This is a genomic window from Exiguobacterium antarcticum DSM 14480 (assembly GCF_000685865.1).
GTDB classification, from domain to species: domain Bacteria; phylum Bacillota; class Bacilli; order Exiguobacteriales; family Exiguobacteriaceae; genus Exiguobacterium_A; species Exiguobacterium_A antarcticum.
This window is the reverse complement of sequence record NZ_JMKS01000003.1, coordinates 346028-807400: the sequence shown is the minus strand read 5'-3', so window position 1 is coordinate 807400 and position 461373 is coordinate 346028. Positions and strand designations below refer to the sequence as shown.

439 protein-coding genes, 2 tRNA genes, 2 other RNA genes, 2 pseudogenes, 3 riboswitches and 7 other annotated features (2 of these 455 only partly in view) are annotated in these 461373 nt (G+C 46.4%); of the genes and pseudogenes, 352 read left to right on the top strand and 93 right to left on the bottom strand.

What is annotated here, in order from left to right:
- Nucleotides 1–554 carry the 5' portion of an N-acetylmuramoyl-L-alanine amidase gene (locus P404_RS0105100; protein ID WP_026830150.1) on the bottom strand. Its footprint begins 931 nt before the window's first position, so the window shows 554 of its 1485 coding nt (coding positions 1–554); its start codon is at nt 552–554; the stop codon falls past the left edge of the window.
- A gap of 291 nt (nt 555–845) precedes the next feature.
- Here P404_RS0105100 and P404_RS0105095 point away from each other — a divergent pair, with 291 nt between their 5' ends.
- Genes P404_RS0105095 through chrA form a run of 4 tightly spaced genes read left to right on the top strand, consistent with a single transcriptional unit; the run spans nt 846 to nt 4736 of the window.
- Nucleotides 846–1247: a Rok-like winged helix domain-containing protein gene (locus tag P404_RS0105095; RefSeq protein WP_014971241.1), complete on the top strand. Its 402-nt coding sequence runs from the start codon at nt 846–848 to the stop codon at nt 1245–1247.
- Nucleotides 1248–1304: 57 nt separating this feature from the next.
- On the top strand, nt 1305–2348 hold the full coding sequence (locus tag P404_RS0105090) for a glycosyltransferase family 4 protein (protein ID WP_014971240.1): 1044 nt from the start codon (nt 1305–1307) through the stop codon (nt 2346–2348).
- Nucleotides 2349–2402: 54 nt separating this feature from the next.
- Nucleotides 2403–3524 carry a DUF418 domain-containing protein gene (locus P404_RS0105085; RefSeq protein WP_026830149.1) on the top strand — a complete coding sequence of 374 codons (1122 nt, stop codon included), beginning with the start codon at nt 2403–2405 and terminating at the stop codon, nt 3522–3524.
- A gap of 54 nt (nt 3525–3578) precedes the next feature.
- Nucleotides 3579–4736, top strand: a complete 1158-nt coding sequence (chrA, locus tag P404_RS0105080) for a chromate efflux transporter (RefSeq protein ID WP_026830148.1) — start codon at nt 3579–3581, stop codon at nt 4734–4736.
- 104 nt (nt 4737–4840) lie between these two features.
- On the opposite strand, the gene P404_RS0105075 is transcribed toward chrA, so the two are convergent.
- The 3 genes from P404_RS0105075 to P404_RS0105065 all read right to left on the bottom strand — a co-directional run bounded on the left by P404_RS0105075 (nt 4841) and on the right by P404_RS0105065 (nt 6973).
- Nucleotides 4841–5257 (bottom strand): GNAT family N-acetyltransferase, encoded by a 417-nt coding sequence (locus P404_RS0105075; RefSeq protein ID WP_014971237.1) that lies wholly within the window; start codon nt 5255–5257, stop codon nt 4841–4843.
- Nucleotides 5232–6263 carry an LCP family protein gene (locus P404_RS0105070; protein WP_014971236.1) on the bottom strand — a complete coding sequence of 344 codons (1032 nt, stop codon included), beginning with the start codon at nt 6261–6263 and terminating at the stop codon, nt 5232–5234. Before P404_RS0105070 ends, P404_RS0105075 begins: the two co-directional genes overlap by 26 nt.
- Before the next feature lie 68 nt (nt 6264–6331).
- Nucleotides 6332–6973, bottom strand: a complete 642-nt coding sequence (locus P404_RS0105065; RefSeq protein ID WP_014971235.1) for a YigZ family protein — start codon at nt 6971–6973, stop codon at nt 6332–6334.
- Nucleotides 6974–7071: 98 nt separating this feature from the next.
- On the opposite strand from P404_RS0105065, the gene P404_RS0105060 reads away from it, so the two are divergent.
- From P404_RS0105060 to P404_RS0104995, 14 genes are all read left to right on the top strand, one after another.
- Nucleotides 7072–8244, top strand: a complete 1173-nt coding sequence (locus P404_RS0105060) for a sensor histidine kinase (RefSeq protein WP_014971234.1) — start codon at nt 7072–7074, stop codon at nt 8242–8244.
- Complete coding sequence (locus P404_RS0105055; protein ID WP_026830147.1) at nt 8241–8936, top strand: response regulator; 696 nt, start codon at nt 8241–8243, stop codon at nt 8934–8936. Before P404_RS0105060 ends, P404_RS0105055 begins: the two co-directional genes overlap by 4 nt.
- Nucleotides 8937–9070: 134 nt before the next feature.
- The gene (locus tag P404_RS0105050) at nt 9071–9916 is read left to right on the top strand and encodes a DegV family protein (RefSeq protein ID WP_014971232.1); all 846 of its coding nucleotides are present in this window, start codon (nt 9071–9073) and stop codon (nt 9914–9916) included.
- Nucleotides 9917–10103: 187 nt separating this feature from the next.
- Nucleotides 10104–11318 (top strand): helicase-related protein, encoded by a 1215-nt coding sequence (locus P404_RS17350; RefSeq protein ID WP_051590460.1) that lies wholly within the window; start codon nt 10104–10106, stop codon nt 11316–11318.
- A gap of 230 nt (nt 11319–11548) precedes the next feature.
- Nucleotides 11549–11953, top strand: a complete 405-nt coding sequence (locus P404_RS18750) for a ComF family protein (RefSeq protein WP_236624325.1) — start codon at nt 11549–11551, stop codon at nt 11951–11953.
- A 42-nt stretch (nt 11954–11995) separates the two neighbouring features.
- Nucleotides 11996–12376: a hypothetical protein gene (locus P404_RS0105035; RefSeq protein ID WP_026830146.1), complete on the top strand. Its 381-nt coding sequence runs from the start codon at nt 11996–11998 to the stop codon at nt 12374–12376.
- 36 nt (nt 12377–12412) lie between these two features.
- Nucleotides 12413–12661 carry a flagellar biosynthesis anti-sigma factor FlgM gene (gene flgM / locus P404_RS0105030; RefSeq protein ID WP_014971230.1) on the top strand — a complete coding sequence of 83 codons (249 nt, stop codon included), beginning with the start codon at nt 12413–12415 and terminating at the stop codon, nt 12659–12661.
- Between the two features lie 98 nt (nt 12662–12759).
- The gene (locus tag P404_RS0105025; RefSeq protein ID WP_014971229.1) at nt 12760–13167 is read left to right on the top strand and encodes a flagellar protein FlgN; all 408 of its coding nucleotides are present in this window, start codon (nt 12760–12762) and stop codon (nt 13165–13167) included.
- 12 nt (nt 13168–13179) lie between these two features.
- Nucleotides 13180–14709, top strand: a complete 1530-nt coding sequence (gene flgK, locus P404_RS0105020) for a flagellar hook-associated protein FlgK (RefSeq protein WP_026830145.1) — start codon at nt 13180–13182, stop codon at nt 14707–14709.
- A 7-nt stretch (nt 14710–14716) separates the two neighbouring features.
- Complete coding sequence (gene flgL, locus P404_RS0105015; RefSeq protein WP_014971227.1) at nt 14717–15676, top strand: flagellar hook-associated protein FlgL; 960 nt, start codon at nt 14717–14719, stop codon at nt 15674–15676.
- A 17-nt stretch (nt 15677–15693) separates the two neighbouring features.
- A complete protein-coding gene (locus tag P404_RS0105010) occupies nt 15694–16272 on the top strand; it encodes a DUF6470 family protein (RefSeq protein WP_026830144.1) in 579 nt (192 codons plus the stop codon).
- A 4-nt stretch (nt 16273–16276) separates the two neighbouring features.
- On the top strand, nt 16277–16717 hold the full coding sequence (fliW, locus tag P404_RS0105005; protein ID WP_026830143.1) for a flagellar assembly protein FliW: 441 nt from the start codon (nt 16277–16279) through the stop codon (nt 16715–16717).
- Entirely contained in the window at nt 16717–16944 is a 228-nt protein-coding gene (gene csrA / locus P404_RS0105000; RefSeq protein WP_014971224.1) for a carbon storage regulator CsrA, read from the top strand. Before fliW ends, csrA begins: the two co-directional genes overlap by 1 nt.
- A 132-nt stretch (nt 16945–17076) precedes the next feature.
- Nucleotides 17077–17901 carry a squalene/phytoene synthase family protein gene (locus tag P404_RS0104995; RefSeq protein WP_014971223.1) on the top strand — a complete coding sequence of 275 codons (825 nt, stop codon included), beginning with the start codon at nt 17077–17079 and terminating at the stop codon, nt 17899–17901.
- Between the two features lie 54 nt (nt 17902–17955).
- Here P404_RS0104995 and P404_RS0104990 read toward each other — a convergent pair whose 3' ends face one another.
- The 4 genes from P404_RS0104990 to P404_RS0104975 form a co-directional block, all read right to left on the bottom strand.
- The gene (locus P404_RS0104990; protein WP_026830142.1) at nt 17956–18858 is read right to left on the bottom strand and encodes an alpha/beta hydrolase; all 903 of its coding nucleotides are present in this window, start codon (nt 18856–18858) and stop codon (nt 17956–17958) included.
- 38 nt (nt 18859–18896) lie between these two features.
- A complete protein-coding gene (locus P404_RS0104985) occupies nt 18897–19778 on the bottom strand; it encodes a YitT family protein (RefSeq protein WP_014971221.1) in 882 nt (293 codons plus the stop codon).
- A gap of 80 nt (nt 19779–19858) precedes the next feature.
- A complete protein-coding gene (locus P404_RS0104980; RefSeq protein ID WP_026830141.1) occupies nt 19859–22684 on the bottom strand; it encodes a sensor domain-containing protein in 2826 nt (941 codons plus the stop codon).
- A gap of 477 nt (nt 22685–23161) precedes the next feature.
- Entirely contained in the window at nt 23162–24292 is a 1131-nt protein-coding gene (locus P404_RS0104975) for a hypothetical protein (RefSeq protein ID WP_026830140.1), read from the bottom strand.
- A gap of 129 nt (nt 24293–24421) precedes the next feature.
- Here P404_RS0104975 and P404_RS0104970 point away from each other — a divergent pair, with 129 nt between their 5' ends.
- Nucleotides 24422–25081 carry a response regulator transcription factor gene (locus tag P404_RS0104970; RefSeq protein WP_026830139.1) on the top strand — a complete coding sequence of 220 codons (660 nt, stop codon included), beginning with the start codon at nt 24422–24424 and terminating at the stop codon, nt 25079–25081.
- A complete protein-coding gene (locus P404_RS0104965; protein WP_026830138.1) occupies nt 25078–26358 on the top strand; it encodes a HAMP domain-containing sensor histidine kinase in 1281 nt (426 codons plus the stop codon). Before P404_RS0104970 ends, P404_RS0104965 begins: the two co-directional genes overlap by 4 nt.
- Before the next feature lie 47 nt (nt 26359–26405).
- Here the strand turns inward: P404_RS0104965 and P404_RS0104960 are convergent, their stop codons facing one another.
- Nucleotides 26406–26909, bottom strand: a complete 504-nt coding sequence (locus P404_RS0104960; protein WP_014971216.1) for a hypothetical protein — start codon at nt 26907–26909, stop codon at nt 26406–26408.
- A gap of 137 nt (nt 26910–27046) precedes the next feature.
- Between P404_RS0104960 and P404_RS0104955 the strand changes: the two genes are divergently transcribed.
- The 11 genes from P404_RS0104955 to P404_RS0104905 all read left to right on the top strand — a co-directional run bounded on the left by P404_RS0104955 (nt 27047) and on the right by P404_RS0104905 (nt 37175).
- Nucleotides 27047–27529, top strand: a complete 483-nt coding sequence (locus P404_RS0104955) for a hypothetical protein (RefSeq protein ID WP_014971215.1) — start codon at nt 27047–27049, stop codon at nt 27527–27529.
- Between the two features lie 77 nt (nt 27530–27606).
- Complete coding sequence (locus P404_RS0104950) at nt 27607–28437, top strand: GNAT family N-acetyltransferase (protein WP_026830137.1); 831 nt, start codon at nt 27607–27609, stop codon at nt 28435–28437.
- Nucleotides 28438–28791: 354 nt separating this feature from the next.
- On the top strand, nt 28792–29184 hold the full coding sequence (locus tag P404_RS0104945) for a hypothetical protein (RefSeq protein WP_026830136.1): 393 nt from the start codon (nt 28792–28794) through the stop codon (nt 29182–29184).
- A gap of 62 nt (nt 29185–29246) precedes the next feature.
- Nucleotides 29247–29482, top strand: a binding site (T-box leader).
- Between the two features lie 95 nt (nt 29483–29577).
- Nucleotides 29578–31092, top strand: a complete 1515-nt coding sequence (locus P404_RS0104940) for a peptide ABC transporter substrate-binding protein (protein ID WP_026830135.1) — start codon at nt 29578–29580, stop codon at nt 31090–31092.
- 347 nt (nt 31093–31439) lie between these two features.
- Nucleotides 31440–32723 carry a methyl-accepting chemotaxis protein gene (locus P404_RS0104935; protein WP_014971210.1) on the top strand — a complete coding sequence of 428 codons (1284 nt, stop codon included), beginning with the start codon at nt 31440–31442 and terminating at the stop codon, nt 32721–32723.
- 223 nt (nt 32724–32946) lie between these two features.
- Nucleotides 32947–33789 (top strand): flagellin N-terminal helical domain-containing protein, encoded by an 843-nt coding sequence (locus tag P404_RS0104930; protein ID WP_026830134.1) that lies wholly within the window; start codon nt 32947–32949, stop codon nt 33787–33789.
- Nucleotides 33790–34297: 508 nt separating this feature from the next.
- Nucleotides 34298–34654, top strand: coding sequence for a flagellar protein FlaG (locus tag P404_RS0104925; protein ID WP_026830133.1), 357 nt, complete (start codon nt 34298–34300; stop codon nt 34652–34654).
- Between the two features lie 17 nt (nt 34655–34671).
- Nucleotides 34672–36234: a flagellar filament capping protein FliD gene (gene fliD / locus P404_RS0104920; protein ID WP_026830132.1), complete on the top strand. Its 1563-nt coding sequence runs from the start codon at nt 34672–34674 to the stop codon at nt 36232–36234.
- Nucleotides 36235–36246: 12 nt separating this feature from the next.
- Nucleotides 36247–36618: a flagellar export chaperone FliS gene (gene fliS, locus P404_RS0104915; RefSeq protein ID WP_026830131.1), complete on the top strand. Its 372-nt coding sequence runs from the start codon at nt 36247–36249 to the stop codon at nt 36616–36618.
- Nucleotides 36615–36968, top strand: coding sequence for a hypothetical protein (locus P404_RS0104910; RefSeq protein ID WP_014971204.1), 354 nt, complete (start codon nt 36615–36617; stop codon nt 36966–36968). The genes fliS and P404_RS0104910 overlap by 4 nt, the downstream gene beginning before the upstream one ends.
- Nucleotides 36969–36995: 27 nt before the next feature.
- Nucleotides 36996–37175, top strand: a complete 180-nt coding sequence (locus P404_RS0104905) for a hypothetical protein (RefSeq protein WP_012371303.1) — start codon at nt 36996–36998, stop codon at nt 37173–37175.
- Between the two features lie 33 nt (nt 37176–37208).
- On the opposite strand, the gene P404_RS0104900 is transcribed toward P404_RS0104905, so the two are convergent.
- From P404_RS0104900 to P404_RS0104865, 8 genes are all read right to left on the bottom strand, one after another.
- Nucleotides 37209–38960, bottom strand: coding sequence for a GGDEF domain-containing protein (locus P404_RS0104900; RefSeq protein WP_026830130.1), 1752 nt, complete (start codon nt 38958–38960; stop codon nt 37209–37211).
- 95 nt (nt 38961–39055) lie between these two features.
- A complete protein-coding gene (locus P404_RS0104895; RefSeq protein WP_026830129.1) occupies nt 39056–39724 on the bottom strand; it encodes a DUF2225 domain-containing protein in 669 nt (222 codons plus the stop codon).
- 23 nt (nt 39725–39747) lie between these two features.
- On the bottom strand, nt 39748–40188 hold the full coding sequence (locus P404_RS0104890) for a YaaR family protein (protein WP_014971201.1): 441 nt from the start codon (nt 40186–40188) through the stop codon (nt 39748–39750).
- 18 nt (nt 40189–40206) lie between these two features.
- On the bottom strand, nt 40207–41100 hold the full coding sequence (locus P404_RS0104885) for a flagellin N-terminal helical domain-containing protein (protein WP_026830128.1): 894 nt from the start codon (nt 41098–41100) through the stop codon (nt 40207–40209).
- Nucleotides 41101–41493: a flagellar protein FliS gene (locus tag P404_RS0104880; protein ID WP_014971199.1), complete on the bottom strand. Its 393-nt coding sequence runs from the start codon at nt 41491–41493 to the stop codon at nt 41101–41103.
- Entirely contained in the window at nt 41490–41780 is a 291-nt protein-coding gene (locus P404_RS0104875; RefSeq protein WP_026830127.1) for an EscU/YscU/HrcU family type III secretion system export apparatus switch protein, read from the bottom strand. Before P404_RS0104875 ends, P404_RS0104880 begins: the two co-directional genes overlap by 4 nt.
- Nucleotides 41781–41789: 9 nt before the next feature.
- A complete protein-coding gene (locus tag P404_RS0104870) occupies nt 41790–43685 on the bottom strand; it encodes a hypothetical protein (RefSeq protein ID WP_026830126.1) in 1896 nt (631 codons plus the stop codon).
- A gap of 94 nt (nt 43686–43779) precedes the next feature.
- Nucleotides 43780–44286, bottom strand: coding sequence for a competence protein ComK (locus tag P404_RS0104865; RefSeq protein ID WP_026830125.1), 507 nt, complete (start codon nt 44284–44286; stop codon nt 43780–43782).
- A gap of 251 nt (nt 44287–44537) precedes the next feature.
- Here P404_RS0104865 and P404_RS0104860 point away from each other — a divergent pair, with 251 nt between their 5' ends.
- From P404_RS0104860 to P404_RS0104790, 15 genes are all read left to right on the top strand, one after another.
- Complete coding sequence (locus tag P404_RS0104860) at nt 44538–44738, top strand: cold-shock protein (protein WP_014971195.1); 201 nt, start codon at nt 44538–44540, stop codon at nt 44736–44738.
- Between the two features lie 283 nt (nt 44739–45021).
- Nucleotides 45022–45585 carry a ribosome hibernation-promoting factor, HPF/YfiA family gene (gene hpf, locus P404_RS0104855; RefSeq protein ID WP_014971194.1) on the top strand — a complete coding sequence of 188 codons (564 nt, stop codon included), beginning with the start codon at nt 45022–45024 and terminating at the stop codon, nt 45583–45585.
- Between the two features lie 217 nt (nt 45586–45802).
- The gene (gene secA, locus P404_RS0104850; RefSeq protein WP_014971192.1) at nt 45803–48322 is read left to right on the top strand and encodes a preprotein translocase subunit SecA; all 2520 of its coding nucleotides are present in this window, start codon (nt 45803–45805) and stop codon (nt 48320–48322) included.
- A 67-nt stretch (nt 48323–48389) separates the two neighbouring features.
- Complete coding sequence (prfB, locus tag P404_RS0104845; RefSeq protein ID WP_014971191.1) at nt 48390–49490, top strand: peptide chain release factor 2; 1101 nt, start codon at nt 48390–48392, stop codon at nt 49488–49490.
- Nucleotides 49491–49556: 66 nt separating this feature from the next.
- Nucleotides 49557–50060, top strand: coding sequence for a GNAT family N-acetyltransferase (locus P404_RS0104840; RefSeq protein ID WP_014971190.1), 504 nt, complete (start codon nt 49557–49559; stop codon nt 50058–50060).
- A 101-nt stretch (nt 50061–50161) separates the two neighbouring features.
- The gene (locus P404_RS0104835; RefSeq protein ID WP_026830124.1) at nt 50162–51031 is read left to right on the top strand and encodes a YitT family protein; all 870 of its coding nucleotides are present in this window, start codon (nt 50162–50164) and stop codon (nt 51029–51031) included.
- Between the two features lie 115 nt (nt 51032–51146).
- Nucleotides 51147–51509, top strand: coding sequence for a cytochrome c551 (cccB, locus tag P404_RS0104830; RefSeq protein WP_014971188.1), 363 nt, complete (start codon nt 51147–51149; stop codon nt 51507–51509).
- A 591-nt stretch (nt 51510–52100) separates the two neighbouring features.
- Nucleotides 52101–52787 (top strand): cell division ATP-binding protein FtsE, encoded by a 687-nt coding sequence (gene ftsE, locus P404_RS0104825; protein WP_026830123.1) that lies wholly within the window; start codon nt 52101–52103, stop codon nt 52785–52787.
- A complete protein-coding gene (gene ftsX, locus P404_RS0104820; RefSeq protein WP_014971186.1) occupies nt 52777–53676 on the top strand; it encodes a permease-like cell division protein FtsX in 900 nt (299 codons plus the stop codon). The genes ftsE and ftsX overlap by 11 nt, the downstream gene beginning before the upstream one ends.
- A 74-nt stretch (nt 53677–53750) precedes the next feature.
- Complete coding sequence (locus P404_RS0104815; protein ID WP_236624323.1) at nt 53751–55109, top strand: M23 family metallopeptidase; 1359 nt, start codon at nt 53751–53753, stop codon at nt 55107–55109.
- 97 nt (nt 55110–55206) lie between these two features.
- On the top strand, nt 55207–56628 hold the full coding sequence (locus P404_RS0104810; protein ID WP_026830121.1) for a S41 family peptidase: 1422 nt from the start codon (nt 55207–55209) through the stop codon (nt 56626–56628).
- A 19-nt stretch (nt 56629–56647) separates the two neighbouring features.
- Nucleotides 56648–57811 carry a PDZ domain-containing protein gene (locus P404_RS0104805; protein WP_026830120.1) on the top strand — a complete coding sequence of 388 codons (1164 nt, stop codon included), beginning with the start codon at nt 56648–56650 and terminating at the stop codon, nt 57809–57811.
- Nucleotides 57812–57976: 165 nt separating this feature from the next.
- A complete protein-coding gene (gene uvrB / locus P404_RS0104800) occupies nt 57977–59944 on the top strand; it encodes an excinuclease ABC subunit UvrB (RefSeq protein ID WP_026830119.1) in 1968 nt (655 codons plus the stop codon).
- Nucleotide 59945: 1 nt separating this feature from the next.
- A complete protein-coding gene (uvrA, locus tag P404_RS0104795; protein WP_014971181.1) occupies nt 59946–62801 on the top strand; it encodes an excinuclease ABC subunit UvrA in 2856 nt (951 codons plus the stop codon).
- Between the two features lie 107 nt (nt 62802–62908).
- Nucleotides 62909–64012, top strand: a complete 1104-nt coding sequence (locus P404_RS0104790; protein WP_026830118.1) for a DUF4097 family beta strand repeat-containing protein — start codon at nt 62909–62911, stop codon at nt 64010–64012.
- Nucleotides 64013–64130: 118 nt separating this feature from the next.
- On the opposite strand, the gene P404_RS0104785 is transcribed toward P404_RS0104790, so the two are convergent.
- Nucleotides 64131–64520 carry a hypothetical protein gene (locus P404_RS0104785; RefSeq protein ID WP_236624321.1) on the bottom strand — a complete coding sequence of 130 codons (390 nt, stop codon included), beginning with the start codon at nt 64518–64520 and terminating at the stop codon, nt 64131–64133.
- Nucleotides 64521–64642: 122 nt separating this feature from the next.
- Between P404_RS0104785 and hprK the strand changes: the two genes are divergently transcribed.
- The 11 genes from hprK (at nt 64643) to P404_RS0104730 (ending at nt 73802) form a co-directional block, all read left to right on the top strand.
- The gene (hprK, locus tag P404_RS0104780; protein WP_014971178.1) at nt 64643–65578 is read left to right on the top strand and encodes an HPr(Ser) kinase/phosphatase; all 936 of its coding nucleotides are present in this window, start codon (nt 64643–64645) and stop codon (nt 65576–65578) included.
- Nucleotides 65578–66411, top strand: a complete 834-nt coding sequence (gene lgt / locus P404_RS0104775; protein WP_026830117.1) for a prolipoprotein diacylglyceryl transferase — start codon at nt 65578–65580, stop codon at nt 66409–66411. The genes hprK and lgt overlap by 1 nt, the downstream gene beginning before the upstream one ends.
- A 4-nt stretch (nt 66412–66415) precedes the next feature.
- Nucleotides 66416–67072: a pyrophosphatase PpaX gene (gene ppaX / locus P404_RS0104770; RefSeq protein WP_014971176.1), complete on the top strand. Its 657-nt coding sequence runs from the start codon at nt 66416–66418 to the stop codon at nt 67070–67072.
- On the top strand, nt 67056–67538 hold the full coding sequence (locus P404_RS0104765) for an acyltransferase (RefSeq protein WP_026830116.1): 483 nt from the start codon (nt 67056–67058) through the stop codon (nt 67536–67538). The genes ppaX and P404_RS0104765 overlap by 17 nt, the downstream gene beginning before the upstream one ends.
- A 28-nt stretch (nt 67539–67566) precedes the next feature.
- Nucleotides 67567–67947 carry a sporulation phosphorelay system protein KapB gene (gene kapB / locus P404_RS0104760; protein WP_014971174.1) on the top strand — a complete coding sequence of 127 codons (381 nt, stop codon included), beginning with the start codon at nt 67567–67569 and terminating at the stop codon, nt 67945–67947.
- 96 nt (nt 67948–68043) lie between these two features.
- Nucleotides 68044–69528 carry a tetratricopeptide repeat protein gene (locus P404_RS0104755; protein ID WP_026830115.1) on the top strand — a complete coding sequence of 495 codons (1485 nt, stop codon included), beginning with the start codon at nt 68044–68046 and terminating at the stop codon, nt 69526–69528.
- A gap of 60 nt (nt 69529–69588) precedes the next feature.
- On the top strand, nt 69589–70551 hold the full coding sequence (trxB, locus tag P404_RS0104750; protein WP_014971173.1) for a thioredoxin-disulfide reductase: 963 nt from the start codon (nt 69589–69591) through the stop codon (nt 70549–70551).
- Between the two features lie 112 nt (nt 70552–70663).
- On the top strand, nt 70664–71533 hold the full coding sequence (gene rapZ, locus P404_RS0104745) for an RNase adapter RapZ (RefSeq protein WP_014971172.1): 870 nt from the start codon (nt 70664–70666) through the stop codon (nt 71531–71533).
- Nucleotides 71533–72531, top strand: a complete 999-nt coding sequence (locus P404_RS0104740; RefSeq protein ID WP_026830114.1) for a gluconeogenesis factor YvcK family protein — start codon at nt 71533–71535, stop codon at nt 72529–72531. The genes rapZ and P404_RS0104740 overlap by 1 nt, the downstream gene beginning before the upstream one ends.
- On the top strand, nt 72528–73484 hold the full coding sequence (whiA, locus tag P404_RS0104735; RefSeq protein ID WP_014971170.1) for a DNA-binding protein WhiA: 957 nt from the start codon (nt 72528–72530) through the stop codon (nt 73482–73484). Before P404_RS0104740 ends, whiA begins: the two co-directional genes overlap by 4 nt.
- 81 nt (nt 73485–73565) lie before the next feature.
- A complete protein-coding gene (locus P404_RS0104730) occupies nt 73566–73802 on the top strand; it encodes a hypothetical protein (RefSeq protein ID WP_014971169.1) in 237 nt (78 codons plus the stop codon).
- Between the two features lie 139 nt (nt 73803–73941).
- On the opposite strand, the pseudogene clpP reads toward P404_RS0104730, so the two are convergent.
- Together clpP and P404_RS0104720 are read right to left on the bottom strand one after the other, a co-directional pair.
- Nucleotides 73942–74523: pseudogene (gene clpP, locus P404_RS0104725) on the bottom strand (ATP-dependent Clp endopeptidase proteolytic subunit ClpP); the annotation flags it as partial.
- 183 nt (nt 74524–74706) lie between these two features.
- Nucleotides 74707–74782, bottom strand: a tRNA-Arg gene (locus P404_RS0104720).
- A gap of 168 nt (nt 74783–74950) precedes the next feature.
- On the opposite strand from P404_RS0104720, the gene P404_RS0104715 reads away from it, so the two are divergent.
- The 10 genes from P404_RS0104715 (at nt 74951) to P404_RS0104670 (ending at nt 85105) form a co-directional block, all read left to right on the top strand.
- Complete coding sequence (locus P404_RS0104715; RefSeq protein WP_026830113.1) at nt 74951–76102, top strand: RNA polymerase factor sigma-54; 1152 nt, start codon at nt 74951–74953, stop codon at nt 76100–76102.
- Nucleotides 76102–76362 (top strand): glutaredoxin family protein, encoded by a 261-nt coding sequence (locus tag P404_RS0104710; RefSeq protein WP_014971166.1) that lies wholly within the window; start codon nt 76102–76104, stop codon nt 76360–76362. Before P404_RS0104715 ends, P404_RS0104710 begins: the two co-directional genes overlap by 1 nt.
- Nucleotides 76363–76477: 115 nt before the next feature.
- On the top strand, nt 76478–77506 hold the full coding sequence (locus P404_RS0104705; protein ID WP_081809570.1) for a sugar-binding transcriptional regulator: 1029 nt from the start codon (nt 76478–76480) through the stop codon (nt 77504–77506).
- A 53-nt stretch (nt 77507–77559) separates the two neighbouring features.
- The gene (gene gap / locus P404_RS0104700; RefSeq protein WP_026830110.1) at nt 77560–78567 is read left to right on the top strand and encodes a type I glyceraldehyde-3-phosphate dehydrogenase; all 1008 of its coding nucleotides are present in this window, start codon (nt 77560–77562) and stop codon (nt 78565–78567) included.
- A gap of 124 nt (nt 78568–78691) precedes the next feature.
- Nucleotides 78692–79876: a phosphoglycerate kinase gene (locus tag P404_RS0104695; protein WP_014971163.1), complete on the top strand. Its 1185-nt coding sequence runs from the start codon at nt 78692–78694 to the stop codon at nt 79874–79876.
- A gap of 27 nt (nt 79877–79903) precedes the next feature.
- Nucleotides 79904–80656 carry a triose-phosphate isomerase gene (gene tpiA / locus P404_RS0104690; protein WP_014971162.1) on the top strand — a complete coding sequence of 251 codons (753 nt, stop codon included), beginning with the start codon at nt 79904–79906 and terminating at the stop codon, nt 80654–80656.
- Nucleotides 80657–82204, top strand: a complete 1548-nt coding sequence (gene gpmI / locus P404_RS0104685) for a 2,3-bisphosphoglycerate-independent phosphoglycerate mutase (RefSeq protein WP_026830109.1) — start codon at nt 80657–80659, stop codon at nt 82202–82204. It begins immediately after the preceding gene.
- Nucleotides 82205–82281: 77 nt separating this feature from the next.
- Nucleotides 82282–83583, top strand: a complete 1302-nt coding sequence (gene eno, locus P404_RS0104680) for a phosphopyruvate hydratase (protein ID WP_014971160.1) — start codon at nt 82282–82284, stop codon at nt 83581–83583.
- Between the two features lie 351 nt (nt 83584–83934).
- Nucleotides 83935–84837 carry an acyl-ACP desaturase gene (locus tag P404_RS0104675; protein WP_026830108.1) on the top strand — a complete coding sequence of 301 codons (903 nt, stop codon included), beginning with the start codon at nt 83935–83937 and terminating at the stop codon, nt 84835–84837.
- Between the two features lie 13 nt (nt 84838–84850).
- The gene (locus P404_RS0104670; RefSeq protein ID WP_014971158.1) at nt 84851–85105 is read left to right on the top strand and encodes a hypothetical protein; all 255 of its coding nucleotides are present in this window, start codon (nt 84851–84853) and stop codon (nt 85103–85105) included.
- Between the two features lie 426 nt (nt 85106–85531).
- Here the strand turns inward: P404_RS0104670 and P404_RS0104665 are convergent, their stop codons facing one another.
- On the bottom strand, nt 85532–85852 hold the full coding sequence (locus P404_RS0104665) for a hypothetical protein (RefSeq protein ID WP_014971157.1): 321 nt from the start codon (nt 85850–85852) through the stop codon (nt 85532–85534).
- A 135-nt stretch (nt 85853–85987) separates the two neighbouring features.
- Between P404_RS0104665 and P404_RS0104660 the strand changes: the two genes are divergently transcribed.
- The 12 genes from P404_RS0104660 (at nt 85988) to ssrA (ending at nt 96632) form a co-directional block, all read left to right on the top strand.
- Nucleotides 85988–86320, top strand: coding sequence for a hypothetical protein (locus P404_RS0104660; protein ID WP_014971156.1), 333 nt, complete (start codon nt 85988–85990; stop codon nt 86318–86320).
- Between the two features lie 155 nt (nt 86321–86475).
- Nucleotides 86476–87456 carry a LacI family DNA-binding transcriptional regulator gene (locus tag P404_RS0104655; protein WP_026830107.1) on the top strand — a complete coding sequence of 327 codons (981 nt, stop codon included), beginning with the start codon at nt 86476–86478 and terminating at the stop codon, nt 87454–87456.
- Nucleotides 87453–88331: a ribokinase gene (rbsK, locus tag P404_RS0104650; RefSeq protein ID WP_026830106.1), complete on the top strand. Its 879-nt coding sequence runs from the start codon at nt 87453–87455 to the stop codon at nt 88329–88331. The genes P404_RS0104655 and rbsK overlap by 4 nt, the downstream gene beginning before the upstream one ends.
- Entirely contained in the window at nt 88328–88717 is a 390-nt protein-coding gene (gene rbsD, locus P404_RS0104645) for a D-ribose pyranase (protein ID WP_014971153.1), read from the top strand. Before rbsK ends, rbsD begins: the two co-directional genes overlap by 4 nt.
- A 12-nt stretch (nt 88718–88729) precedes the next feature.
- Nucleotides 88730–90208 carry a sugar ABC transporter ATP-binding protein gene (locus P404_RS0104640; RefSeq protein WP_026830105.1) on the top strand — a complete coding sequence of 493 codons (1479 nt, stop codon included), beginning with the start codon at nt 88730–88732 and terminating at the stop codon, nt 90206–90208.
- A gap of 1 nt (nt 90209) precedes the next feature.
- Entirely contained in the window at nt 90210–91178 is a 969-nt protein-coding gene (gene rbsC, locus P404_RS0104635) for a ribose ABC transporter permease (protein ID WP_051590459.1), read from the top strand.
- 27 nt (nt 91179–91205) lie between these two features.
- On the top strand, nt 91206–92120 hold the full coding sequence (rbsB, locus tag P404_RS0104630) for a ribose ABC transporter substrate-binding protein RbsB (RefSeq protein ID WP_014971150.1): 915 nt from the start codon (nt 91206–91208) through the stop codon (nt 92118–92120).
- Nucleotides 92121–92261: 141 nt separating this feature from the next.
- Nucleotides 92262–92495, top strand: coding sequence for a preprotein translocase subunit SecG (secG, locus tag P404_RS0104625; protein ID WP_012371248.1), 234 nt, complete (start codon nt 92262–92264; stop codon nt 92493–92495).
- A gap of 101 nt (nt 92496–92596) precedes the next feature.
- The gene (locus tag P404_RS0104620) at nt 92597–93337 is read left to right on the top strand and encodes an alpha/beta hydrolase (protein WP_014971149.1); all 741 of its coding nucleotides are present in this window, start codon (nt 92597–92599) and stop codon (nt 93335–93337) included.
- A 14-nt stretch (nt 93338–93351) separates the two neighbouring features.
- Nucleotides 93352–95712, top strand: coding sequence for a ribonuclease R (gene rnr, locus P404_RS0104615; protein ID WP_026830103.1), 2361 nt, complete (start codon nt 93352–93354; stop codon nt 95710–95712).
- A gap of 32 nt (nt 95713–95744) precedes the next feature.
- Nucleotides 95745–96215, top strand: a complete 471-nt coding sequence (gene smpB, locus P404_RS0104610; protein ID WP_026830102.1) for an SsrA-binding protein SmpB — start codon at nt 95745–95747, stop codon at nt 96213–96215.
- Between the two features lie 58 nt (nt 96216–96273).
- Nucleotides 96274–96632: a transfer-messenger RNA gene (ssrA, locus tag P404_RS18190) on the top strand.
- A gap of 120 nt (nt 96633–96752) precedes the next feature.
- Here the strand turns inward: ssrA and P404_RS0104605 are convergent.
- From P404_RS0104605 to P404_RS0104590, 4 genes are all read right to left on the bottom strand, one after another.
- Nucleotides 96753–97922 carry a site-specific integrase gene (locus P404_RS0104605; protein WP_026830101.1) on the bottom strand — a complete coding sequence of 390 codons (1170 nt, stop codon included), beginning with the start codon at nt 97920–97922 and terminating at the stop codon, nt 96753–96755.
- Nucleotides 97923–98028: 106 nt separating this feature from the next.
- Nucleotides 98029–98292 (bottom strand): MerR family transcriptional regulator, encoded by a 264-nt coding sequence (locus P404_RS18745; RefSeq protein ID WP_034774035.1) that lies wholly within the window; start codon nt 98290–98292, stop codon nt 98029–98031.
- Between the two features lie 10 nt (nt 98293–98302).
- On the bottom strand, nt 98303–99778 hold the full coding sequence (locus P404_RS0104595; protein WP_026830099.1) for a DNA primase family protein: 1476 nt from the start codon (nt 99776–99778) through the stop codon (nt 98303–98305).
- Complete coding sequence (locus P404_RS0104590) at nt 99765–100361, bottom strand: hypothetical protein (RefSeq protein WP_026830098.1); 597 nt, start codon at nt 100359–100361, stop codon at nt 99765–99767. Before P404_RS0104590 ends, P404_RS0104595 begins: the two co-directional genes overlap by 14 nt.
- Nucleotides 100362–100847: 486 nt before the next feature.
- Here P404_RS0104590 and P404_RS0104585 point away from each other — a divergent pair, with 486 nt between their 5' ends.
- Complete coding sequence (locus P404_RS0104585) at nt 100848–102185, top strand: hypothetical protein (protein ID WP_026830097.1); 1338 nt, start codon at nt 100848–100850, stop codon at nt 102183–102185.
- A 96-nt stretch (nt 102186–102281) separates the two neighbouring features.
- Here P404_RS0104585 and radC (P404_RS17345) read toward each other — a convergent pair whose 3' ends face one another.
- The gene (gene radC, locus P404_RS17345; RefSeq protein ID WP_051590458.1) at nt 102282–102737 is read right to left on the bottom strand and encodes a RadC family protein; all 456 of its coding nucleotides are present in this window, start codon (nt 102735–102737) and stop codon (nt 102282–102284) included.
- Nucleotides 102738–102948: 211 nt separating this feature from the next.
- The gene (locus P404_RS0104575) at nt 102949–103746 is read right to left on the bottom strand and encodes a hypothetical protein (RefSeq protein WP_150111970.1); all 798 of its coding nucleotides are present in this window, start codon (nt 103744–103746) and stop codon (nt 102949–102951) included.
- Nucleotides 103747–104011: 265 nt separating this feature from the next.
- On the opposite strand from P404_RS0104575, the gene P404_RS0104570 reads away from it, so the two are divergent.
- The 13 genes from P404_RS0104570 (at nt 104012) to P404_RS0104505 (ending at nt 124870) form a co-directional block, all read left to right on the top strand.
- Nucleotides 104012–104785: an N-6 DNA methylase gene (locus tag P404_RS0104570; protein WP_338083325.1), complete on the top strand. Its 774-nt coding sequence runs from the start codon at nt 104012–104014 to the stop codon at nt 104783–104785.
- Nucleotides 104778–109121 carry an Eco57I restriction-modification methylase domain-containing protein gene (locus tag P404_RS0104565; RefSeq protein WP_026830094.1) on the top strand — a complete coding sequence of 1448 codons (4344 nt, stop codon included), beginning with the start codon at nt 104778–104780 and terminating at the stop codon, nt 109119–109121. The genes P404_RS0104570 and P404_RS0104565 overlap by 8 nt, the downstream gene beginning before the upstream one ends.
- Before the next feature lie 552 nt (nt 109122–109673).
- The gene (locus P404_RS0104555) at nt 109674–111419 is read left to right on the top strand and encodes an ATP-dependent nuclease (protein WP_026830092.1); all 1746 of its coding nucleotides are present in this window, start codon (nt 109674–109676) and stop codon (nt 111417–111419) included.
- On the top strand, nt 111412–112947 hold the full coding sequence (locus P404_RS17340; RefSeq protein ID WP_034774032.1) for a UvrD-helicase domain-containing protein: 1536 nt from the start codon (nt 111412–111414) through the stop codon (nt 112945–112947). Before P404_RS0104555 ends, P404_RS17340 begins: the two co-directional genes overlap by 8 nt.
- Nucleotides 112948–113117: 170 nt before the next feature.
- Nucleotides 113118–115550, top strand: coding sequence for an AAA family ATPase (locus tag P404_RS17335; RefSeq protein ID WP_034774269.1), 2433 nt, complete (start codon nt 113118–113120; stop codon nt 115548–115550).
- The gene (locus P404_RS0104540) at nt 115543–116838 is read left to right on the top strand and encodes a 5-methylcytosine restriction system specificity protein McrC (protein ID WP_026830091.1); all 1296 of its coding nucleotides are present in this window, start codon (nt 115543–115545) and stop codon (nt 116836–116838) included. The genes P404_RS17335 and P404_RS0104540 overlap by 8 nt, the downstream gene beginning before the upstream one ends.
- A gap of 613 nt (nt 116839–117451) precedes the next feature.
- Nucleotides 117452–118888, top strand: coding sequence for an IS21 family transposase (gene istA, locus P404_RS0104535; RefSeq protein ID WP_026829677.1), 1437 nt, complete (start codon nt 117452–117454; stop codon nt 118886–118888).
- A gap of 11 nt (nt 118889–118899) precedes the next feature.
- Complete coding sequence (gene istB, locus P404_RS0104530) at nt 118900–119601, top strand: IS21-like element helper ATPase IstB (protein WP_034773873.1); 702 nt, start codon at nt 118900–118902, stop codon at nt 119599–119601.
- A gap of 258 nt (nt 119602–119859) precedes the next feature.
- The gene (locus P404_RS0104525; protein WP_026830090.1) at nt 119860–120732 is read left to right on the top strand and encodes a hypothetical protein; all 873 of its coding nucleotides are present in this window, start codon (nt 119860–119862) and stop codon (nt 120730–120732) included.
- A 93-nt stretch (nt 120733–120825) separates the two neighbouring features.
- Complete coding sequence (locus P404_RS0104520) at nt 120826–121764, top strand: IS30 family transposase (protein ID WP_026830089.1); 939 nt, start codon at nt 120826–120828, stop codon at nt 121762–121764.
- Nucleotides 121765–121789: 25 nt separating this feature from the next.
- Nucleotides 121790–122749: an AAA family ATPase gene (locus tag P404_RS17330; protein WP_081809568.1), complete on the top strand. Its 960-nt coding sequence runs from the start codon at nt 121790–121792 to the stop codon at nt 122747–122749.
- 2 nt (nt 122750–122751) lie between these two features.
- Nucleotides 122752–124308 (top strand): HNH endonuclease, encoded by a 1557-nt coding sequence (locus P404_RS0104510; protein WP_026830087.1) that lies wholly within the window; start codon nt 122752–122754, stop codon nt 124306–124308.
- 52 nt (nt 124309–124360) lie between these two features.
- Nucleotides 124361–124870 carry a GNAT family N-acetyltransferase gene (locus P404_RS0104505; protein ID WP_026830086.1) on the top strand — a complete coding sequence of 170 codons (510 nt, stop codon included), beginning with the start codon at nt 124361–124363 and terminating at the stop codon, nt 124868–124870.
- 80 nt (nt 124871–124950) lie between these two features.
- Here the strand turns inward: P404_RS0104505 and istB (P404_RS0104500) are convergent, their stop codons facing one another.
- The 3 genes from istB (P404_RS0104500) to P404_RS0104490 form a co-directional block, all read right to left on the bottom strand.
- Nucleotides 124951–125652: an IS21-like element helper ATPase IstB gene (istB, locus tag P404_RS0104500; protein ID WP_034773873.1), complete on the bottom strand. Its 702-nt coding sequence runs from the start codon at nt 125650–125652 to the stop codon at nt 124951–124953.
- A gap of 11 nt (nt 125653–125663) precedes the next feature.
- Complete coding sequence (istA, locus tag P404_RS0104495; protein ID WP_026829677.1) at nt 125664–127100, bottom strand: IS21 family transposase; 1437 nt, start codon at nt 127098–127100, stop codon at nt 125664–125666.
- A 196-nt stretch (nt 127101–127296) separates the two neighbouring features.
- Nucleotides 127297–127662 (bottom strand): winged helix-turn-helix transcriptional regulator, encoded by a 366-nt coding sequence (locus P404_RS0104490; protein WP_012371239.1) that lies wholly within the window; start codon nt 127660–127662, stop codon nt 127297–127299.
- Nucleotides 127663–127866: 204 nt separating this feature from the next.
- Between P404_RS0104490 and hxlA the strand changes: the two genes are divergently transcribed.
- From hxlA to P404_RS0104475, 3 genes are all read left to right on the top strand, one after another.
- On the top strand, nt 127867–128502 hold the full coding sequence (gene hxlA / locus P404_RS0104485) for a 3-hexulose-6-phosphate synthase (protein ID WP_026830085.1): 636 nt from the start codon (nt 127867–127869) through the stop codon (nt 128500–128502).
- Complete coding sequence (hxlB, locus tag P404_RS0104480) at nt 128503–129051, top strand: 6-phospho-3-hexuloisomerase (protein ID WP_026830084.1); 549 nt, start codon at nt 128503–128505, stop codon at nt 129049–129051.
- A gap of 951 nt (nt 129052–130002) precedes the next feature.
- Entirely contained in the window at nt 130003–131418 is a 1416-nt protein-coding gene (locus P404_RS0104475) for a hypothetical protein (protein WP_236624319.1), read from the top strand.
- A 120-nt stretch (nt 131419–131538) separates the two neighbouring features.
- On the opposite strand, the gene hisJ is transcribed toward P404_RS0104475, so the two are convergent.
- Nucleotides 131539–132333, bottom strand: a complete 795-nt coding sequence (gene hisJ, locus P404_RS0104470; protein ID WP_051590456.1) for a histidinol-phosphatase HisJ — start codon at nt 132331–132333, stop codon at nt 131539–131541.
- 131 nt (nt 132334–132464) lie between these two features.
- Between hisJ and P404_RS0104465 the strand changes: the two genes are divergently transcribed.
- The 13 genes and pseudogenes from P404_RS0104465 (at nt 132465) to P404_RS0104400 (ending at nt 142884) form a co-directional block, all read left to right on the top strand.
- A complete protein-coding gene (locus tag P404_RS0104465; RefSeq protein WP_026827608.1) occupies nt 132465–133286 on the top strand; it encodes an ATP phosphoribosyltransferase regulatory subunit in 822 nt (273 codons plus the stop codon).
- Nucleotides 133287–133895: an ATP phosphoribosyltransferase gene (gene hisG / locus P404_RS0104460; RefSeq protein ID WP_012371233.1), complete on the top strand. Its 609-nt coding sequence runs from the start codon at nt 133287–133289 to the stop codon at nt 133893–133895.
- Nucleotides 133895–135112: a histidinol dehydrogenase gene (gene hisD, locus P404_RS0104455; protein ID WP_026830081.1), complete on the top strand. Its 1218-nt coding sequence runs from the start codon at nt 133895–133897 to the stop codon at nt 135110–135112. Before hisG ends, hisD begins: the two co-directional genes overlap by 1 nt.
- The gene (locus tag P404_RS0104450) at nt 135112–136083 is read left to right on the top strand and encodes a pyridoxal phosphate-dependent aminotransferase (RefSeq protein ID WP_026830080.1); all 972 of its coding nucleotides are present in this window, start codon (nt 135112–135114) and stop codon (nt 136081–136083) included. The genes hisD and P404_RS0104450 overlap by 1 nt, the downstream gene beginning before the upstream one ends.
- Nucleotides 136056–136637, top strand: coding sequence for an imidazoleglycerol-phosphate dehydratase HisB (hisB, locus tag P404_RS0104445; RefSeq protein ID WP_012371230.1), 582 nt, complete (start codon nt 136056–136058; stop codon nt 136635–136637). Before P404_RS0104450 ends, hisB begins: the two co-directional genes overlap by 28 nt.
- A complete protein-coding gene (gene hisH / locus P404_RS0104440; RefSeq protein WP_014971136.1) occupies nt 136634–137221 on the top strand; it encodes an imidazole glycerol phosphate synthase subunit HisH in 588 nt (195 codons plus the stop codon). Before hisB ends, hisH begins: the two co-directional genes overlap by 4 nt.
- The gene (gene hisA / locus P404_RS0104435; protein WP_026830079.1) at nt 137194–137898 is read left to right on the top strand and encodes a 1-(5-phosphoribosyl)-5-[(5-phosphoribosylamino)methylideneamino]imidazole-4-carboxamide isomerase; all 705 of its coding nucleotides are present in this window, start codon (nt 137194–137196) and stop codon (nt 137896–137898) included. Before hisH ends, hisA begins: the two co-directional genes overlap by 28 nt.
- Nucleotides 137892–138641 (top strand): imidazole glycerol phosphate synthase subunit HisF, encoded by a 750-nt coding sequence (hisF, locus tag P404_RS0104430; protein ID WP_014971134.1) that lies wholly within the window; start codon nt 137892–137894, stop codon nt 138639–138641. The genes hisA and hisF overlap by 7 nt, the downstream gene beginning before the upstream one ends.
- Nucleotides 138638–139253, top strand: a pseudogene (gene hisIE / locus P404_RS18740) (bifunctional phosphoribosyl-AMP cyclohydrolase/phosphoribosyl-ATP diphosphatase HisIE). The gene hisF and the pseudogene hisIE overlap by 4 nt, the downstream one beginning before the upstream one ends.
- A 223-nt stretch (nt 139254–139476) precedes the next feature.
- A complete protein-coding gene (gene trhA, locus P404_RS0104415; RefSeq protein WP_026830077.1) occupies nt 139477–140142 on the top strand; it encodes a PAQR family membrane homeostasis protein TrhA in 666 nt (221 codons plus the stop codon).
- A complete protein-coding gene (locus P404_RS0104410) occupies nt 140139–140813 on the top strand; it encodes a TVP38/TMEM64 family protein (RefSeq protein ID WP_026830076.1) in 675 nt (224 codons plus the stop codon). The genes trhA and P404_RS0104410 overlap by 4 nt, the downstream gene beginning before the upstream one ends.
- Nucleotides 140814–140897: 84 nt before the next feature.
- A complete protein-coding gene (locus P404_RS0104405) occupies nt 140898–141815 on the top strand; it encodes a proline dehydrogenase family protein (RefSeq protein WP_026830075.1) in 918 nt (305 codons plus the stop codon).
- Between the two features lie 247 nt (nt 141816–142062).
- Nucleotides 142063–142884 (top strand): DUF2785 domain-containing protein, encoded by an 822-nt coding sequence (locus tag P404_RS0104400; protein ID WP_026830074.1) that lies wholly within the window; start codon nt 142063–142065, stop codon nt 142882–142884.
- A 153-nt stretch (nt 142885–143037) separates the two neighbouring features.
- Here P404_RS0104400 and P404_RS0104395 read toward each other — a convergent pair whose 3' ends face one another.
- Nucleotides 143038–143673, bottom strand: a complete 636-nt coding sequence (locus P404_RS0104395) for a class I SAM-dependent methyltransferase (RefSeq protein WP_034774029.1) — start codon at nt 143671–143673, stop codon at nt 143038–143040.
- A 184-nt stretch (nt 143674–143857) separates the two neighbouring features.
- Between P404_RS0104395 and P404_RS0104390 the strand changes: the two genes are divergently transcribed.
- From P404_RS0104390 to P404_RS0104265, 26 genes are all read left to right on the top strand, one after another.
- A complete protein-coding gene (locus P404_RS0104390; RefSeq protein WP_034774027.1) occupies nt 143858–146275 on the top strand; it encodes a 3-hydroxyacyl-CoA dehydrogenase/enoyl-CoA hydratase family protein in 2418 nt (805 codons plus the stop codon).
- Between the two features lie 17 nt (nt 146276–146292).
- Nucleotides 146293–147483 (top strand): acetyl-CoA C-acetyltransferase, encoded by a 1191-nt coding sequence (locus P404_RS0104385; protein ID WP_026830071.1) that lies wholly within the window; start codon nt 146293–146295, stop codon nt 147481–147483.
- The gene (locus P404_RS0104380) at nt 147480–149264 is read left to right on the top strand and encodes an acyl-CoA dehydrogenase family protein (RefSeq protein WP_026830070.1); all 1785 of its coding nucleotides are present in this window, start codon (nt 147480–147482) and stop codon (nt 149262–149264) included. The genes P404_RS0104385 and P404_RS0104380 overlap by 4 nt, the downstream gene beginning before the upstream one ends.
- Nucleotides 149265–149340: 76 nt before the next feature.
- Entirely contained in the window at nt 149341–149796 is a 456-nt protein-coding gene (locus P404_RS0104375) for a DinB family protein (protein ID WP_026830069.1), read from the top strand.
- Nucleotides 149797–149832: 36 nt separating this feature from the next.
- Nucleotides 149833–150186 (top strand): arsenate reductase family protein, encoded by a 354-nt coding sequence (locus P404_RS0104370; RefSeq protein WP_026830068.1) that lies wholly within the window; start codon nt 149833–149835, stop codon nt 150184–150186.
- Nucleotides 150187–150250: 64 nt separating this feature from the next.
- A complete protein-coding gene (gene gcvH, locus P404_RS0104365; RefSeq protein ID WP_012371215.1) occupies nt 150251–150634 on the top strand; it encodes a glycine cleavage system protein GcvH in 384 nt (127 codons plus the stop codon).
- A 100-nt stretch (nt 150635–150734) separates the two neighbouring features.
- Nucleotides 150735–151013 (top strand): thioredoxin family protein, encoded by a 279-nt coding sequence (locus P404_RS0104360; protein WP_026830067.1) that lies wholly within the window; start codon nt 150735–150737, stop codon nt 151011–151013.
- A 549-nt stretch (nt 151014–151562) separates the two neighbouring features.
- A complete protein-coding gene (locus P404_RS0104355) occupies nt 151563–152201 on the top strand; it encodes a class I SAM-dependent methyltransferase (RefSeq protein ID WP_026830066.1) in 639 nt (212 codons plus the stop codon).
- 3 nt (nt 152202–152204) lie between these two features.
- Nucleotides 152205–152669, top strand: coding sequence for an S-ribosylhomocysteine lyase (locus tag P404_RS0104350; RefSeq protein ID WP_026827626.1), 465 nt, complete (start codon nt 152205–152207; stop codon nt 152667–152669).
- On the top strand, nt 152666–153589 hold the full coding sequence (locus tag P404_RS0104345) for a PLP-dependent cysteine synthase family protein (protein WP_026830065.1): 924 nt from the start codon (nt 152666–152668) through the stop codon (nt 153587–153589). The genes P404_RS0104350 and P404_RS0104345 overlap by 4 nt, the downstream gene beginning before the upstream one ends.
- Complete coding sequence (locus tag P404_RS0104340) at nt 153582–154748, top strand: bifunctional cystathionine gamma-lyase/homocysteine desulfhydrase (RefSeq protein WP_026830064.1); 1167 nt, start codon at nt 153582–153584, stop codon at nt 154746–154748. Before P404_RS0104345 ends, P404_RS0104340 begins: the two co-directional genes overlap by 8 nt.
- 59 nt (nt 154749–154807) lie before the next feature.
- A riboswitch (SAM riboswitch) is annotated at nt 154808–154913 on the top strand.
- Between the two features lie 80 nt (nt 154914–154993).
- Nucleotides 154994–156016 carry a methionine ABC transporter ATP-binding protein gene (locus tag P404_RS0104335; protein ID WP_026830063.1) on the top strand — a complete coding sequence of 341 codons (1023 nt, stop codon included), beginning with the start codon at nt 154994–154996 and terminating at the stop codon, nt 156014–156016.
- Nucleotides 156013–156678 (top strand): methionine ABC transporter permease, encoded by a 666-nt coding sequence (locus P404_RS0104330; RefSeq protein WP_026830062.1) that lies wholly within the window; start codon nt 156013–156015, stop codon nt 156676–156678. The genes P404_RS0104335 and P404_RS0104330 overlap by 4 nt, the downstream gene beginning before the upstream one ends.
- A 31-nt stretch (nt 156679–156709) precedes the next feature.
- Entirely contained in the window at nt 156710–157537 is an 828-nt protein-coding gene (locus P404_RS0104325; protein ID WP_026830061.1) for a MetQ/NlpA family ABC transporter substrate-binding protein, read from the top strand.
- A gap of 70 nt (nt 157538–157607) precedes the next feature.
- The gene (locus P404_RS0104320) at nt 157608–158834 is read left to right on the top strand and encodes an MDR family MFS transporter (protein ID WP_026830060.1); all 1227 of its coding nucleotides are present in this window, start codon (nt 157608–157610) and stop codon (nt 158832–158834) included.
- Nucleotides 158835–158990: 156 nt separating this feature from the next.
- Nucleotides 158991–159776: a Fe-S cluster assembly ATPase SufC gene (gene sufC, locus P404_RS0104315; protein WP_026830059.1), complete on the top strand. Its 786-nt coding sequence runs from the start codon at nt 158991–158993 to the stop codon at nt 159774–159776.
- An 18-nt stretch (nt 159777–159794) separates the two neighbouring features.
- Nucleotides 159795–161072 (top strand): Fe-S cluster assembly protein SufD, encoded by a 1278-nt coding sequence (gene sufD / locus P404_RS0104310; protein ID WP_026830058.1) that lies wholly within the window; start codon nt 159795–159797, stop codon nt 161070–161072.
- Between the two features lies 1 nt (nt 161073).
- Nucleotides 161074–162297, top strand: coding sequence for a cysteine desulfurase (locus P404_RS0104305; protein WP_026830057.1), 1224 nt, complete (start codon nt 161074–161076; stop codon nt 162295–162297).
- Nucleotides 162287–162721, top strand: a complete 435-nt coding sequence (gene sufU / locus P404_RS0104300) for a Fe-S cluster assembly sulfur transfer protein SufU (protein WP_014971111.1) — start codon at nt 162287–162289, stop codon at nt 162719–162721. Before P404_RS0104305 ends, sufU begins: the two co-directional genes overlap by 11 nt.
- Nucleotides 162722–162754: 33 nt before the next feature.
- Nucleotides 162755–164152: a Fe-S cluster assembly protein SufB gene (sufB, locus tag P404_RS0104295; protein WP_026830056.1), complete on the top strand. Its 1398-nt coding sequence runs from the start codon at nt 162755–162757 to the stop codon at nt 164150–164152.
- A gap of 89 nt (nt 164153–164241) precedes the next feature.
- The gene (locus P404_RS0104290) at nt 164242–164805 is read left to right on the top strand and encodes a dihydrofolate reductase family protein (RefSeq protein WP_026830055.1); all 564 of its coding nucleotides are present in this window, start codon (nt 164242–164244) and stop codon (nt 164803–164805) included.
- 187 nt (nt 164806–164992) lie between these two features.
- Nucleotides 164993–165838, top strand: a complete 846-nt coding sequence (locus P404_RS0104285; RefSeq protein ID WP_014971108.1) for a DUF72 domain-containing protein — start codon at nt 164993–164995, stop codon at nt 165836–165838.
- Between the two features lie 20 nt (nt 165839–165858).
- Entirely contained in the window at nt 165859–167154 is a 1296-nt protein-coding gene (locus P404_RS0104280) for a bifunctional metallophosphatase/5'-nucleotidase (RefSeq protein ID WP_014971107.1), read from the top strand.
- Between the two features lie 63 nt (nt 167155–167217).
- Entirely contained in the window at nt 167218–168117 is a 900-nt protein-coding gene (lipA, locus tag P404_RS0104275; protein ID WP_014971106.1) for a lipoyl synthase, read from the top strand.
- Between the two features lie 105 nt (nt 168118–168222).
- The gene (locus P404_RS0104270; RefSeq protein WP_014971105.1) at nt 168223–168603 is read left to right on the top strand and encodes a YutD family protein; all 381 of its coding nucleotides are present in this window, start codon (nt 168223–168225) and stop codon (nt 168601–168603) included.
- An 84-nt stretch (nt 168604–168687) separates the two neighbouring features.
- The gene (locus P404_RS0104265) at nt 168688–169140 is read left to right on the top strand and encodes a general stress protein (RefSeq protein WP_014971104.1); all 453 of its coding nucleotides are present in this window, start codon (nt 168688–168690) and stop codon (nt 169138–169140) included.
- A 44-nt stretch (nt 169141–169184) separates the two neighbouring features.
- Here P404_RS0104265 and P404_RS0104260 read toward each other — a convergent pair whose 3' ends face one another.
- Together P404_RS0104260 and glpX are read right to left on the bottom strand one after the other, a co-directional pair.
- Nucleotides 169185–169460, bottom strand: coding sequence for a DUF3055 domain-containing protein (locus tag P404_RS0104260; protein ID WP_014971103.1), 276 nt, complete (start codon nt 169458–169460; stop codon nt 169185–169187).
- Between the two features lie 36 nt (nt 169461–169496).
- Nucleotides 169497–170477, bottom strand: coding sequence for a class II fructose-bisphosphatase (gene glpX / locus P404_RS0104255; RefSeq protein ID WP_026830053.1), 981 nt, complete (start codon nt 170475–170477; stop codon nt 169497–169499).
- A gap of 154 nt (nt 170478–170631) precedes the next feature.
- Here glpX and P404_RS0104250 point away from each other — a divergent pair, with 154 nt between their 5' ends.
- Nucleotides 170632–171075, top strand: a complete 444-nt coding sequence (locus P404_RS0104250) for a DUF86 domain-containing protein (RefSeq protein WP_014971101.1) — start codon at nt 170632–170634, stop codon at nt 171073–171075.
- A 6-nt stretch (nt 171076–171081) separates the two neighbouring features.
- Nucleotides 171082–171846, top strand: a complete 765-nt coding sequence (locus P404_RS0104245; RefSeq protein WP_014971100.1) for a TIGR01457 family HAD-type hydrolase — start codon at nt 171082–171084, stop codon at nt 171844–171846.
- Between the two features lie 44 nt (nt 171847–171890).
- Here the strand turns inward: P404_RS0104245 and P404_RS0104240 are convergent, their stop codons facing one another.
- Nucleotides 171891–172118, bottom strand: coding sequence for a NifU family protein (locus P404_RS0104240; protein WP_012371190.1), 228 nt, complete (start codon nt 172116–172118; stop codon nt 171891–171893).
- A 110-nt stretch (nt 172119–172228) separates the two neighbouring features.
- Here P404_RS0104240 and P404_RS0104235 point away from each other — a divergent pair, with 110 nt between their 5' ends.
- Nucleotides 172229–172534, top strand: a complete 306-nt coding sequence (locus P404_RS0104235) for a DUF1462 family protein (protein ID WP_026830052.1) — start codon at nt 172229–172231, stop codon at nt 172532–172534.
- Between the two features lie 15 nt (nt 172535–172549).
- Here P404_RS0104235 and P404_RS0104230 read toward each other — a convergent pair whose 3' ends face one another.
- A complete protein-coding gene (locus P404_RS0104230; protein ID WP_026830051.1) occupies nt 172550–173602 on the bottom strand; it encodes an NAD(P)/FAD-dependent oxidoreductase in 1053 nt (350 codons plus the stop codon).
- 92 nt (nt 173603–173694) lie between these two features.
- Here P404_RS0104230 and P404_RS0104225 point away from each other — a divergent pair, with 92 nt between their 5' ends.
- Nucleotides 173695–173928, top strand: coding sequence for a YuzB family protein (locus tag P404_RS0104225; RefSeq protein ID WP_012371187.1), 234 nt, complete (start codon nt 173695–173697; stop codon nt 173926–173928).
- 62 nt (nt 173929–173990) lie between these two features.
- Here P404_RS0104225 and P404_RS0104220 read toward each other — a convergent pair whose 3' ends face one another.
- Nucleotides 173991–174557 (bottom strand): ECF transporter S component, encoded by a 567-nt coding sequence (locus P404_RS0104220; protein ID WP_026830050.1) that lies wholly within the window; start codon nt 174555–174557, stop codon nt 173991–173993.
- Nucleotides 174558–174716: 159 nt separating this feature from the next.
- Nucleotides 174717–174857, bottom strand: a riboswitch (FMN riboswitch).
- Nucleotides 174858–174974: 117 nt separating this feature from the next.
- Between P404_RS0104220 and P404_RS0104215 the strand changes: the two genes are divergently transcribed.
- The 3 genes from P404_RS0104215 to P404_RS0104205 all read left to right on the top strand — a co-directional run bounded on the left by P404_RS0104215 (nt 174975) and on the right by P404_RS0104205 (nt 176821).
- Nucleotides 174975–175325: a HesB/IscA family protein gene (locus P404_RS0104215; protein ID WP_014971096.1), complete on the top strand. Its 351-nt coding sequence runs from the start codon at nt 174975–174977 to the stop codon at nt 175323–175325.
- Nucleotides 175326–175448: 123 nt separating this feature from the next.
- Nucleotides 175449–176315, top strand: a complete 867-nt coding sequence (locus P404_RS0104210; RefSeq protein ID WP_026830049.1) for an NAD-dependent epimerase/dehydratase family protein — start codon at nt 175449–175451, stop codon at nt 176313–176315.
- Nucleotides 176312–176821: a GNAT family N-acetyltransferase gene (locus P404_RS0104205; RefSeq protein ID WP_014971094.1), complete on the top strand. Its 510-nt coding sequence runs from the start codon at nt 176312–176314 to the stop codon at nt 176819–176821. Before P404_RS0104210 ends, P404_RS0104205 begins: the two co-directional genes overlap by 4 nt.
- 308 nt (nt 176822–177129) lie before the next feature.
- Here the strand turns inward: P404_RS0104205 and P404_RS0104200 are convergent, their stop codons facing one another.
- Nucleotides 177130–178125: an NAD(P)/FAD-dependent oxidoreductase gene (locus P404_RS0104200; protein ID WP_014971093.1), complete on the bottom strand. Its 996-nt coding sequence runs from the start codon at nt 178123–178125 to the stop codon at nt 177130–177132.
- A 242-nt stretch (nt 178126–178367) separates the two neighbouring features.
- Here P404_RS0104200 and P404_RS0104195 point away from each other — a divergent pair, with 242 nt between their 5' ends.
- The 6 genes from P404_RS0104195 to P404_RS0104170 all read left to right on the top strand — a co-directional run bounded on the left by P404_RS0104195 (nt 178368) and on the right by P404_RS0104170 (nt 186570).
- The gene (locus P404_RS0104195) at nt 178368–179579 is read left to right on the top strand and encodes an NAD(P)/FAD-dependent oxidoreductase (RefSeq protein WP_026830048.1); all 1212 of its coding nucleotides are present in this window, start codon (nt 178368–178370) and stop codon (nt 179577–179579) included.
- An 83-nt stretch (nt 179580–179662) separates the two neighbouring features.
- Complete coding sequence (locus tag P404_RS0104190; RefSeq protein ID WP_014971091.1) at nt 179663–179980, top strand: YuiB family protein; 318 nt, start codon at nt 179663–179665, stop codon at nt 179978–179980.
- A gap of 103 nt (nt 179981–180083) precedes the next feature.
- Nucleotides 180084–180941, top strand: a complete 858-nt coding sequence (glcT, locus tag P404_RS0104185) for a glucose PTS transporter transcription antiterminator GlcT (RefSeq protein ID WP_014971090.1) — start codon at nt 180084–180086, stop codon at nt 180939–180941.
- A 220-nt stretch (nt 180942–181161) separates the two neighbouring features.
- Nucleotides 181162–182685, top strand: a complete 1524-nt coding sequence (gene ptsG / locus P404_RS0104180) for a glucose-specific PTS transporter subunit IIBC (protein ID WP_026830047.1) — start codon at nt 181162–181164, stop codon at nt 182683–182685.
- A 131-nt stretch (nt 182686–182816) separates the two neighbouring features.
- Nucleotides 182817–184910, top strand: coding sequence for a glucose-specific PTS transporter subunit IIBC (ptsG, locus tag P404_RS0104175; RefSeq protein WP_014971088.1), 2094 nt, complete (start codon nt 182817–182819; stop codon nt 184908–184910).
- A 148-nt stretch (nt 184911–185058) separates the two neighbouring features.
- Nucleotides 185059–186570, top strand: coding sequence for an MDR family MFS transporter (locus P404_RS0104170; RefSeq protein ID WP_026830046.1), 1512 nt, complete (start codon nt 185059–185061; stop codon nt 186568–186570).
- Between the two features lie 249 nt (nt 186571–186819).
- Here P404_RS0104170 and ptsP read toward each other — a convergent pair whose 3' ends face one another.
- Nucleotides 186820–188544 (bottom strand): phosphoenolpyruvate--protein phosphotransferase, encoded by a 1725-nt coding sequence (gene ptsP, locus P404_RS0104165; protein ID WP_026830045.1) that lies wholly within the window; start codon nt 188542–188544, stop codon nt 186820–186822.
- 366 nt (nt 188545–188910) lie between these two features.
- Here ptsP and P404_RS0104160 point away from each other — a divergent pair, with 366 nt between their 5' ends.
- From P404_RS0104160 to P404_RS0104150, 3 genes are read left to right on the top strand one after another with little or no spacing between them, the layout of a single operon-like run.
- On the top strand, nt 188911–190344 hold the full coding sequence (locus tag P404_RS0104160) for a leucyl aminopeptidase (RefSeq protein ID WP_014971085.1): 1434 nt from the start codon (nt 188911–188913) through the stop codon (nt 190342–190344).
- 5 nt (nt 190345–190349) lie between these two features.
- Complete coding sequence (locus tag P404_RS18485; protein ID WP_014971084.1) at nt 190350–190511, top strand: hypothetical protein; 162 nt, start codon at nt 190350–190352, stop codon at nt 190509–190511.
- Nucleotides 190492–191160 (top strand): DUF429 domain-containing protein, encoded by a 669-nt coding sequence (locus P404_RS0104150; RefSeq protein WP_014971083.1) that lies wholly within the window; start codon nt 190492–190494, stop codon nt 191158–191160. Before P404_RS18485 ends, P404_RS0104150 begins: the two co-directional genes overlap by 20 nt.
- Here the strand turns inward: P404_RS0104150 and ytvI are convergent.
- Nucleotides 191144–192268 carry a sporulation integral membrane protein YtvI gene (gene ytvI / locus P404_RS0104145; protein WP_026830044.1) on the bottom strand — a complete coding sequence of 375 codons (1125 nt, stop codon included), beginning with the start codon at nt 192266–192268 and terminating at the stop codon, nt 191144–191146. The genes P404_RS0104150 and ytvI overlap by 17 nt on opposite strands.
- Nucleotides 192269–192354: 86 nt before the next feature.
- On the opposite strand from ytvI, the gene P404_RS0104140 reads away from it, so the two are divergent.
- Nucleotides 192355–192540: a hypothetical protein gene (locus P404_RS0104140; protein ID WP_026830043.1), complete on the top strand. Its 186-nt coding sequence runs from the start codon at nt 192355–192357 to the stop codon at nt 192538–192540.
- Entirely contained in the window at nt 192515–193396 is an 882-nt protein-coding gene (locus tag P404_RS0104135; protein ID WP_026830042.1) for a MazG nucleotide pyrophosphohydrolase domain-containing protein, read from the top strand. Before P404_RS0104140 ends, P404_RS0104135 begins: the two co-directional genes overlap by 26 nt.
- A 52-nt stretch (nt 193397–193448) precedes the next feature.
- Here the strand turns inward: P404_RS0104135 and P404_RS0104130 are convergent, their stop codons facing one another.
- The 5 genes from P404_RS0104130 to P404_RS0104110 are packed head-to-tail and all read right to left on the bottom strand — an operon-like array spanning nt 193449 to nt 196478.
- Nucleotides 193449–194639: an aminotransferase gene (locus tag P404_RS0104130; protein WP_014971079.1), complete on the bottom strand. Its 1191-nt coding sequence runs from the start codon at nt 194637–194639 to the stop codon at nt 193449–193451.
- Nucleotides 194636–195133 carry an Lrp/AsnC family transcriptional regulator gene (locus P404_RS0104125; RefSeq protein ID WP_026830041.1) on the bottom strand — a complete coding sequence of 166 codons (498 nt, stop codon included), beginning with the start codon at nt 195131–195133 and terminating at the stop codon, nt 194636–194638. Before P404_RS0104125 ends, P404_RS0104130 begins: the two co-directional genes overlap by 4 nt.
- A 5-nt stretch (nt 195134–195138) precedes the next feature.
- Nucleotides 195139–195933 carry a glycosyltransferase family 2 protein gene (locus P404_RS0104120; RefSeq protein WP_014971077.1) on the bottom strand — a complete coding sequence of 265 codons (795 nt, stop codon included), beginning with the start codon at nt 195931–195933 and terminating at the stop codon, nt 195139–195141.
- A 58-nt stretch (nt 195934–195991) separates the two neighbouring features.
- Nucleotides 195992–196231, bottom strand: coding sequence for a NifU N-terminal domain-containing protein (locus tag P404_RS0104115; RefSeq protein WP_014971076.1), 240 nt, complete (start codon nt 196229–196231; stop codon nt 195992–195994).
- Between the two features lie 13 nt (nt 196232–196244).
- Entirely contained in the window at nt 196245–196478 is a 234-nt protein-coding gene (locus P404_RS0104110; RefSeq protein WP_014971075.1) for a DUF1871 family protein, read from the bottom strand.
- Nucleotides 196479–196754: 276 nt separating this feature from the next.
- Here P404_RS0104110 and P404_RS0104105 point away from each other — a divergent pair, with 276 nt between their 5' ends.
- The 9 genes from P404_RS0104105 to P404_RS0104065 all read left to right on the top strand — a co-directional run bounded on the left by P404_RS0104105 (nt 196755) and on the right by P404_RS0104065 (nt 206849).
- Nucleotides 196755–199022 (top strand): ribonucleoside-diphosphate reductase subunit alpha, encoded by a 2268-nt coding sequence (locus P404_RS0104105; RefSeq protein WP_026830040.1) that lies wholly within the window; start codon nt 196755–196757, stop codon nt 199020–199022.
- An 18-nt stretch (nt 199023–199040) separates the two neighbouring features.
- Nucleotides 199041–199529, top strand: a complete 489-nt coding sequence (locus P404_RS0104100) for a flavodoxin domain-containing protein (RefSeq protein WP_026830039.1) — start codon at nt 199041–199043, stop codon at nt 199527–199529.
- Complete coding sequence (locus P404_RS0104095) at nt 199498–200541, top strand: ribonucleotide-diphosphate reductase subunit beta (RefSeq protein ID WP_026830038.1); 1044 nt, start codon at nt 199498–199500, stop codon at nt 200539–200541. The genes P404_RS0104100 and P404_RS0104095 overlap by 32 nt, the downstream gene beginning before the upstream one ends.
- Before the next feature lie 422 nt (nt 200542–200963).
- Nucleotides 200964–201356 carry a S1 domain-containing post-transcriptional regulator GSP13 gene (gene yugI, locus P404_RS0104090; RefSeq protein WP_014971071.1) on the top strand — a complete coding sequence of 131 codons (393 nt, stop codon included), beginning with the start codon at nt 200964–200966 and terminating at the stop codon, nt 201354–201356.
- A gap of 125 nt (nt 201357–201481) precedes the next feature.
- Nucleotides 201482–202648, top strand: a complete 1167-nt coding sequence (locus tag P404_RS0104085) for an iron-containing alcohol dehydrogenase (RefSeq protein WP_014971070.1) — start codon at nt 201482–201484, stop codon at nt 202646–202648.
- A 112-nt stretch (nt 202649–202760) separates the two neighbouring features.
- Complete coding sequence (locus tag P404_RS0104080) at nt 202761–204110, top strand: glucose-6-phosphate isomerase (protein WP_014971069.1); 1350 nt, start codon at nt 202761–202763, stop codon at nt 204108–204110.
- Between the two features lie 129 nt (nt 204111–204239).
- Entirely contained in the window at nt 204240–204713 is a 474-nt protein-coding gene (gene ytkD, locus P404_RS0104075) for an RNA deprotection pyrophosphohydrolase (RefSeq protein ID WP_026830037.1), read from the top strand.
- Nucleotides 204685–205428 carry an alpha/beta hydrolase family protein gene (locus P404_RS17325; RefSeq protein WP_150111969.1) on the top strand — a complete coding sequence of 248 codons (744 nt, stop codon included), beginning with the start codon at nt 204685–204687 and terminating at the stop codon, nt 205426–205428. Before ytkD ends, P404_RS17325 begins: the two co-directional genes overlap by 29 nt.
- A gap of 167 nt (nt 205429–205595) precedes the next feature.
- Entirely contained in the window at nt 205596–206849 is a 1254-nt protein-coding gene (locus P404_RS0104065) for an EAL and HDOD domain-containing protein (protein WP_026830036.1), read from the top strand.
- Between the two features lie 58 nt (nt 206850–206907).
- On the opposite strand, the gene pckA is transcribed toward P404_RS0104065, so the two are convergent.
- Complete coding sequence (pckA, locus tag P404_RS0104060; RefSeq protein WP_014971066.1) at nt 206908–208476, bottom strand: phosphoenolpyruvate carboxykinase (ATP); 1569 nt, start codon at nt 208474–208476, stop codon at nt 206908–206910.
- Nucleotides 208477–208708: 232 nt separating this feature from the next.
- Nucleotides 208709–208835, top strand: a riboswitch (SAM riboswitch).
- Between the two features lie 127 nt (nt 208836–208962).
- Between pckA and metK the strand changes: the two genes are divergently transcribed.
- The 3 genes from metK to P404_RS0104045 all read left to right on the top strand — a co-directional run bounded on the left by metK (nt 208963) and on the right by P404_RS0104045 (nt 211586).
- Nucleotides 208963–210171 (top strand): methionine adenosyltransferase, encoded by a 1209-nt coding sequence (gene metK, locus P404_RS0104055; protein WP_026830035.1) that lies wholly within the window; start codon nt 208963–208965, stop codon nt 210169–210171.
- A 138-nt stretch (nt 210172–210309) separates the two neighbouring features.
- Nucleotides 210310–210795 carry a GNAT family N-acetyltransferase gene (locus P404_RS0104050; protein ID WP_014971064.1) on the top strand — a complete coding sequence of 162 codons (486 nt, stop codon included), beginning with the start codon at nt 210310–210312 and terminating at the stop codon, nt 210793–210795.
- 86 nt (nt 210796–210881) lie between these two features.
- Nucleotides 210882–211586, top strand: a complete 705-nt coding sequence (locus tag P404_RS0104045) for a serine aminopeptidase domain-containing protein (RefSeq protein WP_014971063.1) — start codon at nt 210882–210884, stop codon at nt 211584–211586.
- Nucleotides 211587–211640: 54 nt separating this feature from the next.
- On the opposite strand, the gene mnmM is transcribed toward P404_RS0104045, so the two are convergent.
- Nucleotides 211641–212231 (bottom strand): tRNA 5-(aminomethyl)-2-thiouridylate-methyltransferase MnmM, encoded by a 591-nt coding sequence (gene mnmM, locus P404_RS0104040; protein ID WP_014971061.1) that lies wholly within the window; start codon nt 212229–212231, stop codon nt 211641–211643.
- Between the two features lie 175 nt (nt 212232–212406).
- Here mnmM and P404_RS0104035 point away from each other — a divergent pair, with 175 nt between their 5' ends.
- Nucleotides 212407–213594, top strand: coding sequence for an MDR family MFS transporter (locus P404_RS0104035; RefSeq protein WP_026830034.1), 1188 nt, complete (start codon nt 212407–212409; stop codon nt 213592–213594).
- Between the two features lie 151 nt (nt 213595–213745).
- Here P404_RS0104035 and P404_RS0104030 read toward each other — a convergent pair whose 3' ends face one another.
- Nucleotides 213746–214900, bottom strand: coding sequence for an ISL3 family transposase (locus P404_RS0104030; RefSeq protein WP_034774026.1), 1155 nt, complete (start codon nt 214898–214900; stop codon nt 213746–213748).
- A gap of 178 nt (nt 214901–215078) precedes the next feature.
- Between P404_RS0104030 and P404_RS0104025 the strand changes: the two genes are divergently transcribed.
- The 4 genes from P404_RS0104025 to P404_RS0104010 all read left to right on the top strand — a co-directional run bounded on the left by P404_RS0104025 (nt 215079) and on the right by P404_RS0104010 (nt 220648).
- Nucleotides 215079–216110, top strand: a complete 1032-nt coding sequence (locus P404_RS0104025; RefSeq protein WP_026830032.1) for a peptidoglycan bridge formation glycyltransferase FemA/FemB family protein — start codon at nt 215079–215081, stop codon at nt 216108–216110.
- Between the two features lie 64 nt (nt 216111–216174).
- Nucleotides 216175–216819 (top strand): HAD family hydrolase, encoded by a 645-nt coding sequence (locus P404_RS0104020; RefSeq protein ID WP_026830031.1) that lies wholly within the window; start codon nt 216175–216177, stop codon nt 216817–216819.
- 39 nt (nt 216820–216858) lie between these two features.
- Nucleotides 216859–217080, top strand: a binding site (T-box leader).
- Between the two features lie 51 nt (nt 217081–217131).
- The gene (leuS, locus tag P404_RS0104015) at nt 217132–219537 is read left to right on the top strand and encodes a leucine--tRNA ligase (protein ID WP_026830030.1); all 2406 of its coding nucleotides are present in this window, start codon (nt 217132–217134) and stop codon (nt 219535–219537) included.
- Between the two features lie 130 nt (nt 219538–219667).
- On the top strand, nt 219668–220648 hold the full coding sequence (locus P404_RS0104010; protein ID WP_014971057.1) for a hypothetical protein: 981 nt from the start codon (nt 219668–219670) through the stop codon (nt 220646–220648).
- Between the two features lie 35 nt (nt 220649–220683).
- On the opposite strand, the gene P404_RS0104005 is transcribed toward P404_RS0104010, so the two are convergent.
- Nucleotides 220684–221943 (bottom strand): BaiN/RdsA family NAD(P)/FAD-dependent oxidoreductase, encoded by a 1260-nt coding sequence (locus tag P404_RS0104005; protein WP_014971056.1) that lies wholly within the window; start codon nt 221941–221943, stop codon nt 220684–220686.
- A gap of 185 nt (nt 221944–222128) precedes the next feature.
- On the opposite strand from P404_RS0104005, the gene P404_RS17320 reads away from it, so the two are divergent.
- Complete coding sequence (locus tag P404_RS17320; RefSeq protein WP_014971055.1) at nt 222129–223793, top strand: putative polysaccharide biosynthesis protein; 1665 nt, start codon at nt 222129–222131, stop codon at nt 223791–223793.
- A complete protein-coding gene (locus P404_RS0103995) occupies nt 223780–224499 on the top strand; it encodes a pseudouridine synthase (protein WP_014971054.1) in 720 nt (239 codons plus the stop codon). The genes P404_RS17320 and P404_RS0103995 overlap by 14 nt, the downstream gene beginning before the upstream one ends.
- Nucleotides 224500–224615: 116 nt before the next feature.
- Here P404_RS0103995 and P404_RS0103990 read toward each other — a convergent pair whose 3' ends face one another.
- Nucleotides 224616–225248: an SDR family oxidoreductase gene (locus tag P404_RS0103990; protein ID WP_014971053.1), complete on the bottom strand. Its 633-nt coding sequence runs from the start codon at nt 225246–225248 to the stop codon at nt 224616–224618.
- 109 nt (nt 225249–225357) lie between these two features.
- Nucleotides 225358–225576: a DeoR family transcriptional regulator gene (locus P404_RS0103985; RefSeq protein WP_012371138.1), complete on the bottom strand. Its 219-nt coding sequence runs from the start codon at nt 225574–225576 to the stop codon at nt 225358–225360.
- Between the two features lie 307 nt (nt 225577–225883).
- Between P404_RS0103985 and pepV the strand changes: the two genes are divergently transcribed.
- The 7 genes from pepV (at nt 225884) to P404_RS0103945 (ending at nt 234289) form a co-directional block, all read left to right on the top strand.
- Complete coding sequence (gene pepV, locus P404_RS0103980) at nt 225884–227281, top strand: dipeptidase PepV (RefSeq protein ID WP_026830029.1); 1398 nt, start codon at nt 225884–225886, stop codon at nt 227279–227281.
- Between the two features lie 107 nt (nt 227282–227388).
- Nucleotides 227389–228534 carry an MFS transporter gene (locus P404_RS0103975; protein ID WP_026830028.1) on the top strand — a complete coding sequence of 382 codons (1146 nt, stop codon included), beginning with the start codon at nt 227389–227391 and terminating at the stop codon, nt 228532–228534.
- A 5-nt stretch (nt 228535–228539) separates the two neighbouring features.
- Nucleotides 228540–229052, top strand: a complete 513-nt coding sequence (thpR, locus tag P404_RS0103970; RefSeq protein ID WP_026830027.1) for an RNA 2',3'-cyclic phosphodiesterase — start codon at nt 228540–228542, stop codon at nt 229050–229052.
- Between the two features lie 12 nt (nt 229053–229064).
- Nucleotides 229065–229931 carry a hypothetical protein gene (locus P404_RS0103965; RefSeq protein WP_014971049.1) on the top strand — a complete coding sequence of 289 codons (867 nt, stop codon included), beginning with the start codon at nt 229065–229067 and terminating at the stop codon, nt 229929–229931.
- 93 nt (nt 229932–230024) lie between these two features.
- Nucleotides 230025–232130, top strand: coding sequence for a type I pullulanase (gene pulA, locus P404_RS0103960; protein ID WP_236624317.1), 2106 nt, complete (start codon nt 230025–230027; stop codon nt 232128–232130).
- A gap of 51 nt (nt 232131–232181) precedes the next feature.
- A complete protein-coding gene (locus P404_RS0103955) occupies nt 232182–232985 on the top strand; it encodes a phosphotransferase family protein (RefSeq protein ID WP_014971047.1) in 804 nt (267 codons plus the stop codon).
- Nucleotides 232986–233126: 141 nt separating this feature from the next.
- A protein-coding gene (locus P404_RS0103945) for an IS3 family transposase (RefSeq protein WP_150111968.1) occupies nt 233127–234289 on the top strand; the annotation gives its coding sequence in 2 pieces (ribosomal slippage) (nt 233127–233403 and nt 233403–234289; 1164 coding nt in all).
- A 55-nt stretch (nt 234290–234344) separates the two neighbouring features.
- Here the strand turns inward: P404_RS0103945 and budA are convergent.
- From budA to cydS, 3 genes are all read right to left on the bottom strand, one after another.
- Nucleotides 234345–235058 carry an acetolactate decarboxylase gene (gene budA / locus P404_RS0103940; RefSeq protein ID WP_014971046.1) on the bottom strand — a complete coding sequence of 238 codons (714 nt, stop codon included), beginning with the start codon at nt 235056–235058 and terminating at the stop codon, nt 234345–234347.
- A gap of 15 nt (nt 235059–235073) precedes the next feature.
- Nucleotides 235074–236768: an acetolactate synthase AlsS gene (gene alsS, locus P404_RS0103935; RefSeq protein WP_026830023.1), complete on the bottom strand. Its 1695-nt coding sequence runs from the start codon at nt 236766–236768 to the stop codon at nt 235074–235076.
- A gap of 161 nt (nt 236769–236929) precedes the next feature.
- Nucleotides 236930–237031, bottom strand: coding sequence for a cytochrome bd oxidase small subunit CydS family protein (gene cydS, locus P404_RS19090; RefSeq protein WP_404274631.1), 102 nt, complete (start codon nt 237029–237031; stop codon nt 236930–236932).
- A 180-nt stretch (nt 237032–237211) separates the two neighbouring features.
- Between cydS and trmB the strand changes: the two genes are divergently transcribed.
- On the top strand, nt 237212–237853 hold the full coding sequence (gene trmB / locus P404_RS0103925; protein WP_026830022.1) for a tRNA (guanosine(46)-N7)-methyltransferase TrmB: 642 nt from the start codon (nt 237212–237214) through the stop codon (nt 237851–237853).
- Nucleotides 237854–237969: 116 nt separating this feature from the next.
- A complete protein-coding gene (locus P404_RS0103920; protein WP_014971043.1) occupies nt 237970–238485 on the top strand; it encodes a hypothetical protein in 516 nt (171 codons plus the stop codon).
- Nucleotides 238486–238567: 82 nt separating this feature from the next.
- Here the strand turns inward: P404_RS0103920 and P404_RS18185 are convergent.
- The 3 genes from P404_RS18185 to P404_RS0103900 all read right to left on the bottom strand — a co-directional run bounded on the left by P404_RS18185 (nt 238568) and on the right by P404_RS0103900 (nt 240937).
- Nucleotides 238568–240123 (bottom strand): IS3 family transposase gene (locus tag P404_RS18185; protein ID WP_236624308.1). Its coding sequence is split into 2 segments (ribosomal slippage): nt 238568–239484 and nt 239484–240123, totalling 1557 coding nucleotides; the frame shifts between segments, so codons are not numbered across the junction.
- 96 nt (nt 240124–240219) lie between these two features.
- Nucleotides 240220–240576 carry a DUF1304 domain-containing protein gene (locus tag P404_RS0103905; RefSeq protein WP_014971042.1) on the bottom strand — a complete coding sequence of 119 codons (357 nt, stop codon included), beginning with the start codon at nt 240574–240576 and terminating at the stop codon, nt 240220–240222.
- 58 nt (nt 240577–240634) lie between these two features.
- Nucleotides 240635–240937 carry a PepSY domain-containing protein gene (locus P404_RS0103900; RefSeq protein WP_012371126.1) on the bottom strand — a complete coding sequence of 101 codons (303 nt, stop codon included), beginning with the start codon at nt 240935–240937 and terminating at the stop codon, nt 240635–240637.
- 120 nt (nt 240938–241057) lie between these two features.
- On the opposite strand from P404_RS0103900, the gene P404_RS0103895 reads away from it, so the two are divergent.
- Together P404_RS0103895 and P404_RS0103890 are read left to right on the top strand one after the other, a co-directional pair.
- On the top strand, nt 241058–242128 hold the full coding sequence (locus tag P404_RS0103895) for a M42 family metallopeptidase (RefSeq protein WP_014971041.1): 1071 nt from the start codon (nt 241058–241060) through the stop codon (nt 242126–242128).
- Nucleotides 242129–242285: 157 nt separating this feature from the next.
- Complete coding sequence (locus P404_RS0103890) at nt 242286–243299, top strand: PTS sugar transporter subunit IIC (RefSeq protein ID WP_026830020.1); 1014 nt, start codon at nt 242286–242288, stop codon at nt 243297–243299.
- Between the two features lie 144 nt (nt 243300–243443).
- Here the strand turns inward: P404_RS0103890 and P404_RS0103885 are convergent, their stop codons facing one another.
- A complete protein-coding gene (locus P404_RS0103885) occupies nt 243444–243734 on the bottom strand; it encodes a hypothetical protein (RefSeq protein WP_014971039.1) in 291 nt (96 codons plus the stop codon).
- A 125-nt stretch (nt 243735–243859) separates the two neighbouring features.
- Between P404_RS0103885 and P404_RS0103880 the strand changes: the two genes are divergently transcribed.
- The 7 genes from P404_RS0103880 to P404_RS0103850 all read left to right on the top strand — a co-directional run bounded on the left by P404_RS0103880 (nt 243860) and on the right by P404_RS0103850 (nt 249179).
- Nucleotides 243860–244168, top strand: a complete 309-nt coding sequence (locus P404_RS0103880) for a thioredoxin family protein (RefSeq protein WP_026830019.1) — start codon at nt 243860–243862, stop codon at nt 244166–244168.
- A 54-nt stretch (nt 244169–244222) separates the two neighbouring features.
- Nucleotides 244223–245020: a DUF1444 domain-containing protein gene (locus tag P404_RS0103875; protein ID WP_026830018.1), complete on the top strand. Its 798-nt coding sequence runs from the start codon at nt 244223–244225 to the stop codon at nt 245018–245020.
- 53 nt (nt 245021–245073) lie between these two features.
- The gene (gene ytpR, locus P404_RS0103870; RefSeq protein WP_014971036.1) at nt 245074–245682 is read left to right on the top strand and encodes a YtpR family tRNA-binding protein; all 609 of its coding nucleotides are present in this window, start codon (nt 245074–245076) and stop codon (nt 245680–245682) included.
- Between the two features lie 37 nt (nt 245683–245719).
- Nucleotides 245720–246544 carry a hypothetical protein gene (locus P404_RS0103865; protein WP_026830017.1) on the top strand — a complete coding sequence of 275 codons (825 nt, stop codon included), beginning with the start codon at nt 245720–245722 and terminating at the stop codon, nt 246542–246544.
- 78 nt (nt 246545–246622) lie between these two features.
- Nucleotides 246623–247918 (top strand): UDP-N-acetylmuramate--L-alanine ligase, encoded by a 1296-nt coding sequence (murC, locus tag P404_RS0103860; RefSeq protein WP_014971034.1) that lies wholly within the window; start codon nt 246623–246625, stop codon nt 247916–247918.
- 174 nt (nt 247919–248092) lie between these two features.
- The gene (locus tag P404_RS0103855; protein ID WP_014971033.1) at nt 248093–248608 is read left to right on the top strand and encodes a DUF2179 domain-containing protein; all 516 of its coding nucleotides are present in this window, start codon (nt 248093–248095) and stop codon (nt 248606–248608) included.
- Nucleotides 248609–248738: 130 nt separating this feature from the next.
- Entirely contained in the window at nt 248739–249179 is a 441-nt protein-coding gene (locus tag P404_RS0103850) for a Dps family protein (RefSeq protein ID WP_014971032.1), read from the top strand.
- Between the two features lie 51 nt (nt 249180–249230).
- On the opposite strand, the gene P404_RS0103845 is transcribed toward P404_RS0103850, so the two are convergent.
- Nucleotides 249231–250343, bottom strand: coding sequence for an aminopeptidase (locus P404_RS0103845; protein ID WP_026830016.1), 1113 nt, complete (start codon nt 250341–250343; stop codon nt 249231–249233).
- 139 nt (nt 250344–250482) lie between these two features.
- Between P404_RS0103845 and P404_RS0103840 the strand changes: the two genes are divergently transcribed.
- The 4 genes from P404_RS0103840 to ccpA all read left to right on the top strand — a co-directional run bounded on the left by P404_RS0103840 (nt 250483) and on the right by ccpA (nt 254000).
- Nucleotides 250483–251052, top strand: a complete 570-nt coding sequence (locus P404_RS0103840) for a DUF948 domain-containing protein (RefSeq protein ID WP_014971030.1) — start codon at nt 250483–250485, stop codon at nt 251050–251052.
- The gene (locus P404_RS0103835) at nt 251052–251618 is read left to right on the top strand and encodes a YtxH domain-containing protein (protein WP_034774254.1); all 567 of its coding nucleotides are present in this window, start codon (nt 251052–251054) and stop codon (nt 251616–251618) included. The genes P404_RS0103840 and P404_RS0103835 overlap by 1 nt, the downstream gene beginning before the upstream one ends.
- 125 nt (nt 251619–251743) lie before the next feature.
- On the top strand, nt 251744–252829 hold the full coding sequence (locus P404_RS0103830) for a bifunctional 3-deoxy-7-phosphoheptulonate synthase/chorismate mutase (protein WP_014971028.1): 1086 nt from the start codon (nt 251744–251746) through the stop codon (nt 252827–252829).
- A 157-nt stretch (nt 252830–252986) separates the two neighbouring features.
- Nucleotides 252987–254000 (top strand): catabolite control protein A, encoded by a 1014-nt coding sequence (gene ccpA, locus P404_RS0103825; RefSeq protein WP_014971027.1) that lies wholly within the window; start codon nt 252987–252989, stop codon nt 253998–254000.
- A 56-nt stretch (nt 254001–254056) separates the two neighbouring features.
- Here the strand turns inward: ccpA and P404_RS0103820 are convergent, their stop codons facing one another.
- The 4 genes from P404_RS0103820 to P404_RS0103805 form a co-directional block, all read right to left on the bottom strand.
- Nucleotides 254057–254815, bottom strand: coding sequence for a FixH family protein (locus P404_RS0103820; protein WP_014971026.1), 759 nt, complete (start codon nt 254813–254815; stop codon nt 254057–254059).
- Between the two features lie 113 nt (nt 254816–254928).
- On the bottom strand, nt 254929–256119 hold the full coding sequence (locus P404_RS0103815; protein ID WP_014971025.1) for an acetoin utilization protein AcuC: 1191 nt from the start codon (nt 256117–256119) through the stop codon (nt 254929–254931).
- Nucleotides 256116–256748, bottom strand: coding sequence for an acetoin utilization AcuB family protein (locus P404_RS0103810; RefSeq protein ID WP_014971024.1), 633 nt, complete (start codon nt 256746–256748; stop codon nt 256116–256118). The genes P404_RS0103815 and P404_RS0103810 overlap by 4 nt, the downstream gene beginning before the upstream one ends.
- A gap of 11 nt (nt 256749–256759) precedes the next feature.
- Nucleotides 256760–257392 (bottom strand): GNAT family N-acetyltransferase, encoded by a 633-nt coding sequence (locus P404_RS0103805; RefSeq protein ID WP_014971023.1) that lies wholly within the window; start codon nt 257390–257392, stop codon nt 256760–256762.
- A 146-nt stretch (nt 257393–257538) separates the two neighbouring features.
- Between P404_RS0103805 and acsA the strand changes: the two genes are divergently transcribed.
- Entirely contained in the window at nt 257539–259242 is a 1704-nt protein-coding gene (acsA, locus tag P404_RS0103800) for an acetate--CoA ligase (RefSeq protein WP_014971022.1), read from the top strand.
- A 143-nt stretch (nt 259243–259385) separates the two neighbouring features.
- On the opposite strand, the gene P404_RS0103795 is transcribed toward acsA, so the two are convergent.
- Nucleotides 259386–262037, bottom strand: a complete 2652-nt coding sequence (locus P404_RS0103795) for a transglycosylase domain-containing protein (protein ID WP_026830015.1) — start codon at nt 262035–262037, stop codon at nt 259386–259388.
- Between the two features lie 150 nt (nt 262038–262187).
- Nucleotides 262188–262391 (top strand) — a binding site (T-box leader).
- Between the two features lie 48 nt (nt 262392–262439).
- On the opposite strand from P404_RS0103795, the gene tyrS reads away from it, so the two are divergent.
- Both tyrS and P404_RS18180 read left to right on the top strand, forming a co-directional pair.
- Nucleotides 262440–263687: a tyrosine--tRNA ligase gene (tyrS, locus tag P404_RS0103790; RefSeq protein ID WP_014971020.1), complete on the top strand. Its 1248-nt coding sequence runs from the start codon at nt 262440–262442 to the stop codon at nt 263685–263687.
- Nucleotides 263688–263916: 229 nt separating this feature from the next.
- Nucleotides 263917–265472 (top strand): IS3 family transposase gene (locus P404_RS18180; RefSeq protein ID WP_236624306.1). Its coding sequence is split into 2 segments (ribosomal slippage): nt 263917–264556 and nt 264556–265472, totalling 1557 coding nucleotides; the frame shifts between segments, so codons are not numbered across the junction.
- Between the two features lie 213 nt (nt 265473–265685).
- On the opposite strand, the gene P404_RS0103775 is transcribed toward P404_RS18180, so the two are convergent.
- The 3 genes from P404_RS0103775 to P404_RS0103765 form a co-directional block, all read right to left on the bottom strand.
- Nucleotides 265686–266213 (bottom strand): biotin transporter BioY, encoded by a 528-nt coding sequence (locus P404_RS0103775; protein WP_026830012.1) that lies wholly within the window; start codon nt 266211–266213, stop codon nt 265686–265688.
- 117 nt (nt 266214–266330) lie between these two features.
- A complete protein-coding gene (rpsD, locus tag P404_RS0103770) occupies nt 266331–266930 on the bottom strand; it encodes a 30S ribosomal protein S4 (RefSeq protein WP_014971018.1) in 600 nt (199 codons plus the stop codon).
- A 225-nt stretch (nt 266931–267155) separates the two neighbouring features.
- Nucleotides 267156–267641, bottom strand: coding sequence for a GAF domain-containing protein (locus tag P404_RS0103765; RefSeq protein WP_026830011.1), 486 nt, complete (start codon nt 267639–267641; stop codon nt 267156–267158).
- 220 nt (nt 267642–267861) lie between these two features.
- Between P404_RS0103765 and ezrA the strand changes: the two genes are divergently transcribed.
- Together ezrA and P404_RS0103755 are read left to right on the top strand one after the other, a co-directional pair.
- Nucleotides 267862–269568 carry a septation ring formation regulator EzrA gene (gene ezrA / locus P404_RS0103760; protein WP_026830010.1) on the top strand — a complete coding sequence of 569 codons (1707 nt, stop codon included), beginning with the start codon at nt 267862–267864 and terminating at the stop codon, nt 269566–269568.
- 66 nt (nt 269569–269634) lie between these two features.
- On the top strand, nt 269635–271194 hold the full coding sequence (locus P404_RS0103755; protein ID WP_014971015.1) for an amidohydrolase: 1560 nt from the start codon (nt 269635–269637) through the stop codon (nt 271192–271194).
- Between the two features lie 37 nt (nt 271195–271231).
- Here P404_RS0103755 and P404_RS0103750 read toward each other — a convergent pair whose 3' ends face one another.
- Complete coding sequence (locus P404_RS0103750) at nt 271232–272047, bottom strand: NAD kinase (RefSeq protein WP_014971014.1); 816 nt, start codon at nt 272045–272047, stop codon at nt 271232–271234.
- Between the two features lie 163 nt (nt 272048–272210).
- Here P404_RS0103750 and tpx point away from each other — a divergent pair, with 163 nt between their 5' ends.
- The 3 genes from tpx to P404_RS0103735 all read left to right on the top strand — a co-directional run bounded on the left by tpx (nt 272211) and on the right by P404_RS0103735 (nt 275062).
- On the top strand, nt 272211–272717 hold the full coding sequence (tpx, locus tag P404_RS0103745; RefSeq protein ID WP_150111979.1) for a thiol peroxidase: 507 nt from the start codon (nt 272211–272213) through the stop codon (nt 272715–272717).
- A gap of 103 nt (nt 272718–272820) precedes the next feature.
- Nucleotides 272821–273729, top strand: a complete 909-nt coding sequence (locus P404_RS0103740; RefSeq protein WP_026830008.1) for a class I SAM-dependent methyltransferase — start codon at nt 272821–272823, stop codon at nt 273727–273729.
- A gap of 121 nt (nt 273730–273850) precedes the next feature.
- Nucleotides 273851–275062, top strand: a complete 1212-nt coding sequence (locus tag P404_RS0103735) for an acetate kinase (protein WP_014971011.1) — start codon at nt 273851–273853, stop codon at nt 275060–275062.
- 71 nt (nt 275063–275133) lie between these two features.
- On the opposite strand, the gene tnpB is transcribed toward P404_RS0103735, so the two are convergent.
- Nucleotides 275134–276306, bottom strand: a complete 1173-nt coding sequence (tnpB, locus tag P404_RS0103730; protein ID WP_026830007.1) for an IS200/IS605 family element RNA-guided endonuclease TnpB — start codon at nt 276304–276306, stop codon at nt 275134–275136.
- 438 nt (nt 276307–276744) lie between these two features.
- Between tnpB and P404_RS0103725 the strand changes: the two genes are divergently transcribed.
- A complete protein-coding gene (locus P404_RS0103725; RefSeq protein ID WP_236624303.1) occupies nt 276745–277350 on the top strand; it encodes a 3D domain-containing protein in 606 nt (201 codons plus the stop codon).
- Nucleotides 277351–277447: 97 nt separating this feature from the next.
- Here P404_RS0103725 and P404_RS0103720 read toward each other — a convergent pair whose 3' ends face one another.
- Nucleotides 277448–277885, bottom strand: a complete 438-nt coding sequence (locus P404_RS0103720; protein WP_014971008.1) for a universal stress protein — start codon at nt 277883–277885, stop codon at nt 277448–277450.
- 154 nt (nt 277886–278039) lie between these two features.
- Between P404_RS0103720 and P404_RS0103715 the strand changes: the two genes are divergently transcribed.
- A complete protein-coding gene (locus P404_RS0103715) occupies nt 278040–278765 on the top strand; it encodes an SDR family oxidoreductase (protein ID WP_026830006.1) in 726 nt (241 codons plus the stop codon).
- 68 nt (nt 278766–278833) lie between these two features.
- Here P404_RS0103715 and P404_RS0103710 read toward each other — a convergent pair whose 3' ends face one another.
- Nucleotides 278834–279946: a M24 family metallopeptidase gene (locus P404_RS0103710; RefSeq protein ID WP_026830005.1), complete on the bottom strand. Its 1113-nt coding sequence runs from the start codon at nt 279944–279946 to the stop codon at nt 278834–278836.
- A 154-nt stretch (nt 279947–280100) separates the two neighbouring features.
- Here P404_RS0103710 and P404_RS0103705 point away from each other — a divergent pair, with 154 nt between their 5' ends.
- The gene (locus P404_RS0103705) at nt 280101–281411 is read left to right on the top strand and encodes a DRTGG domain-containing protein (protein ID WP_014971005.1); all 1311 of its coding nucleotides are present in this window, start codon (nt 280101–280103) and stop codon (nt 281409–281411) included.
- Between the two features lie 48 nt (nt 281412–281459).
- Here P404_RS0103705 and P404_RS0103700 read toward each other — a convergent pair whose 3' ends face one another.
- Entirely contained in the window at nt 281460–281777 is a 318-nt protein-coding gene (locus P404_RS0103700; protein ID WP_014971004.1) for a YtpI family protein, read from the bottom strand.
- A 66-nt stretch (nt 281778–281843) separates the two neighbouring features.
- Here P404_RS0103700 and P404_RS0103695 point away from each other — a divergent pair, with 66 nt between their 5' ends.
- Complete coding sequence (locus P404_RS0103695; RefSeq protein ID WP_014971003.1) at nt 281844–282782, top strand: DHH family phosphoesterase; 939 nt, start codon at nt 281844–281846, stop codon at nt 282780–282782.
- A gap of 71 nt (nt 282783–282853) precedes the next feature.
- Here P404_RS0103695 and P404_RS0103690 read toward each other — a convergent pair whose 3' ends face one another.
- A complete protein-coding gene (locus tag P404_RS0103690) occupies nt 282854–283048 on the bottom strand; it encodes a YtzJ family protein (RefSeq protein WP_014971002.1) in 195 nt (64 codons plus the stop codon).
- Nucleotides 283049–283201: 153 nt separating this feature from the next.
- Here P404_RS0103690 and dnaE point away from each other — a divergent pair, with 153 nt between their 5' ends.
- From dnaE to mdh, 10 genes are all read left to right on the top strand, one after another.
- Nucleotides 283202–286369 carry a DNA polymerase III subunit alpha gene (gene dnaE / locus P404_RS0103685; RefSeq protein ID WP_026830003.1) on the top strand — a complete coding sequence of 1056 codons (3168 nt, stop codon included), beginning with the start codon at nt 283202–283204 and terminating at the stop codon, nt 286367–286369.
- A 73-nt stretch (nt 286370–286442) separates the two neighbouring features.
- On the top strand, nt 286443–286988 hold the full coding sequence (locus P404_RS17315) for a FadR/GntR family transcriptional regulator (RefSeq protein WP_236624293.1): 546 nt from the start codon (nt 286443–286445) through the stop codon (nt 286986–286988).
- Between the two features lie 21 nt (nt 286989–287009).
- A complete protein-coding gene (gene accD / locus P404_RS0103675) occupies nt 287010–287870 on the top strand; it encodes an acetyl-CoA carboxylase, carboxyltransferase subunit beta (RefSeq protein ID WP_026830002.1) in 861 nt (286 codons plus the stop codon).
- Nucleotides 287857–288792 (top strand): acetyl-CoA carboxylase carboxyltransferase subunit alpha, encoded by a 936-nt coding sequence (locus P404_RS0103670; RefSeq protein ID WP_014970998.1) that lies wholly within the window; start codon nt 287857–287859, stop codon nt 288790–288792. The genes accD and P404_RS0103670 overlap by 14 nt, the downstream gene beginning before the upstream one ends.
- A gap of 153 nt (nt 288793–288945) precedes the next feature.
- Nucleotides 288946–289908 carry a 6-phosphofructokinase gene (pfkA, locus tag P404_RS0103665; protein WP_026830001.1) on the top strand — a complete coding sequence of 321 codons (963 nt, stop codon included), beginning with the start codon at nt 288946–288948 and terminating at the stop codon, nt 289906–289908.
- Nucleotides 289909–289994: 86 nt separating this feature from the next.
- The gene (gene pyk, locus P404_RS0103660) at nt 289995–291743 is read left to right on the top strand and encodes a pyruvate kinase (protein WP_026830000.1); all 1749 of its coding nucleotides are present in this window, start codon (nt 289995–289997) and stop codon (nt 291741–291743) included.
- Nucleotides 291744–291798: 55 nt separating this feature from the next.
- Entirely contained in the window at nt 291799–292275 is a 477-nt protein-coding gene (locus P404_RS0103655; RefSeq protein ID WP_193363390.1) for a DUF441 domain-containing protein, read from the top strand.
- Nucleotides 292276–292493: 218 nt separating this feature from the next.
- On the top strand, nt 292494–293606 hold the full coding sequence (gene citZ, locus P404_RS0103650; RefSeq protein ID WP_014970994.1) for a citrate synthase: 1113 nt from the start codon (nt 292494–292496) through the stop codon (nt 293604–293606).
- A gap of 69 nt (nt 293607–293675) precedes the next feature.
- Nucleotides 293676–294950, top strand: a complete 1275-nt coding sequence (gene icd / locus P404_RS0103645) for an NADP-dependent isocitrate dehydrogenase (protein WP_026829999.1) — start codon at nt 293676–293678, stop codon at nt 294948–294950.
- Between the two features lie 27 nt (nt 294951–294977).
- Nucleotides 294978–295910: a malate dehydrogenase gene (mdh, locus tag P404_RS0103640; protein ID WP_026829998.1), complete on the top strand. Its 933-nt coding sequence runs from the start codon at nt 294978–294980 to the stop codon at nt 295908–295910.
- Nucleotides 295911–296001: 91 nt separating this feature from the next.
- Here mdh and P404_RS0103635 read toward each other — a convergent pair whose 3' ends face one another.
- Nucleotides 296002–296433, bottom strand: a complete 432-nt coding sequence (locus P404_RS0103635) for a divergent PAP2 family protein (RefSeq protein WP_371818606.1) — start codon at nt 296431–296433, stop codon at nt 296002–296004.
- A 217-nt stretch (nt 296434–296650) separates the two neighbouring features.
- Between P404_RS0103635 and P404_RS0103630 the strand changes: the two genes are divergently transcribed.
- The 13 genes from P404_RS0103630 to P404_RS0103570 all read left to right on the top strand — a co-directional run bounded on the left by P404_RS0103630 (nt 296651) and on the right by P404_RS0103570 (nt 312083).
- Complete coding sequence (locus P404_RS0103630) at nt 296651–297358, top strand: response regulator transcription factor (RefSeq protein ID WP_014970989.1); 708 nt, start codon at nt 296651–296653, stop codon at nt 297356–297358.
- Nucleotides 297355–299088 carry a two-component system histidine kinase PnpS gene (pnpS, locus tag P404_RS0103625; RefSeq protein WP_014970988.1) on the top strand — a complete coding sequence of 578 codons (1734 nt, stop codon included), beginning with the start codon at nt 297355–297357 and terminating at the stop codon, nt 299086–299088. Before P404_RS0103630 ends, pnpS begins: the two co-directional genes overlap by 4 nt.
- A 201-nt stretch (nt 299089–299289) precedes the next feature.
- A complete protein-coding gene (gene polA, locus P404_RS0103620; RefSeq protein WP_026829996.1) occupies nt 299290–301887 on the top strand; it encodes a DNA polymerase I in 2598 nt (865 codons plus the stop codon).
- Nucleotides 301888–301911: 24 nt separating this feature from the next.
- Nucleotides 301912–302742, top strand: a complete 831-nt coding sequence (gene mutM, locus P404_RS0103615; RefSeq protein ID WP_014970986.1) for a DNA-formamidopyrimidine glycosylase — start codon at nt 301912–301914, stop codon at nt 302740–302742.
- Nucleotides 302739–303329, top strand: coding sequence for a dephospho-CoA kinase (gene coaE / locus P404_RS0103610; RefSeq protein WP_026829995.1), 591 nt, complete (start codon nt 302739–302741; stop codon nt 303327–303329). The genes mutM and coaE overlap by 4 nt, the downstream gene beginning before the upstream one ends.
- A 175-nt stretch (nt 303330–303504) precedes the next feature.
- Nucleotides 303505–304548, top strand: coding sequence for a glyceraldehyde-3-phosphate dehydrogenase (locus P404_RS0103605; protein ID WP_026829994.1), 1044 nt, complete (start codon nt 303505–303507; stop codon nt 304546–304548).
- 260 nt (nt 304549–304808) lie between these two features.
- Nucleotides 304809–305195 (top strand): adenosylmethionine decarboxylase, encoded by a 387-nt coding sequence (speD, locus tag P404_RS0103600; RefSeq protein WP_014970983.1) that lies wholly within the window; start codon nt 304809–304811, stop codon nt 305193–305195.
- Nucleotides 305196–305331: 136 nt separating this feature from the next.
- The gene (locus P404_RS0103595; RefSeq protein WP_236624283.1) at nt 305332–305670 is read left to right on the top strand and encodes a hypothetical protein; all 339 of its coding nucleotides are present in this window, start codon (nt 305332–305334) and stop codon (nt 305668–305670) included.
- A gap of 13 nt (nt 305671–305683) precedes the next feature.
- Nucleotides 305684–306166 carry a transcriptional regulator NrdR gene (gene nrdR / locus P404_RS0103590; protein WP_014970981.1) on the top strand — a complete coding sequence of 161 codons (483 nt, stop codon included), beginning with the start codon at nt 305684–305686 and terminating at the stop codon, nt 306164–306166.
- 67 nt (nt 306167–306233) lie between these two features.
- Nucleotides 306234–307589, top strand: coding sequence for a replication initiation and membrane attachment family protein (locus tag P404_RS0103585; protein ID WP_026829993.1), 1356 nt, complete (start codon nt 306234–306236; stop codon nt 307587–307589).
- 12 nt (nt 307590–307601) lie between these two features.
- Nucleotides 307602–308519 carry a primosomal protein DnaI gene (dnaI, locus tag P404_RS0103580; protein ID WP_026829992.1) on the top strand — a complete coding sequence of 306 codons (918 nt, stop codon included), beginning with the start codon at nt 307602–307604 and terminating at the stop codon, nt 308517–308519.
- A gap of 319 nt (nt 308520–308838) precedes the next feature.
- Nucleotides 308839–310779 carry a threonine--tRNA ligase gene (gene thrS / locus P404_RS0103575; protein ID WP_026829991.1) on the top strand — a complete coding sequence of 647 codons (1941 nt, stop codon included), beginning with the start codon at nt 308839–308841 and terminating at the stop codon, nt 310777–310779.
- A 107-nt stretch (nt 310780–310886) separates the two neighbouring features.
- Entirely contained in the window at nt 310887–312083 is a 1197-nt protein-coding gene (locus tag P404_RS0103570; protein ID WP_014970977.1) for a glycoside hydrolase family protein, read from the top strand.
- 44 nt (nt 312084–312127) lie between these two features.
- On the opposite strand, the gene P404_RS0103565 is transcribed toward P404_RS0103570, so the two are convergent.
- Nucleotides 312128–313597, bottom strand: a complete 1470-nt coding sequence (locus tag P404_RS0103565; protein ID WP_026829990.1) for a catalase — start codon at nt 313595–313597, stop codon at nt 312128–312130.
- Nucleotides 313598–314032: 435 nt separating this feature from the next.
- Here P404_RS0103565 and infC point away from each other — a divergent pair, with 435 nt between their 5' ends.
- The 8 genes from infC (at nt 314033) to pheT (ending at nt 321378) form a co-directional block, all read left to right on the top strand.
- The gene (infC, locus tag P404_RS0103560) at nt 314033–314563 is read left to right on the top strand and encodes a translation initiation factor IF-3 (RefSeq protein ID WP_026829989.1); all 531 of its coding nucleotides are present in this window, start codon (nt 314033–314035) and stop codon (nt 314561–314563) included.
- Nucleotides 314564–314590: 27 nt separating this feature from the next.
- Nucleotides 314591–314785, top strand: a complete 195-nt coding sequence (gene rpmI / locus P404_RS0103555) for a 50S ribosomal protein L35 (RefSeq protein WP_026829988.1) — start codon at nt 314591–314593, stop codon at nt 314783–314785.
- A 37-nt stretch (nt 314786–314822) separates the two neighbouring features.
- Nucleotides 314823–315182: a 50S ribosomal protein L20 gene (gene rplT, locus P404_RS0103550; protein WP_012371057.1), complete on the top strand. Its 360-nt coding sequence runs from the start codon at nt 314823–314825 to the stop codon at nt 315180–315182.
- A 117-nt stretch (nt 315183–315299) separates the two neighbouring features.
- Entirely contained in the window at nt 315300–315782 is a 483-nt protein-coding gene (locus P404_RS0103545; RefSeq protein WP_014970974.1) for a dUTP diphosphatase, read from the top strand.
- Between the two features lie 12 nt (nt 315783–315794).
- Nucleotides 315795–316877: a M42 family metallopeptidase gene (locus tag P404_RS0103540; protein ID WP_014970973.1), complete on the top strand. Its 1083-nt coding sequence runs from the start codon at nt 315795–315797 to the stop codon at nt 316875–316877.
- Nucleotides 316878–316880: 3 nt separating this feature from the next.
- Nucleotides 316881–317636, top strand: a complete 756-nt coding sequence (locus P404_RS0103535; RefSeq protein ID WP_014970972.1) for a TrmH family RNA methyltransferase — start codon at nt 316881–316883, stop codon at nt 317634–317636.
- A gap of 310 nt (nt 317637–317946) precedes the next feature.
- The gene (pheS, locus tag P404_RS0103530; protein WP_014970971.1) at nt 317947–318969 is read left to right on the top strand and encodes a phenylalanine--tRNA ligase subunit alpha; all 1023 of its coding nucleotides are present in this window, start codon (nt 317947–317949) and stop codon (nt 318967–318969) included.
- A 12-nt stretch (nt 318970–318981) separates the two neighbouring features.
- Entirely contained in the window at nt 318982–321378 is a 2397-nt protein-coding gene (gene pheT / locus P404_RS0103525) for a phenylalanine--tRNA ligase subunit beta (protein ID WP_026829987.1), read from the top strand.
- Between the two features lie 130 nt (nt 321379–321508).
- Here pheT and P404_RS0103520 read toward each other — a convergent pair whose 3' ends face one another.
- Nucleotides 321509–322693 (bottom strand): MFS transporter, encoded by a 1185-nt coding sequence (locus P404_RS0103520; protein ID WP_026829986.1) that lies wholly within the window; start codon nt 322691–322693, stop codon nt 321509–321511.
- Nucleotides 322690–323085, bottom strand: coding sequence for a MarR family winged helix-turn-helix transcriptional regulator (locus P404_RS0103515; protein ID WP_236624281.1), 396 nt, complete (start codon nt 323083–323085; stop codon nt 322690–322692). The genes P404_RS0103520 and P404_RS0103515 overlap by 4 nt, the downstream gene beginning before the upstream one ends.
- Nucleotides 323086–323634: 549 nt before the next feature.
- Between P404_RS0103515 and P404_RS0103510 the strand changes: the two genes are divergently transcribed.
- Nucleotides 323635–325104, top strand: a complete 1470-nt coding sequence (locus tag P404_RS0103510) for a UDP-N-acetylmuramoyl-L-alanyl-D-glutamate--2,6-diaminopimelate ligase (RefSeq protein WP_034774009.1) — start codon at nt 323635–323637, stop codon at nt 325102–325104.
- A 21-nt stretch (nt 325105–325125) separates the two neighbouring features.
- On the opposite strand, the gene rnhC is transcribed toward P404_RS0103510, so the two are convergent.
- Entirely contained in the window at nt 325126–326046 is a 921-nt protein-coding gene (gene rnhC / locus P404_RS0103505; protein ID WP_026829983.1) for a ribonuclease HIII, read from the bottom strand.
- A gap of 118 nt (nt 326047–326164) precedes the next feature.
- Here rnhC and zapA point away from each other — a divergent pair, with 118 nt between their 5' ends.
- The 11 genes from zapA (at nt 326165) to trxA (ending at nt 337390) form a co-directional block, all read left to right on the top strand.
- Nucleotides 326165–326401 (top strand): cell division protein ZapA, encoded by a 237-nt coding sequence (gene zapA, locus P404_RS0103500; protein ID WP_026829982.1) that lies wholly within the window; start codon nt 326165–326167, stop codon nt 326399–326401.
- A gap of 2 nt (nt 326402–326403) precedes the next feature.
- Complete coding sequence (locus tag P404_RS0103495; protein ID WP_014970960.1) at nt 326404–326952, top strand: CvpA family protein; 549 nt, start codon at nt 326404–326406, stop codon at nt 326950–326952.
- A gap of 45 nt (nt 326953–326997) precedes the next feature.
- The gene (polX, locus tag P404_RS0103490) at nt 326998–328713 is read left to right on the top strand and encodes a DNA polymerase/3'-5' exonuclease PolX (RefSeq protein ID WP_014970959.1); all 1716 of its coding nucleotides are present in this window, start codon (nt 326998–327000) and stop codon (nt 328711–328713) included.
- 2 nt (nt 328714–328715) lie between these two features.
- A complete protein-coding gene (locus P404_RS0103485; protein ID WP_014970958.1) occupies nt 328716–331082 on the top strand; it encodes an endonuclease MutS2 in 2367 nt (788 codons plus the stop codon).
- 10 nt (nt 331083–331092) lie between these two features.
- Nucleotides 331093–331500, top strand: coding sequence for a DUF350 domain-containing protein (locus P404_RS0103480; protein ID WP_014970957.1), 408 nt, complete (start codon nt 331093–331095; stop codon nt 331498–331500).
- Between the two features lie 185 nt (nt 331501–331685).
- Nucleotides 331686–332579 carry a YitT family protein gene (locus tag P404_RS0103475; protein WP_014970956.1) on the top strand — a complete coding sequence of 298 codons (894 nt, stop codon included), beginning with the start codon at nt 331686–331688 and terminating at the stop codon, nt 332577–332579.
- 175 nt (nt 332580–332754) lie between these two features.
- Nucleotides 332755–334428 (top strand): AMP-binding protein, encoded by a 1674-nt coding sequence (locus tag P404_RS0103470; RefSeq protein ID WP_026829980.1) that lies wholly within the window; start codon nt 332755–332757, stop codon nt 334426–334428.
- A 71-nt stretch (nt 334429–334499) separates the two neighbouring features.
- The gene (locus P404_RS0103465) at nt 334500–335078 is read left to right on the top strand and encodes a TetR/AcrR family transcriptional regulator (protein WP_026829979.1); all 579 of its coding nucleotides are present in this window, start codon (nt 334500–334502) and stop codon (nt 335076–335078) included.
- Nucleotides 335079–335159: 81 nt separating this feature from the next.
- Nucleotides 335160–335933 carry an electron transfer flavoprotein subunit beta/FixA family protein gene (locus P404_RS0103460; protein WP_014970954.1) on the top strand — a complete coding sequence of 258 codons (774 nt, stop codon included), beginning with the start codon at nt 335160–335162 and terminating at the stop codon, nt 335931–335933.
- Nucleotides 335934–335947: 14 nt separating this feature from the next.
- The gene (locus tag P404_RS0103455) at nt 335948–336910 is read left to right on the top strand and encodes an electron transfer flavoprotein subunit alpha/FixB family protein (protein WP_014970953.1); all 963 of its coding nucleotides are present in this window, start codon (nt 335948–335950) and stop codon (nt 336908–336910) included.
- A 3-nt stretch (nt 336911–336913) separates the two neighbouring features.
- Entirely contained in the window at nt 336914–337390 is a 477-nt protein-coding gene (trxA, locus tag P404_RS0103450) for a thioredoxin (RefSeq protein WP_256439754.1), read from the top strand.
- Between the two features lie 69 nt (nt 337391–337459).
- Here the strand turns inward: trxA and P404_RS0103445 are convergent, their stop codons facing one another.
- Entirely contained in the window at nt 337460–337837 is a 378-nt protein-coding gene (locus P404_RS0103445) for a VOC family protein (RefSeq protein ID WP_026829978.1), read from the bottom strand.
- Nucleotides 337838–337857: 20 nt separating this feature from the next.
- A complete protein-coding gene (locus P404_RS0103440) occupies nt 337858–339180 on the bottom strand; it encodes a dihydrolipoyl dehydrogenase family protein (RefSeq protein ID WP_026829977.1) in 1323 nt (440 codons plus the stop codon).
- Between the two features lie 82 nt (nt 339181–339262).
- On the opposite strand from P404_RS0103440, the gene uvrC reads away from it, so the two are divergent.
- The gene (uvrC, locus tag P404_RS0103435; RefSeq protein WP_026829976.1) at nt 339263–341047 is read left to right on the top strand and encodes an excinuclease ABC subunit UvrC; all 1785 of its coding nucleotides are present in this window, start codon (nt 339263–339265) and stop codon (nt 341045–341047) included.
- Nucleotides 341048–341180: 133 nt separating this feature from the next.
- On the opposite strand, the gene P404_RS0103430 is transcribed toward uvrC, so the two are convergent.
- The gene (locus P404_RS0103430) at nt 341181–341795 is read right to left on the bottom strand and encodes a PH domain-containing protein (protein ID WP_014970950.1); all 615 of its coding nucleotides are present in this window, start codon (nt 341793–341795) and stop codon (nt 341181–341183) included.
- Nucleotides 341796–341903: 108 nt separating this feature from the next.
- On the bottom strand, nt 341904–342323 hold the full coding sequence (locus P404_RS0103425) for a YslB family protein (RefSeq protein WP_026829975.1): 420 nt from the start codon (nt 342321–342323) through the stop codon (nt 341904–341906).
- A 224-nt stretch (nt 342324–342547) separates the two neighbouring features.
- Between P404_RS0103425 and P404_RS0103420 the strand changes: the two genes are divergently transcribed.
- The 30 genes from P404_RS0103420 to P404_RS0103275 all read left to right on the top strand — a co-directional run bounded on the left by P404_RS0103420 (nt 342548) and on the right by P404_RS0103275 (nt 378772).
- On the top strand, nt 342548–343165 hold the full coding sequence (locus P404_RS0103420) for a succinate dehydrogenase cytochrome b558 subunit (RefSeq protein ID WP_026829974.1): 618 nt from the start codon (nt 342548–342550) through the stop codon (nt 343163–343165).
- A 19-nt stretch (nt 343166–343184) separates the two neighbouring features.
- Nucleotides 343185–344948 carry a succinate dehydrogenase flavoprotein subunit gene (sdhA, locus tag P404_RS0103415; RefSeq protein ID WP_026829973.1) on the top strand — a complete coding sequence of 588 codons (1764 nt, stop codon included), beginning with the start codon at nt 343185–343187 and terminating at the stop codon, nt 344946–344948.
- Complete coding sequence (gene sdhB, locus P404_RS0103410; RefSeq protein WP_026829972.1) at nt 344948–345754, top strand: succinate dehydrogenase iron-sulfur subunit; 807 nt, start codon at nt 344948–344950, stop codon at nt 345752–345754. The genes sdhA and sdhB overlap by 1 nt, the downstream gene beginning before the upstream one ends.
- 68 nt (nt 345755–345822) lie before the next feature.
- Nucleotides 345823–346278: an acyl-CoA thioesterase gene (locus P404_RS0103405; RefSeq protein WP_026829971.1), complete on the top strand. Its 456-nt coding sequence runs from the start codon at nt 345823–345825 to the stop codon at nt 346276–346278.
- A gap of 65 nt (nt 346279–346343) precedes the next feature.
- Nucleotides 346344–346607, top strand: a complete 264-nt coding sequence (locus P404_RS0103400) for a phosphocarrier protein HPr (protein ID WP_012371023.1) — start codon at nt 346344–346346, stop codon at nt 346605–346607.
- Nucleotides 346608–346691: 84 nt separating this feature from the next.
- Nucleotides 346692–347507 (top strand): glutamate racemase, encoded by an 816-nt coding sequence (gene racE / locus P404_RS0103395; protein WP_026829970.1) that lies wholly within the window; start codon nt 346692–346694, stop codon nt 347505–347507.
- The gene (gene rph, locus P404_RS0103390) at nt 347498–348250 is read left to right on the top strand and encodes a ribonuclease PH (protein ID WP_026829969.1); all 753 of its coding nucleotides are present in this window, start codon (nt 347498–347500) and stop codon (nt 348248–348250) included. The genes racE and rph overlap by 10 nt, the downstream gene beginning before the upstream one ends.
- Complete coding sequence (locus P404_RS0103385) at nt 348247–348843, top strand: XTP/dITP diphosphatase (RefSeq protein ID WP_026829968.1); 597 nt, start codon at nt 348247–348249, stop codon at nt 348841–348843. Before rph ends, P404_RS0103385 begins: the two co-directional genes overlap by 4 nt.
- 6 nt (nt 348844–348849) lie before the next feature.
- Nucleotides 348850–349356 carry a metallophosphoesterase family protein gene (locus P404_RS0103380; protein WP_026829967.1) on the top strand — a complete coding sequence of 169 codons (507 nt, stop codon included), beginning with the start codon at nt 348850–348852 and terminating at the stop codon, nt 349354–349356.
- Between the two features lie 67 nt (nt 349357–349423).
- Nucleotides 349424–349497 (top strand) — tRNA-Arg (locus tag P404_RS0103375).
- Nucleotides 349498–349602: 105 nt separating this feature from the next.
- The gene (locus tag P404_RS0103370; protein WP_236624279.1) at nt 349603–350124 is read left to right on the top strand and encodes a hypothetical protein; all 522 of its coding nucleotides are present in this window, start codon (nt 349603–349605) and stop codon (nt 350122–350124) included.
- A gap of 20 nt (nt 350125–350144) precedes the next feature.
- Nucleotides 350145–351155 carry a hypothetical protein gene (locus tag P404_RS0103365; protein ID WP_236624277.1) on the top strand — a complete coding sequence of 337 codons (1011 nt, stop codon included), beginning with the start codon at nt 350145–350147 and terminating at the stop codon, nt 351153–351155.
- A gap of 109 nt (nt 351156–351264) precedes the next feature.
- The gene (tig, locus tag P404_RS0103360; RefSeq protein WP_014970938.1) at nt 351265–352557 is read left to right on the top strand and encodes a trigger factor; all 1293 of its coding nucleotides are present in this window, start codon (nt 351265–351267) and stop codon (nt 352555–352557) included.
- A 233-nt stretch (nt 352558–352790) separates the two neighbouring features.
- Nucleotides 352791–354056, top strand: a complete 1266-nt coding sequence (gene clpX, locus P404_RS0103355; protein WP_014970937.1) for an ATP-dependent protease ATP-binding subunit ClpX — start codon at nt 352791–352793, stop codon at nt 354054–354056.
- 71 nt (nt 354057–354127) lie between these two features.
- On the top strand, nt 354128–356437 hold the full coding sequence (gene lon / locus P404_RS0103350) for an endopeptidase La (protein ID WP_026829964.1): 2310 nt from the start codon (nt 354128–354130) through the stop codon (nt 356435–356437).
- Nucleotide 356438: 1 nt separating this feature from the next.
- Nucleotides 356439–357020: a ribosome biogenesis GTP-binding protein YihA/YsxC gene (gene yihA, locus P404_RS0103345; protein ID WP_012371013.1), complete on the top strand. Its 582-nt coding sequence runs from the start codon at nt 356439–356441 to the stop codon at nt 357018–357020.
- Between the two features lie 152 nt (nt 357021–357172).
- On the top strand, nt 357173–360220 hold the full coding sequence (locus P404_RS0103340; RefSeq protein WP_236624276.1) for a hypothetical protein: 3048 nt from the start codon (nt 357173–357175) through the stop codon (nt 360218–360220).
- Nucleotides 360221–360973 carry a response regulator gene (locus P404_RS0103335; protein WP_026829962.1) on the top strand — a complete coding sequence of 251 codons (753 nt, stop codon included), beginning with the start codon at nt 360221–360223 and terminating at the stop codon, nt 360971–360973.
- Nucleotides 360970–361992 (top strand): HEAT repeat domain-containing protein, encoded by a 1023-nt coding sequence (locus tag P404_RS0103330; RefSeq protein WP_026829961.1) that lies wholly within the window; start codon nt 360970–360972, stop codon nt 361990–361992. Before P404_RS0103335 ends, P404_RS0103330 begins: the two co-directional genes overlap by 4 nt.
- Nucleotides 361979–363427, top strand: coding sequence for a glycosyltransferase family 2 protein (locus P404_RS0103325; RefSeq protein ID WP_014970933.1), 1449 nt, complete (start codon nt 361979–361981; stop codon nt 363425–363427). Before P404_RS0103330 ends, P404_RS0103325 begins: the two co-directional genes overlap by 14 nt.
- A 13-nt stretch (nt 363428–363440) precedes the next feature.
- Complete coding sequence (locus P404_RS0103320; RefSeq protein ID WP_051004090.1) at nt 363441–364613, top strand: AI-2E family transporter; 1173 nt, start codon at nt 363441–363443, stop codon at nt 364611–364613.
- Nucleotides 364614–364816: 203 nt separating this feature from the next.
- Nucleotides 364817–366157, top strand: coding sequence for a glutamyl-tRNA reductase (gene hemA / locus P404_RS0103315; protein ID WP_014970931.1), 1341 nt, complete (start codon nt 364817–364819; stop codon nt 366155–366157).
- A gap of 82 nt (nt 366158–366239) precedes the next feature.
- On the top strand, nt 366240–367166 hold the full coding sequence (gene hemC / locus P404_RS0103310) for a hydroxymethylbilane synthase (RefSeq protein ID WP_014970930.1): 927 nt from the start codon (nt 366240–366242) through the stop codon (nt 367164–367166).
- Nucleotides 367156–367842, top strand: a complete 687-nt coding sequence (locus P404_RS0103305; RefSeq protein ID WP_026829960.1) for a uroporphyrinogen-III synthase — start codon at nt 367156–367158, stop codon at nt 367840–367842. Before hemC ends, P404_RS0103305 begins: the two co-directional genes overlap by 11 nt.
- The gene (gene hemB / locus P404_RS0103300; RefSeq protein WP_014970928.1) at nt 367839–368828 is read left to right on the top strand and encodes a porphobilinogen synthase; all 990 of its coding nucleotides are present in this window, start codon (nt 367839–367841) and stop codon (nt 368826–368828) included. Before P404_RS0103305 ends, hemB begins: the two co-directional genes overlap by 4 nt.
- Complete coding sequence (gene hemL, locus P404_RS0103295) at nt 368825–370135, top strand: glutamate-1-semialdehyde 2,1-aminomutase (RefSeq protein WP_026829959.1); 1311 nt, start codon at nt 368825–368827, stop codon at nt 370133–370135. Before hemB ends, hemL begins: the two co-directional genes overlap by 4 nt.
- Nucleotides 370136–370469: 334 nt before the next feature.
- Nucleotides 370470–373106: a valine--tRNA ligase gene (locus P404_RS0103290; RefSeq protein ID WP_026829958.1), complete on the top strand. Its 2637-nt coding sequence runs from the start codon at nt 370470–370472 to the stop codon at nt 373104–373106.
- A gap of 56 nt (nt 373107–373162) precedes the next feature.
- Nucleotides 373163–374413 (top strand): bifunctional folylpolyglutamate synthase/dihydrofolate synthase, encoded by a 1251-nt coding sequence (locus P404_RS0103285; protein WP_026829957.1) that lies wholly within the window; start codon nt 373163–373165, stop codon nt 374411–374413.
- Nucleotides 374414–374485: 72 nt separating this feature from the next.
- Nucleotides 374486–378067: a DUF5057 domain-containing protein gene (locus P404_RS0103280; RefSeq protein WP_026829956.1), complete on the top strand. Its 3582-nt coding sequence runs from the start codon at nt 374486–374488 to the stop codon at nt 378065–378067.
- A 15-nt stretch (nt 378068–378082) separates the two neighbouring features.
- Nucleotides 378083–378772 carry an ankyrin repeat domain-containing protein gene (locus P404_RS0103275; protein WP_014970923.1) on the top strand — a complete coding sequence of 230 codons (690 nt, stop codon included), beginning with the start codon at nt 378083–378085 and terminating at the stop codon, nt 378770–378772.
- Between the two features lie 47 nt (nt 378773–378819).
- Here the strand turns inward: P404_RS0103275 and P404_RS0103270 are convergent, their stop codons facing one another.
- From P404_RS0103270 to P404_RS0103260, 3 genes are read right to left on the bottom strand one after another with little or no spacing between them, the layout of a single operon-like run.
- Nucleotides 378820–380388 carry a type II secretion system protein gene (locus tag P404_RS0103270; RefSeq protein ID WP_014970922.1) on the bottom strand — a complete coding sequence of 523 codons (1569 nt, stop codon included), beginning with the start codon at nt 380386–380388 and terminating at the stop codon, nt 378820–378822.
- Between the two features lie 17 nt (nt 380389–380405).
- Nucleotides 380406–381011 (bottom strand): PilW family protein, encoded by a 606-nt coding sequence (locus tag P404_RS0103265; protein ID WP_026829955.1) that lies wholly within the window; start codon nt 381009–381011, stop codon nt 380406–380408.
- Nucleotides 380974–381498, bottom strand: coding sequence for a prepilin-type N-terminal cleavage/methylation domain-containing protein (locus tag P404_RS0103260; protein WP_014970920.1), 525 nt, complete (start codon nt 381496–381498; stop codon nt 380974–380976). Before P404_RS0103260 ends, P404_RS0103265 begins: the two co-directional genes overlap by 38 nt.
- 175 nt (nt 381499–381673) lie before the next feature.
- On the opposite strand from P404_RS0103260, the gene P404_RS0103255 reads away from it, so the two are divergent.
- The 23 genes from P404_RS0103255 (at nt 381674) to P404_RS0103145 (ending at nt 402485) form a co-directional block, all read left to right on the top strand.
- On the top strand, nt 381674–383053 hold the full coding sequence (locus P404_RS0103255; RefSeq protein ID WP_026829954.1) for a VanW family protein: 1380 nt from the start codon (nt 381674–381676) through the stop codon (nt 383051–383053).
- A 24-nt stretch (nt 383054–383077) separates the two neighbouring features.
- Nucleotides 383078–383392: a hypothetical protein gene (locus P404_RS0103250; protein ID WP_014970918.1), complete on the top strand. Its 315-nt coding sequence runs from the start codon at nt 383078–383080 to the stop codon at nt 383390–383392.
- An 8-nt stretch (nt 383393–383400) separates the two neighbouring features.
- On the top strand, nt 383401–385065 hold the full coding sequence (locus P404_RS0103245; protein WP_026829953.1) for a GspE/PulE family protein: 1665 nt from the start codon (nt 383401–383403) through the stop codon (nt 385063–385065).
- Complete coding sequence (locus tag P404_RS0103240; protein ID WP_014970916.1) at nt 385062–386105, top strand: type IV pilus twitching motility protein PilT; 1044 nt, start codon at nt 385062–385064, stop codon at nt 386103–386105. The genes P404_RS0103245 and P404_RS0103240 overlap by 4 nt, the downstream gene beginning before the upstream one ends.
- Nucleotides 386106–386109: 4 nt before the next feature.
- On the top strand, nt 386110–387327 hold the full coding sequence (locus P404_RS0103235; RefSeq protein WP_014970915.1) for a type II secretion system F family protein: 1218 nt from the start codon (nt 386110–386112) through the stop codon (nt 387325–387327).
- 138 nt (nt 387328–387465) lie between these two features.
- The gene (locus tag P404_RS0103230) at nt 387466–387993 is read left to right on the top strand and encodes a type II secretion system protein (protein WP_026829952.1); all 528 of its coding nucleotides are present in this window, start codon (nt 387466–387468) and stop codon (nt 387991–387993) included.
- A gap of 56 nt (nt 387994–388049) precedes the next feature.
- Entirely contained in the window at nt 388050–388805 is a 756-nt protein-coding gene (locus P404_RS0103225) for a prepilin peptidase (RefSeq protein ID WP_026829951.1), read from the top strand.
- 18 nt (nt 388806–388823) lie between these two features.
- A complete protein-coding gene (locus P404_RS0103220; RefSeq protein ID WP_026829950.1) occupies nt 388824–390566 on the top strand; it encodes a fimbrial assembly protein in 1743 nt (580 codons plus the stop codon).
- Entirely contained in the window at nt 390563–391288 is a 726-nt protein-coding gene (locus P404_RS0103215) for a hypothetical protein (protein WP_026829949.1), read from the top strand. Before P404_RS0103220 ends, P404_RS0103215 begins: the two co-directional genes overlap by 4 nt.
- Nucleotides 391289–391395: 107 nt before the next feature.
- On the top strand, nt 391396–391974 hold the full coding sequence (locus P404_RS0103210) for a Maf family protein (RefSeq protein ID WP_014970910.1): 579 nt from the start codon (nt 391396–391398) through the stop codon (nt 391972–391974).
- Between the two features lie 47 nt (nt 391975–392021).
- The gene (gene radC / locus P404_RS0103205; protein ID WP_193363389.1) at nt 392022–392654 is read left to right on the top strand and encodes a RadC family protein; all 633 of its coding nucleotides are present in this window, start codon (nt 392022–392024) and stop codon (nt 392652–392654) included.
- Nucleotides 392655–392815: 161 nt separating this feature from the next.
- Nucleotides 392816–393850 carry a rod shape-determining protein gene (locus P404_RS0103200; protein ID WP_014970908.1) on the top strand — a complete coding sequence of 345 codons (1035 nt, stop codon included), beginning with the start codon at nt 392816–392818 and terminating at the stop codon, nt 393848–393850.
- A 14-nt stretch (nt 393851–393864) separates the two neighbouring features.
- Nucleotides 393865–394749: a rod shape-determining protein MreC gene (mreC, locus tag P404_RS0103195; protein ID WP_014970907.1), complete on the top strand. Its 885-nt coding sequence runs from the start codon at nt 393865–393867 to the stop codon at nt 394747–394749.
- Nucleotides 394742–395245, top strand: coding sequence for a rod shape-determining protein MreD (gene mreD / locus P404_RS0103190; protein ID WP_014970906.1), 504 nt, complete (start codon nt 394742–394744; stop codon nt 395243–395245). Before mreC ends, mreD begins: the two co-directional genes overlap by 8 nt.
- 3 nt (nt 395246–395248) lie before the next feature.
- A complete protein-coding gene (locus P404_RS0103185; protein WP_014970905.1) occupies nt 395249–395923 on the top strand; it encodes a septum site-determining protein MinC in 675 nt (224 codons plus the stop codon).
- Nucleotides 395924–395973: 50 nt separating this feature from the next.
- Nucleotides 395974–396777 carry a septum site-determining protein MinD gene (gene minD / locus P404_RS0103180; RefSeq protein WP_026829947.1) on the top strand — a complete coding sequence of 268 codons (804 nt, stop codon included), beginning with the start codon at nt 395974–395976 and terminating at the stop codon, nt 396775–396777.
- Between the two features lie 63 nt (nt 396778–396840).
- Nucleotides 396841–398181, top strand: coding sequence for a ribonuclease E/G (locus P404_RS0103175; RefSeq protein ID WP_026829946.1), 1341 nt, complete (start codon nt 396841–396843; stop codon nt 398179–398181).
- 75 nt (nt 398182–398256) lie between these two features.
- Nucleotides 398257–398326: a sequence feature (ribosomal protein L21 leader region), on the top strand.
- Between the two features lie 15 nt (nt 398327–398341).
- Nucleotides 398342–398650 (top strand): 50S ribosomal protein L21, encoded by a 309-nt coding sequence (rplU, locus tag P404_RS0103170; RefSeq protein ID WP_012370978.1) that lies wholly within the window; start codon nt 398342–398344, stop codon nt 398648–398650.
- 3 nt (nt 398651–398653) lie between these two features.
- A complete protein-coding gene (locus P404_RS0103165) occupies nt 398654–398992 on the top strand; it encodes a ribosomal-processing cysteine protease Prp (RefSeq protein WP_026829945.1) in 339 nt (112 codons plus the stop codon).
- Between the two features lie 14 nt (nt 398993–399006).
- Entirely contained in the window at nt 399007–399285 is a 279-nt protein-coding gene (gene rpmA, locus P404_RS0103160) for a 50S ribosomal protein L27 (protein ID WP_012370976.1), read from the top strand.
- Nucleotides 399286–399354: 69 nt separating this feature from the next.
- A complete protein-coding gene (locus tag P404_RS0103155; RefSeq protein ID WP_014970901.1) occupies nt 399355–399840 on the top strand; it encodes a Spo0B domain-containing protein in 486 nt (161 codons plus the stop codon).
- A gap of 15 nt (nt 399841–399855) precedes the next feature.
- A complete protein-coding gene (gene obgE / locus P404_RS0103150) occupies nt 399856–401151 on the top strand; it encodes a GTPase ObgE (RefSeq protein WP_014970900.1) in 1296 nt (431 codons plus the stop codon).
- A 50-nt stretch (nt 401152–401201) separates the two neighbouring features.
- Nucleotides 401202–402485: a hemolysin family protein gene (locus tag P404_RS0103145; RefSeq protein ID WP_014970899.1), complete on the top strand. Its 1284-nt coding sequence runs from the start codon at nt 401202–401204 to the stop codon at nt 402483–402485.
- A gap of 87 nt (nt 402486–402572) precedes the next feature.
- Here P404_RS0103145 and P404_RS0103140 read toward each other — a convergent pair whose 3' ends face one another.
- On the bottom strand, nt 402573–403115 hold the full coding sequence (locus P404_RS0103140; RefSeq protein ID WP_026829944.1) for a transcription repressor NadR: 543 nt from the start codon (nt 403113–403115) through the stop codon (nt 402573–402575).
- Between the two features lie 19 nt (nt 403116–403134).
- Complete coding sequence (locus tag P404_RS0103135; RefSeq protein WP_026829943.1) at nt 403135–404226, bottom strand: cysteine desulfurase family protein; 1092 nt, start codon at nt 404224–404226, stop codon at nt 403135–403137.
- A gap of 96 nt (nt 404227–404322) precedes the next feature.
- On the opposite strand from P404_RS0103135, the gene P404_RS0103130 reads away from it, so the two are divergent.
- The 20 genes from P404_RS0103130 (at nt 404323) to P404_RS0103040 (ending at nt 426658) form a co-directional block, all read left to right on the top strand.
- Nucleotides 404323–405750, top strand: a complete 1428-nt coding sequence (locus P404_RS0103130) for an L-aspartate oxidase (protein ID WP_026829942.1) — start codon at nt 404323–404325, stop codon at nt 405748–405750.
- Nucleotides 405719–406561, top strand: coding sequence for a carboxylating nicotinate-nucleotide diphosphorylase (gene nadC, locus P404_RS0103125; protein ID WP_026829941.1), 843 nt, complete (start codon nt 405719–405721; stop codon nt 406559–406561). The genes P404_RS0103130 and nadC overlap by 32 nt, the downstream gene beginning before the upstream one ends.
- Nucleotides 406551–407648, top strand: coding sequence for a quinolinate synthase NadA (gene nadA, locus P404_RS0103120; RefSeq protein WP_026829940.1), 1098 nt, complete (start codon nt 406551–406553; stop codon nt 407646–407648). Before nadC ends, nadA begins: the two co-directional genes overlap by 11 nt.
- 127 nt (nt 407649–407775) lie before the next feature.
- Nucleotides 407776–408369 carry a Holliday junction branch migration protein RuvA gene (gene ruvA / locus P404_RS0103115; protein ID WP_012370967.1) on the top strand — a complete coding sequence of 198 codons (594 nt, stop codon included), beginning with the start codon at nt 407776–407778 and terminating at the stop codon, nt 408367–408369.
- A 4-nt stretch (nt 408370–408373) separates the two neighbouring features.
- Nucleotides 408374–409369 (top strand): Holliday junction branch migration DNA helicase RuvB, encoded by a 996-nt coding sequence (gene ruvB / locus P404_RS0103110; protein ID WP_014970894.1) that lies wholly within the window; start codon nt 408374–408376, stop codon nt 409367–409369.
- A 2-nt stretch (nt 409370–409371) separates the two neighbouring features.
- On the top strand, nt 409372–410415 hold the full coding sequence (gene queA, locus P404_RS0103105; RefSeq protein ID WP_026829939.1) for a tRNA preQ1(34) S-adenosylmethionine ribosyltransferase-isomerase QueA: 1044 nt from the start codon (nt 409372–409374) through the stop codon (nt 410413–410415).
- Nucleotides 410412–411557, top strand: coding sequence for a tRNA guanosine(34) transglycosylase Tgt (gene tgt / locus P404_RS0103100; RefSeq protein WP_014970892.1), 1146 nt, complete (start codon nt 410412–410414; stop codon nt 411555–411557). The genes queA and tgt overlap by 4 nt, the downstream gene beginning before the upstream one ends.
- Nucleotides 411558–411628: 71 nt before the next feature.
- Nucleotides 411629–411919 carry a preprotein translocase subunit YajC gene (yajC, locus tag P404_RS0103095; protein ID WP_014970891.1) on the top strand — a complete coding sequence of 97 codons (291 nt, stop codon included), beginning with the start codon at nt 411629–411631 and terminating at the stop codon, nt 411917–411919.
- A gap of 153 nt (nt 411920–412072) precedes the next feature.
- Nucleotides 412073–413377 (top strand): protein translocase subunit SecD, encoded by a 1305-nt coding sequence (gene secD, locus P404_RS18175; RefSeq protein ID WP_081809563.1) that lies wholly within the window; start codon nt 412073–412075, stop codon nt 413375–413377.
- Complete coding sequence (gene secF, locus P404_RS18170; RefSeq protein WP_014970889.1) at nt 413367–414284, top strand: protein translocase subunit SecF; 918 nt, start codon at nt 413367–413369, stop codon at nt 414282–414284. Before secD ends, secF begins: the two co-directional genes overlap by 11 nt.
- 70 nt (nt 414285–414354) lie before the next feature.
- Nucleotides 414355–416664 (top strand): single-stranded-DNA-specific exonuclease RecJ, encoded by a 2310-nt coding sequence (gene recJ / locus P404_RS0103085; RefSeq protein ID WP_026829938.1) that lies wholly within the window; start codon nt 414355–414357, stop codon nt 416662–416664.
- Nucleotides 416643–417161 carry an adenine phosphoribosyltransferase gene (locus P404_RS0103080; RefSeq protein ID WP_014970887.1) on the top strand — a complete coding sequence of 173 codons (519 nt, stop codon included), beginning with the start codon at nt 416643–416645 and terminating at the stop codon, nt 417159–417161. The genes recJ and P404_RS0103080 overlap by 22 nt, the downstream gene beginning before the upstream one ends.
- A gap of 141 nt (nt 417162–417302) precedes the next feature.
- Nucleotides 417303–419501, top strand: coding sequence for a RelA/SpoT family protein (locus P404_RS0103075; RefSeq protein WP_014970886.1), 2199 nt, complete (start codon nt 417303–417305; stop codon nt 419499–419501).
- A gap of 13 nt (nt 419502–419514) precedes the next feature.
- The gene (gene dtd, locus P404_RS0103070) at nt 419515–419952 is read left to right on the top strand and encodes a D-aminoacyl-tRNA deacylase (RefSeq protein WP_014970885.1); all 438 of its coding nucleotides are present in this window, start codon (nt 419515–419517) and stop codon (nt 419950–419952) included.
- Nucleotides 419953–420008: 56 nt separating this feature from the next.
- Nucleotides 420009–420232: a binding site (T-box leader), on the top strand.
- 40 nt (nt 420233–420272) lie between these two features.
- Nucleotides 420273–421553, top strand: a complete 1281-nt coding sequence (gene hisS, locus P404_RS0103065; RefSeq protein WP_014970884.1) for a histidine--tRNA ligase — start codon at nt 420273–420275, stop codon at nt 421551–421553.
- Nucleotides 421550–423316 (top strand): aspartate--tRNA ligase, encoded by a 1767-nt coding sequence (gene aspS, locus P404_RS0103060; RefSeq protein ID WP_014970883.1) that lies wholly within the window; start codon nt 421550–421552, stop codon nt 423314–423316. Before hisS ends, aspS begins: the two co-directional genes overlap by 4 nt.
- A 57-nt stretch (nt 423317–423373) precedes the next feature.
- Nucleotides 423374–423961 (top strand): DNA-3-methyladenine glycosylase, encoded by a 588-nt coding sequence (locus tag P404_RS0103055; protein ID WP_034773993.1) that lies wholly within the window; start codon nt 423374–423376, stop codon nt 423959–423961.
- Between the two features lie 373 nt (nt 423962–424334).
- Nucleotides 424335–425537, top strand: coding sequence for a DASH family cryptochrome (locus P404_RS0103045; protein ID WP_026829935.1), 1203 nt, complete (start codon nt 424335–424337; stop codon nt 425535–425537).
- 67 nt (nt 425538–425604) lie between these two features.
- Nucleotides 425605–425794, top strand: a non-coding RNA gene (ssrS, locus tag P404_RS18165) — 6S RNA.
- 99 nt (nt 425795–425893) lie between these two features.
- Nucleotides 425894–426658: a tRNA threonylcarbamoyladenosine dehydratase gene (locus P404_RS0103040; RefSeq protein WP_014970879.1), complete on the top strand. Its 765-nt coding sequence runs from the start codon at nt 425894–425896 to the stop codon at nt 426656–426658.
- A 40-nt stretch (nt 426659–426698) separates the two neighbouring features.
- Here P404_RS0103040 and P404_RS0103035 read toward each other — a convergent pair whose 3' ends face one another.
- Entirely contained in the window at nt 426699–428012 is a 1314-nt protein-coding gene (locus P404_RS0103035; RefSeq protein ID WP_014970878.1) for a replication-associated recombination protein A, read from the bottom strand.
- A 63-nt stretch (nt 428013–428075) separates the two neighbouring features.
- On the opposite strand from P404_RS0103035, the gene cymR reads away from it, so the two are divergent.
- From cymR to P404_RS0103015, 4 genes are read left to right on the top strand one after another with little or no spacing between them, the layout of a single operon-like run.
- Nucleotides 428076–428483: a cysteine metabolism transcriptional regulator CymR gene (gene cymR, locus P404_RS0103030; protein WP_026829934.1), complete on the top strand. Its 408-nt coding sequence runs from the start codon at nt 428076–428078 to the stop codon at nt 428481–428483.
- Between the two features lie 12 nt (nt 428484–428495).
- Nucleotides 428496–429626: a cysteine desulfurase family protein gene (locus tag P404_RS0103025; RefSeq protein WP_026829933.1), complete on the top strand. Its 1131-nt coding sequence runs from the start codon at nt 428496–428498 to the stop codon at nt 429624–429626.
- Between the two features lie 12 nt (nt 429627–429638).
- A complete protein-coding gene (gene mnmA / locus P404_RS0103020) occupies nt 429639–430763 on the top strand; it encodes a tRNA 2-thiouridine(34) synthase MnmA (RefSeq protein WP_026829932.1) in 1125 nt (374 codons plus the stop codon).
- 13 nt (nt 430764–430776) lie between these two features.
- Complete coding sequence (locus P404_RS0103015; RefSeq protein ID WP_014970874.1) at nt 430777–431433, top strand: tetratricopeptide repeat protein; 657 nt, start codon at nt 430777–430779, stop codon at nt 431431–431433.
- A gap of 46 nt (nt 431434–431479) precedes the next feature.
- On the opposite strand, the gene P404_RS0103010 is transcribed toward P404_RS0103015, so the two are convergent.
- A complete protein-coding gene (locus tag P404_RS0103010) occupies nt 431480–432028 on the bottom strand; it encodes a VOC family protein (protein WP_026829931.1) in 549 nt (182 codons plus the stop codon).
- Nucleotides 432029–432120: 92 nt separating this feature from the next.
- On the opposite strand from P404_RS0103010, the gene recD2 reads away from it, so the two are divergent.
- The 14 genes from recD2 (at nt 432121) to P404_RS0102940 (ending at nt 446791) form a co-directional block, all read left to right on the top strand.
- On the top strand, nt 432121–434367 hold the full coding sequence (gene recD2, locus P404_RS0103005) for an SF1B family DNA helicase RecD2 (protein ID WP_236624274.1): 2247 nt from the start codon (nt 432121–432123) through the stop codon (nt 434365–434367).
- A gap of 42 nt (nt 434368–434409) precedes the next feature.
- Nucleotides 434410–434628 (top strand) — a binding site (T-box leader).
- Nucleotides 434629–434690: 62 nt separating this feature from the next.
- On the top strand, nt 434691–437333 hold the full coding sequence (gene alaS, locus P404_RS0103000) for an alanine--tRNA ligase (protein ID WP_014970871.1): 2643 nt from the start codon (nt 434691–434693) through the stop codon (nt 437331–437333).
- 34 nt (nt 437334–437367) lie between these two features.
- Nucleotides 437368–437637 carry an IreB family regulatory phosphoprotein gene (locus P404_RS0102995; protein ID WP_026829929.1) on the top strand — a complete coding sequence of 90 codons (270 nt, stop codon included), beginning with the start codon at nt 437368–437370 and terminating at the stop codon, nt 437635–437637.
- Nucleotides 437634–438056 carry a Holliday junction resolvase RuvX gene (ruvX, locus tag P404_RS0102990; RefSeq protein WP_014970869.1) on the top strand — a complete coding sequence of 141 codons (423 nt, stop codon included), beginning with the start codon at nt 437634–437636 and terminating at the stop codon, nt 438054–438056. The genes P404_RS0102995 and ruvX overlap by 4 nt, the downstream gene beginning before the upstream one ends.
- A gap of 12 nt (nt 438057–438068) precedes the next feature.
- On the top strand, nt 438069–438356 hold the full coding sequence (locus P404_RS0102985; protein ID WP_014970868.1) for a DUF1292 domain-containing protein: 288 nt from the start codon (nt 438069–438071) through the stop codon (nt 438354–438356).
- Nucleotides 438343–438636 carry a DUF1292 domain-containing protein gene (locus tag P404_RS0102980; protein ID WP_014970867.1) on the top strand — a complete coding sequence of 98 codons (294 nt, stop codon included), beginning with the start codon at nt 438343–438345 and terminating at the stop codon, nt 438634–438636. Before P404_RS0102985 ends, P404_RS0102980 begins: the two co-directional genes overlap by 14 nt.
- A gap of 80 nt (nt 438637–438716) precedes the next feature.
- A complete protein-coding gene (gene mltG, locus P404_RS0102975) occupies nt 438717–439865 on the top strand; it encodes an endolytic transglycosylase MltG (RefSeq protein WP_014970866.1) in 1149 nt (382 codons plus the stop codon).
- A gap of 72 nt (nt 439866–439937) precedes the next feature.
- The gene (locus P404_RS0102970; protein ID WP_014970865.1) at nt 439938–440579 is read left to right on the top strand and encodes an O-methyltransferase; all 642 of its coding nucleotides are present in this window, start codon (nt 439938–439940) and stop codon (nt 440577–440579) included.
- 20 nt (nt 440580–440599) lie between these two features.
- Nucleotides 440600–441247: a uridine kinase gene (gene udk / locus P404_RS0102965; RefSeq protein WP_014970864.1), complete on the top strand. Its 648-nt coding sequence runs from the start codon at nt 440600–440602 to the stop codon at nt 441245–441247.
- Between the two features lie 56 nt (nt 441248–441303).
- Nucleotides 441304–441777, top strand: coding sequence for a transcription elongation factor GreA (greA, locus tag P404_RS0102960; RefSeq protein ID WP_014970863.1), 474 nt, complete (start codon nt 441304–441306; stop codon nt 441775–441777).
- Nucleotides 441778–441834: 57 nt separating this feature from the next.
- A complete protein-coding gene (gene mtnN, locus P404_RS0102955; protein WP_026829928.1) occupies nt 441835–442542 on the top strand; it encodes a 5'-methylthioadenosine/S-adenosylhomocysteine nucleosidase in 708 nt (235 codons plus the stop codon).
- A gap of 109 nt (nt 442543–442651) precedes the next feature.
- The gene (locus P404_RS0102950) at nt 442652–443596 is read left to right on the top strand and encodes a beta-ketoacyl-ACP synthase III (RefSeq protein ID WP_026829927.1); all 945 of its coding nucleotides are present in this window, start codon (nt 442652–442654) and stop codon (nt 443594–443596) included.
- Nucleotides 443597–443603: 7 nt separating this feature from the next.
- Nucleotides 443604–444842 carry a beta-ketoacyl-ACP synthase II gene (gene fabF / locus P404_RS0102945; protein WP_026829926.1) on the top strand — a complete coding sequence of 413 codons (1239 nt, stop codon included), beginning with the start codon at nt 443604–443606 and terminating at the stop codon, nt 444840–444842.
- Nucleotides 444843–445144: 302 nt separating this feature from the next.
- Nucleotides 445145–446791: a peptide ABC transporter substrate-binding protein gene (locus P404_RS0102940; RefSeq protein ID WP_026829925.1), complete on the top strand. Its 1647-nt coding sequence runs from the start codon at nt 445145–445147 to the stop codon at nt 446789–446791.
- Between the two features lie 111 nt (nt 446792–446902).
- Here the strand turns inward: P404_RS0102940 and trpS are convergent, their stop codons facing one another.
- Nucleotides 446903–447904, bottom strand: a complete 1002-nt coding sequence (trpS, locus tag P404_RS0102930; protein ID WP_026829924.1) for a tryptophan--tRNA ligase — start codon at nt 447902–447904, stop codon at nt 446903–446905.
- Nucleotides 447905–447957: 53 nt separating this feature from the next.
- Nucleotides 447958–448162, bottom strand: a binding site (T-box leader).
- 57 nt (nt 448163–448219) lie between these two features.
- Nucleotides 448220–448600, bottom strand: coding sequence for a DUF3899 domain-containing protein (locus tag P404_RS0102925; RefSeq protein WP_026829923.1), 381 nt, complete (start codon nt 448598–448600; stop codon nt 448220–448222).
- 272 nt (nt 448601–448872) lie between these two features.
- On the opposite strand from P404_RS0102925, the gene P404_RS0102920 reads away from it, so the two are divergent.
- The 5 genes from P404_RS0102920 to P404_RS0102900 all read left to right on the top strand — a co-directional run bounded on the left by P404_RS0102920 (nt 448873) and on the right by P404_RS0102900 (nt 454831).
- Complete coding sequence (locus P404_RS0102920) at nt 448873–450486, top strand: peptide ABC transporter substrate-binding protein (protein ID WP_026829922.1); 1614 nt, start codon at nt 448873–448875, stop codon at nt 450484–450486.
- A gap of 333 nt (nt 450487–450819) precedes the next feature.
- Nucleotides 450820–451746, top strand: a complete 927-nt coding sequence (gene opp3b, locus P404_RS0102915) for an oligopeptide ABC transporter permease (RefSeq protein WP_014970853.1) — start codon at nt 450820–450822, stop codon at nt 451744–451746.
- The gene (gene opp3C, locus P404_RS0102910; RefSeq protein ID WP_014970852.1) at nt 451746–452777 is read left to right on the top strand and encodes an oligopeptide ABC transporter permease; all 1032 of its coding nucleotides are present in this window, start codon (nt 451746–451748) and stop codon (nt 452775–452777) included. The genes opp3b and opp3C overlap by 1 nt, the downstream gene beginning before the upstream one ends.
- Before the next feature lie 27 nt (nt 452778–452804).
- The gene (locus P404_RS0102905; protein WP_014970851.1) at nt 452805–453878 is read left to right on the top strand and encodes an ABC transporter ATP-binding protein; all 1074 of its coding nucleotides are present in this window, start codon (nt 452805–452807) and stop codon (nt 453876–453878) included.
- Nucleotides 453878–454831, top strand: coding sequence for an ABC transporter ATP-binding protein (locus P404_RS0102900; RefSeq protein WP_014970850.1), 954 nt, complete (start codon nt 453878–453880; stop codon nt 454829–454831). The genes P404_RS0102905 and P404_RS0102900 overlap by 1 nt, the downstream gene beginning before the upstream one ends.
- Before the next feature lie 43 nt (nt 454832–454874).
- Here the strand turns inward: P404_RS0102900 and P404_RS0102895 are convergent, their stop codons facing one another.
- Nucleotides 454875–455408, bottom strand: a complete 534-nt coding sequence (locus P404_RS0102895; RefSeq protein WP_014970849.1) for an HD domain-containing protein — start codon at nt 455406–455408, stop codon at nt 454875–454877.
- Between the two features lie 222 nt (nt 455409–455630).
- On the opposite strand from P404_RS0102895, the gene P404_RS18570 reads away from it, so the two are divergent.
- The 3 genes from P404_RS18570 to mecA all read left to right on the top strand — a co-directional run bounded on the left by P404_RS18570 (nt 455631) and on the right by mecA (nt 457129).
- Complete coding sequence (locus tag P404_RS18570; protein WP_012370921.1) at nt 455631–455768, top strand: hypothetical protein; 138 nt, start codon at nt 455631–455633, stop codon at nt 455766–455768.
- A 163-nt stretch (nt 455769–455931) separates the two neighbouring features.
- Nucleotides 455932–456330, top strand: a complete 399-nt coding sequence (gene spxA / locus P404_RS0102885; protein ID WP_012370920.1) for a transcriptional regulator SpxA — start codon at nt 455932–455934, stop codon at nt 456328–456330.
- 172 nt (nt 456331–456502) lie between these two features.
- On the top strand, nt 456503–457129 hold the full coding sequence (gene mecA / locus P404_RS0102880; RefSeq protein ID WP_014970848.1) for an adaptor protein MecA: 627 nt from the start codon (nt 456503–456505) through the stop codon (nt 457127–457129).
- 65 nt (nt 457130–457194) lie between these two features.
- On the opposite strand, the gene P404_RS0102875 is transcribed toward mecA, so the two are convergent.
- On the bottom strand, nt 457195–457917 hold the full coding sequence (locus P404_RS0102875; RefSeq protein WP_014970847.1) for an SDR family NAD(P)-dependent oxidoreductase: 723 nt from the start codon (nt 457915–457917) through the stop codon (nt 457195–457197).
- A gap of 58 nt (nt 457918–457975) precedes the next feature.
- Between P404_RS0102875 and cls the strand changes: the two genes are divergently transcribed.
- The 3 genes in view from cls to pepF are tightly spaced (at most 27 nt apart) and all read left to right on the top strand, a layout consistent with a single transcriptional unit that may run on beyond the window.
- Complete coding sequence (gene cls / locus P404_RS0102870; protein WP_014970846.1) at nt 457976–459487, top strand: cardiolipin synthase; 1512 nt, start codon at nt 457976–457978, stop codon at nt 459485–459487.
- Between the two features lie 27 nt (nt 459488–459514).
- Nucleotides 459515–460582, top strand: coding sequence for a competence protein CoiA family protein (locus P404_RS0102865; RefSeq protein ID WP_026829921.1), 1068 nt, complete (start codon nt 459515–459517; stop codon nt 460580–460582).
- 5 nt (nt 460583–460587) lie between these two features.
- Nucleotides 460588–461373, top strand: the start of a protein-coding gene (gene pepF / locus P404_RS0102860; protein ID WP_014970844.1) for an oligoendopeptidase F. Its footprint extends 1017 nt past the window's final position; 786 of the gene's 1803 nt are visible here — the first part of the coding sequence; it begins with the start codon at nt 460588–460590; its stop codon lies off the right edge, out of view.

The window sequence follows — 461373 nt, the reverse complement described above, 5'->3', positions numbered from 1 at the left end:
GGCGCACTGCGTAAGTTGAGTCGTTCGGTCGTCGTATAAGCAGTGGTAGGAGCAACGGTCACTTTTTTTAAGTAGGAGCCAGAGACGAACCCTGTTTTGTTGTTATAGGTGACGCGATACCAGTTGCCATCGCGGAAACTGGAACTGATCGACGTCTTAACTGGAATCGTCAACAGCCGTGCTGATACCGTAGAGGCAGCTTGACGTAACGATAACGCGTCAGTCGTCTGATATGTCGTTTTCGTAAACGTCGTGCCCGAAACGACTTTAGTTAAGTATTGACCAAGAACATAACCCGTCTTTCCACTGTACGTGACGCGATACCAATCACCAGCACGGTAGTTGGACGTGAGGGCTGTATTTTTCGGAATCGATGCCAATTTTTTTGAAGAAACGGAGTCTGCTGAACGTAGATTTAACAAATCGGTTGTTTTATACGTTGTTTTCGTAAACGTTACTCCAGTTGCAGCCGATACTAATGAGGACGGAAATACGATCGTGATCAGAAGCAAAAGTACTAACGCTGAGGTCAAGATTTTAGTTATTTTGTCCATTAAATTTCCAGTCTCCTTTTAAGTAAGATAAATACGTATAAAAGCTTATATAGTCAATTAAGTGCTTTTGAAATAGTTTAATTTATAATTTATATGTTCCGTTACAGCTCCTTTCTGTTAATATGAAGTGTAGTTAACTGCTACCCAATGAGATAAAAATATTACAGAATAATTAAATATATAATAAAATTATATATTAAAGAGGCAAAATGTAGTGAATTATATTTCAAAAAACATACAATTAAACATAATTGAAATATTTATGTTTAATTTAGGAAAGTAGGTCAATGAATGGGAACGAGTGAACATATCTACCGAGAACTGATGGAAATCGAAGAGGAATATCGTCGTTTGCAACGACGCGCAGAATATTTAATCGCGGAACTGAGCCGTGGAACCGGTGACTCGGCAAAAGAAATCGCTGTGACACAAGAACGTCCATTAAAGCAACGTCGTGTCAATCAACGTTACCCGCTGGAAGTATATGTCCACCAGATCAGTGACTTGATGCGTGAACGTGAGTCGATGTCAGCGCGTGACATTCAGATGGAACTCGAATTACGTTACCGTCATCAGATCAGCAACATCTATCAGTTGATGGCGAAGGTCGAACAAGCGAACCCTGCGATTAAAAAGGTAGGCCGTGGCATCTATACATATGATCCGTCTGCAGAAGTCCCAATCTTCATGTGAGCCGCTCGTCGGCTCTTTTTTTTTATGATATAATTCGCGCAGGAGCGTGATGTTATTATGTTATGGACGGCGTCCATTGTCTGTTTTATCGCGGCCTTACTGATCACACCCGTCGTGAAACGCTTTGCGATTGCAGTCGGTGCCGTTGACAGTCCGGACGCGCGAAAAGTACACGTGCGGATCATGCCGCGTTTAGGCGGACTTGCGATTTATATCGCCTTCATGATCGGCTACTTTATTTTGCAACCTTCAAGTCCGTATGCGACGCATATTTTGGTTGGTGGTTTTGTCGTCATTTTGACAGGAGCACTCGACGACCGTTTTCAATTGAATGCCCGGCTGAAGTTGATGGGGCAGATCGTCGCCGCCGTCGTCGTCTTAAACGGCGGGATTCGGATCGAATTCATCAATCTCCCCTTTGATCAACAACTGTTCCTCGGTTGGTGGAGTGTGCCGTTGACGTTCTTATGGGTCATCGGAATCACGAATGCCGTCAACTTGATTGATGGGTTAGACGGACTCGCAGCGGGTGTCTCGAGCATTGTCCTGTTGACACTGATCAGCTTGGCCGTCATCCAAGGCAACGTCTACGTGACGATCGTCGCGATTCTGTTGCTGATGAGTACGCTTGGTTTTCTGTTCCACAACTTTTATCCGGCCAAAATCTTCATGGGAGATACGGGAGCATTGTTCCTCGGCTACATGCTAGGGGTCTTGTCATTGCTGGGTTTCAAGAATGTCACCTTGTTTTCACTGGCCGTTCCGGTTATTTTGCTTGGAATTCCGATTTCCGATACGTTGTTTGCGATCGTACGTCGGGTCCTGCAAGGGAAACCACCGTTTGCGCCAGACAAAGCCCATCTGCACCACCGATTGCTTGATCTTGGGTTTACGATGCGGCAAGCCGTGCTCGTCATCTATGGACTGTGTGCCGTATTCGGCATGACAGCGATTCTGTTTTCCCAGACGACTTCGCTCGGAGCACTCGTCTCGTTACTCATGTTGTTACTCGTCCTCGATATCTTAGTCGAATCATTGGGCTTACTCGGCGAGCGGTATCGTCCCTTACTCAATCTGTTAGAACGAATCACATCAAAATAACCAATCAGCCGCTCAAAGGATTTGAGCGGCTGATTGACGCTAGGAGTGTCTAAAATGAATCTGATGGAACGTACAGATCGAATTGTCTATCTGGATGTCTTACGGGGATTCGCCTTGTGCGGGATTCTGTTCGTCAACATGCCGAGTTTTCTCGGAGAGCGTTTGACGAGTGAAATGGGACAAGCAGACCGGATGCTTCGATTATTGTTTGACCTCTTGATCCAGACGAAATTCTATACGTTGTTCAGTGTGTTGTTTGGAGCAGGCTTTATTTTGTTTATCGATCGTCTCCGTGTCAAAGGGAAGTCATTATGGGTATTTGTTCGCAGGCTGAGTATTTTATTTGTGTTTGGACTGATCCATCTTTTGTTTTGGAAAGGGGATATCTTACAGACATACGCACTCAGTGGTTTCTTTTTACTCTTGTTCGTCAAGACGCGTCCGACGACGAAATTATTCATCGGGATCACCTTACAACTCTACACGTTTTTCCTGTACGGATCGATTTATATGTACGCCCGGTCAGTGGGTGACCAATCAATCGTCGAGCCGGATGGTACGATTCAGGAACTGGTAGCGTCGCGGCAGTTTATTGACTACATATCCTATCACGCAACGGTTCAGCTGCCGCAGGCGTTAAGTAACACGCTGACGATTTTTCCGGAAATCTTATCATTGTTCTTGATTGGTGCCTATTTGATGGAACGTTTTACGATCCGACCGCCAGCGACACGGACACTTGTGCTGGTATTCGGCATCAGTCTCGTCCTGTCGTTCCCTGCGTTGTATCAAATCATTCGTATTCATCAAGGACCGGTGCCGGACGGACTGGCCAACTACTTTTTTGTCTGGTTATCGGGACGGACGCTTGCTGTGACTTATGCGGCAGGAGTGGCTTTACTCCTTCGATCCGGTCGTTCGCTGTCTGGTTTTCAAGTGCTTGGGCGGATGGCATTGACGAACTATCTGATGCAGACGATGGTCTTTACGGTACTGATTTTCCTGACGGGCATGTACGGAACGATTCCGTTATGGCAAGGGACGTTGTCTGTCATCGTGTTGTTGGCAATACAAGTCGTGTTCTCGAACTGGTACTTAAACCAACACCGTCAAGGTCCGATCGAAGCGGTCTGGCGTGCGGGGACATATGGCTTAAAAAAATCACAGAATGTATGAACGGTCACAGAAAATTTACAAACTTTTCGTATAATCATTGGTGGAGGTGGTTATATGAACAGATGGATCGAAATTTTTATCGTGTCCTTGAAGCTCGGATTAACGTCATTTGGCGGACCCGTCGCCCATTTAGGATACTTTTATGAGGAATATGTCAAACGAAGGAAATGGGTGGATGAGAAGGCTTATGCCGATTTGGTCGCTCTCTGTCAATTCTTGCCCGGCCCGGCTTCAAGTCAGGTCGGAATGGGAATTGGACTTGTCCGGGGGGGCGTCATCGGCGCCATCATCTCATTCATCGGCTTTACGTTACCGTCGAGTATTCTTTTGGTCATCTTTGCGTTGCTTGCGACTGAATTCAATTTGGCGGAAGCCGGATTCATTCATGGGTTGAAGCTCGTCGCCGTCGCAATCGTCGCTGATGCCGTGCTTGGTATGGGAACGAAACTCGCCGTTGGTCCGAAACGGTTGTTCTTGATGTTGCTTGCCCTTGCAGGGGTCTTGCTTCTCGCACACCCGCTCGCGCAAGTAGGCGTCTTGATTCTTGCAGCACTGATCGGTCTGTTTTTGTTCGAGGATGAACCCGCTAGTGGCGGAAAGTTAGATATTCGCGTACCACGTCTTCTCAGCATCGGTGCCTTGGTCTTGTTCATGGTCCTGCTCGTTGCGACACCGATTTTAGCGAATGTCGCGACAGGGAATGTCCAACTCACAAGTATCATGTACAGCGCGGGAGCGCTCGTCTTTGGTGGCGGGCACGTCGTCTTACCGTTTTTACAGCAGTCACTTGTCCCTGACTTTTTAACGGGTGATAGTTTTCTTGCTGGTTACGCGGCAGCTCAGGCCGTACCGGGACCGCTCTTTACATTTGCGACGTACCTTGGGACAGTCGTAAACGGTCTGACGGGCGGGATCCTTGCGACACTCGCTATTTTCTTGCCCGGCTTCTTGCTTGTCATCGGTGTGCTCCCGTTTTGGGACCGCGTCCGTTCGAACAAACAGGTCGGTCGGATGCTGATCGGGGTGAATGCGGCAGTTGTCGGTATTTTACTGGCAGCTTTGTATGACCCGATCTTTACATCAAGCGTCAAGACAGGTGCTGATTTTTTCGTCGCATTTGGTTTGTTCTGTCTGCTTCGGTTCTATAAACAGTCGCCGCTGCGCATCGTGATAATCGGTGCTTTGATTGGTACAATCATGAACTTGATCTGAGTCAAAATCGAGCTCAAGACACAAAAACGAACGATTCCTCTGTTTTGTAACAGGGAATCGTTCGTTTTTCGATGGGAGCAAGCACACCGCAAGCTTATGGATCTTCATGACCGTTCAAGTGTCACAAGGACAATCGCATCACGTGTCTGTTGGTTGGTTTGTCGAAATCCGAATTGCCGATATAAGGCAATCGCCGGATGATTTGCAGCAGCCGTCGAGACGAAACGAACGGTCTGTCGCGTCAAAACATGTTGCACGAGCTGTTTCGCAATCCCCTGACGAAAATGATCTGGGGAGACGATCAGCCGTGTGATCGTTTCCTGTTCAAGGGTCAGCGCCCCGACAAGTGTTCCCTCGCACACACAAACATAACCGCCGGGCTGCTCCTGCACCAGTTGGGCTTCCGTTTGCGTCAGCGGTGGGAAAGGCAGGACACCAATCAAATCCGCCTCGACTTGATAAGCCCGTTGTTGAAGGTGGTAGAGAGCCGGATAATCAGTTGATTCCAGTTGTCGAATCATCCGTGACCTCCGGTGTAAGCGTTGGATCGTCAGCTGTAGTTGGCAGGTTAAGCTGTTCTTTTAAAGCAGCTTTTGCTTCTGTAAGCGACGTTGGATCAAGCTGATAATAGTAGGCACCATTGATTTTCGTGTCGGTTCCTTTCAAATCAATCCGATTAACGGCATTCAGGGACTTCGCGAACGGTTGGAGTTGGAACGCTTCTGTCAGTGACATGTTCGTCGTGAAGTTATCACCCGTCGCATCCATCAATTTATTTAGTTTCGTGATGGATCCAAAAGATGTCGACTGATCGATGATGGCTTGGACGACCTGTTGTTGCCGTTTTGTCCGTCCGATGTCACCTTCCGGATCCTGATAACGCATCCGGGCATAAGCGAGCGCTTCTTCTCCATTTAAGCGTTGAAGACCCGGTTCGAGTTTAACACCATTTTTTTGGTCTGATGAATTCAACGTATCGATCGGTAATTTGACGTCGACGTCGATCCCGCCAACGGCATCGACGATCGCGACGACACCATTGAAGTTGATCGAGCCATAATAATCGATCGGGATGTCAAGCAGCATCTCGACGGTTTCGATCGTCGAATCAATCCCACCAAAGGCGTAGGAATGGTTGATCTTATCTTCGTAACCGACAGACGGAATCATGACGAGGGAGTCACGTGGAATGCTGAGCAGGTTGACTTTTTTATCGGTTTTGTTGAACGTTGCGACAATCATCGTATCGGCTCGTGAAGAGGTGTCTCCGGGCCGTTCGTCCGTTCCGACAAGCAGGACGGAAAAATGGTCTTTCGTCAAATCGACGGCAGCAGCCCGTTTGTCTGATTTATCACCACGCGACAGTTTGACTTCTGACTGCTTGGCAGCCTGGAATGTTTTATTCGCGACATAGGCAAATGCGGCACCTCCTGTGATGAAAACAATCAGGAACACGGTGACGAACACTTTAAACCAAGACCGTTTCGGTTTTTGTTTTGCAGAACGGGATCGTTTTGAGTCATCCACAGTTCATTACTCCTTACTTTACTGAATTATTAGAAAACTTTTAAATTCTTTACAAACAGTATAGCAGGTCAGGGTTGAATGTCACGTTCGATGTAGCGGGAAACGGTTTTCTTGAGAACCGCTTGTCCATTTGTCAGGTTCGTCATCCAGTCGATGAAGGAAGGTACATCTTTCTCTTCCACCCAGACGTCGATCTTGACGTGATCGAGATAATGAATCTGCTCGATGATGTGAGGGGTTGCCCGCAACTCATTCTCGAGCTTTCCTAACCACGTATAGTCGACTGTGACTTCAACGAGATCGTGAGCGACCCGTTCGATGATCCCGACGGCGTTTAAGGCTTCCGAGACACTGGTGCCATAAGCACGGATCAATCCGCCGCCACCGAGTTTAATGCCCCCGAAATAACGGGTGACGACGACGACGGTATTTCGGAGATTCCGTTTTTTTAAGACTTCGAGCATCGGGACGCCGGCTGTCCCACTTGGTTCACCGTCATCATTGGCTTTTTGGATCTCGTTTCGTTCGCCGATGACATAAGCGGAACAATTATGATTCGCGTCGTGATGTTTTTTTTTGAGGTCCGCAATGAAGCCCTGTGCCTCTTTTTCTGAGGTGGCACGCGCCAAATATGTAATAAATCGTGACTTTTGGATAATGATTTCATGGAAACCGTTTTCTTTTACTGTATAATAATTAAATAATGTCATAATCAAAAATGTCCTCCTCGTGAACTAGTTCTTTCTAGCATAACGACGATTAAAGAGAGAGACAACCGTGGGGACTGGCAAGGAACGGAGGGAGTAGCATGACGAATGAGATGGGGGAGCGACTGTCCTTGAATGATATCGTACAGAACATCATTGGTGTCGTAGAAGAAAGTCGGGAAGAAATCGTTCGCATCACAGAAAGTTCACGCGAACAATATGCTGAGATCCAGCAGGAGTTACGGGAACTGAAGACACGTGTTCACGACTATATCAAAGAAGCCGAACGGCTGGAACGACACATTAAGGACTCGAAAGCGCGACTCGTCATCGTGAGCAAGAACTTCGACAACTACTCGGAACAAGATATCCGGTCCGCGTATGAGACAGCAAACGCGCTTCAACTCGAATCATTCATCAATCAACGGGATGAGATGAATTGCCGCAAGCGGCGGGATGAACTCGAACGACGTTTGATTCAACTCGATGAAACGATTGAACGAGCCGACATGTTGATCAGTCGTGTCTCGGTTGTCCTGAACTTTTTGACGGACGATATGCAGGTCATGAATGAAAAGTACGAAAAAGCGATGCAGAAACAAGAAATGGGATTAAAAGTTTTTCAATCGGCTGAGAATGAACGGCGTCGGCTCTCGCGTGATATGCATGATGGTCCGGCACAGACGCTGGCCCATGTCTTGATCCGGGCCGACTTGATTGAAAAAATCCATCAACATAACGGGGCGGAGGCCGCTTTTGAAGAGATTCATCGTCTGCGAACGTTGATTCGTGACGGGTTAGCCGACATCCGGCGCATCATTTATGATTTACGTCCGATGACGCTCGATGATCTCGGATTTGTCCCGACACTCGAACGTTACTTACGACATATGCAGGAAATTTCCAACATTCCGATCCACTTCAACTATCTCGGGGGAGGGGAGCGGATTGAGTCGACGTATGAAGTCGCCGTCTTCCGAATTGTTCAAGAAGCCGTCCAAAATGCAGTTAAGCATTCCAAAGCAGGGGACATTCGTATTATCATAGAACAGTACCAACATTCCGTTCGGATTCACGTCAAAGATAATGGGATCGGATTTGATTTCGATTCGATCGTCGAATCGTGTGATGAATCGTTTGGATTGATCGGGATGCGTGAACGGATTGAATTGATTGATGGTGAGTTTGAGATCGAGACGCAACCAGGAAAAGGGACAGTCATCAAGGTAAGGATTCCAGTTGAGGAATCCGGAGTGAGAGGGGAAACACTGTGAATAACGAGCAAGTAAAAGTAGTCATCATCGATGATCATCAGCTTTTCCGTGAAGGCGTCAAACGAATTCTTGATTTTGAACAAGAGTTCATCGTCGTCGCGGAAGGGGAAAGCGGAGCGGATGTCATTCCGCTTGTCGAAGCCCATCAACCTGATATCGTCTTAATGGATATAAATATGCCGAAAGTCAATGGTGTCGAAGCAACGAAACGTCTGATGGAAGTTCATCCGGAAGTTCGTGTCATCATTCTGTCGATCCATGACGATGAAACTTATGTCATGCATGCGTTAGGGGCAGGGGCAGTAGGATATCTCTTAAAAGAGATGGCGACGGATGAGCTCGTGAATGCGATTCGTTCCGTTTATCGGGAGGGTGGTTATGTCCATCCGAAAGTCACGCCAAACTTACTGCAAGAATACCGTCGTTTGATGAAGATGAAACAGACGATGTCTTCTCAACCCATCGAAAAACGTGTTGCGGAAGCACCGCTCCATGTGCTGACGCGTCGTGAATGCGAAGTCTTGCAGCTACTCGCAGATGGATTCTCCAATCGAGCAATCAGCGACACGTTGTTTATTAGTGAAAAGACTGTCAAAAATCATGTGTCATCGATTTTACGCAAGATGAATGTTCCTGACCGTACTAGTGCCGTTGTCGAAGCCATTCGGCGGGGCTGGGTCGTCGTCGTTTGATTTCAGGACGGAAGCCGATTCGGCTCCGTCTTTCTTTTTTTTACAGACTAAAATATGATATGATGAAAAGCGATTGTGACCTGTCAGAATACCTTATGTCACGACGGAACTCTTAAAAGCGAGGAAATTCACGAATGAGCCAGATTGTGATTTTAACGGATAGTACAGCCTATCTGCCAACTACCTATTGTGAAGAAAACAACGTCCATGTCGCACCGCTCAGTGTCATTTTTGATAGAGAAGCGTACCGGGAAGGCATTGATATTTCCGTACCCGATTTTTATCAACGGATTCAGACAGGAAGTCTCCCAACGACTTCGCAACCGAACATTGGAGATATCGTCGATGCGTTTGACCGTCTTCCACAAGGAACGGATATCATCGGCATCACGTTATCGAGTGGGATTAGTGGCACGTATCAGGCACTACATACGATCAATCTGATGGTCGAACACGTCCAGGTACATCCAATTGATTCCCGGATTTCCTGCATGCCGCAAGCCTTTTTAGTGAAGGAAGCGGTCCGGATGCGTGATGCAGGTGCGACGGCAGCTGAAATCGTCACGCGCCTTGAAGATTTAAAAGGACTGATTCGCGCCTACTTCGTCGTTGATGACTTAGAGCATCTGCAGCGTGGCGGACGCCTCAGCATGACGCAAGCTGTCGTCGGTTCGTTTTTGAAGATCAAACCGGTCCTTCATTTTGTTGAAGGAAAGATCGTGCCGTTCGAAAAAATCCGGACGTTCAAACGGGCAGTCAAACGAATCGAAGAGATGATGGAAGATACGATTCATGGAACCGGAGCCGGTTACGTCATCGGTGTCATTCATGCAGAAGATTCGTCTAAAGCAGAAGCCGAGATTGCGGTCTTGCAGGCACGATTCCCGGAAGCACGGATCGAGATGAGTCTGTTTGGTCCGGTCATCGGAACGCATCTAGGACCGGGAGCGATCGGGATCACGTGGTATCAAGAAGCCTGAATCTAGAACAAACGAAACGCATAGTTGAAACTTTCGGCGTGTCTACTCAAGTAGATGCGTCTTTTTTGTGGAGTTGTTTGCATTTTGTGATAGCGTGACATGATTTGGATGAGCAGGAAATGCGAGGACGTTGACGAAAAACATGTCTACGCTGGCGTGAAGGCCGGTTGTAGAAAGGACGTGACAGATGGATCTAAGAGGACGCGTGATTCCGGCATATCAGCTAGACGAACCAATCGATTATCCAATCAAACGCTTGCCGGCCGTGACATGGCGTTGTCAACGGTGTGGTCAGTTACCGACGCGTGGTCCGTGTACGTGTGGGAAACGTTGTTATTACTGCCGTCATTGCCTGGTTTTTGGCAAGTTGCGGACATGTGACTACCTGGTGACGGACCCACGCCCGTTAGAACCGGTTCAAGCCGACCACCATGCCGAACTGAACTTGACCGTCGATCAACAACGGATCGCGCGCGCAATCGTCAAGACGATTGATCAAAAGAAACGATTGCTCGTCCACGCCGTCTGTGGAGCCGGTAAGACACCGATGCTGTTTCCGGGCATTGAACGGGCGCTTTGTACACAGAAACGTGTCTTGATCACGACACCACGAGCGGATGTCGTGCGGGAGTTGACGGTGCATGTGAAGGGGGCATTCCGGCAGACCACAATCGTCTCATTGTTTGGCGGATCTGCAGATCGCCTCCAGCTTGGCGATATCACGATTAGTACGACCCACCAATTGATTCATTACCGTGCTTGTTTTGACGTCGTCTTCATCGATGAAGTCGATGCCTTCCCCTATCATGCGGACCGGACGTTACACCGCTATGTCCGTCAAGCGATGCGGACAGGGGCCTCACTGATTTTACTGAGTGCGACCCCATCGTTACGCAATAAACTCCTTCCGACCGTCCGGCTGATGCGCCGCTATCACGGATTTCCGTTACCTGTCCCTCGTCTACAGATTCCGTATACCGAGACGGATGTCTTGGACTGGCTCGCCACCCATTCGACGAAGCCCCGACTCGTGTTCGTCCCGAAAGTCGACGACCTGAAGGTATGGCAAGACGTATTCCGTCAACACCAACTGAAAAGCGAAACCGTCCATGCCGCCGATCCGGACCGGATTACGAAGGTCGGACAGTTTCGTCAGACGACCGGGATTTTATTGACGACGACGATTTTAGAACGGGGCGTGACGCTCGTTGATGTTCAAGTCGCCGTGCTGGATGCCGATCAAGCGTTTAGTGTCGCGGCGTTGATTCAAATCAGCGGTCGTGTCGGACGGAGTGCGGATTTTCCGGAAGGCGAGGTTGTATTTTTTGCGAACGACCGCTCCGATGCGATGTATCAGGCGATTCATCAGATCAAACAAGCGAACCGGGAGGGATTTCGATGAAGTGCAGACTTTGCGGACAGGCATTTTTACCAAGTTGGTCGTTGTCGAACGTCTGGACTAGGCAAACCCTGTGTCCAACCTGTAAAATAGAATTTGTAAAAAGAGGGGAATGCGCAGACTGTGGAAAACCGGGACACGCGCTCTGTGCGGACTGTCAGCAGTGGCGAAAGCAGGGACAAACACTGGTCACACATCCCTTGTTTCTCTATCATCCGCAGGCCAAGGCATTTATGAAACAGTATAAGTTTCTCGGAGACACCGCTTTGCTCGAAGTGTTTAAAACAGAGCTGAAGAAGGTAAAAGTCAAACAGGACTGGATCGTTCCGATTCCGTTAAGCCCGGAGCGGTTGGCAGAACGTCGTTTTAATCAAGCCGAATGGATTGCCCGGATGTTGCGGGGACGCGTCCATCTGGCATTGGAGCGAACGGACGGTGTTGCGCTCAGCCACTTATCGAGACGACAACGGTACGAGCGGACGAACCCGTTTCACGTCATTCAACCGGTTGGCGGAAAAAACATTCTGCTTGTGGATGATGTGTACACGACAGGAATCACCTTACGCCAAGCCGCTTCTCGACTGCGTGAAGCCGGAGCGAAAGAAATTTCTGCCGTAACTTTATTTCGAAGTGTTTAAAAAAGTCTCCTTCCTGCCGATATTCAATATGAGGTGAAGGAAATGGATGTATTAAACTGCAAAACTTGTGGGAAGTTATTTGTTCGTCAATCTTCTGATCTCTGTGTGGATTGTATCAGAAAAGATCATACTGATTTTGAGAAGGTGCGTGAGTTCCTGCGAGAACGGCGAAAAGTCCGAACCTCACCTGTCGATATTGAGATGACTATCGGTGTGAAAAAAGAAAACGTATACCGGTACATTAAAGAAGGGCGATTGTTGATTTCTGAGATTTCTCAGATGGAGATCATGTGTGAGAGTTGCGGGAAGCCCTCCCGTGATGGCACGATTTGTGCCGAATGTCGTGATACCTTGCGACGTGACCTCGCCCAAGCGATGCTGGATTCTTCTGCCCCTTCGAAACCGAGAACGTATCGAACTTGAATTAAGAATCTTGTAGTCTAGAAAGCAGGTGTTCACATGCGAATTGATTCTACGAAATGGGTGAATATGCCTAAAGCGTACGAAAAAAATCAAAAAGTAGAAGGAACAGAACCAACACGTACGAATCGGCCGGATGAAGTGACGATCTCAAGCGAAGCGCGGATGCGTTTTAGTGAGACACCTTCTTCCCGGACCGAGAAAATCGAATCCCTTCGTCAAGCCATTCAGGATGGAACCTATAAACCGGATGCGAAAAAAATCGCGGAACGTTTCTTGAACTTGTAAGAAGGTTAACTCAGACAGTAGAGGCGACTCGGGGCACGGATGCGCGGGTCGTTTTTTATATGAACGCATATACATAATAGAAGAGGAGGAATGGACGGATGGAACTCATCGATCAGCTGACAGCAGCACACATTCCGTTATTAAAACTAGCAGAAGAAAAAAAGCAGGTCCTGATTCAAAACGACATGCAACGTCTTTCGCAAATCGTCAAGGAAGAACCGGTTCATCTGAAACGCATCGAACAGTTGGAACAGCAACGGATCGAACAGATGGGGACGATGACGATGACGGAATGGCTACAGGTTCATCCGACAGATGTCGATTCCATGCGTCAGTTACTCCAGGCAATCGGTCAACTGAAGGCACTTAATGAACTGAATGCCGACCTGCTCGAACAATCGCTTCAGTATCTCAACTGGCATCTTGAACTGTTGATACCGGAAGCCGATGATTTTACATACGGTCAATCCGCGCTGGATCGCGCACACTTCAATCGAAATGCCTAAGGGGGAAACAACATGGGATCAACATTCATGGGGCTTGAAACAGGCCGGCGTGCGCTGACGACCAATCAGTGGGCACTTCAGTCAACCGGAAACAATATCGCCAATGCAGGAACCGTCGGATTTTCACGGCAACGTCTTGTCATGGCGACAACAGAACAACTGTCGATGGCCATCGGGACAGGAAAGATGGGACAAATCGGGACCGGTGTGAAAGGTGAACTCCTCGAACGTGTCCGTGATGTCATGCTCGATAAACAATACCGGGACGAGGCGACGAAGACATCTTACTATGGTACAAAAGAGGCCGCATTCGGTCGGATGGAAGACGTCATCAATGAACCATCCGATACCGGCTTGTCCAAAGCCTTTGATGGGTTTTGGGAATCCCTTCAGACCTTATCAACGAATCCCCAAGATTCAGGTGCCCGGAGTGTCGTCCGTCAAAAAGCCGAGACGTTGACACAAACGTTTAATTATATGGCGAAGGCACTCAATCAAGTACAAGGTGACTTGAAAAGTGAGATTGAGGTCTCGACCAAAAAAGTAAATGATCTGTTCAAAAAGATTCATAATATCAATGCGGAAATCCATACGGTCGAACCGCTTGGTGTGTTACCAAATGCACTTTATGATGAACGAGACCGTTATTTCGATGAACTCGCAGAGTACGTCGATTTTGAAAAAGTATCAGTCGACGGTGATGCGATTCAGCAAGGGACACTTGGGAATACGGTTAAAACGGCAGAAGGTCGGATCGATGTTCGAATCAAATTACCGAATGGTGATAAGTTGCTTGCAGTGGATTCGGATCTGCCAAAAGCTGGGACGTTGACCTTTACAACAGATGACAATGGCCTCTATACAGGATTCAAAACGGATTCACAAACGATGTCATTTGACACAGCCGGCGGTTTTTCATCAGGTCGATTAATTGGTCTGATTGAGATGTATGGACACGTGGAGGATGGTCAAGCAACCGGTGAGTACGTCAACATGCAAGGACACCTCGATGAGATGGCGACGACGTTTGCGACTGCATTCAACGAAGCGCATGCGACGAACGTAAAAAAAGATACGACAAATGGCACAAATGAATTTTTTGTTTCTTCCAACGGGGAAGCAATTACGGCGAAGTCGATTACGCTTGGAGCAGACATTAAAAAGAGTCTGGATAACATTGCTACCTCGACGGACGGGAACATCGGTGATAGTGCCGGTGCCTTGAAGCTGGCCAACATGAAGACAACAAGCATTCGTTTTGAACGATCCGATACGACGACGACAGTTGGTTCGTTTTATCAAAATGTCATTGGAGACATGGCAGTCGCAACGGATCAGGTCGCTCGGCTCGGTCAGAGTTCTGCCGTCTTGATGGAAAGTGCGGAACAGCGCCGTATGTCGGTTTCGGCTGTTTCGATTGATGAAGAAATGACGATGATGATTCAGTACCAACATGCATACAACGCGGCAGCGCGTAATATTACTACGGTTGATGAGATGCTTGATAAAATCATCAATGGTATGGGAATCGTAGGACGGTGATGACTAAATGCGCGTAACACAAACGATGCTGACGAAAACAAATATCGGACATCTCTCAGCCAGTTATCAAAAACTGAGTGCGATGCAGGAACAATTGATCAGTGGAAAAAAGATTCAGCGCCCATCTGAAGATCCGGTCGTCGCGATGCAAGGGATACGTTACCGGACAGAAGTGCGTGAAGTCGAACAGTTCAAAAAAAATGTCAATGAAGCGACAGGTTGGATGGACTTGACGGACTCGGCACTGAACGAAGTGACATCCGCCATGAGCCGGGTCCGTGAATTGACGACACAAGCTGCGACGGATACGTATGATGCCACGCAACGAAAAGCAATCCAAAGCGAAGTGGGTCAGTTGATTGAACATATCGGGACACTGGCGAACACGAAATATAATGAAAAAGCCATTTTTAATGGAACAAAGACCGATCAGCCGTTCATTTCGATGGAAGGTCTGAAAGACTATTTAACAACACCAGGTAAGGCGGTTGATACCGTTTTTACGGACGGTGATCCAACTGAAAAAGAAAATGAAGTCATCCGCTATGAAATTTCTTCCGGAATTGAAGTCCAAGTCAACGTTTCACCGACGAATGTCTTTAGTCCGGAGACGTTTACGACGCTCAAAAAATTATACGATGCGCTTGGTGGGGTTTCAGACGCAGGGGCCGTCGATAGTTCAAATAATGGAGCCGAATTATCAGGCATGTTAAAAGATTTGGATAGTATGCTCAATCAGACGGTCGAAACGCGAGCTGATCTCGGGGCGCGGGTCAACCGCCTCGAACTGAATGCGTCGCGTCTGGAGGATCAAGAAATTATCGCAAAATCGGTCATGTCGGATAACGAAGACATCGAAGCCGAAAAAGTCATCATGGAACTGAAGTCGTATGAAACGTTACACCGTGCGGCACTCAGTGCGGGGGCGCGGATCATTCAGCCGACCTTGCTTGATTTCTTACGTTAAGAAGGGAATGACGGACGGTGAATCTGCCACATCTTGAGATGCGTCAAACGTCAGCGAAGATTGGAATCAATGCGACCCGGGCCACGCTTGAGCAACATCAGGCACCGGCGTCGTTATCGATCGAACAACCAAAAGGGAATCTGTCGATCGAGACCGTCGCAGCACGTCTCGAAATCGACTCGACCCAAGCGATGATTGAAACGGGACGACTTCCGGCGTTCGAGTCCGTCCAGCGTTATGCGGAATATGGTCGTCAGATGGGGCAACAGGCAGTTAGTCGGGCAGCAGCGGAAGGCGATCAATTGATGCGAATCGAGCAAGGGGGAAATGCGGTAGCCCGCGTCGCAAAATCGCGGGACACGCCGCCTGCTGAAGTGACGACACTTGGTTTCTCACCACGTAGTCTCGATCGGGTCAAAATCAATTACACGCCGGCAGAAGTACAACTCAACTATACGGCTGAGAAACCGCGGATTGAGGTCCAGGTCAATCGACCGGAGTTGAATGTGACGGAAGGTACGGTCGAAATTTATCTACGGGAACAAAATCAACTGGATATGTGGCCGGTCGGCGGCATGTTCGATGGGGAAGGATAATCATATGCAAATCAATACTGACTTTTTTGGTACGGTTCAAGTAGAAGAAAGTGAAATCATCACCTTTGCTTCGGAAGTACCGGGCTTTCCAGATGCCCGCCGTTTTATCCTGTTACCGTTTGGAGAAGGGATTCCCTTTTGGTCGTTTCAATCGATTGATCAGGAGGAATGTGCGTTCGTCGTGACGAATCCGTTTTGGATTGATCCGGACTATGTGTTTGAATTGCCGGAGTCTGCCAAGGAACAACTTGGTATTCAGGAAACCGCACAAGTCGCTGTCTATACGACCGTGACCTTACGGGAACCCTTCCAAGAATCGACGACAAACTTGCGCGCACCGTTCGTCATGGAGACGAAACGTCGTCAAGCGAAACAAATCATCCTCGACGAAACGTATGCGAACCGACGGATGATTGGCAGTTTGACCGAAGTAGGTGGCCGCTGATGCTCGTTTTAAAACGAAAAGCAGGAGAAGCGATTCAAATCGGTGACGATATCGAGTTGACGATTCTTGCGATTGAAGGCGATCAAGTCAAACTGGGGATCAATGCCCCACGACAAATCGATATTCACCGGAAAGAGATCTATCTGGCGATTCAGGACGAAAATGCGGAAGCGTCGCAAAGTACCGGTTTGATGAGTCAATTGTTGAAACAGCGGACGGATACATAATCGAGGCTTCTTTTGCTAATTCCTAGCAGAAGAAGTTTTTTCATCTCACGAAAAAAATGCTCATTTCTTTTGAATCGTGTATAGTAATGTAGAGAAAAGAAACCTTTTTGACTAAAGAGGGAGTGTAGTGGGATGAATGAGACGAAGCAGCTGAAGAAAGAGGCGAATCGTGTACTAAAAGCGACGAGCCGGACCTTTTATATACCGATCAGCCGTCTATCACAGGAATTACAGGAAGCAGTCGGCGCTGCTTATTTATGTATGCGGGCAATCGACGAGATCGAGGATCACGAAGAGTTGTCGACAGACATCAAAACAACCCTGTTGCGCGAGACGGCCCTACTGATGCGGGGAACCTTTTCGGATGAAACATACCGGACGCTGATTGCCCCGTATGCCAATCAGTTACCGGAAGTGACGCGTCGTCTTCCGGAATGGATTGCGTACTGCCCAGTCGGCATTCGGTCGAAAGTACTGGAATCGACGGCTGAGATGGCAGAAGGGATGGCGGTTTGGGCGGAACGCGACTGGACGGTCAAAACAGCTGCTGACTTGGACGAATATACGTATTACGTGGCGGGACTCGTCGGTGTCATGTTGTCGGATATCTGGTATTGGAAAGCCGGTATCGTGACCGATAAACAGCAGGCGATTGGGTTTGGACGCGGTTTGCAGGCTGTCAACATCCTACGGAATCAACAAGAAGATGCCGAACGCGGAGTCGGTTATTTCCCACCGGGCTGGACGACGGAAACGATGTTTGATTATGCACGCGAGAACTTAGCGGAAGCGGATGCGTATCTGGCATCGATTCCGAAACAGACGACGATTTATGAGTTCTGTAAGATTCCGCTGGCTCTTGCGCACGGGACGCTCGATGCGCTCGCACGCGGAAAAGAAAAACTCAGTCGACCGGAAGTCTTGAAGATTGTCGGAAGTGCGGTTTTAAAACGATAAGTGAATCGACAAACGGAGGCCTCGTTCCTAGGAACAGGGTCTCCGTTTTTGTGGTTAACGAATATCTTCGAGGTATGATAAGACTTTGTCTTCATATGCCGCTCGGTCATGTTTGTAGGACTGGACATGTCCGCCGTTTTCCGTGACGTACAACTCAGACCGGGGTGCTGCTTTTTGGAGGCGCATGCTTTCCGTCACCGGAATCGCATCGTCGTCCTTCCCATGAATCATGAGGATCGGATACTCGATTCGGCGAATCGCCTCAAGCGGTTGGACCCGTTCCGGATTCAGTCCGGTCAATGGTGGTGTCACCTGCAAGATGATTGGTGTGAACGGGAAGTTCGGGAGTCCGCTCCAAACCGGCAGATTCGTCTCGAGATAATTTTTGAGGTCGCTGAACGGACTGTCGGCGATGACCCCTGCAACGTCCGCTTTTGGTGCCGTGACAAGAGAAGTCGCAGCCCCCATGGAGATCCCGTACAGGACAACCGGTTCGGATGCCCGTGATTTCGCATAGTTGACGGCAGTCAACAAATCATCCTGTTCTTTTGCACCGACCGTGACACGTTTTCCTTCGGATTCACCGGATCCCCGGAAATCAAACGTTAGCACATTATAGCCGGCTTCATGAAATTTTTTAAACAGTGGTAAAACCGGTAAATCATTTTGTTCCCGATTTTTCCCGTACCCGTGGGCGAAGACGATCGTCAGCTTGGCGTCCTCGCTTGGAATCCACCAACCGGACAAGCGCGTCCGGTCTTTGACGGACCGAAAGGAAATCTTCTCGTAAGCAAGACCTTCTGCTTTTTTCGGATTGGTCGTCAGTGGTTCCCGAGTCGGCTCCGTCAACGAAGAACCGACGTAAGCGGAAATCCCGACGATCGCAATCAAAATCAGGACGATCAATACGATCAGTCCGGCAATCAGTTTCTTACGGTGTTTTTTCAACAACGACACGGCGATCCTCCCTCTCTATTCTGATTAAATCGATTGTTTTAATGGATGTCTTTTTTCTTGAAGCGTCCACCATGGACATCGTGAATATTCCCGATGGCGATGAAGGCTTCTTCGTCAAAATCACGGACGATTTCTTTTAATTTCGTTTCTTCCAGACGACTGATGACACAAAAGATGATTTTTTTGTCATCACCGGAAAACGCCCCTTCTCCATTTAAGTAGGTCATCGTCCGACCAAGCCGGTCCATGATGGCTAGACCAATCTCTTCGTGGTTTTCAGAAATGATCCAGACACTTTTGGACTGATCCAGTCCATCGATGACGACATCAATCGTCTTAAACGCGATGAAATACGTAATCAGCGAATACATCGCCCGGTCCCAGCCAAAGACGAAACCGGCAGCACCTAAGATGAAGACGTTAAAGAACATGACGATCTCACCAACAGAAAAAGGTGTCGAGCGGCTAAACGAGACGGCTAAAATTTCGGTTCCGTCGAGCGAACCGCTGGCCCGAATGACAATTCCGACCCCAATCCCAAGAATCAATCCACCAAACACAGTAGCGAGTAGATCGACGCGTGTCATCGGTCCGATGTCTTCGAGCAGTTTCGTCGCAATTGCCATGATCGAGATGGCATAGAGTGTCGATAAAGCAAACGTTTTTCCGATTTGTTTGTAGCCAAAGAAGATGAACGGAATATTGAGGAAGAACAACCATAAGGCAAGCGTCGTATCCGTCAGTTTGGAGGCAATGATCGAAATCCCAACGATGCCACCATCGATGATGCTGTTTGGAACAAGGAATCCTTTTAGTCCGATTGCAAAAATCACGGCACCGATCGTCAATAGCAACAGGCGACGCACGAGTTGCCATTTGGTCGAACGGCGGTGTCGTTTGGCCTGTTCAGTCGCGGGCATCGAACTCCTCCTTTTTACACACTTTTCATTACTATAACAAAAAAGCACTAAGGCGCGCGAGGACGACCTTAGTGCTGGCATTATTCGGTATAGCGAAGAGACTGGAAAAAACGTAAGACCGGTTCAGCTTCTTGGACCGTTGCATATTTTCCGACATATTGACCCTGTTCGATGGCGATGATGGACAAGGTACAGGAGACCATCTGAATCCCTTCGACGAGCCGTACTTCAAACGTCGCAGTCTGTAACGGCAGTGGCGTTTTCGTCGTGAAGTAGAGATGACGGGTACTCGTCCGGTGCGCCTGAATGTCTGAAAAACTAAAATCAAAGGCTTGATTTTGATGTTTCAGCATCTTGATTTTCCCGTGGACGGAGAAACGGGGAACGGTATCGGGAGCAAGAGAACAGGCTTCGATCGGATACAACACTTCCCGTAAGAGGAAACTTTCCATGACTTCTGCCGACACCGGTCTACTGAATAGATAACCTTGGATATTCGGACAGTTCAAGGAGCGGAACATCTCGAGTTGTTGCAAGGTTTCGATTCCTTCCGCGATGACGGCTAGATTAAACTCCGTTGCCATGTAGAGAATACTTTTGACGATGGCTTGTGCTTTTCGATCCTCTACGATATGCGTCGCAAATTGCCGATCAATCTTGATGACATTAATCGGATAACGTTGCAAGTAGACCATCGAGGAGTAGCCTTTTCCAAAGTCATCGAGAGCAATCCGAACACCAAGCTGACTTAAGTGTTCGAGGGTCCGACTGATGTTCGGGTCATCCATGATCAAGGCGGCTTCCGTGATTTCAAGTTCAAGCAGATCGGCCGACAGCTTGTACGTGGTCAGAGCTTGTTCGATTTGATGCTCGAACCCGGGAATCAAAAACCGTTTCGGGGAGACATTGACGGAAATCGGAACGAGTTCAGCACCGGCACGGGACCAGTTGATCATCGCCTGACACGCCGTCTCGACGACCCAGTCGCCAATCGCGATATGGAGTGCACTTTCTTCTGCCAGTGGAATGAAATCATTTGGTGGAATCCGTCCCCATTCCGGGTGTTGCCACCGGATCAAGGCTTCGAGACCAATGATTTTGCCAGTCCAGCTATCGACTTTCGGTTGGTACTCGAGAAACAGTTGATCCCGCTCGATCGCGTAATGCAAATCTTGTTCGAGCCGGTAACGGCGGTAGTAATCGATATCGAGATTAGACGCATAGTGGTGAACAGTACTATGATTTTCTCGTCGGGAACGACGCAGTGCTGTATAGGAATGTTTTATCAACTCAACTGAATTGTTACTATCATCCGGAAAACGGCTGATCCCGATCGACACCCGGGCAAATAAAGCATACTGTTCAATTAGAATGGGTTTCGTGGATAACTGTAATAAAGTTTCAGCACATGACGTAATGTCCTTCTTGAAACTAGACGGAATCAACATCGTATATTCATCACCACCCAGGTGACCTAAGAAAACCTCTGCTGTTTTTGATGTCGAGAGTAGTGCGCTCGTTGCCTGAAGCCACTGATCGCCTGAAGCATGACCAAATGCGTTGTTAATATCCGAAATCCGATTGAATGCAATCGATAGGACCGAAAAGGCTGTATTTGCTTGCATCCAATCTTTGATGGTTTCGGTCAACGCAAGTCGGTTTGGTAGACCAGTAACGGAATCATGCATCGCAAGTTGTTGCAAGCGCTCTTCGTATTCTTTTTGTAAGGTGATGTCATGCATGATGCTATTCGTATAGGCAATCGACCCATCCAGTCGGAAGACAGGGATTTGTTGATCCTCAATCCATTTCAGGCGACCATCTGGGAACAACAGGCGATATTGAATCATTCCGGATTTACCAGACATAAGCCGTTTGATGAACCGTTTCATAGCTGAGATATCTCGAGGATCGAGTCGTCCAAACAACCACTCCTCGCTAAGAATCAAATCGTCCGGCAATTCTTCGAAAAGTTGGAAAAATCCTTTCGAGTGAAACAAGATGCGACCAGTCGATAAATCAATTTGTGAGATAGCGGCTTCAAGTGCTTCATAAATTTCCTTTGTTTGTTCCCGCTCCAGTTTCAATTGCTGACGGGCCTCGCTGACTTCTGACAAATCGTATAAAACCATCGAGATTTGATTCTTATCTTCGTTACTACGTGAGGCTTTTAAGCGCAATAGCTGATATTGCTGATTGGCATTCAACAGTGAAATTTCCTGTTCGAACGAATCGACTTCTCCTTCGAGCAGGCGAATCATCTGGAAACGCAGTGGATTCAAGTCGCGCGGATGGATACGTTTGTGTAATTGTTTATTAGAAAGTTGTTTTAACTCAAGTTGTGAAAAACCTAAGTAGTTAATCAAGGACGCAGAAGATTCAATCTTTCGTGTCAGCGCATCATATTGGAAAACGACCAATTCCGGAATCTGTTCCCTCAGCTTGAGTTGCGAACGGATTTGTACGACGTCGTCTTCGAGTTGCTTTTCACGTGTGATGTCTCGTGCAATCCCGTATACACCAACGACCTGACCATCTTGTTCGATTGGCATGTTGGTGATCTTTAACGTCAGTCGATGCTGATCAATATGTAATCCTTGGGCCGTATAATGAACGGTTTCGCCGGCAAGTGCACGTTCAAAAAAGGCGGTCACCGAATCATTTTGTTCCGGTGGGCTAAAGATGGCGAAATGGTTATATAAAGTATCTTCGGAATACCCCAGCATCCGAGGAAGGTTCTCGTTAAAATAGACGATTTCACCAAGATGATTAAAGAAAAAGACGGCATCCGTATTTTGTTGGAAAAAAGGCTCCACACGTTCCGGATGGGACAGTTCGAGCCCGCCGATCAACAGAGGGGATGTAGATGAACGACTCAGCCGTTGCATCGCGTCGAAAAAAGTCATAGACAAATCTCCTCACTAGAAATTTTAATTCTCTTTCTAGTATCGGAGTAAGTGAGCCTCAATTGCAATCAAAGTTCAAAGAATAGACTTTTTTTTCAAAAAAAGCGAATCATTTTTTGGAGAATAGGGAGGGGCGTGAGGAAACAGGGACGAGTACCGGAAAGTAAGAGAGGTGAACCTGCTTTCATGCGCTCGCTTTTCTCGGGCGGAACGTGAGCCGCGGCCGCCTTGACAGTCGACCGGGTCTCACTTGTTCCTGACGGAAGCAAAGCTTCCTTTTCCCGTAGAAGTCGAGCTGCGACAGCAGGCTCGATCGTCTGGTTCGCTTCGTCCAACAGGAAAGGCAATAGAGGAAGACAAAAAGACAAAAAGACAAAAAGACAAAAAGACAAAAAGACAAAAAGACAAAAAGACAAACCTCATCAACATCCACATGTGTGAAGGGTGATGAGGTTCATCTGTGTTTGGAGATATTGATTAGATAGCGAGATCGACGGACGTGTCACTTGCGTTTGGATCCGTATCAGAGGAAGGAGCATCGTTCATCCCGTGATGATGTCCTGGTCCGTGTCCACCACGTGGACCTTGTTCCAAGTCATCGTAACTTGAGACTTCATCCGCCCGTTCCTGCATCCGTTCCTTGATTGCCGTCGCTTGTTTTTTGGTAATGGTACCACTTTTGACTTTCGCATCGATGGCTTTCGTTTGTTCCGCGAGCACCGCTTTTTCAAACTGACCGAAGGATACGTCATTTGCTTCTGCAAATTCCGGTAATGCTTGATCGGCAGCTTTGAATTTCGTTTCGTCGAGGTTCAGCCGTTTCAAGATGGCAGATGTCGTGTCACCAAATACATCGTGTCCCGGTCGCCCGTGTTCGCCTGCTCCATGCTGACCACGTTCCGGTAAATCGTCGTAACTGTTCGCATCCGAGAATTGTTCCGTCAGACGGGCTTTGATGTCCGTTGCTTGTTTTTTCGTCATTTTACCGTCTTTGACGAATTGGTCGAGTTGTGTTTTCTGGGCAGCGAGCAACGCCTTTTTGTAATCGGCGAACTTGATCGATTGCGCCTTCGCATAGGCAGCGAGTGATTGATTGGCGGCATCAAACTTGTCTTGGCTCAGTCCAAGGGCTTTTAAGACGTCAGCAATCAAGGATTCGTTAAAGAAACCGCCTTTGTCACCGTGATGTCCTTTAGGCATTTGCTCTTTTAGCTCGGTGTAGCTTGAAACGCCACTAAACCGTTCCGTATGTCGTTTTAGCATATCTGCTGCCTGCGACTTCGTTAAGTCCCCTGATTTGACGAGGGAAGCAAGTTGTTCTTTTGCAGCAGCGAGTTCTGCTGCCTTGTAGTCTTTAAACGAGATGCCTTTTTGTTTCGCAAGATCGGCGATCGATAAGCCTTTTTCCCGAGCCGCCTCGGCTTGTGCTTGAGTCAGATTAAGTTTTTTGAGAAGTAAGGTGAAGTCAAGTTTTTTCATGCCTTCGAAGTGATGGCGTTCTGATTTTGTTGCCGTATCGCTGTCGTTGGTTGCGGCGTAAGCAGAAGCTCCTCCAACTGTTAAGGCGCTGATGGTCAATGCGGTGATCCATTGTTTTTTGAATTTCATGGGTGATCACTCCTTTCACCCTTTATGTTAGCGGGTGTCCGGACGGAAGTTGTGAGGAAGTTGCAAAGAAATCGCGAAGAAACGCCAACCGGCTAAAAAAGGCGGTACACTACAGATGGAGGGATGAAGATGAAGATTTTAGTGATTGAGGATGAACTGAAGCTGGCTCAGGTCACGGAACGGTTTTTGCGCCATCATGGTTATACGGTGACACTTGTGGGGTCACTGCAAGAGGCCAAAACACATTTGATGGACGAGACGTTTGACGCCGTACTGGTTGACGTTCGTCTACCCGATGGAGACGGTTGGTCGCTCGTCCCATCGATCAAGTCAAATCATCCGGCGCCCGTCGTCTTCATGCTGACGTCACGCGGGGAAGCAGACGACCGGGTGTTTGGACTCGAACTAGGTGCCGATGATTATCTCGTCAAACCGGTTGTCTTAAAGGAATTAATCATTCGGCTTGAACGGGCGTTAAAACAACGGTTACCCGCCGGACGGCAACTGGGAGATGTGACGATTGACGAAAAGGCCCGCCGTGTCAAAAATGGACCGGAGACGATTAGTCTGGCGAAGATGGAGTTCGAACTGTTGGTCTATTTCTTTGAGCACCTCGGAGAAGCGCTCAGCCGTGACCAAATCCTGGACGAAGTCTGGGGCTACACGTTCGGCGGGGATACGCGGACCGTCGATACGCACGTCAAACAGTTGCGCGATAAACTACCGACCATTAAACAACAGCTGAAGACAGTCCATCGGGTCGGGTACCGATTGGAGGCGATCGAATGAGCAAGTTGATGCGGAAGTTCTTACTCGCCGTCATCGCCCCGTTATTGATCATGGGGATCCTCAGCTTTGGTTTGACGGCGTTCCTCGTCAACCGTTTTGCGGAGGACGAACGATACAGTCAACTGGCACGGGAAGCCAACATCATCAAAGAAGCACTCGCTGAGAGTCGCCCCGTCCCGCGTGAAATCCAAGGGTTCATTACGAAAGACGGCGTAACGGAACGGATTGGCGGACGGGGACGACAAATCGTCGAGTTACCGATTTTAGAGGACCTGCAACAGAAGGACCGCATCGAAGTCCAAGGCAATCGTTTGTTGACGTATCAGCTGACGAGTGGGGGGACGGTCATCACGACGATCCGTGAAGCCCCACTTGCGAGTAGTGCACTTGACGGCGTGTATCTCGCAATTGGCGTCGCCTTCTTCGTGACGTTATTACTGGCGGCAGGACTTGCCTACTATATGGGACGACAGTTCATCCGTCCGATCATCGAGTTGCGCAGAGTCGCCAAACAGATTGGCGACGGACGAAAAGATGTCACCTTGCCGGTCCGACCCAATGACGAAGTAGGGGAGTTGATTCGTGCCGTGGACGAGATGCAGGAACAACTCGTACAAAAAGACGTCCTGCAGAAATCGTTCATCGCCGGGATCACCCACGATTTACGGACACCGCTTGCGATCATCCGCAACGAGACGGAAGCACTCGCAGCAGGAGTGATCCCGGTCGAAGAATTACCGGAAGTGACGGACAGCATCATCGAGGAGGCGGACCGGTTGGGTCTGTTGATTGACGAAACACTGGTCTACTCGAAACTTGCCGGGGGGATGATGCCGCTCGACCGAACGGAAGTCGCCCTTGATTCGCTTGTGCAGGAGACGGTCGAACGCCTTCGGTCGACGTTCAGCAAGGACCAGGTCAGATTGACCGTCGAGACAGAACCGGTCCGTCTTGTGGTCGATCGCCGGATGTTCGAACGCGTCCTCGTCAATTTTTTGATGAATGCGCAGGTCGCAGCACCAACCGGCAGTGAAGTCCGTGTCCGACTGACACCAATGGAACTGACGGTCGAAGACGCGGGAAGCGGTGTCGCGGAAAGTGACCGGGCGACGATTTGGGATCTCTACGTCAAACAAGCAGGTGGGTCGGGACACGGGTTAGGTCTTGCGATCAGTCGACTGATTCTGGATAGTCATGGACTTGAGTATGGGGTTCGCAACAGTTCGCTTGGGGGAGCCTGCTTTTATATTCGATGCGGAGAAGAACGGATCATATGAAAAAACGTCTCGCCCTTCATCAACTAGATGAGGAGCGAGACGTTTGCTTATTCGGAATCGTTTGCTTGAACGAGACTTGGTTTGACGAGTGTATAGAATTCATCACTCATCCCGACACGGCTGCCCATCTGGCAAGCGAGTTCGAGTGTTTCCTGATAGAATTTCGCCACTAAGCCATGGTTTTTGATGTGCATGTCTTTCATTGCTTTTTCAACACCCAGCACGACTTTTGCGATTTGGTCATCAGCGTCATTCCGGACAGGGACGACGTTTTCCGGCAAATCAACTTCTTTGTCGTGTCCATTGAAGCGGAACGAGGCGCCGAATCCGAGATGCTCGAGGAAGAAGTGTGGTAACAATTTACCGGCAAAGAACTGGTGCCACTCGCTTTCTTTCATCGTATTCATATCGCGTTTGAAAGAAGTCGTCGCGAGTGCGTAGCGGTCATGTGTATCTTTCATGAACTTCTCGAGGATTGGTACCTGCATCGCAAACGAATTCTTCAGCAGATTATCGAGCTGTTCTTGCGTTAATTGTTCTTGTTCAGCCATCAGTTTAACCCCATTTCGTTTCGTTACTTCTATCGTAAGAAATTTAGACAATTCCGTCAAATCTTTTTCAAGAATAGAGTTTACCTATTTTACAAAAGGGAATTCCTCTACTATCGAAGAGTTGAGGGGGAGTTAGCATGAAACGACTAGCAATGACAGGGGTATTAATCGGGGCATGTCTAATTCCAGTGACAGCTTTCGGTGCAAGTAACGTGACGTACAACACAGGAACGATTCAAAACAAAGACTTTGGTTACTCGGTCAAAGCGACGACAGCCTTGCAGACCGCGATCAAGCAAGATAAGGTCGATCTTGTCAAAAACAAAACCGTCAAGACGAAATACGGGACCGTGACACGCAGCGGGACGTTTTCGCTCTACTATAAAGTGAAGGGCAAAGATCAAATGCTCGTCAATTTGAACTTTGAACCGAAAAAATTAACAAAAAAACAATTTGAGAAACAAGTCGGGTTCGGGACGTATCTCGGAACAAAAGGCAACAAAACGTATTATTATGTCCAACCGACGGAAGCCGTCAAAGGCGCAGTCGGTAAAGAAAAAATCGCGAAGTTGATCACAAAGGATGTCCCGGCGATGATGAAAACATTTAAATTAAAATAAGTGAACTGCAAGGAGCACCAGCTTTTGCTAGTGCTTCTTTTGATGGTTCGATATAGTAAAGGTTGAGGTGAAGTGAAATGGAATGGACAGTAACAGAAGTTAAACAAACGACAGAAGTTCTACAACTTGAGAAATGTGTTAATGATCACGACGGGATTGAACTAAAGGTCGCGGCGGATTGGGTTGGACAAAATGATTTTGCCATCTATGAGGATACAAAATTGATTGGTTATCTCCAAGCATTTGCCTACTTACCGACAGAATGGGAAATCAACGTTTTCGTCGATCCGGAATACCGGAAGCAAGGAGTCTTCAAGACGCTTGTCGAAGCGGCGAAAGAAGCGGCTCGTCCGCAAGGCGTCGAAGCGTTTACGTTTGTCATTGATGATGAAAGTAAATCAGGTCAGGCTGTCCTTGGTCAACTCGGTGCCGAATACCGGATGACGGAATACAACATGGTGCTCAAAAAAGCACAATTGTTCTTAAAAGCGGACCCGGATTTTGAACTGCGGGAAGCAACAGCGGGCGATCGTCCGTTTATCGTCGAGACACTTGGTTCGTCATTTGGCAACACAGCGGATGAAGCAGAGTCGATTTATCAAGCCATCGAGTCGGACGATCGCGTCACGTTCCTTGGTGTCGCGAACGATAAGCCGGTTGGTGTCATTCGGGCGTATCTCGCGTCAGACACACAAGCAAGCATCCATGCGTTTGCCGTTCGTCCGGAAGCGCAGGGTAAAGGGTATGGCAAAAAGATGTTGAAACTGATGGTGCAAGCGATGTTCCGCACAGGTCGGACGCAGCTTGAACTCGATGTCGAGACGGACAACGCACGGGCGCTTGATTTGTATAAAGAAGCCGGATTCGTTGTCGGACGGGGTTATCAGTTCCACGTGCTCGGATTATAAATTGTTTGAAGGAAAGTCCACGAAAGTGGGCTTTTTTTGTTGGATAGACCATAGGTCTTAGAACAGAAAAAAACAAGTTTCCGTTCGTCCGTTGGCGCGCTTTCCTCGGGCGGAACGCAAGCCGCGATCGTCCTCTTCGGACGACCGGGTCTTGCCTGTTCCTGACGGAAGGGACAAGCCCTTCCTTTTCCCGCAGGAGTCGCGCCCGGACACCGGAAACTATGGTATTGAAAAAATGGTGGCATTTGGTGAAGTGACAACATGAAAAACAAGTTCATATTCTAAAAGAAATCTGAAACCTTCTCAGGGTTTTGTCGTATACTACACATATGGAAAAAAAGAGGAGGCGACGTCATGGACGGTCGACAAGATTCATTACGGACGTTGAAGTGGGTATCAGGCGGTTTAGAGGCAATGCTCGGGATTCCGTTGCTGGGTGGTTTGATTGTCATTGGGACAGGATATAATGCACTGTGGTTGATGTTAGCGTTCCATATCGTGGTCGTCGTCTTGACGGCACGAGCGGGTCGCGTGTCAAAAGGGAACATCGTCGGAATCGTCGCGTCGACAGTCGGTGTCATTCCGGTCGTCGGGATGTTGTTGCACATCGCAGCCGCGATTACGATCCTACTCGATGCGGCATTCGGCAACCGGATCATCACCCGGACACATGTCGAACGCGTCGAACCAATCCGTCCCCGTCCGGTGCGGAAAGAGCAGGAACACAAAGAGGATCATCCGTTCTAAGCTTTTTTCGTTGACAGTTGAAAACAAGCCGTGTAAAGTAAACAACAAGTTAAGCCATATCAAACAAATCAACGACGCGGAGTAAGTACCGTCAACACTGCCGACAAAGCGAGTCAGGAAAGGTGAGAGCCTGACGCGGTAAGCTGATTAGGGAATGGACCGCTGAGAGCCTGTTGAACGATTCAGTAGACAGGACGGTTGCCCCCGTTACCGGGCTAGCTGGTTGTTGGACCAGCGACAAGAGGAGATTTTTAATCTCAACTAGAGGTGGCACCGCGCGGATACAGGCGTCCTCTATGCATCAGCTTTTGCTGTGGCATAGAGGGCGTCTTTTGTTTTACGTCAAGGAACGCCGAATCATCCAACGCACATTATCTTTAGGAGGAATTTTTGATGAAAAAGACATTGATCGCGGCGGCCAGTACGGCGTTCCTGCTCGCAGGATGCTCGACGACGGAAACAGAAAAGGCAGCACCAAATGAAAACGAAAAGAAAGTCCTGCACACGATGGAAAGTTATGATCTCCTGTCGGTCGACCCGGCAGATGCCATCACGTCGAATATCTTCAACCAAATCTACGAAGGACTCTATCGCTTTGATGCCAACAACGAACTCGTACCGGCAGCAGCGAAATCACACAGCGTGTCGGAAGACGGAAAAGTTTACACGTTTAAGCTCGATCAGAATGCGAAATGGTCGGATGGCAAACCGGTCACAGCGGAACACTTCCGCTATGCCTATGAGCGGGTAATCGAGACGAACTCACCGTTTTCTTACTTGTTAGAACCAGTTAAAGAAACAAAAGTCATCGACGATCAGACGTTACAAATTGAACTCAAACGTCCGACACCGTACTTCCTCAGCATGACGACGTTCGGGACGTATATGCCGGTTCGGGAAGATATCGTCAAACAACAAGGCGAGCAGTTCGGAACAGACCCGGAAACAAACGTCTACAACGGACCGTTTACGTTCAAGAAATACCAAGCGGAGCAAGGTTATACATTGGCGAAAAACGCTGATTATGCCGACCAAAAAAACGTCAAGATTGACGAAGTCGACGTCAAGATCATCAAGGATCCGATGCTTGCGATCAACTTGTTTGAAACGGGTGAACTTGACGTTGCGCCACTGAACTCAGAGAATGTCATCAACTACAAATCGAAAAAAGAGTACAACACGTTCAGCGACTCACGGATGTTCTTCATCCGGATGAATCAAAAAACGGACGCTCTTAAAGATCAAAAGACCCGTCAGGCAATCGATGCCGCGTATGATAAAAAAGCGTTGACGGAGACGTTACTTGGCAACGGATCATTGCCGGCTGATTACATCGTCCCGCAAGAACTTGATCCGAAGTACGACAAGACCCGTCAAATCGAAGCGTCGTTTGACGCAACACAAGCAAAACAAGTCTTGGCTGGTCAAAAGCTAGAACTGACGATGATCATTGAAGATGACGATGTCTCGAAAAAAATCGGGGAGTACATCCAAGGTTCGCTAAAACAACAAAACGTCGATGTCAAACTGTTGTCACTGCCGAAAAAAGAACGGTTGGCACGTGAAGGACGAGGGGATTATGATTTGTCACTCGCGAGCTGGGCTCCGGATTATCAGGATGCGACAACGTACTTGAACCTCTTCATGACCGGCAACCCGTTCAACATGATGGACTACTCGAACAAGAAGTATGACAGTCTCTTGAAACAGGCTGAAAACGAACTTGATCAAGACAAACGTCTGGAATTGTTGAGCAAAGCGGAAACGATGTTACTTGACGATCAAGCGATTTCACCGGTCTACCAACGGAAAAATGCCTTCCTGCAAAACACGGAAGTCAAAAACCTCGCCCGTCACAATGTCGGAACGGATATTTCTTATAAATATGTGGAGATAAACCGGAAGTAAAGAATAATCGAAAAAGCCGTTCATCTTGTCGTTTACATATGACAAGGGAACGGTTTTTTTGTGCTGGAAAGAGAAACGTTAAATGGATAAGACCGGTTTCTTGCCTTTCGTGGCCAAGAACGAGAGCCACTTCACATTAAGGTCTCTCGTCCTTGTTTTTCCACAGAAAGGCAGTAAACACCCGTCTTATCTTGTATGGATTAGTCGTTAGATGAATCAGCTTGTCATTTTGTGACAAGGAAATGACTTAACTGACTTTGAAATCAGGTCAATCCTATTAAAGCGTTCTCATCTGATGCCGATAAGGAGAATGTTGAGAAAAGCATCAGGAAGGGAAGTTACGGAATATGAGCAAGTTACGTAGCAATTTAAAGATTCGATTATTTGTATGGGTTCTCGTTATTTCAATCATTACCGGCGGAATTTCTGCCCAGCTGACATTATTCCTATCGCGCGGAGTAAACGTCGCGGATAATCAGGCGATTTTATTCGGCGCTGGAATTGGATTAATACTTTCGATTCTCGGCTCGTTATTGATTCAATTGATTCTCCGTCAACCGATTAAAGCAATCGAAAAAGCGACGGAAACAGCGCGTGAAGTCGCAAACGGCAACTTCAACGTCGATTTCGAAGAAGCGAAACGCGGCGACGAAGTCGATCAATTGATGCATGAACTTGAAGTCATGGTCTTACATATTCGCAAGCAAGCAACACAGATGGGCAATTCCAGTGATAAGTTAACGGCGTCAGCGCAAGAAATCGCCGCCGCTGTGCAAGAGGGTAACGCTTCCGGTGAAAGCATTCAATCGGCGATGGCAGAGCTCTCGACGAAGATGAATGAAAACGTCGATCAAGCTTATCTGTCGATGGACGCACTCGGTGCCGTCAAACGGACGATGGACGAAGTGGCAAAAGAGATGAACGAAGCCTTGAAATCAGCGACGGTCATGCAGACAGAAGCGGAAAACGGAAAGACGCTAGCAACGGATTCGGTCGAAGCAATGCATATGATTTCAAGCAAGATGGAACAATCCGCAACACTAAACGGTCGTTTGACGGATATGACCGGTGAAATTTCACGGATTACCGATGTCATCAGTGATATCTCGGCGCAGACGAACTTACTTAGCCTCAATGCGTCGATTGAAGCGGCTCGTGCCGGCGACGCCGGACGTGGCTTTGCCGTTGTTGCAGCAGAAGTCAAAAAACTGGCGGAACAGACAGCAACGTCAGCGAAAGAAATCACCGATTTGATTTCCGGTGTTAAACGTCTGGTCAACGACACGGCAAATGCGATGACCGACGTGCAAAAAGAAGTCGCGACCGGTGTTGGACTCGTCGAACAAGCCGGTTCGTCGTTTGAAGAGATTCATCAGTCAACGGAAAGTGTCTATTCACGCGTCCAGTCAGTCGATCAACTCGTCATCAAGTCGGACAAGGAAATCGATCAAGTTGGTTTAACGACAGCAAATATCCTCGCAATGGTTGAAGAAGCATCAAAACATGCTGAGCAGGTGTTACAGGCGTCAAGCCATCAAGCCGCTTCACTAGGTGAAGTCAATGGCGCGATGGAAGAGTTGGTGGCGGTCGCCGAACAACTACAGGAAGAAACAGGCGCAACGCGTTTGTAAAGTAGAAATCGCAGACGGATATCTTCGTCTGCGATTTTTCTTTGAAGTTTTTTATTTTTTTTGAGAGAAACTGTTAAACATTTTGGTACGGCGACGATATATAGAGTGGAAGCAGTCATCGACTACAACCACCGCGCTACTCTTGGGCCGGCCAGGGGGCGCATCTCGGAGAAGAAGGATCTTCAAAGAGACAAAAAATTTATTCCTATGGAGGGAAATTACAATGATTATTAATCACAACATTACAGCTCTTAACACACACAACAAACTTTCGGCAGCTTCTTCAGCTCAAGGGAAATCAATGGAGAAACTCGCTTCAGGTCTTCGCATCAACAAAGCGGGCGACGATGCAGCTGGTCTTGCAATCTCTGAAAAAATGCGTGGACAAGTTCGTGGACTTGATCAAGCTTCACGTAACGCACAAGACGGAATCTCGTTGATTCAAACTGCTGAAGGTGCATTGAACGAAACGCATGACATTCTCCAACGGATGCGTGAACTAGCTACTCAATCATCCAATGATACTAACACTCTTACTGATCGTGAAGAATTACAAAAAGAATTTACTCAGTTAGCAAAAGAAACTACACGTATTGCTAAAACTACTGAGTTTAACACTCAAAAATTGCTGGATGGTTCAGATGCTGATGGTAAAGTCTTCCAAATTGGGGCTAACGAATCACAAAATCTTACATTGGTAATCGGTAACATGGATGCAACTGCACTTGCAGTAGGTACTGGAACAGACGAAGCTACAACAGTTGGTATTGACATTACTACTCAAACTGGTGCTAATACAGCCATCACTACAGTAAACGATGCGATTGAAACAGTTTCAGCAGAGCGTTCTAAGCTTGGTGCGACTCAAAACCGTCTCGAGCACACAATCAACAACCTCAAAACATCTTCTGAAAACCTAACAGCGGCTGAATCACGCGTTCGTGACGTTGATATGGCGAAAGAAATGATGAACCAAACAAAGAACTCAATTCTTGCGCAAGCTGCACAAGCAATGTTGGCTCAATCGAATCAAACACCCCAAGGCGTGCTTCAACTCCTTCGGTAATTTGATTCCACCGGGCGTCTGATTGGGTAACTAATCAGAGCATGACTGGGTGAATTGCTGGAACTCCTGAGAGCCTTGATGTACGACAACGTGGCTGGAAACGGCGAGCGTGACCGTTCTGAAAAACGTCAAGGATTGGACAATCAGCAGCCAAGCACCTGTAGGGAAACCTTGGTGAAGGTTCAACGACTAGGATAGACGACCTAATGGAGACTTCCGATGGTTATGAAATCCGTACTCCGTAAACGGCGGGGGAAGCGCCCAGCTCCTAGTAAATCTAGGATGAAGATATAGTCTTATCATTAGCGAAAGCTAATGCGCGTAGCAAGCGAACCAACAGCCGCAAGGCGTTCTCCAATTACTCCGTTAATCGTAATTGGTTATACAGCTTACGTAAAGGTCATGGACTTGTTCCATGGCCTTTTATCTATTGATTTTTAAATCAGGTATTACAACTTACTCGAATATGCCGATATACTACATAGAGAAGAAAAAGGAGTGTTTGTCCATGAATTCCATCAACACGGAAATTCGGCTTCACCTGCCTGAAAATGTTTTACCTTACGAAGCGACACGGAATGTCTTCATCGAAGCGAATCAAGAAGATTTGGCACAGGATGGCATCGTCATCTTGCCAACACCACAGCATATCTCAAAGCTTGAAACAGCCATTGAAAAGGCAAATGTCCAGCTCGAAGCACAACGAACAGGCTTAAAGTTCATCAAACATGAAAAACTCAATGAATTTTATATTCAAGTCGTCGATACAAATAACCATGTCGTTCAAGAAATTCCGAGTAAAAAGGAACTCGATTTTTTTGCCGCTTTTATGGAATTTAATCAACTGATTGATAAACGGATTTAAGGGAAAGGACTGATTGGATGGCAGGGATACGTCTTAGTGGTCTCGCAAGTGGGATTGATACAGAAACGATGATTAAACAATTGATGCAGGCGGAACGGGCACCAGTGGATCGTCTTTCACAAAAGAAACAAACCTTAACGTGGCAACGTGATGCCTATCGCGAAATGAACCGAGGTTTACTCGATTTACGAACAGCTGCGAGTGATATGTTGTTATCGAAAAATTATACAGCGAAGACCGCGACCAGTTCGGATGCATCAAAAGTCTTGGTGACTGCTAGTCCAGCATCAATAGCTGGGAGTGTGACGATTGATAAGATTGACCAGTTAGCATCATCAGCATCTGTAACAATGATGACAACGGCAGGAAAGTCATCCGATTCAACGCTTGCTGACAGTGGGATGTTTACTGTGACAGGTGGAAAAATCAATGTTCAAATCAACAGCTTTTCTGCTGACGGAAAAGCAATTAGTGAAACACTTTCACTAGATTCAACGCAAAAACTGTCCGATTTAACATCAGCTATCAATGGTAAATCTAGTCTCGGCATGAGTGCTGTCTATAATGATATTACAGGTAAACTAGTTTTAACGAAAACAAGTACCGGGAAACTTAATCCAAGCGGGGCAGATATAACGATTCTCGATGCGAATGCCAATTCCGAGATTGCGAACTCCCAGTCATTGACGATGGGACAAGACGGTAAAAATGCAAAGTACACAATCGGAGGTCAGGAACTCGAACAACGGACCAACACCTTCACGCAAAACGGTCTGACAATTACGTTAAACGGGACGTCAACGACATCTACTACTCTCAACACGAAACTCGATACGCAGGCAAACTTTGATTCAATCAAGAAGTTTGTCGATAAATATAACGATTTAATTGATAAAATGAATAAAAAAGTCCGAGAAGAAAAGTACCGTGACTTCCAACCGTTAACGAATGCTCAGCGGAAAGAACTGAGTGAAGATGAGGTTAAGAAATGGGAAGAAAAAGCGGTGAGCGGTGTTCTGAAAAATGACAGTTTTTTGCGTGACGGGATGAACTCATTCCGGAGTGCAATTTCTGCAAAAATTGATACCGGCTATTCGTATACGTCAGGGACTGATACGATCCAATTAAACTATATGTCGCAAATTGGAATCACTTCAACAAGTGATTTCCGCGATGGAGGAAAGTTAAAACTAGATGAAACAAAACTTAAAAAGATGCTTGAGGAACAACCGGAAGGTGTTTATAAACTGTTTACAGCGGATGCTCCAGAACCAGTGAAAGACGCTCAAGGAAATACCATTCCGAGCATAAATGGACTTGACGGGTTTGTCCGTCAAATCCAAGGATTTGCGACGACAATGCGTGATAAAATCTCGAAGGTCGCAGGACTCGATGGTGCTGTCTCGACGACGTATCGTCTCGGAAAATCACTGGCTGATCTCGATAAGAGTATGCTGACATGGGAAGACAAATTGAAAACAAAAGAAGATGGATATTACCGTCGTTTTGCAGCGATGGAACAGGCGATGAACCAAGCGAACAGTCAGTCGGCGACACTCGCTTCATACTTAGGACAATAAGGAGGACTTCAGATGGCGAACCCCTATGCAACGTACCAAACGAACTCGGTTACAACTGCTTTACCACAAGACCTAACGTTGATGCTGTATGAAGGACTGATCAAGTTTGCGATGCTTTCGAAACGGTCGATTGAACAAGGCTTGATTGAACAAAAAAATACGAATATCCAAAAAGCGCAGGCAATTATTCTTGAACTCCAACTGACGCTCAACCAGTCGATTGCCTTATCAAAAGATTTAAATAATTTGTATGACTATATGCAAGATCGCTTAATTGACGCCAATGTCAAAAATGATGTTGTGGCGATCGATGAAGTGATTGGTTTTGCTGAAGAGTTTCGTGAGACATGGAAAGAAGCGATGAAGCTCGCACGTCAACGATGAGTCCGCTCGATCCGCTCCGTCTGAAGACGAAACACTTGATGGAGTTGCTTGAGCAGACGCCGGAAGAAGACGTCTATGACGAGTGGTTGCTGAAAATCCAGAACTTGTTGAACGAACGGGAAGCGTTCATCGCCGCTCATTCGAACTTACTTGCCGGTGCCAATCAAGCCGTCATTCAAGAGCTTGTCGCCGACAGTCAAAAAATCGACTTGAAATTATCGTCAGAAACCGCTAAATTAGGGGTACAAATCAGTCAACTCCGTCAGACGAAAACAAGTCGGAAATCGTATATCGATCCGTACGAAGAAGTCGAAGGTAGTTTTTCACCGTATTTTGATTCTCGTCAGTAACTTTCTAGACCTAGGGAGGGATCTCGCGTGACAAAACGTGAAGACAAAAAACGAAAAGTCGTCAAACCATTTTATCGATCTGACGGCTCGTACGATCAGTTCATCGAACCGGATGTCGAGTCGGAATCCTGGGAAGAAGCCGAACGCCCGATTTCCGATTTACCGGATGCGTATGAAGAAGAAAAATATCGACGCGAGTCATTGTAATGAAAGAGGACCTTCCACCGCGGAAGGTCCTTTTCATTTAAACCGATAGGCATTTTTTTCATGTTGTTTGACGCTGTACATTGCTTCGTCCGCCCGAATCAGGAGCAGACTGGTCGTTGCGCCGTCGTCCGGATAGCGGGCAATCCCGATTGACGGTGTGACCGACATCGCGCTGTCATTGAACCAAAACGGTTGATTCAGCTGAGTAATCAGTTCTTCGGTGTAAAGAATCGTATCCGCCTTCGAGCGCGGCAGGAAGACGATGAACTCGTCACCGCCAAGCCGGGCCGCGACCTCGTCGTGCCGGAGATGGAGCCGGAGGCGATTCGCCGTCTCCTGCAGGACATAATCACCCGCGTCATGCCCATACGAATCGTTGATATGTTTGAAACCGTCGAGATCAATGAACAGTAACGAACCGGAGGTAATCTGCGTCAATCGTTCTTGCAGGAAATCTTCGAAATAACGACGATTCGGCAACCGGGTCAATACATCATGATAACCCAGCCCTTCGAGCCATTGTTGCTGTTCGAGTGTCTCTGTGATATCGGCTAACAGAACGTAGACGTAATCCTGATCTGGTACCGGAATCAACGTCGTGTCATACGTGACGGTATCCTCTTGTAACAGCAACTTACGACTCGTCTCTAAACGCACGACTTCTTGTCGGAGTTGGTGTGCCAGCCGTTCCGGTAAGTGTCGACCGAATCGCTCAATCGCTGCCGGATTCATCGTCTGGAGGGTGCCCATTCGATTGACCTGCAGAATCGGTTCCGGATGATCGAGAAACAGGCGTCGGTATTCCTCTTTTCGGAGCTCCAGGAGTGCGGTCTTTTCCTTGACACGTTTGGCGAGATCTAACTGGACGACTTCATGTTCCTCGAGCAACTGCTGATTGAGGCGTTCTGAAAAATATTGTCGGATCAAAAATAACGAAAAGAGCAGTGTGATCGCCAAGACATAGACGATGTTCGGCACTCGGAAAAATGAGATCCAGACGAGTAACAGCACTAGACTGACGTACGGTAAATACGGTCGTGACAGGGTGTACGTATGTGTAATCGATGGGGGGACTTGTCGGAAATAGCGAATCAGCCCAAACAAGCTGAGCGGATAAAGCGGTAAAAAAAACGCCGCGATGTCGAGTTGATCACGAATCAGAAACGTATAGTAGCCGAAATTCGTGAAACAAAATAAGGAGACGGCCTGAATCAGAATCCGGTGTTGCGGTGCACCGCGTAAGCCGGTCGTATAGAGAATCAGGAAAAATAAGATCAGTGCCATGAAACAAAGTGCGTAGATTGTCATCGCAATCAGTTCGACGGTAGTCCGGGCAAAGTCAGGGACGTACTGTAAAATCATCATATAACCGAAGACGAACGACATGCCGAATAAAATAAAGCCATCGAGATAAAGCAAGCGGTTTTGGCGGAATGACGACCAATCGATCAATCGGACCAGTGTCAGAGCGGTCAAGAGTAAGAACAGCGTCAGCGTCACGTTTGCCAGTGCATCCGACCAGACAGGATGGAAGCGGCTTGGTAACAGTGCCAAGATAACGTTGAGAATGATGCCGAGCCAAAACAAAACAATCGCCTGACCGATTCTTCGGTACGGGTGATTCGGTCGTCTTAAAAAGTGAACAAACGCTGACCAGGCACAGACACTTAAGCCGATCAAGGTGATGCTGCCGGCGATGGCAGAGGTCCATGTCTGGTCAAACGTCAATGCTAGAATCAGATAGGTCAGAAGTAAATAAAGACTGATTGCGTATGGATTCGTCATGTGTTCGCCTCCTTTCTCGAAGTCTGTATAGGTATGAATTTCGTCAACAAGAGAGAAAAACCCTGTTTCGTCTAACATATCGCAGACGAACAGGGTTAAAGATCGTGTTGTTCCCGGTACAGTTCCCAGTGCTCACGGGCCTCTTTTTTAATCCGTTCCGAGACATCTGTACTTTGGAAGATAACACTGTACCATTTGCGGGCATCAGCTGTTCGATCGAGCACGGCATACAAATCAGCAAGACGGAGTAAAAGCGTTTCTTCTGGAATACCGGCTTGAATCGGATCCAAATAAGCTGCGTATAACGCTTCATATTTCAAGACCGTCCGTTCCGTCCAAAGCAACTCTTGTTCCCGGTTCTCGAGCAAACGATAGAGCCAGGCGATCCGCACGCCGAGCATCGCCTGAATGGCATCCTTTTGTCGGGTGATTTGCGCCGTATAGAGGCACAGTTTATAGAGTTGGAGTGCTTGATCCGCTGTCCGTTCCGTCGAGGCAAACGGTAGGACGGGTAACGATGGTAAGATGGTCGTCGCGATTGTCTCGCGGACGTCCGTCGTCAGTTTGCCGAACGTATCGTGAAACAAGAACCGGCAGTGGGTACACTGAACCGGCTCATAGTAATAGACGTTTGATCCTTTATAATGGATCATCCCGTCACGATCCGTTTTATCAACGCGGATATGCCGGCTCAAGACACGTTTCGTCGCCGTTTCTTTGAGACAGTAGGGGCAACGGCATTTTTTCATATACAGGTCAGGCATCGGACTGGCTCCTCAAGATGAATTTAGACAAAAACGTTGACGAGCATTCCTTTGATTTCGCCGATTTGGTCGAGAATCTCCAGTCGGCGTGATTCGCCGGAAATGACGTTGTCGGTCAACTGCAGTAACTTCGCATCGACTTGTTCGACGACCTTGTAGATCTTCGTTCGGCCACGGCGGTTGAAGCCACGTTTTTCTTCAAGTTGTTGCGACTGATCGAGGGCATCTTTTAGGAAGTCCTTGATTTTTTCTTTATAGGCTTCGAGATGTTCAATCGTCTGGCTTTCTGCAAGCAACTGACCATGCTCTTCGACGAGCATCAATTTCTGTTGGAGGCGTTCGTAGCCTTTATGTTCACGCTTATCTTGCATCAAGGCCGAAAACGTCGTCGACGCTTCGACTTCACGCGGTCCGGTCTTCGGTGTCTGCAGGCGGCTTGTTTCTTGGATGCGCCGGATGTCCATCGGTGATTCCTCCTTTGATTAGTTGAGTAGTTGTAAGACGCCTTGCGGTAAGGCGTTTGCTTGGGCGATCATCGCCATGCCCGATTGATTGAGGATGTTGTACTTCGCATACTCCATCATCTCACGCGCCATATCGGTATCACGAATACGTGACTCGGATGCCGTCAGGTTTTCTTTACTGACACTGAGGACGGACGATGTTGCTTCGAACCGGTTTTGGATCGCTCCGAGTTTTGCCCGTTGTTGGGAAATCGTATCGATGGCTTTTGTATAACGGCTGATAGCTTCATCGGCGTTGCTGCTCGTCATGACGCTGAGTGCGTACTCTGGTTTTGTTTTGATTGTTGGGAAATCAAGTGACTGAGCAGTAGCGTTTGGTTTAGTGTTAGTGCTGATTCCGATATTTCTAGCACGCATATCACCGATTTTTACTGAGATTCCTTCGTTGGCACCGGCATTTGTTTGAATGAAGAGGGCATTGCTTTCTTTACTAAAGCCACCCGTCAGTAATTTTTTTCCGTTAAACTGCGTCGTTTCGGCAATCCGCGAGACTTCATTCGTCAGCTGATTGATTTCTTCCTGGATTGCGGTCCGGTCTTCGGTCGCAAGCGTTCCGTTACCAGCCTGGACGGCGAGTTCGCGCATCCGTTGTAACAGGTTATGCGTCTCACTGAGTCCACCTTCGACCGTCTGGACCATCGAGATGCCGTCGAGAACGTTTTGTTCCGCTTTATCGAGTGCTTTGAGACGGTTCCGCATCTTTTCGGAAATCGCGAGACCCGCCGCGTCATCGGCGCCGCGGTTGATTTTTTGACCGCTCGACAGTTTATCCATCGTCGTCTTGACGTTCATCTGATTGGCACTTAAGTTTCGATAGGCTTTTAAGGCCTGTACATTATTTGAAATCCGCATTTAATAGTCCATCCCTTCGTAACGCTCGTGGTGTGCCGCCCGGACAAGGGGACGGTCTTTCTTTAGACTGGCGGCTTGCCAGGTGATCAACAATTCTTCCGTCAATTGTAACAGTTCTTCCAAGCACGTCGGCTCGATGTATGCCTGTAACGTCTGTTCGGCTAAGTAATAATAGAGTTGATCGAGTTGTGCCGTGATGATGCCGCCGTCGTCGTGTAAGCCCGCTTGTAGTTTTTCAAGCAGTTGGTAGGCTTTTTGCAGACGGGTGTTAACGGCGTCAAACCGTCGTTCGTCACGGGCGAATATCGTTTGTTCGTATTGGAAGACAAGACCTTTTAACATCGTCTCCGTCAATTGCTGGGGTGTCATCTGATACAATTCTTGTTCTGTCATACGTCCCGTCCTTTCGCGTGATCCAGTTCTTCAATCAACAGTAACAGTTCCGCCATCACGTCATAGAATTGCGGTGGAATCGCCGTGCCGAGATCGAGGTCGAGCAGGTGCCCGAGCAGCGAGGTATCCTGTTCGATCGCGACGCCGCTTGCGCGGGCTTCCTGTAGGATCCGATCCGCTGCGGCACCGGTTGCCCGGGCGACGACGATCGGTGCATTGCCGGACGCCTCATCGTACCGGAGGACGGCCGCTGATTTTCGGTGTTTTAAATCAATTTTCTGATACATGGCTCCTCCTTAAATCCGGTAATCGTAGCCGGTCGGTTTTTCATCCGGTTTGACGGTTTCTGGTGTCGTCTGGTCTTTCGTAAAGGAATCGAAGCGGATTCGGACGTCCTGATAACCGGTCGATTGTAAGGCATCGGTCGTCCGTTCGAGAAACGGCGTCGCTAATCGTTCCAGTAACGGGAAATCATTTTCAATCGTAATCTGCATCTTCCGGTTGACCGTCTCGACGCGGACGCCGATATCACCGAGACGTGGGGTCTCGAGCTGAACATACAACGTATTGTTTTCCCAGTCGATCACTTCGTCCGGTCGTTTGTTTTGTAAGTGGACGTGCAGTCCAGCCGTTCCTTCGACGAGTTGGACAGGCAGGGCAAGCAAGATTTGTTGGAGTTGCTGGTTGTTGTCCGGTTTATTGACCTGTTGCTGCGTCGTCAGGAACGTCTGCAGTTTCGCCGCTTCCGGATTTGCTGCAGGCGTTGCCAGTTTTAATTCAGCCGTCTGCAGTTGAAGCGTTTTTTGGACCGTCTCCTGTAAGACACGGGGACTGTTTTGTCCCGGCTCGTACGGGATCGGGCGTTGTGGTGTTGGTGCTTGAGTTGGCGCCGGAGTCGTATTCGTGACGACAGGACGCGGCATCGTGTTCAATTCTGGCAAATAGGCTGTCCGGACATTGGTCGGAGCGAAGCGGAAGGCTTCGAGTGCTTGACGGACGTCCTGGACGACGGCCTTTGCTTCTGCGCCACGTCCGAGAAACGCCAGTTCGGTTCCCCGTTCGAGTTTCGATAACAGTTGTATCAATTGTTTTTCATCACGCATGCTCGTATGTAACATCGCGTCCGTCTGCTGGAACGTCTGACGCAGGCGGTTCGCTGTACTTTCGATGACTTGTGCCATCTGCAACGGTCGTTCCTCGACAAGTGGTTCGATTTGCCGGAGTTGCGAGACAATCGTCCGCTGCTGGCTCCGGAAGTCATTCGTCACTTCGGCGAGGCGTGGTGTCACTTCGGCGATGACGGTCAAGTTCGACCGTACGGGTGTGGCGAGCGGAGCGACTTTCTCGGTGCTCGGTTGTTGCGCTTGTGCGATGACAGCGGTCAACTGATCGAGTTTGCTTGGTGCCGGTCGTTCCGCGAGTACCGGTCGTTCACTCGGGAAATACGGGCGCAATTGCTCCCGGACCTGCGTCAGTTCGCCCCGATCGATCCGGGCGATGATGTCCGGTTGCAGATCTGCCGGTACGTGATTTGCGATTTGTCTTAAGGCAACAGGTGTTGCCTGGTCAATCTGGGTACGTGTCGGCAACGTCACACGGGCGACGTCAAGGGCGATGACATTACTGAGCGTCGGTTTGTCGAGGACTGCCTGCCGCTCCGGCAAGACGTCGACTAAGGAATCGGTTGTCGCGAGTAGTTGCGCAATCAAGACGTCTGCCTCTGCCGGTAAGGCACTGTCAGACGGTCGCGTCACGAGCTGGAGGACCAAGTCCTTATACGTCCCCTGCAGGGCAGCAACGAGCTTAGCAACCGTTTCCGGCGTCTGCGGTAGTTGACCTGTCGCAAGTAGCCGGGCGACGGCTTGTTTCAGTTCTGGTGGGAGTTCGTCGAGTAAGGTCGCATCGACACCAGACGAATCGGGTTTAGGCGGTCCGCTTGCCGGGACTTCCGGTTGATCCGTGATTTGTTCAATCAGATACCCTTCCGTCGTCTGTCCTTTGACCTTGAATTGAAAGGTGCCCTCCGGGACGTCGCCGGTGAAGGTCATCTCGACCTTCTCGCGACCGACTTGGACGAGGGCCGTATTCGGACCCGTCTTTTCAAGGACGGTCCCGCTGTATGTTTTTGTCTCCGATAAGGTGGTCGTGGGGGCGGAACGGGTCGGACTCGTTGGATTCATCTGGATATTCATCGATGAACCTCCTTTCTTAAAAAATTCTTCATCTTATTATATATCGGCACAAACAAAAAAGGATTGAGCGAAATCATCGCCCAACCCATTTTTTTTACGATTTAATTGCATTAAAGCGGTCCTCGAATGTCATCGCGTTCAATTGTTGGTAACGAGCCATCAGCTCGCCGGTTGCTTTCATTTGGTTGCGGACGATGTAAGGAGAGGCGTTTACGGGAAGGATCATGCCATTACGAGTTTTGAGTTTGGTCTGTCCGTCTTCCTCGATGACTTCGGACATGTGACTCCAGGCATACCACTCGCAATCATCACGTTTTGGTGATTTGGTAGGGAAAAAGACGAGACCAAGTGTCGGTTCGATGACGACAGGGACTTTTCCTTTCACGGAAGCGACACGTTTAGCGGTGACGATCCGTTCCTCGATGGAACTGTTATACTGCCTGCAGGATAACTGCAGAAGTTGATACGGACGAAGCGGTGTCATGATCGTTGACCCGTCTTCTAAGACGATGATGGATTGTTTCATCATGTCATAGCACGGTAAAATCGCAACGGTCCGTTTCGTGATTCGATACTTTTCGTCATTATGGAATGGTCGCATTCGACTGCATCCTCCTTAGATAGGACAATGGATAAAATAGGTAATTACTAACGATATAATACAATACTACACCTGTAATGACAATGTAATTTTTTAAAAAATAGAGCAATAGATGGCGGTATGGCGTTTTAATTAACATTGAATTCGAATTAATCAGAATTTTTAATTGTCAATATTTGTTTCTTTTGTTAGTATAGACGGTAGAGAGCTTGCTCTCGCAATCCTAGTTTGCGAAGGGAACGTGAATTCGAATGGAACAAGGTAAAGTCAAATGGTTTAATGCTGAAAAGGGTTACGGTTTCATTGAGACATCAGACGCAAAAGACGTCTTCGTCCACTTCTCAGCGATTCAAGCAGAAGGTTACAAATCATTAGAAGAAGGCGAAGAAGTTGAGTTCGAAATCGTCGAAGGCGATCGTGGTCCTCAAGCGTCGAACGTTTCGAAACTGTAATTCCGCTAGCAGCCACCACCGTTTTTAGGAATCCCCTAAAAGCGGTTTTTTTGTTTCATCTCAATTTGTTAAGGGTATATACGCTAATATCAACATGCAACAACTGTTATAGTACGCTAAGTTTCATGGGAGATATTCGATAGAATGTTATCGTTTTCATTTCCTTGTCTAGCTTATCGTGGTATAATAATCACGAACCAAAAGAATTTGGAATCTTCAGAAGGAAACGACTGAAGGGATGACGAATTCATAGGTTCAACCGGTTACTTAAGGAGGAGTTTACATGATCTACAACATTCGCGGTGAAAACTTGGACGTCACAGATGCTCTCAAGGATTACGTCGAGAAAAAGCTTGAAAAGTTAACTCGTTATTTTACAACTCCTACGGAAGCGCAGACGGCTTATGTCAATCTCAAGGTCAACAATGAGAAACAAAAAGTCGAAGTGACGATTCCAATGCCAAATCTTTTGCTTCGTGCAGAGGATGTCAATGGCGACATGTACGCAGCGATCGACCTCGTCGTCGATAAGCTCGAACGCCAAATCCGGAAACACAAAACGAAGATCAACCGGAGAGGCCGCGCCAAAGAAGGCGGTATTGGGGAGTACTTCAAAACGCTCGAGGGACCGGAGGCAGATGCACCTGTCTACGAAGAGGATGAAGCGGAACTCGAACTTGTTCGAACAAAACGTTTCACACTCAAACCGATGGATACAGAAGAAGCGATTCTTCAGATGGACATGCTCGGTCACACGTTCTTCGTCTTCTCAGACGCAGAAACGGGTAATACGAACGTCGTCTACCGTCGAAAAGATGGCCGTTATGGCCTGATTGAACCAGAATAATGAATCTACAGGGGACTTACTCTACGGAGTGAGTCCCCTTTTGGTATGCTGAAAAATCGTTTGTTCGCAGAACGTGTCTCAGACTAAAGTTGGATTTCAAGTGAGGCAGTCGGTCCGCTTGTTGAAATTTGACGGCGTATTCGGTACACTTGATAAAGGAAAAATCTCGGAATTCTGTTCGTTTAAAGAATCGTTCGAAGTAAGGGGACTGTAAGGCATGGCTAATTTTCTAAAAGAGTTATTCGCACCGACGAAACGTGTGCTGAAAAAAGCAGAAAAAGCGGCAGATGCCGTTGAATCATTTGAGGCACAAGTCGCTGCCTTATCGGATCAGGAGTTAGAAGGGAAAGCGGTCGAATTCCGGACGCGTCTTGAGAATGGAGAAGAGCTCGACGACATCTTACCGGAAGCGTTTGCTGTCTGTCGTGAAGTGTCGACACGTGTCCTGGGCATGCGTCATTACCGTGTGCAGTTAATCGGTGGATACGTCTTGCATAACGGTGATATCGCTGAAATGAAGACCGGGGAAGGGAAAACGCTTGTTGCGACACTTCCCGTCTATTTGAATGCCCTCGCAGGCAACGGTGTTCACGTCATCACGGTCAACGAATACTTGGCGAAACGTGACCGTGACATCATGGAGCCGCTCTATGCGGCACTCGGACTGTCGGTCGGCTTGAACCTGTCGAGCATGTCACGTCAGGAAAAACAAGCGGCGTACAGCTGCGACATCACGTACGGAACGAACAATGAGTTTGGTTTCGATTACTTGCGTGACAACATGGTCCTGTATAAAGAAGACCGTGTGCAACGTCCGCTTTATTTTGCCGTCGTCGATGAAGTCGACTCGATCCTCGTCGATGAAGCGCGGACACCACTGATCATTTCGGGATCCGCTGAAAAATCAACGGCACTCTATTCGCAGGCGGATATGTTCGCGAAGATGATGAAGGCAGATGAAGACTATACGGTCGACATCAAGACGAAAAGTGTTTTGTTAACGGAACAAGGGATCGACCGGGCAGAAAAATACTTCGGCATCGATAACTTGTTTGCGCTTGAACATATCGCTCTGAACCACCACTTGAGCCTTGCGCTTCGGGCGAACTCGGTCATGCACCGTGACGTCGATTATATGATTCGTGAAGACGAAGTCATGATCATCGACCAATTCACCGGTCGTGTCATGGAAGGACGCCGCTACTCAGAAGGTCTTCACCAAGCCATCGAAGCGAAAGAAGGCGTCGAGATCCAGCGGGAGTCGATGACCCTTGCGACGATCACGTACCAAAACTTCTTCCGGATGTACACGAAGCTTGCCGGTATGACCGGGACAGCGAAAACCGAGGAAGAAGAGTTCCGCAATATCTACAACATGCACGTCGTACCGGTACCGACCAACAAACCGATCGTCCGGGACGATCAGCCGGACTTGATCTTCAAGACGATGAACGGGAAGTTTGCTGCGGTCGCGGATGAAATCGAACGCGCCCACCGCGAAGGTCAGCCGGTTCTCGTCGGGACCGTTGCCGTCGAGACGTCGGAGTTGCTCAGCAGCATCCTCAAGAAACGTGGCATCCGTCACGAAGTTCTGAACGCGAAGAACCACGCGCGGGAAGCAGAAATCGTTGAGAATGCAGGACAGCCGAATGCGGTGACGATTGCAACGAACATGGCCGGCCGTGGTACCGACATCAAGCTCGGCACAGGCGTCATCGAAAAAGGGGGTCTCTACATCCTTGGAACAGAACGTCACGAATCACGCCGGATCGATAATCAGTTGCGTGGTCGGGCCGGACGTCAAGGCGATCCGGGTGCGTCACAATTCTATCTGTCACTCGAAGATGAATTGATGCGTCGTTTCGGATCCGACTCCTTGCAATCGATGATGGATCGTCTCGGGATGGATGATTCGCAACCGATTGAAAGCCGGATGGTCTCACGTGCCGTCGAATCCGCTCAAAAACGCGTCGAAGGAAATAACTTCGACGCCCGGAAACAAGTCCTCGGATATGATAATGTCATGGCCGATCAACGGAAAGTCATGTACGCCGACCGGGCAGCGATTTTAGATGCGCAGTCCGTCTCTGACATCGTCCGTCCGATGATTGAACAGACAATCGAATCAGGTGTCCATCAGTACACGCCAATCGAATTCGTTCCGGAAGAATGGAGCATCGGGGCGCTTGCAGATTGGGCCAACCAGACGCTTGCGATTGAAGAAAAAGTGTCCGAGCAGGATCTGTTCGGAAAAGAACGCGAAGAAATCATCGAACTCTTACAAGGACGTGCCTTCGCCCATTACGAGCACAAACGCTCGGAAGTACCGGCTGAAGCGTTTGACGAGTTCGAAAAAGTCATCGTCCTTCGTGCCGTCGATCAACACTGGATGAACCATATCGATCAGATGGACCAGTTGCGTGAAGGGATTCACTTACGCGCTTACGGTCAGAACGATCCACTCCGTGAATATCAATCGGAAGGTTCGATGATGTTTGATACGATGAACGCAGCAATCGCGGAAGAAGTGACACAGTTTGTCCTGCGGGCGGATCTTGATCCGAACTTGAAACGTGAAAAAGTCGTCAAAGACGAAGTCGCGGTTTCCGGGAAAGAGGACAAGGTCGTCAAAAAAGCACCAGTCCGCAAAAACCCAAATGAACAAATCGGACGTAACGACCCATGTTGGTGCGGATCCGGCAAAAAATATAAGAACTGTCACGGCCGTCAGGCATAAGTGGCGAAACGGCTGAAAGAGGCGGGAGATTCCTGCCTCTTTTGACGGAAAGAGAAGGTGGAACACAATGGAATTAGCAGAAATACGCAATACCGCCGAGTGGATGGAAAAGAAACTCGATGAATACAAGGCATCACTTGATCTTGAGAACAAAATCTCGCGGATCGAAGAACTCGAAAACGAGATGACGTACCCGGACTTCTGGAACAATCAAGAGTCGGCACAAAAAGTCATCGACGAATCAAACGGACTGAAAGCGATGGTCGATAAATACCAACACCTCGCCGACGGACATGAGAACATCGTCTTGACGTATGAATTGATCAAAGAAGAGCCGGATGTCGAGCTGCAAGAAGACCTTGAATCCGAACTCGGTGACATCAAACGGAAGTTTGACGAGTTTGAGTTACAAATCTTGTTGAACGGCGAATATGATGCAAACAACGCAATTCTTGAATTACACCCGGGAGCAGGCGGAACCGAGTCGCAAGACTGGGCGTCGATGTTACTCCGGATGTACCAACGTTTTTGCGACAAACAAGGTTGGAAAGTCGAAACGATGGACTATCAGCCGGGTGACGAGGCCGGTGTCAAATCGGTCACACTCCGTATCCAAGGGCACAATGCCTATGGGTACTTAAAAGCGGAAAAAGGGATCCATCGTCTCGTTCGGATTTCGCCGTTTGACTCGTCAGGCCGCCGCCATACGTCATTCGTGTCGTGTGACGTCATGCCGGAATTCAACGATGACATCGATATCGATATCCGGACGGAAGACTTACGCGTCGATACGTACCGGGCATCTGGTGCGGGTGGACAGCACATCAATACGACGGACTCTGCCGTTCGGATTACCCATATCCCGACAAATGTCGTCGTATCGTGTCAACAGGAACGGTCACAGATCAAGAACCGTGAAGCGGCAATGAAGATGTTGAAAGCGAAACTCTACCAACGTGAAATCGAAGAGAAACAAAAGAAACTCGACGAAATCCGCGGCGAGAAATCAGACATCGCCTGGGGAAGCCAGATTCGTTCGTACGTCTTCCACCCGTACAGCATGGTCAAAGATCACCGGACGAACTATGAAGTCGGGAACACGCAAGGGGCGATGGATGGAGACATCATGGGCTTCATCGATGCCTACCTGCGCTTAATGAATATGTAAGGCAACAGACCGTCGACCTTCGTGTCGGCGGTTTTTTTCTACCAATCGATTCAGGAGGCGAGACAGATGCAGATTCGTACAGAAATATTCAAGGATGCTGCCGGAATCCGGCTTGTTCATCAAGCCGCGTTTGGCCAACGGACGGAAGCCGATCTCGTCGAAGCATTGCGGGAAGACGAGGCTTCACTCCCGCATTACAGCCGCGTCGCCGTAACGGACAAAGGGGAAATCGCTGGGCATGTCTTACTCAGCCGGATTTACATCGAGGACATTCCATCGCTCGCGTTAGCCCCGGTCGGTGTTAAACCGCACTGGCAACGGAAAGGCATCGGGTCCGAACTGATCCGCCAAGTGATTGAAGAGGCACGGGAAGCCGGGGAGTCGCACATCGTCGTCCTCGGTCACGACAGCTATTATCCGCAATTTGGCTTTGAGCGCGCTGTTGATTACGGCATCGAAGCCCCATTCCCGGTGCCGGTCGATTTTTTCCTGATCATGCCGCTTGAGCGACAAGCCTTAAAAGGAATTCGAGGCATCGTTCGTTATTCCAAACCCTTTAGCACGGTATAAGAGGACCACTGCGAGTTGGTCAGCCCTTCTAGTCGTTACCCGTCTTTTCCGCTAAAATGAAACACGGGTTGTAGAATTTAGGTAAGGGGAAATGTAACGTTATGACATCAACACGTCAGGAAGTCGTTCGCGACTATATCTATTTATTACTCGGTTCGTTGTTCGTCGCCAGTGCCTTCAGTTTATTTTTAGCGCCGAATCAGTTGGCGTCCGGAGGCGTCAGTGGTCTCTCGATCGTCCTGAACGATTTGTTTGGGATTTCACCCGGCTTGTTTCAATTGATCGCCAACATCGTCCTCCTTGCGATCGGCTGGATGATTCTCGGGATGGGCTTTGGCGTCAAATCGCTTGTCGGTTCCATCTTTTTACCGGTCGTCATCCTGGTCTATGAACGGTTTGATGTTCCGGCCGCGACGATGAACCCGATGCTCGCTGCGATTTTTGGTGGGGCCGGGGTCGGGATCGGACTCGGTCTGATCTTTAAAGCACGGGCGTCGACCGGGGGAATGGATCTGATTGCCCAGATTCTTCACCGTTTTACGAAATTACCGCTCCATCTCTGTATCGCCCTGCTCGACGGAACGATCGTCATCAGTGCCGCGATCATCTTTTCACTTGAAATCGGCTTGTATGCGCTCGTCGCCCTGTTCATCACGATCAAGATGATCGATATCGTCCAGCTCGGGATCACGAACGACAAACTGGCTTATATCATTTCGGACCAACGTGAAGCGCTCGTTAAGGAGATTTTCCAGACGCTTGATCGGGGAGCGACGGAGATCGAAGCAGCCGGTGCCTTCACTAGGACGCGGAAACCGATGCTGATGGTCGTCGTCCGCCAAGGTGAGATCACGACACTCAAAGAGATCGTCAAACACATCGATCCGCACGCCTTCCTTGTCGTCAGTGAAGCCCATGAAGTACTGGGGCTTGGGTTTTCCGACGATAAACGGTACCGGAATGTGCCGTAATTGTTCGAAAAGAGTGAAATTTTTGTGAAATCATGCTTAATAAGTGCCGAGAACGGTTATACTCTATATAGAATAGATTAATCACGATTGGTATTTTTTTAAGGGGGACAGACGGATGAAACTTAAAAATCTTTTACTCGCAGCCGGACTCGGTGCGACGCTTGTACTTGGTGCGTGTGGCAGTGATGACTCCAGTTCATCAGATACATCGAAGGATGAATCGACGATGAGTGATGATTCGTCGAAGACAGAAACAGCGGTCGACGCGGAAAAAATCTTCGCGAACAACTGTGCTTCTTGTCACGGGAATAACTTAGAAGGAAATGTCGGACCGAACTTAACGAAAGTCGGAGCCAAATTATCATCGGAAGAGATTCAAAAAATCATCAAGAACGGTAAAGGACAAATGCCGGCGGGTATCCTGAAAGACGATAAAGAAATCGTTGCCGTCGCTGATTGGTTAGCTGAAAAAAAATAATTATGTGATACTATGGGGCTAGAGATGACGAACATGACATGTGTTCATCGGATCTAGTCCCTTTTTTCCTATAAAGAGGTCGGAAATGACATTTGATTGTAATGTGCTTAAAAATTGTTGCCTGTTATAATGGGAATCGGTAGGTTTTAAGACCTATCTGATTACCATCATTGACACGCCCACGATTGAAACCGTGAGATTCTAAAGTGCTTGTGCGAGCGCAGTCCATTTCTGTTTTACTCAAGCCTTCAGATGAGGGTGTGCCATCACCCCTCCTGAGACAGACTTCAGGCTGGTCGGCTTTTACGATCGACCACAGGCCGTTGCTGAGTAGTCCATTACATGTTTTTTCGTCTTTTGCATGACGACAAACATCGTTTTACCGGTCACATGGTTTCGTGACCGAACCGTATACGATTATCAAAGGGCAATGGACATAGGCGTTTTAGAGACTTGTACTTGTCTATGATATAAATATACCCGCAGTGTCGGATGTTAAGACATCCGAACTCACGTTCATCCCATGTCTAAAGACGGGCTACGCCCAACATGGGCTTTCTCGTTCGTAAATTCTCTAAGGATGTGAAGCAAGTGATCAAGATGCAACAAGTCAGTAAAATTTATCCGAACGGTGTCACGGCACTTCGTGAAGTCAATCTGACGATCAACCAAGGTGAATTCGTCTATATCGTCGGGCCGTCCGGTGCCGGGAAATCGACATTCATGAAAATGATGTACCGCGAAGAACGACCAACAAGCGGTTCATTTTTATTTAAAGGAATTGAAGTCGGTAAGCTCAAAAACCGCCAAATCCCCGAACTCCGTCGCCAAATCGGCGTCATCTTCCAAGACTTTAAACTACTCCCGTCACTGACGGTTTATGAAAATGTTGCGTTTGCCCTGGAAGTCGTCGGGGAAGATCAATCGCAAATCCGTAAGAAAGTGCTTGAGGTCCTCGATCTCGTGAAGCTAAAGCATAAGGAACGGAACTATCCTGACGAACTATCCGGTGGAGAACAACAGCGGATCTCGATCGCGAGAGCCATCGTCAACCGTCCGTCACTCGTCATCGCCGACGAGCCGACCGGAAATCTTGATCCGGATACCGCATGGGAGATCATGGAAGTATTCGAAGAGATTTATCGCCGTGGGACAACGGTCGTAATGGCGACCCACAACCGAGATATCGTCAATAAGATGCGTCATCGTGTGTTAGCGATCGACGGTGGAAAAATCGTCCGAGACGAAGAGAAAGGAATGTACGGCTATGAAGTTTAATGGATTCCGTCATTTACGGGAAGGGGCAAAAGGTCTCGTCCGAAACGGCTGGATGACATTTGCTTCCGTCAGTGCTGTTACCGTGACCTTATTACTAGTAGGAATTTTTGCGATGGTCATGTTTAACGTCAACAAGATTTCCGATAACGTCGAAAAAGACGTCGAAATCCAAGTGTTCGTCGAACGTGAATCCGATCAAGCAAAAATCGATGCAGTCGGAAAGAACTTAGAGCAGATGCCGGGCGTCAAGTCTGTCCGTTATAGCTCAAAAGAAGATGAACTGGACCGCTTCAAGGAACAGCTTGGCGAAGGGTCACAGGCGTATCAGTCAGTTGAAAAGGATAATCCGCTCCACGACCGGTATATCGTCAAAGCGACTTCACCAAATGAGACAGAAACTATTGCAACTACCGTCAAAAAAATGGAAAATATAGATAGTGTCGAATATGGGGAAGATTATGTTGAAAAGATGTTCAACTTCCTTGAAGGGGTTCGGATTGGTGGAATCATCCTGATTGTCGGTTTGACATTCATGGCGATGTTCCTGATTTCGAATACGATCAAGGTGACGATTTTCTCACGTCGTCGCGAAATTGAGATCATGCGACTTGTTGGTGCGAAAAACGGCTTCATCCGTGCACCGTTCTTCATTGAAGGATTATTGATGGGTATTCTCGGGGCATTGATTCCGATTGCCGTCGTCTACTTCGGGTACGAAGTGACGTATAACGCCCTGCAACCACAACTCGTTTCGCTAAACGCGTCCATCTTCACACTGATTCCGCCAGGTGAGCTGTCTGTCCAAGTCTCCGTCATCTTGCTGGCGTTAGGCGCCTTCATCGGTGTTTGGGGATCAACGACGTCACTCGGTCGATTCTTGAAGATTTAAGTACGCACAATCAAATAAAAGATAGAGGAGAGATGCTTCTCATGAAGGTCCGATTCTGTTCTGCCGTCCTAAGCTTGGCATTAATTGGTTCAAGTGTATCCGTTCACGCAACGTCCAAGGAAGATTTGTTGAAGGAACAACAGGAGGTCGAGTCCCGTCTACAAGAGACGGAACGATCGCAGAATCAGACATCTGAGAAGTTAGTCTTGACGAAGCAGGAGCGCAAGGAAGCACAAGCGCGCCTCGATGAAGTCAACAGCCGTCTGGATGATTTAGCGAGTAAGATTGCGGATCAACAGGCGGCTGTTTCTGTTGCGAAAGCGGAACTGGCGATTGTGAGCCGTGCCGTCAGTCAGACCGAATCCAAACTCCGGACTCAAGAAAAATTGATTGGTGACCGCCTGCGGTCCGTCCAACGGGACGGTGATGTCAAGTACATCGAAGTGTTGCTCGATGCAAAGGATTTCGGGGATTTGATCTCACGCTTCAGTACCGTCAGTGAAATCATCAAACAGGATGACGGCATCTTGCAGACGTACCAAACGAACGTCAAACAATTGACGGAACAACGGTCGGAGCAAGAACTCGTGCTCGGTCAATTAAAAAAAGAACAACGGAAATTATTGATCTTACAGGCACGTATCATCACGGAGTCGGACATCAAACGGACGTTAGTCGTCCAACTGAATAGTCAGGTCAAACAGTTGCAACAGGAGCAGTTCTCAAAAGAAGAAGAAGCAGCGATTTTAGCGGATCAACAACGGCTGATCAGTCAAGAGTTAGAGGCATTACGTGCCGCTGAATTACGGGCACAGCAAGAAGCGAAGGAACGTGCCGAAGCGGCTCGACAAGCAGCGGAAGAAGCAGCCCGTGCAGCTGCGGAAGAGCAACGCCGAGCGGAGCAGGAGGCGGCGCAGAAAAAACGACAACCGACGGATTCGCGTCCGGCACCAGCGGCGGAAGCTGAGACCAAGCAGCCGACAACGGACCAGGTACCAACCGATACGGCGGAAACGGTCGCAAAACCCTTTTTATTGCCTGTGACCGGGTATGTCTCGTCCCCGTTTGGTCCACGAAACAATCCGTTGACCGGGAAGTCAGAACGGCATACCGGCATCGATCTCGTCAATGCGAAAGGGACGCCGATCAAAGCAGCGGCGGGGGGGATTGTCCTCCGGGCCGGCAGTGCGACCGGATACGGCAATGTCGTCATGATTACGCACCTGATTGAGGGGAAAGTCTGGACGACCGTCTACGGTCATCTGGACGCGGTCTCCGTGAAGGCGGGTCAAACGGTCATGCCGGGAGAAATCGTCGGAAAACTCGGTTCGACCGGTTGGTCCACGGGTCCCCACCTCCATTTTGAAATCCATCGTGGGGAATGGGCAGTCGGACAACCGAATGCCGTCGATCCGGCACCGTATATCTTGTAACTTTAAAGAGAGCGACCAACGAAAAGATAGGGGAACCTATCTTTTTTTGCTATACTGAAAAAAATAGCAGGTTTACACCAGAAACGAGGAATCATGCGTGAAAAAATCGACAACGGCCGTCATAGCGGTCAGTACGTTTGGCTTGGGGCTTGGCGCAGGTGCTGTCGGGATGTTAGCGACAGGTGGAACGGATACAGTGGCGACAAGTTCTTCATCACAATCTACAGGCGATTGGAAAAAGATTGATCAAGTCCGGCAGATGATTTCACAAAATTATCTGGAGGACGTGACGGATCAGGAATTGCTGGAAGGTGCACTGACAGGAATGACGGAAGTGCTCGAGGATCCGTACTCGGTGTACATGGATGAGTCGGAAACGGCGTCGTTTAATACGAATCTGTCGTCTTCGTTCGAAGGAATCGGGGCGACACTTGAACAAAAAGGAGAAGCAATCGTCATCGTCTCACCGATCAAGGGCTCACCGGCTGAAAAGGCGGGCATCAAACCGGGGGACATCATCTTAGAAATCGACGGGAAAACGACCAAAGGACAAAAAACGGATCAAGCGGTCAAGAAGATCCGGGGCGAAAAAGGAACAAAAGTCGTCTTGACGATTCAACGGGGTGGACAAGATCCGATGAAGATCACGATCGTCCGCGATACGATTCCGATCGAGACGGTGTATTCCGAGACGGAACAAGTCGACGGGAAGACGATTGGTGTCCTGCAAGTCACCCAGTTCTCGGATCCGACAGCAGATGAATTCGAGAAACAACTGGCAGCACTCGAGGAAAAAAACATCGATGGTCTTGTGATTGATGTCCGGGGTAATCCGGGTGGCTTGCTGACGGCAGTCTCGCAAATGATTGCGCCGTTCATTCCAAAAGAGACACCGATCTTCCAAGTGGAAGACAACAAAGGGGAACGGACGCAGGAATTCGGGAAAGCGGAAGAGAAGAAACCGTATAAGATCGTTGTCCTCGAAGATAGTGGCTCGGCCTCTGCGTCTGAAATTCTCGCAGCCGGTCTGAAAGAGGGCGCGGGTGCAGAAGTCGTCGGGACGAAGTCGTTCGGAAAAGGGATCGTCCAGAGTGCCTATGACTTAAAAGACGGCAGCGACCTGAAATTGACGACCAACAAATGGCTGACGCCGGATGGGAACTGGATTCATAAAAAAGGTGTCAAACCGACTGTCGAAGTCAAACAACCGGATTACTTCAACGTGACGAAGATTTTGACGGATGACAAGACGTTAGCGAGCGGTGATTATGGAAAGTCCGTCGAAAATGCCCATCTGGTCCTCGAAGCAATCGGCTTTGATCCAAAAGGACAGAAAGGATATTTCGGCGATACGATGAAACAGGCAGTCGAGCGCTTGCAGAAGGATGCGAAGCTGGACGCGACAGGAAACATCGATCCAGTGACGGCAGCTGAGATGGAAACACGTCTGCTGAAGAAACTCGAAGATCAAAAAAATGATGTACAACGGATCAAGGCGCTTGAAGTCGCTGCGCAATAACTCACAGAAAGAGGTCTGAATGGGCGTGGAATTACTCGATGGAATCGGTTGGACAGCGATTAGTCTCTTCGTTAGTCCGATCTTGTGGTTAGCAATTCTGGTCAGTTTTTTACTCAGTATGCGGCGTGTCAAACGCGAACGGAACCTGTTTCGGTCACGTACCCGGAGCAAGCGGACCGATGTATTCGAAACGCTTGTCCCGGGACTCGTGGTCGGTCTCGTCTTATCCGTCATCAGTCTCAGTCTCAAGCTGACGGTCTCGTCAGAATTTCTGATGGCGTTTACCGCGCTGACATTCCTGATCTTACTAACAGGAGTCGTCCGGTTTAATTTACCGCTTTGGCCGCTCGTGGTCATGGCGGGTCTGACCTGGTTCGTGGCCGACGACCGAATCGATGGTCTGACTGAGGTCAGCGTGACGAATTGGTTGCTGCTTGCTGCGTTGTCACTGGCAGCCGAACTGATGTTGCTCGTCTGGCGCGGCAAGAAAAACTTATCACCGTCACTTGTCCTGTCGAAACGGGGCCGTTACATCGGCGGGCTGGCGTCCAATAAATTGTGGCTGATCCCGCTTGTCGTCCTCGTTCCGGGCAGTAGCCTCGAACAGTGGATTCCGCAATGGACGTTTCCGGAGTTCGTTCCAGTGGTCGTCTTCTTACCGATCGGATTCAGTTTCCTCTTTACGGGGCAATTGCCGGAACAATTGATGCGTCCGCTTGTTCAAGGGCGTCTGATCAGCTTCTTGTCAGCGGTCGTCCTTGCGCTTGCTGCCTTCTTGACCGGACAAGCCGCTTGGCTGTACGGCTTACCTGTCTTGCTCCTCGTGCATATCGTGCTCCATCAGCGGACGAAACGCTGGAACCGTTCGCAGACGCCATTGTTCCTCAACGGAAAACGGGGTGTCGTCATTCTCGGAACACTTCCGGAAAAACCGGCGTCCGAGATGGGTCTTGTCCCGGGGGAAGCGATTTATAAAGTCAATGGGGAGTTCGTCGAATCAGAGAAGACGTTTTATGAAGCGATTCAACGACATAAACCGTATCTCCGGCTTGAAGTGATGAATCATAACGGAGACGTCCGTTTTGCCCAGCGTGCCTTTTATGAACAGGACCATCACGATCTCGGAATCGTGTTCGTCAGTGAACCGGGGAACAAACGGGCGAAAATCAGGACGCTTCAATGAGCGAGATCAGAATCTGCGTAGGAAAACAGTTCAGCTGACCAGCTGGACTTTTTCTTTTGTCGAAAAACGGGTAACTTCTAAAAAGAGTACTTCATAATCGAATGTTTGTTCGTAAAGTGATACAATAAAAATAGATTTTTTTACTGGATGAGGGGGAAGAATACGATGGATTTTGAGTTAGTATCACCGTTTGAACCCGGTGGCGACCAACCGACGGCAATCGAAAAACTGATTGCAGGTGTCAAAAATGGTGAACGCCATCAGACGTTACTTGGAGCGACGGGAACAGGGAAAACGTTCACCGTCTCGAATGTCATCAACGAGATCAAAAAACCAACATTGGTCCTGGCGCACAATAAGACGCTGGCCGGTCAGCTTTATTCGGAGTTCAAAGAGTTCTTCCCAAATAACGCCGTCGAATATTTCGTCAGTTTTTATGATTATTACCAACCGGAAGCATACGTCCCATCGACGGATACGTTCATTGAAAAGGATTCCTCGATCAATGATGAGATCGATAAACTCCGTCACTCGGCGACGTCCTCACTATTTGAGCGGGAAGACGTACTAATCGTCGCGTCGGTGTCTTGTATCTATGGTCTCGGTAATCCGGAAGAGTACAACAACCATGTCTTGTCGCTTCGTGTCGGCAACGAGATGGGGCGTAATGAAATGTTACGCCGCTTGATCGACATCCAATATGAACGGAACGATATCGATTTCCAACGGGGGCGGTTTCGTGTCCGCGGGGACGTCGTTGAGATTTTCCCGGCATCGCGTGACGAACAGTGTGTCCGGGTTGAATTTTTTGGTGATGAGATCGAACGGATTCGGGACATGGATCCCTTGACGGGCGAAATCATTGCTGACCGGGAACATATCTCGATTTTCCCGGCATCCCACTTCGTGACGGGGGATACCCGTCTCCAAAAAGCAATCACGAACATCGAGGCGGAACTCGAGACGCAACTCGCGAAGATGCGCGAAGACGGGATGTTGCTTGAAGCCCAGCGGCTCGAACAACGCACGAACTACGATCTTGAGATGATGCGCGAGATGGGCTACTGTTCCGGGATTGAAAACTATTCCCGTCATTTGAACTTGATGCCACCAGGCTCGACACCATACACGTTGATTGATTATTTCCCGAAAGATTTTTTACTGATTGCTGATGAATCACACGTCACCTTGCCGCAAATTCGTGGTATGTACAACGGGGATCAGGCACGGAAACAAGTGCTCGTCGAACATGGTTTCCGTCTGCCATCGGCAAAAGATAACCGTCCGTTACGTTTTGAAGAGTTTGAAGAGAAGGTCAGTCAAGCGATCTATATTTCGGCGACACCGGGACCGTACGAAATCGAACATACAAAAGAGATGGTCGAACAGATCATCCGTCCGACGGGACTTGTCGATCCGACGATCGAAATTCATCCGATTACGGGTCAAATCGACTACTTGATGGATAATATTCGGGAACGGGTTGCCCAAAATGAGCGGGTCCTCGTGACGACATTGACGAAAAAGATGTCGGAGGATTTAACGGATTATCTGAAAGAACATGGTGTCAAGGTCAACTATATGCACTCCGAAATCAAGACGCTCGAACGAATCGAAATCATTCGGGACCTGCGGCTTGGGAAATACGATGTCCTCGTCGGCATCAACTTGTTGCGAGAAGGACTCGACATTCCGGAAGTCTCGCTCGTGACGATCCTCGATGCTGATAAAGAAGGGTTCCTGCGGTCGGAACGGTCACTGATTCAGACGATCGGACGAGCAGCACGGAACTCGGAAGGGCATGTCATCCTATTTGCCGATAAGATCACAGACTCGATGCAACGGGCGATGGGTGAAACGGAACGGCGGCGAAACATTCAGCTCGCCTTTAATAAAGAACATGGCATCACCCCAAAAACGATTCAAAAAGACGTCCGCGGTGTCATCAGTACGACGATTGAAAGTGATGACACGATGGAAAAACTGGAGAAATTCAATAAGTTGAAAAAACCAGAACGCGAGACGTTGCTCGAGCAACTGGACCAAGAGATGCGCCAAGCAGCAAAAGATATGCAGTTTGAACGAGCAGCAGAATTGCGTGATCTGATCTTAGAATTGAAAGCAGGTGCCTAAGGTGGCAGAAAAAAAGAACAAAATCATTATCAAGGGCGCTCGCGTCAATAACTTACAAAACATCGATGTCGAAATCCCGCGTGATCAGCTCGTCGTCCTGACGGGTTTATCCGGTTCCGGGAAATCGTCACTCGCGTTTGATACGATTTATGCAGAAGGACAGCGGCGATATGTCGAAAGTCTATCCGCTTACGCCCGTCAATTTCTCGGACAGATGGATAAACCGGATGTCGATGCGATCGAAGGGTTAAGCCCGGCGATTTCGATCGACCAAAAGACGACGAGTAAGAATCCACGCTCGACGGTCGGAACAGTGACGGAGATTTATGATTATCTGCGTCTGCTGTACGCCCGGATCGGCAAACCGATCTGTCCGAATCACGGTATCGAGATTTCGAGCCAGACGATCAGTCAAATGGTCGACCAAGTGATGGAACTGCCGGAGCGGAGTCGTCTCCAAATTCTTGCACCGATCATTTCGGGTCGGAAGGGTGCCCACGTCAAAGTGTTCGAAGACTTAAAAAAAGAAGGGTTCGTCCGTGTACGGGTCGACGGCGAGACCATTGACTTGACGGACGAGATTGAACTCGAAAAAAATAAAAAACACTCGATCGAAGTTGTCGTCGACCGGGTCGTCGTTCGACCGGACGTCGAAGCGCGCCTTGCCGATTCACTCGAAACGGCGTTACGTCTCGCTGATGGACGGGTCATCGTCGATACGATGGATGGCAACGAATTGTTATTCAGTGAGCATCACGCCTGCCCGATTTGCGGTTTCTCGATCGGGGAACTCGAACCGCGGATGTTTTCCTTCAACTCACCGTTTGGTGCCTGTGCGTCCTGTGACGGACTCGGGACAAAACTTGAGGTCGACGTTGATCTTGTGGTTCCGCATCCTGATAAATCGTTGAACGAAGGGGCGATCGTCGCCTGGGAACCAACCAGTTCACAATACTATCCGCAATTGCTCGGAGCCGTCTGCAGTCACTTCAAGATCGATATGGATACACCGTTCGACCAGTTGTCGGAAGAACACCGTGATATCCTCTTGAACGGCAGTACTAAAGAAGAAATTCAATTCCGTTATGAAAATGACTTCGGGATGGTCCGCAATACGTCATTGTTCTTTGAAGGGGTCTTAAACAATCTGCAACGCCGGTTCAAAGAGACATCCTCGGATTATATCCGGGAACAGATGGAAGGTTACATGGCGAAAAAGGCATGTCCGACGTGTAAAGGGCACCGTCTGAAACGTGAGTCACTTGCCGTCAAGGTGTCCGGTATCCATATCGGAGACGTGACGAAGATGTCCGTCAAACAAGCGGTCGTCTGGTTCGAAGAATTACCGGCGAAGTTGTCTGAAAAGGATCAGACGATTTCGAAGATGATCGTCCGTGAGATTCATGAACGGTCCTCGTTCCTCGAAAACGTCGGGTTGGATTACTTGACGATTTCACGCGCTGCCGGGACGTTGTCTGGCGGCGAAGCACAACGGATTCGTCTGGCGACACAAATCGGTTCCCGTCTGACAGGGGTCCTGTACGTCTTGGATGAGCCATCAATCGGTTTACACCAACGCGACAATGACCGGCTGATCAATACGCTGAAGACGATGCGTGACCTCGGAAACACGTTGATTGTCGTCGAACACGATGAGGATACGATGATGGCGGCCGACTACCTGATCGATATCGGACCGGGTGCAGGGGACCACGGTGGCTTCGTGACGGCAGCCGGACGTCCGGAAGAATTGATGAAAGATCCCAACTCCTTGACAGGTCAATACTTGTCGGGGAAAAAATTCATTCCTGTTCCGTCAGAACGGAAACAACCGGATGGTCGGGCACTACAGATTCATAAAGCGTCGGAAAACAACCTGAAAAATGTGGATGTCGACATTCCGCTTGGTTTGTTCGTCGCCGTCACGGGTGTATCGGGATCTGGGAAATCGACGTTGATCAATGAGATCCTTTATAAAACGATCGCCCATGAAATGAACCGGGCGAAAGAAAAACCAGGTGCCCATAAAGGGATTTCCGGGCTGGATCAAATCGATAAAGTCATCGACATCGACCAGTCGCCGATTGGTCGGACCCCACGTTCGAACCCGGCGACGTATACCGGCGTCTTTGATGACATTCGTGACGTGTTCGCGTCGACGAACGAAGCGAAGCTCCGCGGTTACAAAAAAGGGCGTTTCAGCTTCAACATCAAAGGTGGCCGTTGTGAAGCGTGCCGTGGCGACGGAATCATCAAAATCGAGATGCATTTCTTACCCGATGTTTACGTTCCGTGTGAGATTTGCCATGGCAAACGGTACAACCGTGAGACACTCGAAGTGAAGTACAAAGGGAAGACGATTGCCGACGTCCTGGGAATGACGGTCGAAGATGCATTGGAATTCTTTGAGAAGATTCCGAAAATCAGCCGCAAGCTCCAGACGATCGCCGATGTCGGACTGACGTATATGCGCCTTGGCCAACCGGCGACGGAACTATCCGGCGGGGAAGCACAACGGGTCAAACTGGCGTCTGAGCTTCACAAACGATCGACCGGGAAAACGATTTATATTCTCGATGAACCGACAACCGGATTACACGTCCACGATATCGCCCGCTTATTAAAAGTCTTGCAGCGTCTAGTGGATAACGGTGACACCGTCCTCGTCATCGAACACAATCTCGATGTCATCAAGACGGCCGACTACCTGATTGATCTGGGTCCGGAAGGTGGCGACGGTGGCGGGAAGATTGTTGCGACCGGAACACCGGAAGAAATCGCGGCCGTCAAGGAATCGTATACGGGTCACTACCTGGCTCCAGTCTTGGAACGAGATGCGGCACGAATCGAATCGTGAAACTTTTTTGATTCAAGAATCGTAAAAAGGGAAGTAAAGGAAGTAGAACGAAAGTAATAAGTATGCAGGACCGATTACCGTGTGTCAGATCAGAGGAGGGAATATTGATGAAGCAAGATATGCGCCAACTGATACTTGAACAAGTGAAAGAAGGAAAGCTGACGATTGATGAAGCGCTTGACAAGCTGGAACGACTCGAAGCGATTAACGAGCATCAGTCGACAGCCAGTGAACACAAGTACGTGGACGAACCGGAACACTACGACCGGGTCGATCATTATACGGTCGATTCACTGACGTCGAAAGTCATGTCGGCATTTGACGGACTCGTCAACCGGATCAAGGAAAGTGATTTGTCACTTAATCAAACATCTGGACCAAACGTCACCTACGTCAAACAATTCCCATTCAGCGGCGAGACGATTCATCTGGACCTCTTTAATGCCAATGCCATCATTGAGCCGGGGGATCTCGAAGAATGTGAACTGACTGTGACCGGTCGTCCGCTTCGCCAAGTCAATGAAGAGCAGGCGCTGGAGCAACTTCAAGCTTCTCTTCAACATTCTGTCTCTGCCAACACGCTATCGATTCGTCTTAAAGACAAACGTGTCCGGGCGACGATTCATCTGAAGATTCCACGTCGTCATTATGAGTCATTGGTTCTCCAAACGCTAAACGGGGAAATCACGTTGTCATCGCTCGATGCGACGTCGGTCCAATTGATGACAGCAAACGGACGGATTCTTGTCCGCGATCTGTTCAGTGATGAGGTCAAGACGTCGACCGCAAACGGCTCGATTGAAATCGAAGAATCAGAAATCAAGTCACTGAAAGCAAAAACGGCAAACGGTCAAGTCATCGCAACGGGTGTCTTTGAACGGTCTGACTTGAAGACGGCGAACGGCAATGTCCGCTGTGAATTGAAAACCGTTCAAGATGCAAAGATTCAAGCATCTTCCCTAGCCGGAAGCATCGCCTTGATGTTGCCGCATGGTGCTGAGATTTATGGAGAGCTGGAAACGAACTTCGGTGGACTGAACTGTAACCTCGATGAGATGGAATTGATTCGCGATCAAAAAGAAGTCGTGAATCGTAAGCTGCACTTCTTATCAGGTCGTGGTCGGACACCGAAAATCGAAGTCGCTGCCGAGACGAAAACAGGCACGATTTCTGTCACACACGGCGTTCATTTAAGCCCGCAAGCTTTTTAAGTTAAGTAAATCCCTGCCCCTTTGATGAAAAGGAGGCAGGGATTTTTTGATGGCTTCGACAAAAAACGACGACTCGCTATCACTTAGGATAGGGAGTCGTCGGATGAGAAGGGGAAGCTTAGTAATCGTAATCTTGATCCATCATCGGATCGTCGAAATTCATGTTTTCGAAGTTGTTCATGTCATAACCGAATTGGATGAACACGATGATCCCGATGATTGTCAGGACGATCGACGCGATGATCAAACCGATCCCCATCCAACTTTTGCGACGTGCCCGGTTCCAATAAAAGACGATGGCAAGAATAAGTGAGATGAGCGAACCGCTGATGAAGATCCCGATGATCGAAATGATGAAGAACAATAAAGCGGTTTGGTCTTGGTTGCGTGAGTAGGCTTTCCACATATCGATCAGTGCCATGATCAGATACACAAAACCAGCGATGGCGAGAATTCCGAATAAAATTAAGATGATAATGAGACCAATGCCACTTCCTGATGATTCCATCATAATATCCCTCCTTTTTAGGCTATCTGTAATCCATTCCCAAGATTGTCCACTTCTAATCGAATTCCTTGATTTTCGTAAAAATATGGTACAATACTTCAAGTGAAAGGGGCTGATTGAGCGTGCAACCAAAAGTGCGAACAGCTGAAATCGTAAAACAATTCAATTTAAAAATCGTCACCGGAGAAGAGGGGTTACATCGCCCGATTCTGACGGCTGATCTTTGTCGACCGGGTCTCGTTCTTGCCGGCTATTATGCGTATTATCCAGCGGAACGACTCCAGATTCTCGGAAAAACGGAATTGACGTTTTTCAATAACTTGACGTATGAGGAACAGCTCGAACGAGCGAACGTCCTTTGTACGGATGAGACACCTGGCATCTTGATCACACGTGGGTTCGAGGTACCGGAAGCAATCGTCAAGGCAGCAGACGAAACGAACGTCCCGCTGTTGACGACGAAGGGACATACGACATCGGTCGAATCTCAAATCACCAACTTCCTCGAGGCGGAACTCGCACCGACGACGGCGATGCATGGTGTACTCGTCGACATTTATGGGGTCGGGGTCTTCATCAAGGGAGCCAGTGGTGTCGGTAAATCCGAAACAGCACTGGAACTCGTCAAGCGCGGTCATCGTCTCGTTGCCGATGACTCGGTTGAAATCCGTCAAACGGGTGATGGCATCCTCGTCGGGACAGCACCGAAATTGATTCAGCATCTGCTTGAGATTCGGGGAATCGGGATCATCGATGTGATGACGTTATTTGGAGCCGGTGCGGTTCGTTCGCATAAAAAAATCAGCCTCGTCTGTAATTTAGAAATTTGGGATCAAACCAAAGTGTATGACCGGATTGGTCTTGATCAAGAAACCCTTCAGATCATTGACACGGAAATTCCTTTCTTGACGATTCCAGTCCGTCCAGGGCGAAACTTAGCTGTCATCATTGAGGTGGCTGCGATGAACTATCGTCTGAAAAACATGGGCATCAATACAGCAGAAGAGTTTGCGGGGCGTCTGGCGCAAGCGATTGAAGAGGGGAACGGTGGCCTTTGATGGGAACGTTAGCGAGTGTCCAACCAACGTTTGACCGGGTAGCGATTGAACTGGGGCCGATCCCGATCTATTGGTACGGGATTGTCATTGCCTTAGGAGCAGTCGTCGGTCTGATGATCGCCATCTTCGAATCGAAACGAATCGGTTTTAATGAAGAGTATGCGGTTGATGTCGTCATCTGGTCGATTCCGATCAGCATCATTTGTGCACGTATCTATTACGTGGCGTTCGAATGGGACTATTACGGTCAAAACATCGATCAGATCATCAATATTCGCCAAGGTGGGATCGCGATTCATGGAGCGATCATCGGGGCAATCTTGACGGTCTTGATTTATACACGGAAGAAAAACATCTCCTTCTGGCAAATCGCGGATATCTTGGCGCCGTCGCTCTTGTTCGGTCAAGCGGTCGGACGTTGGGGCAACTTCTTTAATCAGGAAGCTCACGGAGGGGAAACGACATGGACGTTCCTGCAAGATACCTTGCACTTACCGGACTGGATCGTCAATCAGATGTACATCGACGGCGTCTATTATATCCCGACGTTCCTCTATGAAAGTATCTGGAATATCATCGGTGTCCTATTATTGATCGTCTGGCGAATGAAATGGAATCCACGTCGGGGGTATATCTTCCTCGGGTATCTCGTCTGGTATTCGATTGGTCGATTCTATATCGAAGGCTTGCGGACTGATAGTTTGATGATGGGAGATGGATTACGGACTGCCCAGATCGTATCGATTTGCCTGATCCTATTTGGTCTGATCATGATGGTCGTTCGGAAAAATGCCGTCCGTTACTTGGACGGAACAAAACGGGAGGCGAAATGAGCCGATGATTCAAACGATTTTATTTGATCTCGACGGGACGTTGATTGATACGAACCCCCTCATCCTAAAAAGTTTTGAACATACACTGAGTTATTACTACCCGGACCGGACGTTTACGGAAGCGGAGTTGCTTCCGTTCATCGGACCGACACTTGAGAAGTCGTTTTCTGAGATGAATGCGGACCAGTGGAAAGAGATGGTCGCCTTTTACCGGAGCTACAACATCGCGATGCACGATGCGCTGGTGCTCGAATATCCGGGGGTTCTCGACGGATTACGTCGCTTGAAACAAGAGGGCTACAAGATGGCGATCGTGACGTCGAAAAGCCGGCGTGTCGCCTTAAAAGGAATCGAACTGTTTGGATTGACGCATCTGTTTGATGCGATCATCGCAGCGGATGACGTGACAGAAGAAAAACCGGCCGTCGAACCGTTCGAAAAAGCGATGGCGCTCCTTGGCGCAACACCAAACGAAACGATCATGGTCGGTGACAATGCTACCGATATCGACGGCGGAAAAAATGCTGGACTAAAAACCGTTGCCGTCGGGTGGGCCATCAAAGGGCGGCCCTACCTCGAAGCTTTGCAACCGGACGTGATCATCGACTCGATGGAACACTTAAGCGACTGGATTGAGGCCGAGAATGCCAAGACGAACTGACCGCTATCGCGTCGGGACGACGAATCCACTGTGGCACATGTACCGGACGGTGTCGTTTTTTAAAGTCATGTGGTGTTTCCTCATCATCACGATCGGTCGTTTTTCCCCGTCGCTTCGTTTTAAGAACAGTCTCTACCGGACATTCTTGCGGATGAAGATCGGAGACCGGACGGCACTCGCGTTGATGGTCATGCCGGATACGATGTTCCCGGAACGGATCACGATCGGCTCGAATACGATCATCGGTTTTAATACGACGATTCTCTGCCATGAATATTTAACGACGGAATACCGGATCGGGAACGTCACGATTGGAAACGATGTGTTGATCGGGGCCAACGTCACGATTTTACCAGGGGTGACGATTGGAGATGGCGCGAGGATCGGAGCAGGATCGGTCGTCCATCGTGACATCCTGCCAGGCGAACGGGTCTCGAGTCAGCCGCTCCGTCGTCATGAAATGTGACGAAACTGTGAGAAGAGGAGGAAACGAGATGAGTTATATCCGCTTTACGTATAAAACAGGAAAGTATTTCGGAAGATTATTTGCAGAACGTCCACAAGGGTTGGTCGTGGAAGTGTTGGCGGTCGAGAAACACCCGGTCCAAGGTGACTTGCACAATCCGAACCAGGTCGATGTTCCGCTCTTCCATGTTCGTCCCGCCCTACACCCACACGAAAAAGTGACGGTCGCACCAAGTGTCGTTTATGCGTACGACGGTGAAATTCCGGCCTATGCCGAGAGCTTACGTCAAGCCTACGACAAAGATGTCGCGCGTCTGAACGGACAAAATCCAGAAGCGGATGCTTTTGTACAAAAATGCTTAGAGAATTACAAGGAACTGGAATCGATTTATGCGAAACGCTGGGCGTAAACCCCGGCGTTTTTTTCTGTTGCAACGGTTTCCGAGATAGGTTATTCTTGTCTCTGCAACTACGAAACCAGATTTAGATCTATGGGGGCTTGAATCATGATGGAATTAACTGAATACAAAGCAGACCCCTTTGCGATTACAATGCGCCAAGCGGAACTTTTTTATTTCCGCGGACGGAAGGCGCACCGGGAAGGGAGACTTGAAGAGGCGGTATACCATCTCGATGAAGCCACGACGCTTCAGCCTGACGATATCCGCTATCTTTTACGTTACGCACGTGTCCTGTTTGAGACAGGCGAGATCAACCATGCCAATGATGTCTTGAAACAAGTGCGGACGCTCGACAAGTCAAATACCGAATCATTATTTTATTTAGCGAATAACTACGCGCACGTCTCCTTATATGAAGAGGCAAAAAACTATGCGCTTGAATATCTATCCAGTGCACCGAACGGAAAACACGCAGAGGCATCGGCCGCACTCGTGGAACTGATCGATCTCGAACAAGAGATGGAAGATGACGATGAGGATGAATTGATTCGTTTGCATGCTCAAGCACAACGTCAAATCGACAAAGGGATGTTATTTGCGGCGCAAGAGACACTGGAAGCTTTGATCATCCAGTATCCGACGTTTTGGCCAGCCTACAACAACCTTGCGATCGTCGAGTTTTATCTAGGTGAAAATGACCGGGCGTTTGCGTCACTCGAACAGGTCCTTGATGGAAATCCAGGAAACTTACACGCCCTCTGTAATACGCTTGTCTTGTTACATGAGATGGGACAGGACGAAGAAGCCCACCGTCTATCGCAGAAGCTCGAACACGTCCGGTCGCTCAATCTCGAGACCCGTTACAAGGTCGCTTCGACGCTCGCGATCATCGGTCGTCATGATTTAGCGTATGAAGAATTGAAGTTACTCGAACGTCGTGGTTACCGGGGAGACCCGCTATTCGGTCACTGGCTGTCGATTTCAGCATTCAAGACAGGACATGTCGAAGAAGCTGCTGCCTTCCTACAATCAGAAGAAGCCCAAGGCATGCGGGAAGAACAAGAAGCGTACGATATCCGACATAACCTTCAGTTCCGTTCCGCGTTGATTCAAGCGCTGAAAACGGAAGATGACGTCTCACGGATTTTCACGGCACTTTTGCTTGGTAAACTGAACGATGAGGAAGCAAAACTGGCGTTATCGATGATGCCGGAAGTGACGGATCATCCGGATGTTTTATTGCTGACAGAACAGATTCTACATGAGATGAACGGTGAGAAAATGATCGTCGATGCCCGGATTCATCGTGCGTTATTGACGATTCGTCTAGCGGAACGGTATGTTTCAGATGAAGAACGGATGAGTTTAGAAGGGGACTTTTATGAACGATTCGCGCGAATCGTCCTTAGTGGAGAGACGTTTGACGCGATTGAGGTGTCAGCTGCTGCGTTGATTTACCTGTTTCATGACGTCCGTGAAGGGACTTTGATTGAGGACTGTGCGGCTTTAGTCGATGTCTCGTTCGACGAGGTGGCGGCTGTGATTCGTTCCTATCAACGACTTTTGAACCCGGCGCGTGCAAAGTGTTAGACGTTTGTCCGTTTCTCCCCTATACTCAAACTACAACGAAAATACAGATGGGGTGGAATCATGACAGGAACTGATCAAAAAATTTATGACGTCATTATCATCGGTGCCGGTCCTGCTGGTATGACAGCAGCACTTTACGCATCACGAGCAAACTTATCGACTTTGATGATCGAACGCGGTATCCCCGGTGGACAGATGGCGAATACGGAAGACATCGAGAACTATCCAGGATACGATAGTATTTTGGGTCCGGATCTCTCACAAAAGATGTTCGATCACTCAAAAGCATTCGGAGCGGAGTACGCGTATGGTGACGTACGCAGTATCGAAGACGGTCCGGCGTATAAGACGATTCATGCCCACAACAAGGATTACTACGCACGGGCGATCATCATCGCTTCGGGTGCCCAGTACAAGAAAATCGGCGTACCGGGTGAAGAAGAACTCGGCGGACGTGGTGTCTCGTACTGTGCGGTCTGTGACGGCGCCTTCTTTAAAGAAAAAGAACTGTTTGTCATCGGTGGTGGCGATTCAGCGGTCGAAGAAGGGGTCTACTTGACACGATTCGCGAAAAAAGTGACGATCGTTCACCGTCGCGAAGAATTACGTGCCCAAAAAATCCTTCAAAAACGGGCATTCGACAATCCGAAAATCGATTTCATCTGGAACCATACGGTCAAACAAATCAATGAAGATAACGGCAAAGTCGGCGGCATCGAATTGATCAATACGAAAACGGCAGCGACGACAACGTATCCGATTGACGGCGTCTTCATCTACATCGGGATGAACCCGATCACAGGATATGTCCAGGATCTCGGAATCTTGAATGATCAAGGATATGTCGTGACGAATGAAGCGATGGAAACCAACATCAAAGGAATTTTTGCTGCTGGTGATGTCCGTGAGAAAACATTACGTCAAGTCGTGACAGCGACGAATGATGGTTCGATTGCGGCTCAAAACGCGCAACATTATATCGAAGCCTTGCTTGAAGAATTACAGGAATCATCACAAGTCTAATTCAAGAACCAGCTTGGTTGGAGGGCACTTCAATCAAGCTGGCTCTTTTTTTGTGTTATACTGAAATCAGAGTAAAAAATACACACGGAACTGTTGTCTGGAGGGCGAAGAGATGGAAGAGAATCAACCGCAACTGGTCATCATTACAGGAATGAGTGGCGCCGGGAAAACGGTCGCGATGAATAGTTTTGAAGACTTAGGCTACTTTTGTGTCGACAATTTACCGCCGACGTTACTACCACAATTGATTGAAGTGATTGGACAGGTGCGTCCGAAAATCGCCGTCGCCATCGATACACGGGCTCGTGATTTCATCGATAGTTTCTTTGTCGTTTATGAAGATTTGAAGAAAACGAACCTGCAAATCCGAATGCTTTATTTGGACGCCCGCAATGAGGTATTGGTCCGTCGGTATAAAGAATCCCGCCGGTCGCATCCGCTTGCCCCGACCGCCTCACCACTGATCGGAATCGAGCGGGAACGCACCTTGCTTGAAGGATTCCGCGATAAAGCACAATTGCTGATGGATACGAGCGACATCAAGCCGCTCGCACTAAAAGAACGGATTTTAAAAGAGTTTACGGAAGGGGAACGGATTCCGTTCACGGTCAACGTGATGTCATTTGGCTTTAAGCATGGTTTACCACTCGATGCCGATCTTGTGTTTGACTTACGTTTCTTGCCGAACCCGTTTTATATTCCGGAACTCCGACCAAAAACGGGACTCGATCTTGAAGTATCATCCTACGTCATGCAATGGCCGGAAGCGAAGCTGTTTTATAAAAAACTCGTCGACTTGTTAGAATTCCTGATTCCCCAGTATGAGCGGGAAGGGAAATCACAACTCGTCGTCGCACTCGGCTGTACGGGCGGCAAACACCGGTCGATCACGTTTGCGGAAGCGATCAGTAAAGAGTTCAAGAACCAATACCATATTGTGACGAATCACCGGGACTATGTGCATGCAAAGGAGGAAAAATAATGAAATGGGAACGAAAAGTCGTCGCCATCGGCGGAGGAACGGGCCTATCAACTCTTTTGCGTGGGTTAAAACATTATCCGCTTGATATCACGGCCATCGTCACCGTCGCTGATGACGGGGGAAGCTCGGGCCGTTTGCGAACGGAATTCAACATGTTGCCGCCGGGGGATATCCGAAACGTCATCGTCTCACTGTCGAAGTCCGAGACACTGATGGACCGGATCATGCAATATCGCTTTGAGACGGGGGAAGGTCTGCACGGCCATTCGCTCGGGAACCTGATGCTGACGGCAGCGACGCAGCTCTGTAACGGTTCGTTTGTCGAGGCGATTGGTGTCATGGGACAACTGCTGAATGCGGAAGGAAAAGTTTATCCGGCAACGGAACGGACGATTACGTTATGTGCCGAGTTTGAAGACGGAACAATCGTCAAGGGGGAGTCACTGATTCCAAAAGTCGGGAAGGTCATCGACCGGATTTTCCTCGAAGAAGAAGACGTCCGCCCCGTCCCGGAAGCGATTCAAGCTATTCTTGACGCCGATGTCATCGTCCTTGGTCCAGGTAGCCTCTACACGAGTGTCATTCCGAACGTCTTGATCGAAGAGATTCGCGATGCGATCAAGCAGGCGCTTGCCCCGGTCGTCTACATCTGCAACGTCATGACACAACCGGGGGAGACGACGGCCTTTACGGCAAACGATCACCTGAACGTCCTGGAACGATTCCTCGGCAAAGGGGTGATCGATACGATCATCGTCAATAACGAATCGATTGATGTCAGTTATTTACGAAAATACCAGAAGGATCACGCGGATATGGTGACCTACGATGAAACGAGTTTTGAAGAAGCCGGCATTGAAGTACTCGCGGATGATATCGTGGACTACAACCATCACTTCATCCGCCATGATTCGGATGCCGTCGCAAGCCTTGTCATGCGGAAAGTCTTATCGATTCGACGGGTCCGTCAATTTGAAGGGAAGGAGGAATTGACGTGAGTTTTGCTTCAGAAGTCAAAAAAGAATTAACACAAATTACGATGACCGATCACGAGATGAAGGCGGAGCTTGCTGCGCTCGCCCGGATGAATGGGGCGATTTCCTTTGGTCTCGGCCGTGGACTGACACTTGACGTCTCGACGGAAAATGCGTCGATTGCGCGTCGGATCTATTCGCTGCTCAAACGCGCTTATGGTGTCCATCTCGATTTACTCGTCCGCAAAAAAATGCGGTTAAAGAAAAATAACGTCTACATCGTCCGCGTCAAACAACAAGCGGACAAGATTCTGCAAGATCTCGGTATTCTCGGAGAAGGGTTTACGATGATCCGCTCGATCAGTGATTCGATTCTCCACGATGAACGTCGTGCCCGGGCTTATCTCCGGGGCGCCTTTTTAGCGGGCGGGTCACTAAACAATCCGGCGACGTCTTCGTATCACTTGGAAATCTTCAGTCTGTATGAAGAACACAATGCCGCCTTACGCAGCTTGACGAATCAGTTTGACTTGAATGCAAAAGCGATCGAACGGAAAAAAGGGCATATCCTCTACATCAAGGAAAGTGAAAAGATCTCTGATTTCCTGAAGCTGATTGGTGCGACCTATTCGATGTTACGCTTTGAGGATGTCCGGATTTTGAAGGACATGCGCAATTCGGTCAACCGACTCGTCAACTGTGAGACGGCGAATTTAAACAAGACGGTCGGTGCGGCGTTACGCCAAGTCGAGAACATCAAGTTCTTAGAACGGACGGTCGGACTCGATGTCTTACCGGACAAACTCAGAGAAATTGCGATCTTACGTGTGACCCATCAAGACGTGACGTTACAGGAGTTAGGCGAGATGGTCGAAAGTGGTGCCATCTCGAAGTCAGGTATCAATCATCGATTGCGCAAGATTGATCAAATTGCGGATAAACTCCGAAACGGCGAATCCATGACCGGGGCTCTTTAGGGAGTAACTTGCGAGATGAACCATAGTCTACTATAATATATAGTCGGTGCAACTAAATGTTCGAATTAAGGAGTTTTTGAAATGGCTAATGACAAAAAACGTATTTCGCTGACGGTAGATGCGAAGTTTGATGAACTGCTTACGAAAAAAGCAAAAACGATCGGTGTTCCGAAAAGTACACTCGTGACGTTTGCGACTTCCCTGTTCCTGAAGCAATTACAGGCAGAAGAAGAACTTTCACCACATGCGAACGGGATTTACACATTGATCCGCGAAAACCACGATATCGTATCTGATATCACAGACATGATCGATTAATGAATCAGGACCTCTGTCCACGTACTTTCTCCTTGAGGGGAGAAGTCGGACAGAGGTCTTTTTTCATACTGCAATGTGGTATTCGGGTAACAAACTAAAAAAACCGCCTCCACATGAAGTGAAGACGGTTCGTGAAAGCTTATGCACGTTCCATGACACGGTCGATTAAACCGTAGTCAGCTGCTGCTTGAGCAGACATGAAGTTATCACGCTCTGTATCGCGCTCGATGACTTCAAGTGGTTGTCCTGTATTTGTAGCCATGATTTTGTTTAAGTGTTCACGCATCTTGATGATCCGTTCGGCGTGGATTTTGATATCCGATGCTTGACCTTGTGTGCCACCAAGTGGTTGGTGAATCATGATTTCAGCGTTTGGAAGCGCAAAACGTTTTCCTTTAGCGCCTGCTTGAAGCAAGAAAGCACCCATTGATGCAGCCATTCCGATGCAGATTGTTGAAACTTGTGGTTTGATGAAGTTCATTGTATCGTAAATCGCCATACCGGCTGTGATTGAACCACCTGGGCTGTTGATGTAAAGCGAGATTTCTTTATCTGGATCTTCTGCTGCTAAGAACAGCAACTGGGCAACGACTGAGTTGGCGACGTTGTCGTCAATCGCGCTCCCGAGAAGGATGATCCGGTCTTTGAGCAAACGTGAGTAGATGTCGTACGCACGTTCCCCGCGGTTGGTTTGTTCGATGACTGTTGGAATTAACATAGTCTTTGCCTCCTTATAGTAGGTATGTAGCTCATATTCGCCTTGTTCTTATCATAATCCTTTGGTCAGTATTGGTCAAAAGATACGATGCGACTTCTAGGTATTTTTCCTGAAACCGATTCGCGTAAACATACCGATATAGAAAAAAAGCAACACCGAGAACGGCATTGCCTGTAGATTCAAGTATGGTACACCCGGAGAGATTTGAACTCCCGACACCTGGTACCGGAAACCAGTGCTCTATCCCCTGAGCTACGGGTGCATGTTTTTACTGAACAATTAATAGTATACCGACATTTTTTCAGGAAAGCAATACTAGAAACTGAAGTTTCTTGTTTTTTTGTAAAAGGCTGAAGGACGATTGATTCAATCCCCATACATTATAATAGAAACAGAACCACATCCAGTCGGAGAAAGGGAAGATGAACAGATGGAACAGAGACAAGAACAAGCGCAGCGTCTTGTGATGTCAGCAGCACAGTTGTTTCAATTATCGGTTTTAGAAGAGACGCGCGCGGAACTAGAGCAACATCTTTACCGGATCATCCGTCGTGCTAGGCACACGAAACATAATGGAAGAAAAACAATCCATCCAGATTTAGAGCAAGTTGCGGATCGGATCGACTCGTTTGAGAATGAACTTCTGAAGCAAATACGTTTAGAATCGGTCAGACAGGAAATAGGATATATGGCGGAACAACTCATCATGTACTTAGATACGGATGGACTACTCAGAACGACAGACGCAGAATTAGCGATTCTGCTTGCGAGCGAGGAGTCGATCATCAGACAGGCGCGGCAACTGCTCCAACAATGTGAACCAACCGGTATCGCGGCACGTTCAGAGGCGGAGTGCCGATTGTTGCACGCCATCGAGTCAGAAGAAGACCAACTGATTGATCTGGTCACCGAGCTGCAAGCAGGGATGTCGCTCAAACAAGCCCTACAGGGAATCAGGGATGTAACGGAGCGACAGCAAATGAAACAACGAATCAATCGGTTGCCGAAAAGACCGGTCTTGCCGACATCAACCGTCGTGACGATACCGGAAGCTGAGGTACAGGTGATGGATGGTCAAATCCGAATTGTCTGGTATGACATACCGGTCGATGCGTCCTGGACGGATCTTGAAGAAGCAAAATCCTTTTTAAGTGCGTACGAACGACGACGGAAGACGCTAGAGGCTATTTTAGATGTCGTCACGAAACGACAAGTCCGTTGGTTTGAAGGTGAGCTTCACCTGGAACCACTGACAAAAAAGGAAGTTGCTGAACAAACGGGATATCATCCTTCGACGATCGGTCGAGCGATTGCCAACAAAACGGTCCGGACTGCCCACGGGACATTGGCGTTAGAAAACTTTTTTGTATCGAAGACGCAGGATGGGACATCGAGCTTTTTGGTCAAGGTGCGGATTGCGAAGCTGATTCAAGAAACAATCACGCCATTGTCGGATCAACAGATTGCTGATCGTCTTCAAGTGGAAGGCATCCAAGTCGCGCGACGGACGATTGCCAAGTACCGGTCGGGTCTTGAATTGACCCGGTCCGACATCACGAACCGACGAGAGGCGAATGACTGATGCAAACAAAAGAACACATGACCTTAATATTGTATTCACGTCCGGGATGTACGCTATGTGAGGAAGCCGCCGTCTTACTTGATTTCGTACTCGACGAATTTCCCGGTTGGTCGTACCAAGAAATCAACATTGATGAAGATGCAGCGCTCAGCTTACGGTTTTTATATGAAATTCCGGTTGTGATGTATCAGTCTGAAATTTGGAGTTATGGCAAATTTGAGACAGAGCCCATAAGAAACCGCTTACTTGAAAAAAGTTGAAGGGTGGGGCTTGAATCCTTGTGCGATGGCTGTTATGATGAGGATGTACCAAGTGGGACAAGATACGACACGCGGGACGTAAAGTGTCCAGCAGTTTGAGAGGAGCGGGAAATACATGATTCGGCAGTTAGTGCAGATCCAAAAGCGAATCGTGCCTGATCTGATTGAAGAAATGCAGACACGTTACGACATACTTCATTATGTCCGGCTGATGCAACCGATTGGTCGACGTACACTAGCGACAAGCCTTGGCTTGACGGAGCGGGTGTTACGGCGCGAAGTAGACTTTCTGAAAGAGCAAGGATTGCTCGAAGTGGCAACACAAGGAATGTCTTTAACGGACGAAGGACGGACCGTCTTACGGAGTATGCACAGTGTGATGGCAGAACTGGCCGGGATTTCCGATATGGCGAAAGCTTTAAAAGAAAAACTGGGCGTACGAGATGTCGTCATCGTACCGGGTGACTCGGATCAGACATTTTGGGTACAACGCGATATGGGACGTGCGACGGTCGCACGTTTGAAACGAGAACTTTCTTCATCTGTACACAACACGATTGCCGTCACAGGAGGAACGACGATGGCTTCCGTCGCGGCGATGATGTCGCCCGACAAGGAAAACCGTCCGATGACATTTGTGCCAGCACGTGGTGGACTAGGCGAAACCCTTGAATTACAAGCGAATACGGTCTGCTCACGAATGGCGTCCCGTGCACAAAGTGATTACCACTTATTGCACATCCCAGACATGGTCAGCACGGAAACGTTTGTCAAGATGGTGGAAGAGCCAAGCATAAAAAATGTGTTACAAATGATTAGAGATGCCTCAATCGTGGTACATGGAATTGGTGAGGCAAAAACGATGGCGAAACGTCGTCGCGCTTCAACCGAGTTACTGGAACAGCTTGAAACCAAACACGCAGTGGCAGAAGCATTTGGTTATTATTTCGATCGGGACGGGAAAATCGTGCATCGGGTGAAGACGGTTGGTCTGCAACTCGACGACTTGAAACAAGTCGAACACGTCATCGTCGTCGCGGGCGGACATTCCAAGGCAGAAGCAATCAATGCGTATGTCAAACAGTCCCCGAACATCATCCTGATTACGGATGAAGGGGCAGCAACAACGATTTTGAAAGGGTAGCCCCCTTTTGAATAATAGATAACTCGCTTTACATTAAAAGGAGGAAAATTATCATGGCAGTAAAAGTTGGTATTAATGGATTTGGACGTATCGGACGTTTGGCACTTCGTCAAATTCTTCAGTTTGACGGAATCGAAGTAGTCGCAATCAACGACCTTACAGACACTAAAATGCTTGCACACCTCTTAAAATATGACACGACTCAAGGTCGTTTCGACGGCGAAGTCGAAGTACACGATGGTTACTTCCTCGTCAACGGTAAAGAAATCAAAACACTTGCTAACCGCAACCCAGAAGAACTCCCATGGGGCGAGCTCGGTGTTGACATCGTTCTCGAATGTACTGGTTTCTTCACAGACAAAGAAAAAGCTGAGCTTCACTTGAAAGCTGGAGCTAAAAAAGTCGTTATCTCAGCACCTGCTACTGGCGACATGAAAACAGTTGTCTTCAACACGAACCATGAAATTCTTGACGGAACTGAAACAGTTATCTCTGGTGCTTCATGTACTACGAACTGTCTCGCGCCAATGGCAAAAGTTCTCCAAGATAACTACGGAATCGTTCAAGGTCTCATGACAACGATCCACGCTTACACAGGCGACCAAAACACACTCGACGCTCCACACCCTAAAGGTGACTTCCGTCGTGCACGTGCAGCGGCAGCTAACATCGTTCCAAACTCAACTGGTGCTGCTAAAGCAATCGGTCTTGTTCTTCCAGAACTTCAAGGTAAACTTGATGGTTCAGCACAACGTGTACCAGTCGCTACAGGTTCACTCACTGAGCTCACAACAGTTCTTGAGAAGAAAGTAACAGTTGAAGAAGTTAACGCAGCAATGAAAGCAGCGGCTAACGAATCTTACGGTTACACGGAAGACGAAATCGTTTCTTCTGACATCGTTGGTATCTCTTACGGATCACTCTTCGATGCAACACAAACGAAAGTCGTTACAATCGGCGACAAACAACTCGTTAAAACAGTTGCTTGGTACGACAACGAAATGTCTTACACTAGCCAGCTCATTCGCACACTCAAACACTTCGCAGAAATCGCTAAGTAATTCGAGCAATTAAATAGCAATTGAATAAGAGCGGAAACGATACCAGTCTCCGCTCTTATTGCGGAAAAAAGTCTGGAGGGGCGTAATAGCCCCTCACTATACGTATGAGACGGAGGACGAATGTATGAATAAGAAATCAATTCGCGATATCGATGTAAAAGGAAAACGCGTGTTTACACGTGTGGACTTCAACGTACCGTTAGAAGACGGCAAGATCACAGATGACACACGGATCCGTGCTGCCCTTCCGACAATCAAACACTTGGTTGACGGTGGAGCGAAAGTCATCCTCGCAAGCCACATGGGACGTCCAAAAGGCGAGAAGAACCCTGAATTCTCACTTGCACCAGTCGTAGCACGCCTCAGCGAATTACTTGGTAAAGACATCAAGCTCGTTGAAGAAGCATACGGTCCGGTCGCTGAAGAAGCGGTCAGCAAGCTTGAAGAAGGCGAAGTCATCGTTCTTGAAAATGTTCGTTTCTACCCAGGCGAAACGAAAAACGATCCTGAACTCGCAGAAGGTTTTGCGAAACTTGCAGATATTTTCGTCAACGACGCATTTGGTGCAGCGCACCGTGCGCATGCTTCTACAGAAGGAATCGCGCACCACGTCGAGACTGCTGTAGCTGGATTGTTGATCGAAAAAGAACTTCAAGTTCTCGGTAAAGCACTCTCGAATCCGGATCGTCCGTTTACAGCGATCATCGGTGGTTCGAAAGTCGCGGATAAAATCGGCGTCATCGATCACCTGCTTGATATCGTCGACACGTTGATCATCGGTGGAGGATTATCTTATACATTCCTCAAAGCTCAAGGTTATGAAGTCGGTACGTCACTTCTTGAAGTCGACAAAATCGAACAGGCGAAGGAATTCATGAAGAAAGCAGAAGATAAAGGCGTGAAGTTCTTAATGCCTGTCGACTGCATCATCACGAAGGAATTCGGCGAAGAAACATACGTCGGACCACGCGATATCGACAGTATCCCAGCAGATCACATGTCACTGGATATCGGTCCGAAAACCGTTGAGATTTATGCAGAAGCAATCAAGAACTCGAAACTCGTCGTCTGGAACGGACCGATGGGCGTCTTCGAACTTGATAAATATGCAAACGGAACAAAAGGTGTCGCTCAAGCGTTAGCAGACAGCGATGCATACTCGATCATCGGTGGGGGAGACTCTGCAGCAGCAGCTGAGAAGTTTGGCCTTGCTGATAAAATGAGCCACATTTCAACAGGTGGTGGCGCAAGCCTCGAGTTCATGGAAGGGAAAGCTCTTCCTGGTGTCGAAGCGCTTAACGACAAGTAATCTAAAGTTCACAAGGGAGTGTTTTTAATGCGTAAACCAATTATCGCAGGTAACTGGAAGATGAATCTTAGCCTCAAGGATGCTGTCGCATTCGCTGAGGAAGTCAAAGGAACTGTACCCGCTTCTTCGAAAGTCGACGCGGCTGTCTGTGCACCGTCTGTATTCCTTGCACATTTGACAGAAGCAGCAGCTGGAACAGACTTGAAAATCGGCGCTCAAAACATGTATGACCAAGAAAGCGGCGCATATACAGGCGAAATCAGCCCGGTCATGCTGAAAGATCTTGGCGTGACATACGTCATCCTCGGTCATTCAGAACGCCGTGAATACTTTGGTGAAACAGATGCGTTCATCAACAGCAAAGCGAAAAAAGCATTCGAACACGGTCTCGTGCCAATCGTTTGTGTCGGTGAAACACTCGAACAACGCGAAGGCGGTCAATTCGAGTCAGTCATCCGCGAACAAACGGCAAACAGCCTTAAAGGATTAACAGTCGATCAAGTGAAAAACCTTGTTGTCGCATACGAGCCTGTCTGGGCAATCGGAACAGGCAAATCAGCGACAGAACAAGATGCACAAGATTCTTGTAAATTCGTTCGTGACGTCGTCGCGGCTGAATTCGGTACTGAAGCAGCTGAAGCGGTCCGTATCCAGTACGGTGGCAGTGTCAAACCGGAAAACATCAAAGAATATATGGCTCAACCTGACATCGACGGTGCTCTAGTTGGTGGCGCAAGTCTTGAGACAGGATCGTTCCTCAAACTGTTGGAGGCGATTTAAATGAAAAAACGTCCAGTCGCACTAATCATCCTTGATGGTTTCGGTATGCGTGACGAGGAGTTCGGAAACGCCGTTACGGCGGCAAACAAACCGAATTTCGATCGTTTTTGGAATCAATACCCGCATACGTTGTTGAATGCGCAAGGTGCATACGTTGGTTTGCCAGATGGTCAGATGGGTAACTCAGAAGTGGGTCACCTGAACATCGGGGCAGGTCGCGTCGTCTATCAATCGCTATCCCGAATCAACAATGCCATTAAGGATCGCTCGTTCTTCTCGCGTCAAGCGATGAACGATGCGGCAGGTCACGTGAAGAAATACGGTTCAGCTTTGCATATCTTCGGTTTAGTCTCTGACGGTGGAATCCACAGTCATATCAACCACTTGTATGCAGTGCTTGAGTTCGCGAAACTTCACGAAATCGAAAAAGTCTATCTCCATGCCTTCACGGATGGCCGCGATTGTGATCCACAATCAGGAGCCGGTTTCCTCCGTGATGCACAAGCGAAGATGGACGAGTTAAACGTCGGTCAATTCGCAAGTGTCTCCGGTCGTTATTATGCGATGGACCGTGATAACCGTTGGGAACGCGTCAAGAAAGTGTATGACGTGATCACTTTTGCAGAAGGTCCAACGACAACCGATCCAATCGGAATGGTCGAAGCTTCGTACAAAACAGACGTCACAGATGAGTTCATTGAACCAACGGTAGTCGTGCAGGAAGACGGTACTCCAGTAGCACCGATCCATGACAACGATGCGATCATGTTCTTCAACTATCGTCCGGACCGTGCGATTCAGCTCGCCAAGGCGTACAAAGAAAAAACAGGTTTCACTGGTTTTGCATTACCGGACAACACACCGAAGAACCTGCTACTCGTCTCGATGACGAAATATTCGGATGCGATTGATACGGATATCGTCTTCCCACCAGAAGACATCAAAAACACGCTTGGTGAAACATTGTCGAAACAAGGATTACACCAGTTACGGATTGCGGAAACCGAAAAGTATCCGCACGTCACGTTCTTCTTTAACGGACAACGTGAGGAGCCGTACGAAGGAGAAGATCGGATCTTGATCCCATCTCCAAAGGTCGCGACGTACGATTTGAAACCAGAAATGAGTGTCTACGAAGTAACGGACGCACTGATTGATGCCATCAACTCGGACAAACACGATGCCATCATGCTGAACTTTGCGAACCCTGATATGGTCGGTCACTCGGGTATGCTCGAGCCGACAATCAAAGCAATCGAAGCCGTCGATGAGTGTCTTGGTAAAGTCGTTGACTTGATCATCAGTAAAGGTGGCGCAGCCATCATCACAGCGGACCACGGGAATGCAGACAAAGTGCTGAATGCCGATGGTAGCAAGATGACGGCGCACACGACAGAACCTGTTCCATGTATCGTCACAGTCGAGGATGTCGAACTCCTTGAACCGTTGACCGGTGCATTGGCCGATCTGGCACCAACGATGCTTTATCTGTTGGATGCGGATCAACCGGCAGAAATGACAGGTCAATCCATCGTATTAAAGAAATAATCCCGTCGATGGAACGTCCTGTTCTCTGCCTCACAACGAACCACTAACTTTTTTCACACACAAAGGAGCGAATTTAAATGTCAATGATTACAGAGATTTATGCACGCGAGATTCTTGATTCACGCGGTAACCCAACGGTAGAAGTAGAAGTATATACAGAAGACGGCGGTTTCGGTCGCGCACTCGTCCCATCAGGCGCATCAACTGGTGAGCACGAAGCAGTTGAACTTCGCGATGGCGACAAATCACGTTACCTCGGTAAAGGTGTCTTAAAAGCTGTTGACAACGTCAACGAAAAATTAGCACCTGAAATCATCGGTTACGATGTCTTCGACCAAGCAGGAATCGACAAAAAGATGATCGATCTTGACGGTACGAAAAACAAAGGAAACTTCGGCGCTAACGCGATCCTCGGTATCTCAATGGCTGCTGCACGTGCTGCTGCAGATGAGCTTGGTCTTCCACTTTACACATACCTCGGTGGATTCAACGCGAAAACATTGCCAACTCCAATGATGAACATCATCAACGGTGGATCACACGCTGACAACAACGTTGATTTCCAAGAGTTCATGATCATGCCTGTTGGAGCTCCAACATTCAAAGAAGCACTTCGTATGGGTGCTGAAATCTTCCACGCGTTGAAATCAGTTCTTAGCGGAATGGGTCTTAACACAGCAGTTGGTGACGAGGGTGGATTCGCTCCAAACTTGAAATCAAACGAAGAAGCAATCACAGTTATCCTTGAAGCAATCGAAAAAGCTGGCTACAAAGCAGGCGAAGATGTTTACCTTGCAATGGACGTCGCTTCTTCTGAGTTCTACGACAAAGCAGCTGGAACATACAACCTCGCTGGTGAAGGCAAAGTCCTCACAACAGCTGAGCTTGTTGAATTCTACGCGCAACTCGTTGACAAATACCCAATCATCTCAATCGAAGATGGCTGTGACGAAAACGACTGGGATGGTCACAAACTCCTTACAGATCGTATCGGACACAAAGTCCAACTCGTTGGGGATGACTTGTTCGTAACGAACACAGAGAAACTTGCGGAAGGTATCGAAAAAGGCATCGCGAACTCGATCCTCATCAAAGTTAACCAAATCGGTACGTTGACTGAAACATTCGACGCGATCGAAATGGCGAAAAAAGCTGGTTACACAGCAGTCGTTTCTCACCGTTCTGGTGAAACAGAAGATTCAACAATCGCTGACATCGCTGTTGCGACAAACGCGGGTCAAATCAAAACTGGTTCACTTTCACGTACAGACCGTATCGCGAAATACAACCAACTTCTCCGCATCGAAGACATGCTTTCAGATGTTGCTGTCTACGATGGTCTCAAATCATTCTACAACCTCAAAAACCTCAACAAATAATTGATGGATTGAGTCGACAGAAATGATAGTCTGTAATTTGTTGTACAGGATACGTTTGGTGATTCTGAGCTATGTCATACAGAAACATGAACTGAGTCGTACAAGGATTACAGCTAAAACCTCCTATTTATGTGTGAGATCGACACACGAATAGGAGGTTTTTTTGTATTCATAATGGATTGGTTAAAGAGTGTTACGTTCAATTTAAAAAAACGAATTTACGAGAACTTGTTTTTTACTACCTGGTCATTAAAATGTTATAGTTATAAATAAGTTGAAGTACAATCATTATAAGGCTTAAATACATTTGAATGGGTTAAGGTTCAAAAAACATCTAAAGGAGAAATGATCATGTTAAATTCAGATTTAGATATACGCTTAGAACCACGCATTAAAGAACTGTATCGATTACATAAGGAGCGCTCTGCCAATATTGACTGGAGCTATCACGAGTTCATTCCCTGGGACAAGGCGATGTCGTTCAAACGGGTTCCTTGGGAGGAGAGTCAAGTCACACTTCCGGAAGGTGTCATCGTTGCGGTAGAAACCGCATTACTGACAGAAGTGAATTTACCTTGGTATACGTCACATTTGGATTATACCTTTAAGAATTCGATGGAAGTCATCAATGATTTCGTCCGCACGTGGACGGCGGAAGAGGATCAACACTCGAGCTTACTGGAAACGTATTTACTCGTGACACGAAACGTTAACCCGACACGATTGCATCAATTAAGAAGACGCGTCGTCGAAAGTGGATGGTTCCCGGATTTCACGAATCCTTTAGCGACAATGGCCTATACTTCGTTGCAAGAGCTCGCGACACTCGTCTTTTATAATAACGTAGCTAAGGTGGCGGGGGCGCACGACAAAGATTTAGCCACGCTGCTTCGCCGTTTGGCGAAAGACGAAGCCCTTCATTATGCGTTCTATCGCGATACAGTGAAGGCGCATCTTGAACTTGATCCGAACTTCATCGTGTTCTTTGAGGATGTCATTATTAATTTCTCGATGCCGGGTGCGATCATGCCGGACTTTACCGAGCGCATGAAAACCATTGCAATCGATACGAATTACGGACCACTCCAATACTTTGACCAAGTATTAGATGTCGTCGTGAAATACTGGGGTATTGCCGACTTGCAACCTACGAGCGAAGAGGCCAAACAATCACAAGCGAACATCATGAAATATCACGGACGTTTGAAACGAATCAAGGATCGCCAATTAGCAAAAACTAAGATCGATGCATGACGAGGGGAGAATCATGAACATGACGTGCGAAATATGCGGAAAAGAAACGAATAACCAAGTCAGTTATCTGGAACTGAACACGTGGGAATTTAATTCGTTGAAGACAGAGGAAAAAGACTTTTATTCGATTTGTTACAGTTGTTTTGACAAACATACGAACGAGTTCATTGATCAGGAAATGGATCTTGAATTGAGAAAAAAACGTTCGCAGATGGTGAATAAAGAAGTCGAGGCAGAAATCGAAGCTATTCTTGAAGTCGAAAATTAAGTAAGTAATCTACGGATTGAGTTGACAGTCTCTCGCTTGGCGGGAGGCTGTTTTTTTGCGTTGAGTATGGCAGCCATTCACCCGCTTTTCAGAGGCGATATAGTAGAGCGTATAGGTTTTTCAAGAATCAGAGTCACGCTTTTTTTCACGCGCTTTCCTCAGGCGAGACACAAGCCAGTTTGCCTGCCTCATTGAGGCAGGCAATCGGGTCTTGTTTGTCTCTGACAGCGCAAGCAGGCTTGCGCTTTTTCCTGTAGGAGTCGCGTGAAACGCGTGATAACAGTTGTATAGAAAAGCAAGAAATCCGCGGCTCGCGTTCCGCCCTAGAAAAGCGAGCGAATGAATGATTTTTGACAAACGTAAAAAAGCGAGACCCGACTAAACGTCGAATCCCGTAGTATCAAAATGGAATTACACTCCTTGAGATCAATCCTCGATAAACGTAACGAGGTAATGATGGGCAGAATAGAGCGGAGCACGCGTGACGAAGAACTCGGGTAAGTCGACATCGATATCGAGTTCACGTAATGTCTGCGGATCGAGACATTCCTGAACGAGACGTTTGATATCGCTGAGTAATTCATCGTGCAGGTTCGCTTCCGCTGCAAAGGATCGTTTGGCTTCATCTTTCAACAAGAGGACGACGGGAGGAAGGCCACGCAAGATATCGACCTGGAGTGGTTGTTCATTTCGTTGAAAAAAGTCGTTGAGACAACTGACGACTTTCATCGAGTGATCTTCTTTCATCCAAACCCCCAACTTTCTATGAGTACTAGTACTGTAAGCTATTCCCTAAAGTCAGATGGGATATGCAGGCAAACTGGAATCGTTGCATTAAGAGAGCGGATATCCGGGTAGAGAATGAAGTAAGGGGGGAGTGACATGCTGTTTCGTTATTTATTTCTGGGTATGGACCCCACGATCGATGAGATTCAATTACGGATCATTTATTTTACGGAACTGATCTTTTTTATCGGTCTCTATCAGATTACGAGCCGCTTTTCGCATCAAAGCATGATTCTTGGAACGGTTCTCGGCGTTGCTGGTCTGACAGCGCTGTTGCCGGGAGCAATCTATATTCTGCGGTATAACCCAGAAGATGCCGTCATCGATATTACGTTCCTGTTGATTTACTTACTGGAGCCGCTCGCGATTTTAGCATTTCTCGTTGCCTTGTTTCGACGGTTGTATCAAAAAAGCCATCCGAAAAGCTGAAGAAGTCCGATCAAACGTTGTCACACCACGTTTGATCGGGCTTTTTTGTCAGTCTCGCAAAAAAAAAATATATTTTAATAAAAAGGATTGATGTGTAACCGGTTACACAATATGATACATATTGTAAGCGTTATCAAAAGAAAGAGGTGGCGAACATGTCGACCATCCGGGAAGTAGCGAAAGTGGCCAATGTCTCCGTTGCGACGGTATCGCGCGTCATGAATGAAAAAGGATATGTCAGTGAAAAAGCAAGGACGGCGGTCCTTCAAGCGATCAAACAGCTGGATTACCGACCGAACCGGGTTGCCCGGTCCTTGTTTCAAAAACGATCAGGATTGATTGGGTTGATCGTGCCGGACATCACGAACCCGTTTTTCCCACAACTCGCTCGAGCTGTGGAAGATATGGCACATCAACATGGTTTTCAGGTGATTTTATGTAACACAGATGAACAGTTTCAGAAAGAACAGGAATATATTCAATCGCTCGAAGCAATGCATATCGACGGCTTGATCATCACGACGAACTATTCGAACAATCCGAACTATGAAGAGATTGAAGTGCCGATCGTCGCTCTTGATCGTGTCTTACAAGGCGCAATCCCGACCGTCACGTCAAACGGCTATGACGGCGGGAAAAAGGCAGCGCAGTTTCTACTGGAGCATGGCGCAACAGAGCTCGTCGTTATCAGTGGTCCGTCAAAGTTACCGACGATCCGAAAACGCCGGGATGGATTTGAAGAAGTCGCCGGGAAACATCTTGTCGCAAGTATCGAGTCACCGTTTCATTTTCAGGGTGCACTCGGAGCCGCCAATTACTTATTTGATCATTACGACTGTAATGGGATCTTTGCGGCAAACGATGTCATCGCCGCAGCGACGATCCAAGTCGCGGCAGAACGAGGCATCGCGATTCCCGAGCAGTTACAGGTCATCGGGTACGACGGCATTGAACTGGGGCAGATGATTTCCCCGCCGTTGACGACGATTGCCCAGCCGATCTATCAGATGGGCGAACTGGCGGCGAAGTTATTGATTCAACGGATTGAAGGAAAAGAGATTGCGGCCGTCCATCATGAATTGATGGTCGAAGTCATCGAACGAGAAACGACGAAGCGGAAGGGTGAACAGTCATGAAACAAATTAGTGTAGTCGGCAGTATCTCGATGGACCTGGTCGTCGAAAGCGATCGTCGTCCGTCAGCAGGAGAAACGGTCATCGGATCCGCCTTCCATACGGTACCGGGAGGCAAAGGAGCAAACCAGGCCGTCGCGATTGCGCGGCTCGGCGGCAACGTCGAGATGGTCGGGTGTATCGGCGATGATGCGAACGGTGACGCAATCCGGCAGAACTTCGAAACGGCACAGGTCGGAACGACGCATCTGCAGACGATTGCGAACGAACGGACCGGAACGGCGCACATCACGCTCGCTGAAGGTGACAATTCGATCGTCGTCGTCCAGTCGGCGAACTTAGCCGTCGTCTATGATGAGGCACAGCTCGACAGCCTGATCGGTCAGACGGACATGATTTTGTTACAGCTCGAAATTCCGCTTGAGACAGTCAAGCAGGTGGCGCGTTACGGTAAGGCACACGGCATTCCCGTCGTCTTGAATCCGGCGCCAGCCATCGTCCTTGACGAAGAGTTGCTTGCGGACGTGACATACTTAACACCAAATGAACATGAATGCGGCTTGATTTTCGGACAACAGCAGTCACTCGAACATTGGTTAAGCCAGTATCCCAATAAATTAATCGTCACAGAAGGTAGCCGCGGAGCTCGTTTTTATGACGGTCAAGACATCGTGACGGTTCCTGCCATCGCAACCACGGTCGTCGATACGACGGGAGCCGGGGATACGTTCAACGGGGCACTCGCTGTAGCTTTGACGGAAGGAAGACCCTTGACGGAAGCGATTCGGTTTGCCAATCAGGCAGCCGGTATATCTGTCCGGGCACTCGGCGCACAAGGCGGCATGCCGACACGCGAACAAATGGAGGTCGAACAATGAAACGACACGGTATTTTAAACAGTCATATCAGTAAGGTCTTAACAGATCTCGGTCATACGGATACCGTCGTCATTGCCGACTGCGGTCTACCGATTCCGGCCGGCGTCAAGCGGATTGATTTAGCACTCGAACTCGGAACACCATCATTTGCCGATGTCGTCCGGATCGTCGCGAGTGACATGGCAATCGAACAGGTGACACTCGCATCGGAAATCAAAGACACGAACGTCGCTGCGTTAGAGGTTGTCACTCAACTCGACGTCCCGCAAGACTACGTCTCGCATGAAGCATTCAAGGAACTGACGAAACAGGCGAAAGTCATCATCCGGACGGGGGAAGCGACACCGTATGCCAACGTCATCCTACACGCCGGCGTTATTTTTTAAGGGGGAAGCACGATGCAAATTGAGATGACAGGTATCACAAAATCGTTTGGTCCCGTGCCCGTCTTGAAGGGTGTCGACTTTACACTTACGACAGGTGAGATTCATGCCTTGATGGGTGAAAACGGAGCGGGGAAATCGACGTTGATGAAAATCCTGACCGGTGTGCATAAAGCCGATGAAGGAACGATTCAAGTCGACGGCGTCGAGCAACATTATAAAAATCCGAAACTCGCGGAAGAAGCGGGGATTGCCTTCATTCACCAGGAATTGAACATATTACCCGACTTAACGGTCACGGAAAACCTGTTTCTCGGACGGGAACTGAAATCCCGGTTCGGTGTCTTGAAGCAGGCAGAGATGAAGCGGCTTGCGGAACGCGAACTGGCGGAACTGAACGTCTTCATGGACGTCAATCAGCTGGCCCGGACGTTATCGGTCGGACAACAACAGATGATTGAGATCGCCAAGGCATTGATGACGGATGCGAAGGTCATCATCATGGATGAACCGACGGCCGCCTTGACGGAGCGCGAAATCCGCGCCTTGTTCAGTGTCGCGACGGCATTACGCGCGCAAGGTGTCTCGATCGTCTACATCTCGCACCGGATGGAAGAAATCTTTGAACTGTGCGACCGGATCACGGTGTTACGGGACGGGGTTTCGGTCTCGACCCACCAAATTGCCGAGACGTCGTTTGAACAGATCGTCCGTGAAATGGTCGGACGCGAGATGGGCGAACGGTACCCGGAACGCCAGGTCACGCTCGGTCAGACGGTTCTTGAAGTCACAGGTGCGACCGGTAAACGGTTTGAAGACGTGTCGTTTTCAGTCCGCGCCGGTGAAATCGTCGGCTTTTCCGGCTTGATGGGTGCCGGACGAACGGAAGTCATGCGCGGCTTGTTTGGGGTCGATCGGCTGAAAGCAGGAACGATTAGCTTAAACGGCAACGTCATCAAAATCAAATCGCCGCACGATGCAATCAAACAGGGACTTGGATTTTTGACCGAAGACCGAAAAGGCGAAGGATTATTCCTCGACTTTTCACTCCGGGAAAACATCTCCTTGCCGACAATCCGGTCGTTATCAAAGTCGGGTGTCATTTCCGATCAGGCAGAACGGCAGTTCGCGGAAGGCTATCTGAAGTCGCTGTCCGTCCGGCACAGTTCGATGGATCAACCGGCGAAGTCACTGTCCGGTGGGAACCAACAAAAGGTCGTGCTCGCGAAATGGCTTGGGACGAAACCGGATGTGTTGATTCTTGACGAACCGACACGCGGTGTCGACGTCGGGGCGAAAAAAGAAATTTACCTGATCATGAACGAACTCGCCGCATCCGGCGTTGCGATCATCATGATCAGTTCGGACTTACCGGAAATTCTTGGCATGAGTGACCGTGTCTACGTGATGCGGGAAGGACAAATGAGCGGGATGCTTGATCAACAAGAGGCGACGCAAGAGAGTATCATGACCCTTGCGACAGGAGGACAATGACATGGAATTGATGCAAGGAAAACTGACGGAAAAGAAACCAAGACGGCTTGGGATTGGTCAAAAGCTCGGTCCGCTCGCCGGACTGTTCGCGATCATTCTCGTCGTATCGATCATGGAACCGGACTTTTTAACACTTAATAACTTATTTAACATCTTACGCCAAGTTTCGATCAACGCCTTGATTGCCTTCGGAATGACGTTCGTCATCCTGACGGGGGGGATCGACTTATCGGTCGGCTCGATCCTCGCCTTATCGTCGGCATTTGTTGCCGGATTGATGACGGACGGGACGTCGGCGATTCTCGCCGTCCTCGCCGGCTTGATCGTCGGGGCAATCATGGGTGCTTTAAACGGGATGGTCATCTCCCTCGGGAAAGTCGCACCGTTTATCGCGACACTCGCGACGATGACGATCTTCCGTGGTCTGACGCTCGTCTACACGGACGGAAAACCAATCACCGGACTCAGCCAGGGCGGCTGGTTCGAATTGTTCGGTCGCGGCTACATCTGGATCTTCCCGGTCCCGGTCGTGACGATGTTGATCGCCTTCGCCGTCCTCTACTTCATCCTGAAGAAAACGACGTTCGGCCGTTATACGTACGCGATTGGCGGCAATGAAGAAGCGGCAAAACTGATGGGGATTCAAGTCAACAAAGTAAAAATCATGATTTATTCTTTGTCTGGTCTAATGGCAGCACTCGCCGGCATCATCTTGACGTCGCGCCTCAACTCGGCGCAACCGACAGCCGGTACGTCGTATGAGCTGGACGCGATTGCAGCGGTCGTGCTCGGCGGGACCAGCTTATCCGGTGGACGCGGTTGGATCGTCGGGACGTTGATCGGTGCCTTGATCATCGGGACACTCAACAACGGACTGAATCTGCTTGGCGTCTCCTCGTTCTTCCAGCTTGTCGTCAAAGGGCTCGTCATCCTGTTCGCCGTACTTGCGGACCGGAAACAAACTACGTGATTTACCATCCAAAAGGAGGATATTGATATGAAAAAACTACTCGCACTCGTCATGATGGCGTTAATGGTCTTCGCCGCTGCCTGTTCAACAGAACAACCGGGCAGTGACACGGAAAAAGAGAAGAAAACAAAAGACTTTAAGATTGGTCTGTCGATCTCGACACTCAACAACCCGTTCTTCGTCTCACTCAAAGAAGGCGCAGAAAAAGAAGCAAAAGCACAAGGCGCAACACTGCAAGTCGCGGATGCACAAGATGATGCCGCGAAACAAGCGAGCGACATCGAAGACATGATTCAAAAGAACGTCGATTTAATCCTGATCAACCCAACCGATTCAGCAGCAGTCGGGGCAGCCGTTCAAACGGCAAACGATGCTGACATCCCGGTCATCACAGTCGACCGGAATGCAGAAGCTGGTGACGTCATCGCGCACATCGCGTCGGATAACGTCGCAGGTGGGAAACAAGCGGGTGAATACATGATCGAACTCGTTGGTGACAAAGCGAAAGTCGTTGAACTCGAAGGAATCCCGGGCGCATCTGCAACACGCGACCGCGGCGAAGGGTTCCACGCGGCAGTCGACAGCAAGCTTGACGTCGTCGCCAAACAATCAGCAAACTTCGACCGGGCAAAAGGTCTGTCGGTCATGGAAAATATCCTCCAAAACAACAAAGACATCAAAGCGGTCTTCGCGCACAACGATGAAATGGCCCTTGGTGCCGTTGAAGCGTTGAAAGCAGCGGGCATGGAAGATGTCAAAGTCATCGGCTTTGATGCAACAGATGATGCCGTCAAAGCAGTCGAAGACGGTAAGATGGCAGGGACGGTCGCTCAGAAACCGGCTGAGATCGGAAAAACAGGCATCGACACAGCGATCAAACACCTCAAAGGTGAAACTGTCGAGAAGAACATTCCGGTCGAACTCGACCTGATCAAACAATAATCGTCATCGCCAGCCGGTCTGATTTTGTCAGCCGGCTGGTTTTTTTTGGAGGTAAGATGAACTTCCTGAATCTATACCTTGTTCCCGTAGTTGTTTTTCTCTATAATGAAAGAAGCGTATATTACTGAAGGAGGATCATCGATGATCATTCATAACGTGGCTCTTGTCGGCCTCATCGTCGTTTCCGTTCTTCTCATCATCGTCGTTCTCTTGATGTCAGGCCGTACGGCTGGCCTCGGAGCATTGACAGGTGGGGCAGAACAATTATTTGGTCGCCAAAAAGCCCGTGGCTTGGATGCGGTCCTAAATCGTGTGGCGTCTATCTTAGGGGCATTATTCTTTATTTTGGCGTTACTCGTCGCTTTTTATAAGTGAGTATTGAAACGACAGCCGTCCGATTGCGCTGTCGTTTTTTCTTGTTTTCTCGATTTCTAAATTTTCATTTTGGGGTATAGGGTTAGAGGGGGAATCATTTTATGAAAATCACATTACCAAAACCGTTCTTTTTTGAAGGCGGTAACCGGGCCGTTCTGTTGTTACACGGCTTCACCGGTTCGAGTGCCGATGTCCGGATGCTCGGGCGGTACTTGCAAAAACACGGCTATACATCACTGGCACCACAATATAAAGGGCACGCTGCCCCACCCGAAGAGCTGACGAAGACCGGGCCAGCCGACTGGTGGCAGGACGTCCTTGATGGCTACGAAGAATTAAAAGCCAAAGGATACGACGAGATTGCCGTCTGCGGTCTGTCGCTCGGCGGTGTCATGTCGCTGCGGCTCTCGATGCATCGTCCGGTCAAGGCTGTCATTCCGATGTGTGCGCCGGCCTACATCAAAAGTGAAGACGTCATGTATGCAGGAGTCACGGAGTATGCCAGAGAATTTAAGAAGCGAGAAGGAAAATCCGTGGACGAAATCGAACAGGAGATGGCAGTCTTCGAACCGATGCCGACCTTAAAAGATCTGCAAGCCTTGCTGAAAGAGACACGCGATTCACTCGAAGACGTCTACGCACCGACACTCGTCGTCCAGGCCCGCAACGATCATATGATCAACACGGATTCGGCGAACATCATTCACGATGGTGTCAGTGCCTTACAAAAAGAGCTGATCTGGTATGAGAACTCAGGTCATGTCATTACGCTCGACAAAGAAAAAGAAACGCTCCACCAAGACATCCATGAATTTTTGGACGGCTTGAACTGGAGTCATTAACTGGAGGTGTCACGTTGGAATTACGTGAACGAATACTAGAGGTCATCGCAGCGGACGAACGTCCGTTGTCGATCGATCAATTAACGAAAAAATTAGAACTGTCGGATACAACCGAATTCAAAGAGTTGATCCGGACGTTGAACACACTCGAAGAAGAAGCACTCGTCGCCCGGACCCGGTCGAACAAATACGGGACACTGGCACAAATCGGACAAGTCGCCGGAAAAATCTCCGTCCACCAACGTGGCTTCGGATTCGTCTCACCGGAAGACGGTTCAGCAGGTGATATCTTCCTGCCGGCACCGGAACTCGGCAATGTCTATAACGGCGACCGTGTTCTCGTCAAAGTCTTTGCCGAATCAAACGGTGGGGACCGCCGCGAAGGCAAGTTGCTCAAGATTCTCTCACGCGGACCAGCCGATTTCGTCGGGACGTTCGTCAGTCCAAAAGGACGGATTGAATCAATCGCATATATCGAGCCGGATGATTCGAAGCTGACGTTCTTACCCGTCGTCGCAGATGAAGATACGCTTGGTGCGGTCGACGGACACAAAGTCCTCGCCCGGATCACGAAGTATCCGGACGGTCGTTACGCCGGAACAGCAAAAGTCTTACAGATCATCGGTCATAAAAATGACCCGGGTGTCGATATCCTGTCGATCGTCCACAAACACGGCATCAACGTCGACTTCTCGGACGCAGCGATCGCGGAAGCCAACAACATTCCCGATCAAATCGATGAGAAAGATCTCGTCGGTCGCGTTGACTTACGCAAGGAACTGACGGTCACGATTGATGGCGCTGACGCAAAAGACTTGGACGACGCCGTCCACGTCAAGAAACTCAGCAATGGCAATTACGAGCTCGGTGTCCATATCGCCGACGTCTCACATTACGTCAAGGAAGATTCACCGCTCGACGAAGAAGCTCGCGAACGTGGGACGAGTGTCTATCTCGTCGACCGCGTCATTCCGATGATTCCGCACCGCTTGTCAAACGGGATTTGTTCACTCAACCCACACGTCGACCGTTTGACGCTCAGCTGTATCATGGAGATTGATCAGAACGGTGCCGTCATCAACCAAGAAATCTTACAAAGTGTCATCAAGACGACGGAACGGATGACGTATACCGATGTCCGGAAAATCATCGAACGCGAAGACGAAGAAGTCATCGCGAAGTACCAGGATCTCGTCGCCAACTTCGATCAGATGGCAGAACTCGCTGCGATCCTCCGGGAACGCCGCTCACGCCGTGGAGCGATTAACTTCGACTTCCCGGAAGCAAAAGTCCTCGTCAATGAAGAAGGCAAGACAAGCGACATCATCCTCCGTGAACGGTCCGTTGCCGAGAAACTGATCGAAGAATTTATGCTCGCTGCGAACGAAACGGTGGCTGAATACGTCCAACATCAGAAGTTGCCGTTCATGTACCGGATTCACGATGAGCCGAAAGCAGAACGTCTCGATACGTTCTTCAAGTTCATCGCCAACTTCGGCATCAACGTCGAACGCAAAGGCGAGTCGGTCACGCCAAAAACGTTGCAGACAATCCTGAACGCCGTCGAAGGCGAACCGGAAGAAGCGGTTGTCAGTACGGTCATGTTACGGTCGCTCCAACAAGCGAAATATGACGTCGAGCCGATTGGTCACTTTGGTTTGTCGACCGATTTCTACACGCACTTCACGTCACCGATCCGCCGGTATCCGGACTTGATGGTCCACCGTCTCCTGCGCGAGTACATCATCTTTAATGATAAATCGCAAAAGACACAGGACCGTTATTCTGCCATTTTACCGGAAATCGCCGATCACGCCTCAAAACGGGAACGCCGTGCCGTCGACGCCGAGCGGGAAACGAATGCGCTCAAGAAAGCCGAGTATATGGAACAACACATCGGTGAGACGTTTGAAGGCGTCGTCAGTGGGGTGACAAACTTCGGCATGTTCGTTGAGTTACCGAACACGATTGAAGGTCTTGTCCACATCCAGGCGATGACGGATGACTTCTATCGCTATGATGAAGCGAACTATCAATTGATGGGCGAACGGACAAAACAACAGTTCCGGATCGGCGACGTCGTTGAGATCAAAGTCACCGGTGTCAACATCGATGAGAAGACGATCGACTTTGCTGTCGTCGGGATGCCGGAGCGCCAACCGAAAAAACGCTTTGAGTCGAAGACGATCCGTTCAACAGGCGGCCGTCCGGGACCAAAACGCGACGACAAGAAAGACGACCGCCGCGGCGGGAAGTCGAAACGTCCAGGGAAACCGAACGAGCAATCAAAAGGCAAAGGATTCGCTGGGAAAGACAAGAAGGACAAACCGCCGTTCCATAAAGCGGTCTCGAATAAAAAACGGAAGCGCCCCTAAGCGCTTCTGTTTAGAAATGTGGTGGAAGAGAGATGCCAAAAGGTACAAGTTCAAAAGTATTAGCGAACAACAAACGGGCGTCGTTTGATTATGCGATTGAAGATACGATCGAAGCGGGTCTCGTCTTGACGGGAACCGAAATCAAATCGGTCCGTAAAGGCAAGATCAGTATCGCTGACGCGTTCGTCCGGTTCGATGGCGGGGAAGCGATTCTCTGGAACTCGAACATCGCCCACTTCGAACAGGGGAACCGGTACAACCACGAACTGCTCCGTCCGCGGAAACTGTTGCTGCACAAAAAACAGATCGCCAACTTGATGGGACTCGTCTCGCGCGACGGCTATACGATCGTGCCGCTGAAGGTCTACATCAAAAACGGCTACGCGAAATGTCTGATCGGGCTCGGGCGCGGGAAGAAGAAATTCGACAAACGTGACGATTTGAAGAAGAAGGACGCGAAGCGGGATATCGACCGTGCGTTACGCGACAAGCAAAAGTATTGAACCCGTAACACTTTTCTGCTATTATAATAGTATTCGGAAAGCCCCAATTTTATATCTTGGGGACGTTACGGATTCGACGGGGGTAGTTCGGTCTTCTGTGGCGTGTCGAGGGGTCGGCCTCGTTAAAACGCATCAGCCATAACTGGCAAAACTAACACACAACTCGCAGCAGCTTAATAGCTACTACGGATCCTAGCAGCCGTCGCCTGGTCGGCTGATTTCTAGGGTCTCACTTTAAACAGGCTACGCTTGGACCCTTCCGTCTGGTGGGAAAGAGAAGAGATGGAATCAGACTGGTCGGACGGACGCCTGTCAATTGGCAGCCTGACGACGAGATCCCAATAAATTGACTACACACGTAGAAGCTTAAGTATACGATGCCTTCGGACGTGGGTTCGACTCCCACCGTCTCCATAGTATGATTTCGTTTGGAATCATTCGCTTTTAAACCCTTGGGTTCCAAGGGTTTTTTTGTTGTTTACTATTCATTCTTTATCAATAGATATCATCAAAACGTAGTCATTAACGTACTCAATTTTAAAGTTCAACATAGTTTGAGAATTTCTTAATTGCTTCATCTCGTGCTTGTTTTGAAACATGAGCATAGATGTTCATAGTTGTTTGTATATCACTATGACCTAATCTATCTTGTACCTCCTTTAAACTAGCACCAGCTTCAAATAAAAGAGAACAATGTGTGTGGCGCAAGCCATGAGTAGTGATTTTTTCGAAGTTGTACTTCTCTTGAATGTGAAGCATCCACTTTCTAGTTTTTGTAGGTTGTAAATATTCTCCGTTTTCATTACTAAATATGAGTGCACTAGTTTGTCGGTCAGTTGTAAAAAAGGAAGTAGAATTTTTTTGCTCTTCTTCCCATCTTTTTAAAATTAGAATAGTCTTCTCATCCAACTTTATTGATCTGGCGATTCCGGTTTTCGTAGTTTTTACATATAATTTATTGTCTTTTCCTCTAGATAAAGCTTTATTAATACGAAGTTCTTGGGTACTAAAGTTTAAATCGTTCCAAGTTAATGCTAATGCTTCTCCTTTGCGCATACCACTGAAAGCGAGTAAGCGAAAAAGCGTAAAAGCTTTTACGTTTTTTTCATGCTCAAGTGCTTCAAGAAAGTTTAGAAGCTGTTCTTTGGTATAAAAGTTTTCTTTTTCATCATCATTTATTATGCCTCTTTTTTTTGATAAAATCATTGGAGCATCTACATATGTGAAGGGATTGGATTGTAAATAGCCTCTCTTTACTGCAAAACTAAAAACTTTTGAAGCGTAAGATTTTACCATTCGAAAATTCTTTAGTTTTTCTGCCCACAAGTTGAGGTTGCTTTGACAAATATCTATTGTTATCTTTTCGATTTTGTAGCTACCTAAAGCAGGGTTTATATGATTCTTAAAAATTCCTATTGTTTTAATGAATGTGCTTTCTTCCACTGTCTTTTCATAATTGGTAATCCATAAATTGTATATATCTAAATATGTTTCTACTGATACTTGACGGTAAGTACCGTTTGCTACCTCAAATTTTATACGTGCTAATGCTAACTCAGCTTCTTTCCGATTTTTAAAACCTCTCTTAGTGGTTCGTTTTTGCTTTCCGGTCAGTGGATCTACCCCTAAATAAACAGAGAACTCATATCGTATTTCCCCAGATTTTAAATTATATTTTTTAACAGTTGTGACTCTATTCTTTTTCAATGTGAACTCCTCCTAATATCTCGCGGGGGCAAGAAATAAAAGAAGAGGACTCTTCCTCATAGTTATAATATATATTTTAACTAGGGAAGGGACCTCTTTATGGTGTTTAAAAGCTATTTCTCTCTAAAAATGAATTAATTTCTTTCTTTGAAACTCTTTTTATTCCATCTATTTCACATACTTTCAACCCCATTAGCCTGAACTTAATGAAAGTATTATATGAAACACCTGCATAGGCAGCAGATTCTGATAGAGTTAACCATTCTTTATGCAGTGATTTATTAGATGCTTTGAGGTCATTGATAGATGTTGTTAATAGGCTTGAAATTCGTGCTTCTAATTCACTCAATATAAATGTATTCTGATTCATGAGAACCTCCTTATACTTCTTCATTTCTTAATTCTATACCGATATATCCGTATTTATTATTCCCTAAGCCATCTCGGAACCTCTTATAGGTTATATAAGGTAGAGATTTCATGTATTGATGCAATACTTGCATGCTTTCAGGAGTAATATCGTTTGATTTGCAGTAAGCTAAATAGCTGTCTTGAAGCTTACACTTATAAATCTGACCACTTACATTTACATCGCAAATATACTTTACAAAACTATCGATTGAATTGTTTTGTTCATAATAGGAAGTAGTAAGTTCTTCGATCTCCTCGCAACTTGTAAATTGATAATTATTGCTTTTCCAGCGAATTAAACCTTCAATGGCCCATTGAATAATATAATCTTTTTCGTCAAGAATCTTTTCAATAAGTTGAGGATCTTGTTTAGATTTAGGGATTTGATGTGTAAATGGAAAGATAATAATTCTTTGACTAAAAGCATTGGATTTATCTAAACCATTAATTGTGGGCAAGTGATTTCCGGCGAACAGTAAAACAGCTTTATTAACAAAGTTTATAGGCTGACCATAGATAGGTCTGGCAGTTACGTGATCTCCACCCGATAATTTTTTGAAGATATCAAGTTTGTTGAGTTTAAATTCAGAAGTCTCACCACAAGTATTTAATCTTTTGCCCAGAAGTTGTGCTAAATATTCTGGTTTATTTAATTGGTCAAAGCTTAAATTAGTATAAGAGTCTTTGCCGACTAAATTTTCAAGTACTTTTAGAACAATTGATTTACCAGTATCTTTGGGTCCAAGTAAATAAGGAATATACTTAACACTCCTTATTTCTGAAATAACATAGCCGAACAGTTCTTGAACTCGTAAATATAAATCAGTATTCCCATTACATACGTCAAGCATGAATTGCAAAAAGTGTTGCCCTGTAAGATTTTGATTACCTCTATATTCTGCATTAACTGTAGAAGTAAAGAAGTTTTCAGGACTGTGTGAAATGAATTTTTGATTGTCGATATTAAATACTCCGTTACTAAACGCTATTAAATGGTTTTTATCAATTGATGCTATATTGCCATGCTCGTGATAAAGTTCCGATTTAATCCATTGAATGACTTCTTTTATTGTGCTGCTGTTAATTTTATTTCTATAAATATCTGGTGTGTTTCGTCTAATAAAGGTCTCTGCATAATCTAGAGTTACAGCAACATAAACCCCTCTTGTAGAGTTCCAATGATACAGACTATCCTCAACAGACAAGAAAATGAATTTTTCCAAAAAAAGAGCGGCTAAATCAGCATTTGATATTATGTTATTTTTTTTAATGATTTCTGGAACTGGGCTATAAGTCTCCTTTAGAATATCTTTTTTATTGATCTTTAAAGGAGGAAGCTTGTTTAAACGTTCCTTAACGTTGAGAGTTGGAACAATCTCTGTCATTTGTAAGCTTTGTAAAGAATGAAAGTTTGTAGGGATTTTTTTTAATTTAGTTGTCTTCATGCAAACCACCAGACCCAATTGCATTTTTTCTATCAAATGATTCTTTAAAAAGACTTATAGCGATTTTCTTTTCTTCGATAGGCAACAAGCTTAAGAAAAAGAATCTATTAGCTTTTTGGGTAGTAAAACTCTCGCTAAATATACACTCTAATAGAGTACTTTGTGTTAAAGGATCCTTAATAACAAAGAAGAAACAAGAATATGGGCCATACTCCCAATATAAAAGTATTTTTTCATCATCTTGTAATTCAGCTCTATTATTAAACCTTGATAGAGCATCGCCGTTTCGAATATATATAGAAGGTTTTTTCAAATCTTGATTATCTATTCCTATAAGAGTTAGATCAGAAGAGTGTTTTTGCGATAATGGTGTAGAGTCGATAAAACCATTAAAAAAACTAATGCCTTCAATGTTTGAAAAGAATAATGCTGTGGGTGGATTGATTTGGTCAGGTCCCAATCCCTGAGCCAATGCTTTTTCAGAGGTCATAGCAATAGTGTGGACACCGTCTTGATTTTTCTTGCTAAGCTTCATAATCTTGTCAAACTTCTTTTTTAAACTATCCTGATTTTTTTTACTCATATCTCGTACCACTCCTTAGTTTTAGTTACGTTGTTAATACTAAGGTGTACTAATGTGAATTAATACTTGACCACTAAATGAAAAAACAACCTTTTTTTAATTGAAGGGGGCATTGACAAATGAGTGGGTTTATGAATCGGATATACTGAGAACGTTCAATATGTTCCAAAATTATTCCTTAAATTATTTACACTTTGTTATTGCTATTTTTATTCATAGTTTCTTAGATATCTTTTAATAAAGTAAAGCTATTGAACACCTTGAACACCTTGAACACTATGAACAGCTTGAGACATCTGTGTTCCTATCTTAGATTACGTGTACAACAAAGAGTAATGGTGTTACTAGTGTTCCAGAAGTTCAAATTGTTCAAGTCACTTAATGTATACTGGTTTTGAGCTTACTATTTCTGAATTTCGTACATAATTTTAAAACATGAATCTATATGAACTTTCAGAAAAAATGAACACAAGGGGGGGAAATCGGATGAAATTAGAAGCATCTTTAACGTTGGATGAATTATCTGAACGAATTAGTAAAAGAGTTATGGAGGAACTTGAAGGAGTATTTGACAATGACTCTCGTGCTGATTGGGAGATAAAAAAGAAGGAATCCGTAGGGGATGTAAATATCAATGATATTGAGGCAGAAGATTTCAATATCGTTTGGGAACTCAGAGAAAATAAGTGGTGTATAAATTTAAATGAGAATTTATATTTAAGGTATATAAAAAATGATGTGTTAAAGAATAATGAAAAGCTTTTCAAAAAATTTTTAAAGAGTCTGGAATCCGATGTTAAAGTTTCACTACTAGCAAAAACCGCACTTGAAATTGGATTAAATGCAGATTGGGACTCTAGTTTATATAAAGAGTTTGAAAGCATTTTTGCGAATAACCAAGAAGATTTCGTGCGAAATCTAAAAAGTTATCTTACTCAGCTTTCTGACAATAACCAAGACATAGAAAATATAATATACAAAGTAGAAGAAAATGAAAATCTAGGTAGTGTATCCTTGCCTAGAGATTTAATTGTTTTTTATGCTCTAGTATTGACTCATAGCAGAAATAGATCACATAAAACATTTAGTGAACCACTAAATAATTTGCACAAACTTCAATTGAAAAAGCTATCAGGAAACTATCCGGTGTTTTCTGAAGAAGTTAACAAAGATATATCTACTATTAGCGATTCTCAAGTATTGTTAGACAGTTATATTCTTTTACTTAATAATACAAAATATAATTTGAATAAATCTTTAAATTTCTACTTCTTTAATCAGTTTACAAATCTTTATGATGTACATGTACTAGCTAAAAATATATCAAAAAAATTAAAGTTTGCATCAGCATATAATTCATATAGCATGGAAGACTATGGTAATATTTCTAAGGATGTCCGGTTTGCATTCAAAAAAAACAGGTGTGAGTCGAAAGTCAAATTTATCAATTTTAAAGGGTTATTAATTAAGAGCTTTTTCATGAAAAACTTTATGAACAGCAGGGTTATATTACAAGATGATTTTATTGAGATATTTAATACATTTTATGAGGACTGTATTGATGAGTTAAAGAGTTCAATAATGACAAACAGTCGATTTAATTCTTTAGAAGTAAATGAACCTACTATAAAAAGTCTCGAAATATATAGGGAATTAGTGAAAGAGGATCCTTATCGAAAAAAAATTAATAAAATTGAAAACGAAATTAAAATTATTGATATTCCAACTGCAAGTACTAAGGATATTGTATATAAAGAGTTTTACTATTATGCATATACAGCAGTATATGGACATATAACACTTAAGGATGATGGGGTGCTTTAAGCACCCACTTCATCTATGAGGTTATTAGCTTATGACTTGTACATAAGCAGAGCTAGTTATATGGTAGGTTGATAGCGTAAGTTTTTAATTTAGTTTTTAGATATAGCCTTTTTCTTTTAAGGAAATAAATGAATCAGTGCCAAGAATTAAATGATCCATTAATTCTATACCAATAATTTCACCAGCCTCTTTTAACCGTTTAGTAACTGATATATCTTCAGGGCTTGGAGTGCAATCATCGCTAGGATGATTGTGAGCCACAATTATAGAGGCAGAATTACTAAGTAGAGCTGACTTTAGAACTTCTCTGGGATGCACAATGCTGGCGTTTAAACTCCCGATATGAACAGTTTGAATACAAGTTGGCTGATTTTTAATATCAAGACACATTACTATGAAGTGTTCCCGATCAACATCTCCTAAGATTTCTGTAAAAAGATTGTAAGCAGTTTGAGGTGAGCTAATTCGGCGATCTTTATATAAAATAGTTTTTTCTCGAACCAGTTTAACCTGTACGATATTTACTCGTTTTGCAGCAATATTACCTTCCATAACTTCAACTCCTTTTTATAATTAAATATTAAGAAACAGCCATAGCACTCCCTTGCAAGGAGCTGCTATGGCTGTTTCAATTAAATAATATATAAATGAGTTTGTTATGTATGCAGAAAAACAAGATTAACCCTTAGTCATTTATGACAGTAATTAGCAGTAATTAAAAAGAATAGGACTTATGGTCCGCAGACATCAAAAAAATGGTCATTTATAATTGACTTACTGCCTGCTGAGCAGAGATTTGTTGTCGATTGCTAAAACCTCTAAAACTTTGCCAATCCATTGATGAATTCGGAGTATAGGTGTATAGATTAACAATTTTATTAGGGTTAATAACATTAGCTTTTAATTCATTATGATGAATTGTTAAAAATGGAATATTTAAAGCATCAGATAATGAAAACATCATGGCATAATTACTATAGTCAATTTGATAAGGCTGCCAAGCATTAAAATTAGTTATACCACTTCTTTTAACTTCAACCATGCTTGAAATGGTATTGTTAGATATATTGACTATTACCAAATCCAAATCGATTTTCATTACACTTGTTCCACTGAATAGATTACTTGACCACAAATGGAATGGATCTTTAACAGATGCAGAACTATTTATAGCTTTTTGAGGCGCAGAACTGATTTGAAGACTAAATGTTGAAGCAATAAGATTCCCTCCATTAGTTACATTATGCTGTTGGCCATTAATTAGAAGTGTATGGTTATGATGATTAGGGTCATAAAAATCATATTCAATGGATAAAAATGGAATCGAAGTGTTTTTTCTAATGTCATTCACAATGGTTGATATTAAGTTCGTAGATATTTGTTGATTTGTACTTGGTGTATTTATTGGTTTTTCACTCACCACAGAGATTCCTGATAATTGTGGGTGGGTTTGTCTGTTAGACCATAACAAGATAGCAGGTCCAGGAGGATTACTAATAAAAGCGTTTTTTTGCGGGTTATTTCTAAAAGAAGAATAGATATAATTTAACAATGCTGACATTTTATTCACACCTTTCTTTTAGCATATTATCTCATTAAAATATTTGGAAATAAATACAAAGTAGTAAATAAAATGCGAAATATTGTTGAAATTCTGAAAAAAATATCAACTTACAAAACGGAAAAACACCGATTGTTTTTTAAAAGTATAAAGTGATAAGATGCTCGAAAATGCAATCACGATAAGATTTTTATGATAAAAGTATAGTAATTCTGGATGACTATTAAGAAGTCGGAAAAATTTAGGCTTCTATATGATAAAATAGATTCAGATTGCAATAGGGGATGTTTATTTGACAGAACTAATAATAAAAAGTAAAGCACGTGTTCAAAAACACGGTGAGGTATTTACGCCAAAAAGAATTGTAAATCAGATGCTAAATATACCTGAAATTAAAGAGGCTTGTGAAAATCTTACTACAACGTTTTTAGAGCCAGCCGCTGGAGAAGGAGCCTTTTTAATAGAGATACTCGATAGAAAATTAAATATGGTATCAAATGAGTATAATAATGATTTAATTCAGTATGAAAATTATTCATTACTCTCTCTGTCAACGCTTTATGGGATTGAATTATTAGAGGATAATGCGCAAATATGTGTAATGAATATGTTTCAAAAATACTATGACTATTATAAAGAACAAATTAAAAAACATAATGGAAATATGAATCGTAAAGTATTAGATAGCGCTAAAAAAATTATTTCATTAAATATTGGAAATGGTAACTTTCTAACGCATGAGGCAGTAGATGGTACTCCATTAGTATTTAGTGAATGGATGCCTCTTAATTTAAGAAAAACGACTAAAAATATAAAGGTTCAAAGAACAGAATATACACTTAATGAGATATTTGAAAAGACACAAAAAGAAAGTGGTAAAGCTTTACGACAGCCCAAAAATGAACCAGAGCAAATAGATATTTTTGATTTTCTGGATGAAAATATAGAGTTACCGGAAGAGAAGCGAACAGAAATGCAATATTTACCCGTTAAAATAATCGATGTATTTAAAGAGGAGATGGCAGAAATTGATGGATAAAACTATAATTAAGCCTTTTAAAGAAATCGAATATAAAGTCTACGGTTACACTCTACCTGAAGTTCCTACTCATGACGGCTACGTGAAAATAGGAGATACAACACGAGATGCCGCTACAAGAGTTTTTGAACAAGTTGGTACAGCGGGATTAAATCCGGATATATTGTTTGAAAAACTAGCTAGGAAATCAAATGGTAAATGGTTTCGTGATAAAGAGCTTCATCGCTTTTTACTATTGAATGGGATTGAAAGAAAGGATTTCAACAGCCGAGCTGATGAATGGTTTTATTTTAATGAAACACTTGAAAAAGCTGAAGAATTAACAGATAAATTTATTAATCGTGACTATGAAGAAATACAAATTACCGATGATAAATTTGATTATGTATTACGGAATGAACAACAACAAGCTGTTGAAAAAACAGTCGAGTATTATCATAGTAATCGCGAAGAAATAGAGTTTTTATGGAATGCAAAGCCACGTTTTGGAAAAACATTAACTACGTACGATTTTATCCGTAATTTAAAGACAACAAATGTATTAATCGTAACGAATAGACCAGCGATTGCCAACTCTTGGTTCGATGATTTTCAGAAGTATATTGCATGGCAAGAACCGCATATGAAATTCGTTTCTGAAACGGATGCATTAAGCGGTAAAGCAATGTCGAGACAACAGTACATAGACCATCTTGATACAACAAATTATTCAAATCCATCACAAATTGCATTTATATCTCTACAGGATTTAAAAGGAGCGAAATTTGCTGGAGGTCCTTACAATAAATTAGAATGGGTTGCTGGTTTAGACTGGGATGTATTGGTTGTCGACGAAGCACATGAGGGAATTGATACTAAAAAGACGGATAGGGCATTCAATCAAATCAAAAGAAAGTTCACATTACATTTATCTGGAACCCCATTTAAGGCAATAGCAAATAATAAATTTAATGAAGAGCAAATTTTTAATTGGTCATACGTAGATGAACAGGAAGCTAAAGAAAACTGGGATCCGGCTATCGGAAGTAACCCATATGAAAATTTGCCAACATTAAATTTATTTACATATCAAATGAGTAAAATGATAGAAGATGAAGTAACAGCGGGTTTGCAAATTGAAAACGAAACAAATGTAGATTATGCATTTGATTTAAATGAATTTTTCCGTGTGAAAGAAAATGGACAATTTGAATATGAAAACAGTGTTATAAGGTTCTTGGATAATTTGTCCTCAGGGAAATTCCCTTTTTCAGAGAGTCAATATCGAAGTGAATTAAACCATACATTTTGGTTACTTCCACGTGTAAAAGCGGCGAAAGCTTTGGAGAAACTATTAAAACAGCATTCGACATTTAAAGATTACACTGTGATACTTGCAGCAGGAGATGGAGTAAGTATAAGTGAGGACTTAGAAGCAGAAGCGCTGGATGTGAAAGGGAATACAAAAAGTTTTGATAAAGTGCGTGAAGCAATACAAAAACATGATAAAACAATTACGCTTTCTGTAGGCCAATTGACGACAGGTGTGACTATACCTGAGTGGACGGCAGTATTTATGTTAAATAATATTGAATCGCCTAGTTTATACTTTCAGGCAGCATTTAGATCACAAAATCCATATGAATTTGAACAGGATGGAAGGTTATATCGTAAAGAAAATGCGTATATATTTGATTTTTCCCCAGACAGAACATTACGCTTATATGACGATTTAGCGAATAATTTGACTAGTGATACTTCAAAAACAAGCGGCGAAAGAAAAAGTAAGATTAAAAAGCTATTAAATTTTTTCCCTGTTATTGCAGAAGATGAAGACGGATCGATGCATGAAATTAATGCTTCTGAAGTCCTTGCAATTCCAACACGTATTACGTCAAGAGAAGTAGTGAAGAGAGGCTTTATGAGCAACCTACTTTTCGCTAACATAGCGGGTATTTTCTCGGGTGATTCACCATTTAAAGAAATATTGGATAAAATACCACCAGAAAAAAATAAAAGATTAGAGAAGCCGCGTGAACTGGAAGTGACAGATCCATATTTAGACGAAGAAGGAGAAGTTAGAATACCGAAAGAGGTTGTAGTTGGTAAATCAAAAGATATATTTGGCGAAAAAATATATGCACCGATTGAAGTTATAGAAGAGGTAGCTAAGTCAATTGACGAAGCTGAAGAAAAACAAAGGGAATCGATCATAGCTTTAGCCGGCGATATAACGAAATCATTTGCGAATGGTTTTGATAAGTTGAAAGATAACTTCAAATTAAATCAAGGACAAACAGAGGATATAAAGAAAACGGTTCATGTAACATTAGAAGATATGATTACTGATAAACATTTAGCACTGACAAATCAAGTAAAAGATTTAGAGAGAGAGTATGAACAGAAAAAAGTAGACGCTTTACAAGGAAATAATGAAGAAACGTTGCAGGTTGTAACTCAACAATATGAAGAGAAAAGGAAAGAAATAAAAAAGACTTTTACTGAAGAAATAAATAAAGAAGTAGAAGAGACGATTCATACAATTGTAGAAGAACAAATAGAAAAAGTAGAAGAAAAGAAAAAGAAAACAACAGAAGATGATGTTCGGGATCATTTACGAGGATTTGCACGTACAATTCCTGCATTTTTAATGGCTTACGGGGATGATCAGACAAGATTACAAAACTTTGAAAAGAATATTGATGACGCTACCTTTGAAAATCTTACAAGTATCACAAAAGAAGAGTTCAAAAAGCTTCGAGATGGTTTTGCATATGAGAATGATAAAGGTAATACGGTAGTCGTTCATGGTTTATTCAATGAAATAGTTTTTAATGCAAGTATTCGTGAGTTTTTAGATACTAAAAAGCGTTTAGCCAATTATTTTGATGATAGTTTGCAAGAGGATATTTTCGATTACATTCCTCCACAAAAAACAAATCAAATTTTTACACCAAAAAGAGTAGTTAAAAAAATGGTTAATATATTAGAAGAAGAAAACCCAGATATATTTTCTAACAAAACAATAAAATTTGCTGACTTATATGTAAAGAGCGGTTTGTTTATTACAGAGATAGTCAAGAAATTAAACGATGGATTGCAAGAACAAATCCCGGATCAACAAGAACGTATCAAGTGGATATTAGAAAATCAAGTATACGCATGTGCGCCAAGTAAAATCATATATAATATTGTTAAAAATTTCATCTATAATGATGTAATAGATGTTTCCACAAAAAACCTAATAGAAGTCGATACAATGATTTTAGCTAGTGGAGAAAAATTAAAAACAGATATTTACAAAGCGTTTGGAGATGATAATTTGAAATTTGATGTAATAATAGGAAATCCACCATATCAAGATGAAACAATAGGTGATAATAAAACTTATGCGCCACCAATTTACCACAAGTTTTTGGAGGAGTCTTATAAACTAGCTGATAAAGTAGAAATGATTCATCCAGGGCGCTTTTTATATAATGCCGGAAGTACTCCAAGATCATGGAATATGAAAATGTTATCTGATAAACATCTAAAAGTTGTTAATTATTTCGAGGATAGCTCAAAGGTATTTCCTAATACTGATATTAAAGGCGGAATTGCTATAACGTATAGAGACAAGGGAAAAACCTTTAAAGAAATTGGGATTTTTACAGTTTATGATGAATTAAATTCAATTTTGAATAAAGTAACTCCCGCTACTTTAAAAACATTGGATCTTTTAATTTCAGGTCGAGGCGTATATAAATTAACGAAAACTGCACACGAAGATTATCCTGAAATTGAGGGTATTCAGTCTAAGGGTCATAAGAATGACATTGGTACAGGCGTATTCAAGCTGCTGAAAGACGTGATTTTTTTCAAAGATATGCCTCAGCATGAAGGGGAGTTTGTACGCATTTTAGGACTTGAAAATAGCCGGCGTGTGTATTATTGGATGGATAAAAGATATCTGGACGCTCCAAGTAGTTTCGAGGAGTATAAAGTGATTATACCCAAAGCTAGTGGAAGTGGGACATTCGGCGAAGTGATAAGTTCGCCATTAATTCTAGAACCCAATGTTGGGGCTACAGAAACTTTTCTTTCAATTGGTGGATTTTCAACACAATATGAAGCAGAGTCAGTTTTGAAATACATTAAGAGCAAATTCGCAAGAGCAATGTTAGGCGTGTTAAAAATAACCCAAGAGAATACTCGAGATAAGTGGTCAAAAGTTCCTGTTCAAAATTTTACCGACAAATCGGATATCAATTGGTCAAAATCAATATCTGAAATTGATAATCAGCTATATAAAAAATATAGTTTGAGCCAGAATGAAATTCAGTTCATTGAAGATAATGTAAGACGAATGGAATAAGTTAGGCAAGACATCGATTATTGTTGTTGTATTCAACTAACATCTTATATTTATCATGTTGGTTCAAATTGGTTCAATTGAAGTGAAAGTATTTAAATGGATTGGCATTCAGAGTTTCTTCTATTTAATTGATCTCAAAACACAAACGTTTGTTTAATAAGAAATGAACAAAAGTTAAGATTTGTAGAGTTTGGTGGAGTGAGAAGTTTTATGCTTGATTTCGTCCTTTACTTAGAAGAATACGATCAGTTATTCGAGTTAATAATTGAAACAAAGGGTGAATTTTTATTTTATAGTGATCAGTGGAAGGAAGATATGCTTCTGAAGCTAAAAAATGTTAAACCTTTAATAAATCTGGCTGAAGGTAAAGAAGTTAATCTATGCAGGTTTAAGTTTTTATCTCAGAAACCAACTAAAAGAGAACGTTTTAAATCAGAATTTAGAGAAGTTACAAACATTTACTGCAAATAACATTTTATTTAGTATTTTTCGAGAGAGTATCAAAAGTTAATTATTGATACTCTCTTATTCTTTTTATAGGAGATGAAAAATGTGGAGTTTAAAAGTTTAGTTATAAAGAACTTTAGAAACTTTGAAGAAGTTAAAGTTGATTTGACTAATCAAAATGTCTTGTTTGGAATGAATGATGTAGGTAAAACTAATTTTCTTTTTGCTATACGTTTTTTGTTAGATAAGGACATTCGGAAAGATGGATTTAAAGAATCTGATTTTTTCCAACGCAATATAGATAATGAAATAACACTACAATTGGAAGTTAGTCTAAAAGACTATAAACAATCTGAAGACACCCAATTCTTGGTATCAAAAGTAGGGAAAGAGAGAAGCAATGATAATCTAGATTCATTCTATTTTTTGGTAAAAAGTAAGTTTAACTTAAATGAAGATATTGGTGAACCATTTTTATTCTGGGGGAACAACCCGACAGATCTATCTCCTATTCCTTCTAATGGAGTTTTTTCGGAGTTAGATAAAATTTTTAAAGTAGTATATCTTGATCCTGCTATTAATCTTGAGCAGATATTTAAAAAGAACAGACGGAGTATATTTAACGAATCAAAATTGAACGAAGAAGACATTAAAATCTCTAAGGAAATTAAAAGTTTATCAAGTGATTTAAACGATAAAATTGGTGAAATGAATATTATTAAAAACTTTCAACTAATGTTAACCAAGGAGTACCAAGAATTAAAAAAGGAAGAGATAAAAATAGAATTAAAATCAGAAATGGCCATTAAAGGTTACTTCAATGATTTAACTCCATATATAAAAAAAAATAACGATGATAACTTATACCCTACTTCCGGAGATGGAAGGAAGAAAATAATTGCATATTCTATGATGAATCATATTACAAAAAGTTTAAAATCGAATAAAATAACCGTTTATTTAATTGAAGAACCGGAGAATAGCTTACATAGATCTATGCAAATAGCCTTATCACATCAATTATTTAACTTAGACGTATATAAGTATTTCTTTTTATCGACCCATTCTTCAGAGTTATTATATGAAATGGACGAGGCAGCATTAATAAGAGTCTATTCAAAAAATAAAACAAATTGTACTTCTGTTGTTTATAAAGTTGATGCAGAGTATAGAAATTTAAAGAAAGAATTAAACAAAGCTTTAGCCAAGTCTTTGTTTGCAGATAGAGTACTTTTAATTGAAGGGCCATCTGAAAGAGTGCTATTCGAAAGAATTCTCAATGTGTCTAATCCTATATATGAATTAGAGGGTGGATACATATTAGAAGTAGATGGTATAAAATTTAGACCTTATGTTAAAATTTTAACTGCATTAAATATAAAATGTTTCGTAAAAACTGACAATGATTTAAAATCTAAACGAAACCAGAATACGACTTTTGATCTTATAGGATTTAATAGATGTCTTGATATATTAAATGAAACAAAGAAAGAAGCAATTCAAATCGATTTTAGTTCGGCCAGGTCGACTAATGGTAATTTTATCACTTCTAAAAAAGAAGAGATTATAAAAGAAGAGAAAAAAAGTCTTTATAAACGAAATAAAACACTAATTAAAAAATTCAATGAAAATAACATTTATCTCTCTAAAATTGATTTAGAAAACGATTTATATGATGTTATACCTAAGCAGATGGAAGATGTTTTTGGTGACTATCCTATTAGAAGGCTGCAAAATGCAAAATTACTAAATATGATAAATCTAGCTGAGCAACTAGAAGATGAGGATTGCCTAAAGATTTATAGTCATCCACTGTTTAAAGTATTGAAGGAGTTTTCAAGTGATGAATAACTCAGTAATAGATATCGATATAAGAGAAGAAATTTTAGAAAATGATATAGGAAGCATCATAGTTTCTGCAAGTGCTGGAGCTGGAAAAACTACTATTATGATTGAGAAAATTAATACAGTTTTAGATGCTGAGAAAACACATAGAACCATAGCGGCAATCACTTTTACAATTAAGGCTACTAAAGAAATTAAGGAACGTGCACAAAATAACATTGCTGTTAAAGAAATAGTAGTTAGTACCAATGACAATTTCGTAGAGTTCGAAATTATTAGACCCTTCATTTCAGATACAGACTTAATACACAACTTTAATGGTGAATTTGTTGTTCACTATGATGCCGTTTTGAATACATTTGACGAAGGTATAACAAGGTTAAAGAATGAGGGGATATTAAGTTCATACAAGTACGAACTTAAAAAAAACTTCAAATTCGAACTAGCAAAAGTAATATTAGAAAAATCACTAGCAGCTAGACAGTACATTGAGTCGAAGTATTTTATGATGTTTATAGATGAATATCAGGACTCAGATACTGAAATGCATGAATTATTTATGTTTATAAAGAAAGAACTGCGTGTAAAGCTCTTTATTGTTGGCGATGAGAAACAAGCTATATATATGTGGAGAGGAGCTAGGAAGAATATTTTTAAAGAGTTAACATCTAGAGACTTTGATAAATATGTATTAACTCATAATTTCCGATGTCATCCACAAATCACAAATTTTGCAAACCTTATACATCATCCTGAGTATTTTATTGAGTCGAAAGAAAAAATAACTAATATAGTACTTTGCAAAACTGCATTGTCACGGGCAGATTGTTTAAAGAAGCTATTTTTATCAGGGGAGTTAGACATAAAAAAAGAAACTACGGTTCTAATTAATGTTAATGCGAGTGCTGTGAAATTTTGTGAGAGTGCTAAAGAAATTGGATACGATTTTTTATTTATACCTAAGACTCCAATTGATGAAAGTTTGGTGAATGGATTTTTATTAAAACAAGTTGCTGCGTTTTACTTTGATTCTTTCTTTTCAATTTATGACTTCTGTGAGTCATTAAAAATTGATAATGACTATGAAGCAATTAAAGAATATGAAAAAAATTTAACGCCTTTAAACTCTAAGAAAAAAGTAAAATTGGAAGAACTACAAGTGATATTTAAAGAATTTGAAAAATTATTCGATATTGTGGTAAGTAATACTGAAGTGCAAAGTTTGTATGATACTCTCTCTGATCCAGCTTTTGAAGTTTGTTTTAGAAGAAACAATTCTCACCTAAAAGTAATGACTGTATTCGGCTCTAAAGGATTAGAATTTGATCAAGTAGTTGCTTTCGCAGGAGACTACGATCTTCTAAATGAAGAATCTAGAAATAAACATTATGTAGCTATCACAAGAGCAAAAAATAAAATGGTGATTATCGATAATACTCATAGATACAAGAAGCACTTGATAAAATATGTTGATGACGAAAAATTACAATCCGATGATCAATTAAGAAAAGTAGTTAAGTTAATTGATTTGTAACTATATTTAAAAGGTGTTTTCAGCACTCTAAGATATCCAACTCCTGAATTCAGCTTTAATGGAGACAAAAGCTTAGTCAGGGATTAATAAATATAAATTATAAAATGATCTATAATAAATTTACTGTTTATTATGTCAATTTAAAAATAATGAAATTATGTGAGGTAGTTATGGGACATCAAAACTTTGTACTTTTTTCAAATACGATCGAAGAATATGAAGCATTTATTAATAAGGGAGTTTTTTATTGGCCCAATGAAATAACTAAATTAACACAATCTCAAAGAAAGTTAGATAATCTCGAACTCCCTGAAAAAGTTGGAGATAAAATAGCAATTGTTGTTGGAGCTAAAATGAAAAATATTAAAGATTCTTATTTAAGAGAGAAAATTACTCATTCTCCAATGATGACACATATCGCTGAAGTATCAGAAGTTTATGAAAGACCTGTTCTAGGATATCGTTACACACATGGTAAAAACCCAAGTAGTTCTTTTATGCTACCATTTGAATTTTTACCTCAATTTAAAGAGTTACCGAACTATTTAGGAACAAAATTTACCGATAATAATTTACTTGAAATTGATAAAGCAATCGAATTTGGCGATTGCATTCGAACATTGATGGATAGTAATGAATTAAAATTTACTAGAGCTTTTTTTAAAGATGATTCAATTTACATACAATCAGAAAATGATGAAGAAGTTTATGAATTAGCTTTAGGTTTTCCAAGACATAGAAAAGCAGATAAAAGTATTACTAGCGCATTAACATACCGAGAATTACCAGACATACATTCATTACAAAAAATTGTTCAGACATGTAATGACTTAGGTTTAGATGGTGAAAATTTAATATTGAGACTTCGAACGTGGCGTGGAAGTAAATTTATGAAAATGAAGATCTTAGAAGAGAAATTTCAAAGTTTAAATGGGAAATTACAAGAAGGTATTTCAACGAGACTTTTAACTGCAAACGATGAATCAGATCCTTTATTAAATGAAATCCAAAAGTATCTTAATGACAATAATGATTTTAAGAATGAGGTAGAAAAAATGAGCTTTCCTAAAAATACAATCTTGTATGGCCCGCCAGGCACCGGAAAAACTTACAAAGTCATTGAGAAGGCTGTAAATATTGTAAATCCATATTTTTCTGATGTAGAACGTACTCGCAAAGACTATGAAGAAGCTTATCATATGTATATCGAAAATAAACAAATCCAATTTTGCACGTTCCATCAGTCGTTTAGTTATGAAGACTTTGTAGAAGGCCTCCGCAGTGATATTGAAAAAGAAGGAGCACCATTTACACCTCAAAATGGTGTATTTAAAGAAATTTGTGAATTAGCAAAGAGTCGTTATCAACTTTCGAATTCTTCATCGACAGATATTGATCAAAGTGATATTTATAAAATTTCTTTAGGAAAAGCAAATAGTATCGAAGGTGAAAAAATATATCGTTATTGTATTGAAAATAAATTAATTGCGCTTGGGCACGGGAGTGGAATCGATTTTACAAATAAAAATAATTTAACAGATGTTTCAAATGAATTTGGAGAGTATGAGGATGATACTAGCAATAGTGTCATCAAGATGGTAAATAACTTTAAAAATATCTTACAAATCGGTGATATTGTAATTGTTTCAAAAGGTAATTTAAAGCTTAGAGCAATCGCAAAGGTGACTGGTCACTATTACTACGATGAGGAAACGGAAATACCTTATAATCATTTTAGAAAAGTTGAATGGCTATTTATTAGCAGTAATGAGGAAGAAGCTGAACACATTTTCAATGCGACAAATACAGATTCAAGAAGGTTTTCACAACAGTCCATTTATCCGTTTGGTAAAGATCAGCTGAACATAGAAGCTATAAAAAATTTTATAACACCAAATAAAAACGCCGAAGAAGAACGCTTTGTATTAATTATAGATGAGATAAACCGTGGTAATATTTCTAAAATTTTTGGGGAACTTATAACTTTGATTGAAGAAGACAAACGATTTAACGTAGAGGATGACGGTACAATTAAAGGCTTAGAAGTTACGTTACCATACTCAAATGAAAAGTTCTCTGTACCGAAAAATGTTTACATATTAGGCACAATGAATACAGCGGATCGTTCAATCTCATTAATGGATACTGCACTACGTAGAAGATTTGATTTTGAAGAAATGCTGCCTGAACCTGATGTGTTAACAGAAGTAGAAGGAATTGATGTTCAAAGTCTATTAAAAAAAATTAATCAAAGAATTGAGTATTTATATGACCGCGATCATCAAGTTGGACATGCCTTTTTTATTGGAAAAGAAAGTTCTTCAGAATTGATTGAAGTGATGCAACGTAAAATAATTCCATTGTTACAAGAATATTTTTATGATGATTGGGAAAAAATCGAATTAGTACTAGGGGGGGCAATAAACTCCGATAGTAATGAAAATGATTATTTCTTGTCTAAAAAAACAATAAATGCAAATGAGTTATTTGGGAAGACAGCTAAAATTCAGTCAAAAAAAGTAGTTTATTCTCTCGTAAAAGATCCTTCTGCTCAAGCGTTAATAAATATATATATAAAAGAAAGTGTTGCTATAGATGAGTAATGTAAAAGTAGTTCGAGTAAAGGAGAGTTTCGATTGGATTGAAATTATTGAAGATGTCGACAGCGAACGTTATTTTGACAATAACACGATTACAGAAACTCAGTTGTGGCATATTAAAGAGAAATGGAACGAGTTAGGATTAGAACAAAACGCGATATTATGGGGAGACAAAAAGTTCAAGATCATTAATTACGTTGGTTACTTACAAGTACAAGACGTAGCACTCGAAATTTTGCCGAAAATTTCTCCTCAAAATGATTACAAGCAAATGAGAGTTACCTTAATTGAAATGATAAATACATGTTACGAATTTGATATTATAGTAGATTATGCTTCCAATGAATTAGAACATGGTGAACTAAAAGAGATATTAGCAAATTACTTTGCAGATACTCTATTAAAAGAATTACATCGTGGAATTATGCAAGAGTATTTATTAATAGAAGAAAATGCAAATTCATTAAAAGGGCAACTACTAGTTGCACAACATATTCGAAACAATCTATTAAATAACAAGCCCTATCAAGTAGCCGTTAGGTATGAGGAACGTATAAACAATAATATTTTAAATCAAGTTTTGAAAAGCGCAGTATCTTTATTGACTAAAACGGTTAGAAGCTTTGAAACTAAAAAGCAATTGCAGCAAATTGATTACTTATTAGATACAGTTGAAAATAAAATATTTACAAAACATCAATTGAACGAAATAAAATTAAATCGAACAAGTAAACGTTTTGAGAAACCATTTAAGTTAGCGAAACAATTTCTACAAAATGAAACTAATACGATGCAACATCATAGTTCCACAAATACATTTGTCATTATTTTTAAAATGAACGATTTATTTGAAGCATATATTGCTATTCTATTAGAAGGTATAATAGATCGGCCTGTTTATATACAAGATCAAAGACATCGTTTGTTTAAAAATGAAATAACAAATCGTGATATATTCCAACTAAAACCAGATATAGTAATTGGAGATGACAATCAAATTATTATCGATACAAAGTGGAAGCAAATTTTTGACAAAGAAGAAGTAAGACGTTCTGGAGTCAAACGAGAAGACATGTTTCAAATGTATGCTTATTTAACTAGGTACAAAAATGCAAGTAGAGGTATCTTGTTATATCCTGAAACAGGGCTAATTCAAAGTGAGGATTTATTTATACAATCTTGGAAATTAGAAGATAAAGACATTCTTTTACGTGTATATTCAATCTCGTTAGTAGACCGAGAAACTACGGAGAGAGAGTTATTACAGATATTATTCAATATTACTAATTAATACTTACTGGATAAATTGTTTCAGATGATAATTAAAAGTAAAATTATTATATTCTTAGTAGCAAAATGTCGCTTATAGCAAAAATGCAAATTATTAACTCACGCCATTGTTATATCAAATTCAAATAGCTTTATTGTTTGTTACGTAGTCAAAAATGTAGTCAATAAAATTAATTGCCCCCGCAAATATTGATATAGCAATACCTTGAGACAAATGGTTCGACTCCCGCCGTCTCCATACGACGAAATCAGTGGATTTCAAAGAAGTGTTACATCCTGTAAGTTATGGATGTAACACTTTTATTGTATAAAGAATAATTTGAATCATACTTTAATAACTAGGATGTGATTTGTTTGTTAGTATATTTTTTAGCCAATAGTAAAAATAAGCTAGAATATTGTGATTTGAATTTTTTTAGCGAGTATAGATTCTTTTATAATAAAGCTGATAAAACATTAGAGGTGTGTAATGCAAAATAGGAGTGCAGACTTGTGCGACGGAAACGTACACAGTTCTGCACTCCTTTTGCGAAAAAAGAAAAAGACTTGCCAGCACCCACAAATTCATCCTAACGTTTAAGTTGCGAAACAAGAACGTGAAGGAGATGAAAGGAATGCTAACAATGTCTGAAATCAATTGTATCAAATTTTTAAGGAACCATAAATCCTATTCCATCAATAAGATTGCGAAAGATCTTAACCTGAACTGGCGAACTGCTAAAAAATATGCCGATGAGTCTTTTCTACCAAAAGAAAGTCATTCTTCAAAGCGTGGCATGATGTATGGCACCCGTTGGGGCGAAATGATCGAGGACTGGCTACAGGAAGATGCGATGATGAAAAAGAAACAACGACGAACCAATAAAAAACTATATGAGACATTATGTACATATGGATTTGAAGGGTCCTACCGGACCGTCTGTCAATTCATCAAAGAATGGCGCCTAGGTCGCGATGTAGAAAACGATAGTCGATTCGAGCGGTTGGCCCACCCGCCCGGAGAAGCACAGGTAGATTTTGGCGTCATGGAAGTCGTGAAGGACAGTCATGCGGTCGATGTGCATTGCTTGATCCTATCCATGCCGTATAGCAATCGAACAGCTGCGGTTGCATTACCAGCAGAGAACCAAGAATGTTTCCTGACCGGATTGAAGAGACTGTTCGAAGAAATCGGAGGCGTGCCGCAACAATTACGAATCGACAATCTCCCAGCAGCCGTCGCTAAAGTACGGACAACAAAGGAAGATGCCATTTATACGGACGCTTTTCAGCAATTCGTAACGCACTATGGTTTCCAAGTTCAAAGCTGTAATCCGTATAGTGGGAATGAGAAAGGAAGCGTCGAAAACAAGGTTGGATATGTCCGTTACAACTTCCTGGTTCCTTCTCCCGTCATGAATGACTTCGAATCATTGAACAGACGCCTCGCATCATCCCTCAGGGATGACATGGAACGTATACATTATGAAAAGAAAGTACGTATCAAGGATCTCGTTGTGGAAGAGAAAAAGCATCTCCTTCGACTGCCGGAAGAAGACTTTCCGGTGTTCAAGGAGGAACTGTTGAAGGTAAACAAATATGGAGAAGTGACCATCGATCAAACGAAGATTCTCGTTCCATCTGGTTCTCGACATGGACAAGTGAGAGCAATCCTAAAATGGGACGATATGAAAATCATTTCTCGTCACGGAGAAATCCTGTACGAAGAAAAGCGACCTTATATGATGACGAAACGGGCGTTACCTTGGGAAAGCATTCTCAACGAATGGTACAAAAAGCCGCGTAGTTATGGTCATTCACGCCACGCAGAGTACCTCCCTGGACGAATTCGAGAGTATCTGAACATCCAGAATCTGATGATACGGAGAGAAAGACTGGGATGGCTACGATCTAGATTAGTCCTGCATTCAATCACTGAAATCGATGAACGATTGTATGAGCTACTGAGCCAGAGCGATGCCTATTCTGACATCGAAGAGCATCCCTACGATGTCGACTGGAGTAAGTATGACAGTTTGAATCGACCATGGCAGAGTGAGGTGCAGCCGTGAATCTAAAAGAGATGTGCAAATCCCTTCGGCTCGCTTACGTCGCTGAAATTTACGAATCGATTCCGATGGAATCGTCCGAGACGTTTCTCACGACACTTTTTGAAATGGAGATGAGACTTCGTGAAGAAGCGAAGGCAGAGAGGCTCATAAAAAAAGCAAAATTCATCAACAATAAATCACTTGAAGACTATCGCTGGCATGACAACATCTACTTTCCTCGTCATCTCAAGAAAGAAGAATTGATGTCGCTCTCTTTCATCGATCATCAGCAAAACGTAGTGCTCACAGGTGCCCCCGGCACTGGTAAGACACATCTTGCGATTGGTTTAGGACGGGAAGCTTGTCGTAAAGGAAAAGAAGTACGTTTCTTTCGTGTTTCGGAGCTCGTAGAGCAACTCACCAAAGCATGGCGTGATGGGAAGCTGAGTAGCTTCCATACACGCCTCGATTCTGCGGATCTTATCGTCTTGGATGAAATGGGCTATCTTCCATTATCCAAAGAGTCAGCAGAGCTCCTGTTCCATCTCATTACAGACTGGTACGAAAAGAAAAGTATCATCATCACATCGAATCTAGAATTCAGTCAATGGAATCGTGTTTTCGCAGATCCTAGATTAACGTCAGCACTCGTTGATCGTGTGATTCATCATGCGCACATTCTGACCTTCACAGGCGATAGTTATCGTGTCACACATGCATTATCAAGAAATTAAATATTTACTGGCAAAGTTCTGTACTTTTTTCTGCAATTCACTGCACAAACCTATTGCAAAATACAAGAGGTAAAAAAGAGTGATAGTTATTTAAAAAATTATTGGGGAAAAGACGTTAAATCAGTTACAGCAATAGCTGGTAATAATGGTATTGGTAAAACATCAATTTTAGAGTTAATAAAAGATAGATTTCTACATGGATTTACGAATCCTAATGATGCATCAATATTAATTGTAAAGAAAAATGATGTTTATGAAATGTACTACGATGAATCCTTGCTAAGAGAAAATAATCCTATTGTTGTTAGTAATTCTCACCATGATATCAGTTCTGAGATTTATAATTTTAATGGTGCTACCAATGAATTTACATTTAAAATTTCAGAATGGAAATTCACATTACTTTTAAAGAAAGTAACTTTAAATGAGAAAAAATCACGTGATAGTAAATTGAGATTAAAGACTAGATTAGGGAAAGATAGTACTTTGATTTTTTATACTAATCATTGGGACTACACAAGAAGAAATAGAGTGTTTAAAGAAAATACAGAACAAGATAAGCTAGATTATATGGATTTTTCAGTAGGATATAATATTGATTCTGCTATAAATGATCATGTGATAAATGAGAATCTAATATCAGATAATATGATGACGATAAACGTATTAGATGGGAAAAAGCGTTTTGATATTGATTATTTGTTCAAAATAAAAGAAAAAGAAATTATAAATACTTTAAGATACTTTAAGGAAAATACTGAGCTTGAGGATATTAACGCAAATTTAATTGTTCCTGAAGAAATTTATGTTTTTTATAACTTTCTAGATTCTCAAGTCAGAAACGAATTTTTTTCACTAAATGATAACAACAAGTATTTGCGATTTGAAAAAAGAATCTCAAATTTCCCTCTAGAGAATGAAATATATGATTACATATTGAAAGAAAAAGATATAATTCAATTGAATGAATCAATGTTCTTAGCTATGATTGAAAATCTATTCTCAGAATTAGATAATTGGTTGCCAACCGGAATAAAAAAAGAAATTAAGGCGAATGATTCTAACAAGAAGTATGAAATTTTAAACTTAAAAGAAATTACCGGCTATTTAATTGAATTTGACGAATTGTAATATTAAGTGCAACACCTGACGGAAAACACAAAAAGCCCATAACGGCCTCGTGTAGAATGGAGTTACCACACCACATTCAACGGAGGATTTGTTATGAGCTATATTCATCTTACCACATCAGAAAGAGTCAAAATAGAAACGTATCTCGATTTAGGTTTATCCGTCCGAAAGATTGCGGGACGCCTGGGGCGTCAACCTTCTACGATTTCACGAGAATTAAAACGAAACCCTTACTATGATGCTTCTTGTGCTGACCAGCGTTATGTTGAGCGCAAAAAGAAGTGCGGTGCACGGACGAAGTTCACGCTAGAAAAAGGAGTTCGTATCCTCGAAAAGTTACGCGAGACATGGTCGCCTGAACAGATTGCCGGACGTTTATTCCAAGAAGAAGGACTATCCTTCAAGACAATTTATCGCTGGATCTATACGGGCCTCGTCGAGACCAATTCTAGTTTTCTTCGCCAAAAGGGAAAGCGTCAGAAACCACGTGAGACGCGTGGACGCTTCAATGTCGGATTACCAATCAGTAAACGTCCAGCCGACGTCAAAGGGCGCCAAACGTTTGGACATTGGGAGCTGGATACTGTCGTCTCAGCCAGAGGGAAATCCAAGGCATGTGTCGCAACGTTCGTCGAGCGAAAGAGCCGTTTCTATCTCGCTGTGCCGATGGAGGATCGGTCCGCTGCCTCGATGGAGTCAGCGATTAAAGCATTGCATCTCTACTTCCCGTCGGGAACGTTTCAAACCGCGACGACAGATCGTGGAAAAGAGTTTAGCTGTCATGAACGAATTCGTGAAACGTTAGGCGTACCGATGTATTTTGCGGATCCGTATTCTTCTTGGCAACGTGGAAGTAACGAGAACGCCAATGGTCTTCTCCGTGAATTTTTCCCGAAGGGGACGGATTTCGGAAAGGTCAGTCGTTCTGAACTCGCTCAAGCGCTCGCCTGGATCAATGGGAGACCACGGAAATGTCTCAACTGGAAAACTGCATACGAGGTCTTCTCGGAAGAAGTGTTGCACTTAATTTGACAAACCGTCATTTAAAAAAACTGTAATTGACACAATTGAAGAAATAAAAATTTTAGATGCAAATAAATTACAACAGCAAAATCAAAACATTTTAATAAGAAGAAGCAGAGAGCTGATCGAAAGTTATGTTAGTTTTTTAGATTTTACCAATGATAATTTTTTCGAAAAAGTAGATACCCACACTACTGAAACTTATGCTTTTGAAGTAGATGATAAATCTGAAGTTACAAAATTGATTAAAATTGAAGTACCTATTATAAAAGTAAACAAAATTAATCATGATTTAGCATATAGGTTTATGGTTGAATATTCAAAAATAGTCGGCCAAAATAAACCATTGTATTTTGTATGGAGAAATTTAAGCGCTGGAGAAATTCAATTATTAAACTTATTTACAAGTTTAAATCTAGCAATTAAAGATTCATTAAATAAAGATATATTAATATTATTAGATGAGGTCGAAATTTCATTGCATCCAATGTTACAAAAAAAATTTTTGAAGATGCTAATGAGTATTTTAAATTCAAAAAGAGAGAATCAAAAAAACATCCAAATTGTACTTACTACACACTCTCCCTTTGTGTTATCAGAATTACCGTTTAATAGTCTGCTACTTTTGAGAAAAAACCAATCTGGAAAGATAGCAATTCAGGATACTCTCGAAAATTTCACAGCAACTTTAGGAGCAAACGTCCATGACCTATTTTCGCATTCATTTTTTTTAACGGATGGTTTAATTGGAGATTATGCTAAAGATAGAATTAATGAAGTGGCTAACTATTTGTTAGGAGTCAACTTAGACGTAGAAAAAGGATATATTGAAAAATTTATCAATCAAATAGGTGAGCCAATTATTAAAACAAAATTGTTAGAGTTGTATAAACAAAAAGAAGAACTGAATCGTTCAAGTGAAATAGAAAAAGTTACTACAGATATCGAACTTCTCAAGGAGAAACTTGAATCTCTAAAAAGGAAAGAGGAGTAAACATGATATATGTTCCATTGCCACATGAATTGTTATTAGAACATAAAGCCCTAGCAAAAGAAGAGGGGCAGTTGAACAAAGATTTGTTAAATTTGAAAAATAATATTGTAGAAGGGGATGAAATAGCGTGTGCTATATTAAATTATGTAATTGATAATTTAATAAGAATTGTAAGTTGTTCTATCGAAGAATTGAAGATAATACAAAAGGAATACTTTCAACTCATACATTCATTAGAAAGCTATTTTAATTTAAACTCTAATCAACCTAACTTAGAAGAGATTTCTAAATTTGAAAATGTTAATAATGCAATTTCTAAAGTTTTTTTGAAGGCATATAAAAACTTTACCAAAAGAAATTCTACAGAATGGAATAGCTACAAATTTCTGAAAAGACTAAATCAAAACGTCTGTCCTTACTGCAATGCAAATTTTATATATACAGTTCAATCTAATTATTATCTATCTCAAGCATCTTCTCGAGCAATGGCAGATTTAGATCATTTTTTACCAAAAAGTATTTTTCCAATCTTCTCTATAACATTATCAAACTTAGTTCCAAGTTGTATTTATTGCAATCAACGTTTTAAAAGTTCTTACTACACTAGTTTTAGTAGAAATTTATCGCCTTACGATATTAATATCAATGAGAAGATAAGATTTAAAGTTTCTTATAAACAATATAAAAGTGCGTATGAAAAATTAAAAGAAATAGACAATGTGGAAATGTCTGAATTAGAAAAGTATTATATTAAATTATTTTCTGGGTTAAATTATTTTAAAGATATTAGGAATTTCGTTAAGAATTCGAAAAAAGATTTAGACGAAATAAGTAGTACATTACAAAATCTTTATAATGTTCGAATAAATAATTTAAAACATAGAAAACAATTGAGAATAATATTTAATTTATCAAATAATTATAGACGGAAATTAGATGAATTTATATCTAGTGATATTATATCAATTATAGAAAGTAAAGAAATTTTCATTTCGAAATTAGAAATGTACCTCGAAAAATTTAATTATGAAATACAAGAATATAAATTGTTAAAAGGAAAAAATAATACCCAGAGATCTAATGTTACAAAATTAAATAAATTAATCAATGATAATTTTCAAAAGTTAAAAAAGATATTTGACACTGTATATAAAACAGAAATTAATGAAACTAACGAAATTAATTATGTTGATATTTTTTTGGGGAAAAGTTCAAATTATCAAATTGAAGTAATAGTTGAGGGCACTTCTGACTTTGAAAGATATATCCTTTACAATAATGCCGTATTGTTTCAGTTAGAAGCTGTTTATAATGAATATAAAGGCTATATTAACCGTAAAATAGAGCAAAGTTATATTTTAAATAATTTATATAAAAGTCAACTACAAAAACAATTCCCAAATTTATTTCATGAATATTCTATTGAAGATATGTCTAACTTGATTTTGATTGATAGAGAAAATCAAAATAATGAAATTTTGGGAAGATTGATTTTTGATTTAGTCGTTCCCAATGTAAAGTCACAAAACCATCCCTCTTTTCCTTTATTAACGAATTGATTTGATTTAAATTATAAAAAAGTTGAGTTTTGTAGAAACGGAGCTGATACCTATGATACGACGCGCCACGTTGATAGACGGAAAGCCCTTATCGGACTTGATGCGACGGATTGATCGGGAAACGAAATATATGTTGTATGAACCGGAAGAACGCAGCATGTCGACGGAGCAGGCGGAAGCGTTCATCGAACGATTTGGTCAGGCGGCGAACTCAGATATCTTCGTCGTTGATGTCGATGAGCAACTCGTCGGCTATGTGTTGGTCGTCGGTGGAAAACCAAGTCGAATCCGTCACCGGGCGAACCTTGTCATCGGCTTGCTCGATGCCTATACCGGTCAAGGCCTTGGTGCAGGATTACTTGAGGCAGTCGATGCGTTTGCCGTTGAAGCCGGGCTTGTTCGGCTCGAACTGACGGTCCGCAAAGATAACCTGCGGGCGATCGAGCTTTATCATAAGTTTGGCTTTAACATCGAAGGGACACGAATTGCCTCGCTGTTTATTGACGGCGAGTACGTCGACGAACTGGCGATGTCAAAGATTTTTACAACGGAAGAAACCTAAAAAAGATGCTCGGTTTGTATTTTGCAATAGGTTTGTGCAGTGAATTGCAGAAAAAAGTACAGAACTTTGCCAGTAAATATTTAATTTCTTGATAATGCATGTGTGACACGATAACTATCGCCTGTGAAGGTCAGAATGTGCGCATGATGAATCACACGATCAACGAGTGCTGACGTTAATCTAGGATCTGCGAAAACACGATTCCATTGACTGAATTCTAGATTCGATGTGATGATGATACTTTTCTTTTCGTACCAGTCTGTAATGAGATGGAACAGGAGCTCTGCTGACTCTTTGGATAATGGAAGATAGCCCATTTCATCCAAGACGATAAGATCCGCAGAATCGAGGCGTGTATGGAAGCTACTCAGCTTCCCATCACGCCATGCTTTGGTGAGTTGCTCTACGAGCTCCGAAACACGAAAGAAACGTACTTCTTTTCCTTTACGACAAGCTTCCCGTCCTAAACCAATCGCAAGATGTGTCTTACCAGTGCCGGGGGCACCTGTGAGCACTACGTTTTGCTGATGATCGATGAAAGAGAGCGACATCAATTCTTCTTTCTTGAGATGACGAGGAAAGTAGATGTTGTCATGCCAGCGATAGTCTTCAAGTGATTTATTGTTGATGAATTTTGCTTTTTTTATGAGCCTCTCTGCCTTCGCTTCTTCACGAAGTCTCATCTCCATTTCAAAAAGTGTCGTGAGAAACGTCTCGGACGATTCCATCGGAATCGATTCGTAAATTTCAGCGACGTAAGCGAGCCGAAGGGATTTGCACATCTCTTTTAGATTCACGGCTGCACCTCACTCTGCCATGGTCGATTCAAACTGTCATACTTACTCCAGTCGACATCGTAGGGATGCTCTTCGATGTCAGAATAGGCATCGCTCTGGCTCAGTAGCTCATACAATCGTTCATCGATTTCAGTGATTGAATGCAGGACTAATCTAGATCGTAGCCATCCCAGTCTTTCTCTCCGTATCATCAGATTCTGGATGTTCAGATACTCTCGAATTCGTCCAGGGAGGTACTCTGCGTGGCGTGAATGACCATAACTACGCGGCTTTTTGTACCATTCGTTGAGAATGCTTTCCCAAGGTAACGCCCGTTTCGTCATCATATAAGGTCGCTTTTCTTCGTACAGGATTTCTCCGTGACGAGAAATGATTTTCATATCGTCCCATTTTAGGATTGCTCTCACTTGTCCATGTCGAGAACCAGATGGAACGAGAATCTTCGTTTGATCGATGGTCACTTCTCCATATTTGTTTACCTTCAACAGTTCCTCCTTGAACACCGGAAAGTCTTCTTCCGGCAGTCGAAGGAGATGCTTTTTCTCTTCCACAACGAGATCCTTGATACGTACTTTCTTTTCATAATGTATACGTTCCATGTCATCCCTGAGGGATGATGCGAGGCGTCTGTTCAATGATTCGAAGTCATTCATGACGGGAGAAGGAACCAGGAAGTTGTAACGGACATATCCAACCTTGTTTTCGACGCTTCCTTTCTCATTCCCACTATACGGATTACAGCTTTGAACTTGGAAACCATAGTGCGTTACGAATTGCTGAAAAGCGTCCGTATAAATGGCATCTTCCTTTGTTGTCCGTACTTTAGCGACGGCTGCTGGGAGATTGTCGATTCGTAATTGTTGCGGCACGCCTCCGATTTCTTCGAACAGTCTCTTCAATCCGGTCAGGAAACATTCTTGGTTCTCTGCTGGTAATGCAACCGCAGCTGTTCGATTGCTATACGGCATGGATAGGATCAAGCAATGCACATCGACCGCATGACTGTCCTTCACGACTTCCATGACGCCAAAATCTACCTGTGCTTCTCCGGGCGGGTGGGCCAACCGCTCGAATCGACTATCGTTTTCTACATCGCGACCTAGGCGCCATTCTTTGATGAATTGACAGACGGTCCGGTAGGACCCTTCAAATCCATATGTACATAATGTCTCATATAGTTTTTTATTGGTTCGTCGTTGTTTCTTTTTCATCATCGCATCTTCCTGTAGCCAGTCCTCGATCATTTCGCCCCAACGGGTGCCATACATCATGCCACGCTTTGAAGAATGACTTTCTTTTGGTAGAAAAGACTCATCGGCATATTTTTTAGCAGTTCGCCAGTTCAGGTTAAGATCTTTCGCAATCTTATTGATGGAATAGGATTTATGGTTCCTTAAAAATTTGATACAATTGATTTCAGACATTGTTAGCATTCCTTTCATCTCCTTCACGTTCTTGTTTCGCAACTTAAACGTTAGGATGAATTTGTGGGTGCTGGCAAGTCTTTTTCTTTTTTCGCAAAAGGAGTGCAGAACTGTGTACGTTTCCGTCGCACAAGTCTGCACTCCTATTTTGCATTACACACGGTTGCCTCCTCTCAGATTGAGACGGGACAGACGAGCATCTTTTTTATTGGGATAATTTTTGTTGTTCAAACTCGACTTCGAGGACATTTTTTGCATAATCCTTGCCCCAGTCATACATCGCGTCCAAAATCGGCATCAGGCTGTAGCCATGGGGCGTCAACGAATATTCGACCTTCGGCGGAACGACCGGATACACTTCCCGGTGGATGATATGGTGATCTTCCAGCTCCCGTAACTGATTGACGAGCATCCGTTGCGTAATGCCGGGCATCAGACTTTTCAGCTCTCCGAAGCGTTTGGTGCCTTCTTTACCGAGATGCCAAAGAATCAGCATCTTCCATTTCCCCCCGATGATCGATAGGGTCAATTCCTTTTCACAATTAAACTGCCGGTCTTCAAAATGTGGCATCGTTCCACCTCCTTTTTTAGTATAGCCCTCTTGTCATCGACAGTATACTTTTCCGCACTATGTATGAAAAAACGCACTATGTAAATTAAAAGTGCGTACTTCCCAAGTTCGTCTATCAGGATTATATTTAGTCATGTTCCTTCACGAACGTCAGAAGGAAGTGCCAGGATCCATAAATAGAGAGAAGAATGGGAGAGATAGATTATGAAATTACAATTAGCAATCGATTTAGTAGATACAGCAGGTGCCATCGCATTGGTCAAAGAAATTGGTGAAGAAAACTTGGATATCGTTGAGATCGGGACACCGGTCGTCATCAACGAAGGGCTTCGTGCCGTTAAAGAAATGAAAGCGGCATTCCCGAACCTAACAGTTCTCGCCGACTTAAAAATCATGGATGCTGCCGGCTATGAAGTCAGCCAAGCTGTCGCACACGGTGCCGACATCGTGACGATTCTTGGAGCAGCGGAAGATATGTCGATCCAAGGTGCCGTTGAAGAAGCGAAAAAATCAGGCAAGAAGATTTTGGTTGATATGATCGCTGTCAAAGATATCGCGACACGTGCGAAAGAACTTGATGAACTCGGTGTTGACTACATCTGTGTCCACACAGGTTACGATCTTCAAGCCGTCGGTAAAAACTCGTTCGAGGATCTCGCAACAATCAAATCCGTTGTTAAAAACGCCAAAACAGCAGTTGCTGGTGGCATCAAGATGGAGACATTACCAGAAGTCATCGCAGCACGCCCAGACCTCATCATCGTCGGTGGCGGAATTACCGGACAAGACGACAAACAAGGAACAGCGTCAACGATGCGTCGGATGCTGCAAGAGGCGTAAATGACACATATTCAAACGATTGTACAAGAGCTGACGTCGACGGTCGAAGCGATTGATCAAGCCGAGACTACTCAACTCGCCGAAGCCGTTCTAAAGGCAGACCGGATCTTTCTCGCTGGAGCCGGTCGCTCCGGTTTGATGGGAAAAGCGTTTGTCATGCGCCTGATGCACATGAACTTCGATGCATATGTCGTCGGTGAGACGGTTACAGCGAACTTGCGTGAAGGAGACTTGTTGATCATCGGATCAGGATCCGGTGAGACGAAAACACTCGTCCCAATCGTCGAGAAAGCGAAACAAATCGGTGGAACCGTCGCGGTCGTCACGATTGAGCCAACATCGACGCTGGCGAAGTTAGCGGACTTAACCGTGAAGCTACCGGGAGTGCCGAAAGAGCGGACAGCCACGGCGGATGAAACGGTTCAGCCGATGGGATCATTGTTTGAGCAAACGATGTTGCTGTTCTATGATGCGTTGATTCTCCACATCATGGCGGCGAAACAACTTGATTCAAAAACGATGTACGGCAAACATGCTAATTTGGAATAAAAGAAGTTATAAGACCGGTAGACGTGTGCGACACGTTTACTGGTCTTTTTTAACTAGTTTTGAAAATGCTTATTATTGACTAAGAAAATTTATTTTAAATAGAAGGTAAATTTGTAAAATGATTGCTGTTATTCGAAATTGTAATATAATATTGACTAAGAGAAGAAGTGAGTGATTTTATAACTCAATTTTAGGTTGAAATGACATAATATTATAAAAATCATGTGTAACTGCTTATCTAAAAATAATAAGTACAAATAAAAAATAAGAGACTGAGAAGTTCAATAGAATGTTGTTATATAAAATGTTCAGTTCAATCAATTTGATTATTTAAGGATTATATTAATTTTCAAGAGACGATTATAATATCAATTGACAAAATACATAGTATATATAAATTTTTTAAAATACTCATTTCTAAAATTAAATAAGAAAATGCTAGTTTATTAATATACTGTTATTGATAGCTTTATTAAAGTTTTATTCGTATTTTAAAAAGGAGTAGTTAACAAAATCATGAAACGTCACAAAAAAACAATAAGTACTGTCGTATACGGGATACTCCCGTATCTATCATTTTTTATATTTTGGGTCATTTACTCTGCATTCGTGTTACATTCAGATTTTTATAATGTCCACTCCGATAATTTTGTAGAGAAATTTTTAACACCGTCCTTATTTATTTCTTTCATTATGTTAATAATCTTTTACTTTAAAATAAGCTTATTATTTTCACGTCTAGATAATATTCTTTATGTTCCAAACAGCACGCATTATACAGTTTCTGGAGAAAAATATATAAAATCTAATTTTTCTTTAATATTATGGATTATCATATTCAGCATAATTCTTTTTTTGATCATATTTAGTAATACTGATTTTAATATCTTCTGGGGAGTATGTATCATCGTTATTTGTACATTATTATCTGTAATTCTGCTCAGACTAATTTTGAAAGAAATAAGTATTTGGTTAGCAGCATTAATCTGTGGTTTACCCTTAACCCTTATTTTAATTTTTAGTTATTTAGACAGCAGTTTCAAGACTCAATTAGTCAATTGGGCTGTGTGGGTATTTTTAGCGGCATTAACAGTCTCAACTATAATTAGTTTTGTGAAAATACCTGAAATCTCAAAGAGATTTTTATTGTTTGTATTTTATACTTTATTTTCTGAATTTTATGTAGCAGACCAGTCTAAAAAATATAATCAAAATATTGAAATTCTCTCTTATCTTTTTGAAAATTTGACAAAAAAGAAAAAAGAATCTTTGAAAGAATTAAACGAATCTTTAAAAAAATTCAAAAAACTATTAAAATTGCTAAAAAGATATAAAACAGAATTATTTTTGAAATATTATGATGATAAAAGTCGAAAAGAATCTACATTTTTGGATTTGAGCTCTGCTCAAGAATTTAATATTTTTATTAATAGACTAAAAGAAAATATTAGCCAAGATTTCGAAACACTAATTTTAGAAATAGAAAACGAATATTTATTAAATGAATCTAGTTATAAATATCGGATAATGAAATCAAGAACAAATAGTATAAAATTAAGGAATAGTTGTAATTTAGCATTGAGCTTTTTCTTTATGTTGATAACAATTTTATTGATGGTATTTATTGATTGTTATACTTACTATAAAAGTCTATTTTTTTTAGTTCTCGTATCTCCGATTTTTCTTCGTTTAGTGTTGAGAGGTTTTGAAATTGGTAGATCTTTTTATATGGACTTAACAACCTCTAAATATCCAGAAAGTTTTTTGACAGGAACTGATCGGATTACTCTAGCCATAAAAAGTATTTTGGAGATTGTATTCCTCTCTTCTAGTATTTATTTATTGTGTAGTTTATTCGAATGTGGCTGGAGTCTTAAATTTGATGAGATAGCAAAAATAATATTACATGCATTTTCTGTATCTATGTTTAATATTTCTTATTCAGATGAAGATGGGATCTTGCTTATTTATCAACTTACTCATGTGATACAAGTGGTTATAAGTTTGATATTAATAACGATTGGTATATCAGGGTACATGACTCGAATAAAGTATCCTGTTTATTTTGAAAATGTTTTAGAAAATGACATTTACAAAATTGTTCAACATACTTTATTTATTAATAAGACAAAAAAAGCGAAACAATCTGAGGATAATCTTTACGATATTGTAAGCAAAACGATAGTTGATAGAGATATTAGTAATGGTGAATACAAAGAAAAAAAAGATTTTATCATTGACGAGATAGAGAAAAGATATGAATCTGGAAATATTAACGACGAAGAATATGATCATTTTATAAATTTGATTTTTAATAAATATGCAGTAGGGGAACGCATCCATATAGATAAAAATCGTGAAAATTAAGCTTAATAACATATGAAAATTGAATTGTTTTTTTAGTGAAATCGTTGACTCTATTTTTTCTATATATATTTAAAATTATGAAAAACCGGAAGCTTAAATGCATCCGGTTTTTTGCATTTGTTACCATTTAAAATCAAAATCAGCCCCGACATCTTTCGCCAAGTGCGCATCCGATCCGTAAACGAGTGGAATCCCTAAAGACTGCGTGAGTTGCAGGAGTTCCGGGTAAGGATAGGAAAGACCGCATAACGGTTTGCGCAGTCCTGCCGTATTGAGATCGAGTGTAAAGTCCGCCTGGCGGATTTTCCGGACCGTCTCGTCCAAGTTCGCCGGCGTCTGTTCAAGCGGATAGGCTTGGATGAATTTCGTCGGCAACGTCAGGTGACCGAGGCGTTTTGGTTGATGTGTGCCGAGGTTCGTCATGACGAGTGCCTGGATGCCTTCGTAATACCGTTCGTGAGCGGCTTTGACACTGCCGGTCGCCGTGACGATCGCACCGAAACTTTCCTTGCTGAAGTCGACCATGTAATAACGGTCCTCAATCCAGAGGTAATGCAGTGACAGGATGCCGTCCGTCAGCTCGGGACCATAACGGGCGATGATGTCACGCGTGCCGTCGACGTCATGCTCCCAGTAATCAAACTCCATCCCGATTCGGATATCGATATCGTTTTTGTATGTGTCGCGTAACGTCTTCAGTTCTTCAATGTAGCGTTCGGCGGTCGCAAACGACATCCCGGAATCGTTGTCGGGTGCCGGATCGACGAGTCCTTCCGGAAGCGGGGCGTGCTCGGTGAAGCTGATTCGTTCGAGACCTTGTAACAGGGCGCGTTCGATATACGCTTCGAGTGGATCCTGTGTTCCATGTGGGCAATACGGGCTGTGGACGTGACCGTCCCATTTGATCAATTGCATGACAAAACCTCCAATATGTTTTTTTCAGTACGAAAACAGGCAAAAGGATTGACAATCGAACCACAAAAAAGGTATCTTATCGTTAAATAATTTAGCGTGGTACAGTGATAACAAGATAAAGGAGTGGCGACATGCAATCATTTTCTACGATTCGACTCAAAGACGGGGCGACGGATTACGTCGGGCAATCAGCTGAACGCCTGCAACGTGTCATCCGCCAACTCGAGGATGGGCTCGAACAATCTAACTATACCCGATTAATCACCCCTTTAATTGAAGAAGTCGGTGGCCGGGAACAAATTCGGATGGATTTTACGACAAGTGTCGCGCGGGCGCTCAGTGAGAGGGGCCGCGAACAATATAAACGGGTCTTTTACAGTGGTTCGGTCTTCCAGCCGGAAGAAAAGTTCCAAGTCGGCTTTGAAGAACGGGGCGTGATCGCCGAGGTCGAAGCGATCCAACTCGGTGTCCGCCTGATCGAAGAATTGACCGGTAAAGAAGTGACGTTGTCGATCGGCGACGCCGGACTGATTGAACACTTGATTGAAACCCGGGTCGGTGATCACCACCTGCGGGATCAAGTGACACAGATGTTGCGGTTACGGAACGTCATCGAACTGAAACGGATTGCCCGGGAACTCGATGATGCCTTGCTCGCCAAGCTCCCGCTCTTGTTTGGTCGGGAAGGGGCGGAACAGATCTTGCCGTATGTCGACGAAACCCGCTTAAATGCCGTCATCGATTTAGCGGACGCCGTCAATGCCGATCTCGACTTCGGACAGATGGGGCTGCAGACATACTATGATGGTGTGACGATTCACGGTTTCATCGAAGGTGTGACCGAGCCGGTGTTGGTCGGAGGACGATACGACCGGCTGTATGAACAATTTGGTCAGGAACAACAAGCGTTCGGGATCGGATTTTCCGTCGAACGACTCGCGGAGGTGCTCTAAATGCGGATTGGGATTACGAAAGGCCGGCTGTCGAAAACAACGGAACGGTATTTAAAAGAAGCAGGCGTCGAAACGTGGGGGGCGATCGAACGTGAATTGATCGTCAAGCGCGGGGAACATGAATTCGTCTTCATGAAAGGATCGGATTTGATTCCGTATGTCGCCCAAGGCGTCCTCGACGTCGCAATTACCGGCAGCGATATTCTGCTCGAATCGGATCAGGAATTGTCGGAACTGGCAGAATTACCATTCGGGATTTGCCGGATGTCGGTTTGTGCAAAAGAACCGTTGCAGTTCGAAGGCGGACGCCGGGTCCGGATTGCGACCAAATATCCGGTCATCGCAAAACGTTATTTCAGTGAACTCGGTGTCGATGTCGATATCGTCCCGCTGAACGGTTCGGTTGAACTGGCACCACTGCTCGGTCTTGCCGATGCGATCGTCGATATCGTCGAAACGGGTGAAACACTCCGGGCGAACGGTCTCAACGAATATGAAAAAATCATCGATATCAACGCCCGGTTCTTTACGAGCGAGTGGACGTTGAAACGCAAACGCGTCGAAGTGATTCAATTACTCGAACAGCTGACAGAAGGAGTGACTCGGTAATGGCAACGACAAAAAACTTCAGTGTCGACCGTGAGACGGAGCAAGCCGTCCGGTCGATTCTGGAACAAGTGGCAAACGACGGCGATGCGGCCGTCCGTCGCTACACAAGTGAATTTGATCGCGTCGATCTGACAGACTTCCGTTTGGATGAAACGAAGATTCAAGAAGCGTTTGATCAAGCCGATCCCAATCTGGTCGACTCGTTAAAACTGATGGCGACCCGACTCGCCGAGTGGCACGAACAGGAATTGCCGTCTGACATCGAGCTCATCGAAGCGGACGTCACCCGTCGCCAACGGTTTGTTCCGGTTGACTCGGTCGGGATTTATGTCCCGGGCGGAGCAGCAAGTTATCCGTCGACCGTCCTGATGAACGCGATTCCGGCTAAAGCCGCCGGCGTCGAGCGGGTCGTCATGGTGACACCGGTCACCGGACTCAGCACAGAAGTGTTGGTCGCGGCGAAAATCGCCGGTGTGACGGAAATCTATACGATTGGTGGCGCCCAAGCTGTCGCTGCGTTGACATTCGGAACGGAATCGATTCAAGCGGTTGATTTGATCGTCGGACCGGGCAACCGGTTTGTTGCCGAAGCGAAACGCCAAGTCTATGGCATCGTCGGCATCGACTCGGTCGCCGGACCGTCAGAAGTCGTCGTCATCGCCGATGAGACGGCGCATCCGGACCGGATTGCCGCGGATCTCCTCGCACAAGCAGAACACGATCGTGACGCCGTCGCGATTGCCTTCGTCCCGACGGAAGCAATGAAACGTGACGTCGACGAGGAACTCGAACGCCGCTTGTCAGTACTCCCGCGGCAAGAGATTGCACGCCGGGCGATGGAAAACGGCGGGGTCTTCGTCGCCTCACTCGACGAAGCGATTGAAGAAGCAAACCGTTTGGCCGCCGAACACTTGGAGCTCGCTGTCGCAAACCCGCAAGAGGTCGTCAAGTTGATCCGTCACGCCGGGATGATTTTCCTCGGACACGAAACACCGGAAACACTCGGCGATTATGTCGCTGGGACGAACCACGTCTTACCGACATCGGGGACGGCACGCTTTGCGTCCGGCTTATCGGCACGAACCTTCTTACGTCACCAGACGCTGCTCGAAGCGACACGGGAAGGTGTCGCTCGACTGGCTAATGCTGCAAAAACGGTCGCTCGGGTCGAAGGACTCGAAGCACACGCACAAGCGATAGAAGTGAGGGAGAACTGATGCGATTACACCAAAACGAACGATTTACGGCACACAGCCCGGTTGGCATCGAGACGATCAAACAACTTGTCGAGACGTTTCCCATCAATGAATACCCGGTCGAAGTCATCGATCAAGTCAAAGCGTCTTACAGCGCCTATGCCGGTGTCCGTCCGACCCAACTTGTGGCCGGGAACGGCTCCGACGAACTGATTGGCTACCTCTGTGCCCGCTACGCCGGTCCAGAGTCACCGGTCATCGCCCCGCAACCGGACTTCGTTATGTATCAGTTTTATGCCGACCGCGCACGGGCCGACTTCAGTAAAGTCCCGTTGCTCGACGGGATGGCACTCGATGTCGATGGACTGCTCGCTGCACCAGGCAATATCATCTTCCTCAGTCACCCGCATAATCCGTCGGGGATTTTGCGGAAGGAAGCGGATGTCCGCCGATTGCTCGACAGCGGAAAATATGTCGTGATTGATGAAGCCTACATCGACTTTGCCTTTGAGCAATCGATGGTCGGTTTGCTCGACGAGTATCCGAACGCGATCATTCTCCGGACGTTGTCGAAAGCGTTTGGTCTCGCGTCACTGCGACTCGGCTTCCTGATTGCCAGTGAACAGGTCGTTGCGGAAGTCGAATCGATCAAGTCGCCGTATAACGTCTCCGGACTCTCGGCTGCCGTCGGGATCGCCATCATGGCCGAGCCGGAACTGGATCTCGTCTTGGAAGAGACGTTTGCGAGCCGGGACACGATTGCCCGTCTGGTTAAACCGCTTGGCAGAACCTATCCGAGTGCCGCGAATTTTGTCTACGTCGAATACGAGGAAGCTGAACGCTTCACCGAACGTTGTGCCAACGCCGGACTGCGGATCCGTTTGTTTGACGGAGCCTTCCGCGTCAGTTGCGGTTCGACGGAAGCGATGGAAATCTTAGAGAAATGTGTAGAGGAGGAACTGCAATGCGTCGTGGGACAAGTGAACGAGTAAGTTCAGAATCAGAAATCAAGGTCGCGGTCGACCTCAGTGGCGGACCGGTTGAGATCAAGACGGGGGTCGGTTTCTTTGACCACATGTTGACCTTGTTTGCCTTCCAGGCCCGGATTGGTCTTGTCATCGAAGCGAAGGGCGATCTCTGGATCGATGCCCACCATACGGTTGAAGATACGGCAATCGTTCTCGGAGCTGCCTTGACGGAAGCGTTAGGCGACAAAGCCGGTATCGAACGGTACGGTGAATCACGTGTGCCGATGGACGAGACCCTTGCCTCGGTTGTCCTCGACTTCAGTGGGCGTCCGTATACGGTGTTCCTCGCCGAATTCAAAAATCCGAAGCTCGGCGATTTTGATACGGAACTGGCGGAAGAGTTTTTCCAAGGCTTGTCCCGCAGTGCCCGGATGACGATTCATGCGCAAGTCCTCTACGGTTCGAACACCCACCACATGATCGAAGGACTATTCAAGGCACTGGGTCGGGCTGTCCGTCAGGCCGTTGCCGTGACCGGTGACGGCGTCCCGTCGACGAAAGGACTGATTGACCAATGATCGCCATCGTAGATTATGGTGTCGGCAATATCGCCAACATCGAACGGGCGTTAAAAGAGCTCGGAGAAGCCGTCATCGTCACGAGTGATCTGGAACTGCTCGGACAGGCGGAAGCGCTCGTCTTACCGGGTGTCGGTGCCTACGCGCCGGCAATGGCCCGATTAGAAGAGACGGGATTGATTGCGTTCTTACAGGAACAAGCGACGAAAAAACCATTCCTCGGGATTTGTCTCGGGATGCAACTGTTGTTTGAATCTAGTGATGAAGACGGACAGACACAAGGGCTCGGTATTTTACCGGGAACAGTCGAAAAGTTACCGAGTGACGTCCGCTTGCCGCATATGGGCTGGCATCAGTTGACGAACCATGGCGAAGCCGTTTATTTCGTCCACTCATACGGTGCCGTCTGTGAACCGGACTGGATTGTTGATTCGGTCGAATACGGACGACTCGTTCCGGCCATCGTTCAAAAGGACTTGGTGACAGGGATGCAGTTCCACCCGGAGAAGAGTGGCGAAGTCGGATTGAAATTACTTAAGGAATGGAGAGAGACGACATGCAACTCTACCCAGCAATCGATTTAATGAGCGGACAGGCCGTCCGGCTCAAACAAGGTGATTTTCAACAGCAGACCTTTTTCGGGGATGCGTTGACCATTGCCAAACGTTTTAAGGAAGACGGTGCGACAGCGATTCACCTGATTGATTTGGATGGCGCAAAAGCCGGCGAACCGCTTCACTTGAGCCTGATCGCGGACATTAAAAAAGAAACTGGTTTGTTTGTCGAAGCCGGCGGCGGCGTCCGTAACATCGAAACGGTCGAAGCGTACGTCGGAGCAGGGATTGACCGGATTTTGATCGGCACGGTCGCGCTCGAAGACGAAGCGTTGCTCGAACAGATGATTGAGCGGGCCGGTGATAAGTTGGTAGTGGCACTTGATGCCAAAGACGGGATCGTCCAAACACGCGGCTGGCTCGAAGCGAGTGACTGGACGCTTGACCGGGCAATCGAACACTTGATTCAAAAAGGCATTAAAACGTTTTTATACACGGACATCTCCCGCGACGGGATGATGCAGGGACCGGATGTCGACGGACTCGACCGCTTAAAACGGGACGGCGTTGAACTGATTGCGTCCGGTGGTGTGACGACGGTCGAAGACGTCGCCCGCTTAAAAGAGATTGGGATGGACGGTGCCGTCATCGGCCGTGCTTTGCTCGACGGTTCGTTGTCATTGAAAGAGGTGCTTCGCGTATGTTGATGAAACGGATCATTCCTTGCCTCGATGTCAAGGAGGGGCGCGTCGTCAAAGGCGTGAAGTTTCAAAATCTGCGCGACCTCGGAGATCCCGTCGCCGTCGCGAAATACTATTACGAACAAGGGGCCGACGAACTTGTGTTACTTGATATCTCAGCGACGCAAGAAGGACGCGACACGATGCTCGATATCGTCGAGCGGGTGGCGGAAGTCATCTACATGCCATTTACGGTCGGTGGCGGCATCAAGACGCTCGAAGACGCCAAACGATTGATCCGCGCCGGTGCCGATAAAGTCTCCCTCAACTCGTCGGCGTTACAGAACCCGCAACTGATTCAAGACATCAGCCGCTTGTTTGGTGTTCAGGCGACGGTCGTCGCCATCGATGCCAAGCGGACAGGTGATTCGTGGGGTGTCTTCTCGCACGGCGGCACACAAGCCGTCGGACGGGATGCGATCGAATGGGCGCAGGAAGCGGTCTCGCTTGGAGCCGGTGAACTGCTCGTCACGTCGATGGACGCGGACGGAACGAAGGACGGCTACGACCTGGAATTGATTCAACGGTTGCGGGAAGTCGTCAATGTGCCGTTGATTGCCTCGGGTGGCGTCGGGACACTTGAACACTTGGCGGAAGGGCTCGAAGCCGGAGCCGATGCGGCACTCGCTGCCTCGATTTTCCACGAAGCGACCTATACGATGCCGGAGACGAAGGATTACCTGAAGGCGAGAGGAGTCGACGTCCGATGATCGAATTGAATTTTTCGAAAGGACTCGTCGCGGCTGTGATTTTAGATGAAACGACGAATGACGTCCTGATGGTCGGTTTCATGGATCAGGCGGCGTACGACAAAACGCTTGCGACCGGACTCGTCACCTTTTTCTCACGGACGAAGAACCGACTTTGGACGAAGGGCGAGACGAGCGGACATACACTCGAACTCCGCCGTATGTGGATCGACTGCGACCAGGACAGTCTGTTGATTACCGTTAAAGCAAATGGACCGACGTGCCATACCGGCAACCGGACCTGTTTCTATACAGAAGTGGAGGTGCCGCATGTTACATGAACTCGAACGCACGATAAAAGAAAAAATCGCGTCACAAGATGAGGCGTCTTATACGAACTATCTGGTCAAAGCCGGGCGTGAAAAAATTGCCAAGAAGTTTGGCGAAGAAGCGTTTGAAGTCGTCCTCGCGGGAGACGATACGCTCGCGGAAGAGACGGCCGATCTGCTGTATCATCTGACGGTGTTGCTTGCTGATCGGGGTGTTTCGTTTACGGACGTCGAAGCCGTCTTGAACGAACGCCACGGCACGAAGTCGACGTTTAAAGATCGTCCCGATATCGAACAGTGGTAAACAATGGCTCTGCATTCCTAAAACGGGATGTAGAGTTTTTTTGTTCGGAAAACGGGGAAACAAATAAGGAAAGTGTCATCAAATCGTCAGAACATTTGGATAGGCATTTAGTAGAAAGCGGGCGTATAATCAAGAACATAGTCTGTTTGTCCAGAAAGTAGGTGTCATTTTGATCACGAAAAAAGAAATCACGAAAACGATCAAAGAACAATCGAAAGAAACGATTGAAGAGTTGCTGGCGAAAGGCGACTCGTTAAAAGAAGAGATTGCCAGTGCGATTACGCACGGACTGGGTGTTATCTTCAGTATCGTCGCTTTAGTATTGCTAGTCCTGCAAGCCTCGAAGTCGGGCAGTGTTTGGAACATCACCGCCGTCAGTATCTTTGGTGCAACGATGATTCTGTTGTATCTGTTCTCGACGCTGATGCACTCACTGATGCATACAAAAGCCAATAAAGTCCTGCAGATCCTCGATCACGCGGGAATCTACTTATTGATTGCCGGAAGCTATACACCGTTCGCCTTGATTACGTTACGCGGACCACTCGGCTGGACGCTGCTCGGGATCGTCTGGGGAGTCGGTATTCTAGGTATCATCTGGAAACTGTATTCGACCGGAAAACACGTCTGGATTTCGAACGCCTCGTATTTGATTCTCGGCTGGTGTTGTCTGTTCGCCATTAAACCGATGTATGAAGCACTCGGGTTACAAGGGTTCCTCTTACTACTCGGTGGCGGACTCGCCTATTCACTCGGTGTCATCTTTTACGTCTGGGCACGTTTGCCTTATAACCATGCGATTTGGCATCTCTTTGTCCTCGCAGGGAGTATCTTGATTTTCTTATCCATCTTCTATTACGTGGCGCCGGCATCGGCACCGCTGTCTTGAAGAAATTAAAGTTGCGGGACTGGCTCCCGTTTACACTCTACATGCTTGTTGGACTTGGACTGCTCCTTTATTTCCGTTTTTCGGGGATGATGGAGCAGTTTGATATCCAAGCATTGTCCGACTGGATTCTTCAGCAGGGCGCTTTTGGCATGTTGTTGTACATATTGGCGTATACGGTCCGTCCGCTCGTCTTTTTCCCGGCGAGCCTGTTGACGGTGTTTGGCGGCTATACATATGGACCATGGCTAGGAACGATTTTAGATGTCGTCGGTGCCGGGACCGGCAGTTTACTTAGTTTCTGGATTGCGCGTCTGCTCGGTCGGCGCGGGATTGAAAAAATCATCGGCACCGGCAAGTTAACGGCACTTGATGAACGGATTGCGACGAACGGATTTGTCGTCGTCTTGATCGTCCGGCTGATTCCATTTTTTCCGTTTGATGCGATCAGTTACGCGTCAGGTCTATCAAAAATTAAATTTAGACAGTTTGCGCTTGCGAGTTACCTCGGCATCATTCCGGGTGCCTTTGTCTACAACAACATCGGAGCAAGTTTACGTGATCCATTTTCCTGGCAGTTTTTCTTTGCGATTTTCCTGTACCTCTTATTTTTTATGGTTGGATTTTTTGCACAACGGATGTTACGGAAAAAACAAAACAACGAGCACGTGTAAGCGCTTTATGTCATAATATGAATGCAGAGATGTGAACCGACATGGTAAAACAGCCTAGCATTTATTTAGGGGGAGTAATGAGTGATGGAACGAGTATTACGGGATGGTTTTATCTTTTTATCGCAAAACAAGACATTGAATGGTCTGGCGAAACGGTATGGTCTGAAATTCGGTGCAGGTCGCTTCGTCGCGGGGGATTCACTGGAAGCCTCGAAACGTGCGATTCAGGACTTAAATGCAAAAGGATTGTGCGTCACGATGGATCACCTCGGTGAGTTCATCTCAACGGTCGGAGAAGCGGAAATGATGACACAGGAATGTATTCGTGCGGTGGAAATGATTGCGGAAGAGAAATTAGACTCGCAACTTTCACTGAAATTGACGTCACTTGGTCTCGATATCTCAGATGAATTGATTCGTTCGAACATGGAACGGATCTTAACACGGGCAAAAGAAGTTGGTGTCTTTGTCACGATCGACATGGAAGACGAGCCGCGTTGTGAAAAGACGATTCAACTGTTCGAAGAATTACGTCAATCATTTGATAACATCGGGACGGTCATTCAGTCGTACTTGTACCGGTCGGAAGACGACATCAAACGTGTCGGACGATTCGAGACGAACTTACGGATCGTTAAAGGCGCGTATAAAGAGCCGGCAACGGTCGCCTTCCCGGAAAAAGAAGATGTGGATCATAACTACATCAAGCTCGTAAAACTTCAACTGTCACTTGGTAACTATGCTGCAGTAGCGACGCATGACGATGCGATGATTGAACAAATCATCCGTTATGCGAAAGACAATGGCATCGGCAACGACAAGTTCGAATTCCAGATGCTGTACGGCATCCGTGTCGAGCGACAGCTTGAACTCGTGAAGCTGGGGTATAAAGTTCGGGTCTACGTCCCATACGGTCGTGACTGGTACGGCTACTTCATGCGCCGTTTAGCGGAACGTCCGGCGAACGTGGCATTTGTCCTCAAAGGCATGGTCAAAGGTTAATAGGGAAACGTGAGATGGAGCTGTCATGGCTTCATCTTTTTTTATCATTTCTTGATAATTGTTCGAAAGATTTTTACGTCCCGTGCTTTCCTCGGGCGAGACGCAAGTCGCGGCTCTTTGACCCATCGGATCAATGAGCCGGGTCTCGCCTGTCTCTGACAGCGCAAAAACCGCGCTTTTTCCCGTAGGAGTCACGGGAAGCAAATCTTTCTTCACTTACTACATATACTACATAGGAGGCATGGTCATGTATGTAACGGAACAGCAGTTGAAAATGCAGCTGCAACAAGAGGATACTATTATTTCGGAGGAACTGCTTGATCAGATGCTGCATCATATCGGCAGTTTGGATCCAGCTTTACGGGACGGACTTATTTATCCGCAATTAGTTGAATGGATCATGTCGGAAGAGTTTTCCGCAACATCAGCTGAACGGATTGTATCGTTCGTTTTGAGTCAGGATGGCTTATTTTATCAATTGACGGAGCCGGATGACATTGCCGTCTTCACCCGTTCGTTTTCGGCTTTGCTTTTAGCGGCAGTATTGGAAAAAGATGCTGCGAAGCCACAATTGGACGAGAAGACATACGAACAGCTCTCCGACAGATTGCTGACATATCTTAAAAATGAAACAGATTTTCGAGGATTTGTTCCGACTCATGGATGGGCACACAGTATTGCGCATATTGCCGATGTCTACGATGCATGGTTCAAGCATCCCCGGAGTCAGGTCAATAATGAGCAAGCGGCGATTGCCCGATTTATCGAGATTTTGATGGCACCGCACTATGTATTCATCGATGAAGAACAGGAACGTGTTATAACAGCTTGGTTAACGGCAAGAGAACGAGGCGTTGAAGATGGTGCGTTTCTGACAATGCTTGAGAAACCGATCGAAGCATGGCTCGATTTGCCGGTGACATGGGATAATGCTCAATTCAATGTCCTCCGGAATACAAAACAATTGCTACGGACACTGTATTTTCGCGTGAAATGGCAAGACAAGACATCAATGCTCCCGGAACGGATTGAAAACTTGCTGTTTCAAATCCATCAACGGTATCAGTAAACGAAAAACAGACGTGTCCACTCGACTTCTACGGGAAAAGGAAGCTTGCTTCCGTCAGGGACAGGCAAGACCCGGTCATCGCTAGATGGGCGCGGCTTGCGTCCCGCCCGAGAAAAGCGGGTGGACATACGTCTGTTGCAAATAGGTATTTTTTTAATCTCTTGTCCGAAACGCAAACAAACAAGAAAACGCATGGGCCTGGTCAAGCAACCGCTGTCCAGTCATGATGGCACCTTCTTTTTGAATGACGGCTTCGTCAAGCAACGTCCAGCCGAGTTCATCTGCCAGTTGGACGAGTTCCCACGGCATCATCGTATTACCCATCGGTGCGTCTTCTCCGTACAGGCGACGATAGGACAATTCCCGTGGTGCTGCCGTTGGTCCAAGTAGACTGATGACGACAAGCGGAGCGACCCGGCTAATTTCGCTTAGCACCGTGACAGGACGCGTCGACCATTCGAGTGAATTGACAGCAAGGACGGCGTCAAACGTATCATCCACAAACGGTAACGCTTCACCGGTTCCGACGACGAAGTCGAGTGCCGGTGATTTGTCACGGGCAATCCGGATCATTTCTTCCGATAAATCAAGACCTGTCACCTGAAACGCGTCCGCGAGCAACCGGCAGGCCGCGCCGTCGCCGCATCCTAAGTCCAGTAGCTTCCCGGACGTGATGACTGATTTCAGAAACGGAATGATTGTTTTCCGACTGCCTGTCGTCCACATCATGTCCGATCGTTCCGCCCAATCCATCGCTTTTTGATCCCACAATTGTTCCGTCGGTTTCATGAGAATTCCCCCTTTGCCTTCAGTCTAACAGGAAAATTTGACCAATAGATGATTTTTTATTGCTACTGAATGATAATTCATTTATGATGGAGAGGTAGAAGGAAGCAGTGGAAAAACGGACGGCTTCTTTTTTTGTCAGAATAATGAATGGTTGTTCATTCAATTACGGATCAGGGGGTCTATCATGGCGAGTCAAATCGGTCAGCCGACCACAGTACACACGACGAAACATATTCAATTCGCCGTCATTATCGGTTCAGGGGTCATGGGTGCAGGGATTGCCGCACACCTTGCGAACGCGGGAATTCGGACATTGATGCTTGATATCGTACCAAAAGAACTTACAGTGCAAGAGACGAAACAAGGATTGACGCTTGAAGATGCAGCGGTTCGTTCACGGATTGCCCGGGACAACCGACAAAAGTTACTCAAACAAAATCCGGCACCACTCGCTTCGAAGCAGTTACTTGATCTGATCGAAGTCGGAAACCTCGAGGACGACTTGGAACGCCTCAAAGAAGCGGACTGGGTGATTGAAGTCATCGTCGAACGGCTTGACGTCAAGCAACAGCTGTTTGCGACAATCGAACCGTTCTTACGCGAAGATGCGATCGTCAGCTCGAATACGTCAGGAATTTCAATCGAAGCGATGCGTCAAGGACGTTCGGATTCCTTTAACGCCCGCTTCCTAGGCACACACTTCTTTAATCCGCCGCGTTACTTGAAGTTACTGGAATTGATTCCGACGACGGATACGGCTCCGGAAGTCGTCCAGTTCATGAAACAGTTCGCAGAAGAACGTCTTGGTAAAGGGGTCGTCATCGCTAAAGATACACCAAACTTCATCGGCAACCGGATTGGTACGTACGGTCTGCTTGTCACACTCGACGAGATGAAGAAGGGCGGCTATTCGATCGGGGAGGTCGATTCCGTCACCGGACCATTACTCGGTCGTCCAAGCTCAGCGACGTTCCGGACGCTTGATGTCGTGGGGATCGACACATTCGTTCACGTCGCGAACAACGTCTACGACTTGTTACCGGACGGAGCGGAAAAAGACACGTTCGCCGTGCCGGCAGAAATGAAACGGCTGGTCGACGAAGGGTCACTCGGCGCGAAGTCGGGACAAGGCTTCTATAAAAAAGTCGGCAAACAGATTCTAGAACTCGATCTTGCGACTTTTGAATACGTCGAAAAGAAAGCGCTTACCGAACCGTCGATCGGTCAAGCGAAAGCTCTTCCGGGCGCAAAAAATAAACTCAAAGCCGTTGTCTTTGCGAAGGACCGTGTTGGTGCTTTGCTCTGGCCGATTCATGCGAAGACGTTACTGTACTCGGCACAACTGACACACGAAATCGCGGATGACATCAAAGCAATTGACGAAGCGATGAAATGGGGCTTCGGTTGGAAGATGGGACCGTTCGAGACATGGGATGCTATCGGCGTCGAGAAGACGGTCGCGAAGATGAAACAAGACGGATACGACGTCCCAGCTTGGGTCGACGAGATGCTCGCAGCAGGCGTGACCAGTTTCTACAACGAAGACGGTCAGTTCTATGATGTGCAGACACAAACGTATGTCGGCAGTGCCGTCAATCCGAAAGAAATCCGTTTACGCGACGTTCGGAAATCAAACGGTGTTCTGCTTGAAAACAACGGAGCCCGCCTGATGGATCTCGGAGATGACGTGGCGGTTCTTGAATTTACGTCAAAAAGTAACGCGATCGGCGTCGACATCATGCAGATGATCGAACAGTCGATTGATCTCGTCGAAAAAAATCACCGTGGTCTTGTCATCGCAAACGATGGCAAAAACTTCTGTGTCGGGGCGAACCTGGCAATGATGTTGATGGAAGCAGAGGATGAAAACTGGTTCGAACTTGACTGGATCATCAATAAGTTCCAGCAATCGATTCAAAAAATCCGCTACGCGTCACGGCCGATCGTCGTCGCTCCACAAGGGATGACGCTTGGCGGCGGAACAGAGATTTCACTTCCGGCAGCGCGTATCCAAGCAGGACTTGAAACGTATATGGGACTGGTCGAAGTCGGTGTTGGTCTGATTCCAGGCGGTGGCGGAAACGTCAACACGTATCGTCGTCTGCTTGAGAATACACCGGACGGACTCGTCAACATCGAAAAGGCCGCGCAGAAGACGTTTGAGAACGTCGCGATGGCGAAAGTCTCGAAATCAGCCTTTGAAGCACGGGAACTCGGTTATGTCCGGACCGTCGACCAGATTTCGATGAACCGTGATCACTTGACGTTTGATGCAAAACAGCTTGTCCTTGAGCTCGACCGGACAGGATACACAGCACCGGCGCATGCAAAGATTCCGGTCGTCGGTCGTGCCGGGAAAGCGACGCTGGAACTCGCGACGCGCGAGATGTTCTACGGCGGCTATATCTCGGAACACGATTTAAAAATCGCCAGTAAACTTGCCCACGTCATTGCCGGCGGAAACGTCTCGTTTGGCACGACGGTCGATGAGCAGTACATGCTCGATATCGAACGAGAAGCGTTCCTGAGCTTGATTGGTGAGATGAAAACACAACAGCGGATGCAGCATATGCTTGTCAAAGGCAAGCCGCTCCGTAACTGATGACTGGGGGGATTCGAATGAAAGAAGCAGTAATTGTCGCTGGTGCACGGACACCTGTCGGCAAAGCAAAAAAAGGATCGTTTAAATCGATGCGTTCTGATGAACTCGCAGGAATCGCCATCAAGGAAACGTTGAAACGTGCGAACTACACCGGAGCAATTGATGACGTCATTCTCGGATGTGCCTTACCGGAAGCCGAACAAGGGATGAACATCGCCCGTTATGCGTCGGTCCTCGGAGGACTCTCGCATGAAGTACCCGCGATTACGATCAACCGGTATTGTTCATCCGGTCTCCAATCGATTGCCGATGCTTCGATGAAAATCATGACAGGACAAGCGACAGCGGTCATCGCCGGTGGACTGGAATCCATGAGTCAAGTGCCGATGCCGGGACACGTCGTCCGTCCGAATCCATCGATCGTCGAAACGGAACCGGAATATTATATGAGCATGGGTCATACGGCAGAGCAGGTCGCAACGACGTATCACGTCTCACGGGAAGATCAAGATGCGTTTGCGCTCAAAAGTCATCAAAAAGCAGCCGCTGCGATTGCGTCCGGCAAGTTCGCCGATGAAATCGTCCCGGTGACGGTGACAGAACAGTTCGTCAACGATGAACTGAAAATCGAAGAAAAAACGTGGCTCGTCGAACATGACGAAGGCGTCCGCGCTGACTCGTCACCGGAAGGTCTCGCAAAGTTACGTCCGGCCTTCCGTCTCGGAGGCAGTGTCACAGCCGGGAACTCGTCGCAAACATCGGACGGTGCAGCCGCAGTCTTGATCATGGAACGGGAAGAAGCAGAACGCCAAGGGTTACCGATTCTCGGGAAGTTCAAATCGTTTGCCGTCGGCGGTGTTCGTCCGGAAGTCATGGGAATCGGACCGGTCGTCGCGATTCCGAAAGCACTCGAACTTGCCGGCATCACGCTCGCAGACGTCGGACTGATTGAGTTAAACGAAGCCTTTGCGTCGCAGTCGCTCGGTGTCATCCGGGAACTTGGTCTAAACGAAGATATCGTCAACGTCAACGGCGGTGCGATTGCGCTAGGGCATCCACTTGGTTGTACAGGAACGAAGCTGACGTTAACACTCTTGCATGAAATGAAACGACGGAACGTCCAATATGGCGTCGTCTCGATGTGTATCGGCGGCGGGATGGGTGCTGCCGGCGTATTCGAACTAGTTGAAGGAGGAACAGGACAATGAGCCAAACGACAAACGAATTAATTAAAGGTGGAAGTTTTGTACTGGATGAGTTGGAAGCGGATCGTCTCTTTACACCGGAAGATTTTTCGGAAGAACACAAAATGATTGGTGACATGACGGCGAAATTCGTCGAAGACCGTGTCGTTCCGCTCCTCGATCGAATCGAAAAACATGAGTTCGAATTGTCGGTCGGTCTCCTGCGCGAAGCAGGCGAGCTCGGATTGCTTGGTGCCGATGTCCCGGAAGCGTATGGCGGCTATCAGATGGATAAAATCTCGTCTTCGATCATCACGGAGAAGTTTGCTCGCGGTCGTTCGTTTGCCCTCAGTTATGGTGCCCACGTCGGCATCGGCTCGTTACCAATCGTCTTCTTCGGAAACGAAGAGCAAAAACAAAAGTATCTCCCGAAACTGTCGTCCGGGGAATGGATTGCTTCTTACGCCTTGACAGAACCGGGCTCAGGTTCCGATGCCCTCGGTGCAAAGACGACGGCTGTCTTGAATGAAGCCGGCACACACTATGTCTTGAACGGTGAAAAACAATGGATTACGAATGCCGGATTTGCGAGCCTGTTTGTCGTCTATGCGAAAATCGATGGCGATAAGTTCACGGCGTTCCTCGTCGAAGGTGATTATCCAGGCGTCTCAACGGGACTCGAAGAACAAAAGATGGGGATCAAAGGATCATCGACACGGACATTGATCTTACAAGATGCAGAAGTACCGGTCGAAAACGTCCTCGGTGAAATCGGCCGCGGGCACGTCATCGCCTTTAACATCTTAAACGTCGGTCGTTATAAACTAGCGGTTGGTGCCGTCGGTTCATCAAAACGGGCGATCGATCTTGCCGTCCAGTATGCGAACGAACGTAAACAGTTTAAGACGCCGATCAGTTCATTCCCGTTGATCCAGGAGAAACTGGCGACGATGTCGGCACAGACATATGCGATGGAAAGCTCAGTCTACCGGACAGGCGGATTGTTCCAGGACAGTCTCGATCAGTTGTCGGAAGAAGAAAGCAAAGACGGCAAGAAGATTGCCGATGCGATCGCTGAATACGCGATTGAGTGCTCAATGAACAAAGTGTTTGCTTCCGAGACATTTGATTACGTCATCGATGAAGCGGTTCAGATTCACGGTGGTTACGGCTTCATGGCGGAATATGAAGTCGAAAACATGTACCGTGATTCACGGATCAACCGAATCTTCGAAGGAACAAACGAAATCAACCGTCTGCTCGTCCCAGGTACGTTGCTGAAAAAAGCCATGAAAGGGGATTTACCACTCTTGGCAGAAGCACAACGTCTCCAAAATGAAGTCATGAGCTTCATGCCAACGGAAGTTGGGACAGAACCACTCGACCGGGAACGTCACTTGCTCGCGATGATGAAAAAAATCTTCTTGCTGACAGCAGGAACGGCCGTTCAGAAGTACCAAGATAAACTTCAGGGCGAACAGGAAATCCTTGCGAACACAGCCGACATCATGAGTGCAATCTATGCGCTTGAGTCTGCCATCGTCCGGACGGAAAAAGCGATTGTCACAAAAGGCGTCGAGAAGAGCGAATTGAAAATCCGTTATACGGAAGTGTTTGCGCAACAAGCGTTCGAAGGTGTCGAACGGGACGCAAAAGAAACGTTGTACGCGGCAGCGAGCGGCGACGAGTTGCGGATGTTGTTATCGGCATTGAAGAAGTTCAGCCGTTACCAGCCAATCAACTCGATCGGAACAAAACGTCTGATTGCGAAACGTTTGATCGAAGCGAATAAATATACGGTCTAAGTCAGGTTTACCGATTCGCCTTTACAGGGAAAATCTCTGTAAGGGCGAATTTTCGTTCATTGAAGGAGGGAGCACGATGCGACACGAGTTAACGGAACTTCAGTTTGCGGTGGACTATTATAAATCATTGGAACGGCTGTCGGATGAAGAATGGCAGCTCCCACTTGCGATTGATAAGTGGACGGTTCAGGAATGTGTCAGTCATCTGTTTTTATGGGACCGGTATTATTTCGATCATGCCGTATCAAAATTGCCGAATGATCCGTTGACGCTCATCGAGACTGATTACGATGAATTTAATCGTCTCGCGGTCGAGTATGCGCACCATATCGATGCACTCGCGTTGCTGAAAAAAGCGATTGCTGTCCGGCTAGAGCTGGTTTCCTCCCTTGATCGTCTGACGGATGAGCAGTACGACCGGCGATACGAGGATCGTTTTCAACCGCGGGCATTCGTAGAGTCCTTCATCGCGCACGACCATCACCATCAAGAACAAATCGATGCTGCGCTGGCACGCTTGAAACGGAGATGAGACATCTGCTAGTCTAAGGATAGAGGTGATGGAAAAATGGTAACGATGTATGGCTATCCAAAATGTAGTACGTGTGTCAAGGCGAAGAAGGCCCTCGAGGCAAACGGCGTCGAGGTCGATTATAAACATATCGTCGACGAGACACCGAGTGCCGAGACGATCCAAGAACTCCACCAAAAGAGTGGCGAGCCGTTGAAGAAATTTTTTAACACGAGTGGTCAATCGTACCGTTCGCAAGGCATCAAGGATCGTCTGCCGAATCTGTCGGAACAGGAGCAATATGAACTGCTCGCAAGTGACGGCATGTTACTCAAACGTCCGATCGTGACGGACGGGCAAGACGTGACGATCGGATTCAAAGAAGAACTCTATCAGGGAAAATGGTATTAAGAAGGCTGGTTCATTTGGTATACTGAATGCGTTAGTCCACTATAGATCACAGGGGGAATCGCAAATGAGTCAAGTCAAAGACAATCTACGTTATTCGGAAGAGCATGAATGGGTCGAAGTAACAGGAAATAAGGCACGAATCGGGATTACGGATTTCGCGCAACATGAACTTGGCGACATCGTGTTCGTCGAACTACCAGAAGTCGGTGATACGATTTCGGCAAACGAACCATTTGGTTCAGTTGAATCGGTCAAAACGGTATCCGAATTGTATGCACCGATTTCAGGGAAAGTCGTTGCGATCAACGAATCACTGTCTGATTCCCCGGAACTCGTCAACGAATCACCATTTGAAGGGGCATGGATGGTCGATATCGAGATTGCAGATGAAGCGCAAGTCGAAGCATTGATGGATGCAGCTGCTTACAAATCGATGATCAACGAGTAATACTTAACGAAAAGAGGACAAGGAAACGATTTCGTTTCCTCGTCGTCTTTTTTTCTGTATACTGGCACAAGACAAGAAATACGAAAGGAGAACGGGATCGATGAAGGAAGTCACAGCAGCACCAGAAAACGGTTTGTTGTATGTCTATGCACCGATGTGTGGGACGTGTGCCATTGCAAGTCGGATGCTTGAGATCGTCGAAGCGACAAAAGACGGGGAATGGATTGAACAAGCGAACGGAAATTTCATTCCGGATTTTCTAGAACAGGCACAGGTCATGAGTGTTCCGGCTTTATTGAAAATCGAAGAGAATCAAGTCGTATCAAGGCTTTATGCGTTCCAGTCGGTTCAAAACGTCTTTGCATTTTGTGCGGAATAACAAGAGGAATCAAAAAAAGATTTCTCTTTACGCTAAATTGTCGGAATATTTACAATAATCCGTTGACAATCATAAATTATGAATGGTATATTCATATCAACTTCTAGAAATGCTTTTATAGGAAGTCTGGCAGAGATGTAACTCGACTGTTTCTTTTCATTTCAAAACCGTTCAAAAAAATCCAGGTTTGTTTGTTTGTCTCCCCTTAAGTCGTCCCCCAAAGACGAAGCGGCACAAGAAGACGATCCTTGGATTGGAACAGGTAATCTGGATGTGAGGACAGCTTGGCTTATGTATCGAAAAGGCGCCGTCCTCTGATGCGACGAACGAAGAAGTTCGTATCAGAGCTGGGTTTTCCTTCGTGGCATTTCTAACCACATTATTCGTGTTGCCGGTTTACCGGCAGCGCCTTTTTTTTGTTTTCGAAAGATTTTCGAGCAGTCGCCTTGCCAAGCAGAATGCTCCCTGCTACAATTCGATTAAGGTAAATTACTTTAATTCATATCCGATTAGTCGGAATTAAAAAAGAGATACGGAGGACGAACAGGCATGACAGTACGTTTTATGGATGTATTTACAGAGTGGGCGTCAACATACGACGACACAGTGACGGGGCACGATCCGGAGTACAAAGAAGTCTTTCGTCGTTATGAAGAAATATTAGATACAGTGGCAACAAAAGCGATCTCACCGGTCGTCGAATTCGGGGCGGGAACAGGGAACCTGACACAACGGTTGCTCGAGCGGCACCAAAACGTTTTGGCGGTGGAACCGAGCCCGGAGATGCGGGAAATCCTCATCAACAAGATTCCAACGTTACCTGTGCAGGATGGACACTTCCTGTCCTTTACGGCAGACCATGCGAAAAGTTTTGTTTCGACCTATGCGTTTCATCATCTGACGGATGAGGAAAAGGGAGAAGCCGTTGACCTGATGGCGAAGATTTTGCCGCACGACGGAAAAATCGTCTATGCCGACACGATGTTCGTATCGGAAGAAGCACGTTTGCAGACGATCGCAGAAGCAAAAGCACAAGGATTCGACGGTTTGGCAGAAGACTTGGAACGGGAGTTTTATCCACTGATTCCAGTCATGGAAGATATTTTTGCGTCACGCGGATTTGACGTGACATTCACACAATACAATCACTTCGTCTGGCTCGTAGAAGCCGAGAAAATGGGGGAATAAATCATGACACTCAAAAAAATGAACGTAGAAAGTTTTAACTTGGACCATACGAAAGTCAAAGCACCATATATCCGCGTCGCCGGTTACAAAGACGGTAAGGTCGATCAAGTCGTCAAATACGACATCCGCTTCACACAACCAAACGTCGAGCAAATGCCGATGCGTGCGATGCATACGCTTGAACACTTACTCGCGGAAAACATCCGTAACTATTCAGACGATGTCATCGATGTTTCGCCGATGGGATGCCAAACAGGTTTCTACATGGCGATGATGAACTTCGATTCGGTCGAAAAAATGAGTGAACTCGTCGAGAAGACACTTCAAGACGTCTTAGCAGCAGAAGAAATTCCAGCGCAAAACGAAGTCCAATGTGGATTCGCAAGCGCCCACGACCTTAAAGGAGCGAAGCACTATGCCGAGAAAATGCTTGCCGGTCGTGATGAATGGGACATCGTCTTCGGATGATCGCGAAGTCAGTCCGGGACCTCGTCGGAAATACGCCGCTTTACGAGATTACTTCATTCGATTTGCCTGCTGGTACGCGGATTTTGGCGAAGCTCGAATGGATGAACCCTGGGGGCAGCGTCAAAGACCGCCTGGGCATTCAACTCGTTGATGCGGCGATCGAACAGGGACACGTGACACGAGGCGGAACGATCATTGAACCGACTGCCGGCAACACCGGCATCGGTTTGGCGCTCGCCGCTAAAAAATATGACTTACAGGTCATTTGTGTCGTTCCTGAAAAATTCAGTCAGGAGAAACAGACGTTGATGCGGGCACTCGGCGCGACTGTCGTCAACACACCGACTGAACTCGATATGCAAGGCGCGATTGATAAAGCAAAAGAACTGGGACAAACGATTCCAAACAGTTATGTCCCGCTTCAATTCGAAAACGAAGAAAATCCGGTCACATATCAGCGGACACTTGGTCCTGAGCTGATGGCGGAACTCGATCACATCGATTGGTTCGTCGCCGGATGCGGGTCAGGTGGAACGTTTGCGGGAACAGCGGCATTCTTAAAAGAACGTCTCGGGACAAAAGGCGCCATCGTCGAACCGGAAGGCTCGGTCCTCAACGGAGGACCGGCCGGACCGCATAAGACGGAAGGCATCGGGACGGCCAAATGGCCAAGTCTTGTATCCCGCGACTTAGTAGATGAAATTCATACGGTTTCTGATCACGATGCCTTCACGAAAGTCCATGAACTGGCGGCTCGTGAAGGGCTGCTCGTCGGCAGTTCAGCCGGCGCGGCACTCGCAGCAGCGCTTGATATTGCAAATCGTTTTCCCGGCAGTACGATCGTCACCGTCTTCGCAGACAGTGCCGAACGGTATCTAAGCCAACAAATCTTTGAAAAGGTGGACGAGACACATGCGTAAAAAGACAGCATTGATTCATGGGGGAACAGGCGTCGATCGAGCAACAGGTGCCGTTACACCTCCGATTTATCAAACGAGTACGTACAAGCAAGAAAAAATCGGTCAATTAAAAGAAGGCTATGAGTATTCACGGACAGCCAACCCGACACGGACAAGCATCGAACGATTGATTGCGGATCTAGAAGGCGGGGCACGTGGTTTTGCGTTTGGATCAGGAATGGCAGCGATTCATGCTGTCTTCAACCTGCTTGAGTCAGGCGATCATATCGTCATGACCGATGACGTCTACGGTGGAACGTTCCGCTTAATGCAACGTGTCTTACCGAAGTTCAACATTCATGTGACATTCGTCGACACGACGGATCTTGCCGCGACGGAAGCTGCGGTTCAAGACAACACGAAAATGCTGTACGTCGAAACACCGACGAACCCGTTGTTGAAAGTCACGGACATCGCAGCTGTTGCGGACATCGCGAAACGCAATAACTTGAAACTCGTCGTCGACAACACGTTTGCGACACCTTACTTGCAACAACCACTTGCACTCGGCGCAGACATCGTCTTGCACAGTGCAACAAAATACATCGGCGGTCACTCAGACGTCGTCGCCGGACTCGTCGTCGTCAACAGCGATGCACTTGGTGAAGATCTTCACTTCATTCAAAACTCGACTGGCGGCATCCTTGGACCACAAGACAGCTTCTTGCTTGTCCGTGGTTTACGGACGCTTGGTATCCGGATGGATGCGATCGAAGAAACGTCACATGATCTCGTTCAGTTCTTACAGGACCAGCACGTCGTCTCAAACATCTTCTACCCGGGACTCGCGTCACATCCGGGTCATGCGACACAACAAAAACAGGCAACTGGTTTTGGCGGCATGATCAGCTTTGATGTCGGTTCTGCTGAAAACGCGGAGAAGCTGGTCGAAGCGACACACTTCTTTACGCTTGCCGAGAGTCTCGGCGCAGTCGAAAGCTTGATTTCCGTTCCGGCACGGATGACGCACGCCTCGATTCCTGCTGAACGTCGGGCTGAGCTCGGCATCACGGATGGACTCGTCCGGATTTCGGTTGGACTGGAAGATGCAGAGGACTTAAAAGAAGATTTAGCACGTGCTTTCAGTCTGTTAAAACCAGTTTCAGAAAAAACTGTTTGACAAGCAAAATAAGCCCTGCTAATATTCAGATTATATTAAAAATAACTAAATACCGATAACTCTTATCGAGAGTGGTGGAGGGACTGGCCCGATGAAACCCGGCAACCGCGGAATTTATTCCGAAGTGGTGCTAATTCCAGCAGACGAATGTCTGCAAGATGAGAGCAAATGGTTTTGTGTACTGAAAAAGTGCGCGCGTTTGCTCTAAAACGTGCGCACTTTTTTTATGTTTAGGAGGGACAGTATTGATTCGCTTACAGGATGTAGGAAAGATTTATCGCTCGAAGCGCGGATCGGTTGAAGCCGTCGTCAATGTCGACTTAACAATCGAGCGCGGTGAAATTTTTGGAATAATCGGTTATTCGGGAGCAGGGAAGTCCACCTTGATCCGATTGCTGAATATGTTAGAAGCTCCGACGAGTGGCTCAATCCAAATCGACGGAGTCGAAATGACGACGTTACGTCCAAAAGAATTACGCGGTGTTCGCAAAAACGTCTCGATGGTTTTCCAGCACTTTAACCTGCTGTGGTCGCGGACGGTCGAAGAAAACATCATGTTCCCACTGGAACTTGGTGGTTATCCGAAAGCACGCCGGAAAGAACGGGTCGCCGAGCTGATTCAACTCGTTGGACTCGACGGACGAGAAGGTGCTTACCCGTCGCAACTATCGGGTGGTCAAAAACAACGGGTCGGGATTGCCCGGGCACTTGCTTCTAACCCGGACGTCTTATTATGTGACGAAGCGACAAGCGCACTCGATCCGAAAACGACGGACTCGATTTTAGAATTGCTCGTCGATATCAACAAAAAACTGAAACTGACGATTGTCTTGATCACGCACGAGATGCACGTCATTCAAAAAATCTGTAACCGGGTCGCCGTCATGGAAGCCGGGAAAATCGTCGAACAGGGACCGGTCGCCGAAGTATTCCGTCATCCAAAACAGGCAATGACAAAAGAGTTCGTCAAACAGTTGACGTCCTCAGCAGAAAACGAATTGACGTTTGCGAAATTGCGGGAACGGTATCCGACCGGGAAAATCGTTCAGTTGACGTTTGTCGGTTCGACTGCCGAGAGCCCGATTCTTGCCGAAGTCATGAAAGATTCGACCTTATTATTTAATATCATTGGCGGGAACGTCGGACAAACGCAGGACGGGGCACTCGGGACGCTGTTCATTCAGTTGATCGGGGCAGAACAGGAAACACAAGCGGTCATCGCCAAACTTCAAGCGAGTGACGTTGAAGTGGAGGTCGATCATCGATGAGCAAGTGGTTTGAAAATGTAGATTGGTTAGTAATGGGGCAACAAACGGTGAATACGTTGTATATGACAGGTGTCGCCGGTGTTGTGACATTTTTTGCAGGACTGTTGATCGGTTTGCTGTTGTATGCGACCAACGAGGAACTCTTGTTTAAGAATCGGACGTTTTACGGGATTCTCAGTTTCTTCGTCAATATCTTCCGATCGATTCCGTTCATCATTTTGATTATCCTATTGTTCCCGGTGACAAAACTCGTGACCGGTTCGATTATCGGATCAACCGCAGCCATCCCGGCTTTGATTATCGGGGCTGCGCCGTTTTATGGACGGATGGTCGAACTTGCCTTGCGTGAAGTCGATAAAGGAGTCATTGAGGCAGCCGAATCGATGGGGGCGACAAAAATTCAAATCATTTATAAAGTACTCATTCCAGAAGCGCTACCTGCGATCGTCTCTGGTATCACCGTGACACTCGTCGCCCTCGTCGGTTACACGGCAATGGCCGGAGTAGTGGGTGGTGGGGGACTTGGAAACTTGGCCTTCATCGATGGATTCCAGCGTACTCAAAATGACATCATTGTCGTTGCGACATTATTGATTCTCGTCATCGTCTTTATCATTCAGATTATCGGCGACGTACTTGTTAAAAAAATCGACAAACGATAAAAAAACTTAACTATAACTGGAGGAATCACTCATGAAACTTTGGAAAAAATTTGTCGGGACAGCCTCTGTCTCCGTTTTAGCAATCAGCCTTGCAGCATGTGGTGAGGGATCATCGTCAGGCGATGAAAAAACACTCGTCATCGGCGCTTCAAGTGTCCCGCATGCTGAAATCTTAGAGCATGTCAAAAAAGAGTATGAAGCAAAAGGGTACAAGTTAGAAATCAAAAAATTCAACGACTATGTGTTACCAAACAAAACGTTAGCTGAAAAAGAACTCGACGCAAACTATTTCCAGCACGAACCATACTTGAAATCACAGATGGCTGAAAACAAAGCGTATAAATTTGCGAGCGCAGGCGGGATTCATATCGAGCCAATCGGCGTCTACTCTAAAAAATATAAAAAATTGAGTGACTTACCAAACGGGGCACAAATCTTAATGAGTTCATCTGTTGCCGATCATGGTCGAATCTTGACATTGCTCCAAAACGAAGGACTCATCAAACTAGCAGACGGGAAAACATCAGACGCACAAGTCAAAGATGTTGTTGAAAACCCTAAAAAACTGAAGTTCAAAGCAGATATCGAAGCAGCACTTCTACCACAAGCCTACAAAAACAATGAAGGGGATGCTGTCCTCATCAACACGAACTATGCGATTGACAACGGACTCAATCCATTAAAAGATGCGATTGCTTTAGAGGGACAAGATTCACCATACGTCAACTTGATCGTGACACGTGAAGGGGACGAGAACGAAAAGAAAGTCCAAGATTTAGTCGACATCTTGCATGAAAAAGAAACACAAGACTGGATCACGAAAGAATACAAAGGGGCAGTCGTCCCAGTCAGTAAATAATCTGCTCGATTAATGCATTCTTCCTATATAATGGAAGGATGCATTATTTTTTTGTGGAAGGGGGATTTTTATGCAACGTTTGAAACAGCTTCATCCCTTGACGGTCGGAGTGTTGCTTGGGACATTTTTCGCAAGGCTCGGAACGTTCATCACAATGCCGTTTTTTGCGATTTACTTATCCGTCGTCTTGAAGTTTAGTCCAGTTGATGTCGGTTGGATTCTCAGTATTTCAGCCGTCGCGAGTCTCGTCATGAGTTTTGTCGGGGGAACGTTATCTGACCGGTATGGCCGGCGGACGATGATGCTGACGGGGACGTTCGGGTTCGTCCTCGTCTTTATCGGACTGGCGCAAGTCGAGACGTTTTGGGCATTTTTCATCTTAAGTGCGTTAAACGGGATTTTTCGGTCGATTTTTGAACCATCTGCCCGCGCCTTGATCAGCGATACGACGGATGAAGAAAACCGGTTGTTCGTCTTTAACATTCGTTATACGTGCATCAACATCGCGGCGGCGATCGGACCGGGAATTGCCTTGCTGCTCAGTGCCGGAAATACGGCGGTTACTTTCTATATAACAGCAGCTGTTTATCTCGGATATGGACTCGCCATCTTCATTTTGTTTAAGCGGCATCCAATCACGGAGAGTCATGGTGGGAAAAAAGTATCATTTGGAGCGACGATTCGTCTTTTGAAAACCGATGTGGCGTTTACGTTTGCGTTAGCAGGGATCATCTTCGGTGTCTTCGGTTACAGCCAGTTTAACTCGACGTTGCCGCAGTTTTTGACGACGACGACGTTATTATCCGGTGGGACGAGTTTGTTTGCTTTGTTGATCACGATCAATGCGATCACGGTGCTTGTCGTTCAGTACCCGATCATGAAGTTTGGTGTCAAAACGTCACCGCTTGTTTCGATCACGGTCGGAATTGCGACCGTCGCCGTTGGATTATTCGTCATGGGAACAGCCGGAACGGTTTGGTTGATGATCGGCGCGATGTTTATCTTCACGTGCGGAGAGGTGATGATGTTTACGATGACCGACATTTTGACGGACAGCTTTGCGAAACCGGAATTACGGGGAAGTTACTTCGGCGCGATGGGGTTGACGTCGATCGGTCAATCGATCGGACCGGTCGCCGGCGGACAATTATTACTTTATTTTGGAGCAGAACGTCCCCTGCCGATTTTTGGCGTCTTAGCCCTCTTGACAGTTCTCGGAATACCACTGCTCCTACTGTCACAGCGGGTTCATCGTCAATCGAAATCAGAAGAAGAGAAAGAAGTCGTCTCACTTTGAAGTCATTCTCACTGAAGGGCTCCATTTTGAGAAAAAACCATGAGCGATGACGCTTGAATAATGTGGTATGATTCATTAAGATTAGAATGATACTAAATTAGTAACTCTCGTGAACTGAATCGTCAGACACGAAATGAATAGATGGAGGGATTCTATATGAAGGCTTCACACTTAAAGATTGAAGATCTATACGTTGCAATCGACGGCAAAGAAATCTTGAAAGGCGTCAACTTAGAAATCAAAGGCGGCGAAATCCACGCGGTCATGGGACCAAACGGGACTGGTAAATCAACACTCGCTTCTGCACTAATGGGTCACCCGACTTACGAAGTAACATCTGGATCCGTCACACTTGACGGCGAAGACGTTTTAGAGATGGAAGTAAACGAACGTGCGCAAGCTGGTATGTTTCTCGCGATGCAGTACCCAAGCGAAATCAGTGGCGTTACGAACTCAGACTTCTTGCGTTCAGCGATCAACTCACGCCGCGAAGAAGGCGATGAAATCTCACTCATGAAATTCATCCGTCAACTTGACGCACAAATGGGTCTTCTTGAAATGCCGGGCGAAATGGCACACCGTTACCTCAACGAAGGATTCTCAGGCGGAGAGAAGAAACGGAATGAAATCCTCCAAATGACGATGTTGAAACCATCCATCGCCATCCTTGATGAAATCGATTCAGGTCTTGATATTGATGCACTCAAAGTCGTCGCAAAAGGTGTCAACGAAATGCGTTCACCTGAATTCGGCTGCTTGATCATCACGCATTATCAACGCCTCTTGAACTATATCGAGCCTGACTTCATCCACATCATGATGGGCGGGAAAATCGTCATGTCTGGTGGGAAAGAACTCGCACACCGTTTAGAAGCAGAAGGTTATGACTGGGTTAAAAAAGAACTCGGCATCGAAGAAGTCGAAATCGAAACAAAAGCGTAACACGAGGGAGGAAGCATGATGACTGTAGAACTGAATCTTGCAGTAAATCGCGAGGCAGTGGCAGAACGTGCGACTCGCTTAGGGGAACCCGCTTGGATGATCTCTAAGCGTCAAGACGCACTGGATCTTGCCCCAACGCTCGCATTGCCAAAAGTAGAAAAAATCAAAATCGGTGGCTGGAACTTCACAGAAGGAACAGCAGATCTTGAGACGGTAACAGGTCTGACACCGGATATCGAAACATTGATCGGTGAAAACCGTGACCATATGCTGATCACGCGTAACGGACAACTCGTTCACGCGCAAAACAGCGAAGCGACGAACGGTGTCATCTTCACGACGCTCGTTGACGCAATGAAACATCATCCAGAGCTCGTCGAGAAGTACTTCATGACAGAAGGCGTCAACGTCAACGAAGATCGTCTGGCAGCACTGAACGCAGCACTCATGAACGGCGGTACGTTCCTTTATGTACCAAAAGGCCTGAAGTTGACGGTTCCGATGCAAGCAATTTATACGCTGGAACAAGCAGGTGGCGCACTCTACCACCATGCGATCATCATTGCCGATCAAGACAGCGAACTGACATATATCGAAAGTTTCGTGTCGTATGGCGAAGAAGCGCATAACGTCAACGTCGTCACAGAAGTGTTCGTCGAAGACAACGCAAAAGTCCTCTTTGGTGGTGTTGACACGCTCAGTAAGGGTGCCGTCACATATATGAACCGTCGCGGTGTCGTCAAACAAGGCGCGAAGCTCGAATGGGCACTCGGTCACATGAATGACGGAAACACGATCACAGAAACGAAAACACACCTCGTCGGTAACGATTCGTTTTCAGACACGAAAGCCGTAACGGTTGGTCGTGGGGATCAAAAACAAAACTTCAACGTCCGGACAGACCATTTTGGTAAAGGTTCGGAAGGTTTCATCTTGATTCACGGTGTTCAAAAAGATTCCGCAACATCGATCTTCAACGGAACATCGATGATTCACCATGGCGCTTCAAAATCAAACGGTGTCCAAACGGAACGTGTGCTCATGTTGTCTGAAAAGGCACGTGGTGACGCGAACCCGATCCTCTTGATTGATGAAGATGATGTCATGGCAGGACACGCGGCATCTGTCGGCCGTGTCGACGAACTCCAACTCTACTACTTGATGAGCCGTGGTTTATCACGGAAAGAAGCAGAACGTCTTGTCGTTCATGGTTTCTTACAACCGGTTGTTTCCGAACTCGCAATTGACTCTGTCAAAGAACGTCTCGTTCAAGTGATCGAAGGGAAAGTAAACTAATATGGGAATCGATGCATCCATCCGCAATCAGTTTCCGATTCTTGACCAACAGGTGAATGACCGGAAACTCGTCTATTTAGATAGTGCGGCTTCTTCACAAAAGCCGCTCATCGTCATTGAGGCGATTGAGAACTACTACAAGACGGTTCATTCGAATGTGCACCGTGGCGTCCATACGCTCGGAACACGAGCGACGGATGCGTACGAAGGTGCGCGTGAGAACGTACGTCGTTTCATCAAGGCGCAACACCATGAAGAGATTATCTTTACCCGCGGGACGACGACGGCGATCAATATCGTCGCGTCGAGTTACGGAATGGAGCATGTGCAAGAAGGCGACGAGATCGTCGTTACGTATCTCGAGCACCATGCGAATCTCATTCCATGGCAACAAGTCGCAAAAAAGAAAAAAGCGAAACTGAAATATGTCGATTTGACAGCGGACGGTCGTGTGACGATCGAAGCCGTCAAGGAACAAATTTCAGATCGGACGAAGGTTGTGGCGATGGCCCATGTGTCAAACGTCCTCGGGACAATCAATCCGATCAAAGAAGTGACACAACTTGCGCACGCTGTCGGGGCCGTCATGGTCGTCGACGCAGCGCAAAGTGCACCGCACCAACAAATCGATGTCACGGATCTCGATTGTGATTTCCTGGCGTTTTCGGCACATAAGATGTGCGGACCAACCGGTATCGGTGTCCTGTACGGCAAAAAAGCATTACTCAATGCGATGGAGCCGGTCGAATTCGGAGGCGAGATGATTGACTACGTCGGGCTTGAAGAGTCGACGTTCAAACCATCACCGTACCGGTTCGAAGCAGGAACACCAATCATTGCAGGAGCAGTCGGCTTATCAGCGGCAATCGATTTCTTGGAACAAGTCGGACTCAGTAACATCGAAGCCCACGAACGTGAGCTTGCCCAGTATGCGATGGCACAAATGCGTGACATCGAAGGGCTGACGATTTACGGTCCGGAAGAACGGGTGGGTCTCGTCACCTTTAATCTCGGTGATGTCCATGCGCATGATGTCGCGACGGTCCTCGATATGCAAGGTATCGCAGTCCGTGCCGGTCATCATTGTGCCCAACCGCTAATGCGCTGGCTCGGAGCCAGTTCAACGGCACGAGCAAGCTTCTACCTGTATAATACAAAGGAAGAAGTAGACGCCTTAGTGACAGGACTTCGCCAAACGAAGGAGTATTTCAGTCATGGATTTTAACAATCTCGATCACTTGTACCGTCAAGTGATCATGGACCACTATAAAACGCCCCGCAATCGTGGTGCGATTGACGGTGGTGTGACAATCGATATGAATAACCCGACTTGTGGCGACACAATCCGCCTGCAACTCGCGATCGAAGACGATATCGTCAAAGATGCGAAGTTTGACGGTGAAGGGTGTTCGATCAGCATGGCATCTGCGTCGATGATGACGCAGATTGTCAAAGGAAAAACAGTCGAAGAAGCATTACAACTCGCCAACATCTTTTCCGAGATGGTTCAAGGAAAAGACTACGACGATGAGAAATTTGATCTGGGAGACGCGGAAGCACTGTCCGGTGTAACGAAATTCCCAGCACGAATCAAGTGTGCGACACTTGCCTGGAAGGCGCTCGAACGTGGCGTCGAAGAAGGGAAGTAAACTTCGGTCAGTAAGTAAGAGGAGGAAACGAACATGGCTAAGAACATGCCTGAAATTGGCGATTATAAATATGGTTTCCACGATCGCGATATCTCGATCTTCCGTTCTGGACGCGGCTTGACGACAGAAGTCGTCGAGACGATCTCGAAAATGAAGGAAGAACCGCAATGGATGCTTGATTTCCGTCTGAAATCACTTAAGATTTTCAACGAACAAGCAATGCCGGCATGGGGCGGCGATTTATCAGATCTTCGTTTTGATGACATCACGTATTACGTCAAACCATCAGAACGTGCTGAAAAATCATGGGATGAAGTACCGGAAGAAATCAAACGTACGTTTGACAAACTCGGAATCCCGGAAGCTGAGCAAAAATACCTCGCGGGTGTTTCGGCACAGTACGAGTCAGAAGTTGTTTACCACAACATGAAGAGTGAACTGGAAGATCAAGGAATCATCTTCAAGGATACCGATACAGCATTAAAAGAAAATCCAGAACTGTTCCGTGAGTATTTCGGGAAACTGATCCCACCAACGGATAACAAGTTCGCTGCACTTAATACAGCGGTCTGGTCGGGTGGATCATTCATCTACGTACCAAAAGGCATCAAGATGGATACGCCGCTTCAAGCCTATTTCCGGATCAACTCGGAAAACATGGGTCAATTCGAGCGGACGTTGATCATCGTTGACGAAGACGCATCGGTTCATTACGTCGAAGGATGTACAGCACCGGTCTACACGACGAACTCGCTTCACTCAGCAGTCGTTGAGATCTTCATCAACAAAAACGCGTACTGCCGTTACACGACGATCCAAAACTGGGCGAACAACGTCTACAACCTCGTTACGAAACGTGCGATCTGTGAAGCCGGCGCGACGATGGAATGGGTCGATGGCAACATCGGTTCGAAATTGACGATGAAATACCCGGCTGTCATCTTAAAAGGTGAAGGTTCACGTGGTATGACATTATCAATCGCCATCGCGGGTAAAGGTCAACACCAAGACGCGGGCGCGAAGATGATTCACCTTGCACCAAACACATCGTCGACGATCGTCTCGAAGTCGATTTCAAAACACGGTGGGAAAGTAACGTACCGTGGGATCGTCCACTTTGGTCGTAAAGCGACAGGCGCACGTTCGAACATCGAATGTGACACGCTGATCATGGACAACCAATCGACATCAGATACGATTCCGTACAACGAAATTCTCAACGACAACATTTCGCTTGAGCACGAAGCGAAAGTCTCGAAGGTCTCGGAAGAGCAATTGTTCTACCTGATGAGCCGCGGGATTTCACAAGAAGAAGCAACAGAAATGATCGTCATGGGCTTCATCGAGCCGTTCACAAAAGAATTGCCGATGGAATATGCGGTCGAAATGAACCGTCTCATCAAGTTCGAGATGGAAGGTTCAATCGGATAATTCGTTTTTACTCTCTCATCTTTGGATGGGAGAGTTTTTTTTCATGAACAAGTAAAAACGGGTAAAGGATGAAAAAGGAGGGAGCCATCATGCGTGATCTCATCTACTCTTTTCAAGTCTCGCTCGACGGGTACATCGAGGATGCGTCGGGCAGCATTGCGTTTGCGTCACCGGACGCTGAACTGCATCAGTATTTCAATGACTACGAGACAGAATTTGATACCCATGTCTATGGACGTCGCCTGTACGAGATGATGCAGTACTGGGAGACAGCAGATCAAACGGACACAAATCCCATCATCGTAGCCTATGCGAAGACATGGCAAGCGCTTGAGAAAATCGTATTTTCGGAAACGATGACAACAGTCGAGGGCAATGCCCGTCTTGCGACGAGACCGCTGGCAGAGGAACTGGCAGCATTAAAGCAGGCACCCGGGAAGCAGATCGCAATCGGCGGGGCGACGCTTGCGGCAGAAGCTGTCCGCTTGGATTTGGTCGACCGTTACCATGTCGTCATCTATCCCGTCTTACTCGGAGGCGGCAAACGGATGTTTCCGTTGTTCGAGCAAACGTTCCCTTTACGGCTCATCGACCAGCAGACATTTGCTTCCGGGTGTATCGCGTTGACGTATGAGCGGATCCGGAATGATTGATTCAGAAGAGGAACAGATCAATGAAACAGGCAGTCCATCCCCCTTATTTTTGCAGGAGTAGGAAGGATCTGCTTGTTTTTTATATACAGACTTTATCTCTTTTTCGAGAAGAACTCCGAAGAAGAAATTCCTGATTCTGCTATGCTATGATGGGAAATATGGAGTAATACAGATAGGAGGAAGACGGATGATTTATGTCGGCGTGACCGGTTGGGGCGATCACGACAGCCTCTATCCGACACCACAAGACCGGAAAGAGAAGCTTGCCGCTTATGCAGGACATTTTCCGGCAGTCGAAGTCGATTCGACGTACTATGCGATTCAACCGGAACGAAATTATCAGAAGTGGGTCGCGGAGACTCCGGACGCCTTTCGGTTCATCGTCAAGGTCCACCGGGCGATGAGTGGCCATGACCGGGAAAACAAGGATCCGCTTGGTCCGATCTTTGAACAGTATCTCGCCTCGATCGAACCGATGCGGCAGAGTGGAAAGATTGCGGCGATTCTCGTCCAGCTCCCACCTTGGTTCGACGTCAGTAAAGTCCATCTCGAGTATCTCCAGACAATCCGGAAATCGCTTGCCGGACTTCCTGTCGCGATTGAGTTTCGGAATCCGTCCTGGTATTCAGATCTTTATCAAGAACGGACGCTTCGTTTTTTGGCGGAACATCAATTCATTCATACGATTTGTGATGAACCGCAGACGGAAGACGGGTCGGTACCGTTCGTTCCCGTCGTGACGCAGGAGACGGCGTTCGTCCGCTTGCATGGCCGTAATATCAACGGATGGCTGAAGAAACCGGGCCAGAGCAGTGACGACTGGCGGAAGGTCCGTTGTCTGTACCGCTATTCGGAAGAAGAATTACAAGAGTTGGCACTACATATCCGTTCACTTGCCGAACAGGCAAAAGACGTGTATGTTTTCTTTAACAACAATTCAGCAGGAGATGCCGTTCCGAACGCCAAACGTCTCATCGAGATTTTAGGTCTCGATTACGAGTCTCTGGCACCACGGCAAATCTCATTGTTTTAATACCTAGAGGAGGCTTGAGCGTGAAGTTACACGTCATTCATTATAACGATCTACATTCACACTTTGATATGTGGCCTCGCTATATGTCGTTCATGAAAGAACACCGGACGTATGATTCCCTCGTCTTTGATTTAGGGGATCATGCGGACCGGGTCGCGCCGGCAACGGAGGCGACGCAAGGTAAAATCAATACGCATCTATTAAATGAACTGGCTCCGACAGCCGTCACGATCGGAAACAATGAAGGCATTACCTTTCCACATGACTGGCTCGAGGAATTATATACGGACGCGACGTTCCCCGTTCTCGTATCGAACTTGACGGCACCGTTTGCAAAAGCTGGCATGATTCAAGACTTGCCGACAGGAAAAGTCGGGATCTTTGGTCTGACGGCTCCTTATTATGAACTGTACGATTTGCTCGGATGGTCGATTGAAGATCCGTTTGAAGCGGCAGCGCGTGAAATCGAGGCCTTGCGGGATCAAGTCGACGTCTTGATCTGTTTGAGCCATCTTGGGTTTTATCAGGACGAAGAACTTGCTGGACGATTCCCGGAACTGGATTTGATCATCGGCGCCCATACCCATCACGTCCTTGATGACGGCGTCGTTAAAAACGGGGTCTTGATTGCGCAGGCCGGAAAGTACGGTCAGTATGCAGGTGAGATTTACTTAAACACGGATACGGGTGAAAAAGAGGCCGTCCTTCATTCACTTGAAACTTATCCCTCAGACGAAGCGACCACGGCGTTGCTCGATAAAGAGCAGTATTTAGCCGAACGTCAGATGAAACAACCGATTGGCCGGACATCAGGTCTAGCGAATGACTGGTTTAATCCGTCACCGTTTACGCAACTCTTAGCGGATACGATGCGTGATTGGTGCAATGCCGATCTTGCCTGTGTGCCTGCCGGGATGTTACTCGGTTCATTATCACCAGGACCTGTCTCATCGTTTGATTTACACCGGCTTTGCCCCCATCCGATCAATCCGTGTAAGGTGACGATGACCGGAGTTGAGTTGAAGCAGTTTATTGCCGAAGTCGACACGGAACGATTCGAACAATTAAAGGTTCGTGGACTCGGTTTCCGTGGAAAGCTGATGGGTAAGATGCATTATTCCGGAAATGATCAGCCCATCGATGAGACGAAGAATTACACTGTCGTCCTGCCGGATATGTTTACGTTTGGTCCGATTTTCCCCGCCATCAAAGAGATGCCGAAAGAATATTTCATGCCGGAACTGTTACGGGATCTCCTGTTCAATCGCCTATCGGAGAAGTCTGAATTCAGTGAATTACACGTCCGCAAACACTGAATATTTGGTATACTGTAACAGAAATCAGGTCAGTTTTTTATGGATAAAGGGGGAAACCGATTCATGGGACGCAGAGAGATACAACGTAAGCCAGAGTGGTTGAAAATCAAGTTGAACACAAATGAGACGTACACAGAACTCAAAAGTATGATGCGTGAAAAAAAGCTTCACACAGTATGTGAGGAAGCGAAATGTCCGAATATTCATGAGTGTTGGGCCGTTCGCCGGACCGCGACATTCATGATTCTTGGCAGCATCTGTACGCGAGCCTGCCGTTTTTGTGCCGTCACGACGGGACGACCAAACGAACTTGACTTAGAAGAACCAAAACGGGTTGCGGAATCCGTTCGTCTGATGAATCTGAAACATGCGGTCATCACAGCCGTTGCCCGGGATGATTTAAATGACTTCGGGGCCGGTGTCTATGCGGAGACGGTACGGGAAGTCCGTCGTATGAATCCGGAGACATCGATTGAAGTGTTACCGTCCGACATGGGTGGGAACTTCGACGCGTTACAGACGTTGATCGAAGCCAAGCCGGACATCATGAATCATAATATCGAGACGGTCCGCCGTCTGACACCAACGGTTCGTGCCAAGGCGACGTACGACCGGACACTTGAATTCTTGCGTCGCTCAAAAGAACTTGCACCGGAAATTCCAACGAAATCGAGTCTGATGTTAGGTCTTGGTGAGACGTGGGAAGAAATTTTACAGACGATGGACGATTTGCGTGCCAACGATGTTGATATCATGACAATCGGTCAGTATCTTCAACCGACAAAAAAACATTTGGATGTCATCAAATACTACACACCACAAGAGTTTGCTGAATTAAAACAGATTGCGCTCGGAAAAGGGTTCTCCCATTGTGAGGCGGGTCCATTGGTCCGTTCGTCTTACCATGCCGACGAACAAGTCAATGCTGCGAAAAAAAATAAAGCCGCTTTACCGATTGACTAACGAGCTCGAACCGTCCAAGCCACGTGCGAGGGCGGTTTTCTGTCGTCTGACGATTCGTTTTCAGGAGTGATTATGGTAAGATAAAGGAAGCAGGGGGTGGAAAAAATGATACAAGTCAATCGTGAAAGATATGAAATCGTCGAAGAGAAACGAGAAGGATTTAATGAAGAAGCCTTTATCGGGCGGTTTAGTGACGTCCTTGAAAAGTATGACTACATCGTCGGGGATTGGGGACACGGCCAATTACGCCTGCGTGGTTTTTATGAAGATGATCACGAAAAAGCAACGTTCGATACGAAAATCTCCCACGTGGCGGATTATTTATACGAATACTGTAATTTCGGATGTGCCTATTTTATCGTTAAACGGATGGAACTCGTAGAAGGAGAAGAAGCACCACCTCGCTTCGACGGATCTTCAGCGAACACGCTAAAACTCAAACGGAAGTTTTCGGCGGAAAAAGAAGAGACACAAGAGGAACAGTAATGAAACTGACATCTAAAAAGATGTTTCTGATTGGATGATTTCGGCTAATAGTATAGTATCACGTACCTATAGGGGGAACTATCCATGAGAATCGTCGGGATTTATAAGTCTGTGCCAGAAGTCGTCAGTGCTGTTCATGATTTACGCGTTGCAGGTGTCGTATCAACGGATTTGAAAGTCGTTGCCCATGATCGATATGACCTGGAGCAGATCGAAGAATTGGCAGATTTAAAAAATCAGCAAACGTCGACACGTCTGTCGCAAGAAGAACACATGAATCTTTGGCAGGAGATCAAAGGGATCTTTAAAAAAGACAGTTCAGCTTCTCCTTCTCATCATGACGTGCTACAAGCGAGCGGATTGACGAAAGAGGATGTCAACCGTGCCAACAAAGCAGCGGAAGAGGGACAATTCGTCTTACTCGTCGGCGATGAAGCAGATCAGCATTCAGAACGTAAAGCCCACGATGAATCGGATAATACCAATGTCTTTAGTGGTCCAAATACGCTCAATGAGCGGAACGACCGGTTATTATGAACAACAGGCAGCCCCGTCCGATTGGACGGGGCTGCTTTTGTTTTTCATAAGCCGATGTAGTCACGTAAGTATCCTTCGAGTTCTTCAGCCGCCTCATCCTCTAAATCAAAGGCGTGGGCGATATAACCCGGTTCCTCGAAATCATCCGGACCAATGATCGCAAAGCGATTTGATAAGAGATTCAGTACGAGAATCTTTCCGAAAAAATGTTCGGAATGGGTGATCGCTAAATCAAAACGGCTTGTCTCGCCGATCCAACAGACGAATCGGGTTTTTGTCTGTTCGACGTCATCATATAAAAAATCGCGTTCTTGCATCATCTGTCAGTTCCCTCATTTCCTTCATCTCTGCTTAGATTAAAGGGTATGGGGAACTTTTTGCAAGTATGGTTTACGTGACAGACTGTGTTCTGCGATGACTTTCCGGATCGTTCGTGTTTTCGAGCGCATGACGAGGGATGTCGTCTCGACGATATCATCCGTCAAGAAACGGACGCCGTCGAGCATTTCACCCGTCGTGACCCCTGTTGCTGCGAAGATGCAGTCGTCACTTTTGATGAGATCGTCGAGCGTCAACAGTTGAAGCGGATCAGCCAGACCCATCCGGATGACACGTGCCGTTTCTTCCTCATTCATCGGATGCAGACGCGCCTGCATGTCGCCACCCATTGCTTTGACGGCAGCGGCCGTGATGACACCTTCCGGAGCGCCACCCGTCCCGATGAAGATATCGATTCCTGTTGACGGAGAAAGCGGTGCAATCCCTGCTGAGACGTCACCGTCTTCAAAGAGACGAACTCGTGCCCCGACACGCATCGCAGCTTCCCGGAAATGATCATGACGTGGACGATCCTGCATGATGACCGTCACTTCTTCAATTCGTTTCTGATTTAGCTCGGCTGCTTTTTGAATGATGACTTCGAGTGGATCGTCGAGTGAGACGTGTCCTTTTAAGTTCGGACCGACTGTCAGTTTATCCATATACATATCCGGAGCATGAAGAAGGGCACCTTGATCCGCGACGGCGATGACGACCATCGCGTTGCCAAGACCTTTGGCGACGATATTCGTCCCTTCGAGGGGGTCAACGGCGATATCGACGATTGGTCCGTTTGACGTCCCGACTTTTTCACCGATGAATAACATCGGTGCTTCATCGAGTTCGCCTTCACCAATGACGACCGTACCCGCCATGTTGACGGTATTTAAGACTTCGCGCATGGCAGTCGTTGCCGCATCATCGGCTTCATTCTTTTTCCCGCGACCAATCCACTTGGCAGATGCTAATGCTGCGGCTTCTGTTGCTCGGACGATTTCTAATGCTAATTCCCGTTCCATCTATGAATAACCTCCAAGTCACCTAATGTGACATACTATTTTCGTAAAAATCTAAATTGAGGATAACACATTGCGGAATGTGATGCAAACAGCCTTTCTGCTTTTCATGTCCTGCAGATAGAGCTAAAATGAAGGATGTGAGGGGGAATGCTAGATGTATTTCGTGAATCGTGAAAAGATTGAGCAAACAGTGGTTTGTTTTGAAACGGCGCTTCGTCAAAGTAAAGAATTAACGGGGGATGCTTTGACGATTTCGCTGGCGTGGGAACGGATCGGGTTTTTAGTGATCGAGAGTATCATCGATATCGGAAACAGTATGATTGATGGTTTCATCATGCGTGATCCGGGAAGTTATGAAGATATCGTATTGATTTTAGAAGATGAACGGGTCGTCGATACGGCACTTGCCAATAGTCTGAAACGAGTCGTCGCACTACGGACACGGATTGTCCGTGAATTTACGACATCGAGTACAGCGGACATCCGCGAGATCCTTTTTGAAGAGGAAACAGAGTTACGTCGTTTCCCGGGAGCCGTTCGACACTATTTAGAGACCGAACTTGGACCCGTCTCTGCATTTTTACCAACTGAGGAGTGAGTCAGGATGAAAGCAAAAGGATATTTATTTGATTTAGATGGCACGATGTATAATGGAACAGAACCTGTCAAAGAAGCCGTTGATTTTGTCAATCAGTTGCAAGAACAAGGGGTTCCGTATCTCTTCGTCACGAATAATGCGTCGATGACAGCGGAAGCCGTTGCTGAAAAATTACGTGGTATGGGTGTACACTCGAACGCAGAACACGTCTTGACGAGTGCGATGGCGACAGGCCGCTACATCGCAGAACTTTCTCCTGGTGCGAAGGTCTATGCGATTGGCGAAGGTGGTTTGATTGATGCGCTTGAACGTCAAGGCTTACAGGTCGTCGCAGACGAGCAGGTGGATTATGTCGTCATCGGTCTTGACCGTCAAATCACGTATGAGAAGTTAGCAATCGGAGCACTGGCGATTCGTGCAGGTGCCCGCTTCATCTCGACGAACGGGGACATCGCGATTCCGACGGAGCGTGGTTTCTTGCCTGGTAACGGTGCCTTGACATCCGTTTTACGGGTGACGACGGAAAAAGAACCGTTTTATATCGGGAAACCGGAACCGGTCATGGTCAATATCGCAGCAGAGATGATTGGTCTCGCTAAAGAAGACTTAATCATGGTCGGGGATAACTACCATACGGATATTTTGTTTGGCATCAATGGTGGCATCCGGACGATGCATGTTAATTCCGGTGTCCATACACCGGTCTTCATTCAAGGACAAGATGTACAACCAACCTATATGGTCGATACGTTAGCTGAATGGATTTTGTAAACAAAAAAATCCCCATTGACAGATGTCAGTGGGGATTTTCAATATTAGAAGACTTGTTCAACTTCGACGACGCCAGCGACTTCTTCAAGAAGGGCACGTTCGATACCAGCCTTCAATGTGATGGTTGAACTTGGGCAACTGCCGCAAGCTCCCATTAAACGGAGTTTGACGATACCGTCTTCTACATCTACGAGTTCAACGTCTCCTCCATCACGAAGAAGGAACGGACGCAATTTTTCGAGGACTTCATTCACTTGATCAAACATTTCCATGCGTAAACACATCCTTTCTTATAGAATCATTGTAACAGGGTTGAAAAATGTTCTCAATCTGGAAAACTTGTATACTAAAAAAGAAGTATCCATCAAGAGGGGGAGTTTGAATGGAAATCAAGGTATATGGCGCTGCACAGACATGTCCGAGCTGCGTCGGGGCACCGAGTTCAGAAGAGACCTACAGCTGGCTCCAAGCCGTACTCGAACGAAAATACGAGACGGCATTAACGTTTGCGTATATTGATTTCGAGACATCACCTGTCGAAGATGACTGGATCTTGGCCTTGAAGGACGATGTCTATTTTTATCCACTCGTCCTGCTCGATGAGGAGATGATTGACGAAGGATATGTCCAGCTGAAAAAAATCACGCAGGCGATTGATATGAGACTCGAAAAAACGGCACCGGAATGACCGGCGCCGTTTTGCTTATTTGATCTTTTTATGTTTCCAGAGGACACCCGACTTCAAGAGGCGTGGTACTTTTCCGGTTAATGCCTGTTTCCCCATGACGATCCCAAATCCGTCTGATTTCCCGAGCGAGCCGAGCATACCACGTAACTTGATTTCTGGCAGTTTCGGCAGTTTTTTTCCGTCCCATTTCGCTTGCAGGACATCGACGACTTGGTCGGCTTGATGTTCTGCGAGCTGTCCGCTTGGTGCATACGGGAGGCTTGCGCAATCCCCAATCACAAACACGTTTTCGTGTTCCGGCACATGGTGGTGTTCCGTCAGCTTGATCCGTCCACCGCTGTCGGCTTCAAATCCGAGATCCCGAACGACCTTGACCGGTTGTGTGCCGGCCGTCCAAATCGTTAAGTTCGAAGGATAGGCCTCATCCCCGTTTTGGACGTCATCCGCCGTGACGAACGTGACATTGGAATTGTTAATGACTTCGACATCATGTTCTTCGAACCACTCCTGGACGTATGTCGATACTTTGTCTGACAGGAACGACAACACCGATGGACCACGGTCGAACAATCGGATCTTCAAGTCTTTCCGGCTTTCGTGTAATTCACTCGCCAGTTCGACACCAGACAGTCCGGCTCCGACGATCGAGACGACGGCACCGGGTGTGAGACCACAAATTGCCTGTTGGGTTTTCCTAGACTCTTCAAGCGTTTGGATGCTGTACGTAAATTCTTGCGCCCCCGGTATGTTATGGTATTTATCTTCACACCCTAACGCGATGATGAGATCGTCATAAAACAGCTCCGTCCCATCTTGGAGATGGACGGAGTTCGTCTCCGGTGAAATCTTGACGACATGTCCATATTTATATGTGAGATGTTCGCCTTCCGGAAAAGCAATCCGAACATCACGATCCGATAATGTACCGGCAGCGAGTGCATAATACTCTGTTTTTAAGGCATGATACGGTAAACGATCGACGAGGGTCACAGCGACCTCTTCATCTTTAAACCGTTCACAAATCCGCATACCGCCATATCCGCCGCCTAAAACAACCAGTTGCTTCATAACTTTAAATCCCCCTTAGTTCCCCTAAATCAGTCTGACCTTGTATAATACGACATGGGGAAGGACAATTCCTGCTTAAAGGAGGAAAAAAAGTGAATCCAATTATTGAATTTTGTATCAGCAACTTAGCGACAGGAACCCAAGTCGTCATGCAACAACTCGAACGGGATCCGAATGTCGATGTCGTCGAATATGGATGTCTCGGATATTGTGGCATTTGTTCACTCGACCATTTTTGTCTGGTCGATGGAGAAACGGTCGTCGGCGAGACACCGGAAGAACTTCTAGAAAAAATTTATCAAAAAATCGAAGAAAATGAACTTTAAAAAATCCCCGTGTCTCAGAAGAGACCGGGGATTCGTGTCTGTCAGCGGGCGCGGCTTCGGACTTAGGCGGAGTGTTGACGACGTAACATCCAAGGTTGTAGCTTCAAGAACAGCGGAATGAAGAGTGCTGAGATAAACAAAGCCTTGATGATGTTAAACGGTAGGATACCGGCCGTGATCGTTGTCCACTTGACGGCAGGATCTAACATGTAGTCCATTCCGAAGAACCAAGCGTACGCTGGAAGAATTAAGATATAGTTGAGGATCGCAAGACCCAGTGCCATCGTGATCGTACCTGCGACAAGACCGGTTGCGAGACCTTTTGTTGATTTCTTTTTATGATAGAACCAGCTGACGGGAAGAATGAAGGCGACACCAGCAGCGAAGTTTGCCAGCTCTCCGACCGGTACACCACTTCCGCGGAAGATGTAGTACAAGACATTTTTAAGTGCTTCGACGATGACACCGGCAATCGGTGAGAACATGATGGCTGCGATTAAGGCAGGGACATCACTGAAGTCGATTTTTAAATAGTTCGGTAAAAAAGGTAACGGGAAATTGAGTAGCATTAGAACAAACGAAATTGAACCTAACATGGATAAAGTGACCATCTTTTGTGTGCGTTTCATACGAGTATAATCTCCTTTTGCTCGTTCCTCTCGATGAAGTATTGGCATGGCTGCGTCCAAAATAAACCCCTATCGAATCAGATTCAATAGGGGAGAAGTCCGCAATAAACTAAACCTGAACGATTTTTACAAAAATCGGTTCAAGAAATAGAAACATGCCGCCATCTTCTCCCATCCAGACTATACTGTCGGCTCCTGAGTCACACAGAATCAGCAAATAGCGCCCTATTCGCTCGCGGGCTTCAGACGAATCGTCTGTTTACCGCCGGTCGGGAATTTCACCCTGCCCTGAAGATGGAACGATTTAATTTTTTTTGATACAACTCCTTTATACAACGAATTCAAGATAGTTTCAAGCAACTAGGTTTCGAATCAGCTCGAAATTGCGTATACTAGAAAAAAAGGGAGGGTGATGACATGATCCAATTAACAGAAGCAGCAGCTCTTCAAGTGAAAGAGATGATGATGCAGGCGCCGGACGACGAAAAAAATCTACGGATGCTCGTTCAAGGTGGCGGATGCAGTGGTCTCTCCTACGGAATGGGCTTTGACAGTCAAAAAGAGACCGACTTAACCTTTGAACAACACGGTGTGAACGTCATCGTTGACCAAAAAGACTATCCGGTCGTCAATGGCCTGGAAATCGATTATAAACAATCCATGCTTGGCGGCGGATTTACGATCACGAATCCAAATGCCATCGCGACATGCGGGTGTGGGACGTCGTTCCGGACCGCAACGAATGCCGGGACACCCGGCGGATGTTAATAAGACGACTCAAATCGTGGACGATTCCGTCTACGGTTTTTTTTGTTTTTCAGAGACAGACAGGACTTACGCAGCTAAATGGAGAAGGATTACAACGAACGCCATGATAAGGGAGGACTATCGATGCGAAAGGTACTGATCTTCGGTGGAACACGTTACTTTGGTCGACGGTTGGCATTACGGCTTGCGGAATCGGGGGATGATGTGACGATTGTCACGCGCGGCGAGCATACACCGCCGGTCGCGAAGGGCTTGACATTTTTTAAGGGAGACCGGACATCAAGCAGTACGATGAAGGATCTTGGAAGTCAGAACTGGGATATCATCTATGACAATATCTGCTTTAATCCATATCAGGCGAAGCTTGCGGTGGATGCTTTCGAAGGGAAAGTCGGACGCTATATCTTAACGTCGACGATGTCCGTTTATGAGCAGGGCGGAACGAACATCTCAGAGCGGACTTACAATCCGTTTCCCGGGAAATATGACTTGGAAAAAGAACATGATTACGGGGAAGGAAAACGTCAGGCGGAAAGTTACTTTTTCCAACGGGCGACTTTCCCGGTCATCGCCGTTCGATTCCCGGTCGTCTTAGGACCGGACGATTATACGGAACGACTGGTGTTCCATATTAAACGGGCCTTGGCCGATCAACCGATCGTTGCTGAAAATTTATATGCGAAGATGGGCTATATCTCGAGTTACGAAGCGGCAGCCTTCCTCGAATGGTGTGGACGCTCGACGATGACCGGACCGATCAATGCAGCAAGTGACGGTGTATTATCGATTCAAGACTTAATGGATAAAATTGATCGCGTGGCGAAGACGACATCGCGTTTTGAGACGACAGGCGAAGATCCGTCACCGCTTGCACCGGAGCGCGACTTCTATATGGACACGACAGCCGCAAAACAAGCGGGGTATTTATTCCAACATGTCGACGACTGGCTCGATCGACTCATTGAAGAGGAGGTTCGCAATCACAAATGATTACGTTAATCAAACCGTCCGTGCAACTTGAAGTCGAATACCTCGATTTTCTGACAGAGTGGCAACAGTCCGGTGAAGCCATCGTCCCAAGTGTTGTCAGCAAAACTTTTTTACCGTTAGCGGATTTTCTGGATGAGCAACAACAAGAAGAACAGATAGCTCCAAAAAACTGGGTCACGCACTCGACTTATTGGTTGTATGACGGGGAAACGATTGTCGGTGCAGTCAATTTCCGACATGATCTAAACGACCAACTGCAACAAATCGGTGGACATATTGGTTATGGCATTCGACCGAGTGAACGCAACAAGGGATACGCGACAGAAGGATTACGTCAAGCACTGAAAGTTGCAAGGGAGCGTGGACTTAGTTCAGTCTTGATCACCTGCAGTGCGGACAATGTCGCATCCGGTCGTGTCATCGAAGCAAACGGTGGACAAGAAGTCGAATCGTATGTAAAAGAAGACGGGACGCGTGTTCGACGATTCAACGTGCCGTTGTCTTAAAATTGCTTTAAAAAATCATCCTATTGCGATTAGGATGATTTTTTTTGAATTGAAGGAACATTGAAGGAAATGTGTAGAAAAGATTCATTTCCCGTGACTCCTACAGGAAAAAACGCGTTTTTCGCGCTGCCAGAGGCAAGCGAGACCCGGCTTCTTGAAAGGTAAGGTCAAGAAGCCGCGACTTGCGCCTCGCCTGAGGAAAGCACGGGAAGAAAGAATCTGGCGGCGTCAAACACAGTCATTTAGACTGCAAACAAAAAGAAGAGCCACTTCGATTTGGTCGAGGCAACTCTTCTTTTGGGCGTAACTTAATGATTTTTGACTTTCTCAAAAAGACTGGTGGAGTGCTGCGGGTGACGGGCCGATGGATCAACAAGCAACTTCGCTTGGTTGACGGCAATCGGAGCTTCTCCGAAACCAGTCGCAATCAATTTGACACGACCGTCGTAAGTGGCGATATCGCCGCAAGCGAAGACACCGGGAATCGCCGTTTCCATCTTCGAGTTGACGCGGATCGAATTGCGTTCGAACTCGACTTCCCACTCCTTGAGCGGTCCGAGCGAGGAAACGAAACCGAAGTTACAGACGACATCATCTGCGCCGACGACGATGACTTCATCCGTTTCAGCATGTTTAAACGTCAGCGTCTCGATGCTGTCATCCCCTGTGACCGATTCGAGTGTATACGGCGTCATGACGTTGACGGATGAGTTGTGTAAAAGCTCGACCGTATGCTCATGGGCGCGGAACTTATCGCGTCGGTGGACGAGCGTGACGGATTTAGCGATCGGCTCAAGCATCAGCGACCAATCGACCGCGGAATCACCGCCGCCGAGCAAGACGACTTGGCGATCTTTGAAACGGTCCATCTCATTGACGAAGTAGTGTAAGTTACTTTCTTCGAACCGTTCTGCATCGGCGACACCGAGTGGACGGGCAGCAAATGAACCGTTTCCGGCTGTCAGGATGACAGTCTTCGTATAATGTTCACCCTTGTTCGTGACGAGACGGATCAGTCCGTCATCGAGTCGTTCATAAGCAAGGACGGTTTCACCGAGCACATACGTCGGATCAAATTCATTTGCTTGTTCAAGCAGGCGATCGATTAAGTCCTGGGCTTTGACTTTCGGGAAGCCGGCAATGTCGTATATATATTTTTCAGGATAAAGCGTCGCCAGTTGTCCACCGAGTTGTGGTAGACTTTCGATGACTTTCGTCTTCATCTGACGCATGCCTGAGTAAAAAGCGGTGAACAGCCCGACTGGACCGCCGCCGATAATCGTTACATCATATGGTTGGTGCATCTGAGTCCCTCCTAAAGTTGGATACTCCTATTATATAGGAAGATGGGTTCGATGTGGCAAGTGCGGAACATCTCACATTTTTTAAGGGATTGCATATTTTACCTTTGCAATCTATGATAGAAAATGGTTCAATGAACGTATAGACGTGTGAACATTATTTGAACAAAGTTTTTGAGCATTTATCTGCAATTGAATGTGAAGAAAATCACAACAAAACTATTAAGCGTAAGGGGTATTAGAACATGAACACACCAAACATTGTTATTCTTGGAGCCGGCTACGGTGGATTGATCACAGCAGTCAACCTTCAAAAGAAACTTGGCGTCGACCAAGCGAACATCACATTAATCAACAAACACGATTATCATTACCAAACAACGTGGTTACACGAACCAGCAGCAGGAACGATGTCTGCTGAACAGGCGCGTATCTACATCAATGATGTCATCAATCCTTCGCGTGTCAAACTTGTCAAAGGTATCGTCGAGAAAGTTGATACAGCAAGCAACACAGTGAAGCTTGTCGACGGTGGAACAGTCCCTTACGACTACGTCGTCGTCGCACTTGGTGGCGTTCCTGAAACATTCGGCATTAAAGGATTGAAAGAGAACGCTCTAACGATCAGTTCATTGAACAGTGTCCGGAAAATCAAGGAACATATCGACTATTCATTCGCAGAGTACAAAACAACGGGTTCAACAAACCGTTCACTCTTGACGATCGTCGTCGGTGGTGCCGGATTTACGGGTATCGAGTTCATGGGTGAGCTCGTCAACCGGATTCCGGAACTGTGTAAACAATATGATATCCCACGCGAACTCGTTCGTGTCGTCAATATCGAAGCAGCTCCTACGGTCCTTCCTGGATTTGATGCTGATCTCGTCAACTACGCACACAAATGGCTCGAGCGCCAAGGGATCGAGTTCAAACTCGGTAACGGCATCAAGGAATGTGCACCGGGCAGCGTGACATTTGGTCCACTCCAAGGTGAAACAACAGAAACAATCGAAGCGAACACGATCATCTGGACAGGTGGCGTCAGCGGTAACCCGGTTGTTGCAGCATCTGGCTTTGAAGCCATGCGTAACCGTGTCGTCGTCGCAGAAGACCTCCGTGTTCCTGGGCATGAAAATGTCTTCATGATCGGTGACTGTTCAGCAGTCATGGATCCGAACTCGAATCGTCCGTATCCACCAACTGCACAGATCGCGACGCAACAAGCACACAAAGTGGCTGAAAACATCTCTGCTCTCATCGGTGGACGTCAAACATCAACGTTCACATATGAAAACAAAGGAACAGTCGCTTCACTTGGTCATAAAGATGGAATCGGAATGGTCTTCGGTAAGAAGATTTACGGCCGTAACGCATCATTCATGAAAAAAGTCATCGACAACAAACATTTCCTTGAGTTGAAAAAGATTGGTCTTGCCATCAAAAAAGGTAAATTCTAAGTTCACGTTTTAGGCAAATGTACACTCGTGCATTTGCCTTTTTTGTCGGTTATACTAAAAAAGAGATTCAAAGGGGGAACAGTATGCATATCATTCAAGCCGTGATCGGGAGCGTTCTCTATCTCGTCATGTTCTTTAGTATCGGTTTTATCTTAAACATGTTGTTGCGCAGTACGTGGATCATGCTTGTCCTCTATCCGCTGATCATCATCATGATGATTGATAACCAGTCGACGCTTGATTACTTCACGAATGCTCGTGAAGCGATTCCGGCACTCGGCGAACGGATCATGGGGCTGCAGACGGCAGATGTCACGATGTTTGTGGCCGGCCTTGCCGGAATCGTCATCGCCGGTATGTCGATTCGCTTTTTGCGTAAAAGTGGTTACCAAATGTTTTAAAGTCTACTTGAGTGAGTAGGCTTTTTTAGTGCGTTAAAACACGTTATAATAAAAACAGTGTCTTTTTAAAAAAATGTGTAAGAGCAGATAGGGTTGAGAGCGAATGGATAAACAAATGTACCGCGTTATCAAAGTCTTGAATAATAATGTCGTCATTTGTTCGACTGGTGCGAATCAGGAAGTCATTATCCTCGCGAAAGGGATTGGCTTCGGTCGGAAGCCAGACGATCAACTAACGGATCTTGAAAAGTTAGAAAAAGTCTATACGTTAAAAGATAAAGACGAGCAAGCACAGTATAAGGCACTTGTCGGACACCTCGATGAAAATTTCATCGCTTTGATGAACGAAATCGTTTCGATGATTGAAACGCGGTTCGGAAAACGGGTCGATGAACATATTCATATCGGGTTGACGGATCATTTGACGTTTACGTTCAAACGTTTGGAGCAAGGTATGGAAGTGACGAATCCGTTTCTTGCAGAAACGGAAGCCTTATATCCGGAAGAGTATGCCTTGGCGGAAGAAATCGTTGAATTCATCAGTGCCGAGATGAATTTTTATCTGCCACCTGCAGAAACGGGCTTCATCGCGTTGCACATTCATTCGGCAACGAACTTCAAGGATGTGCTCGAAGTGAACCGACATCATCAACTCGTCGGATTAATTGCCAGTCACATCGAACAGCGTTTGCAAATCAAAATCGATCGAAAATCGTTGGATTATAAGCGTTTAATTCGTCACTTACGGTCAGCGATTGAAAGGGTTTCCAATGGCGAGTACCTAGAGGCGCCAGAAAAAGTAGAAAAGCTATTGCGCGAAGAATATCCGCTGTGCTATGATACTGCTTGGGAGCTGATGTCCATCATGGAACGTCAGTTGAAGAAAGCGGTACCGCGCGGTGAAGCGACGTATCTTACGATGCATCTGCAACGCTTAGTGCAGTACGATTTAGGTAAATGACCGCACGGACTACGTGTTACTGATACGATCAGGCATGAGTGGGATGTCGGGCAAAATGGTTTATTTCCGTTAGGATTTTTCGCGGGATAAGTGTATTTTGTCTACAATCCGCTTGTGCCTGATTTTTTTCTGTAAAAATCGGTCAGATGTCTGACTTTTTTCGACCTGTCATTGGCATTATTTATTATTGTAGATTTTAGATTAAGAGGAGGAAACACACATGTTCAAACAGATTTTTGCTGTTCTTCAACGTGTTGGTAAAGCGTTGATGCTTCCTGTTGCGATTTTGCCTGCTGCCGGGATCTTACTCGGATTCGGTAATGCGATGCAAAATCCGAACTTGACGTCAAGACTCGAGTTCTTAAAAAATGATGCAATCATCAAGGTTGCAAAATTGATGGAAGCAGCCGGGGATATCATCTTCGGTAACTTAGCACTCTTATTCGCGGTCGGTGTCGCGATCGGATTAGCAGGAGACGGCGCAGCCGGACTTGCAGCGATCGTCGGATTCCTGATCATGAACAAAACGATGAGCGTTTGGCTCGGCGTTACACCAGAAATGGTGGCAAATGGTCAAGGGTACTCAAACGTACTTGGTATTCCAACCCTTCAAACAGGTGTCTTCGGTGGTATCATCATCGGTTTGATCGCAGCCTGGGCCTACGGGAAGTATCATAATCTCGAATTGCCGCAGTTCCTCGGATTCTTCGCAGGAAAACGGTTTGTTCCAATCGTTACAGCAGTTGTTTCATTGTTCGCAGGTCTTGTTCTTGTATTCGTTTGGCCGTTCGCGCAAGACGGGTTGAACACATTCTCCCACTTCATGATGGAGAAAAACCCAACACTTGCAGCATTCGTCTTTGGTCTCATTGAACGTTCATTGATTCCATTTGGTCTTCACCATATCTTCTATGCACCATTCTGGTTCGAATTCGGTTCGTACACGAATGCAGCAGGAGACGTCGTTCGTGGTGACCAAGCGATCTTCTTCGCTCAGTTAAAAGATAACGTCGAATTAACAGCTGGTACATTCATGACTGGTAAATTCCCGTTCATGATGTTTGGTCTTCCAGCAGCAGCACTTGCTATGTACCATGAAGCACGCCCAGAGCGTCGCGCAATCGTTGGTGGTCTTCTTGGATCAGCAGCACTTACAGCTTTCTTAACAGGTATCACAGAACCAATCGAATTCGCATTCTTATTCGTTGCACCAATCTTGTTCGCAGTTCACGCAGTCTTCGCAGGTCTTTCGTTCATGACAATGCAACTCTTGAACGTCAAAATCGGGATGACATTCTCAGGTGGATTGATCGACTTCCTTCTCTTCGGTGTCCTTCCAGGACGTACGCAGTGGTGGCTCGTCATCGTCGTCGGTCTTGTTCTCGCAGTTGTGTACTATGTTGGATTCCGTTTCGCAATCCGCAAGTTCAACTTGAAAACACCAGGTCGTGAAGACGAAGTCCAAGAAACTTCAATGGCTCAAGGATCTGAGCTTGCAGCAGGTATCCTTGATGCACTCGGTTCTGAATCAAACATCAAACACCTTGATGCATGTATCACACGCCTTCGTGTTGAAGTACTTGATAAATCAAAAGTTGACAAAAATGAATTGAAAAAATTAGGTGCGGCAGGGGTTCTTGAAGTTGGTAACAACGTCCAAGCGATCTACGGACCAAAATCAGATAACATCAAATCTGAAATTCAAGCTGTCATCGCGTCACGTAAACAAGAAAAATCAGTTTAATGTATGAAGAGCTTTCCCGATTTGGGAAGGCTCTTTTTTTGTGGAAATAAACATCTTCTAAATAGTTTCATGGAATAAACATTAAGGGTATGAAGTAAGTAGTTTGGTTAAAAAAAGGAGGGAAATCACTGATGTGGAAAAACGTGTTTGGTGTGTTGCAACGGATCGGTAAAGCTTTGATGTTACCGGTCGCAATCCTACCGGCAGCGGGGCTGCTCCTAGCGTTTGGTACGGCTTTTCAAAACCCGAATCTGACGCAGTATCTGCCATTTCTTGAAAATGATGCATTAGTCGTCATTTGGCGAGTCATGCAAGATGCAGGGGATATCATCTTTGCCAATCTAGGATTATTGTTTGCCGTCGGGGTCGCGATTGGTCTTGCGAACGGTGAAGGGGTCGCAGGATTAGCCGCGATTGTCGGATTCTTGATCATGAACAAAGTTATCAGTTCGTTTTTACAGATTACGCCTGAAAAGATTGCAGAAGCACAAAAATCGAGTGATTTATCGTATGCGACCGTGTTAGGAATACCGACCCTGCAAATGGGGGTATTCGGAGGGATCATCGCCGGGTTGATTGCGGCGTACAGCTATAATAAATTCTTTAAAATTAAACTACCGGATTTCCTTGGATTCTTTGCCGGTAAACGGTTTGTCCCGATTGCTACAGCGCTATTCAGTTTAGTCGCTGGTTTTGCGTTGTGTTACATTTGGCCGCCGATCGGAACGGGAATCAATACGTTCTCGAAAACGATCATTGAATCAAACGAAACGTTATCTGCCTTCATCTTTGGATTAGTCGAACGTTCACTCATTCCGTTTGGTCTGCATCACATTTGGTATTCGAGTTTTTGGTTCCAGTTCGGTGAGTATACGGATAAAGCCGGTACGATCGTCAACGGGGACCAGCGGATTTTCTTTGCACAATTAAAAGACGGTGTTCCGTTTACGGCAGGGACATACATGACCGGGAAATATCCGTTCATGATGTTTGGTCTTCCTGCTGCCTGTCTTGCGATGTACCATACGGTTGCGAAGGATCGTCGGAAAGCGGTTGAAGGGTTATATTTCTCAGCTGCCTTGACATCGTTTTTGACCGGGATTACAGAACCTGTTGAGTTTTCATTCGTGTTCGTTGCACCGCTATTGTTTGCGGTCCACGCCGTATTCGCTGGATTATCCTTTATGATCATGGACATCCTCAACGTCAAAATCGGGATGACCTTCTCCGGAGGATTGATTGACTATACGTTGTTCGGAATCTTACCGAACCGGACCTCCTGGTGGCTCGTCATACCAGTCGGGTTAGTTTTTGCGGTCATCTATTACTTTGGGTTCCGTTTCGTCATCACGAAGTTTGACTTGAAGATTCCGGGACGCGAAGCGATTCAAGAAGGGGCCGTCGCATCGACGACGACGGCTGGCGAACTGCCTTATGAAATTCTCCAAGCCTTTGGTGGTGCATCAAACATCAAACACTTGGATGCTTGTATCACGCGGCTCCGGATTACCGTCAACGATAAATCGGGCGTCAATAAAGAACGACTGAAACAGCTTGGAGCTGCAGGAGTACTTGAAGTCGGAGACAATGTTCAAGCCATTTTTGGTCCGAAATCGGACGGAATCAAGACCGAGATGGCAGAAATCATGAACGATCCGAACTATCAACCACCGGTTAAACCAGAAGCCGATCCGATTCCACAAGTTCCGACGGGAGCCGAATCACGGACCGATGACCGGTCGGGCTTAGCCGGAACGGATGGAGCATATGTACCGGTTGAAGGATATGTTTCACCAATGAGCGGAGTGATTCGATCGCTGGATGACGTCCCGGATCAAGTCTTCTCCGGACGGATGATGGGCGACGGATATGCGATCGAACCGACGGAAGGATATGTCGTTTCTCCTGTATCCGGTGAAATCACGACCTTCTTCCCAACAAAACACGCGATTGGCATCCTTGCCGATAATGGAGATGAAATTTTGATTCATATCGGAATCGATACCGTATCGCTTGAAGGAAAAGGATTCGAAGCACTCGCGAAAGCCGGCGATCGGGTCGAACCAGGTTCGCCGTTGCTGAGCGTCGACCTCGAACAGATCCGACCACTTGTCCCATCGTTACTCACACCAATCATCGTCACGAACAGCGGCGACCGGAAAGTTTCGGTCGATGTTGGGAAAACAGTCGAAGCCGGTGAAAAGATTTCGTATGACATTAAATAATGATCAGTACGATGAACACGATTCCGTTTTTGGAATCGTGTTTTTTATATGCAGTGAACATTTAACAGTGAGATTTTGCACATACGATGATACAATGAATAAGCTATTATGAAGATTAGCTATTTTTTGAAAAGAAAGAGGTGAGTCGATGGCTACGACTTCGACAAAAACACGTTACGTCGTGTTAGGGTTACTGATCGGGATTTTAGTGGCGGCAATGGATAATACCATCGTTGCGACAGCGATGCCGACAATCGTCAGTGAATTAAACGGCTTTGATCAATATGCGTGGGTGACATCAGCCTATATGATTGCGACTGTGGCCGGGATGCCGATCTTTGGTAAGTTGAGTGATATGTACGGTCGAAAACGTTTCTTCTTATTTGGAATGTTACTGTTCATCACGGGAAGCATTCTTTGCGGGATGGCCGACTCGATTGTTGAACTATCCGTGTATCGTGCGGTTCAAGGTCTAGGTGGCGGAGCTTTAATGCCAATCGCCTTTACGATCATCTTTGATATTTTCCCGCCTGAAAAACGCGGGAAGGTCAGTGGTTTATTTGGAGCCGTCTTCGGAATTTCAAGTATCTTCGGTCCGTTGCTTGGCGCTGTGTTAACAGATGCCATCAACTGGCGTTGGGTGTTTTATATCAATATTCCACTCGGGATTTTGGCACTCACACTTGTTTCACTGTTTTACAAGGAGTCACCGGTTCACCGGACGCAAAAAATCGATTATGCCGGAGCGGTGACGTTAGTTGCAGGACTTGTCTTATTCTTACTGGCGCTTGAAATGGGCGGAAAAGATTATGCTTGGAACTCGCCGCAAATCATCGGTTTGTTTGGGGCGGCACTCGTTGCTTTCATCATCTTCGGCTTTATCGAACGCCGGGCAGCCGATCCTGTCATCACGTTCAGTCTATTTAAACGGCAATTGTTTGCAGCGACGCAAGGTGTAGCCTTTTTTTACGGATTTGTCTTTATCTCTGCAAGTGTCTTTATTCCAATCTTTGTCCAAGGTGTGTTTGGTGGCAGTGCGACAAACTCCGGTCTGATTTTGATGCCGATGTTGATTGCATCGGTCATCTCGGCACAACTCGGGGGACGCCTGCCGAATAAATACGGGTTCCGAAACGTCATGTTCGTCTCGGCAGTTTTCTTCTTGTTAGGGGTTTATCTGTTAAGCACGATGTCTCTTGAGACGACACGAACGGCGATTACGATGTATATGATCATCTTAGGATTTGGTGTTGGGTTTAGTTTCTCGTTACTCAATCTTGCCAGTATCAATGGGATTGAGATGCAACGACGTGGGGCAGCAACCTCGATGGGCTCGACATTCCGGACGATTGGGATGACGCTTGGGGTGACGGTGCTTGGTATCATTCAATCCCGGACGTTCTCATCGACGATCAGCGAACAATTGCCGGGCGGTAATGCACCGGATGGCGGACAATTCCCGACGGCTTCGGCCCTTGCGAATATGCCACCGGAAGTAGCGAATGCCATCAAGTCATCACTTGCAGAATCGATTTCGTCGGTCTATTTATGGGCGCTGATTCCAGCAGTGTTAGGTGTCGTCTTTGTGTTCCTGATGGGAAATGAACGGCCGACGTTACAAGAAGGTCAAGGAGAACGACCAAAAGCAAAACAAGCATAATATGTGGGTAAAGATATTTAGATAAACATCAAAATTGACAGAAGAGGGGGAAGTGGATGTCAAATCCGCTTTCCTTTTCTGTTGTTCGAAATCATTCGATGCACTAGACTCCTACAGGAAAGCGAGTGCAGAGAGGAATGATTTCGACGTAGGCTAATCTGCTTTCCCGCACAAAGTATAAGGAAAAAGAAGATGCTTTGTTAACGAGACAAAAAAACACGCCCCGAGATGGGACGTGTCCGAAAAACCTTATTTTTTGATATCGAATGTCGTGCTGAGGAAGTTGACGACATCTTCCGCTGTATCCATATCGAGTACTTGTTCGACAATCGCTTCACACTCTGCTTTGTTCAAACGCGTCATCAAGCTGCGTGCGCGAAGGACAGATGAAGCAGACATTGAGAATTCATCAAGTCCGAGTCCAAGGAGGATCGGAAGAGCGAGTTCTTCTCCAGCCATCTCCCCACACATACCGACCCATTTGCCCGCTTTGTGTGCTTCTGTGATGACGTTGTTCAATAAGCTTAAGATAGCTGGGTTGAACGGTTGGTAGAGATATGACACTTTTTCGTTCATCCGGTCAGCAGCCATCGTGTATTGGATCAAGTCGTTTGTTCCGACAGAGAAGAAGTCGACTTCTTTTGCGAATTGTTTCGCCATAACAGCTGTTGATGGAATCTCGACCATCATTCCGACTTCGATGTCTTCTGAAACTGTCACGCCTTCTGCTTGAAGGTTTGCTTTTTCTTCCAAGAGAAGTGCTTTAGCGGCACGGAATTCTTCAAGTGTCGCGATCATTGGGAACATGACAGCAAGCTTACCGTAAGCACTTGCCCGGAGAAGGGCACGGAGTTGTGTCCGGAACAGATCCGTTTGGTCCAGGCAAAGACGAATCGCCCGGTAACCAAGGAACGGATTCATCTCATGCGGAAGATCGAGGTAAGACAACTCTTTGTCGCCACCGATATCAAGTGTCCGGATGACGACTTTTTTATCGCCCATTGATTCGAGTACCGTTTTGTATGCTGTGAACTGCTCGTCTTCCGTCGGGAACGTTTCAGCATCCATGTAGAGGAACTCTGTCCGGTATAATCCGACTGCCTCGGCACCATTCTCAAGCACACCTTTGACATCGTTTGGTGTTCCGATGTTCGCTGCGAGCTCGACGTGATGACCGTCTGCTGTGACTGTTTTTTCGTTTTTGAGTTTTTTCCACTCTTCTTTTTGAGCGATGTACGCAGAACGTTTTTCTTCGTATTCTGCGATTTGGTCGCTTGAAGGGTTGACGATGACATCACCTTCCGCACCGTCAAGAATCAAGAAATCACCGTGTTTGACTTCCGCCAAGACAACTTTCGTTCCGACGACTGCTGGAATTTCAAGAGAACGGGACATGATCGCCGAGTGCGAAGTCCGTCCACCGATGTTCGTAGCAAATCCTTTTGCATACTTCCGGTTGAGTTGTGCTGTATCTGAAGGTGTTAAGTCTTCTGCAATGATGATGACTTCTTCATTGATCTGAGCCGGTGTGACGAACGTGATGCCGAGCAAGTGGGCCATCGTCCGTTTCGTGACGTCACGGACATCTGCCGCACGCTCGCGCATGTATTCATTGTCCATCGATTCAAAGATCATGACCATCATCTGTGAGACTTCATCAAGTGCTTGTGCTGCATTTGTTTTCTCTTCATCGATTTTCGCATTAACTTGGCTAACGATTTCCGGGTCTTCTAAAATTAAGAGGTGGGCTGAAAAGATTTCTGCTTTATCTGCGCCGAGTTCTTTTAATGTGTTCTCACGAATGATTTCGAGTTCACCTTTTGATTTAACGATAGCTGCTTGGAAACGTTCTTTTTCAGCTGCCGAATCCTCGATTTTATTAGTTGGAATGTCAAAGACAGGTGTTTCCATCACGAATGCTTTCGCAATCGCAATCCCTGCAGAAGCGCCAATTCCTTTGATATGCTGTGCCATGTGCATTACCCTCTTTTCAGTAAGTTTTTTTGCCGCAAGGACGTCGTTTCTTTGCTATCTATAGATACCCATAAACGCATCTCTCTTAACGGGTCGATTGCGGACTCTCCCTTTAAATGAAAACGTAGACATTTCTGTTTTTGCCAAAATGACCGTTTAGTAGAAGTGCCTGTCCTTTTCACCTGTTTAATCCTATCACATTGTGAAACAAGCAACAATTGTTTGAAACGGTCCAAATCGACAAATTAACGAACGTCTTAACGAACGTCAAAAATGAGAACGGTTTCATTTGTCTTGGGTGCTATCAGTTGGAAAATCAGGTCAAACGCTTCATACTTATAAGTATTACTAAAGGGGGAATTGAATATGCGATGGAACCAAGTAGATCCACAGGCACATGTCGAAGTACTCGTTGTCGGTATTTCAGGTAACCAACCGGTCGAGGAACGGATTCGTTCACTTTATCCGGACCGATTGGATGAGTGGGTACGTCGGGGGGATATCTCGACGAAACAAGGAGAACTCCGTTTATTGCCAACGTTGACCGGAACAGTCGAACGTGTCTTATTTGTAGGTCTTGGGAAAACGGAAGGGCTCACCCCGGATACACTTCGTCGTTTGTTTGGGAAGGCCGCTCAGTTCTTAAAAACACGCAACCTCTCAAAAGCAACTGTCGACGCGACGACATTTCCGGATCAACCGGTCGAATTGATTGCCGAGACGTTTGGTTTAGCTACATACGAAGTCAAACATTATAAGACGACGACACATGCGACGTATGAGCTGGACTTAACGATTTGGTCGGATGCGGGAGAACGGGATGTAGAACGCGGAGAAGCGCTTGCTGAAGCGACGAACCTCGCACGACGCCTCGTGACGATGCCAGGGAACCTGCTGACTGCACCTGCTTTAGCAGACGAAGCGCGTTTTATCGCCGAGCGGTACGGGCACGACCTGAAGGTTTTGGAAAAAGAAGAGATGGAAGCACTCGGAATGGGTGCGTTGCTGGCCGTCAACCAAGGGTCAACGATTCCACCCAAACTGATTGTCCTCGAATATAGAGGGGCAGGTGACGAGGCGCCGATCGCCGTCGTCGGCAAAGGAGTCACATTTGATACGGGTGGGTACTCGATCAAACCAAAAGACGGAATCGTTGGGATGAAGGGGGATATGGGTGGCGCAGCAGCCGTCCTCGGATTGTTTGAAGCCCTCGGTAAACTCAAACCAAACGTCAACGTATTAGGTGTCATCCCGGCAACGGACAACATGATTTCCGGAGACGCGTTTAAGCCGGATGATGTCATCACGTCGATGGCGGGAAAAACGATCGAGATCTTAAACACGGATGCGGAAGGGCGACTTGTGTTAGCAGACGCCGTCACTTATGCCAAAGAATACAAACCGAAGATGATCATCGATCTAGCGACGTTGACGGGCGGGGTCCTGGTTGCGCTTGGAACGGAAATCACGGGTGCGTTGACGAATGATGCGGCTCTTTACAGTCGATTCGAAGCCGTGACGCAAGAGACAAACGAGATGGTCTGGCAGATGCCGTACGTCGATCAATTCATCAAACAAGTTCGCCGCTCCGACGTTGCGGATTTAAACAATTCACCGGGACGGATGGGGCATATGATCTTTGGTGGTGCTTTTGTCGGGGAATTCGTTGGCGAAACACCATGGCTTCATCTCGATATCGCCGGAACATCGGAACAAAAAGCAGCGACCGAACTCGGTCCAAAAGGCGCGACTGGTGTCATGGTCCGGAGTCTGTATCGTTTTGTTGAACGTGAAGGATGATCCGATTGAACAGTGTTCTCGTTTTATTGACCATCATCAGTATCGTCTGGTATCTCGATTCGCACGAACAGATTCCGTTAGCAGTTGCGACGTTTTTAGGGGTGTTCACCGTCTTGTCACTGATGAAGGGAATACGGGAGAAGTCTAGTGGACGTCACCGGGATTGACGCGGCGAAAGCCGGTTGGGTGGCGGTCTCGATTCGGGACGGTCAGTTCTCCTGGACGGTTGCTTCGTCGCTGGCTGACATCAGATGCGGATCCGTCACGTATATCGATATGCCGATTGGTCTCGAACGACAACAGCGGCGAGTCGTTGATCAATTGTTGCGCGAAGAATTAAAACCGGGTCGAACGAGTAGTATCTTTAATGCCCCGCTACTCGCGGCATTGGAACAATCTGATTATCAAGCGGCCAACGATTATTCGAAACAGCAAGCAGGTCTCGGTTTATCGAAACAAGCCTGGTACTTGTTACCGAAAATCCGTCAAGTCCGTGCACACTATCAACCGGGTATGATGGAATCCCATCCGGAAGTCTGTTTTGCCCGTCTGACGGGTCACCCGGCGCGATTTAATAAACGGACAATCGAAGGCGTAGCAGAGCGGACGGAGCTATTACGCCGGTACGATTGTCCGCCTTACTGGGAGCTCAAGGTGCCGGGCGTCGCAACCGATGACTGGATCGATGCTTGTTTGTTAGCCGTCGCAGCGACATTGCCGGCTACGTACTTGCCCAAAAGTTGTCCGTACGATGCCGACGGCTTTCCCTTATATGCGGCACTACCAAAAAAAATCACCTTCACCGAAACGGTGTAGGTGATCCTTTAATAAATGCCCAAAGATAATGGAAAATCCGTGCATTATGCAAGGCTTTAAGGATGACGGCGACGAGTGGTCCGAGAATCAATCCGAACACACCGAAAAACTGAATGCCGACGAACAAGGCGATCAAGGCGGTGATCGGCTGGATACCGATATTGTCACCGACGATTTTTGGTTCCATGATGTTCCGTTGCAAGATGACGAGACCGTAGAGAATGGCTAGACCAATCGCAAGACCGGTATCTCCGGTGATCATGGAGTAGGCAATCCAAGGTAAAAATACGGAACCGGTCCCAAGATAAGGCAAGATATCAAAAAATGCGGCAATGAAGGCGATCGCAAAAGGATGTTCGACCCCGATGATCAATAGTCCAACAAGAACGATGAAAAACGTAATCGTAATCAACGTCAATTGAGCTTTGATATAGCCGAACAAGGCAGATCGGAGACTCGCGACGACGGACTCGGCACGGGCAAACCATGGTAACATCTCATACTGCTTCAGGCGGATTTCGTATTTGTGCCAATCCTTCGAGATGAAGAACCAGGCAAGCAAGACGATGACCAAAATCAACGCGATGGATGGCAAGGTCGCTAAGATCGTCTGCAACATGCCGGCGATATTTTTGGAACCTTCACCGATGGCACTGGCAAGAGAACTTCCGAGTGATTGAATACTATTTTGCACGGTGTTTTGCTGAGAGGGTTCGAGTGACCGAAGTGCTTCAGACGCGTCGTTCCAAATGGGTGCCAATTTTTCATTGTAGAGCTTTTGGAAGTAGAGACTAAGTTCTTGAATTTGTGCCGGCAACTGGTTGGCGACAAACACAAGTCCCCGGATCAACTGCATGATGATTAAAACAAGTGAGCCAATCAATAGACCGCTCATGAGAATAATCGATAAGAAAGCGCCCCAACCTCGATTGATGCGAAGTCTTTTTTGGAAAAAGTCGACGAGTGGGCGACTGAAGAGAGCGAGTAAAAACGCAAAAACGAACGGATACATGAAAGAAGACAGGCGAATGATCAGCCAGCCAATCAAAAAGACGGCAACGATGACACCCAAAAAACGAGCTAATTGCCAAAGACGTTCAGTCGACACAAGCAACACCTCTTACTATGTATGGAATGTCATCATCATATCATGTTTATGAAAAAAACGTATCACTCAAAAGAGGGGGAATTCAGATGAAACGGAAAGAAGTTGGATTGCTTGTCTCACTTGCCGTAGCCAGCGGGATGGCAGTTCGAGAATGGCGGAAAAATCAACGCTTTAACGATCAGTTTAAAAAGCAAACAGAAGACCGATTAGTGAACGGATTGACGGAGGTGCAAGACGATGCAGGAGATGAGACATCTTCAACAAAAGGTTGATGCGACGATTCGGGCACTCGGTGGTTACTTTCGTCCGTTATCCGGGTTGGCGCGGTTGATCGAGGAAGTGGGGGAAGTCGGCGAAGCGCTTGAAGAGAACGATGATTTGTTGCTAAAAGCGGAACTCGTGGATGTCTTGATGATCTCCACCTGTCTTGCGAATCAATACGTGACCGATTTGGCAGGACAGCACCGGAAGCTTGATACCGAACACGATCAGGAAACAGGTTCTTATTACCGGCTCGTTCATGAAGCGGGACAAGTCGCCCGTGTGATGAATGGTTATGAAGGGGATAAACCACCGAAAAAAACTGAAGATGTGGTCCCGATTGGCCGATCGTTGGCTCGCTTGCAACGGGAACTGTTTCGCTTAGCGCGTCCTCTAGAACTTGACCTGCTCAAGGAAATCGATCAAACGAATGAAAAGAACTTACGCCGTGACCGGACGCGTTTTGCCTTGACACGGGATCCGGTTACGGAAGAAACGATTGATCACTTCCGAAGTGCAACGGGAAACACGGAACGTTTATGGGGTGCTCCTGTCCATGAAGCCGGCATGTCGCTCGAAGCGCATATCCAAGCCGCCTTGCCATCGTTACGACGATTTCTTCGCTGTGCCCGGATCGAAGGGATCGATGGATTCATCATCGAGGCACCGATCGAACGAAGTGACAGCTTGCTGCATGTCAAGGAACAGGCGGATCAGATTGGACGAATCATTAAAGAACAGACACCGTTATCCTTCAAAGAGGCACCGTACCGGATTGATGTCTACGCGCCACAACTCGGTCCAGTTTCGCCGTATCATGCCGAGGATGACCATCGTATGTTTTTAGTACTGCACGTCGATGAATGAAACAACAAAGAAGCGTCGATTCCGGAGTCGACGCTTCTTTGGCATGCCGGCATCAGCTCGAATGGTTCGAGAGTTCCGTTGGTTGGTGTTTCAATTGTTGCATGAACCGGTTGATCCGGTGGATGGCCTGTTGCAGCTGTTCAATCGAACTGGCATAGCTCGCACGGACATACCCTTCGCCACTCGCACCGAAGACTGAACCGGGCACGACGGCAACCCGTTCCGCAAGCAACAGTTGCTCGGCAAATTCTTCACTCGTCAAACCGGTTCCCCCGATATAGGGGAAGGCATAAAAGGCGCCACCCGGCGAATGGGTCGGCAGACCGGCATCATTCAGTGCCTTGACGAAATAGTTACGACGCTGGCGGTAACTCCGGACCATATCAGGTACCGTCTTGTGACGGGAACGTAACGCTTCGATTCCGGCGAACTGGACGAGTGTCGGTGCACACATCATGCCGTACTGATGGACCTTGAGCATCGCTTGACTGATGGCAGGTGGGGCACACGTAAACCCAAGCCGCCAACCGGTCATGGCAAACGCTTTTGAGAAACCGTTGATGACGATCGTCCGGTCCCGCATGTCGGGTAACGTCGCAAAGCAGGTCGGTTCGTCTTCGTACGACAACTCGGCATAGATTTCGTCACTGATGACGTATAGATCATGTTTTTTGGCAATCAAGGCAAGATCGGCCAACTGGTCCCGTGACATGACAGAGCCGGTCGGATTGGACGGGAAACAAAAGATGATGGCCTTTGTCCGATTGGTCACGACGGCTTCAATCGTGTCAGGCTGAATCGTAAAGCCGTTTTCTGCCTGACAGGCAGCTGCGACGGGAATCCCGCCTGCGAGTTCGATCAACGGTGCATAGGAAACGAACGCCGGCTCGACGACGATGACCTCATCCCCGGGGTTGATCAACGTCCGAAAGGCTAAGTCGAGTCCTTCCGAGGCACCGGTCGTGACGATGATTTCATCTGCGACTTCGTAATCAATCGAAAACTTTTCCTGCATGTAGAGCCGGATTTCCTGACGTAACTCGACGAGACCGGCGTTCGCACTATATGCCGTATAACCTTGCTCGAGCGCTGCGAAACTGGCTTCGCGGACATTCCAGGGGGTGACGAAATCCGGTTCCCCGACACCAAGGGAGATGACATCGTCCATCGAACCCGCTAAATCAAAAAAACGTCGGATGCCGGAAGGGGCTAACCGTTCGACCCGTTCAGATAACGACTTCATGGGGACACCTTCAATCGTTTGTCACCATCATCCTGACTAAACAAGACACCGTCATGTTTATAAGTCTTCAGGCGGAAATGCGTCGTCGTCGAGATGACGGAGTCGAGCGTCGACAGTTTTTCCGAGACGAATTGTGACACTTCCTGGAGTGACTTGCCATCGAGAACGACTTGTAAGTCATACGCACCGGACATCAGGTAGAGCGACGTCACTTCCGGAAAACGATGAATGCGTTCTGCGACTTCGTCGAACCCTCGCCCGCGTTTTGGTGTCACTTTGACATCGATAAACGCAGTCACACCGTGATGGGCATGAATCTTCTGCCAATCGATGACGGCAGTATAGCCAAGCAGGACGCCATCTTGCTTAAATGTCGCAAGCGATGAGAGGACCTCGTCTTCTGTTAAGTCAAGCATTTGAGCCGCCAGAACATGGTCGACCGGTCCGCTTTGGGTTAGCAGTTCAAGTAATTCCAATTGTTTATCTGTATACATGAAGATCACTCACTTTCTGTCAAATGGCCACTAAACGTGCGACGTGTCTCACGTAGACGCGACCGTCGTTCTTCTTGAACGATATGGAAATTTTTCATGTCGGTCGTCGGTAATTGATGCTTTTCGACGAGGCGGTCAAAATAGACGCGGCGTGAGGCATCTTGTTGTGCCGATTGATGGTTACCGGTTGGGTTGAAAGCATACAGAACCGTCGCGCGTGCAGGGTGCAAGATAAGATGATTTTGACCGACACGTAAGATCCAGTCCCAATCCCAGTAGTTAAAGACCTCTTCATCAAAGAGACCCAGTTCTTCATGCAACGATTTACGATAGAGGGAACCGGACGGGATATACGTCGAGTCTTCTTTCATCGCTTTACGGTCGTACGGATAAGCGAACGGCTCCGTCGTCTTGACGATACGATGGTCCTGTTGCCAGTCATAGGTGAACAGTTCGGCGTCAGCGTAAGATAAGTCGGCTCCCGCTTCCAGATCACCGACAACTTCTTCGATGTGTGAAGGTAACAACAAATCATCATCGTCGTGAAGAAGGATATACTGTCCTTTTGCCAAGGACACACCATGATTCCGTGCCCGGACATGATGGTTTTCCGGGAGATCAACAGAAGTAATCGTCAATTGGTCCTCGAATTCGGTGATGACGGAAGTCAATGAATCACCATTGTTATTGAGAATGATGACTTCAAAATCCTGATACAGCTGTTTAGTCAGGGCGGTCAGTGCTTCACGCAATTCGCGTGGGCGATTATATGTTGGAATGATGACTGAGACCATCGGCATGAAAGTCGTCTCCTTAGAACAAAGACACCCTTGAACTACAGGTGTCTGTGTGGGATATTTACATTTTTTCTTCGATTAATGGAAGTAACGTATTCCATTCAGCAGTCGGTTCTTTTGTGACGGTAACAAAATCACCGTAAGCAAACAGGTTATCGATGCCGTCGACTGTGATGAGTGACGCGAGCAAAGCATCATCTGGTGTGTCCCCTTGTTTGACGCTCGTGCTTTTTGCCCCAAAACGATCACCATCGAGTGTGATTTTTACTGAGTTTGGATTAGGTGTGTAGTCAACTTGCATAATAAGTCTCCTTTCAAAGTTCACACGAGTCTTCACATAGAAGTAAGTTCGTTGCGAGTAAAGTTAATTCCTGCCGATCCGGTTGTTCACCAAACGATTCTTCAAATACAGAACCGATTGCTTCTGCAAATGGGCTTATTTGATCATGGACCGTCAGTAAGCTTAGTATAGCAGACATTTCCGTCGGATAATTTCCTTGTCCTAGGTGAAATGGATCATATTTTTTTAAAAGTTCTTCTGACCTCATAATCGACTAAACTCCTTATCTCAATATATCTCAAAAGGCGGTGGTCCGCCTTTTTAAATTTGTTTGACCTGATTTTCAATGCAAGGGGTTATTTTTTGGTCATTCAGTGATAACCTATATCTTGTAGATAAATAGGTTTAAAAATGCCTGAAACGTCTATATATAGAGTGATAGTACAATTACTCTTCCTATATGTAGGGCGTCTTTTTTTAGTTTAGCGCATTTTTTGAGACAACGAAACCTATTTTGAAAGTTAGAGAATGGGAGTGGTTCATAGTGGCATCTCCACTAAATACAGCACGCATCTATCAAGGTGCAATGACAATAGAAGATGTATATACAGTGATTCGTCAGATTACGGCATCATATTCAGAGCTCGACGTCGAACGTTACACAGAACGGGCAATTCGAGCACTTGAAGGAAAGACGTTACAGGCGGATCAAGTCTATGAACTGTTGACGATGCATGCACTTGATATGTTAAAGGCAGAAGAACCAAACTGGACGTTTGTTGCGACGGCAACGTACCTCAATCGTTTGTATCTGGAAGCCAGTGAAAATCGTAGTTATGGAGCGGACGAACGATATGGTTCGCTTTACACGTTGATTGAAAAGTTGACAGAGATCGGAATCTTCACACCACATTTGTTAGAAACGTATACAAAAGGAGAAGTCGAGGAGCTTGCAGAATCGATCGACCCGTCACGCGACCATCTGTTTACGTATATCGGACTCCGGACATTAGCAGACCGTTACTTGGCGCGCGATCATGTCAAAAAATTATACGAATTGCCGCAGGAACGTTTTATGATCATCGCGATGACGCTCATGCAGACGGAACCGAAAGACCGTCGTCTCGATCTCGTCAAAGAATCTTACTGGGCCTTATCGAACCTCTACATGACGGTTGCGACACCAACCTTGTCGAACGCCGGTAAATCGTACGGTCAACTCTCATCTTGTTTCATCGATACGGTCGACGATTCACTGCGTGGCATCTATGACTCGAATACGGATGTCGCGACGTTGTCAAAAGGTGGCGGCGGAATCGGGGTCTACATGGGGAAAATCCGTTCCCGCGGATCGGACATCAAAGGATTCAAAGGTGTATCAAGTGGTGTCATTCCGTGGATGAAACAGCTGAACAATACAGCCGTCAGCGTTGATCAGCTTGGTATGCGTCAAGGATCGATTGCCGTTTATCTCGATATCTGGCACAAGGATATCCTTGAGTTTCTCGACGCGAAGTTAAACAACGGGGACGAACGGTTGCGGACACATGACTTGTTCACCGGTGTCAGCTTGCCCGACCATTTCATGCGGACCGTCGAGGCGCGAGGCGACTGGTACCTGTTCGATCCACACGAAATCCGGACAGTGATGGGCTTTAGTCTGGAAGACTCATTTGATGAAACGGAGCAGGGGGGCAGCTTCACGGAGAAGTATGAAGCCTGTGTCAATGAACCACGTCTCAGCCGGACGAAAGTACCGGCGATTGATCTCGTCAAACGATACATGCGTTCACAGCTCGAAACGGGAACACCGTACATGTTCTTCCGCGACGCGGTGAACCGGGCCAACCCGAACAAACACGCGGGTATGATCTATTCGTCGAACCTCTGCTCAGAAATCATGCAGAACATGAGCCCGACGACGGTCACGGAAGAATATACACAAGACGGTAAAATCATCATCACGAAAACACCGGGCGATTTCGTCGTCTGTAACCTGTCCTCGATCGCACTCGCACGTGCCGTTCGTTCGGATGTCTTGGAACGGTTGATTCCGATTCAGATGCGGATGCTCGATAACGTCATCGATCTGAACACGATTGATGTGCCGCAAGCACAGATTACGAATCAGAAATACCGGGCAGTTGGACTCGGAACATTCGGCTGGCATCACCTGCTCGCACTCGAAGGCATTCGCTGGGAATCAATCGAGGCTGTTCAGTACGCCGATCGTCTCTACGAAAAAATCGCATACTTGACGATTGATGCATCGATGCAACTGGCGAAAGAAAAAGGGGCGTATCGTCTTTTTGAAGGATCGGAGTGGCAAACAGGGGAGTACATCGCCCGCCGTCACTACAAAACGACTGCTGAACTCGATTGGGATCGCCTGCAAGCCGACATCACGGCACACGGAATGCGAAATGCCTACTTAATGGCAGTCGCACCGAACTCGTCGACGGCAATCATCGCCGGCAGCACGGCTTCGATTGATCCGATCTACAAAAAAGTTTATGCGGAAGAAAAGAAAAACTATAAGATTCCAGTAACCGTTCCCGACCTTACGCCGGAGACGAACTGGTTCTATAAATCAGCGTTTGAGATTGATCAACTGTGGAGCATCCGTCAAAATGCGTCACGTCAACGCCACATTGACCAGGCGATCAGTTTTAACCTCTATGTCAAGAACAGTATCAAAGCAAAAGAGTTACTCGAGATGCACATGGAAGCATGGCAGCTTGGGATGAAGACGATTTACTATACACGTTCGACGACTGTTGAAATCGATGAATGTGAGTCGTGTTCATCATAAGAGAAGGAGGACGATATCATGAAGGCAGCAATCGTATATGCGTCAATGAGCGGAAATACAGAGGAGGTTGCGGAACTCATCGCGAAAGCGTGTTCCGACATGCAGGTTGAACCGACGATGATCTTTGCCGATGACGTAACGACGTATCAGCTGGTCCCTTATGATATCGTCTATTTTGGTTCTTACACCTGGGGGGACGGTCAATTGCCGGATGAGATGCGGGACTGTCTGAAGCTGGTTCTAAAAGAAAGTCCGCACAAGATTCCACAGGCTGCCGTTTTTGGGACGGGCGACAAGATGTTCGTCAAATATTGCCGTGCCGTCGATGAGATGGCCTATCATCTCTCGAAGTTTGGTGTCCCACTCGCAGGTGAACTACTCAAAATCGAACAATCCCCACGAAACCGGCCGCATCTGGTCAAGGAGTGGACACGTCGAACGTTATTGCAATTACAGCAAGAGGGAGCCGAACAACATGGAACAACTACAAAAAATCAAACTGCTTGATGCCCGTCATCCAAATCGGGCGACCGCGATCATTGGCGGCGAAACGAGTTCGATCGTCAACTGGAACGATCTTGCCTATCCTCAGTTTTATTCCATCTATAAACAGTTATTATCGAACTTCTGGATTCCGGACGAGATCTCGATGTCAAAAGACATGCAACAGTGGAATCAATTGAGCGAACGGGAACAGGATGCCTTTAAGCGGATCATCGGTCTGTTATCGATTCTCGATTCCGTCCAAACCCGTTACATTTTGGAATCGGCGATGTTTACGTCAGACGCCTCGATTCATGCGATTCTCGCCATCATCGCCCAGCAAGAAGTCGTGCATAACCAATCTTACAGTTACGTACTCTCAAGTCTCGTCCCGTTGTCCGAACAAAACCGGATCTTTGACATTGCTAAAGACGATGAGATGGTAATGAAACGGAATGCCTTTATTCTTGATTTATACGAAGATTTCCAAAACGACCGGACGCCGGAAAACTTTGCGAAGTCACTGGTCGCCTCGATCGTTCTCGAAGGAATCAATTTCTATTCCGGGTTTGCTTTCTTCTATAACTTAGCGCGTCACCAAAAGATGGTGGGGACATCGACGATGATCAGCTACATCCAGCGTGATGAATTACAACACGCGTACTTCATCAGCCAGCTGTTACGTGCCGTCTTGACGGAACATCCGGAAATCGACGCCGACGGTTCATTCACGAAGTTCGTCTATACGACATTCGAGCGCGCAGTGGATCTTGAGATCGAGTGGAGTGAATACGTCCTGCGTGATCTGGACGGACTTGACGTCAGTGAGATGCGTGACTACGTGAAATATCTAGCGAACAAACGTCTCCGTGTCATCGGACTCGACGATCTGTATGAGGGGCATGACGAAGACGTCATGCCATGGATCCGGGCGTATTCCGACGACTCGATGAATGCGACGAAATCGGATTTCTTCGAGCAAAAATCACGTTCGTATGCGAAGGTGACGGATGCAAACGGATTTGACGATTTATAAACCGGCGAATGCTCTTAATTTTTTGATTGCTTCATGATGCGATTTCCTTTACGCTAGGACAGGTGAGGTCATGCTTGACTCCTGCGGAAAAACAAGTCCATCATGACCCTGGAAGATGCAACGCATCTGAAGCGGCATGGTGGCTTGTCCGCGGAAAGCGAGCAGGCCGGACCTGTCCTTAATGCATGTACGAACTTGTTTTTCGACCCTTTTTTTCTCTTGTTTCCTCAATAAAAACAGCAACAGGACAAAAAAAGGGCCGGACTCGAAAAGTCCGGCAGAATCAGGGGGAATACTTGAAGTCTTGCTACTAATTTGTTCCCTTGTAAAATAAAAAATAAACAATTTGAAAAATATTTTTTACCATCCGTAAAAAGTATGTTATTATAAGTTGATGAATTTAGTTAGGGAGTGTATAAACTATGGCAAACTTTGAAAAAGACCAAGTTGTTACTGGTAAAGTAACTGGTATTCAAAACTTTGGTGCTTTCGTAGCACTTGACGAGCAAACACAAGGTCTCGTCCACATCTCAGAAATCTCACACGATTACGTAAAAGACATCAACGATTACGTAAAAGTTGGCGATGAAGTAACTGTTAAAGTTCTCGACATCGACGAAGCTAACAAAAAAATGAAGCTTTCGATCAAAGCTACACAGGAAGCTCCAAAACGCGAAGCACGCGCTAAAGGCCCACGCAAAAACACTGGCCGTCGCGATGCAGGTCCTGCTTTCAAACAAGAAGAAGCTCCTGGCTTCAACGTGTTAAAAGGCAAATTGGAAGAATGGATTGAAAAATCAAACTTCCAAAAATAAGAATGTGAAAGAGAATCGACATCGGTCGGTTCTCTTTTTTTGTGTTATAAGCATTAAAATAGATGCAAAAGGGGAATGTGTGGATAATGTAAGGTGTTCATTACTTATCAAGGGGGCAACACACAATGGAAAACTTTGAATATCGCAATCCAACGAAACTTATTTTTGGTGACGGTCAAGTCAGCAAGATTAAAGATGAGCTCAACACATTAAACGCTAAAAAAGTCATGCTTGTATTCGGTGGCGGAAGTATTAAACGCAATGGTGTCTATGACGATGTTACACGTGAACTCAAGGCGGCAGGAATCGAATACGTCGAATGCGACGGTGTCGAACCAAACCCGCGGATTGAAACAGCAGAACGCGGTATTAAAATCGCGCGTGAAGCTGGCGTAGATGCATTGCTGGCACTTGGTGGCGGTTCTGTCATCGACTGTACGAAATTGATTGCTGCCGGTATTCCATACGAAGGTCCAGCATGGGATCTCGTCATCGGGAAAGCCACTCCAAAAACCGTCATCCCGTTCGGAACAGTTTTGACGCTTGCAGCAACGGGTTCAGAGATGAACTCAGGTTCTGTCATCACAAACTGGAAAACACAAGAGAAATACGGTTGGGGAAGCCCATTGACGTTCCCGACGTTCTCAGTTCTTGATCCAAAATACACGGTCAGCGTACCAAAAGATCAAACGATCTACGGGATCGTCGACATGATGAGCCATTGCCTCGAACAGTATTTCCATACGGCGCATGCACCTGTTCAAGAACGAATGACAGAAGGCGTCATGAAAGCTGTCATCGAAGCTGCACCAAAACTCGTCAATGATCTCGAAAACGTCGAACTCCGTGCCACAATCCTCTTTGCCGGCACTATGGCTTTGAACGGTGTCCTTCAAATGGGCGCACGTGGAGACTGGGCGTCACACAACATTGAGCACGCTGTTTCAGCCGTTCATGATATCCCGCACGCAGGTGGACTGGCGATTCTCTTCCCGAACTGGATGCGTCACGTCCTCGACGAGTCGAATGCGCACCGTTTCGTTACGCTCGGTGAAAATGTCTTCAACGTGGATACGACAGGTAAATCAGAGATGGAAGCGGCTCACGCGACAATCGATGCAATCAGCGCGTTCTGGACGTCACTGGGTGCACCGAACCGCCTCGCGGATTATGACATCAAAGAAGAGACTGTCGATTCAATCGTGAAGTCAGCGATGACACGTGGAGACTTCGGAAACTTCAAATCACTTGGTAATGACGATGTCCGTCAAATCGTAACAGCTGCTTTATAAGCACTACAACATTTGCTAATCTTTTCACAAAAGACTTGAACGACCTTCCTTCTTGCGTTTTAATGAAAAGGAAGGTCGCATTTGTTTGCGAATGAATAAGGAGGACGAGTGAATGACAACGGTACGTTTTGATTATTCGAAGGCCCTACAATTCGTAGGACAACATGAAGTAGACTATATGGCAGATACGGTGAAGACATTACACGGAGCCATCCATAACGGGACAGGTGCCGGTAGTGATTTCCTCGGTTGGGTGGACTTACCGACGAACTACGACAAAACGGAGTTTGCTAACATTCAAGCAGCAGCAGAAAAGATCAAGTCGGATTCGGATGTCTTGTTAGTCGTCGGAATCGGTGGATCGTATCTTGGGGCACGCGCTGCAATCGAGATGCTGGGTCATTCGTTCCATAACCTGTTATCAAAAGAAGAACGGAAAGCACCACAAATCATTTATGCGGGACATAATATCTCTTCGACGTACTTACATGATTTGTTTGAAGTACTGGAAGGAAAAGATGTGTCGGTCAACATCATCTCGAAATCAGGCACGACGACAGAGCCAGCGATTTCATTCCGCCTCTTGAAAACGTTCATGGAAGATAAGTATGGGAAAGCGGGTGCGAAAGACCGCATTTACGCAACGACGGATAAAGCACGTGGTGCCTTGAAGACGCTTGCGGATTCAGAAGGCTATCAGACGTTTGTCATTCCAGATGATGTTGGTGGACGTTTCTCGGTCTTGACACCGGTTGGTCTGTTACCGATTGCAGCAGCAGGGATTTCAATCGAAGACTTGATGGCAGGCGCACGTGACGCACAAGTTCAGTTCTCAAACGAAAACTTGGCTGAAAACGAAGCTTATCAATATGCAGTCGTTCGGAACGCCTTGTATGCAAAAGGAAAAACAATTGAACTGCTCGTCAACTATGAACCGGCATTACACTATGTCTCGGAATGGTGGAAACAGTTATACGGCGAGTCGGAAGGAAAAGACTTCAAAGGGATTTTCCCGGCAGCGGTCGATTTCTCGACGGATCTTCACTCGATGGGTCAGTACGTCCAAGAAGGACGCCGTGATTTGTTTGAAACTGTCATTAAAGTCGGACAAGCGCGCCATGCCTTGACGATTGAAAAAGACGCACAAGATTTAGATGGCTTGAACTTCCTCGAAGGAAAATCGATTCAGTTCGTCAATGATAAGGCGGCTGAAGGGACGTTACTTGCCCATACGGATGGACAAGTACCAAACTTGACGGTTGAATTACCAGAGATGACACCGTATCATCTTGGATTCTTGTTCTACTTCTTCGAAAAAGCATGTGCGATGAGCGGCTATTTGCTCGGCGTGAACCCGTTTGATCAGCCGGGTGTTGAAGCGTACAAGAAAAACATGTTCGCGCTACTCGGTAAACCAGGATTTGAAGCAGAAAAAGCAGAACTTGAAGCCCGCTTGAACTAAGCAAAAAGGCATCTCCGCATTCGGAGATGCCTTTTTTTGTCATTCTGACGAATTCCTACGCACTTTCACTTTTAGAATGCTTTCGAAACAGGTAAAGTGAAGAGAGAAGAAGAAATGAGGTGCACGCACGTGATTACGTTTTTAGATTATTACCAAAATCGGGTTGAACTGAGTTTTGAAGACCATCCATTCTCGATTCAACCCCTTCATGTCTGGGTCATTGCCGTGTACGAGGGAAAATGGTTACTGACACATCACAAACAACGGGGGTACGAGTTTCCGGGTGGAAAAGTCGAACCAGGAGAGACGGCCGAGCAAGCGGCGTATCGAGAAGTGATGGAAGAAACCGGTGGACGGATTGAACGTCTGCAATACATTGGACAATACCGGGTCGAAGGGCGAGGCGATACGATCATCAAAAACATCTATTTCGCCGAAATCGAGTCCCTTGTCCCGCATCTGGCTGTCGATGAGACAGACGGAGCCTACTTGTTAGACGAGATCCCACCTCGTCTGGATACGAACCGCCAATATAGCTTCATGATGAAGGACCGTGTCCTTCCGGAGACTCTTCGTGTACTCGCCGAACGCCGATTGGTTTGAACTGCCGCGACAAGGACCGTTCCGGACGTTTCGGATGTTTTATGAAACATCTGACGGCGAACAGGTCGGTGCTTACATCGTCCTTCCCGTTCATGCGAACGGTCAAGGATTGTTGTACTTACGTGGTGGGACACGAAATATCGGGATGGTCCGCCCGACCCGCTTGATGCAGTTCGCCCAAGCGGGTTACCTGGTCATGGCTCCTTTTTACCGGGGGAATTTAGGGGGGACGGGGAAAGAAGATTTTGGTCATCACGACATCCTGGATGCGGTTGCCGCATTTGATTGGCTGAATGAGCGGGTAAAGCGGACATCCGTCTTCGGTTTTTCAAGGGGAGGCCAGATGGCACTGTTACTGGCCCACTATCGGCCTGTCGCTCGGACTGTCTCCTGGGCGGGTGTGACGAATCTGGTCTGGACGTATGAGGAACAGCGGACGATGCAAAAGATGCTAAGGCGGTTTACAGGTGGGGTGCCGGATCAACAGAAACAGGCTTATCAAGTCCGTTCACCGCTTTATTTTCCGCCGCAAGGAGACGTCTTGTTGATTCACGGACTGTACGATGAAAATGTCCGTCTGCGTCATGCAACGAATTATGCAGCCCGTTATTCGGAACAGACGCACTTAAAAGTCTATCAATATGCCCATCAATTCCCGATTCATCAAAAAATTGCTGTGACCGGTCAAGTCATCGAATGGATGCTGTCGGAATGAACGGAATGTAGAAATCACCTCAACGACTTGTCTTGAGGTGATTTTTACTAAAAATGTAAGGAACATTGATATCTTTTGAAAAACTGATTTTTTAAGAGAAATCAATATTTGATATACTAGAAGATATAAAATAAGCTTGATTAACGGATTTAGAAGGGGAACATGAGATGGAAATCTTACTCGCGCGACAACCGATCGTTGACCGGTATGGTTCGATTGATGCTTTTGAATTACTCTATCGTTCCGTTGAAGCACCTGCTGTGTTTGATGGGGATCTCGCGACGATGGATGTTTTGACCAATACACTGATTCATCTCGGAGTAGATCGTGTGGCGGAAGGGAAACGACTATTCATCAACTTCACAGGGGACTTATTGCAGTCCGAGTTGATTGATCACCTAGATCCAACACGATTTGTGATTGAAGTATTGGAGACCGTTCAGATTGATAATGTCATGTTGTTGACGCTCAAGAAGTGGAAAGAGGCAGGGTTCATGTTGGCACTCGATGATTTCGTGACGGACTTGTTGCGTCATCATGGTGCTGAACTGTTTGATTTAATTGATCTCATCAAAATTGACATCGAAGCGATTAATCCACGGGAACAAAGTGCGATTTTACATATCTTAAAACGCAATTATCCGCATATGCGCTTTTTGGCGGAGCGCGTCGAAACGCATGAAGACCATACACGGAGCCTTGAAATGGGTTATGACTGGTTTCAAGGATATTTTTATGCGAAACCGATGCTGATGAAAGGGAAAGCGGTTCCGCCTCAAGTCCCTGTTTTGCTGAAGATGCTGAAATGGTTGGATACAGATGACCATTACGACGAGGTCGTCGATGAAATCGAAGGAAATCCGTATATCAGTGTTCAAGTCTTGCAACTCATCAATTCACCGGGGATCGGGTTGCGGAATACGGTTAGTTCTGTCCGACAAGCCATTTCATTACTTGGTTTTTCGCAGTTGAAAAGTTGGATTTCACTGATCGTCTTACGCGAGATGAAACTCGCGAGTCCTTATAAATGGTCGGATGAATTATTACGTTCCTCATTACATTGTGCGAAGTTATGCGAATTGTTTGCGAACGAAACAAAGACATTGAAAGCAGAGAGTGCTTATATGATCGGACTACTTTCGCACATCGATGCCTTGCTGTCAGTCGATATCGATGAGATCATCGATCAATTACCGATTGAACCGACCTTAAAAACAGTCTTGCAAGGAGACGATCATCCGTTTCGGGACTGTCTCTTACTGGCAATCAGTGCGGATCGTGGTGAATTCGAACATTTTGAGCTGCTCAGCAACCGGTTTGGGATCTCGAAGCAACGTGCTTATGAGTTACTGAAGGAAAGTCAGGTTTGGTTGGCTCAAAAGGAACTACATCTGCAAGATGAAACAGATTTGATTGTCTAAATGGCAAAAAAGGTTGAGCGCTCCTCGGAGGCTCAACCTTTTTGGTATAGACGAAACATTAAATACGAGGTCCAGCCGATTTGATGGCATCGGTCGCACTTTCGAATCGGTTAAAGTTTTCGACGAACTTATGAGCAAGTGCCGTCGCTTGTTGCTCGTAAGCGGCTGTATCTGCCCACACTTTGACGGGATTCAGCAGATCAGTCGGCACACCAGGTACTTCGACTGGCATGTGCAGTCCGAAGATTGAATGTTCTTCTGTCGGGATGTCGACGAGTAGACCGTTGACCGCGGCGTTGACCATCGTCCGCGTGTACGCGAGCTTCATCCGACTACCGGTACCGTAAGCACCACCGGTCCAACCTGTGTTGACAAGATAAACCGTGACACCATGGCGATCAATCAGTTCACCCAGCATCGTCGCATATTTTTCCGGAATCAATGGTAAGAACGGAGAACCGAAGCACGTCGAGAATGTCGCTTCTGGTTCAGTGACACCACGTTCTGTCCCGGCGAGTTTAGACGTGTAACCCGATAAGAAATGATACATCGCCTGTTCCTTCGTCAACTTGCTGATTGGTGGTAACACGCCATACGCATCAGCCGTCAAGAATACAATCGTTTTCGGATGGCCAGCACGTGACGGGATGGCGATGTTATCGATTGATGTGATCGGATAGGCAGCACGTGTGTTTTCCGTCAATGACGTATCATCATAGTCTGGCGTGCGTTGTGCATCAAGAACGACGTTTTCAAGCACCGTACCAAATCGGATCGCATCAAAGATTTGTGGTTCCTTTTCGCGAGAGAGATTAACGGTTTTGGCATAACAGCCGCCTTCGATATTGAACACACCATCATGCGACCAACCGTGTTCATCGTCACCGATCAATTGACGACTGTCGTCTGCTGACAGGGTGGTCTTACCAGTCCCCGATAGTCCGAAGAACAGAGCGACGTCACCTTCGTGTCCGACGTTTGCTGAACAGTGCATCGATAAGACATCCTGTTGTGGTAACAGATAATTCATGACTGAGAAAATCGATTTTTTGATTTCTCCTGCGTACTCGGTACCACCGATCAAGACGATCCGGTGTTCAAACGACATCGCGATGAACGTCTCTGAGTTCGTGCCATCGACTGCTGGATCAGCTTTGAAGTGTGGTGCATAGACGACCGTAAAGGGTTCAAAGGCCGCAACCGTAGGATATTCCCGTAAGAACAGTTGTTTTGCGAACAGATTATGCCAAGCATATTCTGTCACGACGCGTACTGGAAGGGTGAAATGCGTATCGGCACCAGCAGCAGCCTCTGTGTAGTAGAGCTGATCTGTTTCGTTCATATAACGAAGAACTTTTTGTAACAGTTGTTCGAATTTGTCCGACTCCATCGGTTGGTTGACATGACCCCAATCGATGTGTGTCTCGCATGACTGATCGCGGACGATGAACTTGTCTTTTGGTGAACGACCTGTAAATTTCCCCGTTTCTACAGATAAAGCACCATTCTCTGCAAGAACTCCTTCTTTGTTTCGAATCGCATGTTCGACTAGTTCGGCAACGGATAGTTGTTTGAACACATGCTCCTTCATGAGTAGTTCTTCGATATTCAGGACCGTCATCGGCATCCTGACCCCACCTTTCCCCTACGTTGGTTTTGGCTCCATCATTAGTATGACACATTTATTATATATGACATACTAATGATAGGGCAATCATTTTCCTGCGCTGATTTCTATTTATCTGGAAACGCTTTCAGCATTAACAGTTTAACACCTCTTCCGAAATTTTTCGACAAAAAATTAAAACGTTGCTTGACAGAGTGGACACAAGTTTATATCATGTAATTCGTAACGGATACTCTTATTCTGAGCAGGTGGAGGGAACAAGGCCCGAAGAAACCCGGCAACCGTCTTATGTTAATTTCATCATTAATGTAGGAAAAGGTGCTCTCCTGAAGCGAAGTAAACACTTCGAACGATAAGAGGGTAAAGGAAGAACGCACAACCTTTCCCTGACCATTTTTGGACATGGAAAGGTTTTTTTCATTTTACCGTCCCACTCAACTAGGGGAAATGAGTACACCGTCAAATTCTTTTTTGGGAGGGTCAAACATGACAAACCTTAATCGCCGACTATTTACGTCGGAGTCAGTAACTGAAGGTCACCCGGATAAAATCTGTGACCAGATTTCGGATTCAATCTTAGATGCTATTCTTGCGGCAGATCCTAATGCACGTGTTGCTGCAGAAACGTCTGTCACGACAGGACTTGTCCTTGTGGCAGGAGAAATTACGACAACGACTTACGTGGATATCCCGAAAGTCGTACGCGAAACGATTCGTGAAATTGGTTATACACGCGCGAAATACGGATTCGATGCAGACACATGTGCTGTATTGACTGCAATCGATGAGCAATCGGCAGACATCGCACTTGGTGTCGACCAAGCGCTTGAAGCACGCGAAGGAAACATGTCAGATGAAGAAATCGATGCAATCGGAGCAGGAGACCAAGGTCTGATGTTCGGTTATGCAACAAAAGAAACACCTGAACTGATGCCGCTCCCAATCTCACTTTCACACCGTCTCGCCCGTCGCCTTGCCGAAGTCCGCAAGACGGGACAACTCGATTACCTCCGTCCGGATGGTAAGACGCAAGTCACGGTCGAATACAACGAACACAACGAGCCTGTTCGTGTCGATACGATCGTCATCTCGACACAACATGCGGAAGAAGTGACGCTTGAGCAAATTCAAGCAGATCTCAAAGAACACGTCATCGCACCGGTCATCCCGACGGAATACATCGATGCCGAAACAAAATACTTCATCAACCCGACTGGCCGCTTCGTTATCGGTGGACCACAAGGAGATGCAGGATTGACAGGTCGTAAGATCATCGTCGATACGTATGGCGGATATGCGCGTCACGGTGGTGGTGCTTTCTCTGGTAAAGATCCAACGAAAGTTGACCGTTCAGCTGCCTATGCAGCACGTTATGTCGCGAAAAACTTGGTTGCATCTGGTCTTGCAGAAAAAGCTGAAGTTCAGCTGGCTTATGCAATCGGTGTGGCACATCCGGTTTCAATCGCAGTTGACACATTTGGAACAGGAAAACTTCCAGAAGCGCAACTCGTTGAATTGATTGCGGAAAACTTTGATCTTCGTCCTGCCGGAATCATCAAGATGCTTGATCTCCGCCGTCCGATTTATCGTCAGACAGCAGCATATGGTCATTTCGGTCGTACAGACATCGAATTGCCATGGGAGCAAACAGATAAAGCAGCGACACTTGAAGAACAAGCAAAACGTTTCGTCTAATCCTTTGTTCAGAAATAACCTTTCACAGGTTGTTTCTGAACTTTTTTTGTTTCTTCTGAACTTTGCAGGGAAACGACTGAAAGTTCTAGAAAAGGGTAAAAGAACATGAGTCTGTAAAAGGAAAAGGGGGATTTCGGTATGGAGATACGCGAAGCAGTTCCTGCTGATGCAGCACGCATTCATGATATTGCGCTCACGTCTTGGATGGATACGTACGAGGAAATCTATTCAGAGCGCTCGAAAGCCCATTTCGTTCAAGAAGCTTACCCGCAGGAAGAAGTGGTTCGGGCAATCCGGACGGCTGAGGAAGCACGTGGGGAATACTTTAACGTCGGGTTGATTGATGAGGAAATCGTCGGATTCATTCATGCGATTGATGTGGACGGGACGTGGGAAATCGTCCGGCTTTACGTCTTACCGAAATACCAACAGAACGGAATTGGACGACGGTTGATTCGAGAGTTGGAGTTGCAAGGTGCTTCTCCGATTGAAGTATATATCGAATCCCGGAATTATAAGGCACGTCACTTCTTGACCTCATATGGTTTTAAGGAAGTCAGTGAGACGACGGAAGAAGTCTTCGGACAGGTGGAACCTGTAACAAGGCTGCAACGTATATACTAATAAGAAGACGGAATCCGACTTAAGGCGGTATGGCTGAAGTCGGATTTGTTGCATACTAAACAGATATCGGATGAAGAGGTGAGTGTGTGGTAGAACAACCAACCGGAGTAATCGTTCTTGTGTATCCACTTCAATTACGTGCCCGACCAAGTGAAGCGTTAATTCGTGTCTTGGAACAAGAATATGAAGTACTCTTAGTCGACGCACCGCGTCGTGTATCGTTTGAAGAACACCAACAGTTATTAAAAGAAGCGTTACGGGAAGCGGGTAAGCGGAAGCTACCCATTCATATCATTGCCTGCAGCATGGGAGCACTCGTCGTCAATCGATTGCTGCAAGAATACGAGTTACCGATTGCCAGTCTGATTTTCATCTCTCCACTGTTTGATTGGCACAATTCGAAGCAACTCGGTGGCGTCAAGCAAGTGTTTGCAAGTGCCTTCGACCGGTTTCGTCCCGATGCCCCACTTGGGACGTTACCGTTTGGGCAAAATAATGAAGACGCTGTCCGTCTAGGTGAGTTGACCTATGCGCAATATCGTGAAATCGAAGAAGAGATCGTACTACATGATGAGGAACGTAAAAAATTACCTCGTGTCCATTTGGCGTGTTTTTATGCACCGGACGATCAGTTTGCTGATGTTAAATTGACGCTCGAAGTGTGCCGGAAAATGGGGGGCGACCAGATTTATCTGCAACGTCTGCATGGTTTCCCGCACTTTAGTTTTGAACGACTAAATACACGTTTTGCTGAAAAACTTTTATTGTTCCTCAAACTGGTCGAGGACTAAGTAAAAGTCATCTAAAAGGAGGATGCCGTCATTTGTGACAGCATCCTCCTTTTTTTAGTCGATGGCTTGTTTTTTAAGTTTTTTTTCGATGGCGACGATGAAGGGTGGATTATTTTGTTGGTTCAAGAACCGATACTGCAAGACCGCATAATCTTGCTGAGGCAGCAGGGAGACATGTTCCAAAACGGCGTCGCGTTCTTTACGTCCTTCGAGGTGTCCATGATAAATCACGAGGACAATCAACCCACCGGGCACGAGGACCGGAAGTAATGCCCGAAGCGCTTCTAACGTTTCTTCTCCCGTCGTCGTGACCGACTTATCGCTCCCTGGTAAATAACCGAGATTAAAGACCCCGGCACGAATCGGACGCTGTTCGTCAAATAAACGAGCACCGACATGAATATGACTTTCGTGATACAAGTCGACCCATTCGGAGACATGTGCCGCGTGCAGACGGCGTTTCGTTTCTTCGATGGCTTGTTCCTGGACATCAAAGGCGATGACACGTCCGCTCGGTCCGACTCGTTCAGCAAGGAAATGGGTATCGTGACCGTTCCCGGCAGTCATATCGACGACACAATCCCCTTCATGGATGACAGACTCCAGTAATTCTTTGGCGTAAGGTAACACACGTGCAAGTGACATGGCATAAACTCCTCTTCCTGATAGCTGTTCTGTTTTTTCTAAGTACCCGCAAAACCGATCATTTAGTCAATTGTATCATTTTTCCGATTGTTCGTTTAAATCGAAGTTCCTTGACAGAGTACAATACAATTTCGTAAAGTGGCAAGGTTGGAAACTATATTGGAGGATACTTACCATGCCGAAATTACCTCGTGCGGTCTGGATTCTGGTATTGGCGATGGCGATCAATACGACAGGATCTTCTTTTTTATGGCCGTTTAATACGTTATATATTCATGAATATCTGGGAGAATCGATGACGAAAGCCGGAATGGCTTTATTCGTCAACTCTGCTCTTGCCATCGTCGGAAACTATATCGGTGGAAAATCGTTTGACCGGTTAGGTGGCAAACGGACACTCGTCATCAGTGTCGTCGGACTTGTCCTCGCGTCAATCGGCTTATGGATGTTCCACCAGACGTTTACCGGGTACGTGGTGATGCTTGGATTGATCGGATTTGTCGGAGGAATGGTTTTCCCGACCATCTATGCCTTGACTGGTGTCATTTGGCCGGAAGGTGGCAGACGGGCCTTTAATGCAATTTATGTAGCACAAAATGTTGGTGTCGCGTTAGGAACAGCCATTAGCGGTCAGATTGCCGCGATTGACATTCAATTCATCTTTATCGCTAATCTTGTGCTTTATCTGTTGTTTGCCGTCGTCTTGTTAGTTGGTTTGAACTGGATCCATGTGAATCCAGTGAAACGCCATACGATATCGGCGGATGAAGAGACACGTGAGCCCCTATCGCGGACATCGGTCCGGACGATGCTCTACGTATCGATCGGATATGCCCTGTTGTGGTTCGTCTACGTACAATGGCAAGGGACATTTGCTGTCCATACGAAGTCACTCGGTGTGACGATTTCCGAGTACTCGATCTTATGGACGATCAACGGAGCTTTGATTGTGTTTGCACAACCCTTGCTGACGCCTGTCTTACGCTGGTTTGGGGACGACTTGAAACGTCAATTGCTAACCGGAACCGGTATTTTCTTGCTCTCCTATGCAATTGTTCCATTTGCCGGAGGATTCAAGATGTTTTTAGTCGCCATGGTGATTTTGACGATCGGAGAGATGTTCATCTGGCCTGCGGTCCCTGCGATGGCGGCACGCTTAGCCCCGATTGGGAAAGAAGGAGAGTTTCAGGGGTATGTCAATATCGCAGCCTCTGCAGGACGGATGATCAGTCCGACGGTTGGAGGATTGATTTATGATGTATCCGGAATGGATGCCGTTTTCCTCACATTGATTGGTTTGATCATTCTGGCAGGATTCACCTTCGTTCGAGCGGTACCAAAACCTAAAAAAATAGGGCAGTGAAAAAAGACGTGAGAAGCGGGAAATTGATCCGCTTCTCACGTCTTTTTTAAGAAAAAGCATAAAAAAAGGGAGATTGGGTATCTTATTAACAGGGGAATATTGTTTAATTAACCAAATTAAAGGCTCATCACCATAACACGTGGTTGCTATTTTAACGACCAAGCTCAAGGCGCAATCTCAAAAAGAATCGTTCGAGGTTTCGGTAGCCATAACCACGACGTTTAATGAGCTTAATCTTATTGTTCGTCCCTTCCATTTTCCCATTCGATAGTGTCGATACAATGGTTTGACGCATCGCTTCTTCACGGCCACGAATCGCTTTCGCGATTTTCGCAAGAGGTCCGCATGGATGAAATTGATAACGTTCCAGCCAGTCTTTCAGTCTTCGGCATGCCTGCCCGTCGCACGTTGCTTTCAACACATATCGAATATGTTGGAGTCCTTGATAAAGATCCCGGGTAAACGAGTCTTCTAGAATACAAGAATGGGCGACCTCTCGATCTTCAAGAGCCAATGCTTCCGGACGACAAGCGAGAGCACGATCAATCACACGAACATGATGATGGCGTCTTGCCTCGTTCAAAAAACGACGCCGGCGGCGAAGAGCATCCGTAAAGAACTGGATGAGATGAAAACGATCCAGCACATGCGCTGCATTCGGGAAGACACGAGTAGTTGCCTTCGCCATCGCAGGTGCAAAATCACTGACGACAGAACGAACATCTCCCAGTACACCTTGAAGCGCAGCCGTAATCGCCGATACGTCCCGGCCCGGGACGATAGACAGAAGACGTCCAGTCTTGGCATCAAGAACGATCGTCGCATAGTGGTGTCCTTTTCTCGTGGCGAACTCATCGACGAGGATGTGTGTCGCCTGTCCCACTGTATCCACTGAAGCGTACTGATAAAACCACCGTTCCACAGTCGTATAAGGAAGTTCATATTCATGCGCAACATCTGAAATTGTCCGGCCATGGCACCGTTCTGTGATGCCTTTTCGGAACACTTCGGTAGAAGTACGGACGAGTCCGAGACCGTAGTCATATACGAACGTCAAATCACAAGAGAGGCATCTTTGACGTGGGACATCCAGTTCGATCCACAAGGCACCGACTCCCCACGCATGACCGTGTCGAAAACGACGACGTTTTTTCGAATGCAGGATGGTCTTTTTTTCGCATAGCGGACAAGGGATTTCATGTGTATCAGGAATGACAGGAAATACGTGCGGTTCTTCATCGGACGACATCTGGATTTGAAAAAGGGCTGGAAGCGGAAGAATTAATTTGATAAACTGTTGGGACAAGGCGAAAACTCCAATCGTGGTTTGTCTAGACAACAATTACGATACCGGGGTTTTCGCTTTTTTTCTATGTTCGATTTAAAATCCGATGGATTTTATGTGTCAACCACACCTTATGGTGATGAGCCAAATTAAAGGAAATTTGGTTTGTCAGACGTGTCGCATGCCGGAGGTGGACAAGATGAGGCAATGTGTTTTTATTGAAAACCAGTCGATTTGGACGACGCTTATGCAAGACAAACTACTCGATATTTTTTACAGTTACGAATATGTTCATTTGAATGCACGTCCTGAAGAATCTCCCGGCCTGATTTATTTTCAGGGTCAGTCGGGCGAACTGTTTTATCCATTTTTGAAACGGCGGATTTTTGAGACCCGTTATTTTGACATCATCACGCCCTACGGTTACGGCGGACCAGAAATCGTCGGTGAATTGACGAAACAGGAATTGGCGGATGCGAAACGGTCGTTTCGCCAATGGGCGATGCGTAATCAAATCGTCTCAGAATTGATTCGTTTTAACCCGTTGACGGAAAATGAAAAACAGGTACCGGATTGGACGGAAAGGGAGTTCGTTCGACATACGACTAGCATTGATCTTCGACCATCTGTAGAAGAAATCATGCAGACATTTCACAAGAAAAATCGAAGCATGATTCGGAAGTCATTAGCGTCTGATCTGAGTGTCCGTATAGGTACAAACGATGATTTACAGACGTTCATCCGCCTCTATTATCAGACGATGGACCGAAAAGATGCTTCGTTGAACTATTATTTTACATCTGACTACTTCGAACAATTATTTAAACCGACACCGCTTTGTCGACCGTTGTTGTTAATTGCTGAATGGCAGGGAGAGGCGGTTGGCGCTTACTTTGTCTTGCTTGGTCAAAAGTATGCGCACGGCCATCTCATCGGATGCGAGCGGGATGAACATAAACTCTATCCGAATCAACGTCTAGAATATGAAGCGATTTTATATTCGAAAGCTGCCGGGATGGTGGAACAACATCTAGGTGGTGGCTATAAAGAACGGGATAGTCTGTTTGAAAGTAAGTGTCGATACACAGGATACCGGATGTTTGAGTACCACCAAGGAAAAACAATTCTTTTACCGCATATTTACGAACAATTGTGTGAGCGCCATGGCAGCGACAAAGAAGCCGATTATTTCCCGGAATATCGGTATCAAGAAACTGTTTTATCCAGATGAATCCGCCTGACCGTCTACGAACGGTCAGGTTTTTTTGGTACGCTACATACAGGAGGGGGAAACAATGAAAAAAAACGGTCTGATTTTTGATATGGATGGTGTCATCTTAGATAGTGAGATCCAATATTTTAAAGTACATCAGCAGATGTTCGAGACGTTATCGATTCCGCTTGATCGTGTCCAATACGCGACGTTCATGGGGAAAACAGGGGACGAAATGTGGCAGGAACTGATCACCCAACATGATTTGCCGCATTCGACGGAATCGTTGCTTGCGCTTGAACATGAATTATTTCAACAGCATGCCAAGCCGGAAGAGTGTGGGTTAAAAGACGGTGTCCACGAGTTGATGGCGCTTGCGCGGACGGAAGGATACAAGGTGGCCATTGCGTCGTCGAGTTCACTTGAAAAAATCAAACGCGTCATCACGCATTATGGGTTAACGGTCGATGCTTATACCAGTGGGTTTGAAGTGCCACGGTCGAAGCCGGATCCTGCTATTTTTCAATTGGCCGCAAAGCGGATCGGTCAAACGCCGGAAGCCTGCATCGTGATTGAAGATTCAGCAAACGGGATGATCGGAGCAAAAGAAGCCGGTATGGAGGTCATTGCCTTACTGGATGAACGAATGCCGGCACAAGCCCTGCATCATGCAGATCATGTCGTCTCTTCACACGAAGCGATCGGGGAAATTTTACGGAACCGTTGACGGTAAGGGAAGATTCAGCTTACACTAAAACATAGATAGTCCATTGCGACGAACTGAAGTAGTAAGGGAGTCATTCCGTTTAGAGAGCTGGTGGTCGGTGCAAACCAGTCGGAATCGTCCGTGAACTCGTCAGGGAGCATGATGCGTGAAAAACAAGTAGTGCATCCGGTCCTTCACACCGTTATCTGTGAATCAAGTGGTCTGCTGTAGTAGACAACGTGGGTGGTACCGCGGAAGACAAACCGGTCTTTCGTCCCTATTCCTAGGGGCGGAGACCGGTTTTTTTTGTATATTCAGAGGGGGAATGGAAAAATGCCGTACAATCATCGTGACATCGAACCAAAATGGCAAGCGCGTTGGGAACAGGACAATGCGTTCGTGACAACAGAAGATCCAGAAAAAGAAGGTTTTTATGCATTAGACATGTTTCCGTATCCATCGGGAGCGGGACTTCATGTCGGACACCCGGAAGGTTACACGGCAACGGATATCCTCGCACGGATGAAACGGATGCAAGGATACAACGTTCTTCATCCGATGGGATGGGATGCGTTTGGACTTCCGGCGGAACAATATGCCCTCGATACAGGGAATGATCCACGTGAATTCACAGCCCAAAATATCGAAACGTTTAAACGTCAGTTAAAAGATCTCGGTTTCTCATACGATTGGGATCGTGAAATCAATACGACGGATCCAAAATACTACAAGTGGACGCAGTGGATTTTCACGCAACTGTATGAAAAAGGATTGGCCTTTGTGGATGAAGTAGCCGTCAACTGGTGTCCGGCGCTTGGGACCGTTCTTGCGAATGAAGAAGTCATCGACGGTTTATCCGAACGTGGGAATCATCCGGTCGTTCGTGTCCCGATGCGTCAATGGGTCTTAAAAATCACAGACTACGCCGATCGGTTGTTAGAAGATTTAGATGAACTCGATTGGCCGGAGTCCGTCAAGGAAATGCAACGGAACTGGATCGGAAAATCGGAAGGCGCGGAAATCGACTTTACGATTGATGGTCACAAAAAACAAGTAACGGTCTTTACGACACGTCCGGATACCGTCTTTGGTGCGACATACCTCGTTCTTGCACCGGAGCATCCGTTTGTCTCGGACATCACGACGGCAGACCACACGGAAGCCGTTCAAAGCTATATTGCTTCTGTCCAAACAAAGTCGGATTTAGAACGGACGGATCTTGCGAAAGAAAAAACGGGCGTCTTCACAGGGGCTTTTGCCGTGAATCCGATTTCCGGAGAACGTCTTCCGATCTGGATTGCGGATTATGTTTTGTCGACGTATGGTACAGGTGCCATCATGGCCGTACCGGCGCATGATGAGCGTGACCATGAATTTGCGAAACAATTTGACCTTCCGATCATTGAAGTCGTCCAAGGTGGTAACGTCGAAGAAGCTGCCTATACAGGCGAAGGCGCACACGTCAACTCACAAATGTTAGACGGTTTGTCGAAAGACGAAGCCATCGAGACGATCATCGCTGAACTTGAAACGAATCAAGTCGGACGGAAGAAAATCACATTCCGTCTACGGGATTGGTTATTTAGCCGTCAACGTTACTGGGGGGAACCGATTCCGGTCGTCCATATGGAAGAAGGAACGATGAAGACACTGGATAAATCCGAATTACCGCTTGAGTTACCGATCATTCCTGAGATCAAACCGTCTGGAACAGGCGAATCACCACTCGCGCTTGCGGAAGACTGGCTCGACTACACGGATCCGGTCACTGGACAAAAAGGACGTCGCGAGACGAACACGATGCCACAATGGGGAGGAAGCTGCTGGTATTACCTCCGCTTCATCGATCCACATAATGAAGAAATGTTTGCGGATCCCGAAAAATTAAAATACTGGCTCCCGGTCGATATTTATATCGGCGGTGCAGAACATGCTGTCCTTCACTTGTTGTATGCCCGTTTTTGGCATAAGGTCTTGTATGATATCGGCGTCGTTCCAACAAAGGAACCGTTCCAAAAATTATACAACCAAGGGATGATCCTTGGGGAAAACAACGAAAAGATGTCGAAGTCACGTGGTAATGTCATCAATCCGGATGAAATCGTCAAATCACACGGTGCGGATACACTTCGTTTGTATGAGATGTTCATGGGACCGCTCGATGCGTCCGTCTCCTGGTCGGAAAATGGACTTGATGGAGCGCGTCGTTTCCTTGACCGTGTCTGGCGTCTGTTTGAACGGACGGCTGATATTCAGGACGTCACATCCGTCGATGCGGATTTCGAACGGGTTTACCATCAGACCGTTAAAAAAGTCACAGAGGACTTTACGAATATCCAATTTAATACAGGGATTTCACAATTGATGGTCTTCGTCAACGAAGCCAACAAACAGCCTGTACTTCCCCGGCATTTCCTTCGTGGATTCATCCAATTGTTGACACCTGTCGCACCGCATCTCGGTGAAGAACTTTGGGAACAACTTGGTTTTGAAGAGACGTTGACGTATGCATCGTGGCCGACGTTTGATGAAACAAAACTCGTCAGTGACACGATGGAATTTGTCATTCAGGTGAACGGAAAAGTCCGTTCGAAACTTGTCATCAGTACGGAAGCTACAAAAGAAGAAATTGAAGCTCTTGCATTTGCAGATGAAAAAACACAAGAGTGGATTGGTGAAAAGACGGTTCGGAAAGTTATTGTCGTTCCGAAAAAATTGATTAATATCGTCGCGAATTAATAGGGACCTCCTCGTCTGGTGTCATCAGAACGAGGAGGTTTTCATTATCTCCGTCGCAAGTCCGCTTTTTTTTTAGGTCACCTTCTGCTAAACTGAATCAGAAACCGAGACAGAAAGGCGATTTGTGTAAATGAAACGAACTTATATAGTCTATACAACGATTTTTGCCGTTGTCTCCGGGCTGATTCTTTGTGTGTTACTCGTCTTTTCTAAACCCGAGACGTTGGCACAAATTCAAGAGACCTTTGCGAAAATTGAGACCCAATCCAAACATCAGGCAGCAGTGAAACAAGTCCCACCTAAAACGCCCTCATCGATTCCGAATCCGGAAGAGCCGTTGATCAAGAATGTCCAGCAGATGTTATACGATGATTCGATCGGCTCGTATCTCGTCGTTACAGAAGATTACCGTTTCTTTGAGATCAGCGGAACAGGAGAACGGATCAATGCTTCGTTCCAGATTGAGGATGAAGGCAAATTGATGTTATCCGGTCTTGACGGCATGACACTCGTCGATGGTGAAACCGTTGCCTTGTTGACATCAAACCAGATACTCGTCACGGTCAAACGGGAAGACGGCGTCTGGAAAGAAGACAAACGTGAAAAAATAGCAGGTACGACGATTCGAGATAGTTTTCATGGTCTTGGTTATGATATGAAAGAAAAACAATTCTATACCATCAATCACATTCGCTCTCTAGAACGAAGTGAGCTGGCGTATTTCATGACGAAACAGGACGAACTCAAAATCGATCCCGATGCGACGGCGAAAGAAAAACGTGCGTTGAAGAAAAAACAAAAACCACCTTATCTGACGATCGTCGCACGAAAGCGAATCGATACGGCCAGTGCAATGCGAAGTGATGCGAAAAAAGCCTTCACGGAAAACTTCCGCCCGATTGGTCTTGCCGAGCGACAAGGTCGGATCTATACACTGGATTCGGAAGCCCTGTATCTCTATTCCATTGATACGAAGGATGTGACGATTACGGGAGAATCGGCCAGTCCGAAAGTATATGGTGCGGAAGGGATATTCGTCCAGGATAACGAACTGTTTGCTCTTGTCGAAACCGATAAATTTTCGAGCCGTTCCTTCACGCCAATCGACTAAAAAGGCTAGCTCCCATGATGGAACTAGCCTTTTTGTCATTGCGCTGTCATGGCCGCGTTCGTTCCGGCACAATGTCCGGTCACGAATGCGGCAGTGATGTTGTAACCCCCTGTATAGCCGTGAATATCTAGGATTTCGCCTGCAAAGAACAGACCATCTGCTTTTTTCGACATCATCGTTTTCGGGTGAATCTCCTTGATTGAGACACCACCTCCGGTGACAAACGCTTTATCAAAGTCGAGCGTACCGGTTGCATGAAGCGGAAAACGTTTGAGTAACGCTAAAAACTGCGAAAGATCCTGTTTTTTAATTTGTGTGCAGACTTCATCACCAAATCCGATTTGGGTGAAGAGAAGTTCGAGCAACCGTTCCGGAACAAAACCTTTAAAGGCGTTTCGGACCGTCTTTTTCGGATTGGCGGAAAGGGCTGCCTGAAAACGTTCCGTCAAGGCGCCGATGGATTCTTCCGGGAACAAGTCGATTGAGAGATGGACGATGCGTTCACCAGACCGTTTTCTTTCCTTGATCGTATATTGGCTACACCGTAAGGCGATTGGACCACTCAGTCCGAAATGCGTAAACAAGAGATCACCCGTATGTGTTTTGATGGGTTTATCTTTTTTACCATGAACCGTCAACGCGACATCACGTAACGACAGTCCTTGAAGCGTTTTTTCTTGGATGAACAAATCGTTTAATAAGATGGGAACTTCTGTCGGAAACAGATCCGTGATCGTATGTCCGGCTTTACGTGCCCACGGATAACCGTCACCGGTCGATCCCGTATGGGGGACCGATTGGCCACCGACAGCGACGACGCAGCTGTGTGCTTCTAGACGTGTCCCGTCCGCCAAGAGAACGGCAGCAAATGAACCGTCCGGATGGAAATCCAGTGTCGCGACTTCGGCATTGATTTGAATCTCTGCCCCGTGTTGACGGATCTGATCGATCAAGACGCGGACGACATCGGCTGCTTTATCCGAAACCGGGAACATCCGTCCGTTGTCTTCTTCTTTTAATGCGACGCCAAATCCTTCGAATAGTTCGATGATCGATTCATTATTGAACTGCGAAAAGGCGCTATAAAGAAAACGGCCGTTTCCCGGAATCGATTGCACGAGTTCTTCGAGTGGTTTTCGATTCGTGACGTTACAACGACCGCCACCCGAGATGGCGAGTTTACGTCCGAGCTTACTTCCTTTATCAAGCAAAAGCGTCTTCGCGCCTGCTTGTAACGAGGCGAGCGTTGCCATTAAGCCGCTTGGTCCGCCTCCGATTACGATTACATCATACATGTGGTCACCTCATTCAGTTAGATTCTGCTTGTTCCACTTTAGCAGAAGTTGGTACTGTAAACAAACCGTCTCTTTCTTTTATGCAAACTGAGGGGTATAATGATTTGCAATTGTGCAAGAGAGAACTTGTATATTAAGACGTCGGTTGATTCAAGAAAAAAATAGAAAGCGCGAGGAAGGTTATCATGTCCACTGTCAGCAAAAAGCAAGAGACTTCATCCACCAATACCGGATTCGTTCGTGGAACGATGTTATTGTCCGGCGCATCACTCATTTCCCGTGCCCTTGGTTTGATTTATCTGTTTCCGTTCCAGTTCATGGTCGGAGCGACGGGTATCATGTTTTATACGTATGCCTACAATTATTATGCCATCATGATTGGTCTCGCGACGGCTGGAATTCCGGTCGCGGTTTCGAAGTTTGTCGCGAAATATAATGCGATGGGCGAATATGATACGAGTGAACGGTTGTATCGGTCCGGATTAAAGATCATGTCGATTACCGGTGTGTTATCATTTCTGGCATTATTTTTACTCGCACCATATTTGGCCCACCGTGCGATTCCCGGAGGAGACGTCAACTCGGCATCGTATATCGATGCCGTCACGATGACGATTCGTGGTGTCAGCTTTGCCTTGATCTTGATTCCGGCAATGAGTATGACACGTGGTTATTTTCAAGGCTATCAATCGATGGGGCCAACGGCGATTTCGCAAATCTTGGAACAAATCGTCCGGATCATCTTTTTACTAGCGGGAGTCAGCATCGCGATTTATCTATTTGATTCAGATGCGGCTTGGGCAGCAACGATTGCGACATTCAGTGCCTTTATCGGCGCGATCGGGAGTGTCGTCGTGCTTGTCTATTACTTCCGGAAACGGGCGCCTGGTCTGAAAGCGTTACGGGAGGGACAGACGGTCGTGTCACCCGACCGACCGCTGTCCGGTCTCTATAAAGAGTTATTGACCTATGCGATTCCGATTGTCATGGTCGGTTTATCGACGCCCCTCTATCAAGTCATCGATCAAAATACGATGAATGCGGCTTTGCAGAGTATCGGCTATACGTTAGAAGCAGCGGGGAATGCGACGGCCTATCTGATTGCAGATAGCCATAAAATCGTCTTGATTCCCGTGTCGGTCGCAACGGGGCTATCATTGGCGGCGACGCCCTTGTTGACGGCGTCCTTTACGCAAGGCGATATGCGGAAAGTCCGGAAACAGATTTCCCAAATTTATCAACTCGCCTTTTTCGTGACGATTCCGGCTGTCGTCGGAATGATTTTACTCAGCGAAGAAACGTTCCGTGTGTTATTCCCGAAAGATCAAGCGGCTTGGGTCTACTTGTTGAGTTACGCACCAAGCGCCTTGTTCCTCGCGCTTTATTCGGTTACGGCGGCTGTCCTTCAAGGAATCAATCGGCAATATTTCACGATTGTTGCGACGATTGCTGGTTTATTGACGAAGTATCTGCTCAATGCACCATTGATCCATTGGGTCGGAGACGGTACAGGGGCGGGATATGCGACGATTCTTGGATATCTTGTTGCAACCGGATTGATGTTCTTCCGGATTACGCAAACGGTTCAGTTCCCGTTTAGTACGGTTTTACGTCGGACCTCTTTAATCATGATCATCAGTGCGATCATGGGGGCGAGTGTTGCCCTGGTCAAATGGGGATTAGATACGTGGCTTCCGGACACGATAGTCGGATCGCTCGTCATCTTACTTGTCGGAGCAGGCGTCGGGATTGTGGTGTTTGCAGGTCTTTCGATCTGGAGTGGATTAGCTGAAGCAGTGCTTGGACGAAAATTTTCAATGAAACGAGGACGAGGAAATGCGTCTAGATAAATTACTCTCAAACATGGGAGCAGGATCACGCAAAGAAGTGAAACAATTACTCAAATCGGGTGCGATTCAAGTCGATGGAGAAATCGTATTCGACCCGAAACAACATGTCGATACAGAAAAACAACACGTACTTTTGTATGGCGAACCGGTTACGTATCAAAAATTCGTCTACTTGATGATGAACAAACCACCTGGTGTAATCAGTGCGACGGAAGACAAACGGGATCAAACCGTCATCGATTTGTTGCTTGAAGATGTCACGTACTTTAAACCATTCCCGGTCGGTCGTTTGGATAAGGATACGGAAGGATTATTGTTGTTAACGAATGATGGTTCCTTTAATCATGCGTTGATGTCACCGAAAAAACATGTCGAAAAAGTCTATTATGCAGAAGTCATCGGGATGTTGACGGAAGAGGACGTCGAGGAAGTGGCAGAAGGTGTGACGCTGGATGATGGATATAAAACAAAACCTGGTAAACTCGTCATCTTAGAAGCGACGGATGAGACGTCGACGCTTGAGCTGACCATCACCGAAGGGAAGTTCCATCAAGTGAAACGAATGATGCTCGCGCTTGGGAAGGAAGTCAGCTATCTCAAACGATTATCGATTGGTCAATTGCCACTCGATCCGACGCTCGAAGCAGGGGAATACCGTGAGCTGACACGGGGCGAACTGGCATTATTTGATTGGAAACCAGAATGAATTAAGAGTCTAGGACATAACTAACTGACTCTATAGAAAAAGGCCCTCGAAACGAAAATGTTTCGAGGGCCTTTGGCTTTATAAAGCCGAGTTATGTCCCAGCCTCTTTTTGGTGATCATTGATTGCGAAGAGCTTCCGCAATCGGATAAGGACCGCTTAATACTTCGAATTGATGTGTCTGAGTCGGATGATCAATCAACGTGACGAACAGAGCGGCGACGTCATCACGTGGAACTTCTCGCCCTTCATACGAATCAAAATGTTCTTTTGTTTCAATCGTCCCCGTTGGCGCATCATAACTGAGTGGACCGGGACGGACGATCGTATAGTCAAGACCGCTGTCTTTTAGATGACGGTCGGCAGCCCCTTTAGACTCAAGATACACTTTTAAATCACCTTGCGGATGATCGGCACCGACTGAACTGAGCATCAAGAAACGTTTAATTCCACTCGCTTTGGCAGCATCAATGACCTTAATGGCACCATCCTTGTCGACGGCGCGCGTCAATTCTTCAGAAGCTCCACCGGCACCGGCTGCAAAAATGACGACGTCGGCATCTTTGACGACATCTGTGACCTCTTTTGTTAAGTCGCCCAGGCGTACTTCAGAAGCACCAAGTGCAATCAGATCATTGATCTGATTTTCTTCCCGGACGACGGCGATGGCTTGGTGTTGGCCTTGTTTGCCAATCAATTCGACCATTTTTCGACCTGTTGTTCCGTTTGCTCCAATAATTAAAATATTCATCTCATCATCTCCTTCTCAAACTAGATATACCCTGCTTGAAAAAAAAATAACAAAAAAAGACGCGAAGGATTCGCGTCGTAACAGAAAATAGTCTGATGAAACATCTTAATCAGCCGGCTTGTCGTTGTTTTTTACTTGATGTCCAAGTACCGCGTCTTGGGCTTACAATGAGGTTGTTGTATTCGAGTACATTCAAGTCACGTTGAACGGTTCTTGATGTAATCCCGAACTCTTCAACCAAGTCTGCTGTCGTAGTAGCTCCGTTCTCATTGATATAGAGATAAATCGATTTAATACGGGTCAACATACGGTCTGTAGAATCTTTCATTGGTATAACCACTCCCCCAATGGATAGAATAGTGTTCTAAAGCTTCGGGTGACAAAAGACGATGAGTAATTAAGTTGTTTCGCCTTTAGTATAACTCTTTTAGTATAGAATGCAAGTAATTTAACCGAACGTTTTCAAAAATAACACAATCAATACATACTCATTGACGAATGAATCGTCTTTTTTAATCTCTTAATGTTCGTTTAAAGGCTAATAACAAAAGATTTCGTATTTTGGATGTTCGTAATTGTCAAATTTTCGCTATACTTAGAGGTGAACGAATTAGCGGATAAGGGAGAGAAGTGTAATGGTCAACTGGAAAGAAGAAGTCTTGGCTCGACGCGAGGATCTTTTAGCTGATTTAAAAGAGTTGTTACGGATTCCGAGCATCCTTGATGAAACGACGATCGAAGAAGGTGCTCCGTTTGGTGGAGAAGTCAAACGCGCACTCGATTGGATGCTCGCCTTAGGCGAACGAGATGGATTCGTCACGAAAAATGTCGACGGTTATGCCGGGCATCTTGAATATGGTCAAGGACAGGAATTACTCGGCATCCTGTGCCACCTCGACGTGGTACCTGCTGGAGGCGACAACTGGACGTACGGACCCTTTAATCCAACTTTAGCGGATGGGAAGTTGTACGCCCGGGGAGCAATCGATGACAAAGGACCGACGATGGCGGCGTATTACGCGTTAAAAATCGTCAAGGAGTTAGGGTTGCCGCTTTCGAAACGGATTCGTTTGATTGCAGGTGGAGATGAAGAAAGTGAATGGCGTTGTGTGAACCATTACTTTAAACATGAAGAAATGCCGACGCTTGGATTTGCTCCTGACGCGGACTTTCCAATCATTAATGCGGAAAAAGGGTTATACGATGGTTTACTGACACAAGGGAAACCCGTGAAAACGGCCGATACCGGTTACCATCTCGTCCGTTTTGAAGGGGGAGAACGCCCGAACATGGTTCCGGGGCATGCGACAGCGACCGTTCATGTGGCAGAACGCGGGACGATCGAAGAGAAGTTCCATCAGCATCTGGAAGAACAAGGGCTGACGGGAACAGTCAAGGAAACGGCAGAAGGACTTGTCTTTGAAGTGATGGGTGTGGCGGCACACGCCATGGAACCGGACAACGGTAAAAATGCTGCCCTCCACTTGGCTCGTTTCTTAAATACCCTCCATTTGGATTACAATGGTCGCCGTTACATCGAGATGGCGGTCCATATGTTCCGCGATTCAAGAGGGGTGGCGCTTGGCGTCGCAGCATCAGACGAAACAGGCGACTTGACGATCAACGGGGGTGTCTTCCGTTACGAAGGGGAACAAGGGACGGCTTCGATCAACATTCGTTATCCATACAGTGCAGATTTCACTGAGCGGTTGCAACTGATCAAAGAAGCAGCGATCGCTTACGGTTTTGAGTTGCAGACACGGACCCATATGCCACCGCACCATGTCGATCCGGAACATGAATTGATTCGGACACTCAGTGCAGTTTATGAACGACAGACGAATCAAAAAGCAGATTTGATTGCAATCGGTGGTGGGACGTATGCTCGTTCTCTGACGGCAGGTGTTGCATTTGGACCTGTTTTCCCAGGTGGGCCGGAAGTGGCACACCAAGTGGATGAGTATGTTGATTTTGAAGAGTTGTTGTTGGCAGTAGCGATTTACGCAGAAGCAATTTACGAGTTAGCGAAATAATCATCGTTTCGACACCGTGACATGCCTGTTCAATCGTCAATTTCATAATGAAATGATCCCCCGAATCCATAGTGATAGGGGGATTGATTCTTAAAGGAGCGTCAGTTGTGATCCATCGTCAAAAATATCATTTTCAAGCACTCTATTTTTTCATCTTTTTTGGGCAAGGTGCACTCATTCCGTATTTGACACTTTATTTTTCAAATGATGCCTTCCGGTTATCGGCATCCGAAATTGGGACGATTGTTGCAGTTGGACCGGTATTATCGATTGTCTTGCAACCGGTCTGGGGAATGGCGGCAGACCGGTTTGGACGACCGAAACGGTTGTTGCTCATCGCGTTACTTGCAGCAGGTCTCCTGACGGTCAGCTATTTGCTGACTTCCGTTTATCTGTTGTTATTATTGATTGCTTCTCTCTGGGCATTGTTCCAGTGTGCACATATTCCGCTTGTCGACACGTTAGCGATTGAATTTTCAAAACGAAAGTCGGTTGACTATGGAGCATTACGATTATTTGGCTCTGCCGGCTTTGCGCTTGCTGTGTTTATTTTAGGTCAAGTGACGGAGCAAGGGTCACTTGGTGCGATTTTTTATGCAAGTGGAGCAGCACTTGTGCTTGGGTTCCTGGTCCTGATCGGCATCGAAGAAACCCCTGTCGGATCGGTGGAGCGTGAACATGTTCCGTTAGCGACGTTATTTTCCAACAAACGCTTTTTGCTGTTTTTGGCAGGCGGAAGTTTAGTATTCGGACCGATTTTTGCTAATAACTATTATTTTGGTAGTTACGTGACGATTCGTGGAGAATCGACGGCACTCGTCGGCACCTTATTTTTTGTCGCTGTTCTATGTGAAATTCCATTTATGCGCGTGGCAACCCGTGTGATGTTACGATTTGGTCCGATTCCGGTCCTTGTTTTCGTCTCGTTATTATCGGCAATGCGAACAGGGCTGTTAGCTCTTGAACCACCGGTTTGGACGTTGTGGATACTTGCGGCATTACAAGGACTGATCGTCGGCTTGTTGATTCCGGTCGCACTTGACTACGTCCGTTCGCTGGTACCTGCGTCGACAGTAGCGACGGCGGTCAGCACATACATGGCGACGACGACGGGTTTAGCGACGGCTTTATTTAATTTAATGAGTGGTTTCGTTTTTGATCAAGGAACCATCTATACGGTATTTTGGGTATATACAGGTAGTAGCCTCTTCGGGGCATGTCTCTATCTCATCAGTGGGAAAATCAAGGAGTGACTCGCATGGACGCACATTATTTCATCGCCCTTCCGATAGTAGACGAGCAACTGATACAATTTGCGACACCCTTACGATTGGAGCAGTATTATAAAACGGTTTATGAGCCGGACGAGTATCACCTGACCCTTCGTTTCTTAGGTGCTTTGACAGAAACGGAGTTAGCGGACTGGCGAACTCGTTTGTCGGACCTCGTTGAGACGGTGCCGGGATTGACACTCCATTTGGATCATCTCGAACGGTTTGGTGTGGCTGAACGTCCGCGTGTGTTTGCGGTCGGGCCGGCGTTAAACGATCAATTGCTTCAACTGGCGCAAAAAATAGATCCGACGCCATCACGACCGTTCCTTCCGCACGTTACTCTAGCGAAAAAATGGAGGCAGGAAGTGACGCTTCTTCCCCCCGAAGGAATACCGGCTAGTTATGTGGACGTAAACGAAATCATTTTATATAAAATTTGCCCTACCAGTCGACCACGCTATCAGGCCGATACACGGTTTCAATTCGGGAAGAAATAATGAGGTGATACGATGGCATTGCTGATGAAACTGTATGATTTGGAAAGTCGATATGAACGAAATCCGTTAGAAGTCTCGAAACGATTTAAAGAACAACAACTTGTGGATTATGCAAATGTGTTAAAAAAATGGGAGGCGGGAGAATTGTTTCCGGGTGAAACGATTGTACGTCCTAAGAAATGGTGGCAACCGTTTAAGAAAGCGGAGGTCGTTCAAGTACCCGGTAAGCAGATTTCGAAGACGGCCTTTGATAAATGGTATAAAAAACGGGTCGAAGTACAGAAATTAGTTTATGTAGCCGGTGGAGCGACGGAAGAAGACATCTGGCGCCTGCCGTTAAGACGGCATCTCGATTTTTATCAGATGCTTCATTTATTGAATGATCAATTCGGCATGTTTTATCGGGCCGTCATTCAGTATCAACAAGGTGAGGTCGAACTCAGTCCATTCATCGTCGGACCTTCTAGGATTTATCTGCTCGATTGGCTTGACGGAGAAGAGAGTATCTATCATATTAAGCGCGATAAACTCTGGCGGGAGCAACCGTTTAAGGCGTCGTCTAAAAATATCGTCAACCCGTTGATTAGCCTGAAACGGACAGAAGATGTCTTACGGATGATTTTAGGTTCGGAATTCATGTTGCCAATCGAACGCGTCGTCATCACGTCGCAAGGATATTTTGATCATATCCCAAAAGAGACGACGACCACCTATGTCAGTAAAATTGATTTTAGTGAATGGTTACGGAAAATGAATGCGTCTGCTCCACATACAAAAGCGTCCCAGATGCGGGTGTGTGAGCAAATCCTCAAGGAGACGGTTTCGGTTACATTTCAGATGGCATTGAACAATCAGGAAAACGAACGGATTCGTAAATAGGGAGGGAAGCGACAAGACATCCGATTGTCGCGTGAAGAGATGAGGAACAGTGAACCGGGAACACAACGAACCAGGCTGATTTCAGTCGAATTCATGACGTTTCAAACCATTTTGTTGGAAACGATGATGCCGTTCGGGCAGGATGACTTTTTGCTTGTATCCGATGGACAGGTGATCGACCACCGGATCAGTAATCAGGAAGAGAGTGACGGTACATTCAAATTGACGCTTCTGCTCGATCGAGCAATTGAGTTGGAACGGTGTTATGAAATCGTACTACCCGACCAAGAGCGACTTCGTGTTTTACCGAGTCAAATCGTCCGGACGATGTTATTTGACCGTAAATACAGTTATGAAGGACCATTAGGTCTTCTTTTTCAAGAGGAGAAGATTGTTTTATATGTGTGGTCACCCATCGCAGAGCGGATCGAGTGTGTGCGTTACGACCAAGAAGAGCAGGAAGTGGAAACAAAAGAACTGGTTCGGCAGGAACGAGGTGCTCATCGCCTGATCGTTCCGCGGCAATGGGAACATAGCTTATACCGGTACCGGGTGACGACGTATCTCGGAACACATGAAATCGTTGATCCGTATGCAAAAGCAGTGAGCACCAACGGCCGGTTTGGTGTGTTGCTTGATATTGAGCATGAAATCCATCAACATTTTCCGCACCGTGAGAAACGCCCGATCTTAATCAAACCAACGGATGCCATTCTTTATGAGGCACATATACGTGATTTTACAGTCGATCCGTCTTCCGGTTCTGCATATCCTGGACAATACTTAGGAGTCGTGGAGTCCGGAACAGTCTCACCAGAGGGGCGGACGACCGGCATCGACTATTTACTTGAGCTTGGTGTCACACATCTTCAGTTGCTTCCCGTTCATTTTTTTACGACGACAGAAGAAGTGAGTCGCCGTCCGTATAATTGGGGGTATGATCCTGTTCAATGGTTTTCACTTGCAGGGAGTTATGCCAGTGACCCGACCGATCCGAAAGTCCGGATTTTGGAGTATGCCGAGATGGTGGAACGACTACATGCAGCGGGAATTCGTGTGACGTTTGATGTCGTCATGAACCATGTCTACATCTGGGAACACTCGGCACTCGAACATTTGGTGCCGGGTTACTATTTCCGGTATGAATTAGACGGTACACTTGCCAATGGGACCGGTGTCGGCAATGATACGGCATCCGAACGTTTCATGATGAGGCGGATGATCGTCGACTGTCTGACGTATTTTGCTGATGTCTTTCGGATTGATGCTTTTCGATTTGATTTGATGGGGATCCATGATATCGAAACGATGAATGCTGTTCGGGCTGCGTTAGATGCAATTGATCCGACGATTTTAGTGTATGGGGAAGGTTGGGATTTAGCGACACCACTTCCGCACCGTCAAAAAGCAACCAGTTCATTCGCGTCACAGATGCCTAAGGTCGGTCATTTTAATGATGTCTTCCGAGATGCATTAAAAGGATCGACGTTCAGTGAGACCGACCGTGGTTTTGTTTCAGGAAACGGTTGGCCGGAAGGCGAGGTTCGAAACGGAATGGCGGGCAGTATCACACTAGCGGGTCAAACAGTGGGGCGTTTTCCGGAGCCGACGTATTCCATCAATTATGTCGAGGCGCATGATAACCATACGTTATACGATAAGTTGGTGCTGGCTCGACCGGATTTGGATGAAAGGACGCGGCTGCAGATGAGTCGACTTGCCCAAACGATTGTCTTTTTATCAGCGGGGATACCGTTTCTTCATGCCGGGCAAGAATTCGGACGGACTAAAGGTGGAGTCGAAAATAGTTACAACGCACCTGATGTCATCAACCGAATCGATTGGACGTTACGGGATCGGCATGCTCGGATGGTCGACTATCTCAAGAACATCTTACAAATTCGTCGGATGCACGGTGGTTTTCGGCTGCACCGGGCGAATCAGATTCAAGAACTCTTTCATTTCTTACCGATGCGCGCGGGAGTCATCGCCTATGAAGTCGAAGCTGTCCATTCGTATGATGCCTGGCAACGGACATTGGTCGTCCACAATGTGACGATGGAATCTGTTGAGATTGCGCTTGATCATAACCGGTGGAACGTCCATGCCCAGGGAGAGCGCGCATCCGTTACGCCGATTGAGAAGGGTGTTGCCCGGATCATGGTCCTTCCGTTGTCAACAACGATTGCAACATGTTAAGATAAGCATTGTGCCTTAAGGCAAATCTACTAAAAAGTTGAGCGGATTATAATGGAATTAGATATTTTAGATGCGCTTGGCGAAGGCTGGACCCTTACGCCAGCAGGTGGAATTACGGGAGAAGCGTACATTGCTTCGACCGGTCAGTCGAAACTTTTTTTAAAACGAAATTCATCGCCATTCCTGGCGATTTTATCTGCGGATGGGATCGTACCAAAACTGCTTTGGACAAAACGGATTTATAGCGGGGATGTCATCAGCGCGCAACAGTTCATCGAAGGTCAAGAATTAGAACCGGAAATGATGGAACGGCCGGAAGTGGCACGCCTGCTTGGGAAAATCCACGATTCGAAAGAATTGTTATTCATGTTGCAACAGCTGGACCAACGTCCGATCGAACCAGATGAGCTGTTACGGCAATGCCGTTTGTATTTTCAACCAACTGAACTTAAGCAACCTGAACTGATTGAACAGGCGATTGACTATTTATCCGAGCGTTTACCGTATGTCAGAACGGATGAGCAGGTTGTCTGTCACTCCGATCTGAATCATAATAATTGGTTAGTCGGGACAGACGGTCATCTGTATCTGAATGACTGGGATGATGCCATCATTGCGGATCGTGCCTATGATCTAGGGATGATGCTGTACAGTTATGTGGATGAGGAATTCTGGCCGGAGTGGTTTGCGAGTTACGGTCATCCATTGACGGCTGAACTCAAACAACGGATGTACTGGTATGTCGTCGCACAAGCGGTCTTGTCGATTTATTGGTATGAAGATACGGCTCATCCCGATGCGACAGATAGTTACCTTTTTCTAGAACAACTGCTTGAGACTGAGCAGGGGGAATAAGGCCGGACCTATGCCGAATGACGACAAAAAACGTGTGGACACAGAAATAAGTGTCTGGGCTAACCTAAAATTTTGAGACAATATAAAACACCTTCGGAGTGGTACACTTTTAAAAAGTACTAACATCGGAGGTGTTTTTGCATGGGCAAAAACGTATATTCAAGTGAACTGAAATGGGCAGTAGTCAAAGATAAGCTGAGTGGTGAGTTAACGACGAAAGAGATCATGGAGAAGTACGGGATCAAAAATGAATCTCAAATCAAAACATGGATGAAATGGTATCGTTCTAACCAACATTATCGATTTGATCAGCCGATTGGAAAACAATATAGCTATGGGCATGGTCCTGATTCTGTGAGTGAGGATGACAAGAGAGAGCGACAACTGTCTCATCTGAAGATGGAAAACGAAATCTTAAAAAAGTACATGGAAATCGAAAGAGAGTTGAAAAAGAAATAGTCATAAAAATTGTAGAGTTTCTTCGGGGAAAGTATACAATCACCGCCATTCTTAGCGCTTTGAATGTACCAAGAGCAAACTATTACCGTTGGATTAAAGGATCTGTGGAAGCACCTTCGGTGCTAGAAAATGCCATCATCGAACTAAGTAAACAGACGAAGTATCGGAATGGCCATCGGAAAATAAAGGCATTATTACAGCAAATCTATCGATTAAAAGTCAATCGGAATACCGTACAGAAAATCATGCAAAAACACCATCTTCAATGTCGGATCAAGCCCAAGCGAAGATGGAAGTCTCAAGGTGAGCGCATCATAACGGCACCTGATCTTCTCAAGCGTGACTTCACAGCAAGTAAACCGAATCAGAAGTGGTTGACGGATATCACCTATATCCAATACGGCAGCACGACGAAATATCTTTCAACCATCATGGACTTATTCAATAACGAGATCATTGCCTACAAATTATACGAGCACCAACAAACGCCTCTCGTTATCGATACGTTAAAGGTAGCGCTTGAGAATCGAAACCACCCCGAGGGGGTCATCATTCATTCAGACCAAGGAAGTGTCTATACGTCATATGCCTTTCAAGATTTCGTCCAGAAGAACCATCTAACAAGCAGCATGTCTCGTAGAGGAAACTGTTGGGACAACGCAGTCATCGAATCGTTCCACTCAAATTTGAAGTCCGAGGAGTTCCAGTACGTCAAATTCAATTCGCTAAGAGACCACGAGGTCTATGAACGAGTTATGAATTACTTAAATTACTATAACGAAGAACGAATCCAAGAAAAATTAGGCTACCTGACACCTAAAAAATACGGTGTACTGGCAGCCTAATCAAGGTGTTTTATATGTGTCTCATATTGCTAGGTCAGTCTAGTCCACACGTTTTTTAGCCTTCTGCGATTTTGATTTCTTGTTCGATATCGTGGCTTTCGAGATCGGCTGTCCGGTAATCGACTGTCGTCGGAAGACGTAAATCCAGACGGGGTTTTTCTTCAAATGTCACGGTCACATGTTGGACCGTATAGTCGAAGACGTGACCACCACCGCTGCGCTCCTTGTCGATGAAATGAAGGTGATACCCAGCGACGGCGATGCCGTGACCGAACCGTGGTGTGAAGTAACCCGCTAACGTTCCTTCAATCTGTTCGAACGTCCGGGCACTTTGTGTCGCGACGGCTTCTGTGATCGGTCGGAACGGTTTTTCTTGTCGGGCGACCGTCCGTGTTTTGACTTCAGAAAACTTTCCGTCGATCCGCACCGCATAAAAACTGTTGACGGTATGGAGTTGTTCACTCAACCACTGTTCAAATGCGTGTTTCGTCATCACCTGATCCATTTGGAACGAGTGTTCTGGAGTGAAGCGGGTGAGGGAACAGAACGGCGTTGTCGTTTCCGGGTCGAGTGGTCGGGCGCTGCCGTCAGAACGGAGTTGGTAAAACGCTCCGTCAAAACCAATCATTTCACCGTCTAGATGATCGAACGTTCCGATACCGAAATCGTGTCCTGCGAGAATAGAGGCATAACTCGTTTCGCTTTCAAAGACACCATCGAGTAACGCCATCATCGTTGAAATTTGAAGTAACGTATCATCGTGTTGCATCGTTTCCAGCCCCTATCAGTTAAGTTGATCTAAGTGTACTTCTTTACCGAGCGTGATGTTATCACTGTAGTCAATCGGAACGTCGACGATGACGGGACCTTCCGTCTTCCACGCTTCTTCCATGACGGAGACAAGTTCCGATGGATGGTTGACGCGGAGTCCTTTGGCACCAAAACTTTCAGCGTATTTCACAAGATCGACTTCACCGAACGATGTGCCCGATTTCCGGTTGTATTTCATTTCCTGTTGGAAAGCGACCATATCAAAACCACTGTCACGCCAAACGAAATGAACGAGTGGTGCATTCAGGCGGACGGCAGTTTCGAGCTCCATCGCGGAGAAAAGGAACCCGCCATCACCAGAAATCGAGACGGCTTTTTTACCAGGACGAACGAGCGTTGCGGCAATTGCCCAAGGTAAGGCGACGCCAAGCGTCTGCATGCCGTTACTGAATAAAAGATGGCGTGGCTCATACGAACGGAAATGGCGAGCCATCCAAATATAGTGAGACCCGACATCGACGGTAACGGTCACATCGTCAGCGATTTGTTCCCGTAACGTTTTCATGAAATAGAGTGGATGTGTCAAGGGAGAGTCTTTGACGATTGGTGGAATATCCCGTTCCTCTAGCCGTTGTTGAAGACCACGCAAGAACTCCGTTGAACTCGTCGGGAGGGTCAGTGGATTCAAACGGTCAGATAAGGCGTTGATCGTTGCGGCGACATCACCGACAAGTTCCCGGTCCGGACGATAGAAGTGATCGATTTCAGCACGCATCTGATCGAGGTGGATCAAAGTCCGATCGTGCGAAGGTTGATTCCAGAACTTCGGATCATAGCCGATGGGATCATATCCGATCGCTAAGACAAGATCAGCTTCTGCTAACAAGGCATCCCCTGGTTGGTTGCGGAATAGACCGACGCGGCCATAGAAGTTCGATTCGAGTTCTCGCGAAAGTGTCCCGGCTGCCTGGAATGTTTGGACGACAGGGATCGATACCCGTTGTAAGAGCCCGCGGATCGCTTGGACGACACGTGGTTGACTGGAACGCATACCAAGTAATAACACTGGTAACTTAGCCTGTTCGATTAACGTCGCAGTCTCGTTGACCCACTCTTCTGGAGCGATCCCGAGTTTTGGTGTCGGGACTGCTTTAAAGGAAGTGACGTTCGATTCACTTAGACCCACATCTTGCGGGATGCTGACGAAAGCGGCACCAGACGTCGTTTCAGCAGTCCGGAAAGCATTCGATAAGACTTCTGGAATGTTATCGGCATCTTGAACTTCGGCGCTGAAGTTCGTGATTGGTGTGAAGAGGGCCTGATTGTCCATCGATTGGTGAGTCCGTTTCAGACGATCGGCACGTGTCACGGCACCGGCGATGGCGACGACCGGGTCACCTTCCGAGTTGGCTGTGACGAGACCGGTCGCGAGATTCGAAGCACCGGGGCCGGATGTGACAAGCACAACACCCGGTTTATCCGTTAAACGACCGATGGCTTGAGCCATGAACGCGGCATTTTGTTCGTGGCGTGCGACAATCAGTTCTGGACCACGGTCCTGAAGGACGTTGAACACGGAGTCAATCTTCGCACCCGGAATCCCAAAGATATAGTCGACCCCTTGTTCAATCAGGGTGTCGACGACTAAATCGGCTCCTGTTTTCTTCTGTACTAAAATATCTTTTTCTCTGTTTTGTTTTTTATCCATTACAATTCTCCTTTTATACCAGTGTTTTGGGCTATTTGATAGCTGTAATTAAAAAACTGTTTCGTAAGAAGTATACATCTGTTTTTGTGATAAACCAAGTGAATCGTTCAGAAAGTAAAAAAGACACCTTGTGATGAACACAAGATGTCTTGACTTAACGATTATTCCGCGTTGACTTTACCAAACGTTGCCCAGACGAAAAGGGCAGTTACACCCATGACGAGGACGATCGGGGAAGCCCAAGTAATTAAGAAGTCATCCAACAGTAAAACCTCCTTTTAGTGAAAAACCTTTGTACTGCCAGTGTAGTAGATTGCTCACTAATTCTCAAGTGACGATCTGCTGAACATTCTTTTTTGAGAGTCGGAAGAACATCTTATATATTTACCCGAATCATGATAAACTTATCTGCGGATAATTTAAGAATCGAAAGGATGAGCAGTATGCGTTTACGCCACAAGCCATGGGCACTGGATTATATGAAAGAGCAATCCTCCATCTATATAGCAGACCCGTCAACTTTAAAAGGGAACTGGTCAAGCGAATTTAAGAATACGAATCCGATCTTCATCGAAGTCGGTTCGGGTAAAGGAGCCTTCATCACCGGGATGGCAAAACAGTATCCGGATGTCAACTTCATCGCTATCGAGTTATTCGAGAGTGTTGCGGTCACAATCGTTCAGAAGATGGTCGAAGAACCACTTGAAAATGTCCGTGTCCTTACTGTGGACGCCAAAGATTTGCGTGACTTCTTTAAAGAAGGAGAAGTTGCACGTGTTTATCTGAACTTCTCTGATCCTTGGCCAAAGTCACGTCATGCGAAACGACGATTGACATACAAGACCTTTTTAGCGACATACGAAGAGATTTTACCGAAGAACGGGCAGATTCACTTTAAGACGGATAACCGGAAATTATTTGAATCCAGTCTGATGACGATGTCTGCTTACGGGATGACGTTCGATTGGATGTCGCTTGATTTGCACGCCAATGAGCCGGAAAATAACGTCAGAACCGAATACGAAGAACGCTTCTCAGCGCTTGGACAACCGATTTATCGGATGGAAGCGACGTACACTAATTAATTTGGACAAAAAGTTTTCTTATTTTCCTAGCATTTCTTTCACACTTTTTTCTTATTAATTGGTACAATGTTGTTGACTGAAGAACTTGTATTTACAGGTAAAGGGGGAAATTGGGGATGTGGCAAAAAAGCTTAGCCTTCGTAACGGCACTCTTTCTCGCATTGAGTATCGGGCAATCGGTATTCGCTGCGATTGATACGTCATCTATGCAAAAAGCACTTGACGAGGAATTGAAGAGTACACATTACGATTATAAAAAAGGATCTGTTGAGATTGAAGATCCAAAAACGTTCACTGGTGAAAAAGGTGAACAGGTTATCGGCGGTATCGCTGTAATCGAAACAGTTCGTGACGGAATCTTTATTACGATCAAACGTGAAATCCATTTCTTTAACGCAGACAGTGGCAAATTACTTACGAGTGCAGATGCTGCTAAAATCGATGGTGTCAAAGAATACATCGATAGCAACTCAGATAACTTGAAACAAAAAGTCGTCTACTGGTTACCGATGTTACTGATGTTATTATTGATTGCTGTACCAGCTGTCATATTGTATGTCGTCGTACCGCGCCTGTATTCTACTACAGAATATATGAACCCGATCTACGAACGTAATGACAACCCACGTTGATCAAGATGGAATACCGAAACACCCGATGGGAGCCAAATGAACTGCTCCCCGTCAAGTAGACAGGCGAAATAATAAAAATCTTTTAAACGGCTTGAGCCCTGAATTCCAGCGGACTCAAGCCGTTTAGTCGTTCTTGGTATCGTTCTTCGTTATAGAATCGAATGTATTGCTGAATCGCATGACAGAGTTCGTCGAACTCCTCAAACTTATGTAGATAATAACTCTCACACTTCAATGCGCCCCAGAACGATTCCATCGGACCATTATCGATGCATTTACCGACACGAGACATACTTTGTGTAATGCCTGCTGCTTTCGTCATTCGACGGAAAGCATGCGACGTATATTGAAACCCACGATCGCTATGTAGAAGTGGTTGGCTTTCTGGTGCGCCCTGAAGGGCGCGTTCAAGCGTATCGAACACGAGTTGATTGTTATTCGAATGACCGATGACAAACGAACGAATGGATCCGTCGTACAGGTCTAGAATGGCACTTAGATACGCCTTTTGGGATGCGCCATACTTCAGTTCCGTGACATCCGTTACCCATTTCTGATTCGGTCCCGCCGCATGGAAATCACGATTCAGGATATTCTCTGTCGTCTGTTGAGGAAGGTGGCGCATATATTTGGGACGCTTTCGACGGATGACACAGTAGATTCGGGCAACGCCCATCAAGCGACGGATTCGCTTCGAGTTGACGTTTCTGCCAAAGCGACGTTTCAGGTTCAGTGTCATTCGGCGGTATCCGTAAATTCCGTTCACCGAATAGTGAATCTGGCACATCTCTTCGATGATCCGTGTGTTCTCGGTCTCCCGTACCGTCGGTACACGATGTAACCATTTATAGTAAGCTGCACGCGAGATACCCGCAAGGTCACATAAGGCTACGATGGGATAACCGAATTGCGCTGCGAATGACTGGATCGCCTCGTATTTATCTCGATTACGAACTTGGCTTAACGTGACCTCCTCTCGATCTCCTCTAACTTTTTTAGGAAAGCGTTCTCCATTCGCAGACGCTCATTTTCTTTCTCGAGTTGTTTCATTTCAATAGTGAAACGTTCTCCAGCGGTCAATTCTTCCTTCGGTTTCCGACGTCCCCGGCGGTCCAACAGTGCGTCTATCCCGTCTTTCTCGAACTTCCTTACCCAGCTGTAGATTTGTTGATACGAGACCCGATGGGTCTTCATGGTGTGTTGATAGTCTTTCCCGTTCTGTATGCAGTCCATAACTGCCTCGACGCGCTCTTCGAATGTTGTTTTTCTTGCTTTGGTCATAGTGAATCGCTCCTTCAACGGTTTCCCTTGAGTACTATGACCAGTATACTGGCTAATCCATCTTTGAAGCACGCTCTTACTCGAGATGCCGAATCTTAGCGTGGCACTCCTGAGTGATTCCTCACGGTCTAGCACTGCGCGTACGGCCTGTGTTTTCAGTTCTTCTGAATAGCGTGTCCATCCCGTTCTATTACTTAGAGCTGAGGCACCACCGTGACGGTATCGTCTTCGCCAAGTATTCAACGTATCGAGTGAAAGCTCGAAGAGCGACGCAATCTCCTTTAACGTATATGTTCCGTTATCGTACATCTGTATGATGTGTATTTTTTCATCAAGCAAAAATTTAGATGTGGCCATAGAAAAAGCTCCCTTCAAAAGTAGACAGTTTTGTTATTTCAACTGTCTACTTTTGTGGGAGCATATCAGAATCGCTCACATCGGGCTTTTTTTCATTCAAACGAACAAAACGAATAAAAAAGCAAGGATTGCAGGTAAACCTTGTTTCCAAAAAATCGAAAGGTTGGCCGTCGCGGCTCCGTAAAGAGCGGCAATGATGACGCAGGCGAGGAAAAACAGTTGAACAGCAGACGAACCGAGAATCAATCCAAAAATCAGACCGGCGGCAAGAAAGCCGTTGTACAACCCTTGATTTGCGAACAGCGTCTTGATGCGGGGATCTGCGGCGGCTTCTTTCGTCAAATTAAATGTACGCAGCGCGGGACGAGATGATAAGAAAAACATCTCGAGCGCCAAAATATAAAAGTGTTCTAACGCGACGATGAGCACAAAAATCGTGGCGAGTAGACCCATAGGGAACTCTCCTCCTCAAAAAAGACCATACTTCGTCAATCGAAGTATGGTCTACATATTATGCGTATTCGAGTAAAGCACCTGTTTCCGCATCAACGGTAAATTGATACGTCTTTTCGTCGTCACCTTCAAGGACCGAGATGCCACCTTTGTAGCTTTGGTAGTCACGTGACTCATATGCGTACGCCTCTGGTGTTGCAGAGATCCATGCACCTTGGACACGTCCTTTTGCTGAAAATGTGCGTTTCGTGATTTCGAGCGCTTCCTCGGCAGATAATTGTTTGTTGTCTACAGCCTTCTTGACTGCGAAAGCGGCGACGACAGCTGCTGCAAGACCGATAATCCAATAGCGTTTTTTCATTAAAATTCCCCTCCTTACAGGTTCTATTCCTACTGTACCAAATAATTCGCCCAGTGAGAAACAAAAGGTTAAGTGATTGAAGCAAAATTTTGTATAATGAATGAACAGGAGGCGATACATATGAATGAAAAAACAAGAGAGTTGTTTCGAACGTTAACGGAATTGAATGGTGCACCTGGATTTGAACATGATGTCAGACAGTTCGTCAAAGAACGGATGACACCGGTGGCCGATGAAATCATTACGGATGGTCTGGGGTCGGTTTTTGGAAAACGGACAGGGCAAGCGGATGGTCCAAGAGTCATGGTCGCAGGACACATGGATGAGGTCGCCTTCATGGTGACACAAATCACCAAAAACGGGATGCTTCGGATTCAACCGCTTGGTGGATGGTGGAGTCAAGTCTTGCTTGCACAACGGTTCTCGATTTGTGGGGATCAGGGAATCATTCCTGGAGTCATCGCATCAATACCACCACACTTATTGACAGATGAAGTCCGGAATAAACCGATGGCGATCAAAGATATGTTCATTGATGTCGGGGCAGACACAAAAGAAGAGGCCGAGTCGTTTGGGATTCGTCCGGGCATTCCGGCTGTTCCGTTTTTCCCGTTCACCCCGATGGCGAATCCGAAGAAAATCATGGCAAAAGCATGGGACAATCGGTATGGGGTCGGTATGGCGATTGAATTATTAGAGGAAACGACAGCATCCGATCATCCAAACGTGCTTTTCTCAGGGGCGACGGTCCAAGAAGAAGTTGGCTTACGTGGGGCGCAAACCGCAACGAATCTGATTGATCCAGACGTCGCGTTTGTCGTCGATGCTTCTCCAGCGAATGATGCTTCAGGTGACAAGACAGAATTTGGACAATTGGGACAAGGTCCGTTATTGCGGATCAAGGACAGCGTGATGATTTTATCAAAAGAGATGACGGATTATGTGTTGGATACGGCAGAGTCGAATCAGATTCCATATCAATACTACGTCGGAGCGGGCGGGACGGATGGTGGTGTCATCCACCGTTCGAACAACGGCATCCCGACAACTGTCGTGGGTCTTCCAGCACGTTACATTCATACGCATGCATCGATCATGCATACGGATGATTACGATGCAGCAAAAGAGCTACTCAAAAAACTGGTGACACAACTCGATACGACGACACTTGCCACGTTACAAGTGAAATGATTCTGACTGAAGGGAGATACGTCACGTATCCTCTTCAGTTTTTTTGTGGATGTTCTTTTTGTCTTGTCAGATGATAAAACAAGTGTATGTCCTTTTTCTGATGTTTTGTTATAATGAATCTGATTTTAATTCAGGAGGAAGTGGCATCTTGTTAAACGTGTTAAAAAAGAAAGGGATTTTACTGAGTCCGAAAATATACTTCATCACGGTTTTGAGTTATATGGCATTAGGACTGTTCAGCTCCTTGATCATGGGATTGATTTTAAAGACGATCGGCGAAGGACTAGTTACAAGAGGGATCGATGCCTCGTTTTTAAGTACGGTTGGTGAACAAGCGATTGCACTGACCGGACCAGCGATTGGTGTCGCCGTTGCGTTTGCACTTGAAGCACCACCGCTTGTCCTGTTTTCTGCCGTTGCCGTCGGTGCATTTGGTTACGAAGCAGGAGGACCTGCCGGAAGTTATGTGGCGACGGTCATCGCTACTGAAATCGGGAAGTTGGTTTCGAAGACAACACGTCTTGACATCATTTTAACGCCTTTCATCACATTGTTGGTCGGTTTCGTAAGCGGAAAATATATCGGCGCCTGGATTGGGACCTTGATGACTGACTTAGGAGAAGTCATTCGTTGGGGAACGGAACGGGAACCTTTGATTATGGGGATTTTCGTTGCGACCGTGATGGGACTTGCCTTGACAGCCCCGATTTCAAGTGCCGCACTTGGAATCATGCTGGGACTGGATGGACTAGCGGCAGGGGCGGCGACGATCGGATGCGCGGCGCAAATGATCGGCTTTGGTGTCATCAGTTACCGTGATAATGGGATTGGTGGTTTCATCGCCCAGAGCGTAGGAACATCTATGCTGCAGGTCGGCAATATCATCCGAAATCCATGGACGATTGTACCACCCACGCTTGCGGGAGCCATATTAGCACCGTTTGCGACAGTTTTGTTGACGCTAGAAAGTAATCCGGAAGGGTCAGGTATGGGGACGAGTGGACTTGTTGGTCCATTGATGTTATTGAAGACAATGGGTTTTGAAGCGGAATATTATTTAGCGGTGATCGTCCTATGTTTTATCGCTCCAGCCTTGTTGAGTTATTTGATTTATCGCGGCTTACGGCGTATCGGACGAATTAAAGATGGTGATTTGAAAATTGAATACTAAAAGATGAGGTGGCTATAACCGGAGGTCTTTACACAAAACAGGGAGCGGATTTGAAATCCGCTCCCTGTTTTGTCGAGATGAAATGATTTTTTTGAATTGCTTGATTTGATTCTTGCAGAGCATGCGTAAAAACGATTTCTGTGTTCACAGCGAAAAACCAAATGAACTGGAGTAGAAGCTGATAAAGAAGACATACAAATACAAAACATAAAGCGGAAGCAAATAACGCATCCGAACGATTGGTAATTTTCGGGCAAGTTGCTTTGTGAATAGTTCGAGCAACATGATGATGGCAAATCCGACGACGAGCAAGAGGAGAATTTGGGGAAGGCTGCGTTCAGAGTCGATAAACGAATAGCCGTATCTCAGACAACTTGTCATGCCGACAAAACCGACAAAGCGTTCGAAGGGATGTTTGATAGGTTGGTCAGTCATAGTCATTTCCTTTCAAGACATTTTCTAGTTGCAGTATAGCAAACAGAACACGAAATCGTACAGAAACATTCGAATATGCTATGATGAAGCCAATGAAAAAAGCATGTATTGAAGGAGTGGACTGAATGAAAAAATTAGAATCGAAAGCACAATTTGATCAAGCCAAACAAGAAAGTTCTGTATTTCTCTTTTCCGCCAACTGGTGTCCGGATTGCCGGTTTTTAGACCCGTTTATGCCGGAGATGGAACAGACGTTTAGTGAGTTCAATTTTTATTACGTCGATCGTGATGAGCACCTTGAAATTGCCCAGGAAATGAATATCTTCGGCATTCCAAGTTTTGTCGCTTACCGTGAAAATGAAGAGACAGGTCGTTATGTCGGGAAAGAACGAAAAACACCGGAACAAGTTACAGCATTTTTAGAGACAGTTTGAGATCAAAGCGAGCGCTGACTCGCTTTTTTTAATAGGAAAGGGTGAAACAGATTCATGGAACTACAACAAATTCGCCGTCTGGTGACAGAGGCTTTTGAAACATCACGTTATACGACGTATTTTGACCGGGAAAAATCAGTTCTCCGGATCGAACGAAAACAGGACCGGACAGGTGTTGATCTTGGTCTGAACCCACTTGTTGCGAAAACGAAGCGTCGTGGTGTCATAGCAGTAGAAGAAACGATTGAATATATCAAAGCCGTCCTGGAACAGACTGAACCCGTTTCGTTGACGGGGCATGAACAAAAGGTGTTCCCTGTCATCCGGTCGAAATCATTTGCGGATGAAACAAAAGAAGGTAAAAAAATCATCAGTACCCCTCATACGGGTGAAACAAAAATCATGTATGCGCTCGACCTGGGTGCAACGTACCGGTTGATTGATGAAGAATTGTTAGCACAAGCAGGGTGGACGGCTGAGCATCTGTCGGAAGCGGCTCGCTTTAACGTAAAGACACTGGATGCCCCCTTTAAAACCGATGAAGTAGTTGGGAACGTCTTTTACTTTTTAAGTACGGGGGACGGATACGAGGCAAGTCGTGTCTTAAATAAACAATTGTTAAGCGACTATGCCGAAAAAATGACAGGGGAGTTTGCGGTCGGCATCCCTCATCAAGACGTCTTAATCTTCGCCGATATTCGAAACGATGCCGGATATGATGTCTTGCAACAATTGATGTTTGATTTCTTTACGAATGGCCGAGTTCCCGTTACGGCACTCCCGTTTATCTACGACGAAGGGAATCTAGAACCGGTCTTCGTCCTTGCAAAAAACAAGCAGCCGAAAAGTTAAATAATCTGCTACAATAGGCATTGTGAGAAAGTTTGAAGGGAGTCATGGATTGCATGAATGTTTTTTACAATAAAGAAGGTGTCGGGGACGTCTTGATGGTTATCTTAGCAGATGCACCGCGTGCTGAAATCACAGCTGAACGAAAAGGAAACGTGGCAACGATTTTTCATGGAGAAGACGTCATCGGTTATAATATCTTTGAAGCGTCAAATCAGTTTACGTTAGACACAGTTGGACCTGTTGATGTGACACCTGAACTGGTTGAAACGATTCAACACGTATTAGGAGAAAATGGAGTGGACTTCGAGTCCCGCGACATCGACTATTCGCCTAAATTCGTAGTTGGATTCGTCGTGTCTGCCGAAAAACATCCAGATGCGGATAAGTTATCGGTCTGTCAAGTTGAAGTGGATGGGCATACGTTGCAAATCGTTTGTGGCGCACCGAACGTCGCAGCGGGACAAAAAGTAGTAGTGGCGAAGCCTGGAGCAGTCATGCCTTCTGGATTAATCATTCGTCCGTCTTCGCTTCGCGGAGTAGCTTCGAGTGGCATGCTGTGCTCTGCTCGTGAATTGGCATTAGCGGATGCACCGCAGGCAAAAGGAATTCTTGTATTAGATGAATCAGCGAAAACGGGAGAAACATTTTTAATCGGTCGATAATTCGACCGATTTTTTAACAAGATGGAGGGGTGAAGGAATGAGCAATCGTTATGAACAGTCGTTAAAGGAACAGGCAGCACGGATTCGACGGGAATTGGCAGGTGAAAAAGAAACGAAACCCGTCGAACGTCCAAAAAAAGAAGAACGTGAAGATCGCTTCGTGTTGACGGATGTTCCATCGCCTATTTACGGATTCCAGCGACCTAAAAAGCAACGGTCGATCCAGGAAGAAATCCATTCAGACGAATCAGAAGTCGAGGTTTCAAGTGAGCTCAAAGAGGAAAGAATGGAAGAGACGCTTGAACATGAGACAGACGAAACGAATGAAGTGTCACGGATCGAGACGATGGAACAGACAGATTTGACTGAAGCAGATGCCGGTCTAGTCCCGATGACTGATGCTGACATCCTTGTTCCTGAGCCGACAATCGAACTGCCGATAGAAGATGAGGTCGAAGAGCCATCAGAAGAACAAGAGTCGGATGATGTAGCTTTGCCTGAACAGGCAGCAATCGGTCGGACCATCGATGAAAAGGACGTGGATGTCGAGGCAGAATCCGGATTAATCAGTCCACTGACTGAAGCGGCTCCACCGCATTCTCGAGTAGTTGAGGATACGCAAGCAGCAGTTCCACTTGAAACGGTGGAAGAAGAAACAGGACGCCGCTTCGCAACGCCTGAAGCGACTGACGTCGTCGCGGAGGCCGAGACGACGGTTGCTGTTGAGACTGCGGTAGAAGGAAATCAGACACCGATAAAAAAACCGGCGGGTCCGCCGGTCAATGTCGTGATGACGACGAAGGACTTGATGGCAATGTATCGTGCACGACGGGAACAAAATAATTTACATGGTAAAAAATAAATCGGTTTGCTATAATGGTACAGGTTTTGTACCCAAGCCCGATGGTACGGACCGGAACGTGAATTGGAGGGCTCATATATGACAAACTATCATTTTGTAGGGATTAAAGGGACTGGGATGAGTGCGCTTGCCCAAGTACTACATGAAATGAATCATCAAGTGCAAGGTTCTGATATTGAAAAGCATATTTTTACGGAAGATGCCTTACGGGCAAAAGGAATTCCGTTTTTCCCGTTTAGTGCGGACAACATTAAAGAAAATCAAGTCATCATCCAGGGGAATGCCTTTGGTGATGATCATCCAGAAATTGCTCGGGCAAAGGAACTGGATTTGACGATTTATCATTATTACGATTTCTTAGGGTATTTAGCAGATGAGTATCGGTCGGTTGCGATTACAGGTTCGCACGGTAAGACATCGACGACTGGTTTATTGTCACACGTATTAAGTGGCATCACGCCGACGGCATTTTTAATCGGTGATGGCACAGGTGCGGGGGTAGAAGATGCTAAAGCGTTCGTATTCGAAGCATGTGAGTACAAACGGCATTTCTTATACTACAAACCGGATTATGCGATCATGACGAACATTGATTTTGATCATTCGGACTACTTTACAGGCATCGACGACGTCGTATCCGCCTTCCAAGAGATGGCGATGCAAGTCAAACAAGCGATCGTGGCGTGTGGAGACGACGAACATCTTCAGAACATCCAGGCGAATGTTCCTGTCTTGTATTATGGTTTTGGCGAAAACAATGATTTCCGAGCGGAAAACGCAACATCAACACCGGACGGGACATCGTTTGACGTTTATCTCCGCGATGATTTCTACGGTACGTTCTTGATTCCTGGTTTTGGACAGCATCATGTCTTAAATGCATTGTCTGTCATTGCAATCTGCCAGTATGAAGGATTAAGCAAAGAGGACGTTGCAACACGTCTGTCTTCGTTTGGTGGCGTTAAACGCCGTTTCAGTGAATCAAGTTTTGGTTCACAGATTCTAGTTGATGATTATGCGCACCATCCAAAAGAGATCAGTGCAACGATTGAATCGGCACGGAAAAAATATCCGGATCGTGAAGTCGTGGCAATTTTCCAACCGCACACGTACACTCGCTTGAAATCATTCATGGATGATTTTGCGACATCGTTACGTGAAGCAGATGCGACGTATCTGTGCGAGATCTTTGGATCAGCACGTGAACAAGAAGGACAAGTTCGTGTAGAGGATCTGCAAGAAAAAGTACCGGGGTCGGAAATTTTGACACGGGACAACGTATCACTGTTAAGTAAACATGAAAATGCCGTATTGCTCTTCATGGGAGCAGGGGACATTCAAACGTATCAACAGCAGTATGAAGATACGAAGTGAATATAAAAATACAAATCGGACACTGACGGAAATTTGTCGGTGTCTTTTTTTGTCTGTTTCGTGAACCAGTAAAAAAAGGAGGAGTTATTGACTCGGAAAGTCGTTAACTTTTCATTGCATCTTGAATTGATTTTTGGAATAGTGAGGATATGTTATTTAGAAAGGAACGACGTCATGGGCCAAATCTTATTGATCTTATTATTACAGCTGATTTATGTACCTGTCTTGACATTACGTACCATCATGCTCGTCAAAGGAAGAACTGTCATCGCAGGTGTCTTGGGGACAGTTGAAACGTTGATTTATATCTTTGCGCTTGGAATCGTATTCCGCGATTTGACGACAGTCGGAATGATTGTCTATGCGCTTGGGTTTGGACTTGGCATTCTCATTGGAGGATTCGTCGAGCGGAAGCTTGCCATCGGATACAATATGATTCAAGTCCATACACAGGATTTCCCGGCTGAGTTGATTCAAGTCATCCGGGACAATGGATTTGGTGTTACCCACTACCAAGGACAAGGGCGGGACGGGATTCGTTATCGCTTGGATGTGCTGGCTGCTCGGACACGAATGAAGCTCTTACGCAACCTGGTCGAAGAATATGAACCAAAGGCTTTTCTGGTGGCATTTGACTCGGTCGATTTTAAAGGTGGATACATGCTCAAAGGATTGAAGCGTCCACAGTGAGTCTAGAAGGTCGGTTCCACTTAAATCGGACATCGGAAGATTCTCTCATGAAATCATGTTTAAGTTTTGTTATTTAAGGATAAAGATGATATAGAACAAAACATAGTTTTTACGAGAGGAGAAATCTACGATGATTAGTAATCATGCTAAAACTGCTTTAAACCAACAGGTGGCGAACTATGGTGTCCTGTTCGTAAAACTCCATAACTATCACTGGTACATCAAAGGTCCTGACTTTTTGACGTTACATGTAAAACTTGAAGAATTGTATACGTGGGTATCTGAACAATATGACGTCGTAGCAGAACGTCTGTTAATGAACAACGGAATGCCTTCTGCGACACTAAAAGAATATCTGGAACAAACGACGCTTGAAGAGGCAAAATCAGGTTTATCAGCGGACGAGATGGTTGAATCGGTCATCAGTGATTTCCAACAGGTCCGGAAAGAGATGTTAGATGCAATCGAACATCTTGAATCGCAGGATGTAACGGTCGAAGACGATTTGTTAGCGCAAGCTAAAGAAATCGAGAAACAGATTTGGATGTTGCGGGCGACGTTAAAAAAATAATGAAAAAACGGATGGCTGCATCCTATAAGGAATGTGCCATCCGTTTTTGACTTATTTCAAGTTTTCAGGATTCAAGACATCGAGTTCCGGAAGCACGAACCGACCATCTTTTCGAATCAATACATCGTCAAACCAGATTTCACCGCCACCGTAATCAGGACGTTGGATATTGACTAGATCCCAGTGGACGGAAGAGTCATTTCCGTTGTAGGCTTCTGCGTAGGCTTGACCTGGTGTGAAGTGGAAGCTTCCATCAATTTTTTCGTCGAATAAGATATCCTTCATCGGATGTTGGATGAACGGATTCACGCCAATCGCGAATTCACCGACGAAACGGGCTCCAGCATCTGTGTCGAATACTTGATTGATACGTTCTGTATCATTTGCCGTCGCTTCCACGATTTTACCGTCTTTGAACGTCAACTTCACGTTTTCAAACGTAAATCCTTGATACGGAGAAGGTGTGTTATAGGAAATCGTACCATTGATGGAGTCTTTGACGGGTGCCGTGAACACTTCACCATCTGGAATGTTGGCATTACCGGCGCATTTAATGGCGGGAATGTCCTTGATTGAAAATGCTAAATCGGTTCCCGGTCCAACAAGACGGACGCGATCCGTTCGATTCATTAGATCGACGAGTGGCGTCATGGCTTCACCCATCTTGGCGTAATCAAGCGTACAGACGTCGAAGTAAAAATCTTCAAAGGCTTCTGTCGACTGATTCGCAAGTTGTGCCATGGAAGTCGTCGGGAAGCGTAAGACAACCCATTTGGTGCCTTTCACACGGTCTTCTGTATGCATCTTACCTAACGTCTTGCCGTAGAGCTTCATTTTATCGGACGGGACGTCAGATAGTTCATTGATGTTGTCGCCTGCACGTAAACCGATATAGGCGTCCATCGCTTGCATTTGCTTTCGTTCGACATCAGCCATTAATTGAAGTTGTTCTTCTGATGCATGGCGATAGAGTTTTCGTAAAATGCGGTTATCCTTCAAGAGAACGAATGGAAGGCCACCGGCTTCATAGGTTGCGTCGACAAGAGCTTCAACGAGTTCACGTTCAATTCCGAAATTTTCAATCAAGACTTTTTCACCAGGAGCAAGCGCAACTGAATAGTTGATGAGATTCGTTGCGAGTTGTGTTAGACGTGGATCACGCATGAAAAGTTCCTCCTCAAATGATGTATGTAGGTTTCATTTATCATTGTAACGGAAATAAACCATTTGGAGTAGCAGGAACCATTGCTTCTACGTCGAACTACCAACAAGACACTAGCAAAAGAAATTGGAGGCACGAACCATGGAAATTACATTAGGCGGAATCGCCGGATTAGTAGCTGCGATTGCTTTCGTAGTACTTGTCATCTTCCTCGCCCGCGTCTTAAGTGCAGCGAGCAAGACACTCAACAACGTAGCAGACACGACAGCAGGACTTGAACGTCAGTTAGACGGCATCATGATGGAGACGACAGCGTTGTTACATAAAACGAATCGTCTCGTCGATACGATTGAAGAAAAAACGGAATTGCTTGCACCAGTCGCCAACTCAATCGAAGAGTTAGGGACATCACTCAACAAAGTGACGGATTCGGTTCGGACTGTATCGGATACGGTCGCAGGTGCTGCCGATACGAATAAAGAACAAATCGCTCAAGCCGTTCGATGGGGTTCAGTTGCCGTTGAACTCTTTAAGAAAAACAAACCAGAACCGGGTCAGGAGGTCTCTTCTTCGACAACTGCAACAACGACAGTCGAAAAGAAACCACGTCGCCGTTTCCGTAAAAAATCAGAAACACCGGTGACACCAGAAGTCGTTTCTGTGCCGGATGTCGAAAGTATTCCAGATGAGTTGAAGGGAGATCGTACATGATGACAAAACAACACCCATACCAAGCACAAGATAGTTCAAAAGGTGGCGGGTTCCTCGCCGGAATCATCGTTGGTGGATTACTAGGTGCAGCAGCGGCCTTGTTATCGAGCCCGAAATCAGGCCGTGAGATGCGCGGTATGCTCGATGAGCGTACAGCACCGGCACGTCAACGCCTCAACGAACAGACACAAGTCGTTCGTGAAAAAGCAGAACCGCTTGTCGGTGAATGGATTCAGCTTGCAAAAGATAAAGCAGCGCCGGTGATTGAGAAAGCGAAGAAAAATCCAACCGTTCAAGAAGCGGCACAATATGCTGGTTTTGAAAAAGATCAATCCAGCATTGACGCAGCCCTTGCTGAAGCCGAGCAACTCGTCCGGGACATCGAACGTGAAATCGGAGATGAAGTCGACGGAGCATCGGTTGCCGAACAACTTGATACCGAAACAGTGGCTGGACTCTCTGAATTACGTGAGGATCTTGCATCGGAAGAAAACGAAGAAGACACAGAAGATGAAGATAATGATCCCCAAGCAAAATTAAGTCATGAAAAACAACCAAAAAAATAAGCACTCGTGGAGCGTACTCACTGACTTTTAACGGTGAGTACGCTTTACTTATGTACAATTGCAAAAGAGTTCGCTATAATTAGTTGCTATTACGAGCTATACGCTGATTAGGGAGTGGTAGGACAATGGATCAACATGCAGAATTAAAACGCTTACGTGATGAACTCGACTTAGTAAACGCAGAACTATTAGCGTTGATTAATAAGCGGGGAGAAATAGCAGTTGAAATTGGTAAGGTTAAACGTGCCCAAGGAATCGATCGATATGATCCGGTTCGTGAACGTCAAATGCTTGAATCAATCGCAGCGAGCAATCATGGTCCATTCGAAACAGGACGCCTACAGCATGTATTTAAAGAAATCTTCAAAGCTTCTCTTGAGTTACAAGGAGAAGACCGGACACGGAAATTGTTAGTGTCACGAAAACAAAAGCCGACGAATACGATCATTCGAATTGGGGATGATGTCATCGGTGACGGCTCACAACAATTGATTGCGGGTCCATGTGCAGTCGAGAGTGAGGAACAGGTCTTTGAGGTGGCGGAGCAACTGGCGAAGCATGGTGTCCGTTTCATGCGTGGTGGTGCGTACAAACCACGGACGTCGCCATATGATTTCCAAGGACTTGGATTAGAAGGACTGAAGATGTTGAAGAAAGCAGCGGATGCACACGGTCTTCATGTCATAACTGAAATCATGACACCAAGTGCGGTCGAATCGGCTTTACCATACGTCGACATCATTCAAGTCGGTGCCCGTAACATGCAGAACTTTGATTTGCTGAAAGAAGTGGGACGGACGGACAAGCCGGTTCTCTTGAAACGTGGTTTGTCTGCGACATTAGAAGAATTCATGTATGCAGCAGAATACATCATGGCAAGCGGAAATGAGCAAGTCATCTTGTGTGAACGAGGGATTCGGACGTATGAACGTGCTACACGTAACACGCTAGATATCTCTGCCGTACCTATTCTTAAACAAGAGACGCATTTACCGGTCATGGTCGATGTGACACACTCGACGGGTCGGAAGGACTTGTTACTTCCAACTGCGAAAGCCGCATACGCCATCGGTGCCGACGCCGTCATGGTGGAAGTCCATCCGTTCCCGGCACTGGCGTTGTCAGATGCGAACCAACAACTAGATTTTAATGAGTTTGATTCGTTCATCGAGAATCTGACTTCTACTTTTCCGGCACTAAACGTTCAATGATTTTCTAAAAAGGGTAACCTATAGCGAATGAAAACGTTTTACAATGAGGGAAGAATGGGAAAAGAAAGATATCTTTTCCTGTCTTCCTTTCGTGTTGCCTAAAAATGAAAATGAGAATGAAAACGAAATGATTGTCTAAAATAAGGAGGAATTTGTTTTGAACAGTAATATAACGATTTATGATGTCGCTCGGGAAGCGGCCGTCTCCATGGCGACCGTCTCACGTGTAGTGAATGGAAATCCGAACGTCAAACCGTCGACGCGGAAGAAAGTCCAGGATGCGATCGATCAACTCGGCTATCGTCCGAACGCTGTCGCTCGTGGACTGGCCAGTAAAAAAACAACGACGGTTGGTGTGATTGTACCGGATATCTCGAATATCTTTTTTGCAGATTTAGCGCGGGGGATTGAAGATGTCGCGACGATGTACAAATACAATATCATCTTATGTAATTCGGATCAAAATCCGGAAAAAGAAATCCATTTGTTAAATACCTTACTCGGGAAGCAGGTCGACGGGATCATCTTCATGGGTGGTCGTTTACATGAAGACCTTGTCCGGGAATTCAAGACGTCTCCTGTTCCGATTGTGTTAGCTGCGACGTTAAATCAAGATTATGACCTTCCTGCCGTCAACATCGATTATGAAAGTGCTGCACATGATGCCGTGAAGTCGTTGATTGATCATGGACATAAACAGATCGGTTTCATCACAGGACCACTCGAACAGCAAATTAACGGAGAAAAGAAATTTGCAGGTTACCGTAGTGCCTTGGAAGAAGCGAACTTACCGTTTGACGAACAGAACGTAGTCCTCGGAAACTACACGTATGATTCGGGAATGAAAGCCATGAACCAGTTGCTTGAACTCGGAGAAGATTGTCCACGTGCGATCTTTGCTGGAACAGATGAGATGGCATTAGGTGTCATTCATGCGCTCCAAGATGCCGGTTATCAAGTGCCTGAAGATTTCGAAGTCATCGGTCACGATAATACCCGTCTTGCGACGATGATTCGTCCGAAGCTGACGACGGTCGTCCAGCCGATGTATGATATCGGTGCAGTTTCGATGCGTTTGTTGACTAAAATCCTCAACAAAGAAGAAATCGAAACAAACGATGTGACGTTACCGCATCGGATTGAACAACGAGATTCGACCCGTTCACAATGAAAATAAAAAATCTGCTCTTTTTCAGATCGACTGAAAAAGAGCAGATTTTTTTGGTCTTATTTTTTGACGATAATGCGTTGATCTTGATGATGATGCAACTGATCGTTTTCTACGTGAAGCCGGATTGTTGCCGTACCTGGATGTGTTAAAGAAACTTCGCCTACAAATTGATCATCTTTTCGAGTGAGGGGAAGGTACATATGCTTTTCGACACCGGGTTCAATCACTTCGATTTGAACGGCAGCTTGGATAGGTTCACCGTTTAGAAAGACATGAAAGGAAACGGGAAGTATCGCTCCGGCCGTCATTTTTGTCGCACCCATATAATGGACGGATAATCCACCGACAGCTGGATGCTCATGGGTAGCTGCTTTTTTCTTAGAGGTTTCTTCGTGCGAATGATTCATGACGACGAATGAAATCTTGTCCATATGATGAAGTCCCTTTTTATCATTGATATGGTACAGTCCTTCATATTCACCTTCTGCAAGGTTTGCTTCCGCTTGATACATACCCGTCTTTTTTAAGGCAGCTTTAAATTTTTGATGCGTTGCCTCTTTTTTATCGACTTTCCAAACTTCGAATGTGACGTCTTCGAGGTTGACGGCCTTTTTGTTTTCAAGTGCCGTTGCTTGGAAAACAACTTGTTGATCTTCCATTGTTTTAGCAGGCACGTCGACCTTGACGTCAACTGCTGGTTTCCCAGAACCTTGCATCGCGTTGTGGTCCATCGCTTGTTTGTCGCTCCCGCATCCGGCAAGTACAAGTCCGGTCGCGAAGAACATCCCCATAAAGCCCATCGTCTTTTTCTTCATCGTTACGCCCCCCAATGTTCGTTTACTATGTAAAATAATGAAAGCTTATTTAGTATAGCAAGAACTTGTGAAGTCCCCACGAAGTAATTGTGAAAAGAACAAGTCGTTTTTACTCATTCAGAGTAGGGTGACAGCAAGGAGAGCTGTTCTTTTTTGGTGTCATCGACAAACGGCCAAAGCAACCGCTTGACGGTCTCCCAGTTTTTTTCTTCGATTTCGGGACGTCTGGGAATCACCGGGTAGAGAGAAGGCGGATCTGCCCAGGTCGTCGGAACATCTGGACTATGGGATTGCCAGCGGGTCACCCATTGTTCGGGAAGATGACCAGAAAAGGGAGAGCGATTGGTCAATGCAGCAAAGACTTGACTCCAGGCACGGGGGACAACCCGGTACCAATCATACCCACCGCCACCTAAGGCGACAATCCGTCCATCTGTATAGCGATTGGCAGCTTCAACGGCAATTTGTGGAATCTGTTCATAACTCTCCATCGTTAAGGACAGATGTGTCAGCGGGTCGAGGGCATGTGCATCTGCTCCATTTTGCGTGATGATGAGATCGGGTTTAAAAAGTTCGCATGCTTCGAACAAAACGGTCCGGTAAGCGTGCAAAAAAGAAGCATCTTCCGTGAAGGCATCAAATGGCACGTTCCAACTCCACCCATAGCCTTCCTCAGCTCCACGCTCTGTCACCATACCGGTTCCGGGGAACAGATACCGTCCCGTTTCATGAAGTGAAACGGTCATGACATCAGATCGATTATAAAAGGCCCACTGCACCCCATCGCCATGATGTGCGTCGGTATCGACATATAAAATCCGGCAATCGTATTTCTGGATCATCGCTGCCATTGCGACGGCCGTGTCGTTATAAATACAAAATCCAGAAGCACGTCCACGGAAACCGTGATGCAAACCACCGCCGATATGAAAAGTCCGGCGATACTGACCGGATAAAACAAGGTCACACGCTTCAATCGTTCCACCGACAAGTAACGCCGCACTTTCATGCATCTTGTCGAATAGCGGGGTATCTTCCGTCCCAAGACCATACATCTGTGCTTTCAGCGGAGAAAGTTCGCCGTGTCCTGCGAGTTTCACCGCTTGTATGTAGTCCGGATCATGAATCAGCAATAATTCCTCGTCTGTTGCTGGTCGTGGTGCCAGACAATCAACCGTCTCGAGGGCACCGGTCGACTCAAGTAACGACAAGGTCAGTTCAAGTCGGATCGGATTAAACGGATGCGTGTCGGAGAAACAGTATGCGGCTTCCGCCGGACTATACAGATAAGCAAAGTCTTTCATCGGCTCACATCAGGACCGAGCACATCAAATCCTTCCTTTCGTAATTTTTCGATGACCCGGATAGGATTCATCGTCTGGACACGAAAGGCAACGATACGAACGTACGGATCATCGGTCGGATATACTAAGACATTTAAGATATTGACATTCGTTTTAGCAAGTAACGCGGCAATTTTTGCTAAAGTCCCGGCCGTGTTTTCAACCCGGATTTCGATTTGTGAACTCGGTTCGAGTGCGCCAGTCAGCTGGACGAATGTCCGTAACAAATCCGTTTCCGTAATCAATCCGACTAGTCGGCGACCGCGGACGATCGGAAGACAAGATAGGCGGTGTTCATAAAACAAGACAGCGGCATCCTCGATGAAATCTAGTGGATGGGCAGTCATCGGTGTCCGTTGCATGATGCTTGAAACGGAATTTTGTTGATCCGCTAAAAAGGTATCTGGATGAAAGACACTACTTGCGCTTTGTATCTCCGTTAGTCCGATGAGCCCGAGCAGTTCATGGCGAGCATTCGTCACCGGGAGATGACGGATCTGATGACGGCGCATCAAATCAGCAGCATGAGCAATCGAATTTGTTGGTTGAATCGTGATACAGTGTGTCTTCATGATTTGTTCGATTAACATGCGACCCCTCCTTAATCGTACATGAAGCGACGGCGGAGTCGTAACGCATCAAAATGTGCGACGACTTCGGGTGCGACATGTTTTCCGATGCGTGCCATTAAACAATTGGCAGGATGCGAGGCGATTTCTGGATCATCCGTCGGGAAAAAGACAAGACCACCATGATTCATCATTTTTTCCATGATTTTGCGATAATCCCAAACGGATAAGCCGCTTCCTTTTAAATCCCAATGCCAATAATATTCTGTCGTCAAAATCAAGTAATGTTCCATTGCGGGATCAAGCATCGACACTTCGAGTAGCTTTTTCCCAATCTGTTGTCCACGAAAACGGGCAGCTACTTCGATGGCACCTAATTCTAAAATGTACGGGTTATTTCCTTCACTCCATGTCTCATACGGATCGGGATACAGAAACGTCACGTAACCGATGATGTCGGTCCCTTGTCTTGCGACGATGATTCGACCTTCTTTAAGGTCCGCGATTTCAACAAGTGCCTGATGTTGTTCGAGTGGTTGTCGGAAGGCTGTCAATCCTGGATCAAGCGTGTACGTAGCGAGGACCCGGCTTGAGACGGGTCCCTCGATTTCAACTGGACCAAGCGATGTTTCATGAGTACGATGATTGAATTGTTTTTCAAACATGTAAGCGTCACCACCTTCTTGTATATTATAGTCGAAAGCAGGTGGAGAAAGAGAGGGATTTTTTAACAAATTGACGGCAAATGGATTGAACTACACGATAACTAGCTTATAATGTAGAAGAGAACAGCGAAGGGGAGGAACGAGACATGAAAGTTTTGAAAGCGCTTCCGGGGAAGCATTGGTTATCCGAATATGATGGATCAGATTCATATGATTGGAAAGAAGCAGAACACTATTTTTCATGGGCGACGACGGGGAAAGTCAATATGGCCTATGAAGCAATCGATCGTCATGCAGAAGGGGAACGGGCGAATAAAAAAGCGTTGATTTATTTTGACGGGACGACAGAACAGACCTTTACGTATGCGGATATGAAACGATTGACGAATAAAGCCGCAAACGTCCTCAAAGATGCGGGAATCCAAGCAGGAGATCGAATTTTCATCTTCATGCCACGTTCACCAGAACTGTATTTTGCTCTACTAGGTGCCCTGAAGGTTGGAGCCATCGTAGGTCCGTTGTTTGAAGCTTTCATGGAGCAAGCCGTTCGGGATCGGTTACTTGATTCAGAAGCAAAAATGTTGATTACGACCAAAGCCTTGTTGCCACGTGTTCCGGTGGATGAGTTGACATCCCTCGAACAAATTTTTTTAGTGGATGAAGAGATTAAAACAAATGAGAAAATTTCTGATTTTCGGGTTGCTTTCGAACAAGCATCAGATGTGTTTGAACCGGTCTGGCTAGACCGAGAAGATGGTTTGATCTTGCACTACACATCAGGTTCGACCGGAAAACCAAAAGGTGTCCTGCACGTTCAAAATGCGATGATTCAGCATATGATGACGGGACGTTGGGTGCTTGATCTACAAGAAGAGGATGTGTACTGGTGTACCGCTGATCCAGGATGGGTGACCGGCACAAGTTACGGTATCTTTGCTCCGTTTTTAAATGGAGCGACGAATGTGGTCGTCGGGGGACGGTTTAATCCGGACTTTTGGTATAGTGTCATCGAAAAATATAAAGTGACAGTCTGGTACAGTGCACCAACGGCATTCCGGATGCTGATGGGAGCTGGAGCTGAAATTGCGAATACACACGATTTATCCAGTCTGCGCCATGTCCTCTCAGTCGGGGAACCACTTAATCCAGAAGTCATCCGGTGGGGGAAAGAAGCGTTTGACCAACGGATTCATGACACATGGTGGATGACAGAGACCGGTGCGATGATGATCTGTAATTATAAATCGATGGATATTAAACCAGGATCGATGGGGAAACCGATTCCAGGTACGCAAGCCGCGATTGTCGATGATCAAGGAAATGAACTCCCTCCGTTCCGAATGGGGAATTTAGCACTGAAAACACCATGGCCATCGATGATGCGTCAAATCTGGAACAATCCGCAAAAATATGATTCGTATTTCTTTAAAGGCTGGTATGTCTCTGGCGATTCTGCTTATATGGACGATGAAGGGTACTTCTGGTTCCAAGGACGTGTGGATGATGTCATCATGACTGCTGGAGAACGTGTCGGACCGTTCGAAGTCGAAAGCCGACTCGTTGAGCACCCGGCTGTCGCAGAGGCTGGTGTCATCGGGAAACCGGATCCGGTACGTGGTGAAATCATCAAAGCCTTCATTTCTTTACGGGATGGTTATGAACCGACCGAAGAATTAAAACAAGAAATTCAAAAATTCGTCAAAGAAGGGCTGGCAGCACATGCAGCACCTCGGGAAATTGACTTCCGGGATAAATTGCCGAAAACACGAAGCGGAAAAATCATGCGTCGTGTCTTAAAGGCCTGGGAATTGAATCTTGAAGCGGGTGACCTTTCGACGATGGAAGATTGATAACAACTTGATCGAACAGTAAACCATTAAAGACCACCTGCATCCAAAATGAATTTGGATGCAGGTGGTCTTTGGCGGTTTACTAAAAGCGACAAAAAAACCATCGCCCACTGAAGGGGCGATGGTTAAAAAGAAGGCGTGCGTTACTCAGTGTTTTTCTTGTCCTCATTGGCTTTCTTTTTTGCCTTTGCTTCAGCCTTCGCTTTTGCCTCTGCTGCTTTTTTAGCCGCGGCGTCCGCTTTACGTTTGGCGTCTGCATCGGCCTTCGCTTTTGCGGCATCCGCTTTACGTTTGGCGTCTGCATCGGCCTTCGCTTTTGCGTCGTCCGCTTTACGTTTGGCGTCTGCATCGGCTTTTGCTTTTGCGTCGTCTGCTTTACGTTTGGCGTCCGCATCGGCTTTCGCTTTTGCGTCGTCCGCTTTACGTTTGGCGTCTGCATCGGCTTTCGCTTTTGCGTCATCCGCTTTTTGTTTGGCATCGTCTGCTTTCGCAGCATCCGCTTTTTTCTTCGCTTCCGCTTCTGCTTGTTTTTTCTTTTCTTCCGCAGCTTTTTTCTTTTCTTCCGCAGCTTTTTTCTTCGCCTCAGCTTCTTTTTTCTTTTTGTCTTCCTCTTTGAAACGCCCTGTGTTTTTAAAGTCATTGGCGCTGACGGATGCTGGCTGATTGAAGCGAGCACCTGATTTGAAGTAACTGCTGTTCGCATTATACGTCAGGTTGGCCATTTGAGCCCAAACATTTTGTGTTCGTTGATAATAGGTCGTCGCACCAAACAATGAGTTGTTTTGGTCATGTCCCGTCCAGACAGCGAGTGTAACACCAGGTGTTGAACCAACAAGGTAGGAATCTTTGATTTCGTTCGTCGTCCCTGTTTTACCAGCCCAATCTCCTGGCACCTTGAGTAAGGAATTCGCATACTGAGCCGTTCCTTTATCAAAGACACCGCGCATCATATCTAATGTTAAATAGGCAGTCCGATCTTCATAAATTCGTTTTTTCTTTGATTTCGCTTTATAAATATTTTTGCCATCCTTCGTAATTTTGGAGATGATATACGGTTTGACATATTCACCGTAGTTCGCGAGTGTCGCATAAGCACCTGCAAGCTCAACCGGTGTGATTTCCATCGTCCCGAGCGCGGCAGAAGGCGCGTAACGGATGTTATCGGGAATTTCGATCCCCATGTCGACTAACTTTTGAATCGAGTTTGACATGTTCATTTTTTCGTACGTCTTAACGGCAGGGACGTTCAGCGAAAGTTCGAGTGCTTCTCGAATCGTAACGTTCCCACGGTAACGTCCGCCTTCATTATTGATCGGGTTATCTCCCGGTTGGCGAGGAACAGTTTGGTAATAATATTCTTCATCATTGATCGTCGAAGCTGGTGTAATCAATCCGTTTTCGATTCCGTTTGAATAGACGAGAATCGGTTTAGCGGTTGATCCGATTTGGCGTTTCGCTTGGAAAGCACGGTTGAAGTCATCCGCAGCTCCATCTGTATAACGTCCACCAACAAAACCTAGAATACGACCGGTCTCATTTTGCATCAAGACGGCAGCTGTCTCTTCCGGATCTTTTTTGTTGACCGTTTTTTTCGTTTTTGGATCAACGACTTGTTTATACTGAAGTGTACTTGGGAAATTGGCTGCATTTTTAGCAGGCGTCTGCATCGCTTCATGAATTTTTTTATCAAGCGTCAGGTGAATTTTATAACCGCCTTGGCGGATCGCGACAAGTGCTTGATCTTGATAATTCGCTTTGACTTCAGCGAGTTCAGACGGTTTGACTTCATCTTCTTTAACACCGTCTTGCTTCATGAAATAACTGGTCATGATTTTTAAGGCTTCTTTTTCAGCCAAATCATAGACGTACGGATACGTCTCACGTGACCGTGTTGATGTTTTGGCGAAGTCTTTTGTGATATCGTATTTTACAGCTTTTTCGTACTGTGCTTTCGTAATGTTTTGGGCGACATACATCCGCTTTAAAACCGTTTTCATGCGGTTGGTACTTGGTGTCAGGTCTTTTTTGATGACACCACCTTGAAGGTACGGTGTGTAGTAGTACGGGTTTTTCGGGATACCCGCTAAGAAGGCAGCTTGTGGTAACGTCAATCTTTTCGCTGGTTTATTGAAGACCCCACGTGAGGCTGCTTCGATTCCAGCGATGTTGCGACCAAGTGAGTTTCGACCGAACGAGACGACGTTCAGATACGCTTGCAGGATTTCATCTTTTGTCATCGCATTTTCCAGACGAAGCGCTAAGATGATTTCTTTTGCTTTTCGTTCGAATGACACTTCGTTCGTTAAGATTTGGTTTTTAATCAACTGTTGCGTGAGCGTACTGCCGCCTGTTCGTGAAGCGGAGTTCGTGAGTTCTTGCAAAACGGCACGTAATGTTGCTTTTGGCACAACACCATCATGTTCGTAAAAATCAACATCTTCCGTTGATAAAACGGCATCGAGTAGATAGGGTGAAATTTCTTTGATATCGACAGGTTGACGTTCTTCATCTGTCGAGATGTTCGTCAACTTTTCGCCACTTCCCCAATAAATCTGACTCGTAATGGCATAACTATTCACTTGTTGCTTCATTTCCGTCAATTGAGGTGCTTTTGTATCTTTGACGAGCGACGCAAAATAGCCTCCAGCTGCTCCGACAGAAAAACTTCCGACCAGTAAGACACCTATAATGAGGAATAAAATGATATTCCAAGATACGTCGTATGTGATATTCGACCAGTGCCGAACGGCTTTCGTCCGGGGATGATTCCAAAACTTGAACCAGTTCTCGCGCATAAATGATCTCCTTTACATCTTAAACTTGGGTGTAAATTAACATTAAATCACAGATAGGCGTATTATACCATATCTGAAGTATCAGAAAGTGGCTTGACAGTGGATTCTGCTTCGACGTATCATTGAAACATCTTAATGTGATTATATAAAAAATAAGCTGTGAATGGAATTGAGTAATGAATCGCTCCCTGTATCAGAGACCTAGTGGTGCTGCGAACTAGGACATAGCGCTTTCATGAATTACGCTTCCAGGAGCTTCTTGAGAAATCAAGCGGATGTGCCCCGTTATCGGCAATCTAAGTGGCATGAATTTCATGCAATTAGGGTGGTACCACGGAATCTTCCGTCCCTTCGTTTATTCGAGGGGACGGTTTTTTTTAGATTATTTTAGGGGGAAGACAGATGACGTTACTGGAAGACTTAGAGTTTCGTGGTTTAATTAGTCAAATGACAGACGAAACAGGGATAAAAGAATTACTCGCAAACCCGACGACGCTGTATACAGGATTTGATCCGACAGCGGATTCGTTACACATCGGACACTTATTGCCGATTCTTGTCCTCAAACGGTTCCAAGAAGCGGGGCATCACGTAATTGGACTAGTCGGCGGCGCAACAGGTATGATTGGTGATCCAAGTGGTCGTTCAACAGAACGTTCATTGAATACATCGGATATCGTCGAAGAATTTGCAAACCGAATCAAAGGACAATTATCCCGTTTCTTACCGCTTGCAGGTGAAAACCCGGTGACGATTGCCAATAACTTAGATTGGACAAAGGATTTGACGATCATCGATTTCTTGCGCGATATCGGAAAACATTTCCCGATCAGCTACATGTTAGCCAAGGATTCCGTGGATTCCCGCCTCCAAAATGGGATTTCGTTCACAGAGTTTTCGTACATGTTGTTACAATCATTCGATTTTTTGAAGTTATACGAAAATGAAGGCTGCCGCCTCCAGGTTGGAGGAAGCGATCAGTGGGGGAATATCACGGCGGGAATGGAATTGATTCGTCGTGTCGGACATGATCAAAAAGCATTCGGGATGACGGTCCCTCTTGTCACGAAATCAGATGGACAAAAGTTCGGAAAAACGGCAGGCGGTGCAGTCTGGCTCGATGCGGAAAAAACGACACCATACGAATTCTACCAGTTTTGGTTTAACGTCGATGATTTAGATGTCATCAAGTTCTTGAAATACTTTACGTTCTTGACGCATGAAGAAATCATTGCACTCCAACAAGAAGTAGAAACCGCACCAGAAAAACGGGTAGCGCAGCGTCGACTAGCAGAAGAGATGACCGTCCTCGTTCATGGAACGGAGGCCTTGGAGCAAGCAGAACGTATCACGAAAGCACTCTTTAGCGGAGAAATCAAAGCGTTGAAAGCAGAAGACATTGCGGACGCCTTTAAAGGAATGCCACGTTTTACGCTTGGTGAGCACACGAACCTTGTCGATGTCCTGGTCGAGGCGAAGATCAGCCCGTCAAAACGTCAAGCGCGCGAAGATGTGACGAATGGTGCCATTTACATCAACGGAGATCGCGAACAAGAACTGACGAAAGAGATCACGAAACAAGATGCGATTGGTGACTTCACGATCATCCGGCGTGGGAAAAAGAAATACTTTGTCTTGGAACATGCTTGAACATAACCACAAAAACAACGCTGACTCAAAATTGAGGGCGTCTCTCGATTAAAATGAATGAAAGGAGTTGGATTTCCGGTGTTTGATCCGAAAATCCAACTCCCTTTTCTTTCGTAAACCATAAGAATTTGTATAGAAAAGGCCGATGATCCCGTGAAAAGTGATATGCTCCCACAAAAATAGACAGTTGAAATAACAAAACTGTCTACTTTTGAAGGGAGCTTTTTCTATGGCCACATCTAAATTTTTGCTTGATGAAAAAATACACATCATACAGATGTACGATAACGGAACATATACGTTAAAGGAGATTGCGTCGCTCTTCGAGCTTTCACTCGATACGTTGAATACTTGGCGAAGACGATACCGTCACGGTGGTGCCTCAGCTCTAAGTAATAGAACGGGATGGACACGCTATTCAGAAGAACTGAAAACACAGGCCGTACGCGCAGTGCTAGACCGTGAGGAATCACTCAGGAGTGCCACGCTAAGATTCGGCATCTCGAGTAAGAGCGTGCTTCAAAGATGGATTAGCCAGTATACTGGTCATAGTACTCAAGGGAAACCGTTGAAGGAGCGATTCACTATGACCAAAGCAAGAAAAACAACATTCGAAGAGCGCGTCGAGGCAGTTATGGACTGCATACAGAACGGGAAAGACTATCAACACACCATGAAGACCCATCGGGTCTCGTATCAACAAATCTACAGCTGGGTAAGGAAGTTCGAGAAAGACGGGATAGACGCACTGTTGGACCGCCGGGGACGTCGGAAACCGAAGGAAGAATTGACCGCTGGAGAACGTTTCACTATTGAAATGAAACAACTCGAGAAAGAAAATGAGCGTCTGCGAATGGAGAACGCTTTCCTAAAAAAGTTAGAGGAGATCGAGAGGAGGTCACGTTAAGCCAAGTTCGTAATCGAGATAAATACGAGGCGATCCAGTCATTCGCAGCGCAATTCGGTTATCCCATCGTAGCCTTATGTGACCTTGCGGGTATCTCGCGTGCAGCTTACTATAAATGGTTACATCGTGTACCGACGGTACGGGAGACCGAGAACACACGGATCATCGAAGAGATGTGCCAGATTCACTATTCGGTGAACGGAATTTACGGATACCGCCGAATGACACTGAACCTGAAACGTCGCTTTGGCAGAAACGTCAACTCGAAGCGAATCCGTCGCTTGATGGGCGTTGCCCGAATCTACTGTGTCATCCGTCGAAAGCGTCCCAAATATATGCGCCACCTTCCTCAACAGACGACAGAGAATATCCTGAATCGTGATTTCCATGCGGCGGGACCGAATCAGAAATGGGTAACGGATGTCACGGAACTGAAGTATGGCGCATCCCAAAAGGCGTATCTAAGTGCCATTCTAGACCTGTACGACGGATCCATTCGTTCGTTTGTCATCGGTCATTCGAATAACAATCAACTCGTGTTCGATACGCTTGAACGCGCCCTTCAGGGCGCACCAGAAAGCCAATCACTTCTACATAGCGATCGTGGGTTTCAATATACGTCGCATGCTTTCCGTCGAATGACGAAAGCAGCAGGCATTACACAAAGTATGTCTCGTGTCGGTAAATGCATCGATAATGGTCCGATGGAATCGTTCTGGGGCGCATTGAAGTGTGAGAGTTATTATCTACATAAGTTTGAGGAGTTCGACGAACTCTGTCATGCGATTCAGCAATACATTCGATTCTATAACGAAGAACGATACCAAGAACGACTAAACGGCTTGAGTCCGCTGGAATTCAGGGCTCAAGCCGTTTAAAAGATTTTTATTATTTCGCCTGTCTACTTGACGGGGAGCAGTTCAAAGATGGGATCATCGGCCTTTTGATTGATGGAAGACGGAAACGTTCATCCTCGACTCCTATGGGAAAAGGAAGCGCGATTAGCGCTTCCGCCCATGGAAAGCGAGGATGTCGGACACGTCCGTCACAAGGATTGATTTTGGCCTGACTTATGAGTCAGCCCCGTTTTGTTAAGCCATCCGGAATAAGCGAAGCGGGAGTAAACGAACGGCAATCGTCGTAGCAATCAAGGCCTTTAATAGATCCCCGATGATGAACGGGATATTGATGACGAGTGCATCCATGAAGGATAGCTGTAAGACGATTATCAACCCCAATGTCCCGAGCAGATAAACGAGTCCGAGTCCAAAAACCAACATCCCGATGAAGAGCGGGAGGAAACGACGGGTTTTCTCAGCGACGAGGCCAATGAAAAATCCGGCAATCGGAAAGGCAATCAAATAGCCGACCGTCGGACCGACGAACGGAGCAAGTCCACCTTTTCCGCCGAGCAGGGGAAGACCGGCAGCAGCGAGCAATAAAAAGATGAGCACGGCAAGTCCGCCGCGTTTTGCGCCGAGGATGGCACTGACCGTCATGATGGCAAGCATTTGAAGGGTAATCGGAACCGGACCGACGAGTTGAAGTTGCGGTAATAAACTGACCGCAGAAATGATGGCAGCCCCTAAGGCGATGAATGTAAGATCTTTTGTTTTCATAAAATGACACGTCCTCTTCTTTATGTGTTAACCAATATAAATAAAAGGTTAACACAAAAGGAGGGAGATGAAAACATAAAAAAAGCACCCACCGAAGTGGATGCTTGAAACAACTGATTAACGTGAGTAGTACTCAACGACGAGTTGTTCTTGAATTTGATCGTTCAACTCTGAACGTTCTGGAAGACGAACGAAAGTTCCTTCGAGCTTCTCAGCATCAAACGTGATGAAGTCTTTAGTTGCTGGTGCAACTTCGAGTGCTTCTTTGATAACGACAAAGTTCTTCGATTTTTCGCGAACTGAAATCGTTTGACCTGGTTTCACGCGGAACGACGGGATGTCGACGCGAGCGCCATCAACTTGGATGTGACCGTGGTTGACGAGCTGACGAGCAGCACGACGTGTACGAGCCATACCCATACGGTAAACAACGTTATCAAGACGTGCTTCAAGTAAGAACATGAAGTTCTCACCGTGGATACCAGGCATTTTGCCAGCATCGTTGAAGATACGGTTGAATTGGCGTTCGTTTACTCCGTACATGTGACGAAGCGTTTGCTTCGCTTGAAGTTGAAGACCGTACTCAGACATTTTGCGACGGCTGTTACCGTGTTGTCCTGGAGCGTACGGACGTTTTGCGATTTCTTTTCCTGTTTCAGTAAGAGAGATACCGAGACGACGTGAAAGTTTCCAAGCTGGACCTGTATAGCGAGCCATAATAAGACTCCTCCTTAGTGTTCGTTATTATTTGCATAAAAATAATAACGCCATCAAACCCACGTTACGCCCATTTCATGATGTGGCACCCTCGCTTGATAGCAAAGTTACACGATGCCCCTCCGGCAAAGCCGAGTCATGAAATGTGATACGTAAGCGATTTGACCGCTATCGTTATCATTTCTGCACTTTTACAAGTATACGTCTGCATATTCCTGCTGTCAATCAAATATGACGAAGAAGCGTTTTGCAAAATGCTTCGAGGCCGGCTTGATCCGTTTCGTCAAAACGATTCAGTTCAGGACTATCGATATCAAGAACACCAATCGTGACACCGTTTTGCACCAATGGAACAACAATTTCGGAATTCGTAGCTGCATCACAGGCGATATGACCTGGGAAGGCATGGACGTCCATGACGAGTTGTGTGATTTGGTCTTGTGCCGCTGTTCCGCAGACACCACGTCCAAACGGAATTCGGACGCAGGCCGGTAACCCTTGGAATGGACCGAGGACTAGTTCATTTTGCGCCGTATCCGTTAAGTAGAAACCAACCCAGTTCGTCCGCTCCAGGAATTGACCAAGTAAAGCACTTGCGTTGGAAAGATTAGCGACTTGATTGGTTTCGCCAGCGAGCAAGGCATCTAACTGTTTATTCAGCATTTCATATTGTTTCGTACGGTCACCGTCATAAGTCGTTGTCTCGAACATCAAAAATTCCTCCTGAAAAATCATATTTTATTCATCTTATCGGGTTTTCGCGTGACTGACAAACAATTGAATTCAGGAAATGGTCGCGGAAAGTTCGGAAGAAATTAGGAAAAGCCCGAGTAATTCTATGCAAATCGGTTGCGCTATACTATTATAAGGATAAGATTAAAGCGAATTTATTGGAAAGTGAAATCGCTTGACAGGGTGGAGGTCGTAACAAATGTGGGCATGGGTGATTGGCGTCATCGTCATCGTATTACTCGTCATGCTGTTTAGCATGATCAGTCGTAAAAAATATTATACGAAAATCGATGAACTTGATCTGCGGAAACAAGGAATCATTAGTGCATCGATTCCGAAGGAGCTGCAAGAACTAAAGGAACTCCCGATGGCGGGTGAGACGGAGACGAAATTCACATCCTGGCACCAGGCATGGGAAGAGTTAGTGACCGTCCACGTTGCACAAATTGATGAGACGTTATATCGGGCAGAAGAAGGGCTGGATGGCTATCGTTTTGTAGCGGTTAAAAACGATCTGGAAGTAACGGAACAACTGATTGCTGAACTTGAAGGATTGATTGATGAGATGTTAACCGATATGTCGACGTTCAAAACGAATCAATCTGTCTTAGCGGAACTGAAAGCGCAAGGGGAAACCCACTCTAGCCAAGTGCGTAAATCCCTGTTACTGCAAGCAACATCGTTTGGACCAGCTTTACCTAAGTTGGAAGAACAAGCAGAGACCATTGACCAATTGCGTACAGAGATGGGTGCCTTCGAGGAAGCAGGAGAAGTGACGAAAGCTTACGAAACAAGTCTTCAGCTCGAAACGAAAGTCGAAGAGACCCGTCAGCTCGTTGAAGTGATTCCGCAACATTGGAAAACACTAGCACATGAGTTAAGACAACGGATTGATCAATTAAGTGCCGGCTATAAAGAGATGACGCTTGACGGTTATCCACTGGAGCCGCTTGGTATGCAATCTGATATCAAACGGTTTGAAGAACAGCGTCTGAGTCTCGTCAAAAAGTTGGAGTTCCTCGAAATCGTTGGTCTAGAAGAACAAGTGCAACAGCTTGCTTCAGATATTGATCAAATGTACGATACGTTCCGGCGTGAAGTAGATGCGCGACACCATGTGAAAAAAGAAAATCAGTCGCTGAAACAAAAAGCATTACGGATGCGTGAAAAAGTACATCAATTGGCGCAAGAGTTCAGCATGCTACGAGAAAATTATGAAATCTCAGCGGATCTAGGGGAGCATTATGAGTCGATTCAACGAGATGAAGAAATGTTGTTTGGTGCAGCAAAAGATTTAGATGAATCGATCGCAAGCCGCATCATCCCATTCAGTATGTTGGAGGATCAAATGCGAGATGCCGTTCGTTTAGAAGAACAGCTGATGATTCAGTATGAACGGTTCACCGTCGAACTCCAGGCATTACGTAAAGAGGAGACGGAAGTCCGACAACGGGTCGCTGAATGGCGTCAGCTTCTTTCGACGACTCGCTTGCGTTTAAAACGGTTGGGTGTACCGAAAATCCCGGCGGATGTCGAAGAGGTATTACATGCTTCAAGTCGTTCCCTGCAGACGCTGGAGTCACGTTTAGAAGAGCTGCCATTTAACGTCAATTATATCGTTTCTCAAAGTGAGGACGTCAACGGGACGTTTAGATTGTTGCAAGAACGGATAGATAAACTAGTATTCGAAGTCACGTATGCGGAACGTCTTGTCCAATACGCCAATCGGTTCCGGCGGCAAGATAATGAGATACATATGTCGCTGACGATTGCTGAGACAAAGTTCCTGGCGGGAGATTACGAGCGGACGATCACTTTAGGAGAACGTGTTTTGGAACAATTTGATCCGGGCTCCATCGAACGTATTCGAAAAGCATGTGGTCAACAGGAAACGATGCATGTGTAATCATCACTGACAATTCAGGGTGGCCGTCCAGGTCACCCTGTTTTTGTAAAAAAAGGAGCGGTTAAGATGGGAAAACTGTATGTGAACGGAATCATCCGAACAATGGCACACGAGGAAGATGTGCACTCCTCAATGTTTGTCGAAGGGGAAAGAATCATCGCGATGGGGGAAGAGGGAAAGTTACGTCGTCGATTCGGAAGACGGATTCTATCGATTGTTGACTTAAACGGCAAAGCGGTTTATCCCGCATTTACCGATGCTCATATCCATTTGATTGGCTACGGGGAAGCGATCGGGCGAGTTGATGCGTCTCGCTACACGACGTTAGACGAATTAGGCAAAGCCTTTGTTCAAGCGGAAGCGATCAACGGCTTGCACGTGGCGGAAGGTTATGATGAGACGAAACTGGACCGTGCGCCGACGAAGGCATGGTTAAATCAACTGTTCCCAACAGAACCGGCATTACTCAAACGAACGGACAGACATACAGTGCTCGTCAATGATGTCTTGTTTAAACAGCTTGGTTACAAAGCATCGACGGTTATCGAAGGTGGGAAGATTGGTTTGGCGGAGTCGGGCGAAGCCGACGGATTTTTATATGATGCAGCGATCGAACCACTGTATGCTCTGCAATCAGGTTCAATGGAACGGAACAAAGCATCGTTACGATCGGCAATCAAAGATTTACAGCGGTACGGTATCGTCGCCGCGCATACGGAAGACTTGGCATATCATGGTGATTTGACGGATGTCTTGCAAGCGTATCGTGAAGTGACGGAAGAAACCGGGTTCCATGCGCATCTTCTTGTTCATCATTTAGTACTCGATCAATTCATTCAGACGAATCCTGTTTTGCCGGCGACGTTATCCGTTGGTGCGATGAAAGTATTTGTCGATGGTGCACTCGGTGGGCGGACGGCCTTGCTTGGCAGAGGATATTCGGACGATCCGACAACACGCGGTATCGAAGTCCATTCACCAGAACAGTTGGAACAACTTGTCAAACGGGCGCGGAGCTATGGTTTTACGGTCGCGGCGCACGTCATTGGTGACTTGGCAATCGAACGTTTTGTCACGGTACTTGAGAATTATCCGGCACCAAAAGGAAAAAGAGACCGGATCATACATGCGACGGTCGTCCGTCCCGAACTCTTGACGCGCATCCGGAAGTTACCGGTCTTGATTGATGTTCAGCCGGTGTTCTTGCTGGATGACGCGGATTTTGCACAAGACCGTCTTGGGTTGAACCGGCTCGACTGGGCATATCGACTGAAGTCGCTTGCGGATACGGGTGCTCTTCTCTGTGGTGGATCAGATGCGCCAATCTCAAATCCCGATGTTCGGCGTGCATTATACGCGGCAACAACTGGAACGGCAGGCAACATCAACAAGACGAATGAAGTCCTCTCGATGTATGAAGCATTGTTGCTGTTCACGAAAAATCCGCACATCGCGACGGATACACATGGACGAAAAGGCATGTTGCTTCCAGGTTACGACGCGGACTTCGTCATCTTTGATCAAGATTTCTACTTACTACGTGGAGAAGCGGTCTTACGTAACCAATTGGTTGAGACGGTCCAAGCGGGGAAAACCGTTTTTCAGGCTACTCCGGTCATGAATTGATTCCACAAAAAAATCTGCCGCTCGGCAGATTTTTTTGTTATAAGAAAGAACGTTGGATTTTATGCCAAAATGTATTGTCGGTGAGTTTAACGGTTTTCAATTCTTTTTCCGATAGTTGAATATCGACGGAATCTGTCCGTTTTAAACTGAGTGCCTCATTGTCCATCCCGATGATCGGATAGTCATTGCCATCCTCGATGATGCGGAGAGATAATTTACGACCCCGGTTTAAGAGGAATGCGGATCCGAGTGTCCGGTAACGGTTATTGTTGACGGATGCGATCTCACTGACTTGCAGACAGTGGATCAATGGATCGACGATTGCACCTGACAAGGATTTGTTGTACGCCGTTGAACCGGTTGGTGTCGAGATGACCATCCCATCCCCGCGGAACGTCTCGAAGAGGAATCCATCGATGTATACTTCGATTGCCAGTGATTTGATGATACTCGACTTGACGGAACATTCGTTTAGGCAAAGCATGCCTGGACCACCATTGATCGAAGCTTCTAAAAGTGGATAACGGCGGACTTCGATATCACCGTTCGAAGCACGGTTGCCGGTTTCTTTGAAAATCGCTTCGACTGAAGATAAATCATTGATGTCAAAGTCACAATAAAACGAGTTCGGACCTTCAGCGAATCCGACATAAATGGCGTCTTCACGGAATCCGGTAAAACGGGCTGCTTGAAGAAACGCTCCATCTCCACCAATCGAAACGATGATATTGGCTTGTTTATGATCCTGGACGACATTTAGTCCATACCGATTTCCAACTTCAATCAATTTACGTACCTGCGTCTCGTGTCTTTGTTTGTTTCGGTAATACAGGTAGACATTGTTTCGAGCCATGGTCAATTCCCCCTTGAAAGCGTTTCATGAACTCTTTCATTATACCTGTTTTAAGGAATAATCGGTACTGCTAGCTAAAGACACGGGCAAAATTCTTGTCATACGTTAGGATCGTTTTTATAGTAGAATGGGAAACGACTTAGAATCTATTGGGAAATGGGGAATTCACATGGCAACATTTAAAGGCAATGCGATTACATTAGTCGGAACAGCAGTTGAGGTCGGGCAACAAGCACCGGATTTCGAAGTATTGGCGAATGATCTTTCACCGGTTATGCGCGATACATATCAAGGGGTTCGAATCATCAGTGTCGTACCATCAATTGATACAGGGGTTTGTGATGCACAAACGCGTAAATTCAATGAAGAGGCAGCGAGAATCGATGGTGTGACGGTATTGACGATCTCAAATGACCTGCCATTCGCACAACGTCGTTGGTGTGCGGCAAGCGGACTCGATAACGTCGTGACGTTGTCCGATCATCGTGATCTTTCGTTTGGTACACAATACGGAGTAGCGATCGAAGAACTTCGCTTACTTGCTCGTTCTGTCTTCGTCATCGATGCGGCAAACGAAGTCGTATATGCTGAGTACCTGGACGAGTCGACGAACGAAGTCGATTTTGATTCGGCGCTTGCTGCTGCCAAAGGTGCCAAAACGACGAAGTAAGAATAGTTTACAAATGGCGTGAAACCGCTACAATGAAGATAATGAGAAAAAACGGCTCCCACGAAGCACGGGGGCCGTTTCGTTTTGAAAGGATGGAACACAGATGGAAGCATTAGAAACGCTATACAAAGAACTGACTCAACAAACCCGGAAACTAGAACGTGATTTAGATATGCCGTATTTAGAAGCGTTAACGGAAGTCATCGACCGACTAAACGAGCGGCATACGGAAAACGTCGATCCGGAAACGGTGCGAAAAGCTGTTTCACTTGCGATCCTTGAAGGCATGAAACGAGCTCAACCGAATCATTTACCGACACCGGACAGTGTCGCCTTGTTTGCCGGTTATTTAATCGGGAAATTAATCAAGAAGGGGGACGTCCGTCTGCTCGATCTTGGAAGTGGGACGGGTGGGATGTTACATGCCGTCCTCAGTCAACTTCCGAAAGATGCCGTCGCAGAAGCCGTTGAAGTCGATGAAACATTAATCCGACTTTCTGCATCCGTCACGGAACTTCTTGATTATCCGGTCAACTACACGCATCAAGATGGACTCCGCCCGCTTTTGTTAGATCCTGTTGATTTAGCGATGGCTGATTTACCGATTGGTTATTATCCGGATGAAGATGTAGCCCAGACGTATGTCCTAAAACGTGAGGAAGGGATGAGTTACAGCCATTTTCTATTGATCGAACAAGCAATGAATTACGTGAAGCCAGGTGGATTTGGTGTGTTTGTCATTCCGAACGGCTTGTTCCAACATGATACGGAAGGTAAGTTGAAGCACTATTTTGAAGAGAAAGCGCATGTCATCGGTATTCTCCAATTGCCGCTGACGATGTTCAAACAAGAACAAGCCGCCAAAAGTTATCTGATTGTACGAAATCACCTTGCCGGAATGACGATGCCTAAACAAGCATTACTCGCGGAGTTACCGTCCTTCACCGATGCCCGTGCCTTTGGTGGAATGGTGAAACAGATTGATGAATGGATTAACACAGAATTAAAGTGAAATGCGCAAAGTGATTGAAATCTATTGTTAATTTGACTATTCTAGTGTAGAACAGAAAAAGAGCAAGACTCATACAGATGTGAATGTCTACTGATTTTGAATGGAAAAGGGGAAATAAATCATGGCAAAGATTATGGCAGTAAACGCCGGTAGTTCGTCACTTAAGTTCCAATTACTTGAGATGCCGAGTGAGACGATGGTCGCAGTCGGTTTAGTAGAGCGTGTTGGGAAAGATGACGCCATCTTTACGATTAAATATGGTGAAGGACAGAAATTTACAGATGTTCTTCCACTTGCAACACATAAAGAAGCGGTTGAATTGTCGTTAGAGAAGTTGATGGAGTTTGGCATCATCTCATCTTATGATGAAATCAAAGGTGTGGGACACCGTGTATTACACGGGAAAGAAAAGTATGCCGATTCGGTCGTCATTACGGACGAAGTCATGCAAGACATCGAATCGTATACAGAACTCGGTCCATTACACATTCCACCAAACTTAATCGGTATCCGTGCGTTCCAAGCGATTTTGCCGGATGTACCACAAGTTGCTGTATTTGATACGGCTTTCCACCAAACGATGCCGGAAGAGAACTTCCTCTACAGTCTTCCATACGAATACTATACAGAATACGGAATTCGGAAATACGGTTTCCACGGAACAAGCCACAAGTACGTAACCGAACGTGCTTCTGAATTGCTCGGTCGTCCATTAAAAGACCTCCGTCTGATTTCGTGTCACCTTGGTAGCGGAGCGTCGATTGCGGCAGTAGCGGGTGGTGAGTCACTTGATACGACAATGGGCTTTACGCCACTTGAAGGAATTACGATGGGAACACGTTCTGGTTCGCTTGACCCGGCCTTGATTCCGTTCTTGATGGAGAAAACAGGGAAAACAGCAGAAGATGTCTTGAACGTCATGAACAAAGAATCAGGAATATATGGTCTTTCAGGTCTTTCAAGTGATTTACGTGATGTCGAGTCTGCGGCGACAGAAGGCAACCACCGTTCCGAGATGGCGCTCCGGATTTTCGCAAACCGGATTCACGGATATATCGGACAGTATGCTGCTGAGATGAACGGCGTCGATGCGATCATCTTTACGGCTGGTGTCGGTGAAAACTCAGATTCGATTCGTGAGCGCGTCTTACGGGGGCTTGAGTTCATGGGCGTTTACTGGGATCCATCGCTCAATAACGGCGCGCGTGGTGAAGAATTATTCATCAACTATCCGCATTCACCGGTCAAAGTCATCATCATTCCGACAAACGAAGAATTGATGATTGCACGTGATACGGTACGAATCGGCGGCTTAGTCGAACAAAACGTTTGAACTACCTCCACCTACGCTTCACTTAGAGGTGAAGGATTCCTGAGTTATCCGACCTGACGGTCGAAACCTGATCAGGCTAACCCCGTCGTTCCGACGGTTGAAGAAGCTAAAATGCGTTCTGCTTCTTGTTTGAGATTCAGTCCTGCGTTCACATCACGGTCGTGATGGATGCCGCAACTCGGGCATGTCCATTCACGCAATCCAAGATGTTTCACGTCTTTGTGTTGATGTCCGCAACTGGAGCACAGTTGACTGGAAGCAAAGGTCTTGCCGACCTTGACGAGAGTCTTCCCGTACCATTCTGCCTTGTACTCCAGCATGCGGAAGAACTCCGACCAGCTGACGTCCGAGATGGCCTTGCTCAACTTGCGATTCTTCTGCATGTTCTTCACCTGCAAGGTCTCGATGCCGATGACGTCGTGGTTTTTGACGATCTCGGTCGATACCTTGTGCAGGAAGTCGGTACGCTTGTTGGCGATCTTCTCGTGGATACGGGCAACCTTCCGCTTCTGCTTCTGATAGTTCCTCGCCTCGGAAAGCTTGACTTTCTTGTTCAGAGCGATGCGTTGACGGCGGGAGAGCTTGCGCTGTTCGCGCACCAGTTTCTTCTCAAGCAAACGGAAGTAACGGTCATTCTTGTATACCGTGCCGTCCGACAGGATGGCGAAGTTCTTGAGTCCTACGTCGACGCCGACGGATGAACCGGTCTTCGGCAGTTCGTTGATCTCCTGCTCGACGAGCAGGGAAACGAAGTATTTTCCTGAAGCGTTACGTCGGATCGTGGCGTTCAAGATACGGCCTGTGACCTGTTTCGAGTGGGCGAAACGAACCCATTTCAGCTTCGGAAGTTTGAGCTTGTTACATCCAATCGAGACTTCAGGAAGCTGGTTTTTGCCTTGGATGTTGGTCTTGTACGACTGGACGGGATGGCGCTTGGACTTGAAACGAGGGCGTTCGTTCTGCTTCTTGAAGAAGCGGTCAAACGCATCGGCAAGGTGTTTGACGCTGATCTGAACAGATGTACTATCCACTTCCTTCAACCAGTCGAACTGCCGCTTCAACAAAGGAATTTCTTTGGAACAAGAACCGTAGGACAGTCCTTTTCCAGTGGTCTTGTACGTTTCATCCCACTTCGCCAGGAAGTGGTTGAAGATGAAGCGCGAACACCCGATCGTCTTCGCAATCAGGATTTCCTGCTCTTTTGTGGGGTAGATTCTGAATTTGTAGGCCTTGTGCTTCAACAAAATTTTTCACCTCCTTCAAAAGGAGTATACCCGAAAGGTAGGCTAGCGATTCATCTCCCACTTTCACTTCGTTTAGAAGTGGGAGTATTCTCGCCTAATTTTGATAAAAAATTAAACATGAACGTCCGGACGCAACATATGTTGCATCCGGACGTTTTTTTGTTTTACAGAGCTTAAACTGGACCCTAAAAAATGAAGTAATTGAGATTGTGATTTAGTTTTGTTACGAACGTTGTCATATAAAAAAGTTGAAATAGAAAGTTAAACCTCGATTTGATGTAAAAAGGACTAAAAACTGAAAAAAATGAGTCTTTTGTAATATAAAAGTAACAATGACGTCATCTTTTTGTGGTCTATATGTAACGGCACGGCTCCATTTTGTCATGTATATTAATGTAAGTTACAAAACAGGGACAATTATGGAGGAGAGATTACATGATGATGAAACGAATACTCGCTAGTGTTTTAGCAGTCTTGTTAGCACTCAGTTCGTTTGCAGGTCTTCAAGCGGAAGCTGCAGCCAAAAAAAATGTCAAGTCGTCGGTCAATAGCCTAGTTGTTCGTCAGAAAGCAACAACAGCGTCTAAGAAACTTGGTCTTCTATATAAGAATCAAACATTACCGTACAAAGCGAAAACGGGAAACTGGTACAAAGTCAGTTACAAAGGCAAAACAGCTTATCTCAGCGCGCGTTACTCAAAAGTCGTTTCAGGATCTTCTTCAAAGAAACAATCGAGCGGCGGATGGAAAACACTCACGAACGTAAGTGCAACAGCCTATACACCATATGATCCGGGCAGCGGCAATTTAACAGCAATTGGTTGGAACATCAAGAGTTCGAAAAAGAAAGTCGTCGCAGTTGATCCACGCGTCATTCCACTTCGTTCAACAGTCAAAGTGTATTACAAAGGGAAATTAAAAGGGACCTACACAGCAGCAGATACGGGCGGTGCCATCAAAGGCAAGAAGCTCGATATCCTCTACTACTCACGTTCAGAGGCTTTTAACTGGGGTCGTCGTAACGTCACCGTGAAATTCAAATAATCAAGTCAGGTCTATTGCACATCGGTGTAATAGACCTTTTTTGTACAAAAAAACACTCCACCCAAAAGTGAAGTGCTGAATAAAGTAATGAGTTCGATTAAAGACGGACAATCAAGACATCACATTTAGCATAACGCGTAATGCTTTCAGAGACACTACCGATAAAGAATCGCTCAACGGCATTTAAACCGGTCGCACCACAAATGATTAGGTCGACATTGTGATTCGGTGCGAGTTTTTTGGCGATCGTCACTTTAGGAGAGCCGTATTCGATGGCGACTTCGACATCTTTGACGCCTCGTTCTTGAGCTGTTTTGACATACTCGTCAAGCAGTTCTTTTGCATAGGACTCGGCGCGTTCTGTAATCGTCCGGTCATAGGCTTCGACGGTCGCGAAAGTCCGTGTATCAATGACATGAGCGATGACGAGTTTGGCATCGTTTCGAAGTGATACGTCAATCGCCGTTTCAAAAGCTCGTTCTGCCTCTTTTGAACCGTCGACTGCTACTAAAATGTTATGATATACAATTGCCATTCTGTATCCATCCCTTCGTATTCGTCTGATTCTTACACCCTTATTATACCATTCCCTGAAATGGAAGGTGAGGAACATTTAGACGGTTTTAAAAATTGTTCTTCGACAACGGAACCCGTAAGATAAAGAAAGACGAAAGGAGGCGGATGCCAAGATGAGGCACGCATTGATTACAGCAGGAACAAAAGGGCTGGGTGAGATGGTCACCCTTCGTTTGCTCGAAGAAGGATGGTACGTCACAGCCCTTCATCGCTCGCAACCGACGTTTGAACATGAACGATTGAATCTGATTAAAGCGGATGTGACGAAACAAGAGGAGTTACTCGAAGCAGTCGAGCAGGCAATGTCTCAGTATGGGCGGATCGATGCCTTGATTCTCAATGCCGGACCGTACATTTTTGAACGAAAGTCGTTAGTGGATTATTCCGATCAAGAGTGGGACGAGGTCGTGACAGGGAACTTAACTGCTAGTTTTTGGTTGTTGCGAAAGATTCTTCCGATTATGCGGAAACAACAATATGGACGGATCGTTACATACGGATTTCCGGAAAGTGCGTCGGCGCCCGGCTGGATTGATCGAGCAGCGTTTGCAGCAGCTAAAAGTGGGATGGTCAGTCTGACGAAAAGCGTAGCACTTGAGGAAGCCGGGCATGGCATCACGGTCAATATGATCAATCCTGGAAACATCGTCGGTGACAATAAATCGAAGCGCATCGAACAAGCGACGGCAGATAACCAGACGCCGGTCGGTCGGACGGGGGTAGGCGAGGATATCGCCCGGGCCATCTTGTTTTTACTGGCTGAAGATTCCAGTCTGATCACAGGCGCGATCCTTGATGTCACAGGCGGCGTCAACGTCGTCCATCAATCACGTCGCTGAGGTTAGGGGAAACAGTTGAAGATACGACAATAGAGTCCATTCCGTTTTTTCGGAATGGACTCTATTATTTACCGTACAGACTGAGATGGAAGGGATTGGAGGTGTTTTGGGTAGCGAGTTAATGCTTCTGGTCCATTTTCTGTCAAGTAAATGTCGTCTTCGATCCGAACGCCACCGACGTTTGGAACGTAAATGCCCGGTTCGAGTGTATAGACGATACCGGCGTCTGCCGTCAACAGATTATTGGAGGCAAGTGACGGGAATTCATGAACATCAATTCCAAGACCATGCCCAACACGGTGCGTAAAGTAGTCGCCATAACCGGCCGTTTCAATCACCTGGCGGGCAGCTTGGTCGAGTGAGCCAAGTGTCACACCAACACGACTCGCTTTAGTCGCTGCTTCGAGTGCTGTGAGGACCGTTGAATAGATTTTGCGTTGTTCGTCACTTGCTTCGCCATACACGAATGTCCGAGTAATATCGGAACAATACCCTTTCCAGACGACACCTAAATCAAACAAGACGAAGTCTCCTTCTTCGATGACGCGGTCGCCAGGTACACCATGAGGATCCGCACTGTTTGCACCGAATAAGACCAATGTATCAAACGACATCTCGCGAACGCCTTTCTTTTTCATCTCAAATTCGATTTCCGCAATGACTTCCATTTCCGTCACACCGGGGCGAATCGCTTGTTTACCGATTTCAATCGCTTGATCGGCTAAATCAGCTGCTTCACGCATGATGTTGATTTCTTGTGAATCTTTTTTCAGTCGCAATGCTTGAAGTTGCTGACCGATATCAAGGATCGCCGCGTTTTCTTGGCGGGATTCGAGTTCCTTAAAACGACTAAATGTCATATGTTCGCCTTCGATTCCGATCCGGTTATTCGAGACCGCAAACGTTTCAAGGACTTGATTGATTTTATCGAATGGATGTTCGTGGTCGGCGTACGTGACGACTTCTCCGTCCCAAGGACTTGCTGAAACGATATTCGCTTCGAGTGCCGGGCAGAAAAGGGTACGTTTCCCGTCAGCATCAACGATGACGGCCATGACACGTTCATGGGGTTCGGCATAGACACCTGAAAAGTAAAAGACACCGGCTTTTGATGTAATCAACGCGACGTCAATTCCTGATTCTTGTAAGACACGACTAATCTGATTTGTCCGTTCTAACATATCGTTACCACCTCTCGATTCTTATCACATTTCAGTATACCATCGTTGAAACGTGAAAACATTTCTTGCAAATCGGACTAGTACACTTTTCATTCTTTAGAGTAGTACAGTATAATGACAGGAGAGTAGAATATAGGAAAAGAAGGGATACAGCATGCCTACGAAACATGAACAGATCATCCGGCACATTGAGGATCTCGATGTGGGCGCCAAAATATCCGTCCGGCAAATTGCAAAGGACTTAACGGTATCCGAAGGTACGGCGTATCGTGCCATTAAAGAAGCAGAAAACTTAGGATTCGTCTCAACGATCGAACGTGTCGGGACGATCCGGATCAAAAAAAAACAAAAAGAGAACATTGAAAAACTGACATTCGCAGAAGTCGTCAACATTGTGGATGGACAAGTCCTCGGAGGCAGAGATGGTCTTCATAAAACCTTGACGAAGTTCGTCATCGGGGCGATGAAGCTAGAAGCAATGATGCGGTATATCGATGTCGACAGCCTCGTCATCATCGGAAACCGGGAAAAAGCGCATGAACTCGTCTTAGAGGCAGGTGCTGCGGTCTTGATTACCGGTGGTTTTGATACAACGGAAGATGCCAAAAAATTAGCAGACGATATGCAGTTACCTATCATCTCGACTTCCTATGATACGTTCACCGTCGCGACGATGATCAACCGGGCGATTTATGACCGACTGATCAAAAAGGAAATCCTACTCGTTTCGGATATCTTGATTCCGTTGCATGATACCTTTTATTTGCAGACGAACGATCCGATTGCCAGATGGCATGAATTAAATGAACAGACGAAACATAACCGGTATCCGGTCATCGACGAGCAGATGAAGGTCGTCGGCGTCGTGACGGCGAAGGATATCATCGATCGTCCACACGACTGGCCGGTTGAAAAAGTCATGACCCGTCATCCGATCACAGTCGGGATCCGGACAAGTGTGACGAATTCCGCTCACCAGATGGTCTGGGAAGGAATCGAGATGTTACCGGTCATCGATCAATACGGTCGATTACTGGGCATCATCAGCCGACAGGATGTCTTAAAAGCCCTGCAACTCGCGAACCGGCAACCGCAGGTCGGGGAAACGTTTGATGATTTGATTACGGGACAAATCAAGGCGGCGGAAGATGCGAGAGGACCGTATCTGTCACTCGAGGTCTCGCCGCAGATGACGAACTTCATGGGGACGGCTTCAAGTGGTGTCTTGACGACGTTACTCGTCGAGGGGGCAACGCGGATGTTACGACACATGAAAAAAGGTGATCTTGTCATCGAAAATGTCAGTATCTACTTCATCAAACCGGTTCAAATCGAAAGTACGATCACGATTCGGGCGAATGTGTTTGATGTCGGCCGTAAGTTCGGAAAAGTCGACGTCGAGATGTATCAAGGGACACAAATCGTCGCCAAGGCGCTCGTGACGTCGCAACTGATTGATCGATAACTTTTTTGGGATTAAAAGCATAAAAAAAGACGGTCATGACCGTCTTTTTTACGACTGTTCCGTCTGTTCCATTTCCCGAATGACATACGGATAGATTTTTTTATAACGGATGAAGCCGGCAATGAAAGAAGCGACCCCGATGACGATCAGGGTGGAACAGACGATTTTACCAGTCAGTGTCGTCAAACCGTCACCGGACACAAACTGATTGACGGCAAATAGAATGACGAACAAGCTGAGCCAGATGCTCGCTTGCGTATTAAATAAAAATTTCCGATTCGTGCTTTTCGTATGGAAGGCACGCCGTTTGGCAAGTAAATAACCACCAAGGGACAAGACGATTAACAGAATGAGAACAAACTGCATATGGATGACCTCCTTTTCTTTCTATATCTGTTTGTATCATATCAATATTTAGAGGAGCTGTGCACTGTGAAAGAACAAATCAGACAATTGATTGAACAAGCATCGACGATCATCATCCACCGCCATGAACGTCCAGACCCGGACGCGCTCGGAAGTCAGTTCGGTTTACAGGTCGTTCTACAAAGTCGTTTTCCTGAAAAAAAAATAAAAGCTGTCGGTGAAATGGCGACTTCACTTGCCTTCATGGGGACACTTGATGTTGTCGGAACGACAGACTATCAAGAAGCACTGGTGATCGTATTGGATACCGCGAATCAAGGGCGAATCGACGGGAAGGAAGCATTGAGTGGTCGACAGACGATTAAAATTGACCACCATCCGGATGAAGATCCGTATGCAGACGTCCAACTCGTCGATACGACGGTCAGTTCGACTTCAGAACTGTTGGTTCATTTGTTAAATGAGTGGGGATACCCGATTCCAGCGGCGGCAGCGATTCAGTTCTACGCCGGAATCGTTGGAGATACGGGACGTTTTCAATTCAGAGGAACGACAAGTCGGACATTTTCCGTCGCAGCGCAACTTCTAGATACAGGAATCGATACGGATTGGCTGTACCGGAACATGTATCAAACGGAGCTCGCAGCACTGCAACTGCAAGGGTATGTCTTGCAACATATCCAATTGACGGAAGCGGGTGTCGGATACGTCGTGTTGACGCAAGAGATGCTTGCGACGTTCGATGCGACCGTCGAACAGGCTTCACTTCTTGTCAACAGTTTTGCTGGTCTGAAAGGGTTGAAAACATGGGCACTTTTCCTGGAAACGGAAAAAGAAGTCCGTGTGCGCCTACGTTCGAAAGGTCCGGTCATCAATGAAATCGCAAAAGAATTTAATGGCGGTGGTCATCCGATGGCCTCGGGTGCGACGATCAAAGACTTGACGGAGGTCGAGCATGTCATATCTCGTCTGAATGAAGTGGCAGGAGCCTTCCACTTCGAATAACGTCCTGCTTCGAATCAAAAGAGGCTGCTCGCTAGAATCCAATGGATCCATAGCGAACAGCCTTTTTAGCATCAGTTGGTTGAAGCCTCTTCTTGGGGGATGAACCAAGTTCCCCGTTCTGTATGATCTTCGATGACGTTCAATTCAAGTTCCTTTACAGACTTCCGAATTTTTTCAGCAATTTCTTCGGTTTCGGTAAAGGCAGTCACACCTAACTTTAGTTGTTCAACTTTTTCACGAGCGATTTGGCTACGGTTTAAAATCATGGCAAACTCTCCTTCCGTGCAAGTCATGACGATCTCTTTTTATTGTAGCGAATAATTGATGGTATGGCGAGACTCAGGGGCAGCTAGATATGAAACTTCTGAAAACGTTTTAAAATAGAAGCACGATAACCAAATGAGGAGGGAGGAAGCAGCATGATTCAACTAAATGTCCGGACGGCATATAGTCCTTTACAAAGTACGATTCGGATGGACCGTTATCTCGATGAAGTGATGCAACGTGGGATGCCTGCAGTAGCCATCTGTGAAACAGCTCTGACCGGTGTCCCGGCGTTCATCGCTGGCTGTCAGCAACGAGCATTGATTCCGATTATCGGGTTCGAGCAAACGGTAGAGACGGAGGAACTGACAATCCTTTGGTATGCGAAAACAAGTCGTGGCTTAAAAACACTGTATCAAATCGCCAGCCAGATGCCTGTTGAGGACTGTTCTGATCTCATCGCGATTTTGCAACCAAAACGACAAGCCCCGGAGGATGAAGCGCGCTTGCGGCGTCTCATCGCGCAGTGGATCGGTTTGACACAACATGCAACAGTTTATTTAGGGGTGAAATCCGTCCGTTCGACCGTCGAACGGGATAGTCGCGAGCAGTACCGACAGGCGGCCTACGCACTTGGCATCGAGACGATTCCGATTGATCCCGTACGTTACTTATACCGAGAGGAAGCAGAAGCTTATCAAGCATTGCGGGCCATTGATGAAGGAACGACGTTGCAGGAACAAAAAATCAACCGAATGGCATACTTTAAGTCCGGTGAAGAATTACACGAGCAGTTTTCTGAACGAGAATTGGCGTTAGTGAACCAATGGGGTGCCTCGCAAGAGACGTTGACGTTACCGTTTCAATCGCGGCCATTACCTCGGGTGACGGAAAACTCTGATCAAACATTAAAGAAATTGGCGTACGACGGGTTACTCGCTCATGGACGAGTCGATGCGCTCGCGACGGAACGGTTACGGTATGAACTGGAAGTCATCGAAAAGACGGGATTTGCGGACTATTTCCTCATCGTGGAAGATTTAGTTCGTCATGCGAAAACCAAAGGAATTCGGGTCGGACCGGGACGGGGATCGGCTGCTGGTTCACTCGTCAGCTATGCGTTAGGAATTACGACAGTTGATCCTATCAAATATGGCTTATTATTTGAGAGATTCTTGAACCCAGAACGGGTCTCGATGCCCGATATCGACATTGATATCGAAGACGAACGACGGGAAGAAGTTCTCGACTATCTGGTCGAACGGTATGGCCGACAGCATGTCGGACAAATCGGAACACTCTCGACCCTTGGAGCGAAAGCAGCCCTGCGTGATGTGGCCCGTGTGCTCGAGTTCTCAAAAGATGAAACGGATGCCGCTGCGAAGCAGTTAGGCAAGGCGACGACGTTGCAGGGACTTGAACAAAAAGCTCCACTTTACCGCTGGTTCTCAGGTAGTGAGAAACGTCGCCAACTCTTGCAACTTGCTCAAGCGATTGAAGGGTTACCGCGGCAACGTTCGATTCATGCAGCGGGTGTCGTCATCGGATCGGATGAATTGATCGAGACAACACCGGTTGATCGAAACACAAGCGACCGTTTCGTCACACAATATTTAATGAAGGCACTCGAACAACAAGGATTGCTGAAAATCGATTTACTCGGGTTACGAAACTTAACCCGTCTCCGGCAGATGGAACAATTGATTCAGCATACGTATCCTGATTTTTCCGTCGAACAGATACCGGAAGAAGACAAGGCGGCGTTACGCTTGTTCTCCAAAGGGGAGACCGATCAAATTTTTCAGTTCGAATCCGCTGGGATGAAACAGACATTACGGGAAGTCAAGCCAAGCCGTTTTGAAGACCTGGTCGCGACGATGTCACTGTTTCGCCCGGGTCCGATGAAGTTCATTGATCTTTACGCAAAACGTAAAGCCGGTCAACCGTACCAAGTGGTCCATCCGATTTTAGAGGATGTCTTACAATCGACGTATGGTGTCATCGTCTACCAAGAACAGATCATGGAAATCACCCGCCGCGTTGCCGGATTTACATTGGCACAGGCCGATCTGTTGCGCCGGGCCATTTCAAAGAAAAGCAGTCAATCGGTCGAGGACGAAAAAAAGCGTTTTATAGAGGGTGCTTTACAAAACGGTTTTGAGTTGACGATTGCCGAGACATTATATGATCAAATCGAGCGGTTTGCCGGGTATGGATTTAACCGGAGCCACGCCGTGGCCTATACAAAAATCAGCTATGCGTTAGGGTACATGAAGGCACATTACCCGCAAATCTTTTCCTTGGTATCGATTGATCAACCGGAACGTCTCGTTCGTGTCATGCGCGAAAAACGATTACCGGTGTTCCCGCCCGACATTTGGATATCGGACTACCGCTCGACCTTAGAAGGCAAAGGCATTCGTCTCGGAATCCAAACACTACGAGGCATCACGGAAAAGGATTTTCAGGCGTTACGAGAAGCAGCAAAATCCGCGCAAACCATCACACAATTGTTGACGGCAGTAGGATGGGGGAAAAAGGAGCGCTCTAAAATCGAATTGCTGTTATATAGCGGTGCACTCGATCGAGCCACACACGGGGACCGGGGACTCTCGGAACAAGAAATCCTCGACTATTTTACGATGGCATCCAATACGTTATTACCAGATGAACTGGCTAGTCTTGGACGAAGAAAGACGATCGCAAACACGAATCGGACTGCAACGGACTGGGCAAGACTTGAACGAGAGTCGCTCGGATTTTGGTTGACGTATTCACCTTTGATGACAGCGATGAAACCGCAAGTCGAGACGACACATTTTCAAGCGATCTCTCTTGAATCGGAGCATACGAACTACTTAGTCTGCTACATCGAACAGATGCGTGAGTTTAAAACAAAACGGGCGCAAACGATGGCCGTCATTCAAGCAGTCGATGGATATACGACGGAAGAAGTCGTCATTTTTCCGAAGCAGTATGAGGCATTCAAACGATCCTTGTATGTCGGGAACGTCTTATTGATCGAGGTGAAGGCGCAAGAACGTGAAGGGAATCGTCAATTCGTACTGGAACGATTACGTCCTTTGGGACAGGATGTGTTATTCATTAAACTGCAGTCTAAAAATGAACTAGCTGTGCTTGAACGGATGTTAGAGACGATGCCTGGTGACATTCCTGTTGTCGTCCGTTATGCGGATACAAACGAAACAAAGGCGTTACCAGGACTCTATGCCGTCCAACAGGAAGAAGAATTATTGGCACAACTCCGGATCCGGTTTGGGGAAACGAACATCATCCTTAAAAATGTCCCCCGTTCGAACTAGTAGTAGGTAATAAGATTTGTTATAATAAGGGGTAATTGGTCTGACCAATACCGCCGGATTTAGAAGGTGACGCATGCGTCAGGAAGGTGGTGTCGTACAAATGGAAAAGAAGCGCAATGCTTTTGAAATGAACATTTCAGCAATCAAAACGATGATCGAACAGGATGGTTTTGTACCAGGAGATCGGATTCCATCCGAACGTGAATTAGCGGAGCGACTTTCAATCAGTCGTCCCTCCGTCCGAGAAGCACTCCGGACATTAGCCTATCTCGGCATCATCGAGACAAGACACGGAGGAGGCAGTTTTCTCTTGAACCGTGACGACCATACCTACATTCAGATCATCGCACAATTTTTAGTGACCGGCGATTCGAAATTTGAAGATTTGGCAGGAACCCTTCGTTTACTGGAACAATCAGTTTTCGTTCAACGTACGGACTGGTCCATCCTTGAAGCGCACATCGATTCCGATGCCGCTTTTCGAGAGGCAATGATCAGTACGGTCGACAATGATTTATTCGAACGGATTTGGCGACAGGTGAATGCCTTTTATCAAAGTTTCGGTCAAGGGGAGCTCTACACGCGAGCGGAACGGGAAGCTTTTCTAAAACGCTCGTAGGAACCACAAGGGGGAACTAACGTGCAAGCATTTTTTCGCAAACCTAAAAAATTTGTCACTTTGACGTCAAAAGAACAACGGGTCGACGTACCCGTCGGTTTGATGACAAAATGTCCAAAGTGCAAACTGATTCAATATACGAAACAACTGGAAGCCAATCTAAAGGTCTGTACATGTGGATACCATCATCCATTAACGGCACATGAACGTTTTCATCAGCTGTTTGATGAAGGAACGGTGACGCATTTTGAATTGCCGGCCGTCAAAGCCGATCCACTCCAGTTTGAAGGGTATCCGGATAAAGTAAAGGGTGATCAGTTACGAACTGGACTCGATGAAGCCATCGTATGCGGGGTCGGGGAAGTGAACGGGTATCCACTTGTTGCCTGCGTCATGGATGCACGTTTTCGGATGGGCTCAATGGGAGCGGCAGTCGGAACGGCCATTGCAGAAGCGGTCCGATATGCGACGGAAAACCGTTTACCTGTCACCATTTTCTCAGCATCAGGCGGAGCGCGGATGCAAGAAGGGATGGTCAGTCTGATGCAGATGGCGAAATCAAGTTTGTTTTTAAAACAGCATTCGGATGCAGGGTTACTCTACGTTTCTTGTATGACTCATCCGACGACAGGTGGGGTCTCGGCAAGTTTTGCGATGCTAGGAGATTTTAACATCGCGGAACCCGGGGCACTGATTGGCTTTGCCGGTCGGAGAATCATTGAACAGACGATTCGTGAAAAGTTGCCGGAAGACTTCCAAACGTCAGAGTTCTTACTGCAGGCAGGACAACTTGATGATGTCGTATCGCGACATGACTTGAAAACCTACTATACACGTATTCTGATGATGCACTCGGAGGGAGCAAACCATGCAACCATTTGACCAACCAGTAATCGCATTACGCGAAAAAATACTAGAACTGCACGATATGGCGGAAACACAAGGGCTTGATTTTAAAGAAGAACTGAATTTATTAGAAGAACGGTTACGTCGATTAGAACTCGATATTTATGGGAATATGAAAGCGTGGAACCGTGTTCAGTTGGCACGTCATCCAGAACGCCCGACGACACTCGATTATGTTCGTCTGATTTGTGAGGATTTCATTGAACTACACGGTGACCGACACGGGTACGATGATGCAGCGATCGTCGGTGGTGTCGCGATGTTTAATGGGCAAGCGGTTACCATCATCGGTCATCAGCGGGGAAAAGACACAAAGGAAAATATTCGGCGGAACTTCGGGATGCCGCATCCGGAAGGGTACCGAAAAGCACTACGATTGATGCAACAAGCGGTCAAGTTCAACCGCCCGATCATCACGTTCATCGATACGAAAGGGGCTTACCCAGGTCGTGCGGCAGAAGAGCGTGGCCAAAGTGAGGCGATCGCTAAAAATCTGTTTGAAATGGCAGGGATGCCAGTCCCGATCATCTCGATTGTCATCGGTGAGGGGGGGTCAGGCGGAGCGCTTGGTATCGGTGTATGTGATCAGCTTCTGATGCTAGAAAATTCGACATACTCCGTCATTTCACCGGAAGGCGCCGCCGCTCTTTTATGGAAAGATGCATCCCTTGCGGAAAAGGCGGCAGAATCGATGCAGATCACGGCACCGGATTTGCTTCGTCTTGGAATCGCTGATGGAATCATTCCAGAAGTCATTGGGGGAGCCCATTTAGATGTTTCATTACAGGCGGATAAAGTGAAATCTGTTATAGAACAAAAGCTTGCATTTCTTGTCCAACTGACACCGGAACAGTTAATCGAGAAGCGCACAGAAAAATATCACCAAATTGGCACATAACGTGCATGTAATCGCTATCATGATTGGCAATCCTTATTTCGTGATAGGCTGAACAAACTGCTGTCGAAAGTTTATGCAATCTGCCCTGTTGTAAAACAACAAAACTACGTGCTATTTTAGACTAAGATTAATGGAGAGGTGATTAACGTGAGTTTGAAACGGATTGCTGTTTTAACAAGTGGTGGTGACGCACCCGGCATGAATGCCGCAGTGCGTGCTGTAACACGTAAGGCGATTTTTCATGGACTAGAAGTATTTGGTGTCTATAACGGATATCAAGGCTTGATCAATGGAGATCTCGTTCAATTGAACTTAGGTTCAGTTGGAGACATCATTCAACGAGGAGGAACATTCTTACGTTCTGCCCGTTGCCCAGAGTTCCGGACCGAAGAAGGGCGCGCGAAAGCGGTCGTCAATCTCAAGAAATTTGAAATCGATGCACTTGTCGTCGTAGGTGGTGACGGGTCTTATCGTGGTGCTCAAAAACTGACGGGTCTAGGGTTCCCGACGATTGGACTTCCAGGAACCATTGATAACGATATTCCAGGGACGGATTTCACCATTGGTTTTGATACGGCATTAAATACAGCACTTGAAGCGATTGACAAGATTCGTGATACAGCGTCTTCGCATGAGCGGACGTATGTCATCGAAGTCATGGGTCGCGATGCAGGTGATATCGCATTGTATGCCGGACTAGCAGGTGGAGCAGAATCGATTTTAGTTCCAGAACGTCCTGAAGATTTAAAAGAAGTATTGAATCGAATTCAAAGTGGTGTCAATCGGGGTAAAAAACACTCGATCGTCATCGTGGCAGAAGGCGCGGGTCGTGCGCAAGATGTGGGCGACGAAATCGCGAAGGAAACGGGTCTTGATACACGTGTTACCGTATTAGGTCATGTTCAGCGTGGTGGCGCACCAACTGCAGCCGACCGTGTGTTAGCTAGCCGGATGGGGGCATACGCAATCGACATCTTACTAGAAGGTAAGCAAGGTCGTGTCGTTGGTGTCCGTGGTGGGAAAATGATTGATCTCGACATCGATGAAGCGTTAGATGAGAACAAACATGAACTGGATCTTGAAATCTTAGAGTTGTCGAAACAACTATCGATTTAAGGTTTTTCAGCATCAGTTGAATTAGGATAGGTTTGTTGGCATTGTTCTTAAACAAATAGCCAAACATTGTAGGAGGTTTATGGAATATGCGTAGAACTAAAATTGTATGTACGATTGGACCGGCGTCAGAAAAACTTCTTCCAGAAATGATTGAAGCAGGTATGAACGTTGCACGTCTCAACTTCTCACACGGTGACTATGAAGAGCACGGTGCACGTATTACGGATATCCGTCGTGCAGCAGAAGAAGCGAATAAATTAGTGACGATTCTTTTAGACACAAAAGGTCCTGAAATTCGGACGCATACGTTTGAAGAAGGAAAAGCGCTTCTCGTACGCGATAAGCAAGTCATCGTCGTCAGCGGTGACGCAAACGAAATCGTCGGAACAGCAGATAAATTCTCTGTGACGTATGACGGTTTATATGATGATGTCGAAGTTGGTTCGATGATCATGTTAGACGATGGATTAATCGGACTTCGTGTCGCGGAGAAACTTGAGAACCGCGAACTCCTTTGCGACATCGAAAACGAAGGAATCATCAAAACGAAAAAAGGGGTTAACTTACCGAACGTCAAAGTTAACTTACCTGCCTTGACAAATAAAGATATCGCCGACATCGAATTCGGAATCAAAAGCGACATCGATTTGATTGCTGCTTCATTTGTTCGTCGTGCGTCTGATGTCGTCGCAATCCGTCAATTGCTCGAAAAACACAATGCAAGCCACATCAAAATCTTCCCGAAAATCGAAAACCAAGAGGGTGTCGACAACATCGAAGAAATCATCGCGATTTCAGACGGTTTGATGGTCGCGCGTGGTGATCTTGGAATCGAGATTCCGACAGAGGAAGTAACACCAACACAAAAAGACCTTATCAAAATCTGTAATGACTACGGTAAACCAGTCATCACAGCAACACAGATGCTTGACTCGATGCAACGTTTCCCACGTCCAACACGTGCGGAAGCATCAGACGTCGCAAACGCGATTCTTGATGGAACAGATGCGATCATGCTTTCAGGTGAAACAGCAGCCGGAGATTACCCGATCGAATCAGTTCAGATGATGCATACGATTGCGAAGCGGACAGAAAAAATGCTCGACTACAAGATGCTCTTAAAAGATCGTCAAACACGTAGCGAACATACGGTGACGGATGCGATCGCTCAAGCAGTTACACACACAGCGATCAACTTGGATGCAAAAGCGATTTTGACACCAACACAGTCTGGTTATACAGCTGCGCGGATCTCAAAATATCGTCCAGAACCAAATATCGTTGCAGTGACACCAAGCGCACGTGTTGCTCGTCAGTTGAACATCGTTTGGGGTGTTTATCCAATCGTCGTCGATCACCTGTCAGATAACACGGATGATATGCTGACGCTTGCTGCTGATACAGCAAAAGAAGCAGGATTCGTCACAGACGGTGACCTCGTCGTCATCTCAGCCGGTATCCCAGCTCTTACAGCAGGTACAACGAACATGCTGAAAATTCACATCGTTGGTAAAGAGATCGCAATCGGTCGTGGCATCGGTGAACGTGGTATCGTTGGCGAAGTCGTCATCGCACATACAGCAGAAGAAGCAAACGCAAAAGCGAAACCAGGGATGATTCTTGTTACGAACTCAACAGATCGTGACATGATGCCTGCAATCGAGCTTGCGGCTGCAATGGTTACAGTAGATGGTGGATTAACAAGCCACGCTGGCATTGTAGGACCATCACTCGGTAAGCCGGTTATCGTCGGTGTCGAAAACGCCTTGACACTCTTCACAGATGGTCAACGTATTTCAATTGATCCGTTAACAGGCAAATTGTACAACGCATAATCAATGGGACGGACGTGGCCGAGAGCCATGTCCGTTTTTTTTTTCGAATAGGGGGATTCACATGGAAGCCTATCTGTTTTTGATTGGTCTTGTATTGATTGGTGTCATCGCTCAAAATAAATCCTTGATCATTGCAGCGGCCTTTTTATTGATCATAAAAGCGATCGGTTTAGACAGCCGTCTGTTTCCTTCTTTACAGGCGAAGGGAATCACCTGGGGGGTCACCTTGATCACAGCGGCCATTCTGGTACCGATTGCCACCGGTGATATCGGATTTAAAGAATTGTTGAATAGTATTCGCGGGCACATTGGAATCATTTCTTTTTTGGCTGGAATTTTCGTTGCCATCATCGCCGCACACGGTGTCGGGCTGATGAAGGAAGATCCACTGGTCACGACGGCACTGCTTGCCGGAACGATTCTGGCGGTCGGACTGTTTCAGGGAGTTCCGGTTGGACCGTTGATCGGGGCTGGGATTGCGGCGCTTGTCATCGGAATGTGGGACATCATCGTCAAGGTAATCAGCGGTTAAGTCTATGAATGGCATGACATCGAATTAATTTTTTGATAATAGTATGCAAGTTCGTTCACTTTTTGGTTAATTTTGTTTATACTAAGGACAGAAACAAGATGGTCTATTCAAGAGCAAACGGTTCGAAGTGGGGAAACGACTCTTGCGTAGACGTCTTTTTTTCAATACGGAAATGAAAGCGTTTTAAATTTCTGGGGGAAAAAAAGGGGGATTTTTGTATGACACAAACAAAAGGTTTAGAAGGAATCGTCGCGACAGCATCGAAGATCAGTTCGATCATCGATGGTCAGTTGACGTATGGCGGCTATACAATTGATGATTTGGCGGAGCACGCCTCATTTGAAGAAGTGGTCTTTTTACTTTGGAATGACCGCTTACCAAAACAAGAGGAACTGAAGCAACTCTCAGAAGCATTGATTTCTGAAGCAACCGTTGCTAAAGAAGTACTTGAGACGTTAAAAGTGGCACCGAAAACCGCAAATGCGATGTCTGCTATCCGAACTGCCTTGTCACAACTGGCACTGTATGATGAGTCTGCAGAAGATATGTCGACGGAGGCGAACTACGCTAAAGCCATCAAACTCCAAGCGCAAATCGCGACACTCGTAACAGCGTATGCCCGTATCAAAAAAGGTCAAGAGCCGATTGCACCGAAAACGGGGCTCTCTTATGCGGCAAACTTCCTGTATATGTTAACAGGTGAAGAACCAACCGAAGTGGCAGAAAAAGCGTTTAATCAGGCGCTTGTCCTGCACGCCGATCACGAACTGAATGCATCGACGTTTACGGCGCGTGTTTGTGTCGCAACGTTATCTGATATCTATTCTGGTGTGACAGCAGCAATGGGCGCACTCAAAGGTCCACTTCACGGTGGAGCAAACGAAGCGGTCATGAAAATGTTGGTTGAAATTGATTCGGTTGAAAAGGTTGACGAGTATGTTCATAATAAACTTAAGAACAAGGAAAAAATCATGGGATTCGGTCACCGTGTCTATAAAGATGGTGACCCACGTGCGAAGCATCTCCAAGAGATGAGCCGTCAGTTGACTGCTCAAATCGGAGAACCGAAATGGTATGAGATGTCAGTCAAGATTGACCAAATCGTCCAATCGGAAAAAGGATTGAAACCAAACGTTGATTTCTATTCAGCTTCCACGTACCATGCACTTGGGCTTGATACGGAATTGTTTACACCAATCTTTGCCGTTAGTCGGATGTCAGGTTGGTTAGCGCACATTTTAGAGCAGTATAGCGACAACCGTCTCATTCGTCCACGCGCCGATTATATTGGTGAAACACACCGGACATATGTGTCCATGAACGAACGTTAAAAAAACGGAGAGGAGAAATCCTCTCCTGCTTTTTGATGACATCAATCATATTCAAGGGGGATTTTACAAATGGCTACAATTCAAGGCGAAAACATTACAGTAACAAACGGAACTCTAAACGTACCAAACGCTCCAATCATTCCGTTCATCATCGGTGATGGCACTGGACCTGATATCTGGAATGCTGCAGTTCGTGTCTTCGACGCTGCTGTCGAAAAAGCATACAACGGCGAAAAGAAAATTGAGTGGAAAGAAGTCTACGCTGGAGAAAAAGCCTTCAATAAAACAGGCAACTGGCTTCCGGAAGAAACACTTGATCTCATCCGCGAACACATCATCGCAATCAAAGGACCACTTACGACGCCAGTCGGTGGCGGAATCCGTTCGCTTAACGTTGCGCTTCGTCAAGAACTCGATTTGTACACATGCCTTCGCCCGGTCCGTTACTTCACAGGTGTTCCTTCACCGGTCAAACGCCCGGAAGATACAGACATGGTCATCTTCCGCGAAAATACGGAAGACATCTATGCAGGAATCGAATATGCATCAGGTAGTGAAGAAGCACAAAAATTACTTAACTTCCTTCAAACAGAGATGGGTGTCAATAAAATCCGTTTCCCTGAAACTTCTGGTCTTGGCATCAAGCCAATCTCAAAAGAAGGAACAGAACGCCTTGTCCGTGCAGCGATTGAATACGCTCTCGAAAACAAACGTACTTCATTGACGCTTGTCCACAAAGGGAACATCATGAAGTTCACAGAAGGTGCTTTCAAAAACTGGGGATATGAACTCGCAGAGCGTGAGTACGCAGAACACGTCTTCACATGGAACCAGTATGACCGCATTAAAGACGAAGAAGGTGCTGACGCAGCGAACAAAGCTCAGTCTGAAGCAGAAGCAGCTGGCAAGTTGATCGTGAAAGATTCAATCGCAGATATCTTCTTACAACAAATCTTGACGCGTCCAAAAGAATTTGATGTCGTCGCAACAATGAACCTAAACGGTGATTACATCTCTGATGCCCTTGCAGCACAAGTCGGCGGTATCGGAATCGCACCTGGAGCAAACATCAACTACATGACAGGACATGCGATCTTCGAAGCGACGCACGGTACAGCACCGAAGTATGCAGGACTTGATAAAGTCAACCCGTCATCCGTCATTCTCTCAGGAGAAATGATGTTCCGTCACTTGGGTTGGAATGAAGCAGCAGACTTGATCGTCCAATCGATGGAAAAATCAATCGAAGAAAAAGTCGTCACCTATGACTTCGCGCGTCTGATGGACGGTGCAACAGAAGTGAAATGTTCTGAATTCGCGGATGAACTCATCAAGAATATGTAATTGAATCTTGACTAGGGGGATTGGACAATGAATCGACGGAAAAAGATTTCGGTCATCGGTAGCGGATTCACAGGGGCGACGACAGCACTGTACCTCGCTCAAAAAGAGTTAGGGGATATTGTGCTCGTCGATATGCCGCAGCAGGAAAACGCAACGAAAGGGAAAGCGCTCGACATGCAGGAGACCGCACCAATCCAAGGATTTGATGCTTGGATTAAAGGGACATCGGATTATCGAGACATCGAAGGTTCTGACATTGTGGTCATTACGGCCGGGATTGCCAGAAAACCGGGGATGAGTCGTGAGGATCTTGTCAGCACGAATGCAAACGTCATGAAGGCGGTCACAAAAGAAATCGTGACCCACGCACCGCAAGCAATCATCATCGTCTTGACGAACCCTGTCGACGCGATGACCTATACCGTCTTTCAAGCGTCCGGTTTTCCGAAAGAACGGGTCATCGGTCAATCTGGTGTGTTAGATACCGCCCGGTTCCGAACGTTTGTTGCGATGGAACTGAACGTATCCGTCAAGGATATTTCCGGATTCGTGCTCGGTGGGCACGGAGACGATATGGTTCCGTTGTTACGTTATTCTTATGCAGGCGGCATTCCGCTCGAGAAGTTGATTCCACCAGACCGCTTGTCTGGAATCGTTGAGCGGACACGCAAAGGTGGCGGGGAAATCGTTCAGTTGCTTGGCAACGGTTCAGCGTATTACGCACCCGCAGCTGCGATTGTCGAGATGGTCGAAGCTATCCTAAAGGATCAGCGGCGGATTTTGCCGGCGATTGCTTATCTTGAAGGCGAGTATGGGTACGAAGACTTGTGCTTAGGTGTTCCAACCATCATAGGTGGGAATGGTGTAGAACAAGTATTAGAACTTGAACTCACATCCGAAGAAAAACAAGCCCTAGACCGTTCTGTTTCGACCGTTCGCTCTGTTCTTGAACTTCTTTAAGTCATGTAATCTGATACAGACTGCTCAATCAAAAAGGTGAATCCGGATTTAAATCCGGATTCACCTTTTTTTGTGAGATAAAGATTACGTATCATAAGAAAAGAACAGGCCACAAGAAACCAACCGCTAAACCAAGTAAAAGACCAACGAAGACCTGAAACTCGGTATGCCCAACCAATTCGTTGAGTAACGGTGTTTCGTGACGGATTCCTTTAAAGTAATCATTTAGAAGCTTGGCTTGTAGACCAACTGCTTGCCGGACTCCGGTTGCATCATACATGATGATGACGGCAAAAATCGTAGCGAGCGCAAACAGTGATGAATCAAACCCTTCTTGAAAGCCAATTACGACAGCCAGTGCGACGACAGTCGAACTATGTGAACTGGGCATACCACCTGAAGCAAACATGATTTCAAGATCAAATTTTCTTGTTTTGATGAGACCGGTGACAAGTTTTGCTGCTTGCGCGATAAACCAAGCAGTGATTGCTGCCAATAACGGGTTGTTCCATTCCATATTCATTCCTCCACATTCAATGACGATATGTTACTGTTTCCCGAATTCTTCGGTTTCAACACGGGAAACTACTGGAAGAACATGTCCGACCTTAAAGATTATGTAAAGAAAGACCAGAAAGATTTGTGATTTAGTGGCGAAAGTCGGTAAGATGAAGACAGAAGAAGTGGATTCCACGGAATTCCTCATTCAAAGATGAAACGCGCTGAGGAGGCCAACTGTTTTGAAAGATAAAATAATCGTTGTTGATGATGAACTCTCAATCGCCACGCTTTTAAAATTTAATTTAGAGCAAGCCGGTTTTATCGTTGAAACCGCACATGACGGCATGACAGGTCTGAAATTAGCCGAAAAACAAGATGCCGCTTTAATCGTACTCGATCTGATGTTGCCGGAACTCGATGGGCTAGAGGTCTGTAAACGATTACGTCAACAAAAAATCAACACACCGATCTTGATGCTTACGGCAAAAGATGATGAATTTGATAAAGTACTTGGACTTGAACTCGGAGCCGATGATTATTTGACGAAGCCGTTCAGTCCGCGAGAAGTCGTTGCGCGCGTCAAGGCGATTCTACGCCGCATGAACCAACAGTCTGTCGTAGAAGAGGTCACGGATGGAACCATCCTGATTGGGGATGTCAAGATCGTACCCGATAACTATGAAGCGTTTAAGGCGGACGAACGACTTGAATTGACACCAAAGGAATTTGAGTTACTGGTGTATCTCGCTAAAAACAAAGGCCGTGTCTTGACGCGTGATCAACTATTGTCCGCCATCTGGAACTATGACTTTGTTGGAGATACGCGCATCGTTGATGTCCATATCAGTCATGTTCGTGAAAAAATCGAACCGAACACGAAAAAACCGATTTATATCAAAACGATTCGTGGACTGGGTTATAAGATGGAGGAGCCGAAAGCGGAATGAGTAAATACCGCAAACGATTTATCCTGAAAATGTTGTCATTCATCAGTCTGGTCCTGATTGCACTTGGTTTTTTACTTGGACAATCCTTTAAAGAGTTTTATGTCAATAATGAAAAAGAAAAACTGACGGACGAGACGGTTCTCGTCGAGACGATTTTACGTGATCGTTCGGTTTCCGATATGGCCCTGTATGTCGACAAACTATATGCAGAGTCGAATTTCGATATGATTTTATTTAATTCACGTGGCGAAATCATTGCCGGAACACCGATTGATGTGACGAAATTAAATGTCCGTGCCATCAACTTCTCTGCCATTCCTGATGAAGGGACGTTTGAGTCAAAAACCGATGAGACGAGTCTTCAATATACAAAACCTGTCATGACTGCGGATGGTAGCGAAGTTTACATCAGTTTAATCCGGTATACAAAAGATTTGGATCTGATTTATTCAAGGATCTGGACCGTCATCGTTCTGTCTTTGATTACGTCGTTTTGTATCATCTTCTTTGCCGTCTACAGTTCGACGAAACGATTTTTACGACCTATCGCGGAAGCGACCGAGGTGTTGTATGAACTTTCGCATGGAAACTACAAATCACGTGTATATGAACTGACGGCACCAGACGAATCAAGAGATCTCGGAAAATCAATCAACCTATTAGCCCGAAACTTAGAAAATGCCTCTTCTGGCGAAGCGATGCAACGGGCAAGGCTTGAATCATTGATTGAGTATATGGGTGCTGGTCTGATGTTGATTGATGAAAAAGGATATGTGTTACTTGTCAACCGGACCTACCGTGAGATGTTTAATATCCATGACAAATCGAATGGTAAACTCTACTACCGGGTTCTGCCGAACGAAAAGATGAGCCAAGTGATTGAAGACGTCTATTTGACGGAAAAACCAAATCGGAAACAATCGAGTGTCCGGTTTGGATTAAACAGTCGGACCTTCATGGTCAGTGCTGCACCGATTTTTGGGAAAAATGGTCGTGTCCAAGGGACGACGGTCGTCTTTAATGATATTACGGAAATCAAGAAACTTGAACAGATGCGTAAAGACTTCGTGGCAAACGTCAGTCATGAGCTGAAAACTCCGTTGACCTCAATCAAAGGATTTGCGGAAACCTTGTTAGACGGGGCACAAGACGTCCCGGAAATTCGGGAACAGTTCTTAAACATCATTCATGATGAATCAGAACGAATGCAGACGCTGGTCGAGGATCTACTTGAGTTATCTCGTCTTGAACAGGATAACTACCAGCTCGAGACGACGATTGTCGATGTGACGAGTTTGCTTCGCGAAACGGAAACCTTATTACGCCATAAAGCGGTTGAGAAACAGATGAAAATCCATCTTGAGATGGAAGAGGAAGTATTCATCCGTGCCGATTTAAACCGTTTGAAACAAGTTGTCGTCAATCTCGTCGCCAATGCACTGAACTACACACCAAATGGTGGGAACGTCTGGGTTAGTCTGGAAGATGGCGAGGAAGCAGTGTTGTTACGGATCAAAGATGATGGAATCGGGATCCATCCGAAGGAAACGCAACGGATCTTCGAACGGTTTTATCGGGTCGACAAAGCGCGGAGTCGAAATTCAGGTGGAACGGGTCTCGGACTGGCCATCGTCAAACACATCATCGATCTCCACCACGGAACGATTGATGTCGAGTCAGAAGAAAATGAGGGGACAACCTTTACGATACGTTTACCAAAAAAGGGATAATGGTTCATATTCTCTTTACAGAATAATCGTATGCTTAAACTACCTTCTTCATCATCTGTGTCCCGACTGGATCAGCTCCCATGTCGAGAGGCACAAAGACGATCGGCATTTTAGCCGGTCGTCTTTTTTTGTCGGCTTTTTAGCGAACAAATGTGTGTAGAGTGATACAATAAGGACAGAAAATCTTCCAAAGGGGCGTAGATGATGGAAAACAAACTGTTATTGATTGATGGAAACTCGTTAACGTATCGTGCTTTTTTTGCTTTGCCGCCGATGACGGACGCACAAGGACGTAATACGAATGCCGCATATGGTTTTACGATGATGCTGTTAAAACTACTTGAAGAGGAACAGCCGACACATATGCTTGTGGCATTTGATGCTTCGAGCGAAACGTTCCGACACGATGTCTATCAGGAGTACAAAGGGAGTCGGGAAAAGACACCTTCTGAGCTTCGTGAACAATTTCCGATTGTCCGGGATATTTGTGAAGCCTTAGGGATTCAAATGATGGAACTTCATCGGTACGAGGCAGATGATTTAATCGGAACACTTGCGCAGACGATGCCGGCTGATCGAATCCGGATCGTGACGGGAGATAAGGATTTACTGCAACTCGTGACCGATCAAGTCGAGGTGTTGATCACTAAACGTGGGATTACAGACGTGCTCTGTATGACAGAAAAATTATTTGCCGAGACGTATGGTGGTTTGAAACCGATGCAGATGATTGACCTGAAAGGATTGATGGGAGATAAATCCGATAACATCCCAGGGGTGCCGGGAATTGGTGAAAAAACCGCCATCAAACTGATTTCTGCCTATGGGTCGGTCGAAGGGTTATATGAACATGTTGAAGACTTAAAAGGAAAACAAAAAGAAAAAGTCATCGCCAACGAAGAATTGGCGCGCCTCTCGAAGGAACTCGCGACGATCAAGCTGGACGTCCCGCTTGATGTCACGCTGGATGATTTACAGATCAGTGATGTCGATACACAGATTCCTTATTCGTTGTTCCAATCGCTTGGTTTTAAATCATTGACGAACCGGTTTGCACCGGTCGTCGAAGAAGCAGACAAGGAACAATTAAACGTCAAGACCATCTCCTCTCTTCCGCTTGATGTCACGGACGCCGTCCTTGTCGTCGAACAATTGCGGGAAGATTACATGGAAGAAGACATCATCGGTTTTGGGATTGCGACACTCGATCAAATTTATGTCGCTTCACAAGAATTGCTCCTCGATCCGGCCTTTCGCGCCTGGATTGAGTCCGACCATCAAAAAATCTGTCTGGATGCGAAACAAGTTGCCTTTGCGCTACGGAAACACGATTTGAAACTGACAGCTTTTGATGATCTGTTGCTCGCTGGTTATTTGTTGAACTTAAGTGGTGGGACGACACTTGCTTCGATTGCCGGCCATTACATGCTGATGGCGCCGAATGAAGAAGCGGTCTTAGGTAAGGGGGCAAAACGTCTTACACCAACGGATGACCTGTTACATCCCTATTTAGCAGAGAAGGCACGGATGATTGAATTGCTGTTCCCGAAAGTAGTCGAAGAACTGAAGGCGAATCAACAATTTGAATTGTATGAGACGTTAGAACGTCCGCTATCTGGTGTCCTTGCCGAGATGGAATGGACCGGTATCCGGGTCGACGTCGCGACCCTGCAAGAAATGCAACAGGATCTTGGAGGACGTCTAAACGATTTAGAACAATTGATCTACGGGGAAGTCGGAGAAGAGTTTAATATCAACTCACCGAAACAACTGGGTGTCATCTTGTTTGAAAAACTCGAATTGCCGGCGTTCAAAAAAACAAAGACGGGGTATTCGACAGCGGCGGATGTGTTAGAAAAACTGCGCCCCTTACATCCGGTCATCGATCACATCATGTTGTACCGGGAACTACAAAAACTACAATCGACGTATGTCGAAGGGCTACAAAAAGTGATTAAGGAAGACGGAAAAATCCATACACGTTTTGCCCAAACGATTGCTCAGACAGGACGCCTCAGTTCGGTGAACCCGAACTTGCAAAACATTCCGGTTCGGATTGAAGAGGGCCGTAAGATTCGGAAGGCCTTTGTTCCGAGCGAACCCGGTTGGTCCTTGTACGCGGCGGATTATTCGCAAATCGAATTGCGCGTCATGGCACACATGTCCGAAGATGAGACATTGGTTCAGGCATTTTTGGATGATGCCGATATCCATACGCAGACGGCGAGTAGTGTGTTTGGTGTCGAACCGAACGATGTCACGGGTAATATGCGTCGTCAGGCGAAGGCGGTTAACTTTGGGATCATTTACGGCATCAGTGATTACGGTTTGTCGCAGAATTTGAACATCTCGCGTAAGGAAGCACAAGAGTTCATCGACCGTTATTTTGAATTGTTCCCACAAATCAAGCTATTCATGGATGCGGCCATCGAGAAGGCACGGATGAACGGTTTTGTCGAAACGTTGATGAATCGTCGGCGCAACATTCCGGACATCAACTCGAAAAACTTCAATTTACGTGGTTTTGCAGAACGAACAGCAATCAATACACCGATTCAAGGATCAGCAGCAGATATCATTAAAAAAGCCATGCTTGACGTCCATGCGGCATTAGAACAGTCGCCATTGCAGGCCCGTCTGTTGCTTCAGGTCCACGATGAATTGATTTTTGAAGCGCCAGATGAAGAACTGGATGAACTAAAATCACTTGTCAAACAAGCGATGGAACAGACCGTCCACTTATCGGTCCCTTTGCGTGTCGATGGGGATGCGGGACACTCATGGTACGAAACGAAATAAACGGTTGTTGGAGGAGGAAACAAGTTGCCTGAATTACCTGAAGTCGAGACCGTCAGACGTAGTCTGGAGCGGACGGTCTCCGGAAAAACGATTTCTTCTGTAAAAGTATTTCACCCGAAGATGATTCGCGGGATGGAAGTAGGTCCGTTCATTGACACGTTGAAGCAAGGACGCATCGAACGCGTAGACCGTCGGGGGAAGTTCTTACTGTTCGTATTCGAGCGTTTTTATTTAGTCAGTCATTTACGAATGGAAGGAAAGTATTTTCCGTATCCACAAGCAATCGAAAAAGATAAGCATACGCATGTCATCTTCCGCTTTACGGATGGTTCGGAATTACATTATAACGATGTCCGGAAGTTTGGAACGATGGAGCTGCGGGATAAAGAGACGGCGATGTCTGTTGCTCCCCTTGCCCAACTCGAACGTGAACCGTTTGATCCGACGTTCACGGCAGAAGTATTGGCAGAAAATCTGATTCGGAAAAAACGAAGTCCCATCAAAACGGCCTTACTCGATCAGTCCATCTTTTTAGGGCTAGGTAATATTTATGTCGATGAGACGTTGTATGCAGCCCGTGTCCATCCTTTGACGAAAGCGGGTGCCTTGACACTCGATGAGATTGCCCGAATACATGTTGCGGGTGTTGACGTCTTGCGAAAAGCGGTCGAGAGTGGCGGAAGTACGATTCGCAGTTATGTTTCTCCAACCGGGAAGGGTGAATTTCAATTGCAACTGGCTGTTTACGGTCAGACCGGAGTCCCATGTCCGAGATGTGGAACGGCGATTGAAAAAATCAAGGTGGGTGGACGTGGGACGCACTTCTGTCCGACGTGCCAACAGGTAGCGTTATGAGAGTCGGGCTGACTGGAGGAATCGCGACCGGAAAAAGTACAGTATCTGCTTATTTGCAAGAACAAGGAGTTGTTGTCATCGATGCAGATCTTGTCGCGCGCGCTGTCATCGAACCGGGCGGATTGGCCTATGAGGAAGTGAAGGCCGTGTTTCCATCTGCTTTTTCAGATGGACAGCTTGTTCGTGCAAAACTGGGGGATATCATTTTTCACGATAGTGAAAAACGACTCGTGTTAAATGAATTGATGCATCCGAAAATTCGTCAGCAGATGCTTCAACAAGCAGACGAATATGAACAAGCGGGGCAGGCGTTGATCGTATTTGATATTCCGTTGTTACTTGAAGGGGACTGGAAACAACTCGTCGAACAAGTCGTAGTCGTCTATTGTAAGGCGGATTTACAAAAAAAACGTTTGATGGAACGTAATCAATTGACCGCTGAAGAGGCGCAGGCAAGAATCGATTCTCAACTTGATATCGAACAAAAAAAACGGCTGGCGGACTATGTGTTATCGAACGAAGGCACACGCGAAGCATTATATCAGCAAATTGATCAATGGTTGGAAACCTTCCGGATGGCTGGATAAAAAGTCAGTCGTCAAACCAATGACGAGTACAAAAACAGACTTCAAAATGAAAGTGAGAGAAAGTTACCAACTTCTCTCACTTTTTTTAGATTACATAATGAAATCGCTTACATTTCATGATATAGTTCTATCTGTAAACGGAGCATCATCCGTCACATTGAAGGGGGATCCAGATATGGGAGTCAAGGTGGCAGTCAATGGTTTTGGGCGGATCGGTCGAATGGTTTTTCGTCGATTGATCGCTGAGGGGAAAAGCGAAGTCGTGGCAATCAACGCCAGTTATCCGGCAGAAACACTCGCACATTTAATCAAGTACGATACGGTTCACGGGAAGTTCGAACATGCAGTGGAAATCGTCGAAAATGGATTGATGATCAATGGTCAGGTCATCCAAATCGTCAGCGAACGTGATCCTGAACGTTTACCATGGAAAGTGCTTGAAATCGATGTCGTCGTCGAAGCGACAGGGAAATTCAATTCGGATGAAGGTGCTGCCAAACATCTGCGGGCAGGTGCTAAAAAGGTCGTCATCACGGCGCCGGCTAAAGGGGATATCCGGACGATCGTCATGGGGGTCAATGACGCGATGTATGATCATGAAGTGGATCATATCGTCTCAAACGCATCCTGTACGACCAATTGCCTTGCACCGGTCGTTCAAGTCATCGATCGGGCATTTGGGATCGAGACAGGTCTTGTGACGACAATCCATGCCTTTACGAATGATCAAAACAACATCGATAATCCACATAAGGATTTACGTCGGGCTCGGGCCTGCGGCTCATCGATCATTCCGACTTCGACCGGAGCGGCAAAGGCGATTTCGCTTGTGTTGCCACATTTAGAAGGAAAATTAAACGGGTTAGCGTTACGAGTGCCGACACCAAACGTATCACTCGTCGACTTGGTCGTTGAAGTGAGTCGGGATACGACGGTCGCAGAAGTTAATGAAGCGTTCGTCAAAGCAGCAGACGGAGCACTCGACGGAATTCTTGGTCTGACCATGGAACCCCTTGTTTCGATTGACTTTAACGGTGAAGAAAAGTCAACGGTCGTGGATGGTTTATCGACGATGGTCATGGGAGGACGACAAGTAAAAGTTCTTGCTTGGTACGATAATGAGTGGGGGTATTCATGTCGTGTCGTCGATCTCGTCCATCTGGTCGGTGCGCATATCAAGGCGATACAGAATGAAGAAAAACAACTTGAGCTAAAATAATTAAATATGGAAGAATCGCTCTACAGCAGTCAGTAGAGCGTTTTTTTTAGGAAAATATATTAAAATTCGAAATTTATCCTTGTGTATCTTTTTGATACTCGCTATAATTCAAATCGTGAACTTCAATCGGTCTGGCAATCGCAGCTTAAAGGGTTAGGACCTCTCTGGACTAACTTTCCCCCGTGGGTGCGAACGACTCAGGCGCAAAGTAAGTGATCATAACTACTTTGAAGACCATTGAATGTAGGGGGGATCCACAAATGGATACTATGGGAAGACACATTATTGCAGAACTTTGGGATTGTAATCCTGAAAAATTGAACGACATGGAATTTGTAGAACGACTTTTTGTTGATGCAGCACTTCAAGCTGGTGCAGAAGTACGTGAAGTCGCATTCCATAAGTTTGCTCCACACGGCGTCAGCGGCGTCGTCATCATCTCTGAATCGCATTTAACGATTCATAGTTTTCCAGAACATGGATATGCATCGGTTGATGTATTTACATGTGGCGATCGGATCGATCCGGCTATCGCAGCGAATTATATCGCTGATGCACTCGATGCGAAAATCCGTGAAACTGTCGAAATTCCACGTGGTCTGGGACCTGTCAAAGTTCCTGCTGCTACGGTTCAGCACGTTAACTGACAAAAACACGAATGAACAAGCTCTCGTCTTCATGGCGAGGGCTTTTTAATATGTCTGACGTCTGTTATTCTTAATAGTAGAAGAAAACAGAAAAAGGTGATGACGAATGGGACTAAAGGAACGTTTGCAAAAACAAATGGAAACATCGGACACACATAAAAATGAAAAATTACGGACGCACTATTATGCAGCGACAGCAGAGATGTTGTTCACAGGTCTAGAAACGGCGATTACACGCCAACAAGGAACAGTCAAACGAATCGACCAAGGAAGAGGGGAATTGGCCTTCCAGGCATCTGGACTAGACGGACTTGCAACCGTCATCATGGTCGGATCAGGTCGGACAGCTGTCGATCTCTTTTTACATCGGGACGGATTGTTAGGTCCGGATCTTGAAAAATGGATTGAGTCGATTTATCAGGACCTCGATGCCGCGTATCGTTTGAAGATGATCGGCACAAGAGAAATTACGTGAATGGAGGTACGACATGCGTTGTCCAGCCTGCAACTATAACGGGACAAAAGTATTGGATTCACGACCCGTGCAAGATTTTGGATCGATTCGCAGACGGCGTGAATGTGAATCCTGCGGGTATCGCTTCACGACATTTGAGATGATTGAACAAACACCGCTCATCATCGTCAAGAAAGATGGGACGCGTGATGAATTCAATCGGGATAAGATTCTGCGAGGATTGGTTAGAGCGTGTGAAAAACGACCGATTTCCATCGAACAATTGGAGACCGTCGTCAGTCGTGTCGAAAAAACGTTACGCGCGACCGCACAACACGAAATTCCAAGTGAACAAGTGGGGCGTCTTGTATTAAATGAACTCGCTTCTGTCGATGAAGTGGCTTATGTCCGATTTGCCAGTGTCTATAAGCAGTTCAAAGACATCAACGTCTTTTTCCAAGAGTTATCTGAATTGATGGAACGCCATCAAGACAATGAACGAGAAAACCTAACATAATGAAGGAGAGGTCGTCTGTCTGTTCAGAACGCCCTCTCTTTTTCTCACGAAAGAAGGGACCAATCAAATGATGGAACGTGAATTGTCAGGGACTGATCTCTGCCTGATCATGAGTAATGGTGTCGTCGATCGGGAAGCCTATCAGTCCCTCTATTATTTATATCAACCAATCATTGGGGTGAAGGCACTTGGTTTGTACCAAACGTTTTGGAGTGAGATGATTCCTGGAAAAACAAAATCTCAATATATTTCACATGCGGAACTTGGGACGTTACTTGGGTTTTCAGTCGAGGAATTTAAAGAGGAACTGTTTAAGCTCGAAGGGATCGGCTTGATTCGGACATTTGAAGCCAAACAAGCCGCTTATCGTTATGTCTACCAAATACGTGTGCCGTTAGCCCCGCATACTTTTTTGAACGATGGTGTGTTATCGAGTTTACTGTTTTATCGTGTCGGTGAAATTCGATTCCGGTCGTTACAAAATCGATTCCGGACGGAGCCATTACCGAAAAACGTCGTCGATCGAACGGTACGCTTTGATCAAGTATTTGATGTCAAAGCCGGTTTGGCTTCAGCGCATCAGCCAAAGTCGTATGCGAAACAAGAACGGGCTGCCTATGAATTTGATTATTCCTTTGACCTCGAAGAAATGAAACGTCAGACCGATCGGTTCCTCCCACGTAGTTTTTATACGAAATCAATTGATCATCTCTTGTTGAAATTAGCCTACGTGACACAATCGAACGAGGCGTTGATGGCGGAACTGTTAAATGCTCGTTTTCGTCACGAAGCGTATTTGCCGATGACGGACAGTGAAAAACAAGAGCGTTGTAAACAAATGATGTTGTCGGCGAAGCAAAAGCTGAGTCGCGAGAAAAAAGCGAAGGTGGCGGTCCTCGAGGAAGTGGAAGTCGGTGAGCTGAGTGAAACGGAAACGATGGAAGGGACCCATCCGAAACATTACGTTGCGAAATTAAGAAAAGTCAAAGCCTTGTCGGAGCGGGACGAAGAGTTGATTCAACAGTTGATCATCGATTATGAGATGTCATCCGGTATCGTCAATGCAGCTTACTACTATGCACTTGTCATCAAAAAAGATAATCGGTTCAGTAAAAACTTCTTACTTTCAATCGTCGACGACTGGAAACAAAAAGGGTACGTGACAGCGGCTGAAGCGTTGGCGAAAACGAAAGAACAAGACGAGTTGATTTCGAAAAAACAGGACCAGAAGCAAGAACGTTCACGGCAGACGGTCGGAGGACGAAGAGGTCGTTCGAATGCGACCGGTCCGAATCCAAAATGGTTACAAGAAGAAAAAGAAAAACAGCAGCAATATGAAGCGACGAAAAAAGCGAGCTTTGAAGCCGAAGTGCCAGATGATGAAGAAATGGAACGGATTCTGCGGGAGCTCAAGGGCAAATAAAGGAGTAGTGAGATGGAACATATCCAATCATCGATTGAAAAGATTTTAAATCGGCCGGACGTGGCGGAATCGGTTCGGGCCATCCATCAACGTGTATTGTCACATCCGGGCGTCATCATGTTTTTACGAACACATCCGGAAATCGATCAACGGACGATTGAGCGAGGGATGCTGAAGCTAAATGAGTACGCCGAACAGATGCATGGGAATCAAATCATTGAGAAGAAGGCTGTCATCGAAGGATACCAGCCTGTTCTCCATCTAGAGAAAGGTCAAATCATGGTCGCCTATGAAAAAACACAAGCGTTACGTGATCTTGAAAATGAACGGGCTTTAGAGAAAAAGTTCAAAAGTTTGTTTTTACCGGATGAAGTCCGGGATGCGAACTTCAGTGATTTTGATTTGACGACGACGGACCGGAAACTGGCCTTGCGGGCTGCCTCACAATTTTTAAATTCTGCGCGTTCGAAACAACAAACAAAAGGATTGTATCTACACGGGAGTTTTGGCGTCGGAAAAACTTATCTTCTGGCTGCAATCGGCAATGCCTTGAAAAAAGAACGGATTGCAACGATTCTTGTCCATGCACCTGGTTTTGTCTCGGAAGCGAAACGCCGTATCCGGTCCGATAGTTTTGATACGTTTTTGGAAAGTTTCCAGACGGTTCCTGTCTTGTTGATTGATGACATCGGCGCAGAATCCATTAGTCCCTGGGTCCGTGATGAATTGTTCGGCATCATTCTTCAGTATCGGATGATGCACCGGTTACCGACCTTATTCAGTTCCAACCTTTCCTATGACGAACTCGAGTTACATTTTGGCATTACGAATGATCAAGGCGATAAATTAAAAGCGATGCGATTGATGGAACGAATCCGGACGACCACGAATCCGGTTGAGTTTTTAGGTGAAAACCGCCGTCGCTATTAATTTCTCTTGTCAAGGAAGTTCGATTTTCGCTATACTAAGGACACAATCTGTATAGATGTCAGCTACGATTGAGGACACGAAAAATGAAATGGTCCAGATCAGCGAGAGAAGGATGGTGAAAGCTTCTCATGGAATCCGTCATTTCTTTACTCCCTCATAGCTCAAGCGGGGCTAATCCGTTTGCGTGTCACGCCCGTTATCGCGTGTTCGAGCCGGTACATGGCAACATGTTCGGGAACGAGGGTGGTACCACGAGATTGAGACTCGTCCCTTTTTGAGGGATGGGTCTTTTTTATTTTAATTTGAGGGGGAAGCAGTCATGTCAAACATTGCTCTTACATTTCCAGATGGTGCAGTAAAAGAATTTGCAGCCGGAACTACAGCTGAAGAAGTCGCCGCTTCAATTAGTCCAGGATTACGAAAAAAAGCATTCGCCGCAAAACTGAACGGACAAGTCATCGACTACCGTCGTCCAATCGAAGAGGATGGTTCCATTGAACTCGTCATGCCGGACTCGGAAGAAGGATTAGATTTGATCCGCCACTCATCGGCACACTTGATGGCTCAAGCCATCAAACGTCTGTACCCGGACGAGACGATTCATCTTGGAATCGGACCGACGATCGAAAACGGGTTTTATTATGACATCGATATGGAGCGCCGTCTGACAGAGGAAGACCTGCCGGAAATCGAAAAGATGATGAATAAGATTGCCGGTGAAAACTTACCGATCGAACGGGAAGTCGTTTCACGTGACGAGGCACTGGCTGTTTATCAAGAATTAAACGATCCGCTCAAAATCGAACTGATCGAATCGATTCCAGCGGATCAGGACTTAACATTCTACCGTCAAGGCGAGTTCTTTGATCTTTGCCGTGGACCACACGTGCCGGCGACAGCCAAACTCCAAGTCTTCAAACTGATGAGCATCGCCGGTGCTTACTGGCGCGGCGATTCGAAAAACAAGATGCTCCAACGGATTTATGGAACAGCATGGGCGAATAAAGACCAGTTGAAACAACACCTGCATTTCCTGGCAGAAGCAAAAGAACGGGACCATCGGAAACTCGGAAAAGAACTCAATTTGTTCTTTACGTCTCAAGATGTCGGTCAAGGTCTACCGATGTGGTTGCCAAAAGGCGCAGCCATCCGCCGGACGGTCGAGCGGTATATCGTCGATAAAGAACTCGAACTTGGGTACGAGCATGTCTATACGCCGGTTCTCGGTTCTGTTGAATTGTATAAAACATCAGGACACTGGGATCATTATCAAGATGATATGTTCCCGAAAATGGAGATGGACAATGAAGAGTTAGTCCTCCGTCCGATGAACTGTCCGCACCATATGATGATTTATAAAAACGAACCGCGATCGTACCGTGATTTACCGCTCCGTGTCGCAGAACTCGGAGGTATGCACCGTTATGAGATGTCGGGTGCGTTAACAGGTCTCCAGCGTGTCCGTTACATGGTCCTCAACGATGGACATACGTTTGTTCGTCCGGATCAAATGAAGGAAGAGTTCAAAGCAATCGTCCACTTGATTCAGGAAGTATACGCCGACTTCGGTATCACAGACTACAAGTTCCGTCTGTCGTACCGTGATCCGGCTGATAAAGAAAAATACTTCGACAACGATGCGATTTGGGAAATGGCGCAGCGTGAGTTAAAAGAAACGATGGATGAGCTCGAGCTGCCGTACTTCGAAGCAGAAGGCGAAGCGGCATTCTACGGACCAAAGCTTGACGTGCAGGTCCGGACGGCACTCGGCAAAGACGAAACGCTATCGACCGTCCAACTCGACTTCCTCTTGCCGGAACGTTTTGAGCTGACGTACAAAGGAAATGACGGACAAGATCATCGTCCTGTTGTCCTACACCGTGGTGTCGTCTCGACAATGGAACGATTCGTCGCGTACTTGATCGAAGAGTACAAAGGGGCATTCCCGACATGGCTCGCACCGGTTCAAGTGAAGTTGATTCCAGTCTCAAGCGTACATGAAGACTACGCACGTGAAATCAAAGCGATTCTCCTGAAAAAAGGGATTCGTGTCGAAACGGACTTCCGGGATGAAAAACTCGGTTACCGGATTCGCGAAGCACAAGTCAATAAAGTACCGGTCATGCTCGTTCTTGGTGATAAAGAAATCGAAGCGCGTGAAGTCAATATCCGCCGCTACGGTTCAAAAGATTCAAGCAACGCATCACTGGAACAGTTCGTCAGCGACTTGGAACAAGAAATCGCAAACCGTTCAAAATAAGGATTTAGTAATAGCGATAAGAGGGTGGCTCACAGCTGCCCTCTTTTTTTGTCCTACAGATTCTATGCTCGAATACCGATAATAGGAACAGAGAAGGGGATGAGGGAATGAAAACAAGAACGATGCTTGGAGTATGCCTGGTCTTAGTATTTCTGCTTTTACCTGACACAGAACACGCAATCAGTATGAAAAGTTACCGGATTACGCCACAGACAGAACCGGTTGATCCTGCACTTCGCGCGTATTCGACATACAATGCCCAAACTAGAAATCATTACACACTTCGGTCGTATCTCGAAAAAATCGAGGCGGAAGGCGGAGGAACGCTAGTCTTGTCAAAAGGAGTGTATCTTTCCCCGTTACGTGTCGGGGTTCCTTCCAATACGACCATCATTTTAGAGGATGGTGTCATCATCAAAAAGACGAATGAGACAGGTACGTCAAAAATCCGTGCAACGACAAGCATCTTCGACTTGGTGCCACCTTCTGTTTTGCGGTTAAATACAACAGTCGGGAAATATGGCGGGTCAAAAAACATTAAAATCATCGGACGGGGAAATGCTCAAATCGATTTAAATTATTTTCCGCGCGGCTCAGCTTTTGCGATTGCGCATAATGAAAATCTGTATCTCGGGGGAATCACGATCCGTCATCAACAAGGGTCACATGCAATTGAACTGGATGCGACCAAAACGGCACTTATTGAAAACATGCATTTTGTCGATGCGAAGATGATTGCCGGGACAGGTCCCAATGAATCCATTAATCTGGATACGCCGGACCCGGTCACAAAAGGCTTTCAATGGAAATGGTCGGCGCAAGACCGGACACCGAATCACGATATTACGATTCGGAACAATGACTTCACTAATATCAATGTCGCAATCGGCACACATCAATATTCTCAAGATCGTCCGCATACGGCGGTCCGTATTTTAAATAACGTAATTGACGGAACGAAAGATCATGCGATTTCAATGATGAACTGGAACCAACCGGTCATTCAATACAATACGATTCGAAACGTGCATCGGGCAGACGGAAAAGCCATCGCTATTTTAGGACGTGGAGTAGTCGGTGGCAGCATCAAACAGAATCGACTGGAAAAGATTGATCGGGCCATTCAATTTCAGCCACACGTCAATTATGGATTTAAGCCGCTCTACAATCGATTCACGGATAAAGAGAAACTAAGCTTTCGTCAAAACGAAGTAAATCAAGCAACGGTAAATCAAGTCGTCCTGTTTTCCAAGTTAGGTGTCTTTTCGGCGGAAACATCAGAACGCTTTAATTTTATTCCATAAAAAAAGCCTATTCCTTTGCGGAATAGACTTTTTTTATGGAAACATTATTTTTGCATCTGTTGCAAGAACGGTTGGATATCGACTTGTAACGCTTCTGATAATTTTTTACCAAGGGATTCATCCGCCCGGTAGAAGTTACAGATGGCAAGCAAGACGGTATTTTCATGGCGGACTTGTTTTAGATCGTCCACCAGGTTGTTGAGAAGGGCTGTTTGTTCTTCTTCTGATAAGCGACGATAGACTTCACCGGCTTGACCGAAGTTGTTTGTTTTTTCGATTTCGAGACGACCGTGGATGTCATCATACAACGGTTGATTTTCTTCCGTGTACTCCGGCGTTTGTTTTGGCTCATCCTGATAACGGTTTGGTTCATAGTTGACCGGGCTTGTTTGTTGTCCGATCGGCATCGCACCATCACGTTGATAGTTGTTAACTTGGGCGAACGGACAGTTGATCGGCAACTGTTGGTAGTTCGTTCCAATCCGGTAACGTTGCGTATCTGAATACGAGAAGAGGCGTCCTTGAAGCAACTTATCTTCAGAAGGCAACATACCTGGAATCAGAACACCCGGGTTAAAACCAACGGATTCTGTTTCAGCAAAGTAATTATCAACGTTTTTATTAAGTGTCATCGTCCCGACATGTTGGAATGGAATGACATCTTCAAACCAATCCTTTGTTGCATCGAGTGGATCAAAGTCGAAATTGTCAACATCAGCGGGGTCAAGAACTTGAACGAACAAATCCCACTCTGGGAATTCTCCGTCTTCGATGGCTTGGAATGTATCGTTTGAAGCGTGGTTGAAGTCTTTTCCTTGAATTTCTGTTGCTTCGTCCGCTGACAGGTTATGAACACCGACTTTTGGCACCCAACGTAATTTGACATAAACCGTGTTTCCGTGTGCATTGACCCACTTAAAGGCATGGACGGATGAACCGCGCATTTTACGGTAGCTTGCCGGAATACCCTCATCTGTAAAGAGGTGCATCAACATGTTTGTCGATTCCGGACGTAATGTCATGAAATCCCAGTAGCGGTCAGGATCTTGAATGTTCGTTCGCGGGTCCGGTTTTAATGAGTGGACCATATCCGGGAATTTCATCGCGTCACGAATGAAGAAGACCGGTAAGTTGTTTCCGACGAAATCCCAGTTTCCTTCTTCTGTATAGAATTTAACAGAGAAACCACGTGGATCACGTAAGGTCTCTGGAGAATGTGTACCATGAATGACGGTTGAAAAACGGGCGAATACCGGTACCTCAGTACCTTCGTTCTGAAGGAATGCGGCTTTCGTGTATTTTTTCATCGAGTTTTTGACAGTGAATACACCGTGTGCGCCAAAACCGCGGGCGTGAACGACGCGCTCTGGAACGCGTTCCCGGTCAAAATGCGCCATCTTCTCAATCAATTGATAGTCTTCTAATAATGTAGGACCACGACGACCTGCTGTCCGTGAGTTCTGATTGTCACCAATCGGCACACCTTGATTCGTAGTTAATCTTTTTTCACTCATATTAATAATTCCCCCTTATGTATAAGATTATATTGATTATAAAACAAGAATCATTCTAAATAAAGAATAATGCTCTTAAATTCTGAAAACTTAATTCAGACCTTTTTTAATTACCCCTGAGGACAAGCTTAGAAACTTCTTGCTAAACAGGAGGAGGATTGCTATTATAATCAAGTGTGTGAGCAACGTTCTATCGGAACAGATAAAGCGGCTTGACATCGAGGGAAAACAAGTGCTATGATAGCAAAGTGAAATGACAACAAAGCAGAAGCATCCCGCTTCTCACCACGTATAGCAAACTATGCTGGTCCATCATGATGATATGCGATGATAGAGTGTTCTCTGATTATTGTATAGATTATGAGTGTGGGCGGGAAAAACTGCCGACGCTTTTTTTATAGCGTTTTATATCATTCATTTTTCGTGCTCTGCACGATGGAGGTGCTAACCATTAGCAAAGATCTGTTAATCAATGAAGGCATTCGCGCTCGAGAAGTTCGTCTTATCGGAGCGGATGGTGCACAACTTGGAGTCCAGTCGCGTACTGAAGCGTTACGTCTTGCTGAGGAAGCTGACCTTGACCTCGTCATGGTCGCACCACAAGCGACGCCGCCTGTATGCAAAATCATGGACTACGGTAAATACCGTTTTGAGTTGCAAAAAAAGGACAAAGAAACTCGGAAGAATCAGAAAGTGGTTCAGATGAAAGAAGTCCGTCTCAGCCCGACAATTGAGGAGAATGACTTCCAAACGAAATTCCGTAATGCGAAGAAGTTCTTAGAGAATGGAAACAAAGTGAAAGCGAGTATTCGTTTCCGCGGACGTGCCATCACTCACTCGGAAATCGGTAGACGTGTCCTCGAACGTCTCGCAACAGAATTAAGCGAGTTCGGTGTCATTGAACAGAGACCGAAGATGGAAGGACGCAGCATGTTCTTAGTGCTTGCTCCAAAGAAAGAAGACTAATCGAATCGAAGTAGGAGGGAATCTCTCATGCCTAAAATGAAATCGCACCGCGGTGCTTCTAAGCGTTTCAAACGTACTGCTTCAGGTAAATTGAAACGTGGTCGTGCTTACACAAGCCACTTATTCGGTAACAAATCAACTAAAGCGAAACGTAAATTACGTAAATCTAGCATGGTATCATCGGGTGACTTTAAACGTATCCGTCACATGATCGCTAAGTAATTTACCCAATCGTACACAGATTTAGGAGGGAATTTATATGCCACGCGTAAAAGGCGGATATACGACTCGTCAACGTCGTAAAAAACAACTCAAATTAGCTAAGGGCTATTACGGCTCGAAACATACACTCTTCAAGGTTGCAAAACAGCAGGTCATGAAATCTCTCATGTATGCTTACCGTGACCGTCGTCAAAAGAAACGTGACTTCCGTCGCCTCTGGATCACTCGGATCAATGCGGCTGCACGTATCAACGGTCTTTCTTACAGCCGCATGATGCATGGTCTCAAACTTGCAGGTATCGACGTTAACCGTAAGATGCTTGCTGACCTCGCAGTTACAGATGCAACTGCATTTGCTTCACTTGCTGATACAGCAAAAGCAAAATTGAACGCTTAAGTTCTACAATTCGTCGGGGAATTTAATTCTCCGACGATTTTTTTGGATTCATGGTAAAATGAAAAAGCACATTTTCACAGACTTAGGTAATTTTTTAAGATTAAAAGGAGAATTAAGATGGACTGGTTGACACTTTTTGAAATGCAGGAACAATTGGATAAACGGATTCAGTCAGAACATAATTTGACGGGAAATCAATTTGATGAACGTTTGCTGGCGTTATTAGTGGAGCTTGGTGAGCTTGCGAATGAGACGCGTTGTTTTAAATTCTGGTCGACAAAAGGACCATCGGCTCAAGTCACGATTCTCGAAGAATACGTCGACGGTGTTCATTTTCTACTTTCGTTAGGACTTTCGTTAGATTATCGGAAAAACGAATTTGTTGAAGGGGACTACTATCTGACGGCAACGGACGCCTTCTTAGATGTCTACAATAAAACAAATGTATTTGCGATTTCACGAACGGAACAAAGTTATGATGTTTTAATTGGTGCGTATTTAGCATTAGGTGCTACACTTGGTTTTACACAAGAAATGATTTTCAAAGCTTATGTCGCAAAAAACGAGGCGAATCACGTTCGCCAAGACAACGGTTACTGAGGAGGAAATCAGATGAATGAACAATTACATATGCTGAAACGTCTTACGGACGCAACAGGTGTTCCTGGAAATGAGAAAGAAGTACGCCAATTAATGCGCGAGTATCTCGAACCGCATGCAGAAGTCTTTCATCAAGATGGATTAGGGAGTTTGTTTGCTGAACATCAGGGAGCAGGAGAAGATGCACCGCGGATTCTGATTGCTGGTCATATGGACGAAGTCGGATTCATGGTCACGAAGATTGATGAGAAAGGATTTCTTCGTTTCCAGCCACTCGGCGGATGGTGGGGACAAGTTCTTCTCGCACAGCGTATGAATATTGTCACGTCATCTGGTGAAGTCATCCCAGGTGTGATCGGTGCGAAGCCACCTCATGTTTTACCACCGGAAGCGCGCAATAAACCAGTTGATATCAAAGAGATGTTCATCGATATCGGTGCCACTTCAAAAGAAGAAGTGGAAGGTTGGGGAGTTCGACCAGGAGATACGGTTGTCCCACATTGCGAATTTACTGTGATGAAAAATGAGAACTTTTTAATGGCGAAAGCGTGGGATAACCGCGTAGGTTGTGCGATTGCCATCGAAGCCATCAAACGCTTAAAAGAAGAGGGACATCCGAATACGATTTTCGCAGGTGCCACTGTTCAAGAAGAAGTTGGATTACGTGGTGCGCAAACGATCGCGAATCTGATTCGTCCGACGATTGCCTTTGCGGTCGATACGGGGATTCCAGGAGATACACCAGGCATGACAGACCGTGAAGCCTTATCCAAATTAGGTGAGGGTGTTCAAGTCATCATGTTTGACGCCACGATGATCGCACACCGTGGGCTAATTGATTTTGTCACTACTGTCGCTAAAGAAGAAAACATTAAATATCAATTGGATCTGACACCGGGTGGCGGAACAGATGCAGCGAAATTCCACCTGTCTCATACAGGCGTACCTTCACTTGCTCTGACTGTTCCGATCCGTTATCTGCATACAAACGTTTCGATCATGCATAAAGCAGACTTCGAAGCGGCCGTTGACTTAATCGTCGCGGTCACAAAACGTCTAGACGCAGAGTCGGTCCAAGCGATTTACGAGGGGTAAACGATGAAACATATTTCTTCCGCAAAAAATGAGATCGTCAAACAATGGAAAAAACTTTTAACTAAAAAGGGACGTCTGCAATCTAAACGTTTTCTGATCGAAGGAGAACATCTAGTTGAAGAAGCAGTTCGTGCCGGCATCATCAAAGAATTGATTGTCCGTGACGATGTTCAAGTACCGGGTTCTTGGAAAAAGAATGCAGCGGACTTGATTACGATCGATGAGTCGGTCGCCAAAGTCCTTTCAGAAACAGAAACGACACAAGGCATTTTTGCTGTTTGTGAAATGAAAGAACAAACAGAACGGTTAGAGCGTGGACGGTATCTGTTACTCGATCGTCTTCAAGATCCGGGTAATGTCGGAACGATGATCCGGACTGCCGATGCGGCTGGGTTTGATGGTGTCATCATTGGACACGGCACAGTGGATGTCTACAACAGTAAAGTATTGCGCGCGACACAAGGTTCGATTTTCCACCTGCCAGTCATCATGATGTCACTGGAAGACGCGATTCAAGATTTACATGAACTCGGTGTCTTTATTCTAGGGACGGCACTACGTGATGCCCAACCTTATACAGACGTTGAAAATCTTGGAGCCATCGGTTTGATTATCGGTAATGAAGCGCAAGGTGTTGCGCCTGAGCTGCTTGATCAATGTGATGGACGCGCATACATCCCGATTCGCGGAAAAGCAGAATCGTTGAATGCAGCCGTCGCTGCCGGGATTTTACTGTATCATTTTGCTCCGGCTGATTGAATCAGACACGCGTTCATGCTAAAGTAAATGACATCAGAACAATTACCTAGACGTTGATGGAACAGAGTAGGTTAGGAAACGATTCGATTAGGGAGGAGAAGCCTTAGACTGAAAGCTTCTTTACGAATCCGCTGACTGAATTCACTCCGGAGTCGCACGAGAGATCGTGACGGGATGCGCCCGTTATTGCGCTACTTGAGGACTTGATGGATTCAAGTCAAACAAGGGTGGTACCACGATGTAATGAAATCGTCCCTTCGGCAAATTGTCGGAGGGGCGATTTTTTATTTGATGAAAAGGAGTGACGAGCATGCGGGAACAATTAGAGGCACTTCGTGACGAAGCGCTACAACTCGTAGATCAGGCAAGTACACAAAAAGAATTAAATGATGTTCGTATCAAGTATCTCGGTAAAAAAGGTCCAATCACGGAAGTGCTTCGTGGGATGGGAAAATTATCAGCAGAAGAACGTCCTGTCGTCGGAGAAATCGCAAACGCTGTTCGAGGTGTGATTCAAACCCAACTGGAGCAACGTCTAGTCGATGTCAAACAACAAGAAATGAACGCAAAATTAGCGCTCGAAGCAATCGATGTGACGCTCCCGGGACGTTCGAAAAAAATGGGGCAAGCCCATTTGCTCCAACAAGTCACGGATGAAATTGAAGACATTTTTGTTGGACTCGGTTATACGATCGCAGAGGGTCCTGAAGTGGAACAAGACTTGTTCAACTTCGAGATGTTGAACCTTCCAAAAGATCATCCAGCGCGCGATATGCAGGATTCATTTTACATCACGGATGAAATCTTGATGCGGACACATACGTCTCCTGTTCAAGCACGGACGATGCTCGCTTCAAAAGGAGAGCCGATTCGGATTCTCTGCCCGGGTAAGGTCTACCGCCGGGACGAAGATGATGCGACGCATTCACACCAGTTCATGCAAGTCGAAGGACTTGTCGTCGGTGAAGACATCTCGATGGCAGATTTGAAGGGAACACTCGAAGCATTCGTAAAACAAATGTTTGGCGAAGCGCGCGAAATCCGGTTACGTCCAAGCTTCTTCCCGTTCACGGAACCATCTGTCGAAGTGGATGTCTCGTGTTTCAAGTGTGGCGGAAAAGGGTGTAACATCTGTAAACAGACCGGTTGGATTGAAATCTTAGGAGCCGGTATGGTTCATCCACACGTGCTGGAAATGGCGGAATACGACAGTACGAAAATGTCTGGATTTGCCTTTGGGATGGGGATTGAACGAATCGCCATGTTGAAATATGGTGTTGATGATATTCGCCACTTCTATACGAATGACGTTCGCTTCAGCGAACAGTTTTAAGGGGGAAAACAGATGTTAGTCTCAAAACAATGGTTACAGGAATTCGTCGATGTCCGTCAAAAAACAGGCGAAGAATTGGCTGATTTGATTACGAAAAGTGGAATTGAAGTAGAAGGTGTCGAAGTCCGCGACGCTGAGTTAAGCAATATCGTCGTAGGACACGTCTTGACGAAAGAAAAACATCCGGAAGCGGATAAATTGAATGTCACGACAGTCGATATCGGACAAGAAGAACCCGTTCAAATCGTGTGTGGCGCACCCAACGTTGATGTCGGACAAGACGTCATCGTCGCGCGTGTCGGGGCACGCCTTCCCGGTATCAAGATTAAACGCGCTAAATTACGAGGAGTCGTCTCCGAAGGCATGATTTGTTCACTTGAAGAACTTGGATTTGAGAAAAAATATATCCGTGAGGACGAACAGGACGGAATCCATACATTCCGGGAAAACGTCGAACCGGGCCAAGATGTATTAGAAGTGCTCGGGATGCATGACGAAATCCTGGAACTCGGGCTGACACCAAACCGTTCGGACTGTCTCAGCATGTACGGCGTCGCCCACGAAGTCGCGGGAATCTTGAATACGAACCCGGTCTTCCCGACGGTCGAAGTGATGGAAGCATCGGAAACTACGGGTGTCGAAGTCCGACTGGATTCAGAAGCCTGCTCGTTTTATGCGGCACGCGAAATTCGGGACATCGCCATTGCCGAATCGCCACTCTGGTTAAAAAATCGTCTGATTGCCAACGGAATTCGTCCAATCAACAACGTCGTCGACATTACGAATTTTGTTTTACTGGAGACGGGACAACCACTCCATGCTTTTGATGCCAAAAAACTCGGCAACCAGATTGTTGTTCGTCAAGCAATCGCCGGCGAAACGTTCCAGACACTGGATGAAGTGGAACGGACACTCGATCCATCGATGCTCGTTATCACAGATGGTGAGCGTCCGGTCGCACTGGCCGGCGTCATGGGCGGGGCGAATACAGAAGTTGATGCAACGACGACATCGATTGTCCTTGAATCGGCGTATTTCGCTCCTATCTCTGTTCGGAAAACAAGCCGTGTCTTAGGCCTTCGTTCGGATTCAAGTTCACGCTTTGAAAAAGGTGTCGACCCACGCGGCGTCCTTCTGGCGCTTGATCGGGCAGCGACATTGATTGCGGAAGTAGCAGGCGGGACAATCCTTGCCGGAACAGCGCAAGCCGGTGCTCTGCAACTTGAGGATCATTTGATCGAAGCAAGTGTCTCGTACATCAACCATCGTCTTGGAATGGAAATCGAAGGAACGGTCATGAAGGAATTGTTAGAACGTCTTGGATTAGGTGTCGAGTTGTCGGCAGATGCGTTGACAGTTAGTGTACCGACACGTCGTCAAGATTTAATGATTCCGGCCGATTTAGCAGAAGAAGTCGCGCGACTGTACGGTTATGACGCGTTAACATCAAGTCTGCCGCGAGAAGCGAGTCGTGGTTTCTTACCAAAACGCAATCAACACCGTCGTCACATTCGTCGGTTGTTGCAGGGCGCAGGACTCTCGCAAGCCATTACGTATTCGTTGACGAGTGAACAACGGGCGATGCAATTCAACGAACAACACGATTTGCATCCGGTCAAACTCGCAATGCCGATCAGTGAAGCCCGTTCGACGCTTCGGACATCCTTGATTCCGGGATTACTGGAAGTCGCACAACATAATGTCGCACGTCAGCACGCCGATCTTGCGTATTATGAACTAGGCAGCGTTTATCTCCAACGGGATGCCTCGCTTGAGACGTTACCGCTTGAGCAAGAAGTAGTCGCGGGAGTCATGGTCGGCGTGGCGGAGCAACATCGTGTCCATGGTACATTCGTCAAAACGGATTTCTTCGTCATGAAAGGAATCGTCGAGACGTTAGCTGAGGCCCTTGACGTGTCATTGACGTATGAAGCGGTAGGGATGCCATCGATGCATCCGGGTCGGACGGCGCGGGTCTTCCTAAGTGGTGAGGCGATTGGTTTTGTTGGACAGGTCCATCCGGGATTATCAAAAGAAGAATACGGACTAAAAGAAGTGTATGTCTTTGAACTCGATGCGATGTTATTGCATTCTAAAGATCAGCTTGTCTATCAAGAAATCTCTCGTTTCCCATCGATGACGCGTGATGTCGCGATTGTTCTGCCACGTTCAGTGACAGCGAGTGAAGTGGAGAACGTCATCACGCAAGCGGCGGGACCACTTTTGCAACAGGTGGAGTTGTTTGATGTCTATACAGGCGAAAACGTCGGAGCAGATCAAAAGTCGTTTGCTTTCTCCCTACGTTATCAAAATAAAGAACGAACACTTGTGGATGAGGAAGTCACGGCAGCCCATCAACATGTAGTTGAAGCACTGAAAGCGACGTTTGACGCCGAGTTACGTGCATAATCGCAAAAACAGTCACCAGTAAAGAGTGTCTTAAATGAAACACCGAATGCGATCTCTCTTTTAAAAAAGAGGGATATCATTTGGTGTTTTTTTGTGTGTTTCAGAGGGGAATCAGATTGTGTCAACGAATTCATGATGCAAGATTTTTTTCATGAGATGACTGATTTCGTCGATTAAAGATCCAGTAGATCAAACCACTTGTGAAGACGATTAGGCTACAAAAAAGAAACATCTTCGAGTAACCGACTTCAGCTGCTAGACTTGAGAGCATTAAAGCCCCAAGACCAAACCCGCTGTCATACGCCAAGAAAAAGGTTGAGATGGCTTTCCCTTTTTGATGTGGAGCGGCATACGTCAACATGACCGTCTGAAGCCCTGGAAAAATCGAGGCGGAGCCAATCCCGATGATGAGCGCGGCCAGCAAGAGTCCGATGAGTGACGGGAATGTACCTAAGAGGACAAAGCCGATGACATATAAAAAATAAGATGGAAACAAAACGAAACCAGGTCCTTTTTGATCAAACCATTTTCCCGCTAAGGGACGAATCGCTACCATACCGAGTGCGACGACAGCATAAAAATAAGAAGCATAAGGAACATGACCAATCGAATCCGCATAAAGCGAAATAAACGCCGATGTACTTGAAATAGCAACTCCGGCAAGAACCGTCGCTAGTAGTAAAAGAGGGCGGGACAGGAAAAGCGATTGATGCAGGCGGAAAGCAATTCTGTTCGGAACATGCTGGCTTTCTAGGGGCAGACGAACCATTAATACGAACGAAAGAAATGCAAGTAATGCGACCAAAACGAAATAAAAGAAAAATGCTTCTTGCTGAATCAAACTGAGTCCGATTACGGGACCGAGAACGGAAGCGAGGTTCATTGAAAGAACAAAATAGCCCATTCCTTCTCCTTGCCGTGGTTTTGGAATGAGCGTCGTCACTGCTAAACTGATCGAGGAAGACAACATACCGAAACTAAATCCGTGCAATACACGCACAACAATCAGGTAGACGAATGATTCGAGCGGTAAAACGAATACATATAACAGGCTCATGAATGTAAACAATCCTGCTGATATTAACAGCACCCGCTTTAAATCAAACCGATCCAGCCAATGGCCAATCAACGGCCGTGAACAGACGGTTGCTAAAATGAAGCTGGTCACGACCCAACCGAGTGCGGCTTGGGAGACGTCAAACCGTTTAGCAGCTAGTAACGGCAAGGAAGCATTTAACAAATAAAACGTGATAAACAGTAGTAGGTTAATCAATAACGTCATGACATAGTGTCGATGAAATAAACGGTTTGTCAATAGAGTTCCTCCTGTTCGTCAGGACGATGTTCTTCGAGGAGGTGTGTCATGATGGTGGCGAGAAGAGCTTGATTTTCACCTGAAATAGTGTGTAAAAAAGATTGATGAGCCGATTGGACGGCTTGATTGATTTGTTCATAAGACTGGTTTGCGGATGGCGTTAACGTAATCCGGCGCTTTCGACCAGATCCGATCCGAACGACAAACCCCAGTTCTTCGAGCCGAGTGACGGTTTTAGTGACGGCGGGTTTTTCAATGACCAGGTATTTAGCCAACGCCACTTGCGAGACAGGTTCAAGGATAACGACGGCCTTCAATAACGCCCATTGTCCTGTATGTAAGGAGAACGGGGCTAGTGCGACATCAATATCCCGTTTCGCGAGACGTGCCACTTTCGATAATTGACCGAGTAAGTCTTCTTGTTGGGTAAAGATAAAAAAACCTCCTTTAAGGTAACTAGTTAACTTAAAGGAGTATAACGGACTAAAGGATAGGTTGGCAAGGCATTGTTTTTTGTAAGAAGCAGTTTGGAATACTAATCGATTTAATACCTTTCAGCATTCGATGATGAACAAACACACCACTACGAAGATTCTAAGTGAGAGCGTTTTCAAAAAAAAAACGTTATAGCTTGCTGAAAATAGGGTAATTTTACGAAAAGAGAGGTCTTTTTCTGTATCTGCCTGAATCTGTTGAACGGTGGCTTCAATCCTAGGGCACTCGATTCTTCAGAACAGGGCTGAGGAAGGTCATCATCAATCCTTTCATCTGATTTTCTTGAAAAGGTTTTGCGAAGCTAACGTGCGATTTTGAATTGGTTGTAACATACTTAGTTGAAAGTTTACTTGAAAATGAATCGACATCTTCCTAATCATTATATAGAACAAACCCGTCAAACTATAACTCACGTCCGTTTAACCACAAAGGAGAGAATACACATCATGAATCGTCCATCCAAACACTTGTCAGAATTAATTGCTCTGTTTCACCTTACATGTGATGAAAACCCGGTCATCACGAGTATCGAGACGGACTCTCGTCGAGTGACAGCAGGAAGTCTGTTTATTTGTGTCCGTGGTTATACCGTAGATGGACATCAATATGCACAAGAAGCGATGGAGAACGGAGCAGTTGCGATTTTAGCAGAAGAACCGCTTGCCGGAATCACGATCCCCGTGATTTTATTAGCGGACACGAAACATGCCGCTGGAAAAATCGCGGATTTGTTTTACGATCATCCAAGTCAACAACTTCGTGTCTATGGGATTACCGGTACAAACGGGAAGACGACGACAACGAAACTAACCTATGACTTGTTCCGAGCAGCTGGGCATAAAGCCGGGATGATCAGTACGGTTGGGGCGATGATTGATGGTGAAATGATTGATACGCCGAATACGACGCCGGAAGCAATCATCTTACATCGCATTTTACATCAGATGGTCGAACGTGGTGTGACGGACTGCGTACTCGAAGTATCTTCTCATGCGTTGGTCGAGGGACGCGTGGAAGGAGTCCGGTTTCATGCGGCAGCATTTACGAACTTAACACACGATCATCTGGATTATCATACATCGATGGAAGAATATGCAGAGGCAAAAGCGTTATTATTTGAACAAGTCGCGACGAGTGGTGGGGAGGCGGTGATTCTCAACGAAGCCGATCCCATCAGCCAAGTCATGGCGCAAGCAGCAGATGGGGTCCCTGTTCTCTGGTATGCGACAGATGAAACATCAAATGCCCCGATTGCAGTCGAATGGAAAAAAGAGACGGTTCGGGTTCGACTCGATGGAACGGTGACGGAAGTCCCGGTCTTTCTTTTAGGTGACTTTAATGCCGCCAATCTCGCAGCAGCAATCGGATTGATTAGGGCGGGCGAAGTCAACATGTACCAACTGATTCGACACATCCCGGAACTTCGTTTACCAAAAGGAAGGCTCGAGCGGATTCCATTCGAAGGGTGTGAAATTTATATCGACTATGCCCATACGCCGGATGGACTGGAAAAATGTTTGAAAGCTTTATCTGTTCCGGATGAACCGTTATATGTCGTGTTAAGTGCAGCAGGAGAACGGGATCGTTCGAAACGAAGTATCATGGGACGAATTGCGAGTCAGTACTGTGAGGGTATCATCGTGACAGTCCATGATACGAGACGAGAGGAACCACAGCAGATCATCAAGGAATTGATCAAGGAAATCCCGCCCCGAAAAATCATCACGTGTCATGAAACACGGAAAGAAGCGTTGCAGATTGCGGCCAAAATCGCCTTGACCGGAAAACGGGTTATCATCGTCGGAAAAGGGCATGAACGGTTTGAACGGATCGGAACGGAAGATGTTCCGTTTGATGAAACGAAAATTTTGATGGAAGCTTTAAACCGTTTATCCGGACAAGAGTCAGCGATGTAAAAAAACCGACCGATCCTGGGATCATGGTCGGTTTCGTTTTTCTGCTAATGTCAGGGCTTTTTTCGTATTGGCAAAATGAAATTTCGTCCAATCTTGTAGACGTGTTGGTCCATATCGTAATAGCAGTGAAGCAGCCACTTGATCGACTTTAGCACCGGCTCCCTTTGGAATCTCGGTCCCTGCTTGTTGGCTCAATTGATTCATTTCTTTAAGAAATATGGCACGGGCTAAAATCGAGGCGGCAGCGACAGCGACATGTAATCCTTCTGCTTTTGTCGAGAAATAGACATTATCTGTCACTTGTTTCGCTTCCCCAGACAAGTGTTTATAGTAGACGGTTTTTTCAGCGAATTGATCAATTAAAATTGCTTGCGGAGGAGATGTTAATTTCTCAAGCAGCCCGTTCAGCGCGGCATTGTGCAGTAAGGCTGTCATTTTTCCTTGCGTCATCGTTCGTTGCATCCGATTGTAATCGGGATTATGCAGAATACGATACTCATAAGGGATGACAGCATGAAGGTCGCGGGCAATCTTTCGAATCTCCGGATCTGAAACGTTTTTAGAGTCGCGGACGCCGAGTTCACGCACAAGATCAATCTTTTCGTGCTCGACATACGCGGCGACGACGACTAACGGACCAAAAAAATCGCCTTTGCCGACTTCATCACTCCCGACGACGGACCAGTTCGAAAATCCTTCAGGTAAGGATGCGCTGGTAGTCGAGCTTGCCTTTTTAGCGACAGGAGAACCGTAACGGGCGGCAATGGATTCTGCTTCTTGTCCTTGAAACATGACTTTGCCAGAATTATAGACCGTCAGGATACATCCTGATGTCCGGGCAGCAAATCGTGCATACGGAGGAGGGGGACTATGTTGACCACCAAAATCTGAAATAACTGCTTCTTGTTTTTCTTTTGTTAACTTTAATACGACCGTTCCCATATGATGATCACCCTTTCGAAATAAGCATACCATCCTTAAGACGGATGGTGGACTTCTTTTCCTATTTCAAAAATGATGGTACTATATGAAAGAAGCAAAGTGTGAGGAGGACAGAAAAATGGCTGATTCAGAAGGGTTGAACCGGACGACGATTCATATCGCAGGAAATGATTATACGATTGTCGGAACGGAGTCGCCTGAACACGTACGTGAAGTGGGTCTCCTCGTGGATACGAAAATTCGTGAAATCAGAGACCAGGCACCACAACTTGATGTTCGTCAAATTGCTGTTTTAGCAGCTCTCAATATTGGTAGTGATTATGTGAAAATCAAAAAGAATTTGGGTGAAATTTAAACATGATTTCTTTTGTAATCTTATTATTTTTGGCGTTAGGGACGATGACAGGTGTCCGTCGAGGTGTAATCTTACAAGCGGGACATCTATTGAGTTTGATCATTTCCTTTATCGTTGCCTTATCGTTTTACGATGAACTGGCCGAAAAATTTAAACTGTGGATTCCATATCCATCGACACTCGATGATGCCGGAATCGATTTGACGATGTTTTCTATCCCAAGTTCGACTGGACTAGATGAAGTCTTTTATAAAGCCTTTTGGTTCATCGTCTTATTTTTCGTCACGAAAATCGTGTTGTCGATCATTTTATCGATGTTTGATTCATTGACGAATATCCCGATCCTCAAGCAGTTAAAAGGATTGTTAGGTGGCGTGTTCGGATTCATCGAGATGTATATCTTCATCTTCTTGATTTTGTTCTTGGCAGCCTTTGCACCGGTTCAATCGATTCAAGATGCCATTGCCAATTCAAGCTTAGCCTCGTTCATGATTCAGCATACACCGTTACTCGCGGAATGGTTGATGGACAAAGTCGGTTTGACAAAATAACGTGCTCCCGTTTCCTGGGAGCTTTTTTTGAGGGGAGAATTGAACATGCGAACGACACAAGATGCGATTCGACATTTGGAACGAATTTCTGTATATCTCGAAGTAAAAGGAGAAAATCCGTTTAAAATCAATGCTTTTCGAAAGGCGGCTAGTTTACTAGAAGCAGCAGAGGTCGACTTGATGGATATTGAAGATTTCACGGCGATGAAGGGAATCGGGAAAGGAACGGCGACTGTCCTTGAAGAATTCCGGACTACCGGAACGAGCACAGCCTTGACGGAACTGGAACAACAAGTTCCGGAAGGGTTGATTGCCTTGCTAAAAATTCCCGGTCTCGGAGGGAAGAAGTTAGCGAAATTACATGAAGTCGGTGTGATCGATGCGGATTCCTTCGCTGAGAAACTGGCGGATGGTACAGTGGAAGCAATGCCAGGCTTCGGGAAAAAGACAGTTGAAAAATACAGTAAGGCACTTGAAACGTTTGAGACACGACCAGAACGCTTGCCGTACGGTGTGATGCGAAAAAGTGTAGCCGAGCTTGAACGGACATTAGCGGAGATGGAACACATCATCCGTTTTGAAGTCGGTGGCAGTTTCCGACGAGCAGAAGAAACCTGTAAGGATCTTGATTTCATCCTCTCAACGGAGCGGCCGAAAGAAGTGAAGGAACAGCTACTTGAACTGGAACAGATTGATGAAATCATTGCTGCCGGAGACACGAAGGTGTCGATCGTCCTCAAACGGGATGACGCCTATATCGCTGTTGATTTTCGACTGGTCGATGATTTAGCTTTTGCCTCGACCTTACACCATTTCACAGGATCAAAAGATCATAATGTCCGGATGCGGCAACTCGCGAAAGAACGTGGGGAAAGCATTTCAGAGTATGGTGTCGAGACGAAAGAGGGTCTTTTCCAGCCGAAGACGGAAGAAGAATTATTTGCCCGCTATGACCTACCGTTCATCCCACCGGAACTTCGAGCTGGACGATTGGAATTCGAAGCGGATTTAAACACGTTGATTCAAGAAACGGATATCCATGCTGATGTGCACATGCATACGACATGGTCTGACGGCACATTGTCCGTTGAAGAACTTGTCGATGCCTGTGCGGCGCGGGGTTATTCCTGGATGGCGATCACCGATCACAGTAAATATATGAAGTTTGTGAATGGATTGACGGAAGAACGTCTCCGGAAACAACGGATTGAGATTGAAGCGGCGCGTAAAAAACATCCGGATATGACGATTTTATGTGGCGTCGAGATGGATATTTTACCGGACGGCTCACTTGATTACGAGGATACGTTTTTACAAGAGATGGACTATGTCATTGCCTCGATTCATTCCAAGTTTGATCAGACAGAGGAAGAAATCATGCAACGGCTTGAAAATGCCTGCCGTAATCCGTATGTCTCCTTGATTGCTCATCCGACAGGCCGAATCATCGGACGGCGTGAAGGATATGCCGTCAACATCGATCGACTCGTCGAACTAGCGGCTGAGACGGGAACAGCACTTGAAATGAACGCGAATCCGGCACGATTTGATTTAACGGCATCATCTTTAGTGAAAGCGAAGGCGGCGGGCGTCAAAATCATGATCAATACCGATACGCATAAACCAGAAATGTTAGAAGATATGAAACTTGGGGTCCTACATGCACGTAAGGCATATTTGGAACCGTCAGATGTCATCAATACGTGGACAGCAGAAGAAGCCCGTGCGTTCTTTGAGCGAAAACGTCAAGGAGTGAAGTGAAAATGAATGCCAATGCACTACGTGTATTAGAATACGATAAATTAAAAGAATTAATCGCCAAACAGACGGCAAGTTCTCTCGGGGCACAATTCGTGCGCAAGATGGAGCCGGCAGAAGACTTCGAACAAGTGAAGTCGTTATTAGCCTTGACGACAGAAGCGACGACGGTCTATCGATTACGCGATCGGTATCCATTTGGCGGACTGACGGATGTTCGTAGTGAAGTGAAGCGGGCTGAAATCGGTTCTGTGTTATCAACGAGCGAACTGCTTGCCGTCGCGGATGTCGTCTATTCGGGTCGACAAGTCAAAGCCTTTCAGGAACGACTGCATGAAGACCATCCCGATCTCCGACTACCAGCTCTCGATAGTCGGATCGATCAGATTACGAAACTCGTCGAAATCGAGCAGGGAATCCGTCATGCGATTGACGATCAAGGAACGGTCCAGGATTCAGCGAGCGACAAGCTACGCGCTTTACGGAGCCAGTTACGCTCACTTGAAGGACAAGTCCGTTCGAAAATTGATGGGGTATTACGCAGTAAGTCGAAGATGTTATCCGATGCGATCGTCACGATGCGAAATGACCGATACTGTGTACCTGTCAAACAGGAATATCGGCAAGCTTTTGGCGGAATCGTCCATGACCAATCCGCATCTGGCGCCACCCTGTTCATCGAGCCACAAGCCGTCGTTGCGGCTAATAATGAAATACAAGAAGCACGTCTCAAAGAACGCGCCGAAATCGAGCGGATTTTAGCACAACTTTCGGCACTCGTCGGATCAGTTGGCGATTCGTTGCGGATTAACGTCGACGTCTTGGCAGAACTGGATTTCATCATGGCGAAAGCATTGTACGGACATACGATTCGTGCCGTTGAACCAAAACTAAATGAAAATCGTCATATCGTCTTGAAAGAAGCACGGCACCCATTCATCCCGGATGATGAAGTCGTACCGATTACGGTCTCGCTCGGCGGTGAATTTACGTCACTTGTCATTACGGGACCGAACACCGGCGGGAAAACCGTCACTTTGAAGACGATTGGTTTACTTCAATTGATGGTCCAATCGGGATTATATGTCCCGGCAGCAGATGAGACGGAACTCAGTGTCTTTGACGCTATTTATGCGGATATCGGAGACGAACAATCGATTGAACAAAATCTCTCGACGTTTAGTTCGCATATGACGAATATCGTCTCGATGATGGGGAAAATTGATTTCATGAGTCTGGTCTTGTTTGATGAGCTGGGTGCAGGAACGGATCCGACAGAAGGAGCCGCGCTTGCGATTGCGATTTTGGATGAAGTCAAACGGCGTGGCGCGCGTGTGGCTGCGACGACCCATTATTCTGAACTGAAAGCGTATGGCTATAACCGGGAAGGTGTCGTCAACGCCTCGATGGAGTTTGACGTCGAGTCGTTAAGTCCGACCTATCGTTTGCTGATTGGTGTCCCGGGTCGCTCGAACGCCTTTGAGATTTCGAAACGACTTGGTTTGGATGACCGGGTCATCAGCGCAGCACGAGATCAAGTCGGAAGCGATGCACAATCGGTCGAAACGATGATTGGTCGACTTGAGGAAGCCAAACAACGAGCAGAGACGTTGGAACGGGAGTTGCTTCAAGAACAAAAACGGTTAGTTCAGGAACGCGAAGAATTCGAACAGGAACAAGCTGAAATCCATCAAGAAAAAAATGAAATTTTAGCAAAAGCCGAAGAAAAAGCAACACGTGCCGTCGAACGGGCTCAAAAAGAAGCAGAAGCCGTCATCAAACGCTTAAAAGAGTTGCGGGATGCGGGTGCAGTGAAAGAACACGAACTGATTGAAGCGCGTAAACAGCTCGAGCAGGCAAAACCTTCCCTGCAAGATCAACGAATCGCGAAGGTGAAGGCGAAGTCGAACCAAACACCTGTTTTTGCAAAAGGTGAAGAAGTGAAAGTCACGACGTTTAATCAAAAAGGGTATATCATCAATCAAAACTCGAATGGTGAGTATACGGTCCAAGTCGGCATCATGAAGGTGAACGTCAAACCAAGCGATCTCGCGAAAGTCGGCGAAGTGAAATCGGCTTCGAAAACAAAAAAACGTGCTGGTGGAACAAGTGTAACCAAACAATCAGCCGCATCGGCCGAACTGGATTTACGAGGTGTTCGTGTAGAGGAGGGGCTCGCGAAGCTCGACCGCTTCATGGACCAGGCATTGCTGTCGAATTATGAACAGATTCGTGTCATTCATGGACTAGGCACAGGTGCGATGCGTCAAGGAGTTCAGGAGTATCTGCGTGGAAACCGTCATGTGAAGACACATCGTCTAGGTGGTCAAGGTGAAGGTGGACACGGTGTCACAATCATCGAATTGAAATGAGGCGCGTTAGGTGAATATTTTTGAAAACGTCTATGTCTACACGACAGCTTTATATTCGGTCGCCGGACTACTCATCATCATGGGACTAGCACTTTTTGAGTTGACAACCCGGTACCGAAACTGGGAACATATCAAGAGTGGAAACATTGCTGTTGCCTTGGCGACAGGTGGAAAAATCATTGGTCTTGCGAACATCGTTCATTTTACCGTCCAAAGTGAACAGCGTGTCGGAGCGATTTTCTTAGAGAGTGCGTTTGGATTTCTATTGCTGATTTCGACGTACTGGATCTTCGAATTTCTGACACCGAATCTGCCGGTCGACCGGGAAATCGAAAAAGGAAATATCGCTGTTGGGATCATTTCCTGTTCGTTATCGATTGGGATGTCTTATGTGATTGGTTCAGCGTTAGTGGGGTGAGCACGTGTTAGAACGATTAGCAAAAATCATGTTCGGTGTATCGATTGCCTTTTTAGTCGTTGGTATAATCTGGATATTCATGAATTAAAAGAACTGGCTGCGCCAAGTGATTATTCCGTACTGAGAACGATTCAGTGCGGAATTTTTATTGAGAAACAAGAATGGAACACGAAGGAGGAAACGACATGAACGTAAAAAAAACCAATACAAATGAAATACGGCGTCGTGCTTTTGAAGCGATGCAACTCATTTCCTGGAAAGATATTTTTTGGATCATCATCGGTTCGGCTATTTTAGCATTTGGCATCAACTACTTTACGATTCCGAATGACTTATCAGAAGGTGGACTCATCGGGATCACCGTCATCTTTTATTATCTCTATGGATGGAATACAGGTCTCGTCTCTCTGATTTCGAATGCGCTCCTATTCATTATCGGCTATCAGTTCTTAAGCCGGAAAACGATGCTCTATTCCGCCATCTCCGTTGCGACGACATCATTTGTCTTGTCGTCCACCGCGTCACTTGCGACGACGTCAGATAATCGATTGATTGGGACGATCTATGCCGGGATTTTGATTGGTCTTGGCATCGGGCTTGTCATTCGAGCAGGTGGTACGACCGGCGGCGGTGTCATCATCGCACGGTTGATGAACAAGTACTTGAACTTAGGCATTGCCGTATCGATGTTCATCATCGATGTCACAGTCGTCGGTGCTTCCGGATTCTTGTTTGGAGAAGAGACGATGCTTTATACGTTGATTGCGATCATCATCGGCTCTTATCTGATTGATCTTGTGAGCGAAGGACTAAATGTCCGCGAAGCCGTTACGATCATCAGCCACCGTCAAGAAGAGATTGCGACGATCCTGACGGAAACATTAGGGCGAAGTGCGACGGTCATTCATAGCCATGGTCACTTCACGAAACAAAAAAACGATATGTTGTATATGATCGTCGATAAACGCCAGCTGGCTCCGCTCAAACAAATCGTCGAGGCGGCAGATCCACGTGCCTTCGTCGTCATTCATAAAGTACGGGAAGTGATTGGTGAAGGATTCACATATCCATCACGTTAAGTGACCGATCAGGAAAACCATTGTCGTCATCACCGGCAGTGGTTTTTTTGTACTTGAATCAAACGACCTGAACTTGGAAAAAACTGAAAACTTTTTTGAATCAAGACTAGCCGCTACAGGCGGAATGCACGTATAATAAAAATGAATAGTAATTCAGTCACAAGGAGGGAATGGAATGGATTCAGTATGGCTAAAGGATTATCCAGAACAGGTACCTGCATCAATCGACTATCGTGAGGTGCCACTTTATCAAGCGTTAGAGGAGGCAGCTGACGATTTTCCAGAACGTCGTGCCCTTAGTTTTCTCGGTAAACGGATGACTTTTCAGGAAGTGCGACAAGAAGCACGTCGTTTTGCACACGTCTTACAGGAAGCTGGACTCGAAAAAGGAGATCGTGTTGGTTTGATGTTACCGAACTGTCCGCAGTATATGATCAGTTATTATGCTGTGTTGTACGCAGGCGGAACGGTCGTTCAAGTCAATCCGCTCTATACGGACCGGGAACTGGAACAAATTCTTGTCGACTCGGGTGCCAAGATTCTTGTGACACTGGATTTACTGTATCCAAAAGCATCACGCGTCAAAGCGGTGACTGCATTACAAACCGTTGTCACGACCAGTATTGCTGACTATCTTCCTTTCCCCAAAAATAAGCTGTATCCGATCAAATCCCGGAAAGACAACAATATCATCATCGATACGACGGGATCGATTCCTTTTTTATCGCATCGTGGACACGAATCCATCGAGCCGGTAGAAATCAATCCAAAAGAAGACATCGCAGTGTTACAATATACCGCTGGAACGACCGGAGCCCCAAAAGGAGTCATGTTGACACATTTTAATTTGAGTGCGAACGTCGAACAAATCAGCCGCTGGTTTTATAAATATTCGCGTGGTGATGGACGGAAATTATTGGCCGTTGTCCCTTATTTCCATGTCTACGGCATGACGTGTAATCTGAATTTCGGGATGTTTAATGCCTATGAACAAATCATCTTACCGAAATTTGATATTGAACAAGTCTTAAAGGCAATTGATAAAGAAAAACCAAACTTATTCCCAGGGGCACCGACGATGTATGTTGGACTCCTGAATCATCCGAAACTGAAAAAATATGACTTGTCGTCGATTGAAGCCTGTATCTCCGGATCAGCGCCGTTACCAGTCGAAGTGCAAGAAAAGTTTGAACAGGTGACGGGTGGACGAATTGTCGAAGGGTATGGATTATCAGAGACAAGTCCGGTCACACACACGAATTGCATTTGGGACAAACGTGTTCCCGGAACAGTTGGCATTCCTGTTCCGGATACGATTGCGAAAATCGTTCAAGGTGACGGTGAGACCGCGGCAGCACCTGGAGAGATTGGTGAAATTCTCGTTCGAGGTCCGCAAGTCATGAAAGGGTACTGGAAGCGTCCTGAAGATACGCAAGCCGTCTTACGTGACGGGTGGCTGCATACGGGCGATCTTGGTTATGTCGGAGAAGATCATTACTTCCGAATCGTCGACCGGAAAAAAGATTTAATCATCGCCTCTGGTTTCAACATCTATCCACGAGAAGTCGAAGAAATTCTATACGAACATCCAGCCGTCAAAGAAGCTGTTGTGATTGGAGTGCCGGACGCGTATCGAGGAGAGACGGTAAAAGCGTTTATCGTGCTCAAAGATGATGGTACAGTGACGGAAGAAGAACTCGATCAGTTTTGCCGGAAAAGTCTTGCTTCTTTCAAAGTTCCGAAACAGTATGAGTTCAGACAAGAACTCCCGAAAACGTTTGTCGGGAAAATTCTGCGCCGTGTCCTGATTGAAGAAGAACGGGCAAAACAGCTGGAAGAAAGCAGTTGACAGCTCAAAAAGACATGATAGAATAAATATGAATGAACCATCATTCATTTTATGTGTTAGGAGATAGCCTTATGAAAAGAACGATGTCTAAGAGTGATCGCATCATTGATGCTGCGGTGAAAGTCATCGCAAAAAATGGGTACCACGGTGCCAAGGTGACAGCGATTGCGAAAGAAGCAGGGGTAGCGGACGGAACGATTTATCTTTACTTTAAAAACAAGGAACATCTGTTGATATCATTGTTTCAAGCAAAGATGGGCAGTTTCATCGAATATTCGGAAGCGCAAATTGCGCATCACCAGTCGGCGACACAACAGTTAGCCGCACTGATTGAAGCACACCTCGAGCAACTATCGGTCGATTATGACTTAGCGGTCGTCACGCAAATTGAGTTACGGCAATCAAATCAGGAGATGCGCCACAATATCGCAACGGTCCTCAAACCTTACTTGCATTTGATTGATCGTGTCATCCGGAATGGGATGGAGTCGGGCGAATTTTCTCAGACACTCGACTATCGATTAGGGAGACAGATGGTATTTGGAACGATTGACGAAGTCGTGACAAGTTGGATGGCAAGTGGTTTTAAATATGACTTGCTCGAAACGCGTCACGGGATTCATCAGATGTTAATCAAAGGGCTGAGTTAAGCCCTTTTCATGACATTCTTTTTGTAAGCGGATACAAAAAATGATGGTGGTCTATAGAAGTCGATAGAGGGGGAACGAAAGATGGAAATCTATGTCTTATTAAAACGCACATTTGATACGGAAGAAGCAATTCAGCTCGAAAATGGTCAAATCGAAGAGGATGGGGCGGAATTTATCATCAATCCCTATGATGAGTATGCGGTAGAAGAAGCAATCCGTGTGCGCGATGCACATTCCGGAACAGTGACCGTCGTGACGGTCGGACCAGAAGATGCGGACAAAGAACTCCGGACGGCACTTGCGATGGGGGCAGATCAAGCAGTTCGCATCTCGATTGAGGATGACATCGAAGAAGCCGATCATTTTTCGATTTCAGAAGTTTTGGCCGGATATCTTAAAGAACAGACGGTTGACTTAATCATTGCGGGGAATGTAGCGGTTGACGGCGGAAGCGGACAAGTGGCGCCACGTGTCGCGGAGTTGCTTGATATTCCGTATGTCACGACCATCACGAAGCTTGAGTTAACCGGAACGGATGCTGTCGTCACACGGGACGCAGAAGGGGACACGGAAGTCATCAAAACGTCTTTACCGTTACTCGTAACGGCGCAACAAGGATTAAATGAACCACGTTATCCAAGTCTTCCGGGCATCATGAAAGCCAAAAAGAAACCACTCGAAGAACTCGAATTGTCTGATCTTGAGTTAGACGAAGAAGAGTTGGCACCACGTCTCGAAACGATTGAACGTTTTTTACCGCCGAACAAAGCAGCCGGTAAAATTCTTGAAGGCGATCTGTCGACGCAAGTCCAGGAACTCGCTTCACTATTACGTAACGAAGCAAAAGTTGTTTAAGGGGGAAACACGATATGTCAAAAGCACTTGTACTTGCAGAATCACGTGACGGTAATTTACGGAATGTTTCATTTGAAGCGATCGCGGCAGCAAACCTAGTAGCAGATGAAGTCGTTGTTGCTCTAATCGGACAAAACGTAGCGGCAGATGCAACGCAACTCGCGACGCGCGGTGCTCATCAGGTACTGGTCGTTGAAGACGAACGGTTACAGCACTACACGCCAGACGGTTACGGACAGGTTTTCCTGCAACTGATCGAACGGGTTTCACCTGACGTCATCGTCTTCGGACATACGTCGCTCGGAAAAGACCTTTCACCAAAAATCGCGGCGAAACTTCAAGCCGGGTTGATCAGTGATGTGACATCAATCGAAGGAACCGGGACGGACGCACAGTTCATCCGCCCGATTTATTCAGGAAAAGCATTTGAGAAAGTGAAAGTCACAGAAGGAAAAACCCTCTTTACGGTCCGTCCGAACAACATCGAGCCACTTGCTGAAGGAGCTTCGCAAGGGACGGTCGAGGCGGTGACGGTCGAACTGAAGGATTTACGGACAATCGTTTCAGAAGTGGTACGAAAAGCAACGGGTGGCGTCGACTTATCGGAAGCAAAAGTCATCGTTGCCGGTGGGCGAGGCGTCAAAAGTTCAGATGGATTTGCGCCATTACAAGAACTCGCAGACTTACTTGGCGGAGCAGTCGGAGCATCACGTGGTGCCTGTGACGCTGACTACTGTGATTACGCGTTGCAAATCGGTCAAACCGGTAAAGTCGTCACACCGGATCTTTATATTGCCTGTGGTATTTCTGGAGCGATTCAACATTTAGCCGGTATGTCGAATGCAAAAGTCATCGTCGCGATCAACAAGGATCCGGAAGCAAACATCTTCTCCGTTGCAGACTATGGAATCGTCGGTGACTTGTTCGATGTCGTTCCGTTATTGACAGCAGAGTTCAAAAAGATGCTTGTGCATTAAGAGATGAAAAAGGAAGCGAAGAGTAACTTCTTTGCTTCTTTTTTGTCCAATGATTTTGTCTTGAGCAGTTTCGTTTGTTGTCAGGTAGGGCTGTGCTATACTCAAGTCAGTAAAAAGATTGCTTTGACAGACAAGTCAAGACAATCTAAAAATAGGAGGTTATTTTCAATGGCAATCGTACACGCAACTAGCCAATCATTTAAAGAAGATACACAAGAAGGTCTCGTTCTCGTAGATTTCTGGGCAACATGGTGCGGCCCTTGCCGCATGCTCGCTCCAGTTCTCGAAGAGCTTGATGCCGATATGCAGAACGTAAAAATCGTTAAAGTTGATGTTGACGCTAACCCAGAAGTGGCTGGAGCTTTCCAAGTGCAAAGTATCCCAACACTCGTCTTATTCAAAGACGGTCAACCGGTCAACAAAACAATGGGCTTCATGCCAAAAGACGCATTAAAAGAATTCGTTGAAACATCTAGCTAATTCTGAAATCGATAGAACAAAGATGGCATTCCGTCAATTGGCGGAATGCCATCTTTTTGTCTCGTCGTCTTACGAAAGCGGAGAACAAAGTTCGATCAAATGACCATCGGGATCAAGCACATAGGCAACGGTTTGTCCCCACGGTTTTTCCGTCGGCGGCAAAATCGTTTCATGACCGGCAGCTCGGATCGTCTCGTACAAGGAAACGACATCATCGGTCACGAAACCAAGTTCAATCGATTGTTGCCCGGTTTTATCCGGTATCTCATAGGGAACCATGGAGCGAACGTCTTCTTTTGTATTAAAAGCAAGAATTGTCGGACCGGTCTCGAATTCCGTATAACTCCCATGTTCGGCTTTGATCGGAAGACCAAGCAGATCATGATAAAACAAGCGAGTTTTTACCGGATTTGTGATGTAAAGTATCGTATATCCATAATGCACCATATAGCTAGTCTCCTTTTCAATCAGTCTTCGAGTAGCGACGCGATGTCTGAGGCCGGGGTGGGATAAGCGAAACTCGTTTTCTGAAGAGCAGAGCTCGGAATCCGGTGCTGCATGGCAAATGAAAAATAATTAGCGAGTTCTGCCGCGTGGACACCAATGAAATGCGCGCCAAGAATTTGATCGTCTTCCCCGATTAAGACTTTTGCCCGTGCGAAGGGGTCTTTGATCCGCACATTCGTCTGCCAGCTGGATGTATCAATCAGCTTTCCCCGATAGCGAATGTTATGTTGCTGCAAGCTAGCTTCAGTCTGACCTACTTTTGCCAAATTTGGAGTAGTAAAGACGATACTCGGAACAGGGAGCAGTTCAAGTGTACGTGTGTTGCCTTCAAGCATGTTACAGGCAGCGAGACGTCCCTCGGTTCCGGCGAAAGGGGTCAAGGCAGGATTTCCGCTGACAGCGACGTCACCAGCGGCATAGATATGCGGCGCTGACGATTGTAAGTAATCATTGACCCGGATGCCTTTTTCTTCAAAAGTCACACCAGCTCGTTCTAGATGTAAATGATCGATGCTTGCCACACGACCGGTCGCGTTTAAGACGACGTCTGCCTCGATGTGTGTCCCGTTTGATAAGACGAGTGTCGTATCAGAATAAGAGACCACTTCTGTTTCACGAAGGATTTGAATGCCGAGGGCTTTCGTAGCCTCTAACAATACCGTGACGAGCTCCTGCTCAAATTGTTTGAGTGCGCTAGACCGTAACAGAATGGTGACTTCAGCACCCGCGATTCGAGCGAGATGCGCAAATTCAAAGGAAATATAACCACCACCGATACAGACGAGTCGACGTGGAACATCGCGTAATTCTAAAAATTCATTACTGTTTAAAAATCGTTCGCCACCCGGGATGGATAATTCACGGGGACGAAGACCGGTCGCAATCAAAAATTGCTCCGCCTCTAACTCGATATCCTCGACAAGGAGTTTCGTATTCGATAAGAAGCGGGGTTCACCATGGTAATAGTCAATTCCAAGATCGTCATACCGATTTCGCGTTTGTTCCGGAATCGCACGTGTATACTCATTTTTTCGTTCCATCAATTGGCGCCAGTCGATGGAAATCAAACCCTTTAGACCGTATCCGAGTAACCGTTCGACGGCATCTTTTGTTTCGCTGCCCGTCAATAGAATTTTTTTAGCATCGCAACCACGTTGTGAGCATGTGCCCCCAGGTGTGAAATTTTCAATAATCGCGACTCGGAGCCCTTTTTCAGCAAATTTATAAGCGGCCTGGTTTCCGGCTGCTCCTGTTCCTATTACAATGCAATCATATGTACGCATTTTTTATCCCCCATATGTCATAATCAATGTAAGATATTTACCCTATAACGTAAAACTAAAAACGGTGAAAGGAGACATTTTTGTGAGTCATCGAGAACATATTAAGGCGAAACTATCCCTTTTACCTGATGAACCAGGCTGTTATTTGCATAAAAACCAATTTGGCGAAGTCATTTATGTCGGAAAAGCGAAAAATTTAAAGAATCGTGTCCGGTCGTATTTCACGGGAGCGCATGACTTAAAAACAGAACGTCTCGTTGCAGATATCCGTGATTTTGAATACATCATCACCGGAAGCGAACTGGAAGCATTATTGCTTGAGATGACTTTGATTAAGAAACATGACCCGAAATATAACATCATGTTAAAGGATGATAAGTCCTATCCGTATTTAAAGATTACGAATGAGACGTACCCACGACTGATCACAACCCGGAAATTACGAAAAGACGGTGGGCATTACTTTGGTCCATATCCGAATGCGTATGCGGCAAATGAAACAAAACGTCTACTTGATCGGTTGTACCCCCTCCGTAAGTGTCAGCCGATGCCGAAAAAGATCTGTCTCTATTATCATATCGGTCAATGCCTAGGTCCGTGCGAAGTTCCGAATCTAGAAGAGGAACAAAAAGCGATCGTGTCCGAAATTCGCCGTTTCCTGTCTGGTGAAACAAAAGAACTGGTCCAGTCGCTTCAAGAAAAGATGAGTGGGGCAGCGGAAGCGATGGAATTTGAACGTGCCGGCGAATTACGTGACCAAATCCGAGCGATTGAGTCGATCATGAATAAACAGAACATGATTACAGCTGATTTGACGTCTCGAGATGTCTTTGGTATTTATGTCGACAAAGGTTGGATATGTGTCCAAGTCTTCTTCCTGCGTGGCGGAAAAATGATTGAACGTGACGTATCGCTGTTTCCGATTTACGGGACAGCCGCAGAAGAACTTGAAAGTTTCATCGTTCAGTTTTATGAAAAAAACATCAAACCGAGTGAAATCTATGTACCGCCACTCGTCAATCAGATGCTGTTGAAAGAAGCACTTGATTTACGTGTCCATGTTCCGGTGCGTGGTTCAAAACGGAAGCTGCTCGACTTAGCGACGAAAAATGCTGAGAATGCGATTGGAGAACGTTTCGAATTGATTGCCCGTGATGAAAAGAAAACCGTTCAGGCAGTTCAAGAATTAGCAGACGCGATTGATGTACATCCCTTATCACGAATCGAAATCATCGATAACGCTAATATCCAAGGGGCGGACGCTGTATCGGCGCTCGTCGTCTTTGAAGACGGGAAACCGCTCAAGAAAGAGTATCGGAAATTTAAGATCAAGACGGTCAAGGGACCAGACGATTATGAATCGATGCGAGAAATCGTCAGGCGGCGTTATCGTCGTTTGTTACTCGAAGGTGCCCGTCTACCGGATCTCGTCTTAATCGATGGTGGATTAGGTCAACTCAATGCCGCACTTGAAGTGATTCAAGATGAGCTTGGTTTATCCCTGCCCGTCGGTTCGTTGAAAAAAGATGATAAACACCGGACGAGTCAACTGCTGTTTGGGGAGGGAGGGCGGTTGATCGAACTGCATCCGCGTTCGAGTGCGTTTTATTTGCTGCAACGGATGCAAGACGAGGTCCACCGGTTTGCGATCACGTTCCACCGTTCGTTACGCTCGAAGGGAATGACCCGGTCACTGCTGGACGATATTCCCGGCGTCGGACCAAAACGACGCCAACAATTGATTCGTCATTTCGGTTCGATGCGTAGTTTGAAAAAAGCCAACATCGAACAGTTGACGGAAGCGGGATTACCTGTGAAGTTGGCAGAAACCGTTGCCGAGTACCTCAGTCAGACGAATGAAGAATGATGAAGAATAAACGTGGGGTCAGTCGGAAATCATAAATAATAAAAGAAACGTGTTGTTCATTTGCCTGAAGACAGCGAATGAACAACACGTATTTTTGTGAGAACTTCACCGGGTTACCGATTCGTTGACAACGTTAATTATTGATGTATTTTTCATAGTAGGAACCGAAATCTCTTTGATTCCATTGATAATAATGTCCTTGGAGCCAGTTGAACGACTCTTGCGACAGATCCTTAAACGTTTGTGGCACGTTCATGTCGCCTTGACGGAGACCACCAAGAATCGTGACGGAATGATTGAGTGAGCTGTTTGCGAACTCGAGCATCTTTTGTCCCTCGTATTGTTTTTCGGCAATGGCGAGAAGCGCTTTATAGAGATCCTTCACATGCTCGAGCTGTTTTTTATCGACATCGATCGAATAATGTTTTCCGCCAATCTCGAATTTGATTTCAACATCAAGGTCGACGGTCCCAGCCGTTTCGAACATGACATGACGAATCGGATAATGAGCATAGGGGTAACGATAGAGAACACGTTTTGAACTGACTGCACTTTCGCCATCGAGATGAACAAGCGCTAAATTCGTAAAACAGTATTCATCTGTTTTCGATTTGATTAAAAAATAAATTTTTTCACCGTCTTCGTGTAAGACGTAATCATCGGCGGCTGCCTTGTCAAAATCGTCAGGGTGAATCACTTGCCCAATATCACTGAATCCTGTTAAGTCGGCTGCTAGTTTCTTGAACATAAAAATTCCTCCTTTGATGAATGTAATCAATTACTGATACGGCAATCAAACGAAAAAGGTTTCACGTTTCAAGAATTCGCCGTCCGGATTCAAATTCCTGTTTTGATTTTAAAGTGATCCGTCAAGTGGATCTTTTGGATCAATCTCAATCGTGATGTGCACTTGATTCTTAATTGATTCCGCGTATCCTTCAGCTACACATCCGTTTATTTTTGAAAACTGTTCAGCTAAAAACCCGGCTTCTAGCTGAAAATAACCTACCGGACGTTCCGTTCGTATTGATTCAGGTGGTATTAAGATAAAGGTTAATGACGTTCCTTTTTGTTTTTTTAATTCCAACTGTCCCCAACCCGCCTCATGGAAAAACGGGGCAACTTCTTCAGCGCTAAAAACTGGGAATTCACGTGCCAGACGTTTTCCTGCCCAGTAGATGACATGGCGATAATCTGTTCCTAATAAGTCCGTCAACACATAGTCGCGAATCAACTCGATTCCGAATGTGGAAGAGGGGTGTGGTACCAAATCCATCATCAATCACTCCTATCTCTGAAACTATTATAGCGAGGTAATTCTTATGGGTCATTGTTTTCCTGAAAAAATTTGCAGTTATTTGCAGTTAAATGCAACAGCTCGGGTTGTCTTATAAAAAGGACAGGAGTAGAATAAGTGATGAAAAGACGAATTTCCTTATGAAAGCGCTTTTCTACCAAAATGCGCCAACGTTTGATTGGCAAACAAAAGGGGGGATTTGGATGGCGAATCATCGTGATTTCGTGGGGCGTAAAATACACTCACTGCTCGGCGTCATTCCAATCGGGTTATTTTTACTTTCTCATTTTACGACGAACTATTTCATCGTTCGTGGGGAGGAAGACTTTAATAAGGCTGCGGAAATCGTAGGGGGCGTTCCGTATCGGTTGTTCTTGGAAGTGTTTGTCATCTTCATTCCAATCATCCTGCACGGTGTCTACGGTGTTTACATCGCGTTTACGGGTTCCGCGAACACAGGTCGTTATACATACTTCCGGAACTGGATGTATGTGCTACAACGCTTTTCAGGAATCTTCCTCGTCGTGTTCATCACATGGCATGTCTGGGAGACACGGATTGCAGCAGCAATGGGGACGGCAGTCGATGCTAGCATGATGCAAAACATCGTCGATAACTGGTTCATGCTCGCCTTCTACATCGTCGGGATTTTAGCGACGACGTTCCACCTCGCGAACGGGCTCTGGACGTTCTGTATCACATGGGGAATCACGCAATCACCCGCTTCTCAAAAAGCGATGTCTTATGTGGCAGCCCTCGTATTCATCGGATTATCGTTTGTAGGCGTACGCTCGATCTTGACGTTTGCAGGCGTGTTGTAAGGAAAGGGGAACTAACAACATGGCGAATAAGAATCTTGTCATCATCGGTGGAGGACTCGCTGGTTTGATGGCTACGATAAAAGCAGCAGAACAAGGTGTGCCGGTCAAACTATTTTCACTTGTACCGGTCAAACGGTCACACTCCGTTTGTGCACAGGGCGGAATCAACGGTGCCGTCAACACGAAAGGGGAAGGCGATTCGCCTTACCAGCATCTTGATGATACGGTTTACGGCGGCGATTTCCTCGCGAACCAACCACCGGTCCAAAAGATGACGGAAGCAGCTCCGAAAATCATCCACATGTTTGACCGGATGGGCGTCATGTTTAACCGGACGCCGGAAGGGTTACTTGATTTCCGTCGTTTTGGAGGAACATTACATCACCGGACCGCATACGCCGGTGCAACGACAGGGCAACAGTTGTTGTATGCACTCGATGAACAGGTCCGTAAGTTTGAAGCGCAAGGTTTGGTAGAGAAGTATGAAGGATGGGAATTCCTTCGCGCAATCATCGATGAAGAAGGTATTTGTCGTGGTGCGGTTTGTCAGAATTTACGCTCGATGGAAATCGAAGCGTTTGCAGCTGACTCAGTAATCTTAGCAACAGGTGGTCCGGGTGTTATTTTTGGGAAATCAACGAACTCGGTCATCAACACGGGGCAGGCAGCGGCAGCCGTCTACCGTCAAGGTGCCATTTATGCGAACGGGGAGTTCATCCAGATTCACCCGACAGCGATTCCAGGGGACGATAAACTCCGTCTCATGAGCGAATCAGCTCGTGGTGAAGGTGGACGTGTCTGGACGTATAAAGACGGCAAGCCATGGTATTTCCTTGAAGAAAAATATCCGGCCTATGGAAATCTCGTACCACGTGATATCGCGACGCGTGAAATCTTTGACGTCTGTGTCAATCAGAAGCTCGGTGTCAACGGGGAAAACATGGTCTATCTCGACCTGTCGCACAAAGACGCAAAAGAACTCGACGTCAAGCTTGGCGGGATTCTTGAAATCTATGAAAAGTTCGTCGGTGATGATCCACGGAAAGTCCCGATGAAAATCTTCCCAGCCGTCCATTACTCAATGGGTGGATTATGGGTCGATTACGATCAAATGACGAACATTCCAGGATTATTTGCATCTGGAGAATGTGATTACTCGATGCACGGTGGGAACCGTCTCGGTGCGAACTCGTTGCTGTCTGCCGTATACGGTGGAATGGTCGCAGGTCCGGCAGCGATCGCCTACATGAATGATCTCGATAAGTCGGTGCACGACATGCCGGAAGAAGTCGTCGAAGCGCACAAAATTGCTGAAATCGACCGTTTCAATGACATCTTGGCGATGGAAGGTACGGAAAACGCGTATCAAATCCACCGCGAACTCGGAGAAGTCATGACGGATAACGTGACGGTCGTTCGTTACAACGATAAACTCGAGCAAACACTTGATAAAATCAAAGAGCTTCGTGAACGTTTCACGCGGATTTCAGCGACGGATACAGCGCGCTGGAGCAATCAAGGGGCTTCATTTATTCGTCAACTCGATCATATGCTGGATCTCGCGGAAGCGATTACGCTCGGAGCCTTAAAACGGGACGAGAGCCGTGGCGCTCATTACAAACCGGACTTCCCGGAACGTGATGACGAACGTTTCCTCAAAACAACGATGGCGCGTTATACGAACGGTCATCCGGAAATTTATTATGAAGAAGTCGAAACGTCACTGATTCCGCCACGTAAGCGTGACTACAGCAAGAAGTCGAAGAAAGAGGTGAAGGCATAATGGCGACACCACTCGAACAGAAAACGAATCAAAAACCGGTTCAGTTCATCGTCCAACGTCAAGATGGACCGGATGGGAAAGCATATGATGAAGCCTTTGAAGTGCCGTATCGTCCAAACATGAATGTCATCTCTGCACTGATGGAGATTCGTCGTAATCCGGTCAACGCAGCCGGTGAAAAAACGACGCCAATCAACTGGGACATGGGATGTCTCGAAGAAGTATGCGGCGCGTGCTCGATGGTCATCAACGGAACACCTCGTCAATCCTGTACGGCACTTGTCGACAAGCTCGAGCAACCGATTCGTCTTCAACCGATGCAGACGTTCCCAATCGTCCGTGACCTTCAAGTCGACCGTCAACGGATGTTTGATGCCTTGAAAAAAGTCAAAGCATGGGTCCCAATCGACGGTACGTATGATTTAGGTCCGGGACCACGGATGCCGGAAAACAAACGCCAATGGGCATACGAACTTTCGAAATGTATGACTTGTGGCGTCTGTCTCGAAGCATGTCCGAACGTCAATGATCGGTCGAACTTCATCGGACCGGCTGCACTCTCGCAAGTCCGTCTGTTCAATTCGCATCCAACAGGTGCGTTCCACAAAGAAGAGCGTCTTGAAGCTTTGATGGAAGACGGCGGAATCATGCAGTGCGGAAACGCACAAAACTGTGTTGAAGTGTGTCCGAAAGGGATTCCATTGACGACATCAATCGCAGCGATGAACCGTCAAACGACGTTGCACTCCTTCAAGAAATTCTTCGGCAGTGACGAAGGACGTACGGGAGAAGCAGTCAGTCGTTAATACGAAAACGTAAAATTAAAGAAGGGGCCTTGCTCCTTCTTTTTATATTTTTAGAGGAGGAAATTTCCGTGCGTGTACCTAGTTATATTCATGATCTCGATCAATGGTTAGAACAAATGAAACATGGCACGCGACTTGATGTTGCGGTCCGGTTTGCAGAAACGGATGCCTATGGACATATGAACAACCGTGTCCCGTTCGTCTACTTTGAGGATGTCCGAACGTTGATGCTTGAAGAAACCGGTTATTCGCTTTCAGACGACGGGATTGTCGTCGTTGCGGATGCCCAGTGTAATTACATCCGTCAAGTCTATCCACGGGCGCGTCTCGCCGTCTATGCTTACCCGGTTCAGGTCGGAACAGCCTCGTGTGATGTCCATTATGCCGCGTTCAGCGAACAGGATGAATTGATGTTCACCGGTCGGACCTCGATGGTGCAGATTGATCGTTCCGGGAATGCGTTTGCTTGGAATGAAGCGTATAAAAATTCCTTGCAGAATCGATTCGAATCCGTTATCATTTGATAATGAGTTCACATATTCGAAAACGACTCACTAGTACGTTATTAGTGGAGGGAGATTTCTTAATCATGGAAAAAACATTCAAAGTCATCGCGGATTCAGGCATTCATGCTCGTCCGGCAACACAACTCGTCAACACAGCTTCTAAATTCCAATCAGACATCAACTTGGAATACAACGGAAAGACTGTTAACCTCAAGTCGATCATGGGTGTTCTTTCACTCGGAATCGCAAAAGATTCAGACATCAAAATCGTTGCAAACGGTGACGATGCTTCTGAAGCAATCACGACTCTTTCAGATATGCTGACAAGCGAAGGTCTTGCTCAGTAATCCTTTATCGTACATTCTTGGACGCCGGTCTTGCACCGTCGTCCTTTTTTGTTACCATATGAGAGAGGAAGGTGAGGGGAAAACGTGAACAGATCAATTGGAGTATTAGATTCTGGGGTCGGTGGATTGACCGTGGCGCGGGAATTGATGCGTCAGCTTCCCCATGAACAAATCATATATGTCGGAGACACATTACGGTGTCCGTACGGTCCTCGACCAGAAGAAGAGATTCGCCAGTTTACATGGGAAATGATTGATTTCCTCGTAGCGCAAGATGTCAAACTGATCGTCATCGCCTGCAATACGGCAACGGCGGTCGTCTTAAAAGAAGCACGACAAAAGTTGTCGATTCCAATCATCGGCGTCATCGATCCGGGAGCGCGAGCAGCAGTTAAAGTCACACGGTCGAAACGAATCGGTGTCATCGGCACAAAAATGACGATTGAAAGTAACTCGTATGAAAAAGCCTTGCGTCACGTCGAAGGGCAGGTCGTCGTCGAATCACTGGCTTGTCCGCCATTCGTTCCACTCGTTGAGTCCTCACAGACAACCGGAGCGTATGTCGAGCGTGTCGTCGCCAATACATTAAAACCGTTGCTCGCCTATGACATGGATACGTTGATTTTAGGCTGTACCCATTATCCGCTACTGGCAGAAGTGATTGGACGAGTCATCGGACCGAATGTCCAATTGATTTCTTCTGGGGACGAGACGGCGCTTGAAGTCGGTGCCTTACTGGATTACAACGGAATCACAGCAGCACATGACACCGTCCCGGAACATGTCTACCATGCGACGGGAGATACACGGTCTTTTGAACGGATTGCGAGTGACTGGTTGAATCAACCGATTCAAGCCGAACGGTTAGTGTTAGGAACGGAGGAAGAAAAATGCGTTTAGATCAAAGAGCACAAGCAGACATGCGAACGATTCATTTTGAGACGGGTGTTAATAAACACGCAGAAGGATCCGTTCTGATTTCAGTCGGAGATACGCGTGTCTTATGTACAGCGACGGTCGAAGAAAAAGTTCCGCCTTTTTTACGCGGGAAACGTCAAGGATGGATTAATGCCGAATATGCGATGTTACCACGCGCGACGGCGCAACGGACCGGTCGAGAGTCGGTCCGAGGAAAACAAACCGGACGGACGATGGAGATTCAGCGTTTGATCAGTCGGGCGTTACGTTCTGTCGTCAATCTTGAAAAATTGGGTGAACGGACGATTTGGATTGACTGTGACGTGTTGCAGGCAGATGGCGGGACACGTACGGCTGCAATCACGGGTGGTTTTTTAGCACTCGTCTTAGCGGTGGATGGACTGATTCAAAGCGGGAAGTTAACGGATACACCAATCAAGGAAGGCATCGCGGCAGTTTCGGTCGGCAAAGTCGGGACGGATTTGTTGCTTGATCTTTGTTATGAAGAAGACGCTGCGGCAGATGTCGATTTGAATCTCGTCATGACCTCGTCGGGTAAGATCGTTGAATTACAAGCAACGGGCGAAGAAGCAACGTTTTCTCGAAAAGAAATGCTCGATATGCTCGAACTTGGGGAAAAGGGTATTGAAGAACTGCTCCATGCGGCTGAACAAGCTTTAGGAGCGTCCTGGTGGTACGTCGGAGAAGAGGTGGAGCACGGATGAAGATTATCGTCGCGACCAGAAATCCTGGTAAAGTAAACGAATTCAAGACGATGCTTGGACGGCTCGGCTATGAGGTCGAGTCCTTACTCGATTACGATTCGGCTCCTGAAACGGAAGAAACCGGCTCGACGTTTGAAGAGAATGCTGAACTGAAATCAATTGAGGCCGCGTCCTACTTCGGTCATGCTGTGCTTTCGGACGACTCTGGTCTTGAAGTCGATGCGTTAGACGGTGCACCCGGCGTCTATTCTGCACGTTTTGCAGGCGAAAACAAATCAGATGAGGCGAACAATGCCTTATTGTTAAAAAAATTAGCACACGTACCAGCAGAACAACGAACAGCTCGTTTTGTCTGTGCTTTGTCACTTGCAAAACCGTCGGGCGAAACCTTGACCGTTCGCGGGACGATGGAAGGGCAGATTGGATTTGAAGCGAAAGGGACAAACGGTTTTGGTTACGATCCGTTGTTCCTCATTCCGTCATTAAATCAGACGGCAGCCGAATTAACGAAAAGTGAAAAGGCGACCATCAGCCATCGTGGACAAGCATTGCGAAAACTTGAAGCGGCATTAACTACTTTTTTGGGAGAGTGATTTTAGATGAAAGCGTTAATCGTAAGTGACAGCCATGGTCTCGATCAGGAACTATTGACGATATTCAACCGCCACCAAGAAGCAGATGTTGCCTTTCATTGCGGTGATTCTCAGCTGACGGGAGATTCGGAATCGTTATATCCCTATCGCGTCGTCAAAGGAAATTGTGATTACGGAAACGATTTTTCAGATGAAGTAATCGAAGACTTAGGTGCTTACCGGGTCCTCTGTTTACATGGGCATCGTCAAGACGTCAAATACAGTTTGGATCAATTGGTCCATCATGCGGACCAAAAAGATGCGGCAATCGTATTATACGGACATTCGCATGTCGCTAAGGCAGAACAACGAGATGGGAAACTGTTCATCAATCCAGGTTCGATTCGGATGCCACGTCATCGTCCAGAAAAGACATACGCCTTACTGACACTGGATGGATCCGATTTTATCGTCGATTTTTACGATACGACAGGTGAACGGATCAATGCTTTACACTTTGACGGGACACTTTAAAAAATAGTTTTTACCAATGTGATTGACACGAAAGAATTGTTTTAGTATAGTTTATTCGTGTTGACACGTCCCAATAGCTCAGCTGGATAGAGCAACGCCCTTCTAAGGCGTCGGTCGGGGGTTCGAATCCCTCTTGGGACACTATAATTAAAATAGAGACTTCCCTTACGAGGGAGGTCTCTTTTTTTTAGGACTTTTATCATGTATAATTAAGGTATCATGAACTTGAAAGGGATGAAAGAGATGATGAAACGAATGAGTGGAATCCTGCTGCTGACAGTTGCGTTAGCTGGATGTAGTGAGGTTACAGATACAGTGGACAATGCGAAACAACAAGTGACGGATGTTAAAAATAGCGTGGATTACGCTAGTCAATTACAAGATATTGCCCAAGATACGTCAAAGGTGACATCCGAGTTATCTGCAAAGTTGGATCAAGCGGCAACTGAAGCGCGTGACTCCGCCAATCCGGAACAAGCCCTCGACCAGCAAATCGAACAGCTGAAAAATGACGGGACCGTCCAACAATTAAACGAAGAATTGAATCAAATCGATGAGCGACTTGCCGGCTTAGAAAGTCCGCCAGCAGAACTAAAGAATCTCAGTGAGAAATTAGAGCAATACGTCAACCAATCAGAAGATATCACACGCCTGTTAGAAGCCGACGTGTCGCTCGATACACTAAACAAGATGGGGATTGAACAAGCGGGTCAGCTACAAGAAGCGATTTCGAACTGGACATCGTTACTTGATCCGTTTACGAAGTAATCAACAAAGGTGGAATGATGATGCATCAATCACGTTGGATGGAACAGCCGTTGGCAATCGAACAAAAACGACTCGCCGCATTAAATCGTCAAGAGCTGGCAATCGAAGTAGGTCGGTTATCAGAATTGGCGTCAGAAGATGATGTGTTGTATCTCCTCTATACGATTCAGGAAGCCTATTTAGCGATGGAGGATGGCACCGAATCGTATTCGGCAGTCGTCGAACCGTATCTTCGGTTGGACGGTGTCGAGCAAGTCATGGCGATATTCATGTATGAAAGGGGAGAACGTTATTCGTTTGATCTTGCGCTGCGGACAGCTTCTCCTTACCTCCCTTATGGATTATCCTTGAAACTAGAAGAAGTGGCTCAGTTCCGGAAAAAAACATTACGTGCGAAACAACAAACGGATGACTCTGCCTATCTCCAGCTAGAAGGGAAACCGTCAGGGGACCTGACGGAAGAAGAGTGGATCGAACTGTATCGGCACGGTACGATCGTCGAACAAATGCGAGGGGTTGGGCAAACCTCTTTGGTGAACCATCCGTCATTGGCGAAGTATATAGCGAGTGACTATTTAACCGGTCGTGACGTACAGCATCAGAGTGTATTGGTCAGTCACTTGTTGCTCGGCCAAATTCCGAGAGACGAACGCTTGTATCCACTGTATGTTGAAAATGAAGCATTCGATATATGGATGGCGTTTGATCACGCCGAGCAACTTGAAGTTTATATGAAAACGCAGACGGATCAATTACAACGTTTTGCTGATGCAGCATTTGCTCTAGAACGGATGGATCCCTTTAAGGCGATTTTATTCATGAACTGGTATCAAATCCTCTTTCCTGACGAAAGGATCGATCGCAGTGAACCTCTCGACGACTGGCTTGACGCTATTGAAGAACTAGCCGAACTGGACTTCGTCTCGGAGATGCCACCAGGCGGTCTTGGGCAGCAGGCGCAAAAGATTTACCGGGCTGTCCATTTATTACTGCCGGAGGGAACGATGTATGAGCAGGCCTTACTTCAGTAATTCAAGGTAATTGCCTCGTTCAACAGTGGTAATCCTAAGAAAGATTGTGCTATAATGTGACTTGTTGTACACACATGTACGCTAATTGACATTTTTGGAGGGACTCAGCATGACTGCAAAATGGGAAAAACAATCAGGTAGCCTCGGCGTTCTCACGTATGAAGCGCCTGCTGAAGCATTTGATAAAGCGGTAGACCAAGCGTTCAAAAAAGTCGTCAAGACATTGAACACACCAGGTTTCCGTAAAGGAAAAATGCCACGCACAATGTTTAACAAAATGTACGGCGAAGAAGCACTTTACCAAGATGCACTTGATATCTTATATCAAGATACAATCGAAGGTGCAGTCGTCGAATCAGGAATCGAGCCAATCGCGCTTGATAACATCGACGTCGAAACACTCGAAAAAGGAAAACCAGTTGCGTTCAAAATCACATTCGTGATCGAGCCGGACGCTACACTTGGTGAGTACAAAGGTCTTGAGTACACAGCAGTCGAAACAGACGTTACAGACGAAGATGTCGATGCTGAACTCAAAACAATGCAAGAGCGTGGCGCAGAGCTCGTCGTTAAAGAAGAGGGCGCTATCGAAAATGGCGATACAGTCGTATTCGACTTCGCAGGTTTCGATGGGGAAAACCAATTCGACGGCGGTACTGCAGAAAACTACTCACTCGTCATCGGTTCTGGAAACTTCATTCCAGGATTTGAAGAGCAGATGGTTGGCCTAAAAACAGGCGAACAAAAAGACATCGACGTAACCTTCCCAGAAGAGTACCATGAAGCATCACTCGCTGGAAAACCAGTTACGTTCAAAGTAACGATTCATGAAGTCAAAGCTCAGGAACTTCCTGAATTGACAGATGAGTTCGCTAAAGAAATGGACGAAGAAGTTTCTTCTCTTGATGAGTTGAAAACAAAAATCCGCACACGTCTTGAAAACACACGCAAACAAGAAGCAGATGCTTCAATGCGTGATGAGTTGGTTGAAGAAGCGACGAAAAACGCGACAGTTGATCTTCCAGAAGTCATGGTTGAAAACGAAGTTGAGCGTATGGTCCAAGAATTCACACAACGCATTCAGTCACAAGGTATCGACCTCAACATGTACTTCCAGTTAACTGGAACGACTGAAGAAGCGATGCGTACTGAAATGAAAGAACAAGCAGAAGAACGTGTCAAAGCACGTCTCGTTCTGAAACAAATCGTTGCAGATGAAAAGATTGAAGTGACAGAAGAAGAAGCACAAGCTGAACTTCAGTCAATGTCTGAACTCTACAACATTCCTGCTGATCAACTTGAAACGATGCTTGCTCCACAAGGCGGACTCGATACACTTAAAGGTGATCTTCAATTCCGTAAAGCAATCGATGTTCTCGTTGACAACGCAAAAGCAAAATAAGCAAACCAACCGAACGAATCGACTTCAAGCCCAATTTCTGGTCTTGAAGTCGATTTTTTTGTACGATAGGTCAAACAAGGACAAAGAAAATTTTAAATTTCAAATCAAACTGTAAAACGCTCCTCCAAGATTTGAAAGAGTTTCCTTGTTCATGCTACAATCATAAATAGTAAAACGTGAGAATAGATGCGAAACAGATCTATACAACTTCCACGTTAAAGGGGTGGACCTTTATGTTTAAATTTAACGAAGAAAAAGGTCAGCTAAAATGTTCTTTCTGCGGAAAGACACAAGAACAAGTGCGCAAACTTGTTGCTGGACCTGGCGTTTACATTTGCGATGAATGTATCGAACTCTGTAACGAAATCGTCGAAGAAGAGCTTGGTACAGAAGAAGAAGTCGAACTAAAAAACGTACCGAAACCGCATGAAATCCGTGCGACTTTAAATGACTATGTCATCGGACAGGAAAAAGCGAAAAAATCATTATCTGTCGCGATGTATAATCATTATAAACGGATCAATGCAGGTGGCCGTGCGGATGACGTCGAGTTATCGAAATCGAACATCGTCATGATCGGACCGACTGGTAGTGGTAAAACACTCCTCGCACAAACGATGGCTCGTATTCTGAATGTTCCGTTCGCAATCGCGGATGCGACAAGTCTGACGGAAGCCGGATATGTTGGGGAAGATGTTGAGAACATTCTCTTAAAACTCATTCAAGCTGCTGATTATGATGTCGAAAAAGCAGAAAAAGGTATCATCTACATCGATGAAATCGATAAAATTGCCCGTAAATCTGAGAATCCGTCAATTACACGTGATGTCTCAGGTGAAGGGGTACAACAAGCCCTTCTGAAAATCTTAGAAGGTACAGTTGCAAGCGTTCCGCCACAAGGTGGCCGGAAACATCCGCATCAAGAATTCATTCAAATCGATACGACGAACATCTTGTTCATCGTTGGTGGTGCCTTTGACGGGATCGACCAATCGATTAAACGTCGTCTTGGTAAAAAGGTCATCGGATTCGGAAACGATTCTGAGAACCGTAACTTGACACAAAAAGAAATCCTTGCGGCTGCTTTACCGGAAGATTTACAGAAATTCGGATTGATTCCGGAGTTTATCGGGCGTTTACCAGTCATGGCGACACTCGAACCACTTGATGAGGATGCACTCGTCCAAATCTTAACAAAACCGAAAAATGCACTCGTCAAACAATACAAAAAAATGCTTCAACTGGATGATGTCGAACTCGACTTCACAGATGAAGCGTTGGTTGAAATCGCGAAACTCGCGATTAAACGGAAAACCGGTGCACGTGGTTTACGTTCAATCATCGAAGAAACGATGCTCGAAATCATGTTCGAAATACCGTCCCGTGAAGATATCGCGAAAGTCATCATCACAGCGGAAACGTTGACTGGAAAGCGCGGTCCGACGCTTGAGCTGAAAGATGGTACAATTGAACAAGGGAAAGAAAAAGAAACGGCGTAACACCGTGACAAATCGGCTCGGAGGCTACTTGTACGCCTTTCCGAGTCTTTTTGTTTAGGAGGAGATTTTTGATGAAGACAAAACAATATCCATTATTACCACTACGTGGCGTTGTCGCGTACCCCTTAATCGGATTGACGATTGATGTCGGGCGTCCTGTCTCACTAAAAGCATTGCTTGCGTCGAAAGAACATGAAATTGATTTGGTCGTCGTTACGCAGCGGGATCCGGAAGCAGAACCATCGGTGGATGGTCTGCACACGATTGGTACACTTGTTCAGATTGCAAAAATGAGTGAGCTCGGAAATGATACAGTGCGGGTCCGTGTCATTGGTAAGGAACGGGTCCGGATTGATCACGTGACGGAAACGGATGAAGGGTACCAGGCGAACATCGAACCGATTGAAAAGGCAGATATCAAAGGGGCGAAACAAGAAGCGCTCGTTCGTCTGATCAAAGAACAATTTGGTCAATTGGTGTCGCGGATCAAAGGTATCGGAACGGACGAACGCCGCCGTTTTGAAACGTATGAGCGCCTCGATTCGCTGACGGATTATATTGCCTCTAAATTACCGATTGATATTGCGAAAAAACAAGAATTTTTAGAAGAAAATGATCCGGTCGAACGTGGGGTCATGTTGCTCGACGTCATGAAACATGAATATGAAGTCGTCGAACTTGAACGCGAAATGCGGGAGCGGACGAAAAAGACGATTGAACAGTCGCAACGCGAGTATTATCTTCGGGAACAGCTGAAGACGATTCAGCAAGAACTCGGTGGAGAAGCAGTCTCGGCAGAAAGTGATGCTGTGAAATACAAAGAACAACTGGCGATGCTTGATCTGTCAGAAACGGCCGTCATCAACATCGAAAAAGAAATCAACCGACTGGCTGTCGTGCCGGCGACGAGTCCAGAGCATGGCGTCATTCGGAACTATCTCGAATGGTTCTTCTCGCTTCCTTGGAATGAAGCAACCGATGACTTCTTAAATGTCGAGGCGGCATCTGAGCAGCTAGACGAAGATCATTATGGATTAGAAAAAGTCAAAGAGCGGATTTTAGAATACTTGGCGGTACGACAGTTAACGGATTCGTTACGCGGACCGATTTTGTGTTTGGCAGGTCCTCCGGGAGTCGGTAAAACGTCACTTGCCCGCTCGATCGCAACAGCGCTCGAACGGAAATTCGTTCGTGTTTCACTTGGTGGAGTCCGGGATGAAGCGGAAATCCGCGGTCATCGGCGGACGTATATCGGAGCGATGCCTGGACGCATCATTCGTGGCCTAAAACAAGCGGGGACGAACAATCCCGTGTTCCTGCTCGATGAGATTGATAAGATGTCCAATGACTTCCGTGGAGACCCTTCTTCCGCGATGCTTGAAGTCCTTGATCCGGAACAAAACAACAGTTTTTCCGACCACTATATCGAAGAGCCGTTTGATTTATCAAACGTCTTGTTCATCGCGACAGCAAACGATGTCTCGAACATCCCGGGACCATTGCTTGACCGAATGGAACTGATTCAAATCGGTGGTTACACGGAACAAGAAAAAACAGAAATTGCGATTCGGCATTTGTTGTCCAAACAATTAAAGGAACATGGATTGAAAAAAAGCCAATTGACGGTCAAGCCGGATGCATTGGAAGAAGTCGTTCGCCGGTACACACGCGAAGCGGGTGTCCGGAGTTTGGAACGTGTCATCGGATCCCTCTGTCGTAAAGCTGCGAAACAAATCGCAATGGGTGAAAAGAAACGCGTCACTGTCACGAAACGTAATTTATCCGACTTTTTAGGCAAACCGATTTACCGTTACGGTCAAAGTGAACTAGAAGATACGATTGGCGCGGTGACCGGTTTAGCGTATACTGCATTTGGGGGCGACACGCTGACGATTGAAGTGAGCCTTGCTCCAGGTAAAGGGAAATTACAGTTAACGGGTAAACTAGGGGACGTCATGCAGGAATCGGCACAGACGGCATATAGTTTTGTTCGTGCCCATGCAGAAGAGTTTAAGATTGACCCGAATTTCTATGAGACACAAGACATCCATATTCATGTTCCGGAAGGCGCCGTCCCGAAAGATGGTCCTTCGGCGGGCATTACGATTGCGACTGCACTGATTTCTGCGTTGACGAAACGTCCGGTACGGCGAGACGTCGGGATGACCGGAGAGATTACGCTACGGGGTCGTGTCTTGCCGATTGGTGGTTTAAAAGAGAAGTCGTTAGCTGCTCACCGGGCTGGTCTGACAACGATCTTGATGCCCCAAGACAATACACGTGATATTGATGAAATTCCAGAAACGGTCCGGGATGGGATTCGATTCATTCCGGTCGCGACGATGGACCAAGTGCTCGAACATGCATTAAAAGGAGAGTAACATGAAAATTTATAAAGCAGATTTTATTACGAGTGGTGTCAATCCGGAGCATTATCCGGAACCACTCCTTCCTGAGGTAGCACTCGCAGGACGATCGAACGTCGGCAAGTCGTCGTTCATCAACAAGCTCGTCCAGCGAAAGGCACTCGCGCGTACATCATCTAAACCAGGAAAAACACAAACGTTGAATTTCTTTAACATCAATGATGAAGTCATGTTTGTTGATGTACCGGGTTATGGGTACGCGAAAGTTTCGAAAACAGAACGAGAAGCATGGGGCAAGATGATGGAAAAGTATTTCACGACTCGTGAAATCTTAAAGGGTGTTGTCTTACTCGTTGATATCCGCCATGAACCTTCGGCGGATGATGTCATCATGTATGACTTTTTGAAATACTATGATTTATCGGTCATCGTCGTGGCGACGAAACTCGACAAAATCAAACGTGGTCAACGTGACAAACAAATTGCAGCCATTAAACGCAAGTTGCAGTTTGATGGTCAAGATACGTTCATTCCTTTTTCATCGGAAACCGGCGAAGGTGTCGATGCAGCATGGGAAGCGATTTATCGTCATTTGTGATTGCACGTAAAAGAAGCCTGTCTCCTTGTGGAGCAGGTTTCTTTTTTTATCCAATATATTCCTTTCAGAAAAAACGGGTTCCATTATATGCGACAGCTTGAATTCAAGTTACAATAGAAAAAATGAATCACCTCAGGAAAGGGTGTGTACGGATGAAACGATACAAGTGGATTGCGTTATTAATCGGTCTTTTGATTCTGGTCCCAGTAGTTGTTTGGTTTTTGCAAAAAGAACGGACATTAAACATCGTCCTGTTTGATTATACTGTCGGTAACCAACAACGGGAGCATGCAGGAACGACCTGGTTGCTTAACCATCTCAAGATTCGTACGGATGACGGAGAGAATTATACATATACCGATTACATCAATCGGTATGACGGGACACAAGGGGAAAAGATGCTGAAGCGAGCAGCAGCGGCAGATCTATTATTGTTCACGGATACGTATGGCAAATCTTACGCGGTAGACGGCAAAACAGAACATCGTGGCGGATTGACGACTGAAGATGTGGCACTCGCAACAGATGCGATTTCACAGGGGAAACCCGTTGTCGCAGAATTCAACACAGCAGCTAGCCCGACACCAGCAGATCGCTCGAACGCCTTTCGTCAGTTGTTTGGAACGGCATGGACGGGCTGGATCGGTCGATTTTTCCCGGATTTGACGAAGTTACAAGGTTTGGATGAAACGGTCGTCAGTAAATTGAAGCTTCAGTCAAAAGACAAGACTTTTAAATTATCGGGTCCGGGTTACGTCTTCATCAATGATTCGACGGAAGAAGTCTTTTTTGTCAATGAAGATACTCCACTCCTTTATAAATGGGATAAAAACCAAGGGCAAGCAAAAGATGAAGTTCGTTATAACTATTGGTTTGAAGTATTAGAACTTGACGGAGGAGAACAGCAGGCTCATTTTTCATGGCAACCTTCGAAAAAAACGCAAGCGATGTTACGGGAACGGCAATTACCACTTGAATTTCCGGCTTACGTCAAACAAGGGAGTGGTCATTATTTTGCTGGGGATTACACCGATGTAGCAGACATTCCACGTTACTATCGATATGCCGGACTCGACTGGTTCCGCAAACAATTCATCTTGGACAGTGCAGACAGTGAATCGGCGTTCTTTTGGAAAATCTATACGCCAACGCTCAGTCGTATTTTAAAAGAGACTAAAATCTTGAAACAACAAGCTGTTCAAGTCAAACCGTTAGCGCAAACGAAAGTAAACGATCAGATGGTCCGGACACGGGCCCGTTCTGGACAAGATACACTTGAAATGTATCAAGATGGTAAGTGGAAGCCGTATTTCGTCAAAGGTGTGAACGTCGGATTAGGACGTCCGGGTGCCTTTCCGGGTGAACATGCCATCAGCCGAAATGAGTACGATCGTTGGCTGAGACAGATTGGTGAGATGGGGGTCAACACGATTCGGATTTATACGCTTCATCCACCCGCCTTTTACGATGCCTTAAAAGCCTATAATGAATCGGCGAAAGTACCAATTTATTTGATGCAAGGCATGTGGGTCGAAGAACAACCGTTCGAAGAATTAAAAAATGCCTTTGAACCCAAGTTCTTAAAGATGACAGACACGGAAGCAAAAAGGATGGTCGATGTGATTCATGGTAACGCTGTCGTCAAGGACGTGGTCGGACATGCTTCAGGAACGTATACATCGGATGTCTCACAATATGTCTCTGCCTTTGTTTTTGGTATCGAATGGTTACCGGAGGCAGTCATGGAGACGAACAAAAAAAATAAAGGACTTCGGTATGAAGGAAGTTACGTGACGACGACAAACGAAGCATCTCCATTTGAATCGTGGTTAGCGGGTCGGATGGATGTCGCGACACAACATGAGCTCGCCACGTACAAAACGACACGACCGATCGGTGCGACGAACTGGCCGACGACGGACCCACTCGCCCACCCGGAGGAAGTCGAGGAAGAACAAGACTTGGTTTCGATTGACTTCAATCATATCCAGGCAACTAAAAACTTTGCCGGTGGAGTGTTTGCTTCTTATCATATTTATCCATATTATCCATCATTCATCAAAGAAGAATTTGGTCGTCAGAGTGATACGGGATCAGAATCGTACAGCCGGTATCTAAAACGGATGAAAGACTATCATGATATGCCGATTCTTGTGTCGGAATTCGGGATTCCGAGTTCGCGTGGAAAAACACATCTGGGACCAAACGGATTTGACCAAGGGCATGTCAGTGAAGACAAGCAAGGGAAATTAGTCGCGCAACTCTATCAAGACATCGTCGACACGAAGATGGCGGGTGGACTGGTCTTCATTTGGCAAGATGAATGGTTCAAACGGACGTGGAACACGATGGATTATGATGATGCCGATACACGTCCACGTTGGTCAAATGTCCAAACGAGTGAACAACATTTCGGGATGCTTGGTTTTTTACGGGCAGATATCATGATTGATGGAAAAATGGAGGATTGGAAAGGCTATGCTCCAATCGCCGAAAACGACGGACAGGCAATCTATATGACGTCAGACGAAGCGTATCTCTATCTCCGAATCGATCGTAAAAAGGCTGAGCCGACTACGATTGCCTTGTCGACGAAACCGAATGATGGAAACCTTCAAGTAGGTAAGTTGATGCTAGAAGAAGGGGCAGAATATCGACTGACGATTGATCAACAAGCACGGCTTGATGTGGATGAACGGTACGATATTTTCCGGTATCACTATGGGTTGAAAAAAACATTTGAGATGGTGACCCCGCCATCGGATCAACAAAACAGTGGAAACTTTAATCCGATCTATCAGATGCTCGATTACGCGAGGCGTGATCCGGTCTCGAAAAAAATCATCAAGCCAGCCATTAAATGGGATACCGGCATCTTACATGAAGGACAACCAGATAGTATTTTGACGGATATTTCCGATCTCCAACAGTCACGGATTGAATTGCGGATTCCGTGGATGGTACTCAACATGCGGGATCCAAGCAAACATGAGATCATCGGCGATTTTTGGGAAGAGGGACTCGAAGCGAAGATGGTGACGGAAGGCATTGAAGTGACCGGTCAGATCGGATCCACCCGTATACCAGAAAAAGACCGAGGTTTTTACAATTGGTCCGAATGGACGAATCCGCAACAACGGGAAGAATTGAAACCCGTTTATCAGACGATGCGTAAAGCGTTTAAAGAAGGGGTGAAGTAAATGCGTCGCGAAGAGATGTGGAAACTGATTAATGCGTCAATGGAACCGATGGATGAAGAAACGAGCTCAACGCATGTCTCGTCCGAAGATGACGTCAACGTGTCGACGTCAGGTGTCGTGTTTATTCATACGATCGGACTGATGCCGGAAACGGTTAATGATCTGATTGAGGGCGGATATTGTACGCAAACGGATATTTCTTATGCGGATGTCGTTCTCGCCAGTCAACCGGTTGATGAAGAAAAGATTCCGGTTGTCTATCTCAATCCGAACCTCTCGGACCGTTCTTTCTATTTGCTTGAAAATGCACGGGAAGTCGTGCCAATAGATTTAACAAAAGACATTTTACTCGACCGGATTGTACGTTATAAACGGGTCCGGCGTGTCGTTGATGTAGCAATCGTGACGGACAACCCCCATCTGAAACGTCTACTTGAACGAGAATTAGCAAACCGTTTTGAAACGATTACCGTCTATGAACGAGCGGAAACATTTTTCGAGCAACACGTGGCGTCTCGTCCGTACCTACTTGTCTTCTCCTCAGCACTTCCTCGTGCCGACGGTCTGGAGTTGCTGTTACGTACCAAGTCCGAAAGTATTGTCCCGTTCCATGCCATCATGATTTCGATATACAATCGGGAACGCGATCATGTTCTGGCGATTGAACGTGGTGTGGATGGTATCATGACACTTCCGCTCAAAGTCGAGGAGTTCCGGGCTTGGGTCAACAAGCTTGAGGGGGTACGCGGATGAGGTGGGTTATATTTTTCATCGTCCTTTTAGTTATACTTCAAGTTGGAGCTTTGGTATATCTCGTTGTTCAAAAACGAAAACGAGTAAATCAAGAAGAGGCACGTCTCGCATGGCAACGTCAGTTTCAAGATCAACTTTATGATTTTGCGACAGGCGAACAAACGGAGATGCCACGAATCCTACCTGGAAACGAAGATTTAGTTGAATTAGAGCTGTTTGCTTTAACGAACTTAACGGCAACGCTTTCGCATCAGGAACGGATGTCTCAGTATGTCGAGGCGAAGTTATTACCTTATTATCAGAAGCAGATCCAGCATCGCCGCATTGATCGTCGCTTAAACGCCTACGAAGCGATTGCACAATTTCGGTTAAGACCGGTTGCGCAAGAACTTCACCAAAAGTTAAACAAAAAATTGGCGAAAGAAGAAAAAGATGTCATCGTCCGGACGTTAGTCTCGATTGCCCCGGACTTGGCAATCGAAGAAGCCAAGCAAACCAATGAAATCAGTTTTTTTGGTGCCGTCCTGGCAGTGGGACGAAGCAAGGATTTGTCGCTGTGGGTGAAAGAGTTTGACAGCCTGACAGAATCTTTTCAGATGGCGATTCTCCAACTGATTTATGATCGTGATGAGACGCAATACGTGGAGTTGGCACGTAGAAAAACGACAGAGGCGAACCCGGAAATTCGCAAGCGAGCGCTTCGCGCATTAACACGGATCGGACTTGAAGAAGATTGGCAACTGTATACCCCGTATTTAGAAGAGGAGACGAGTTGGGTGGAACAGATGTTAGCCCTGCGCTTTTTAGAAAACGTGGCACCTCAAGAAGCCCTCGTCTACATCTTACCGTTTGTCGGAAGTCGTTCCTGGTGGGTACGAACCGCTGCCTTTGACGCACTGCTTGCGTGTGGTGGTCTCGAACAATTGGCGCTTGTCGCCAAGGATCATCCGGATCGTTATGCCAAACAAAAAGCAACGGAACGGTTAGCAAAGGAGATGAAACAACATGTTGTCATCTGAAACGATTCAAAAAATCATTGATGTGTTATCGTGGACCGTTCTGATTTATATGATTCTCGTCATCCTGTTCTATTCGTCGCTGTATCTCATCTCGGCACAGATGGTCCGCAAACAGCGATTTCGGCGAAAGGAAAGTTCGTACCTTCCCTTGATGCGGTCGCTCTATACGCGACCCGTCAGTGTCCTGGTTCCGGCCTATAATGAAGAATACACGATCGTCACGAGTGTCCAGGCGTTACTTGCACTCGATTATCCGGAACATGAAGTCATCGTCATCAACGATGGGTCAAGTGACGGGACGATGGATGAGTTGTTTAAGACCTATGAATTAGAAAAGGAATTACGTTTTCCGCGGATCCTAATTGGGTCACAGCCAATCAAAAACGTCTATCGCTCCCGAATCGATGCCCGTCTGATCGTCATCGATAAGGAAAACGGAGGAAAGGCGGATGCGTTGAATGCCGGAATCGATTACTCGAGTTATCCGTATTTTTGTTCGCTTGATGCCGACTCGATTCTTGAGCGGGATGCATTACTGAAAGTCATGAAGCCGATTGTTGAGTCCGATGAAGACGTCATCGCGACGTGTGGCTCGATTTTTCTGGTCAACGGCTGCACGATTGAAGGAGGCGAAATCGTCGAAATCCGGACGCCGAAACAACGGATCGTCTTGATGCAGATGATTGAATATTTCCGGGCCTTTTTGTTTGGACGGCTTGGATTAAGTCGCTTCAATTTATTATTGATCGTGTCCGGTGCATTTGGTTTATTCCAAAAATCGATTGTCGTTCAAGCTGGTGGATATAAAGAAGGACTCGTCGGAGAAGACATGGAGCTTGTCGTCCGTCTGCACCGGTACATGAAAGAAAATGAGATCAACAAACGAATTGAATATGTCCCGTCACCAGTCTGTTGGACGCAGGCACCGGACACGATGGAAGTCCTTCGTTCTCAACGGACACGTTGGCACCGTGGACTTGCCGAGACCTTATGGACGCATAAACGAATGATTGGTAATCCGCGATATGGATTTGTTGGTAGTGTTTCGATGTTATACTTCTTTTTGATTGAATTGCTTGGTCCGATCGTCGAACTGATTGGTTACTTCATCATCCCGCTCAATCTGCTTGTCGGCACACTCAACTTTGAGTTTGGAATCGTCTTGTTATCCGTTGCCTTGTTATATGGTTCCTTATTATCAGCAGGAGCTGTTTTACTTGAAGAATGGACGATGCACCGGTTTAAGAACGTCAAAGAACTGATTCGGTTATATCTGTGGTCGTTGACGGAATCGTTTTGGTACCGCCCGATCCTTGTCTTCTTTAAACTTGGTGGATTAATTCAGTTCATGACGGGACGGGGACAATGGGGTAAAATGGAACGACAACGATTGGATGAAGTCGTCTCAGAAAAAACAGACGAAAAAACGGGATGAGACAGATCAAAAGATGAAAATTGTAGGAGGACTGTTCGTGGATTTACTTCGTAACAAATGGTTTAAAGCATTGCTTTGGATTCTGACTATTTTTCTAGTGATTTGGGTCGGAACAAAAATCTCATTTTTATTCCAACCGATTAAAGTCATGCTCGCCTTGATTTTCCCGCCGTTAATCATCGCCGGAATTTTTTATTACTTTACGCTTGGCATCGTCGACATGCTTCAAAAGCGCGTTAAAAAACGGGGGCTCGCCGTTTTGATCGTCCTACTTGGGTTTCTTGGCGTCATCACGATTGTGGTCGCCTCACTCGGACCGATTCTCGTCGAGCAAGTTACGGATTTTGTGACAAGCATTCCGAATCTAGTCGTCGAACTTCGGGACCAGACACTGAATCTACGGGATCAATTGATGAACAATCGTTTCATCTCGAACTGGGTCCATGAGAATACCGATTTATTTGATAAATGGACGAATGAAGCGACGTCTTACATCGGCACATTGTTCAAATCGGTCTCGACGTCTGTCGGAACGATTTTTGGCGTCATCTCCTCAACCGTTCTGATCATCGTTCTTGTTCCGTTCATCCTTGTCTATATGTTGCTGGATGGCTACAAATTTCCGGATTCCATCGTCAAGCTATTACCAAAAAATTATGAGACCGAAACACGAAAAATTCTTCATGATATGCACATCACGGTTAAACATTATGTGAATGGTCAAGTCATCGTCTCGTTATGTGTCGGACTGATGTCGCTGATCGGATTTTTCATCGCTGATATTCAATATGCGTTGTTGCTTGCCCTGTTCTGTACGGTCACGAACATCATTCCGTATCTTGGACCATATATTGGTGCTGTTCCGGCCGTCATCGTCGGATTCATCGATGATCCGATCAAAGCGCTGTATGCGCTCGTCACGATTGTCGTCGCGCAACAGATTGAATCGAATCTGATTTCTCCGTACGTTCAAGGGAAAACCTTGAAAGTTCATCCGTTGACAATCATCATCGTCCTGCTCGTTGCCGGAAAAATCGCCGGAATCATCGGTGTCATTCTAGCCGTGCCGACGTATGCCGTCACCAAAGTCGTTGTCCAAAACATCGCCCGGATTTATCAGCTGCGGCAACAGAAATTTGATTTACAGACCGACGAATCCTCTATCATCATCGATTCGAAAAAATAGAAAAAGGAAGCCCTCTGTTGATACGAAAAGCAGAGGGTTTGTGCTTTGTCACGGAGAGGGATATGGTAAGAAGATAAGTTTTCACAACTTCGACTCATTTTAGTTTATAAATTGATTGGAATCTTTTTTATAATGGTTATAATGTAGAGTAGAGAACGAAAGATAGATGAAAATGAAATCTTTGGACGTAAGGGGTAGAGCGCATGCATATCGTAGTTGTCGGTTTAAATAATAAGACGGCGCCTGTATCAATCCGCGAACAAGTCTCATTTGGGGAACATGAGATGAAAGGGGCGGTCGTTGCGCTACGTGACGAAAAAAGCATTTTCGAAAGCGTCATCGTCTCGACGTGCAATCGGACGGAATTATATGTCGTCACGGATCAACCGCATACAGGTCGTTATTATACAAAACGTTTTCTTGCGAACTGGTTTGGGTTGACGATGGAAGAGTTGGAACCGTATCTGTTCATTCATGAAGGTTTCGACGCCATGAAACACCTGTTCCGAGTAACGAGTGGTCTGGATTCAATGATCGTCGGTGAAACACAGATTCTGGGTCAAGTAAAAACAAGTTTCTTTACGGCGCAAAAACTCGAAACGACAGGAACGGTCTTCAACAAATTGTTTAAAGAAGCCGTCACGCTTGCGAAACGAGCGCACGCTGAAACAGGAATCGGAGAAAATGCGGTGTCGGTCAGTGCAGCTGCCGTGACGTTAGCAGAACAGTTACTTGGTTCACTTGAAGATAAGTCGATTGTCGTCATCGGTGCAGGTGAGACCGGTGAGTTGACGACCCTCAATCTATACGAGGCCGGGGCACGTGATATCACTGTGTTTAACCGGACACTCGCAAAAGCCGAAGAAGTGGCGAATCGTTTCGAAGGATCAGCACATTCAATTAATGAAATGCAATGCGGTCTGCTTCGGGCTGACATCGTTATTTCTTCAACCGGAGCGAAGCGGGCAATCATCAAACGTGAAGATATTGCTGCTGCACAATTGTTCCGGAGTGATCGTCCATTCTTGTTGATTGATATCGCGGTACCACGTGACATCGAGCCGACAGCAGGTGACCTGCCTGGTGTTCATTTGTATGACGTCGATGATTTAACATCAATCGTCCAACAAAACATGGCAGAGCGGATGAAAGAGGCAGCAAAAATCGAACGACGGATTGAAGCAGCAATCGCAGAATTCGAAGGCTGGCTCACAACGCTTGGTGTCGTCCCGATCATCACGGAACTACGTGATCAGTCGCTCAAAATCCAACAAGAGACGATGCAAAGCTTGGAGCGGAAGTTGCCCAACATGACGAACCGTGAAAAAACCGTCATCGGAAAACACATGAAGTCGATCATCAATCAATTGCTTCGGGAACCATTGTCGTACATCAAAGATGCAGCGGCAAAACCGGATGCCGAGCAACGGATTGCGCAATTCATGGATACGTTTGCCTTAGACGAGGAGTTATTTGACGGAGCGGCGGAAGAAGCCGTTTTACAAGAAGAAACGCCAGTCGAACGGAAAGCTGTGAACCGATGAACATAAAGCGAATTGTGTTACAATAGAAAAGCATGGGGCGGACTTGTGCCGCCCCTTTATTATTGTACAGGGGGATTTCAGCATGCGAAAAATCATAGTAGGTTCACGTAGTTCGAAACTCGCGATGACACAAACGAAATGGGTCATCGAGCAACTGAAACAAGCGGGTGCACCATACGAATTCGAAATCAAGAACATCATCACGAAGGGTGACCGCATCCTTGACGTGACATTGTCTAAAGTCGGTGGTAAAGGATTGTTCGTCAAAGAGATCGAACAACAGATGATCGACGAAGAAATCGATTTTGCCGTCCACAGCATGAAGGATCTCCCGTCGGAGTTACCGGCAGGCTTGATCATCGGCGCAACACCGGCACGTGTCGACGCACGAGATGCGTTGATTACAACGACGGGCGGTGGACTCGCATCACTTCCTGAAGGAGCAATCGTCGGGACAAGCAGTCTGCGACGTGGTTCTCAGTTATTGAAGTTACGTCCGGATTTGAAGATCGAATCAATCCGTGGAAATATCGATACGCGTCTTGAGAAATTAAAGACGGGACCGTTTGACGGTATCTTATTAGCGGCCGCCGGATTACAGCGTATGGGCTGGTCGGACGAAATCGTCTCCGAGTACATCTCAACCGATGATATGATTCCGGCTGTCGGACAAGGGATTTTAGCGATTGAATGCCGGGAGCAGGATCAAGAAGTGCGCGATTTACTGAATCTGATTCATGATCAGATGACGGAAAAAGTAGCATTTGCGGAACGCTCATTCCTGTCTGCGATCGAAGGCAGTTGTCACGTGCCGGTCGGTGGATTTGCGACAATCAACGAGGACTTATCGACGACCCTTGTCGGATTCCTTGGTTCAGTCGACGGGCAACAAATTTTGCTTGAGCGGGAAACGTCACTTGATCCGATGCAACTCGGTCAAATCGTCGCCACGCGTCTGCTTGATGCGGGTGGTCGTGAGATTCTTGCTTCCTTGCCGGATGACTTCTAAGCAACTTGTCTTGACGGGAAGCCGAGGGCCAACTGCTGAACAAGTGGATCGATTACAGGCAGAAAACATCGACGTCATCCATCATCCGGTCATCGAGACGATTCCGGTTGCCTTTCAGTTACCACCACACCTGGATTGGTTAATCGTGACAAGTCCGACCGGAGTCGAACGAATTACGTCACACCTGGATCAACTGCAGCAGACGAAAATTGCGGTCGTAGGGTCTAAGACGGCAGCTGCTTTAATAAAGAGTGGACGTACACCTGACTTTGTCCCGTCGGCCTTCACGGGAGACGTCTTAGTGGAAGAATTATGTCCATTCCTTAGGTCGGGACAACGAATTTGTTTTGCCCGAGGGAATCGGGCACGCCAAGAGCCACTCGAACACTTAAGAAAACAAGTCGAAGTTGATGTGCTGGAGGTCGTCACGTATGAAACGAAGTTACGGGCGATGCCACCTGAGCTTCTCCGACATGCTACGTATATTGGGTTACAAAGTCCTTCAGCTGTCGAAGCACTGGCACCACTTCGTAAGCAGACAGAAGCGATCTATGTGACGATCGGACCGATCACGGAGCAAGCTGCTCACCGATTCGGATTGACACCACGACTCGTCGCGCAGACGTTTACGCTCGACGGGCTGATTGACTGTATTTTAGAGGAGGAACTGTTATGAATACATTAGAATTCGCACGCCATCGCCGGTTACGCAATACGGCGTCATTGCGCTCACTTGTCCGGGAAAATCATCTGCATAAATCCGATTTGATTTACCCGTTGTTTATCGCTGAAGGTGAAAACATCAAACGAGAAGTCAGTTCGATGCCTGGTGTGTTTAACTTGTCACTCGACCACCTGGAAACAGAAATCAAGGAAGTCGTTTCACTGGGTATTGAATCCGTCATCTTGTTTGGCGTTCCGCACGACCATCTAAAAGACGAGCAGGGGACAGGCGCTTTTCATGATCATGGGATCGTCCAAGAAGCGACACGCCTCGTCAAAAAGATTGCTCCGCAATTGACGGTCATCGCAGATACTTGTTTATGTGAATACACATCAACCGGGCACTGTGGGATTGTCACGGACGGTACGGTCGATAACGATGCGTCATTGCCGCTTCATGTCCAAACAGCCGTCTCGCAAGCACGTGCCGGTGCAGATGTCATCGCACCGTCGTCGATGATGGACGGATTCGTCGCCGCGATTCGTCAAGGACTGGACGAGAATGGGTTTAGCCACATCCCGGTCATGAGTTATGGTGTCAAGTATGCTTCTGCTTATTATGGACCGTTCCGCGATGCAGCAAATTCTGCACCGGGGGAAGGGGACCGGAAAGGTTATCAAATGGATCCTGCGAACCGCCGGGAAGCATTCCGTGAGGCCACATCTGATGTCGAGCAAGGCGCAGACTTCATGATCGTCAAACCAGCACTGGCCTTCATGGATATCATCCGTGATGTCCGGGAGCGGATTGAGCTACCGATTGTCGCCTATAACGTTTCCGGTGAATATGCAATGGTCAAAGCCGCTGCGTTAAACGGTTGGATTGATGAAGAACGGATCGTCATGGAAACGATGCTTGGTTTTAAACGCGCTGGTGCGGATCTCATCATTACGTATTTCGCAAAAGACATCTGTCGTTACTTGGAGGGAACAACATGAGCTTGATTAATCAAAACTCAAAATCAAAGGCGGCGTTTGAACGCGCCTTGCCACTGATGCCAGGCGGCGTCAACAGTCCGGTCCGTGCCTACAAATCAGTTGGTATGACACCGATTTTTGCAGAACGCGCACAAGGTTCAAGACTGTACGATATCGATGGGAAGGAATACATCGATTACGTCTTGTCGTGGGGACCAATGATTCTTGGACATGCCGATCCAATCGTGACGGCAGCGATCCAGGAACAGGCGACACGTGGTTGGAGTTATGGTACGCCAACTGAAATCGAATCGGCGATGGCAGAAGTCGTCATCAGCCGTGTCCCATCGGTCGAAGTCGTCCGGATGGTCAACTCGGGGACAGAAGCGACGATGGCGGCGCTGCGTCTGGCACGGGGGTATACGGGAAAAACAAAGATCTTGAAGTTTGAAGGCTGTTACCACGGGCACGGAGATTCATTGTTGATCAAGGCAGGTTCAGGCGTCGCGACGCTTGGACTTCCCGACTCACCAGGTGTTCCGGCACAAATTGCTAGCATGACGTTGACGGTTCCATATAATGATATGGATGCGGTCCGGATTGCTTTTGAAAAACATGGAGATGATATCGCTGGAGTCATCGTGGAACCGGCAGCGGGCAACATGGGCTTTGTCCCGCCGCAGCCTGGTTTCCTCGAAGGACTGCGAGACATCACGGAACAGTACGGTACCCTGTTGATTTTTGATGAAGTCATGACCGGTTTCCGTGTCGGCTTCCACTGTGCCCAAGGGTACTTCGGTGTCACACCGGATATTACGTGTCTTGGTAAAGTCATCGGCGGCGGAATGCCAGTCGGTGCTTACGGCGGACGTCGTGACATCATGGAACAGATTGCGCCGCAAGGTCCGATCTACCAGGCCGGTACGTTATCCGGGAACCCACTCGCGATGACAGCCGGTCTTGCGACATTGACACAACTCAAACCGGAACATTATGAAGAGTTTGACCGGAAAGCAGGGCGTCTCGCAGCAGGATATGAGCAGGCGGCCGCCAAATACAACATTCCGTTGACGACGAACCGGGCAGGTGCGATGTTCGGAGTCTTCTTCACGGATCAACCGGTGACGAACTTCGAGCAAGCGAAATCATCCAATCTCGAGATGTTCCGTTCGTATTATCAAAAAATGGCGGCACGCGGCATCTTCTTGCCACCGTCACAATTTGAAGGTCTTTTCTTGTCGACAGTCCATACGGATGAGGACATTGATCAGACGATTGCAGCAGTCGAGCTGACGTTCAAGGAACTGAAGCTTGAATTTAACCGTTAAGCAGTTCTTGACGAGTCACTGACGTCTCGGATAAAATAAGGAAAGAATAATTTGGAAACAGCGTTGACGGGAAGAGTAGTCAATCAACGGACTGTAGGAGAGAACACATCCATTGGCTGAGAGATGTGACAGGACGTCCTGACGAAGGTCACCCCACGAGCTGGTCTCGTAAGCAAAAGCAAGCGAGATCCGGATTGCCGCACGTTACGCGGTCTAGAGGGCACTCTGTTTTTAGAGTGAACTAAGGTGGTACCGCGGAAGAGCAACGGCTTCTTTCGTCCTTAGATGAGGACGAAAGAAGCCGTTTTTATTATGGATTAAAGGAGCGATTTAGATGCAGGAATTATCAATGCCAACGAAATATGATCCGCAGGCGACAGAAGAAAAATGGTACGACTTTTGGATGAAAGGTGAATATTTCAAAGCCGATCAAGATCCGGAAAAAGCACCGTACACGATTGTCATCCCCCCACCAAACGTCACCGGGAAATTGCACCTCGGTCACGCCTGGGATACGACACTCCAAGATATGTTGACGCGAATGAAACGGATGCAAGGGTTTGACGTCTTGTACCTGCCGGGGATGGACCACGCGGGAATCGCGACACAAGCGAAAGTCGAACAAAAGCTTCGGGCAGAGGGGAAATCACGTCTCGAGATGGGACGCGAAAAATTCCTTGAGCAATCGTGGGCCTGGAAAGAAGAATATGCGTCGACGATCCGCGAACAATGGTCGAAGCTTGGTCTAGGACTCGATTACTCACGCGAACGGTTCACACTCGATGAAGGTTTGTCGGAAGCAGTACAAGAAGTATTCGTTAAGTTATACGAAAAAGGTCTGATCTATCGCGGCGAATATATCGTCAACTGGGACCCGGCGACGAAAACAGCAATTTCCGACATCGAAGTCATCTATAAAGACATCGAAGGGGCGTTTTATCACTTCAGTTATCCGTTGACGGATGGATCCGGTCACGTCGAACTGGCGACGACACGTCCGGAGACGATGCTTGGGGATACGGCGATTGCCGTCAATCCGAAGGACGAACGATATGCACACCTGGTCGGTAAAACGATCACGTTGCCAATCGTCGGACGGGAAATTCCGATTGTTGCCGATGAGTACGTCGATATGGAGTTTGGGACAGGGGTCGTTAAAATCACACCAGCACACGATCCAAATGACTTTGAAGTCGGGAACCGTCATGAATTACCACGTGTCCTCGTCATGAACGAAGACGGAACGATGAACGAAAACGCGGGTAAATACGAAGGTCTGGACCGATTCGAATGTCGCAAGCAGATCGTCGAAGATCTGAAAGAGTCATGTGTTTTGATTAAGGTCGAACCGCATCTGCATTCCGTCGGTCACTCTGAGCGGTCGGATGCCATCGTCGAACCTTACTTGTCGCTCCAATGGTTCGTCAAAATGGAACCACTCGCAGAAAAAGCACTGCAAGAGCAACAAGGCGAAGACAAAATCAACTTCATTCCACAACGTTTTGAAAACACATATGTCCGCTGGATGGAAAACATCCGGGACTGGTGTGTCAGCCGTCAACTCTGGTGGGGTCACCGGATTCCGGCTTGGTACCATAAAGAAACAGGCGAAGTATACGTCGGCAAGGAAGCACCGGCTGACATCGGAAACTGGGAACAGGATAATGATGTCCTCGACACATGGTTCTCTTCTGCGCTCTGGCCGTTCTCGACGATGGGCTGGCCGAACGAAGGGTCTGCTGATTATCAGAAGTACTTCCCGACGTCGACACTCGTCACAGGTTACGACATCATCGCCTTCTGGGTCTCACGAATGATCTTCCAATCGTATGAATTCACAGGCGAACGTCCATTCAACGATGTCTTGATTCATGGGTTGATTCGCGACTCGGAAGGACGGAAGATGTCGAAATCACTAGGGAACGGGATTGATCCGATGGATGTCATTGAAAAATATGGCGCCGATTCGCTCCGCTGGTTCTTGACGACAGGCTCGACGCCGGGGAATGATTTACGTTTCTACTGGGAAAAAATCGAGGCGACATGGAATTTCTCGAATAAATTATGGAACGCCAGCCGTTTTGCGTTGATGAACATGGATGGATTGACGTACGAACAAATCGATTTGACCGGTGAAAAATCACTGGCCGATCAATGGATCCTGACGCGTCTGAACACGACGATTGACGATGTGACGCGCTTATCGGATAAATATGAGTTCGGTGAAGCCGGTCGTGTCCTCTATCACTTCATCTGGGAAGATTTCTGTAACTGGTACATCGAGATGGCGAAGTTACCGTTAAACGGTGAGGACGAAGCAGCGAAGCTGACGACACGTTCGATTCTTGCGTATACGCTCGATCAAATCATGCGTCTGATGCATCCGTTCATGCCGTTCATCACAGAAGAAATTTGGCAACACTTACCGCATGAAGGCGAAACCGTCACACGTGCCGCTTGGCCGACACGGAACGATGCACTCGACTTCCCGAAAGCTGTTCCGGCATTCGAAGCCGTTCAGAACGTCATCCGTTCAGTCCGGAACATCCGGGCAGAGGTCAACGCACCGATGTCGAAACAAATTCAGTTGATGATCTCAACGAGTGACGATCAAGTCCAGCATGATTTAGAAACAAATCTGTCGTACTTGAAAAAGTTCACGAATGCGTCGGAGTTGCTCGTCGAACGGAATATGACAGCACCGGAAAAAGCGATGAGTGCGATCGTGACGGGAGCCGAATTGTTCATTCCGCTAGCTGACTTGATCAACATCGAAGAAGAAATCGCCCGTCTGAACAAAGAACTCGTCAAATATACAAAAGAAGTCGAACGGGTCGAGAAAAAACTCAACAACCCTGGCTTCGTCGGGAAAGCACCGGCACACGTCATTGAAGAAGAACAAGCAAAAGCACAAGACTATAAAGAAAAACGGGCGGCAGTCGAAGTCCGGATCAGCGAACTCGCAAAATAATCTTAACAGTGGCTCAAGTTTTCTTGAGTCACTTTTTTTGAAGGAGTGAATCAAACGTGAGAACACGGGAAGATGTGCTCGAATGGTTATCGGCATTACTGGCATTTGGTATTAAACCGGGACTGAGCAGAATGCAAGCCTTGTTAACAGAATTACAGATTGATCCCGATACGATTCCGACAGTTCATGTCGCGGGCACAAACGGGAAAGGATCGACGGTCGCCTTCTTACGCGAGATGGGAGTGGCGGAAGGACTTCAGGTCGGGACGTTTACTTCCCCCTATATTATTCAATTCGAAGAACGAATCATGTTAAACGGCGTCCCGATCAGTGAAGCGGATCTTGTCAAAGCCGCCATCGCCGTGCAAGCAGCGATCATAAACTTAGAGCCGACGATTGGGACTGTAACAGAATTCGAAGCGTTGACGGCACTTGCCTTTTATCATTTTGATCGGATTCGTCCTGATTTCGTGATTTATGAAGTTGGACTCGGTGGTTTGTACGATTCGACGAATGTCCTGAAACAACCGAAAGCGGCCATTATCACGTCAATCGGACATGATCATCAAGCAATTCTCGGAGATACGCTCCAAGAGATTGCGTTACAGAAGTTTGGCATCATCAAACAAGGAACGAACGTCATTGCGGGTAAACTGCAAGAAGAATTGACGGTGCCGTTGATGGCCTATTGTGGCGATCGACAAGCGACTTTAACGTGGAGCCAGGAAGTGATTCGTGACTACCAGTTGAATGCGACGGGGACGTGGGCGACCTATGAAGGGATTCCCGAGACACGACTCGGGCTTGAAGGTGTTCATCAAGTCCACAATGCGGCGAACGCCGTCATCTGTGCGAAACAACTGGGCTGGTCGAAGACGGCGATCCGGCGTGGGCTACGTAATGCGACACATCCAGGGCGGTTTGAAATCATCTCGCGTCGACCACGGATTGTCTTGGATGGTGCCCATAATCCGGAAGGTGTCACGGCACTCGTCGAGCGATTGAAGGAAGAAACGAAGCCGGTCATCGTGTTGTGTTCGATCTTGCGGGATAAAGACCGGGAAGCAATGCTCAACCAGTTGCGGGAAGTGACACCAGACATCTATGAGACGACGTTTGATTTTCCACGGGCGCGGACGTTAGAAGAACTAACCGCGGACGGGGCAAATGTGATAGAACTCGAACATTTTTTCAAACAGGTGGATACAGCGGATCACACGCTGGCCGTCACGGGATCGCTCTATTTCATCAGTACGGTCCGCGCATTACTAAAGGAGCAGTCTTTTACAAAAAAGGGGAAACAGTAAAAGTCCTTGTATACTAAAGGTGGGGTAATATAGTCCTAGATTTTATGATCTTATGACGAGGAGACGATTGAAATGAAGCGTTGGGTACGTCTGTTTTTAGTCAGTCTATTGATCTTTACCAGTATTACGTATATACAACCACCACATACAAAAGCTGCAACTGGAGAGAAGTTTAGGATTCTGGAAGTGCGGGATGCCTGGTCGGCGACGAACCGGATTGATCCGAGTACAGTAGTGAATTCGATGTTGACGGGTCTTGACAAAAATCAGTTCGAGATCAAGATGATGACAGTCAAAGAATTGAATGCATCGCGTTTTCCTTTAGACGGTGCATTTGATGCGATTGTGTTTGATCCGTCTGCCTTTTCAGGAACAGACCGCTATTCGATGACAATCTCGGATACGAAAAAAAATCATAATACGAATAAAATCGAAAATGATATTACAAAGCTGAAGGCGAATGAAATCTATGGTGCTTATATCCAAAAAGGATTACCGGTCTTTTTACATCAGGATGTTTTGGCGCAGACGTCAAGTAATTTTAATGCAGTCTTTAAAGGTATCCCTACGTATACCGATATGACGGCGGTCATAACAAAATTGAAGGTACAAAAAATCATTCGTCCCCGTCTCGAACGTGTCTCTGTTCAGCAACAGGGAACGGCATTGACCGGAGTTGATAAAGCGACAACAGCTGTTCCGAACGTACCAATTGATTTCACGTATACGACGAGCGTGGACAATACGAATCAGCTCGCACAATTGTATATTGATTTTGACAGCAACGATCAATTTGAAGAGTCAGAAAAAGTCGATGAGAAACCGGCAGGGAAAACCGGCACGCTAAGCTATAACTTTGACGCGCCAAGTTACACCGGTCCGCGGAACTGGATGATTCGTGTATCAAGCAGTGACGGTTTGACCGATTATAAAACCGGCAGCTTTTTGATGAAGGATCAGGTCGCGGAAGCGAAGATCCTTCAAGTGACGCGAACGGGTACGACTGGATCGATCAATGGATTCATGAATACGGGAACGTTACTGAAGCAAGATGGTTTTTATGACTTTAACGTCGAAGTCATCACAGCAGATGTATTCAATAAAACGTATCCGTCTAAAAATTTAAATACGGCGTACGATATGCTGATCTTCGGGTTCCAAGATTCGTATGGAGCGGCATCGCTGAGCGATGATGCCTCAAATGCAATCCTTGGGTTTACGAACACGGGGCAAGGATTGATGTTGTCTCATGATACGATTTTCCGCCCGAGTCAATCGGCAAGCCCTGAACTGTTTTGGGAAAAGAAGTTTGCTGGACTGGCGGGGCAAAAAAACTTTACGAATATGGGATACGGTGCGCCTCGAACGTCAGGGCAAGCGGTTAAACAAAATGAGGGTGTCATGACTTCATATCCGTTTACATTAGGAAACGATGTCAAAATCGCAACGACGCATAATCAATATTTTGGACTTGATCTTGAACAACCAGATTTAATCCCGTGGTACAACATTCGTGAAAATAGTGTTGCCGATTCCAACCAGTCAGCTGGACGAACAATTGGTGACGCCCGAAATCATTATTATATGTATACAAAAGGGAATGTCACGTATTCTGGTGCAGGGCATACTACGACATTCAACCAACAACAAGAAAAAGAATTGTTCTCGAATACGATGTATCGTGCCTTCATTGGAGCGAATCACAAACCGCTCCTTAAAAATATCTTGCCGGACAGCCAAGCAAGTTATTTAGACAATGAACCGCTGACGATTTCGTATAAAGTCAATGATTATGATTTACGTGACCGACAACTGAAGACCCGAATCTATATTGATGATGAAAAGGTATATGAGAACGATAAATTAAAGAATAATTCATTTGTCAGTGAAACGTTTAATGGAAAACTGGCAGGAAAAACATCTGCGAAAATTCGAATCGAGGCAGAAGACCAGCGTGGTGCTAAAACGGTGGAAGAGCGGACGATCCAAGTCGTCCAACCGTCTGCATCCTCTCCCTTCACATTATCCCGTTCGATTGATCCCGCGACGATCCCGCAAGGAGAAACGGCAGATATCACGTATACGATTCGAACAAGCCCGATGTCTCAAAAAGATGCCATCGGAAACAATGGGTATATCATGGGTCAATTCTCTGTCACGATGGAAGATATCCTGTTTAGCGAAAACTTCCCGACAAATGTCGAGGTCGTCTCAACGACTGGACTCGGTAACGTGAAGATTGTGAATCAAACATTAACGGGTGATGTTCCGGATATCGAATACGACGAAGCCATCGCAGGTGTTCAAAAAGGACTCTGGATCGCAAAACCGTCCGAGTTGACCTTTACTGTAAAAGTCCGGGCGAAGGATGCGGCTGGGGTTCACGTGTTTGATAAAAAAGATAATACGATGAGTTCGACGAAAACCGTTTATCGTGACAAGAAAAATGGGGTCGATAAATCAAAATCAGTTGTAAACGACACACAAGCTTTCCCGACACTCGGGTATGCTTTATCGACACGATATGCGACGGAGGCAAAAATTCCAGCGGTTCGGATCGATATCAATACTCCTTCGTATAAAGTATTACCGGAAATCAGCCCAGCTGGTAGTCAATACGGAACGTTAAGATGGTCGATTGAAGATTCGAATATAGCTTCGATTAATCAAGAAGGGATCATCATCCCGAAAAAAATCGGCACGACGGATATTAAATTGATCGTTCCGGTCGCAAACGGACGTGAGTTGGTGACGACCTCGAAGCTGACAGTGAATGACGTGTTTGGTGGATTGATTGTCCGCGATGTACCAAGCGTTTTGTATGTCGGTCAGACGAAGTCGATGACCGGTGACGCCATCATGTTATCGGGAACCGATGCTCCGATCAAATGGATCGTTACAAATGATACACTGGCGCAGGCAAAAGGACTTGATCAGGAATCGTTAACATTGACAGGACTCAAACCTGGCATAATGACGGTCAAAGCCGTTGTTCCAGCGTCAACTGGAACGGCGACGTATTTAGCACAATCTCAAGTCTATACGATTGAAGTCAAGGTACCGGAACTGTCTGTCAGCCCAAGTAATCTTGAACTATGGGCCGGGACGACACAAAACGTGACTGCATCGTTCGCGCCAGACATTCGTTTGCCGTATGTCCTCTCAAAAGTCAGTGATGCGATTGAATTGATAGAGACCAATACAGGATATACCGTCAAAGGAATCAAAGGCACACCGGCGGGACCAGTAGATGCGCTGTTACAGTTAAAAGATTTCCCGGATACACGCGCCATTACGAAAATTAACGTGCGGGAAAACCCAGTGACCTTGACGGCAAACGATTTGACGATGACGTTACAGGATGATCAAAAACGTCCACTCCTCAACTGGTTACCCATCACGACAACAGAACGTTTCTATCGTTTGGAAGTTTTACAAGGGAAAGAATACGTCAAGACGGATGCGACCGCTCAGACCTTAAAAGCACTTCGACCAGGCGTCGCACGAATTAAAGTCACGGCATTAAAAGAAAATAAAGACATCTTTGAAGTAATCAAAGAAGGAACGACGGAGAAACAGCCGTTGACGACGACGTTTAAAGTGACGATTTCATCTGAAGGATCGACAGGAGAAAGTGATACCGATGTGTATTAAAAAGGAGCAAGCGACGTGACACGAAAAAAAATCATGATCGTCGTTCTCCTGTTCTTGATTGGAATCGGAGCAACGACGTATCTGTTAGTCGATTATCGAAATCAACAAACGTTTGAAGACAGCCTAACGTCCAAAAGTCCAAAAGTATTGGAACAAGCCGTCGAAGACGTCAGTTTGTCGACGAAAGATCGTAATCGATACATTCGACAGTTTCAAGAGTCACTCGAATACGATAAAGCACTTGTTTTGCTAAATCGGGCAAGTGCTAAAAATCAACAAAATTGGTTTTATGTCGCTCAGTTCGCGCCAACCGATATCGTCAAACAATGGTTAGGGGCAGGGGCTTCAACAAAACAAGTGAATGCGAACAAACAAAATGTCCTACATGTCGCAACGAGCATCAATCGTTCTGTTGATGCCTATGCGTTACTCGTCAAACAAGCTTCCAAAAGTCAGTTGAATCAACTGGATCGATTTGGTCATACACCGCTTTATTATGCGACAGTCGACCAAAATCAAGAAGCAATCGAGCTGCTCCTTGCGGCGGGTGCTGAACCGGACAAGGGAACCGATCCACCGATTTATGAGACGGTTAAACAAAACCGGACAGACTTGTATCAATTGTTAGAAATAAGTGGGGCATCAGTGAGTCAAAAACAAGTAAAGAAATTAGCAACAGCCTATGGAGCACAATCATTTCAGTAACCAAAAACACGACACCCTCATGTTCAAGGATGTCGTGTTTTTGTATGTCATGGAAGTCGTTTTGGTGTTTCGACATAGAGCTGGACGGCACGGCTGAGTGGTAGCATCGCCGTTGGATTTTGAAGCACACTGGCATCATAGGTCAAACGAAGCCGTGACTTTTCCGCATCTGCTGCCTGTTTCGTTTTCATTAAGGTTTCGAGTGCACGAACGTCTTGCGGGAAACTGTTTTCCGGTAAATCGAGTGTACCCCGGTACGCATTGACTTCAAGACTGCCTTTTGTGAAAATGCCACCTTGCAGATTCATCGTCGAACCGACGGAATAAATCCGATTCAGTTTTGTATCATCACTGTATAAAAAAGCACTCATGTCAGGTTTTGTAGTCTGTGGTGTTGAAAATTTATTGACCCGGTTAATCGTCAGACTCCCCTTACTGAGTAAAATCAACGTGTTTTGACTGGTCGAACTCGTAATGCCTTGGATATTCGCATCGTCAAGACGACTTGTCCCGGTTGAAAACATCGTCGTCGCAAAACTGACATTGCCCCGAATCAATAAATTACCAAGGACGATGATGGGACGTTTGATTTCGAGAGGCTGATCAATCGGATTGAGCGAAGAAATCGTCAAGTTGCCATCGATGATGAGCGGTTCAGTCGATGCTTTGACGATGTCGTCCGTAATCGTCACCGTATTGTTTTCTGTCGGAGCAGGTCGAATCAGTTGTTTATCCGTGCTGAGTTCATTTAAAAATGGTCCTGTCAAAATCGCTTGTTCGATGGGTTGAGTGCGTAAATACGTTGCTACTGTCGCAAGTGGTGTCGTACTCGGAATGTCTAAAAAATCGTTTAAGGCAAACTCGAAATCAAATGGAACTAATGATTCTTTGGTAGCAATCAAATCAGTTTTGACTGTCGGATCAAACACCGAGCTGTCACACGTGATGAAGTCACGACAAGTTAGTAACGGCTGATCCTTTGGTTGAAACACTTTAACCTGACCATCAATATAGGACCGGGCATTTTTATCAGTGTAGGTACCTGTTGCGCCATTATAAATGAAATTTGGACTTGCTGAGACTTGCAACGGATTACGTGAGAAGACATTTCCCTGAATGCGTGGCGCGCCATTTAGAATCACCTGGTTATCGGAACCTAAAATGTAATAAAGAAAACTGGGAATCGCCGATAGGTAGACACGTTGGGAATACGTTTTTCGGACGGTCGGTTGGTCACCTTTTGTTTCTTCCACTTGGGCGGTCAAATCAAATGCCTTGACCCGGACATTCGAGGCGGCTTCATTTAATTCAACGGTGACATTGGGGGCTGACGTTGCCAGTGGTAAAATGATTCGATTTTTCGGATCGGCAAACAGTTCCTTGGAAGAACTGGACGGATTAATGCCGTCGGTCGTCGCGACGATTTGCTGCAAGGCGGCGATTGCTTGGTTCAATTCACTTTGTGTCGCTGATTCGACTTCGATGTTCGTCCCACGAATTTCTGTCAGTCGTGTGGATTGAAGACTGATTCCAATCGTCGCGACTGCCAGCACGGATAGAACGGTCAGTGTGACCAATACAAATAATAAGGTATAACCTTCTTCGGATTTTCGCATAAGTCATCCTTTCTGCCTTAGAAGCCAATCGTACTCGTAAGTGTCTGTGTTTCTTCTTGATCGTTGGACTGAATGGTCAACGTGATCGTTAAGATACCGTGGACCACATAGACACCGGGGTAATCCCCTGTCGTAATCGTGACCGTTTCCGGACGTGACAGGGTAAACGCTTTTTGCATGCTCGTCTGCTCATTGATGATTTCGACTGGACTGTTATAAATCAAGGTCGTTTGTTCTGTTTGTTTATCGTCGAATTTATATGTAACAGGCTCGACCACATCTTCTTGATTCGCGTTATACGGGACGAAGCCAGCCGACCGTTCAAGTAAGCCGGTTGTTTGACTGAGACTTGGCAACGTTTTTTTGTAGAATGCGAGTTTGTTTGCTTGGTCGATCCGGATGGCATCAAACCCTGTGATTTCATTTAATATCAAACCAACCGAGCTGTCTGCTTCGCTCCGCAATTCACTGATGATACCGGTTGCTTGAAAACTTTTTGTCCCGGAGATGAATACCGTCAAAATGACGGCACTGAAAATAGCAGCAATGACGATGGCGACAAGCAGCTCGACGAGCGAAAATCCATCATTTCGTTGAGGGAAAACTTTGATTAAGCGTCGCATTGGTGATCGATCCTTTCAAAGACGTAATCGGCTCCGGTTGTCCGTCCGGATAGACATAAATATACAGATCAAGCAGATTTGGATCGTTTTCACCATTAATCTTATGAGGCGTGACACTGAACTTCACATCGAACGGTAGATTATTTATTTCAGCATCGTTGAAGATTGAGTCGCAAATAGCCGATACACCACATGACGGCGTGTTCGGCGTCGGTATTTCAAAAGTACCATTCTGATAAATCGTTTGTTGTGCTTGTTCCTTCAAATCATCAAAAACAAACGGGCCGGATTCTGTCTCGATGGCTTCTCGCTCGATGTAGGAGGCGGCATTCTTCGCTAAGTAATTGGCAAACGTCAATTCGGTACTATCCCGTGACGCTGCAAGGGACTGTGAAAAGATACTGATTAAAGATACGGAAATAATCGATAAAATCGTAATGCTGACTAACACTTCAATTAACGAAAACCCATCTTGCTTGTCTTGCATGGACTCACCTCGTGTCTGAATCAATAGGATGTCTGAACTAGAAAATGAAAAACGGTATGTATTCACACATGAAGAAAGTATTTGTCAGGTAGGACTTATGTTTCATCATAATATTCATTATAATGGAAATACTAGACACCTGAAATGGTTATTTCATACGGAAAGGAAACAGATGATGATAAATTTAAAACGTTTTGCTGTACATACGTTGTTGTTAGTCGCCTTAATTGCCTTAATCTATGTTCCTTCGTTTGCCTTGATTTCCTTTACCGGAAAAGCAACAGTCGCTGAAAACTTTTCGGAGACGGCCCGAATCGGTTCTGTACCGGTCAGTGGTTTGACACGTAAAGAAGCAAAACCGAAAGTCCAAGAAGCGGTTACCTCTTGGTCGAAAAAAACACCGTTGACGGTCGGGACGGGGGAAGAGACGTTACCGATCCCAACCGAGCTAGTGACGTTTAAGATTGAGGACTCGATTAAAGCAGCGTCCTTAAAAAAGGGCGGCGCGTTGCAAGTGATCGTCGATGAAGCGGCGACGGAAGCTTATTTAGCCACACAACCGATTACATATACAGACGAGCAAATCAAGACATTCAAGACCTGGTTAATCAAAACAAGTGAAAAACTTGAGGAAAGTAATTTTGATCCGGCAGAGACGGCAGCGGCCATCGATCCGGCAGGAGAAGTCGTCTCAAGTGTCACGTTCATGACCCGCTCAGCAGCGGAAGAACAAATGATTGATGCGATGGCGCAAGTTGATATCAAGGCTGGACAATTGATGAATGTCAAGACGTATGGGATGGACCCTGTCGCCGCGTCGTACATCGGAAGTAAACTGTACGAATTGTTTGCGAAAACACCATTTGAGATCGTCGAACGGATGCCACATGCCCAACTGCCGGACGATCTGACACTAGGGTACGACGTCAAGATTGATGATAAAACGGATTTTGCTGTCCGGAACACACAAGCCGTCAACTACCAAGTCATCGCAACGAAAAATGGCAGTGATGTCACACTTGAACTACGTGGGACACCATTCAAAGAGACGGTCACTGCTGTGCTCGAAGCAGAAAAAATGATTCCGTACCGCACGATTACCCGGTATTCGGCGACGTTATCTGCTGGAACGAGCAGTGATACCCAATCAGGCGCCGAAGGGAAATCGATTGAATTGTATCGCGTTACGAAATCCAATCAAGGAGAAGTCAAACAGTTGCTGGCACTCGACTTTTACTCGGCAACGCCAGCCATCGTCACGAAGAGTAGCCAAGAAGAATTACCGCCTGTCGTGACACCGCCACCGGCTGACGATCCCGTCGACGATTCGACGGATAGTACGACGGAAGAGGACACGACACCAAATTCCGATGGGATGACAGATGATTCAACGGATGGAACAACAAACGATGGAACAACGAATGATGGGACAACGACACCAGACACGCCAACGACGCCGGATCAACCGACGGCACCGGATACACCAGACGCGCCGACGACCGGGGACCCGGCGTCACCAGTCGAAGATGATTCGACGGAAGGCGCTGTTGGTTGATACTAGAAGAAAAGAGGGATGGCTATGAATTGGACGGATCTAGCGATTGAGCTGGGTATCATCATTGGTCTCGCAACAATCATTTGTGGGTTGATGTTTGCGATTCAAATTCCGTTTGTCGCGACGACATTGACGAAAGTAATTTTGTCATTAACCGCGTTGCTATTAGTGGTTGCGCTTTATTTATTAGTGAAGTTCGACTGGATGACGAATCCGTTTGTCATCGCAGGATATGTGATGACGATTTTAATCGTCACAGCGATTACGAGTGCCGTTGATGAAAAAAAACAGCAGTTGACGCCACTTGACGAAGAAGAAACATGGCATGCGGAAGGATGACGACGTAAATGGCAATGAAACGAAAACGGTTAGGTGAAATGCTGTTAGAAGAAAGTGTCGTGACGGAAGCGCAGATCGAGGAAGCGTTATCCGTCAAGCGGACGACGGAAAAACTAGGAGACACGTTATTACGACTCGGCCACTTAACGGAACAACAATTGATTGAAGCGTTGCACCATCAACTTAAGATTCCCGTCATCCAACTGTATAACTACCCGGTCGATGTCGCCGTGACGAAACTGATTTCAAAAGAACTCGCTCAACGGCATACGCTTGTCCCGGTTTACCGTGAGGGGAACCGCCTGTTCATCGCGATGGCAGACCCGATGGACTTGATTGCCATCGATGATTTACGTCTTCAGACAGGGTTAATGATCGAAGTAGGGCTTGCGACACGCGACGAAATTCGCCGGACGATCTTAAAGTATTATGACATTGATTCTTCATTACGGGAATTGCTCGAGTCGGATGAGATGATGATTTCGGATACATCACGCGATACGGTGACCCGTGAAGATGCTCCGATCATCCGTTTGGTCAATCAAATGCTGGAGAACGGTATTTCACAACGGGCATCGGATATCCATATGGATCCACAAGAAACATCCCTATCGATCCGGATTCGGATTGATGGTGAATTACGGACGGAAAACAACTATCCGAAACAGATCCAAAATATTTTGACGACCCGGATCAAAGTCATGAGTGAGCTTGATATTACGGAATCCCGGTTACCCCAGGATGGACGGATTAAGTTTCTGTATAACGGCGTCGCGTATGACTTCCGGGTGTCGACGTTACCAACCGTCTACGGCGAAAAAGTCGTCATTCGGATTCTTGATAGTTCGAACTCCAACATCTCGATTGCAAAAATCGGATTCAGCGAACGAAACGAACACCAATTTCGTGAGATGCTGAAGCGACCGAACGGTATCATTTTGATCACGGGACCAACCGGGTCCGGAAAGTCGTCGACGTTGTATGCGGCCTTAAATGAACTAAATGACGAGACACGGAACATCATCACCGTCGAAGATCCAGTCGAGTATCAAGTCGATGGCATCAATCAGGTGCAGGTCAACTCGAAAATCGGTCTGACATTTGCAAGTGGGCTCCGTTCGATCTTACGGCAGGATCCAAACGTCGTCATGGTCGGGGAGATTCGTGACATCGAGACAGCGGAGATTTCGATCCGGGCCTCACTAACCGGTCACCTCGTCCTGTCGACGCTACACACGAACTCTGCCGTCAGTTCGATCACTCGATTGATCGACATGGGGGTAGAACCGTTCCTGGTCGCCGCATCCGTCACGGGACTGATTGCCCAACGTCTTGTCCGCCGGGTGTGCCGCGATTGTGGCGAAGTCCAACCGTTATCGAAACGGGAAGAAGAATTATTTGCCCAAGAAGGGATTTCAGCGACAACCGTCATGCGGGGACGCGGCTGTTCATCGTGTAATATGACGGGTTACCGGGGACGTCTGGCGATTCAGGAAGTCGTCATGGTGGATGAAAGCTTACGGCGGATGATCATGAACCAGTCAACGGAGAGTGAAATCACGATGTATGTAAGATCACAAGGACAACGTTTATTGTTGGCTGATGGATTAGCCAAAGTCGCACAAGGAATCACGACGACGGAAGAAATCCTCCGGACGGTGATTTCCGAATGAGTACGATGGAACGTGCCCAAATTGAAGATATCTTACGATCGTCGAAAGAAAAAGAAGCATCTGACGTTCATCTGACGGCGGGGTCACCGCCGGTCTTTCGGATTAACGGAACGCTGACACCGTTCGGAACAGACAAAATGAAACCGATCATCATCGAAGGATTCGTTCGCTCCCTTATTACCGAGGAAATGTTTCTGCAGTTAAAACAGGATCGGGACATTGATTTTTCATTTGGGGTGACGGGAGTGGCGCGGTATCGTGTTAATTGTTTTTATCAGCGCGGCGCCTTGTCGATGGCGTTTCGGACGATTCCGACCGAAGTCCCGACGCTTGAACAATTAGCGTTACCACCGGTCTTAAAACGTTTTCTGACGAAACCACATGGCTTGATTCTCGTGACAGGTCCGACGGGCTCCGGGAAATCGACGACACTGGCCGCGATGATCAATGAAATCAACCAGACGATGTATAAACGCATCATCACGCTCGAAGATCCGATTGAGTATTTACATAGCCACCAGAAAAGTCTGATTGACCAACGGGAAATCGGCATCGATGCGCCGCGTTTTGCGACCGGCTTACGATCTGCCCTCCGGCAAGATCCGGATGTCATTTTACTTGGTGAGATGCGTGACCTCGAGACGATTTCGACCGCGGTCACGGCAGCCGAGACCGGCCACTTGGTGTTTGCGACCGTCCATACGTCGACGGCGGCCTCGACCGTCAGTCGAATCATCGATGTGTTCCCGTCGGAGCAGCAAGATCAAATTCGGGCGCAACTGGCAAATGTCTTAGCCGGCGTCGTGTCGCAACGTTTGATGCCGCGAACAGACGGCACGGGACGTGTTGCCGCACTGGAAATCATGGTCGAAACACCTGCTGTCTCGAACTTGATTCGGACCGGGAAAGAGTATCAGCTTCAATCCGTCTTACAAACGGGAAAACAGTACGGAATGCAGACGATGCAGATGGCATTACAAGACTTAGTAAGTCGTGGCTTGATCCCAGCATCTGCCGCGACACCTTACATATCGGGGTGAATCCATGACAGTCTTCAAATACGAAGGTCGAACGATGACCGGCAAACGAAAAAAAGGCAAGATTACGGCCTTGACGAAGCGAGAAGCGGCGGAGCGGTTGCGGACGGATCAGATTGCCGTGACGTTACTCGAGAAACAAGAGTCAAAAGGATTAAATACAGAGATTACATTTTTAACGGCAAAACCCAAAATCGAACATCTGGTCATGTATGCCCGCCAGTTCGCAACACTCGTCCGGTCCGGCGTCTCGATCGTCAAAGCGACGGAGATTCTACGCAAACAGACCGACTCGAAACCACTCGAACGGGCACTTGTCGAAGTCGAGGATGACTTACGCAGCGGTGTCCAGTTTTCGCAAGCAATCGAAAAACATCCACGTGTCTTTGATACGTTTTTCGTCAGTATGGCCATGGCAGGGGAGGCAAGCGGTAACTTGGAGGAAGCACTCGATAATATCGTCACCCAACTTCAGAAGCAATACGAAATCAAACGGAAGGTCATCTCGGCCTTGATTTATCCGGCGGTCGTTTCGGTCGTCGCAATCGGTGTCGTCGTCTTCTTGATGCTGAATGTCGTCCCGACGTTTGCTTCGATTTTTGATCAGCTTGGCAGTGAACTTCCCCTGATTACCAAAATCGTCGTCGCCGTATCTGACTTTTTTGTCGCTTACTGGTGGGTGTTGTTACTGATTGCCTTTGGCCTGCTTGGGTTGCTGTACTTCAACTTGAAGAACGAACGCCAACGCGTCATCTTTGATCGTTTGTTACTGATGATTCCGGTATTTGGTCCATTGATTCAAAAGTCACAGATTGCGCTCATGACGCGTGGACTGGCCGTTTTACTCAATGCCTCGGTTCCGATTCTTACGTCACTCGACATCACGGAACGGATCGTGACGAACCGGGTCATCCGAAAGGGGATTGCTGCAGCGAACGAAGCGATGTCGCGTGGTATCCCGATGCATGAACCGTTAGCGAAAAACAAGTACTTTCCACCCCTCGTGACACAGATGATTGCGATTGGGGAAGAGTCAGGACGACTCGACTCGATGCTGACCGAAGTCGCTGACTTTTATGAGACGGAAGTGGAAACGACGACCGACCGCCTGAAGTCGATCATCGAACCGTTACTGATCGTCGTTCTGGCCGTCATCGTCGGTGTCATCGTCATCGCCGTCGTCGTGCCGATGTTCAAGATTTACTCCGACATCCAAGCAAGTTGACAACTGTCAAAACATTTACCTGTTGTAGAAAAAATACATTTTCTACAAAAAATATGGTGCTACTATAATAGTATTCATCTGGACAGTATGACCTATACGCCAGAAACAGTAAAAAAGTACTAGGGAGGAATAATAAACATGTTAGAACGCCTAAAAGAGATCTGGTTAGATGCTAAACAAATGCGTGACGAGCGCGGCTTGACTTTGATCGAGTTACTCGTTGTTGTCGTTATCTTAGGAATCATCGCAGCAATCGCTGTCGTCGCAATCGGCGGATTGATCGAGAACTCACGTAAGGATGCGGTTGTATCCGATGCGAAACAATTGGTTGCAGCGGCAAAATTGTATACATCGTCTAATCCTGTTCAACCTGGAGAAGTAGTGAAGCTCGGAATCAAAGAAGATAAGAAAAATATTACTCCATCAACAGCAACGACTAAAGGAACTGCAGCAGCTCCACGAGTCGATACTTTGGAAAAATACATCGATGAAATGAAAGATTCATTGAATTCTGATGCAGCCTACAAAGATTCATTTGTTGTTGTGACAGAAGAAAATGGAACTTATGAATATAAAGTTACTTTAACAAGTGATTCAACGGATTATGACTATTTTGAAGGTGTAGATCCAGGAGCACTAAAGCGTTCTGCAATCAAAGAAAAGTAATATCCACCCCCATCTCGGGGGTTTTTTTCTGAACTTTTTTAAGGAGGGAACGCACGATGACTATCGTTTTCACCGTTTACTTTTTTCTGATTGGAATGCTTGTGACCTCATTTACGAACGTCGTCGGCTTACGGGTACCGGTCGGGGAATCAATCGTCCGTCCGCGGTCCCATTGTCCGAACTGTGGTCATGTCCTCGGACCGCTTGAACTGACACCTGTCGTCGGTTATGTCGTGCTGGGCGGGAAATGCCGGACGTGCCAGTTACCGATTTCGATCAAGTATCCGGCGCTTGAATTGCTTGGCGGCATCCTGTATGCCTATGCCTTTTATCAATTCGGCTGGTCGATGCAATTTGTCCTGTCGATTCTGTTGACGAGTCTGCTCAGCATCCTCGTCATGTCCGATCTTGCCTACATGCTGATTCCGAATAAAATCTTATTATTCTTTTTACCGATTAGTCTGATTGTTCGCTACCTTTCTCCCCTTGAGAACTGGTATAATCCAATTATTGGCGGATTCGTCGGATTCTTTCTATTGTTCGTGATCTTTCTTGCCTCACGTCAAGGAATGGGGGCAGGCGACGTCAAGCTGTTTGGGATCCTCGGGATTTTTTTAGGTCCACTCTACGTCGTCATCGCGTTGTTCGTCTCCGCTTTTGTCGGTTCGATCATCGGACTGACGTTGCTTGGCTTAAAACGAGTCGAACGGAAACAACCGATCCCGTTTGTCCCGTCGATTGCAATCGGCACGTTACTGACATATTACTTTGCGGACGATTGGATAAAGCTTTATCTCGATCTGTTCCTCTAGGAAAGGAAGAATCTACATATGGCGCAAGCTAGGCGCAGAGGTACATATATCTACTTTAATTTTACAGATGTCGGGATTTTCGGAGCGGTCGTCAAAAAAGGTGTCATCAAACGCCGTGCTGTCGTCTCGCTTCCACCCGGTACACTCCAAGGAGGCTGGCTTCAACCGGAAGCTTCGTTCGATCTGATTTTTGAAAGTCTGCTTGCGAAACTAAAAGTCCCACGTGGCTCGCAAGCCGTCTTAGCAATGGACGGTTCGCTTGTCCTCGCCCGGAAACTCGAAATTCCGGAGACGGTCGAGACAAATCAGATCCGCGGGTACTTGTTCATGGAACTTGGACACAGTATCGTCCTGCCGTTTGAAGAACCGTACTTTGATTACACGCTTCTTGAAGAAAACGGAAAACGGGAAATCATGTTATACGCGGCACCAAACGAAGCATTAAAGCAATATATGGAGTTGTTTAAACAAAAACGTCTTCGTTTAGTGGCAGCAGAACCGCAGCCGCTCGCAACGTTTTTTGGTCTCGATTCCTTGTATGAAGTCGAAGCCGACAGCAATCTATTAATTTGGAACGTTAACGCGACAAACCACCAGTTGATCATCATCGAGGACAAAGTCCCACGACTAATTCGTTCCGTCGATACCTTTGTCGCAAATGCCTGGGACGTCGATGTCATTGATGACCGATTGCACTACCGGTATAAATCGGATGATGCAAACGTCGAATTCATTTTAGAAGAGATGTTACTGGAATTTTCACGGGTCCTTGATTTTTACCGTTTTTCATTAGCTCGCGACGGTCGGGAAATCAGCCGGGTCATGTTGACGGGAGACTTCCCGTTTCAAGAGGAACTGGTTCGACGATTTGAAGCGAACTTTGATGTTCGTCTCGAACAAGTCCCGGAGGTGCTGGATGTCGTCAGTCAACCGATTCCGAAATCCTACTTACCACTCGTTGGGTTGGCGACGATCCATAAAGACCGGATCAATTTGTTGCCGGACAGTGATGTCGCTCCAAAGTTCCCGTTAGTCGCTTCCCTGATTCTGCTAGTCTTTGGTGGGATGATTGGGGGATATCTCTACTGGCAGACCGATCAGTTCGCGGACCGAATTGAAACAGCGAACAACCAGATTCAAATCGTTCGCACGTTGCAATCGGAGTCCGCACAATCGGCTAAACAAGAAGTCGCGCAGCTGAAAGAAACGGTCGAGGGGCTTGAGGCGACGCCTCGTCCTGCCGTTCCGGCACTCGAACGGATTACGCGTTACTTACCGGAACGCGGTTATATCTTACAGTTTGCGTATGGCGCCGATCACCTTGTGACGATGAATGCCCAGTTTGAAACACTGGATGAATTAAATGGGTTTTATCGCCAATTGTTGACCGATACCGCTTTTACCGGGATTACATTGACGAGCGTCACGACAAAAACGATGAACGAAGAAGCAGAAGTCGTGACGTCGACGACGGTTGATCCGACGACAGGGGAAGAAGTGCCGACGACGACCATCACCCCATCGGATGAAACCGAGACGGAAGAGCCGCGGTATATCGGACAATTTGGTCTGACGGTCGTCCCGGCAGAAGTCATCAAAGGGGAAACGAATCAAGCCGATCCGGACGCTCCAAAAGAAGATGGGACAACCGATTCGACGACGGATCCGGAAGCGAATCCGACGGAAGAAGTCGATCCGGCAACGGAGCCGGAACCGGGTGAAGTCGTTTCGACTGAAGTAGAGGAGGTGGAAGAAAATTGAAACGATATAGTAGTTTCATTCTTCTGGCCTTGACGGTTCTATTGATCGTCGGTGGACTTGCTTATTTTGGATATACGACCTATACGACGTATCAAGAACTGAACCAAACGGAAGCCACACTCGAACGGGAACAGATGGCACTTGAAGCCGCTAAAGCGAACGAGCAGAAAGTCGATGTTGCGGAATCAAGTTTCTTGCAAAAACAAGTGCCTGTCTTACCGGCAAACGATGATGTCATCGATGCGATCAATGCAGCGAGTCAGATTGCCGGTGTCAAGGTTCAGGCAATCACGTTTGGAACGGCGGGAGCCGAGACACCAGCGTCTCCAGTTCAATCGACACCAGTCGTCGATGGTGCGATGGCGACGGAGTCCGAGGCGGAAGCCGCGCAGACGGCAGAGCCGGTCGCGAAGACAAGTGCGACGGCGTTACCAGCATCCTTGACGGTCGAAGCTCCCTCGTATCTGGAACTGATGGCCTTCCTCAAGCAGATCGAACGGACGGACCGGATCACGATTTTACGACAGATTCAACTGACGGGACCGGATGAGCCCGGTCCAGGCAGCCAAACGATTGTCCTGGAAGACGAGATGATGTCCTTTACGGTCGAAATTGAAAGTTATTACCGTCCGGACCTAAAACAATTGATTCCGGATAAGCAGACACCCTTACAGGAAACGACGCCCAAATCGGATCCGTTTGTCGATGTCACAGGTAACTAAACAGTAGACAAGTGTTTTTCCGACTCGGAGAAGCACTTGTTTTTCGTTATACTAAAAGATAATGCCAGTAAGACTGGTCGAAAAAGAATGAAAAGAGCGTGATACTGATGATAACGCAACACCAATTGATTCTGGCTTCGGCGTCGCCTAGACGAACGGAACTGTTACGACAAATCGGCATCCCGCATACCGTACGACCTGCCAACGTACTCGAAGAAGCCCCTTATCCGATGTCGTCTGAGGACTACGTGATGTATCTGTCACAAAAAAAGGCGAGGGCCGTCGCACGACCTGGAGAAATCGTCTTAGCCGCCGATACGGTCGTTGCGCTCGATCATCGGATTCTTGAAAAACCGGTTGACCGGGCAGCGGCGCTCGAGATGCTGCGGCTGTTATCCGGGCGGACGCATGAAGTCGTGACCGGTGTGACCCTCTTGACGGACGAGCGGGAAGAGACGTTTACCGTGACGACGACGGTCCGCTTCTGTCCACTCCCGGAAAGCTGGATGTTATCGTATGTCGCGACTGACGAACCGTACGATAAGGCCGGAGGATACGGCATTCAAGGTACAGGCGGTCTATTTGTCGAAGCGATTGACGGTGATTATTATAATGTCGTTGGATTGCCGATCAATCCGATCAGCCGTCGCCTTGAAACGTTTGGAATCAAACCGATGTTCGCGTAATTCCTCGTACAGAAAGGTCGGATGCAGTGATTGAATGGCCAAAGGATATGATTCAGTTAAAAGGTTTGGCACAGGCGACGACAGTGGAGTTGCTGGCATGCCTCGTTCGGAGCGGGACACGGAATCGGGGACCACTCGAAATCGCAGAAGAGTTACTTGAGATTTACCCTTCGTTGATTGAACTCGAAGCAGCGGGCGTCGGTGGACTTGAGAAGGCGCCGGGCGTCGGAAAAGCAAAAGCCTTACAAATCATGGCGGGACTGGAACTCGGTCGTCGACTCGTCACGGAACCGAAGTGGGTGCGACCGGTCGTCCGTTCACCGGAGGATGCCGCTGAACTGTTGATGGAAGAGATGCGGCTATACCAGCAAGAACACTTCATCTGCCTGTATCTGAACACGAAAAACGAAGTCATCTCGAAAAAAACGCTGTTCATCGGAGGGTTGAATACGTCGATTGTTCATCCGCGTGATATATTCCGGGAAGCGATTCGTTGCTCGGCAGCAAGCTTCATTGCCGTCCATAATCATCCGTCGGGTGATCCGACACCGAGTCGGGAAGATATCGAGGTGTCAGAGCGGATGGTCGAGGCCGGAAGACTGATCGGAATCAGCTGCATCGATCACCTCGTCATTGGTCATGGACAATTTATTAGTATGAAACAGCGGGGATTTATGTAAGAATAACGTCTGAGGGGGAAGGAGACTTCCCGACCTTAGGCGTTTTTTCTTTTTCATCAATTCATGAACTGTAAACAAGCTGTAACGTTTTAACGCTTTCCAAGGAAGGCTTTTCCGTTATAATTAGTGAAGTGTATTCTCAGAGAGGGGTTTTTTGAATAATGTTTGGATCATTTAGCCGTGAAATCGGCATTGACTTAGGTACGGCAAACACGCTTGTGTATGTGAAGGGGCAAGGTATCGTCGTGCGCGAACCTTCCGTTGTCGCATTCCGTACGGATACAGGAAAGATTGAAGCGGTAGGTAATGCAGCAAAAAACATGATTGGACGGACACCGGGGAACGTGACGGCACGACGCCCGATGAAAGATGGGGTTATCGCCGATTATGAAACAACGGCTACGATGATCAAATACTTCATGGATCAAGCAACGAAGAAAAAAGGATTATTTTCGTCAAAAACAAACGTCATGATTTGTGTACCAAGCGGCATCACATCAGTCGAAAAACGTGCGGTCGAAGACGCAGCGAAACTGGCTGGAGCACGTGAAGCGTATACGATTGAAGAACCGTTTGCAGCCGCAATCGGAGCCGGTCTTCCGGTCTCTGAACCAACGGGCTCGATGGTCGTCGATATCGGTGGCGGAACAACGGAAGTCGCTGTCATCTCACTCGGTGGGATCGTGACAAGCCAATCGATTCGTGTTGGTGGAGACGAGATGGACGAGTCCATCATTCGTTACATCAAATCGAAGTACAACTTGATGATTGGTGAGCGGACAGCTGAAACGTTGAAGATGACGATTGGTTATGCGCGGATTGATGAAGAGTCAGAAAACGAAACGATGGACATTCGTGGACGTGACCTCGTGACAGGACTTCCGAAACAGATCGAAGTCACGAGTGCAGAAATTTGCGACGCCTTATCGGATACGGTCGATGCCATTTTAGCCGGTGTCAAACATACACTCGAACAGACACCACCAGAACTTTCAGCAGATGTCATGGATCGTGGGATCGTCTTGACAGGTGGCGGCGCGCTCCTCAAAAACTTGGATGCGGTCATTGAAGATGAAACACGCATTTTGACACTCGTTGCAGAAAATGCACTCGATTGTGTGGCGATTGGTACAGGAAAATCACTGGAGATGATGAATGTATTGCGTTCGAAATCAGGCATCTCACAAAAAAGATAAGGACGGGATGAGCGATGAAGCGATTTTTAAATAATCGAAAACTGCTCATCACACTCCTTAGTTTTCTCCTTTTGGTGATCTTAATCGGGATTTCGCTGCAAGGGCGTAACCAAACCCACTGGTATCAAAGTTTTGTCCGCGATACGGTTGGGGTGGGACAACGTCTTTTTGCGACACCGATTGGCTGGATTGATGATACGGTCACTTCGGTTAAAGAAGTGCGAGATGTGTATAAGGAAAATGAGTATTTAAAATCACGACTGGGTGATTATGCGGGAAACTCCGTCAAAGTCCGCGACTTGGAACGTGAGAACAATGAATTAAAAGACATGTTGAAGTTAAAAGGATCGATTCGTGATTACACTTTACTACCAGCAGAAATGATTGGTCGGACGTCGTCTGAATGGCAACGCTTCGTGACGGTCAATATCGGAAAAGAACAAGGTGTCAAAACCAATATGGCAGTCGTGACAGCAGATGGTCTGATTGGTCGTGTCATCCAGACGAGTGCCTATACGTCACTCGTTCAATTGTTATCCGATACAAGCCGGACGAACAATGTTTCGGCCGTTGCGGACGATACGAAGGGGAAAGGGGTTTTCGGGACGATCGAAGGATTTGATGAAGAAACGAATCTCTTGAAGTTCACGAAGATACCAAACGATGCCAAACTGAAAAAAGGGCAAACCGTCACGACATCCGGTCTTGGTGGCAAGTATCCAAGCGGTATCGTCGTCGGGAAGATCGAGCAAGTGAAATCGGATCAATACGGTGCTTCGAAAATCGCATACGTCAAGCCGGCAGCAGACTTCGAACAGTTTGGTCACGTTTTCGTGATCCAACGAGAAGCGAAGGAACCTTTCGCTGAGACCGACAAGGGAGGGGACACTAGTGAATAACATCAAGTTGTTTTTCGCCGTGTTCCTTCTTTTTATCTTGGAAGGGACACTCTTTGCGGGTCCGCTTGGGGATGGTTCGCCGTATGTCATCCACGTCACGTTGATCGCCTTGATGTTTTTAGGACGTTACGGAAAAATCGAACAGGCGCTTGGGTTCGGTCTGTTGTTTGGACTGTTGTATGATTTCGTCTACTCGGATATCATCGGAATTTATTTATTTGCGTTATCTGCCATTCCGCTTTTTAGTAGCTTCGTGCTAAAATATGTAAAGGAGAACGTATTAACGATCATCGTCACCTTTACGTTCAGCGCCATTTTGTTTGAACTGGATATTTATTTCTTCACGGCTTCGGTCGTAGGTGTCGACGTTCCCTTTAAGGAGCTGGCGACGCAAATCATTCCAAGGAGTCTCATTGCCCAGTTGGTTGGGATCATCGTCTTGTATTATCCGATGACGCGACTGGTGCAATCCACATTTGATGAGAAAAGAGGATGAGTCATGATTGAGCGTAAGCGTTATGTAACGATGAAAGGTCATCGTGGTGGCCTCGCCGTCTATGTAAATGAAAGGTGCAGTGTGGATGAATTTCTTGACGATTTAGAATTGACGCTTGCCGACAAATCCGTCGAGAACGGACGCGCCGTGCCGATTACCTTCTTCTTCGGTCGACGTTATGTCGACGAAGGCGTTGTGACGGCTGTCGAGTCCATCGTCGCGCGTCATGATTCATTTTCGTTTAACGGCTACGACAGTGAGTGTCTGACGAAGGATGAAGCGAAAGCGCTCTACGGCGAACGAACGTTTCATTACTTTGGCGGCACGGCCCGCAGTGGGCATGTCGTAGACGTCGAAGGGTCGATTGTCGTCATCGGCGACATCAATCCCGGGGCCGTCGTGCATGCGACGGGCAGTATTTATTGTCTCGGCGCATTGCGGGGAACCGTTCATGCAGGGAAGGGTGGGAATCAGCAAGCTGTGATTGCCGCAAGTATCTTGCAACCCAAATGGATTTCGATTTCCGACTTCGTCTACGAAGATCCGGATGATGCGCCGTTAAAGGCATTAGAAATGGGTTGTGCTTTTGTAGGAGACACAGGGGTTGAATTTTCCCGTCTTCAAACCGTCCCGCTTGCGCGGATGGATCAGTTTGCGATTGATAGTGAAAGAGGGTGACAGATATGGAACAAGTGAAAGAACAGGTACATAGAGATGCGAAAACGCATGTGGGGCGTGCCATCGTCGTCACATCTGGTAAAGGTGGAGTCGGGAAAACGACGACAACCGCAAACATCGGTACAGCACTTGCGCTGATGGGCCATTCGGTTTGTCTCGTCGATACGGATATCGGTCTTCGGAATCTGGATATCGTACTTGGACTCGACAACCGAAGTATCTACAACATTGTTGATGTCGTGACCGGGCAATGTAAACTGCATCAAGCCCTCGTTCGTGATAAACGTTTTGAAGAAATGTACCTGTTACCTGCTGCCCAGTCTAAGGATAAATCATCCGTCACACCGGAACAGGTAAAAGCCATCATTGATACGTTAAAACTGGACTACGAATTTGTTTTGATTGACTGCCCGGCCGGGATTGAACAAGGGTTCATGAACGCGATTGCCGGTGCAGACGAAGCGGTCATCGTCACGACGCCAGAAAAAGCGGCGGTCCAAGACGCAGACCGGATCATCGGGATGCTCGAACGTTCGGAACGTAAGATCGTGCCGAAACTTGTCGTCAACCGTGTCCGTTCGCATATGATGGCATCGGGTGATATGCTCGATATCGATGAAATCATGCGTATCTTGTCGATTGATCTGCTCGGATTGATTGTCGATGATGAGGAAGTCATCGCGGCGTCGCACCGAGGTGTCCCTGTGACGATGAATCCGGATAACCGGGCCGGTCTCGGTTACCGGAACATCACGCGACGGATTCTGGGGGAGTCGGTCCCTCTGCTCGATATCATGGAACAACCACAAAAAGGATTTTTCGTGAAGCTGAAAAAAATGCTTGGCATGAAATAAGATGGGGAAAAATAGACTAGAAGGGTTTTATGCTTCTAGTCTATTTTTCATGGAGGAATGAAGATGAAATGGATTAGTGAACAGACCCCGTCCTTGGAACGGGTGGCATTAGTAGAAGGCGGTCGGGTCATCGAATACCACGAACGGATGCGGGATGAGATTCGTGTCGGGACGTTGCTCCATGCAAAGGTCGACCGATTGCATCCGACGCTTGAGGCGGCATTTTTGATTGCGACGGATGGCACGCCACTGTATTTGCCGATCAACGAAACACTGGAGACGCTACGCCGTTATCCGGACGTTCCGACCATAGGACAAGCCGTCCAAGTCGGGCAGACGTTGCTCGTACAGGTCGTCAAGGAAGGGGCAACACCGAAACAGCATAAAGTCACACAAAATATTACGTATGGCGGACGTTTCCTTGTCTATTTCCCGTATGGTCGCCGTGTCCGCTTCAGCCGGAAGCTTGATCTTGTTGTCCAGCAACAACTCGCGAAGAGGATTACACTGGAAGCAGCAGAAGGGCTATTGTACCGGACGGAGGCGGCACAGGCCGAAGCCACGGTACTGATTGCGGAACTCAACCAGTTACGTGCACGCCATCAGCACATGTTGCGACAGACGACGTTAGAACAAGATGAATCGTTGGTCATTCAAGAAGCGAAACGCCTGAGTCATGTCGAAGAAGCCCTGGTGACACATCGACTTGATAAAGAACGACTCGAACAGATGGGCTTACGGGTTGAACGACCCGTCGTGAAAGGGCGCCTACCCGCAATGGAGCAAGTGGACCGGACGATCGAAAAAGCGCTCGATAAGGTCGTCTGGTTAGACGGTGGGGCATACTTGTTGATTGAGGAAGTCGAGACGATGACCGTCATCGATGTCAACAGCGGCAAAATGATTTCCGTCAAGGAACAAAAACGGACCTTTGATCAAATCAATGAAGCAGCAGCCGTCGAAATCATGCGCCAACTCCGTTTACGTAATATTAGCGGAATGATTGCCGTTGATTTTTTACGTGGCTCGAGCAAAGGGCAGACACGGGTGACGCAACTCTTGAAGGAACGGGCCGCACACGAATCGAAACAGGTTGAAATTTATGGTTTTACGAAGATGGGCTTGTGTGAACTGACACGGCAACGTCACGGGAAGTCATTACTCGAACGGTCACTCGATCAGGGACAACCGTCTCGGATCGCGATTCATCGGCAACTCGAACCTCGTTTAAAAGAAATCGCCACGTATGCCGAAGCCGCTGTCGTCCGGGCACCCCTTGCTTCGCTCAGTCCATTGTTACTTGAAGAAAGTCCACTCGAACTGATTCTTGTAGAAGGTGAAACGGGAATTTTATTTACGGGAACAAAAGTCGACTGTGACGACTTTGTTAAAAGACAACAATAATTCGGGTAGAACGTTATTGACAATCTGCCTCATCGTTTGGTATTCTGAATAACGTTAGTTCGTTTGGAAGCACCCAAATGACTACAACCGCACAGACCGGGTCTTAAAGCATCCGCTGCCCGTGATGGCGAGTCTGAGTTCCTAAGAGGAGGTGCACGTAATGTACGCAATTATTAAAACTGGTGGTAAACAAGTTAAAGTCGAAGCTGGCCAAGAGATCTACGTTGAGAAATTAAACGCAGACGTCGACAGCACAGTAGAATTCGGCGAAGTCTTGATCCTTGGTGGTGACGATGTTAAAGTCGGCGCTCCACTCGTAGAAGGTGCGAAGGTCGTAGCAACGGTCATCAAACACGCTCGCGCGAAAAAGATCACTGTCTTCAAAATGAAAGCTAAAAAGAACTACCGTCGTAAGCAAGGTCACCGTCAACCTTACACGAAGGTCCGCATCGAGAAAATCGAAGCGTAAGCCATGATACGTGTCAAGATTCGACGAGATGAAGCGGAGTTAATCCGTTCCATCGAAGTGACAGGACATGCCGAGTTCGCTGAGCCTGGTTTGGATTTAGTCTGTGCCGGCACATCAAGTGTGATTTTCGGGGCATACAATGCCATCGAATCACTGCTCGGGCAGGTCCTGCTCCTTGAAATGGCAGAACAACAAGAAGGTGGCTACTTTTATGTAGAACCGTATGCTGACTTAGCACCGGATGTCAGTGAACGCACCCAATTGTTACTCGAAGCGACATTGGTCCAACTCGGAACCATCGCTGAAAGTTACGGTGAGTTTATCCAACTTGAACAAATATAGGAGGTGGATTCCACATGTTGAAACTTAATCTTCAGTTCTTCGCATCGAAAAAAGGGGTAGGTTCGACAAAGAACGGTCGTGACTCGCAATCGAAACGCCTTGGGGCGAAACGTGCAGACGGTCAAACTGTTTCTGCTGGTTCAATCCTCTACCGCCAACGCGGTACGAAGATTCACCCAGGTATGAACGTCGGACGTGGTGGCGATGATACACTTTTCGCAACTGCAACTGGTGTCGTTCGTTTCGAACGTCTCGGACGCGACAAAAAACAAGTCAGCGTTTACCCAGCATAAGTGATCGATGAAGCAGACTCTAGCCACTTTCAGGGGTTAGGGTCTGTTTTTTTTAGGAGGGAACGACTGATGAAGGATGAGCAGGTACTGGATCTTTTGAAGTCACTTCGTCACGAATGGTTGAATCGATTGCAACTCGTTCGTTCCTATAGCGCGATTGGTGACGAGGCGGCTGTTGAATCGATTTGTTCAGTCTACCGGGAACAAGCGTCACGAGAAGGGCGACTTTCCTTGATTGGATTACCGAAAACGGCGCTCACACTGCAACGAGCAGATTGGACAGGCCTAACTGTCGAATATGATGTAATCGAAAGACCAAAGCAGTTGGATGATACACGTCTTGCGACGATTGTAGAAGCTGCGATTGACATGATAGAAGTGGGAAATGGAGAAGTATCCGTGACCTTTCATGAGGGCGTGACCATCGAGATCTATCGGGATCTACTAGATATGTCGCGCCTTAAAGATCTAGTGACGCCGATGGAGATCGAGTCACAGACGGAACATGAGTGTGTGATTGAAATCGAAAGTCTTCCTGTAGAGGAAGAACAGTAATAGGAGGGATCTGACATGTTTGTCGATCAGGTAAATATTTATGTAAAAGCAGGAGATGGAGGACGCGGGCAAGTTGCGTTCCGTCGCGAAAAGTACGTTCCAGATGGTGGTCCAGCTGGAGGAGATGGTGGGCATGGTGCTCACGTCGTTCTCGAAGTAGATGAAGGACTCCGGACGTTGATGGATTTCCGTTACAAACGACATTTCAAAGCGGTTCAAGGTGAAAACGGGATGTCAAAAGGGATGCACGGTCGTAAGGCTGACCATCTCGTCGTTAAAGTACCACCGGGCACGGTCGTCTACGATGATGATACGGATGCAGTCATTGCCGACCTCGTCCATCACGGACAACAAGCCATCGTTGCCAAAGGTGGACGCGGTGGACGTGGGAACTCACGTTTTGCGACTCCAGCGAACCCGGCTCCGGAACATGCGGAAAACGGTGAACCAGGTCAAGAAAAGTATTTGAAGCTCGAATTGAAAATGCTCGCAGATGTCGGACTGGTCGGGTTCCCAAGTGTCGGGAAATCGACGATGTTATCGATCGTCTCAGCAGCCCGTCCGAAAATCGGTGCGTATCACTTCACGACGATTACACCGAATATCGGTGTGGTCGAAACAGAAGATAGCCGCAGTTTCATCATGGCCGATCTACCCGGTCTGATTGAAGGCGCAAGCGAAGGTGTTGGTCTTGGTCACCAGTTCTTACGTCACGTCGAACGGACAAAAGTCATCGTCCACGTCATCGATATGAGTGGAATGGAAGGACGTGATCCGGTTGATGATTACAACATCATCAACAAAGAGCTTTCGGATTACAACCTTCGTCTGACGGAGCGTCCGCAAGTCGTCGTCGCAAACAAGATGGATATGCCGGATGCCGAAGAAAATCTTGAAGCCTTTAAAGAAGCCTTCCCGGATTTAGAAGTTTTTGCGATTTCTGCTGCGACACGTCAAGGATTACGGGATCTCTTATTCCGGATTGCTGACCTCGTTGATGCGACACCTGAATTTGGTCTGGAAGAACTTGAAGAAAAAACAGCGACACCACGTGTTGTCTATGGTTATGAAGCACCTGAAGCTGGATTTACGGTTTCAAAAGATGAAGATGATTGCTTCGTCATCAAAGGACCGCGGATCGAGAAATTGTTTACGATGACGAACTTCATGCGTGAAGAATCGATCAAACGTTTCGCGCGGACATTACGTCAAATGGGTGTCGATGAAGAATTACGTAAGATGGGTGCGATTGATGGAGACGTCGTTCGAATCCGTGACTTCGAATTCGAATTCATCGAGTCATCATTCTAAGGTTAACGCATCTGAACAAGTTCATTTGAGAAATGGAGTGTGAGAGCATCGTGGACCCACTTCCCGCGATTCAGTTCATCTGGTTCTTCGTCTTACTAGTCATTTCAGCATTCTTTTCGTCTTCTGAAACAGCGTTATCTAGTGCGAATCGGTTACGAATCCTGCATCAGTCGGAAGAGGGTAGCCATCGTGCGACACAAGCGCTCCGGCTGTTGCAACGTTACGAAGAGACGTTGACGGCCATCTTGATCGGGAATACACTGTCTAACCTTGGTGTAGCGATGATCGGTGGCTGGTTAGCGTTATCGTTATCAGCTGATTTGTTGGTACAAATCAGTATCGTCTTCTTGACGTTTCTGTTCATTTTGTTGTTTGGTGAGTTGATCCCTAAATCCTATGCGCGGGAACATGCGGAAACGTATGTATTTTGGATTAGTAGTCCGTTGCATCTATGTTTAGTCTTCTTTAAACCGATCATCTTTTTATTCCTCAAGTTACGGCAAGCAGCGTTGGTACTGATCGGGGCAAATCCGAAAGGACCTCTTGTCACGGAACAGGAACTTCGTGCCCTCGTCGATATCAGTCAGGAAGAAGGCATCATGGATGAAGCGAGTGCGGAAATCGTTCATCGAGCCGTCGACTTTAAGAATGTCACGGTCGAAGAAGCATTGACACCGCGAACGGATATTCAAGCGATTGACATCGATGACAGTTTTGATGACATTTTACGTGAAGTCCAAAAAGGTGGATTCTCGCGGTTACCGGTCTATAAAGATTCGATTGATCATATCATCGGTGTCTTATCGGAACGTGACTTTTTGCGAGAATTCGTCAAACATGGACGCGTTGAGATTCGAGAATTGATTCGACCGGTCTCGTTTGTCGTCCCGCAAACGCATATCATCGATCTGTTACCAGAGCTAAAGGTCAAACAATCCCATATGGCGGTCGTGCTTGATGAATTTGGTGGGACGGCAGGGTTGATCACGCTCGAGGACATTTTAGAAGAACTAGTCGGTGAGATTTGGGATGAACACGACGAGTCACTGGAATATACCAAACAAGTGAGTCCGAACCGTTATGAATGTCTAGCCGAATATGACATTGAAGATTTTTGTCATCAGTTCGGACTGGAGATGCCAGACACGGAAGCCCAATCACTTGGTGGGTGGATCATGGAGAACGTCGGTCACATTCCGGAAGCTGGAACCCAGATGGTTTATGGACAAGTCAGCTTCACTGTCCTTCACGTCGAAAACCGGCGTGTCCGGACGATTTTGGCGACTTTTCCAAATGATGCACCAGGCACTGAATCGATAGATGAACACATATGATGCACTCCCAAAAGGTCCATTCCGTTTTTTCGACGGAATGGACCTTTTTGATGTGGCACTTATCTGATGAGAGTGGTTGCGTCCAGCTTAGGCATCCAGTTCTGAGACGAGAATACCTAGACGATCAAGTGCTTCAATGGCCGCTTCGAGTGCTGCTTCACTATCGGCTTCAAGCGTATGGAGATGGACACCATCGGTCAAACTAGACAAAGGTGTTGCTTGTGTCTCTTCTAATTGTTCGATCAAAGCCCGAACATCACGTCGGCTCTTCAGCATCAATTCTCCTGTCAAAAATCCATAAACCGGATGTTCGACGATGACATCACGGATGATGACACCTTCATCCACGATCGCATCACATTCTGCCTTCAGCTGATCAATACCATGACGGCACACGACTTTTCTGATGTGGCGTGAGGCGTCGAGCTCTGGATCATTCAACAAATAGCCGCGTGCGGTCGCGACGACAGGATATCCTTTTGCCTTTAATAAGGATAGATCCTGGACGATGACTTGGCGGCTGACACCTGCCTGCTTGGCAAGTTTAGTTCCAGTGACCGGTCGTTCGCTCTCCTGAATCATTTGTAATAATTCTTGCCGGCGTTCTTCCCCGGATTGTCTTCTTTCCATGACGACTCCTACCTTTCCATTAATCTGAGTCCTCTAGAGAACAAAGGACATCGATACATCGCTTCACTTCTTCATCGGTCGTCATTCGACCAAAACTCAGGCGGATTAAGCCATGCGCAGCCGTATCATCAAAACCGATCGCTCGTAAGGTCGCGTTTGGTCCGTTTTCGCCTGCGCGACAAGCACTTCCCGCCGAGACGGCAATCCCAGCGCGGTTCAGGGCGAGAAGGACGAATTGACCATCCCGTTGTTTCGTGTGGATGGCACAGATCGAGTCGAGTTGTTGAGGCGATTCAATGATTTGATACTGAGAAGAAGGAAGTCTTTTTTTTAGCATACCACGAAATCTTTTGCTCGATGTCTGGATCTGCTGATTTTCCTCTCGGTAGCGGCTGCAGGCCATCAGGAAAGCTGCAATCCCCGGGACATCAACCGTTCCTGGACGAATCCCGTATTCATGATGGGCTTCATAGTAGGGACTGAACAAGGGGCGACGCAGATAGACAGCACCCAGTCCTTTTGGTCCGTACACTTTATGACTGCTGATCGTATAGGCATCGACATCTGTCAAGTGGACCGGTTGTTTCAAAAATCCTTGAATACCATCGCAATGAAACAAAAGACCACGTTGACGGCAAAAAGCAGCGATGTCTGCGATCGGAAAGATGAATCCGGTCTCTGAATTGACATGCTGGATCGAGACGACACCGACCTCTTCCGTGCATGCTTCCTTGAATTGAACCCAATCAAACTCACCTGTCGCTTGTAAGCTGATGGTAACCGTTTTAGTCGCCAATCGTTTTAAGGGCAAGGTCACGGAATCGTGTTCTGACATAAGTGTCAAGACAGTTGTCTTTTTACTTTGCCGCAATAAATGACTTAACGCAATGTAATTGGCTTCCGAACCACTCCCTGTAAAAATAATGGTTCCTTCCGTCAACTGTAACCATGTCATCAATTGAGTACGTGCTTGGTCGAGCAGTTGGAGGGCGGCATCTCCCGCGTCATGAAGCGAGGAACTGTTGCCATACGCCCGTTCTGCTGCTTGTCGATACTGTTGTAGCGCATCCGGGTGCATCGCTGTTGTGGCGGCATGATCCAAATAAATCATAAGTTATCGTATCCTTTCATCTTGTCACTCAGCTAAAAATATGCCAAACTTATTGTCAAGTCAATAGTAAAGACAAATAATAGGGGTGTAAATCAAATGTCATTACATAAAAAGATAGAAGTAGATGTTTTGATCATCGGTACAGGACTAGCGGCAGTTTCCGTTGCACTCCATCTCCCATCCGAAATGAACGTCTTGCTCGTTTCAAAAGGGAAACGGACAGAAACAAATTCCATGCGGGCACAGGGAGGGATCGCTTCCGCATATTTAGAGCGTGACCACTCCAGTCATCAAGCAGATACGATACAAGCCGCAAAGGGACGGACAGACGAAGAAACGATCGCCTTCATCACGGCAGCGGGACGACAGGTCATTCAAGAGTTGGAAGCGTTTGGTGTTACGTTTGACCGTCAAGCAACAGGCGCCTATGCCTTAGGTCAAGAAGGAGCACATACGATACCGCGTATTTTCCATAGTGGGGGGGACCGGACAGGTGAACGGATGATGACGCAACTGCTCCGTCAACTCCCGCATCCAATCATCGAAGATACCGTAATCACAGAACTGATGACCGTCAAGCAACAAGTTGTCGGAGCGCGAGGATATCAAGGGGAGACACCACTCCTCATCTCAGCCCGGGCCGTCGTCTTAGCAACGGGCGGAATCGGAGGATTGTTCACGGCGTCAACAAATGAGCCGTGTCTGACGGGTGACGGTTTGGCGCTCGCCGCTCACGTCGGAGCGCGGTTATCAGATTTAGGTTATATCCAACATCATCCGACTGTGCTGCTTCATGACGGTGTCAGTCACGGTTTGATCACAGAAGCATTACGGGGTGCCGGAGCCTACTTGATGACGGCAGACGGGCGACGCGTAATGGCGGATCATCCGCAAGGCGATTTAGCCGCGCGGGACGAAGTCGCATCGATGATTACGGCAACACGGTGCAAGGAACCTGTTTATCTGAATACGACAGCAGTCGAACGACTGGAAACACGATTCCCGACATTTGTTGAAAAATGTGAAATGTTGAACATACGTCCGGAGTTAGTCGAAGTGACGACCGGTGTGCATTTTATAATGGGAGGAATCGAGACGGATCAAGCCGGACGAACGACGGTCTCTGGTCTGTACGCGGTTGGGGAGACCGCTTCGATTGGACTGCACGGAAAAAACCGGTTGGCGTCGAATTCACTACTGGAATGTTTTGTGATGGGAAAAGAATTAGCGTTACAGCTTCAGCTGCCTTATCGGAGACCATTACCTGAACCAACCGACATATCCGGTATAGACGTGATGACCGATCCGTCATTGACGGATGTCTTACGTGTCAATCTCGAACTAACTGGACTCGAACAGACGCTTCGAACCTATAAAAAGCAGCGCTCTGAACCGGGAAGGGGACGAGAGGCAGAGTTGAATCGACTCAAACACACCACCGCCCGACTTTTACTGGAAGGCGCAATTGAACGATTAAAAGGAGAGCAACAGGATGAACAGATGGCATCTGCAACAACAGCTTAAAGATTTTTTGATCGAGGACATCGGTCATCAGGACGTGACGAGTGAAGTTTGTCTGACCGGCATGGAGCAGGGCGTCGGACGGTTCATTGCTAAGGAATCAGGGATATTTTGTGGGGAGGACGTCTTGATCGAATTGGCGCGACTACTTGCCGTCGAACATGAAACGATCGTGACAGACGGACAAGCGATTGTTCGCGGACAGGTGTTAGCGAACTGGTCGGGACAATTACGCTCGATTTTGACGGGTGAACGGGTGGCATTGAATCTCATTCAACGGACGTCAGGCATTGCGACGTTGACGCAGCAAGCAGTCAGCCAGGCGGCCGGAAGAGTTCGGATTACAGATACACGAAAGACGACACCGGGATTACGAATGCTTGAGAAACATGCGGTCCGGATCGGAGGCGGCTTTAACCACCGCGGGCGGCTCGATGATGCTGTCATGATCAAAGATAATCACATCACCGTCGCCGGTTCGATCACGGCGGCCGTCGAACGGGCAAAACAACAGGTCGGTCATACGACACCGATCGAAGTCGAAGTCGAGACCGGTGAAGAAGTTAAAGAAGCTGTCGCAGCAGGGGTCGATATCATCATGCTCGATAATCGATCGCCGGAGGAAATCAAGACGTTCCGGAAATGGATTCCGAAACAGATCACAGTGGAGTTATCAGGTGGAATCACGCTTGATACATTACCGGCGTATTGTGATACCGGGGCAGATTACATCTCACTCGGCGCATTGACGCACTCGGCACCTGCATTAGACATCAGTATGAAAATCGTAGGAGGAAAAAAAGATGAACGTTGATTTATTTACTCACCAGGGAATTCCACGAACATACTTGGAGAAAACAGACGAAGAATTAGTGTCGTTGATTGAAAGTGTCAAAAGCCGGATGGGAACCCGACTATTTTTACCGGCTCATCATTATCAAAAAGATGAGGTCGTTCAGTTCGCGGATGCGACCGGAGATTCGCTTCAACTGGCACAACTCGCGAAAAAGATGACAGAAGCGGAATACACCGTGTTTTGCGGGGTCCATTTCATGGCAGAGACAGCAGACATGCTGACTGAAGCAAGTCACACGGTCGTTTTACCCGACATGCGGGCAGGTTGTTCGATGGCGGATATGGCGAATGGATTTCAAACAGAACGGGCTTACGAAATCCTCAGTGACCGGCTCGGTCAATCGATTCTTCCGTTGACCTATGTCAACTCGACCGCGGAAATCAAGGCATTTGTCGGTCGTCATGGCGGAGCGACCGTCACCTCGTCCAATGCGGTCCAAATGGTCGAATGGGCACTTGCTGAGCGTGATATCCTCTTTTTCCTGCCCGATCAACATTTAGGACGGAATACGGCGCATGCCTTGGGTGTTCCGTTAGAGCAGATGGCTGTTTGGGATCCGATAGCGGACGAACTGCTGTTTGATGGAGTGGATGCCGATATCCGCGTCGTATTGTGGAAAGGGCATTGTTCCGTCCATGAAAAATTCACCGTCGGACAGATTGATCAGTTCCGGCGGACGGAACCGGATCGAACGATCCTTGTCCACCCGGAATGTTCATTTGAAGTCGTTGATGCGTCTGACTTGAATGGATCGACAGCCTATATCATCGATCAGATAAAACGGGCGCAACCGGGAACGAAATGGGCGATCGGGACCGAAATGAATCTTGTGCAACGACTGGCATACGACCACCCCGAACTGGATATCGTTTCCTTGAATCCGTTCATGTGTCCGTGTCTGACGATGAACCGGATTGATTTACCGCACCTCGCCTGGTCATTGGAGCAAATCGAAGCCGGCCATCCGGTGAATGTCATCACCGTCGATGCTGACACGACCCGTTATGCGGTCCTTGCGCTCGAACGGATGCTCGAACGTTCATGAACACATCCGATCCTCTACTATCTGGCAACGGATGGTAGAGTTTTTTTGTGGAATTACGTTTTGAAGAGCTTCCGCGTTATATGCTACAATAACACGAGAGTTTGTTAATGGATGGGAGCGTTCTAAAGTGATAGAATTCGTACGCGGCGAAGTCGCTTATGTCTGTGCAGAATTCGTGACGATCGAGGTCGGGGGGATTGGCTACAAAATCGTAGCACCGAACCCGTTTTTTTATCGGACCGGAGACGAACAGGTTATCGTATATACGTATCATTATGTCAGAGAAGACCAAGAAGTATTATTCGGATTCCGTTCACGACGCGAACGAGCACTGTTCACGAAATTACTTGGTGTGACCGGGATTGGTCCAAAAGGGTCGCTCGCGATCGTCGCATCGGGTGATGTCGACGCGCTGGTCGAAGCAATCGAACAAGAAAAAGAAAGTTATCTCATTAAATTCCCGGGTGTCGGGAAAAAGACGGCGAAACAAATGACGCTCGATTTAAAAGGGAAGCTGGCCGAACTGGCCCCTGATTATATTCCGAGTGAAGGATTGTTCGCTCAAGGAAATGCCGAACTAAATGAAGCATGTGAAGCCTTGACGGCACTTGGTTACAGTGAACGGGAAGTCGAAAAAGTGAAAAAAGCGCTTCAAGGTGAAGTGCTGTCGACCGACCAATACGTGAAGCGGGCGCTGCAGTTGTTATTGAATGTGAGGTGAGAACATGGAAGAACGGATTTTGTCAGAATCCGCCCACGCGGAAGATCAGGAAGAGTGGAGTTTACGTCCTCAGACACTTGAACAATACATCGGTCAAGAAAAAGCCAAAGGCAATCTGAGTGTCTTTATCCAAGCGGCAAAAATCCGTCAAGAAACACTGGATCATGTGCTTCTGTATGGTCCACCCGGACTCGGGAAGACGACACTTGCAACAATCATCGCCAATGAAATGGGTGTCGGAATCAAGACGACGGCCGGACCGGCAATCGAACGACCTGGAGACTTAGCAGCAATCCTTTCCTCGCTCGAGCCGGGGGATGTCCTGTTCATCGACGAGATTCACCGGTTAAGTCGTTCCATCGAGGAAATCTTGTACCCGGCGATGGAAGACTATTGTCTTGATATCGTCATTGGTCAAGGGGAACTGGCCCGAAGTGTCCGAATCGATTTGCCGCCCTTTACACTGGTCGGAGCGACGACACGGGCGGGTATGTTATCGGCACCACTCCGGGATCGGTTTGGTGTGACGCTGAAACTCGAGTATTATACGATGCCGGAACTTTCAGCCATCGTCACGCGGACGTCCCGTTTGTTTGGGTTTGAAGCAGACCGGATGGCAGCGGAAGCGATTGCCCTTCGTTCACGTGGTACGCCGCGTGTCGCCAATCGACTGTTACGACGCGTTCGGGACTTTGCCCAAGTCGCCCATCAAACGGCGATTGACGCAACGCTTGCGACGAGTGCCCTCGATCGATTACACGTCGATGCCTTAGGTCTTGATGACGTCGATCACCGGTTGTTACGTTCGCTTGCAGAACGGTTTGCAGGGGGACCGGTCGGGCTCGAGACGATTGCGGCGACGATCGGAGAAGATGCCCAGACGATTGAAGATGTCTATGAACCTTATTTGCTTCAACAAGGCTTTTTACAACGGACACCACGTGGTCGTGTCTTAACGCCGTTTGCACGGCAACATTTAGGATTGAAAGAAGGAAATTAAAGATGGATGTAAATTTATTTGATTTTCATTTACCAGAAGAACAGATTGCCCAAGTCCCGTTACTTGATCGGACGAGTTCGAAGTTGATGGTCGTCAATCGGGAAACGGGAGCGCTCCGTCATGAAACGTTCCATGACATCGTGTCGTATTTCAATGCCGGAGATACACTGGTCATCAATGATACAAAAGTCTTGCCGGCCCGGTTGTTTGGGGTCAAGGAAGAGACCGGCGGGAAGATTGAACTCCTGTTACTCAAGCAGACGAGTGAGGATGTCTGGGAAACGCTCGCTAAACCAGCGAAGCGGGTTAAACCGGGAACGAAGCTGTCCTTTGGAGACGGGTTACTCCAAGCGGAATGTCTCGAAGCACTTGAAGATGGTGGACGGATTCTGAAGTTTTCCTACACAGGTATCTTTTATGAAGTACTCGATCAACTTGGTACGATGCCGTTACCCCCCTATATCCATGAACAGTTGGAAGATCAAGACCGTTATCAGACCGTTTACGCCCGAGAACGAGGGAGTGCGGCAGCACCGACGGCAGGACTCCACTTCACACCGGAATTGTTGAAAGCCTTGACGGATAAAGGTGTGCACCTCGCACCGTTGACGTTACACGTCGGGCTCGGCACGTTCCGACCGGTTTCCGTCGATGATGTCGACAGCCATAAGATGCACAGTGAATACTACGAATTACCGGAGTCATCCGCTCAGATTTTACGAGAAACCCGGAAAAATGGTGGACGAATCATTGCCGTCGGGACGACATCGACCCGAACGCTCGAGACGGTCATCCGGGACCACGGTGACTTCGTCGAAGCGTCTGGTTGGACGGATATCTTCATCTATCCGGGTCAAGAAATCAAAGGGATTGACGGATTGATCACGAATTTCCATTTACCGAAGTCGACGTTAATCATGCTCGTGTCTGCCTTATCGACACGTGAACACATTTTACATGCCTATGAAGAAGCCGTTGCGCAAGGATACCGATTCTTTAGTTTCGGAGACGCGATGTTCTTAACGAGAGAGGAATTAAACCGATGACAAAACACGCAGTAACCTACGAACATATCAAGACCTGTAAACAATCCGGTGCGCGGTTAGGAATCGTCCATACGCCGCACGGTAGTTTCGAGACACCTGTCTTCATGCCGGTCGGGACACAAGCGACGGTCAAGACGATGGCACCGGAGCAAATCAAGGACATGAACGCGAACATCATCCTGTCGAACACGTACCATTTATGGGTCCGTCCTGGACATGATGTCATCAAGGAAGCCGGCGGACTGCACAAATTCATGAACTGGGATGGAGCGATCTTAACCGATTCCGGTGGTTTCCAAGTCTTCTCACTTGCTGACTTACGTAACATCACAGAAGAAGGTGTCCATTTCCGGAATCACTTGAACGGTGACAAGTTGTTCTTATCACCGGAAAAAGCGATGGAAATTCAAAATGCGTTGGGTTCCGATATCATGATGGCATTTGACGAGTGTCCACCGTTCCCGGCATCACACGAATACATGAAAGCTTCCGTCGAACGGACAAGCCGTTGGGCAGAACGTTGCCTCGCTGCGCACGAACGTCCACAAGATCAAGCGTTATTCGGCATCATCCAAGGGGGCGAATACGAGGATTTGCGTCGTCAAAGCGCACGTGACCTGGCGTCACTTGATTTCCCGGGATATGCCGTCGGAGGTTTGTCGGTTGGAGAGCCAAAGGATGTCATGTACCGTGCACTTGATTTTACGACACCGCTCATGCCGGAAGACAAACCCCGTTACTTGATGGGGGTCGGCTCGCCGGATGCGTTGATCGAAGGCGCGATTCGCGGGATCGATATGTTCGACTGCGTCTTGCCGACTCGGATCGCGCGTAACGGAACGTTGATGACGTCAAGCGGACGTCTCGTCGTCCGCAATGCCAAATATGCCCGCGATTTCCGTCCGCTCGATGAAAAATGTGATTGCTATGCATGTAAGAATTATTCGCGTGCTTACATTCACCATTTGATCCGTGCGCAGGAAACGTTTGGGTTGCACCTCTGTTCGACACATAATCTTCACTTCCTCGTCAAGTTGATGGAAGGCGTTCGTCAAGCGATTCGTGAAGACCGTCTGCTTGATTTTAAAGATGAATTTTTTGAAGAATATGGCTATAATTTACCGAATGCGAAGAATTTCTGATAAACGGTCTGACAAATCCATTCTTTTTACGGTATAATGAACGTGATTTGAATGAAAAGGAGCTGACTCAGATGCAACAATTATTGACATTCCTCCCGATGATCTTGATCTTCGTGGTGTTTTATTTCTTGTTGATTCGTCCACAGAACAAACGCCAGAAGCAAGTGCGTGAGATGCAAACCCAGTTATCACGCGGTGACTCGATCGTCACGATCGGTGGCCTTCATGGGGTTGTACAAAAAGTTGATGAGACAACGGTCACATTGAAATCAGGCAACGCACAATTGACGTTTAACCGAAGTGCGGTCGCAGAAGTTACGAAAAAATCAACGACTGTCATGGACGACGAAATCGTCGAATAAGGCTCGAAACAGACGCTTTCCGAATCCGGGAGCGTCTTTTCTGTTTTTATATGAGAAAAACGATTGCTATCATTACCAATTCTTATGTAAGCTAGGATAGGATAAGAAAGTTGTCTGAAAATATACTGGGATAGAGAGAAAGGACAATGTAGCATGATTAAGAAGGGAAAACTGGCCTCGTTTTTTATCATCGTTGCCGCGCTGCTCATATTGATCGGTACGACATCGACTTGGCTTTTAAAGGACACGAAGTTGGGTCTTGATTTAAAAGGTGGATTTGAAGTGCTGTATGAAGTACAACCGCTCAAAGAAGGCGACGTCATCGATGCGAACGCGATGAGCGCGACCTTGACGGCCATCGAAAACCGAGTCAACGTCCTTGGTGTCTCGGAACCGGACATCCGGATTGAAGGAGACAACCGGATTCGGGTCCAGTTAGCCGGTGTCAAGAATCAGAGTGAAGCACGTCAGATTTTATCATCGACGGCTGAATTATCCTTCCGGGACATCAACGACAAAGTGTTACTGGATGGATCGGATTTGAAGGCAAAAGGAGCAAAAGTCGGATATGATCCGCAAACAAACGCGCCGCTTGTCGAATTGACGATGAAGTCAAAAGAAAAGTTTTATGAAGTGACACAAAACGTATCAAAAATGCAACCGCCGGGCAACCGCCTTGTCATCTGGCTGGATTATGAAAAAGGCGATACTTACGAAAAAGAGATTCAAAAAGAAAATTCGAAAATCGTCTCTGATGCCTCGGTGCAACAACCGATCAACTCGGATAAAGCCATCATCTCAGGTGGTGATATCACAGCAGAATACGGCAAACAATTATCATCGATTCTAAATGCTGGAGCTCTTCCGGTTAAGCTCGATGAAATCTATTCGACGTCTGTCTCGGCTGCTTTTGGTCAGGATGCCCTCGATCAGACATTGTTTGCTTCGATGATCGGTGTGGCAGCTGTCTTCTTGTTCATGTTGCTGTTTTACCGGGTGTCTGGTTTCGTATCGATCATCACGTTATTGTTCTATATCTATCTCGTCATGATCTTCTTTAACGGAATCAATGCCGTACTGACGTTACCAGGGATCGCAGCCCTCGTGCTAGGTGTCGGGATGGCGGTTGATGCCAACATCATCACGGCCGAACGGATTAAAGATGAATTACGTAGTGGGAAATCGGTCTTGTCGGCCTTTAAAGCCGGAAATCGTCGTTCGTTCGGCACGATTCTTGATGCCAACTTGACGACGTTGATTTCAGCAGGTGTGTTGTATTACTTCGGTACGAGTACGGTCAAAGGGTTTGCGATCATGCTGATGGTCTCGATTGCCGTTACGTTCGTCACGAATGTCTTCATCTCACGTTACCTGATGCAACTTCTCGTCAGTAGCCGATGGTTTGATAAGAAAAAAACCTGGTTTGGCGTAAAGGAGAGTGAAATTCGTGAACTTTAATCCAACGAAACTTGATTATGTAAAACACCGGAAAATCTATTTTACAATCACGATTACCTTGGTGCTGATTTCTGTACTATTACTGGCTTTTCGAGGGTTGAACCTTGGGATTGACTTCACAGAAGGAACACGAGTCGAGATTGCCTCAACAGACACGATTAAAGAAGCTGATGTACGGGCAGTCATTGAGGATGCTGGGATCGATCCGGCTGAAATCAATGGTGTTCAATTTGCACAAGGTGGAACACTCGCCAACGTAACGTTTGTTGGTGAATTCAGCCAGGAACAGATTTCAAAAATGAAACAAGTCATTGAAGCAGAGTATGGCAAAGAACCGAGTATCTCGACGGTATCGGCACAAGTCGGTCAGGAGATCGCCCGAAATGCGATTTACGCCGTCTTGCTCGCCTCACTCGGAATCGTCATCTACGTATCGTTCCGTTTTCAGCCGCTTTACGGGATTGCGACGGTCCTTGCGTTGCTCCATGATGCCTTGATGATCATTGCGTTCTTCTCGCTTTTACAGATCGAAGTCAACCTTTACTTCATCGCTGCCGTCTTGACGATCATCGGGTATTCGGTCAATGATACGATCGTCACGTTCGACCGCGTGCGAGAAAATCTGGGACTTGCCGAAAAAGGTGGACGTCAAGTCACGTATCCGGAGCTCGCGCAAATCGTCAACGAATCGATTCAACAAACGATCATTCGCTCCATCAATACCGTCATTACCGTCATCATGACGGCCGCTGCACTGTATATCTTCGGCAGTGAAGCCATCCGCGGATTCAGTCTGGCCTTACTGGTTGGTCTGATCATGGGAATGTATTCTTCGATTTTCATTGCGGCCCAATTGTGGCTCGTCATGAAAGGTCGGACATTAAAATCATCGAAACAAGCATCATGAATGAGATCCGCGTTAGCTATCGCTAACGCGGGTTTTGTTTTATAATGATGAAGTTGATTGGAGGGGTTAGATGTATCATTCGAAGAAAACATGGATCGATAAAGAAGTCGATTCACTCAAAATAAACGAGTTGGCAGAACAAGTGGCAGTCTCGCGACAAGTCGCACATCTGCTCGTGCAACGTGGGTTTGAGACGGCAGAACAGGCGAAAGCGTTTTTAGAAGCAGACCAGATGGATTTTCATGATCCGTTCCTGTTTCAAGACATGAATAAAGTCGTCGCCCGGATTCAACAGGCTGCTGACGAAGGTGAAATGATTTTAATTTATGGCGATTATGACGTCGATGGTGTCAGTTCAGCTGCGATTCTTTGGCATGCGTTAGTCGAAATCGGAGCGATGGCGGAATGTTATATCCCGAACCGTTTTACGGAAGGGTATGGACCAAACGAAGCAGCGTTCCGTTGGGCAGCAGAAGAAGGATTTGGTTTAGTCATCACCGTCGACTGTGGTATTTCTGGAATCGACGAAGCAAAAGTCTTACAAGACTTAGGTGTCGATTTAATCATTACCGATCACCACGAAGCAAAAGACGTCTTACCGGATGCCTTTGCCATGATTCATCCTGGGGTCGATACGAACTATCCGTATTCGAAGTTAGCCGGTGCCGGTGTCGCCTTTAAAGTCGCCCATGCCCTGCTCGGTCGGGTACCGGAGGAACTGCTTGATTTAGCCGTTCTTGGGACGATCGCCGATTTAGTCCCGTTAGTTGGTGAAAACCGGTTACTCGCAGCAAAAGGAATCGAAGCCTTGAACGCAAGCGAACGTCCCGGAATCTTAGCGTTACGGAAAGTGTGCAGCTTAGTGGAAGACGAGTTGACGGAAGAATCGGTTGGTTTTGCCTTTGGTCCACGGATCAATGCGGCAGGTCGTCTCGATTCCGCGATGCCGGCGCTTGAGATGTTGCTGGCGGAAACGATCGAAGAAGCCAGTATCCTCGCAGAACAACTGGATCAACAAAACAAACAACGGCAAGACATCGTCAAGAACATCGCGGAAGAGGCGATTGATTTAGTCGAACGTCATTATTTATCCGATCGTGTATTAGTCGTCGACTCAAATCAGTGGAATCCCGGTGTCGTCGGAATCGTTGCCTCACGGCTCGTCGAGAAGTATCATCGTCCGGTCATTCTTTTGTGCCATGATGCGGAAAAAGGAACGGCAAAAGGTTCAGGTCGATCGATTGCTGCGTTTGATCTGTTTGCTGAATTGACACGATGTGAAGACATCTTGCCACACTTCGGCGGACATCCTGCTGCAGCAGGCATGACTTTATCGTCAGAGGATGTCTCCGTCTTACGGGAACGGTTGAATGCGCAAGCCGCCGGCTTACCGGACAAGGCGTTCATCGCGACGACGGAAATCGATTTACGTCTCAACGTCTCAGAGATCTCGATTGGATTGATCGAAGAAATGGGACGACTGGCCCCATTTGGTATGGGCAATCCTTCGCCGCGTGTCGTCGTCGAAGGGGCGAACATCCGGGATTTAAAGCGGATCGGTCGTGATTTGACACACTTGAAAGTCCTCGTGACAGATGGGAAAACGGAACTCGATGGAATCGGGTTTGGGTTTGGGGACGCGGTCGATGAGATTTCGTCACTCGCAGACGTCTCCTTGATGGGGAGCTTAAACATCAATGAGTGGAACGGGTTCCGGAAACCACAGTTGATGATTCAAGATTTAGCCGTCGTTGATTATCAATTGTTTGATTACCGTGGCGGTAAAAAACCGTTAACGGACGTGTTTGAGTTACCAGAAGACATGACGACGTTAGTTGCCTTCTCGAAAGACACACAAACGAAGTATGCCGAACGTCCCTTGAACGGTCCGATCAAAGCCAATATCGTCTTTTTAGACTTGCCGGAAGAAGAGTCAGCCTTTTTGCCCTACTTGAAAGAGGCGGAGCGTGTGTATTGCGCGTTTAAGGACGAAGGATACTATTTCGAGACGATTCCTTCACGGGAAGAGTTTAAACAGTACTTCAATTATTTTGCCAAATGTCCACGAGATGAACTGCGAATCGGCCTCGTCCGTTTGTCGAAATCCCGAAAATGGTCGAAACGTTCAATTAACTTTATGCATTCAGTGTTTTCGGAACTGGATTTTCTTGTTACAATGGAGGACGGGCTGCCGGGTGTGAACCCGAATGCTGAAAAACGAGATCTGACGGAAGCCGCGACGTACAAGCGTCATGAGGAACGTCAGCGTCTTGAGCAACAATACATTTATTCGTCACTCGCTCAGTTGAAAGAGCGTTTTGATACTTTGGTAGAAGCGGCGAAGCAGGAGGAAATGACATGGAGTTCAAACAGCATATAAAAGAGGTCGAAAACTGGCCGAAAGAAGGAATTAGTTTCAAAGATATCACATCACTGATGCAGAATGGTCCTGCCTACAAACAATCGGTCGACGCCTTGATCGATTATGCGCGTAAACAAGATGCTGACGTCATTGCCGGTCCGGAAGCACGTGGATTCGTCGTAGGTTGTCCAGCCGCTTACGCGATGGAAATCGGTTTCGTACCGGTTCGTAAAGAAGGGAAACTACCGCGTGAGACAGTTCGTGTCGAGTATGGTCTCGAGTACGGAAAAGATGTCTTGACGATGCATCACGATGCGATCCAACCCGGACAACGCGTCGTCATTCTAGACGATTTACTTGCGACAGGTGGAACGATCGAAGCGACAATCAAAATGATTGAACAGCTTGGCGGAACAGTTGCCGGAATCGGATTCTTGATTGAACTCGATGGGTTAGGCGGACGTGAAAAATTAGAAGGATACGATATCTTGTCCTTGATTCGTTACGCAGATTAATACGTAGTAGATATCCTCTCGGCTGTAGTCGGGGGGGTATTTCTTTTTATTTTGACATATTATCAAAATTTCACGATAATAGAAGATATATATATTAGGGATTCAGCGTAATCAATCCCGGGGACTGGGTGAGGATAAGGGATGACAAATAAACAAATCGTAAATGTAGAAGACCTTCTCGCTCGATGTGCGGAGTACATGACCGAGGCAGAAGTCAAGGATATCGAACGTGCCTATCAATTCGCAAAAGACGAGCATGAAGGACAATTTCGTCGATCGGGTGAACCTTACATCATTCACCCCGTTCAAGTAGCGGGGATACTAGTGGATATCGGACTGGATGCGACGACGATCGTTGCCGCTCTTCTTCATGATGTCGTCGAGGATACTGACATTACGCTGGAGGAACTAACGGAACGTTTTGGAGCAGACGTGACGATGCTCGTTGATGGTGTGACGAAACTCGGTAAAATCAAATACAAATCCAAACGGGAAGAATTAGCTGAAAACCACCGGAAGATGTTCATTGCGATGGCAGAAGATATCCGTGTGATCTTGATTAAGCTAGCCGACCGTTTGCACAATATGCGGACGTTACAACATATGGTGAAAGAAAAACAAGTCCAAAAAGCAGAAGAAACACTCGAAATCTTTGCGCCGCTTGCGCATCGACTCGGGATATCGACGATTAAATGGGAACTCGAAGATATCAGTCTTCGTTACATCAATCCGCAACAATACTACCGGATCGTCTCGATGATGAAACAAAAACGGACGGAACGGGAAGCACTGGTCACATCCGTGATTGATGAAGTTAACGAAGTACTCGAAGAAGTTGAGATTGCAGCGGATGTGGATGGCCGCCCGAAACACATCTATTCGATTTATAATAAAATGCAAAATTCAAAAAAAGAATTCAGCGAAATTTATGATTTGATGGCCGTCCGGATCATCGTCGACTCGATCAAAGATTGTTACGCGGTGCTCGGAATCATTCATACACAATATAAACCGATGCCGGGACGTTTCAAGGACTATATCGCCATGCCTAAACCGAACATGTACCAGTCACTGCATACGACGGTCATCGGGCCAAAGGGTGAACCGCTTGAAGTGCAAATTCGGACACGCGATATGCATTTCATCGCCGAGTACGGAATTGCCGCACACTGGGCTTACAAAGAAGGCAAGGAACAGGAAGCAAAATCCGGTTTTGAAGATAAAATCGCTCATTTCCGTGAAATTTTAGAGCTTCAAAAAGATACAGCCGATGCAGAGGAATTCATGGAATCTGTCAAAGTCGATTTCTTTAGCGACATGTTGTATGTCTTCACACCAAAGGGTGATGTCATCGAATTACCTAAAGGATCGGTGCCGATTGATTATGCGTACCGGATTCATACGGAAATCGGACACCGGACGATCGGAGCGAAAGTCAACGGACGGATGGTACCGATTGACTATAAACTGAAAACCGGTGACATCATTGAAATCGTCACATCAAAACACAGTTACGGACCAAGCAAGGATTGGCTGAAGATTTGTGTCTCAAGTCAAGCGAAAAATAAGATTCGTCAATGGTTCAAGCGCCAACAACGGGAAGAAAACGTCTCCAAAGGCCGCGAGCTGATTGAGGCAGAAGTGAAGAAGCTTGGTTTTGAACCGAAGGATGTCATCAACGACAAGACACTTGAAGACGTGACACGGAAGTTCAACTTCGGTCAAGAGGAAGATATGTATGCCGCGGTTGGTTATCATGGATTGACAGCCGCTCAAGTCGCGCATAAATTGACGGAAAAATTGCGCAAGGATAAAGAATCAAAAAACCTTGAACTCAACGATGCCATCAGTGGGATGAAGACGTTCGACCGACCGAAAAAACAAAATCCGGAAGGGGTTCGTGTCAAAGGAATCGACAATATGTTGGTTCGGATGAGCCGGTGCTGTAATCCGGTACCGGGAGACGATATCGTCGGCTATATCACACGCGGACGTGGTGTCTCGATCCACCGGGCGGATTGTCTGAATGTCATTCACGAACAAAATCCGGAACGATTGCTGGAAGTCGAATGGGAACATGAGGGCAAGACGGTCAAGAGTTATAATGTCGAAATTGAGATTTCTGGATTTGACCGAGCGGGTCTCTTAAATGACGTCCTTCAATCCGTCTCGGCGATGAATACGAATATCGTTGCCGTAAGTGGTAAAGGGGACGACAGCAAACAAGCGAAGATTTCAATGACGATTGCGATTGACAACGTCAACCACTTGCAGAAAGTGGTCGACCGGATTAAACAGATATCAGACGTGTATGCCGTACATCGCGTCATGATGACATAAGGAGCGGATAGGAATGCGAGTCGTATTACAACGGGTCAAAGAAGCAAGCGTGACGGTCGATGGATCGATTACCGGTCAAATCGATCAAGGATTTCTTTTACTCGTCGGGGTCACGCATGAAGATACGCTAGAACAAGTCAATTGGTTGGCGGATAAAATTGCGGGATTACGTGTATTCGAGGACGAGGAAGAACGGATGAACCGATCGCTTCAGGATGTCGACGGAAGTATTTTATCCGTTTCCCAGTTTACGTTATACGGAGATGTTAAAAAAGGGCGACGCCCAGCATTTACGGAAGCCGCAAAACCGGATCACGCGAACGAACTGTACGAAGCATTTAATGACCGTTTGCGTAAGCAGGGACTGACGGTCGAAACGGGACAGTTCGGAGCGATGATGGATGTGGCACTCGTCAATGATGGTCCGGTCACCTTGATTTTAGAAAAGTGACCAAAGTCTTGACAGGATCTTTCGAACGAGGCAATATAGGGGATAACAGAACGATATTAGAACCGATGATGAAGAAGAGTAGTTTAGAGCTCGGCTGCGTAGAGAGTCACCCCTTGGCTGGAAGGGTGATCAGGCGAACTAGATGAAAGACCCTTCTGAGGTATTTTCCTGAAACAGTAGAGTAGGGAAAATCGTAAGCAGGCGTTAACTGCACCGAGTGGCTGAATTAGATTCAGCAACCAGGGTGGTACCACGGGATCTTCAAGTTCTCGTCCCTTTGCGGACGAGGACTTTTTTTGTATTCAAAAGGAGGAATTAGGATGAAATTACCACGCGGAACGTTTGATGTGCTTCCGGGTACGGTCGAGCGTTGGCAGTATATTGAAAACCAGTTACGGGAGATCAGTAAACGTTATAACTACAAGGAAATCCGAACACCAATCTTCGAAGAAACAGAACTGTTTAAACGGGGTGTCGGGGAGACGACGGACATCGTCCAGAAAGAAATGTTCATGCTTGAAAAACGTGGAAAAGAACAGTTTACGCTTCGTCCGGAAGGGACGGCTGCCGTTGTCCGATCGTTCGTGACGAATAAACTGTACGGTTCACCGAATCAGCCGGTCAAGTTATTTTATATCGGACCGATGTTCCGGTATGAACGTCCCCAAGCGGGTCGCTTCCGTCAACTGCACCAATACGGCGTCGAAGCGCTAGGCAGTGAAGAACCGGCAATCGATGCAGAAGTCATCAGTCTTGCGATGAGCATCTATCGGTCATTCGGCTTAAAGAAATTAAAGCTTGTCATCAATTCACTCGGTGACAGTGAAAGTCGAGCGGCGCACCGGGAAGCGCTTGTCAATCACTTCAAGCCCGTTGCGCATGAGTTGTGTCAGGACTGCCAGAATCGTCTCGAAGCCAATCCACTGCGTGTCCTTGATTGTAAGGTCGATCGCAATCACCCGAGCATGGCGACGGCACCATCGATTCTTGACTTCTTGAACCCGGCATCAAAAGACTATTTTGATCAAGTCTTGCTTCATCTGGATGCGTTAGGCATCGAGTACGTCATTGATCCGACGCTCGTTCGTGGTCTTGACTATTACAACCACACGTCGTTTGAAATCATGTCGGAAGCAGAAGGTTTCGGGGCGATCACGACACTTTGTGGCGGCGGTCGCTACAACGGACTTGTCGAACAGATTGGTGGACCGGCGACACCGGGAATCGGTTTTGGTATTGGAATCGAACGTTTGTTGATGGCGCTTGAAAACGAAGCGGTCTTACCGGAAATCGATGAGTCGATTGATGTCTTCATCGTGGCGCAAGGGAACGATGAAGTCGAAAAAACGGCAACCCGTTTGCTGCAATTGATGCGTCTAGAAGGACTCGTCGCGGATCGTGATTACCTCGGACGGAAGTTTAAAGGACAATTCAAAGCAGCAGACCGCATGAAAGCACGCTTTACCGTCATCCTCGGAGACGAAGAAGTCGAGCGTGGTGCAGCGGCGCTAAAAGATATGTCGACCGGTGAACAGATTGATGTCCCACTGTCAGCAGTTGCCGACACGATTGTTGCGAAATTAAAGGAGGAAGTACAATGATCGGACGTACACATATGAACGGAACAGTAACAGAAGAAACAATTGGGCAAGCAGTTCAGTTAAAAGGATGGGTTCAAAAACGCCGTGACTTAGGTGGATTGATTTTCCTCGACTTACGCGACCGGACAGGGATCGTCCAAGTCGTCTTCCAACCGGAAAACGAACAGGCACACCGCTTAGCGGAAACGATTCGTTCAGAATACGTGCTCGATATTAAAGGAACCGTCATCAAACGTGAAAATCCGAATCCGAACATTCCAACGGGACAAGTTGAAGTCGTCGCGGATGAAGTCATCATCTTGAACGCTTCGAAAATGACGCCGTTCCCGATCAGTGAAGAAGCGGAACAAACATCCGAGGATCTTCGTCTGAAGTACCGTTATTTGGACTTACGTCGCCCGTCGCTGCAAGAAACATTCCGCCTGCGTTCGAAAGCTTCGAACATCATGCGAAACTTCCTCGACGAACAAGACTTCCTTGAAGTCGAAACACCAATCTTGACGAAGTCGACACCGGAAGGCGCACGCGATTACCTCGTTCCAAGTCGTGTCCATCCCGGCGAATTCTATGCTTTGCCACAATCACCGCAATTGTTTAAACAATTGTTGATGGTGTCTGGTTTTGAGCGGTACTTCCAAATCGCCCGTTGTTTCCGTGACGAAGATTTACGAGCAGACCGCCAACCGGAATTCACACAGGTCGATATCGAAACAAGCTTCATGGATGTCGAAGACTTGTACGCGATGATGGAAGCGATGATGACACGTGTCATGAAAGAAACACTCGGAAAAGACATCACGACACCGTTCCCACGGATGCCTCATGTAGAAGCGATGAGCCGCTTTGGTTCAGATAAGCCGGATACACGTTTTGGTCTTGAGTTGATTGATGTCGCGGAAGCGGTCACAGGAGCCGGTTTTAAAGTCTTTGATATGGCGCTTGAAGCAGGGGGCGAAGTCAAGGCCTTAAACGTCAAAGGTGCAGCAGATCAGTTTTCACGTAAAGATATTGATAAATTACAAGAATTCACGGCTATCTACGGCGCAAAAGGTCTTGCGTGGGTCAAAGTGACAGCAGAAGGTCTGAACGGGCCAATCGCGAAGTTCTTTGATGAAGCAGCGACGGCACGTCTTGTTGACGCAACGGCTGCTGAAGCCGGTGACTTACTTGTCTTCGTGGCGGCAAAAGCTTCGATTGTTGCCGACAGCCTCGGTGCACTTCGCCAAAAACTTGGAAAAGAACTTGGATTGATTGATGAGACTGTCTTCAATTTCCTTTGGGTGACGGATTTCCCACTCGTGACATTTGAAGAAGCAGATGGTCGTTTTTATGCGAACCACCATCCGTTCACGATGCCACGCCGGGAAGATCTCGATAAACTGGAGACGGACCCAGGCAGCGTCCTTGCCGTTGCGTATGACCTCGTCTTGAACGGGTATGAGTTAGGTGGAGGATCACAACGGATTTACGAACGGGATATTCAAGAGCGGATGTTTAAATTGCTTGGATTCACGGAAGAAGAAGCGAACGAACAGTTCGGATTCTTGATGGAAGCGTTCGAATACGGAACGCCGCCGCATGCGGGGATTGCGTTAGGTCTTGACCGTCTCATCATGTTACTCGCGGGACGAACGAATTTACGGGATACGATTGCTTTCCCGAAAACGGCGTCGGCGAGTGACTTGTTGACAGCAGCACCAAGTCCGGTCTCGGATGCACAATTAAACGAATTGTCGATCCGGACGGCAGTCAAACAATCATAAACAACACAGATTTCCTTCTGGTCAGAGGGAAATCTGTTTTTTTTAGGAGGAATGAAGATGGAAAGGTCTTTTTTTGAACGATCACCGGTCGATGTCGCGCCGGAATTACTCGGAAGTCTTCTGACGGTTGGTGCAGTCACGATGCGGATTGTGGAGGTTGAAGCCTATCTTGGACCATACGATCAAGCGGCCCATTCCTACAGCGGACGCCCAACGAAGCGGACGGCACCGATGTTTGGACCGGCCGGTCACATCTATGTGTATTTCACTTATGGCATGCACCATTGTCTGAACATCGTCTGTGGGGAGAGTGGTCAAGGATATGCGGTCTTACTGCGCGGCGCGGAGATTATCAGCGGGCATGACCTCATCGCAACTCGTCGGTTTGCGAAACCGTATGCGACATTGACAAAAACGGAACAAAAAAATCTCGTCAATGGACCGGCGAAGTTGTGCCAAGCCTTCGGGTTGACGACGGCTGACTCCGCTGTGGATGTATATACGGATTCTCGTTTTCAAATCGAGGCAGGCCCTGCAGGAACGATCGTGCAGACGACTCGAATCGGGATTCCGAACGCCGGCGAGGCAACGGCATACCCTTGGCGTTTTTACGAAGAGGGGAGCAGTGGAGTGAGCAAAAAATGAAAAACACGGAGGAAATATGTGAAGTCCATCGGAATGGAGATAAAGCAAAAGAAAGCTAGACATCAAAAAACACGCTTCTCTTTATAAGGGAAGCGTGTTTTAAGGGATGCATTATTTTGGTGTATTGATTGATTTTTTAGCTTGTTGTTTTTTATAGAATTTGTAGACGATCGGTCCGACCGTCGTAGCGAGCGTGATTAATGTCTTTAATTTCCCTTTTTTAGCTGCCATGAAATGATTCACTCCTTACGTAAGTTGTACTAATTATATTCCACTAAAGCAAAAAAACAAAACCTTTTCCGCACATTGATTCTTTGCGTAAGAGCGGAAGACTGAGATAGTACGAGTAGAAAAGAAAAAAGGAGCTGATGAAATGGCGGGAATCGTATGGTATCGAAATGATTTACGGGTCGATGATCATGAAGCATTGTCGCGTGCCTGTAGCGAACAACAGACGGTCCGAGCACTTTTCATTCAACGTGAGACAGAGACGAGAGGTCACCAACACGTGACATTTGAACGGGAGACGCTCCAATCCTTACGGGATCATTTAGGGCAACTTGGAATCGAACTGACGATTTTGCGAGGGGGGTCGATGGAACAACTCTCGCGGTTCATTGAACCGGAGGATGTCCTCTATTTTCACAGGATGACTGGTTTTTACGAAGAATGTCTGGAACAGGAGGTTCTGCGACAGTTTACAGCCTGTATGTATGAGACACAAACGTTACATCTTCGGGAAGACATCGGTAGTGATGAACTGAAACGAGTCTTTACGGCATTTCGAAAAAGAGTCGAAGAGTCCGGTCGATTCGCGGAACCGATCGATGCACCGGGAGAAGTCCGGTATGTTGAACCGCAAGAGGTGAGAGCTATGGATCATCCGCATACGTCATTTCCGTTTGCAGGCGGTGAAGCGGCAGGGCGTGCTCGTTTGACCGAGTACCTGGAACGACCTGTCTTTACTTATAAAGAGACACGGAACGGCTTTGATCGCGATGATTCCTCCAAATTATCGGCTTGGCTTGCGAACGGTTCGCTTTCGCCACGGCGTGTCATGGCAGAGTTACAACGAACTGAACGTCTGCATGGGGCGAACGAATCGACTTATTGGTTATACTTCGAATTGTTGTGGCGTGACTTTTTCCACTTGACGATGCGGGAGACGGGACATCGGCTCTTTCGGTCCAATGGCTTGCGAGATGGTCATCTGACATGGAAAACGGATCAATCGGCGGTCGATGCCTGGATGGCGGGACGGACCGGTCAACCATTCGTGGATGCCTTCATGCGTGAAATTCGAGAAACGGGATGGATGTCGAACCGTGGACGCCAGATTACGGCGAGTTATTTGATTCACGATCTGAAACAAGATTGGCGGATCGGGGCGCGTTATTTTGAACAGCAGTTGATTGACCACGATGTCGCTTCCAATTATGGGAACTGGGCCTACATTGCAGGGGTCGGAAACGCGACACGTACACCACGATTCAACCCGGAATTCCAACAACAAAAATACGATCCGACAGGGGCATTCATCCGGCGTTGGATGTCAAGTGAAACGACTGAAAAATGATCAAATTTTAAGAGCCGGAACCAGTTGCATTTCGATAATGGGAATGCTATATTAAATGCAACAGATGGGGTTCCTGAGATGTACGAGAGCCGCCTTTTATCTTTGAGCCACTCTTTTTTGATAGGGAGTCTGACGTTCCAACTAGTAGTACATGCCTCGTAACACAGCAGGAGGACGTACGAATAGGAGTCGGATAAGACACCCACCTGCACAGCAGGTTCAAAAATAAGGTATCGACACGGCACTTCGGGTCCCATCGTTTATTTTTTAAAAAGTGATTCATCTATACGTCGCATGACGTTTTTTTTTATGATATAATTCCGAGTAAAACAGTATGAGTATTGTGAGGTTATGAGATGTTACATCAATTTTCGCGTAATGAATTAGCAATCGGTAAGACTGGACTTGACGCATTGGCATCCAAGTCTGTCGCAATTTTAGGGATTGGCGGCGTCGGTTCGTTTTCGGCGGAAGCCCTTGCCCGTAGTGGTGTTGGACGTTTGATCCTCGTCGATAAAGATGACATCGACATCACGAACGTCAACCGCCAGATTCATGCTCTACTCCCGACGGTCGGACAGCCGAAGGTCGATGCGATGGCCGATCGGTTGATGCAAATCAATCCCGACCTCGAGATCGTTCGTTTAAAGATGTTTTACAATGAAGAAACATATGAAGCTTTTTTCGCTGAAAATCCGGATTTTGTCATCGATGCGTCGGATACGGTTTCCTTTAAGATTCATTTGATCAAAGAGTGTAAGCGACGTCAGATTCCGATCATCTCGAGTATGGGGATGGCGAATAAGATGGATCCGACTCGAATCAAGATCGTTGACATCAAGGATACGAGTTATGACCCGCTCGCGAAAGTCATCCGGACACGATTACGTAAAGAGGGAATCCATAAAGGTGTACCTGTCGTGTTCTCTGACGAACCACCTGTCAAAATCATCGAAGAAGTGCGGCAAGTCGTTGGAAATGACGAAGCTGTCATCCGGAAAGCGAAGATGCCACCAAGCTCGAATGCCTTTGTCCCATCCGTAGGGGGATTGATTGCGGCGAGTTATGTCATCAATGAAATCGTTCGGGAAGCAGGCGTCATCATCGAACGTGTCCGTTAAAAAAGCGACCTGAGGAGGTCGCTTTTTCTGATACGTACGTTTACGGTTGTTTTTTCCAAAAATCGAGTCGGGCCTGCACTTGTTTTTCAAAACCACGTGGACTAGGGGTATAGAAGACAGGTTTCGTTCGTGCCAGATTTTCGGGCCAGTAGTTTTGTTTGACATAAGCATGTGGAAACTGATGTGGATATTGATACTCGACCCCGTTACCTAACGCTGCAGCACCAGCATGATGCGCATCGCGTAAATGTGGGGGGACCGGACCGCCATCGGAACGTCGGACCAGTTCGAGTGCTTTGTCGATTGCCGTGATGACGGCGTTTGATTTCGGAGCAGTCGCTAAATAGAGGACCGTTTCCGCAAGTGGAATGCGTGCTTCCGGAAAACCGATGTATTCACAAGCCCGGGCACAGGCATCGACGAGCAACAAGGCTTGTGGGTCTGATAAACCGATATCTTCGGCAGCATGGACATACAGGCGCCGGACGATGAAGCGAGGGCTTTCCCCAGCTTCGATCATGACAGCGAGCCAGTATAAGGCGGCGTCTGGATCCGAGCCACGAATCGACTTGATGAAGGCAGAGATGACATCGTAATGACGATCACCATCCTTATCGTATTTTAATGCTTTTTGTTGGATCGATTCTTCGGCAACCGCGAGGTCAATCGTGATTTCCCCATCGATTTCCGGTGTCGTCAAGACGGCGAGTTCTAGTGCATTCAGTAAAGCCCGGTAATCCCCGTCCGATAATTTGACGTAATGGTCGACGGCGTCATCGGTGATCGTGATCGGATATTTTCCGAGCCCGCGTTCTTGATCTTGTAATGTACGTCGTAACACGATCCGTAAATCGTCGGTCGTCGGTGTTTCAAACCGGAAAACGGTTGCTCGAGACAACAAAGCCGCATTGACTTCAAAACTTGGATTTTCCGTCGTTGCACCAATCAGCGTGATTGTACCGGCTTCAAGGGCTGGCAATAATGCATCTTGTTGCATCTTATTAAACCGATGAATTTCATCTAAAAATAGGATCGTTTTTTGTTGGTCAAACTGGAGTCGCGATTCGGCCGCCTTCAGGACTTCGCGCAGTTGATCCAGTTTTGCCGTGACGGCATTTAATTGTTCAAACGCTGACTTCGTATAACTGGAGATGACTCGGGCAAGCGTCGTTTTGCCGGTCCCGGGTGGTCCGTAGAAAATGACGGTCCCAAGCCGGTCGGCAAGGATCGCCCGACGTAACAAGGTAGATTCTCCGATTAAGTGACGTTGTCCAACGATTTCGTCCAAGGATTGAGGACGCATCCGATTGGCGAGCGGACCAGCAGGAGAGTGGGATTCAAATAGATTAGCCATAGGTAGCGTTCCTTCTTTCGACTTTTAGCTACTACTATACTAGAAAGGATGTTTTTTCGCATGATGAAAATCTCGACAAAAGGCCGATACGGTCTGACAATCATGATTGCTCTCGCTAAAGGAGGCGAGTTAAAGCCATTATCCTTAAAGAAAATTGCTCAAAGTTATGAGTTGTCGGAACACTATTTAGAACAGTTGATTGCGCCGCTTCGTAACGGCGGTCTCGTCAAGAGCGTTCGTGGGGCATATGGTGGATACAAATTAGGGCGTCCGGCAGACGAGATTACGGCAGGCGACATCATTCGTTTGCTCGAAGGACCACTCGTCGTCGTCGAAGGTGACAACTGTGACGAAGTGACGAAACGGAAGTTATGGGATAAAATCCAACGTGCCGTCGATCAAGTACTGGATACGACGACGTTAAAAGATTTAGCCGAAGAAGACGATACAGGATACATGTTTTATATATGAGAGGTGACAACAATGATATATTTTGATCATGCGGCGACGACGCCGATGCGTCCGGAAGTATTGGAAAAAATGACGCCATACATGTTAGAGCAGTTTGGCAATCCGTCGAGCGTCCATGCGTTCGGAAGATCAGGACGTGCTGCGATCGATGCTGCCCGACGGACGATCGCAACAGAATTAAACGCTAACCCAACGGAAGTGATCTTTACAAGCGGGGGAACGGAAGCGGATAACTACGCCATCATCGGATCCGCGATGCAGTACCAGGTCAAGGGGCGTCATGTCATTACGACACGTTTCGAGCACCATGCGGTCCTTCACGCATTCGAAGAACTCGAAAAACGTGGGTTTGAAGTGACCTATCTCGATGTACCTGCGTCCGGCGTCGTATCGGAATCCGCATTACGTGCTGCTGTTCGGACCGATACGATTTTAGTATCGATCATGTTTGGCAACAACGAAGTCGGAACGATTCAGCCGATTGCGGCATGTGGTCGATTCTTACAGGAACAACAGATTTTGTTTCATACGGACGCCGTCCAGGTTTTTGCGAAGCGGGAGATTGATGTCGAAACGATGGGGATTGACCTGTTATCGGCTTCGAGTCACAAAATCAACGGACCAAAAGGTGTCGGCTTACTGTATGTCCGCTCTGGTCTCAAGCTGGAAGCACAGTCTTTTGGTGGCGAGCAGGAACGCAAGCGCCGTGCCGGGACCGAAAACGTCGCCGGAATCGTTGGTTTTGCGGAAGCTGTCCGGTTGACGGCCGAGGAACGGGAGCAACAAACGAACCATTATCGTCAGCTACGGACGATGTTACTCGCGCGGCTCGAAGCGTCAACGATCGACTTTGAAATCAATGGAGCGGAAGGATTGGCGCAAGTCATCAACCTGTATTTCCCCCATGTCGAGATTGAACCGTTTTTGATCATGCTCGATATGCGGGGAATTGCCGTCTCGAGCGGAAGTGCCTGTACGGCAGGATCGATTGAACCGTCCCATGTCCTTTCAGCGATGTACGGTGAAAATCCGCGGACGAAACAGTCTGTTCGGATCAGCTTCGGATTAGGGAATGATTTAGCACAAGTCGAACTACTCGCACAAGGACTGATAGATATCGTAAAATCGTTTCAGAACAACTAAGAGGTGAAGAAAATGAACACACGCGCAAAAGCACCGAGCGAAACAACGGTCGTCGTCGGAATGTCCGGCGGTGTCGATTCTTCGGTCACGGCTTATTTATTAAAACAACAAGGGTACAACGTCATCGGAATCTTCATGAAGAACTGGGACGATACAGATGAAAACGGATTTTGTACGGCGACAGAAGATTATGAAGATGTCATCGCTGTTGCGAACCAAATCGGGATTCCGTATTATGCGGTCAATTTCGAAAAAGAGTACTGGGATAAAGTCTTTACGTATTTCCTAGACGAATACAAACTCGGACGGACGCCAAACCCGGACGTCATGTGTAACAAAGAAATCAAGTTCAAGGCGTTCCTTGATCACGCGATGCGTCTTGGCGCTGATTTCGTTGCGACGGGACACTATGCCCGTGCCGTCTACGAAGATGGGGAACATAAAATGCTTCGTGGCGTCGATACGAACAAGGATCAAACGTATTTCTTGAACCAACTGTCACAAGATCAAATTGCAAAAGCGATGTTCCCGATCGGACATATGGAAAAATCAGAAGTCCGGAAAATTGCGGAAGAAGCGAACCTCGCGACAGCGAAGAAAAAAGATTCGACCGGTATCTGCTTCATCGGGGAACGAAACTTCAAACAATTCCTCAGTCAGTATTTACCGGCCCAACCGGGTGAAATGCGGACGCTGGACGGGAAATCGATGGGACGTCACGATGGTCTGATGTATTATACGATGGGACAACGGCATGGTCTTGGCATCGGTGGAGATGGTGAACCGTGGTTCGTCGTCGGAAAAAACCTGGCGGACAACATCTTATTCGTCGAACAAGGTTTCCACAATGAATTGTTGTATTCAGAAGGTTTGTATGCATCTGACATCAGTTGGACGGCATCGATGCCGGCTGGAACAGAATTCCGATGTACGGCGAAATTCCGTTATCGTCAGACGGATACGGCAGTCACGGTACGTGTGCTTGAAAACGGTCGTCTTGACGTCGCATTTGACGAGCGTCAACGTGCGATCACACCTGGACAAGCGGTCGTCTTTTATGATGGTGACATCTGTCTGGGTGGTGCGACGATCGATGAAGCATACAAAGCAGGGGAACGCTTAGCATATCTTGCCTAAAGGAGAGAACTATATGAACTATAATGAAGTAGGTTTTAGACATCTGGAGTCCGGTAACTATGAATTGGCTGCCCAGGCCTTTAACGATGCAATCGAAGCACAACCAAACGATCCGACGGCCTATGTCAATCTGGGCACATTACTCCAATCGATGGATGATGCAGACCGCGCTCTTCGGTTTTATGAAAAGGCATTGACGATCGATTCGACGTTTGCCAGTGCCCATTATGCAAAAGGGGCCTTGTTTTTCGCGGCAGATCAACTCGTCGAAGCGGAAGAATCGTTACGACTTGCGTTATTGCATGGACTAGACGATGCCGATTTACACTTCATGCTCGGACTGACGTACCAAAAGTTAGGTGATCCGATTCGAGGAATTCCCCGTCTGAAACAGGCAACGGAATTGAACGGCGTTGATGTCGAAATCGCCTTCCAGTACGGATTGGCGCTCGCCCAAAACGAACAGATCGAAGAAGCAGCAGAAATCTTCGAGCAGGTGCTATTGCTGGAAGAGACGCATACGGATGCACGTTACAATTATGCGATTGCACTCGCCTTCTTAGGAGAGCAAGAAGCGTGTTATACCGAACTTGAAACCGTCCTTGCGTATCAACCGAATCATACGTTGGCACAAGATGCGAAAACGAAGATGGATGCGTTATTAAAATAAGAAAACTCGCCGTTCCCGATGATAATCGGAAAAACGGCGAGTTTTTTTAGTGCCCGACTTCTCGGATGACACGTAACGAAGGGCCAGAAAAATTTTCGTACGCTTCGTCCATGTTTTTGGTGTACAATTCGATGACGTTCTGTTCGGTATCTTTGAAATAAGCAGAATACTCTTTGTCGTTTGAGGTTTCTTGTTCGTCCCACTCGCGAATCTTGACGGCAATCGAAGCTGTACGTAAAAATTCGAGTGCCTCGTCAAATTTGTCTTTTTCGACATAAAAGGCGCAGTGGACATGCATGCCCCCTTCATCATATAGACTGTCCCATTCCGTGACGGGAAGTCGTTTGACTGTCCGCTCTTCCATCGTGAAGTCACGTTTGAGCCAAAGACCAAGGCGGGTGTTCCCACCGATGTAGAGCCAAGTCGCCCAGACACCGTCAGTTTTGGCTTGCTCCTGACTGGGTTCAGCATCCTCTGGCGCCCACTGTTCGACGATTGGAATCCCAAGTGTTTTATTCCAAAAGGCGACAGCACGTTCCATATCCTCAACTTCTAATACTAATTCACATAATCCGGCAATCGGCAAACGTCCCATTATCCGTTCCTCCTATCAAAAATTAATTCAAGGTACGTTTCCCTCATTTAAAATCGACTAAACGAATGCTATGATAATGGCAGAGAACTGGAGTGAAGAAAGTAGGTGGAGCGATGGAGCACCCCCATCATGTAGTAGGTCGAGTCAAACGTGTGCTGTTTTCCTCCGAAGAAGAGGCCCATTCGATCGTTTTGATCACAATCAAAGAAAAAAACTTTGAATTAAAAGAAACAGAACTGGTCGTCACGGGAACAGGCGTCGGGATTGAACTGGGTGGAACGTATCAAGCGTTTGGACGGTTGATCGACCATCCCCGATTCGGCAAACAATTAAAAGCAGAGCTGATTCGCCGGTCGGTCCCGATGACGAAACACGCGGCAGTCCGTTTTTTGACAAATGGTTCGTTTACCGGCATTGGTCCGAAAACAGCGAAAAATATCGTCGACGCCTTAGGTGAGGACGCGATTGATGTCATCCTAAAAGACGGCAAGGCACTGGACCGGGTGCCGGGTCTCAAACAAAAACAGGCCGATGTGATTTTTAGCCGACTGGCCACGTTGTATGGGGTCGATCAATTGATGCTCTTTTTAGCCCCGTTTGACGTCACCCCAAAACTAGCGGCGAAGATTTATGCCGCTTACGAAGGAGACGCGATGGCACGAATTCGTGAAAATCCGTATTCCTTGATGTATGAAGTCAGTGGAATCGGGTTTAAGACAGCGGATCAGATTGCCTCGCATCTTGGTCTCGTCGGTTTACATCCGGAACGGGTCGCAGCTTCCATCATGCATATTCTAGAGCAAGAGGCAGCGGAAGGTCATGCCTTCGCGACGGTCGAATCCTTGTTGCAGCGGGCACCCCGTCTACTAGGGGAAGACCCGGGCGAACGGCTCGAACAAGCCATCGAATTATTATTGACGGAAGATAAGGTCAAACTCGAAGAGGGTTGTTTGTACTTACCGACGATTTTTTACGCCGAAGTCCGGGCCGCAAAGGAGTTGGCCCGCGTCATGGCGAATGGCTCGGAACAAGAAGTCGATGTCGCAACAATCTTGTCGGCGATTGGTCAACTGGAGGAACGTTTCGGAATGGAATATGCCGTCCAACAGCGCGAGGCGATCGAACTCGCGGTTAAAGCCCCGTTGATGGTGTTGACAGGTGGTCCGGGTACCGGAAAGACGACAGTCATCAAAGGAATCCTGCACGCGTTACAGGAGATTCATGACTGGCCACTTGAAAAAAGCCAGGTCAAATCAGGTGAGGTCTATCCGTATGTCCTCGTCGCGCCGACCGGACGAGCGGCGAAACGTCTGTCCGAGGCGACGGACGTTCCGGCGATGACGATCCACCGTCTCTTGAAATATGATGGAACGAACTTTCAATTAAACGAAGATCAACCGATCACAGGAAAGGTGTTGATCATCGATGAATCATCGATGATCGATATTTATCTGTTATCAAGTTTATTACGGGCTGTGCCAAACGGGATGAAGATTCTATTTGTCGGGGACCGCGATCAGTTACCATCGGTCGGACCTGGACAAGTCTTGGCGGATTTGATGGATACGGACGGGATTCCGGTCGTCCGGTTAAATGTCGTCCATCGGCAAGCCGAGGATTCGTCGATCCTTCGTCTGGCCCATGATTTAAAAAATCGGGTGACGTCAGCCGACCTGCTTGCCCCCTTATCGGATCGTCGTTTTTATTCGCTGGCGCCACAAGAGTCGTTACGCGGCATCGCGGCATTCGCAGAAAAAGCGCTTGCGAAAGGCTACTCGAAGTTCGATGTCCAAATTTTAGCGCCGACCTACCGGGGACAAGTCGGGATTGACGAACTGAACATCGTCCTCCAACAAGTCTATAATCCGGAAGCGCCAAAGAAACGGGAAGTCAAACAGGGGACACGGATTTACCGGAGCGGTGATAAGATTCTCCAGCTCGTCAATAATGCGGAAGAAAACGTCTATAACGGAGATATCGGCGAAATCGTCAATATCTTTTTTGCGAAAGAAAACGTCGATAAGGTCGATAAGATCATCGCTCGTTTTGATCAGACGGAAGTCGAATACAACCGGAGTGACTGGGATCAGTTCACACATGCCTATGCGATTACGATCCATAAAGCGCAAGGGTCGGAATTTCCAATCGTCTTGATGCCTGTTTTCTTCACAGGTGCCTTCAAACATTCTCGGAATCTGATTTATACGGCTGTGACCCGTGCGAAAGCGAGTTTATTGTTGTTTGGTGATCCACGCGCCTTTTACAAAGCGTCGCAGGAGGAAGAACCACGTCGACGGACCCGGCTGATTGAACGGCTGGGCGGGATGACAAAGACTTGACTGGATGCGTCAGATAGGTAATAATCACGGTAGATGAATGGACGCAAAACGTTGATGGAAGTTAAGTAAGACGAATTGTTCATGTACCAGAGAGAGATGGGATTGCTGCAACCATCTCCATGACGATTCGTCCGAAGCTCCTTCCGGAGTCGAGTGCAAACACTTGCGGGTAATCTCCGTTATTGGATTTTTCGAGGTGAAGAGAGGAACTGTCTTTACGAACGAGGGTGGTACCACGAGAGCGATGCTTTCGTCCCTTTTCAGGGATGAATGTATCGTTTTTTTGCGTTCAGGACAAACTAATCAATTCGGGGGTATTTTCGATGAAACCATTAAAACCATTGACAGGTGCACAAATCCGTCAGATGTATCTCGATTTTTTCCAATCAAAAGGACATGCAATCGAGCCAAGCGCGTCGCTCGTCCCGATTGAAGATCCAACATTACTTTGGATCAACTCAGGTGTCGCGACCTTAAAAAAATATTTTGATGGACGTGTCATTCCAGAGAATCCACGAATCGTCAATGCTCAAAAATCGATTCGGACGAATGATATCGAAAACGTCGGAAAAACAGCCCGTCACCATACGTTTTTCGAGATGCTCGGAAACTTTTCTGTCGGCGATTATTTCCGGGAAGATGCCATCAAATGGGGCTGGGAACTGTTGACGAGTGACGACTGGTACGGACTCGATCCGGAACGTCTTTCCGTGACGATTCATCCGGAAGACGATGCTGCTCGTCAGATTTGGCTCGAACTGGGTGTACCAGCTGAACGCATCATTCCGCTAGAAGATAACTTCTGGGAAATCGGAGAAGGTCCATCCGGTCCGAATACGGAGATTTTCTTTGACCGTGGACCGGCATTTGGCGACGATCCAAACGATTCCGAATTGTATCCGGGTGGCGAAAACGAACGGTACCTTGAAATTTGGAACATCGTCTTCAGTCAGTACAACCATGACGGACATGGCAACTATACAGAATTACCACGGAAAAACATCGATACAGGGATGGGACTCGAACGGATGGCAAGCGTCATGCAGGATGTGCCAACAAACTTCGATACGGACTTGTTCATGCCGATCATCCACAAAACAGAAGCACTCAGTGGGAAAACGTATCGGGAAGATGCGAAACTCGATGTTGCGTTTAAAGTCATCGCCGACCACATCCGGACAGTAGCCTTCGCGATTGGAGATGGGGCATTGCCTTCAAATGAAGGACGTGGTTATGTCTTACGCCGTTTGCTGCGTCGTGCCGTCCGTTATGCGAAGATGCTTGGCATCGAACGTCCGTTCATGCATGAACTCGTTGATACGGTCGGGAGTGTCATGGTGGACTTCTATCCACAAGTACCGGAGAAAGCAGACTTCATCAAACGTGTCATCAAAAACGAAGAAGAGCGGTTCCATGAGACGTTACATGATGGTCTGGCCATCTTGAATACAGTGGCACAAACGGCTAAAAGTAATGGCGAACATACAATCAGTGGCGAAGATGCATTCCGTCTGTATGATACGTATGGTTTCCCGCTCGAGCTGACGGTCGAATACGCAGAAGATCACCAGATGTCGGTAGATGAAGAAGGTTTCAAACGGGCGATGGATGAACAACGGAAGCGTGCCCGTGCTGCCCGTGAAGATGGTGGTTCGATGCAGCAACAATCGGAAGTCCTCGCGACGTTAACCGTTCCGAGCCAATTCATTGGTTATACGGACCTTGAGACGGATGCGAAAATCATTGCGTTGCTGCATGATGGAGAGCGAGTGACAGAAGTCGCTGCAGGAGAAGAAGCACAACTCTTATTAGATATCACACCGTTTTATGCGGAGAGTGGTGGAGAAGTCGCGGATACAGGAACCATCGTCGGTGCAGACTTTGTACTGGATGTCAAAGATGTTCAAAAAGCACCAAATGGACAAAACTTGCATACGGTCGTCGTCCGGACGGGGATTGCGTTGGCTGATGCGACGGTCCGGGCAACGGTCGAAGCCTCATCACGTCAAGCAATCACAAAAAACCACACAGCGACACACTTGTTGCATAAAGCCTTGAAGGATACGCTTGGTACACATGTTAATCAAGCGGGTTCGCTTGTATCAGCGGAACGTCTTCGTTTTGATTTCTCGCATTTTGGTGCAGTGACGGCAGAAGAATTAACGACGATCGAACAAGATGTCAACCAAGCCATCTGGGCATCACTCGCTGTTGAAATCGAAGAGATGAATATTGCTGATGCCAAAGCAAAAGGTGCAATGGCGTTGTTTGGCGAAAAATATGGTGAAACAGTCCGTGTCGTTTCGGCGGGAACGTATTCGATCGAATTATGTGGTGGAATTCATGTCAAGAATACAGCAGAAATTGGTCTGTTCAAGATTGTTTCTGAGTCCGGTATCGGTGCTGGGACACGACGGATCGAAGCGGTCACAGGTGCAGGTGCGTATCACGTCATGAACGGTCACTTGCAGACACTCGAGCAGGCGGCACGTGTGTTGAAAACGAAAACAGCGGAAGTGCCAGGACGGATCGAAGCGCTCCAACTCCAACTTCGTGAAACGGAACGCACAAACGAATCATTACAAGCGAAGTTGTCGAACATCGAAGCGGCGTCACTCAAAGACGATGTTGAACAAATCAATGGCGTCCAAGTCCTTGCTAAACAAGTCGACGTCCAAGACATGGACGCTCTCCGTGGCATGATGGACGAACTAAAAGGTAGCCTTGGTTCAGCAATCATCGTTCTTGGAAGTGCCCAAGGCGATAAGGTCAATCTCGTTGCGAGTGTCTCAAAAGACTTGATCGATCAGGGATATCACGCAGGTAAACTGATCAAGGAAGTCGCAACACGTTGCGGCGGTGGCGGTGGCGGCCGTCCGGATATGGCACAGGCGGGCGGAAAAGATCCTGCAAAATTGAACGAAGCGCTTGCGTTTACTTCACATTACGTGCAATCACTGGCATAATAGAGAAGTAGTGTAAATGAAAGAGGTGATTAACGTGAGTCAGATGGATCAAACGATGAAATTTAATTTCCCAGAAGACGATAGTAAAGCAGCGACACGTGAAGTGTTGTTGACGGTCTATCATGCTTTAGAAGAAAAAGGCTATCATCCGATCAACCAGATCGTCGGATATCTTCTTTCCGGGGATCCTGCTTACATTCCTCGTCATAACGATGCACGTAATATGATCCGAAAGATTGAACGTGATGAACTACTAGAAGAACTCGTGAAATCTTATTTATCGGAGAGTGGAGACAAAAAATGAAGCGTGCGATCGGGCTTGATGTCGGTTCAAAGACGATTGGTGTTGCGGTAAGTGATTTGATGGGCTGGACGGCACAAGGTATCGAGACCATCAAATGGACGGAGCCGGACTATCCTGTCGCCTTTAAACGGCTCGAGGCAATTATTAAGGAGTACGGTGTCGAAATCATCGTCATCGGACATCCTAAAAACATGAATGGGTCGATTGGACCGCGAGCAGAGGCCAGTGAAGCGTTTGCGCGTGAAATCGAGGCGCATACTGGTCTTGCGAGCGTCCTCGTCGACGAAAGACTGACGACGATGCAGGCAGAACGTATGCTGATTGATGCAGATGTCAGTCGGAAAAAACGGAAACTCGTCATCGATAAGATGGCGGCAGTCATGATCCTGCAATCTTATTTGGATCGGGCAAATCGATAAGGAGGAAATGAGATGTCGGAAGAAAAACGGCAGTATCTCTTTCCTGATGAAGACGGTGGCGAACATCTTTTCGAAGAGTGGTACCGTTATGTCAGTGAACGAACCGGTAAAACGTATCTATTTCTTGAAATGATCGGTCACCCGGAAGAAGGTGCAGATGATTTAATCATCTGTGAAATCGACGAGTTTGGTGAAGGCGAAGACGACTTTGAGCTGAGCCTGATTGATGAAAACGATGAGCAGACTTGGGATGAACTCGAGACTGCATTAAAGGAGCGGATGAATGATGCAACAGAATGAACCAACACGGTACGTAATTCCTGATGGCGAAGGTAATGATTTTGAGTTTGCGGAACGTTTACGTTATGAAAGTCCACGTTCGAACAAAACATACATTTTCCTCGAACCAATCGGTGCGGATTATGATGAAGCAGAAGAAGTCGACATCTTTGTCTATGAACTAGACGAATATGGTGATGGAGATAACGATTTTAATCTTGTTCCGATCGCAGAAGACGATGCAGAAACATGGGATGAGATTGAAGAAGTATTCAATACATTAGAAGACGAGCTTGACTAAACCGACTCGTGCATAAGGTGATGTCGTGAGAGCAATGCTCTTTCGATGTCACCTTGTTTTAAGAGAAGAAGGAGGAACCAATGGAGAATGAATGGAAGAAAAATGCTGAAAAAGAACAGAAGCGCCGCCGGACATCGCGCCGGATTACGCTGATCATCCTTTCAGTGTTGTTCACGATTTTCTTAGTAGCAGGAGCAGCCATCTATATCTTTTTAAAGAGTTCACTTGAACCGGTCAACGAAGCAGCGACGAAGTCCGTCAAAGTCGAAATTCCGCTTGGCGCTGGAACAAGTACGATTTCAAGTCTTCTCAAAGAAAAGGATTTAATCGCTAACGAAACGATTTTCCGTTATTACGTCCGCTACAAGAATGAATCGTCATTCCAAGCAGGGACGTATACCTTGACACAAGCGATGACACCAGACGAAATCATCAATGAGTTGAAGACCGGAACAATCATGAAAGCAGCGGATGTCAAAGTAACGATTCCTGAAGGGATCACGATGGACCGACAAATTGCCATCATCGCAAAAGCGACGGGCTTTAAGGCAGATTCGATTCAAAAATCCTTGACGGATGAGGCGTATATCAAAAGTTTGATTGAAAAGTATCCGATGTTGACGGATGAAGTGACGAAAGAAGGGGTCCTCTACTCACTAGAAGGATACCTATTCCCAGCGACATATGAGTTCGACAAAGGAAAGAGTATCAATCAAATCGCAGAAACGATGTTAGACCAGATGGAAAAGATTTATGATGCGAATGCGGATGCGATCAAGAAATCGGGTATGACCTTCCATGAAGTGTTGAGTCTCGGATCAATGGTCGAGCGGGAAGCAGCGACGCCAGACGATCGTCGCGAGATTGCCGGTGTCTTCACGAATCGTCTCAACGACGGAATGAAACTCCAATCGGATCCAACGGTCTGGTACGGTACGGGAGAAAATACAGCACTGACGACGTTAAAAGATCTCGAAAACAATTCGAAATACAATACGTACAAATACGAAGGTATTCCGATTGGTCCGATTTCGACCGTCAGCGAAGATTCTATCCTCGCCGTCCTTAGTCCAAACCAGACAAAATATGTCTACTTCTTCGCACGACCACCAAGTGATAAAAATCCACGTGGTCAAATCCTCTACGAAGAAACATACGAGGAGCACCAACGAAATGTTGTCAAGTATAAACCTGAATGGGTTGAATACGAAGCAAGTAAAGAGCAGTGAACAAGGGGTTGATCGGGGACGGTATGTTCGTTCCCGGTCAACCTGTTTATGCGCAGAAGGAGTGAATTTTGAATGAATGATTTTACAGCGTATGTCGAAGGAATGATCCGGCAACGTGATCCGTTGTTGCAGGAAATGGAAACATACGCGAAAGAACACCATATTCCGATCATCGAACTGACCGGTTCAGAAGTGTTGTTATCGTTGCTGACGCTGCAGCAGCCAACACGCATTCTCGAACTCGGAACGGCGATCGGCTATAGTGCAATCCGGATGGCTCGTGCCTTACCGGACGCCCGCATCACGACGGTGGAACGAAATGCCAAACGATATGCCGAAGCGAAAATGTTCATTGAACGGTCGGATGTCGCAGATCGGATTGACATCGTTTTTGCCGATGCAGTAGAATTAGCCGAAACACTTGATCAGGAGTTTGATGCCGTATTCATCGATGCGGCCAAAGGACAGTATAAAAAATTCTTTAACGGTTATGGGCGACTAGTGCCAATAGGCGGAGTTTTATACACGGATAATCTGTTTTTGCATGGTGACGTACTCGAAACGGATCCAAAAACCTTTGACCGGAGAAGGCGGCGTCTGGTTCGTCTTGTCAAAGAGTTTACGGCATGGATGATGGAGCAAGATCAATATGATACGACGATTTTCCCACTCGGAGACGGTGTATCCGTCAGTCGGAAAGTGAAGTCGGAATGAATGATGGAGGTACGAATTCAATGCAAAAACCGGTTGTAATTGGTGTGGCTGGAGGAACAGGTTCAGGAAAGACGACGGTCGCACGTTCGCTTGTCGAAGCATTTCCAAGTGAATCCATCGTCATGATTGAGCAAGACGCTTACTATAAGGACCAAAGTGAGTTATCCATGGAAGAACGCTATCAAACGAACTATGATCATCCATTTGCCTTCGATAATGATTTGTTGATTGAACATATCAAGGAATTGCGCGAAAACCAGGCAGTCGAAAAACCGGTCTACGATTATGTCGCACATACACGAGCGGAAGAAACGATTACACTCGACCCGCGTGACGTCATCATCGTCGAAGGGATTTTAGCGCTTGAAGATGAACGTTTACGGGAATTGATGGATATTAAAGTTTTCGTCGACACGGATGCGGATGTTCGGATCCTCCGTCGTATGCAACGTGATATGAATGAGCGGGGCCGTTCGATCGACTCGGTCGTCGAACAGTATACGAAAGTCGTTCGTCCGATGCATCTTCAGTTTTGTGAACCGACAAAACGGTATGCGGATATCATCGTTCCTGAAGGCGGAGAAAATCACGTGGCAATCGATTTACTCGTCACGAAGATCCGGGCGATTCTGGATTACCGGTCGGCACTTGACGAAAGAGGATATTGATTCCAAAAAAGATGTGAATATACTATACTAGTGGAATAAAAAGGAGCGTGACAAAAATGGCAGAAAAACAGTATTATATGACGCTTGAAGGTAAAGCAAATATTGAAAGTGAATTAAACGAACTGAAGTCAGTCCGCCGAAAAGAAGTTGTCGAAAACATTAAGATTGCTCGTTCATTTGGTGACTTGTCGGAAAACGCGGAATATGATTCAGCGAAAGAAGAACAAGCGATGGTTGAAGGACGGATTGCTCAGTTGGAAGAGATGTTACGGAACGTCGCGATCATCTCAGAAGATGAAAAGGATATTTCTGTCGTTGGTATCGGAACGACGGTTACCTTCTTGATTCTCGAAGATGATGAAGAAGAAACGTACACGATCGTCGGGAGTGCGGAAGCAGATCCATTCACTGGTAAAATCTCAAACGAATCACCTATCGCCAAAAGTTTATTTGGTCACAGCGTAGGTGAAAAAGTATCCGTTCAAGCACCAGGTGGAGACTTTGCTGTCAAAATCACATCGATTAAATAAATAAGAACTGACAGGAGCCGGAGCAATCCGGTTTTCTGTTTGACTGGGGGAATAAATATGCCAATCGCAATCATCGGTGCGATGGAAGAAGAAGTCAACTTACTTCGTAATGAATTATCGGAACGAAAAGATACGGTGATCGCCAATTATCATTTTTATGAGGGATTACTGAACAGTGTACCTGTCGTCATCTTGAAGTCCGGTATTGGAAAAGTCAATGCAGCGATCGGGACGACACTATTGCTCGATCATTTCAAGCCGAGTGCCGTCATCAACACAGGATCAGCAGGCGGATTCAGAGCAGGTCTGAAAGTCGGCGATGTCGTCGTCTCGACAGAAGTCCGTCATCATGACGTTGATGTGACAGCATTTGGTTATGAGTACGGACAAGTACCAGGGATGCCTGCTGCCTACACGGCAGACCCAAAACTCATCGCGACGGCAGAAGCCGTCATCGAACGGATGGAAGCGATTCGTGTCGTACATGGTTTGATCGTGACGGGAGATTCCTTCATTCATGATACAGAACGTTCGAATGCCATCAAAACGAACTTTCCGGATGTCGCGGCAGTTGAGATGGAAGCCGCACCCATTGCGCAAGTCTGTCATCAATTCAATGTACCGTTCGTCGTGACACGTTCGATTTCGGACAGTGCCGATGAAGAAGCGTCATTATCGTTTGATGAATTTTTAGAGATTGCGTCGATCAATTCGGCGAAAATGGTCATGGAAGTCGTCCGGACGTTAACAGATTCGGAACAATAAGCGTTACCGAAAAGAAGGTTCCCTGGAAACTGGGCCTTCTTTTCTCTTTGACAAAATCAGATTAACGCTTTATATTAGTACCAGATACTAATTTTAAAGGAGCAACCATATGAATATTGGAATTGTAGGACTCGGGACCTCGTTACCCGAACGTCGCATCACCAATGATGACTTAGCGGCAACGCTTGATACAAGTGATGAATGGATCCGGACACGAACAGGAATCGGAGCACGACATATCGCGGATGAAACGACAGATGTAACGGATCTTGCAACGGAAGCGGCTCAGAAAGCATTGGCAGATGCGAACTTGACGGCAGATGACATCGGATTGATCGTAGTCGGAACGGCAACGGGACGTGCGTTTCCTTCGACGGCCTGTATCGTCCAAGACCGAATCGGTGCGTTAGGCGCAACAGCCTTTGATATCAGCGCGGCTTGCAGCGGATTTATTTTTGCATTACAAACGGCAGCGAGTATGATGGCGGCGACAACGTCAAAATACGCCCTCGTCATCGGAGCAGAAAAGATGTCGAGTATCGTCGACTGGTCAGACCGATCGACCGCGATTCTGTTCGGGGATGGGGCCGGAGCAGTTGTACTCGGTCCGACAGAACAACAGGGCTTAAATGCCTTTGAGCTTGGAACAGATGGTCGAGGGGCACATCTTCTCTTTAAAGAGTTAGATGGTCCAATTGAAATGAATGGTCGGGAAGTTTTTAAGTTTGCGGTACGGAAATTACCGGACATCGTCGAAAAAGTCATTCATAAAGCAAACGGATCACTCGCAGAACTCGATTTGTTGATTCCGCATCAAGCGAACTTACGGATTATCGATGCGGCACGTGAACGGTTAGGGATTGAGGAACAGAAAGTCATCGTGACGATTGATGAACATGCCAATACATCTGCTGCATCGATTCCATTGGCATTGGAAGAAGCGCGTCGACAAGGACGGCTTCAACCAGGGACGACACTCGTCCTGGCTGGATTTGGTGCTGGATTGACCTGGGGAGCAGCTTATATTACTTGGACTAAAGGGGAGAACACATAAAATGATGATGATGAGAAAACGTGTAGTAGTAACCGGTATGGGCGCATTAACACCAATTGGAAATGATGTCGAGACATTTTGGCAGGCATTAAAAGCAGGAGAAAATGGGATTCGTCCAATGGAACGGTTGGATATCGATGAATACCCAACAAAAGTGACGGGTGAATTACAGGGGTTTGAGATTACGGAATTCATCGAAGCGAAAGAGGCGCGCAAGATGGATCGGTTTGTCCATTATTCGCTTGTTGCGAGTATGGAAGCCGTCAAGGATGCAGGTCTTGACGTCAGAGCAAATGCAGAACGGATCGGTGTCTGGATCGGATCTGGAATTGGCGGAGTCGAGACGATTGAAAAACAGGCAAAGATTTATTTTGAACGCGGGCATCGTCGTGTCAGCCCGTTCTTCATTCCGATGATGATTCCGAACATGGCAAGCGGACAAGTCTCGATTTATACAGGAGCAAAAGGCCCGAATAACTGTTCGGTCACAGCCTGTGCTTCAGGAACAAATGCGATTGGGGAAGCATTACGTGTCATCGAGCGGGGAGATGCGGATGTGATGATTGCCGGTGGAGCGGAAGCACCGATCACAAATCTATCGTTTGCTGGTTTTTGCGCCAATAAAGCGATGTCGACGAATCATGATCCGAATACAGCCAGCCGTCCCTTCGATGAAGGACGTGACGGGTTCGTCATGGGCGAAGGGGCTGGAATCTTAGTTCTTGAAGAATATGAGCATGCGATGGCTCGTGGAGCAACGATTTATGCAGAAGTCAGTGGATACGGTTTGACGGCAGATGCTTACCATATCACGGCACCAGACCCGGATGGTGACGGAGGAGCGCGCGCAATGGCGATGGCGATTCAAGATGCCGGTATCGAACCGCTGGCCGTTCAGTACATCAATGCGCACGGCACGAGTACACCGATGAATGACGTGCTTGAAACAAAGGCGATTCATACGGTATTTGGAGAACATGCTAAAAAACTAGCAATCAATTCGACAAAATCGATGATTGGTCACTTGCTTGGTGCAGCTGGTGGTGTTGAAGCGATTGCGGCGATTAAATCACTTCAAGAGCAAACCGTCCATCCGACGATTCACCTGGAACAACCAAGTGAAGGTTGTGATCTTGATTACGTACGTGAAGGAAGCCGGGCATGGGAACTTGAATATGCCCTCAGTAACTCGTTGGGATTTGGTGGACATAATGCTTCACTCGTCTTCAAACGGTATCATGCATAAGATCAAAAAAGCGATTTTAACGGTTCAGTCGACCGTTAAAATCGCTTTTTTTTAGTTATTTTTTTAATCAAACAGGGGTATGAAATCTTTAAAAAAATACAAAATAAAAATGAACTACCAGCTGTTTTTGATGTCGCTTTGAAAAAATATTTAGAAAAATCGGATAAAAGCTTTGCAAAATTATCAGAACATTGTAAACTATTTGTAACGAAGGGTTTTGTTCGAATAGAAATAACGACTTTTTTTTTCGTTCAAAAACCTCAGATTGCTAGCTTTGGAAATTTTAGGGGGGTCATCGTATCATGAAAAAGAAAAGTTTTGCTCTGGCTACATCTGTAGCTCTCGTTTCAAGCGCGTTCCTCGCAGCTTGTTCGACGACGGATTCAAATGACACATCATCGGGCGATAAGAGTTCGGACAAGAAATCAAGTGAGCAGACGCTAAACTTGATCGAAAGTGCTGATATTCCGACACTTAACCCAACAACTTCTACGGATGCCGTGTCGTTCAATGTCTTGAACAACACGATGGAAGGTCTTTATCGTTTGGATGACAAGCAACAACCAACACCAGGTATTGCAGAAAGTCATACGGTTTCAGACGATAAGTTGACGTACACATTCAAGCTACGTGATGCAAAATGGTCGGATGGTACACCAATCACTGCTAAAGATTTCGAATTTGCGTGGAAAGAAGTTCTGAACCCAGAAAACGCTTCTCAATATGCATACGTCTTCTACAACATCGATGGTGCTGAAGAATACAACACGAAAAAAGGCGAGCGTGATGCAGTTGGCGTCAAAGCTGTCGACGATAAAACATTCGAAGTGAAATTGAAAGCACCAGCTGACTACTTCCTTGGTTTAACTGGATTCGGTCCATTCATGCCGAAATCAGAAGAACTTTCGAAAAAAATCGGCAAGGACTTCGGTTCAACTGCAGATAAATCACTTTACAACGGACCATTCAAGTTAACAGAGTGGACACGCGAACAAGGCTGGAAAATGGTCAAAAACGATAACTACTGGGATAAAGACAACGTCAAGTTGAACACAATTAACGTCAAAGTCGTTAAAGAAACATCAACTGCCGTTAACCTTTACGAAAAAGGTGACATCGACCGTGCTGGTCTTTCATCAGAGTTCGTTGCTCAGTATCAAGATAACGAAGAGTTCAAGACTAAAGGCGAGTCAACAATCTTCTACCTTTACTTGAACACGAAAGTCAAAGCATTAAACAACGAAAAAATCCGTCGTGCCATCGACATGGGTTACAACAAAAAAGGGATCACGGACGTCATCTTGGCGAACGGTTCAATCCCTGCCAACTTCTTAGTACCAAAAGACTTCGCGAAGGATGCTGACGGAAAAGACTTCCGTGAAAAGTACCCGACATTCAATGAGTACAATGCAGACGAAGCGAAAAAACTATGGGAAGAGGGCTTAAAAGAAATCGGTCAAAAATCGGTTGAACTCGAGCTTCTTAACTACGATAGTGATGACGCGAAGAAAATCGGTGAGTTCTTGAAAGGTGAGCTTGAGAAAAACCTTCCAGGCATGAAAGTCACGATCAAGCAACAACCGTTCAAAAACAAGCTGGATCTCGAAAACAAAGGCGACTTTGAATTCTCATTCGCCGGCTGGGGTCCTGACTACCAAGATCCAATGACGTTCCTCGATCTCTTCTTGACTGACGGACCATACAACCGTGGTAAGTGGTCGGATAAAGAGTACGACAAACTCATCAACGATGCGAAAACACAAACAGATGCAACAAAACGTTGGTCTGAGCTTCAAGAAGCAGAGAAAATCCTTCTTGATTCTGCAGCCATCTCGCCTGTGTATCAGCGTGGACGTGCATTCATGGTTAAACCATATGTCAAAGGAGTTGTCGAACATAACTTCGGCGCAGACTTCTCGTACAAATGGGCTTCAATCGAAGGAAAATAAGAGTGTTAAGCGTTCCCGTCAATGGGAACGCTTTTTTTGTTGAGCAAATCAAAAAAACTCTCTTCTTGGAAAACAAGAAGAGAGGGAAGGATCGTAAAAAAACAGATAGAATTATTTTTTAACTTTTGCCCGTTTGCGTTGAAGACCCATTGCTTTTTCGACTTTTGCGAGTTTACGGGAAGCAACGAGGTCCGCCTTATCCCGTCCTTGATCTAAAATCAGGTCGAGTTCTTCCGAGTCAATCAAGTCATAGTATCGCTGCTGGATTGGTTCGAGTTCAGCCACGATAACTTCCGCAACATCTGCTTTGAAGACACCATAGTTCAATCCGTCATACTTCGCTTCCAACTCTTTGATTGGGATGTCGGCGAGTAATGAATAAATCTCAAGCAGGTTCGAGACACCTGGCTTTTGTTCCCGATCGAATCGAACGATGCCTTCCGAGTCGGTCACGGCAGATTTGATTTTTTTGCGGATGACGTCCGGTGCATCAAGCATCGAGATGTAGCCTTTTGGATTCGTATCGGTTTTGGACATCTTTTTCTCAGGTGTCGTCAAGCTCATGATACGGGCACCTGTCTCAGCGATGACCGGCTCCGGCATTTTAAACGTCTCATAGTAACGACTGTTGAAACGTTGTGCCAAGTCTCGTGTCAACTCGATGTGTTGTTTTTGATCGTCGCCAACGGGAACAAGTTCCGCGTCGTACAAGAGGATATCAGCTGCCATCAAGGTCGGATAAACAAATAATCCCGCACCGATCCGGTCTTTACCTTGCGACTTGTCTTTATATTGTGTCATCCGTTCCAGTTCACCCATACCGGAGAGGCATGTCAGCATCCAACCGAGTTGAGCGTGTGCTTTAACTTCCGACTGGACAAAAATCGTTGCTTTCTCTGGGTCGAGCCCGCTTGCGATATAGAGGGCAGCGAGTGCACGTGTGTTGTTCATCAATTCAACCCGGTCAATCTCGACCGTAATCGAATGAAGATCGACGATACAATAATAAGCGTCATGTTCGTCCTGTAAATTGACGAAATGTTTCATTGCTCCGATGTAGTTACCAAGTGTCACCGTACCAGTTGGTTTGATGCCTGAAAAAATCGTTTTCATGTGAATTCCTCCAAAAATTGAGATAAAAAAAGATGACTCGTCCCTTGAATAATTCAAGGGACGAGTCATCGCGTTGCCACCCAAGTTGCTAGAAAACTAGCCGCTCATTTGCTGTAACGGGCAAACCCGTCTGATTCTACATCATTTCGAATCAGCCACTCCGAAGTCCATTCGATCCGCGTCGACTATCCATTTCCACCATCCATGGACTCTCTATAAGTGACTGCCGGATTTACTACTCTTCTTCTCTGTGTTCTCATATATCGTTCCTCTTACTTTACCATATCTTCGTTTCAGTCGTCATCCTAAATTCCATTAAACAAATGATAATAGGAGGGAGACGACGATACATATAAACCCACTCGATAAATAAGGTGCTGTCCGGCCCGAAGTCCGCTTTCGTTTTTCTTGAAGAAGCTCCTCTTCTTCCTCTTCGTCTTCGTAATAATCGCCGTCCACTTCGCGTAATTTAGCTTCCCGTTGTTTTTTGAAGCCGGCTGTTATGCCTTTGAAAAAACCGTTGGCCGACATGTTGGAGAAAAAGCCGATGGCGAGCAGTAGAAAACCAGAGATGAACAAACCACCCGACAAATGATAGAAAAATGAGTGGGTAGCATCCGTGACGACGGCCCAAATCGTATAGACTGCTGTTAAAACCAAAGCAATTAAAAGCGGGCGAAATAGTTTAGCTGACATGATGAACCTCCTACACCGAGATGATAATCTCATTATACGCAAAGCAACGGTTTGTTACGACTATGTACTATTTAGAACGTGTAAAATAGCAAATAGTGTGACTATTCACTTGACGTTATTGTTATTCTCACATAAAATCAATTTATCACTTCGTTTAAGTTTTGGAAACTAGGTCAATGCGTTTTGGGGAACGTTGTGGCAGTTTCGACGAGATGTTTAAAAAATCGTGTATTTGTGGCGGTTTTGAAAATCAAAAAGGAGATGACTCACCGATGAATAAAAAAACAGTCGGTCTCGCGGTATCAGTGATGCTTGCAGGAAGCGTTGTGCTTGCAGGATGTTCGACAGGTAGCGGAGATAAAGATGCAGGTTCTTCTGAAGGGGAAAAAGTTTTACGATTGACAGATACGTCTGATATTACGACGGTCGACCCAGCACAGGCAACGGATGCTGTCGCATTCAACATGATCGGAAACACGATGGAGGGACTCTACCGATTAGATAAAGACGGTAAAGCGATTCCAGCACTCGCAGAAAAAACAGATATCTCAAGTGATAACCTCACATACACGTTTACACTTCGTGATTCAAAATGGTCAGACGGTACGCCTGTCAAAGCCCAAGATTTTGAATTTGCATGGAAACGTGCCGTTGATCCAAAAACTGCTTCAGGTTATGCGTATATCTTTGATACGGTCAAAAACGGTTCAGATGTCTCACAAGGTAAAAAACCAGTTGACGAGCTAGGTGTCAAAGCGATTGACGATAAGACACTTGAAGTAAAACTGGAACGTCCAGCACCATACTTCTTGTCACTCACATCGTTCGGAACGTATACACCAATCAGTGAAGACTTCTACAACAAAAATAAAAAAGATTTCTCACTTCAGCCGGATAAACTTCTCTACAACGGTCCTTTCGTTTGGACATCATGGAAAACGGATTCAAAACGTGTCCTGACGAAAAATGAAAACTACTGGGATAAAGATGCGGTCAAATTAGATGAAGTCTCAATCAGTGTCGTCAAAGATACATCGACGGTCGCTAACCTTTATGACACGGATGAGATTGATTATGCAGGACTCACATCCGAGCAAGTCGCGACGTATGAATCAAAACCTGAATTCAAAACAGCGCTTCGTTCTTCGATCGCGTACTTGAAGTTCAACAATGAAGACGCGACGATGAAAGATGTCGATGCCCGTAAAGCGATCGCACGTGCGATTGATCCAAAAGGCATCACGGACACACTTCTTGCGAACGGTTCGATTCCGACAACAAGCTTCATTCCAAAAGATTTCATCAAAGATGACGCCGGTAAAGACTACGCAAGCGACATCAACTGGTTTGATCGGGATGCAAAAGAAGCAGCTGATCTTTGGAAGAAAGCAAACGGAGACAAAAAAGCAACAATCGAACTTTTATCATTCGATAGCGAAGACGCGAAAAAAATCAGTGAGTACATGAAAGGTCAGATTGAACAAAACCTTCCAAACGTCACCGTTACAATCAAACAACAACCGTTCAAAAACAAGCTGGATCTAGAAGCAAAAGGCGACTACCAAATGTCGTATGCACTTTGGGGTCCGGATTATCAAGATCCAATGTCAAACTTGTCGATCTTTGAGTCAACAAACAGTCAAAATGACATCAAGTATAAATCGTCTGCTTACGATAAATTGTTAAATGCAGCTAACGATGAATCAGATGTCGCTAAACGTCTTGATCTCTTTAAACAAGCTGAGTCACAATTGATTGAAAAAGACCAAGCCATCGCGCCGATCTACCAAGCAGGTGCAGCTTACTTGAGCCGTCCATCAGTCAAAGACTTCAACCGCCAAGTATTTGGTGCTGATTTCCAGTACAAATATGTTGATGTGAAGTAATTGAAAATTGGAGCGTCCTTGAAACCTATTCAAGGAACGCTCCTGTTTTATACGAATTTTTCTGAATGGGAACTCATTTTTAAGGAAATGTGAACTTTTCGTAAAAAAGATGTTCTAATTACTTTGTTAGCAAAGTATAATGGAATCAAACGAAAAATTCTGAAATATTGGTTAACTGTGAAAAAACAGCTGCCAGGGGGGCGTCAATCAGACCAAAATAAAAAGAATTTAAATTTTTACGACAAAATTCTTGAATGTTCCGACAATTTTGGGTCATACTGATTTTATTGATGTTTCGAAAAAAACAGAAAATCTTTATAGGGGGTGCCATCTATGGGCCGTTATTTAGCTCAACGCCTTGTTTACGGCGTACTAACGTTTTTACTCATCGCTTCGTTCACTTTCTTCCTAATGGATCTGTTACCGGGTTCACCGTTCCAAAACCAGGAGAAACTTTCGCCTGAACAGTTAGATATCCTTCGGGATAAGTACAACTTGAATGATCCGCTTCCACAACGCTACGCATCGTACATGGTTAACTTGTTCCAAGGTGATCTTGGAGTATCATTTAAGTACGATAGCCGTCCAGTGACAGATTTGATCATGGAACGTATCGGACCATCTGCTCAATTAGGTATCCAAGCACTTGTCTTAGGTGTCTTACTCGGTCTTGTTCTAGGTGTTGTTGCGGCACTTCGCCACAATACAGCAGTCGATTACGGCGCGATGTTCATCTCAGTACTTGGAATTTCAGTGCCATCATTCGTATTTGCGTCACTTCTTCAATATTATATCGGAGTGAAATGGGGCGTATTGCCAGTTGCCTTCTGGGAAAGTCCAGCACATACGATTCTGCCGACGGTCTCCTTATCGCTTGGTGTAACTGCCTCGATCGCACGTTTCGTTCGGACAGAAATGCTCGAGGTCACAGGTCAAGACTACGTGACGCTTGCTAGGGCAAAAGGCCTGGATGGCCAATCGATCACGTGGAAACATATGGTACGGAACGCTTTGATTCCAGCAATCACGATTCTTGGACCAATGACGGCAGCCTTGATTACAGGGACATTCGTCATTGAGAAGATTTTTGCGGTGCCAGGTCTTGGTGAGTTGTTCGTATCGTCAATCACACAAAATGACTATACAGTCATCATGGGAACGACACTCTTCTTCTCAGCAGTGTTCATCTTGATGATTTTGATCGTCGATATTCTGTACGGTGTCGTTGATCCACGGATTCGTTTGGGGGGTAGTGAATAATGGCAGAGCAAAATTCAAACGCAAAAGCGGAACAGTTCGACTCGTCGTTGTTCCAACGAGTAGAATTTAATGAACAAGCTGGAGAACGGATTGCCGGGAAAAGTTTAAACTTCTGGCAGGATGCTTGGACACGTCTTCGTAAAAACAAAGCGGCGATTCTGTCCCTAGTAATCATCATCATCATTGGATTGTTAGCGATATTCGGACCGATGATTTCTGGTAGAGATGCATACGAACAGACGATCACACAAGCAAAACTTCCGCCAAAAATCACAGGTCTCGAATGGGCTGGATTTGACGGAATGGCAACACTTGGTGAAAAGCCAATTGATTTCTATGAAACAAAACAAGTTGAAGAAAACTTCTGGTTTGGTACAGACCATCTTGGACGTGACTTATGGTCACGCGTCTGGGAAGGGACACGTGTTTCGTTGTTCATCGGTCTCGTAGCGGCGATTATTGATGTTATTGTCGGTGTCACTTATGGTGGGATTTCTGCTTATTATGGTGGACGAGTAGATAACATCATGCAGCGGATTGCTGAAATCCTGACAGGTATTCCAAACTTGATCTTGATCATCTTGTTCATCTTGATTCTTGAGCCGGGGATAACGACTATCATCCTCGCGATGACGATCACCGGTTGGATTGGGATGAGTCGACTCGTACGTGGACAGATCCTGAAACTTAAGAACCAGGAATTTGTTCTTGCAGCGCGTACACTTGGTGCTTCTAGCGCACGTTTAGTATTCAAACATTTGATTCCAAATACTCTTGGTACGATCATCATTTCACTGATGTTTACGATTCCTGGTGCGATTTTCTTCGAAGCCTTCCTTAGCTTTATTGGACTTGGTCTCGCTCCACCACAACCGTCACTTGGTACGTTGATTAATGAAGGGTATAAAGAACTTAAAACATTCCCTTACTTGCTCGTCATACCATCAACAGTGCTCGTACTCGTCATGATCAGCTTTAACATGCTGGCAGACGGATTACGTGATGCGTTTGATCCACGTCTACGTCGCTAACGGAAATAAGAGAGGAGTTCATCCACAATGGAAACTATTTTATCAGTACGCGACTTGACCGTCGCTTTCCATACGTATGCTGGGACGGTTCAAGCCGTCCGTGGCGTATCGTTTGATTTAAAGAAGGGCGAAACACTTGCCATCGTAGGTGAATCAGGTTCTGGTAAATCGGTTACGTCAAAAGCAATCATGCGTTTGATTCCGAATCCTCCTGGTGAGATCACGAAAGGTGAAATCATGTTTGAAGGCCGTGACTTGGTTAAGTTATCGGACAAAGAAATGCAAAAAGTACGTGGGCGTGATATCGCGATGATTTTCCAAGATCCGATGACATCACTCAACCCGACGATGACAATCTACAAACAAATTGCTGAAGGATTGAAGCGTCACCAAGGTTTGACAGGTGATGATGCAAAAAAACGGACACTTGAGTTATTGACACTCGTCGGGATTCCGAATCCGGAAGCGCGCCTTAAACAATATCCGCACCAACTATCAGGTGGTATGCGTCAACGGATCGTAATCGCGATCGCGTTAGCATGTAATCCGAAGGTCTTGATTGCCGATGAGCCAACAACAGCACTGGATGTAACGATTCAAGCACAGATTCTTGAATTGTTAAAAGACATCCAACAAAAAACGGGTACAGCCATCATCTTCATCACACACGATCTTGGTGTCGTGGCGAACATGGCAGACCGTGTAGCCGTTATGTATGCCGGAAAATTGATTGAAAAAGGAACGGTCGATGAGATCTTCTATGAGCCACGTCATCCGTACACATGGGGCTTACTTGGTTCGATGCCTCGTCCGTCTGACGATCGCTCGCAAGACTTGCCAGCGATTCCGGGAACACCACCAAACTTACTTCATCCACCGGTCGGTGATGCCTTTGCACCACGTAACCAGTATGCGATGAAGATTGATTTCGAGAAAGAACCTCCGTTCTTCCCGATCACTGACACACATGAAGCGGCAACGTGGTTGTTACACCCACAAGCACCTTATGTAGAACCACCGGTAGCCATCCGCGATCTTGCGCTGAAGTATCGTCCCGATAGCACATTCGCGAAATCGCTTCTGAAAGGCGGTCTAAAGTAATGGAGAAACGTAGTAAATTACTTGAAGTAAAAAACTTAAAACAACACTTTAACATCGGGCGCGGTCGTGTCGTCAAAGCTGTCGACGGATTATCGTTTGACATCTATGAAGGAGAAGTACTTGGTCTTGTTGGAGAGTCCGGTTGTGGGAAGTCGACGACAGGACGTTCAATCATCGGTTTGTACGATGCGACAGACGGAGAAGTTCTTTTCAAAGGTGAAAATGTCCACGCTAAAAAATCACGTAAAGAAAAATTAAAATTCAACCGTTCGATGCAGATGATCTTCCAAGATCCGTATGCGTCGTTGAATCCACGGATGACAGTCGGAGACATCATTGCGGAAGGAATCGATATCCATGGTCTCGCTACATCAAAAGATGAGCGGAACAACCGTGTGTACGATTTACTTGAAACTGTTGGTCTGACAAAAGAACACGCCAGCCGTTATCCCCATGAATTTTCGGGTGGTCAACGTCAACGGATTGGGATTGCCCGTGCGTTAGCAGTCGAACCGGATTTCATCATTGCCGATGAGCCGATTTCTGCACTTGATGTATCGATTCAAGCTCAGGTCGTCAACTTGATGAAACAGCTTCAACGTGATCGTAGTCTGACGTATCTCTTCATTGCCCACGATTTATCGATGGTCAAATATATCTCAGACCGGATTGGCGTTATGTATCAGGGTCACCTTGTAGAGTTATGTGATGCGGATCGTCTTTATGAAAATCCGATGCATGCCTACACGAAATCGCTTCTATCAGCGATTCCACTTCCGGATCCGGAGCATGAGCGGACACGTAAGCGGATCATCTATGACCGCCCAACAGGTGGAGCGGTCGGGAAGTCGAGTGAAGACTCGAGTATCCCACCACTACGCGAAATCGAGCCTGGTCATTTTGTCTCGATGACGGATGCTGAACTCGAAGCCTATCAAGCACAACTCGTTTAAGCCAAATCAAAAGGCATTCCTGAATATTCGGGAATGCCTTTTTTTAATTTTCGGAAGCGATTCGTGGAAGGTTGTTGAATCGATGAACGACGGAGTCAAGAGCACGAAGGCGTGTTACAGCATCTTCAAACGAAATTTTTTCGTAATGATGAAGACCACCAGGTTGTTCTTCGAGCGTATCTGCCTCATGGACGAGTTGTTGCAAGGGGGTCCGATTGATGGTACCGGGCGGCAAGTATGAATCCGTGTGTAAGAGGACAGCAAGAGCAATTTCTTTTGCCCGTTCTGGTTCTTCTCCAAGGCGAATCAATAGTTTGTGAGCCCGTTCTGCTCCTTTGATGGCATGGATATCATTTTGGCGATACAAATCGTAGTTCCATGTGCCGTCTGTATACCATTCGTAATGCCCGATGTCATGAAGAAGTGCAGCCTTCGTAGCGGTATCTGCGTCTAAACCACGTTGCGTGGCAAGCATCAGGGCGCGTTCTGCAACGGAGATTGCATGATTTAATCCAGACCGCTCTAAATATTTTTGGGCAATCGGATGTTCGATGATCGTAACGAGTGTAACTGACATGAGGAAATAACTCCTTTCACGAGTAAGTATTTCTATACACTCTACGTGATATTGCAAGTAATTGCAACTATTTACATAATGGAAATCGACAATCTCACATAATTAATTGCTTCAAGTAGGAATAGAAATTAGCTAAACGTGGTATACTAATTAATGTAGAAGATGATAATTTAGCTTTCGTTGGTTAACTGTTCTTTTTTCGGACCGAGTGAGGTGTCGGATATGAAAGAACGTGATAAAAAGAAAAAGTTGAAAAAGCGCCTTTTGCGGGATATTTTTGAAAAGAAATTAAAAGAAATTAAACTCCCGAAAGCAAAAGAGACGATTTCTCAACCCTTTGATCACACGCCAGCTTGCTGAAGCCACCTGGTGGCTCCAGCAAGTTTTTTTACGAAAAGTTCTTTCATCTCAAAACATATTGGGTTTCAAGTAAAAATCAATGTAAACAATCAAGTAATAGAATCATCAGCTCCTGTGTTCGTCACAGGATACTGGATGTAAATCAGGGGGAGGATGTTTTTCAATGGTAACACTCTATACTTCACCAAGCTGTACTTCTTGTCGTAAAGCGCGCGCGTGGCTTGAAGAACATGAAATCCCATTTGTGGAACGTAATATTTTCTCAGAACCATTATCGCTTGATGAAATCAAACAGATCCTTCGTATGACTGAGGACGGAACAGATGAAATTATCTCGACCCGTTCAAAAGTCTTTTCAAAATTAGATGTATCGGTAGAAAACTTATCGTTACAACACTTGTATGATTTAATTCAAGAATATCCAGGTTTGTTACGCCGTCCGATTCTAATCGACGAAAAGCGTCTTCAAGTTGGATACAATGAGGATGAGATTCGCCGCTTTTTACCACGAAAAGTCCGCACCTTCCAATTACTGGAAGCGCAGCGCCTTGTCAATGAGTAATTTGTAACGAGCACGCTGCTTTCTGAGCAGTGTGCTTTTTGTTACCGCCTAAAAAGGTTAAAATAAAGATAACAAAGGAATATACCCTATATGTTTTAGTGATTCTTTTGAATCTATGTGAAGTGCTCGTTCGTATACTATATATAAGAGCGAGAGGAAAGGAGTGGACATATTGAAAATCGAACGCGTCAATGACAACACAGTCAAGTTCTTCATTACGTACACGGATATCGAACGCCGCGGCTTTGCCCGGGACGAGATTTGGTACAACCGTGAGCGTGGAGAACAGTTATTCTGGCAGATGATGGATGAAGCGAATGAAAAAGAGTCCATCTCCTTCGAAGGTCCACTATGGATACAAGTACAGGCATTTGAAAAAGGTTTGGAAGTAACCGTTACAATCGCGAAAACGTCGGTTGACGGTGAACAAGTTGATGAAGAGGAGCTGGATTCCTTACTCCGTTCCGCGATGTCTGATGCGGAAGAGAAAGAAACAGAACTCAGTCAAGACGTCTTATTTGAAACAACCGATTTCGAGCATATCATTGCCCTTAGCCAATATGCAGAAGCACCTATCTTCGAAGAACTCAGTACGTCCCTTTATCAAAAAGATGGACTGTACCTGCTTCACCTTCACTTTAAAGAAGAAACAGAAGTGGAAGAGCAGGAAAATGTGATGAGTTTGATTGCAGAGTACTTGAACTTTAGTGAACAGATGATCCATCCGGTAGCGGAATATGGAAAATTGATTGTAGCGAACGATGTCTTTACGTTCATCCGCAAACAGTTTCCGAACTGACAACAGCACACAACGAAAAAAGGACTGCTCTGATTCGTCAGCAAGCAGTCCTTTCTTCTGTCGTATTAAGTTAACGTATAACCACCATCAACGATTAATGTTTGTCCGTTAATATAACTGGCCTTGTCCGACAATAGAAAACAGACCACTTCAGCAATTTCTGATGGATGAGCAGCATGTCCACGCAAATGATGTTTCATCGCTAGGTCAAACTTCTCTTTTCCGCCATAAAGGGAATGGCTTAGCTTCGTATCGACAGGACCCGGACAAATGGCATTAAATCGATACTTTCCATGAAACCGAGCCGCGTACGTTTTCGTAAGGGTTAAAAGGGCACTTTTAGAGGAAGCATAAGGTAAGAGCATCGCCGGAAATTTGACGTGTCCGACAATCGCACTATTATTGACGATCGAGGCACCCCGACTCAGTCGTTTCACGGCATGTTGAATGATTTGTTCCGGCGCATGATAATTGACTTGAAAGACTTCTGTTTGTTGATCGGTCACACGTTCCGGTGCGACCGGTTTTCCGAATGTACCAGCATTGTTGAAGATTCCGTCAATCGTAGGGAAATCTTCTTTTGTCGTTTCAAAAAACCGTTCGATTTCAGAAGGAACTGCCAAGTCCACTTGGAAAAAGAAAAGTCGTCCTTGTCCGTTTGTTTCTAACTCATGTCCTTTTGTTTCATTTCGTCCGATAGCAAGGACCGTATGTCCTTCTTGAATCAGTTGTAAGGCTGTCGCTTCACCAATACCACTTGTTGCACCAGTCACTAGATACGTTTTCATTTTGAATCGTCCCTTCTACATAAAGTGTATACAAGATTAAATCAAAGGAGGGGATATCATGTTACGGCGTGTCCAATTACTTATGACGTTACTATTAACGGTCAGTCTGATCGGGTTTCTTTCTTATTACTGGAGTGTCTACATGGTGGGGTGGTTATCCCTTGTCATCATTCTGGTCGTTCTGAGTGTCTTCGTCATCATTTTACTTGAAAATCGAAATCCAGAACGCACCCTTGTCTGGGCGCTTGTCATGATGGCACTCCCCGTCGTAGGTGTGTTCGTGTATTTCACCTTTGGTCAAAATTATAGACGAAAAAGAATGTTTCGTCTGAAAGCGATGCTCGATGAAGAGTCTTACATTAAGTATCGTACCCAATTTGATCATGGTGTACACAATCCAGTGTTCAAACACGGTCATTATGCAAAAGTTGTGAAACTTATCGATTCGATCAGCCGACTACCAATTTCGTATAATACCCATACGAAGGTACTGACGAACGGTCAAGAAAAGTTTCCTTTACTGTTGGCAGAAATTCGTCAGGCAGAACACCATATTCATTTGGAATATTATATTGTCCGAGATGATGAATTGGCGCTTGAATTACAGGCGGCGTTGATTGAGCGTGTCCAAGCTGGAGTAGAAGTTCGATTTTTGTATGATGCAGTAGGTTGTTTTTCGACGGATAAAGCGTATTTCAAAAAGATGAAAGACGCAGGAATCGAGGTGCATGCATTTTTCCCGGTCGTTTTACCCTTCATCTCAAGTAAATCCAATTATCGGAACCATCGAAAAATCGTGGTCATTGACGGAACGGTCGCCTTTACAGGTGGGATAAACGTAGGTGATGAATACATGGGAAAAGATAAAGCATTTGGTTTTTGGCGCGATACCCATCTGATTGTTCGGGGAGAAGCCGTATCAGAACTACAGTTGATTTTCCTTCAGGATTGGTACTACATGACCGGGGAACGTTTGTTTACCCCATACTATATGAAACCACTTGAAGTGATGGAGGAGGCAACAGGAGGCGTACAAATCATCGCGAGTGGACCGGATGAACCCCATGAAACGATGAAATCATTATATTTTGGATTGATTACGGAAGCAAGGCACTCTGTCTATATCGCTTCGCCCTATTTGATTCCGGATGAAGACTTGGTGACGGCGTTAAAAACAGCGGCGATGTCTGGTATCGATGTTCGAATTCTTTTACCAAGTTTTCCTGATCATAAAATCGTTTTTTATGCGAGCCGTTCTTATTTTGACGACCTTTTGTTAGCGGGTGTGAAAATCTATGAATACAATAAAGGATTCATGCATTCGAAAGTCATCGTCGTCGATGATGCGATTGCGACGATTGGGACAGCTAACATGGACTTAAGAAGTTTTCACCTGAACTTTGAAGTAAATGCCTTTTTATACGGTACAAACTCCGTTCATGAACTCACGCGTGATTTTTATGAAGATTTTTCGAACTCGACTCAGGTCGAACGCAACGTCTTTATGCGACGAAGTTTTCGCCAACGTTTGATTGAATCGATTTCTCGTTTATTTTCACCGTTACTCTGAATGATTTAGGTGATCGGGAGGCTAAAGATGTTTGAAGCAATCGATGAGCAAGGAAACCGTATCAATAGTCAACTGGAGACGATGGACACGTTAGTGACAAAAAAGCTGTTTTGCCCTTATTGCCGGACACGACTTCGTGTGCGGCAAGGGAATAAACGGCTTCATTTTGTCCACTTGACCGCATGTACAGGAGAGTCGTCCGAACATGCCGCTTGGAAAAAACGGTTGGCGAGTTATTTTGAACAACTGGATTTTGATGTCGAACTGGAAGCGATTCGCGGGCGACGCCGATTTGATTTGTTATTACAGCCGGGTGCGATTGGAATTGAAATCCAACGTTCGAAGATGACAGGCGATGAATGGATAAGAAGGTTGATGATTGATTCAGACAACGGATATGAAGTCCGGTGGATTGGTTTTCGTGAGAAGGAAGGGCCATTCCTTAAGCTAGACGGATGGATGAAAGAAGCCTTTGCAGTCCATGGTTACATGGACGTAATCGAGAAGGGACGGATTGTCCGGTATACGAATCCGCTACCATTTTCCAGACGAGTCGTACTCTGTCAACAAGTGCCTTTAACCTGCCAACAATTTTTAACACCACATGTTCCTCCCCGCAAGTTCCCGGAACGATTATGGTCTACGTTGATCAAAAATTATCGGATGCGTCCCTTTTTTTCTTCGTTTCCTCGTTCCTTTCTGCATCTTCCCATGTATCGCGCACATCTTTGTGTCTCTACGTTACCGTCCTACTGCTTTTTACCTTTGTCTTCCTTGACGTCACTCCAAGTACATCCGTTTGAGCTTCAGATTGCCGCCTACGTTCATTTGAACGGACACTATTCAACCGAGCGACTGACTCTTTTTCTGGAAAACTGCTTTCATGTATGCCGCATTCGATCTGACAAGAATCGATTGAAGCGTCTTGTTCAGGAGTGGACAGTCAGCTTACGATATATTCACCTTTGTCTTCCGGAAGCTTTAGAAGATCGTCCTTCTGATTTGGCGGTTCGTTTGGCAGAAGATCAAAAGTTAGCAGGTGCGCTTCGTTTGTTTGTCGAAAGGGAAACAGGTATAAATGAAGTAAAGGAGTGATTAAAATGGCAGAAGTATTAACACGAAGTGATGTCAATGTCAAAGAAACGTGGAACTTAGAATCCATTTACGAAACGAACGAAGCATGGGAAGAGGACTTTGAATCGGTCAAAGCGATGTTACCGTTACTCGTCGAGTACAAAGGACGTCTTGCACAGACAGATACAATTTTGTTCGAAGGGTTACAATTACGAGATGAGATTTCAAGACGTCTGCATAAGCTCTATACATACGCCCACATGCGTTACGATGAGAATACAGCGGATAGCTTTTATCAAGCGATGAATGATCGGGCTCGGACACTTGCTTCTCAAATCGGTGCCACGTTAGCCTTCATGACACCGGAGTTGTTAGAAGTCCCGGAAGAAACGATTGCTTCGTATCTAGACAAAAATCCTGATCTTGCGCTCTATCGTCATGCGTTTGACGAACTGAACCGAGAACGTGAGCATGTCCTGTCGGAAGCGGAAGAAGCGATTCTCGCAAAAGCGGGAGAAGTACTGGGTCAATCAGGAACGACGTTTGGTATGCTCAACAATGCTGACATGAAGTTCCCGAAAATCAAGGGAGAAGATGGAATAGAGACAGAATTGACACACGGGCGATTCATCACGTTCATGGAGTCGAAGGATCGTTCCGTCCGTGAAGCGGCATTTAAAGCGATGTATAGTACGTACGGTCAGTATACGAATACTTTGGCTTCGACGTTAGCAGGATCCATTAAAAAAGATAACTTCTATGCAGAAGTCCGTCATTTCAAAACAGCACGCGAATCAGCGTTACACGGAAAT

Coding starts and splice junctions, on each gene's coding strand:
- P404_RS0104595 (WP_026830099.1), bottom strand. CDS start 99,778: ATGAAGACAACTAAATTAAAAAAAATCCCTACAAACTTTCATTCTTTA.
- P404_RS0104375 (WP_026830069.1), top strand. CDS start 149,341: ATGCGACACGAGTTAACGGAACTTCAGTTTGCGGTGGACTATTATAAA.
- P404_RS0103140 (WP_026829944.1), bottom strand. CDS start 403,115: ATGGAAAGAAGACAATCCGGGGAAGAACGCCGGCAAGAATTATTACAA.
- flgK (WP_026830145.1), top strand. CDS start 13,180: ATGGGATCAACATTCATGGGGCTTGAAACAGGCCGGCGTGCGCTGACG.
- P404_RS0104260 (WP_014971103.1), bottom strand. CDS start 169,460: ATGATGCAAGAACGCGATTTTTTATATGATGACGTCGAACAGACAAAA.
- P404_RS0103510 (WP_034774009.1), top strand. CDS start 323,635: ATGAATCGTCCATCCAAACACTTGTCAGAATTAATTGCTCTGTTTCAC.
- P404_RS0104790 (WP_026830118.1), top strand. CDS start 62,909: ATGAAGCAAGATATGCGCCAACTGATACTTGAACAAGTGAAAGAAGGA.
- ptsP (WP_026830045.1), bottom strand. CDS start 188,544: ATGGCACAGCATATCAAAGGAATTGGCGCTTCTGCAGGGATTGCGATT.
- P404_RS0103570 (WP_014970977.1), top strand. CDS start 310,887: ATGAAAACAAGAACGATGCTTGGAGTATGCCTGGTCTTAGTATTTCTG.
- rbsC (WP_051590459.1), top strand. CDS start 90,210: ATGGAATTGATGCAAGGAAAACTGACGGAAAAGAAACCAAGACGGCTT.
- P404_RS0104350 (WP_026827626.1), top strand. CDS start 152,205: ATGACACTCAAAAAAATGAACGTAGAAAGTTTTAACTTGGACCATACG.
- P404_RS0103810 (WP_014971024.1), bottom strand. CDS start 256,748: ATGTTAATCGAACAAATCATGAAGACACACTGTATCACGATTCAACCA.
- P404_RS0103460 (WP_014970954.1), top strand. CDS start 335,160: ATGGAAATCTATGTCTTATTAAAACGCACATTTGATACGGAAGAAGCA.
- ppaX (WP_014971176.1), top strand. CDS start 66,416: ATGATTCAAACGATTTTATTTGATCTCGACGGGACGTTGATTGATACG.
- trpS (WP_026829924.1), bottom strand. CDS start 447,904: ATGAAAACGATTTTTTCAGGCATCAAACCAACTGGTACGGTGACACTT.
- istB (WP_034773873.1), top strand. CDS start 118,900: ATGTGCAAATCCCTTCGGCTCGCTTACGTCGCTGAAATTTACGAATCG.
- P404_RS0103635 (WP_371818606.1), bottom strand. CDS start 296,433: ATGAATATGGAATGGAACAACCCGTTATTGGCAGCAATCACTGCTTGG.
- obgE (WP_014970900.1), top strand. CDS start 399,856: ATGTTTGTCGATCAGGTAAATATTTATGTAAAAGCAGGAGATGGAGGA.
- P404_RS0104695 (WP_014971163.1), top strand. CDS start 78,692: ATGAATAAGAAATCAATTCGCGATATCGATGTAAAAGGAAAACGCGTG.
- P404_RS0103990 (WP_014971053.1), bottom strand. CDS start 225,248: ATGAATATTTTAATTATTGGAGCAAACGGAACAACAGGTCGAAAAATG.
- pnpS (WP_014970988.1), top strand. CDS start 297,355: ATGAGTAAATACCGCAAACGATTTATCCTGAAAATGTTGTCATTCATC.
- P404_RS0104170 (WP_026830046.1), top strand. CDS start 185,059: ATGGCTACGACTTCGACAAAAACACGTTACGTCGTGTTAGGGTTACTG.
- P404_RS0104035 (WP_026830034.1), top strand. CDS start 212,407: ATGCCGAAATTACCTCGTGCGGTCTGGATTCTGGTATTGGCGATGGCG.
- P404_RS0104395 (WP_034774029.1), bottom strand. CDS start 143,673: ATGAAACCGACGGAACAATTGTGGGATCAAAAAGCGATGGATTGGGCG.
- P404_RS0102980 (WP_014970867.1), top strand. CDS start 438,343: ATGCAACAGAATGAACCAACACGGTACGTAATTCCTGATGGCGAAGGT.
- P404_RS0104925 (WP_026830133.1), top strand. CDS start 34,298: ATGAATTCCATCAACACGGAAATTCGGCTTCACCTGCCTGAAAATGTT.
- nrdR (WP_014970981.1), top strand. CDS start 305,684: ATGCGTTGTCCAGCCTGCAACTATAACGGGACAAAAGTATTGGATTCA.
- P404_RS0103705 (WP_014971005.1), top strand. CDS start 280,101: ATGCCTACGAAACATGAACAGATCATCCGGCACATTGAGGATCTCGAT.
- P404_RS0103805 (WP_014971023.1), bottom strand. CDS start 257,392: ATGTTTGAAAAACAATTCAATCATCGTACTCATGAAACATCGCTTGGT.
- fliD (WP_026830132.1), top strand. CDS start 34,672: ATGGCAGGGATACGTCTTAGTGGTCTCGCAAGTGGGATTGATACAGAA.
- mnmA (WP_026829932.1), top strand. CDS start 429,639: ATGAACACACGCGCAAAAGCACCGAGCGAAACAACGGTCGTCGTCGGA.
- sufD (WP_026830058.1), top strand. CDS start 159,795: ATGACTGTAGAACTGAATCTTGCAGTAAATCGCGAGGCAGTGGCAGAA.
- P404_RS0103245 (WP_026829953.1), top strand. CDS start 383,401: ATGGCAATGAAACGAAAACGGTTAGGTGAAATGCTGTTAGAAGAAAGT.
- P404_RS0104715 (WP_026830113.1), top strand. CDS start 74,951: ATGGAACAGAGACAAGAACAAGCGCAGCGTCTTGTGATGTCAGCAGCA.
- P404_RS0102950 (WP_026829927.1), top strand. CDS start 442,652: ATGAATATTGGAATTGTAGGACTCGGGACCTCGTTACCCGAACGTCGC.
- P404_RS0103720 (WP_014971008.1), bottom strand. CDS start 277,885: ATGGCAATTGTATATCATAACATTTTAGTAGCAGTCGACGGTTCAAAA.
- acsA (WP_014971022.1), top strand. CDS start 257,539: ATGAAAGTTTTGAAAGCGCTTCCGGGGAAGCATTGGTTATCCGAATAT.
- P404_RS0104620 (WP_014971149.1), top strand. CDS start 92,597: ATGAAAATCACATTACCAAAACCGTTCTTTTTTGAAGGCGGTAACCGG.
- ruvX (WP_014970869.1), top strand. CDS start 437,634: ATGAAGCGTGCGATCGGGCTTGATGTCGGTTCAAAGACGATTGGTGTT.
- rnhC (WP_026829983.1), bottom strand. CDS start 326,046: ATGGGAACGGTCGTATTAAAGTTAACAAAAGAAAAACAAGAAGCAGTT.
- P404_RS0103055 (WP_034773993.1), top strand. CDS start 423,374: ATGGAAAGGTCTTTTTTTGAACGATCACCGGTCGATGTCGCGCCGGAA.
- hisF (WP_014971134.1), top strand. CDS start 137,892: ATGTTGATGAAACGGATCATTCCTTGCCTCGATGTCAAGGAGGGGCGC.
- infC (WP_026829989.1), top strand. CDS start 314,033: ATGGAGGTGCTAACCATTAGCAAAGATCTGTTAATCAATGAAGGCATT.
- P404_RS0104955 (WP_014971215.1), top strand. CDS start 27,047: ATGAAACGACTAGCAATGACAGGGGTATTAATCGGGGCATGTCTAATT.
- P404_RS0104895 (WP_026830129.1), bottom strand. CDS start 39,724: ATGCCTGACCTGTATATGAAAAAATGCCGTTGCCCCTACTGTCTCAAA.
- rbsB (WP_014971150.1), top strand. CDS start 91,206: ATGAAAAAACTACTCGCACTCGTCATGATGGCGTTAATGGTCTTCGCC.
- P404_RS0104370 (WP_026830068.1), top strand. CDS start 149,833: ATGGTAACGATGTATGGCTATCCAAAATGTAGTACGTGTGTCAAGGCG.
- P404_RS0103175 (WP_026829946.1), top strand. CDS start 396,841: ATGAAATGGATTAGTGAACAGACCCCGTCCTTGGAACGGGTGGCATTA.
- rplT (WP_012371057.1), top strand. CDS start 314,823: ATGCCACGCGTAAAAGGCGGATATACGACTCGTCAACGTCGTAAAAAA.
- sufC (WP_026830059.1), top strand. CDS start 158,991: ATGAAGGCTTCACACTTAAAGATTGAAGATCTATACGTTGCAATCGAC.
- P404_RS0102905 (WP_014970851.1), top strand. CDS start 452,805: ATGGAAACTATTTTATCAGTACGCGACTTGACCGTCGCTTTCCATACG.
- P404_RS0105060 (WP_014971234.1), top strand. CDS start 7,072: ATGACGAATGAGATGGGGGAGCGACTGTCCTTGAATGATATCGTACAG.
- tyrS (WP_014971020.1), top strand. CDS start 262,440: ATGACGTTACTGGAAGACTTAGAGTTTCGTGGTTTAATTAGTCAAATG.
- P404_RS0103130 (WP_026829942.1), top strand. CDS start 404,323: ATGTCATTACATAAAAAGATAGAAGTAGATGTTTTGATCATCGGTACA.
- P404_RS0103905 (WP_014971042.1), bottom strand. CDS start 240,576: ATGGGTCTACTCGCCACGATTTTTGTGCTCATCGTCGCGTTAGAACAC.
- P404_RS0104785 (WP_236624321.1), bottom strand. CDS start 64,520: ATGGAATCATCAGGAAGTGGCATTGGTCTCATTATCATCTTAATTTTA.
- P404_RS0103330 (WP_026829961.1), top strand. CDS start 360,970: ATGAGGTGGGTTATATTTTTCATCGTCCTTTTAGTTATACTTCAAGTT.
- P404_RS0103445 (WP_026829978.1), bottom strand. CDS start 337,837: ATGGTGCATTATGGATATACGATACTTTACATCACAAATCCGGTAAAA.
- P404_RS0103595 (WP_236624283.1), top strand. CDS start 305,332: ATGGAAACATCGGACACACATAAAAATGAAAAATTACGGACGCACTAT.
- tpiA (WP_014971162.1), top strand. CDS start 79,904: ATGCGTAAACCAATTATCGCAGGTAACTGGAAGATGAATCTTAGCCTC.
- P404_RS0103605 (WP_026829994.1), top strand. CDS start 303,505: ATGGGAGTCAAGGTGGCAGTCAATGGTTTTGGGCGGATCGGTCGAATG.
- P404_RS0104505 (WP_026830086.1), top strand. CDS start 124,361: ATGATACGACGCGCCACGTTGATAGACGGAAAGCCCTTATCGGACTTG.
- P404_RS0104125 (WP_026830041.1), bottom strand. CDS start 195,133: ATGTATACAGATAAACAATTGGAATTACTTGAACTGCTAACCCAAAGC.
- P404_RS0104900 (WP_026830130.1), bottom strand. CDS start 38,960: ATGACGAATCCATACGCAATCAGTCTTTATTTACTTCTGACCTATCTG.
- P404_RS0104305 (WP_026830057.1), top strand. CDS start 161,074: ATGGGAATCGATGCATCCATCCGCAATCAGTTTCCGATTCTTGACCAA.
- P404_RS0103855 (WP_014971033.1), top strand. CDS start 248,093: ATGGGCCAAATCTTATTGATCTTATTATTACAGCTGATTTATGTACCT.
- P404_RS0104660 (WP_014971156.1), top strand. CDS start 85,988: ATGCTGTTTCGTTATTTATTTCTGGGTATGGACCCCACGATCGATGAG.
- P404_RS0102985 (WP_014970868.1), top strand. CDS start 438,069: ATGTCGGAAGAAAAACGGCAGTATCTCTTTCCTGATGAAGACGGTGGC.
- P404_RS0104965 (WP_026830138.1), top strand. CDS start 25,078: ATGAGCAAGTTGATGCGGAAGTTCTTACTCGCCGTCATCGCCCCGTTA.
- P404_RS0103995 (WP_014971054.1), top strand. CDS start 223,780: ATGCGTCTAGATAAATTACTCTCAAACATGGGAGCAGGATCACGCAAA.
- rpsD (WP_014971018.1), bottom strand. CDS start 266,930: ATGGCTCGCTATACAGGTCCAGCTTGGAAACTTTCACGTCGTCTCGGT.
- budA (WP_014971046.1), bottom strand. CDS start 235,058: ATGCAACACGATGATACGTTACTTCAAATTTCAACGATGATGGCGTTA.
- P404_RS0103305 (WP_026829960.1), top strand. CDS start 367,156: ATGACTTCTAAGCAACTTGTCTTGACGGGAAGCCGAGGGCCAACTGCT.
- P404_RS0104490 (WP_012371239.1), bottom strand. CDS start 127,662: ATGCCACATTTTGAAGACCGGCAGTTTAATTGTGAAAAGGAATTGACC.
- P404_RS0104230 (WP_026830051.1), bottom strand. CDS start 173,602: ATGAAGCAACTGGTTGTTTTAGGCGGCGGATATGGCGGTATGCGGATT.
- ftsX (WP_014971186.1), top strand. CDS start 52,777: ATGAAGTTTAATGGATTCCGTCATTTACGGGAAGGGGCAAAAGGTCTC.
- ezrA (WP_026830010.1), top strand. CDS start 267,862: ATGTGGGCATGGGTGATTGGCGTCATCGTCATCGTATTACTCGTCATG.
- alsS (WP_026830023.1), bottom strand. CDS start 236,768: ATGGATAAAAAACAAAACAGAGAAAAAGATATTTTAGTACAGAAGAAA.
- P404_RS0104705 (WP_081809570.1), top strand. CDS start 76,478: ATGATTCGGCAGTTAGTGCAGATCCAAAAGCGAATCGTGCCTGATCTG.
- smpB (WP_026830102.1), top strand. CDS start 95,745: ATGCCAAAAGGTACAAGTTCAAAAGTATTAGCGAACAACAAACGGGCG.
- P404_RS0103835 (WP_034774254.1), top strand. CDS start 251,052: ATGACAAAACAACACCCATACCAAGCACAAGATAGTTCAAAAGGTGGC.
- P404_RS0104020 (WP_026830031.1), top strand. CDS start 216,175: ATGAAAAAAAACGGTCTGATTTTTGATATGGATGGTGTCATCTTAGAT.
- gpmI (WP_026830109.1), top strand. CDS start 80,657: ATGAAAAAACGTCCAGTCGCACTAATCATCCTTGATGGTTTCGGTATG.
- P404_RS0104540 (WP_026830091.1), top strand. CDS start 115,543: ATGAGTAATGTAAAAGTAGTTCGAGTAAAGGAGAGTTTCGATTGGATT.
- P404_RS0104995 (WP_014971223.1), top strand. CDS start 17,077: ATGAATGAGACGAAGCAGCTGAAGAAAGAGGCGAATCGTGTACTAAAA.
- P404_RS0104380 (WP_026830070.1), top strand. CDS start 147,480: ATGAGCCAAACGACAAACGAATTAATTAAAGGTGGAAGTTTTGTACTG.
- P404_RS0103455 (WP_014970953.1), top strand. CDS start 335,948: ATGTCAAAAGCACTTGTACTTGCAGAATCACGTGACGGTAATTTACGG.
- P404_RS0104065 (WP_026830036.1), top strand. CDS start 205,596: ATGGAAATCTTACTCGCGCGACAACCGATCGTTGACCGGTATGGTTCG.
- P404_RS0104210 (WP_026830049.1), top strand. CDS start 175,449: ATGCGAAAGGTACTGATCTTCGGTGGAACACGTTACTTTGGTCGACGG.
- eno (WP_014971160.1), top strand. CDS start 82,282: ATGTCAATGATTACAGAGATTTATGCACGCGAGATTCTTGATTCACGC.
- P404_RS0103250 (WP_014970918.1), top strand. CDS start 383,078: ATGAATTGGACGGATCTAGCGATTGAGCTGGGTATCATCATTGGTCTC.
- ruvB (WP_014970894.1), top strand. CDS start 408,374: ATGGAAGAACGGATTTTGTCAGAATCCGCCCACGCGGAAGATCAGGAA.
- P404_RS0104950 (WP_026830137.1), top strand. CDS start 27,607: ATGGAATGGACAGTAACAGAAGTTAAACAAACGACAGAAGTTCTACAA.
- cymR (WP_026829934.1), top strand. CDS start 428,076: ATGAAAATCTCGACAAAAGGCCGATACGGTCTGACAATCATGATTGCT.
- P404_RS0103880 (WP_026830019.1), top strand. CDS start 243,860: ATGAAAAAATTAGAATCGAAAGCACAATTTGATCAAGCCAAACAAGAA.
- P404_RS0103320 (WP_051004090.1), top strand. CDS start 363,441: ATGAAAATTGTAGGAGGACTGTTCGTGGATTTACTTCGTAACAAATGG.
- yajC (WP_014970891.1), top strand. CDS start 411,629: ATGCAACAATTATTGACATTCCTCCCGATGATCTTGATCTTCGTGGTG.
- fabF (WP_026829926.1), top strand. CDS start 443,604: ATGATGAGAAAACGTGTAGTAGTAACCGGTATGGGCGCATTAACACCA.
- P404_RS0103400 (WP_012371023.1), top strand. CDS start 346,344: ATGGAAAAAACATTCAAAGTCATCGCGGATTCAGGCATTCATGCTCGT.
- speD (WP_014970983.1), top strand. CDS start 304,809: ATGGATACTATGGGAAGACACATTATTGCAGAACTTTGGGATTGTAAT.
- P404_RS0103370 (WP_236624279.1), top strand. CDS start 349,603: ATGAAACGAATGAGTGGAATCCTGCTGCTGACAGTTGCGTTAGCTGGA.
- P404_RS0103865 (WP_026830017.1), top strand. CDS start 245,720: ATGAGCAATCGTTATGAACAGTCGTTAAAGGAACAGGCAGCACGGATT.
- nadA (WP_026829940.1), top strand. CDS start 406,551: ATGAACGTTGATTTATTTACTCACCAGGGAATTCCACGAACATACTTG.
- P404_RS0103255 (WP_026829954.1), top strand. CDS start 381,674: ATGATAAATTTAAAACGTTTTGCTGTACATACGTTGTTGTTAGTCGCC.
- icd (WP_026829999.1), top strand. CDS start 293,676: ATGGCTACAATTCAAGGCGAAAACATTACAGTAACAAACGGAACTCTA.
- P404_RS0102970 (WP_014970865.1), top strand. CDS start 439,938: ATGAATGATTTTACAGCGTATGTCGAAGGAATGATCCGGCAACGTGAT.
- fliS (WP_026830131.1), top strand. CDS start 36,247: ATGGCGAACCCCTATGCAACGTACCAAACGAACTCGGTTACAACTGCT.
- hisH (WP_014971136.1), top strand. CDS start 136,634: ATGATCGCCATCGTAGATTATGGTGTCGGCAATATCGCCAACATCGAA.
- P404_RS0104095 (WP_026830038.1), top strand. CDS start 199,498: ATGGAACAACTACAAAAAATCAAACTGCTTGATGCCCGTCATCCAAAT.
- P404_RS0103430 (WP_014970950.1), bottom strand. CDS start 341,795: ATGTTCAAGAAACTAGCAGCCGACTTAACAGGATTCAGTGATATTGGG.
- sufU (WP_014971111.1), top strand. CDS start 162,287: ATGGATTTTAACAATCTCGATCACTTGTACCGTCAAGTGATCATGGAC.
- P404_RS0103885 (WP_014971039.1), bottom strand. CDS start 243,734: ATGACTGACCAACCTATCAAACATCCCTTCGAACGCTTTGTCGGTTTT.
- metK (WP_026830035.1), top strand. CDS start 208,963: ATGACAAACCTTAATCGCCGACTATTTACGTCGGAGTCAGTAACTGAA.
- P404_RS0103325 (WP_014970933.1), top strand. CDS start 361,979: ATGTTGTCATCTGAAACGATTCAAAAAATCATTGATGTGTTATCGTGG.
- P404_RS0103895 (WP_014971041.1), top strand. CDS start 241,058: ATGAATGAAAAAACAAGAGAGTTGTTTCGAACGTTAACGGAATTGAAT.
- P404_RS0104740 (WP_026830114.1), top strand. CDS start 71,533: ATGAAATGGGAACGAAAAGTCGTCGCCATCGGCGGAGGAACGGGCCTA.
- secG (WP_012371248.1), top strand. CDS start 92,262: ATGATCATTCATAACGTGGCTCTTGTCGGCCTCATCGTCGTTTCCGTT.
- P404_RS0104340 (WP_026830064.1), top strand. CDS start 153,582: ATGCGTAAAAAGACAGCATTGATTCATGGGGGAACAGGCGTCGATCGA.
- P404_RS0104190 (WP_014971091.1), top strand. CDS start 179,663: ATGCATATCATTCAAGCCGTGATCGGGAGCGTTCTCTATCTCGTCATG.
- P404_RS0103830 (WP_014971028.1), top strand. CDS start 251,744: ATGGATCAACATGCAGAATTAAAACGCTTACGTGATGAACTCGACTTA.
- P404_RS0103035 (WP_014970878.1), bottom strand. CDS start 428,012: ATGGCTAATCTATTTGAATCCCACTCTCCTGCTGGTCCGCTCGCCAAT.
- P404_RS0103185 (WP_014970905.1), top strand. CDS start 395,249: ATGATTGAGCGTAAGCGTTATGTAACGATGAAAGGTCATCGTGGTGGC.
- P404_RS0103495 (WP_014970960.1), top strand. CDS start 326,404: ATGATTTCTTTTGTAATCTTATTATTTTTGGCGTTAGGGACGATGACA.
- P404_RS18570 (WP_012370921.1), top strand. CDS start 455,631: ATGAAAGAACGTGATAAAAAGAAAAAGTTGAAAAAGCGCCTTTTGCGG.
- lipA (WP_014971106.1), top strand. CDS start 167,218: ATGGGACGCAGAGAGATACAACGTAAGCCAGAGTGGTTGAAAATCAAG.
- P404_RS0104115 (WP_014971076.1), bottom strand. CDS start 196,231: ATGCAAGTTGACTACACACCTAATCCAAACTCAGTAAAAATCACACTC.
- P404_RS0104320 (WP_026830060.1), top strand. CDS start 157,608: ATGCAACGTTTGAAACAGCTTCATCCCTTGACGGTCGGAGTGTTGCTT.
- pulA (WP_236624317.1), top strand. CDS start 230,025: ATGACGTTTCAAACCATTTTGTTGGAAACGATGATGCCGTTCGGGCAG.
- P404_RS0104860 (WP_014971195.1), top strand. CDS start 44,538: ATGGAACAAGGTAAAGTCAAATGGTTTAATGCTGAAAAGGGTTACGGT.
- P404_RS0105025 (WP_014971229.1), top strand. CDS start 12,760: ATGGAACTCATCGATCAGCTGACAGCAGCACACATTCCGTTATTAAAA.
- P404_RS0103280 (WP_026829956.1), top strand. CDS start 374,486: ATGAAGCGTTGGGTACGTCTGTTTTTAGTCAGTCTATTGATCTTTACC.
- glcT (WP_014971090.1), top strand. CDS start 180,084: ATGGATAAACAAATGTACCGCGTTATCAAAGTCTTGAATAATAATGTC.
- pyk (WP_026830000.1), top strand. CDS start 289,995: ATGCGTAGAACTAAAATTGTATGTACGATTGGACCGGCGTCAGAAAAA.
- secA (WP_014971192.1), top strand. CDS start 45,803: ATGGCTAATTTTCTAAAAGAGTTATTCGCACCGACGAAACGTGTGCTG.
- hemC (WP_014970930.1), top strand. CDS start 366,240: ATGCGAAAAATCATAGTAGGTTCACGTAGTTCGAAACTCGCGATGACA.
- P404_RS0104205 (WP_014971094.1), top strand. CDS start 176,312: ATGATTACGTTAATCAAACCGTCCGTGCAACTTGAAGTCGAATACCTC.
- P404_RS0104670 (WP_014971158.1), top strand. CDS start 84,851: ATGAACATGACGTGCGAAATATGCGGAAAAGAAACGAATAACCAAGTC.
- rplU (WP_012370978.1), top strand. CDS start 398,342: ATGTACGCAATTATTAAAACTGGTGGTAAACAAGTTAAAGTCGAAGCT.
- P404_RS0104360 (WP_026830067.1), top strand. CDS start 150,735: ATGAAGGAAGTCACAGCAGCACCAGAAAACGGTTTGTTGTATGTCTAT.
- P404_RS0104050 (WP_014971064.1), top strand. CDS start 210,310: ATGGAGATACGCGAAGCAGTTCCTGCTGATGCAGCACGCATTCATGAT.
- pepV (WP_026830029.1), top strand. CDS start 225,884: ATGGTCAACTGGAAAGAAGAAGTCTTGGCTCGACGCGAGGATCTTTTA.
- recJ (WP_026829938.1), top strand. CDS start 414,355: ATGTATCATTCGAAGAAAACATGGATCGATAAAGAAGTCGATTCACTC.
- mnmM (WP_014971061.1), bottom strand. CDS start 212,231: ATGTCACTTGCACGTGTGTTACCTTACGCCAAAGAATTACTGGAGTCT.
- P404_RS0103985 (WP_012371138.1), bottom strand. CDS start 225,576: ATGAAAGATTCTACAGACCGTATGTTGACCCGTATTAAATCGATTTAT.
- P404_RS0104140 (WP_026830043.1), top strand. CDS start 192,355: ATGAAACGGAAAGAAGTTGGATTGCTTGTCTCACTTGCCGTAGCCAGC.
- P404_RS0104565 (WP_026830094.1), top strand. CDS start 104,778: ATGGATAAAACTATAATTAAGCCTTTTAAAGAAATCGAATATAAAGTC.
- P404_RS0104160 (WP_014971085.1), top strand. CDS start 188,911: ATGCGATGGAACCAAGTAGATCCACAGGCACATGTCGAAGTACTCGTT.
- P404_RS0104575 (WP_150111970.1), bottom strand. CDS start 103,746: ATGTCAGCATTGTTAAATTATATCTATTCTTCTTTTAGAAATAACCCG.
- P404_RS0103165 (WP_026829945.1), top strand. CDS start 398,654: ATGATACGTGTCAAGATTCGACGAGATGAAGCGGAGTTAATCCGTTCC.
- P404_RS17315 (WP_236624293.1), top strand. CDS start 286,443: ATGCGTCAGGAAGGTGGTGTCGTACAAATGGAAAAGAAGCGCAATGCT.
- P404_RS0104120 (WP_014971077.1), bottom strand. CDS start 195,933: ATGCCGATGGTCTCAGTCATCATTCCAACATATAATCGCCCACGCGAA.
- rbsK (WP_026830106.1), top strand. CDS start 87,453: ATGAAACAAATTAGTGTAGTCGGCAGTATCTCGATGGACCTGGTCGTC.
- opp3b (WP_014970853.1), top strand. CDS start 450,820: ATGGGCCGTTATTTAGCTCAACGCCTTGTTTACGGCGTACTAACGTTT.
- P404_RS0104085 (WP_014971070.1), top strand. CDS start 201,482: ATGGAAAACTTTGAATATCGCAATCCAACGAAACTTATTTTTGGTGAC.
- pckA (WP_014971066.1), bottom strand. CDS start 208,476: ATGCCGATGACGGTCCTGAATATCGAAGAACTACTCATGAAGGAGCAT.
- P404_RS0104910 (WP_014971204.1), top strand. CDS start 36,615: ATGAGTCCGCTCGATCCGCTCCGTCTGAAGACGAAACACTTGATGGAG.
- hisS (WP_014970884.1), top strand. CDS start 420,273: ATGAAATTACCACGCGGAACGTTTGATGTGCTTCCGGGTACGGTCGAG.
- hemB (WP_014970928.1), top strand. CDS start 367,839: ATGAATACATTAGAATTCGCACGCCATCGCCGGTTACGCAATACGGCG.
- opp3C (WP_014970852.1), top strand. CDS start 451,746: ATGGCAGAGCAAAATTCAAACGCAAAAGCGGAACAGTTCGACTCGTCG.
- P404_RS0104930 (WP_026830134.1), top strand. CDS start 32,947: ATGATTATTAATCACAACATTACAGCTCTTAACACACACAACAAACTT.
- P404_RS0105065 (WP_014971235.1), bottom strand. CDS start 6,973: ATGACATTATTTAATTATTATACAGTAAAAGAAAACGGTTTCCATGAA.
- rpmA (WP_012370976.1), top strand. CDS start 399,007: ATGTTGAAACTTAATCTTCAGTTCTTCGCATCGAAAAAAGGGGTAGGT.
- mdh (WP_026829998.1), top strand. CDS start 294,978: ATGAATCGACGGAAAAAGATTTCGGTCATCGGTAGCGGATTCACAGGG.
- P404_RS0103540 (WP_014970973.1), top strand. CDS start 315,795: ATGAATGAACAATTACATATGCTGAAACGTCTTACGGACGCAACAGGT.
- P404_RS0104025 (WP_026830032.1), top strand. CDS start 215,079: ATGAGGCAATGTGTTTTTATTGAAAACCAGTCGATTTGGACGACGCTT.
- P404_RS0104980 (WP_026830141.1), bottom strand. CDS start 22,684: ATGACTTTTTTCGACGCGATGCAACGGCTGAGTCGTTCATCTACATCC.
- hxlB (WP_026830084.1), top strand. CDS start 128,503: ATGACACATATTCAAACGATTGTACAAGAGCTGACGTCGACGGTCGAA.
- P404_RS0104450 (WP_026830080.1), top strand. CDS start 135,112: ATGCGATTACACCAAAACGAACGATTTACGGCACACAGCCCGGTTGGC.
- rapZ (WP_014971172.1), top strand. CDS start 70,664: ATGGAAGAGAATCAACCGCAACTGGTCATCATTACAGGAATGAGTGGC.
- P404_RS0104865 (WP_026830125.1), bottom strand. CDS start 44,286: ATGCGACCATTCCATAATGACGAAAAGTATCGAATCACGAAACGGACC.
- P404_RS0103235 (WP_014970915.1), top strand. CDS start 386,110: ATGACAGTCTTCAAATACGAAGGTCGAACGATGACCGGCAAACGAAAA.
- pheT (WP_026829987.1), top strand. CDS start 318,982: ATGTTAGTCTCAAAACAATGGTTACAGGAATTCGTCGATGTCCGTCAA.
- P404_RS0104100 (WP_026830039.1), top strand. CDS start 199,041: ATGAAGGCAGCAATCGTATATGCGTCAATGAGCGGAAATACAGAGGAG.
- P404_RS0103220 (WP_026829950.1), top strand. CDS start 388,824: ATGGCGCAAGCTAGGCGCAGAGGTACATATATCTACTTTAATTTTACA.
- P404_RS0103200 (WP_014970908.1), top strand. CDS start 392,816: ATGTTTGGATCATTTAGCCGTGAAATCGGCATTGACTTAGGTACGGCA.
- P404_RS0103075 (WP_014970886.1), top strand. CDS start 417,303: ATGACAAATAAACAAATCGTAAATGTAGAAGACCTTCTCGCTCGATGT.
- P404_RS0104985 (WP_014971221.1), bottom strand. CDS start 19,778: ATGCCCGCGACTGAACAGGCCAAACGACACCGCCGTTCGACCAAATGG.
- P404_RS0105035 (WP_026830146.1), top strand. CDS start 11,996: ATGGATGTATTAAACTGCAAAACTTGTGGGAAGTTATTTGTTCGTCAA.
- cccB (WP_014971188.1), top strand. CDS start 51,147: ATGAAACTTAAAAATCTTTTACTCGCAGCCGGACTCGGTGCGACGCTT.
- P404_RS0104355 (WP_026830066.1), top strand. CDS start 151,563: ATGACAGTACGTTTTATGGATGTATTTACAGAGTGGGCGTCAACATAC.
- P404_RS0103815 (WP_014971025.1), bottom strand. CDS start 256,119: ATGAAAGACTTTGCTTATCTGTATAGTCCGGCGGAAGCCGCATACTGT.
- tig (WP_014970938.1), top strand. CDS start 351,265: ATGACTGCAAAATGGGAAAAACAATCAGGTAGCCTCGGCGTTCTCACG.
- csrA (WP_014971224.1), top strand. CDS start 16,717: ATGCTCGTTTTAAAACGAAAAGCAGGAGAAGCGATTCAAATCGGTGAC.
- nadC (WP_026829941.1), top strand. CDS start 405,719: ATGAACAGATGGCATCTGCAACAACAGCTTAAAGATTTTTTGATCGAG.
- radC (WP_193363389.1), top strand. CDS start 392,022: ATGATTCAGTTAAAAGGTTTGGCACAGGCGACGACAGTGGAGTTGCTG.
- P404_RS0104665 (WP_014971157.1), bottom strand. CDS start 85,852: ATGAAAGAAGATCACTCGATGAAAGTCGTCAGTTGTCTCAACGACTTT.
- dtd (WP_014970885.1), top strand. CDS start 419,515: ATGCGAGTCGTATTACAACGGGTCAAAGAAGCAAGCGTGACGGTCGAT.
- P404_RS0103955 (WP_014971047.1), top strand. CDS start 232,182: ATGGAATTAGATATTTTAGATGCGCTTGGCGAAGGCTGGACCCTTACG.
- lon (WP_026829964.1), top strand. CDS start 354,128: ATGAAGACAAAACAATATCCATTATTACCACTACGTGGCGTTGTCGCG.
- glpX (WP_026830053.1), bottom strand. CDS start 170,477: ATGGAACGGGAATTAGCATTAGAAATCGTCCGAGCAACAGAAGCCGCA.
- P404_RS18750 (WP_236624325.1), top strand. CDS start 11,549: ATGAAACAGTATAAGTTTCTCGGAGACACCGCTTTGCTCGAAGTGTTT.
- P404_RS0102895 (WP_014970849.1), bottom strand. CDS start 455,408: ATGTCAGTTACACTCGTTACGATCATCGAACATCCGATTGCCCAAAAA.
- hxlA (WP_026830085.1), top strand. CDS start 127,867: ATGAAATTACAATTAGCAATCGATTTAGTAGATACAGCAGGTGCCATC.
- P404_RS0103210 (WP_014970910.1), top strand. CDS start 391,396: ATGATAACGCAACACCAATTGATTCTGGCTTCGGCGTCGCCTAGACGA.
- P404_RS0103080 (WP_014970887.1), top strand. CDS start 416,643: ATGGAGTTCAAACAGCATATAAAAGAGGTCGAAAACTGGCCGAAAGAA.
- P404_RS0104870 (WP_026830126.1), bottom strand. CDS start 43,685: ATGAATATCCAGATGAATCCAACGAGTCCGACCCGTTCCGCCCCCACG.
- P404_RS17350 (WP_051590460.1), top strand. CDS start 10,104: ATGGATCTAAGAGGACGCGTGATTCCGGCATATCAGCTAGACGAACCA.
- P404_RS0104215 (WP_014971096.1), top strand. CDS start 174,975: ATGATCCAATTAACAGAAGCAGCAGCTCTTCAAGTGAAAGAGATGATG.
- radC (WP_051590458.1), bottom strand. CDS start 102,737: ATGGAAGGTAATATTGCTGCAAAACGAGTAAATATCGTACAGGTTAAA.
- P404_RS0103240 (WP_014970916.1), top strand. CDS start 385,062: ATGAGTACGATGGAACGTGCCCAAATTGAAGATATCTTACGATCGTCG.
- prfB (WP_014971191.1), top strand. CDS start 48,390: ATGGAATTAGCAGAAATACGCAATACCGCCGAGTGGATGGAAAAGAAA.
- P404_RS0104005 (WP_014971056.1), bottom strand. CDS start 221,943: ATGTATGATGTAATCGTAATCGGAGGCGGACCAAGCGGCTTAATGGCA.
- P404_RS0103795 (WP_026830015.1), bottom strand. CDS start 262,037: ATGCGCGAGAACTGGTTCAAGTTTTGGAATCATCCCCGGACGAAAGCC.
- P404_RS17340 (WP_034774032.1), top strand. CDS start 111,412: ATGAATAACTCAGTAATAGATATCGATATAAGAGAAGAAATTTTAGAA.
- P404_RS0104840 (WP_014971190.1), top strand. CDS start 49,557: ATGCAGATTCGTACAGAAATATTCAAGGATGCTGCCGGAATCCGGCTT.
- P404_RS0103900 (WP_012371126.1), bottom strand. CDS start 240,937: ATGAAAAAACGCTATTGGATTATCGGTCTTGCAGCAGCTGTCGTCGCC.
- greA (WP_014970863.1), top strand. CDS start 441,304: ATGGCAGAAAAACAGTATTATATGACGCTTGAAGGTAAAGCAAATATT.
- P404_RS0105050 (WP_014971232.1), top strand. CDS start 9,071: ATGAGCCAGATTGTGATTTTAACGGATAGTACAGCCTATCTGCCAACT.
- secD (WP_081809563.1), top strand. CDS start 412,073: ATGATTAAGAAGGGAAAACTGGCCTCGTTTTTTATCATCGTTGCCGCG.
- P404_RS0103920 (WP_014971043.1), top strand. CDS start 237,970: ATGTGGCAAAAAAGCTTAGCCTTCGTAACGGCACTCTTTCTCGCATTG.
- P404_RS0103565 (WP_026829990.1), bottom strand. CDS start 313,597: ATGAGTGAAAAAAGATTAACTACGAATCAAGGTGTGCCGATTGGTGAC.
- P404_RS0104805 (WP_026830120.1), top strand. CDS start 56,648: ATGGGCGTGGAATTACTCGATGGAATCGGTTGGACAGCGATTAGTCTC.
- P404_RS0105095 (WP_014971241.1), top strand. CDS start 846: ATGGGAACGAGTGAACATATCTACCGAGAACTGATGGAAATCGAAGAG.
- P404_RS0104935 (WP_014971210.1), top strand. CDS start 31,440: ATGAGCAAGTTACGTAGCAATTTAAAGATTCGATTATTTGTATGGGTT.
- P404_RS0103535 (WP_014970972.1), top strand. CDS start 316,881: ATGAAACATATTTCTTCCGCAAAAAATGAGATCGTCAAACAATGGAAA.
- P404_RS0103340 (WP_236624276.1), top strand. CDS start 357,173: ATGAAACGATACAAGTGGATTGCGTTATTAATCGGTCTTTTGATTCTG.
- queA (WP_026829939.1), top strand. CDS start 409,372: ATGGATGTAAATTTATTTGATTTTCATTTACCAGAAGAACAGATTGCC.
- mltG (WP_014970866.1), top strand. CDS start 438,717: ATGGAGAATGAATGGAAGAAAAATGCTGAAAAAGAACAGAAGCGCCGC.
- murC (WP_014971034.1), top strand. CDS start 246,623: ATGACAAACTATCATTTTGTAGGGATTAAAGGGACTGGGATGAGTGCG.
- dnaE (WP_026830003.1), top strand. CDS start 283,202: ATGATTCAACTAAATGTCCGGACGGCATATAGTCCTTTACAAAGTACG.
- P404_RS0104385 (WP_026830071.1), top strand. CDS start 146,293: ATGAAAGAAGCAGTAATTGTCGCTGGTGCACGGACACCTGTCGGCAAA.
- P404_RS0103965 (WP_014971049.1), top strand. CDS start 229,065: ATGGCATTGCTGATGAAACTGTATGATTTGGAAAGTCGATATGAACGA.
- coaE (WP_026829995.1), top strand. CDS start 302,739: ATGAGAGTCGGGCTGACTGGAGGAATCGCGACCGGAAAAAGTACAGTA.
- P404_RS0103715 (WP_026830006.1), top strand. CDS start 278,040: ATGAGGCACGCATTGATTACAGCAGGAACAAAAGGGCTGGGTGAGATG.
- ytpR (WP_014971036.1), top strand. CDS start 245,074: ATGAATGTTTTTTACAATAAAGAAGGTGTCGGGGACGTCTTGATGGTT.
- P404_RS0104945 (WP_026830136.1), top strand. CDS start 28,792: ATGGACGGTCGACAAGATTCATTACGGACGTTGAAGTGGGTATCAGGC.
- trxB (WP_014971173.1), top strand. CDS start 69,589: ATGACAGGAACTGATCAAAAAATTTATGACGTCATTATCATCGGTGCC.
- hemL (WP_026829959.1), top strand. CDS start 368,825: ATGAGCTTGATTAATCAAAACTCAAAATCAAAGGCGGCGTTTGAACGC.
- P404_RS0104960 (WP_014971216.1), bottom strand. CDS start 26,909: ATGGCTGAACAAGAACAATTAACGCAAGAACAGCTCGATAATCTGCTG.
- P404_RS0103420 (WP_026829974.1), top strand. CDS start 342,548: ATGGCGAATCATCGTGATTTCGTGGGGCGTAAAATACACTCACTGCTC.
- kapB (WP_014971174.1), top strand. CDS start 67,567: ATGAGTTATATCCGCTTTACGTATAAAACAGGAAAGTATTTCGGAAGA.
- P404_RS0105085 (WP_026830149.1), top strand. CDS start 2,403: ATGAATCTGATGGAACGTACAGATCGAATTGTCTATCTGGATGTCTTA.
- hisB (WP_012371230.1), top strand. CDS start 136,056: ATGCGTCGTGGGACAAGTGAACGAGTAAGTTCAGAATCAGAAATCAAG.
- citZ (WP_014970994.1), top strand. CDS start 292,494: ATGACACAAACAAAAGGTTTAGAAGGAATCGTCGCGACAGCATCGAAG.
- tgt (WP_014970892.1), top strand. CDS start 410,412: ATGACAAAACACGCAGTAACCTACGAACATATCAAGACCTGTAAACAA.
- P404_RS0104110 (WP_014971075.1), bottom strand. CDS start 196,478: ATGAGGTCAGAAGAACTTTTAAAAAAATATGATCCATTTCACCTAGGA.
- P404_RS0103045 (WP_026829935.1), top strand. CDS start 424,335: ATGGCGGGAATCGTATGGTATCGAAATGATTTACGGGTCGATGATCAT.
- P404_RS0103700 (WP_014971004.1), bottom strand. CDS start 281,777: ATGCAGTTTGTTCTCATTCTGTTAATCGTCTTGTCCCTTGGTGGTTAT.
- P404_RS0104080 (WP_014971069.1), top strand. CDS start 202,761: ATGACAACGGTACGTTTTGATTATTCGAAGGCCCTACAATTCGTAGGA.
- P404_RS0103465 (WP_026829979.1), top strand. CDS start 334,500: ATGAAAAGAACGATGTCTAAGAGTGATCGCATCATTGATGCTGCGGTG.
- P404_RS0104835 (WP_026830124.1), top strand. CDS start 50,162: ATGACATCAACACGTCAGGAAGTCGTTCGCGACTATATCTATTTATTA.
- P404_RS0104200 (WP_014971093.1), bottom strand. CDS start 178,125: ATGCACCAACCATATGATGTAACGATTATCGGCGGCGGTCCAGTCGGG.
- P404_RS0103875 (WP_026830018.1), top strand. CDS start 244,223: ATGGAACTACAACAAATTCGCCGTCTGGTGACAGAGGCTTTTGAAACA.
- P404_RS0103265 (WP_026829955.1), bottom strand. CDS start 381,011: ATGCGACGCTTAATCAAAGTTTTCCCTCAACGAAATGATGGATTTTCG.
- P404_RS0104765 (WP_026830116.1), top strand. CDS start 67,056: ATGCCAAGACGAACTGACCGCTATCGCGTCGGGACGACGAATCCACTG.
- flgL (WP_014971227.1), top strand. CDS start 14,717: ATGCGCGTAACACAAACGATGCTGACGAAAACAAATATCGGACATCTC.
- uvrB (WP_026830119.1), top strand. CDS start 57,977: ATGGATTTTGAGTTAGTATCACCGTTTGAACCCGGTGGCGACCAACCG.
- P404_RS0103765 (WP_026830011.1), bottom strand. CDS start 267,641: ATGTTCGAGACAACGACTTATGACGGTGACCGTACGAAACAATATGAA.
- P404_RS0104010 (WP_014971057.1), top strand. CDS start 219,668: ATGAAACGAACTTATATAGTCTATACAACGATTTTTGCCGTTGTCTCC.
- spxA (WP_012370920.1), top strand. CDS start 455,932: ATGGTAACACTCTATACTTCACCAAGCTGTACTTCTTGTCGTAAAGCG.
- P404_RS0103380 (WP_026829967.1), top strand. CDS start 348,850: ATGAAAGCGTTAATCGTAAGTGACAGCCATGGTCTCGATCAGGAACTA.
- P404_RS0102875 (WP_014970847.1), bottom strand. CDS start 457,917: ATGAAAACGTATCTAGTGACTGGTGCAACAAGTGGTATTGGTGAAGCG.
- zapA (WP_026829982.1), top strand. CDS start 326,165: ATGGCTGATTCAGAAGGGTTGAACCGGACGACGATTCATATCGCAGGA.
- yugI (WP_014971071.1), top strand. CDS start 200,964: ATGGCAAACTTTGAAAAAGACCAAGTTGTTACTGGTAAAGTAACTGGT.
- P404_RS0103750 (WP_014971014.1), bottom strand. CDS start 272,047: ATGGCTCGAAACAATGTCTACCTGTATTACCGAAACAAACAAAGACAC.
- flgM (WP_014971230.1), top strand. CDS start 12,413: ATGCGAATTGATTCTACGAAATGGGTGAATATGCCTAAAGCGTACGAA.
- sdhB (WP_026829972.1), top strand. CDS start 344,948: ATGGCGACACCACTCGAACAGAAAACGAATCAAAAACCGGTTCAGTTC.
- polA (WP_026829996.1), top strand. CDS start 299,290: ATGATGGAAAACAAACTGTTATTGATTGATGGAAACTCGTTAACGTAT.
- P404_RS0103740 (WP_026830008.1), top strand. CDS start 272,821: ATGGAAGCATTAGAAACGCTATACAAAGAACTGACTCAACAAACCCGG.
- P404_RS0103545 (WP_014970974.1), top strand. CDS start 315,300: ATGGACTGGTTGACACTTTTTGAAATGCAGGAACAATTGGATAAACGG.
- P404_RS18745 (WP_034774035.1), bottom strand. CDS start 98,292: ATGAATCAGAATACATTTATATTGAGTGAATTAGAAGCACGAATTTCA.
- polX (WP_014970959.1), top strand. CDS start 326,998: ATGCGAACGACACAAGATGCGATTCGACATTTGGAACGAATTTCTGTA.
- P404_RS0104655 (WP_026830107.1), top strand. CDS start 86,476: ATGTCGACCATCCGGGAAGTAGCGAAAGTGGCCAATGTCTCCGTTGCG.
- istA (WP_026829677.1), top strand. CDS start 117,452: ATGCTAACAATGTCTGAAATCAATTGTATCAAATTTTTAAGGAACCAT.
- chrA (WP_026830148.1), top strand. CDS start 3,579: ATGAACAGATGGATCGAAATTTTTATCGTGTCCTTGAAGCTCGGATTA.
- rbsD (WP_014971153.1), top strand. CDS start 88,328: ATGAAACGACACGGTATTTTAAACAGTCATATCAGTAAGGTCTTAACA.
- trmB (WP_026830022.1), top strand. CDS start 237,212: ATGCGTTTACGCCACAAGCCATGGGCACTGGATTATATGAAAGAGCAA.
- hemA (WP_014970931.1), top strand. CDS start 364,817: ATGCATATCGTAGTTGTCGGTTTAAATAATAAGACGGCGCCTGTATCA.
- P404_RS0103840 (WP_014971030.1), top strand. CDS start 250,483: ATGGAAATTACATTAGGCGGAATCGCCGGATTAGTAGCTGCGATTGCT.
- P404_RS0103735 (WP_014971011.1), top strand. CDS start 273,851: ATGGCAAAGATTATGGCAGTAAACGCCGGTAGTTCGTCACTTAAGTTC.
- dnaI (WP_026829992.1), top strand. CDS start 307,602: ATGGAACATATCCAATCATCGATTGAAAAGATTTTAAATCGGCCGGAC.
- P404_RS0103775 (WP_026830012.1), bottom strand. CDS start 266,213: ATGAAAACAAAAGATCTTACATTCATCGCCTTAGGGGCTGCCATCATT.
- lgt (WP_026830117.1), top strand. CDS start 65,578: ATGGGAACGTTAGCGAGTGTCCAACCAACGTTTGACCGGGTAGCGATT.
- P404_RS0104710 (WP_014971166.1), top strand. CDS start 76,102: ATGCAAACAAAAGAACACATGACCTTAATATTGTATTCACGTCCGGGA.
- P404_RS0104875 (WP_026830127.1), bottom strand. CDS start 41,780: ATGTATCAGAAAATTGATTTAAAACACCGAAAATCAGCGGCCGTCCTC.
- cls (WP_014970846.1), top strand. CDS start 457,976: ATGTTACGGCGTGTCCAATTACTTATGACGTTACTATTAACGGTCAGT.
- P404_RS0104975 (WP_026830140.1), bottom strand. CDS start 24,292: ATGAAATTCAAAAAACAATGGATCACCGCATTGACCATCAGCGCCTTA.
- P404_RS0104330 (WP_026830062.1), top strand. CDS start 156,013: ATGAGCAAGTGGTTTGAAAATGTAGATTGGTTAGTAATGGGGCAACAA.
- P404_RS0104235 (WP_026830052.1), top strand. CDS start 172,229: ATGGAAATCAAGGTATATGGCGCTGCACAGACATGTCCGAGCTGCGTC.
- P404_RS17320 (WP_014971055.1), top strand. CDS start 222,129: ATGTCCACTGTCAGCAAAAAGCAAGAGACTTCATCCACCAATACCGGA.
- P404_RS0104940 (WP_026830135.1), top strand. CDS start 29,578: ATGAAAAAGACATTGATCGCGGCGGCCAGTACGGCGTTCCTGCTCGCA.
- P404_RS0105090 (WP_014971240.1), top strand. CDS start 1,305: ATGTTATGGACGGCGTCCATTGTCTGTTTTATCGCGGCCTTACTGATC.
- P404_RS0103440 (WP_026829977.1), bottom strand. CDS start 339,180: ATGCGTACATATGATTGCATTGTAATAGGAACAGGAGCAGCCGGAAAC.
- gcvH (WP_012371215.1), top strand. CDS start 150,251: ATGAGTCAAGTCAAAGACAATCTACGTTATTCGGAAGAGCATGAATGG.
- leuS (WP_026830030.1), top strand. CDS start 217,132: ATGCCGTACAATCATCGTGACATCGAACCAAAATGGCAAGCGCGTTGG.
- P404_RS0103155 (WP_014970901.1), top strand. CDS start 399,355: ATGAAGGATGAGCAGGTACTGGATCTTTTGAAGTCACTTCGTCACGAA.
- P404_RS0103260 (WP_014970920.1), bottom strand. CDS start 381,498: ATGCAAGACAAGCAAGATGGGTTTTCGTTAATTGAAGTGTTAGTCAGC.
- P404_RS0104880 (WP_014971199.1), bottom strand. CDS start 41,493: ATGACAGAACAAGAATTGTATCAGATGACACCCCAGCAATTGACGGAG.
- P404_RS0103225 (WP_026829951.1), top strand. CDS start 388,050: ATGACTATCGTTTTCACCGTTTACTTTTTTCTGATTGGAATGCTTGTG.
- P404_RS0104525 (WP_026830090.1), top strand. CDS start 119,860: ATGTACTACGATGAATCCTTGCTAAGAGAAAATAATCCTATTGTTGTT.
- P404_RS0104220 (WP_026830050.1), bottom strand. CDS start 174,557: ATGAAACGCACACAAAAGATGGTCACTTTATCCATGTTAGGTTCAATT.
- P404_RS0104250 (WP_014971101.1), top strand. CDS start 170,632: ATGTATTTCGTGAATCGTGAAAAGATTGAGCAAACAGTGGTTTGTTTT.
- P404_RS0104285 (WP_014971108.1), top strand. CDS start 164,993: ATGATTTATGTCGGCGTGACCGGTTGGGGCGATCACGACAGCCTCTAT.
- hisJ (WP_051590456.1), bottom strand. CDS start 132,333: ATGCAATTGATCAAATGGGACGGTCACGTCCACAGCCCGTATTGCCCA.
- gap (WP_026830110.1), top strand. CDS start 77,560: ATGGCAGTAAAAGTTGGTATTAATGGATTTGGACGTATCGGACGTTTG.
- P404_RS0103365 (WP_236624277.1), top strand. CDS start 350,145: ATGCATCAATCACGTTGGATGGAACAGCCGTTGGCAATCGAACAAAAA.
- P404_RS0105075 (WP_014971237.1), bottom strand. CDS start 5,257: ATGATTCGACAACTGGAATCAACTGATTATCCGGCTCTCTACCACCTT.
- P404_RS0103690 (WP_014971002.1), bottom strand. CDS start 283,048: ATGATTTTAAACCGTAGCCAAATCGCTCGTGAAAAAGTTGAACAACTA.
- mtnN (WP_026829928.1), top strand. CDS start 441,835: ATGCCAATCGCAATCATCGGTGCGATGGAAGAAGAAGTCAACTTACTT.
- aspS (WP_014970883.1), top strand. CDS start 421,550: ATGATCGGACGTACACATATGAACGGAACAGTAACAGAAGAAACAATT.
- thpR (WP_026830027.1), top strand. CDS start 228,540: ATGGACGCACATTATTTCATCGCCCTTCCGATAGTAGACGAGCAACTG.
- P404_RS0104290 (WP_026830055.1), top strand. CDS start 164,242: ATGCGTGATCTCATCTACTCTTTTCAAGTCTCGCTCGACGGGTACATC.
- P404_RS0102900 (WP_014970850.1), top strand. CDS start 453,878: ATGGAGAAACGTAGTAAATTACTTGAAGTAAAAAACTTAAAACAACAC.
- P404_RS0104465 (WP_026827608.1), top strand. CDS start 132,465: ATGCAATCATTTTCTACGATTCGACTCAAAGACGGGGCGACGGATTAC.
- P404_RS0104520 (WP_026830089.1), top strand. CDS start 120,826: ATGAGCTATATTCATCTTACCACATCAGAAAGAGTCAAAATAGAAACG.
- P404_RS0103710 (WP_026830005.1), bottom strand. CDS start 279,946: ATGTTAGAACGGACAAATCAGATTAGTCGTGTCTTACAAGAATCAGGA.
- P404_RS0104890 (WP_014971201.1), bottom strand. CDS start 40,188: ATGGACATCCGGCGCATCCAAGAAACAAGCCGCCTGCAGACACCGAAG.
- mreC (WP_014970907.1), top strand. CDS start 393,865: ATGAAGCGATTTTTAAATAATCGAAAACTGCTCATCACACTCCTTAGT.
- hisD (WP_026830081.1), top strand. CDS start 133,895: ATGGCAACGACAAAAAACTTCAGTGTCGACCGTGAGACGGAGCAAGCC.
- P404_RS0103015 (WP_014970874.1), top strand. CDS start 430,777: ATGAACTATAATGAAGTAGGTTTTAGACATCTGGAGTCCGGTAACTAT.
- P404_RS0104510 (WP_026830087.1), top strand. CDS start 122,752: ATGATATATGTTCCATTGCCACATGAATTGTTATTAGAACATAAAGCC.
- P404_RS0104885 (WP_026830128.1), bottom strand. CDS start 41,100: ATGCGGATTTCAAATAATGTACAGGCCTTAAAAGCCTATCGAAACTTA.
- P404_RS0104240 (WP_012371190.1), bottom strand. CDS start 172,118: ATGGAAATGTTTGATCAAGTGAATGAAGTCCTCGAAAAATTGCGTCCG.
- P404_RS0103470 (WP_026829980.1), top strand. CDS start 332,755: ATGGATTCAGTATGGCTAAAGGATTATCCAGAACAGGTACCTGCATCA.
- P404_RS0103475 (WP_014970956.1), top strand. CDS start 331,686: ATGAACGTAAAAAAAACCAATACAAATGAAATACGGCGTCGTGCTTTT.
- sdhA (WP_026829973.1), top strand. CDS start 343,185: ATGGCGAATAAGAATCTTGTCATCATCGGTGGAGGACTCGCTGGTTTG.
- rph (WP_026829969.1), top strand. CDS start 347,498: ATGCGTTTAGATCAAAGAGCACAAGCAGACATGCGAACGATTCATTTT.
- P404_RS0103135 (WP_026829943.1), bottom strand. CDS start 404,226: ATGATTTATTTGGATCATGCCGCCACAACAGCGATGCACCCGGATGCG.
- P404_RS0104390 (WP_034774027.1), top strand. CDS start 143,858: ATGGCGAGTCAAATCGGTCAGCCGACCACAGTACACACGACGAAACAT.
- sufB (WP_026830056.1), top strand. CDS start 162,755: ATGGCTAAGAACATGCCTGAAATTGGCGATTATAAATATGGTTTCCAC.
- alaS (WP_014970871.1), top strand. CDS start 434,691: ATGAAACCATTAAAACCATTGACAGGTGCACAAATCCGTCAGATGTAT.
- P404_RS0104270 (WP_014971105.1), top strand. CDS start 168,223: ATGATACAAGTCAATCGTGAAAGATATGAAATCGTCGAAGAGAAACGA.
- P404_RS0104195 (WP_026830048.1), top strand. CDS start 178,368: ATGAACACACCAAACATTGTTATTCTTGGAGCCGGCTACGGTGGATTG.
- P404_RS0103845 (WP_026830016.1), bottom strand. CDS start 250,343: ATGCGTGATCCACGTCTAACACAACTCGCAACGAATCTCATCAACTAT.
- P404_RS0104640 (WP_026830105.1), top strand. CDS start 88,730: ATGCAAATTGAGATGACAGGTATCACAAAATCGTTTGGTCCCGTGCCC.
- P404_RS0103025 (WP_026829933.1), top strand. CDS start 428,496: ATGATATATTTTGATCATGCGGCGACGACGCCGATGCGTCCGGAAGTA.
- P404_RS0103230 (WP_026829952.1), top strand. CDS start 387,466: ATGTTAGAACGCCTAAAAGAGATCTGGTTAGATGCTAAACAAATGCGT.
- P404_RS0103585 (WP_026829993.1), top strand. CDS start 306,234: ATGATGGAACGTGAATTGTCAGGGACTGATCTCTGCCTGATCATGAGT.
- clpX (WP_014970937.1), top strand. CDS start 352,791: ATGTTTAAATTTAACGAAGAAAAAGGTCAGCTAAAATGTTCTTTCTGC.
- P404_RS0103425 (WP_026829975.1), bottom strand. CDS start 342,323: ATGGATTTGGTACCACACCCCTCTTCCACATTCGGAATCGAGTTGATT.
- trxA (WP_256439754.1), top strand. CDS start 336,914: ATGAAAAAGGAAGCGAAGAGTAACTTCTTTGCTTCTTTTTTGTCCAAT.
- P404_RS0104135 (WP_026830042.1), top strand. CDS start 192,515: ATGAGACATCTTCAACAAAAGGTTGATGCGACGATTCGGGCACTCGGT.
- hpf (WP_014971194.1), top strand. CDS start 45,022: ATGATCTACAACATTCGCGGTGAAAACTTGGACGTCACAGATGCTCTC.
- hisG (WP_012371233.1), top strand. CDS start 133,287: ATGCGGATTGGGATTACGAAAGGCCGGCTGTCGAAAACAACGGAACGG.
- P404_RS0104245 (WP_014971100.1), top strand. CDS start 171,082: ATGAAAGCAAAAGGATATTTATTTGATTTAGATGGCACGATGTATAAT.
- istB (WP_034773873.1), bottom strand. CDS start 125,652: ATGTGCAAATCCCTTCGGCTCGCTTACGTCGCTGAAATTTACGAATCG.
- P404_RS0104265 (WP_014971104.1), top strand. CDS start 168,688: ATGAGAATCGTCGGGATTTATAAGTCTGTGCCAGAAGTCGTCAGTGCT.
- P404_RS0103670 (WP_014970998.1), top strand. CDS start 287,857: ATGCAACCATTTGACCAACCAGTAATCGCATTACGCGAAAAAATACTA.
- P404_RS0103385 (WP_026829968.1), top strand. CDS start 348,247: ATGAAGATTATCGTCGCGACCAGAAATCCTGGTAAAGTAAACGAATTC.
- P404_RS0104405 (WP_026830075.1), top strand. CDS start 140,898: ATGGAACGAGTATTACGGGATGGTTTTATCTTTTTATCGCAAAACAAG.
- P404_RS0103725 (WP_236624303.1), top strand. CDS start 276,745: ATGATGAAACGAATACTCGCTAGTGTTTTAGCAGTCTTGTTAGCACTC.
- hisA (WP_026830079.1), top strand. CDS start 137,194: ATGCAACTCTACCCAGCAATCGATTTAATGAGCGGACAGGCCGTCCGG.
- P404_RS0103820 (WP_014971026.1), bottom strand. CDS start 254,815: ATGAAGAAAAAGACGATGGGCTTTATGGGGATGTTCTTCGCGACCGGA.
- P404_RS0104590 (WP_026830098.1), bottom strand. CDS start 100,361: ATGAGTAAAAAAAATCAGGATAGTTTAAAAAAGAAGTTTGACAAGATT.
- fliW (WP_026830143.1), top strand. CDS start 16,277: ATGCAAATCAATACTGACTTTTTTGGTACGGTTCAAGTAGAAGAAAGT.
- P404_RS0102940 (WP_026829925.1), top strand. CDS start 445,145: ATGAAAAAGAAAAGTTTTGCTCTGGCTACATCTGTAGCTCTCGTTTCA.
- P404_RS0104585 (WP_026830097.1), top strand. CDS start 100,848: ATGAAATTAGAAGCATCTTTAACGTTGGATGAATTATCTGAACGAATT.
- ptsG (WP_014971088.1), top strand. CDS start 182,817: ATGTGGAAAAACGTGTTTGGTGTGTTGCAACGGATCGGTAAAGCTTTG.
- P404_RS0102865 (WP_026829921.1), top strand. CDS start 459,515: ATGTTTGAAGCAATCGATGAGCAAGGAAACCGTATCAATAGTCAACTG.
- P404_RS0104130 (WP_014971079.1), bottom strand. CDS start 194,639: ATGAAGTCGTTATCTGAACGGGTCGAACGGTTAGCCCCTTCCGGCATC.
- P404_RS0104400 (WP_026830074.1), top strand. CDS start 142,063: ATGTATGTAACGGAACAGCAGTTGAAAATGCAGCTGCAACAAGAGGAT.
- yihA (WP_012371013.1), top strand. CDS start 356,439: ATGAAAATTTATAAAGCAGATTTTATTACGAGTGGTGTCAATCCGGAG.
- thrS (WP_026829991.1), top strand. CDS start 308,839: ATGTCAAACATTGCTCTTACATTTCCAGATGGTGCAGTAAAAGAATTT.
- P404_RS0104970 (WP_026830139.1), top strand. CDS start 24,422: ATGAAGATTTTAGTGATTGAGGATGAACTGAAGCTGGCTCAGGTCACG.
- P404_RS0103290 (WP_026829958.1), top strand. CDS start 370,470: ATGCAGGAATTATCAATGCCAACGAAATATGATCCGCAGGCGACAGAA.
- rpmI (WP_026829988.1), top strand. CDS start 314,591: ATGCCTAAAATGAAATCGCACCGCGGTGCTTCTAAGCGTTTCAAACGT.
- P404_RS0103485 (WP_014970958.1), top strand. CDS start 328,716: ATGAATGCCAATGCACTACGTGTATTAGAATACGATAAATTAAAAGAA.
- P404_RS0103040 (WP_014970879.1), top strand. CDS start 425,894: ATGTTACATCAATTTTCGCGTAATGAATTAGCAATCGGTAAGACTGGA.
- P404_RS0102920 (WP_026829922.1), top strand. CDS start 448,873: ATGAATAAAAAAACAGTCGGTCTCGCGGTATCAGTGATGCTTGCAGGA.
- ptsG (WP_026830047.1), top strand. CDS start 181,162: ATGTTCAAACAGATTTTTGCTGTTCTTCAACGTGTTGGTAAAGCGTTG.
- P404_RS0103335 (WP_026829962.1), top strand. CDS start 360,221: ATGCGTCGCGAAGAGATGTGGAAACTGATTAATGCGTCAATGGAACCG.
- P404_RS0103850 (WP_014971032.1), top strand. CDS start 248,739: ATGATTAGTAATCATGCTAAAACTGCTTTAAACCAACAGGTGGCGAAC.
- pheS (WP_014970971.1), top strand. CDS start 317,947: ATGCGGGAACAATTAGAGGCACTTCGTGACGAAGCGCTACAACTCGTA.
- udk (WP_014970864.1), top strand. CDS start 440,600: ATGCAAAAACCGGTTGTAATTGGTGTGGCTGGAGGAACAGGTTCAGGA.
- P404_RS0103755 (WP_014971015.1), top strand. CDS start 269,635: ATGGGAAAACTGTATGTGAACGGAATCATCCGAACAATGGCACACGAG.
- P404_RS0104730 (WP_014971169.1), top strand. CDS start 73,566: ATGGCTAATGACAAAAAACGTATTTCGCTGACGGTAGATGCGAAGTTT.
- P404_RS0104675 (WP_026830108.1), top strand. CDS start 83,935: ATGTTAAATTCAGATTTAGATATACGCTTAGAACCACGCATTAAAGAA.
- P404_RS0104345 (WP_026830065.1), top strand. CDS start 152,666: ATGATCGCGAAGTCAGTCCGGGACCTCGTCGGAAATACGCCGCTTTAC.
- P404_RS0102925 (WP_026829923.1), bottom strand. CDS start 448,600: ATGTCAGCTAAACTATTTCGCCCGCTTTTAATTGCTTTGGTTTTAACA.
- P404_RS0103270 (WP_014970922.1), bottom strand. CDS start 380,388: ATGCGAAAATCCGAAGAAGGTTATACCTTATTATTTGTATTGGTCACA.
- P404_RS0104325 (WP_026830061.1), top strand. CDS start 156,710: ATGAAACTTTGGAAAAAATTTGTCGGGACAGCCTCTGTCTCCGTTTTA.
- P404_RS0104755 (WP_026830115.1), top strand. CDS start 68,044: ATGATGGAATTAACTGAATACAAAGCAGACCCCTTTGCGATTACAATG.
- P404_RS0103010 (WP_026829931.1), bottom strand. CDS start 432,028: ATGGGACGTTTGCCGATTGCCGGATTATGTGAATTAGTATTAGAAGTT.
- istA (WP_026829677.1), bottom strand. CDS start 127,100: ATGCTAACAATGTCTGAAATCAATTGTATCAAATTTTTAAGGAACCAT.
- P404_RS17335 (WP_034774269.1), top strand. CDS start 113,118: ATGGGACATCAAAACTTTGTACTTTTTTCAAATACGATCGAAGAATAT.